Annotated in this window: 284 protein-coding genes and 1 pseudogene (1 of these 285 cut by a window edge); 178 read left to right on the top strand and 107 right to left on the bottom strand. The window is 70.2% G+C overall.

What is annotated here, in order from left to right:
- The 4 genes from FB561_RS30295 to FB561_RS30280 form a co-directional block, all read left to right on the top strand.
- A partial coding sequence (locus tag FB561_RS30295; protein ID WP_145812637.1) for a substrate-binding domain-containing protein occupies positions 1-434 on the top strand: 434 nt, incomplete at its 5' end.
- Positions 431-1,912, top strand: coding sequence for an arylsulfatase (locus FB561_RS30290; protein ID WP_145812635.1), 1,482 nt, complete (start codon positions 431-433; stop codon positions 1,910-1,912). The genes FB561_RS30295 and FB561_RS30290, both read left to right, overlap by 4 nt.
- A gap of 24 nt (positions 1,913-1,936) precedes the next feature.
- Complete coding sequence (locus FB561_RS30285) at positions 1,937-2,497, top strand: dihydrofolate reductase family protein (RefSeq protein ID WP_145812633.1); 561 nt, start codon at positions 1,937-1,939, stop codon at positions 2,495-2,497.
- A 124-nt stretch (positions 2,498-2,621) separates the two neighbouring features.
- Positions 2,622-4,082: a glycosyltransferase family 87 protein gene (locus tag FB561_RS30280; protein WP_145812631.1), complete on the top strand. Its 1,461-nt coding sequence runs from the start codon at positions 2,622-2,624 to the stop codon at positions 4,080-4,082.
- A 3-nt stretch (positions 4,083-4,085) separates the two neighbouring features.
- Here FB561_RS30280 and FB561_RS30275 read toward each other — a convergent pair whose 3' ends face one another.
- From FB561_RS30275 to FB561_RS30265, 3 genes are all read right to left on the bottom strand, one after another.
- Entirely contained in the window at positions 4,086-5,012 is a 927-nt protein-coding gene (locus FB561_RS30275; RefSeq protein WP_145812629.1) for a threonine ammonia-lyase, read from the bottom strand.
- 30 nt (positions 5,013-5,042) lie between these two features.
- Positions 5,043-5,303 carry a WhiB family transcriptional regulator gene (locus FB561_RS30270; RefSeq protein ID WP_145812627.1) on the bottom strand — a complete coding sequence of 87 codons (261 nt, stop codon included), beginning with the start codon at positions 5,301-5,303 and terminating at the stop codon, positions 5,043-5,045.
- Between the two features lie 75 nt (positions 5,304-5,378).
- Positions 5,379-6,236, bottom strand: coding sequence for an ATP-grasp domain-containing protein (locus FB561_RS30265; RefSeq protein WP_145812625.1), 858 nt, complete (start codon positions 6,234-6,236; stop codon positions 5,379-5,381).
- A 222-nt stretch (positions 6,237-6,458) separates the two neighbouring features.
- Between FB561_RS30265 and FB561_RS30260 the strand changes: the two genes are divergently transcribed.
- Together FB561_RS30260 and FB561_RS30255 are read left to right on the top strand one after the other, a co-directional pair.
- Positions 6,459-7,157: a response regulator transcription factor gene (locus tag FB561_RS30260; RefSeq protein ID WP_145812623.1), complete on the top strand. Its 699-nt coding sequence runs from the start codon at positions 6,459-6,461 to the stop codon at positions 7,155-7,157.
- On the top strand, positions 7,154-8,302 hold the full coding sequence (locus FB561_RS30255) for a sensor histidine kinase (protein ID WP_145812621.1): 1,149 nt from the start codon (positions 7,154-7,156) through the stop codon (positions 8,300-8,302). Before FB561_RS30260 ends, FB561_RS30255 begins: the two co-directional genes overlap by 4 nt.
- 84 nt (positions 8,303-8,386) lie before the next feature.
- On the opposite strand, the gene FB561_RS30250 is transcribed toward FB561_RS30255, so the two are convergent.
- The 3 genes from FB561_RS30250 to FB561_RS30240 form a co-directional block, all read right to left on the bottom strand.
- The gene (locus FB561_RS30250) at positions 8,387-8,836 is read right to left on the bottom strand and encodes a peptidase inhibitor family I36 protein (RefSeq protein ID WP_145812619.1); all 450 of its coding nucleotides are present in this window, start codon (positions 8,834-8,836) and stop codon (positions 8,387-8,389) included.
- 62 nt (positions 8,837-8,898) lie between these two features.
- Positions 8,899-9,822 (bottom strand): hypothetical protein, encoded by a 924-nt coding sequence (locus tag FB561_RS30245; protein ID WP_145812617.1) that lies wholly within the window; start codon positions 9,820-9,822, stop codon positions 8,899-8,901.
- A 68-nt stretch (positions 9,823-9,890) separates the two neighbouring features.
- Entirely contained in the window at positions 9,891-12,941 is a 3,051-nt protein-coding gene (locus tag FB561_RS30240; protein ID WP_170284812.1) for an AfsR/SARP family transcriptional regulator, read from the bottom strand.
- Positions 12,942-13,252: 311 nt separating this feature from the next.
- Here FB561_RS30240 and FB561_RS30235 point away from each other — a divergent pair, with 311 nt between their 5' ends.
- Both FB561_RS30235 and FB561_RS30230 read left to right on the top strand, forming a co-directional pair.
- The gene (locus FB561_RS30235; protein ID WP_238335132.1) at positions 13,253-13,738 is read left to right on the top strand and encodes a hypothetical protein; all 486 of its coding nucleotides are present in this window, start codon (positions 13,253-13,255) and stop codon (positions 13,736-13,738) included.
- Positions 13,735-14,709 (top strand): sigma-70 family RNA polymerase sigma factor, encoded by a 975-nt coding sequence (locus tag FB561_RS30230; RefSeq protein ID WP_238335131.1) that lies wholly within the window; start codon positions 13,735-13,737, stop codon positions 14,707-14,709. Before FB561_RS30235 ends, FB561_RS30230 begins: the two co-directional genes overlap by 4 nt.
- A 6-nt stretch (positions 14,710-14,715) precedes the next feature.
- Here the strand turns inward: FB561_RS30230 and FB561_RS30225 are convergent, their stop codons facing one another.
- Complete coding sequence (locus FB561_RS30225; RefSeq protein ID WP_145812613.1) at positions 14,716-16,371, bottom strand: bifunctional 3'-5' exonuclease/DNA polymerase; 1,656 nt, start codon at positions 16,369-16,371, stop codon at positions 14,716-14,718.
- A gap of 915 nt (positions 16,372-17,286) precedes the next feature.
- Between FB561_RS30225 and FB561_RS30220 the strand changes: the two genes are divergently transcribed.
- From FB561_RS30220 to FB561_RS30200, 5 genes are all read left to right on the top strand, one after another.
- Entirely contained in the window at positions 17,287-18,642 is a 1,356-nt protein-coding gene (locus FB561_RS30220) for an aminotransferase-like domain-containing protein (RefSeq protein ID WP_145812611.1), read from the top strand.
- A gap of 87 nt (positions 18,643-18,729) precedes the next feature.
- Positions 18,730-19,635, top strand: coding sequence for a pyridoxal 5'-phosphate synthase lyase subunit PdxS (pdxS, locus tag FB561_RS30215; protein ID WP_145812610.1), 906 nt, complete (start codon positions 18,730-18,732; stop codon positions 19,633-19,635).
- On the top strand, positions 19,632-20,192 hold the full coding sequence (locus FB561_RS30210; protein ID WP_145812608.1) for a DUF6891 domain-containing protein: 561 nt from the start codon (positions 19,632-19,634) through the stop codon (positions 20,190-20,192). Before pdxS ends, FB561_RS30210 begins: the two co-directional genes overlap by 4 nt.
- A gap of 22 nt (positions 20,193-20,214) precedes the next feature.
- On the top strand, positions 20,215-20,814 hold the full coding sequence (pdxT, locus tag FB561_RS30205) for a pyridoxal 5'-phosphate synthase glutaminase subunit PdxT (protein WP_145812607.1): 600 nt from the start codon (positions 20,215-20,217) through the stop codon (positions 20,812-20,814).
- Positions 20,815-20,848: 34 nt separating this feature from the next.
- Positions 20,849-21,610 carry a YebC/PmpR family DNA-binding transcriptional regulator gene (locus FB561_RS30200; protein WP_145812605.1) on the top strand — a complete coding sequence of 254 codons (762 nt, stop codon included), beginning with the start codon at positions 20,849-20,851 and terminating at the stop codon, positions 21,608-21,610.
- 66 nt (positions 21,611-21,676) lie between these two features.
- Here the strand turns inward: FB561_RS30200 and FB561_RS30195 are convergent, their stop codons facing one another.
- From FB561_RS30195 to FB561_RS30155, 9 genes are all read right to left on the bottom strand, one after another.
- Positions 21,677-22,711: a rhamnogalacturonan acetylesterase gene (locus FB561_RS30195; RefSeq protein ID WP_145812603.1), complete on the bottom strand. Its 1,035-nt coding sequence runs from the start codon at positions 22,709-22,711 to the stop codon at positions 21,677-21,679.
- Between the two features lie 13 nt (positions 22,712-22,724).
- The gene (locus tag FB561_RS30190) at positions 22,725-25,430 is read right to left on the bottom strand and encodes an exo-rhamnogalacturonan lyase family protein (protein WP_145812601.1); all 2,706 of its coding nucleotides are present in this window, start codon (positions 25,428-25,430) and stop codon (positions 22,725-22,727) included.
- Entirely contained in the window at positions 25,403-27,994 is a 2,592-nt protein-coding gene (locus tag FB561_RS30185) for an exo-rhamnogalacturonan lyase family protein (protein WP_145812599.1), read from the bottom strand. The genes FB561_RS30190 and FB561_RS30185 overlap by 28 nt, the downstream gene beginning before the upstream one ends.
- Positions 27,991-28,884 carry a carbohydrate ABC transporter permease gene (locus FB561_RS30180; protein ID WP_145812597.1) on the bottom strand — a complete coding sequence of 298 codons (894 nt, stop codon included), beginning with the start codon at positions 28,882-28,884 and terminating at the stop codon, positions 27,991-27,993. Before FB561_RS30180 ends, FB561_RS30185 begins: the two co-directional genes overlap by 4 nt.
- A 13-nt stretch (positions 28,885-28,897) precedes the next feature.
- Positions 28,898-29,896 carry an ABC transporter permease gene (locus FB561_RS30175; RefSeq protein ID WP_145812595.1) on the bottom strand — a complete coding sequence of 333 codons (999 nt, stop codon included), beginning with the start codon at positions 29,894-29,896 and terminating at the stop codon, positions 28,898-28,900.
- A gap of 3 nt (positions 29,897-29,899) precedes the next feature.
- Positions 29,900-31,441 carry an extracellular solute-binding protein gene (locus FB561_RS30170; protein ID WP_145812593.1) on the bottom strand — a complete coding sequence of 514 codons (1,542 nt, stop codon included), beginning with the start codon at positions 31,439-31,441 and terminating at the stop codon, positions 29,900-29,902.
- Entirely contained in the window at positions 31,438-32,061 is a 624-nt protein-coding gene (locus FB561_RS30165) for a YesL family protein (RefSeq protein ID WP_238335129.1), read from the bottom strand. The genes FB561_RS30170 and FB561_RS30165 overlap by 4 nt, the downstream gene beginning before the upstream one ends.
- Positions 32,062-32,292: 231 nt before the next feature.
- Positions 32,293-32,934, bottom strand: a complete 642-nt coding sequence (locus FB561_RS30160; protein ID WP_145812590.1) for a DUF1961 family protein — start codon at positions 32,932-32,934, stop codon at positions 32,293-32,295.
- 49 nt (positions 32,935-32,983) lie between these two features.
- Positions 32,984-33,994, bottom strand: coding sequence for a LacI family DNA-binding transcriptional regulator (locus tag FB561_RS30155; protein ID WP_145812588.1), 1,011 nt, complete (start codon positions 33,992-33,994; stop codon positions 32,984-32,986).
- A 125-nt stretch (positions 33,995-34,119) separates the two neighbouring features.
- Here FB561_RS30155 and FB561_RS30150 point away from each other — a divergent pair, with 125 nt between their 5' ends.
- From FB561_RS30150 to FB561_RS30105, 10 genes are all read left to right on the top strand, one after another.
- Positions 34,120-34,581 carry a hotdog fold domain-containing protein gene (locus FB561_RS30150; RefSeq protein WP_145812587.1) on the top strand — a complete coding sequence of 154 codons (462 nt, stop codon included), beginning with the start codon at positions 34,120-34,122 and terminating at the stop codon, positions 34,579-34,581.
- 55 nt (positions 34,582-34,636) lie between these two features.
- Entirely contained in the window at positions 34,637-35,806 is a 1,170-nt protein-coding gene (locus FB561_RS30145; protein WP_145812586.1) for a GNAT family N-acetyltransferase, read from the top strand.
- A gap of 246 nt (positions 35,807-36,052) precedes the next feature.
- Entirely contained in the window at positions 36,053-36,649 is a 597-nt protein-coding gene (ruvC, locus tag FB561_RS30140) for a crossover junction endodeoxyribonuclease RuvC (RefSeq protein WP_145812584.1), read from the top strand.
- Positions 36,650-36,851: 202 nt separating this feature from the next.
- Positions 36,852-37,451, top strand: a complete 600-nt coding sequence (gene ruvA / locus FB561_RS30135; protein WP_145812582.1) for a Holliday junction branch migration protein RuvA — start codon at positions 36,852-36,854, stop codon at positions 37,449-37,451.
- Between the two features lie 31 nt (positions 37,452-37,482).
- Positions 37,483-38,535: a Holliday junction branch migration DNA helicase RuvB gene (ruvB, locus tag FB561_RS30130; RefSeq protein ID WP_145812580.1), complete on the top strand. Its 1,053-nt coding sequence runs from the start codon at positions 37,483-37,485 to the stop codon at positions 38,533-38,535.
- A 164-nt stretch (positions 38,536-38,699) separates the two neighbouring features.
- Complete coding sequence (yajC, locus tag FB561_RS30125; RefSeq protein WP_145812578.1) at positions 38,700-39,188, top strand: preprotein translocase subunit YajC; 489 nt, start codon at positions 38,700-38,702, stop codon at positions 39,186-39,188.
- Between the two features lie 81 nt (positions 39,189-39,269).
- Positions 39,270-41,009 carry a protein translocase subunit SecD gene (gene secD, locus FB561_RS30120; protein ID WP_420371352.1) on the top strand — a complete coding sequence of 580 codons (1,740 nt, stop codon included), beginning with the start codon at positions 39,270-39,272 and terminating at the stop codon, positions 41,007-41,009.
- Positions 41,009-42,202, top strand: coding sequence for a protein translocase subunit SecF (gene secF / locus FB561_RS30115; RefSeq protein WP_145812577.1), 1,194 nt, complete (start codon positions 41,009-41,011; stop codon positions 42,200-42,202). The genes secD and secF overlap by 1 nt, the downstream gene beginning before the upstream one ends.
- Before the next feature lie 42 nt (positions 42,203-42,244).
- The gene (locus FB561_RS30110; protein ID WP_145812576.1) at positions 42,245-42,784 is read left to right on the top strand and encodes an adenine phosphoribosyltransferase; all 540 of its coding nucleotides are present in this window, start codon (positions 42,245-42,247) and stop codon (positions 42,782-42,784) included.
- A gap of 363 nt (positions 42,785-43,147) precedes the next feature.
- Positions 43,148-45,346 carry a RelA/SpoT family protein gene (locus FB561_RS30105; RefSeq protein WP_202880945.1) on the top strand — a complete coding sequence of 733 codons (2,199 nt, stop codon included), beginning with the start codon at positions 43,148-43,150 and terminating at the stop codon, positions 45,344-45,346.
- 16 nt (positions 45,347-45,362) lie between these two features.
- Here FB561_RS30105 and FB561_RS30100 read toward each other — a convergent pair whose 3' ends face one another.
- The 4 genes from FB561_RS30100 to FB561_RS30085 all read right to left on the bottom strand — a co-directional run bounded on the left by FB561_RS30100 (position 45,363) and on the right by FB561_RS30085 (position 48,786).
- A complete protein-coding gene (locus tag FB561_RS30100; protein WP_145812572.1) occupies positions 45,363-46,184 on the bottom strand; it encodes a VOC family protein in 822 nt (273 codons plus the stop codon).
- On the bottom strand, positions 46,181-46,516 hold the full coding sequence (locus FB561_RS30095; protein WP_145812570.1) for an ArsR/SmtB family transcription factor: 336 nt from the start codon (positions 46,514-46,516) through the stop codon (positions 46,181-46,183). Before FB561_RS30095 ends, FB561_RS30100 begins: the two co-directional genes overlap by 4 nt.
- A gap of 43 nt (positions 46,517-46,559) precedes the next feature.
- On the bottom strand, positions 46,560-47,486 hold the full coding sequence (locus FB561_RS30090) for a hypothetical protein (RefSeq protein WP_145812567.1): 927 nt from the start codon (positions 47,484-47,486) through the stop codon (positions 46,560-46,562).
- 73 nt (positions 47,487-47,559) lie between these two features.
- Positions 47,560-48,786: a DUF349 domain-containing protein gene (locus FB561_RS30085; protein WP_145812566.1), complete on the bottom strand. Its 1,227-nt coding sequence runs from the start codon at positions 48,784-48,786 to the stop codon at positions 47,560-47,562.
- A gap of 258 nt (positions 48,787-49,044) precedes the next feature.
- Here FB561_RS30085 and FB561_RS30080 point away from each other — a divergent pair, with 258 nt between their 5' ends.
- From FB561_RS30080 to FB561_RS30060, 5 genes are all read left to right on the top strand, one after another.
- On the top strand, positions 49,045-49,734 hold the full coding sequence (locus tag FB561_RS30080; RefSeq protein ID WP_145812564.1) for an MBL fold metallo-hydrolase: 690 nt from the start codon (positions 49,045-49,047) through the stop codon (positions 49,732-49,734).
- Positions 49,731-51,068 carry a histidine--tRNA ligase gene (gene hisS, locus FB561_RS30075; RefSeq protein ID WP_145812563.1) on the top strand — a complete coding sequence of 446 codons (1,338 nt, stop codon included), beginning with the start codon at positions 49,731-49,733 and terminating at the stop codon, positions 51,066-51,068. The genes FB561_RS30080 and hisS overlap by 4 nt, the downstream gene beginning before the upstream one ends.
- A complete protein-coding gene (gene aspS / locus FB561_RS30070) occupies positions 51,065-52,867 on the top strand; it encodes an aspartate--tRNA ligase (protein ID WP_145812561.1) in 1,803 nt (600 codons plus the stop codon). Before hisS ends, aspS begins: the two co-directional genes overlap by 4 nt.
- 123 nt (positions 52,868-52,990) lie before the next feature.
- Complete coding sequence (locus FB561_RS30065) at positions 52,991-53,941, top strand: glycoside hydrolase family 19 protein (RefSeq protein WP_145812560.1); 951 nt, start codon at positions 52,991-52,993, stop codon at positions 53,939-53,941.
- A 42-nt stretch (positions 53,942-53,983) separates the two neighbouring features.
- Entirely contained in the window at positions 53,984-56,446 is a 2,463-nt protein-coding gene (locus FB561_RS30060; RefSeq protein ID WP_145812559.1) for an ATP-binding protein, read from the top strand.
- On the opposite strand, the gene FB561_RS30055 is transcribed toward FB561_RS30060, so the two are convergent.
- Entirely contained in the window at positions 56,433-57,653 is a 1,221-nt protein-coding gene (locus FB561_RS30055) for a sialidase family protein (RefSeq protein ID WP_170284811.1), read from the bottom strand. The genes FB561_RS30060 and FB561_RS30055 overlap by 14 nt on opposite strands.
- Positions 57,654-58,044: 391 nt before the next feature.
- Between FB561_RS30055 and FB561_RS30050 the strand changes: the two genes are divergently transcribed.
- A complete protein-coding gene (locus tag FB561_RS30050; protein WP_145812556.1) occupies positions 58,045-59,004 on the top strand; it encodes a glycoside hydrolase family 19 protein in 960 nt (319 codons plus the stop codon).
- A 13-nt stretch (positions 59,005-59,017) separates the two neighbouring features.
- Here the strand turns inward: FB561_RS30050 and FB561_RS30045 are convergent, their stop codons facing one another.
- Positions 59,018-59,728, bottom strand: a complete 711-nt coding sequence (locus FB561_RS30045) for a class I SAM-dependent methyltransferase (protein WP_145812555.1) — start codon at positions 59,726-59,728, stop codon at positions 59,018-59,020.
- 104 nt (positions 59,729-59,832) lie between these two features.
- Between FB561_RS30045 and FB561_RS30040 the strand changes: the two genes are divergently transcribed.
- The 5 genes from FB561_RS30040 to FB561_RS30020 all read left to right on the top strand — a co-directional run bounded on the left by FB561_RS30040 (position 59,833) and on the right by FB561_RS30020 (position 63,950).
- Positions 59,833-60,504, top strand: coding sequence for a GntR family transcriptional regulator (locus FB561_RS30040; protein ID WP_170284810.1), 672 nt, complete (start codon positions 59,833-59,835; stop codon positions 60,502-60,504).
- The gene (locus tag FB561_RS30035; protein ID WP_145812552.1) at positions 60,501-60,944 is read left to right on the top strand and encodes a helix-turn-helix transcriptional regulator; all 444 of its coding nucleotides are present in this window, start codon (positions 60,501-60,503) and stop codon (positions 60,942-60,944) included. Before FB561_RS30040 ends, FB561_RS30035 begins: the two co-directional genes overlap by 4 nt.
- 29 nt (positions 60,945-60,973) lie before the next feature.
- Positions 60,974-61,402, top strand: coding sequence for a VOC family protein (locus FB561_RS30030; protein WP_145812551.1), 429 nt, complete (start codon positions 60,974-60,976; stop codon positions 61,400-61,402).
- 33 nt (positions 61,403-61,435) lie between these two features.
- The gene (locus tag FB561_RS30025; protein ID WP_145812549.1) at positions 61,436-61,789 is read left to right on the top strand and encodes a GntR family transcriptional regulator; all 354 of its coding nucleotides are present in this window, start codon (positions 61,436-61,438) and stop codon (positions 61,787-61,789) included.
- Between the two features lie 136 nt (positions 61,790-61,925).
- Positions 61,926-63,950: a GxGYxYP domain-containing protein gene (locus tag FB561_RS30020; RefSeq protein ID WP_145812548.1), complete on the top strand. Its 2,025-nt coding sequence runs from the start codon at positions 61,926-61,928 to the stop codon at positions 63,948-63,950.
- A 50-nt stretch (positions 63,951-64,000) separates the two neighbouring features.
- On the opposite strand, the gene FB561_RS30015 is transcribed toward FB561_RS30020, so the two are convergent.
- Positions 64,001-65,221, bottom strand: coding sequence for a vanadium-dependent haloperoxidase (locus FB561_RS30015; RefSeq protein ID WP_145812547.1), 1,221 nt, complete (start codon positions 65,219-65,221; stop codon positions 64,001-64,003).
- A 321-nt stretch (positions 65,222-65,542) separates the two neighbouring features.
- On the opposite strand from FB561_RS30015, the gene FB561_RS30010 reads away from it, so the two are divergent.
- Positions 65,543-66,340, top strand: a complete 798-nt coding sequence (locus tag FB561_RS30010; RefSeq protein ID WP_145812546.1) for a GNAT family N-acetyltransferase — start codon at positions 65,543-65,545, stop codon at positions 66,338-66,340.
- Here FB561_RS30010 and FB561_RS30005 read toward each other — a convergent pair.
- Both FB561_RS30005 and FB561_RS30000 read right to left on the bottom strand, forming a co-directional pair.
- Complete coding sequence (locus FB561_RS30005; protein WP_145812544.1) at positions 66,337-66,546, bottom strand: helix-turn-helix domain-containing protein; 210 nt, start codon at positions 66,544-66,546, stop codon at positions 66,337-66,339. The two genes, FB561_RS30010 and FB561_RS30005, sit on opposite strands and share 4 nt — an antisense overlap.
- Positions 66,546-67,004, bottom strand: a complete 459-nt coding sequence (locus FB561_RS30000) for a DUF2975 domain-containing protein (protein WP_238335128.1) — start codon at positions 67,002-67,004, stop codon at positions 66,546-66,548. The genes FB561_RS30005 and FB561_RS30000 overlap by 1 nt, the downstream gene beginning before the upstream one ends.
- Before the next feature lie 168 nt (positions 67,005-67,172).
- Here FB561_RS30000 and secA2 point away from each other — a divergent pair, with 168 nt between their 5' ends.
- On the top strand, positions 67,173-69,674 hold the full coding sequence (gene secA2, locus FB561_RS29995) for an accessory Sec system translocase SecA2 (RefSeq protein ID WP_145812542.1): 2,502 nt from the start codon (positions 67,173-67,175) through the stop codon (positions 69,672-69,674).
- 68 nt (positions 69,675-69,742) lie between these two features.
- On the opposite strand, the gene FB561_RS29990 is transcribed toward secA2, so the two are convergent.
- The gene (locus FB561_RS29990) at positions 69,743-71,413 is read right to left on the bottom strand and encodes a DUF222 domain-containing protein (protein WP_145812540.1); all 1,671 of its coding nucleotides are present in this window, start codon (positions 71,411-71,413) and stop codon (positions 69,743-69,745) included.
- 186 nt (positions 71,414-71,599) lie between these two features.
- Here FB561_RS29990 and FB561_RS29985 point away from each other — a divergent pair, with 186 nt between their 5' ends.
- The 12 genes from FB561_RS29985 (at position 71,600) to FB561_RS29935 (ending at position 84,720) form a co-directional block, all read left to right on the top strand.
- Positions 71,600-72,985 (top strand): replication-associated recombination protein A, encoded by a 1,386-nt coding sequence (locus FB561_RS29985; RefSeq protein ID WP_202880780.1) that lies wholly within the window; start codon positions 71,600-71,602, stop codon positions 72,983-72,985.
- 157 nt (positions 72,986-73,142) lie between these two features.
- The gene (locus FB561_RS29980) at positions 73,143-73,562 is read left to right on the top strand and encodes a DUF948 domain-containing protein (protein WP_145812536.1); all 420 of its coding nucleotides are present in this window, start codon (positions 73,143-73,145) and stop codon (positions 73,560-73,562) included.
- Complete coding sequence (locus FB561_RS29975) at positions 73,559-73,804, top strand: DUF6167 family protein (RefSeq protein ID WP_145812534.1); 246 nt, start codon at positions 73,559-73,561, stop codon at positions 73,802-73,804. Before FB561_RS29980 ends, FB561_RS29975 begins: the two co-directional genes overlap by 4 nt.
- A gap of 5 nt (positions 73,805-73,809) precedes the next feature.
- Positions 73,810-76,479, top strand: a complete 2,670-nt coding sequence (gene alaS, locus FB561_RS29970) for an alanine--tRNA ligase (protein WP_145812532.1) — start codon at positions 73,810-73,812, stop codon at positions 76,477-76,479.
- Positions 76,480-76,500: 21 nt separating this feature from the next.
- Positions 76,501-76,959: a Holliday junction resolvase RuvX gene (gene ruvX, locus FB561_RS29965; RefSeq protein WP_145812530.1), complete on the top strand. Its 459-nt coding sequence runs from the start codon at positions 76,501-76,503 to the stop codon at positions 76,957-76,959.
- Entirely contained in the window at positions 76,956-78,152 is a 1,197-nt protein-coding gene (gene mltG / locus FB561_RS29960; RefSeq protein WP_145812528.1) for an endolytic transglycosylase MltG, read from the top strand. Before ruvX ends, mltG begins: the two co-directional genes overlap by 4 nt.
- On the top strand, positions 78,122-78,976 hold the full coding sequence (locus FB561_RS29955; RefSeq protein ID WP_238335127.1) for a shikimate dehydrogenase: 855 nt from the start codon (positions 78,122-78,124) through the stop codon (positions 78,974-78,976). Before mltG ends, FB561_RS29955 begins: the two co-directional genes overlap by 31 nt.
- The gene (locus FB561_RS29950; RefSeq protein ID WP_145812526.1) at positions 78,963-80,435 is read left to right on the top strand and encodes an FAD-binding oxidoreductase; all 1,473 of its coding nucleotides are present in this window, start codon (positions 78,963-78,965) and stop codon (positions 80,433-80,435) included. The genes FB561_RS29955 and FB561_RS29950 overlap by 14 nt, the downstream gene beginning before the upstream one ends.
- A gap of 26 nt (positions 80,436-80,461) precedes the next feature.
- The gene (locus FB561_RS38050) at positions 80,462-81,238 is read left to right on the top strand and encodes a hypothetical protein (protein WP_170284809.1); all 777 of its coding nucleotides are present in this window, start codon (positions 80,462-80,464) and stop codon (positions 81,236-81,238) included.
- The gene (locus FB561_RS29945; protein ID WP_170284808.1) at positions 81,235-82,275 is read left to right on the top strand and encodes a DUF2330 domain-containing protein; all 1,041 of its coding nucleotides are present in this window, start codon (positions 81,235-81,237) and stop codon (positions 82,273-82,275) included. The genes FB561_RS38050 and FB561_RS29945 overlap by 4 nt, the downstream gene beginning before the upstream one ends.
- 54 nt (positions 82,276-82,329) lie before the next feature.
- On the top strand, positions 82,330-83,037 hold the full coding sequence (locus tag FB561_RS29940; protein WP_145812523.1) for a prepilin peptidase: 708 nt from the start codon (positions 82,330-82,332) through the stop codon (positions 83,035-83,037).
- Positions 83,038-83,124: 87 nt separating this feature from the next.
- Entirely contained in the window at positions 83,125-84,720 is a 1,596-nt protein-coding gene (locus FB561_RS29935; RefSeq protein WP_145812521.1) for an FAD-binding oxidoreductase, read from the top strand.
- Between the two features lie 80 nt (positions 84,721-84,800).
- Here the strand turns inward: FB561_RS29935 and FB561_RS29930 are convergent, their stop codons facing one another.
- Positions 84,801-85,922 (bottom strand): ADP-ribosylglycohydrolase family protein, encoded by a 1,122-nt coding sequence (locus tag FB561_RS29930; protein ID WP_145812520.1) that lies wholly within the window; start codon positions 85,920-85,922, stop codon positions 84,801-84,803.
- A gap of 126 nt (positions 85,923-86,048) precedes the next feature.
- On the opposite strand from FB561_RS29930, the gene aroC reads away from it, so the two are divergent.
- The 3 genes from aroC to aroB are packed head-to-tail and all read left to right on the top strand — an operon-like array spanning position 86,049 to position 88,854.
- On the top strand, positions 86,049-87,254 hold the full coding sequence (gene aroC / locus FB561_RS29925) for a chorismate synthase (RefSeq protein ID WP_145812518.1): 1,206 nt from the start codon (positions 86,049-86,051) through the stop codon (positions 87,252-87,254).
- Positions 87,251-87,751, top strand: coding sequence for a shikimate kinase (locus tag FB561_RS29920; RefSeq protein WP_145812517.1), 501 nt, complete (start codon positions 87,251-87,253; stop codon positions 87,749-87,751). Before aroC ends, FB561_RS29920 begins: the two co-directional genes overlap by 4 nt.
- Positions 87,748-88,854 carry a 3-dehydroquinate synthase gene (gene aroB / locus FB561_RS29915; protein ID WP_145812515.1) on the top strand — a complete coding sequence of 369 codons (1,107 nt, stop codon included), beginning with the start codon at positions 87,748-87,750 and terminating at the stop codon, positions 88,852-88,854. Before FB561_RS29920 ends, aroB begins: the two co-directional genes overlap by 4 nt.
- Here the strand turns inward: aroB and FB561_RS29910 are convergent.
- Together FB561_RS29910 and FB561_RS29905 are read right to left on the bottom strand one after the other, a co-directional pair.
- On the bottom strand, positions 88,841-89,713 hold the full coding sequence (locus FB561_RS29910) for a hypothetical protein (protein ID WP_145812514.1): 873 nt from the start codon (positions 89,711-89,713) through the stop codon (positions 88,841-88,843). The genes aroB and FB561_RS29910 overlap by 14 nt on opposite strands.
- Entirely contained in the window at positions 89,710-90,357 is a 648-nt protein-coding gene (locus FB561_RS29905) for an RNA polymerase sigma factor (RefSeq protein WP_145812512.1), read from the bottom strand. Before FB561_RS29905 ends, FB561_RS29910 begins: the two co-directional genes overlap by 4 nt.
- Before the next feature lie 123 nt (positions 90,358-90,480).
- Between FB561_RS29905 and aroQ the strand changes: the two genes are divergently transcribed.
- Complete coding sequence (gene aroQ, locus FB561_RS29900) at positions 90,481-90,933, top strand: type II 3-dehydroquinate dehydratase (protein WP_145812510.1); 453 nt, start codon at positions 90,481-90,483, stop codon at positions 90,931-90,933.
- Here aroQ and FB561_RS29895 read toward each other — a convergent pair.
- Positions 90,917-91,831, bottom strand: coding sequence for an EamA family transporter (locus tag FB561_RS29895; RefSeq protein ID WP_145812508.1), 915 nt, complete (start codon positions 91,829-91,831; stop codon positions 90,917-90,919). The genes aroQ and FB561_RS29895 overlap by 17 nt on opposite strands.
- 76 nt (positions 91,832-91,907) lie before the next feature.
- Between FB561_RS29895 and FB561_RS29890 the strand changes: the two genes are divergently transcribed.
- Together FB561_RS29890 and fxlM are read left to right on the top strand one after the other, a co-directional pair.
- The gene (locus FB561_RS29890) at positions 91,908-92,405 is read left to right on the top strand and encodes a MarR family winged helix-turn-helix transcriptional regulator (protein WP_145812506.1); all 498 of its coding nucleotides are present in this window, start codon (positions 91,908-91,910) and stop codon (positions 92,403-92,405) included.
- Positions 92,406-92,409: 4 nt separating this feature from the next.
- Positions 92,410-93,624 carry a methyltransferase, FxLD system gene (gene fxlM / locus FB561_RS29885; protein WP_238335126.1) on the top strand — a complete coding sequence of 405 codons (1,215 nt, stop codon included), beginning with the start codon at positions 92,410-92,412 and terminating at the stop codon, positions 93,622-93,624.
- A 4-nt stretch (positions 93,625-93,628) separates the two neighbouring features.
- Here the strand turns inward: fxlM and FB561_RS29880 are convergent, their stop codons facing one another.
- Positions 93,629-94,408: a hypothetical protein gene (locus tag FB561_RS29880; protein WP_145812504.1), complete on the bottom strand. Its 780-nt coding sequence runs from the start codon at positions 94,406-94,408 to the stop codon at positions 93,629-93,631.
- Between the two features lie 141 nt (positions 94,409-94,549).
- Between FB561_RS29880 and efp the strand changes: the two genes are divergently transcribed.
- On the top strand, positions 94,550-95,113 hold the full coding sequence (gene efp / locus FB561_RS29875; protein WP_145812502.1) for an elongation factor P: 564 nt from the start codon (positions 94,550-94,552) through the stop codon (positions 95,111-95,113).
- A gap of 21 nt (positions 95,114-95,134) precedes the next feature.
- Positions 95,135-95,545 (top strand): transcription antitermination factor NusB, encoded by a 411-nt coding sequence (nusB, locus tag FB561_RS29870; protein ID WP_145812500.1) that lies wholly within the window; start codon positions 95,135-95,137, stop codon positions 95,543-95,545.
- A gap of 350 nt (positions 95,546-95,895) precedes the next feature.
- Here nusB and bldD read toward each other — a convergent pair whose 3' ends face one another.
- On the bottom strand, positions 95,896-96,411 hold the full coding sequence (gene bldD / locus FB561_RS29865) for a transcriptional regulator BldD (protein ID WP_145812498.1): 516 nt from the start codon (positions 96,409-96,411) through the stop codon (positions 95,896-95,898).
- A 216-nt stretch (positions 96,412-96,627) separates the two neighbouring features.
- Here bldD and pyrR point away from each other — a divergent pair, with 216 nt between their 5' ends.
- From pyrR to FB561_RS29775, 18 genes are all read left to right on the top strand, one after another.
- Complete coding sequence (pyrR, locus tag FB561_RS29860; protein ID WP_145812496.1) at positions 96,628-97,224, top strand: bifunctional pyr operon transcriptional regulator/uracil phosphoribosyltransferase PyrR; 597 nt, start codon at positions 96,628-96,630, stop codon at positions 97,222-97,224.
- Entirely contained in the window at positions 97,224-98,168 is a 945-nt protein-coding gene (locus FB561_RS29855) for an aspartate carbamoyltransferase catalytic subunit (RefSeq protein ID WP_145813474.1), read from the top strand. Before pyrR ends, FB561_RS29855 begins: the two co-directional genes overlap by 1 nt.
- Positions 98,165-99,490 carry a dihydroorotase gene (locus FB561_RS29850; protein ID WP_145812494.1) on the top strand — a complete coding sequence of 442 codons (1,326 nt, stop codon included), beginning with the start codon at positions 98,165-98,167 and terminating at the stop codon, positions 99,488-99,490. The genes FB561_RS29855 and FB561_RS29850 overlap by 4 nt, the downstream gene beginning before the upstream one ends.
- Complete coding sequence (locus FB561_RS29845) at positions 99,487-99,978, top strand: PH-like domain-containing protein (RefSeq protein ID WP_145812492.1); 492 nt, start codon at positions 99,487-99,489, stop codon at positions 99,976-99,978. The genes FB561_RS29850 and FB561_RS29845 overlap by 4 nt, the downstream gene beginning before the upstream one ends.
- Complete coding sequence (gene carA, locus FB561_RS29840; protein WP_145812491.1) at positions 99,975-101,096, top strand: glutamine-hydrolyzing carbamoyl-phosphate synthase small subunit; 1,122 nt, start codon at positions 99,975-99,977, stop codon at positions 101,094-101,096. The genes FB561_RS29845 and carA overlap by 4 nt, the downstream gene beginning before the upstream one ends.
- Positions 101,096-104,425, top strand: a complete 3,330-nt coding sequence (carB, locus tag FB561_RS29835; protein ID WP_145812489.1) for a carbamoyl-phosphate synthase large subunit — start codon at positions 101,096-101,098, stop codon at positions 104,423-104,425. Before carA ends, carB begins: the two co-directional genes overlap by 1 nt.
- Positions 104,422-105,516 (top strand): quinone-dependent dihydroorotate dehydrogenase, encoded by a 1,095-nt coding sequence (locus FB561_RS29830; protein ID WP_202880779.1) that lies wholly within the window; start codon positions 104,422-104,424, stop codon positions 105,514-105,516. Before carB ends, FB561_RS29830 begins: the two co-directional genes overlap by 4 nt.
- Entirely contained in the window at positions 105,503-106,360 is an 858-nt protein-coding gene (pyrF, locus tag FB561_RS29825) for an orotidine-5'-phosphate decarboxylase (RefSeq protein WP_238335125.1), read from the top strand. The genes FB561_RS29830 and pyrF overlap by 14 nt, the downstream gene beginning before the upstream one ends.
- A complete protein-coding gene (locus tag FB561_RS29820; RefSeq protein ID WP_145812488.1) occupies positions 106,360-106,758 on the top strand; it encodes a hypothetical protein in 399 nt (132 codons plus the stop codon). The genes pyrF and FB561_RS29820 overlap by 1 nt, the downstream gene beginning before the upstream one ends.
- A 247-nt stretch (positions 106,759-107,005) precedes the next feature.
- Complete coding sequence (locus FB561_RS29815) at positions 107,006-107,377, top strand: hypothetical protein (protein WP_145812486.1); 372 nt, start codon at positions 107,006-107,008, stop codon at positions 107,375-107,377.
- Between the two features lie 204 nt (positions 107,378-107,581).
- A complete protein-coding gene (locus FB561_RS29810) occupies positions 107,582-107,953 on the top strand; it encodes a hypothetical protein (RefSeq protein ID WP_145812484.1) in 372 nt (123 codons plus the stop codon).
- A gap of 59 nt (positions 107,954-108,012) precedes the next feature.
- Entirely contained in the window at positions 108,013-108,327 is a 315-nt protein-coding gene (mihF, locus tag FB561_RS29805; protein WP_145812483.1) for an integration host factor, actinobacterial type, read from the top strand.
- A 44-nt stretch (positions 108,328-108,371) separates the two neighbouring features.
- Positions 108,372-109,007 carry a guanylate kinase gene (gene gmk, locus FB561_RS29800; RefSeq protein ID WP_420371351.1) on the top strand — a complete coding sequence of 212 codons (636 nt, stop codon included), beginning with the start codon at positions 108,372-108,374 and terminating at the stop codon, positions 109,005-109,007.
- A 2-nt stretch (positions 109,008-109,009) separates the two neighbouring features.
- Positions 109,010-109,324, top strand: coding sequence for a DNA-directed RNA polymerase subunit omega (gene rpoZ / locus FB561_RS29795; RefSeq protein ID WP_145812478.1), 315 nt, complete (start codon positions 109,010-109,012; stop codon positions 109,322-109,324).
- Between the two features lie 10 nt (positions 109,325-109,334).
- Positions 109,335-110,633 carry a bifunctional phosphopantothenoylcysteine decarboxylase/phosphopantothenate--cysteine ligase CoaBC gene (gene coaBC / locus FB561_RS29790; RefSeq protein WP_238335124.1) on the top strand — a complete coding sequence of 433 codons (1,299 nt, stop codon included), beginning with the start codon at positions 109,335-109,337 and terminating at the stop codon, positions 110,631-110,633.
- A gap of 88 nt (positions 110,634-110,721) precedes the next feature.
- Positions 110,722-111,186: a DUF4395 domain-containing protein gene (locus FB561_RS29785; protein WP_170284807.1), complete on the top strand. Its 465-nt coding sequence runs from the start codon at positions 110,722-110,724 to the stop codon at positions 111,184-111,186.
- Between the two features lie 176 nt (positions 111,187-111,362).
- Positions 111,363-111,881: a DUF4265 domain-containing protein gene (locus FB561_RS29780; protein ID WP_145812476.1), complete on the top strand. Its 519-nt coding sequence runs from the start codon at positions 111,363-111,365 to the stop codon at positions 111,879-111,881.
- A gap of 134 nt (positions 111,882-112,015) precedes the next feature.
- Positions 112,016-113,158 carry a winged helix DNA-binding domain-containing protein gene (locus FB561_RS29775; RefSeq protein WP_145812474.1) on the top strand — a complete coding sequence of 381 codons (1,143 nt, stop codon included), beginning with the start codon at positions 112,016-112,018 and terminating at the stop codon, positions 113,156-113,158.
- A 20-nt stretch (positions 113,159-113,178) separates the two neighbouring features.
- Here the strand turns inward: FB561_RS29775 and FB561_RS29770 are convergent, their stop codons facing one another.
- Entirely contained in the window at positions 113,179-113,820 is a 642-nt protein-coding gene (locus FB561_RS29770; protein ID WP_145812472.1) for a class I SAM-dependent methyltransferase, read from the bottom strand.
- Between the two features lie 235 nt (positions 113,821-114,055).
- Here FB561_RS29770 and metK point away from each other — a divergent pair, with 235 nt between their 5' ends.
- Together metK and FB561_RS29760 are read left to right on the top strand one after the other, a co-directional pair.
- On the top strand, positions 114,056-115,249 hold the full coding sequence (gene metK / locus FB561_RS29765) for a methionine adenosyltransferase (RefSeq protein WP_145812470.1): 1,194 nt from the start codon (positions 114,056-114,058) through the stop codon (positions 115,247-115,249).
- A 105-nt stretch (positions 115,250-115,354) separates the two neighbouring features.
- Positions 115,355-117,388, top strand: coding sequence for a primosomal protein N' (locus FB561_RS29760; RefSeq protein WP_145812469.1), 2,034 nt, complete (start codon positions 115,355-115,357; stop codon positions 117,386-117,388).
- A gap of 103 nt (positions 117,389-117,491) precedes the next feature.
- Here the strand turns inward: FB561_RS29760 and FB561_RS29755 are convergent, their stop codons facing one another.
- The gene (locus FB561_RS29755; RefSeq protein ID WP_145812467.1) at positions 117,492-118,490 is read right to left on the bottom strand and encodes an ArsR/SmtB family transcription factor; all 999 of its coding nucleotides are present in this window, start codon (positions 118,488-118,490) and stop codon (positions 117,492-117,494) included.
- Between the two features lie 94 nt (positions 118,491-118,584).
- On the opposite strand from FB561_RS29755, the gene FB561_RS29750 reads away from it, so the two are divergent.
- On the top strand, positions 118,585-119,805 hold the full coding sequence (locus FB561_RS29750) for an MDR family MFS transporter (RefSeq protein ID WP_145812465.1): 1,221 nt from the start codon (positions 118,585-118,587) through the stop codon (positions 119,803-119,805).
- Positions 119,806-119,814: 9 nt separating this feature from the next.
- Positions 119,815-120,438, top strand: a complete 624-nt coding sequence (locus FB561_RS29745) for an HAD family hydrolase (RefSeq protein ID WP_145812462.1) — start codon at positions 119,815-119,817, stop codon at positions 120,436-120,438.
- A gap of 10 nt (positions 120,439-120,448) precedes the next feature.
- Here FB561_RS29745 and FB561_RS29740 read toward each other — a convergent pair whose 3' ends face one another.
- Both FB561_RS29740 and FB561_RS29735 read right to left on the bottom strand, forming a co-directional pair.
- Positions 120,449-121,612 (bottom strand): hypothetical protein, encoded by a 1,164-nt coding sequence (locus tag FB561_RS29740; protein WP_238335123.1) that lies wholly within the window; start codon positions 121,610-121,612, stop codon positions 120,449-120,451.
- Between the two features lie 4 nt (positions 121,613-121,616).
- Positions 121,617-123,020: a C39 family peptidase gene (locus tag FB561_RS29735; RefSeq protein WP_238335122.1), complete on the bottom strand. Its 1,404-nt coding sequence runs from the start codon at positions 123,018-123,020 to the stop codon at positions 121,617-121,619.
- Positions 123,021-123,237: 217 nt separating this feature from the next.
- On the opposite strand from FB561_RS29735, the gene def reads away from it, so the two are divergent.
- Genes def through FB561_RS29715 form a run of 4 tightly spaced genes read left to right on the top strand, consistent with a single transcriptional unit; the run spans position 123,238 to position 127,169 of the window.
- Positions 123,238-123,786 carry a peptide deformylase gene (gene def / locus FB561_RS29730; RefSeq protein ID WP_145812459.1) on the top strand — a complete coding sequence of 183 codons (549 nt, stop codon included), beginning with the start codon at positions 123,238-123,240 and terminating at the stop codon, positions 123,784-123,786.
- Positions 123,783-124,736: a methionyl-tRNA formyltransferase gene (fmt, locus tag FB561_RS29725; RefSeq protein ID WP_145812456.1), complete on the top strand. Its 954-nt coding sequence runs from the start codon at positions 123,783-123,785 to the stop codon at positions 124,734-124,736. The genes def and fmt overlap by 4 nt, the downstream gene beginning before the upstream one ends.
- Positions 124,733-126,115 (top strand): RsmB/NOP family class I SAM-dependent RNA methyltransferase, encoded by a 1,383-nt coding sequence (locus FB561_RS29720; RefSeq protein ID WP_145812454.1) that lies wholly within the window; start codon positions 124,733-124,735, stop codon positions 126,113-126,115. Before fmt ends, FB561_RS29720 begins: the two co-directional genes overlap by 4 nt.
- A gap of 58 nt (positions 126,116-126,173) precedes the next feature.
- Complete coding sequence (locus tag FB561_RS29715; protein ID WP_145812452.1) at positions 126,174-127,169, top strand: DMT family transporter; 996 nt, start codon at positions 126,174-126,176, stop codon at positions 127,167-127,169.
- Positions 127,170-127,192: 23 nt separating this feature from the next.
- Here FB561_RS29715 and FB561_RS29710 read toward each other — a convergent pair whose 3' ends face one another.
- Together FB561_RS29710 and FB561_RS29705 are read right to left on the bottom strand one after the other, a co-directional pair.
- Positions 127,193-127,816 (bottom strand): hemerythrin domain-containing protein, encoded by a 624-nt coding sequence (locus FB561_RS29710; RefSeq protein ID WP_170284806.1) that lies wholly within the window; start codon positions 127,814-127,816, stop codon positions 127,193-127,195.
- Positions 127,817-127,952: 136 nt separating this feature from the next.
- Positions 127,953-128,933, bottom strand: a complete 981-nt coding sequence (locus tag FB561_RS29705) for a DMT family transporter (RefSeq protein WP_420371350.1) — start codon at positions 128,931-128,933, stop codon at positions 127,953-127,955.
- A 91-nt stretch (positions 128,934-129,024) separates the two neighbouring features.
- Between FB561_RS29705 and FB561_RS29700 the strand changes: the two genes are divergently transcribed.
- Entirely contained in the window at positions 129,025-130,215 is a 1,191-nt protein-coding gene (locus tag FB561_RS29700) for a cysteine desulfurase-like protein (RefSeq protein ID WP_145812447.1), read from the top strand.
- Here FB561_RS29700 and FB561_RS29695 read toward each other — a convergent pair.
- Positions 130,205-131,314 carry a Gfo/Idh/MocA family protein gene (locus FB561_RS29695; protein WP_145812445.1) on the bottom strand — a complete coding sequence of 370 codons (1,110 nt, stop codon included), beginning with the start codon at positions 131,312-131,314 and terminating at the stop codon, positions 130,205-130,207. The two genes, FB561_RS29700 and FB561_RS29695, sit on opposite strands and share 11 nt — an antisense overlap.
- A 203-nt stretch (positions 131,315-131,517) precedes the next feature.
- On the opposite strand from FB561_RS29695, the gene FB561_RS29690 reads away from it, so the two are divergent.
- Both FB561_RS29690 and FB561_RS29685 read left to right on the top strand, forming a co-directional pair.
- Positions 131,518-133,089, top strand: a complete 1,572-nt coding sequence (locus FB561_RS29690) for an alpha-amylase family protein (RefSeq protein ID WP_145812444.1) — start codon at positions 131,518-131,520, stop codon at positions 133,087-133,089.
- A pseudogene (locus FB561_RS29685) lies at positions 133,062-133,598 on the top strand (winged helix-turn-helix domain-containing protein); the annotation flags it as partial. The gene FB561_RS29690 and the pseudogene FB561_RS29685, both read left to right, overlap by 28 nt.
- On the opposite strand, the gene FB561_RS29680 reads toward FB561_RS29685, so the two are convergent.
- The 4 genes from FB561_RS29680 to FB561_RS29665 all read right to left on the bottom strand — a co-directional run bounded on the left by FB561_RS29680 (position 133,546) and on the right by FB561_RS29665 (position 137,019).
- A complete protein-coding gene (locus FB561_RS29680) occupies positions 133,546-134,388 on the bottom strand; it encodes an ABC transporter ATP-binding protein (protein WP_145812442.1) in 843 nt (280 codons plus the stop codon). The pseudogene FB561_RS29685 and the gene FB561_RS29680 sit on opposite strands and share 53 nt — an antisense overlap.
- A 92-nt stretch (positions 134,389-134,480) precedes the next feature.
- Positions 134,481-135,146: a response regulator gene (locus FB561_RS29675; protein WP_145812441.1), complete on the bottom strand. Its 666-nt coding sequence runs from the start codon at positions 135,144-135,146 to the stop codon at positions 134,481-134,483.
- 65 nt (positions 135,147-135,211) lie between these two features.
- Positions 135,212-135,871: a response regulator gene (locus FB561_RS29670; protein ID WP_145812439.1), complete on the bottom strand. Its 660-nt coding sequence runs from the start codon at positions 135,869-135,871 to the stop codon at positions 135,212-135,214.
- The gene (locus FB561_RS29665; protein WP_202880777.1) at positions 135,868-137,019 is read right to left on the bottom strand and encodes a sensor histidine kinase; all 1,152 of its coding nucleotides are present in this window, start codon (positions 137,017-137,019) and stop codon (positions 135,868-135,870) included. Before FB561_RS29665 ends, FB561_RS29670 begins: the two co-directional genes overlap by 4 nt.
- A gap of 187 nt (positions 137,020-137,206) precedes the next feature.
- Between FB561_RS29665 and FB561_RS29660 the strand changes: the two genes are divergently transcribed.
- Together FB561_RS29660 and FB561_RS29655 are read left to right on the top strand one after the other, a co-directional pair.
- Complete coding sequence (locus FB561_RS29660) at positions 137,207-137,644, top strand: DUF6069 family protein (RefSeq protein ID WP_145812438.1); 438 nt, start codon at positions 137,207-137,209, stop codon at positions 137,642-137,644.
- A 99-nt stretch (positions 137,645-137,743) separates the two neighbouring features.
- The gene (locus FB561_RS29655; protein WP_145812436.1) at positions 137,744-138,331 is read left to right on the top strand and encodes a class I SAM-dependent methyltransferase; all 588 of its coding nucleotides are present in this window, start codon (positions 137,744-137,746) and stop codon (positions 138,329-138,331) included.
- Between the two features lie 21 nt (positions 138,332-138,352).
- On the opposite strand, the gene FB561_RS29650 is transcribed toward FB561_RS29655, so the two are convergent.
- Entirely contained in the window at positions 138,353-139,069 is a 717-nt protein-coding gene (locus FB561_RS29650; protein ID WP_145812434.1) for a FadR/GntR family transcriptional regulator, read from the bottom strand.
- An 83-nt stretch (positions 139,070-139,152) separates the two neighbouring features.
- On the opposite strand from FB561_RS29650, the gene FB561_RS29645 reads away from it, so the two are divergent.
- On the top strand, positions 139,153-140,364 hold the full coding sequence (locus tag FB561_RS29645) for an alpha-hydroxy acid oxidase (protein WP_145812432.1): 1,212 nt from the start codon (positions 139,153-139,155) through the stop codon (positions 140,362-140,364).
- A gap of 3 nt (positions 140,365-140,367) precedes the next feature.
- Here the strand turns inward: FB561_RS29645 and FB561_RS29640 are convergent, their stop codons facing one another.
- The 3 genes from FB561_RS29640 to FB561_RS29630 form a co-directional block, all read right to left on the bottom strand.
- Positions 140,368-141,501, bottom strand: a complete 1,134-nt coding sequence (locus tag FB561_RS29640) for a sensor histidine kinase (protein WP_238335121.1) — start codon at positions 141,499-141,501, stop codon at positions 140,368-140,370.
- A gap of 99 nt (positions 141,502-141,600) precedes the next feature.
- The gene (locus FB561_RS29635) at positions 141,601-142,239 is read right to left on the bottom strand and encodes a pyridoxamine 5'-phosphate oxidase family protein (protein ID WP_145812431.1); all 639 of its coding nucleotides are present in this window, start codon (positions 142,237-142,239) and stop codon (positions 141,601-141,603) included.
- Complete coding sequence (locus tag FB561_RS29630; RefSeq protein ID WP_145812429.1) at positions 142,239-143,528, bottom strand: MFS transporter; 1,290 nt, start codon at positions 143,526-143,528, stop codon at positions 142,239-142,241. Before FB561_RS29630 ends, FB561_RS29635 begins: the two co-directional genes overlap by 1 nt.
- A gap of 119 nt (positions 143,529-143,647) precedes the next feature.
- Between FB561_RS29630 and FB561_RS29625 the strand changes: the two genes are divergently transcribed.
- Positions 143,648-144,094, top strand: coding sequence for a hypothetical protein (locus tag FB561_RS29625; RefSeq protein WP_145812427.1), 447 nt, complete (start codon positions 143,648-143,650; stop codon positions 144,092-144,094).
- An 8-nt stretch (positions 144,095-144,102) separates the two neighbouring features.
- Here FB561_RS29625 and FB561_RS29620 read toward each other — a convergent pair whose 3' ends face one another.
- The gene (locus FB561_RS29620) at positions 144,103-144,747 is read right to left on the bottom strand and encodes an alpha-ketoglutarate-dependent dioxygenase AlkB (RefSeq protein WP_145812425.1); all 645 of its coding nucleotides are present in this window, start codon (positions 144,745-144,747) and stop codon (positions 144,103-144,105) included.
- Between the two features lie 165 nt (positions 144,748-144,912).
- Here FB561_RS29620 and FB561_RS29615 point away from each other — a divergent pair, with 165 nt between their 5' ends.
- From FB561_RS29615 to FB561_RS29600, 4 genes are read left to right on the top strand one after another with little or no spacing between them, the layout of a single operon-like run.
- Positions 144,913-146,439 (top strand): amidohydrolase, encoded by a 1,527-nt coding sequence (locus FB561_RS29615; RefSeq protein ID WP_145812423.1) that lies wholly within the window; start codon positions 144,913-144,915, stop codon positions 146,437-146,439.
- 48 nt (positions 146,440-146,487) lie between these two features.
- Complete coding sequence (locus tag FB561_RS29610) at positions 146,488-147,276, top strand: ABC transporter ATP-binding protein (RefSeq protein WP_145812422.1); 789 nt, start codon at positions 146,488-146,490, stop codon at positions 147,274-147,276.
- Complete coding sequence (locus FB561_RS29605; RefSeq protein WP_145812421.1) at positions 147,273-148,034, top strand: ABC transporter permease; 762 nt, start codon at positions 147,273-147,275, stop codon at positions 148,032-148,034. Before FB561_RS29610 ends, FB561_RS29605 begins: the two co-directional genes overlap by 4 nt.
- Positions 148,035-148,049: 15 nt before the next feature.
- Complete coding sequence (locus FB561_RS29600) at positions 148,050-148,841, top strand: MerR family transcriptional regulator (RefSeq protein ID WP_145812419.1); 792 nt, start codon at positions 148,050-148,052, stop codon at positions 148,839-148,841.
- A gap of 8 nt (positions 148,842-148,849) precedes the next feature.
- Here the strand turns inward: FB561_RS29600 and FB561_RS29595 are convergent, their stop codons facing one another.
- The 4 genes from FB561_RS29595 to FB561_RS29580 form a co-directional block, all read right to left on the bottom strand.
- Positions 148,850-149,473: a histidine phosphatase family protein gene (locus tag FB561_RS29595; RefSeq protein WP_145812417.1), complete on the bottom strand. Its 624-nt coding sequence runs from the start codon at positions 149,471-149,473 to the stop codon at positions 148,850-148,852.
- A 115-nt stretch (positions 149,474-149,588) separates the two neighbouring features.
- Positions 149,589-150,164, bottom strand: coding sequence for a hypothetical protein (locus FB561_RS29590; RefSeq protein WP_145812416.1), 576 nt, complete (start codon positions 150,162-150,164; stop codon positions 149,589-149,591).
- A 24-nt stretch (positions 150,165-150,188) separates the two neighbouring features.
- A complete protein-coding gene (locus FB561_RS29585; protein ID WP_145812414.1) occupies positions 150,189-150,566 on the bottom strand; it encodes a hypothetical protein in 378 nt (125 codons plus the stop codon).
- Positions 150,567-150,836: 270 nt separating this feature from the next.
- Positions 150,837-153,617, bottom strand: coding sequence for a S8 family serine peptidase (locus FB561_RS29580; RefSeq protein ID WP_238335120.1), 2,781 nt, complete (start codon positions 153,615-153,617; stop codon positions 150,837-150,839).
- 956 nt (positions 153,618-154,573) lie between these two features.
- Here FB561_RS29580 and FB561_RS29575 point away from each other — a divergent pair.
- From FB561_RS29575 to FB561_RS29525, 10 genes are all read left to right on the top strand, one after another.
- Positions 154,574-155,665 carry a hypothetical protein gene (locus FB561_RS29575; protein WP_145812411.1) on the top strand — a complete coding sequence of 364 codons (1,092 nt, stop codon included), beginning with the start codon at positions 154,574-154,576 and terminating at the stop codon, positions 155,663-155,665.
- Between the two features lie 410 nt (positions 155,666-156,075).
- Positions 156,076-157,353, top strand: a complete 1,278-nt coding sequence (locus tag FB561_RS29565; protein ID WP_145813467.1) for an ROK family transcriptional regulator — start codon at positions 156,076-156,078, stop codon at positions 157,351-157,353.
- A 46-nt stretch (positions 157,354-157,399) separates the two neighbouring features.
- Entirely contained in the window at positions 157,400-158,908 is a 1,509-nt protein-coding gene (locus tag FB561_RS29560) for a sugar ABC transporter ATP-binding protein (protein WP_238335119.1), read from the top strand.
- On the top strand, positions 158,908-159,984 hold the full coding sequence (locus FB561_RS29555) for an ABC transporter permease (RefSeq protein ID WP_145812409.1): 1,077 nt from the start codon (positions 158,908-158,910) through the stop codon (positions 159,982-159,984). Before FB561_RS29560 ends, FB561_RS29555 begins: the two co-directional genes overlap by 1 nt.
- Positions 159,985-160,017: 33 nt before the next feature.
- Positions 160,018-161,073, top strand: a complete 1,056-nt coding sequence (locus tag FB561_RS29550) for a substrate-binding domain-containing protein (protein ID WP_145812408.1) — start codon at positions 160,018-160,020, stop codon at positions 161,071-161,073.
- A gap of 22 nt (positions 161,074-161,095) precedes the next feature.
- Entirely contained in the window at positions 161,096-162,259 is a 1,164-nt protein-coding gene (locus FB561_RS29545) for a Gfo/Idh/MocA family protein (protein ID WP_145812406.1), read from the top strand.
- Positions 162,256-163,416, top strand: coding sequence for a xylose isomerase (gene xylA / locus FB561_RS29540; RefSeq protein WP_145812405.1), 1,161 nt, complete (start codon positions 162,256-162,258; stop codon positions 163,414-163,416). Before FB561_RS29545 ends, xylA begins: the two co-directional genes overlap by 4 nt.
- Before the next feature lie 114 nt (positions 163,417-163,530).
- The gene (locus FB561_RS29535; RefSeq protein ID WP_145812403.1) at positions 163,531-164,532 is read left to right on the top strand and encodes a sugar phosphate isomerase/epimerase family protein; all 1,002 of its coding nucleotides are present in this window, start codon (positions 163,531-163,533) and stop codon (positions 164,530-164,532) included.
- 181 nt (positions 164,533-164,713) lie between these two features.
- On the top strand, positions 164,714-165,517 hold the full coding sequence (locus FB561_RS29530; RefSeq protein ID WP_238335118.1) for a GNAT family N-acetyltransferase: 804 nt from the start codon (positions 164,714-164,716) through the stop codon (positions 165,515-165,517).
- Between the two features lie 96 nt (positions 165,518-165,613).
- Complete coding sequence (locus tag FB561_RS29525; RefSeq protein ID WP_238335209.1) at positions 165,614-165,994, top strand: YciI family protein; 381 nt, start codon at positions 165,614-165,616, stop codon at positions 165,992-165,994.
- A 17-nt stretch (positions 165,995-166,011) separates the two neighbouring features.
- Here the strand turns inward: FB561_RS29525 and FB561_RS29520 are convergent, their stop codons facing one another.
- Positions 166,012-166,812, bottom strand: coding sequence for an SGNH/GDSL hydrolase family protein (locus FB561_RS29520; RefSeq protein WP_202880776.1), 801 nt, complete (start codon positions 166,810-166,812; stop codon positions 166,012-166,014).
- 30 nt (positions 166,813-166,842) lie between these two features.
- A complete protein-coding gene (locus FB561_RS29515; protein WP_145812400.1) occupies positions 166,843-167,439 on the bottom strand; it encodes a nitroreductase family protein in 597 nt (198 codons plus the stop codon).
- 103 nt (positions 167,440-167,542) lie between these two features.
- Here FB561_RS29515 and FB561_RS29510 point away from each other — a divergent pair, with 103 nt between their 5' ends.
- The 7 genes from FB561_RS29510 to FB561_RS29480 all read left to right on the top strand — a co-directional run bounded on the left by FB561_RS29510 (position 167,543) and on the right by FB561_RS29480 (position 177,497).
- The gene (locus FB561_RS29510) at positions 167,543-170,602 is read left to right on the top strand and encodes a sacsin N-terminal ATP-binding-like domain-containing protein (protein WP_145812398.1); all 3,060 of its coding nucleotides are present in this window, start codon (positions 167,543-167,545) and stop codon (positions 170,600-170,602) included.
- 515 nt (positions 170,603-171,117) lie between these two features.
- Entirely contained in the window at positions 171,118-172,959 is a 1,842-nt protein-coding gene (locus tag FB561_RS29505) for an ABC transporter substrate-binding protein (RefSeq protein ID WP_145812396.1), read from the top strand.
- On the top strand, positions 172,956-174,053 hold the full coding sequence (locus FB561_RS29500; protein WP_145812393.1) for an ABC transporter permease: 1,098 nt from the start codon (positions 172,956-172,958) through the stop codon (positions 174,051-174,053). The genes FB561_RS29505 and FB561_RS29500 overlap by 4 nt, the downstream gene beginning before the upstream one ends.
- Positions 174,054-174,058: 5 nt before the next feature.
- Complete coding sequence (locus tag FB561_RS29495; protein WP_145812392.1) at positions 174,059-174,934, top strand: ABC transporter permease; 876 nt, start codon at positions 174,059-174,061, stop codon at positions 174,932-174,934.
- Positions 174,927-175,751: an ABC transporter ATP-binding protein gene (locus FB561_RS29490; protein WP_145812390.1), complete on the top strand. Its 825-nt coding sequence runs from the start codon at positions 174,927-174,929 to the stop codon at positions 175,749-175,751. The genes FB561_RS29495 and FB561_RS29490 overlap by 8 nt, the downstream gene beginning before the upstream one ends.
- Entirely contained in the window at positions 175,748-176,635 is an 888-nt protein-coding gene (locus FB561_RS29485) for an ABC transporter ATP-binding protein (RefSeq protein ID WP_145812388.1), read from the top strand. Before FB561_RS29490 ends, FB561_RS29485 begins: the two co-directional genes overlap by 4 nt.
- A 241-nt stretch (positions 176,636-176,876) precedes the next feature.
- On the top strand, positions 176,877-177,497 hold the full coding sequence (locus tag FB561_RS29480; protein WP_145813463.1) for a LysE family translocator: 621 nt from the start codon (positions 176,877-176,879) through the stop codon (positions 177,495-177,497).
- Between the two features lie 18 nt (positions 177,498-177,515).
- Here the strand turns inward: FB561_RS29480 and FB561_RS29475 are convergent, their stop codons facing one another.
- Positions 177,516-179,564 (bottom strand): phosphocholine-specific phospholipase C, encoded by a 2,049-nt coding sequence (locus tag FB561_RS29475; RefSeq protein WP_145812386.1) that lies wholly within the window; start codon positions 179,562-179,564, stop codon positions 177,516-177,518.
- Positions 179,565-179,744: 180 nt separating this feature from the next.
- Here FB561_RS29475 and FB561_RS29470 point away from each other — a divergent pair, with 180 nt between their 5' ends.
- On the top strand, positions 179,745-180,707 hold the full coding sequence (locus FB561_RS29470) for a metallophosphoesterase family protein (RefSeq protein ID WP_145812385.1): 963 nt from the start codon (positions 179,745-179,747) through the stop codon (positions 180,705-180,707).
- Between the two features lie 278 nt (positions 180,708-180,985).
- The gene (locus FB561_RS38370) at positions 180,986-181,396 is read left to right on the top strand and encodes a hypothetical protein (protein ID WP_202880775.1); all 411 of its coding nucleotides are present in this window, start codon (positions 180,986-180,988) and stop codon (positions 181,394-181,396) included.
- Here FB561_RS38370 and FB561_RS29460 read toward each other — a convergent pair.
- Complete coding sequence (locus tag FB561_RS29460) at positions 181,386-182,339, bottom strand: NAD(P)-dependent alcohol dehydrogenase (protein ID WP_145812383.1); 954 nt, start codon at positions 182,337-182,339, stop codon at positions 181,386-181,388. The genes FB561_RS38370 and FB561_RS29460 overlap by 11 nt on opposite strands.
- Positions 182,340-182,434: 95 nt before the next feature.
- Complete coding sequence (locus FB561_RS29455; RefSeq protein ID WP_238335117.1) at positions 182,435-184,540, bottom strand: M6 family metalloprotease domain-containing protein; 2,106 nt, start codon at positions 184,538-184,540, stop codon at positions 182,435-182,437.
- A 263-nt stretch (positions 184,541-184,803) separates the two neighbouring features.
- On the opposite strand from FB561_RS29455, the gene FB561_RS29450 reads away from it, so the two are divergent.
- Complete coding sequence (locus FB561_RS29450) at positions 184,804-185,733, top strand: universal stress protein (RefSeq protein ID WP_170284805.1); 930 nt, start codon at positions 184,804-184,806, stop codon at positions 185,731-185,733.
- Here the strand turns inward: FB561_RS29450 and FB561_RS29445 are convergent, their stop codons facing one another.
- Positions 185,734-186,780, bottom strand: a complete 1,047-nt coding sequence (locus tag FB561_RS29445; RefSeq protein WP_170284804.1) for a beta family protein — start codon at positions 186,778-186,780, stop codon at positions 185,734-185,736.
- 174 nt (positions 186,781-186,954) lie between these two features.
- Here FB561_RS29445 and FB561_RS29440 point away from each other — a divergent pair, with 174 nt between their 5' ends.
- Positions 186,955-188,313, top strand: coding sequence for an NAD-dependent succinate-semialdehyde dehydrogenase (locus tag FB561_RS29440; RefSeq protein WP_145812375.1), 1,359 nt, complete (start codon positions 186,955-186,957; stop codon positions 188,311-188,313).
- Positions 188,314-188,634: 321 nt separating this feature from the next.
- Here the strand turns inward: FB561_RS29440 and FB561_RS29435 are convergent, their stop codons facing one another.
- Positions 188,635-188,856 (bottom strand): hypothetical protein, encoded by a 222-nt coding sequence (locus FB561_RS29435; RefSeq protein ID WP_145812373.1) that lies wholly within the window; start codon positions 188,854-188,856, stop codon positions 188,635-188,637.
- Between the two features lie 444 nt (positions 188,857-189,300).
- On the opposite strand from FB561_RS29435, the gene FB561_RS29430 reads away from it, so the two are divergent.
- Together FB561_RS29430 and FB561_RS29425 are read left to right on the top strand one after the other, a co-directional pair.
- Entirely contained in the window at positions 189,301-190,497 is a 1,197-nt protein-coding gene (locus tag FB561_RS29430; protein WP_145812371.1) for a helix-turn-helix domain-containing protein, read from the top strand.
- 229 nt (positions 190,498-190,726) lie between these two features.
- Complete coding sequence (locus FB561_RS29425; protein WP_145812368.1) at positions 190,727-191,518, top strand: maleylpyruvate isomerase family mycothiol-dependent enzyme; 792 nt, start codon at positions 190,727-190,729, stop codon at positions 191,516-191,518.
- 53 nt (positions 191,519-191,571) lie between these two features.
- Here the strand turns inward: FB561_RS29425 and FB561_RS29420 are convergent, their stop codons facing one another.
- Positions 191,572-192,759 carry an MFS transporter gene (locus FB561_RS29420; protein WP_145812364.1) on the bottom strand — a complete coding sequence of 396 codons (1,188 nt, stop codon included), beginning with the start codon at positions 192,757-192,759 and terminating at the stop codon, positions 191,572-191,574.
- A 214-nt stretch (positions 192,760-192,973) separates the two neighbouring features.
- Here FB561_RS29420 and FB561_RS29415 point away from each other — a divergent pair, with 214 nt between their 5' ends.
- Complete coding sequence (locus FB561_RS29415) at positions 192,974-193,327, top strand: UBP-type zinc finger domain-containing protein (protein ID WP_145812362.1); 354 nt, start codon at positions 192,974-192,976, stop codon at positions 193,325-193,327.
- 5 nt (positions 193,328-193,332) lie between these two features.
- Positions 193,333-195,375 (top strand): GMC oxidoreductase, encoded by a 2,043-nt coding sequence (locus tag FB561_RS29410; RefSeq protein ID WP_145812359.1) that lies wholly within the window; start codon positions 193,333-193,335, stop codon positions 195,373-195,375.
- A 10-nt stretch (positions 195,376-195,385) separates the two neighbouring features.
- On the opposite strand, the gene FB561_RS29405 is transcribed toward FB561_RS29410, so the two are convergent.
- Positions 195,386-196,099 carry a LysR substrate-binding domain-containing protein gene (locus tag FB561_RS29405; protein ID WP_145812357.1) on the bottom strand — a complete coding sequence of 238 codons (714 nt, stop codon included), beginning with the start codon at positions 196,097-196,099 and terminating at the stop codon, positions 195,386-195,388.
- A gap of 105 nt (positions 196,100-196,204) precedes the next feature.
- Between FB561_RS29405 and FB561_RS29400 the strand changes: the two genes are divergently transcribed.
- Positions 196,205-196,585, top strand: coding sequence for a DUF5997 family protein (locus tag FB561_RS29400; RefSeq protein ID WP_145812355.1), 381 nt, complete (start codon positions 196,205-196,207; stop codon positions 196,583-196,585).
- A gap of 68 nt (positions 196,586-196,653) precedes the next feature.
- Here the strand turns inward: FB561_RS29400 and FB561_RS29395 are convergent, their stop codons facing one another.
- Entirely contained in the window at positions 196,654-197,928 is a 1,275-nt protein-coding gene (locus tag FB561_RS29395; protein WP_145812353.1) for a hypothetical protein, read from the bottom strand.
- 13 nt (positions 197,929-197,941) lie between these two features.
- A complete protein-coding gene (locus tag FB561_RS29390) occupies positions 197,942-199,480 on the bottom strand; it encodes an alkaline phosphatase D family protein (protein ID WP_145812350.1) in 1,539 nt (512 codons plus the stop codon).
- Positions 199,481-199,673: 193 nt separating this feature from the next.
- Between FB561_RS29390 and FB561_RS29385 the strand changes: the two genes are divergently transcribed.
- The 3 genes from FB561_RS29385 to FB561_RS29375 all read left to right on the top strand — a co-directional run bounded on the left by FB561_RS29385 (position 199,674) and on the right by FB561_RS29375 (position 201,630).
- Positions 199,674-200,453, top strand: a complete 780-nt coding sequence (locus tag FB561_RS29385; protein ID WP_145812348.1) for an alanyl-tRNA editing protein — start codon at positions 199,674-199,676, stop codon at positions 200,451-200,453.
- Between the two features lie 129 nt (positions 200,454-200,582).
- The gene (locus FB561_RS29380; protein ID WP_145812345.1) at positions 200,583-200,960 is read left to right on the top strand and encodes a response regulator; all 378 of its coding nucleotides are present in this window, start codon (positions 200,583-200,585) and stop codon (positions 200,958-200,960) included.
- Positions 200,961-201,069: 109 nt separating this feature from the next.
- Entirely contained in the window at positions 201,070-201,630 is a 561-nt protein-coding gene (locus FB561_RS29375; protein WP_170284803.1) for a sigma-70 family RNA polymerase sigma factor, read from the top strand.
- Positions 201,631-201,637: 7 nt separating this feature from the next.
- On the opposite strand, the gene FB561_RS29370 is transcribed toward FB561_RS29375, so the two are convergent.
- On the bottom strand, positions 201,638-203,641 hold the full coding sequence (locus FB561_RS29370) for a GAF domain-containing protein (RefSeq protein WP_145812341.1): 2,004 nt from the start codon (positions 203,639-203,641) through the stop codon (positions 201,638-201,640).
- 163 nt (positions 203,642-203,804) lie between these two features.
- Here FB561_RS29370 and FB561_RS29365 point away from each other — a divergent pair, with 163 nt between their 5' ends.
- The 3 genes from FB561_RS29365 (at position 203,805) to FB561_RS38045 (ending at position 206,531) form a co-directional block, all read left to right on the top strand.
- Positions 203,805-204,506, top strand: coding sequence for a response regulator (locus FB561_RS29365; protein WP_145812339.1), 702 nt, complete (start codon positions 203,805-203,807; stop codon positions 204,504-204,506).
- Between the two features lie 160 nt (positions 204,507-204,666).
- Positions 204,667-206,376: a glycoside hydrolase family 13 protein gene (locus tag FB561_RS29360; protein ID WP_145812337.1), complete on the top strand. Its 1,710-nt coding sequence runs from the start codon at positions 204,667-204,669 to the stop codon at positions 206,374-206,376.
- 2 nt (positions 206,377-206,378) lie between these two features.
- Positions 206,379-206,531: a hypothetical protein gene (locus tag FB561_RS38045; RefSeq protein ID WP_170284802.1), complete on the top strand. Its 153-nt coding sequence runs from the start codon at positions 206,379-206,381 to the stop codon at positions 206,529-206,531.
- Here the strand turns inward: FB561_RS38045 and FB561_RS29355 are convergent, their stop codons facing one another.
- Complete coding sequence (locus FB561_RS29355) at positions 206,532-207,479, bottom strand: thioredoxin family protein (protein WP_145812336.1); 948 nt, start codon at positions 207,477-207,479, stop codon at positions 206,532-206,534. It lies immediately after the preceding gene.
- Between the two features lie 140 nt (positions 207,480-207,619).
- Here FB561_RS29355 and FB561_RS29350 point away from each other — a divergent pair, with 140 nt between their 5' ends.
- The 3 genes from FB561_RS29350 to FB561_RS29340 all read left to right on the top strand — a co-directional run bounded on the left by FB561_RS29350 (position 207,620) and on the right by FB561_RS29340 (position 211,155).
- Positions 207,620-208,147, top strand: coding sequence for a hypothetical protein (locus FB561_RS29350; RefSeq protein ID WP_145812334.1), 528 nt, complete (start codon positions 207,620-207,622; stop codon positions 208,145-208,147).
- A gap of 90 nt (positions 208,148-208,237) precedes the next feature.
- Positions 208,238-209,776, top strand: a complete 1,539-nt coding sequence (locus FB561_RS29345; protein WP_145812332.1) for an MFS transporter — start codon at positions 208,238-208,240, stop codon at positions 209,774-209,776.
- 95 nt (positions 209,777-209,871) lie between these two features.
- Positions 209,872-211,155: an alpha/beta fold hydrolase gene (locus FB561_RS29340; protein ID WP_145812330.1), complete on the top strand. Its 1,284-nt coding sequence runs from the start codon at positions 209,872-209,874 to the stop codon at positions 211,153-211,155.
- Positions 211,156-211,213: 58 nt separating this feature from the next.
- Here the strand turns inward: FB561_RS29340 and FB561_RS29335 are convergent, their stop codons facing one another.
- Positions 211,214-211,645, bottom strand: coding sequence for a VOC family protein (locus FB561_RS29335; protein ID WP_170284801.1), 432 nt, complete (start codon positions 211,643-211,645; stop codon positions 211,214-211,216).
- Positions 211,646-211,804: 159 nt separating this feature from the next.
- On the opposite strand from FB561_RS29335, the gene FB561_RS29330 reads away from it, so the two are divergent.
- The 3 genes from FB561_RS29330 (at position 211,805) to FB561_RS29320 (ending at position 217,591) form a co-directional block, all read left to right on the top strand.
- A complete protein-coding gene (locus tag FB561_RS29330) occupies positions 211,805-215,437 on the top strand; it encodes a GH116 family glycosyl hydrolase (protein ID WP_145812328.1) in 3,633 nt (1,210 codons plus the stop codon).
- A gap of 111 nt (positions 215,438-215,548) precedes the next feature.
- Entirely contained in the window at positions 215,549-216,556 is a 1,008-nt protein-coding gene (locus FB561_RS29325; RefSeq protein WP_145812326.1) for a Gfo/Idh/MocA family protein, read from the top strand.
- A 36-nt stretch (positions 216,557-216,592) separates the two neighbouring features.
- Entirely contained in the window at positions 216,593-217,591 is a 999-nt protein-coding gene (locus FB561_RS29320; protein WP_145812323.1) for a Gfo/Idh/MocA family protein, read from the top strand.
- Here the strand turns inward: FB561_RS29320 and FB561_RS29315 are convergent.
- Positions 217,588-218,211: a VOC family protein gene (locus FB561_RS29315; RefSeq protein ID WP_145812320.1), complete on the bottom strand. Its 624-nt coding sequence runs from the start codon at positions 218,209-218,211 to the stop codon at positions 217,588-217,590. The genes FB561_RS29320 and FB561_RS29315 overlap by 4 nt on opposite strands.
- A gap of 255 nt (positions 218,212-218,466) precedes the next feature.
- On the opposite strand from FB561_RS29315, the gene FB561_RS29310 reads away from it, so the two are divergent.
- From FB561_RS29310 to FB561_RS29295, 4 genes are all read left to right on the top strand, one after another.
- On the top strand, positions 218,467-219,207 hold the full coding sequence (locus FB561_RS29310; RefSeq protein WP_145812318.1) for an alpha/beta fold hydrolase: 741 nt from the start codon (positions 218,467-218,469) through the stop codon (positions 219,205-219,207).
- Positions 219,204-220,262 (top strand): ferritin-like domain-containing protein, encoded by a 1,059-nt coding sequence (locus FB561_RS29305; protein WP_145812316.1) that lies wholly within the window; start codon positions 219,204-219,206, stop codon positions 220,260-220,262. Before FB561_RS29310 ends, FB561_RS29305 begins: the two co-directional genes overlap by 4 nt.
- 94 nt (positions 220,263-220,356) lie before the next feature.
- Positions 220,357-221,712 (top strand): NAD(P)/FAD-dependent oxidoreductase, encoded by a 1,356-nt coding sequence (locus FB561_RS29300; protein WP_145812314.1) that lies wholly within the window; start codon positions 220,357-220,359, stop codon positions 221,710-221,712.
- 158 nt (positions 221,713-221,870) lie between these two features.
- Positions 221,871-222,362, top strand: a complete 492-nt coding sequence (locus FB561_RS29295; RefSeq protein WP_202880774.1) for a GNAT family N-acetyltransferase — start codon at positions 221,871-221,873, stop codon at positions 222,360-222,362.
- A gap of 149 nt (positions 222,363-222,511) precedes the next feature.
- Here the strand turns inward: FB561_RS29295 and FB561_RS29290 are convergent, their stop codons facing one another.
- Positions 222,512-223,948: an alkaline phosphatase PhoX gene (locus FB561_RS29290; protein ID WP_145812311.1), complete on the bottom strand. Its 1,437-nt coding sequence runs from the start codon at positions 223,946-223,948 to the stop codon at positions 222,512-222,514.
- A 353-nt stretch (positions 223,949-224,301) separates the two neighbouring features.
- Here FB561_RS29290 and FB561_RS29285 point away from each other — a divergent pair, with 353 nt between their 5' ends.
- The gene (locus FB561_RS29285) at positions 224,302-225,099 is read left to right on the top strand and encodes a hypothetical protein (RefSeq protein ID WP_145812308.1); all 798 of its coding nucleotides are present in this window, start codon (positions 224,302-224,304) and stop codon (positions 225,097-225,099) included.
- A gap of 42 nt (positions 225,100-225,141) precedes the next feature.
- Here the strand turns inward: FB561_RS29285 and FB561_RS29280 are convergent, their stop codons facing one another.
- On the bottom strand, positions 225,142-225,714 hold the full coding sequence (locus FB561_RS29280) for a TetR/AcrR family transcriptional regulator (RefSeq protein WP_238335116.1): 573 nt from the start codon (positions 225,712-225,714) through the stop codon (positions 225,142-225,144).
- A gap of 127 nt (positions 225,715-225,841) precedes the next feature.
- On the opposite strand from FB561_RS29280, the gene FB561_RS29275 reads away from it, so the two are divergent.
- A complete protein-coding gene (locus FB561_RS29275; protein WP_145812303.1) occupies positions 225,842-226,861 on the top strand; it encodes an aldo/keto reductase in 1,020 nt (339 codons plus the stop codon).
- A 136-nt stretch (positions 226,862-226,997) separates the two neighbouring features.
- Positions 226,998-228,068 (top strand): LacI family DNA-binding transcriptional regulator, encoded by a 1,071-nt coding sequence (locus FB561_RS29270; RefSeq protein ID WP_202880773.1) that lies wholly within the window; start codon positions 226,998-227,000, stop codon positions 228,066-228,068.
- Here FB561_RS29270 and FB561_RS29265 read toward each other — a convergent pair.
- On the bottom strand, positions 228,040-229,491 hold the full coding sequence (locus FB561_RS29265; RefSeq protein WP_145812298.1) for a Gfo/Idh/MocA family protein: 1,452 nt from the start codon (positions 229,489-229,491) through the stop codon (positions 228,040-228,042). The two genes, FB561_RS29270 and FB561_RS29265, sit on opposite strands and share 29 nt — an antisense overlap.
- A 253-nt stretch (positions 229,492-229,744) precedes the next feature.
- On the opposite strand from FB561_RS29265, the gene FB561_RS29260 reads away from it, so the two are divergent.
- Positions 229,745-231,757 carry a beta-galactosidase gene (locus tag FB561_RS29260; protein ID WP_145812297.1) on the top strand — a complete coding sequence of 671 codons (2,013 nt, stop codon included), beginning with the start codon at positions 229,745-229,747 and terminating at the stop codon, positions 231,755-231,757.
- 3 nt (positions 231,758-231,760) lie between these two features.
- Here FB561_RS29260 and FB561_RS29255 read toward each other — a convergent pair whose 3' ends face one another.
- A complete protein-coding gene (locus tag FB561_RS29255) occupies positions 231,761-233,635 on the bottom strand; it encodes a potassium transporter Kup (protein WP_238335115.1) in 1,875 nt (624 codons plus the stop codon).
- 127 nt (positions 233,636-233,762) lie between these two features.
- On the opposite strand from FB561_RS29255, the gene FB561_RS29250 reads away from it, so the two are divergent.
- The 6 genes from FB561_RS29250 to FB561_RS29225 all read left to right on the top strand — a co-directional run bounded on the left by FB561_RS29250 (position 233,763) and on the right by FB561_RS29225 (position 240,880).
- Positions 233,763-234,191, top strand: a complete 429-nt coding sequence (locus FB561_RS29250) for a hypothetical protein (protein ID WP_145812295.1) — start codon at positions 233,763-233,765, stop codon at positions 234,189-234,191.
- Between the two features lie 184 nt (positions 234,192-234,375).
- Positions 234,376-236,430, top strand: a complete 2,055-nt coding sequence (locus tag FB561_RS29245) for a HelD family protein (protein ID WP_145812292.1) — start codon at positions 234,376-234,378, stop codon at positions 236,428-236,430.
- Positions 236,431-236,523: 93 nt separating this feature from the next.
- Positions 236,524-237,162: a GntR family transcriptional regulator gene (locus FB561_RS29240; RefSeq protein WP_145812290.1), complete on the top strand. Its 639-nt coding sequence runs from the start codon at positions 236,524-236,526 to the stop codon at positions 237,160-237,162.
- 87 nt (positions 237,163-237,249) lie between these two features.
- Complete coding sequence (locus FB561_RS29235) at positions 237,250-238,437, top strand: amidohydrolase (protein ID WP_145812288.1); 1,188 nt, start codon at positions 237,250-237,252, stop codon at positions 238,435-238,437.
- Positions 238,438-239,718: an MFS transporter gene (locus FB561_RS29230; RefSeq protein WP_145812286.1), complete on the top strand. Its 1,281-nt coding sequence runs from the start codon at positions 238,438-238,440 to the stop codon at positions 239,716-239,718. It begins immediately after the preceding gene.
- Between the two features lie 28 nt (positions 239,719-239,746).
- Entirely contained in the window at positions 239,747-240,880 is a 1,134-nt protein-coding gene (locus FB561_RS29225) for an alpha/beta hydrolase-fold protein (RefSeq protein ID WP_145812283.1), read from the top strand.
- On the opposite strand, the gene FB561_RS29220 is transcribed toward FB561_RS29225, so the two are convergent.
- Both FB561_RS29220 and FB561_RS29215 read right to left on the bottom strand, forming a co-directional pair.
- On the bottom strand, positions 240,811-242,304 hold the full coding sequence (locus FB561_RS29220; protein ID WP_145812280.1) for a sulfatase family protein: 1,494 nt from the start codon (positions 242,302-242,304) through the stop codon (positions 240,811-240,813). The genes FB561_RS29225 and FB561_RS29220 overlap by 70 nt on opposite strands.
- Positions 242,297-243,307 (bottom strand): LacI family DNA-binding transcriptional regulator, encoded by a 1,011-nt coding sequence (locus FB561_RS29215; RefSeq protein WP_145812277.1) that lies wholly within the window; start codon positions 243,305-243,307, stop codon positions 242,297-242,299. The genes FB561_RS29220 and FB561_RS29215 overlap by 8 nt, the downstream gene beginning before the upstream one ends.
- A 181-nt stretch (positions 243,308-243,488) precedes the next feature.
- On the opposite strand from FB561_RS29215, the gene FB561_RS29210 reads away from it, so the two are divergent.
- From FB561_RS29210 to FB561_RS29185, 6 genes are read left to right on the top strand one after another with little or no spacing between them, the layout of a single operon-like run.
- Positions 243,489-244,949 carry an ABC transporter substrate-binding protein gene (locus tag FB561_RS29210; protein ID WP_145812275.1) on the top strand — a complete coding sequence of 487 codons (1,461 nt, stop codon included), beginning with the start codon at positions 243,489-243,491 and terminating at the stop codon, positions 244,947-244,949.
- A 14-nt stretch (positions 244,950-244,963) separates the two neighbouring features.
- Positions 244,964-245,935 (top strand): carbohydrate ABC transporter permease, encoded by a 972-nt coding sequence (locus FB561_RS29205; protein ID WP_145812271.1) that lies wholly within the window; start codon positions 244,964-244,966, stop codon positions 245,933-245,935.
- The gene (locus FB561_RS29200) at positions 245,932-246,846 is read left to right on the top strand and encodes a carbohydrate ABC transporter permease (RefSeq protein WP_145812266.1); all 915 of its coding nucleotides are present in this window, start codon (positions 245,932-245,934) and stop codon (positions 246,844-246,846) included. The genes FB561_RS29205 and FB561_RS29200 overlap by 4 nt, the downstream gene beginning before the upstream one ends.
- A complete protein-coding gene (locus FB561_RS29195; protein WP_145812263.1) occupies positions 246,843-248,309 on the top strand; it encodes a sulfatase family protein in 1,467 nt (488 codons plus the stop codon). The genes FB561_RS29200 and FB561_RS29195 overlap by 4 nt, the downstream gene beginning before the upstream one ends.
- Before the next feature lie 20 nt (positions 248,310-248,329).
- Positions 248,330-250,165, top strand: coding sequence for a glycoside hydrolase family 2 protein (locus FB561_RS29190; protein WP_145812262.1), 1,836 nt, complete (start codon positions 248,330-248,332; stop codon positions 250,163-250,165).
- Between the two features lie 34 nt (positions 250,166-250,199).
- A complete protein-coding gene (locus FB561_RS29185; RefSeq protein WP_145812260.1) occupies positions 250,200-251,273 on the top strand; it encodes a glycoside hydrolase family 43 protein in 1,074 nt (357 codons plus the stop codon).
- 3 nt (positions 251,274-251,276) lie between these two features.
- Here FB561_RS29185 and FB561_RS29180 read toward each other — a convergent pair whose 3' ends face one another.
- Positions 251,277-252,095, bottom strand: a complete 819-nt coding sequence (locus FB561_RS29180; RefSeq protein WP_145812257.1) for a hypothetical protein — start codon at positions 252,093-252,095, stop codon at positions 251,277-251,279.
- A gap of 98 nt (positions 252,096-252,193) precedes the next feature.
- On the bottom strand, positions 252,194-253,576 hold the full coding sequence (locus FB561_RS29175) for an MGH1-like glycoside hydrolase domain-containing protein (protein WP_145812254.1): 1,383 nt from the start codon (positions 253,574-253,576) through the stop codon (positions 252,194-252,196).
- Positions 253,577-253,730: 154 nt separating this feature from the next.
- Between FB561_RS29175 and FB561_RS29170 the strand changes: the two genes are divergently transcribed.
- A complete protein-coding gene (locus FB561_RS29170; RefSeq protein WP_145812252.1) occupies positions 253,731-256,190 on the top strand; it encodes a X2-like carbohydrate binding domain-containing protein in 2,460 nt (819 codons plus the stop codon).
- A 105-nt stretch (positions 256,191-256,295) separates the two neighbouring features.
- Here FB561_RS29170 and FB561_RS29165 read toward each other — a convergent pair whose 3' ends face one another.
- The 3 genes from FB561_RS29165 to FB561_RS29155 all read right to left on the bottom strand — a co-directional run bounded on the left by FB561_RS29165 (position 256,296) and on the right by FB561_RS29155 (position 260,494).
- Complete coding sequence (locus FB561_RS29165; RefSeq protein ID WP_145812249.1) at positions 256,296-257,684, bottom strand: sensor histidine kinase; 1,389 nt, start codon at positions 257,682-257,684, stop codon at positions 256,296-256,298.
- A complete protein-coding gene (locus FB561_RS29160) occupies positions 257,684-259,342 on the bottom strand; it encodes an FAD-dependent oxidoreductase (RefSeq protein ID WP_145812247.1) in 1,659 nt (552 codons plus the stop codon). Before FB561_RS29160 ends, FB561_RS29165 begins: the two co-directional genes overlap by 1 nt.
- A 111-nt stretch (positions 259,343-259,453) precedes the next feature.
- On the bottom strand, positions 259,454-260,494 hold the full coding sequence (locus FB561_RS29155; protein WP_238335114.1) for a ferredoxin reductase domain-containing protein: 1,041 nt from the start codon (positions 260,492-260,494) through the stop codon (positions 259,454-259,456).
- A gap of 520 nt (positions 260,495-261,014) precedes the next feature.
- On the opposite strand from FB561_RS29155, the gene FB561_RS29150 reads away from it, so the two are divergent.
- Entirely contained in the window at positions 261,015-261,440 is a 426-nt protein-coding gene (locus FB561_RS29150) for a YchJ family protein (RefSeq protein ID WP_145812245.1), read from the top strand.
- Complete coding sequence (locus tag FB561_RS29145; RefSeq protein ID WP_145812243.1) at positions 261,440-262,231, top strand: nucleotidyltransferase domain-containing protein; 792 nt, start codon at positions 261,440-261,442, stop codon at positions 262,229-262,231. The genes FB561_RS29150 and FB561_RS29145 overlap by 1 nt, the downstream gene beginning before the upstream one ends.
- Position 262,232: 1 nt before the next feature.
- Here FB561_RS29145 and FB561_RS29140 read toward each other — a convergent pair whose 3' ends face one another.
- Entirely contained in the window at positions 262,233-262,850 is a 618-nt protein-coding gene (locus FB561_RS29140; protein WP_145812241.1) for a dihydrofolate reductase family protein, read from the bottom strand.
- Between the two features lie 158 nt (positions 262,851-263,008).
- On the bottom strand, positions 263,009-265,720 hold the full coding sequence (locus FB561_RS29135) for an ATP-binding protein (RefSeq protein ID WP_145812240.1): 2,712 nt from the start codon (positions 265,718-265,720) through the stop codon (positions 263,009-263,011).
- Positions 265,721-265,999: 279 nt separating this feature from the next.
- Here FB561_RS29135 and FB561_RS29130 point away from each other — a divergent pair, with 279 nt between their 5' ends.
- The 4 genes from FB561_RS29130 (at position 266,000) to FB561_RS29115 (ending at position 269,241) form a co-directional block, all read left to right on the top strand.
- Positions 266,000-267,034, top strand: coding sequence for a TerC family protein (locus tag FB561_RS29130; protein ID WP_145812238.1), 1,035 nt, complete (start codon positions 266,000-266,002; stop codon positions 267,032-267,034).
- Positions 267,035-267,147: 113 nt separating this feature from the next.
- Positions 267,148-267,816 (top strand): TetR/AcrR family transcriptional regulator, encoded by a 669-nt coding sequence (locus tag FB561_RS29125; protein WP_145812236.1) that lies wholly within the window; start codon positions 267,148-267,150, stop codon positions 267,814-267,816.
- Complete coding sequence (locus FB561_RS29120; protein WP_145812235.1) at positions 267,813-269,021, top strand: cytochrome P450; 1,209 nt, start codon at positions 267,813-267,815, stop codon at positions 269,019-269,021. The genes FB561_RS29125 and FB561_RS29120 overlap by 4 nt, the downstream gene beginning before the upstream one ends.
- 25 nt (positions 269,022-269,046) lie before the next feature.
- Positions 269,047-269,241 carry a ferredoxin gene (locus FB561_RS29115; RefSeq protein ID WP_145812234.1) on the top strand — a complete coding sequence of 65 codons (195 nt, stop codon included), beginning with the start codon at positions 269,047-269,049 and terminating at the stop codon, positions 269,239-269,241.
- A gap of 104 nt (positions 269,242-269,345) precedes the next feature.
- Here FB561_RS29115 and FB561_RS29110 read toward each other — a convergent pair whose 3' ends face one another.
- Positions 269,346-270,743, bottom strand: coding sequence for a serine/threonine-protein kinase (locus tag FB561_RS29110; RefSeq protein ID WP_238335113.1), 1,398 nt, complete (start codon positions 270,741-270,743; stop codon positions 269,346-269,348).
- A 52-nt stretch (positions 270,744-270,795) separates the two neighbouring features.
- Positions 270,796-271,659: a LysR family transcriptional regulator gene (locus FB561_RS29105; RefSeq protein WP_145812233.1), complete on the bottom strand. Its 864-nt coding sequence runs from the start codon at positions 271,657-271,659 to the stop codon at positions 270,796-270,798.
- 108 nt (positions 271,660-271,767) lie between these two features.
- Here FB561_RS29105 and FB561_RS29100 point away from each other — a divergent pair, with 108 nt between their 5' ends.
- Together FB561_RS29100 and rarD are read left to right on the top strand one after the other, a co-directional pair.
- The gene (locus tag FB561_RS29100; RefSeq protein ID WP_145812232.1) at positions 271,768-272,409 is read left to right on the top strand and encodes a dihydrofolate reductase family protein; all 642 of its coding nucleotides are present in this window, start codon (positions 271,768-271,770) and stop codon (positions 272,407-272,409) included.
- Positions 272,406-273,344 (top strand): EamA family transporter RarD, encoded by a 939-nt coding sequence (gene rarD / locus FB561_RS29095; RefSeq protein WP_202880771.1) that lies wholly within the window; start codon positions 272,406-272,408, stop codon positions 273,342-273,344. Before FB561_RS29100 ends, rarD begins: the two co-directional genes overlap by 4 nt.
- Here the strand turns inward: rarD and FB561_RS29090 are convergent.
- Positions 273,336-274,253, bottom strand: a complete 918-nt coding sequence (locus FB561_RS29090) for a Gfo/Idh/MocA family oxidoreductase (RefSeq protein WP_145812230.1) — start codon at positions 274,251-274,253, stop codon at positions 273,336-273,338. The genes rarD and FB561_RS29090 overlap by 9 nt on opposite strands.
- A gap of 204 nt (positions 274,254-274,457) precedes the next feature.
- Between FB561_RS29090 and FB561_RS29085 the strand changes: the two genes are divergently transcribed.
- Genes FB561_RS29085 through FB561_RS29065 form a run of 5 tightly spaced genes read left to right on the top strand, consistent with a single transcriptional unit; the run spans position 274,458 to position 279,950 of the window.
- Entirely contained in the window at positions 274,458-276,251 is a 1,794-nt protein-coding gene (locus FB561_RS29085; protein ID WP_170284800.1) for a peptide ABC transporter substrate-binding protein, read from the top strand.
- Between the two features lie 2 nt (positions 276,252-276,253).
- Entirely contained in the window at positions 276,254-277,231 is a 978-nt protein-coding gene (locus tag FB561_RS29080; RefSeq protein WP_145812226.1) for an ABC transporter permease, read from the top strand.
- The gene (locus FB561_RS29075; RefSeq protein ID WP_238335112.1) at positions 277,209-278,165 is read left to right on the top strand and encodes an ABC transporter permease; all 957 of its coding nucleotides are present in this window, start codon (positions 277,209-277,211) and stop codon (positions 278,163-278,165) included. Before FB561_RS29080 ends, FB561_RS29075 begins: the two co-directional genes overlap by 23 nt.
- Positions 278,162-279,145, top strand: coding sequence for an ABC transporter ATP-binding protein (locus FB561_RS29070; protein WP_145812224.1), 984 nt, complete (start codon positions 278,162-278,164; stop codon positions 279,143-279,145). Before FB561_RS29075 ends, FB561_RS29070 begins: the two co-directional genes overlap by 4 nt.
- A complete protein-coding gene (locus FB561_RS29065) occupies positions 279,138-279,950 on the top strand; it encodes an ABC transporter ATP-binding protein (protein ID WP_145812222.1) in 813 nt (270 codons plus the stop codon). The genes FB561_RS29070 and FB561_RS29065 overlap by 8 nt, the downstream gene beginning before the upstream one ends.
- Positions 279,951-279,957: 7 nt before the next feature.
- Here FB561_RS29065 and FB561_RS29060 read toward each other — a convergent pair whose 3' ends face one another.
- Genes FB561_RS29060 through FB561_RS29050 form a run of 3 tightly spaced genes read right to left on the bottom strand, consistent with a single transcriptional unit; the run spans position 279,958 to position 283,214 of the window.
- Complete coding sequence (locus FB561_RS29060) at positions 279,958-280,950, bottom strand: Gfo/Idh/MocA family protein (RefSeq protein ID WP_145812220.1); 993 nt, start codon at positions 280,948-280,950, stop codon at positions 279,958-279,960.
- Positions 280,947-281,975 carry a Gfo/Idh/MocA family protein gene (locus tag FB561_RS29055; protein ID WP_145812219.1) on the bottom strand — a complete coding sequence of 343 codons (1,029 nt, stop codon included), beginning with the start codon at positions 281,973-281,975 and terminating at the stop codon, positions 280,947-280,949. The genes FB561_RS29060 and FB561_RS29055 overlap by 4 nt, the downstream gene beginning before the upstream one ends.
- Positions 281,976-283,214, bottom strand: a complete 1,239-nt coding sequence (locus FB561_RS29050; protein WP_145812216.1) for a DegT/DnrJ/EryC1/StrS family aminotransferase — start codon at positions 283,212-283,214, stop codon at positions 281,976-281,978. It lies immediately after the preceding gene.
- A gap of 121 nt (positions 283,215-283,335) precedes the next feature.
- Between FB561_RS29050 and FB561_RS29045 the strand changes: the two genes are divergently transcribed.
- Positions 283,336-284,589 (top strand): DegT/DnrJ/EryC1/StrS family aminotransferase, encoded by a 1,254-nt coding sequence (locus tag FB561_RS29045; RefSeq protein ID WP_145812214.1) that lies wholly within the window; start codon positions 283,336-283,338, stop codon positions 284,587-284,589.
- A gap of 1 nt (position 284,590) precedes the next feature.
- On the opposite strand, the gene FB561_RS29040 is transcribed toward FB561_RS29045, so the two are convergent.
- Both FB561_RS29040 and FB561_RS29035 read right to left on the bottom strand, forming a co-directional pair.
- The gene (locus FB561_RS29040) at positions 284,591-286,357 is read right to left on the bottom strand and encodes a hypothetical protein (protein WP_145812212.1); all 1,767 of its coding nucleotides are present in this window, start codon (positions 286,355-286,357) and stop codon (positions 284,591-284,593) included.
- Positions 286,358-286,454: 97 nt separating this feature from the next.
- Positions 286,455-287,774 (bottom strand): transcriptional regulator, encoded by a 1,320-nt coding sequence (locus FB561_RS29035; RefSeq protein WP_145812210.1) that lies wholly within the window; start codon positions 287,772-287,774, stop codon positions 286,455-286,457.
- 192 nt (positions 287,775-287,966) lie between these two features.
- Here FB561_RS29035 and FB561_RS29030 point away from each other — a divergent pair, with 192 nt between their 5' ends.
- Positions 287,967-289,016, top strand: coding sequence for a dihydrodipicolinate synthase family protein (locus FB561_RS29030; protein WP_145812208.1), 1,050 nt, complete (start codon positions 287,967-287,969; stop codon positions 289,014-289,016).
- Between the two features lie 23 nt (positions 289,017-289,039).
- Here FB561_RS29030 and FB561_RS29025 read toward each other — a convergent pair whose 3' ends face one another.
- From FB561_RS29025 to FB561_RS29015, 3 genes are all read right to left on the bottom strand, one after another.
- Positions 289,040-289,618 carry a dihydrofolate reductase family protein gene (locus FB561_RS29025; RefSeq protein WP_202880770.1) on the bottom strand — a complete coding sequence of 193 codons (579 nt, stop codon included), beginning with the start codon at positions 289,616-289,618 and terminating at the stop codon, positions 289,040-289,042.
- 88 nt (positions 289,619-289,706) lie between these two features.
- Complete coding sequence (locus FB561_RS29020; protein WP_202880769.1) at positions 289,707-292,106, bottom strand: glycoside hydrolase family 65 protein; 2,400 nt, start codon at positions 292,104-292,106, stop codon at positions 289,707-289,709.
- Complete coding sequence (locus FB561_RS29015; RefSeq protein WP_145812204.1) at positions 292,063-292,653, bottom strand: CBS domain-containing protein; 591 nt, start codon at positions 292,651-292,653, stop codon at positions 292,063-292,065. The genes FB561_RS29020 and FB561_RS29015 overlap by 44 nt, the downstream gene beginning before the upstream one ends.
- Before the next feature lie 225 nt (positions 292,654-292,878).
- Here FB561_RS29015 and FB561_RS29010 point away from each other — a divergent pair, with 225 nt between their 5' ends.
- Positions 292,879-293,439 (top strand): hypothetical protein, encoded by a 561-nt coding sequence (locus FB561_RS29010; protein ID WP_170284799.1) that lies wholly within the window; start codon positions 292,879-292,881, stop codon positions 293,437-293,439.
- Positions 293,440-293,443: 4 nt separating this feature from the next.
- Positions 293,444-294,343 carry a universal stress protein gene (locus FB561_RS29005; RefSeq protein ID WP_170284798.1) on the top strand — a complete coding sequence of 300 codons (900 nt, stop codon included), beginning with the start codon at positions 293,444-293,446 and terminating at the stop codon, positions 294,341-294,343.
- Positions 294,344-294,349: 6 nt separating this feature from the next.
- Here the strand turns inward: FB561_RS29005 and FB561_RS29000 are convergent, their stop codons facing one another.
- A complete protein-coding gene (locus FB561_RS29000; RefSeq protein WP_145812200.1) occupies positions 294,350-294,985 on the bottom strand; it encodes a helix-turn-helix domain-containing protein in 636 nt (211 codons plus the stop codon).
- A 252-nt stretch (positions 294,986-295,237) separates the two neighbouring features.
- On the opposite strand from FB561_RS29000, the gene FB561_RS28995 reads away from it, so the two are divergent.
- Positions 295,238-295,891 carry a response regulator gene (locus tag FB561_RS28995; RefSeq protein ID WP_145812199.1) on the top strand — a complete coding sequence of 218 codons (654 nt, stop codon included), beginning with the start codon at positions 295,238-295,240 and terminating at the stop codon, positions 295,889-295,891.
- 277 nt (positions 295,892-296,168) lie between these two features.
- On the opposite strand, the gene FB561_RS28990 is transcribed toward FB561_RS28995, so the two are convergent.
- Positions 296,169-296,636 (bottom strand): GyrI-like domain-containing protein, encoded by a 468-nt coding sequence (locus FB561_RS28990; RefSeq protein ID WP_145812197.1) that lies wholly within the window; start codon positions 296,634-296,636, stop codon positions 296,169-296,171.
- 301 nt (positions 296,637-296,937) lie between these two features.
- Here FB561_RS28990 and FB561_RS28985 point away from each other — a divergent pair, with 301 nt between their 5' ends.
- The 4 genes from FB561_RS28985 to FB561_RS28970 are packed head-to-tail and all read left to right on the top strand — an operon-like array spanning position 296,938 to position 299,445.
- Positions 296,938-297,177 carry an SHOCT domain-containing protein gene (locus FB561_RS28985; protein ID WP_145812194.1) on the top strand — a complete coding sequence of 80 codons (240 nt, stop codon included), beginning with the start codon at positions 296,938-296,940 and terminating at the stop codon, positions 297,175-297,177.
- 50 nt (positions 297,178-297,227) lie between these two features.
- The gene (locus tag FB561_RS28980) at positions 297,228-298,418 is read left to right on the top strand and encodes an FAD-dependent oxidoreductase (protein WP_145812192.1); all 1,191 of its coding nucleotides are present in this window, start codon (positions 297,228-297,230) and stop codon (positions 298,416-298,418) included.
- Positions 298,415-298,846 carry a MarR family winged helix-turn-helix transcriptional regulator gene (locus tag FB561_RS28975; RefSeq protein WP_170284797.1) on the top strand — a complete coding sequence of 144 codons (432 nt, stop codon included), beginning with the start codon at positions 298,415-298,417 and terminating at the stop codon, positions 298,844-298,846. The genes FB561_RS28980 and FB561_RS28975 overlap by 4 nt, the downstream gene beginning before the upstream one ends.
- Complete coding sequence (locus tag FB561_RS28970; RefSeq protein WP_145812188.1) at positions 298,843-299,445, top strand: VC0807 family protein; 603 nt, start codon at positions 298,843-298,845, stop codon at positions 299,443-299,445. The genes FB561_RS28975 and FB561_RS28970 overlap by 4 nt, the downstream gene beginning before the upstream one ends.
- Here the strand turns inward: FB561_RS28970 and FB561_RS28965 are convergent.
- On the bottom strand, positions 299,442-300,269 hold the full coding sequence (locus tag FB561_RS28965) for a phosphotransferase (RefSeq protein ID WP_145812186.1): 828 nt from the start codon (positions 300,267-300,269) through the stop codon (positions 299,442-299,444). The two genes, FB561_RS28970 and FB561_RS28965, sit on opposite strands and share 4 nt — an antisense overlap.
- A 76-nt stretch (positions 300,270-300,345) precedes the next feature.
- Complete coding sequence (locus FB561_RS38365; protein ID WP_202880768.1) at positions 300,346-300,639, bottom strand: Rho termination factor N-terminal domain-containing protein; 294 nt, start codon at positions 300,637-300,639, stop codon at positions 300,346-300,348.
- A gap of 264 nt (positions 300,640-300,903) precedes the next feature.
- Here FB561_RS38365 and FB561_RS28955 point away from each other — a divergent pair, with 264 nt between their 5' ends.
- Positions 300,904-302,415: a glycoside hydrolase family 140 protein gene (locus FB561_RS28955; RefSeq protein ID WP_145812183.1), complete on the top strand. Its 1,512-nt coding sequence runs from the start codon at positions 300,904-300,906 to the stop codon at positions 302,413-302,415.
- Here the strand turns inward: FB561_RS28955 and FB561_RS28950 are convergent.
- The 7 genes from FB561_RS28950 to FB561_RS28920 all read right to left on the bottom strand — a co-directional run bounded on the left by FB561_RS28950 (position 302,412) and on the right by FB561_RS28920 (position 308,700).
- Positions 302,412-302,642 carry a hypothetical protein gene (locus FB561_RS28950; RefSeq protein ID WP_145812181.1) on the bottom strand — a complete coding sequence of 77 codons (231 nt, stop codon included), beginning with the start codon at positions 302,640-302,642 and terminating at the stop codon, positions 302,412-302,414. The two genes, FB561_RS28955 and FB561_RS28950, sit on opposite strands and share 4 nt — an antisense overlap.
- A 20-nt stretch (positions 302,643-302,662) precedes the next feature.
- Positions 302,663-303,019, bottom strand: coding sequence for a VOC family protein (locus FB561_RS28945; protein WP_145812179.1), 357 nt, complete (start codon positions 303,017-303,019; stop codon positions 302,663-302,665).
- Between the two features lie 40 nt (positions 303,020-303,059).
- Positions 303,060-303,467, bottom strand: coding sequence for a DUF6463 family protein (locus tag FB561_RS28940; RefSeq protein ID WP_145812177.1), 408 nt, complete (start codon positions 303,465-303,467; stop codon positions 303,060-303,062).
- A gap of 113 nt (positions 303,468-303,580) precedes the next feature.
- Positions 303,581-305,578: an NAD-dependent DNA ligase LigA gene (gene ligA / locus FB561_RS28935; protein ID WP_145812175.1), complete on the bottom strand. Its 1,998-nt coding sequence runs from the start codon at positions 305,576-305,578 to the stop codon at positions 303,581-303,583.
- A gap of 39 nt (positions 305,579-305,617) precedes the next feature.
- Positions 305,618-306,331 (bottom strand): hypothetical protein, encoded by a 714-nt coding sequence (locus FB561_RS28930; protein WP_145812173.1) that lies wholly within the window; start codon positions 306,329-306,331, stop codon positions 305,618-305,620.
- 54 nt (positions 306,332-306,385) lie between these two features.
- On the bottom strand, positions 306,386-307,051 hold the full coding sequence (locus FB561_RS28925) for a response regulator (protein ID WP_145812171.1): 666 nt from the start codon (positions 307,049-307,051) through the stop codon (positions 306,386-306,388).
- Entirely contained in the window at positions 307,048-308,700 is a 1,653-nt protein-coding gene (locus FB561_RS28920) for a sensor histidine kinase (RefSeq protein ID WP_145812169.1), read from the bottom strand. Before FB561_RS28920 ends, FB561_RS28925 begins: the two co-directional genes overlap by 4 nt.
- A 160-nt stretch (positions 308,701-308,860) precedes the next feature.
- Here FB561_RS28920 and FB561_RS28915 point away from each other — a divergent pair, with 160 nt between their 5' ends.
- Genes FB561_RS28915 through FB561_RS28905 form a run of 3 tightly spaced genes read left to right on the top strand, consistent with a single transcriptional unit; the run spans position 308,861 to position 311,930 of the window.
- On the top strand, positions 308,861-309,868 hold the full coding sequence (locus FB561_RS28915) for a Bug family tripartite tricarboxylate transporter substrate binding protein (RefSeq protein ID WP_145812167.1): 1,008 nt from the start codon (positions 308,861-308,863) through the stop codon (positions 309,866-309,868).
- Positions 309,865-310,413: a tripartite tricarboxylate transporter TctB family protein gene (locus tag FB561_RS28910; RefSeq protein WP_238335111.1), complete on the top strand. Its 549-nt coding sequence runs from the start codon at positions 309,865-309,867 to the stop codon at positions 310,411-310,413. Before FB561_RS28915 ends, FB561_RS28910 begins: the two co-directional genes overlap by 4 nt.
- Complete coding sequence (locus tag FB561_RS28905) at positions 310,413-311,930, top strand: tripartite tricarboxylate transporter permease (RefSeq protein WP_145812163.1); 1,518 nt, start codon at positions 310,413-310,415, stop codon at positions 311,928-311,930. The genes FB561_RS28910 and FB561_RS28905 overlap by 1 nt, the downstream gene beginning before the upstream one ends.
- 89 nt (positions 311,931-312,019) lie before the next feature.
- Here FB561_RS28905 and FB561_RS28900 read toward each other — a convergent pair whose 3' ends face one another.
- The 5 genes from FB561_RS28900 to FB561_RS28880 form a co-directional block, all read right to left on the bottom strand.
- Positions 312,020-314,158, bottom strand: a complete 2,139-nt coding sequence (locus tag FB561_RS28900) for a sialate O-acetylesterase (RefSeq protein WP_145812161.1) — start codon at positions 314,156-314,158, stop codon at positions 312,020-312,022.
- Between the two features lie 81 nt (positions 314,159-314,239).
- Positions 314,240-316,276 carry a DUF6351 family protein gene (locus FB561_RS28895; RefSeq protein WP_202880767.1) on the bottom strand — a complete coding sequence of 679 codons (2,037 nt, stop codon included), beginning with the start codon at positions 316,274-316,276 and terminating at the stop codon, positions 314,240-314,242.
- A 143-nt stretch (positions 316,277-316,419) separates the two neighbouring features.
- On the bottom strand, positions 316,420-320,025 hold the full coding sequence (locus FB561_RS28890) for a glycosyl hydrolase (protein WP_145812157.1): 3,606 nt from the start codon (positions 320,023-320,025) through the stop codon (positions 316,420-316,422).
- A 125-nt stretch (positions 320,026-320,150) separates the two neighbouring features.
- Complete coding sequence (locus tag FB561_RS28885; RefSeq protein ID WP_145812155.1) at positions 320,151-322,217, bottom strand: sialidase family protein; 2,067 nt, start codon at positions 322,215-322,217, stop codon at positions 320,151-320,153.
- A 239-nt stretch (positions 322,218-322,456) separates the two neighbouring features.
- Positions 322,457-325,075, bottom strand: the 3' portion of a protein-coding gene (locus FB561_RS28880; RefSeq protein WP_145812153.1) for a family 78 glycoside hydrolase catalytic domain. Its footprint extends 477 nt past the window's final position; only the last 2,619 of its 3,096 coding nucleotides appear in the window; its start codon lies off the right edge, out of view — the gene reads right to left on this strand; its stop codon occupies positions 322,457-322,459.

The raw sequence follows: 325,075 nt of genomic DNA, 5'->3' as shown, positions 1-325,075 counted from the left end.
ACCACCGCGGTACCCGCTTCCCGGCGTACCTGCGGGCGCTGGCCGCGGCCGGGATCGAGGTCCGCGACGAGGACGTGGCCGTGTTCGAGCGGCATCCGGAGGGCGCGTACCGGGCGGCGATGTCGTTGCTCACCCGCGCCGACCGGCCGACGGCGTTGTACTGCACGACCGACTTCGCGGCGATCGCGGCCGTCCGCGCGGCGCATCGGCTGCGGCTGGACGTCCCGGGGGACGTCGCGGTGATCGGCGTCGGCAACACCCCGGACGGCGAGCACCTGGATCCGTCCCTGTCCACGGTCGGCCCGGTCGGGTTCAACGCGGCGCTGGCCGAGATCGTCGCCGGCCGGCTCACCGACCGGGAAGGGGCCGACGGCAAGGTTTTCGAGTTCCCCTGGCAACTGATCGTCCGCGAGTCGACCGGAGGACCCCGGTGACGCATCCGAACGTGATCCTGATCTGCGTGGACGAATGGCGCGGCGACGCGTTGTCCTGCGCGGGTCACCCGTACGTCGAGACCCCGCACCTGGACGAGCTGGCCCGAGGTGGCGTCCGCTTCGCCAACGGGTACTCGGCCACACCCAGCTGTGTGCCGGCGCGGGCCGCCTTGTTCACGGGCCAGTCGCAGGAGGCGCACGGCCGGGTCGGGTACGACGACGGGGTGCCGTTCGAGGTCGCGCACCCGGTGACGATGCAGGGCGAGTTCAAGCGAGCCGGGTACCACACCCAGGCGATCGGCAAGATGCACGTCTGGCCGGAGCGGGCGCGGCTCGGGTTCGACGACGTGATCCTGCACGACGGATACCTGCACCACGCGCGCCGGTCGTACCGGCAGCAGTTCGGGTTCTTCGACGACTACGTGCCCTGGTTGCGCCGGCAGCCCGGGGTGAGCCCGGACGCGGACTACTTCGACCACGGGGTGAACTGCAACTCCGTCGTCGCGCGGCCGTGGGACAAGGCCGAGGCGCTGCACCCGACCAGCTGGATCGGTACCCAGACGATCGAGTGGCTGTACCGCCGGGACCCGACGAAGCCGTTCTTCCTCTACCTGTCGTTCCACCGGCCGCACCCGCCGTACGACCCGCCGCGGTGGGCGTTCGACCAGTACGACGCGCTGCCGCCGTACGAGCGGGAGCTGGGGGACTGGGAGGACGACTGGGACGAGTTCCGGCGCGACGGCGACTACCAGGCCGCGATCGGCGATCTGCCGGACCGCGTCGTCCACCGGGCCCGGGCCGGGTACTACGGGCTGATGGCGCAGATCGACCTGCAGGTGAACCGGATCCGCGAGGCGCTGGCCGACTTCGGTGTCGCCGACGACACCGTGATCGCGTTCACCTCGGACCACGGCGAGATGCTGGGCGATCACCGGATGTTCCGGAAGGCGGTGCCGTACGAGGGATCCGCGAAGGTGCCGTTCATCGTGGCCGACCGGTCGACGAACGAGGCGGCCGCCCGTGGCGCGGTGGTGGACCACGTCGTCGAGCTGCGTGACGTGATGCCGACCCTGCTCGACCTGGCCGGGGTACCGATTCCCGACTCGGTGGACGGGTGCTCGCTCGCGGCTCACGTCCGCGGCGAGCCGGCCGAGCCGGTGCGCGAGTGGTTGCACGGCGAGCACGTGTACTGGGGTCAGTCACTGCACTGGGTCACCGACGGCCGGGTGAAGTACGTCTGGGGATCGGCCAAGGGCGTCGAGCAGCTCTTCGACCTGGAAGCGGATCCGGGCGAGCTGCGCAACCTCGCCGGCCTCCCGGAACACGCCGAACTACGCGACCATTGGCGCAGCCGGCTGGTCCAGGACCTGACCGGTCGCGAGGAGGGCTTCGTCGTCGACGGCGACCTGGTCACCGGCCGCCCGGTGACGACGATGCTCGCGCACACCCGCCGGCGCCTGGCGGCTGCGGCGCACTGACGACTTCTGCGGGAGGGACGGCGGATGGGCAAGCTGATCTACTCGATGATCACCTCACTCGACGGGTTCGTGAGCGACCGCGACGGGAACTTCGGCTGGGGTACGCCGGACGAGGAGCTGCACGCGTTCATCAACGAGCGGCAGCGCGCGATCGGGACGTACCTGTACGGCCGGCGGATGTACGAGACGATGGTGTTCTGGGAGACCGCGGACCAGCTCCCGGACGAGCCGGACGTCATTCGCGACTACGCCCAGGTCTGGCAGGCCGCGGAGAAGATCGTGTACTCCTCGACGCTCACCGAGGTCGCGAGCGAACGGACCCGGATCGAGCGGACGTTCGACCCCGAGGCGGTCCGGGTGTGGAAGTCCGGGTCCGAGCGGGATCTCGCCATCGCCGGTCCCGACCTGGCCGCGGCGGCGATCCGGGCCGGCCTGGTGGACGAGTACGAGCTCTTCGTCGGGCCGGTGATCGTCGGCGGCGGGCACCCGTTCTTCGCCGCCGACGCGCGGGCCGAGCTCGAACTCCTGGAGGAGCAGCGCTTCGCCAACGGCGTCCTCTTCGCCCGGTACGGCGTCACCGGCTGAGCATCCCGGTCGCCGGTCGACGCGTCGGCCGCCGCGGGGAGCCGGTGGGTTGCGCGCATGGGGGTGGGCTTCCTGGGTAACCTGGCGGGCGCCGCCTGCCAGGCGGAGGACCGAATAGGAGACGATGTCCACCGTGACCTCACGACACGCCCAGGACGCGCAGGACCGGCCGGCCCCCTCGCAGGTCGATCCGGCGGTGGCGGGGCTGACTGTCGGGCTCGGGGGTCCGGCCGGGCGGTTCGCGCGGCTCAGCTCCTCCTGGTGGACGCCGCTGCGGATCGCGCTGGCGGTCTGCACGATCACGTTCGCGCTCGGTGTGCTGCAGAAGGCGCCGTGCATGGAGGCGGGCTGGGACCGGCAGAGCTGGCGGCCGTTCAAGGCGCTGTGCTACTCCGACATCGGCTACCTGTACCAGGAGCGCGGCTTCGCCGAGGGCAACCGGCCGTTCCTCGACACCGGGAACTACCCCGTGCTCGAGTACCCGGTGCTCACCGGCGGTTTCATGGAGGTCGCGGCGCAGATCACCTGGGTGATCACCGGCGACCCGAAGCAGGACGTCACGGTCGAGCAGAAGCGCGACACCGCGGGCGTCTTCTTCGTGGTGAACCTGGTGCTGCTGTTCGTCTGCGCGCTCGTCCTGGTCGGCCTGACGATGGCGACGGCCCGTGGGGTCGCGTCCCGTCCGGGCGCGGCGCGGGGGCAGCCGCTGGACGCCCTGTACGTCGCGGCCGCGCCGGTGCTGGCGTTGACCTCGACGATCAACTGGGACCTGTTCGCGGTGGTGCTGACCGCGGGCGCGATGTTCGCCTGGTCGCGAGGCAAACCGATCTGGTTCGGCGTCCTGCTCGGTCTCGGCACGGCCGCGAAGTTCTACCCGTTCCTGCTGCTCGGCCCGTTGCTGATCGTCTGTCTGCGCGGCCGGAAGCTGTGGCCGTGGTTCCAGGCGACACTGGCGGCCGTGGTCGCCTGGGTCGTGGTGAACGCGCCGATCTACCTGCTGGCCAAGGACGAGTGGCTGTCGTTCTGGGTCTTCAACGACGAGCGGGAGAGTGACTACGGCTCGATCTGGTACGTGCTGAAGCTGGCCGGGAACGAGGTCGCGGACGTCAACCGGCTGAACATCGTGATCTTCGCCGGCCTGTGTCTGTCGATCGCGATCCTCGGGTTGATGGCGCCGAAGCCGCCGCGGTTCGCGCAGCTGGCCTTCCTGGTGGTGGCCGCGTTCCTGCTGGTGAACAAGGTGTACTCACCGCAGTACGTGCTCTGGCTGCTGCCGCTGGTCGCGCTGGCTCGGCCGAAGTTCCGGGACTGGCTGATCTGGCAGGCCTGCGAGTGCTTCTACTGGATGATGGTCTGGCTCCATCTGGCCCAGTTCCTCGCCCCTGCCGCCCCCGAGGCGCCGGACAAGATCTACTGGCTCTCGGTGATCCTGCGGATGGCGGGCACCCTGTACCTGATGGTGATGGTGGCCCGCGACATCCTGTTGCCGGAGCACGACCCGGTCCGCCACGGCGACCTCGTCGACGATCCCGGTGACGGCGTGCTGCCCGACGACTTCGCTCCGGCCCAACCGGTCCGCGCCTAGCGCCTAGAACAGCCGGGACACGTCCAGGTTGCCGCCGCTGATCACGAACGCGGTGGGGCCGGTGAGGTCCACCTTGCCTTCGAGCACGGCCGCGAACGGTGCGGCCGCGGCCGGTTCGAGGGCGAGCTTGGTCCGGGACATCACCAGCCGGGTCGCGGCCAGGATCGGGTCGTCGCCGACGCGAACCACCTCGTCGACGTACTCGCGGACGATCTCGTACGTTTGGGTCCCGCAGACCGGCGCGGCCAGCCCGTCGGCGATGCTCTTCGCGGTGGGCAGTCGCTGAGGTGATCCGGCCGCGAGGCTGCGGCTGACCGCGTCGGCGGTCTCCGGTTCGACGCCGACGACCCGGATCGACGGGTCGGTCAGCTTCACCGCGAGTGCGACCCCGGAGATCAGGCCGCCACCACCGACCGGTACCAGGACCGTGGTCACGTCCGGGCGGTCCGCGAGCAGTTCGAGGCCGAGACTGCCGTGACCGGTGATCACGTCCAGGTCGTCGAACGGGTGCACCGCGGTCAGCTTCCGCTCGTCCCGGATCGCCTCGTACGACGCCATCAGATCGCCGTCGACGAGCTCCACCTGCGCGCCGTACGCCCGGGCCGCCTCCACCTTCGCCGGGACCGCGGTCCTCGCCATCACCACGGTCGCCGGTACACCCGCGTCCCGTGCCGCCCAGGCGAGCGCACCGGCGGCGTTCCCGGCGGAGACCGTGATCACGCCCCGTTCCCGCTCCTCGGGCGTCAGCCGCAGGAGTTTGGTGAGGAGGCCGCGCACCTTGAAGCTGCCGGTCTTCTGGAACAGCTCGGCCTTCAGCGCCAGCGGCACACCGAACTGCTCGTCGAGCACCGTCGACGTGATCACGGGAGTCCGGTGGATCCGTCCCTCCAGCTGAGCGGCGGCCTGGCGAATGTCGTCGAGAGTCGGCATGCACCAGACCCTATGCGCCCGCCCGATGATTCAGCTCGCCGCCGATTCGGGATGGCCGCGGCGGCGGCCGTACAGGAGGCGTTCGCCGGCGGCGGTGCCGGTGTACTTCGTCCGGCGGGCCCACTCGCGGCAGTCGGCGATCACCGGGCACGCGGTCAGGCACAACTGCTGGGCTCGGCGCTGCTCCCACCGGGCCGCGTTCTCGTCGTACGCGGGCGCCTGCCCGATACAGGCCGCCCGCGCCATCCACCGGTCGGCGGGATCCACGATGACTGTCAGCGTCGGCCTCATGACGCCGACGGTAAGCCGGAGCGACCCGCCGCTCCGGCCCGTCTCGCTATATGGAAGTTTGTCGCCCTATTTACTTCACTTAAGTCGGCCCGCGACCAGCTGGGCCAACGCGTCCGTGGCGGCCGGGTGGCTGGGCAGGAACAGGTACGGCTCGATCAGCTCCAGCTCCATCAGCAGGAACCGCCCACCGGTGACGATGCCGTCGACCCGCGCGTACGCCGGCGCGGTCCGGCTGTCCGCGGCCTCGAGCGCGGCCGTCGCGGCGGCCAGGACCTCGGCCGGCGGCTCGACCAGCTCGGCCGTCCCGCCGAAGTCGTCCTGCACCCGGTAGTCACCAGCTGCCGGGCGCTTGATCACGGCGTGGGTGTACTCGCCGCCGACGAACATCAGCGACCACTCGCCCTCGGTCACGATCTCCGGCAGGAACGGCTGCACCAGGTACACCGCGTCCGGCAGGTCGTCGAGCGCGCGGCTCAGCTCCTCGGACCCGGCGACGCCGCGGACCGTGTTGTACGCGGTCGCGCTGATCGTCGGCTTGACCACGATCTCCTCGCCGGCCAGTCCGGCGACGACCTCGCGCAGGCACGCACCCGCGGCGACCTGGGACGGCACGATCGCGACGCCGCGCTCGCGCAGTTCGAGCAGGTACCGCTTGTCCGCGTTCCAGCGGACCAGGGCGCTGTCGTTGAGGACCGGGACGCCGGCCTTGTCCAGCTGGTCGAGCCACGCGGTGAACTCGAGGTACCGGGTGTGGTAGTCCCACACCGAGCGCAGCAGCACTGCGTCGAACGCGGACCAGTCGATCGACGGGTCGGTCCAGACCACGGCGACCGGGTCGGTCCCGGCGGCGCGCAGGGCCTCGGCGAGCGGGAGGTCGTGCTCGTGCAACTGCGGGTGGGCGGCGGACGTCGCGAGTGCGAGGCGAGAGGTCACGCTGAGGGGCCTTTCAGGGGAAGGGCGGGCCGCGCGGCTGCGCGGCCCGGTTCAGTGTCCGAGCGCCCGGCGGGATCGTCAAACCCCGAGCCGGTCGCCGAACCGCTCCGGGGACCGGTGGCGGTGATGAAGCCCACAGTGCGCGACTACGGCTCGCTTACGGCCGGTCCAAGGGGTGTCACGACGGCGGATCGCACCTGCGATACGACCTAGGCTCGTGGCGTGGCTACTCGTGTGCTCGTGGTGGATGACGACCCGACCGTGTCGAACGTGGTGTCGGCGTACCTGACCAAGGCCGGGTACGACGCCCGGATGGTCGCGGACGGGGGTGCGGCGGTCGAGGTGTGGCAGCAGTGGCGGCCGTCCGTCGTCGTCCTGGACGTGATGCTGCCCGGGGTGTCCGGCCTCGAGGTGCTACGCCGGATGCGATCGGCCGACGACGGCGCGGCAGTGATCATGCTGTCGGCCCGCGGCGAGGAGGAGGACCGGCTGGTCGGGCTGGAGTTCGGCGCCGACGACTACGTGGTGAAGCCGTTCAGCCCGCGCGAGTTGACCCTGCGGGTGCAGGCGATGGTGCGACGTGAGGAACGCCTGGCCGGGCTCGACCTGACCCCGACGAAGCTCACTGCCGGCCCCGTCGTCCTCGACACCGGTGCCCGGACCGCCTCCCTGGACGGCACCGAGCTGTCGCTGACGCATCGCGAGTTCGACCTGCTGGCGTTCCTGATCGCGCACCAGGGCAAGGCGTATACCAAGGCCGAGCTGCTCCGCCGGGTCTGGGGCTGGGACTTCGGCGACTCGTCCACGGTGACCGTGCACGTCCGGCGGCTGCGCGAGAAGCTCGAGGCCGATCCGTCCGATCCGAAGCTGGTCCTCACCATTCCGCGCACCGGCTACCTGTTCGCGGCGGAGGCTGAATGACCCGCGACACCGCGGCCATCCTCGGGATGACCGCGGTGTGGACCCTGGTCGTCGCGGCGGCCGGCGGCCTGGTGCTCTGGCGGTTCCGGCGCCGGTCGCTGCTGGTGTCGATGACCGTGGTCGCGCTGGCGCCGATGGTCGCCGCCCTCGCCGCGGTCGGGCAGAGCGCTCGGGCGATGTTCATCTCCGGACACGACTCGCTCGTCGTGCTCTGGACGCTGGCGTTCTCGGCGTTGCTCGGGCTGGCCATGTCGATCGTGCTCGCCCGCTGGATCAGTACCGGTTCCCGTGACGTCGGCCGCCGCCTGCGGCACCTGGGCACGTCGTACGAGCCGGCCGCCGCGGGCGGGAACGGGAACGTACCGGCCGAGCTGGCCGCGGTCGCCGACGAGCTGGAGACGACCCGGCAACGCCTGGCCGCCTCCCGGGAACGCGAGCACGCCCTCGAGAACAGCCGGCGTGAGCTGGTCGCGTTCATGTCCCACGATCTGCGCACCCCGCTGGCCGGGCTGCGCGCCGTGTCGGAAGGGCTCGAGGACGGCGTGATCGACGACGTTCCCGGGGCGCTGCGGCAAATGCGGACCACCGTCGATCGGATGACGGGCCTGGTGGACGACCTGTTCGAGCTGTCCCGGTTGTCCGCGGCGCCGTTGCCGCGGCGTCGCTCCGCGGTCAGTCTGCGCGAGCTCGCGGAGGACGTGGTCGGCGAGTCCAGCGAGCATGCCCGGGCCGAAGGTGTCACGTTGACCGTCTCGACGCCGGACGACGAGGACCGGCTGGCCGTCCAGGGCAACGCGGACGAGCTGACCCGCGCGGTCACGAACCTGGTCGGCAACGCGATCCGGCACACCGAGCGCGGCGGCACGGTCCAGCTCCGGGTCGATCGTTCGGCGGAGGGAGCGATCCGGCTGGCCGTGTCCGACGGCTGCGGCGGAATCCCCGCCGACGACCTCGACCGGGTCTTCGATATCGGCTGGCGCGGGGACCAGCAGCGGACGCCGGCCGGCGCGGGGAGTACGGAGAGCGCGGGCGGCGGGCTCGGCCTCGCCATCGCCCGGGGCGTCGTCGAATCCCACGACGGCCGGATCGGCGTCACCAACACCGAGGGCGGCTGCACCTTCCAGCTCGAGCTTCCGACCGGTTGAGCCCGGCCGTCGTCACCCGATCCGGCCGGGGGAGCTGGCATCCGGTGGATCCCCGGATCGGGAACCCACCGGACTCTCAGCCGGTCAGCAGGAGCTGACCCACCGGTGCGAGCTGCCCCAGTCGTTCAGGTCCGGACGGCCGGCGCCTTCCGGCGCAGCCTGCCGGATGTCGGACCACCAGCTGCCTCGGGTCAGGCAGAACGAACTGCCACCCCAGTCGCTGCCGGTCCCGTTGTAGACCCGCACGTCCCCGAAGGTGCCCGCGGTGCCGTTGTTCCAGAACGAGGTGGCCTTGTTGTTGATGTCGATCCCCCAGTTCGTGTCGCTGCCCTCCCAGCGGCCACGGCCGGCCTCGCCGCTGGTGGGCTTGTAGTCGGCGTCCTTCCAGGCACAGAAGTACCCGTCCCAGCACCACGCCTTGGCGCTGGACGTCGGCGGGCCGTCGGCCGCTGCCTGACCGGCGCTCAGCAGCATCGAGCCGGCCGCCAGACCGCTCACGGTCAGGCCGATGGCAACGCTTCGGAACTTGTTCATGAATAACTCCTCCTGTGGTTGCGGGGCGCGAACGCGTGCCCCTGGTCGGTGGGCGGTCGATCTCAGCGGGCGGCGATGATCGCCCGTGCCTTGGGCAGCGCCGCCGTCGCCAGCCGTCGGTACTGCTGGAGCGCGTCGCTGTTCTTCCTCCGGATCGGCGCGCCGAGCTCACGGTCCAGCCGCTCGGCGGTGGCGACGTACCCGCTGCGCACAGAGCACTCCGCCTCGGCCACCGCGACGGCCTGCTCGTCTCGCCGCAGCCGGTCGAGGTCGACCCGGCCGGCCAGCTCGCCGATCCGGTCGCGGGCGGCGAGCGGGTCCCGGTCCGCGAAACCCTTCGTCCGCAGGCAGTTCGACCAGCGTTCGAGGGCCGGCCGGAGACGGGGGCTGCGGACGACCTCCGGAACGATCACCGCACTGTCGAGGTTGACCGCGACGGTGCTGGCGCGGAACCAGCCGTCGTGATCTCCGAAGAGCGTGCGCCTGGCCTCCGCCGTACAGCCGTCGGCGTTGGTGCCGGCCGTTCCCCCGGAGGGTGCGCCGACCGTCACCGTCGTTCGGCCGCTGCCGTTGAGCGCCTCCAGGTACTGCTGCCGCTCGGCAGGCGTCATCGCGCGCAGCGCCACGAGGTTCGGATCGGGACGCCGGACGGCGCGCGCGGCGACGTCGTCGGCGATCCCGTACCCGTGGCTGCGCGCCCAGTCGACATCGTCGATCGCGTAGGGATACGACCGATCGTTCGGCCGGTCGATCGTGACCGCGCGAAAGGTGAAGCCGGCCCGGCTCATGCACTGGCTGAGCACGAGGTCCTCGGCCGCTTCCAGCACGCGCTGGTCGGCGGTAGACGGCCGCCAACGGTCGACGGTCGGCGTCGCGCTCGGCTCCGGAGCGCCGGCGGGCGGTGCCGGCGCGCAGGAGACCAGGACAGCGGACGCAGCCAGCAGGCAGGCTGCTTTCCGGATGATCGCCAGCGGGATCGTCGTCATGGATCGACGGTCCCAGTCGGCACTTCGATCGTGGTTAAACGTCGCTTAACGCCCTGATCCGGGACGGCTCAGGCGGTGCGAGACCGTCCGCACTCCGCGAGCCTGGCCGCGACGGCCTGAGCCGCTCGCCGGTCGCCCGCCGCCAGATAAGTACCCTCCAGGCACTCCAGCGAGCGCACCTGCCACAGCTGAGCCCCCAGGCTGCTCCAGATCTCGACCGCGCCGCGCAGACAGGCCGCCGCCTTGGGCAAGTTCTCGCGGGCGAGGTGAACCCTGCCGAGGTCGTGCAGCGCGCGAGCCTGACCGTGCCGGTCCCCGTGGGTCCGGAACGCGGCCAGGCTGCGGGCGACCAGCGTGTCGGCTTCGGCGGGCCGGCCCTGGTCCAGCCGGATCCGGCCCAGGTTGCCGTCCACGTACGCCTGGTTGTGCACGTCACCGAGCTCGTCGAAGATCTCGCCGGCCTCCTGGTGCAGGGCCAGCGCGGAGTCCAGGGAGTGCTCGCAGTGCTCGGCTGTGCCCAGCCAGCGCAGGGTCAGCGCCTCGTTCCGGCGATCACCGACCTGCCGGAACGCCGCCAGCGCGATGACCAGCGGGCGGCGCGCGGCCGCGCCGTCGTACGGGTCGAGATAGGTCGCGCCGAGTTCCTGCAGCGCCCGCGCCTCGCCGCCGGGGTCGCCGAGACGGCGGAACCGACTGACCGCGTCGGCCAGCACGCCTCGCGCGGCGAGCGGTTCGCCCAGCGACCGGTACGAGGCGCCCTCCATGTACCGCACGTGCGCGCGACCTCTCTCGTCGGCCGCGGCCGCGAAAGCACGATCGGCCCGGACCAGAAGGTCCGCGGCGGTGTCGTAGTGGTCGAGAATCTGCTCCAGCGACGCGAGCTTCGACAGCAGGACGCCTTGCGACCGGTGACAGCCCAGCCGGTGCGCGGCCTCCAGCGCTGTGTCGTGGGTATGCCGCCAGTCCCCGAAGTACGTGCGGATGTCGACGTACACGGTCAGCGCGTCGGCAAGCTCGCAGGCGATCGCCAGGTGGGCGGTTTCGGCCGCCTGGTCGACGGCGGCCACCAGACAGGGGTGTTCGGTGTCGAACCAGCCCAGTGGATCGGCAGGCCCGGCAAGAACCTGTGGACCGGGGTCGGCGAGGCGGAATGCGGCCGGGTCGATCGCTCGACTGGCACGCACCGCCCGGGCCGCCCATTCCCCGAGCGCGCGTCCGACACTCGCGCGCCGGGTGTCCTCTGACTCCGTGCGCTCCGCGACCTCCCGGGCGTACAGCCGGACCAGGTCGTGGAAGCGGTAGCGGTCCTCGCCCGGGCTCCCGAACGGTTCGACCAGCCGGGCCTCGACGAGCTCATCGACCAGGCGGTCGGCCGCCACCGCGCTCACGGCTGCGGCGCGGTCGGACTCTTCGTCGAACGCCGTGGCGGCTCGGTCCGCCTCGGTGTCGAGGAGCGTGGCGGCGACCCACGGGGCGAAATGCGGCACATCGAGCAGGCCGAGGCGCCGGAACGTGGTCTGCGCGGCAGGTCCCAGACCCTGGTAGCTGAGCTCCAGGCTCGCGCGCACGGCGAGATCGCCGGACCGGAGCTCGTCGAGGCGGTGCCGCTGGTCGGCCAGCCGCTCGGCCAGCCGGCTCAGCTCCCAGTCCGGCCGCCGGGCCAGCCGCGCGGCCGCGATCCGGACCGCCAGCGGCAACTGGTCGCACAGCCGGACGATCTCGGCGGCGGCCTCCGCAGCGGTGGCGACCCGGTCCGCACCGATCACCTTCCGGAGCAGGTCGAGCGCCTGCGCGGGGGTGAACAGGTCGAGGTTCACCAGCGACGCGCCCTCGAGCCCGGCCAGCGGTGCCCGGCTGGTGACCAGGACGCCGCATCCCGGACGCCCGGGCAACAGCGGCCGGACCTGCTGCTCACCGGCCGCGTTGTCCAGCAGGATCAGCGTCCTCGTCCCCGCCAGGCGACTCCGAAACAACGCCGACCGCTCGCCTCGGCTCTCCGGGATCGCGGCCCCGGCGACTCCCAGGGACCGCAGCAGCCGGCCGAGGGCCTCGGTCGGATCGAGCGGTCCGGCGTCCGCCCCGCGCAGATCGACGTACAGCTGGCCGTCCGGGTACTGGTCGATCAAGCGGTGCGCGGTCGCCACGGCGAGGGTCGTCTTCCCGACGCCGGCCGGTCCGGCGATCGCGGCGACAGCCGGGGCCGAGCGCGGACCACGAGACGACAACAGCTCGAGGAGTCGCCCGACCTGTTCGTCTCGGCCGGTGAAGTCCGGTACGGCCGGTGGCAGCTGCGACGGCGTCTCGCTGTGGGACTCCGGCTCCAGGGACGGATCCGCCGCGAGGATCGAACTCTGCAAGGCGATCAGTGCCGGTCCCGGCTCGACCCCGAGCTCCTCGACCAACTGCTCCCGGGTCCGCCGGAGCGCGGCCAGCGCCTCGGCCTGGCGACCGGCGCGGTAGAGGGCCAGAATCCGGAGTTCCTGCAGGCGCTCCCGCAGCGGGTGGTGGTCGGCGGTCCGGCACAGATCCGCGATCAGGGCGCTGTGCCGGCCACGGGCCAGCTCGGCGACGTACAACTGCTCCAGACCGGACAACCTGCGCTCCGCCAGCCGCTCCGCCTCCGGCCGGATCACCGGGTTGCCGGCCAATTCGCCGTACGGTTCGCCGCGCCACAGGTCCGGCGCCTGCCGGATCAGGCCGACGCACTGGTCCCAGTCGTTGCCTTCGGCAACCTGGTGAGCCTGGTCCAGCAGCGTGTCGAAGCGCTCGGCGTCCACCTCGCCGGGCCGGGTCCGGAGCAAGTAGCCGCCGTTGCGGTGCACGATCCGCTCCGGCCCGTCGAGCAGTTGCCGGAGCCGGTGCACGTGCACCTGGAGTTTCTGGCGTGGACTCCGGACCGCATGCCCGGACCAGAGCGCGTCGATCAGGGTGTCGACCGGTACTACCTCGTTCGTCCGGCTGAGCAAGGTCCCCAGCAGTTGGTGGAGGATCGGCGCCCGAAGTGGCAGACCGCGCGCGTGCGGCGGATCGACGGCCGGTGCGGCGACGGGCTCGGCGGCTGCCCGCACGGGCGGAGCGGCGAGGCCGACCTCGATCGGTCCCAACACGGCGAAGCGCACGCGACCACCCCCAGCGATCAACCGGCGTCCCGACCCCTGAGACGCTCGGCTCACATGCATCCTTCATCTTGCCGGTGTTCACTCTGCGTGGCAACCGAGCGTGCGCGGTCAGCCACCGAGGACATCGGCGATCCCGGTCCGGAGCGTAGGGGTGGCTTCCGGCCGAGGTCGTCACCGAGCCGCCGCCTGCAGGCCCTGATGTGGCGGACGTCGCCCAGGCGGTCGACGAGCTGGTCGGGGACCACGATCAGGCCCGGTCCGAGGTCCCGGCCGGGGCGTCGGCGCTCCAGGATCAGTGATCGAATGGGACCGTGGAGTTGTCCGGGATCCTGCTGGCGGTCGGGGTGGTGCTGTTGCTGCTGGCCGCGTACGCGACCTGGACCGCCGGGCGGCTCGACCGGTTGCACCACCGGGTCGCGACCGCTCGCGCACGCCTGGACGCCGAGCTGACCCGCCGTTCCGCGCTCGTCGCCGAGCTGGCGGGCAGCGGTGTGCTCGACCCGGCGTCCTCGTTGTTGCTGCTGGACGCCGCGCATCGGGCCCGGGCCGCGGACGACGACGACCGGGAGCAGTGCGAGTCCGTCCTGACCCGCGCGATCACGGCGACCTCGACCGAGGTGGAGCCGTGGTCGGGGGAGTTGTCGGCCGCTGTCCGGCGCGTCCAGCTCGCGCGGCGTTTCCACAACGACATCGTGGTGTCGACGCGGGAGTTGCGCAGACGCCGGCTGGTCACCTGGTTCCGGCTGGCCGGGCACGCCCCGATGCCGAGCACCATCGAGCTGGAGGACGGCAGTTGACCGACGAGGCGTTCGCGGAGCAGGCCGAGCGGTACCGGCACGAGTTGCGGGTGCACTGCTACCGGATGCTCGGGTCGTACGACGACGCCGAGGACCTGGTCCAGGAGACGTTCCTGCGGGCCTGGCGCAGCCGCGACTCGTTCGAGGGCCGGTCCAGCTTCCGGGCCTGGCTGTACCGGATCGCGACCAACGCGTGCATCGACGACGCCCGGCGGCCGCGGCGCGTCCTGCCGCACCAGCTCGAGCCGGCCTCGTTCCCGGCCGAGGCGCTGCCTGCCCGGGACGACCTGCCGTGGCTGCAGCCGATCCCCGATGTCCTGCTCGACCGGGCCGAGGAGCCCGACGCGCAGGCGATCCGGCGGGAGACGATCGAGCTCGCGTTCCTCACCGCGATCCAGCAGCTGCCCGCGCGGCAACGGGCGGTGCTGATCTTCCGCGACGTGCTCGGCTGGCCGGCTCGGGAGACCGCCGACGTGCTCGGCCTGACCGTTGCCTCGGTCAACAGTGCGCTGCAGCGGGCCCGGCCGGTCCTGCGGGACCACCTGCCGTCCCGGCGGACCGAGTGGGCGGCGGCCGGAGACCCCAGTACCGAGGAGCAGGCGTTGCTTGCGAAGTACGTGGCGGCGTTCGAACGGCAGGACGCGTCCGGGCTGGCCGCGTTGATGCACGAGGACGTCCGCATCATCATGCCGCCGTACCCGTTCTGGTTCGCGGGCCGGGAGATGGCGGAGAGGTCGTTCGCGGCGAACTTCGTCCCGGGTGGCCCGGACAATCGCGGGGACTGGCGGTTCCTGGTCACGGGGCTCAACCGGCAGCCCGCGCTCGCGGCGTACCTGCGGGAGCCCGGTGGTACGCGGTATCTGCCGTTCGGGTTCGACGTGTTCCGGATCGAGGGTGGGTTGATCGCGGAGCTGACCGCCTTCGAGGGCGTCGACTTCGCGGCTTGCGGGTTGCCCGATCAGCTGACCTGATCCGGGTCACTTGGCGTCGGAGTACGACTCGACGATCGCGGTGGAGAACGGGAACCGGGTCGGCGTCCTGCCGAAGGTGAGCTCGCCCGCGAGATCGCCGGCGGCCTGGATCGCGGTGGCGACCTGCTCCGCCTCGCCGGCCGGGCAGTGCACGATCACCTCGTCGTGCTGGAAGAACACCAGCTCCGCTTCGAGTCCCGCGATCGACTGCCGCAGCGCCGCCATCATCAGCAACGCCCAGTCGGCCGCGCTGCCCTGGACGACGAAGTTGCGGGTGAACCGGCCACGGGCCCGGGCCTGCCGCTCGTCGACCTGCGGCTCCTCGACGATCTGGTCCTCCACCATCTGCGCGTCCAACTGCGAGCCGGACGGCGGGCAGGTCCGGCCGAGCCACGTCCGCACCAGCCGCCCCTCCTCACCCGCGCGCGCCGCGTCGTCGACGTACTGCACCGCACGGGGGAACCGCTTCCGCAGGGCCGCCAGATTCTGCAGGCCGTCGCCGGAGGTCTGACCGTAGATGGCGCCGAGCACAGCCAGCTTGGCGGCCGCCCGGTCACCCGAGAACGCCGTGTCCGACACCGCCTTGTACAGATCGGCGGCGTCACCCGACACCGCCATCAGCCCGGGGTCCCGGGAGATCGCGGCCAGGACCCGCGGCTCCAGCTGGGACGCGTCCGCGACCACGAGCCGCCAGCCGGGATCCGCGACCACCGCCCGGCGAATCACCTTCGGGATCTGCAGACCGCCACCCCCGTTGGTCACCCAGCGCCCGGACACCGTGCCACCGGGGACGAACCCCGGCCGGAACCGCCCGTCGTGCACCCAGTCGTGCAACCAGGTCCACCCGTTCGCCGTGTAGATCCGGTAGAGCTTCTTGTACTCGATCAGGGGCGCGACCGCGGGATGGTCGATGGTCTCCAGCTCCCACCGACGGGTCGAGCGCAGCAGGTATCCGGCCTGCTTGAACGCCTTCAGCACGTCCGCCGGGAGATCCGGTCGCACCCGCCGACCGAACGCGGCGGACACCTGGTCGGCCAGCTCGGTCAACCGACGCGGCTCACCCGTCCCGCCGAAGCGCTCACCCAGCAACTCGGTCAGCAGGGCGCGGTGGACCTCGGCACTCCACGGCAACCCGGCCCGGTCCATCTCGGCCGCGATCAGCATGCCGGACGACTCGGACGCGGTGAGCAGGCGCAGGCGATCCGGGTACTGGCTTCTGGAATGCCGCGTGAGCTGGTCGGCGTACACCGCGAGCAGGGTCGGCAACGGCACCGGCTCGGCCTCGACCTCGAACAACGAGGACTGCTCGTTCGGATCGGCGGGCCGCAGCGGCGGATCGGGCGGCACCGGCGCACCGGTCAACCGGGCCCAGGCCGCGGCGACGGACCGCGGCTCGCCCAGGCGTCCCTCGTGCCCGAGCAGCAGGACCTCGGCGCACTCCATGTCGTAGCACCGCTCCACCCGGACCCCGGCCGCCAGCAACCGCGGGTACACCTCGGCCGTCGACCGCCAGATCCACCGACTCACCTCAGGCCGCGAAGCCACCGCGGCCACCAGGTCCCGCTCCCGCCGGATCTCCCCGGCCGCCGACCCGTCGGCCCGCACCGGAACAACCTCGGCCCCACCCCCCACCACCGGCGCCAAAGCCCACCTGAGATCCACCTCGACATCCTCACACCCCCCACCGACACCCGCCCCCGCCAACCACACTTTGCGCACGATCCGCCCATCCACGGCGGGCAGCTGTGGTTGGTTGGTGCCCAAGGTCGACGCGGGGTCGGCTGGCGCGTGCCCAAGCTCGCCCGCGGACGGCCACCGTCGCCGGGGTACGTGGTGGGTGCGCGATTGGTCTGCCCCGCGGCGCTCGGCTGGGCCGTGGCGGGCGACTTTGTGCGCGGGCTGGTCGTTGGTGGTGGGTGCGGGTGGTCGCTGGGTGCCCAAGGTCGGCGTGGATGGCCGGTGCGTGCTCAAGGTGGGCGTGGATGGCTGGTGCGTGCTCAAGGTGGGCGCGGATGGTCACCGTGGCCGGGGTACGCGGTGGGTGCGCGATTGGTCTGCCCTGCGGTGCTCGGCTGGGCCGTGGTGGGCGACTTTGTGCGCGGGCTGGTCGTTGGTGGTGGGTGCGGGTGGTCGGTGGGTGCCCAAGGTCGGCGTGGATGGCTGGTGCGTGCTCAAGGTGGGCGCGGATGGTCACCGTCGCCGGGGTACGAGGTGGGTGTGCCGTGGTACGCCGTGGTGGGCCGACTTTGTGCGCGGGTTGGTCGTTGGTGGTGGGTGCGGGTGGTCGGTGGGTGCCCAAGGTCGGCGTGGATGGCTGGTGCGTGCTCAAGGTGGGCGCGGATGGTCACCGTCGCCGGGGTACGAGGTGGGTGTGCCGTGGTACGCCGTGGTGGGCCGACTTTGTGCGCGGGCTGGTCGTTGGTGGTGGGTGCGGGTGGTCGGTGGGTGCCCAAGGTCGGCGTGGATGGCTGGTGCGTGCTCAAGGTGGGCGTGGACGGCCACCGTGGCCGGGGTACGCGGTGGGGGCGTGCGACGAGAGGGGGTGGGGGATGAGGCCAATGGTGGGAGACTGGACTCATGTGGCGGGGGAATGATCTGGATTCGGCGGACGGGACGAAGACCGAGCAGGTCGAGGCGCTGGTGCTTCGGCGGATCGAGCGGGGGGATCTTTCGATCGGTTCGCGGTTGCCTTCGGAGCGGGTACTGGCCGAGCGCCTCGGGGTGAGCCGGGTGACCGTCGTTCGAGCGCTCGACCAGCTGCGCGCGGACGGGGTACTGGAGACGCGTCGTGGTTCGGGGACGCATGTGCGGCCGCTTGATCGGTTGCTCGACCCGATCGCGCCGGTGTCGACCGTGACGGCGGGGGATCAGCCTGTCCTGGATCTGCGGTTCGCGACGACGGCTGCTCCGCATGACGTCGCCGAGGTGGCCGCGCAGATCGTGGCGGACGGGCTTCCGCAGGCGATGGGTGGTGACGGCCCGCCGCCCGGTGGGTCGCTCGAACTGCGGACCGCGCTCGCCGAGCGACTCACCAAAGAGGGCGTACCGACCGAGCCCGGCCAGCTGACTCTCACCGTGGGCGCGGCCGCCGGGTTGAACGCGGCGCTCGCCGGCCTCGACCTCGGACCGGGGATCGCGATCACCGAGACCCCGACGTACCCGGCGGCGTTCGACCTGTTGCGCAAACACCGGCTCGACGTGGTCGGCTGGCCGGCCGGGGTGTGGGACACGGACCAGCTCGCGCATCTCTGCCGGCGGCACAAGCCCAAGGTGATCTACCTGCAGGCCGACAACCACAACCCGACCGGCCTCAGCCTTCCCACGGACCGGCGTACCGCGGTGGTCGAGATCGCCCGACGGTACGGAGCGGCCCTGATCAGTGACGAGACGATGCGGCCGCTGTGGCTCGCGGGCGGAAAGCAGGCGGATCCGCTCAGCCGGTACCCGCGGACCGTCAGCGTGGGCTCGCTCAGCAAGACCGTATGGGGTGGTCTGCGGGTCGGCTGGGTCCGGACGGGCCGTCAGTTGCGCCGGCGGATCAACACCGCCGCGAAGCTCAGCGTGGTGTCGCCGAGTGCGCTGGACGACCTGCTCGCCCTCGCGATCGTGGACCGGCTCGACCGGGTGATCTCGCGCCGCAAGACCGGCCTCCGGGCGAACCTGGCCGCCCTCGAATCCGGTCTCAAGGCGCTGCCCGGGGTGGCGTGGTCGACCCCGACCGGCGGGATGACCTTGTGGCTGGAGCTGACCGAGGTCCGGGCCCGGCGCGTCCTCGAGGCGGCCCGCGAACAAGGGCTGCTGCTGGGCGCGGGCGACCTGTTCACCCCGGACGGTACGGACCGGCGGCATCTGCGGATCCCGTTCACCGCGCCGCCCGCGACACTGCGGCTCGTGGTGTCCCGGCTGGGCCTCGCGCTGGCTCAGTCCACTTGATCCGAGGTGGACTGAAACCTGCCGCAGATCTGGCCCTACGCTGGACGGCGTACAGAGGATGTGCGCGGCCCTGACCAGGAGGATGCAGTGACCGACAGCCAGAACACGACCCCGCAGACCGGCACCGCCAAGGTGAAGCGCGGGATGGCGGAGATGCTCAAGGGCGGCGTGATCATGGACGTCGTGACGGCCGAGCAGGCCAAGATCGCCGAGGACGCCGGCGCCGTGGCGGTGATGGCGCTCGAGCGGGTCCCGGCCGACATCCGCGCCCAGGGTGGCGTCTCCCGGATGAGCGACCCGGACATGATCGACAGCATCATCGGCGCCGTCTCGATCCCGGTGATGGCCAAGGCCCGGATCGGTCACTTCGTCGAGGCCCAGGTACTGCAGAGCCTCGGGGTGGACTACATCGACGAGTCCGAGGTGCTCACCCCGGCCGACTACGCGAACCACATCGACAAGTGGAACTTCACCGTTCCCTTCGTCTGCGGAGCGACCAACCTCGGCGAGGCGCTGCGCCGGATCACCGAGGGCGCGGCGATGATCCGCTCCAAGGGCGAGGCCGGGACCGGTGACGTGTCCAACGCGACCACCCACATGCGCCAGATCCGCCAGGAGCTCCGCAAGCTGCAGAACCTGCCCGAGGACGAGCTGTTCGTCGCGGCGAAGGAACTGCAGGCGCCGTACGAGCTGGTCAAGGAGGTCGCCCAGGCGGGCAAGCTGCCGGTCGTGCTGTTCACCGCCGGCGGGATCGCCACCCCCGCCGACGCCGCGATGATGATGCAGCTCGGCGCCGAGGGCGTGTTCGTCGGCTCCGGCATCTTCAAGTCCGGCAACCCGGCCCAGCGCGCCGAGGCGATCGTCAAGGCGACCACCTTCTACGACGACCCGGACGTGCTGGCCAAGGTCTCCCGTGGGCTCGGCGAGGCGATGGTCGGCATCAACGTCGACGAGATCCCGCAGCCGCACCGACTCGCCGAGCGGGGCTGGTGACCGAGCAGGCGCTCGGCGAGCGGACCGCGCGCGAGCTGCGCGGTCTGGCCCGAGTGCTCGTCCGGTCCGGGTACGCCGACCGCGCGGGCGTGACCGCCGCGTTGACGGAAGCCGTTCGTGAGGACGCGCCGTCGGCCGAGGTGGCCACGCTGGTGCCCGATCTGATCGACCAGGCGCTGGCCGACCTCGCCGAGGACGCTGCCACCTGGCCCGTCGTCACCGGGCCGGACCGGCTCGACTCGGTTCTCGCCGAGCTGGAGTCGCTCGGCCTCGTGGTGGTCCGCTACACGTCGGACCACCACGCCGCCCGGGCGGTCCTGGAGGCGGCCGCGGAGCCGAAGGGGCTGGTGTTCTTCACCGACACCGACGTCTGGCACGCCGTCGACTTCGGCATGCTCGAGCTGAAGGTGTGGCACCCGGACACCGCGAACGTGGCGCCGGGGGAGCCGTTGCTGGAGGACATCCTGACGCTGCTGCGGGAGCGGGACCTGCCGGCCGTGTTCGACGAGGGCCGGATCGAGGTCACCGTCGACTGGCAGCGCCGCGTGACGCTGTGAGACCCGCTGGAAGAGGAGCGAAGTGAGCAAGCCTGTCATCGGGGTGTTCGCGCTGCAGGGCAACGTGCGCGAGCACCTCGCCATGCTGGCCCAGGTCGGCGTCGAGGGCGTTCCGGTCCGCCGGCCGGCCGAGCTGGCCGCCGTGGACGCGCTGGTGCTGCCCGGCGGTGAGTCGACCACGATGGACAAGCTGGCCCGGTCGTTCGAGCTGTTCGAGCCGTTGCAGAAGCGGATCGCGGACGGCCTGCCGGTGTTCGGGACCTGTGCCGGGATGATCATGCTGGCCAACGAGATCACCGGCGGGATCGAGGGCCAGGAGACGCTCGGCGGCCTCGACGTCACGGTCCGCCGGAACGCGTTCGGGCGCCAGGTGGACTCGTTCGAGGCCGAGCTGGAGTTCGCCGCGTTCGACACGCCGTACCACGCCGTGTTCATCCGGGCACCGTGGGTCGAGCGGGTCGGCTTGGCGGTCGAGGTACTGTCGACGGTGAGCTCGGGCCCCGCCGCGGGTAGGATCGTCGCGGTTCGCCATGATCGGCTGCTGGCCACGTCGTTCCACCCGGAGATGACCGGGGACGCCAGGCTGCACGGGTACTTCGCCGACCTGGTGCGTGACCTCTGAGTTCGGCAACAGCGGTAGAAGGGTTGGGTTCGCGATGTCAGGCCATTCGAAATGGGCCACCACCAAGCACAAGAAAGCGGTCATCGACGCGAAGCGCGGCAAGCTCTTCGCCAAGCTGATCAAGAACATCGAGGTGGCCGCCCGGATGGGCGGGGGTGACCCGGCCGGCAACCCGACGCTCTACGACGCCATCCAGAAGGCGAAGAAGTCCTCGGTCCCGAACGACAACATCGACCGCGCGGTCAAGCGCGGCTCGGGCGCCGAGGCCGGTGGCGCGGAGTACCAGACGATCATGTACGAGGGCTACGGCCCGAACGGCGTGGCGATGCTGGTCGAGTGCCTGACCGACAACCGGAACCGGGCCGCCGCCGACGTGCGGACCGCGATGACCCGCAACGGCGGCTCGCTGGCGGATCCGAACTCGGTCGCCTACCTGTTCAACCGCAAGGGCGTGATCGTCGTCGCGAAGGAGCAGGACGGCAAGTCGCTGTCCGAGGACGACGTGATGGAGGCCGTCCTGGAGGCCGGTGCCGAGGAGGTGAACGACCTCGGCGAGTCCTGGGAGGTCGTCACCGAGGCGACCGACCTGGTCGGCGCCCGGACCGCGCTGCAGGACGCCGGGATCGACTACGACTCGGCCGACGCGTCGTTCGTCCCGTCGATGACGATCGAGCTGGACGCCGACGGCGCCGGCAAGATCTTCCGGCTGATCGAGGCCCTCGAGGACAGCGACGACGTGCAGAACGTCTTCGCCAACTTCGACGTCTCCGACGAGGTCATGGAATCCGTCGGCTGACGCCTTGAACACCCACCGGGGGCCTTGGACAGCTCTCAGACTGTCCGAGGCCCGCGGTACTTGTTCTCAGCGGTTCCAGTACCGGTCGGGGACCAGGCCGAGCTCGGTCAGCCCGGCCGCGACCAGGTCGGAGTAGACCGACGCGCCGTACTCCGAGGTGTGCGTGTCGTCCCGCTTCTCCCGGGTCAGGTAGAGCGCCTTCGCCGCCTCCGGACCGAGGTCCTCGACGACCGCCTGGGACCGCGCGGTGAGGTCGATCAAGCTGACGTCCTTGCTCGCCGCGACCGCGCGCATCTCCGCGGGCAGGTCGACCCCGAGTCCGTTCACGATCAACCCGGTCGCGTTCAGCCGGTCCCCGGTGAACCAGCGCCGCACGATCGGCGTCACCAGGACCGGCGTCGCCCCGGTCGCCCGGATGCCGTCGACGATCTCGGTCAGGTTGGCGCGGAACTGCTCGGCGGTCGTCTGCTTGTCGTTGTGGCCGAACTGCACGAGTGCCACGTCGCCCGGCCGCAACTGCGGCCGCATCGCCGCCCACATCGCGGGCTCGGCGAGGAACGACACCGTACTCTCGCCGGAGCCCGAGTGGTTCACCACCGACAGCCCGTGCCGGAACCAGCGCGGCAACCGCTGGCCCCAACCGGTGTACGGCGCGGTCTCCTGGTCCGTGACGGTCGAGTCCCCGGCCAGGAACAGCCGCGGGGTAGCCGCAGGAGCGAGGCCGATCCCACTGACCTTCGGAGCCGGCCCGGTAAAGGTCAGGGTGAGTCCCGGCGTCCCGGGTCCGGCGAAGCTGTTCTGCTGTCCCTCGGGGTCGCGTACGTTCACGGTGAACGTCCGCCGGACCAGCTCACCCGCGGCACTGTCCGTCGCCGGCACCATCAACCGGCGAGCCTCGGCCAGTACCTCGGTCCGCGCCGCCTCCTGACGGTTGCCCAGGGCAACGGTTACGTCGTAGTGCCCCGGCGGTACGTCGAAGGTGCAGGTGATCGGTGCCGTCCCCGTGCACTGCGCGAGCAGGCCGGGATCCGGGTGCGGAGCCGGTCCGAGCCCGCCACCCGCCATCACGAACGCGAGGCCGGTCGCGACGATACTTGCCATTCGCCGCCTCCCTTCACGGGTTGGTGATGTGGTCGCCGGCCAGCGCGAGGGTCTGGATCGCGGCCAGGCCGTAGAGAGCGGTCGTGTTGGTGGACACCCAGGTCGCCGCCTTGGTCGGGTTCAGCGTCGAGGTGACGTCCTGCGCGGTCCACGGCAGGGTCGGGGCGTACCCGTCACCGGTGTAGAACTCGCGCCACGCCCGCTGGGCCAGGTCGTCGCGGTCGAGCCGGGCCGCGGCGTACGCGGTGAGGCGGGCGTGGCCCTGCCGCAGGATCAGGTTGCCGAAGTGGGCCCCGCACTCGGCGGTCTGCTCGGCGCGGCTCGCGTTGTAGAGCCGGCAGTACTGCAGCCACGCCTGCTCGAACGCGGGTACGTCCACCAGGTCGATCAGCTCGGCGCAGATCTCCACCTGGCCGAACATCGCGCTGAGGTGGGACACGCTGACCGTCTTCTCCGTCACCGGGGCGAACCGGCCGGTGTCCAGGTCGTACAGCCCGCCGCCGGTGACGAACCCGTTCGGCATCGCACCGATCGTCTCCATCGTGCCGAGCAGCTTCGCCTTCGCGGTCGCCGCCTTCGGTCCCTGTCGCTCCCACTCGGTCAGCCAGGCCGCGGCCAGTCCGCTCCAGTCGGTCCCGAGCCCGATCGCGAGCGCGTGCGGATCCGGTTCGTACGGCTCGGTCCGGATCTTCCGCAACGGATCCAGCACCAGGAAGGTCCGGTCGGAGTCCACCAGTTCCGACAGCAGGTCGCCGGTCCGTTCGTCCGCGGTGAGGAAGTAGTAGAAGCGCCGGTAGATCGCCGTACTGATCCGCTGCTGCTTCGCGCTGTCGGCCCAGTGCTGGACGCCGTGCCGCGTCCCGAGCCCGGCCCATTGGCCGAGGTGGTACACGTCGACCTCACCGGTGTGCCGCGTCATCGCCTCCGCGAACCGGAAGATGTCCGCCCGCCCCGACCGCAGGAACGCGTACCAGAGCCATAGATCCGGTGACAGCTCCGAGTTGTCCCAGGCGTACCCGCCGACGTCGTACCGCCAGACCAGCCGGTCCTCGTCGAACGTGTGCATGATGTCGCCGTAGTCCCAGAACCCGTACCAGTGCCGCTGCTCGACCTGGCCGCGGTAGAAGTCGAACAGGAAGTCCAGGTGGTCCTCGATCGCCTGCTTCGCCGGATGCGACCGGTCGACCGGGCTGACCAGGCCGCCGAACACCCGGGTCCCGATCAGGTGGTCCACCGGATTCACCAGCTGCGGAGGTGTGCGGACCTGGTCGGCCATCGCGCCGAGCCGTTCGGCCGACGGCGTGGCCGGCAAGGCCCAGAAGGTGAGCTCGCTGGTCCGCGCGATCCCGTACGGCGTGCCGAAGCCCGGCTCGTAGTCCTCGTAGGTGATGTTGAGGCCCTCGAGCTGCTCCGGGAACGTATCCTGGCCCATCCCGTCGTGGTAGAACCGCAGGTCCATCGGCCCGGCCTCCGGGGACCACAGCCAGACGGTGACCTCGGCCTCCTCGGTGTGCGCGCCGCGGATGTCGAGCTGGGTCGGGTGCCGCTGCCAGAAGTCCCGCAACCCGAACGCGAGCCCGCCACCGACCCCGCCGACGTACCCGAGCCCGGCGGCCCGCTCGCCCTGGTCGACCGGGATCCAGCCGTACCCCTTCTTCGTCCGCTTCCGCACCTTGAACCCGTCCGCGGACAGCTGGCTGAGCGAGTAGTCGCCCCACTCGGGGATGTACTGCAGCCGCGTCGTGACCCGCTGGTCCCAGGTCGACGGATCCGGCAGCTTCGTCCCGGCCACCTGGGCAGCGCGAACCGCGGCACCAGGATCGCGGCGGAGTCCGGTGATCCCCTTCACCGCTTCGGCGAGCAGGCCGTGCCCTTCACCGACGAACCGGACGTGCCGGTCGTACGCCGCGTCGCGCAGCGGGACTCGGAAGCGCACCCCGAGGCCGGCCAGGAAGTCGTTCTGGCCGTCCTTGTCGTACACGAACGTGTGCACCATCCGGATGTTCTCAGCACCCGCGTAGAAGTAGAGCCGGACCGTGAACGGCAGCCAGGACTTGCCCTTCTTGTTCACGTGCCGACCGTCGATCCGGACCACCGCGCGCACCGGTCCGGACTGTTCGACGGTGACCTTCTCGATCGAGCTCTCGTACCGCTCGCGGGCGACTCCGGTCTCCTCGTCCTCGGCGATCCGGTCCTGCCGAAGGTTGACCAGGGTGCCCTTGCGCGCGATCTCGACGCCGCCGCGCCAGATCTGGCTGATCAGGTCGGTGCCGTCCTTGCGGATCCGGGTCCTGATCACGCCGGTGTCCACGTCGATGAACTGTTTCTCGTTCTTCACCGTGACGGGCGTACTCGGTGCGGCCGGCGTCCCGGCCTTGAGGGTGTACGTCTCGGCCGGCGTCGCCGCGGTGACCGCGTGCGCGCTCCACTTCAGCGAGCCGTCCGGCCAGTACGCCGTGGGCCAGCTCTGCAACGGGACCGCGGTACCGTCGGCCGCGGCGAGCTCGAACGTCTGGTCGGGGCGGACCGCGCCTTGCGGCCACGGGGTACCCCAGGTGGTGACGGCAGCGGTGCCCGGGCGGCCTTCCAGCCAGCTCAGGCCGACCGGGGGGACTTCGGCGGGGGCGGTCGGGACGGCAGCGGCCGTCCGCGGGTCCAGCAGCGAGGCCACGGGGACAGCGGCCAGACCGGCTAGGACGGTTCGTCGGGTGAGCTCCACGCGGTTCCACCTCCGAGGTGGGTTCGGTGTTCGGGGACGAGGGCAAGGTTCTGGATCGCGGCCAGGCCGTACTGCGCGGCGCCGTTGGTGCCGACGAAGGGGGCTTCGTCGATCGGCATCAGGACGCCGGGGCTGCGGACCGCGGTGAGGTGCCAGTGGGTTTCGCGTTGCAGGGCGTTGCGGTTGAGCTGGTCGCCCTCGTCGACGAAGAATTTGCGCCAGGCAACTTTCGCCAGCTCGGGATCGCCGGTCCGCGCGGCGGCGTACGCGGCGAGCCGGCTGTGCGCCTGGACCAGCGAGATCCCGGTCAGTGGCTGCCCGACCTCGGCGGCCTGCTGGTCCGGGGTGGCGAGGAACAACCGGCAGTACTGCAGCCACGCCTTCTCGAAGCCGGGCACGTCGAGGTCGAGGTCGATCAGTTCGGCGCAGATCTCGGGCAGGCCGAAGATCGCGGACAGGTGCGAGACCGAGATGGTCGCGCGGGTGGTGTCGAAGCGGCCGGTGCTCAGGTCGAAGAGGGCGTTGCCGGTGAGGAAGCCGTACGGGAGCGCGGCGATGTCGGTCATCGTGCCGACCAGCCGTTGCCGGGCCCGCTCGTCACCGTGCCGCTCCCAGCGAGTCAGCCAGGCGGCGGCCAGCGCACCCCAGTCGACCCCGAGCCCGACCGACAAGGCGTGCGAGTCGGGCGTGTAGACGTCGGTCCGCACCTTGCGCAGCGGATCGACGGCCAGGAAGGTCTCCTCGGCCTGGGCGAGCTCGTCCAGGAGATCGCCGGTCCGTTCGTCGGCGGTCAGGTAGTAGAAGAACCGGCGGTAGATCGCGCTGGAGATCCGCAACTGCTTGCAACTGCATCCCCAGTGCTGCACGTTGTGCCGCGACCCGAGTCCCTTCCACCGGCCGAGGTGGTGCACATCGACCTCGCCGGTGTGCCGCGTCATCGCCTCGGCGAACCGGAACACATCGGCCCGGCCGGTCCGCAGGAACTGGTACCAGAGCCACAGATCGGGGGAGAGCTCCGAGTTGTCCCAGGCGTACCCGCCGACGTCGTACCGCCAGGTGTGCCGGTCCCGGTCGTAGGTGTGCATCACGTCGCCGTAGTCCCAGAACCCGTACCACCGGCGTTGCTCGCGTTGCCGCACGTAGTAGTCGAAGAGGAAACCGAGCCTGTCCTCCAGGTCCTGGTGCTCCGGATCCGGCAGACCCCAGCTCCCGAACACGCCGGCTTCGTGCAGCCGTTGTGGCGAGGCCGCGAGCTGCGCGGGGAAGTTGAGCATCTCGGCGTGCTCGGCCAGCGCCTCGGCCGACGGCGTCGCCTCGTGGACCCGCAAGGTCAGCTCGTGCGTCCGGGCGATCCCGTGCGCGGTGCCGAACCCGGGCTCGTAGTCCTCGTAGGTGATCTCCAGGCCTTCGAGCTGTTCGGCGTAGGTGTCCTGGCCCATCCCGTCGTGCCAGTACCGCAGGTCCATCGCGGGCGCGCTCGGCGACCACATCCACACGGTCGCCGTGGCCAGATCGGTCGCGGCCCGCCGGATGTCCAACCGGGTCGGATGCACCTTCCAGAAGTCCCGCAGCCCGAATCCGAGCCCACCGCCGGCCCCTCCCACATAGCCGTACCCGGGTGCCCTGGTCCCGGCCGGGATCGTCACCCAGCCATGGCCGGGCGCGGTCCGCTTCCGCAGGGTGAACCCGTCTGCGCTGGACTGGTCGAGGGTGTAGTCGTTCCACCGCGGGATGAGGTGGAGCCGCTGCGAGACCTCGGGATTCGGGATCTCCCCGACGGACTCGCCCGCCACCTGCGCCCGGCGTACCTCCTCGCCCGGATCGCGCCGTAGACCGGTGAGTCCGCGGACCGCCTCGGTGAGGAACCCCTCGGGACCGGCGAGCCGGATGTGCCGGTTGTGCGGTTCGTCGGTCATCACCACGTCGGCGCTGAGACCGAGGCCGGCCAGGAAGTCCCGGTCGGGATCGCCGTCCCAGACGAACGTGTGCACGATCCGGACGTCGGTCGCGCCGGCGTAGAAGTACAGCCGCACGCTGAACGGCAGCCAGTCACCGTGCCGTCCCTCGACCCGAACCACGGCACGAACCGGTCCCCGTTGCTCGACGACGATCCGCTCGACCTCGGCGGTCGTCTCCCGTCTCGTCCGGTCGCCGTCCTCGTCGGGCCCGTCCTGCTTGAGGCTGACCAGCCGGACATCGCGGACGACCTCGCGTTCGCCGTACCGGATGGACTGGATGAGTCGTGGCTTGGTCAGGATCCAGGTAACGTCACCGGTACCGACCTGGACGCCATCGTCCTGCTCGCTCACCTTGATCGGCTGTCCCGGTGCGGTCGAGGTCTCACCTGGGACGAGCTCGTACTCGGCCTGTGGTGCACCTGGACCGATCGCGTGCGCCGACCATTTAACCGAGCCGTCCGGCCAGGTTGCCGTGGTCCAGCTCTGGACCGGGGTGCCGTCCTTGATGGCGAAGGGGGTGCCGGCCGGTACCGTGCCGCGTCGCCACGGGACGCCCCAGGTCACGCCCTGGTTCTTCGGCTTGTCGAGCCAGTGCAGTGTCGTCATTCCTTCACCGATCCGATCAGGACGCCCTTGGCGAAGTGCTTCTGCAGGAACGGGTAGAAGAGCAGGATCGGCAGCGTCGCCACGACCACCACCGCGAACTTCAGGCCCTGCTCGGGGAACGTCACGGTCTCGAGTTGCTGCAGGACGTTGGCGGAGTCGGCGTTCGCCGCGGTGAGCTGGCGGACGATCATTTGCAGGGTCCACTTCTTGCTGTCGTCGATGTAGAGCAAGGGCGACATGTAGTCGTTCCAGATCGCGACCGCGTAGAACAGCGAGAAGGTCGCGATGATCGGCTTCGACAACGGCAGCACGATCCGCAGGAACACGTTCAGCTCGTTGCAGCCGTCGATCCGGGCCGCTTCCTCGAGCGCCTCGGGCAACTCCTGGAAGAAGCTCTTCACCACGATCAGGTAGAACGGGTTGATCGCCAGCGGCAGGATCAGCGCCCAGTAGCTGTCCAGCAGGCCCAGGTCCCGCACCACCAGGTACGTCGGGATCATCCCGCCGCTGAAGACCAGGGTGAAGATCACCAGGTTGAGCACCAGGGTGCGGCCCGGCAGGTACCGCTTCGCCAGCGGGTACGCCATCGTCAGCGTCAGCAGCAGCTGGATCACGGTGCCGACCGCGGTCACGCAGATCGTGGTCAGCAGTGCCCGGACGAACGTGCCGGTGGAGAAGATGTAGGTGTAGGTGTCGGTAACGAACTTCTCCGGCCAGAGGAAGAACGGCCGGGAGCTGATCTCCGACTCGGTCGCGAACGACCCGGCCAGCACGTACAGCAGCGGCAGCACGGTGACCAGCGACAGCCCGATCAGCAGGACGGCGTTCAGGATGTCGAAGGCGCGGCTGCCTTTCGAGTCGTAGTACCGCACGGTCGGGGTTCTCGGCATGTGCTTGGTCCCTTCAGAACAGGCCGCGCTGGCCGAGGCGCTTGGCCAGCCAGTTCGAGCCGAAGATCAGCAGGACACCGACCAGACCCTTGAACAGGCCGACGGCGGTCGCGTAGCTGAACGCGCCCTGCGTGATGCCGATGTAGTAGACGAACGTGTCGAACACGTCCGCGACGTCCCGGTTCAGCGACGTGGTCATCAGCCAGATCTGCTCGAACCCCGAGTCCATCAGGTGCCCGGAGGTCAGGATCGCCATCACCACGATGGTCGGCCGGATCGCCGGCAAGGTGATGTGCCAGAACTGCCGCCACCGGCCCGCCCCGTCCACCCGGGCCGCCTCGTACAGCTGCGAGTCGACCCCGGCCAGCGCGGCCAGGTAGATGATCGTGCCCCAGCCGGTCTGCTTCCAGAGCAGCTGCAGCACGATCAACGGCCGGAACCAGTCCGCCTGCGCGACGTAGTCGACCTTCTGCCCGCCGACCAGGCCGTGGATCCAGTTCGCGATCACGCCGAAGTCGACCGAGAACAGCAGATAGGTGAGTGAGGCAACAATCGTCCAGGACAGGAAGTGCGGGATGTAGATCAGCGACTGCACCGACCGCTTCAGCACGTTCACCCGGAGCTCGTTCAGCAGCAGCGCGACCACGATCGGCGCCGGGAAGACGAACACGATCGTCAGCAACGCCAGCAGCAACGTGTTGAACATCAACCGGCCGAAGTCCGGCCCGGTGAACAACTCGCGGAAATGCTCCAGCCCGACCCACTGGCTGCCCGAGTAGCCGAGGAACGGCACGTAGTCCTTGAACGCGATGCTCAGCCCGTACATCGGCAGGTACTTGAAGACGACGAAGTACACCAGGCCGGGCAACAGCAACAGGTACAGCCAGCGGTAGCGGAACAGCTCCCGCCACAACGGGACCGGCCGGCGCGGCCGCTTGCGCTTCGGAGGGGACGCCTGCCGCGAGGACCCCGCGGCAGGCTGCACCACCTCCGGCACCAGATCGGTGGCCATCGATCAGCCGCCGGCCTTGGCGGCGAGGTCGTTGACCTCCTGCGCGATCTGGGTACCGCCGGCGTCATACCAGCGCTTGATCTGCGCCTTCAGCTGGTCCTCGGTGATGGTCCCGGACAGGTACTTGATCCGCGCGTCCGGGACGATGTTCTCCAGCGTCTGGCCCTTGCTGACCTGGGTCGGCGCGATCACCCCGAGGGCCGGGTTGAACACCGCGGTCTTCAGGTCCTCGGCCATCAGCACGTCGAACTTCTCCCGCATCGCCCGGCTGGCCGGGTCGGCCGGCCGCAGCTGGTACGCGCCGAGCCCGACGCTGGCCCGGGTACCGAGCTGGATGAAGGCCTTGTCCACGTCGTTCTGGATCGCCTTGACCTTCGGGTCGTCCTGGTTGACCGGCACCGCGAACTTGCCGTCGGCCTTGAAGTTGCGGCCCTCGATCCCGTTCGTGAGCAGGATCGAGCCCTCCTTGGACTCCAGCTTGTCCAGCGCCTGCAGGACCTGGTCGAGCTGGTCCTCACTGCGGATGTGCTGCTTGGAGACCGCGATCACGCTGGAGTACCCGGTGAACGGGTAGGAGAACTTCTGCCCGTCGGCGCGCTGCAGGTTGCCGACCAGGGTGACCTTGTCGAAGTCCTTCGGGTTCTTCTCCTTGAACAGGTCGAGCAACTGGGTGGCCCGGACGTTGACGTCGATGATCATCCCGCCCTTGCCCTGCACGAACGGGTCGTTCCAGTTGCCGCTGTCCAGGGTGGCGAAGTCCGGGTTCACCAGGCCCTGCTGGATCCACGTCTTCAGCCAGCGGTTCGCGGCCAGGAACTCCGGGGTGTCGAAGCCGGGAACCAGCTTGCCGTCCCGCTCACCCCACCCGTTCGGCGCGCCGAACCAGGTCTCGACCACGTCGTACGGGCTGGCGCTGCCGTACCCGCCGGGCCACTTCGGGATGATCAGGCCGTAAGTGTCCTTCTTGCCGTTGCCGTCCGGGTCCCGCTCGGTGAACGCCTTCGCGACGGTGTACAGGTCCTCGACCGTCCGCGGCTCCTGCAGGCCGAGCTTGGCCAGCCAGTCCTTGCGGATCACGATCCCGGACCGCAGCAACGGCCGGACCCGGTACACGCCGTACGTCTTGCCGTTGACCATCGAGTTCTTCGCGGTCTGCTCGTCGGCGGGCTTGAGGTTCGGGTACTTGTCCAGCTTGCCGGTCAGGTCCCAGAACGCGCCGGCCTCGGCGGCCTTGACGAACGCCGGGCTCTTCTCGTTCACCACCATCAGGTCGGGGATGCTGTCCGAGGCGAGCGTGACGTTGGTCTTGTCGCCGTACTCGGCGTTCGGGACCCAGGTGATCTTGAGCTTCGTGCCGACCTGCTTCTCGACGGCCTGTTGGAGCTCGCCGTTCGGATCCGGCGCGGTACCGAACAACGGCGCCATCACGGTCAGCTCGTCGGCCGACGCCTGTTCCTTGCCGTCGCCGCCCGAACAGGCGGAGACGAGCAGCGCCGTCGAGAGCGCCACGGCGACGGCGAGCCGCCGGCGGGAGAGGATTGTCATGAGTTCCCTTTCAGATGCAGGCGCGCCTCGTTCTCGGCGAAGAAGCGCTGACAGAGCCAGGAGTCGAGCTGGATCCAGCCGCCGACGGCGAGCAGCAACCCGAGGACGGGCACGGTGCCGGCCACGAAGCCGACGGCGACGAGGACGAAGAGCAGGACGACGGACGAGGCCGGCCGCGCCAGCGCGACCAGCGATGCCTTCGGCAACAGATCGCGCAGCCGCAGGTCGTAGTGCACGGCCATCGGCAGCAGCCACGCCGAGATCACGGCGAGGCCGAAGAACGCCACGAAACAGGCCAGCCGGGGGAGCGACGCGGAGCTCCCCAGCGCGGCGAAGTACAGGTAGTTGCCGATGAGAACGATCCCGGCCACCAGCAACGGCAGGACGACGACTGTGCCGCGCCGGAACTCGCGCCGGAACGCCGTCTGGAACGCGGGCAGGACATGAAACGATTCATGACTGACCCGCCGTCTGGCCAGGTCATAGGCGGCGAGCGTGGCCGGACCGATACCGAGCGCGACGCCGCCGAGCAGGGTGAACCCGATCCAGGCGGCGTTCAACTTGGCCGTCCAGATCAGCTCGTCCGCGACCTCGTACAACCGCAGAGACCAACCAGACATGCTCATCTGGGCCGAAACCGGCGCGGCCGGCACGACGAGAACGGACGAGAAATCATGGGCTTACCTGCCTTGCGACCAGGCGACACGGGCGAAAAGTGTTGTGAGCGTAGAGTTGAATCGTCTCAACCGTCAACGCCTGGGAAAGCGTTTGTCAGGGCCGTGACCGGAACCGGCCACGGCTGCTGTGAGCCTGGTGTGCGAGGTGGTGTCCGCTGCCTGGGGGCGCTGGTGTCAGGGCTGCGGTGTGGGGTGGCTGACGCGCAGGTTCGCGTACTCACCGATCATCGGCGCCATCTGCCGGAAGCCGAGCTTGCCGCCGGGCAAGGGGGAGGCGTCGGTCCAGGAGAACGCGACCAGATCGTCCACGGAGAAGGTGATCCGGCCGCCGGACGCGACCAGGCGCAGGGCGTACGGGCCCTCCGCGTCCTGGACCGCGGGCAGCGGATCCGGGCCTTGCGCGACGAGGTGGAAGCCGTAGCTCTTGCGCAGGTTGCAGGTGTGCAGCTTGCGTTCCTCGGGCCAGCGCCGCCGGAAGTACGACACGTGGTACGTGTCCAGGTCGCCGTGGTGGTACTGCTCGTACGGCCCGGTCCGCGGGGCCAGCTCGAACAGGTCCGTCCCGTGGTGGCCGGCGGCGTGGAAGAAGAGGATGCACAGCCCTGGTTCGCGGATCGGCCAGAAGTCCCACTCGATCACCACGTCGGCGGGGAAGTCCTCGGGGCACCAGAGCACCACGTTCGCCGCTTGCCCGTCGGCCGGCGGGCGGACGCTTTCCAGCCGGAGCCGGCCGAGCGGGAAGGACACGGCGCCGTCGCCTTCGAGCCGGAAGCCTTCGAGGTCGGCGGGGGAGGTCAGCGGGTTCTCGTAGAGCATGGGAATGCCCTTCTGCCGTGGGGTTCTCGGATCAGCGGGTTCGGTAGGTTCAGCGGGTGACGTCGCTCGACGCGCGGACGATCAGGTCAGGCTGGAAGATCACCTGGCGATGCCGATGCTGGTCGGCCGCGTCGACCTCCTCCTGCAGCAGCTCCATCGCGGTCCGGCCGAGCAGCTCGGCCGGTTGGTGGACCGACGACAACGGCACCGCGGCCGCGGCGGCGAAGTCGATGTCGTCGTACCCCACGATCGCCATCTCCTCCGGGACCCGCAGGCCGGCCACGGCCATCGCCTGCAGGAATCCCAGCGCCAGCAGGTCGTTCGCGCAGAACACCGCGGTCGGCCGGGACTTCTTGCCCAGCTTGGCGATCCGCTCACCGACGGCGCGGCCCTGCTTGACGCCCATCACGTCGACCTCCACGGTGCGCAGGGCGACGCCCTCGGCCTGCTCGACAGTGGCGGTGAACCCGGTCAGCCGATCGGCGACCTGTTGCATGGTGAGCGGCCCGCCGATGAAAGCGATGCGGCGATGCCCGGATCCGATCAGGTGCTCACCCGCCAGCCGACCGCCGAGCCGGTCGTCCACCGACACCGAGCAGTGCCCGCCGTCCGCGGCGCGATCGACCAGGACGACCGGCGTACCCTTCGCGGCCAGCTCGCTCAACCGCGGATCCGTACTGTCGCAGGGGGTGATGAGGACGCCGCGGACCCGCTGCTGCTCGAGCTGGTCGAGGTGGCGGCCCTCGCGCACCGGGTCCGTCTTGCTGTTGCAGAGCATCACCACGGTGTCGTGGTCCTGCGCGAGCGACTCGGCGCCCTCGGCGAGGTCGGTGAAGAACGGGTTCGCCACGTCGAGCACGACCAGGCCGACGGTCCGGCTGTGGCCGGCGCGCAGATGCCGGGCCGCCTCGTTGCGGACGAAGCCGAGCGCGCGAATGCTGTCCTGGACCCGCTGCCGGGTGGTGGGTGCCACGATCCAGGGCCGGTTGAGGACGTTGCTCACCGTGCCGACCGAGACGCCGGCGCGCTGGGCGACCTCTTTGATGCTGGGCGTGGCCATCGTCCCTCGTGAGCGGTCGCCGCGGACAGGATGGTCAGTTTATCGGGGCGGGTTGAATCGGGTTGAACCGATCCCTGCTCAACGCGTCCTCGACGAATAAGTGACTCGTGGGTAACATCATCGGCATGGCGAACCAGGTGCTGCCGATGTGGCAGCGGATGCGGTCCCTTCCCGGCGGCGACCGGCTGTTCTCGTACGCCTTCACCCGGAAGGCTCCGTACTTCCGTTCGGTCCGGCCGCGCTTCGTCCAGATCAGCCCGAACTACGCGGCGCTGGTGCTGCCGAAGCGCCGCGCCGTGCACAACCACATCGGTACCGTCCATGCGATTGCCGTCTGCAACGGTCTCGAAGCGGCGATGGGCGCTCTCGCGGAGGCGACGATCCCGGCCGGCAAGCGCTGGCTGCCGAAGGGGATGGAGGTCGCGTACCTGGCGAAGGCGACCAGCGACCTGACTTGCTCGGCCGAGACCGACCCGGACGCGTGGACCGCGGGCCCCGACGTCCCGGTGCGGGTCAAGGCGACCCGGTCCGACGGCACCGTGGTGGTCGAGGGCGCGATCAACCTCTGGGTCACCGACAAGAAGTAGGCGGATGCCTTTATTGCTGTCGCCGGGGCGTGGGCGGCGGGCGTAGGGTCGGCGCGTGACTGATGCGCTGCGACTCGTCGACATCACCGAGGACCACCTGGACGCGGTCGTACGGGTTCGCGCCCGCTCGTTCGGCCCGCTGGCTCCGGGTGATCACGAGCGGTGGACCAAGGACGCGGTGGAGTTCCTCCGCGACGGCCGGTACCTCGGCGTGGCCGACGGCGACGAGGTGGTCGCGGCGGCCCGGATCTGGGACTTCCAGCAGTGGTGGGGCGGCCGCCGGGTCCCGATGGCGGGAGTCGCCGGCGTGGTCGTCTCCCCGGAGTACCGGGGGCGTGGGGTCGGCAGCCTGCTGATGCGCGGTGTCCTGCAACGCTCGCTGGACAAGGGGTTCCCGCTCACCGCGCTGTACCCGGCGACCACGGTGATCTACCGGCATCTCGGGTACGAGTACGGCGGTGGGCGGTACCGCTTCGACTTCCAGGCGGCCGACCTGCGCAGCCTCGGCGGCAAGGAGGTCACCGTCCGCCGGGCCGGTCCCGCCGACGCGGCCCGCGTGCTCGAACTGGTGGCCGAGGCGCACCAGTCCGGGCACGCCAGCGGCCTGCTGGTCTGGCCCGAGTCGAAGGTCGCCGAATGGCTCGAGGACGAGTCCAACTTCGCCTACCTCGCCGACGACGGCTTCGTGGTCTACAACTGGGACCACCGCAACCTCAGCGTCGACGAACTCATCGCCCACTCCGAGGCGACCGCCCGCGCCCTCTGGTCGACCGTCGGCTCCGGCTCGTCCATCGCCAGCACGGTGCAGGCGTACGTCTCACCCCACGACCCCATCCACTACCTGGCCGAACACGAAGCCGACAAGCAGGCCCAGGTCCAACGCTGGATGCTCCGTCTCCTGGACGCCCCGGCCGCCATCGCCGCCCGCGGTTACGCCCCCGGCGTCGAGGTCGACGTGGACCTCGACCTCCAGGACCCCGAAGTCCCCGCCAACAACGGCCGCTGGCACCTGAGCATCAGCAACTCCCAAGGCACCCTCACCCCCACCGAGACCTCAGGCGAAGCAACCCGCCTCACCCCCCGGGCCCTGGCCGCCCTCTACGCCGGCACCCCCCTCAAAACCCTCCGAACAACAGGCCAGGCAACCGGCGGAAACCCAACCCAGGACAACCTCTTGCAGACAGCCTTCACGGGCCCCACGCCCTACATGCTCGACTACTTCTAAGAGCAAATCTCCGGACGCGCTTCCTACTGCAGCGACCCAGCTGCTTCCGGCAGGAAGCTACTTCGAGGGGCAGCCCGTCGGGCAACTGCGCCGGGCTCAGGCGGCGCATGCTCAGTACCCCCAGCCCGGACCCCACCTCAGCACCACCCGGCGGCAACCGCGTACTGCCTGTTTCGGCGCGTCGATTTCGTGGTGGGGAGAGGGGCTGTTTAGGGTTGTCGAACAAACGTTCGGAGGTGGTTGGGAGTGCGGGTGCTCGGCGTCGACCCCGGGTTGACCCGGTGCGGGCTCGGCATCGTCGAGGGTGCTCCCGGCCGGCCGCCGAAGCTGGTCGCCGTCGGGGTGATCCGGACGCCGACCGACCTGGACGTCGCCAAGCGCCTGGTCCGTATCGAGCAGGGCATCGACGAGTGGATCGCCGAACACCGCCCCGACTCGGTCGCCGTCGAGCGCGTCTTCGCGCAGAACAACGTCCGCACGGTGATGGGTACGGCGCAGGCCTCGGGTGTCGCGATGGTCGTCGCCGCTCGCCGTGGGTTGCCGGTCGCGCTGCATACGCCGAGTGAGGTGAAGGCGGCCGTCACCGGTTCGGGGCGGGCGGACAAGGAGCAGGTGACGACGATGGTCACCCGGATCCTCAGCCTGCCCGAGCGGCCGACGCCGGCGGACGCCGCGGACGCGTTGGCGCTCGCGATCTGTCAGGTCTGGCGGGGTGGGGTCGCCAACAAGCTCGCCGAGGCCGCCGCGACCCGTACCAACCTGGAAGCCGCGGCCCAAGCTCAGTCCCGTCTCCAGCTGGCGCGTCTTCGGGCTGCGGTGGCGGCGCAGGAGGGCCGGAAATGACGGTCGTGGGCGGCGTGCGTGAAGAGCTGATCGCTGTGAAGCACGCCGTACCTGCCCCCTGGACCCCGCGGCAACAGCAGGCGGCACTGCCCCTCGGGGTAGCTTCCTCGCGGAAGCAGCTGGACCAAGGCCGGGGGATTGGTGCGGGTCCGGCTGTTGGGCGGCTGGTTGGTTCGGGTTCTGGGGTGTCGGGAGGTTGGCGATGATTGCTTTTGTTCGGGGGCCGGTTGCTGCCATTGGGGTGGACAGTGCGGTCATCGAGGTCGGGGGAGTGGGGTTGCAGGTCTTCTGTCATCCCGGGACGCTCGCCGGGCTTCGGCCTGGGCAGGAGGCGCGGGTTTCGACCTCGATGGTGGTGCGGGAGGACTCGCTCACGCTGTACGGGTTCGCCGACGACGACGAGAAGAGCTTGTTCGAGCTGCTGCAGACCGCTTCGGGGGTCGGGCCCAAGCTCGCGCAGGCGGCGTTGGCCGTGCTGAGCCCGGAGCAGCTGCGGCAGGCTGTCGCGACCGAGGACCTGGCGATGCTGGTGAAGGTGCCGGGGATCGGGAAGAAGGGGGCCCAGCGCATCGTGCTGGAGCTGAAGGACAAGATCGGTGCGCCCGCCAAGACGGTCACGGGCCGTCCGCTCCAGGTCACCGAGGCGTGGAAGGAGCAGGTGCACGCGGGTCTCGTCGGGCTCGGCTGGTCGGCTCGCGATGCCGACGACGCCGTGGTCGCGGTGTCCCCGCTGGCCGCCGAGGGTGAGCCTTCGGTCCCGGACCTGCTGCGCGCCGCGCTCCGCGTGCTGTCCAAAGCCTGATCCGTACTTCCAGGAGGTGGAGACGTAACCGATGGACGAGAACGTCAGACCCCTGGTGTCCGGCGACGCCGTGGACCTGGAGGAGCGGAAGATCGAGTCCGCGCTCCGGCCGAGGACACTGGCCGAGTTCGGTGGGCAGCGCCGGGTGAGCGAGCAGCTCGAGCTCGTCCTGCACGCGGCCCGCGGCCGGAACCGCGCCCCCGACCACGTACTGCTGTCCGGTCCGCCCGGGCTCGGCAAGACCACGCTCGCGATGATCATCGCCAGCGAGATGTCGGCGCCGTTGCGGGTGACCAGTGGTCCCGCGATCCAGCACGCCGGTGACCTGGCCGCGATCCTGTCCGGGCTGAGCGAGGGCGAGGTGCTGTTCCTCGACGAGATCCACCGGATGTCGCGACCGGCCGAGGAACTGTTGTACATGGCGATGGAGGACTTCCGGGTCGACGTGATCGTCGGCAAGGGGCCCGGCGCGACCGCGATCCCGCTGGAGATCCCGCCGTTCACGCTGGTCGGCGCGACCACCCGGGCCGGGTTGCTGCCGGGGCCGCTGCGGGACCGGTTCGGGTTCACCGGGCACCTGGAGTTCTACGACGCCCCCGAGCTGGAGAAGATCGTCAACCGGTCGGCCGATCTGCTCGAGGTCGACATCACCCCGGAGGGCGCGGCCGAGATCGCCTCCCGGTCCCGCGGTACGCCCCGGATCGCGAACCGGCTGCTGCGCCGGGTCCGCGACTACGCCGAGGTCCGGGCCGACGGCATCATCACGCTCGCGCTGTCGAAGGCGGCCCTGGAGCTGTATGAGGTGGACCGGATGGGCCTGGACCGGCTGGACCGGTCCGTCCTGGACGCGCTCTGCCGCCGGTTCGGGGGCGGCCCGGTCGGTCTTTCCACACTCGCGGTTGCGGTGGGCGAAGAACGTGAGACCGTGGAGGAGGTGGCCGAACCGTTCCTGGTCCGGTCGGGCTACCTGGCCCGGACGCCGCGGGGGCGTGTCGCGACACCCGCGGCCTGGCGGCATCTCGGGCTGAACGTGCCGAAGGGGGCCGGCTTCGCGGACACCCTCTTCGACACCGACAACGAATAAAGGGAACGAGTAACGCAAACGTGACCCGGTGTCATGAGGCGCTTGTTGGGCCTCAGGGTTAGACTCCCCGGTGGCCTGACCTCAGGCCATCCCGTTGCGACCTGCGCGCTTGAGCAGAGCGTGCCGGGCGCCCGTACTTCTCGACCGAAGGATTTTGAATCCCGATGGAACTGATCGCCGTACCGATGGCCTCCTCCGGGGGTGGCTCGGGCATCACGCTCCTGCTCCCGCTGATCCTGATCGTCGGAATGATCTGGTTCATGAGCCGCACCCAGCGCAAGCAGCGCCAGCGGCAGGCCGACACGGTCGCCGCGCTGACGCCGGGCACCAAGGTGGTCACCACCAGCGGCATGGTCGGCATCGTGGAGGAGGTCGACGACGAGTACGTGACGCTCGAGGTCTCCGACGGCATGCTGGTGCAGTTCGTGAAGGCCGCGATCGGCCGGGTCATTCCGGAGGACGAGGCCGCCGCCGACGAGCCGGCCGAGGTGACCGACGAGCCGGCCGCGAAGCTGGACGAGGCCGACGACGCCGAGCCGAAGAGCACCGAGCCGAAGGTCGTGGACGAGCCGCGGGACACGGTCGACGTACCGGAGACGGGCGACGCCAAGGCGCAGGACAAGAAGCTGCCGCCGACGCACACCGAGAACTGACCCTTCTTCTGAATGGCGTACGGCTCCCGAGCGTCCTGACGACGGTCCGGCGCGCCCAGTAGCGCAAAGGTTGAAACAGACGTGGCAACAACGACGACTACCCGCCCTGGGCGGCTCCTGATCGTCTTGGCGGTCATCCTGGTCCTGCTGTTCGGGATCATGGGGCTGACCAAGTCCTGGGGGCCCAAGCTCGGGCTGGACCTGCGCGGTGGCACCACCATCACGCTCACCGCGAAGTCGCTCGCGGGTGGCGGTTCGGTGACGGCCGAGCAGCTGGCCGAGGCGAAGAACATCATCTCTCAGCGGGTGAACGGGGCGGGTGTCGGCGAGGCCGAGATCACCACGGCCGGCTCGAACCACATCAATGTGGCGGTGCCGGGAGCCAGCCAGGACAGCCTGATCAAGCAGGTCGGGCAGACGGCGTTGCTGTACTTCCGGGTCGTGTACGACGCCCAGGCCGGGACGCCGGTGCCCACCACGACGCCGTCGGCTCAGCCGACGACGACGCCGAAGCCGTCGGCCACGCCGAAACCGTCGACCACGATCAAGCCGTCGGCGACCCCGTCGGCGACGCCGAAGGGCCGGGCCTGGAGCAGCGCGCTGGGCAAGGACGCGACGCCGACGCCGACCCCGTCGGCCCAGCCGAGCACCCCGGCCGCGACCCCGTCGACGCCGGCCGCGAACAACGGCGACCCGCTCGCCTGGACGCCGGACGCGGCGAGCCAGGAGGCGTTCGCCAAGTACACCTGTGACCAGCCGGCGCCGGTGGACGACCCGGACAAGCCGCTGATCTCCTGCAGCCGGGACAAGGCCACCAAGTACCTGCTCGGCCCGGCGATCATCAAGGGCACCGACCTGTCCGGCGCCAGCGCGGGCATCCCGCAGGGCGGGTTCCAGTGGCAGGTCAACCTGAACTTCAACAACGAGGGCGGCGACAAGTTCCTCAAGGCGACGACCGCGATCGCGCAGCGCGGCGAGGGCCAGAACCTGTTCGCGATCGTGCTCGACGGCGAGACCATCTCGACGCCGAGCGTGAGCGGCCCGATCCCGGGCGGCCAGGCGCAGATCACCGGAACCTTCACCGAGGCCGACGCGCGCGACCTGGCGAACGTGCTGAAGTTCGGCGCGCTGCCGGTCTCGTTCGACATCTCCTCGGTCGAGACGATCTCGCCGCAGCTCGGCGGTGACCAGCTGTCGGCCGGCATCATGGCCGGTCTGATCGGGCTGGCGCTGGTGATCCTGTTCTCGTTCCTGTACTACCGCGGCCTCGGCATCGTGGTGGTCGCCTCGCTCGCGGTGGCGGCGCTGCTCACGTACGCGTCGGTGGTGCTGCTCGGCAAGGCGATCGGGTTCACCCTGACGCTGGCCGGGATCGCGGGTCTGATCGTGGCGATCGGTATCACCGCGGACTCGTTCGTCATCTACTTCGAGCGGCTCCGGGACGAGGTCCGGGAGGGCCGCAGCCTGCGCTCCTCGGTGGAGACCGGCTGGGCCCGCGCCAAGCACACGATCATCGCGGCGGACTCGATCTCGCTGCTCGCCGCGGTGGTGCTGTACATCCTCGCGGTCGGCGGTGTGAAGGGCTTCGCGTTCACCCTCGGCCTGACCACGCTGATCGACCTGCTGGTGGTGTTCATCTTCACCAAGCCGCTGGTCACCCTGCTGGCCCGGACCGACTTCTTCGGTCACGGCCACAAACTGTCCGGCCTCGATCCCGAGCATCTGGGTGTCGAACGGCTGCCCGGCCAGGCCGGTCCGGCCCGCCCGGCGACCAAGAAGTCCCGGCCGTCGACGCGCAAGCCCGTGGGAGGGGAGGTCTGATGTCGAAGCTCGGCAACATCGGTGCCCGGTTGCACCGCGGTGAGGTCTCCTACGACTTCATCGGTCACCGCAAGATCTGGTTCGGCGTCTCCCTCGCCCTCGTCGTCGTCTCTCTGGTCGGCCTGTTCGCCCGCGGCCTCGCGCTCGGGATCGAGTTCAAGGGCGGCGTCGAGTACCAGGCGAACGTGCGCGTCACCGACAACAGCGTCGCCGACTTCACCGACGCGGTGAAGGCGACCAACGCCCAGGACCTCGGCGACCCGGTGGTCACCACGATCGGTACCGACAAGGTGCGGATCCAGACCCGGCCGCTGGACCAGGACGACATCGCCAAGGTCCGGACCGCGATCGCCACCGAGGCCGGTGTCCAGCCCAACCAGGTGAGTACGTCGCAGATCGGCGCCTCCTGGGGTGACCAGATCGCGCACAAGGCGGTCCTGGCCCTGATCGTGTTCCTGGTGCTGGTCTTCCTGGTGATCTGGATCTACTTCCGGGAACCGAAGGCCTCGGCGGCGGCGATCATCGCGCTGGTGCACGACGTCCTGATCACGGTCGGCGTCTACGCGCTGATCGGGTTCGACGTCACGCCGGCGACCGTGATCGGCGTCCTCACCATCCTCGGGTACTCGCTGTACGACACCGTCGTGGTGTTCGACAAGGTGCGTGAGAACACCCGCGGGATCACCGGCTCGAACCGCTTCACCTACAGCGACGCGGCGAACCTGGCCGTCAACCAGACCGTGGTGCGGTCGATCAACACGACGGTGATCGCGCTGCTCCCGGTCGGCTCGATCCTGGTCGTCGGTACGGCGGTGCTCGGGACCGGTCCGCTGAAGGACCTGTCGCTGGCGCTGTTCATCGGTATCGCGGTCGGTGCGTACTCCTCGGTCTTCATCGCCCCGGCGCTGCTGGCCACCTTCAAGGAGCGCGAGCCGGGCATGCAGGCGCTGCGTCGCCGGGTGCTCGCCAAGCGCGGCGGGGCCGTCACCAACGCCTCCGGGATGCCGGTCCCGGCCGCCGCCGCGGCGGCCACGGCCGGCGGCGGTGGTACCGCGGTCGCCGAGCGACCGGACCGTCCGCAGGACCGCCCCCGCTCCGGTGGTACGCCGGTGGCGTCCAGCCGGCCGAAGTCCTCGGCCGCGGCGGGACGGCCGCAGCCGACCCGCAAACCGCGCTCGAAGCGCGGCAAGTGACAACACCGGTGACCAAGGCACGGATCGGGGCCGACTGCTGACATGCGTTCGCTGCAAGAGGTACTGACGGACGGCATCCGCGACATCCCGGACTACCCGCAGGCGGGCGTGGTGTTCAAGGACATCACCCCGCTGTTGGCCGACCACACCGGGTTCGGCCACGTCGTCGAGGCGCTGGCCGCGTTCGGCAAGGACGACGACGGCCGGCCGGTGGTGGACAAGGTGGTCGGGATCGAGGCCCGCGGCTTCATCCTGGCCGCCCCGGTCGCGCTCGCCCTCGGGGCCGGGTTCGTCCCGGTCCGGAAGAAGGGCAAGCTGCCGGCCGCGACGTACGAGGAGTCGTACGCGCTGGAGTACGGCGAGGCGACCATCGAGGTGCACCAGGACGCGTTCGTCCCCGGTGAGCGGGTGCTCGTCATCGACGACGTGCTCGCGACCGGCGGTACGGTCGAGGCCTGCCTGAAGCTGATCCGCCGGTGCGGCGCCGAGGTCGCCGGGACGACCGTGCTGATCGAGCTGTCGTTCCTCCCGGGCCGTAAGCGGCTCGAGGGGGAGCAGGTCAGCGCTCTGCTGACGGTCTGAGCTCCCGCTGACGCGCGGCGCCCGGTTGGGGGCCGTCGGCATCGATCGGTGAGGGATTCATCACTGTCCGTCGTCGATCACGTGGCGGTGCGGCGTGTTGTCCACAGGCCGGTCCACGGCGTTGGTGGCGACCCCCTAGACTGGTGGTCTGTCGGCGGAAGGGTTTTACACGTGGGCGAAGACCCGGCGATGACCTCGGCGGTACCGGACGTGGTACCGCAGCAGCCTCCGCGCGCGCCCGCACCGGTGCGCCCGGCGGCCGGCTCACCGCCGCCCGCGTCCCAACCGCCCCGGATCGCGCCCGCGCGGGTCCGGGCCCGGCTCGCCCGCCTCGGCGGCACCCGGCATCCGAACCGCGCGCCGATGCTCGAGCCGCTGTTCCGGGTCGTCCGGGCCACCCACCCGAAGGCCGACCTCGGCATGATCGAGCGCGCCTACCGGACCGCGGAGAAGTACCACACCGGCCAGCAGCGCAAGAGCGGCGACGCGTACATCACGCACCCGCTCGCCGTCGCCACCATCCTGGCCGAGCTCGGCATGACGGCCCCGACGCTGTGTGCGGCCCTGCTGCACGACACGGTCGAGGACACGCCGTACACGGTCGAGGAGCTGACCCGCGACTTCGGCGAAGAGATCGCCATGCTGGTCGACGGCGTCACCAAGCTGGACAAGGTCAAGTACGGCGAGTCCGCGCAGGCCGAGACGATCCGCAAGATGGTCGTCGCGATGGCCAAGGACATCCGGGTGCTGGTGATCAAGCTCGCCGACCGGCTGCACAACATGCGCACGCTGGGCTTCCTGCGGCAGGAGAAGCAGGAGCGGATCGCCCGCGAGACGCTGGAGATCTACGCCCCGCTGGCGCACCGGCTGGGTATGAACACGATCAAGTGGGAGCTCGAGGACCTGTCGTTCTCGACCCTGCACCCGAAGGTGTACGACGAGATCGTCCGGCTGGTCGCCGAGCGCGCCCCGTCCCGCGACGAGTACCTCGCCTCGGTGATCGACCAGGTGCACGAGGACCTGCGTGCCGCGAAGGTGAAGGCGACCGTCACCGGCCGGCCGAAGCACTACTACTCGATCTACCAGAAGATGATCGTCCGCGGCCGCGAGTTCGGCGACATCTACGACCTGGTCGGCATCCGCGTGCTGGTCGAGTCGGTCCGGGACTGCTATGCCGCGCTCGGTGTCCTGCACGCGCGGTGGAATCCGGTACCCGGCCGGTTCAAGGACTACATCGCGATGCCGAAGTTCAACATGTACCAGTCGCTGCACACCACCGTGATCGGCCCGCAGGGCAAGCCGGTGGAGCTGCAGATCCGCTCGTTCGCGATGCACCGCCGCGCCGAGTACGGCATCGCCGCGCACTGGAAGTACAAGGAAGACCCGAACGCGCCGGCCCCCGAGGTCGCGGGTCCGCCGAGCACCGAGATCGGCGCGCCGAACGACATGCCGTGGGTGCGGCAGCTGGTCGACTGGCAGCGGGAGACCTCGGACCCGTCGGAGTTCCTCGACTCCCTGCGGTTCGAGATCAACAACTCCGAGGTGTACGTCTTCACCCCGCGCGGTGACGTGATGTCGCTGCCGACCGGGTCGTCACCGGTCGACTTCGCCTACGCGATCCACACCGAGGTCGGGCACCGCTGTATCGGCGCCCGGGTCAACGGCCGGCTGGTGCCGCTGGAGAGCACGCTCGAGAACGGCGACGTCGTCGAGGTGTTCACCTCGAAGGCCCAGGGTGCCGGTCCGTCCCGCGACTGGCTCGGCTTCGTCAAGAGCCCCCGAGCGCGGAACAAGATCAAGCACTGGTTCTCCAAGGAGCGCCGCGACGAGGCGATCGAGCACGGCAAGGACGCGATCGCCAAGCAGCTCCGCAAGGAGGGCCTGCCGCTCCAGCGCCTGCTGTCCCACGAGACCCTGACCGCCGTCGCGAACTCGCTGCGCTACCCCGACGTCACCGGCCTGTACGCCGCGGTCGGTGAGAGCCACGTGAGCGCGCAGGCCGTCGTCCGCCGTCTGATCGAGACGTACGGCGGCGAGGAGGGCGCGGCCGAGGATCTCGCCGAGGGCCTGCGGCTGCCGCAGACCCGGGAGCGCCGCAAGCGGACCGCGCGCGGCGACGCCGGTGTCATCGTCAAGGGCGCCACCGACGTGCTGTCCAAGCTGGCCCGTTGCTGTACGCCGGTCCCCGGTGACGAGATCATCGGCTGGATCACCCGCGGCGCCGGCGTCTCGGTGCACCGCGCCGACTGTGCGAACGTGGCGAACCTGCAGACCCAGCCCGAGCGCATCGTCGAGGTCGAGTGGGCCCCGACGGCCCAGTCCGTCTTCCTGGTCGCGATCCAGGTCGAGGCGCTGGACCGGGCCCGGCTGTTGTCGGACATCACCCGCGTGCTCTCCGACTACCACGTGAACATCCTGTCCGCGGCGCTGACGACGACCCGCGACCGGATCGCCAAGTCCCGCTTCACCTTCGAGATGGGCGACCCGACCCACCTGGGCCACGTCCTCAAGGCGGTCCGCTCGGTCGAAGGCGTCTTCGACGTCTACCGCGTCACCCAGTAGCCGACCCGGGTGGGCGCTACTCCGTGGTGGGGGTGGCTTGGGCGAAGGTCCAGTGGTGGCCCTCGAGGTCGGTGGTCTGGTACGCCCGGTATCCGTGCTGCTGGATCGGCGTGGTGATCGTGGCGCCCTGGTCGGTGCTGTGAGCGAAGTGGGCGTCGAGGTCGTCGACGTAGACCCACACCTCATGGTCGTTGCGCGGGGCGTCGGTCGAGTCGGTCTGCGGGAAGAGCAGGATGGCCGAGGAGCCGATGCGGAACTCGATCCAGGACGGATGGCCGTCCTCGTCGGGGACTTCCAGGCTCGGCTCGAGTCCGTACACCTTCTGCAGCCACTCGGCCGCGGCGACCGGGTTCGCGTAGTACAGCGCGATGCTCAGCCGGCCGAGTTCGCCCGGCTTGGACATGCCTGAGCCGCGGCGCGCTGTCCAGGTGACGAGCCACGGGATCACGTTCGGCCAGAAGTAGAACGCCTTGTCGCCACCAGGTAGCAGCGTCTGCTCGACGCTCACCCGGGTGCCGGCTTCGCACGGTTCGAAGCGGATGTCGGTCTCGGTGTCGTCGACCGAGCTCCGGTACGCGAAGCGCGCGCCTGGTTCCCAGACGGTGATGCGGCCGAGTTCGAGGACGTCCTCGCCGGTGTCGCCGGCGGCGCGGCGGTACACCTCGAGGATGCGGCCGCCGACGCCCGGTTCGATCTGCATGCCGATCGCGCGGCCGGCGTCGAAGAAGTTGATCGGACCGCGGACCCACCACAGGTCGATCTCCGCGGTGAAGACGTGGAACGCGGTGCCCGGTTCGGCGGCGACCTCGACGGTCGCGGACGCGGACTGCTTGGTCACGATGACTCCCTCTGCTCGACGTGCTGCTTGAACGCTCCCAGTTGCTCCTGCCAGTGCGCCTGGACCTGATCGAGCCAGGCCTGCACGGCGACGACGGGCTCGGGCCGCAGCCGGAACACCCGGACGCGCGCGTCGTCAGGCACCCGCTCGTCGGCGATCACCTGTGCCGAGAGCAGGATCCGCAGATGCCGGCTCATGGCGGGTGGCGAGACCCCGGCGGCCGAGGCCAACTCCCCGGCTCGCCGCGGTCCCGCTCCCAACAGCTGAACCACCTGCCGTCGGGTCGGATCCGCCAGAACCTCGAAGACCCGATCGACCGATACGTCCACCATCACGCAATAGTTGCACGGATCGTTAACTATTGGAAGCGTCGATTCACCAGCGCCGGGGGAGACGGGGATGACGGCCGAGGAAGGAGCCGACGGCCAGTTCGAGAGCGGGGTAGCTGCCCCAGAGGTCGGGGCGGCGGACGGAGAGGAGGTGCCAGCCGAGCTCCTCCAGCTCCTGGCGGCGGAGGTCGTCGCGTTGCTGATCGCGATCGCGCGAGTGCCAGGCGTCGCTGTCGTACTCCAACCCGAGCTGCTGTCCGTCGTCGACCGGCTCGGGGTACGCGAGGTCGATCCGGTACTCCCGCCTGGCGCCGGCCACCCGGTACTGCGCCTCGGGCCGACCGAAGCCGGCGTCGATCAACCGGAGCCGGAGCCAGGACTCACCCGGCGAAGCAGCCCGCCGATCCGCGTACCGCAAGATCTCCCGGGCCTGCCGAATCCCCGGCTGCCCGTCGTACGCCGCGGAAGCCGCCCGAAGCGCCCACCGATCCACGGTCCCCGCCCGAAGCATCGCGTCCACCGCCGACAACGCAAACGGCCGAGGAAGCTGCATAGCAAGCTGCACCCCGGTAGCCACAGGACTGCTGACCCGCAAATCCCCAAGGTCCACAACGTCCGCGCCCTCCCGCACGAACTCAAGACGGACAGCATCGGCGTCGGCAGGCGGTTCACGACGAGGGCTGCGTCCAGCCGACGAGCGGCCGCGGGCGGATGAGGACCTGCCCAGCGCTGTGGTGTCGATGCCGTGCACCCAGGCAGCGAGTTCGCCGCAGGCGACAGCGCCGGCCGGGATCGCCTTCGCGGCGGCCGCGGCGCGGAGGGCTGGGGAGTCGGGGACGCGGGTGTCGACGTACACGTCGCCGACGACGCGGCGGATCTCGCCGGCGCCCAGCAACCACGGCAGCTTGCTGCCTATCTGGCGCTTGGTGAAGGGCAGCCCGGCGAAGTACAGCGGGAGGTCACAAGGAAACATCCCGGCATGATCGCCGAGAAGGCGCGATCACTGCTCGCCGTTGTCCACAGGCCACGGCGAGCAGTCAGCGATATCAGCTGAAGTCGGTGAGGGCGTTCTGGGCTTGGGTGAGCCATTCGCGGCGGGCGGCGATGGCTTCGCGGGCTTCGTTGGCCTTGCGGGTGTTGCCCTGGGACTCGGCCTTGGCGGCCTGCTTCTCCAGATCGGCGATCAGGGACTGGAGCTGCTTGACCGTGGCCTCGGCGCGGGCGCGGGCCTCGGGGTTGCTGCGGTTCCAGACCTCGTCCTCGGCGGTCTTGACGGCTTGTTCCACCGCGCGCAGCCGGGAGTCGATCGAGCGCATCGCGTCCCGCGGGACCTTGCCGATCTGGTCCCAGCGGTCGAGCAGGTCGCGGAGCTGCTCGCGGGCCGCCTTGGCGTCGTCGACCGGGAGGATCGCCTCGATCTCGACCAGCAGGGCTTCCTTCGCCTGCAGGTTGGCCTGCTGCTCGACGTTCTCTTCGGCCTGGACCGCGTCGCGGGCGCCGAAGAAGGTGTCCTGGGCGCTGCGGAACCGGGCCCACAGCTTGTCGTCGACCTCGCGCGGGGCCGGGCCGGCCGCCTTCCACTGCCGCATCAGGTCGCGGAACCGGCCGGACGTCGGGCCCCATTCGGTCGAGTCGGCGAGCGTCTCGGCCTCGGCGGCGAGCCGGTCCTTGATCTTGGCCGCCTCCTCGCGCTTGGACGACAGCTCGGAGAAGTGCTGCTTGCGGTGCCGGGTGTAGGTGGTGCGGGCGGAGGAGAACCGGTGCCACAGCTCGTCGTCGCTGGACTTGTCCAGCCGCGGCAGCGCCTTCCACTCCTCCAGCAGTTCGCGCAGCCGGGTGACGCCGTGCCGCCAGTCGGTGCCGGCGGCGATCGCCTCGGCCTCGGTGGCGATCTTGGTCTTCGCCTCGCGGGCCTCCTCGACCCGGGCGGCGCGTTCGGCCTTGCGCTTCTCCCGCTGCTGGGCGACCAGCGGGGTGAGCGCCTCGAGCCGGCTCCGCAGGCCGTCGAGGTCGCCGACCGCCTGGGCCTCCTCGATCGAGCTGGTCACCTTCTTCACCGCGGCGCGGGCGTCGTCGGGCGACACCGTGCCGGCCTGGACCCGCTTCTCCAGCAGCTCCACCTCGAACGCCAGCGCGTCGTACCGGCGGGTGTAGAAGGCGAGGGCCTCCTCCGGGTTCGCGTCCGGCCACTGGCCGACCGCCCGTTCGCCGTCCTTGGTCCGGACGAACACCGTTCCGTCTTCCGCTACCCGGCCCCAGCTCTCCTCGGCCACAACTCGCCCCTTCCGGCGGTATGTACTGCGCTCGTGCCCATTGTGGTAGGCCCCTGGTCCAACCTTCGGTACAGGGTCCGCCCGGGCGCGTCGGGACCTGTCCCGACGCTTATCCCTGAACAATCACAAACTCCCCGCCACTACGCAACGGGGTTCCATCACAATCAGGCTCAGATCCGCAAGCCCGAATCCGGTTCGTTCCCGCCCGGCGGCGACCGGTAGCCTTGGGTGGTCCCGATTCGTCCAGGAAGGTCTGTCGTGCTCATCGCCGGGTTCCCCGCGGGGTCGTGGGGTACGAACTGCTACGTCGTCGCCACCGGCCAGGGCGCGGAGTGCCTGGTGATCGATCCGGGCCAGGACGCGACCGCCGGCGTCGAGCAGGTGGTCCGGGAGAACAGGCTCAAGCCCGTCGCCGTCCTGCTCACGCACGGTCACATCGACCACATGTTCTCGGTTCTCCCGGTCTGCGGTACGTACGACAGCACCGCCTGGATCCACGCGGACGACCGGCACCTGCTGAGCGACCCGATGGCCGGGATCAGCCCCGAGTCCGCACGGATGCTGCTCGGCGGCGACCACAAGTTCGCCGAGCCCGACGACGTCGCGGAACTGACCGACGGGCAGAGCCTCGAGCTCGCCGGGCTGTCGTTCACCGTCGACCACACCCCGGGGCACACCCGTGGCTCGGTCACCTTCACCACGCCGTACGACGGGCCGGAGGACGTGCCCGCGCTGCTGTTCTCCGGTGACGTGTTGTTCGCCGGGTCGATCGGCCGGACGGATCTCCCCGGTGGGGACCATCCGGCGATGCTGCATACGTTGGCCACCAAGATCCTGCCGATGCGCGACGAGATCGTCGTGCTCCCGGGTCATGGTGGCCAGACCACGATCGGCCGGGAGAAGGCGACCAACCCCTACCTGCAGGACCTGGAGACATCGACATCGTGAGCAAGATCAACCCGATCAGCGGGTTCCCCGAGTTCCTCCCGTCGGACCGGATCGTCGAGCAGCACTTCCTCGACGTGATCCGGGAGACGTTCGAGCTGCACGGGTTCGCCTCGATCGAGACCCGCGCCGTGGAGCCGGTCGAGCGGCTGTCCAACCAGGGCGAGGACGCGGACAAGGAGATCTACGGGATCCGCCGGCTGGCCGCGACCGCCGACGACGACAGCGGCGCGAACCTCGGCCTGCACTTCGACCTGACCGTGCCGTTCGCGCGGTACGTGCTGGAGCACAGCGGCAAGCTGGCGTTCCCGTTCCGGCGCTACCAGATCCAGAAGGTGTGGCGCGGTGAACGCCCGCAGGAGGGCCGGTACCGCGAGTTCACCCAGGCCGACATCGACATCGTCGACAGCGGCGAGCTGCCGAACCACTACGAGGTCGAGCTGCCGCTGGTGATCGCGGACGCGCTGCGCAAGCTGCCGGTGCCGGAGTTCGTCATCAAGGTCAACAACCGCAAGATCCCCGAGGGGTTCTACCGGGGGCTCGGCCTGGACGACGTGACCACGGTGCTGCGGATCGTCGACAAGATCGACAAGATCGGCCCGGACAAGGTGGTCGAGCGGCTGGTCGAGGCCGGCGCCACCGACAAGCAGGCGAAGCTGGCCGTCCAGCTGGCCGACATCTCCAGCACGGACACGTCGTTCGTGGAGCAGGTCCGGGCGCTCGGGGTCGAGCACCCGACGCTGGACGAGGGCCTCGAGCAGCTCGGCGCCGTGATGGCCGCGGCCGCCGAGCACGCGCCCGGATTGCTGATGGCGGACCTGCGGATCGCGCGCGGCCTGGACTACTACACCGGCGCCGTGTACGAGATCTACCTGGTCGGCCAGGAGTCGTTCGGGTCCGTCGGCGGCGGTGGCCGGTACGACGCGCTGGCCAGCGATGGCAGGACGACGTACCCCGGGGTCGGGATCTCGATCGGCGTGTCCCGGTTGGTGCACCGGCTGATCAGCCTGGGCCTGCTCAAGGGCAGCCGCAGTACGCCGACCGCGGTGCTCATCGCGCTCACCGCCGAGGAGGACCGGGCCGAGGCGATGCGGACCGCGGCCGCGCTTCGGCAGCGGGGGATCCCGGTCGAGGTGGCCCCCGCCGCGGCGAAGTTCGGCAAGCAGATCAAGTTCGCGGACCGGCGCGGCATCCCGTTCGTGTGGTTCAGCACGGACAACGGTCCCGAGGTGAAGGACATCCGCAGCGGCGAGCAGGTTCCGGCCGACCCGGCCACCTGGACGCCGCCCGGCGAAGACGTACGACCCCAGATCGAAGCACTTGAGGAGAACTCGTGATCCGTACCCATCCCGCCGGCTCGCTGCGAGCCGAGCACACCGGGCAGACCGTCACGCTGGCGGGCTGGGTGGCGCGGCGGCGCGATCACGGCGGCGTGGCGTTCATCGACCTGCGGGACGCCAGCGGCACAGTCCAGGTCGTCATCCGGGACGAGGAGGTCGCGCACCCGCTGCGGGCCGAGTTCTGCCTGAAGATCGTCGGCGAGGTCGGCGCCCGCCCGGAGGGCAACGCGAACCCGAACCTGCCGACCGGCGAGATCGAGGTCACCGCGACCGAGGTCGAGGTACTGAACGAGGCCGCGCCGCTGCCGTTCCCGGTCGAGGAGCACCACGCGACGCCGGTGAACGAGGAGATCCGGCTCAAGTACCGGTACCTCGACCTGCGCCGGCAGGGCCCGGGCGCCGCGCTGCGGTTGCGCAGCGAGGTGAACAAGGCCGCCCGCGAGGTGCTCGGCCGGCACGACTTCGTCGAGATCGAGACGCCGACGCTGACCCGGTCCACGCCCGAGGGCGCCCGCGACTTCCTGGTCCCGGCCCGCCTGCAGCCCGGGTCCTGGTACGCCCTGCCGCAGTCGCCGCAGCTGTTCAAGCAGCTGCTGATGGTGGCCGGGATGGAGCGGTACTACCAGATCGCCCGCTGTTACCGGGACGAGGACTTCCGCGCCGACCGGCAGCCGGAGTTCACCCAGCTCGACATCGAGATGAGCTTCGTCGACCAGGACGACGTGATCGCGCTGGCCGAGGAGGTGCTGGCCGGGCTGTGGAAGCTGATCGGGTACGAGATCCAGACCCCGATCCCGCGGATGACCTACGCCGAGGCGATGGCCCGGTTCGGGACCGACAAGCCCGACCTGCGAATGGGCCTGGAACTGGTCGAGTGCACCGAGTACTTCAAGGACACCCCGTTCCGGGTCTTCCAGGCGCCGTACGTCGGTGCCGTGGTGATGCCGGGTGGGGCCGACCAGCCGCGCAAGCAGCTGGACGCGTGGCAGGACTGGGCCAAGCAGCGTGGCGCGAAGGGCCTGGCGTACGTGCTCGTCGGGCAGGACGGCGAGCTCGGTGGTCCGGTCGCGAAGAACCTGTCCGAACAAGAGCGCGCCGGGATCGCCGACCACGTCGGGGCGAAGCCGGGTGACTGCGTCTTCTTCGCGGCCGGTCCGGTCAAGTCGTCGCGGGCGTTGCTCGGGGCGGCCCGGCTGGAGATCGGCCGGCGCGCCGGTCTGATCGACGAGTCGGCCTGGTCGTTCCTGTGGGTCGTCGACGCGCCGCTGTTCGAGCCGGCCGACGACGCCACCGCGGCCGGTGACGTGGCCGTCGGGTCGGGTGCGTGGACCGCGGTGCACCACGCGTTCACCTCGCCGAAGCCGGAGTCGGTGGACACCTTCGACACCGATCCGGGCAACGCGCTGGCGTACGCGTACGACATCGTCTGCAACGGCAACGAGATCGGTGGCGGGTCGATCCGTATCCACCGCGAGGACGTGCAGAAGCGCGTGTTCAAGGTGATGGGCCTGACCGACGAGGAGGCGAGCGAGAAGTTCGGCTTCCTGCTCGAGGCGTTCAAGTTCGGCGCGCCGCCGCACGGCGGGATCGCGTTCGGCTGGGACCGGATCACCGCGCTGCTGTCCGGCAGCGAGTCGATCCGCGACGTGATCGCGTTCCCGAAGTCCGGCGGTGGGTTCGACCCGCTGACCGCGGCGCCGGCGGCGATCACCCCGGAGCAGCGCAAGGAGGCCGGCGTCGACGCGAAGCCGGAGCCGAAGGGCAAGCCGGACGCGAAGGCCGAAGCCCAGCAGTAGTTCGCGGGGCCCGTTGCGTACTTGAGCAACCGGGGCGAAGCAGTGCCACAGTGACGATGCCGTGACGATCTGGCGACAGATGGTCACGGCATCGCCCGTTCCTCCTCCGCCCCGGGAGACGACATGCTCCACCGCGTACTGCGCGCCGCCCTCGCGATCGCTCTGGCCGGGACCGCCGGCCTGATCGCCGCCACCCCGGCCCACGCCGCCACCTACCAGACCACCGCCAGCGCCCTCAACATCCGCTCCGACGCGTACCTGTCCGCGTCCGTCGTCAAGGTGTTGTCCGGTCCCACCCCGGTCGAGGTGGACTGCCAGAAGGCGGGCGACTCGGTCACCGTCGGCAGCCGGACCACGACCTGGTGGGCGCATCTGCCCGCCCACAACGGGTACGCGACCGTGGCGTACCTGAACACTCCCGAGACCAAGCTGCCCGGCGTCCCCGAGTGCACGGTGAACCCGGATCCGCCGATCGAGGACATCACGCTCGCCGACGTGCAGGCGATGTTCGGCAGCCGGATCGCGAACCCGTCCCTCGTCCAGACCGGGCTGCCGTCGCTGAACCAGGCGATGCGGGACGCCCAGATCAACACGCCACGACGGCAGGCCGCGTTCCTCGCGACGCTCGTGCACGAGTCGCGGCTGGAGTACAACATCCGCGAGATCGGCGACACCCGGAAGTACGGCGGTCGCGGGTACATCCAGCTCACCGGCGACTTCAACTACGGCCCGGCCGGCAAGTACTTCGGCATCGATCTGCTGAACAACCCGGACCTGGCAATGTCGTTGCAGTGGTCGGCGCCGATCGCGCGCTGGTACTGGACCGTTGCCCGCAACATCAATCCGTTCGCGGACCAGCTGAACATGGGCAAGGTGAACGCGGCGATCGGGTACCCGGCCGGCGCGGAGGACCAGCGGCGCTGTGATTCCTTCAAGAACGCGCTGCGCTACCTCACCGGCTCGGTCCCGTCCGGCATCGTCTGCACCCGGTCGAAGGCGTACTCCGGGGACACCAGCGAGCTCACCCGGGCCGAGTTCGACGCTCTTGGAAAGGCTCCCGGCACGGTCGGCTGACGCAGGTCGGGTGCGGGGACTCCGGCCGTTCTAGCCTAGGGCATGGCTGACCTCGCACCCGACGCCGGCGGCAGTCTGCGGTCACTGCGACTGCGGGCGATGCTGACGCAGGCGGAGCTCGCTTTCCAGGCAGGCGTCGGGATTCGCACGATCCGCGACATCGAGGCCGGAAGGGTGCGGCCGCAGCCGAGGACGTTACGCCTGCTCGTCGAGGCGTTGCGGCTTTCGGAGGCAGATCGGGCCCTGCTCACGGGGTCGTCGCGCCGGGACGCCGTGGTGCCTCGTGAGCTGCCGCGGGCGCTCGCCGGGTTCGCCGGCCGGGAACGGCATCTGGAGGAACTGCTCGCCGCGGTCGATGGCGGCGCCGCCGTCGTCGCGGTGCACGGCATGGCCGGAGTGGGGAAGACCTCGCTGGCGGTGTCGATCGGCCACGCCCTCGCTGCCAGGTATCCCGACGGCCAGCTGTTCTTGGATCTGCACGGATTCACCGCTTCCGTCGGACCCCGGGCGGGCCTTGATTCGCTGTTGACGCGGGCGTTGCGCAGTCTCGGTGTGGACGACCGGGACCTGCCGGTGGACGTGGACGAACTCGCGGTTCGCTACCGCAGCGTCCTCGCCGGGCGTCGGCTTCTTCTGGTGCTCGACGATGCGGAGAGCGCGGCGCAGGTGGAGGCGTTGTTGCCGGGGACATCGGACAGTCTGACGGTGGCGACGAGCCGGCACGACCTGTCGCCGCTCCCCGGGGCGTACTCGCTCCTGCTCGAACCACCGCCGCTGCGCGACGCCGTGGCGATGCTCACCGCCGCCGTCGACCGGATCACCGAGGAGGAGGCCGTCGCCGTCGCGGAGCGCTGCGGGCGACTTCCGCTGGCGATGGGCCTGGCCTCGGCCCGCTTGCGCAGCCGTCCACTCTGGCGGGTCGAGGATCTGCTGGCGCGACTCGACGACGAGGACTGGTTGCTGGACGAGCTCGACCTGGGTCACCGAGGCGTCTCAGCGGCGTTCCGTGCCTCGTACCTCGAACTCGACGGTTCGCACCGGCGCCTGCTGCGACGACTCGGCCTTGTTCCCGGTGACGACCTGGACGCCCGGACAGCGGCCGCCCTGTGCGAGGTGACCGAGGAGCGGGCCACGGCAATGATGGAATCCCTGGTGGACGTGCATCTCGCGGAGACCCGCTCGACGGGACGGTACCGGCTGCACGACCTGGTCCGCCTGTTCGCGACCAGGCTCGCGCGAGCCGAAGAGGCCGAAGCCGAAGTGGACAAGGTCTTTCGCCGCCTGCTCGGCGTCTTCCTGCACTACAGCTACAAGGCGGCAGTCCACGTGGCATCGCCGTCTCAGCGGCTGCTCACCGGGGAAGCGACCGCGCTCGACCTGGGGCTGCCCGGCTTCGCCGACCGGGAGAGCGCCGTTGCGTGGTTCCAGGCCGAACGCGACAACCTCGCGGCCACCGTCATCGCGGCGCACCAGGCCGGGCAGCTCGAATCAGCCTGGCTCCTGGCGACCGCTTTCAGCGCGTTCCGGATGCACGACCGCGACGGCGAGCAGCACCTCGTCATCAACCGAACGGCGCTGGACATCGCCCGCCGGCTCGGCGATGCGCGCAAGGAAGCCCACTCGCTGGCAGACCGGGGACGCCATCTCACCTTCGCGGGCCGGCGCGACGAGGCCATCGGATGCCTGAGCAGGGCCGCTACCCTCAAACAGCAGCTCGGCGACCTCGGTGGCGCGACGTTGGCGCTCAGGAACATCGGCATCCTGCACCGCCAGTCCGGACGATTCCAGGAAGCACTCGACGTCTATCGCACGGCGCTGGAGCTGGCCGAAGCCGCTTCCGACGGCACGGCCATCATGCACATCAGCGTGAACATGTTCGTCCCACTGCTCCGGCTCGGGCGCGCGGCGGACGCCGGACGATGCCTGGTGGAGGCCGAACGGCGACTGGATGCCGGCGACAGCTACACCATCAGCCGCATCGAGAACTTCCGAGGGACCTTTGCCCGTGAGCAGGGCGACCCGGTCACCGCCCTGTCGATCCACACCGCGTGCCTCGAGCGGTGCCGGCGCGAGGGGTTCCTGGGAGGGTTCACCCCGGTGCTCATCGAACTCGGCGAGGACCTCCTGCGCCTGGGGCGCGGCGCCGAGGCCGTCACCTACCTGAAGCAGGCCGTCGAGCACGCGGCGGAGCTGGCGTACGCCTCGCTCGAACGGTCGGCCAGGAACGACCTCGGTCGCGCGCTCACCGCCGCAGGCCGTGCTGAGGAGGCTGTTGGTCAGCACGAGCAGGCGGCGGCCTTCGCCCAGTCCCATCAGGACGCCTACGAACTCGCGCGGGCCCATCACGGTCTCGCCGACGCCTACGGCAGGCAGGGCGACGAAGCCGCCGAACGACGACACCTGCGCCACGCCGCCGAGGGGTACGCGGCCTGCGGCGTACCTCTCAGCGGCGTGATCACCGAGCGACTGGAGCGCGCCGCCGTGAGTCCGGTTAGGCGGGAATGATCCAGCTCGGGACGAACCGGCGGAGCACCACAGCACAGGGGGACTCGTAATTCAGCTCGTCCTGCGTCGGGTTGTCGGTCAGCACCCGGCGGGCCTCGACCAGGGCGAGGATGATGCCGCTACCGGTCGAGGTCAACGCCGAGTAGCCGCCTTCGCGGAGGTTTCCGGCCTGGTTTCCTTCGTGGGCCAGCGGGTCGACACTCAGCGGCTTCCGGTATGTCGCCCACGTTTCGCCGTTGTCGGCACTCGCGCGCAGCGTCATCGCATAGCGGTTGTCGAGCGTCTGGCTGGCGGAGTTGAGGTGGATCAGGAAGTGGGCGCCGTTGACCGTGTGCGAGATCTGCGCGCCGTGGCAGCCGGGGTCGATGATCTGCGCCCGCCAGTACTCCTCGCCGAACTGCTGCCAGTTGCCCGGATTTCCGATCGCGACGCGGCGGGTGTGGGGGTAGTCGCCTTCCTTGATCTCGTGGTTCAGGGCGCGGTAGTTCAGGATCAGCTGCCCGTCCGAGCGCTCCGCGACGGTGCCCTCGCCGTACGGCAGGTTGGCCAGTCCGTTGGGTAGGCGCTCACCGACCCAGTCGCCGCCCGGCTCCTTGATGATCAGGCGGCCGCGGGCCGGGATCACGAGGGTGCCGTCGGCGCGCTGGATCCCGTTGCCGGGTCCGATGAAGTCGTTGGTGGGGGTGCCGTCGTCGGATCGCCGGTTCAGGTCGTTGCGCACCACCGGGTCGGTCCAGGTGGCCCCGTTGTCGTCCGACGTCGCGATGTACACCTTGGGGTCCTTGTCGTGCAGTTCTCCGGGCTGCCGGCGCAGCATGAAGCAGTACAGCCGGCCCGTGGTCCGGTCGTGAACCAGGGTTTCGTTCCCCCAGCTGTAGAGGGTCGCTCCGGCAAGCCCGGTCGCGGTGCTCCAGGTCAGCCCGGAGTCGGTCGACCTGCGCATCAACAGGTTGAAGTTTCCGCTCGCGTCGGCGACGCCGTTCGGTCTGCCGCCCGCGACCGCCACGACGACGCTCGTCCCCGGGATCGCGAGGATCGCGCCCCCGCGGCAGGAGTGGTAGTTGCCGTTCCCGCTCGGCTTGGGAATGGCCGCGGCTCCCGCTCCGGCATCGCCGAAGAGCATCTTGCTCTCCATGCCGTCGGCATCGAGAGCGAACGCCCGCTGCGGGAACGCCACCCCCGAACCCGTGATCCCGACCGCAGCCACACCGGCTGCTCCACCCAAGAAAGTTCGACGCGACAGAGGCATGATCGATCCCTCACAGACCTCGTAGGAGATGCCGGACCGGAGCGATCCGGCAGGGTGGACGATGCCGTTCACGCGGCGCCGCCGAGATCAGTGTGGAGGCGGAAAGAGTGCGGTGCGAGGCGGGAGACCGGCGGAAGAGCGGCAGGAAATTCTGCCGCTCCACGGCCCGGAGTCCGGCGTCGTCCGTCCCCGGTCGAAGGGGTGGTCCGGGGACACCGGCGAGCTGACCCGGGCCGCATTCGACGCTCTTGGAAAGGCTCCCGGCACGGTCGGCTGACGCCTAGCGTGTGCCGGGGCAGGACGCCTCCTGCTCCGGCACCGCCCTCTCCACCCGCCCCCAGGAGATGCCATGCACCGACTTCGCCGTACCCTCACCGCCGTCCTGTCACTGGTCGGCCTCACCGCGGCCGGTCTGGTCGCCGCCGCACCCGCGCACGCCGCCGTGTTCCAGACCTACGGCACAGGCGTCAACGTCCGCGCCGACGCGTTCCTGTCCTCGGCCGTGGTGCGGACCCTGTCCGGCCCGACCTCGATCGACGTGGACTGCCAGAAGGAAGGCGACCTGGTCACCGTCTCCGGCGGATCCAGCCGCTGGTGGGCGCACGTCCCCGCGCTCGGCGGATACGTCACCGTCGCGTACGTCGCGATCCCGGAGGACAAGCTCCCCGGCGTCCCCGTCTGTGGCGGCGGCGATCCCGAACCGCCGACCGGCGACATCACCCTGGCCGACGTGCAGGCGATGTTCGGCAGCCGGATCGCGAACCCGGCATTGGTGGAGACCGGGTTGCCGTCGCTGAATCAGGCGATGCGCGATGCCCAGATCAACACCCCGTACCGGAAGGCCGCGTTCCTGGCCACGCTGGTTCACGAGTCGCGGCTGGAGTACAACATCCGCGAGATCGGCGACACCCGTCCGTACGGGGGTCGTGGGTATATCCAGCTGACCGGTGACTTCAACTACGGCCCGGCCGGGCAGTACTTCGGGATCGATCTGCTGGGGAACCCGGACCTGGCGATGTCGTTGCAGTGGTCGGCGCCGATCGCGCGGTGGTACTGGACCGTTGCCCGCAACATCAATCCGTTCGCGGACCAGCTGAACATGGGCAAGGTGAACGCGGCGATCGGGTACCCGGCCGGTGCCGAGGACCAGCGCCGGTGCGACTCGTTCGCGAACGCGATCCGGTACCTCACCGGCTCCGTCCCGGGCGGCATCGTCTGCACCCGGTCGAAGGCGTACGCCGGGGACACCTCGAAGCTGACCAGGGCACAGTTCGATGCCCTCGGCAAGGTCGGCGGCGGCCTCGGCTGACCGCTGGAGCTTCTTACCGAGGAGTCGCGCGGACCCAGGTCTTGTCGGGGCTGAGATGTTCGACGAAGCGGAGGCCGGCGGCTGCGAGATTGCCGGTCAGTTGTTGCTCGGTAAGGTTCTGGACGACGATGCGCTGGGACCAGGTCCGGTCGCCGAGGGTGTGGGTCATGGTCGCGGCGTCGCGGTCGCCGGAGAGGTGCTCGACCTCGTCGATGACCAGGCGGTGGTCGTCGCGTTCGAGGACACGGGGACGGGCGAACGACTCCCGGTCGTGCTGCTGGAGAATCACCGTGCCGCCCGGCCGGACGTGGTACGCGCAGGTCGTCAGCAAGGCATGCCGGGCTTCGTCGTCGGGGACGTTCACGAGGAACGACATCATCAGCACCACGTCGAACCGCCGGTCCAGCCGGAGCGCCTCGATCGTGGAGCAGACGGTCTCGGTCTCGGGGATCCGGGCGACCATGTCCGGGGACTCGTCGACGGCGACGATCCGGTGACCGAGGGCGAGCAGGGGACGGGTGATCCGGCCGGTGCCGCAGCCGAGTTCGAGGATGCTGCTGGCGGGTGGGATCGCGGCGTGGATCACCTGGTCCTCGCCGTGCGCGTCCGACTCGATGTAGAGCTCGACCGGGCTGCCGTCCGGGGTGATGGGGCCTGGACCGGTCCCGCTCTGGCCCGCGCTCTTGCGGATCGTGCCGGGTGCCGTCGGCTTGGATTCGACCATGCGGCCGAGCCTGGCCGACGCGGGCGGCAGCGTCCAGAGATTCGGGTGATTCCGAAACTTGCGTGCGCCTTGGCGGCAAGGTGTGCTCGTATACGATGTACGGGGTGACAGCGAATCACGTGCTGGTGGGGGACGGGCACCAGCCCTTGCGGGACGTGGTGGCCGCGGAACTGCGGCGGCTCATCCTCGACGGCACGCTGCGGCCGGGGGAGCGGCTGGTCGAGGACCGGCTCGCGCAACTCCTCGGCGTCTCCCGCAACCCGATCCGCGAGGCGATGCGGGTGCTCGAGGCGGAGGGATTCCTCGACGTCACGGCCCGGCGCGGTGCGTTCGTGGCGATTCTGTCGGCGCAACAGGCGGAGGACCTCTTCCACGTCCGGCTCGCGCTCGAACCACTCGGTGCCCGGCTGGCCGCGTCGGTCGAGGACCGCGACGAGACACTGGTCGCGCGGTGCTGGGCGATTCTCGAACTGGTGAAGGAGTCCGGACCCGAGCAGGACCTGGACACCTTGTCGAACCTGCACACCGAACTGCACTCGCTGATCTTCGAGATGACCAGGAACAGCTATCTCATCGCGATCGCGATCCCGATGGTCAAGCGCGGCCAATGGCTGTTGCGGCAGAGCGCGCCGTTGCAGAAGCCGGCCGCCTGGGCGCAACACGACGGCCTGATCACCGCCATCGAGGAAGGCGACGCCGACCTGGCCGAGGCGGCCGCGCGGCACCACGTACTCAGCGTGCGCCGCGGCCTGATGCCCCGGCTCCGCCCGGCATGAGCCGGAGCCCGGCCGACGTCCAGGTCCCGCTCGCCCTGCTGCCGCACCTGCGCCGCGCCCGAGACGTTGCCGACCGCAACTACGCGGAACCACTCGACCTGGCAGGGCTGGCGGAGGCGGCCGGAGTCTCGAAGTACCACTTCCTGCGGTGCTTCGCGGCGGCGTACGGCGAGACTCCGATGCAGTACGTCACTCGGCGCCGGATCGAGCGCGCGGCCGACCTGCTTCGTTCCACCAACCTGACCGTGACGGAGGTCTGCGCGATGGTCGGGTACGCGGGGCTCGGGACGTTCTCCCGGCGCTTCACCGAACTGGTCGGGGTCAGTCCCTCGGAGTACCAGCGGACCCAACTCGGGCCGCGGGTGCCGGGCTGCTTCCTGTTCATGCTCGGGCTGAACTCCGCAATTCCGGAGAAGCCGGCCGGGCCGCCGAGCCCGTAGCGTCTGGACCAAGCCACGAAGGAGGAACCGTGATCACCAACGTCAGCCTGGTCACCGTCTACGTGACGGACATCGACGCGTCGAAGGCCTTCTACACCGAGAAACTCGGGTTCAAGCTCGCGGAGGACATCACCGTCGGCCCGGACTTCCGCTGGTGCACGGTCTACCAGCCCGAGCACCCGGAGCTCCGGCTCGCGCTGATGCTGCCCGGGCCGCCGATGGACGAGGAGTCGGCCGGCGCGATCCGCCGGATCATGGCCAAGGGCACGATGCACGGAGTCGGCCTGGCCACCGACGACTGCCGCAAGACCTTCGACGAACTGGTCGCGAAGGGTGTCGAGTACATCCAGGAGCCGTCCGACCGCCCGTACGGCGTGGAGGCGGTACTGCGCGACAACGCCGGCAACTGGCTGGTCCTGGTCGAGCAGAAGCCGTATGCCGCGGAGGACTTCGCCTAGGCGGGTCCCGGGGGCGCCCTACAGTGTGGCGTGATGGACATCAACGTGGATCCGGCGGCCGCGCAGCCGCCGTACGAGCAGGTGGCGACGCAGATCGAGCAGCTGATCCGGAGTGGGGAGCTGGCCCGGGGGACGCGCTTGCCGACAGTGCGGCAACTGGCCGGTGAGCTCGGGCTCGCGGTCAACACGGTCGCTCGGACCTACAAGGAGCTCGAGGCCGAACGGCTGATCGAGACCCGCGGCCGGAACGGAACGTTCGTCCGCGCGGCCCGGAGCGAGACCGACGACGAGGCGACGCTGGCCGCCGCGGACGCCTTGGCCCGGGCGGCGCGGCGGGCGCACCTTTCGCTGGCCGAGGCGACCCGGATGTTGCACGACGCCTGGTGACCGGCCGGACCAGGCCGGACGGAAACGATTCCAGATTGCTCGCGGACAACGTTGTCTGAGCTATTTACACGGGGTGTGACCGGGATTAGCCTCACCGTCATTTGACAGCGATGTCAGCGACAGGGGAGTGGTCACGATGGTGTCGAGACGAACGTTCCTGGCGGGTTCCGGCGTGGTGGCGGCAGGTGGGATGGGCTGGTTCCAGACCACCGCGGCCGCTGCCTCCGGACAGGTGAGCAGTGCGGGCGCGGCCCCGGCCGGGCAGCGGTTGCTGCCGGCCTTCGAGCGGCCCCGGCGGTTGCACTACGGCGATGTGAGCAAGCTGAGCGGCGGCGACCAGACGCTGCTCACCACCCTGCAGGGTGTGGTGAACCGCACCCGGCCCGAGCTGTACTTCCTCTTCAACCCGGGCGGCCCGGACGGCCCCGACGCCCGGTGGCTGCGCAACACCGGCCTGCCGACGACCCGGTACGCCGATCCGCTCGAGCTGGTCGCGCGGTACAAGAGCCGGATCCGTGGGGCGATCGTCCACGACCCGGCGATCCCGGACTCGCTCAACGTCGCGACGACGCTGGCGGGCCTGGAGAACGCGGTGGTCGCGACCGCGGAGCAGGCGAGCGCGCACGGACTGCGGATCGTCAAGGACCTGCGTGGTGTCTTCGACGAGGACCGGGTCAAGACGTACCGCTGGCAGCTGGACAACCTGTTCCCGCGGTGTTCGCACAAGCTGCTGGCGGGTCTGCCGCCGACGATGGTGGTCCAGGCCGAGAACATCACCTGGACCGAGATCGCCCGCGAGACCCGGCAGATCCGGGACTCGTCGAACCGGGACACCTACACCCTCGACGTCTCGCCCGCGCTCGGTGCGGAGGACGTGTACGTCCGGTTCGCGGACTCGTTCCGCGACGACGGGTGGGGTGCGTCGGTCGCATCGGTCCTGGTGAAGGCGAACGGCGCCGAACTGGCGAACTTCAAGCCCGGGACGGCGGCCGAGGAGCCGTACCTGTTCGACGGGCTGAACTCGTCGATCGGCGGCGAGGGCAACCGGTTCAGCGATGGTGGCGGGTACTTCATCTACAAGTTCACGCCGCCGGCCGGGACCACCTCGCTGACCGTCACGGTGGAGATGTGGAACCAGTACGTGGTCAGCGTGACCGACACGGCCCCGACCCGGGTCGAGCCGTTCCCGTACTTCCGGGACTACGTGGTGGCGACCAAGTCCCTGGTCAGCTGGCTGCCGCCGAACGGGCCGACCGGCGAGCTTCTCACCGCCCACTTCGACGCGGTGCCCCCGACCACGCCGTACGCGGGCTGGTTCTCGAACGACGTCGCGGGTGAGTGGAGCGGGGTCGACCTGGCCGCGCAGGGCGGGTCCGAGGTGATCCCGGCCGACTTCTACATGAACGGCACGGTTCACTCCGGAGTGACGGCGCCGATCAGCGACAAGGTCCGCCGGTTCACGCCGGTGAAGCCGCAGAACAAGATCTACGTGACGCTGACTTTCGGCGAGGGCGACAACGTGCAGTACTGCCAGCGGCACATGCGGGACCTGTGGGACGACCCGCGCCGCGGTGAGGCGCCGGTGAACTGGACGGTGAGTCCGTTGCTCGCCGAGATCGGTCCGGGGATCCTCGGCCACTACCAGCGCACGGCGACGCCGAACGACCTGCTGATCTGCGGTCCGTCCGGTGCCGGGTACAGCTACCCGGGGGCGTGGCCGGCCGACCAGGTCGATCGGTACATGGAGTTGTCGGGCCGGTTCATGCGGCAGACCGGGATGGATCTGGTCTACGCGTACAACCACCGGGAGAACGACAAGTGGGTGCCGTTCTCGGAGGAGCTCGGCCGCTCGTACGCCGAGAACACCCCGTCGCGCGGCATCATCCAGTCCTGGGAAGGCGGGGACCTGCTGGTCCGCCGGGGCGGCCTGCCGATCATCGGCAACTTCTCCCCGCCCGGGAAGGCCGCCGAGTACAAGGCCGCGCTCGACGCCCACACGAAGGACTGGACGGGTGACGCGCCGGTCTTCATCGCCGGGGGAGTCAACGCCTGGTCGTGGACGCCGACCGACGTGGCCGAACTGGCGAAGCTGCTGACCGGGAACTACGTCCTGGTCCTCGGCAACGTCTTCTTCGACCTGCTCAACCGGACGCTGGACTGACCCCCGTGGTTCGGCGGGAGGTTTCCGCCTCCTCCCGCCGGACCAAGGGTTCATCGGAACAAGCGGTCCGCGTTCTGCAGTGCGTACGCAGCGACCTGCCGGCCGAGAGTGACCCCGGCGGTGTCGGCCGTTCGGGTGTGGATGCCGGACCAGACCCGGGCGTCGACGTTCTCCAGAGTCAGCTGGCGCCAGTTGCTGTAGGTGCGGGTCGCGCCGGGAGCCGACGGGCTGCCGATCGTGTACGGCTTGGCGGTGCGCGCGCCGACGAGTGTCGTCAGCACCTGCTCCGCCGCACCCGAGTAGGTGTTGTGGCCGCTCGGGTAATCCGGGTGCGCGGGCGTGTTGTGCAACGGCGACCAGTCGGCCGTACCGGCGGCCTGGATCGCGGTGACGGGGCGCCAGCGTAGGTACGCGTACTTCGTGTCCGACGTGGCGATCTGGGTGTCCACCGAAGCGACGTGGAACAACGCGACCAGCTTGGCCCGCTCGGACAACGGACGCCGGGCAGCCTCATCCACCGCCACCCGCAGCGGTGCGGTGTAGAGCACGTACGACGAACCGAGCCAGAAGGTGGCGGTGTCGGTCTGCGTCTGGGTCCGCGTCGTGCTGTTCGCGGCACCATCGGCCTTGACCTCGGCGAGGTCACGGTTGTACCGAGGCGAGCCGAGCTTCGGCGGCGGCGCGAGCCGGAACTGGTCCGGGCGCTGGAGGACGAACGGCTTTGCCAGCCGGTTCCCGTACTGCGTGGCCGGGCTGAAGGTTGGCGGGGTCGGACGCCAGATGCCCGGGTCGGCCGACGGCGGCGTGAAGGGCGCGTTCACCGAGGCGGGATCGAGGCCGTCGCCGGTCCGGGCCGCCAGCACCGTCCTCGCCTCGCGGCGACCTGCCGCGACTCCCGCAGTCTCGGCCGTACCGTCCGGGATCCGGGCCAGGGTCGCGGCGAGGGACTGGTCCAGCTCCGGCTTGCGCGCGGGGATCAGGGTGACGAGCGTTTCGTGGATCGCGCCGGACAACGCTGCGTCGCCGAACGCGGCGTCACTGTTCGGCGTACCGGTCAGGGCACGGGCGGCGGCCAGCCAGCCGATCGCCCAGGTGCGGTTGTTGGTGACCTGGGTCGGCGCACCGGCCGCGGTGATGGTGGCGGCGGTGACGTCGTACCACTCGAGGGCGACGTCGACCGGCGCCTGCTGGGTCTCCGCGACCGCGGGCGTACCGGCGACCGCGGAGACGATGAGGGCGGGTATGGCTGCCAGGGCAAGGGATTTGCGCATGACGAACTCCTGGGATGACAGGTGAGGGCAGCGCCGCACGCTCGGCGTACGGTGCTGTGAAAGGAAGGGAGTGAGGGGTGCGCGGGCTAACAGCCGGCGCTGCAGGTACGCATCAGGTCGACGTGGAGTCGACTCACCAACCGAACGGTCGCGTTCACTCCAGGATCATGGCACGTGACGAATGGCCGCGACCGCCTGTATTACTACCTGGACGGTAGACATTCAGCTGTTGTGCCCGGCGGGTAGGGCGACGGAGACGGTGAGCCGCATGCCATCTACCCCTCGAACGCTGTGAGCCGGTGGCCGGAGGACGATGTGGGGATGACGCCCGAGGAACTGCTCGACCTCTTCCATCGCCGGATCCGGCTGCCCGACGCGGACGCGATCCCGGGCTGGAAGCAGGAGCACGACGGTCCCGTCCACCGCTCGTACGCCGAGGGTCCCGGCGGGGGTGGGTTCGTCGAGGCGCCGCGCGGTCTTGGGACCGATCCGGATGCGGTGATCGCGTCGCAGATCGAGTTCTTTCGTCAACGGGGGCTGCCGTTCGAGTGGAAGACGTACGCGTACGACGAACCGGCGGACCTGGCCGATCGGCTGGTGCGGCACGGGTTCGTCGCGGGGGAGCCGGAGACGTTGATCCTCGGGGAGGTCGACGTGATCCTGCGCCGGCCGGTCGTGCTGCCGTCGAAGGTGGTGTTGCGCGACGTCTCGGAGGCGGGCGACTTTCATCGGATCGCGGTGCTGATGGACACCTTGTGGCACAACGGGCTGGAGCGGATCGAGGAGCAGCTGGCCGCCGAGGCGCGGATGTTCCCGGATCGGTTGATCGTGACGATGATCGAGGAGGCATTGAAGGGGCCCGACGGTCCCGCGTTGACGGCGGCCTGGATCCGGTTCCATCCGGGAACGGGGTTCGCCGGGTTGTGGGGCGGCGGGACGTTGCCGGAGTGGCGGCGGAAGGGGTTGTACTCCGCGATCCTGGTCCACCGCGCTCGGTTGGCGAAGGCGCGAGGGTACTCGTATCTGCGGGTGGACGCTTCCGAGGACTCGCGGCCGATCTTGGCGAAGCTGGGGCTGCATGCGGTGACGACGACTACGCCGTACACGCTGTTGGTCTAGCTGTCCTCGACCCATTCGAGGAGGTCGCCGGGTTGGCAGTCGAGGACGCGGCACATGGCTTCGAGGGTGCTGAAACGGACCGCCTTGGCCCGGCCGTTCTTCAGGACCGCGACGTTGGCCGGGGTCAGGCCGACCTTCTCGGCGAACTCGCCGACGCTCATCTTGCGTTTGGCGAGCTCGACGTCGATGCGTACGACGATCGGCATCAGATCACCGCTTGCATGTCGGTGTGCAGCGTCGTGGCCCGCCGCAGCAGTGCGCGCATCACGATCATCAGCAGCCCGAGGACGGTGACGCCGGTGAGGAGCAGGAAGAGCAGCAGTGGTCCGGCGGGATCCGATGCCTTGAACCCGACGAAGAGGAAGACACCGAGCAGGACCAGCCAGGCGGCCCCGATCGCCCAGACGATGCCGTTCACCCACTTCATCGCGGCGTCGGTGAAGATGCGGTCGTCCTTCACCAGGGTGAGCAGCTTCCAGGTGCAGACGATCACCACCTGGACGCACAGCACCCAGAACACCGTCACCGCGGTCGCCGGCCAGCGCAGGTACGCGTCCTCGGGCGACTCCTCGGCCAAGTGCGCGAACTGGCCCGGCAGCGACAGCGTCTGGAAGACGACGAGGACGCCGAACAGCACGACGAGGAAGACCCTGAGCGCGAACACGGCGCGATGTTCCGAAATCACCCATCGAGAATCGCTCGCAACCTATCGACTGTCAATCGACGCTCGGGGGTGTCGGCATCCTGGTTGGTCATCGGCCGTCCGATCACCGGCGGTAACCCGCGGGGCGGCGTACGGAACCGGGACGCGACGTTGTACGTTGCGGAGACCATGGGCCTGAAACTCACCTCACGCTTCCGCCGGCTGCTCCAACGACCCGGCTCGATCGACCTCGGACCGTACGAGAAGCTGACCACCGCGGTCGGCGAGGCGGAGGAGTCCGTCCAGTCGCTCAGCGACGAGGAGCTCACCGAGGTCGTCGCCGAGATGCGCACGACCGACGGGCTGGACGAGGACAACCTGATCGAGTTCCTCGCGCTCGCCCGGGAGGCCGGCCGGCGGGCCATCGACGAGCGGGCCTTCGACGGCCAGATCGTCGGCGCGCTGGCCCTGCTGCGCGGCCGGATCGTCGAGATGGCGACCGGTGAGGGCAAGACCCTGGCCGGGGCGTTCGCCGCCGCCGGGTACGCGATCGGCGGCCGCAAGGTGCACGTGCTCGCGGTGAACGACTACCTGGCCCAGCGCGACGCCGAGTGGATGGGCCCGATCTACGCCCTGCTCGGAGTCAGCGTCGCCCACGTCGGGCAGGCGTCCACGCCGGAGGAGCGGCGCGCGGCGTACCAGGCCGAGGTCTGCTACGCGCCGGTGAGCGAGGTCGGCTTCGACGTCCTGCGGGACCGGCTGGTCGGCGACGCCGCCGACCGCGTCTCCGCCGAGCCGGACGTGGCCCTGGTCGACGAGGCGGACTCGGTCCTGATCGACGAGGCACGGGTGCCGCTGGTCCTGGCCGGCGCGACCCGGTCGGAGGAGATCGACGACGACGTGGTCCAGCTGGTCCGCACCCTGCGCGCGGGCGTCGACTACGAGATCGACGGTGACGGCCGGACCGTCGCGCTGACCGACAAGGGCACCGACTTCGTCGAGGAGCACCTCGGCGGTATCGACCTGTACGCCGACGAGAACCTGGAGAAGATGACCCAGGTCAACGTCGCGCTGCACGCGGAGGTGCTGCTGCGCAAGGACGTCGACTACCTGGTCCGCGACGGCAAGGTCAGCCTGATCAACAACAACCGCGGCCGGATCGCGAAGCTGCAGCGCTGGCCCGACGGTCTGCAGGCCGCCGTCGAGGCGAAGGAGGCCGTGCCGGTCAGCGAGAGCGGCGAGGTGCTCGACTCGATCACGGTGCAGGCGCTGATCAAGCGGTACCCGAAGCTGTGCGGCATGACGGGTACGGCTGTTGTCGTCGGGGAGCAGCTGCAGGAGTTCTACGACGTCGAGGTGGCCGTGGTGCCGCCGAACAAGCCGAACATCCGGGTGGACGAGCCGGATCGGCTCTACCTGACTGTTGCGCAGAAGAACACCGCGTTGGTGGAGCACATCCAGGAGATCCACGAGACCGGGCGGCCGATCCTGATCGGGACGCAGAGCGTGGAGGAGTCCGAGCAGCTCAGCGATCTGCTCGAGGCGGCCGAGGTTCGGCATGTCGTTCTGAATGCGAAGAACGACGCCGAGGAAGCCGGGATTGTGGCCGAGGCTGGTGTGCCGGAGACGGTGACTGTCTCCACGCAGATGGCCGGCCGGGGTACGGACATCCGGCTGGGTGGGCGTGACGGCTCGAAGGGTAAGGACAAGGCGGCCGAGCTGGGTGGGCTGTACGTAGTCGGTACAGGGCTGCACGCGTCGCGGCGGTTGGACGACCAGCTTCGTGGTCGCGCGGGGCGTCAGGGTGACCCGGGTGGGTCGCTGTTCTTCGCGAGCTTGGGCGACGAGCTCGTGACGCGGTACTCGATCACTTCGGGGCTGCGGCCGTCGCCTGATGACAAGGGCCGGCTGACCGATCGCAAGGCGCTCGGGATGCTGGAACACGCTCAGCGCGTTGCCGATGGCGCGAACGCTGAGCTGCTGCGGACCACCTGGTCGTACAGCCGCCTGACCGAACAGCAGCGCGCGATCGTCCTGTCGACGCGGGAGAAGATCCTGGCCGAGGACGTTGCCGCGGAGAAGCTCGCGGAGACGGCCAAGGAGCGGTACGAGGAACTGGTCGACTCCGTTGGCGAGGACGTGGTGAAGGACGCGGCCCGGCGGATCGCGCTGCACCACCTCGACCGGCGCTGGACTGACCACCTGGCGTATCTCGCCGATCTGCGCGAGGGGATCCACCTGCGGTCGCTGGCCGGCGGCATCGTGCACCAGAAGCCGATCGACGAGTTCAACAAGGTCGCGATCGCCTCCTTCAACACGCTCATCGACGACGCCTGGAAGGACGCGAAGGAAACCTTCGACGAGGCGGAGATCGGTGCGGAGGGGCTGGACGAGGAGGCGTCCGGTGTACCGCGCCCGACGGCGACCTGGACCTACCTGGTCAACGACAACCCGTTCGGCACCGAGGCGGACCGGATCCTCGGCCGGCTGCGCAACGCGATCAAGGGCGAGGAACTCGTGACGGTCGAGGACGACGAGCCGGTCGAACTCGCCGAGGACGACATCCCCGAAGAACTCCGCGACCTCGACGACGACGAAGACCTGCCGGAAGAACTCCGCGGGGACGCCGACGACGACACGGATGCCGACGCGGACGACGACGCGGACAAGGACGAGCGAGGCAAGAAGTAAAGCCCCACCTGGCTGCCCTGCTGACCGGCGTCCCCGGTCAGCAGGAATGTCCGCCGCCTCGCCCGGTCTCAACCCGGGCGAGGATCGGTTCCGCTGGGCAAACCCGGACGGCGGTGCGTGCCGGTGTGATCGACCTGGAAGGTGAAGCCGTGAGGGCTCGTCCATTCCAAGGCACCATCGGTCGCGCGATCGACCGTCCACTGGCCGTGGGTTTTGACCCGATGGCTGAAGCGCCGTAGCGGGATGAGGCTGGTCGTGCTGGTCTGACCCGGTGGACCGTTTGGGTCGTACGGCTGAACGTGATCGAGATCGGTCGCCAGGGTTGTCTCCGCGGTCCCGTAAGGGAACTGCTCGACGGGGTGAATCAGCTTGAGCTGTTCCCGCAAGCGCCGGGGAATCTCATAGGAATCGACGCTGATCTTGTCGTTGAGGTCGATCACCGGCCGGACCGAGTAGGGGCGGTGGCCGATCAACTCGGTCAACTGCGCGGCGAGAAGCGGCCCGCAGCCTTCGACCCGAGCGACGCCGGAACCGGTCGCCAGGGTGTGGTCGGTGAGGTGCACGTAGACCATCGTGCGGCTGGTGCGCGAGCCGGCGACCCCGTCGAGCTGAGCCAGGTCACCGTTGACGAACTGGCGCGTGGGAGAGCCAGAGTCCACCGGCGTCTGCTCAGGATCGGCCGAGGTGTCCCACGGCTCCACCTCTGCCTCGCTCGCGGCCGATGCCCCAACGGCGGCGCCCGCTTCCACCGCGCCCGCTTCCACGGCGTCCGGCCCCACCGACGGCGGAGGCGCCAAGTCGGGCGGGACAAGCTCAAGCCGAGGACGATCAGCCCGCGCCGCATCCACTCCGCCCAGACCGGGCTCGCCAACGCCGCCCTGCGACCCGGTCGGATGCCCGGACGCAGCCCGACCAGAAGCAGGCACGGAAGCAGCGACAGTCGGATCAGCAGGCGCCGCCTGCCCCACGATCCCAGTGCGACCGGCGTTCAAGATGGCTTGGGCATGCGCAGGATCGGCGAGAATGCCCAACGCCCGCGCGCGTCGAAGCCGCAGCGGATCCGGATCCCCGAGGGTTTTCAAAGCTTCCGCGAGTGCGTCGATGGTCGCATCGAACCGCAGCACGTCACCGGTCGCGGCGAGAATCCAGACCGACTTGGTCCCGTGATCATCCACCCGCCCCACATACACACCCCGCTCACGAGCTTTCCGTTCCGCCGCGGACCGGGCCGCGTCCTGATCGGCCTGATACCGAGCGGCCGTGACGATCTTGCCCAGCCGGATCGGGGTGATGGTGTCGAGCAGCCCACATACATTCTCGTCGACGATCGCGGCGGCCTCCTCGGACAACTCCAGGCAAGCAGTCGCGACCTTGCAGGCCTTCCACGGTGTCGCCTCGCCGGCGAGCACAGTGGCCCAGATCCGCGGCAACCGATGCCGCAATGCCAAGGCCTGCCCGATGTACGCCGCCGCCGACCCCGCCGACGTCCCGAGCAGCGCACCGAACTCGGCAGGTGCGAACTCCGCGATCGCCGGACACCCTGCCCCGCCGTACACAACCCCTCGCTCTCGACCACCACGACCATCTCCACCAGGCAGACCGTCCACAGCGTGGAGATCGGCGAAGTGCTGAGCGTGCAGAAGGAGACGTGCCTCGATCCGATCCCGTTCGGCACGGTGCTCCGCGGCCGAGGCAAGCACCTCGGTCGCGTCGAGCTCGGCAACATCTCCATCGAACATGTGTTCGACTGTAGATCCAGAACCGAACCCCGGCAAATCCGCTATCCACAGGATCCCTTACCCACAAGGGCATCCCATTCCCAGGGCTCGACCAGGCCGCAGGTCGTTGCCTGTTGAGGCAGACGGCCACGAGGGCCCCTGCACCTCCGCAAAGGAGATGTCGGCGTTCGTAGGTAGGCTCTAGCTGTGACCGAAGGCTTGTTCGATCTTCCTGGGGCATCCGCTCCTGCTCGTGGGGGCGGGAGCTTGGCCGACATGGACCACACCGCCGCTCCGTTGGCGGTGCGGATGCGGCCCCGGAGCCTCGACGAGCTGGTCGGCCAGCAGCACCTGCTGGCTCCTGGATCTCCGTTGCGCCGGTTGGTAGAGGGTGATCAGCCGATGTCCCTGTTGCTCTGGGGGCCTCCCGGGACCGGCAAGACCACGATCGCGGCCGTCGTCTCGCATCAGACCAACCGCAAGTTCGTCGAGCTCTCCGCCGTCACCGCCGGCGTCAAGGACGTACGCCAGGTGATCGACGGGGCACGGCACGCGCTCAACCGGTCGGGCGGGACGAGCGAGACCGTGCTGTTCATCGACGAGGTGCACCGCTTCACCAAGGCGCAGCAGGACGCATTGCTCCCCGGGGTCGAGAATCGCTGGGTCACCCTCGTCGCCGCCACCACCGAGAATCCGTTCTTCTCGGTGATCTCCCCGTTGCTCTCGCGATCCCTCCTGCTGACGCTGGAGTCGCTCACCGACGACGACATCGCCGTACTGCTCGACCGCGCGCTCGCCGACGAACGCGGCCTCGCGGGGGAGTTCGCGCTCGCCCCGGACGCCAAGGATCACCTGCTCCGGATGGCCGGTGGGGACGCGCGCCGGGCGCTGACGTATCTCGAGGCCGCGGCCGGTGGTGCGAAGGCAAAGCTCACCGAGGACGGCGACGGCCCGGCCGAGATCGACCTGAAGACGCTAGAGACCGCGGTCGACCGAGCGGCCGTTCGGTACGACCGGGCCGGGGATCAGCACTACGACGTCGCATCCGCGTTGATCAAGTCGATCCGCGGTTCGGATGTCGACGCGGCGATGCACTACCTGGCAAGGATGATCGAGGCGGGGGAGGATCCGCGGTTCATCGCTCGCCGGCTCGTCATCTCGGCCAGCGAGGACATCGGGATGGGGGACCCGACCGCACTCGGGGTCGCGGTGGCCGCGGCCGAGGCGGTGCAGTTCATCGGGATGCCGGAGGCCCGGATCAACCTCGCGCAGGCCGTCGTCGCACTCGCCCTGGCGCCGAAGTCGAACGCCGTCATCACCGCGATCGACGCCGCCATCGCCGACGTGAAGGCGGGCAAGGTCGGCCCGGTTCCACCGCATCTGCGCGACGCCCACTACGCCGGCGCGAAGAAGATCGGCCACGGATCGACCTACCAGTACTCGCACAACGATCCGCGCGGCGTCGTCCCGCAGCAGTACGCGCCCGACGTCGTGGACCGGACCGACTACTACCGGCCGACCCGGCGCGGTGGCGAGGCGTCGTACGCCGATCGCGTGGACGCTCTCCGCAAGATCCTCCGCGACCGGGACTGAACCGGACCACGGATCACGAGTACTCAGGGTGAGGCCGGTGGTTCGACTTGGTGAGGGACTGTGATGTGGGGGATGGTGTCCTGAAGCTGGGCCTGGTAAGGGCGCGCGATAGGGTCGTGCGGTCCACGAGGTCGCAACGGGAAGGTGGATCGTTTCCATGAGCGTCGGTGAAGTCGCGGGGCTGATAGCGGCCTGCGCGCTGCTCATCCTGGTAGGCCTGCTGGCCTATCCGATCCTGAAGCTGGGCAAGGTGCTGGACGAGACCCGGATCATGGTCAAGGGCGTCTCCGACTCCAGTATCCCGCTGCTCGGCGAGGTGACCGAGACCGTGTCGACGACCAACGCGCAGTTGGCGAAGGTGGACACCATCACCGACAACGCGACCACCGTGACCACCAACGCGGCGGCGCTGGCGTCCTTGTTCGCGGCGACCGCGGGTGGTCCGCTGGTGAAGGCGGCCGCGTTCACGTACGGCGTGCGCCGGGCGCTCGGCGAGAGCCAGCGCCGGGACGTGTCCCGCCGGGTGAAGGACGAGATGAAGGCCGAGCGCAAGGCCCGCAAGCGGGGTGACCTGTGATCAGGCGGATCCTCTGGTTCGTCATCGGTACCGCGGTCGGCGTCTACGCCGTGACCCGGTTGAAGAAGCGGGCCCAGGTGCTCGCACCGGAGAGTGTGCAGGCCTCGGCGGAGAAGGTCGCCGCGGCGATCCGGCACTTCGGTGACGAGGTCCGGGCCGGCATGGCCGAGCGGGAGACGGAGCTCAGAACCGCGCTCGGCATCGACACAGAAGCAGCAAACGATCGTGAGGACGACCGGTAACACCCATGGAAACCAGTGAGATCAGGCGGCGGTTCCTGCAGTACTTCGAGGACCGCGGCCACACGGTGGTCCCAAGCGCGCCTCTGCCGTCGCCGGACCCGAACCTGCTCTTCAACGTGGCCGGGATGGCCCAGTTCGTGCCGTACTTCGTCGGCCAGCAGACCCCGCCGTACCCGCGGGCGACCAGCGTGCAGAAGTGTGTCCGCACCCTCGACATCGAAGAGGTCGGCAAGACCACCCGGCACGGCACGTTCTTCCAGATGAACGGCAACTTCTCGTTCGGCGACTACTTCAAGGACAAGGCGATCGAGTACGCCTGGGACCTGGTCACCAAGCCGCAGAGCGAGGGCGGGTACGGCTTCGACGAGTCGGTCCTGTACGCCTCGGTGTACTACGAGGACGACGAGGCGATCGAGCTGTGGAAGCGGATCGCCGGCCTGCCCGACGACCGGATCGTGCGGCTCGGGATGAAGGACAACTTCTGGTCGATGGGGATCCCCGGTCCGTGCGGACCGTGCTCGGAGATCCTGATCGACCGGGGCCCGGAGTTCGGCGCGGACCGGGACTGGGAGGCGGGCGACCGCTACCTGGAGTTCTGGAACCTGGTCTTCATGCAGAACATCCGCGGCGAGGGTGGCGGCAAGGAGGGCTACCCGATCCTCGGTGAGCTGCCGAAGAAGAACATCGACACCGGTCTCGGCCTCGAGCGCGTCGCGTTCCTGCTGCAGGGCGTCGACAACATGTACGAGATCGACGAGATCTACCCGGTGATCGAGAAGGCGTCGGAGCTGAGCGGCCGCAAGTACGGCAGCGACCAGACCGACGACGTCCGGTTCCGGGTCATCGCCGATCACGTCCGCAGCGCGCTGATGCTGATCGGCGACGGCGTCACCCCGGGCAACGAGCAGGGCGGGTACGTCCTGCGCCGGCTGCTCCGCCGGGCGATCCGCTCGATGCGCCTGCTCGGGTACGAGGACCCCGCGCTGGTCGAGCTGCTGCCGACCACGCTGGAGCAGATGAAGAAGTCGTACCCCGAGCTGGAGCAGGACTTCGGCCGGATCAGCCAGGTCGCGTACGCCGAGGAGGACGCGTTCCGGCGCACCCTGACGGCCGGCACCAGCATCTTCGACGTGGCGGTGCGGCAGACCAAGTCCGAGGGCGGCGCGCAGCTGGCCGGCGCGAAGGCGTTCCAGCTGCACGACACCTACGGCTTCCCGATCGACCTCACCGTCGAGATGGCGGCCGAGCAGGGGCTGCAGGTCGACACCGACGGCTTCCGCACCCTGATGACCGAGCAGCGCGAGCGGGCCAAGGCCGACGCGCGGGCCAAGAAGATGGGCCACGCGGACACGTCCGGCTACCGCGAGCTGCGGGAGAAGGGCAGCACCGAGTTCACCGGGTACTCCGAGCTCGCCACCGATTCGCAGGTCCGCGGTGTCTTGCGCGACGGCGCGGTCGCGGCGGCCGCCGAGCAGGGCGAGACCGTCGAGGTCGTGCTGGAGAAGACCCCGTTCTACGCCGAGTCCGGTGGCCAGATCGCGGACGAGGGCCTGATCGTCGCCGACGGCGCGAAGCTGCAGGTGCTGGACGTGCAGCGACCGGTCAAGGGCCTGATCGTGCACAAGGTCAAGGTGCTCGAGGGCACCGTCCGGCCGGGGCTCGACGTGCACGCGCAGGTCGACCACGAGTGGCGGGTCTCGGCCTGCCAGGCGCACTCCGGGACGCACGTCGTGCACGCGGCGCTACGCCAGGTGCTCGGCCCGAACGCCCTGCAGAGCGGTTCGTACAACAAGCCCGGCTACCTGCGGCTCGACTTCGCGTGGTCGTCCTCGCTGGACCAGGCCACCCGCAGCGAGATCGAAGAGGTCGCGAACCTCGCGGTGCGCCAGGACCTGCCGGTCTCCGCGCAGTACATGACGCTCCCGGAGGCCCGGGACTGGGGCGCGCTGGCGCTGTTCGGCGAGACGTACGACGAGACCGTGCGCGTCGTCGAGATCGGCGGCCCCTGGTCGCGTGAGCTCTGCGGTGGCACGCATGTGAAGCACTCGTCCCAGGTCGGCGCGCTGACCGTCACGAGTGAGTCGTCGGTCGGCGCCGGGGTGCGCCGGCTGGAGGCGTTCGTCGGGATGGACGCCCTGCGGTACCTGGGCAAGGAGCGCGCGCTGGTCCGGCTGCTCAGCGAGAACCTGAAGACCCGGCCGGAGGAGCTGCCCGCGAAGGTCGCCGACCTGTCCGAGCGGCTGCGGGCGGCCGAGAAGGAGCTGGAGAAGGTCCGGGCCGGTCAGGTCCTGGCCGCCGCGGCCCAGCTGGCGGCGGAGCCGAAGGACGTCTTCGGGGTCGCGTACGTCGGCCACCGCGCGCCCGACGGCGTGAACGGCGGCGACCTGCGCAAGCTGGCCCTCGACATCCGCGGCCGGATGGCGGCGGACAAGCCGGCCGTGGTCGCGGTCCTGAGCGTCAACGACGGCAAGCCCGGCGTCGTGGTCGCGCTGAACGACACGGCCCGGGAATGGCGGCTGAAGGCCGGCGACCTGGTCCGGATCGCGGCCGAGCAGCTCGGCGGCCGGGGCGGCGGCAAGGACGACGTCGCGCAGGGTGGCGGGACCGACGCGGCCGGTGCCGACGCCGCGCTGTCCGCGGTTGAACACCACGTCGGTCAGCTCGTCACCGGCTGACCGGGTGGAGATGGGGCGCTGATGCGGCGCGGAGTGCGGGTGGCTCTGGACATCGGCGATGCCCGGATCGGAGTCGCGAGCAGTGATCCGCACGGGATCCTCGCGACTCCGGTCGAAACGGTCCGGCGGGGTGCCGGGGACCTTGACCGAATCGTTACGCTCGTAGCCGATCTCGAAGCTTTCGAGATCGTCGTCGGGCTTCCTCGTTCGTTGAACGGAGGGGAGGGCCCGGCGGCGGCCCGGATCCGCCAGACGGCGGAGCTGGTCCAGGAGAAGGTCCGGGTGAACAGCCCGGACCTGGCGATCCGGCTGGTGGACGAACGGTTCACCACCGTGACCGCCGAACGGATGCTGCGGGAACGGGGAAAGAAGGGCTCCAAGCGACGGGCCGTGGTCGACCAGGCCGCGGCGGTCGTGATTCTGCAACACGCGCTGGACTTCGAGCGGGAGACCGGCAACCCACCCGGGAGGCCCCTGTGAACGGAACATCGGTGGACGACCAGATCGACGAGGGCGACGACCTCAATTCGCACCTCGGCCTGCGGCCGGCCAGCCGGACCGAACGGCGGGCGAACCGCCGGAAGGCGCGGGCGCGGCGCGGACTGGGATGTTTCGCCGGCCTGGTCTCGCTGCTCGTCGTCGGGGCGCTGGTGGCCGGCCTGGTGATCGGCTACGGCAAGGGCCGCGACTACCTGGAGCAGTTGTTCTCCGCGCCCGACTTCACCGGTGACGGCACCACCGCGGTCACGGTCGAGATCAGCAAGGGCCAGAGCTCGCAGTCGATCGCGGACACGCTGGAGAAGAAGGGCGTGGTGAAGTCCGCCAAGGCGTTCGAGCGGGCCGCCCGGGACGAGCCGAAGAGCCGCTCGATCCAGGCCGCGACGTACACCCTGCGCAAGGAGATGTCGGCGAAGGCGGCGCTGGCGCTGATGCTGGACCCGGCCAAGTCGGTGCTGGTGCAGCGGATCGGGTTCGTGTCCGGGTCGACGAAGGCCGACGTGGTCCGGCAGTTGCAGGCGTCCAAGGCGTTGAAGCTGCCGTCCGGCGCGGCCGAGGCGGCGCTGGCCAAGCCGTGGTCGCTCGGCCTGCCCTCGTACGCGAAGAACAACCCGGAGGGCTTCCTGTACCCGGGCACCTACGACGTGCCGAAGGGCGCCACCGCGTACACGATCCTCAAGCTGATGACCGGCCAGTTCGCCAGGACCCAGGCGGAGCTGAGGCTGCCGCAGGTCGCGCAGGGCAAGGGCCTGGATCCGTACCAGGCGGTGATCGTGGCCAGCATCATCTCGGCCGAGACGAACCGGGCCGAGGACTACCCGAAGGTCGCGCGGGTGATCTACAACCGGATGCAGCGCAAGATGCGGCTGCAGATGGACTCCACCGTGCACTACGTGGTCGGCAAGGACGGTGGCGTGTTCACCAGCGACGAGCAGCGCAACATCGACTCGCCGTACAACACGTACAAGTACCGCGGTCTGCCGCCGACGCCGATCAACTCGCCCGGCAAGGACACGCTGCGTGCCGCGCTGGCCCCGGCGCAGGGCAACTGGCTGTACTTCACCCTGGTGGACCTGGACACCGGCGAGACGGCGTTCGCGTCGACGGCCGACGAGCACCAGGCCAACGTCAGGAAGCTGCAGGCGTGGTGCGCCGCGCACCCGGGACGCTGCTGATGACCCGCTGCGCCGTGCTGGGCAGCCCGATCGCGCACTCGCTGTCCCCGGTGATGCACCGCGCCGCGTACGCCGAGCTCGGGCTGGACTGGCGGTACGACGCGTTCGAGGTGGCCGAGGACGAGTTGCGCGACTTCCTGGCCACACTCGGCGACGACGTCCGCGGATTGTCGTTGACGATGCCGTTGAAGCGGGTCGCGTTGGAGCTGGCCGACACCGTCGACCCGGTGGCCGAGCTGATCGGTGCGGCGAACACGATGCTGTTCGAGCCGGACGGCTCCCGATCGGTCCACAACACCGACGTACCGGGGCTGGTTGCCGCGTTCGCGGAGCGCGGGATCACGGCGGCGGAGAGCGCGGTCGTCCTCGGCGGCGGCGCGACGGCGGCGTCCACGTTGGCCGCGTTGCGCGGGATGCAGGTCAGCGAGGTCACGCTGGTGGTCCGGTCCGTCGCGAAGGCGGAGCGACTGCTCGATCTCGCGGCCGAGCTAGGCCTGAAGACGTCGGTGGCGGACTTCGGCCAGGTCGAGCAGATCGGCGGCTTCGACCTGTGCGTCTCCACGGTGCCGGGTGGTGCGGTCGATCCGTGGGCCGAGCACTTCGCCGCGGTCGCGCCGGTCGTGTTCGACGTGGCGTACCACCCGTGGCCGACGCAGCTCGCGATCGCGGCGCACCGGATCGGTACAGAGCTGTTGAACGGCCTTGATCTGCTTGTGCATCAGGCGACTCTCCAGGTGGAGATGATGACGGGTAGGTCGCCTGCTCCTCTGGCGGCCATGAGGTCCGCCGCGCGTGAGGAGCTCGTCGATCGTGAGCCGCATTGACCGCCGTTCCGTCCTGAAGGCCGGTGGCGCACTGGCCGCCACCGCGCTCACCGGCTGCTCCACCACCAACCCCGCGAGTACCAAGTCGTCGGCCGGCAGCTTGGCTGTGGCGGGTCCGGATTGGGCCGGGTTCTCCCGTGGTCTCGACGGCACGCTGTATCGCCCGGGCGACACCGGGTACGCCGCGTCGCACCAGCTCTTCAACCCGCGCTTCGACTCGGTGAACCCGGCCGGCGTGGTCCGGGCCGCCTCGGTGAACGACGTCCGTGAGGCCATCGTCTTCGCCCGGAACAACAAGCTGGTCTGCGTACCGAGAAGCGGCGGCCACTCGTACGTCGGCGCGTCCACGATCGCGAACGGCCTCGTCATCGACGTCACCGCGCTCCGCGGCATCACGTACGCGAACAACGCGGTCCAGATCGGCGCCGGCGCCAAGCTGTACGACGTCCACGTGGCGCTCGACCGGTACGGGCGCTCCCTGCCGACCGGGACGTGCCCGACCGTCGGCGTCGCGGGACTCGCGCTCGGTGGCGGGATGGGCATCCACACCCGGACGTACGGGCTGACCAGCGACCGCATCCTGTCGATGCAGGTGGTCACCGCCGACGGCGGGGTCCGTACCGCCGGCCCGACCCAGAACGCCGACCTGTACTGGGCGTTGCGCGGGGGAGGAGGCGGCAACCTCGGCATCGTCACGTCGTTCCGGCTGGCCACCATCGGCGCCGGCAAGCTCGGCTTCTTCCGATTGAGCTGGCCCGAGTCGAAGGCGGCCGCGGTCCTCCAAGGCTGGCAGCGGTTCGCCAAGGAAGCGCCGTACACCGCCTGGGCCAACCTGCACGTCACCGCGGAGAGCAACGGCACCCTGTCGATCCACGCGGTCGGCGTCTCCACCACCGGCTCGGCCGCGGCCGCCGCTGCCCAGCTGGAGTCGCTCGCGGGGACGAAGGCGACCGGACGAACGGTCACCGTGAAGACCCACATGGAGGCGGTGCGGTACCTCGGCGGCGGCTCGACGAGTCCGCGGACCGGATTCCTCGCCGGCTCCGACGTCCTGCGTGGCCCACTCGACGCGACGACCGGTACGGCGCTGATCGGTGTCGTGAAGGCGGCCGCCCGCGCGAAGGTCGCGGGCTCCGCGATCCTCGATCCGCTCGGGGGTCAGGCCGCGAAGGAACCGCCCGGCGGTTCGGCCTGGCCGTGGCGGTCCGCGCTCGGTGTCGTCCAGTGGTACGCGGGCCTGCCGACGCCCCCGTCGACCGCGGCGCTGCGGGCGGCCCAGAACTTCGTCAGCTCCGGCCACCGCGCGATCGCCAAGACCTCGGCCGGCGGGTACGTGAACTACGTTGAGGCGGGCCGTTCGGTGAACTCGTACTACGGCGCCAACCTCGGCAGGCTGCACGCGGTCAAGCAGAAGTACGACCCGGCGAACTTCTTCCACACCTCCTACACGCTGAACTGAACTGCCCGCCCCGTACGATCCGGCGCATGCCGAATCTCGTCGCGAGCGTGACCGTCGAGCCCGTCGATCACCGCGTCCTGGTCGCGACCGTGCCCGCCTTGTTGCGCCGGATCCGCGCCCTCAGCTTCGGCGCCGACCGGTTCCTGGAGTACGACGGGCGCCGGATCGAGGGACTGCGCAACGACGTCGGCGCGCACCCGCAGGTCGGGGCGCGGTACACGGTCGTGCTGAAGCCGACCGAGGACGAGCCGGACCCGAAGCCGCTCGGGCTGGATCTGCTGGCGGATGCCGGCGACCTGTTCTCGGTGCGGTTCCAGCAGGAGAGTGTCGGCGGCACGATCGCGGTCGACAGGCCCCGGGACCCGCTGTCCGCCTCGGTCGAGGTGGAGGCGAGCCTGCCCGCGGACGTGCCGTACTTCGCCGGGCCGATCACCGGATCCGGTCTGCTCCGGCTGGACGACGTCCCGCATCGGGGTGACGAGCCGCAGGTGGTCGCCTCGCTCGAGCACCGGCGGGCGCGAGGCGGGATCACCGTACGGATCACCGAGCAGAGCGATCGCACCTGGCTCGTCACGCTCACGCTGCGGGTCCAGGGTCGCGGGCTGCTGCGCCCGGTCGTGGCGATCGCGGCGCGGGTCTGGTTGCGCTCGCGCTGGCAGGAGTACGTGCGCAAGCTCCCGGACGAGTGGGCCACGATCCGGAAGGACTGGCCGACGGGCGACCCGGACGAGCTTGCCGCCAAGCTGGTTGCCGAGTGGGTCGACGACCTCGCTGTCGAGCTGCCGACGGGAGTCCGTCCGTGAAGTGGATCCGCGGAATCGTCGCGTTGCTGCTGATCGCACTGCTGCCCGCGGTGAGTCCCGCCTGGGCCTGCGCGTGCGGGGGCTACCTGCCCGACGCCGGATCGCGGGCCCGGGCGCAGGGCGAGAACGCGCTGGTCCGGTTCGACGGACGGACCGAGGAGATCGTGCTGTCGATGGCGATCCGGGGTTCGTCGAAGAAGGCGGCCTGGATCATGCCGGTCCCGGCGGCCTCCGAGGTGACGCTGGGCCAGGAGCGCACGTTCGACCGGCTGGTCTCGCTGACCCGGCCGAAGGTGGTCGAGCGCAAGACGTACTGGCCGTTCCGCGACCTCGGCATCCTGGGCAGCGGGGACGGGGCCGGCGCACCGCCCAAGGTGTACGCCGGGGTCGACGTACGCGGGCAGATGGTGCTCGGCCCGTTCGAGGTGGCCCGGCTCGGTGGGACCAGCGCGACGGCCGTGACCGACTGGCTGCGCACCAACGGGTACGTGGTCCCGGCCGGGCTCGCGGAGAACCTCACGCCGTACCTCTCCGAGAAGTGGGAGATCGTCGCGGTCAAGCTGGCGCCGAAGGAGGCGAGTGGCACGATGTCGGGCGCGACCCCGCCGCTGCGGTTGTCGTTCCCGTCCACGAAGATCGTGTACCCGATGCGGCTGAGCAAGGGCGCGTCCACGGCGCAGACGGTCACCGTGTACGTCGCTGCGCCGTACCGGGTGGACGCGAGTGAGCTCCCTGATCCCGCGGTCCAGCCCGAGCTGCTGTTCGCCGGCAAGGTCGGCAACTCGTCGCTCGCCGAGCTCGGCGGATCCACCTCGTTCCTTACCGCGTACTCGGTGAAGTACTCGGAACCGTCGCGGATCACGAACGACTTCCTCTTCGCCCAGGCACCGTCGAACGACGAGTACCAGCGGATCACCTACGTCACCCGCAACGACGGCCTCTGGAGCACGATCGGCGTCCTCGTCGGTGGGCTGCTGTTGCTCGGACTCGGCGCCGCCCTGATCGCCCGGGTCAAGCTGCGTCGTGCTCGTCGCTGAGGTTGTCCACAGGGGTCCGGTACCGGCCGCTCGAATCGTCTAGGCTGCGGGATCGTGTCGGGTGCGAGTGACGTGGTGGCCGGGGGCATCGGCCTGGTGCTCTGCGGGGCGGCGGCGTTCGTCCTCGCTCCGTGGGTGCTGCGCCGGATTCCCGAGCCCGTGCTCGAGGAGGGCCAGACCAAGACGCCGTACGCCGAGCTCGCGACTCGGCGAGCGGCGTGGTGGTGCACCGGGCTGGCCGCGATCGCGGGGGCGCTGATCGGCTGGCAATTGGGCTTCTCGCCGGGACTGGCGGCCTGGTGGCTGCTGACCGTCTCGGGCGCGATCCTCGGCTACATCGACGCCCGGACCAAGTACCTGCCGTCCGCCATCATCTGGCCGACGTACTTCGCTGTCGGTGCCGGATTGGTGGTCGGCGCGGCCGTCTCGGGGGAGTGGGGTTCACTCGGCCGGGCCGCGATCGCCGGAGCGGTCGGGTTCGGGGTGTTCTACCTGCTGTGGTTCGTGATTCCGCGGGGTGTCGGGTTCGGCGACGTCCGGTTGTCGGGGTTGCTCGGCCTCGCTCTCGGGTGGCTCGGCTGGGGTGAGCTGATCGCCGGTCTGTACGGCGGGTTCCTGCTCGGCGCGGTGCTCGGGATCGCGTTGACCGCGGCCAAGGTGTTCCGGCGCAAGGAGATGTTCCCGTTCGGTCCGTTCATGCTCGCCGGGGCCGTCGCGGGCGTACTGCTGGGCGAACCGCTGACCCGGTTGTACCTCGGTTGAGTGACACCGGGATTCACTCTGCAGGGTGACGCGGTGACCCCCGTCGGCTGACTAGCCTCAGGAACTCGACTTCGTGGGGAGATGCAGATGCCGATCGTCAGCCGCCGTGGCCTCCTGGCCGGGACCGCCGCCGCCGGAGCCCTGGCCGCCGCACCCGGGACCGCCCAGGCCGCGGCGACCACCGTTGCGTCAGGGAGCAAGGACCGGATCGGTCCCGGGGACGCGCGCTTCCAGGACCTCGTCCAGCGCGGGACCAACCGGCGCTTCGTCGCCAAGCCCGAGTACGCACGCGTGGTCCGTTCAGCCGAGGACGCGGTCGACGCGGTCCAGGAGGCCGTCCGGACCCGGAAGCGGATCGCGGTCCGTGGTGGCGGGCACTGCTTCGAGGACTTCGTGGACCACAGTGACGTCGAGGTCCTGATCGACCTGTCGCAGTACGACGAGGTGACCTTCGACGAGCGGCACAACGCGTTCTCGATCGGCGCCGGCGCGACCCTGGAGACCGTCTACAAGGCGCTCTTCTACGGCTGGGGCGTCACCGTCCCGGGTGGCGGCTGCCTCGGCGTCGGGGTCGGCGGCCACTTCAGCGGCGGTGGGTACGGTCCGCTCTCCCGCAAGTACGGCTCGGTCGTGGACCACCTGTACGGCGTGGAGGTGGTCGTCGTCGACGCCCGCGGCCGGGCCAGGTCGGTGGTGGCGACCCGCGACAACCGGTACAGCGATCTGTGGTGGGCGCACACCGGTGGAGGCGGCGGGAACTTCGGCGTCATCACCCGGTACCTGCTGCGCACGCCCGGGGTCCGCGGTTCGGACCCGGCCAAGTTGTTGCCCAAGGCACCTGCTCGGCTGCTGTCCAACGTGCTCGCCTACGACTGGAAGACGGTCACCAAGGCCGGCTTCACCCGGACCCTGCGGAACTTCTTCGACTTCTACGAGCAGCACAACGCCCCGGACTCGCCGTACGCGACGTTGTACAGCCCGCTGATCCTCACCCACGTGTCGGCGGGCGGCTTCCTGCTGTCGACCCAGCTGGACGCGGATGTGCCGGACGCGGACAAGCTGATGAAGGCGTTCCTCGCCGCGATGACCGAGGGCGTGGACCCGAAGCCGCAGCTGATCGATCAGGGCGTCGGGCCGTTCCTGCAGCGTACGATCCAGCGCTCGATCGCCGAGACCACCGACCCGAACCGGTCGAAGTACAAGGCCGGCTACCTGCGCAAGGGGTACACCGACGCCCAGCTGGACACGATCTACACCCACCTGTCCGACCCGTCCTACTCGGCGACCGAGGCCTCGGTGCTGCTGATCCCGTACGGCGGCAAGGTGAACACGGTGCCGCCGACGGCCACGGCGAACGTCCAGCGTGATGTGGTCGCCAAGATGGTGACCGCGGTCAGCTGGAACGATCCGGCCGAGGACGACAAGCACCTCACCTGGCTGCGGAAGCTGTACCAGGACCTCTACCGCGAGACCGGGGGCGTGCCGGTGCCGAACGAGATCAACGCCGGGTCGTACATCAACTACCCGGACGTGGACCTGGCCGATCCGAAGTACAACACCTCGGGGGTGCCGTGGCACGACCTGTACTACGGCGAGAACTACCCACGGCTGCGGCAGGTCAAGAAAGCCTGGGATCCCGGCAACATCTTCCGCCACCAGCTGTCCATCGAACCGGCGGAATGAGAGAGTGACCCAGCCGGGGCGCCGGGCCTGATCCTCGGGGGATGGGCCGGACGCCTCGGCACCCCGTGCGGTGAGCGCGATCAGCCGCCGGGGTAGCGGTGGTCCCACCCGGTGTGGGGACCGTAGTCGCCGTGGAGCTGGCGGTGGTGCAGGGTTTCGAGGACCAGGTCGTCGGCGAGCTGCAGGATCACCCCGCGTCCCTCGACACCGAACACGAGCGCGGGCGGCAGCGCCGTCTCGCCGTGCAACGCGCCGAGGATGTTCCCGCAGATCGACCCGGTGGAGTCACTGTCGCCCGAATGCGTCACCGCCAGCGCCAACGCGTCGAGGAAGCGCTCCGGCTCCGGGTAGGCGAGTGCGGCGTACACACCGATCGCCAGCGCCTCCTCCGCGATCCACCCGCCGCCCAGCCGCTCGACCGCCTCCACGCCCGGCTCGGCTCCCGAAGCGGCGAGCTCACGTGCGGCAGCCAAGGCGGTACTCGTCTCCTCGTGACCGTCGTGGGTCCGCAGCAGCGCGGCCGTCGCGTCGAGTGCGGCGTCCAGGTCGGCACCCTGGCAGATCGCGTGGACGACGGCCGCGAGCACGCCCGACGCCAGCTTCCCGGTCGGATGGCCGTGCGTGTACCCCGCGGACTCGGCGGCGGCATCGAACGCCCACGCGGCGTCCACCCACGTGGCCGGCAGCAGCCCGAACGGCGCGGCCCGCATCACGCCCCCGCACCCCTTCGAGTCGTTCGCCGCCTGCCCGCCGTACTGCGGGATCTGGTCGCCGCCCTTCCGCGCCTCGGTGAGCGCGGAGAGACAGGTGTTCCCGGGAGCGCGCCGGGCGTACAGCCACGGCTCGCCGGCCAGCCAGCCGTTCCGGTGGCCGCTCGGCCCGGGCAGTAGCTGGGTGTCGAGCCAGCGGTCGTACGCGCTGTGCGTCACCGCCACGGTCAGGCCGAGGCCGCGGTCGGTCCGGACGCCGGCCCGGATCAGTCCCTCGACCGTGAACAGCGTCATCTGGGTGTCGTCGGTCACCGTCCCCGGCGGCCAGTTGTTGCCACCGGCAACGTAGCTGCGGACGCCGTCCGGGTGCGCGGCGAGGATCGTCCGCGCGTCCTGGAACTCCACCGGCCCGCCGAGCGCGTCCCCGATCGCCCCACCGAGCAGACACCCCCGGACCCGGGCCCGGTACGCCTCTTCCTCCGCCCGTGTCATCCACCCTCCAGCCGTCGACCAGCAGTCGCCCGAACTGTAGCCGCCCGGTCGCCCACCGGGACCGATCCGGACGCCGAGATGAGACTGGCGGCCGGGCGCTGAGACGGTCGTGAAAGAATCGGGCTCATGCTGCGCTGGCTCACCGCCGGCGAGTCGCACGGACAAGCGCTCGTCGCCGTACTCGAAGGTCTTCCCGCAGGCGTCCAGGTCACCACGGATGACGTGGCCGACGCCCTCGCTCGTCGTCGGCTGGGCTACGGCCGCGGCGCGCGGATGAAGTTCGAGCGGGACGAGGTGACGTTCCTCGGCGGATTCCGGCACGGGCTGTCCCTCGGCAGCCCGGTCGCGATCCAGGTCGGCAACACCGAGTGGCCGAAGTGGGAGCAGGTGATGTCCGCCGACCCGGTCGACGCCGACGTGCTCGACGGCCTCGCCCGGAACGCCCCGCTGACCCGGCCGCGCCCCGGTCACGCCGACCTCGCGGGCATGCAGAAGTACGGCTTCGACGAGGCCCGCCCGGTGCTCGAGCGCGCCAGCGCCCGGGAGACCGCGGCCCGGGTCGCGCTCGGCGAGGTCGCGGCCCGGTTCCTGCGGCAGGCGTACGGCGTGACGATCGTCAGCCACGTCGTCGAGCTCGGCACCGTGAAGGCTCCGTACGGCGTGATCCCGTCGATCGAGGACGTCGCCAAGCTGGACGCCGACCCGGTCCGCTGCCTCGACGCGGACGCGAGCAAGGCGATGGTGGCCGAGATCGACACCGCGCAGAAGGCGGGCGACACCCTCGGCGGTGTGGTCGAGGTGGTCGTCGACGGTCTGCCGCCGGGCCTCGGCAGCTATGTGCACTGGGACCGCCGGCTGGACTCCAAGCTGGCCGGCGCCCTGATGGGGATCCAGGCGATCAAGGGTGTCGAGCTCGGTGACGGGTTCGAGCTGGCCCGGACGCCGGGGTCGAAGGCGCACGACGAGATCGTCGCCGAGGACGGCACGGTCCGCCGGACCAGCGGCCGCTCGGGTGGGACCGAGGGCGGCATGAGCACCGGCGAGACGCTCCGGGTGCGCGCCGCGATGAAGCCGATCGCGACCGTGCCGCGGGCGCTGCGCACGATCGACACGACCACCGGCGAGGCCGCCTCGGCGCACCACCAGCGCTCGGACGTCTGCGCGGTCCCGGCGGCCGGCATCGTCGCGGAGGCGATGGTCGCGCTGGTGCTCGCCGACGTGTCCGTGGAGAAGTTCGGCGGCGACTCGGTGACCGAGACGGCCCGCAACCACCGCGCGTACCTGGCGAACCTGCCGACCGCGATCACCCCGCGCGAGTGGGGCGACGCGTGAGCCCGGTCGTCGTCCTGGTCGGGCCGCCCGGTTCCGGCAAATCCACGATCGCCGCGTTGCTCGCGGACCGGCTCGGCAAGGTCCACCGTGACACCGACACCGACGTGGAGAGCACGGTCGGCAAGCCGATCTCCGACATCTTCGTGGACTCCGGTGAGCCCGCGTTCCGGGAGCTGGAGCGGGCCGCGATCGTGGCGGCGCTGACCGCGGACGACGTGGTGCTGTCGCTCGGCGGCGGCGCGATCCTGGACGCCGCGACCCGGACCGACCTGGCCGGTCACCCGGTCGTCTTCCTGGACGTGTCGCTCGGCGAGGCCGCCAAGCGGGTCGGCCTCGGCGTCGCCCGGCCACTGCTGCTCGGCAACGTGCGGACCCAGCTGAAGAACCTGATGGACGCCCGCCGCCCGTTGTACCTCGAGGTCGCCAAGCACACCGTGAGCACGGACCAGCGCAGCCCCGAGGAGATCGCCGACGACATCGTGGAGCTGCTCGGATGACGGACCAGGCACGCCGGATCGCGGTCAGCGCGGCCGCGCCGTACGAAGTTGTCATCGGCAACAATCTGCTCGGCGAGCTGCCGGGGTTGCTCGGCGACGGGGTGACCCGGGTCGCGGTGATCCACCCGCGCGCGCTGCGGGCCAGCGGGGACGCGATCCGCGACGACCTGACCGCCGGTGGGTACACGGCGCACGCGATCGAGGTCCCGGACGCCGAGGAAGCGAAGACCGCCGAGGTGCTCGCGTACTGCTGGTCGGTGCTCGGCCAGGCCGGGTTCACCCGGTCCGACGCGATCGTGTCGATCGGCGGGGGCACGACGACCGACCTGGCCGGCTTCGTCGCCGCGACCTGGCTGCGCGGCGTCAAGGTGGTGCACATCCCGACCACGTTGCTCGGCATGGTCGACGCGGCCGTCGGCGGCAAGACCGGGATCAACACGGCCGAGGGGAAGAACCTGGTCGGCGCGTTCTGGGAGCCGGCCGGCGTGCTGTGCGACCTGGCCGCGCTGGAGACGCTGCCCAAGAACGACTACGTCAGCGGCCTTGCCGAAGTGGTCAAGTGCGGCTTCATCGCCGACCCGGTGATCCTCGACCTGGTCGAGAAGGACCCGGCCGGCGCCACCTCCCCGCAGTACGAGCACACCGAGGAGTTGATCGCCCGAGCCATCCAGGTCAAGGCGGACACCGTCGGCGCCGACCTGCGCGAGCGGACCACCACGGCCGGCGGCGCGATCGGCCGCGAGGCACTGAACTACGGCCACACGCTCGGCCACGCGATCGAGCGCACCGAGCGGTACAAGTGGCGGCACGGGGCTGCGATCAGTATCGGCATGGTGTTCGTCGCCGAACTGGCCCGCGCGGCCGGCCGGCTCGACGACGCCACCACGGACCGGCACCGTGAGGTCCTGGAATCCCTCGGCCTGCCGGTCCGGTACCGCGCCGACGCGTGGCCGCACCTGCAGGACGCGATGAAGCTGGACAAGAAGACCCGGGCCGACCGGCTCCGCTTCGTGGTCCTCGACGGCCTCGCCAAACCGGCCGTCTTCGAAGCCCCCGACCCGAGCCTCCTCGTCGCGGCCTACGCCGAGGTCAGCGCGGACTGAGGAACGAGAGCAACGGGTAGGCCTGGCCCGGCGCCGGGTTCCTGGTCACCGTGGCGGACACGGCGTTCGGCTTGCCGACGATCTTGCCGGCCGCGTCGAGCTGCTGCGTCTCCACCGTGACCTTGTCCCCGATGTGGATCGGACCGTCGTTCTTCGCCTGAACCAGGGCCAGACCGTCGATCGGCTTGCTCACGTACCACGGCCCCGCCTGCCCGTTGACGAGGATCCGTCGGCGCACGCTCGCGGCTTCGTCGTCGACCGTGGTCCAGCTGCGCGGCAGGACGTGGTCGATCACGCTCTTCTTCGAGGAGACCGACGTGGTGCCCGGAGACAGCTGGAGGTCTGGCAGATTCTTGTGTGCCCGCGCGTCCCAGGTTGTTCCGGCACCGGAGGAACGACCGACACAGGTGATGGTGCGGGTGTCCGCACGGAGGACGAGGGCGGGCTCGGACCTTCCGGTAAAGACGTCGGCGATCTTGATCGGGTGCAGGACCTTGTTGGCCTTCTGGAGGGAGACCTTCTTCAGGCAGCCCTTCGTCGCCGCCGCGATCTCGGCCTGGTTCAGGCGGCCGCGGTAGAGCGGGACGTCGGGGCCCGCAGATGCCGACGGCGTACCGGCCGACGCGGTGGTCTGGAAGCCCGCTTGGCCGCTGTCGCCCGCCTGGCCGGCCGGATCGCTGTGGTTGCCGGTGAGGGAGCTGAGCCCGACCACTCCGCCGGCCAGGGCCGCGATCGACGCCGCGGCGGCGACCGGGACGAGCCAGCCCCGACGCTGGGCCGGCCGCTGCTCCTCGGCGAGTACCTGCCGCAGGATTTCTTCCTTGTGCGCGAGCGTGCGCTCCGCGGGAACGCGGGTCATCGCAGTTCCTCCTTCGTGCCGAGATCGATGAGGCCGGCGAGGCTGGTGCGTGCTCTCGCCAACCGGGACTTGACCGTGCCTTCGGGGACGCCGAGCGCCTTCGCGGCCTCGGCGACGGTGCAGCCCGACCAGACGACGAGCTCGATCGCTTCGCGCTGCCGGGCGGGGATGCGGCTGAGAATGCGGCGGATGTCGCTCATCGCGAGTTCGTCGTCGACCCGCGCGGCGGCGGCCGCCGAGTGATCGGGCTCGGTGCCGTGGTCGCCGACCAGTTCGAGCCGGTCGATCAGGGCGCTCTGCCGCTTCATCGTCCGCAACGCGGTCCCGCACTCGTAGCCCGCCATGACGAGGAGCAGGGGACGCGCTGACTCCAGGGTCAGGGTGTCCACCCGGCGTGCCTTCGCCCGCCGCCACAACGTGGTGAACGTCGCCTGCACGACCTCCTCGGCCGTCGCCCACGAGGAGGTGCGCCGGAACGCGAAGTTGTAGACCGCGTCGGCGTGCCGGTGGAACAACGCCGTCAGCGCCGCCTCGTCACCCGACTGCAGTTCCTCCCACAGGCTCCGATCGGTCTGGACCCCGGAACCGGTGGCGACGCCCGGACCCACGCCGGCCGCCCTCGGTCTTTCCGGATCTGGATCCATCCACCGCACCTCAAGTAGTGCCGCTCGTTCGCTCATACTTGGGAAGAGGCCGGCAGTGGTGTCCGCGGTTCGGTTTCGCCCGGCCCTTCTCCAGGATTCTGGCAGGGGCACTAGGGTTGGACCGTGACTGACGCGGCCGCCGCCGGGCGGAGAGTACTGGTGCTGAACGGTCCGAACCTGGGCCGGCTCGGATCGAGGGAGCCGGACGTGTACGGCGCGACGACGTTCGCCGACCTGGTCGCCGACTGCGAGAAGACCGGCGCCGACCTCGGCCTGGCGGTCGAGGTCCGGCAGACCGACGACGAGTCCGAGCTGGTCGGCTGGCTGCACGAGGCGGCCGACGCGAAGACCCCGGTGGTGCTCAACCCGGCGGCCTTCACCCACTACTCGTACGCCCTGCGCGACGCCTGCGCCCAGCGCACGGCCCCGCTGATCGAGATCCACATCAGCAACCCGGCGGCCCGCGAGGAGTTCCGGCACACCAGCGTCGTCGCGGGCGTGGCGACCGGCACCATCGCCGGCTTCGGCCTCGACTCCTACCGGCTGGCCCTCCGCGCCATCACGACGCTGCCCTGAAGACCACAGCCGGCCGCTCGGCCGGCACCAACGGCACCGGGCGTGGCTTCTTGCGGGTCTGTGCGGTGACGAGGGCGACGAGCACGATCAGGCCGCCGAGGATCTGGACCGCGGTGAGGCGCTGGTCGAGGGCGAGCCAGCCGAGTGCCGTGGCGACCACGGGGCTGAGCAGTCCGAGGAAGGTGACGTTCGTCGGCGGCAGGCTCCGCAGTCCGCGGAACCACAGCGCATACGCGAGCGCCGACCCGACCAGCGTGAGATACGCGTACCCCGCGACATTCCCAACGGTCAGCGAACTCGGCAGCCCGCCTTCGACGAGCAGCGCGACCGGTAGCAGGACGACACCGCCTGCTACGAGCTGCCAGCCCGTGGTCGCGAGCAGGGGAGCGGGCGACGTCCACCGCTTGCTCAGCACCACACCGGTCGCCATCACCACCGCACCACCGAGCGCGGCCGCGACGCCCCACGCATCCAGCCGCGCGTCGGCCCGAAGGACGAGCAGGCTCACCCCGAACACTCCGGCGACCGCGGCGAGCGTCGTCCGCAGCGTCATCCGCTGAGCGAGCAACCCGGCCGACAGCACCGCCACCAGCAGCGGCTGCACCGCGCCGACCGTCGCCGCGACCCCACCCGGCAGGCGGTACGCCGCGACGAACAGCAGCGCGAAGAAGGCGCCGATGTTGAGCGTGCCGAGGACGAACGCCCGCCACCACCAGTGGCCCTGGGGCAGTCGCCGGGTGAACGCGATCAGGAGGAGTCCGGCCGGCAGCGCCCGCAGGACGCCGGCGAGAAGGGGACGACCAGGCGGAAGCAGTTCCGTCGTGACGAGATACGTGGTTCCCCACAGCGCGGGAGCCAGCGCGGTGGTGAGGATCAGGCGGAGTCGATTGCTTAGCACTAAAACAAAGTACCTCAGCGCTAAGCAAAACGACAGAGGTTTAGCTCACTGCTAAGCGAGCCACTAGGCTGGGTGAATGGCAGATCACGTCGACCTGGTGCTCGCGCAGTGGAGCGAGCGGCGCCCCGACCTGGACGCCTCGCCGATGGCGGTGATGGGCCGGCTGAAGCGGCTCGCCCAGCTGGTCGACACCGAGTTGCGCCGCAACTTCGCCCGGTACGACCTGGACTCGCCGTCGTTCGACGTGCTCGCGACGCTGCGCCGGAGCAACGCCGAGCACAGCCTCACCCCGGCCGGCCTGATGCGCTCGTCGATGGTCACCTCCGGCGCGATCACCCAGCGGCTGGACCGGTTGGAGGCACGCGGCCTGGTGCGGCGGACGCCGAGCGAGACCGACGGCCGCGGCGTCCGGGTGACGCTGACCGAGGAGGGCCTGCAGGTGATCGACGCGGTCCTCCCGGCGCATGTGGAGACCGAGGATAAGCTGCTCCAGGCGCTGTCCGGACCGGAACGCGAAGCCCTGGCGAGTACGCTCAGGACCTTGCTCGAGTCTCTCGGCGACCGGACGGACTGACCTGATGAATGCCTTGGGCAACGATTCCCGGTACGCCGGATCGTTGCGCTCGGCCCTGGCCGCCAAGCTGGTCGACACCGGCGCGATCCGGAGCCGCCCGGTCGCGGCCGCGGTCCGGTCGGTCCCACGGCACCTCTTCGTCCCGAACGTGTCGCTGGAGATCGCGTACACCGACGACGTGGTGCTGATGAAGAGCGACGACGCCGGGACCGCGATCAGTACCGTGTCCCAGCCGACCGTGGTCGCGATGATGCTGGAGCAGGCCGGGATCGCGCCCGGCCATCGCATTCTGGAGATCGGCTCCGGCGGGTACAACGCCGCCCTGATGAGCGAGCTCGCCGGACCCGGCGGCGCGGTGACCTCGATCGACATCGACGCCGAGGTGACCTCGCGCGCTCGCCAGGCGCTGGCCGGCACCGGGTACCAGGGAGTGCGGGTGTTCCAGGCGGACGGGCAGTTCGGCTGGCCGGAGGGCGCACCGTACGACCTTGTCCTGCTCACCGTGACCGCCGAGGACATCGCGCCCGCCTGGCTGGACCAGCTCGCCGAGGGCGGCCGCCTCGTCGTCCCGCTGCGGCTGCGCGGGCAGACCAGGTCGATCGCGTTCGACAAGGTCCAGGGGGTGCTGCACGGCCGGTCGAGCGTGCTGTGCGGATTCGTCTCGATGCAGGGCGCCGGGACGACCGACGGGCAGGTCGTCCGGCTCGACGGCGACAAGATCGTGCTGACGTTCGACGAGGACCAGGTGATCGACGGGGGAGCGCTGCAGGGGATCCTGCGCCAGCCACCACGGCTGAGTTGGTGCGGCATCCTGATCGACCGCGAGGAGCCGTTCTCCAACCTGGACCTCTGGCTGGCCACCAGGTTCCCCGGGTACTGCGTGCTGTCCGCCCACCGCTCGTCGATCAAGAGCGGATTGGTCAGCCCAGTACTGCAGTGGGGTGGCGCCGCCGTCGTGGAAGGCGGCTCGCTCGCCTATCTGACCTCACGGCCGAGCCCGGCGCCGCACCTGATCGAGCTCGGCATCATCGCCCACGGCCCGACCGCGAAACGCCTGGCAGATCACCTGGCCGGCGAGATCACCGCCTGGGACCAGACCCACCGGCACGGCCCGGGCCCGCGGTTCACCGTCCATCCGAAGACGACGCCCGCGACCGATCCGCCGGGCCGTCCCGACGTGACCACCCGCCACACCCTCGTGACGGTCCACTGGCCCTGACGGATCAGGGTTTCTGCGGGCGGCCCTGGGTGCGGACGGTCTCCCAGAGTTCGTTGATGTCGCTGCGGTCGTCCTCGTCCTTCGGCTCGGTCCAGCCGCTGGCCCAGACGTTCTCCTCGGGATCGGTGTCGAAGATGGACTCCGAGAAGGCGGTCGAGCCGATGTAGCGGTTCTCGTCCTCGTCGCGAGGGTTCTCGCCTTGCTCGGCCCGGCGAGGCGTGGTGGGTTGCTGTTGTGGCGCGGCGGGGGTGACGAGATTGCGGGCGTACTCCTGCGCCTCGATGATGTCGAGATCGCGCTCGTCGCAGAGCAGCCGGACGGCGCCGACCTCGTTGCCGGCCGCCATCAGCTCGCGGACCTGGGCGTCGATGTCGTTGTTCGTCGCGGGGAGCCTGTGCTGCGGCGGGCGATGCGCCGGGACCGCCTGTGTGGGCGGCGGTCCGTACGAAGGCAGCCAGTTCGACCCCTGCTGACCCTGCCCGTTCGGCACCGGAGCCGGGTACTGCCCAGGCGCCGCGAACTGCCCTGGTGCCGGCTGCGGAACTCCGGTCGGTCCGGGCCCGTACTGTGCGACACCGGGCGCCGGACCCGTCGGCTGGGTGTACTGGCCCTGGAACTGGGTCGGCTGGTTGCCGCCTTGCTGGGCCTGGATGCGTTCGAGCATGCGCTGGACCCGAGGGCTCGGCGCGCCCGACGCGCCACTGGGGGAGCTCGTGCGTTCGTTGACCTTCTTCACCACGGCGCCGATGATCACGATCACCGCGAACAGGACGATCTCGAACATCTACCAGGCCTCCCGGCGCCGCTGTCGGAGCTGCTGCTCGGCCCAGCCTAGGGCCCGGTGGGTCCGTGCGAATCGTTCGTTCCGGCCGGTGACCGCTACAATCGCCTGACCGCTGATCTGATTCTCGAAGGGTACCCACGCGTGGCAACGACGAACGACCTCAAGAACGGCATGGTGCTCAACCTGGATGGGCAGCTGTGGTCCGTCGTGTGGTTCCAGCACCACAAGCCCGGTAAGGGCGGCGCCGTGGTCCGCACCAAGCTGAAGAACGTGCTGTCCGGCAAGGTGGTCGACAAGACCTTCAACGCCGACGTCAAGGTCGAGGTGGCCAACGTCGACAAGCGCGACATGACCTACCTGTACAACGACGGCACCGCGTACGTGTTCATGGACAAGAGCACCTACGACCAGCTGCAGATCGAGCCGGACACCGTCGGCGACGCCTCGCACTTCCTGCTGGAGAACCAGGATGCCATCGTCGCGGTGCACAACGACATCCCGCTGTACGTCGAGCTCCCGGCCTCGGTCGAGCTCGTGGTGGAGTACACCGAGCCGGGCCTGCAGGGTGACCGGTCCAGCGCCGGGACCAAGCCGGCCAAGCTGGAGACCGGGTACACGATCCAGGTCCCGCTGTTCCTGACCACCGGCGAGAAGGTCAAGGTCGACACCCGCTCCGGGGACTACCTCGGCCGCGTCAGCAGCTGACCGGAGAGCTGACAACCGAACATGTCTGCCCGTAGCAAGGCCCGCAAGCGCGCCCTCGACGTGCTGTACGAGTCCGAGGTCCGGGGGCTGCCGGTCGGCGGCACCCTGGCCGATCGGGTGGCCGACAACGACCCGCCGGTGAACGAGTTCACGGTGGCCCTGGTCGAGGGGGTCGCCGAGCACATCGAGTCGATCGACGAGTTGCTCGGTACCCACTCGGTCGGCTGGACGCTGGACCGGATGCCGGCCGTCGACCGCAACATCCTGCGGCTCGGTGCGTACGAGCTGCTGTTCGACGACGACGTACCGGACGTGGTGGCCGTCAGCGAGGCGGTCGCGCTCGCGCGGGATCTGTCCACCGACGAGTCGCCGGCGTTCGTCAACGGACTGCTGGCCCGGCTGCTGCAGCTCAAGCCCACCCTCGGCGTCTGACCGCCGGGGTTCGAAAGGTCCGGAAAAGACAACAGGCCCGGTACCGCCTCGGTGCGGTGCCGGGCCGACTCGACGTCCCCGTGTGCGGCGCGGGGGGAACGGCCCCGGCCTGATCGAGCGGTCCCTGTGCAGGGGCCGGCCCGTGCTGCTCGTGTGCAGCTCTTCAGAGCGGTAGTGCGAACTACCTCACTTCGGTCCGGTTGCGATCAGCTGGGCGTTCAACGGGTACGTCCAGCTGCCGGCAACAGGTCTGGCTGGTGGCCCGTCCCAGTGAAGTGGGGCGGGCAGGCGGCCGCGGGCAAGCTGCTACGAGCCCCGACCGTCTTGTCACGCCACGACGGCAGGCGCGGTCAGGCGCCGGCAGCCTCGGTCGGCTCCTCGACGTCGCCCTTCGCCTCCGGGTTCAGCACACCCCAGGAGATGAAGCGCTCGGTCAGGGTGGTCGGCGACTCGTCGTAGATCACGGCGAGGGTGCGCATGTCGTCCTGACGGATCGACAGCACCTTGCCGTTGTAGTCGCCACGCTGCGCCTGGATGGTCGCCGCGTACCGGGTCAGTGGCCCGGCCTCTCCGGCGTCCAGGTGCTGCAGGGCCTCCAGGTCGAGGATCAACCTGGGCGGTGCGGCAGCAGCCGCGGCCGCGCTGGCGGAACCGGGCAGGAGTTCACGGATCGGCACACCGTAGAAATCGGCGAGCTCCGCGAGCTTCTGGACGGTGACGGCCCGATCGCCACGCTCGTACGAGCCGACGACGACCGCCTTCCAGCGACCCTTGGACTTCTCTTCCACGCCGTGCAGCGAGAGGCCCTGCTGCTGGCGGATGGCGCGCAATTTGCCGCCCAGTGTCTTCGCGTATTCGCTAGGCACGCTGGTACTTCCCTCCGACTTTGATCGATACCTTGTGGCTCCGGTCAACGGTTTGACCGGGGCCGTTGGGTGAAACCCCCCACGGTTACACAGAGTAACAATATTCCGGAGCGGAGGCCAGCGTCAAGACGGCGTGTCACTTCCGATAGCATGTCAAGTAGTCCGAACGTCCTTTAAAGACCCGTCCCGTGAGGCGGGAAAGGAGGAACGGTTGCGATGAGCCCTGCCTCGATGCCGGAGTCGACCGACTCACACGCGGCACCGCGCACAGTGCTGGATGCATCCGACATTTCCCGGGCGCTGACCCGGATCGCGCACGAGATCCTCGAGCGCAACCGGGGCGCCGACCCCGTCGTACTCCTCGGCATTCCCACCCGCGGCGTCGGTCTCGCCGCCCGGATCTCGGAGCGGATCGCCGCGGTCGAGGGGCAGAGCGTACCGACAGGGTCACTCGACGTGACCATGTACCGCGACGACATCGGCCTCAAACCGGCCCGCGCCCTGGAGCACACCGCCATCCCGGCCGGCGGGATCGACGGCAAGGTCGTCGTCCTGGTCGACGACGTGCTGTTCTCCGGCCGGACCATCCGGGCCGCGCTGGACGCGATCGGCGACATCGGCCGGCCGAGGGCGGTCCAGCTCGCCGTCCTGGTCGACCGCGGCCACCGCGAACTGCCGATCCGCGCCGACTACGTCGGCAAGAACCTGCCCACCTCGCTGGTCGAGCGGGTCACCGTCCACCTGACCGAGTACGACGGGTCCGACGCCGTCGTGATCGCCGACAAGCCGGCCGCCAAGGGAGCCACCGCGTGATGCGCCACCTGTTGAGCGCGGGCGACCTGTCCCGCGACGACGCCCACCTGATCCTGGACACCGCCGAGGAGATGCGCTCGCTGGCGGACCGGCCGATCAAGAAGCTGCCCGCCCTGCGCGGCCGGACCGTGGTGAACCTGTTCTTCGAGGACTCCACCCGGACCCGGATCTCGTTCGAGGCGGCGGCCAAGCGGTTGTCGGCCGACGTGATCAACTTCTCCGCCAAGGGCTCCAGCGTGAGCAAGGGCGAGAGCCTGAAGGACACCGCGCTGACCCTGCAGGCGATGGGCGCCGACGGCGTCGTCTGCCGGCACGGCTCGTCCGGCGCCCCACACGTCCTGGCGAACTCGGGCTGGCTCCGCGGCTCGGTGGTGAACGCGGGCGACGGGACCCACGAGCACCCGACCCAGGCGCTGCTGGACGCCTTCACGATGCGCCGCCACCTCGGGTCGCTCGAGGGCCGCCGGATCACGATCGTCGGCGACGTCCTGCACAGCCGGGTGGCCCGGTCGAACGTGCTGCTGCTGTCCACGCTCGGCGCCGAGGTCACCGTGGTCGCCCCGCCGACGCTGCTGCCGGTCGACATGACCAACTGGCCGTGCGTCACGTCCTACGACCTGGACGCCGTGCTGCCGAAGAGCGACGCCGTGATGATGCTGCGGGTCCAGCGTGAGCGGATGAACGACGCGTACTTCCCGAGCGCCCGCGAGTACACCCGGCGGTACGGGCTGGACGTGCACCGGATGGCGCAGCTGCCCGACGAGGCGATCGTGCTGCACCCCGGCCCGATGAACCGCGGCGTCGAGATCAGCGCGCAGGTCGCCGACTCCACCCGCTCGGTCATCGTCGAGCAGGTCACCAACGGCGTCGCGATCCGGATGGCCGTCCTCTACCTGCTGTTGTCCGGAAGCAACGAGACCACTACCGAGGAGCAGACCGCATGACCGCGTACTTCATCACCGGCGCCGAGATCCTGGGCGGTGACGCGGCCGACCTGCTCGTCGACAACGGCGAGATCGTTGCCGTCGGCCCGAACCTGGCCAAGCCCGAGGGGGCCGAGACGGTCGACGCCCGCGGCCTGATCGCGTTGCCCGGCCTGGTCGACCTGCACACCCACCTGCGCGAGCCGGGCCGGGAGGACGCCGAGACGGTCCTCACCGGGACCCGCGCCGCCGCGATGGGCGGGTTCACCGCGGTGTACGCGATGGCCAACACCGACCCGGTCGCGGACACCGCCGGCGTGGTCGAGCAGGTCTGGCGGCTCGGGCGCGAGGCCGGGTACGCCGAGGTGTACCCGATCGGCGCGGTCACGGTCGGCCGGAAGGGGACCCAGCTGGCCGAGCTCGGCGCGATGGCGGACTCGGCGGCCCGGGTCCGGGTGTTCTCCGACGACGGCGACTGTGTCTGGGACGCGGCGCTGATGCGGCGCGCGCTCGAGTACGTGAAGGCGTTCGACGGCGTGATCGCCCAGCACGCCCAGGAGCCGCGACTGACCGAGGGCGCGCAGATGAACGAGGGCGCGCTGTCCGGGGTGCTCGGCCTGACCGGCTGGCCGAGTGTCGCCGAGGAGGCGATCATCGCCCGCGACATCCTGCTGAACGCGCACGTCGGGTCCAAGCTGCACATCTGCCACCTGTCCACCAAGGGCTCGGTGGAGATCGTCCGGGCGGCGAAGCGGCGCGGATTCGAGGTCACTGCCGAGGTCACCCCGCACCACCTGCTGCTGACCGAGGACCTGGCCACGTCGTACAACCCGGTCTACAAGGTGAACCCGCCGCTGCGGACCAAGGCCGACGTCGAGGCGGTCCGCGAGGGCCTGGCCGACGGCACCATCGACATCGTCGCCACCGACCACGCGCCGCACCCGGTCGAGGACAAGGACTGCGAGTGGAGCGCGGCCGCGTTCGGGATGACCGGCCTGGAGACCGCGCTCAGCGTCGTCCAGCACACGATGGTGGACACCAAGCTGCTGACCTGGGCCGACGTGGCCGACCGGATGAGCTACCGCCCGGCCGCGATCGGGCAGGCGAGCGAGCACGGCCGCCGGCTGGAGGCCGGCGCCCCCGCGAACCTGGTGCTCGTCGACCCGGCGGTCGAGCGGGTCGTGGTCCCGGACGAGTCGACCTCGCTCTCGCGGAACACGCCGTTCGAGGGCATGACACTGCCGGGCCGCGTGGTCGCCACCTTCCTGCACGGGACACCGACTGTCCTTGACGGGAAGCTCACGACCGGGGCGGCGGGGCGGGGAAGGAATCCAGGCGAGTGAGGACCTTCCTGGGGATCGCCGGGACGCTGTTGATCATCGCCGTCGCGTACTTCGGGATGTACCGCGGCTGGCGGAACCGGCAGCACCGTCAGTCCGGCCTGGCACCGCTGCCCGCGGTCCCGGCGACCGGCACCCTCCGCGGGATCGAGGGCGTGTACGTCGCGACCACGACCGCGGGCGACTGGATGGACCGGATCGCCGTGCACGAGCTCGGCGTCCGCAGCACCGCCGACCTGGCCGTCAGTGACGCCGGCCTGACCTTCCACCGCCAGGGCGCCGCGGACGTGTTCATCCCCGCGGACCACCTGACCGGCGTCCGGACCGACCGCGGTATCGCCGGCAAGGTGACCGCGGAGGCGTCCGGGCTGGTGGTGGTGAGCTGGCGGCACGACGGCCGCGAACTCGACACCGGGTTCCGCCCGCGCCGCAAGGCCGACACGGCCCCCTTGACCGAATCCATTGCCACCCTGATCGGAGCAGAGCGTTGAGTCAGCCTGCACTGCTGGTCCTCGAGGACGGCCGCGCGTTCGCCGGCACGTCCTACGGAGCGACCGGCGAGACCTTCGGCGAGGCCGTCTTCAGCACCGGGATGACCGGCTACCAGGAGACCCTGACCGACCCCTCGTACCACCGCCAGATCGTCACCCAGACCGCCCCGCACATCGGCAACACCGGGGTGAACGACGAGGACGACGAGTCGCAGAAGATCTGGGTCGCGGGGTACGTCGTCCGCGACCCCGCCCGGGTGCCGTCGAACTGGCGCGCCACCCGCTCCCTGGACGACCAGCTCCAGGCCCAGGGCATCGTCGGCATCGCCGGGATCGACACCCGCGCGCTGACCCGGCACCTGCGCGAGCGCGGCGCGATGCGGGCCGGCATCTCCACCGAGATCCTGGACCCGGCCGAGCTGCTGGCGAAGGTGCTCGAACAGCCGCCGATGACCGGCGCCGACCTGGCCACCGAGGTGACCACCTTCGAGCCGTACGTGGTGCCGGCCGAGGGGGCGAAGCGGTTCACCGTGGTCGCGCTCGACCTCGGCATCAAGACGATGACGCCGAAGCGGATGGCCGAGCGCGGCATCGAGGTGCATGTGCTGCCGGCCACCGCGACGCTGGAGGAGATCCTCGCGCGCGACCCGGACGGCATCTTCATGAGCAACGGCCCGGGCGACCCGGAGACCACCGAGCACCCGACCACGCTGCTGAAGGCGCTGCTGGAGCGGGACAAGCCGTACTTCGGCATCTGCTTCGGCAACCAGGTCTTCGGCCGCGCGCTCGGTCTGGGCACGTTCAAGCTGAAGTACGGCCACCGCGGCATCAACCAGCCGGTGCTCGACCGGGCCACCGGCAAGGTCGAGATCACCGCGCAGAACCACGGGTTCGCCGTGGACGCGCCGATCGAGGAGGCCGTCGAGACGCCGTACGGGACCGCCGAGGTCAGTCACGTCTCGCTCAACGACAACGTGGTCGAAGGGCTCCGGCTGACCGGGAAGGACGGCCGGGTGCTGGCCTTCTCGGTGCAGTACCACCCCGAGGCGGCGGCCGGTCCGCACGACTCGGCGTACCTGTTCGACCGGTTCGTAGAGCTCATGGAAGGTCGCCGCTGATGCCCCGCCGTACAGACATCGACTCGGTCCTGGTGATCGGCTCCGGCCCGATCGTGATCGGCCAGGCCTGCGAGTTCGACTACTCCGGGACCCAGGCCTGCCGGGTGCTCAAGGAGGAGGGGTTCAGGGTCATCCTGGTCAACTCCAACCCGGCCACGATCATGACCGACCCGGAGTTCGCCGACGCGACGTACGTCGAGCCGATCACGCCGGAGTTCGTCGAGAAGGTGATCGAGAAGGAGCGTCCGAACGTCCTGCTCGCCACCCTCGGCGGCCAGACCGCGCTGAACGCCGCCATCGCCCTGCACGACAACGGGGTGCTGGACAAGTACGGCGTCGAGCTGATCGGCGCCTCGGTGGACGCGATCCAGCGCGGCGAGAACCGGGAGTCCTTCAAGCAGATCGTCGAGAAGCTCGGCGCCTCGGTCGCCCGCTCGGTGATCTGCCACTCGCTCGACGACGTCCTCGGCGCCGCGGCCCAGCTCGGGTACCCGCTGGTCGTGCGGCCCTCGTTCACGATGGGCGGCGTCGGCTCCGGGATGGCCTACGACGAGGCCGACCTGCGCCGGATCGCCGGGGCGGGCCTGCACGCGAGCCCGACCACCGAGGTGCTGATCGAGGAGTCGATCGTCGGGTGGAAGGAGTACGAGCTGGAGGTGATGCGCGACAAGGCCGACAACGTCGTGATCATCTGCTCGATCGAGAACGTCGACCCGATGGGCGTGCACACCGGTGACTCGGTCACGGTGGCGCCGGCGATGACGCTGACCGACCGCGAGTACCAGGTGATGCGGGACCTCGCGATCGGCATCATCCGCGAGGTCGGGGTGGACACCGGTGGCTGCAACATCCAGTTCGCGGTGAACCCGGCGGACGGCCGGCTGATCGTGATCGAGATGAACCCGCGGGTGTCCCGCTCGTCCGCGCTGGCGTCGAAGGCGACCGGGTTCCCGATCGCCAAGATCGCCGCCAAGGTCGCGATCGGGTACACCCTGGACGAGATCCCCAACGACATCACCCAGCAGACCCCGGCCAGCTTCGAGCCGACGCTGGACTACGTGGTGGTGAAGGTGCCGCGGTTCGCGTTCGAGAAGTTCCCGGCCGCGGACGCCACCCTGACGACGCACATGAAGAGCGTCGGCGAGGCGATGGCGATCGGGCGCAACTACACCGAGGCGCTGCAGAAGGCGCTGCGCTCGCTGGAGAAGCCCGAGGCCCGGTTCTCCTGGGCGGGCTCGCCGGCGACCGAGCTGGAGCCGCTGCTGGAGGCGATCAGGACGCCGCACGACGGCCGGCTGCGGACCGTCATGGACGCGATCCGGGCCGGGGCGACGGCCGAGCAGATCTTCGCCGCGACCAAGATCGACCCGTGGTTCGTGGACCAGCTGTTCCTGATCCACGAGACCGCGCTCCAGGTCGCGGCCGCGCCCCGGCTGACCCCGGAGATCCTGCGGCTGGCGAAGCGGCACGGGTTCTCGGACCTGCAGCTGGCCGAGATCCGCCAGCTGACCGAGGACGTCGTCCGCGGGGTGCGGCAGGCGCTCGGGATCCGGCCGGTGTACAAGACCGTCGACACCTGCGCGGCCGAGTTCGCCGCGACCACGCCGTACCACTACTCCTCCTACGACGAGGAGACCGAGGTCGCACCGCGCGAGACCCCGGCCGTCCTGATCCTGGGCTCCGGCCCGAACCGGATCGGCCAGGGCATCGAGTTCGACTACTCCTGCGTGCACGCGTCGATGGCGCTGCGCGACGCGGGGTACTGCACCGTGATGGTGAACTGCAACCCGGAGACCGTCTCGACCGACTACGACACCTCCGACCGGCTCTACTTCGAGCCGCTCACCTGCGAGGACGTGCTCGAGATCGTGTACGCCGAGATGCAGGCGGGCCCGGTCGCCGGGGTCATCGTGCAACTCGGTGGGCAGACCCCGCTGGGGCTCGCGCAGCGCCTGGCCGACGCGGGCGTACCGATCGTCGGCACGTCGCCGGAGGCCATTCACCTGGCCGAGGAGCGGGGCGCGTTCGGCAAGGTGCTCGCGGACGCCTCGCTGCCGGCGCCGAAGCACGGCACCGCCATGTCCGCCGCCGAGGCGCACGCGGTCGCGGCCGAGATCGGGTTCCCGGTGCTCGTCCGGCCGTCGTACGTGCTCGGTGGCCGCGGGATGGAGATCGTGTACAGCGAGGCGGAGCTGACCGCCGCGCTCGGCCGGTTGAGCGGTGGCGCCGGTTCGTGGGAGCACCCGGTGCTGATCGACCGGTTCCTCGACGACGCGGTCGAGATCGACGTGGACGGGCTGTTCGACGGCGAGGAGCTGTTCCTCGGTGGCGTGATGGAGCACATCGAGGAGGCCGGGGTGCACTCCGGCGACTCGTCCTGCGCGCTGCCGCCGATCACCTTGGGCAACGCCGACATCGAGAAGATCCGGCAGTCGACCGAGGCGATCGCGCGGGGCGTCGGCGTCCGCGGGCTGCTGAACGTCCAGTACGCGCTGGCCGGCGACGTGCTGTACGTGCTGGAGGCCAACCCGCGGGCCTCGCGGACGGTGCCGTTCGTCTCCAAGGCGACGGCGACGCCGCTGGCGAAGGCGGCCGCCCGGGTGATGCTCGGGGCGTCGATCGCCTCGCTGCGGGCCGAGGGGATGCTGCCGGCGACCGGGGACGGCGGGACGTTGCCGCCCTCGACGCCGATCGCGGTCAAGGAGGCCGTGATGCCGTTCAACCGGTTCCGCACCCTGGACGGCTCGTCGGTCGACACCGTGCTCGGCCCGGAGATGAAGTCGACCGGTGAGGTGATGGGCATCGACGACACCTTCGGCACGGCGTTCGCCAAGTCGCAGGGTGGCGCGTCGCAGCCGTTGCCGGGGTCGGGCAAGGTCTTCGTCTCGGTCGCGAACCGGGACAAGCGGCACATGATCTTCCCGGTCAAGCGGCTGGCCGACCTCGGCTTCCAGATCTACGCGACCGAGGGCACCGCCGACGTCCTGCGGCGTAACGGGGTCGAGGCGGTCACGGTCCGCAAGAGCAGCCAGGGACCGGGCCCGAACGGGGAGCCGACGATCGTCCAGATGGTCCAGGACGGTGAGCTGAACCTGATCGTCAACACCCCGATCGGGATCACCCAGGGCGGGTCGCCGCGCATCGACGGGTACGAGATCCGCAGCGTGGCCGTGGCCCGGAACATCCCGTGCATCACCACGGTCCAGGGTCTGGCGGCCGCGGTCCAGGGGATCGAGGCGCAGCGGGCCGGCGACATCGGCGTCCGGTCCCTGCAGGACTGGGTCGGCCGGATCCGCGGGACCGAGACCGGCGCCGTGGTGGAGGGTTGAGCCAGGTGTACCGCCGGGTGGTCAGGCCGGTGCTGTACCGGCTGGGGCGCGGGGACGCCGAGGTCGCGCACGAGCAGACGTTGCACGGGTTGCGGCGGCTGAGCCGGGTCCCCGGCACGGTCGGCGCGCTCTCGCGGACGTACGGCGCCCTCCCGGCCGGGCTCGGGCGGACCGTCTTCGGCGTCCGCTTCCCGAGCCCGGTCGGGCTGGCCGCCGGGATGGACAAGAACGGTGTCGCCCTGCCGGCCTGGCGGGCCCTCGGCTTCGGCTTCGTCGAGGTCGGTACCGTCACGGCCCAGCCGCAGCCGGGGAACGAGAAGCCGCGGCTGTTCCGGTTGGTCGAGAGCGAGGCCGTGATCAACCGGATGGGCTTCAACAACCTCGGCTCGGCCGCGCTGGCCGAACGGCTGGCCGGCTACGGCGACCTCGGGTACCCGCTCGGCATCAGCATCGGAAAGTCCAAGGTGACGCCGCTGGCGGACGCCGTCGAGGACTACGTGACGTCGCTGCGCCGGCTCTACCGGTACGGCGACTACTTCGCGGTCAACGTGAGTTCGCCGAACACGCCGGGCCTGCGCAGCCTGCAGGACGCGGGCCACCTCCGCGAGCTGCTGGCCGCGTTGCACACCGAGGCCGCCGGGATGAGTTCTGGTGGCCGGGCCGGCAAGCCGATCCTGGTGAAGATCGCCCCCGACCTGACCGAGCAGGCGATCGACGAGTTGCTCGGCGTCTGCACCGAGGTCGGTGTCGCGGGCATCATCGCGACCAACACGACCATCGGCCGGTCGGGTCTGGCACCCGCCGACCAGGCCCTCGCGGCCGAGGCTGGTGGTTTGTCCGGCCGACCGCTGACCGAGACCTCCGCCAAGACGGTGGCCCACATCCATGGCGAGACCGGGGGAGCGCTGCCGATCATCGGTGTCGGCGGCGTCCTGGAGCCCTCGGACGCGGCCCGCCTGTTCGACGCGGGTGCGAGCCTCGTCCAGCTGTACACCGGCCTGATCTACCGCGGCCCGGGTCTGGTCCGCCGGACGAACCGGCTGCTCGCCGATCACTCCGACCCCACTGAGGACCTTGATGAGAGTGCGTGACGTCCCTATGAGCAACCAGCCCTTCGGAACCCGGCTCCGCGCCGTCATGGACCAGCGCGGCCCGCTCTGCGTCGGGATCGACCCGCACGCCCACCTCCTCGACGGGTGGGGCCTGCCCGACACCGCCGAGGGCCTGGCCACCTTCACGTACGGCGTGGTCGACGCGCTGGCCGACCGGGTCGCCGTGTTCAAGCCGCAGTCCGCGTTCTTCGAGCGGTTCGGCTCGGCCGGGATCGCGGTGCTCGAGCAGGCCACGATCCGGCTCCGCGAAGCGGGTGCGCTGGTCATCATCGACGCCAAGCGCGGCGACATCGGCTCCACCATGGCCGGGTACGCCGCGGCCTACCTGGCCGAGAAGGCGCCGCTCGCCTGCGACGCGCTCACGGTGAGCCCGTACCTCGGGTTCGGCTCCCTCCAGCCCACGATCGACGTGGCGCGGGAGTCGGGTGCCGGCTTGTTCGTCCTCGCCCTGACGTCGAACCCGGAGGGCCCGCAGTTCCAGTCCGCCCGGACTGCGGCAGGTCCGACGGTGGCGGGCGCGGTCCTCGACGGGTTGCGCGAGCTGAACGCCGACGCCGAAGACCTCGGCTCCTTCGGCGCGGTCGTCGGTGCCACCATCGCCAAGACCACCGAGAACCTCGACATCCACGGACCGTTGCTGGCGCCGGGCCTGGGTGCCCAGGGCGCGACCGCGGAGAGCCTGGTGGACGTCTTCGGTCCCGCCGTCCGCAACGTGGTCCCGTCGAGCTCCCGGGAGATCCTCGGCGCCGGCCCGGACGTGGTCGCTCTGCAGGACGCGGCGGCGCGGACGAACGACGCCTTCCGGACTGTGCTCGGTTACTGATGCGACGCCGGAGCACAATCGCCGCCGCGGTGCTGGTCCTCGCGGTGGCGCTCGGCCTGGTCGCGCTGTCGCTGCCGGCGCAGGACGGGCAGGACGAGGACTACTGCACCGGGCTGCAGAGCTACTACACCGCTCTCCAGAGCTTCGCGGGTCCCACGGACACGGCAGCGCTCGACCAGTTGGTCGATCAGGCCGACAACCTGTCCGAGTCGGCGCCGGAGGAATTGCGCGACGACTGGCGGGTCCTCGCGGACTATCTCGGCCTGCTGAGGTCGGCGGACGGCGATCCGCAGAAGCTCGCACAGCTCAGGCCGGCCGACCCGGAGGCCGTCACCGAGGCCGGACGGGCGATCGACGCGCACGGGCAACAGCAGTGCGGAGCGGGCGCCACGACCTGAGCCGCGCAGCGCTCGGTACTGCTTCGCCGCCGCGGTGTTGCTGTCGGCAACTGCCGCCGGCCGGGTACCTGACCGGTCAACTGCTTGCTGACGGCAACGCTGCCGACGCGCGACGTCACGGCGAGGTTCCACTTCCGGCCTGCGAGGTTCTTCACGGGCCGCTCGCGGGGGTCGGTGACCCTGTGATTCGGAAGAGTCGCGGAGGACGGGAAGCGAAAGACTCCCCGCGGCGACAGTTAGGACTGGAATGCGTAAGGTTGCGGCCCTCGCGGCGGTAGTGACAATCAGCGTCGGTGCTTTGACGGCGTGTTCGGGCGGCGACTACTGCGGCGACCTGAAGAGCTATGCCGAGGCGGCCAAGGGCCTCGACATCAAGGACAAGGACGCCGTCGACAAGATGCGCGGCGAGGCGGAGAAGCTGTCGAAGTCGGCTCCGGACGACCTGAAGGACGACTGGAAGGTCATTCTCGACTACACCGAGAAGGCCAAGGAAGCCGACGGCGACACCAACAAGCTGGCCGAGCTGGCCAAGGGTGACGGCGCCAAGGTCGGCCCGGCCTCCGAGGCGATCGCCAAGCACGCCAAGGACACCTGCAAGGTGGACCTCGAGAACTCCTGATCCAAGACGTCACAACGGCGGCACCCCACTGCGGGGCGCCGCCGTTGTCGTCGTTCCGTCGCTCTCGGCGACCACCGCGCTCCGGACCGGCGGGTCGGCAGGCGGCGAAAAGCGGGGTTTCCCGTTTCCTTGGTCACCCCCGGTAGCTTCGTCGCCAACACCCCCGAGGACCGACCCTCCCGACCCCCGAGGATGGACACCGCGATGCGTACCGCGCTGCTGACCGCGACCCTGATCGCCGGAGCCACCGCGCTCACCGCCTGCACCGAGGAGCAGGCGTACTGTGTCGACCTGGCCGGGTACGCCGCCTCCGCGGCCGACGTGGACCCGCAGAACCCGGCCGACTACACCAAGATCCTCGGCGACGCGAAGAAGCTGCAGGAGAGCGCGCCCGCCGAGGTGAAGGACGACTGGGGGACCGTGGTGTCGTTCGCGGAGCAGGCACAGAAGGCGGGTACGGACCGTGTCGAGCTGGCTCGGCTGAGCAAGCAGACCGGCGCCGTGACGTCGGCGTACAAGTCGATCGCGACACACGCGAAGGATTCCTGCAAGGTCGACGTCCCCGCGCTGACCTGAGCGCCGCCCGTCCCGTGTTAGGTTCAGCGGCGAAGCCACACAACGGGACAGGTGAAACGGTGCCACTTCCTACTTTGACCCCGGAGCAGCGGGCCGCTGCGCTGGACAAGGCCGCGGCCGCCCGCCGGGAGCGCGCTGAGATCAAGAACCGGATCCGGCACTCGGGGGCGTCTCCGACCGAGGTGCTCCACGAGGGACAGACGAACGACGTGATCGGCAAGATGCGGGTGAGCGCGCTGCTGCAGTGCATCCCCGGCGTCGGCAAGGTGCGCGCGCAGCAGATCATGCAGCGCGCCGGCATCTCCGAGACCCGGCGCGTCCGTGGGCTGGGTTCGAACCAGATCGCCGCGCTCGAGCGCGAATTCGCCGAGTGAGCCGGACCGAAGTCCTTTCCGGCTCGTTGGACACTGATGTGAAGATGACCATGGAGCGGACGGACGACGGGAAGACGGACGTGCGGGAGACAGCGGGGCTCGGGACCGGCGGCGCGAGGCTGACGGTGCTGGCCGGGCCGACCGCGGTGGGCAAGGGCACGGTCGCGGCCGACATCCGGGAGCGGTTCGAGGACGTCTGGATCTCGGTTTCCGCGACCACCCGCAAGGCGCGGCCGGGCGAGATCCACGGCGTGCACTACCTGTTCGTGTCGGACGAGGAGTTCGACCGGATGATCGCCGACGGCGAGCTGCTGGAGTGGGCGGTCGTGCACAAGGCGGCTCGCTACGGCACGCCGAAGCAGCCGGTGATCGACAAGCTGGCCGAGGGCCGGCCCGCGCTGCTGGAGATCGACCTGCAGGGTGCCCGCCAGGTCCGGGAGACGATGCCGGAGGCTCAGTTCGTCTTCCTCGCCCCGCCGAGCTGGGACGAACTGGTCCGCCGACTGGTCTTCCGGGGCACCGAAACGGCCGAGGAGCGGGAGCGCCGGCTGGAGACCGCGGTGCTCGAGCTGGCGGCCGAGAAGGAGTTCGACGTGACGATCGTGAACGCCTCGGTTCGGGAGGCGGCCGATCAGTTGGTAAAGTTGATCCGATCACCCCTTCCTTCTGGAAAGAGCTGAACTTGTCTGGCAACCAGCCTGTCGCCATCGGCATCACCTCTCCGCCGATCGACGACCTGCTCACCCGTACCGACTCCAAGTACAAGCTGGTCCTGTACTCGGCCAAGCGGGCGCGGCAGATCAACGCGTACTACTCCCAGCTCGGCGAGGGCCTGCTGGAGTACGTCGGCCCCCTGGTCGAGACCCACGTCCAGGAGAAGCCGCTCTCGATCGCGATGCGCGAGATCAACGAGGGCGTGCTGACCTGCACCGACATCGACCCCGAGGCCGAGGCGGAGGCCGCCGCGGCCGCTGCGGAGAAGTCCGCAGCGGAGTAACCACGCGTCGATGACCTCGACCGGGGACACCTCACCGGACCACGCCGCTTCCGGCGCCGCCGCTTCCGGCGAGCCGCCGAAGCGGCCGTCGGTCGTTCTGGGGGTCGGCGGTGGCATCGCGGCCTACAAGGTCTGCGACCTGCTCCGCCGGCTGACCGAGTCCGGGCACCGCGTCCGGGTGGTCCCGACCGCTGCCGCGCTGGAGTTCGTCGGCGCCGCCACCTGGGCGGCGCTGTCCGGCCAGCCGGTGACGCCGGACCCCTTCGACGCCGTCGAGGAGGTCCCGCACGTCCGGATCGGCAAGGGCGCGGACCTCGTCGTCGTCGCGCCCGCCACGGCGAACCTGATCGCCAAGGCGGCCCATGGCCTGGCCGACGACCTGCTCACCAACACGCTGCTCACCGCGCGCTGCCCGATCCTGTTCGCGGCCGCGATGCACACCGAGATGTGGGAGCACCCGGCCACCCAGGCGAACGTCGCCACTCTGCGGTCCCGTGGGATCACCGTGCTCGACCCCGCGGTCGGCCGGCTGACCGGTGCCGACACCGGCCGCGGCCGGCTGCCCGAGCCGTCCGAGATCTTCGCGATCAGCCAGCTGATGCTCGCCGACGAGGCGGCCCGCGCGGCCGGCGAGGCGGTGGCCGACCTGACCGGCAAGCACGTGCTGATCAGCGCCGGTGGGACCCGCGAGCACCTCGACCCGGTCCGGTACCTCGGCAACTCCTCGTCCGGCAAGCAGGGCTACGCGCTGGCCCGGATCGCGGCCGCCCGGGGTGCGAAGGTCACCCTGGTCGCGGCGAACTCCGAGCTGCCCGACCCGGCCGGCGTCCAGGTCGTCCCGGTCACCTCGACCCGTGACCTGTACGACGAGATCACCGGCCGGGCCGTGGACGCGGACGCGATCGTGATGGCGGCGGCCCCGGCCGACTTCCGCCCGGCCGACGTCGCCGAGCACAAGATCAAGAAGACCGCCGACGGGTCGGTCCCCGCGGTCAGCCTGGTGCAGAACCCGGACATCCTGGCGACGATCTCGCACGACCGGCAGCGCACCGACCAGGTCATCGTCGGGTTCGCGGCCGAGACCGGCGACGCGGAGCACAGCGTGCTCGAGCTCGGCCGGGCCAAGCTGGAGCGCAAGGGCTGCGACCTGCTGGTGGTGAACGACGTCTCCGGCGGCAAGGTCTTCGGCAGCGACCTGAACGAGGCGGTCATCCTGGACCGCGAAGGCACCGCCCTCCCGGTCCCGTCCGGCAGCAAGGACGCCCTGGCCGGCGTCATCTGGAACCTGGTCGCCACCCGCTGGTCCTGAGGCCAGGTTCGGTCCGAACAGCCGGAGGTGTCGGCCGGTTACCCTGATGGGGAGCGGCCGGTCGGCATCTCACTGTCTGGAGAAGCCTATGCGCAGCACCAGTGGTGGCGCGTGCCCGCTCCGCGCCCAGGTCGATCCGCGCCTCCTGCGCTTCAGCGCCGCGGCCACAGCCTGCGTGCTCGCCGTCGTGCTGCTCGTCGTCGGTGCTGCTCGACCGTTGGGTCTCGGCCTGCTCGCCTCCCAGGTCGCCGTGTTCGCGTTCACCGCCTTCGTGAGTTTTCAGTGGTCGGTGTGGGCGCAGCTCTTCGCCCGTTTCATCTGGCCGCGGATCGGAGCGCCGGCCGGGTTGGAGGATACCCGGCCGCCGAGATTCGCTCAGTTCGTGGGCTTCGCGTTCACAGCGGTGGCGCTGACCGCCTTTGTACTCGGCGCCGATGCGGCCGGCTACGGCCTGACCGCTCTCGCCTTCGCCGTGGCAGCCCTCAACGCATCCACCGGGCTGTGCTTGGGCTGCAAGGCCTACCAGCTGGTCAGCCGACGGAAGCCGGCCTGAGTTCCTGGTCGAAGGAGCACACGCATCGGGCGGCGGATGTCGTGTGCCACCTGATGTCTGACGTTTCCGTGCCAGCTGATGGTTGACACCCTGGTCTAGGAGACTGAGGGGACGACGCTCGTACGCTCAGCGGCCGGTGTACGGGTGTTCGGTCGGCCTACGAATAGGGTCACAGGGTGGATCACCAGTACAAGGAACACCCCACGGTGACGTGCTCGCTGATTGATGGGCAACTCGTCCCCGTGCCGGACTCGCTTGAGGCCGATGTCACGGTGTTGCTCGGGTTGCCCGAACATGGCGAAAGCGGCCAGACATGGGAGGTCTTGGTCGCCAAGCGACTGGCTAGCCAAGACAGGGTTGAGATTCGAGCCATCCCAATGTTCGCCTACGACCTGAACTACGGCGACGAGGTTGCAGTCCTGGCCTCTGCGGAGGGATCCCTGGTGGCGACGGGTATCTCGAAGGACAGCCGCAACTATACGTTCCGGATCTGGCTCGAGCATGGCGACTCGGATCAGATACGTCAGATCCTCACCGAGTTCGGTGGGATGGGATGCCTGGTCGAGGCGTACAGCGCCAAACTCATGGCGCTTTCATGCCCGGCAGATGCAGCCCAGGCCGTCGCAGACGCGCTTCAAAGCTGCGAACTTGAGGGGCGTTTCGTCTACGAGACCGGCCGCCAGAGGACACGCTGACATGCCGCGTTCCGCGCGGTCATGCCGGTGACAACCATCAGCTGGCACGCGACTGTCAAGCATCAGCCGTCACAGGACACATCGGGTGGCGAAGAGGTCAGGAGTTGTCCTCTTTGTCCCCTAGCGTTCTCGGTATGAGCGAACTCGAGTGGTCGTCCGTGGTGGCTCGGCGGATGGCTCGGCATCAGCTGCAGACTCCCGCCGCGAGTAGTCCGGCGGACGTTGTCCGGGCGATGTGCGGGGCGCATGCGCAGATCCTGTCCGCGGCTGAGGTGTCGGTCGCGCTGCGGATCGACGGTGCCACCCGGGCCGACGTGCAGACGGCGCTCTGGGTGGATCGGACGCTGGTGAAGACGTTCGGGCCGCGGGGGACCGTGCACCTCCTGCCGACCGAGGACCTGCCGCTGTGGACTGGTGCGTTGTCGGCGCTGCCGTGGTCCGGCGGTTCGCCCGTGCCCGAGGCGCGGATGACGGACGAGCAGACCGCGGCGGTGATCGCGGCGATCGGGGACGCCCTCGCCGCCGACGACCTCACCATCGACGAACTGACCGAGGAGGTGGTCGCGCGGGCCGGATCGTGGGCGGGGGACCTGGTGATGCCCGCGTTCCAGGTGATGTGGCCGCGCTGGCGCCAGGTGATCCCGGCCGCCGCGTGTGCGGGCGTGCTCTGTTACGGCCCGAACCGGGGCAGGCTGACGACGTACACGAACCCGCATCGCTTCGCGCCGCCGTTCGAGCCCGAGGACGGCGAGAAGGCGCTGACCGAGATCGTCCGGCGGTACCTCTACTCCTACGGACCGGCGACGCCGCAGCAGGTCGCGAAGTGGCTCAGTACGTCGCCCGCGTTCATGGCCCGCGTGTTCGAGCGCAGCGACCTGGCCGAGGTGGAGTTGAACGGCAACCAGGCCTGGCTCGTCCGTGGCGACACCGAGCTGCCGGACGCGTCCGCGAGCGGCGTCCGCCTGCTGCCGTACTTCGACGCGTACGCCGTCGGATCGCACCCGCGCGACCTGCTCTTCCCGGGCAAGGCGTGGACGCGCGCGTTGGCCGGGGGACAGGCGGGCAACTTCCCGGTCATGCTGATCGACGGCATCGTCGCCGGGGTCTGGCACCAACGCCGCTCCGGCCGGAAGCTCTCCGTGACCGTCGAACCACTCGGCCGCCTCACCGCCGCCCGTCGCCGAGCACTGGACGACGAGGTCACCCGCCTGGCCGAGATCCAGGACGCCAAGCCCGACCTGACCATCGGCGAGATCACCGTCGGGCCGCACGCCTGACTCGGCCCGCGGATTCTTGGTCAGCGCTCCAGTCCGACGACGGTCCAGGCCAGACCGCGATGCCGGTAGCTGACGGTCAGGCCCTGCGCCCTCAGTACCTCGATCATGGCGTCCGGTGGATGGGCGAAGGCCCGGAACGAGTTGCCGCGCAGGCGACGCAACAGGCTGTCGCACCAGAGGCCGCCGGTGATCAGGGGGTTGCGTGGCGGATGCGAGAACACCAGGAGTCGCCGCGCATGGCCACCGGCCGCCGTGAGCAGCTTCTGGTAGTCCGGATAGCAGCAGACGACTCGATGCAGCACCACGATGTCCGCCGGCTCGACCTCGTCCGGCACTGTCGCGATGTCCACGAACCGCCTGGCCACCCGCCCGGTCAGCCCGGACTGTTCGAGCAACTCGGCCGCTTCGTCCTCGTAACCGGTAGAGAGTTCCAGGTTCGTCGCCCGGTCGGCGCCCCGGCGGAGCAGCTCGACCTGGAGCTCGCCCACTCCGCCGCCGATCTCGAGCACCGTGGCGCCTCGTACCTCCCGCTGTTCCAAGAAGGACACCAGGCGCCGCTGGGTCCGGGTCAGGCCGCGCTTGCGGTACCGGCCGGCGACGCGCCGCGCGAACCCCGCGCCGAAGGTGGCGCGATAGCCGCGAGGATCACAGCAGTCGTCCATGAAGGCAGTATGCGTCGGGCGAGGAGGCTTGTCTGCGGCCCGTTAAAATCTACCATTTCAGTACAGATTGTCCGACATGTGAGCCGGTGATCCTGCGATGTGGACAGATCGGCCGTCTGGCGGTGGCGTTGGGCTGAACTGCTGGCATACTGCCGAGGTGCATCGCTGAAGCCGGTGCGACGGACGGGGTGTGAGCTCCGTCGTAGATGGCAGACCGAATACCTGAGGGAGAACCGTGGCACGGCGCCTTTTCACGTCCGAGTCGGTGACGGAAGGTCACCCGGACAAGATCGCTGACCAGATCAGCGACTCCATCCTCGACGCCCTTCTGGCCGAGGACCCGAAGAGCCGCGTCGCGGTGGAGACCCTGATCACGACCGGCCTGGTCGTCGTGGCCGGCGAGGTCACCACGACGGCGTACGTGGACATCCCCGGCATCGTCCGGAACCGGATCCTGGAGATCGGCTACGACTCGTCGCTGAAGGGCTTCGACGGCGCCTCCTGTGGTGTCCAGGTCGCGATCGGCAGCCAGTCGCCGGACATCGCGCAGGGCGTCAACACGGCGTACGAGAGCCGCGCCGACTCCTCCACCGACGCGCTCGACCTGCAGGGCGCGGGCGACCAGGGCCTGATGTTCGGCTACGCGTCGAACGAGACCCCGGAGCTGATGCCGCTGCCGATCACGATCGCGCACCGGCTGTCCGAGCGGCTGTCCGAGGTCCGCAAGGACGGCACGATGGCGTACCTGCGCCCGGACGGCAAAACCCAGGTCACGGTCGAGTACGACGGTGACCAGGCGGTCCGGATCGACACCGTCGTGGTGTCCAGCCAGCACGCCGCCGACATCAGCCTCGACTCGATGCTGACGCCGGACGTGAAGAAGCACGTCGTCGACCCGATCCTCGAGCAGTTCGAGATCGACTCCAGCGACTACAAGCTGCTGGTGAACCCGACCGGCCGCTTCGAGATCGGCGGCCCGATGGGCGACGCGGGTCTGACCGGCCGCAAGATCATCATCGACACCTACGGCGGCATGGCCCGGCACGGTGGCGGCGCCTTCTCGGGCAAGGACCCGTCGAAGGTGGACCGCTCGGCCGCGTACGCGATGCGCTGGGTCGCCAAGCACATCGTCGCCGCCGGCCTGGCCGCGCGCGCCGAGTGCCAGGTCGCGTACGCGATCGGCAAGGCCGCCCCGGTCGGTTTCTACGTCGACACGTTCGGCACCGAGACCGTGCCGGTCGACAAGATCACCGAGGCCGTGCTCGAGGTCTTCGACCTGCGTCCGGCCGCGATCATCCGCGACCTGGACCTGCTCCGGCCGATCTACACCCAGACCGCCGCGAACGGCCACTTCGGCCGCACCGGTGACGACTTCACCTGGGAGCGCCTGGACCGCGTCGACGCCCTCAAGGCCGCCGCGACCAAGTAACGACCGCAGTCTCCGGATGCCCGCCGCCCCTCGGGGTGGCGGGCTTCCGTGTGTCTGTCCACAGGCCTCCCGGTGGTTGTCGGGCGGGCGGACTAGAGTTCCCGAGTGGCATCGGACTCCCCAGAGCAGCTGACCCTGCTGCGCGACACCGTGCGCCGGTCGCGGACGAAGGAGCCGGCCGGGATCACCTCGTCGCTGCCGATCGCCCGGGTCGCGGTCGACGTCTCGCTGCCGCACCTCGACCGGCCGTTCGACTACCTGGTGCCCGACGACCTCGCCGAGGCGGCGCAGCCCGGGGTCCGGGTGAAGGTCCGGTTCGCCGGCAAGGACGTGGACGGGTTCGTCCTGGAGCGGTTGGAGGCGTCCGAGCACGACGGCAAGTTGGCCCGGATCCGCAAGGTCGTCTCCGCCGAGCAGGTGCTGACGCCCGAGGTGGCCGACCTGTGCCGCGCGGTCGCCGATCGGTACGCGGGGGTCTTCGCCGACGTCACGCGGCTCGCGGTCCCACCCCGGCACGCGAAGGTCGAGGGCGAGCCGCTCCGCTGCAACCAGCCGGGCCCGCCGGTCGTGTCCACCTCGCTGTCCGAGTGGTCGCCGTACCAGCACGCCAACGGCTTCCTCGACGCCGTCCGCCGAGGCGAGGCGCCCCGCGCGATCTGGACCGCCGTACCGGGTGCCGACTGGGCCGTCGCCTTCGCCCAGGCCGCCGCCGTCTGCGCATCGACCGGCCGCGGCGCGCTCCTGCTCGCACCCGATGCGCGCGACCTGGAGCGCTTGGCGGCCGCGTGTACCGCGGTGCTGGGCGAGCGTGGGTTCGTCACGCTCTCCGCCGACCTCGGCCCGACCGCCCGGTACCGCGCCTTCCTCTCCGCCCTTCGTGGCTGCACCCGCGTCGTCATCGGGACGCGGGCAGCCGCCTTCGCGCCGGTCGCCGATCTCGGGCTGGTCGCGTTGTGGGACGACGGCGACGACTCGTATGCCGAACCACGCGCGCCGTATCCGCATGCGCGAGAGGTGCTGCTCCTCCGGGCGTACCGGCAGCAGTGCGCGATGGTGGTCGGCGGGTTCGCACGGTCGGCGGAAACGGCGGCCCTGCTCGAATCCGGATGGGCGGCCGAGCTGATCGCGGATCGCACGGTGATCCGGGCCGCGGCACCGGCGGTCCACATCGCGGGGGAGTCGGACCGCGATCTCGCCCGCGACCCGGCGGCTCGGGCAGCCAGGTTGCCGCACCGCGCGTTCGAGGTCGCGCGCGAAGGGCTGAAGACCGGGCCGGTGCTGGTCCAGGTACCACGGGCGGGGTACTTGCCGAGCTTGGTCTGTCAGACATGCCGTACTCCGTCGCGGTGCACGGCATGTGGTGGTCCGCTGCGGCATACGGGTTCGACTGGTCCGGCGAGTTGCGCGGTCTGCGGTCGGCCGGCCGCGGATCACCGGTGCCCGGAGTGTGGGGATCCGCGGATGCGTGCTGCCGTGGTCGGTGCGCGTCGGACGGCGGAGGAGTTGGGGAGAGCGTTCGCGGGTGTGCTCGTGCGGACTTCGGGCGGGGACAAGATCCTGGACGCGGTGTCGTCGGAGCCCGCGTTGATCGTGAGCACTCCGGGCGCCGAGCCGGTTGCGGAAGGTGGGTACAGCGCTGCGTTGTTGCTGGACACGTGGTTGCTGCTGGCGCGGCCGGATCTGCGGGCGCCGGAGGAGGCGGTACGGCGCTGGTTCAACGCGGCGGCGCTGGTCCGGTCGGCGCGTGACGGTGGTGCGGTGATCATGATGGGCGAGCCGTCGGCAACTCCGTTGCAGGCGGTCGTGCGGTGGAGCCCGGAGGGGTACGCGACTCGCGAGCTCGAGGAACGTCGTGCGGCCCGGTTGGCTCCGGCAGCCAAACTCGCCGAAATCACCGGCTCGGCGGAAGCGGTCGCGGACCTGATCACCAGGATCCGCCAGCTGACCGATTCGTCGTCCGGGCTGGAGGTTCTTGGGCCGGTGCCTACCGACGACGAGACGGTCCGCGCGGTGGTGCGTACACCGCGGACGTACGGGTCGGCGCTGGCGCGGATCCTGAAGGAAGCCCAGTCGTCCCGCAGCACCAAGAAGGTCCCAGGCCCCCTCCGAGTCCAGGTCGACCCCGCGACGTTCGGTTAGCTTCGGTTCCTGCGTTGGGCTGATGCTGTTGGTTCAAGCTGAAGTCCGCTGCATCCCGCAGCCGCGTACTCACCTGCCGCACCCCGCGTCTATTGGGTGCGGTTCAGGCTGTGGTGGCTAGGGGGTTTACTCCGGCTGCTGTGAGGAGGTGGTTGCCGAGGGGCGTTCTGTAGTAGAGGACTGTTCTGCCGTCTCGGTGGGAGTCGACTACTCCTGCGTTGCGGAGGATTGCGAGGTGGACGCTCAGGGTTGGGGCCGAGAGGTCCAGTTGGTGCGCCAGGTGGGTCGTGGACATCGGGAGGTCTAGGTGGCTCACGATGGCGGCTCTTGTACGCCCCACCAGGTCGGCGAGCGCCGAGTCGTTGGTGTCTTGTTGGCTGACCCACAAACGCCCCAGGCCGCGTGGCGGATACGTGATCGTCGGGACGTGCGGGGCACCGGTTACGGGCAACGCCACAGGCCAGGTGAAGACGCAGGGGACGAGGAGGACTCCTTGGCCTGCTTGGGGTTCGCCGTCGGGGCAGACGAAGGGGCGGTCGATCTCGATGCGGTCGCCGGCGAAGCGGACCGACGGGTGGAGGTTGCGGAAGAGCCGGTCCAGGCCGCCGCTGGCCAATTCGTCCAGCCGGAACGCCAGGTCCTCCTGCAGCAGCGCACGCATTCGGCGCCAGTCCGGTTCGAGGGCGCGGTGCCAGTACGTGCGCAGGGCGTCGGTGATGCGGACCAGTGCGGCTTCGGGGTCGGCGATCAGTTCGGGGATCACCGGGTGCGGGTTCCCGCGGTTGAGCCGGCCCAGCTCGTCACGGACCAGGTCGAGTGGGGTCGCCTCGATCGCGGCCAGGCCGGATTCGAGGCTGGTCGAGCGGCGGGGTGGGGCCGGGGTGATGAAGTCGGGGATGTACCCGAACGACGGGATGAGGGCTTTGAGCAACTGCATGTCGTCGCCGGCCGTGAGCGGGGCGACCCGGCGCAACCACGGTCCGTGCACGCTGCCGAGCGAATTGTTGCTGAGCGCGCGGACACTGGTGACCGCTTCCCAGACCGGCGAGAACGCGAACCGGATCCGGCCCACGTCGTCCGGTTTGAGCCTGATCCTGATCACGTCCACACCTTAAGCGGACGACCACCGTACGAGCGAGGATTAGTCCTCTGCCTAATCTTCGACACGCCCGGGACACCGCCCGGATGCTGGTCGCATGACGGTCGTCACCCCTGTTCGCGAGAGCTCCTCGCGGCTTCCTCGCGCGTTCTGGGCGCTCTGGGTCTGCCAGTTGGTCAACCGGCTCGGCAGCTTTGTCCAGCCGTTCCTCGTCCTGTACCTCACCCAGGGCCGTGGCCTCTCCGCCGGGACCGCGGGTGCCGTCGCTGCCGCGGTCGGGGCCGGTTCGGTCGTGTCACAGCTGGTCGGCGGCTGGCTGTCGGACCGGGTCGGGCGGCGCCGGACGATGCTGGTCGGCTTCTTCGGGACCGCGGCCGCGCTGATCCTGCTCGGCTCGGCCCGGTCGATGGAGCTGATCTGGGTGGCCGCGTTCACCGTCGGGTTGATGGGCGACCTGTTCCGGCCCGCGGTCCAGGCGACGGTCGCCGATCTGCTCCAGCCGGGGGAGCGGGTCCGCGCGTACGGGCTGCTGTTCTGGGCGATCAACCTCGGCTTCTCGGTCTCGACCGTCAGCGCCGGCGTACTGGCGAACATCGGGTTCGGCCTGCTGTTCTGGATCAACGCCGGGACCTCGGTCGTGGCCGCGCTGGTGATCTGGTCGATGGTCCCGGAGACCCGCCCGGTGGTCGAGCAGGCGTCCCGGCGGCCGTTGCTGCCGGTGGCGTTGCGGGACACGACGTTCCTGCTGATGATCCTGCTCCAGATCGGCTACGCGACGATCTACTTCCAGGGCTACTCCACGCTGCCGCTGGCGATGTCCGGCGACGGGCTGCCGAACTCGACGTACGGCCTGGTGATCGCGTTGAACGGGCTCGTCATCGTCGTGGTCCAGCCGTTCGTCAGCCGGTACCTGACGAAGCTGGACCGGCCGAAGCTGCTCGCGACCTCGATGCTGATCGTCGGCCTGGGCTTCGGGGTCGGCGCGGTGGTCTCCACCTGGTGGGGGTATGCGCTGTCCGTCGTCGTCTGGACCGTCGGGGAGATCGGGTTCGCGGCCGTGATCGGCGCCGTGTTCGCGGATCTCGCGCCGGTCGATCTGCGCGGCGGGTACCTCGGGCTGGCCGGCAGCATGTCGTTCGGGCTCGGCTCGGTGATCGGCCCGATCGTCGGCACCAACTCGCTCGAACACCTGGGCGCGACCACCACCTGGCTTGCCTGCGGCGTCCTCGGCGTCGTCCTCTTCGCGGGCCAGCTCGCCCTCGCGCCCGCATTGCACGCTCGCGCCGCTGGTACCGCCTCCGCCGAGGCCGCCACGTAGGGTTGCGCCATGAGCGAGCGGACTGTCGACACTGTCGTCTTCGACATCGGGGGAGTACTGCTGGACTGGAACCCGGACTACCTCTACGCCGAGCTGATCCCGGACGAGGCGCAGAGGCGGCACTTCCTCACCACGGTCACCACGTCCGCCTGGAACCTCGAGCAGGACCGCGGCCGCCCGTGGTCCGAGGCGGTCGCCGAGCTGTCCGCGCTCCACCCCGAGCACGCCGAGTGGATCGAGGCGTACGACACGGGCTGGCTCAAGATGGTGCAGGGGTTGTTCGACGACACGGTCGCCGTGCTGACCGAGCTGCAGCAGGCCGGGATCCCGACGTACGCGCTGACCAACTTCTCCGACGAGAAGTGGGAGGTCGCCAAGGACGCGTTCCCGGTGCTGACGACGTTCGACGGTGAGGTGGTCTCCGGGCGTGAGCAGACCGTCAAGCCGGGCGAGAAGATCTACCGGATCCTGATCGAGCGCTTCGACCTCGACCCGGCCCGCACGTTCTACACCGACGACGTCCAGCACAACATCGACGGGGCCCGGACCGCCGGCCTCGACGCCGAGCTGTACACCTCGGCCCCCACCCTCCGCGCTCACCTGCACAAGCGCGGTCTCCCGATCAGCTCCTGACCCGGCGGCGTCAGGTGGCAGGCAGGGCGAGCGCTTCGGTGTACTTGGTGCCGGCGCCGAGGTGGGCGGCTTCGATGATGACCTGGTCGTCCTGGCAGGCCGGAGCCGTGATCGCGGTGTCCGGCGGGCCGGCGTAGACGATCTGGGGGCGCGGCTGCCCTGGTTGCCAGCGGTGCAGCTGGTACGTCTCGGCGCCGTTCTTGACGGCGCGGACCTCCCAGTGGATCCAGTTGCCGCACGCAATGATCGTGTCGGTGACGACGCGGCCGAGGGACCGGGCCGCGGCGTCCGGTGACTCGCGGAGGTAGGCGCTGCTCTGGTACTGGTCCGGGTCGGCGGCGCCCACCTCGGACCAGACCGTTGCCCCGCGCAACGAGGCGCCACTCCACTGCAGGCACTTGCGGCTCGCCGGGATCTCGCGGGCCGGTCCACCGGACAACGACGCGGTCAGCAGGCGCTTGCACCGTTGCGCGGTCTGCGGCGCCGTGATCTCGCTGAACGTGACCGAGTCGGCCGAGACCACCGGATCAGCGACGTACCCCGGGTCCGCGACGCAGCTGACCGTGCTCGCCTTGAGGGTGTCGAGCGCGGCGACGACGAGGCAGGACCGGCGCCTGCTGTCCGTACTGCTGTACGCGAACAGCCCGTTGTAGGCACCGATCTCCGGCTCGGAGATCCGGGGGAGTCCCTGCTGCGAGGCGAGGTCCGTCCTCCGGCCGGTCCCGAGGTCGTACCGGTACGCGCGGATCTCCGGATTCGGCCCGTCGGAGCGAATGTCCTCGACCAGGGCCCACCGGTCGTCGATCACCACCGGCGACTGAGCCACGAACCCGGCCGGCGGCAGGTGCCGGACCACGGTACGGCCGCCCGCGCGTTCGGTGATCGTGGTGGTCCCGGCCTCGTCGCTGGCGCGGGTGACGAGGTACTTGCGTTGCTGGGTGACCACGTGCTGACCGTCGACGGGTTGCCGCAGGATCCGCGACCACGTCGCCGGTTTCGCCGACGAACCGGGCGACGGGGTCGTCGGCGTACCTGAGCTTGTCGGGGAAGCAGGCGACGTCGGCGAGGTGGACGGACTTCTGGAGTCCGACCCCGAGCACGCGGTGGCGAGCAGGGTGACCGTGAGGGCGCCGGCGAGCAGTCCGGACGTCCTCGGAGCGGTGGTGGGACGCATCCGCCTACAGGCCGATGTTCTTGAACTGGTTCGCCAGGGTGGCGTTGAACAGCGCCGACGCGGGGATGTTCTTCGGGCCGTCGGTGACGTTGCCGCGGCTGTTGAAGCGGCGCTCGTTGAACACCTCGAAGATCCCGATCGTGCCCGCGTTCCGGTCGTACCCGCGGCCGACCTGGTAGTGCCCGCTGTGGTTGAACGCGAGGTACGGGAAGTACCGCTTGAGCAGCTGGACGTGCTCGATCACCGGGGCCGGGGCGCCGTCACCGAGGTGGTTCTGGTGCACCTGGAAGAACTTCTGGGTGGTCCAGTGGCCGACGTTCTGCACGATGTACGTGCCGGCCGCGATGTCCCAGTTCGTCTTCAGGTTGGTCTGTTTGACCATCGCGGAGATCGCGGTACCGGACGTGGTCGCACCGAGGTCCTTGGCCCAGGACGCCTGGGTGTCCTTCTGGTTGTCGTCGGCCCAGTCGATCGACTGGAACGTCGCCGGGCCACACCAGTACCCCTTTTCCTGCGAGGTCTGGAAGCCCTTCATGATGTATTTCGAGGCGGGCAGCGTCTTGACCGCGGCCGGCGGGTTCACCGGCGGCGGGGAAGGCTTGCCGGTCGGCGGGGTCGGCGGCGGGACCGTCCCGTCCGCCCGCGGCTCGGCCTCCCGCGACTGCGTCGACGGCGTGCCGGTCGAAGGCGTGCCAGTCGAAGGCGTGGCAGTCGGGGTCGAGGGCGTCGGGGTCGAGGGCGTCGGAGTCGGGGACGTCGGCTGGGCCGGTGGGGGATTGCCGTTGTCGTCGAGGAGGCGGAGGGCGCGGGCCTTGTCGCGGCCGTCCCAGGCGCTCTGCATCTCCTCGAGCTCCGCGTTGACGCGCGCGGTCTTCGGCATCGCCGCCCGCTCGCTCACGAACGCGGCCGGGCTCTGCGCCCCGGTCGCGATGTCCTGCTCGACCACCGAGCCGTCGGCGGCCCGGTCCTGCGCGGACACGGCCGGCGCGCTGACGGCCTCGCTCAGCTGAGCGCCACTCGGCACCTTGTCGACGAAGCCGAGTCCGAGGCAGTAGTTCTCGTCCTCCAGCTTGAAGCAGCGCATCACCTGCGTGGACTGCTGGGCGACGTCGGCCGACCGGAGCGAGATGTCGCCGGGCGAGGTCTCGGCGACCTGCTGGGCGACCTCGCTCCAGGACCGCGCGGCCGGCAGCGCAGCCGGATCCGGCTCAGGCGCGACGGTCGGCGTCGGGCCGGCGGTCGGATCCGTTTCGGGCCCGGCCTGGTCGTCCGGCGCGGTGCTGGGTGTGGTGGCCGGAACGACCGGTCCGCCGGGTGCGGCGGGCGGGACGTACGGGCCGGATGGTTCTCGCGGTTCATATGCGGCGGCCGACGGAGCCTGGGCGAGCAAGGCACCCAGGAGGATCACTGCGGCTGCCCCCCGTGTCGCTGTGGGCATGGTGGTCTCCCGTTGGGCGTGTGGCTGGTGTGACTGTAGGTACGCCTGAGACCACAGTACGTGCTCGCGGCAACAAACGGGAGGCCCGGGCCCGATCGATGGCCGGCGGTGAGGTCCCGGCCGTCGCGGCCTAGTGCGCCGCACTAGACTTGGCGGGTCCTGGTTCGCCTCGGTGTTCGGAGTCTGTGTGTCGGTCCAACCCATCCGCCTGTTCGGCGATCCCGTCCTCACCACCAGGGCCGAACCGGTCGTCGACTTCGACGCCGAGCTCCGGCGGCTGGTCGCGGATCTCACCGACACGATGCGGACGGCGCCGGGGATCGGCCTGGCCGCGCCGCAGATCGGCGTCGGGCTGCGGGTGTTCACGTACCACGTCGACGGCGAGTTCGGTCATCTGGTGAACCCGGAGCTGACGTTGTCGGCCGAGGACCAGTTCGGCCCCGAGGGCTGCCTGTCGATCCCCGGCCTGACCTTCGACTGCCGCCGCGCCGAGCAGGTCGTCGCCAGGGGCTTCGACATGTACGGCGAGCCGGTGGTGATCGAGGGCTCCGACCTGCTGGCCCGGTGCATCCAGCACGAGACCGACCACCTGGACGGGGTGCTGTTCGTCGACCGGCTGGACACCGACACCCGCAAGCTGGCGATGAAGGCGATCCGGGAGGCGGAGTGGTCCGGCCTGGCCGGTCCGCCGCGGATCAAGGTGTCGCCGCACCCGACGAACGGATTCGGACTGTGAGACTCGTCTTCGCCGGCACCCCCGAGGTCGCCGTCACCGCGCTCGCCGCGATCGTTGCCAGCGGCCACGAGCTGGTCGCCGTCGTGACCCGCCCGGACGCACCGGCCGGCCGTGGCCGCAAGCTGGTCGCGTCACCCGTCGCGGAGTACGCCGAGCAGCTGGGCGTGGAGGTGCTCAAGCCGGTCAAGCCCAGTGACCCCGAGTTCCTCGAGCGGCTCCGCGAGCTCGCGCCGGACGCCTGCCCCGTGGTCGCGTACGGTGGGCTCCTCCCGCAGGCCGCGCTCGACATCCCAGAGCACGGCTGGATCAACCTGCACTTCTCGGTCCTGCCGGCCTGGCGGGGTGCCGCGCCTGTGCAGCACGCGATCATCGCCGGGGACGACGTGACCGGGGCGAGCACCTTCCGCATCGTCAAGGCGCTCGACGCGGGGCCGGTGTTCGGGGTGCTGACCGAGCGGATCGGCCCGCACGACACCGCCGGCGTCCTGCTCACCCGGCTGGCCGAGTCGGGTGCGAAGCTCCTGGTCGACACCCTGGACGGTGTCGCGGCCGGAGTCCTCGAGGCCCGGGAGCAGCCGGCCGACGGGATCTCGATCGCGCCGAAGCTCAACGTCGAGGACGCCGAGCTCGATCTGCACGCCCCGGCGCACCGGGTTGACCGGCTCGTCCGCGGCTGCAACCCGGCACCTGGTGCGTGGACGACGTTCCGCGGTGAGCGGCTGAAGGTCCTGGAGACCGAGCTGACCGACGAGGAGCTGGCGCCGGGCGAGCTCCGGACCACCAAGTCCACCGTCACGGTCGGCACCGGCAGCAAGGCGGTCCGGTTGCTCACGGTCCAGCCGCAGGGCAAGAAGCCGATGCTCGCGGCCGACTGGGCCCGCGGTGTCCGGATCACCGACGAGGACCGGCTCGGTCCTGTCGCCGACGCGGGGGAGCAGTCCGGGTCGTGAGTGACCGCTCTCCACGCAACCGTGCCCCGCACCGCCGTCCCGACAAGGTCCGCCAGCTCGCGTACCGGGTGATCCGCCAGGTCAACGGCGACGACGGGTACGCGAACCTCGCCCTCAACAAGGCCCTGCGCGACCAGCGGCTCGGTGGCCGCGACGCCGCGTTCGCCACCGAGCTCGTCCACGGCACGCTCCGCTGGCAGGGCACGTACGACGCGTTCCTCGCGCGCAGCGTGTCCCGCCCGCTCGGCGAGCTGGATCCCGAGCTGCTCGACCTGCTCCGGCTCGGCACGCACCAGCTGCTCCGGATGCGCGTCGACTCGTACGCCGCGGTCAACGAGATGGTCACCCTGACCCGGTCCGAGGTCGGTCAGAAGCGCAGCGGCCTGGTCAACGCGGTGCTGCGCAAGATCAGCCAGCGCTCCTTCGACCACTGGATCGACGCGGTCGCCCCTTCTGAGGACGAGGACCGGCTCGGTCATCTCTCGATCGCGAAGGCGCACCCGCGCTGGGTGATCGACGCGTTCGCTGACGTGCTGGGCTCCGGTCAGGCCCTGGACGAGCTGCTCGACGCCGACAACGAACCACCACGCGTCACTCTGGTCGCGCGACCGGGCCTGGCCGACGTGGACGAGCTGATCGAGGCCGGAGCCACCCGCGCCCGCTGGTCGCCATACGGGGCGGTGCTGCAGGGCGGGGGAGACCCGGGGAGGATCAGTGCCGTTGCCACGGGTCGTGCGGGCGTCCAGGACGAGGGGTCGCAGCTGGTGGCGACTGCGCTCGCCACGGCGCCGTTGGAGGGCAGCGACACCAAGTGGCTCGACCTCTGTGCGGGACCAGGCGGTAAGTCGGCGTTGCTGGCTGCACTGGTGACCGAGCGCGAGGGGGAGCTCACCGCGGTCGAGCCGCTGAAGCACCGTGCCGAGCTGGTCCGCTCCAACCTCCGCGCCGTACCGGGTGACCATCGTGTGCTCGTGGGCGACGGAACGAAGCCGACGTGGCCCTCCGGGTGGTACGACCGGGTCCTCGCGGACGTGCCGTGTACCGGACTCGGTGCGCTGCGCCGTCGACCGGAGGCACGGTGGCGGCGTACTCCGGAGGACGTGACCGAGCTGCGTCCGCTCCAGGAGGCGCTGCTCGGATCCGCGATCACCTCCGTCCGGCCGGGCGGCCTGGTCGCGTACGTCACGTGCTCGCCGCATCCGCACGAGACGCGCGAGGTGGTCGACGCCGTCCTCGGCCGCCGGGGTGATGCCGTACTGGAGGACGCGCGGCCGTTGTTCCCCGGCGTACCGTCGCTGGGTGACGGGCCGGATGTGCAGCTGTGGCCGCACCTGCACGGCACGGACGCGATGTACCTGGCCCTGATCCGGCGGACGTGAGTGTTCGTACTGCGGACCTGATGTCAGGCGCAAGCCGTCCGACGGTCATGATGGAGGGGTGACCACGACCGCACCCCGCCCCGTCCGCAGCGCCCAGCACCATCAGCTCCTCGGGCTCTCGGCCGCTTTCGGGATCGGCGTCCTGGTCGCGATCCAGTCCCGCGTGAACGGCGATCTCGGCAACCGCCTCGGGGACGGCATCCCGGCCGCGCTGATCTCGTTCGGCTCCGGCCTGGTCCTGCTGCTGATCGCCTGCGCGGTCGTGCCGCGGATCCGGACGTCGCTCGGCCGGGTATGGAGCACGATCCGGACGCCGTCCGCGAAGGCCATCGGCGAGCTGCGCTGGTGGCAGTGCATCGGTGGGATCGCGGGCGCGTTCCTGGTCGCGACGCAGTCCATCACGGTCGCGGTGATCGGCGTGGCCGTGTTCACGGTCGCCGTGGTTGCGGGTCAGGCCGTCAGCAGCCTCGTGGTCGACCGGCTGGGCTTCGGCCCCGCGGGACCTCAGCCGTACACCCCGCTGCGCATCGTCGGTGCCGTCGTCGCCCTGGTCGCGGTGGTGCTCGCCGTGTCCGACCGGCTGAGCCACCCGTCGGGCCTGCTTCTCGCGGTACTGCCCGCCCTCGCCGGTATCGGCACCGCGGTCCAGCAGGCCATCAACGGACGGGTAGCCCGTACTGCGTCGCCTGACGCATACGGTGCGGTCGCTGCGGCCGTCATCAACTTCCTGGTCGGCACCACCGCGCTCGCGATCGTGTTCCTGATCGACCTCGGGTTCCGCGGCGCACCGCGACCGCTGCCCACCGAACCGTGGCTGTACGTCGGCGGCGCGTGCGGGGTCGCCTTCATCAGCCTGGCGGCCGCCGTGGTCCGGGTGGTGGGCGTGTTCGTCCTCGGCCTCGGCACGATCGCGGGCCAGCTGATCGCCAGCCTCTTCATCGACCTGTTCCTGCCTGCTGGGACCAACGAGGTCACGGCGGCCGTCGTCGCCGGCACCCTGCTGGCCCTGATCGCGGTGGTGGTCGCCGCCATCCCCAACCTCCGCCGCGGCTGACGACGGCGGAGGCGGGGAGTAGGTCAGGCGGTCCGCACGACACGGGCGTACGCGGCGTACTGCCGGCGCCCCGCGATCTTCCACAGCACCCGGACCGGAGTCGGCAGGTCAGCCAGGAAGACCCGCTCCTCCTCAGGCGTGGCCTCCTCCAGCAAGGCGCCGAGCAGGAGCAGCTGCTTACGCTTGTCCTTGAGCTGGGTCGCCGCCCGTTCTCCGATCGCCTCCCACTCGGCGACGGTGAGGTTCTCCCGCACGATCGGCAGGATCTCGGCCTCCTCCTCGGCCATGTGCTGGTCCAGCACCGCCGAGGCGTCCCGAAGCGCCGACGCGAGCCGCTCCCCGTCGTTCTTCCGCGCGGTCGCGGCCCAGATCGGCCCCAGCTTCTCGATCCGGCCGAGCGCGTCGGACAGCGCCGCGTGCTGCTTCTCCATCCGGTGCACCAGTTCCTGGTGCGGTTGCGCCCGCTCCAGCAACGGCGGCCAGAGCAGCTCGTCCTCGGCCTCGTGGTGGTGGTGCAACGCGGTGACGATGTCGGCGAGGTGCCCGGCGAGCAGCTTCGCCCGCTGTGTGTCCCCCTCCGGCACCTGCGTGATCAGGTCCGGCAGGATCCGGAACTCCCGCCGGAACACCCGATGCACTACGACCATCTTGTGCGTATCCGGTTGTGCGCTTGCGTTCATGCTTCCCCCTGATGCTGAGCGCTGGTGTGTTGTGCGCTGCTGACGAGCGCGGCACCGCGTCGTGGCCGGCCTTCTCCCCCCGGCTGCCACGGCGCCACTCAGCTCACGGTACCGGAGTGGCCTCGACCGGTAGCGGGGTTTTCGGCCGTCGCAGCCGGAACGAGCGCAGCACCCCCTGCGAGACCGCGACGCCGGTGAGCACGATCAACGCCCCGACCGGCTGGTACCAGGTGAGGTGCTCGTCCAGCACCGCGACGCCGACGGCGATCGCGAAGATCGGCATCAGGTAGGTGACCATCGAGGCCATGCTCGCGCCGATCAGCCGGATGTTGCGCAGGCTGAGCACGAAGGCGATCCCGCTGCCGAGCGCTCCCAGCGCGACCACGCTGCCGATCACCTCGGCGGACAACGACCACGGCGCCGGCGGGGCCGTCCCGGTCACGATCGGCGCGACCACGGCGAGCTGAACCGTCGCGCAGAGCAGCAGGCCCGCCGAGAGCGCGGTCCCGGAGAGCTGGCTGCCGGCGACGAACTTCTTCTGGTACGGGACCGCGATGCCGTAGAAGAAGGCGGCCGTCATGCACAGCAGCTGGCCGGTCAGGTCGGCGCCGCCCTCCAGGTTCCAGGCGCCGAGCACGACCATCATCCCGGCGAACCCGACCAGCAGACCGAGCACCCGCTGGACGGTGAACTTCTCGGTCCGGAACACCAGCACCGCCACCGGCAGCACGATCAACGGGGTGATCCCGTTCCAGATCCCGGCGAGCAACGACGGCACCCGCTGTTCGCCGTACCCGAACAGGGTCCACGGGATCGCCGAACCGATCGCGCCGAGCACGAACGTGTGCGCCCAGATCCGCGGCTCCCGGGGCAACGACTCCCGCTTGATCGCCAGGATCACCAGCAGCGCGAGCGACCCGCAGAGGACGCGGCCGAGGGCGAGGTACATCGGATGCAGTTCCCGCACCCCGACCGAGATGAACAGGAACGAGCAGCCCCAGATCGCGGCCAGGGTCAGCATGGTGGGAAGCCAGGCCCGGACCGGGGGCCTGTCAGGAGTCGTCAGTGTGCTCACTCCTGACATCCTGCACCACGATCCCGACATTTCGCGTCCCGATATCCGAATCCGGACCGGCCTCTGTCTGCTGTCGGACCGGTGGGAGAGGATGACCGGCATGGGTACATTCGAGGTCGAGGCCGTCCGGAAGCAGTTCCCGGGACTGGCGGAGGGTGCGGCGCATTTCGACGGGCCCGGTGGCTCGCAGACGCCGCAGGTGGTCGCCGACACGGTGGCCCGGACGATGGTGTCGGCGCTCGCGAACCGGGGCCGGCTCACCCCGGCCGAGCGCCTGGCGGACGAGATCGTGCTGACCGCCCGCCAGGCGATGGCGGACCTGCTCGGCGCGGATCCCCGCGGCATCGTCTTCGGCCGCAGCATGACCCAACTGACGTACGACTTCGCCCGCACCCTTGCCAAGACCTGGCGCCCGGGCGACGAGGTCGTCGTCACCCGGCTCGACCACGACGCGAACGTCCGCCCGTGGGTCCAGGCCGCCGAGGCCACCGGCGCGACGGTTCGCCGGCTCGGGTTCGACCCGGAGACCTCCGAGCTCGACGACCTGGCCCCGCTGCTGTCCGACCGGACGAGGCTCGTCGCCGTGACCGCCGCCTCCAACCTGCTCGGCACCCGGCCCGACCTGGAGAGTCTCGCCCCGCTCGTCCGCGATGCCGGCGCGCTCTTCTATGTCGACGGCGTCCACCTCACCGCCCACGCGCCGGTCGACGCCACGGTCGGCGACTTCTACCTCTGCTCGCCGTACAAGTTCTTCGGCCCGCACTGCGGCGTACTCGCTGCCGCGCCGGCGTTGCTGGAGACCCTTCGGCCGGACAAGCTCCTCCCGTCGACCGACGTCGTCCCGGAACGCTTCGAGCTCGGCACCCTCCCGTACGAACTCCTCGCCGGGACGACCGCGGCCGTCGAGTTCATCGCCGGACTCGGGGGCGACGGGGACACCACGAGAGCGCGGTTGCGGAGTTCGCTCGAGCTGCTGGAGGCGTACGAGGACGTGCTGCGCGCCGACCTCGAATCACGGCTCGCCGCGATCGACGCGGTCACCCTCTACGGCCACGCGCGGCACCGGACGCCGACCCTGTTGTTCTCCGTCGCCGGGTACGAGTCCGCCGAGGTCGCCGCGAAACTCGCCGAGCGTGGCATCAACGCACCGGCCGGCGCCTTCTACGCGATCGAGCCGTCACGGCACCTCGGTCTGGGCGACACCGGGGCCGTCCGCGCCGGGCTCGCCCCGTACACGAACCAGGCCGACGTGGACCGCCTGGTCGAGGCGGTCCAGGACCTCAGCTCCTGACCGCCCACGGCACCCCGGTGCCGTCCATCCGGGCCCAGAACGGGTCGTCGGCGGTGATCTCGCCCCGGCGGACCGGCCGAGCCGTGAACGCGGACTTGTAGATCGCGGCCACCAGCTCCAACGTCACCCGGGCCGCCGCCAGCGTCACCGGCGGCGCCTGGCCGGAGTCCAGCGCGTCCAGGGCGGCGCTCACCTGCGGACTGTGGCCACTCGGCTGACCGCTCGGTCCTTCGGCCCAGGTGGCCGCGACCTCGTCCTCGAACCCGGGCGCGGCCGTCACGGTGAAATCGTCGTCCGAGTACCCGTACAGGTGCTCGAGCTCGACGGTCGCGTGCTCGAAGTCGAACCGCAGCGTCGAGGTCTCGCGCGGGGAGACGACCGAGTTCACGACGCTCGCGAGCACCCCGGACCCGAAGCGGACCAGCGCCATCGACACGTCCTCGGTCCCGGTGTCGCGGGACGTCCGGGCCGCGATCGCGGTCACCTCGGACCACTCGCCGAGCGTCGCCAGCAGCAGGTCCATCTGGTGGATGCCGTGACCCATCGTCGGCCCGCCGCCCTCGATCTCGAACGACCCGCGCCACGGCACCGCGAAGTACGCCGCGTCCCGGTACCACTGGGTGTGGCAGGTCGCGATCAACGGCCGCCCGAACGCCTCCGACTCGACGATGCCGCGCAACCGGCGTGCGCCCGACCCGAATCGGTGCTGCGAGACCACCGCCACGAACCCGGGGGAGTCCGCTTCGGCCGCGAGCAACTCGTCCACCGCCGCGAGCGACACGGCCAGCGGCTTCTCCACCACCGCGGTCGCGCCGGCGGCCAGGGCTTCCTTCGCCAGGGCGACGTGGCTCCCGGGTGGCGTGCAGATGTGGACCAGGTCGATCCCCTCGCCGGCCGCGAGCGCCTCGGCCAGGCTCGTGGTGGCCAGCGGCATCGACCAGGTCTCGGCGAACTCCTTCGCCCGGGCCAGGTCCACGTCGACCGCGGCGACCAGCTCGGCCCGGGCGCCACCGGCGGAATCCCGGGCACCGGTCAGGGCGTTGGCGTGGGCCGAGGCGATGCCGCCGGCCCCGACGATCGCGACGCGGTACGGGGGCATGGGTCCTCCAGGCGGGGGAAGCGTTTACCATCAACGGTCGGACCTTTGTCTATCGCAGCGCGCGGCGGTCCGTCAAAGCATCTTGACCCTGCTTCGAAGCAATAACTAAAGTCTGTGGGGTAAATCGTCCTCGTCGCCCGAGCGCCGGTTCGTCCCGCCCTCGGTGCAGGCAGCGCAGGACGGCCAGGTGGAGGAGAGTCCGCGTGAGAGAGCCCAGCAAGGTCTTCGTCCAGGCCGGTCCCGCCGACCGCCTGGTCCCGGCCGTCCCCGCCGGTCACCGCTGGACCACGGCCGGCGTCGAGGTCACCTGGTCGGCCGATGGTGAGATCGGTGTCGGTGCGGCCGGCGACGTCTCCCGGGTCGCGGTGCGCTGGGACGAGCGGGTCTCCCCGGAGACCCTCGTCCTCGGCGACGCGTGGGAGCGGTCGTACGGCGATCTGCAGTGGCGTCACCTGCAACCCGATCGCTTCCTCCCGTGGTATTTCCTCGCCCACGACCGCGCGAGTGGGACCACGACCGGGATGGGCGTGGACGTCCAGCCGAGCGCGTTCTGCTCCTGGACCGTCGACCCCGACGGCATCACGCTCTGGCTCGACCTGCGCAACGGCGGCGGCCCGACCCGGTTGGGCGGGCGCACCCTGACCGCGGCCGTCGTCCGGCAGTTCGAGGACGCCGGGACGCCGTGGCTGACGCTGAACGCCGCCGTCGAGGCGATGAGCTCGCGCCTTTCGTCGCGTCCGGATCCGACTCCGGTGGTCGGCGCGAACAACTGGTACTACGCGTACGGCGAGAACTTCGACGAGAAGGCCGTCCTCCAGGACGCGGCCACGATCGTCGAGCTGGCCGACGGGCATCCGGTCAAGCCGTTCAGCGTCGTCGACGACGGCTGGAACCCGGGCGGCAACGGCTCCGGTGGCCCGTGGGACAGCGGCATCCCCGGACTCTTCGACGACCTGGCCGGGACCGCCGCCGCGATCAAGGAGCTCGGTGCCCGTCCTGGTCTGTGGTTCCGCCCGTTGCTGTCCCGCGAGAGTGGTCCGTGGGGCCGGGCCGGTCGTGCGGACGGACCCGGGCGTGCCCTCGACCCGACGTACCCCGAGGTGCTGGACCTGGTCCGGGCGGATCTGGCCCGGTTCCGCGACTGGGGGTTCGAACTGGTCAAGCATGACTTCAGCAGCTACGACCTGTTCGGCCGGTTCGGTCCGGCGATGGGGGCCCGGCTGACCGGTGGAGGCTGGCAGTTCCACGATCCGGCCCGGACGACGGCCGAGATCGTGCTCGACCTCTACCGGGAGATCCGGGCGGCGGGCGACGGCCTGGTCCTGATCGGGTGCAACACCGTCGGCCACCTCGCGGCCGGCCTGGTCGACGTGCAGCGGACCGGTGACGACACCTCCGGCCGGGACTGGGAGCGGACCCGGAAGATGGGCGTCAACTCGCTCGCGTTCCGGCTGCCGCAGCACCAGCGGTTCTTCACCCTGGACGCCGACTGCGTAGCCTGTACGCCGCAGACGCCGTGGGAGCTGAACCGCAAGTTCCTCGACCTGGTGGCCCGTTCAGGAAGCGCGCTCTTCGTGTCCGTGGACCCGGCCGCCCGGACCGAGCAGACCGATCAGGACCTCGGCGACGGGATACGGTTGGCACTCAGTGGGGGTGACACGATCGAGCCGCTCGACTGGCTGGTGAACACCACGCCGACCGACTGGCGGACCACGAGCGGCACCGTCCACTACGACTGGTCGCTGCCGTGGGGCGCGGATCCGGCCGCGGGCTGAGTGACCGTGAAGCCAGGACAGGGGGAGCGGTGAGCACGGAGCAGCGGCCTGCCGTCGTGCGCCGGGGGACCAACCTCGACCGCGTCGGCGGGTTCAACGACACCGTCGTACTGGACGCGATCCGGCGGGCCGACCAGCGGCTGAGCCGGGTCGAGCTGGCGGCCGCGACCGGCCTGTCCGGCCAGGCGATCTCCAACATCACCCGCCGCCTGCTCGACGCCGGCCTGGTCCGCGAGGCCGGCCGGCAGAAGGGCACCGGGATCGGCAAGCCGCGCACCCTGCTCGAGCTCGAACCCACCGGCCAGTACGCCGTGGGCGTGCACCTGGACCCCGCCGTCGTCACCGTGGTCGTGCTCGACCTGACCGGCGAGGTGGTCGCCCGGCGCAGCGGTGAGACGCCGGCCTCGGACGATCCCGACGAGCTGATCGCGGGGATCGCCGCGACGGTCGAAGAGGTCATCGAGGAGGCGGGCGCACCCCGGCAGCGCGTGGTCGGTGTGGGCATCGCGGCGCCCGGCCCGATCGACGTGGACCGCGGCGTCGTCGTCGACCCGCCGAACCTGACCGCCTGGCACCCCGGAGGACGGAATGCGCGCGGTCCAGGGGCCTGGCCTGGATCACCAGTTCGCGGTCGTTGCGGAGGTCGTCGACATCGTGCTCGGCGACCATCCGGCCGGCGCTGATGATGCCGACCCGGTCGCAGATCTGCTGGACCTCGCCGAGCAGGTGGCTCGACAGCACCACGGTCCGGCCTTCGGTGCCGAGCTCGCGGATCAGTTGCCGCATGTCGCGCATCCCGGCCGGGTCCAGCCCGTTCGTCGGCTCGTCGAGGATCACCAGCTCCGGATCCTTGAGCAACGCGGCCGCCACGCCGAGCCGCTGCTTCATCCCGAGGGAGTACGTCGAGAACCGGTCCTTGGCGCGGTCCGCGAGATCGACGAGGGTGAGCACCTCCTCGATCCGGCGCCGCGGCACCGCGGCGTACTCGGCGAGCAGCCGGAGGTTGTCGAGGCCGGACAGGTACGGGTAGAACGCGGGCGACTCGATCATCGACCCGGTCCGCGCGAGCACCTGGGCCTGTCCCGGCGCACCGCCGAGGACCCGGACGGTTCCGCTGGTCGGCGAGATCAGGCCGGTCAGGATCCGCAGGGTCGTGGTCTTCCCGGCGCCGTTCGGCCCGAGGAATCCGTACACCTCACCCGGTCGCACCGTCAGATCGACGCCGTCGACCGCGAGGGTGTCGCCGTATTGCTTGGTCAGCCCGGTGACCCGCACCAGAGGCTCCGCTGTCTTGGTCATACCCCGACAGTGCCGTCCGGGCACGCTCCGTCGCGTCGGCTCGGGGGAGTGACCTCAGCTACCGCCGGGGGAGTACGCCGGATGGCCCGAGGTCAGCCCAGCCAGCCCGGGCGGACGAGGCCGGTCTGGTACGCGACCACGACGAGCTGGGCGCGGTCGCGGACGCCGAGCTTCACCATCGCGCGGCTGACGTGCGTCTTCGCGGTCGCCGGGCTGAGCACCAGCCGCTCGGCGATCTCGTCGTTCGACAGGCCTTCGCCGACGAGCGCGACGATCTCCTTCTCCCGGTCCGTCAGCACGTCGAGCTCCTTGCTCGCATGCGGCTGCCGGCTCCGGGACGCGAACTCGGCCACCAGCCGCCGCGTCACCCCGGGCGACAACAGCGCGTCACCCCGGGCCACCACGCGGACGGCCTGCAGCAGTTCCACCGGCTCGGTGTCCTTGACCAGGAACCCGCTCGCCCCGACCCGCAACGCCTCGAACACGTACTCGTCCAGGTCGAACGTCGTCAGGATCACCACGTGCACGTCGCAGAGCGTCTCGTCGGCCCCGATCTGGCGGGTTGCCTCCAGCCCGTCGGTGCCGGGCATCCGGATGTCCATCAGCACGACGTCCGGTTTCTCCGCCCGCGCGACCTCGACCGCCTCGGCCCCGTCGGACACCTCGCCGATCACGGTGATGTCGTCCTCGGCGTTCAGCAGGGAACGGAAGCCCGCGCGTACCAGCGCCTGGTCGTCGGCCAGCAACACCCGAATCATGCGCCAACGCTAAGCCATGCCGCGGTCAATGGCGCCGTCATCGAACCTTGGCCATCGACCTGTGGTCAGGCCAGCCCGGCGTCGTGGGCGAGCAGCGCGATCTGGGTCCGGTTGCCGAGTTCGAGCTTGGTGAGGATGTGCGAGATGTGCGCCTTGACCGTGGCGACGCTCATGTACAGCTCGGTGGCGATGTCGGCGTTCGCCTTGCCCTGGGCGACGGCCAGCATCACGTCGTACTCCCGCGGGCTGAGCCGGGACAGCGCGTCCTGGGCCTTCGTGTGGGCGTCCGCCTGCGTGGCGGCCCGGTCCATCAGTCGCCGCGTGATCGCCGGCGACAGGATCGGATCACCGGACGCGACCCGCCGGACCGCCTCGACGATCTGCGCCGGCGGCGTGTCCTTCAGCAGGAACCCGCTGGCCCCGGCCCGCAACGCGTGCAGCACGTTCTCGTCGGTGTCGAACGTGGTGAGGACGACGATCTCGGGCGGGTTCTTCCGGGCTCGCAACCGCCGCGTCGCGGTGATCCCGTCGACGCGCGGCATCCGCAGATCCATCAGCACCAGGTCGGGGAAGTGCGCGTCCACCGCGGCCGGTACCTCGTCCCCGTCGGCGGCCTGGCCGACCACCGCGATCCCGTGCGCGCCGTCGAGCATCATCTCCAGGCTGGCCCGGACCAGTGCGTCGTCGTCGACCACGAGGACCCGGATGCTCTCGGTTTCGCTCATGCGGGCCACGGTAGCGAGGCCCGCAGCCGGAACTCGCCATCGCCTCCCTGTCCGTGGTCGAGCGTCCCACCGGCCAGCTGGACCCGCTCGGTCAGGCCGACGAGCCCGGTCCCGCTCCCGGGGGTCAGCGGGACCCCGTCCCCGCCGGGATTCGTGAGCACGATCTGCAGCCCGGTCCCGGGTTCGCCCTGCACCTTGAGGGTGACCGGTCGCCCGGCCGCGTGCTTGCGGGCGTTGGTGAGCCCTTCCTGCACCACCCGGTACGCCGTCCGCCCCGTTGCTGGTGGCAACGACTCTGCCGCGCTCACCACCTGGTCGTACCGGATCACCGTGCCGGCGTCGCGGGACTCGGTCACCAGCGAGGAGAGGTCCGCGAACGTCGGCTGCGGCCGGCCGCTCGGCAGCTCGTCGATCTCGCCGTCCCGGAGGACGCCGATCACCTCGCGCAGTTCGTCCAGGGCCTGGTGCACCCCGCCACGAATCACGCCCGCGGCCTTCGCGAGCTTCTCCGGCGACGAGTCCGGCCGGTACTCCAGCGCGCCCGCGTACGTGGCGAGCAGGGAGAGGCGGTGCGCCAGTACGTCGTGCATCTCGCGGGCCATCTTGGTCCGCTCCAACGCCCGCGCCTCGGCGACCCGGCGGCCTTGCTCGTTCTCGGCCCGGAGCGCACGCTCTCGGAGCGAATCGAGCAGCGCCTGCCTTGCCTGATTCCACTGGCCCCAGCCGAGCAGGGCAGCGTGGACCGCGACGTCGAGCACGACGAACCAGAGCAGGTCGAGCCCCTGGATCGGCCGCCAGAGGTTCTGGACGAAGTGGCCGAGGACGGCGGCCGACGTCCCGAACAGGGCGATCCGCAACGGCCGCCGGTGCGCGATGGTCAGGGTGCCGACGTTCGAGGGCGGGGTGGCGGCCGGGGAGAGCGCGGCGAGTACTCCCAGCGCGACGGCGCCGTGGACCGGGCGCGCGCCGAGAAACGGGATCAGGCCGACCGCGGCCAGCCCGACCGCGATGTCGAGGACGAGCAACCAGCTGCTCTCGCCGTTGACGTGCCGCCCGACGATCGTGGCCGCGGAGACGATGCCGATCGCGGTCATGGCCACGAGATCGGCCCGCCGGGAGCGGGCCCTCCGGGCGCAGAGGTCATCCATGCCACCGAGCCTAGAACCGGTCGGTGATCCGTCACCACCGACCAAAGTCGAGGGTCTGCCGACTTCGGGCGAGGGCGCTGCAGCCGCGCGGCCGATGCCCCGGACCGTGCCTGCTCGCGAAGCTTGGTCGCACCAAGCCACCGGATCTCGCACCGAGGATCCGAGCCCGCACCCGGAGGTAGATGCCGTGAGTACCGTCGAGCAGAACACTCGGACCAGCAACCCGCACCGCGTTCCCGGCCGAAGCCGGCTGGCCGTCGTCGGCGCGACCGCCGTGGCCGCCGAAGCGCTCTGGGTTGTGCTCACCCAGGTCGCTGGGATCGACCTGAAGGCGCAGCAGGGCGGCACGATCGAGGTCGGCGCCGTCTCGGTCGGGTTCGCCTCGCTGGCGATGGCCTTCCTGGGCTGGGGTCTCCTCGCCCTCCTCGAACGCCGCGGCAAGCGCAACCCTCGTGACACCTGGACGGTCGTCGCGGCGATCGTCTGCACCACGTCGCTCGGCAGCCCACTGAACAGCGGAATCGGCGCCGGCTCGAAGCTCGGCCTCGCCGCCCTGCACGTCATCGTGGGCGCGGTCGTCATCCTCGGCCTCCGGCGGACCTCGTCCCCGGTCCGCTGCGACTAGTGCCGCGCGGCACTAGGCTCGGAAACCGGTGATCTCGATGCCGCGTCCCAGGCGCGCCCGGTCCACCACCAGGTCGAGCCGGCGAGAGGGGGAGTGCTCATGGTCCAGGAGCCACGCCGCTTGACCAGCTGGGCGGACTACCTGGCCGTGAAGCGGAATCTGATCAGGGGTCTGAGCGGCACCGTGCTGGAGCTCGGCGCGGGCCGCGGCGCCAACTTCGGGTACCTCGCGCCGGACATCGACTGGATCGGCCTCGAACCGCACGACGCCAGCCGTCGCATCCTCGCCCGGACGGCGGCCGGCCAGGTCCGGACCCACCGTGTCCTCGACGCTCCGGCCGAACACATCCCGTTGCCCACAGCAAGCGTCGACGCGGTGCTGTGTACCGTCGTGCTCTGTTCGGTCACCGATCCGGAAGCCGTCCTCGCCGAGGTACGGCGGGTGCTCCGGCCGGGCGGCCGCTTCGTCTTCGTGGAACATATCGGCGCGCCGGAAGGGACGGGGTTGCGGCGGTTGCAACGGGTGCTCTCGCCGTTGACCCGGCGCTTCGACCGCGGCTGCAACCCGACCCGGGCAACCGATCGCACCATCGAGGAGGCCGGCTTCCGTACGGTCGAGCTGGAGCGGTTTCAGGGTCTTCGCCGGCAGCTCTCGTCACCCTTCATCGCGGGGACGGCCACCACCTGACCAGCTCGGTTCGGGGTCGGTTCAGCTCGGTGTGGAAAGGCGTGCGGCTCGGTAGAAGCCCTCGATGTGCTCAGTGATCAAGCGGGCGGCGTCATCGGCCGAGCCCGCGCGGATCGCGGCGAGAATGCCGCGGTGTTCCGTGCGCAGCCCCACCACGGTCGCGTCCCAGTCGGGCAGGTTCGGCACGGCGGCCAGGACGTACCCGTGGATGGCCGACCGCAACGACGACATCACCGCGGCGATCAGGACGTTCCCCGCCAGCCCTGACAACGCGACGTGGAACTCGGCGTCGAGGAGGTGGAAGTCCTCCGGCGACAATCCGGGATCGTCCATCCGATCCAGCAGGCCCTCGGCGGACGCGACCAGCTCCTTGAACTCGACGTCGTCGCTGAGGTACCGGGTCGCGGCCTGGTGGGCGGCCCAGGACTCCAGCAGGACACGGGTCTGGACGATGTCGCCCATCGGCAGGTGGTTCGTCGCCAGGTGCAGCCGCAGCAGGGCGGTCAGCGGGGACGCCGGTTCGGCGACGATGACCGCGCCCGCCTCCGGTCCCGAGCCGGTCGCGGTCCGCACCACGCCCATCGCCTCGAGCACCCGCACCGCCTCGCGGACCGACGGCCGGCTGATCGCGAGCTGTTCGGCCAGGGTGCGCTCGCCCGGCAGGCGCTCGCCCAACCGCAGCCGGCCCGCCGCGAGATCGGCCTCGACCCGGCGCAGGACCAGCTCGTAGTTCTTCACAGCGGTGAGTGTAGCTGTGTGGTCGGACCACAGGCTATGCTGTGGTCCGACCACACCGACGCCCCGTTCCGAGGATGCTTCCGATGACCGATCGCCAGATGCCGCGCTGGTCCGAGCTCAAGCCGCTGCTGCGACCGAAGCCGGTGACGCTGAACCCGACGGAGCGCCGGCTGGACAAGGCGCTCACCATCGCCGACCTGCGCGCGATCGCCCGGCGCCGGACACCGCGGTCGGTGTTCGACTACACCGACGGCGCGGCCGAGGCCGAGATCAGCCTGCGTCGCGCGCGCCGGTTGTTCGCCGAGATGGAGCTGCAGCCGTCGATCCTGCGGAACGTGTCCGAGCTCGACCTCGGCACCGACATCCTCGGCAAGCGCTCCGAGCTGCCGTTCGCGTTCGCGCCGACCGGCTTCACCCGGATGATGAACCACGAGGGCGAGAGCGCTGTCGTCCAGGTCGCCGAGCAGCTCGGCATCCCGTACGCGCTCTCCACCATGGGCACCACCTCGATCGAGGACGTCGCGCTCGCCGCCCCGGACGCGCGGAAGTGGTTCCAGCTGTACGTGTGGAAGGACCGCGACGCGGGGGAGGACCTGGTCAAGCGGTCCGCCGCTGCGGGGTACGAGGCGCTGATGCTGACCGTGGACGTCCCGGTCGCCGGCGCCCGCCTGCGGGACGTGCGGAACGGCTTCACGATCCCGCCGTCGCTCACTGCGAAGACGGTGCTGGACGCGTCGATGCACCCGGCCTGGTGGGCGAACCTGCTCACCACCCGACCGTTGACCTTTGCCTCGCTGTCGACCTGGGACGGCACCGTGGCCGAGCTGCTGGACAAGCTGTTCGACCCGACGATGACGATCGACGACCTGAACTGGCTGCGGTCGATCTGGGACGGCCCGTTGATCGTCAAGGGCATCCAGACCGTCGACGACGCCCGGCGCGTGGTCGATGCGGGTGCGGACGCGATCGTCCTGTCGAATCACGGTGGCCGTCAGCTCGACCGGGCGCCCACTCCGTTGCGGATCCTCCCGGACGTCCGCAAGGCGATCGGCACGGATGCGGAGATCTACCTCGACACGGGCATCATGAGCGGTGCCGACGTGGTCGCCTCCATCGCTCTCGGCGCTGATGCCTGCCTGGTCGGCCGGGCGTACCTGTACGGTCTGATGGCGGGTGGGCAGCGCGGTGTCGCGAAGGCGGCCGAGATCCTCACCAAGGAGGTCCGCCGGACGATGGCGCTGCTCGGTGTCTCCACGGTCGAGGAGCTCAACCCGTCCCACGTCCGCCTGCCCTGATCCTTACAGCGGTAGCTGGGCCACGATCCGCAGGCCTCCTGTCGGTGTCCGGTTCGCGGTGAGCGTGCCGCCGAGTGCGGTGGCACGCTCACGCATGCCGATGATGCCGTTGCCCTCGTCCGGTGGACCGGTGAGCGAGCTGCCGTCGTCGTCCACCTGCAGCACCAGCGTCTCCTCGCCGTACTGGATCCGCACGGTGGCCGCGGTCGCCTTCGCGTGCCGGACGATGTTGGTCAGTGACTCCTGGATGATCCGGAACGCGGCCCGGTCCAGCCCGGTCGGCAGCGGCCGCGGATCGCCGTGCACGATCGTGTGCACCTCCAACCCGGCGCGCGAGGTGCGGGTGACCAGATGCTCGAGCCGCTCCAGCCCGGCCACCGGCTGACGTGGCGCTGACTCGTCCGTCTGCCGCAGGATGCCCACGATCGACCGCAGCTCGACCAGCGCCTCCTTGCTCGCGTCCTTGATCGCGGACAGCGCCGGCCCGGCTTGCTCGGGCTGCCGATCTACGAGGTGCAGCGCGGTCGAGGCCTGCACGTTGATGAGCGAGATGTGGTGCGCGACCACGTCATGGAGCTCCTGCGCGATCCGTAGCCGCTCCTCACCGGCTCTGCGGAGCTCTTCCTCCCGCCGGGTCTGGTTGGCCGCGGCGACCCGATCACGGTGCCCGCGGAACAACTCGGCGAGGAAGCCGAGCACCACGAAACACGTGCCGAGCAGCAGCACCTGGTACACGCCCTGCTCGTTGATCCCCAGGATGAGCCGGCCGAGGACGTGCCCGAGGTACAGCGCGGCGATCGCGGCCCAGCCCGCCACCCGGTGCCCGGCCCGGATCGTGGAGAACACGGCGATCACGAAGGTGAAGATCACCGGGCCGTACGGGTACTGCATCAGCATGTAGGTGAGCGTCGACAAGGCTGTTGCCCACAGCACCGCGACCGGCCGGGTCCGCAGCCAGTACAGCGAGACCGAACCGATCAGCAGCAGCACCACCATGAACCAGTCGGCGGGGCGGCGGTCGTCCTGGTTCTGCGACGCGCCGATGGACCCGACCACGGAGACGATGGAGACCACCGTGGGCAGGGCGGCCCGCTGGAGGTGGGACCCGAGGGTCGGGGTCGGTTCGGTCGTGCTCACCCTAGGAACGGTAGAGGTCGAGGGGTTCCGGTGTCATCGACCGTACGGAGTACTTCGCGATGCTCCTTGCGAGGTACACCGCGGGCCTGACCCCGTACCTCAGTACTTGACGTTGTAGATCCCGGCCTCGTAGTTCGGGCCGTAGTACGTCTCCAGCTCGGCCAGGTCGTCGTTCGGCCGGTCCAGCGCCTTGGCGATCTTGGCCCGGCTCGGCACCGCGTCCAGCTCCCAGGTCTCCGGCTGCCACACCTTCGATCGCAGGAACGCCTTGGAGCAGTGGTGGAAGATCTCCTCGATCTCCACCAGCAGGGCGAGCTGCGGCCGGTTGCCCTTGACGATCATCTCGTCGAAGAACGGCGCGTCCTTGACGATCCGGGCCCGGCCGTTGATCCGCAAGGTGTCACCCCGGCCGGGGATCAGGTAGATCAGCCCGACGTGCGGATTGCTGACGATGTTGGTGAAGCCGTCGACCCGGCGGTTCCCGGCGCGTTCGGGGATCGCGATCGTGGAGTCGTCGAGCACCAGCGTGAAGCCGGCCGGGTCGCCCTTGGGAGAGACGTCGCAGGAACCGTCCGCGGCCGAGGTCGAGATCAGGCAGAAGGGGGAGGCGGCGAGCCACTGCTTGTCCAGCTCGTGCAGCTCCTTGCGGGTCTTGTCGGCCGCATGCGCGAGCGGCTCGGGGACGACCTCGCGCAACTCGTCGTAGGTGGTGATCTCGACCAGTCCGGAAATCTCCATCAGGCGGCGCACTCCTCTACCAGCGACGGCTGGACCACCTGGCCGGCGGACCTCGACCGCGCTGCCCATCGTACGGCGGGACCAGTCGCGCAACTGGTCCCCAGGAACACCGCACCGAGGACGATCCAGCCGATCGGGCCCCAGCCGAGGACCAGCGTCGTGAGCATCGCCGGACCCACCATCCGGGCGATCGCGGGACCGGTGCCGAAGAACCCCTGGTACTGGCCCTGCTGCTCGGCCGGCGCCAGACCGAAGCTGATCTCCCAGGCCCCGGACGCCAGCTTCATCTCGCCGAACGTGAGCAGCGCGGCGGCGCCGACCAGGACGACGGCGGCGACGATCGGGCTCGAATCCCTTGCGGACAAGGCGAAGACGGCGCACGCGGCGAGCATTGCGATCCCTGCGAACCGGACCGAGCGGGTCGCGGTCCGCAGGTTCGTGACGCTGCGCGCGATCCGGACCTGGAAGAGCGTGACGCCGAGCGTGTTCACGACCAGCAGCGACGCCACCACCCACTCGGGTGCGTTGGTGCGCTCCACGATCCACAGCGGCGCGACCAGGCTCAGCAGCGGCATGAAGAGCAGCATCACCGCGTTGAGTAGCGTGAGGACGGCGTACGGGCGGTCGCGGAGTACGGCCAATCGGGGCTGACCGGCGACGCGCAGAGTGACTCGGGCGACCGAGGGAACGCGGTGGATAAGCGCGGCCGCGACCAGGAAGCTTGCCGCGTCGATCGCGAACACGGTCAGGTACGCGGCGCTGGTGTCGACGCTCAGGGCCAGTCCGCCGAGGGTCGCACCTACGGCGAGACCGGCGTTCGCCGTGGCCTGGAGGAACGCGCGGATCCTGGTCCGTTCGGCCGGCTCGACCAGGCCGGCGAGCAGCGCCTGACGCGCGGCGGTGAGGCCGGTCTGGCTGCTGGCGTACGCGATCGCGGCGACGAGGAAGAGCGGGAAGCTGCGGATGAAGAGGAAGGACGCGACCGAGAACGCGGTCGACAATGCCAGCAGGATCGCGACGACCCGCGGGCCCTTCCGGTCAGCCAGGTGACCCAGTGGGACGCCGGTCAGGAAGCCGATCAGCCAGGCGATCGTCAGGCCGAGGCCGACCTGCGCTGTGGAGAGGCCGACGACGCGGGTGAAGAACAGCGCCGAGGTGACGATGAACGCTCCGTCGCCGACCGAGTTCGCGAGCTGGGCGAACGCGAGGTCGCGGGGTGCTCCGGGTGGCGGCAGGAGCTTGCCGGCGCGGTCCTTGGAGAGGCTGCGGTCGGTCGCTGTGCTGGTCATGGTTCCAAGCTAGGGCCGGTTCGGCCCATGGATGCGGTCCACTTTCGGTGCAGAAATTTGGGCCACTTCGGCCTGTGGACAGGGCCGATCGGGGTGGCTTTCGACGGCATGTTCTAGGCATGACCTTCACTCGACTCCCCAAGGACTGGCGCCGGCAGCCGCTGTCCGATCCCGTGCTCGCTGCCGATGTGATCGACCTGTACTGCACCGTCGGCGACCGCCGGCGCGGCAGCCTGATGGTGGTGATCTGTGACGAGGAGGAACGCTTCCGCGGCGCCATCGCCGTCGACCTGTCCGAGCTGTCCCCGGACCTCGACCCGCGCGGCATGACCGAGGCGCTGAAGCCGGTCGTGGACCCGCTGAGCGTCTACCCGGAAGGCGCCCTCATCCTGGCCCTGGCGCGGGTCGGCCCAATGGGGATCACCGCGTCCGACGCCGCGTGGCTCGAGGCCTCGGTGCAGGTCTGCCGGGTGCTGGGCATCCGCCTGCTCGGCTTCTACGTGGCTTCGCGGAGCACGGTCGAACGCGTCGACCTGCCCGCCGCGGAAGCGCCGGCGGCGGCCTGATGATCGTGTCAGCGCACCCCGCGAGGGCGGAACTGAATGCTGATCCGCGGCCCGATCCGCCCGGACGCCTTGGGAATCGCGTGCTCCCAGGTGCGCTGGCACGACCCGCCCATCACGATCAGGTCGCCGTGTCCGAGCGGGTGCCGGATCGTCGAGCTGACCGGCCCGGTCGCGCTGCCCGGCTTCGGCCGCAGCGCCAGGACTCGTGGCTCCCCGACGGAGAGGATGGCCACCATCGTGTCCTCATGGCCGCCGCGCCCGAGCTTGTCACCGTGCCACGCGACGCTGTCCCGCCCGTCGCGGTAGTAGCACAACCCGGCCGTCCGGAACGGCTCGCCCAACTCGTCGGCGTAGTGCTCGCTCAACAGGTCGCGGGCCTCGTCGAGGATCGGCAACGGCAGGTCGTCGCTCTCGCCGTAGAAGCAGAGCAGCCGCGGCACGTCGACCACCCGGTCGTACATCTGCCGTCGCTCCTCGCGCCACGGCACGTCGGCCGCGAGCCGCTCGAACACCTGGTCGGCACCCGCCAACCAGCCCGGCAACACGTCGATCCACGCACCCCGGCTCAGCTCGGTCCGCCGGATCCCGGCCAGCGAGCCGAGCTCCGGATCCGCGAACGCATCCAACAAGGACGCCTGGAGGTCAGCACCCATGCCGATCACTTTACCCGAGATTCGAACAAATGTTCCCCTCGATCCCGCAGGTCAGCGCCGCGCCGAAATGTTTGGTGCTGGTGTGACAGGAGTGCGGGGAGAGGCCCGGACGACCCGGCGATGGGACAGACTTCCGGGAGTCCGTCCGCAGGGGTTGGAGGCAGCATGGCGCGTTTGGTGATCAAGAACTGCTCGGTCCTGGTCGTCCCCGAGACCGGGGAGTGCCGCATCGACGAAGACCAGGACATCCACATCGCCGACGGCGCCATCACCGGCATCACTCCGACGGGCACCCCTCTGGAGGGCGAGCCGGACCAGGTGGGGGAGAGGGCCGAGGAGCTCGAGGCGTCCGGGCTGCTCGCCGTGCCGGGCCTGACGAACTCGCACACGCACAGCCCGATGGTGATGATGCGTGGCGCGGCCGAGGACGTGCCGATCGATGTCTGGTTCAACCAGAAGATCTGGCCGATGGAGATGAACCTGACGCCGGAGCGGGTCCGCATCGGTGCCCGCCTGGCTTGTGCCGAGATGTTGCTCGCCGGCGTCACCACGTTCGTCGACCACTACTTCCACGCCGACCAGATCGCTCTGGCCGCGGTGGAGCTCGGCATCCGCGCGGACCTGGCGCCGACCTTCTTCTCGTCCACCGGGCCCGAGGCCCGGGAAGCCGCCTTCGAAACCGCCCGCCGGATCCAGATGCTCGGCCACGAAGCCGCCTCCGGCCCGACCCACCCAGCCCCTTCCGCGCCCGGACCTTCCGCGCCCGGACCTTCCGCGCCCGGACCTTCCGCCACCGCGCATCCTGGCACCGCGCAACCTGGCACCGCGTCGGACCTGGCGCGGCCCGGTCTGGCGCGGCCCGGTCTGGCGCCGCCGCCCCGGATCACCGCGAGCCTCGGCCCGCACGCGCCGTACACCGTCACCGACGAAGACCTCGCCCGGACCGCCGAGGTCGCGAGGGAGGAGGGCTTCCGCGTCCACCTGCACGCCGCCGAAACCCTCGACCAGACGCACTCCTCGAAGGCCCGCCTCGGCGTCACCCCGATCCAGGTCCTCGAACGCACCGGCATCCTCGACGCCGGCGCCCTCATCGCCCACGGCTGCGGAATCCTCGACGAGGACCTCGCACTGCTCGAGGTCCACGCCCCGCGCACCACCCTCGCCACCTGCCCGAAGGTCTACCTGAAACTCGCGATGGGCACGACCACCCCGATCGCCGAACTCCGAGCCGCAGGCATCCGGATCGGCATCGGCACCGACGGCGCGGCGGTCCACAACACCCTCGACGTCTGGGAGTCCCTCCGCCTGGTGGCTCTCACCGAGAAACAGGCCCATCAGAACGCCGAACAGCTGCCCCTCTCCGAGGTCCTCCGGCTGGCCACCCGAGGAGGCGCCGCAGCCGCCAACCTCACCGACCGAACCGGAGCCCTGGAGCCAGGACGCCGCGCCGACCTGGCCCTCCTCGACCTCTCCCAACCCCACAACCAGCCCCTCCACAACCCCCTCGCGGCCCTCGTCTACTCGGTTCGTGCCTCCGACGTCACCCACGTGGTCGTCGACGGCGAGGTGGTGGTCCGCAATCGCCAACTCACCAAGGCGAATCTCGCCGAGATCCTGGCCGAAGCCCAAGCGGTGGCCCACACCCTCGTCGACCTCAGCAGAGAAGGGGCGGTCCAGCACTACAACCCGTGAAGCTGCTGTTTGACCTTGACGCTAGGTCAACCCTCCATCCTGATCGCCATGAGAGCAGAGACAGCCGCCCGCCCGGCGATCCGGGTGCGGGGCCTGGAGAAGGCGTACGGACAACAAGCGGTACTGCGCGGGGTCGACTTCGAGGTGGCGCGGGGCAGCATCTTCGCGCTACTCGGCTCCAACGGCGCCGGGAAGACCACCACCATCAAGATCCTCGCAACGCTGCTGCGGGCCGATGCGGGAACGGCCGAAGTCAACGGGTTCGACGTCACGACGCAGCCCGGCCAGGTGCGGGAATCCATCAGCCTGACCGGACAGTTCGCGGCCGTCGACGGCATTCTCAGCGGCCGGGAGAACCTCGTCCTCCTCGCCAAGCTGCGGCACCTCGACGATCCGGGTGGGACGGCGGACGACCTGCTGGCCCGGTTCTCGCTGACCGACGCGGCTACGCGCAGGGTCTCGACGTACTCGGGCGGCATGCGCCGGCGTCTCGACATCGCGATGAGCCTGATCGGGAACTCCGCGGTCGTCTTCCTCGACGAGCCGACCGCGGGGCTCGACCCCGAGGCACGCATCGAGGTCTGGCACCTGGTCAAGGAGCTCGCCGGTTCCGGGACGACGGTGCTGCTCACGACCCAGTACCTGGAAGAAGCCGAACAGCTGGCCGACCGGATCGCGATCCTGCATCAGGGCCGCATCATCGCGAACGGCACCCTCGCCGAGCTCAAGGAACTCCTTCCGCCCGCGCAGATCGAGTACGTCGAGAAGCAGCCGACCCTCGAGGAGATCTTCCTCGCGGTCATCGGCGACGAGACCCACGCCCAGGGGGCACGATGACCGCGAACTTCCTCGGTGACACCGGCGCGCTCACCGCACGGACCCTGCGCCACGTCACCCGCAGCCCGGACACCATCATCACGACCGTGCTCACACCGATCGCGATGATGCTGATGTTCGTCTACGTGTTCGGCGGCGCGATCGACACCGGGTCGACGGCCTACGTGAACTACATGCTGCCCGGCATCCTGCTCATCACGGTCGCGTCCGGCATCGCGTACACGGCGTTCCGGCTCTTCATGGACATGCAGAGCGGGATCTTCGAGCGGTTCCAGTCGATGCCGATCGCGCGGTCGGGCGTGCTGTGGGCCCACGTGATCACCTCGTTGGTCGCGAATCTGATCGCGCTGCTCGTCGTGGTCGGGGTCGCGCTGATCATGGGGTTCCGCTCGGGAGCGGGCCTGCTGAACTGGCTCGCGGTCGGCGGCATCCTGCTGCTGTTCACCTTGGCGCTGACCTGGCTCGCGGTGATTCCCGGACTCACCGCGTCGTCGGTCGAGGGTGCGGGCGCGTTCGGGTATCCGCTCCTCTTCCTGCCGTTCGTCAGCTCGGCGTTCGTTCCGACGCAGACGATGCCGGGTCCGGTGCGGTGGTTCGCCGAGAACCAGCCGGTGACGTCCATCGTCGACACGATCCGCAACCTGTTCGCGCAGGAACCGGTCGGCGCCGGGGTCTGGACCGCCCTCGCGTGGTGCGTCGGCCTGCTCGTCGTGGCCTACGGTGTGGCGATGCTGACCTATCGCCGCAAGATTGCCTGAAGCAAGCTAGGACCCATGCTCACCATCAGCCAGTTGGCGTCCTACGCCGGAGTGACGGTGCGAGCCGTGCGGCACTACCACAAGATCGGCCTGCTGCCCGAGCCCGACCGCGATCACTCCGGCTACCGGGTGTACAACGCCGCCGCCGTCGTCCGGCTGATCCGGATCCACACCCTGGCGGCGGCCGGCGTACCGCTGGCCCGCGTCCACGAGCTCCTCGACGCGACCCCCGAGGAGTTCGCGGACGGCGTCCAAGAGATCGACAAGGCACTTCGCGCCGAGGTCCGGCGGCTGCAGGACACCCGGCGACGACTCGCCCGACTCGTCGCCGGGGAGCAGCTCGCGCTGCCGCCGAGTGTCGTGGGTTATCTGGACCGGCTGCGCGACCTCGGCCTGCAGGAGCGCTACATCGAGATGGAGCGCGACGCCTGGATCATGGTCGCGGCCCAGGTCCCGCACCTCGTCGACGAGGTGATCGCGTTGAAGCACGAAGGCCTGCGGCATCCGGACATGGTGAAGCTCTACGGGCTCGTCAACGAAGCACTCGACGCACCTCCGGACGACCCAAGAATCGTCGAGGCCGCGGACATTGTCGAACGCCTGATGATCGCGGCCGTCGAAGCCGGCGCGACAGGTGCCAGCGACCTCGACGACAAGGTGGTCGCCCTCCTGGACGCCGCCATGCTCGAAGCCGCCCCCAACGCCAAGCGACTGCTCGACATCCTCGAACAACGGGGCTGGAAAGGCTGGACCCGCATCGAGAAGACCCCCATGGATCGCCTCCCTGACAGCGACAACAGGGCTTGACGAATTGGTCAGACCCGGAGCTCAGCTGGGAACCCCGTCCAACGCAGCTGCTCAGGCAAGTGAGTCATGTCGTTGTACACGAGCACACCGGCAGGTTGATCCGGCGGATAGCGGATCACGGTCAGGGCGGCATTGCAGTGGGCAAGACCCAGCCACCGCCACCTGGGACCGTCGAGCGCGGCGCGGACGAGCCACGCGATGAGGAAGTTGTGCGTGACGACGAGCTGATGGTCGGGTAGGTCGCCGGGTACAGGACCGGTGAACAGCTCCATGGCTTCGCGAGCCAGTCCAGCCCCGGATTCCAGCTCGTCCGGGGGGACGCGATCGAGCCACGCCAGCAGGTACTCAGCTGACTCGGGCGGAAGCTCGTGTTCCTGCGGCAGACAAGGAATGTAGTCGCCAGCAGCTTCCGCTGAGCGAACCGGAACGCCTTCGAGTCGGTCGGCAATCAGCTGCGCGGTCTGTGCTGCGCGTGGCAGCGGACCGTGAGAGATCGCCGACAACGGGACGTCGCGGAGTCGATCACCGAGGAAGCCGGCCTGCTGACGACCGTTCTCGGACAAGGCGCTCTCGTCCGGCGTCGCCTCGCCATGTCGAGCGAGATAGAGGTAGCGAGTTGCAGATCCCGGCATGGCAGCAGCCTAGAGGCGGAAAGCCTCACCACACTTGGCGAAACTCGCTGGAAAGGGGTGAGTCCCCGGCGTCAGGGCGGAGCGCCGGGGACTCAGAAGGTGGCCCTCGCCGACATCAGCACTTGGAGATCTTCAGCGGCTTGCTCTGGTAGTAGCTGTAGTCGTAGCGGCTGAGTGAGATCGTCAGCGCGCTGACGATCGAGCCCTTGGCGCAGCCCCGACTGAGGGTGTGCGCTTGATGGGTCGGTGCTTTCCTGGTGCCGTCCCACCGGGCCAGGTCGAGCCTGGTGCCGAACCTGACGTCACCGATGATGTGGGTCAGCGTCACCTTGTTGGCGCACCCTTTCACGTCCCACGTCACCACTGACTGCAGTCGGCGGCCACTGATGAGCGAGGGCTTGCTCGCCGTCCCCTTGATGTCGCAACTCGCGATCCTCCCCACCACTTCGACCGCGTTCTCGTACTCGGTGACTTCTAGGACGCCACCGGGTACCGGCTTCGACACGGTGCTCAGCACTGCGCCGCTCGGTGGCGATGTCCGCGGGGCGGCGGCAATCTCACTTGTGGTCGTCGGCGAGGATTCGCTCGCGCCGGCGGGAGGAGCTCCCAGGCCGACCGAGAGCAGCAGGGCTCCGGCGACGGCCAGTGTGTCTCGACGTACTCGGCGGCTGCGTGATTCTGCGTTGTGCATGTCAGCTCTCCTTCGGACGTCGGGTCAGCAGCTGATCTTGACCTTGTTGCTGTTGCGCCTGAGCTCCACCGCTGTCCCGTCCGCGGCCGAAAAGAGGACGGTGGCGTACGCCCGATACGTACCGGGGCGGCATCTCCCGACCTTGTAGTTCACGCCGTAGCCACCACCACCCGGCGGGAAGTTCCGGAACTCCTCCCAGGCGTTGGCGACAGGTCCCTCCACCCAGAATCCGATGGAGGCCTTGCCGCCGCAGTTGGACGTCAACCGGAAGCCGGCCCGGACCGTGTTGTTCGACGCGACCCGATAGGGGTCGGTGAACGTCAGTCCGGCCTTGCAGTCGGCCGGTCCAGCGATCTCTGCTGCCGGTTCCTCTGGAGCCGCTGTCGCGGCCGGCGAAGACACCGTCGCCCCCAGCGCGGCGACGGTGACAAGACTGCTTGTCAGGACAGCCAATCGTCGCTGTCGTGAGGATCTCAGCCATCTCGGTACCAGCACAGAACTCACCTCTCCTTGTCGAAGACCGGAACGAGCGAGTGACCTGCGGTCCTTTACCAGCGTCCTGACGGCTGCGTCGCGGCACTGCCCGTACCGGAGCCCGTACCGGCGCAGGGCATCAAAAAGAGGGGTCCCCGGCTCCTGAAGGAACCGGGGACCCCTGTGAAGGTTCGAGCGTCAGCTGACCGTGAAGGCCTTGGCGGGGCTGACGCCCGTGGCGTGGTCGCCGTCGTCCTGGAAGACCACCCGGTAGGTGTAGCTCGCGCGGGCCGTGGGCTTGATGGCGAAGCCGTAGTTGCCCGTCGAGTTCAGCTTGGTCGACGTGATCGTCGTCCAGGTCGAACCGGTCGACCGCTGCAGGTACACCGTGGAGCCGGCGTGCTGCGGGCGGACGTAGCCGTAGAAGGTGGTGGACTGGCCGAGCTTGATCGCGGTCGCGGTGAGGTTGGCCGTGAGCGTCGGGCGGACGTCCACCGTCCAGTTGCCGGTGCGCGAGCCCAGCAACTGCGGCGAACCGTTGTAGCCCCACGCGAACACCGTGGAGTACAGCGGCTGGTAGGTCACGCTGTAGGTGCCGCCGGCGGTCGTCGTGACGCGGGTGATCTCACGCCAGGTCGAGCTGTTCTTGTTGCGGCCGTACAGCGAGACCAGGACACCGCCGAGCGGTTCCTTGGTGTCCACGCGGACGACGCTGCCGGTGAGCGTGACCTTGCCGCCGTAGTTCAGCGCGGTCGCGTTGGCCGTCATCGTCGGGTACGTGCCGGTCAGCTGCGCCTGGACCGACGAGCTCCACTTGCCGCTGCGGTCCTTGACCCACGCGCGGACCGCGTAGCTCGTGGCGTTCGCGAGACCGGTCGCGGTCGCGCTCGACGCCGTGCCGCCGTACACCGAGGTGCCGGTGTTCGGCGCGGACGGCGGGGTGGTACCGGCGTTGCGGCGGACGACGACCTGGTCGAGATCGGTGATCCCCGGCAGTGTCCACTTCATCGTCGCGGTCCCGTACTGACCGGCGACGGTGAAGTTGGTGATCGGCGCCGGCGCGGCGTCGACGGTCCGGAAGAAGACGAGGTACGAGCCCGGCATGGTCGCGCCGGTCGTGTCCTTCACCGCACCGACGACCACGCGGTACGGCGTGTTGTCCTGCAGCGTCGCGGTCGGGTCGACGGTGAGCTTCTTCGTCGCGGCGTCATAGCTCGGCGCGCTCGGGACGACGGCGCCGGTCTTGCCGTGCAGCAGCCGGACCGTCGAGGTGGTCACGCTGGCCGGGTCGAGGTCCCGCTCGAACGTCACCGACGGCGACGCGGTCTGCGCCACTCCCGACGCGAGGTCGGCCGGAGCGGTGTCGCGGACCCAGTAGCGGTCACCGGACAGCGAACCACCGGCGCCGGTGTTGGCGACGGCCAGCGTGTACGGCCGGCTGTCGCGGGAGCCGTTGTAGTTGGTCACCTTGAAGTACGAGGTCCCGGCGGGCAGCGTGAGCTGGGCCCGCTCGGTACCGAAACCGTCGTCGGCGAACGCGATCAGCTTCAGCTGGCCGTCGTACACCCGGAGCACAGGGTCGACGTTCTGTGCCCTGTTCGCGTCGTCGTACGTGGGCGGCGTCAGCGTGATCACGACGTTGCGCGCGGCGGGGGAGTACGCGGAGTACCAGTCCTCCTCGCCCTCGGTGCCGATCGCGCCCGTGATCGACAGGCTCGCCATCGCGGTCGCGCGGGCGGGGACGTCGTTGCCGTCGGGCCCGGCCGCCCAGAACTCGGGCGCCCAGGTCGCGCCGAGTGCGTTCGCGGCGTCGAGGATGCCGGCGCCGTAGTACAGGTCGGCACCCCGCGGACCCGCGTCCCGGGCGGTCGCCTTGAGCTGCGCCTCGACCTGCGCGGGCGTCCAGCTCGGGTACTTGTTCCGCAGCATCGCGGCCACGCCGGCGACCATCGGCGCCGAGAACGAGGTGCCGCTGCCACCCCAGTACGGGAGGTAGTCGGGGTCGGTGAGCGCGCGCGGACCGGTGGAGAGGATGTTCCAGCCGGGCGCGGCGATGTCGACGGTGTCGCCCCACGAGCTGAACGTCGTCAGCGCGCCGTTGTTGTCGGTCGCGCCGACCGAGATCGTCTCCGGGAACGCCGCCGGGTAGTTCGGCGTGCTGTCGTAGTCGTTGCCGGAGGACGCGACCACGACGATGCCCTTGGCAACGGCCTTCTTCACCGCGTCGTGCATGACCGCGTTGTACGAGGCGCCGCCGAGCGACATGTTGATCACCCGGGCACCGTGCGACGCGGCCCAGTTGATCCCGGCGACGACGCTGGAGTCGCTGCCCCGGCCGTGGTCGTCGAGGACCTTGACCGGCAGGATCTTGGCGTTCCAGGCGACGCCGGCGATCCCGCGGGCGTTGTTGGTGTTCGCGGCGATGATACCGGCCACCATGGTGCCGTGACCGCGGTCGTCGTTCGCGTTGGTGGAGCCGTTGAACGCGTTGTACCCCGTGTAGACGCGACCGCTGAGCTCCGGGTGACCGCCGTCGACGCCGGTGTCGAGCACCGCGACCGTCTGCGCCCCGGCCGTCTTGGACAGGTCCCAGGCCTGCGGCATCCGGATCGTCGACAGGTACCCCTGGTCGACGCGGTAGTACTCGTCGTTCGGCGTCGCGGCCGCCTTGCGGACATAGTTGAGCGAGGCAAGCTCGACGCTCGGCTCGGCCCGCAACTTCTTCAGCAGGTCGGGCGCGTTGTCGTTGCTGCTCACGGTGACGTAGTCGCTGGTCGCGAGCGTCGCGGCCTGCCGGCTGTTGTGCTTCGCGAGCACGGTGCTCCGCGCGGCGGCAGAAGCCTTCGCGGAGAACTTCACCAGCACGGTGTGCGGATCGTAGGCGTCGGCAACCTTCGCGGCCGTCGGGCTCTTGCGAGCCTCGACCGGGAAAGCATTCCGGTACGGCCCGGGCTCAGCCGCCGAAACGGAAGAACCCACGACCGTCACCAAGCCGGCCGCGACCAACGCCGCGGGCAGGCCCAGCTTCAGTAGATAGGACGGGCGGACAGACAAAACGACCCCCCCAGGGTCTCAGAGTGACATGGTGTCGGCGGGAGTATGTCAGAACCGCCCGACAGAAAAAGCCCCGAACCGATGTCAATAGCTGCAACCTCCAGCACACCTTCCCCACCCAACCCCCAACCCGTGGTACCCGAACCCACCCAACCAGCAAGAAGCGCGGTACCGAAGGCACCTGGTCCGGGGCGCGGGGTTGGTTGGCGGGTATCCGGGATGCGTAGCGGGTAGCCGGTTTGCGTACTCTGCGTTACTTGTTCGATCTTCTCGGTTGCACCATCGGGGTGGTTGGGTGGGCCCGGGGGATTTGGGTTCCGCAGGTGTCATTCAAGCGTGTGAATTCTGCTGGTGTAGTTCCGGGTTTCGTGTTGAGGGGTTGAGGTTTGGGGCCCGGCCGTGGTTACTGACCGGTCGGTGTTTGCGGTGTGGAGTCGGGTGGGTGCTGTTGGTGGGTGAGTGTTAAGGGAGCGTTCGGAAATTCGCTGAGAGTGATCCGTGACCCGGGTCGTCAGGCACGCTAAGTGACGAAACGGAGAGAGGATGATTGCGCTGCGCGAAAATCGTGCGGCCCGGCGTGACCTGCGGAGGTTCACTCTGGTCGCACCCCCTGCGGGCATGGCACGATCGGCCACCGGGGAAACGTCATCAGGGGGCGACGAATGGCGAAAGCCAAACGGGCGAACCATCGCGACGGCACGGATGCGTCGCAGGTGCCGGTGAACGGGACGGTCGAAGGACCGGGACCGGATACCGCCGGCCGACGCGCCGACGTGCCACCCGACCATCACGCTACCGGCACGAACGGTCACTCCGGACCACACGGCCAGATCGGACCGAACGGCTTGCAAGCGCAGAACACCGATCCCCATCCCGAACCCGTGCCGCACGGTCTGCCTGGTGGACCGACCGGATGGCACGGCCAGAACGGGGTCCCGCAGATCCAGGGCACCGAACGCCGCCCGCTCAGCGAGGACGAGAGGTCCGGCGACACACAGCCGGCAACCGACGCCACGCAGAACGACGCGACCGACAACGGCGCCACGCAGAACGGCGTTACCGACGAGGCCGCGACGGATGCGGCAACCGACGCGGCGGAAGACAAGCGCGGTGCCGCAGCGGATGACCGGCAGGCGGACGACGCCGGCTGGCGCGACGGCGAACCGGTCGGCGAGATCCGCTGGCAACCAGCCCCCGCCGGCGGTCAACGCGGCACCGGTAGTCAACGCGGCGCCGGTACCCCGCGGGCTGGTGCGCTCGGCTCGAACGGACGCAAAGTTCCCGCTGGGCAGGGGCGCGCCGCAGTGGGCGGCGCAGCTGCTGGATCGGCGGCGGAGGCAAACGCCGGGAACCCGTCGCAGCAGCAGGGAGCGAAGGACGCCGACACGTCGGCGGAAGACGAGTCCGAGGCTGGGATCTGGGCTCGGGAGGCTGCCGCGCGGTTCGAGCAGTTCAGCGTCGGGCGGGCTCGGTCCAGTCAGCCTGTGCAGCCCGCTGGGTTCGGGATGCCGGTCAAGGTCGACGAGATCGCCGTCGCGGCTCGGGCGTTGTCCGACGACCTCGCCGCCACGACGAAGGAACTCTCGACCTCGGTGGAGTCGCAGCAGTTCCGGCGGGAGCTTGATGTTGCCGCGGAGACCATTCGTGCGTTGGCCGGTGAGCTCGAGTCGACGGCCGGGAACCTGATCCGGTTGGCGGCCGCGGAGGAGCAGAGGTGCTCGGTGGTCTGGGGGATCTGCCCCGAGCACGGTCTCACCCTGATGAACGCCGGTGAGACCGTGACCTGCCACGTGCTCGGGTGCTACCAGCAGTACGCCGGTCCGATCGAGCGGTGTACGCAACCCGTTGCCTACAAGGTGGTCGACGTCGCGGGACCGGCGTTGCTGACGTGTTCCGGGCACGCGATCGCTTGCCGGCTGCACCTGGACGGCGCCGTCATCACCCTGGCGTCCGACAGCCTCGAGGTGCTCTGACCCGAAGCTCGGCGCGGCGGGGCGGACGTCGGTGACCGGCGACAACATCCGGCCGCCGTCGCTCGTCACCCGAAGCAAGTATCCCGACGAGCACGCCGTGCCGTCCCCGTCGAGCGCGCGGATCTCAAACCCCTGCGGTGCACCAGCCCGCCACATCGGCTCACCGAGCCGTCGATGAGCGGACCCCAGATTCCCGCGATCACGCATGGCTGGTAGCCGATGCCGTGGCCGTCGCAATCGGCCTGGTCCTGCTGAAGAAACTTGGTCGCGACGTCTTGACGGCCGGTGGGGGCTTACTTAGTTTGTTGGCTCAACAGACGAAGTCTGTGACTGGCATCACATAGTGGTCCCTCTTTCACTTTCTGTGCGACGGGACCGTTCTCCGGGCGGGGGAGAAGGGGGTGGGCTGGATGCTGACCGAGGGCCGTCGGCCGGGCACCGGAACGGGTGCCGCCGACCACGTCTCGCTGCGGCGCAACAACCTCTCCGTCGTCCTTCGTCACGTCCGCGCCGCCGGCCCGAGATCGCGGGCCCGGATCGCCGCCGAGACCGGGCTCAACAAGGCCACCGTGTCCAGCCTGGTCGCCGAACTCGTCGAGCGCGGCCTGCTCCGCGAGGGCCAGGCCGAGTCCGAGCGCGGCACCCTCGGCCGGCCCGGTCAGCTCGTCGAGCTCGACGGCACCCGGGTCTGCGGAGTCGGCGCCGAGATCAACGTGGACTACCTGGCCGTGGCCGCCCTCGACCTGAGCGGCGACGTGGTCACCGAACGCCGGGTCCCGCTCGACGTGGCCCACCTCGACCCGGCCGTCACCCTCGACCAACTCGCCGAGCTGATCCGTGCGGCCGTCGCCGCCGTTGCCGAGCGCAACGGCCTGACCGCCGGGGTCACGCTCGCCGTCCCGGGCCTGGTGCAGAGTACGACGGGATCGTTGAAGCTGGCCCCGAACCTGGGCTGGTCCGAGGTCCCGGTGGTCGACGAGATGCGCGCCCGCCTCGGCGCCCCGGCGTACCCGGTCCGGGTGGACAACGAGGCGAACCTGGCCGCGCTCGCGGCGTACTCGGAACTGAAGAAGGACGCGGACACCAAGGCCGACGACATCATGTTGCTCACCGGGGCGATCGGCGTCGGCGGCGGGATGGTTGCCGGCGGCCACCTTCTGCGCGGTGGGCACGGGTTCAGCGGCGAGGTCGGGCACATGCCGGTCGCGCCGTCGGGCGGGATCTGCGGTTGCGGCCGGACCGGGTGCTGGGAGACCGTGGTCGGCCTGACCGCGTTGCTCAACAAGGCGACCGACCCGGACGACCCGGTCCGCGATCCGTCCCTCGACGTCGAGCAGCGGCTGGCCGAGATCACCCGGCGAGCCGAGGCCGGGGCGTCACGGACGTTGCGCGCGCTCGCCGACGTCGGGACCTGGCTCGGCATCGGCGGCGCGATCCTGGTGAACGTCCTCAACCCCGACGTGCTGGTTCTCGGCGGGTACTTCGCGGTGCTCGGGCCGTGGCTCAAGGAACCGCTGGAGAACGCGATCCGGGACCGCGTGATCGCGCCCGAGGGTGGCGGGTGCCGGGTGGTGCAGTCGACGCTCGGGTTCGCCGCGGCGGTCCGGGGCGGGGCGCAGATCTCGCTGGACCAGGTGTTCCACGACCCGACCTTGATCGGCCGGGACACGAGCGGAGTGGCGCAGTGACCGAAGGCAGGACGCGGTGAGCGAGCAACGCGGGAGGGGTGGCGGTGTGACGAACGACGAACTGCTGCGGATGAGCGGCATCGTCAAGGAGTTCCCGGGGGTCCGGGCGCTCGACGGGGTGGACCTGGACGTCCGCCGGGGCGAGGTGCACTGCCTGCTCGGCCAGAACGGGGCCGGCAAGTCCACGCTGATCCGGGTGCTCACCGGCGCCCATCAGCCGGACAGCGGCACGATCGTTGTGAATGGCCACGAGGTGCGCCTGGCCAGCCCGACCGCCGCGATCAATCTCGGCATCGCGGCGATCTACCAGGAACTCGACCTGGTCCCGGATCTCACCGTCGCCGAGAACGTGTTCCTCGGCCACGAGCCGGCCCGGTTCGGTTTCAGCCGGCGGCACGAGACGACCGCGAAGGCGCGGGCCCTGCTCACCGGTCTCGGGCACGGCGAGATCCCGGCCGGTCGTGCGGTCGGGCTGTTGCCGGCCGCGGGTCAGCAGGTCGTCAGCATGGCGCGGGCGTTGTCCCGCGACGCCCAGCTGATCGTGATGGACGAACCGTCGGCCGTGCTCGATCCCGAGGAGGTGGCGAACCTGTTCCGGGTGATCCGGGACCTCACCTCCCGTGGTGTCGCCGTCGTCTACATCTCGCACCGGCTGGAGGAGATCCGCGAGATCGGCGACCGGGTCACCGTGCTCAAGGACGGCGCCACCGTCGCGACCGGCCTGGACGCGCGGGAGACACCGACGGCCGAGCTGATCCGGTTGATGACCGGGCGCTCGATCGAGTACGTGTTCCCGCGCCGGGCCGAGATCCCGACCACGGCGCCGACCGTGCTCGACGTCCAGGACCTGACCCGGCCGGGCGAGTTCGCGGACATCTCGTTCGCGGTCCGCGCGGGCGAGATCGTCGGGCTCGCCGGGCTGGTCGGATCCGGCCGGTCGGAGATCCTCGAGACCGTGTACGGCGCACGCAAGGCGGCCACCGGATCGGTCACGGTCGACGGCGTACCGCTGAAGCCCGGTCGGGTCCAGGCGGCCGTTCGGGCCGGGGTCGGACTCGCGCCGGAGGAACGCAAGAGCCAGGCGTTGTTGCTCGACGAGGCCGTCTACAAGAACATCACCGTGTCCACGATGCAGCGGTTCGCGAGTGGTGGATTCCTTCGCGGCCGGGCCGAGAAGGACGCCGCCGAGGAACTCACCAAGGCCCTCGACGTCCGGCCGGCCGGTGTCGAGCACCCGGTCCGGAACCTGTCCGGCGGCAACCAGCAGAAGGTAGTCCTGGCGCGGTGGTTGTTGCGTGACTGCCGGGTCCTGCTGCTGGACGAGCCGACCCGTGGCGTCGATGTGGGCGCGCGGTCCGAGATCTACGCGCTGGTGCGCAAGCTGGCCGCGAACGGGGTCGCGATCGTCCTGGTGTCCAGCGAGGTCGAGGAGGTGCTCGGTCTGGCCGACCGGGTCGTGGTGATGCGGGAGGGGCGGGCCGTGCACACCGGTCCCGCGCAGGAGATCGACGAACACCGGGTCCTGGACCTGGTGATGGAAGGAAGTGCCGTGTGATGAGTGAGGATGTCGCACGATCCGAGCCCTCGGCGACGCCGGAGTCGGGCACCGCCTCGACCCAGGCGACCACCCGCCAACCGGGCGCGGCGCCCGGACGCGCGAGCGGCGTGGCCGGGCTGCTCCGCACCGGGATGGGCCGCAACCTCGGCCTGGTGGTCGCGTTGGTGCTGCTCTGCCTGGTCGGCGTGATCACGGCCGGGGACACGTTCGCGACCGGGGCCAACGTGCTGACGATCCTGCGGCTGGCCGCCGTCATCGGGGTGGTCAGCATCGGGATGACGTTCGTCATCACCGGCGGCGGGATCGACCTGTCGGTCGGCGCGATGGTCGCGCTGGCGAGCGTCTGGGCGACCACGCTGGCGACCCAGCAGATGGCGGCCGACTTCCACTGGATCCTGATGGTCAGTACGGCGCTGCTGGTGGGTGCCGCGTGTGGGCTGGTGAACGGCCTGCTGATTGCCTACGGCAAGGTCGTGCCGTTCATCGCCACCCTCGCGATGCTGGCCGCGGCCCGCGGTCTGGCCGAGATCATCTCCGACCGGAAGACCCAGATCATCACGGTCAACTCCTTCGGCGACTTCTTCGGCGGCTCGTTTCTAGGGGTCCCGGTGCTGGTGTGGATGTTCGTGATCGTGGCGGCGCTCGGCTGGGTGCTGCTCAACCGGACCACGTTCGGCCGCCGGACGTTCGCGGTCGGCGGCAACGCCGAGGCGGCGCGGCTGGCCGGGATCAAGGTCCAGCGGCACACCGTCGCGCTGTACGTCCTCGCCGGGCTGTGCTGCGGGATCGCGGCCGTCATGCTGATGGCCCGCACCACCACCGGTAGCTCGACCCACGGCCAGCTGTACGAGCTGGACGCGATCGCGGCCGTCGTGATCGGCGGCACGCTGCTGTCCGGCGGCCGCGGAACGATCGTCGGCACCGTCTTCGGCGTGCTGATCTTCACCACGCTGAACAACGTCTTCACCCTCAACAACCTGTCCATCTCCGCCCAGTCGGTGGCGAAGGGCCTGATCATCGTGATCGCGGTCCTCCTCCAGCAACGCCTGGCCGCCCGCGCCACCACTCCGTAGTTGTCGAACAGCGAAAGCACATTGGAGGACACCATGTCCGCACGTCCCGCCCGGTTCCTGAAAGCCGCCGGCCTGGTCGGCCTGACCTCGCTGGCCCTGATCGCCTGTACCAGCAACACCCCGGAGGCGGAGAAGTCCGAGCCGGCCACCTCGCAGGCCGCCGGAGGTGCCGGTGGCGGCAACGACGAACCCGGCCAGAAGGTCAAGATCGGGTTCTCCGCGCCGGCCGCCGACCACGGCTGGATGGGGGCCATCACCAAGGCCACCCAGGCCGAGGCGAAGAAGTACCCCGACGTCGAGCTGGTGGTGGCCGAGGGCACCAACGACGTGAACCTGCAGATCAGCCAGGTGGAGACCTTCATCAACCAGAAGGTCGACGCGATCGTGCTGCTGCCGTTCGACGGCGCGGCGCTCACCCCGGTCGCCACCAAGGCGATGGAGGCCGGCATCCCGGTGGTGAACGTCGACCGCGAGTTCGACAGCACGTTCGCCGCCCGGACCACGATCCTCGGTGACAACAAGGGCATGGGCATCTCGGCCGGCACCTATGTCTGCCAGGAGATGAAGGGCAAGAAGGACGCGGTGATCGCCGAGATCGCCGGGATCGACTCGCTGCCGCTGACCCAGGCCCGCAGCCAGGGCTTCAAGGAGGCGCTGGCCGACTGCGGCCTGAAGGTGAACAACCGCGTCGCCGCCGAGTTCACCGTCGAGTCCGGCGAGAAGGCCGCGGCCAACCTGTTGCAGGCGGCCCCTAAGATCGACGCGATCTGGAACCACGACGACGACCAGGGGGTCGGCGTGATGGCGGCGATCAAGAACTCGGGCCGCAAGGAGTTCTTCGTCGTCGGTGGGGCCGGCTCGGCGAACGTGATGCGTGACATCAAGGCCGGCAACACGCTGATGCGGGCGACCGTCATCTACCCGTCCACCCAGGGCGCGGACGGGGTCCGGCTGGCCCGGCTGCTGGTGCAGAAGAAGGCCCTCGGCGACCTGGTGGAGGTCGAGGTGCCGCGCACGGTCCAGCTGTACGCGCCGGTCGTCACCAAGGACAACGTCGACCAGTACCTGCCCACCGCCTTCGAGAGCTGACAAAGGAAAGGGAACACACCGGATGACGAATCTGGGCATCGGCCTGATCGGGTACGCCTTCATGGGCGCCGCCCACTCGCAAGCCTGGCGGAGCGCGCCGCGGTTCTTCGAGCTGCCGCTCCACCCGGACCTGAACGTGCTCTGCGGCCGCGACGCCGAGGCGGTGACCGCGGCCGCGGACCGGCTCGGCTGGAAGGAGACCGAGACGGACTGGCGCAAGCTGCTGCAGCGCGACGACGTGGATCTCGTCGACGTCTGTACGCCGGGTGACAGTCACGCCGAGATCGCGATCGCCGCGCTCGAGGCGGGCAAGCACGTGCTCTGCGAGAAGCCCTTGGCGAACACGGTCGCGGAGGCCGAGGCGATGACCGCGGCCGCCGACGCCGCGGCCGCCAAGGGGATCAGGTCGATGGTCGGGTTCACCTACCGCCGGGTGCCGGCGATCGGGCTGGCCCGCAAGCTGGTGGCCGACGGCAGGATCGGGACGATCCGGCACGTCCGCGCGCAGTACCTGCAGGACTGGATCGCCGATCCGGAGGCGCCGCTGTCGTGGCGGCTGGACAAGGAGAAGGCCGGCTCCGGCGCGCTCGGCGACATCGGCGCGCACATCGTCGACCTGACCCAGTTCATCACCGGTGAGCGGATCACCGAGGTCAGCGGGCAGCTGGAGACGTTCGTCAAGGAGCGGCCCAAGGCGGCGGCGCACAGCGGTCTGTCCGGGACCGCGAGCGCCGAACGCGGCCCCGTCACCGTCGACGACGCCGCGGTGTTCATCAGTAGGTTCAGCGGTGGCGCCGTCGGCGTCTTCGAGGCGACCCGGTTCGCGACCGGCCGGAAGAACGCGATCCGGATCGAGATCAACGGCAGCGCCAGCAGCCTGTCCTTCGACTTCGAGGACATGAACCTGCTGCACTACTACGACGCGAACGAGGACCCGGAGACGGCCGGCTTCCGGCGGATCCTGGCCACCGAGCCGGTGCACCCGTACGTCGGGGCCTGGTGGCCCCCGGGGCACCTGCTCGGCTACGAGCACGGTTTCACCCATCAAGTGGTCGACCTGATCGCGGCGATCGCCGAGGGCAAGGACCCGGCACCGTCGTTCGCGGACGGCCTGCAGGTCCAGCGTGTGCTGGCCGCCGTCGAGGACAGCTCGGCCACTCGTCAATGGCAGGAGATTCCCGGATGACCGCTCGCACCCCCAGCAAGGCGGACAAGTTCTCGTTCGGGCTGTGGACCGTTGGCTGGGAAGGTGTCGACGTGTTCGGTACCGCGGTCCGGCCGCCGCTCGACCCGGTGCTCGCGGTGGAGAAGCTGGCCGAGCTCGGTGCCGCGGCCGTGTCCTTCCACGACGACGACCTGGTCCCCGACGACAGCCGCCGGCAGCAGGTGCTGGAGCGGTTCGGCAAGGCGCTGGCCGAGACCGGGATGGTGGTCGAGATGGCCACCACGAACCTGTTCGCGCATCCCGTGTTCAAGGACGGCGGCCTGACAGCGAACGACCGGCAGGTCCGGCGGTACGCGCTGGCGAAGGTGTTGCGCAACGTCGACCTGGCCGCCGAGCTCGGGGCGAAGACGTACGTGCTCTGGGGTGGCCGGGAGGGGGCGGAGTCCGGTGGTTCGAAGGACGTGAACGCCGCCCTCGACCGGTACAAGGAGTCGATGGACCTGCTCACCACGTACGTCCGGGAGCAGGGGTACGACCTGCGGTTCGCGTTGGAGCCGAAGCCGAACGAGCCGCGTGGCGACATCCTGCTGCCGAGCATCGGGCACGCGATCGCGTTCATCAACGATCTGGAGCACCCGGAGCTGGTCGGGATCAACCCGGAGATCGGCCACGAGCAGATGGCCGGGCTGAACTACGCGCACGGGATCGCGCAGGCGCTGTGGCACGGCAAGCTGTTCCACATCGACCTGAACGGCCAGCACGGGCCGCGGTTCGACCAGGACCTGCGCTTCGGCGCCGGCAACCTGCGCGAAGCGTTCTGGACCGTGGACGTGCTGCTCGGCGGGACCGGCGGGCCGGCCTACGACGGGTACGTGCACTTCGACTACAAGCCGCCGCGGACCGAGGACCTCGACGGGGTCTGGGAGACCGCGCGGGGCTGTATGCGCAACTATCTGATCCTGCGTGAGAAGGCGCGGGCTTTCCGGGCCGACCCGGAGGTCGCCGAGGCGCTGGCCGCGGCGAAGGTCGGTGAGCTCGGCGAACCGACGCTGGCCGCGGGAGAGTCGCTCGACGACCTGCGCGCTGCGACGTACGACCCGGACGCGCTGGCCGCCCGGGGACTGGGGTTCGAACGCCTGGACCAGTTGGCGATGGAACACCTGCTGGGCGTTCGTTAGCACCACCTCCCGCGCAGGGCAGAGCACGGGAGCCGCAGTAGCTGAACAGCAGTACCAGGGCCGTGCCGCCCCAGCCGGCGACCGTGGTACCGATCGACGAAGGAGTGGACCGTCATGGCTCGACCGATCACCCTGTTCACCGGCCAGTGGGCCGACCTGCCGTTCGAGGAGGTGGCCCGGCTCGCGTCCGAGTGGGGGTACGACGGCCTGGAGATCGCCTGCTGGGGTGACCACCTGGACGTCCGCAGGGCCGCCGAGGACGACGCGTACGTCCGGAACCGGCAGGAGATCCTGGCGAAGTACAACCTGAAGGTCTGGACGATCTCGAACCACCTGCTCGGCCAGGCGGTCTGCGACGACCCGATCGACCAGCGGCACCAGGCGATCCTGCCCGCGCACATCTGGGCCGACGGCGATCCGGAGGGCGTCCGGCGGCGGGCGGCCGAGGAGATGGGTCTGACCGCCCGGGCCGCGCGCCGACTCGGCGTCGACGTGGTGGTCGGCTTCACCGGGTCGGCGATCTGGAAGACGGTGGCGATGTTCCCGCCGGTCCCGCCGGCGATGATCGACGCCGGGTACGCCGACTTCGCCGACCGGTGGAACCCGATCCTCGACGTGTTCGACGAGGTGGGGGTGAGGTTCGCGCACGAGGTGCACCCGTCGGAGATCGCCTACGACTACTGGTCGACCGCGCGGACGCTGGAGGCGATCGGGCATCGCGCGGCGTTCGGGCTGAACTGGGACCCGAGCCACTTCGTCTGGCAGGACCTCGACCCGGTCGGCTTCCTGTGGGACTTCAAGGAGCGGATCTACCACGTCGACTGCAAGGACGCGAAACGCCAGGTGGGCAACGGCCGGAACGGGCGGATGGGGTCGCACCTGGCCTGGGGCGACCCGCGCCGGGGCTGGGACTTCGTCTCGACCGGTCACGGTGACGTGCCGTGGGAGGCGTGTTTCCGGATGCTCAACACGATCGGTTACACCGGCCCGATCTCGGTCGAGTGGGAGGACGCCGGGATGGACCGGCTGGTGGGCGCGGCCGAGGCGGTCCAGTTCGTCCGCTCCCTCGCGTTCGACCCGCCGACGGCGTCCTTCGACGCGGCCTTCTCCTCCTGAGCTCTGCCCGCTCGGCTGGGACCCTGTGGTGCTGGGGCACTGTCCTGCTCCCAGCACCACAGGCGCTCCGTCGTGGCCGATGTCAAGATCCGTGACCTGGCTCCGACTTCCGTGGTGAAGACCAGGCGCGTTGGCTGGGAAATGTGATGCGTGGGATCTGGCCGCGTGTCAGAGTTCGGGCGTGACCGAGACTACGGGTTCTGGGCGGGCGGCCGAGTTGCTGGCGGCGTACGACGGGCAACTGCGAGGTGGGGCCGAGGCTTCCACCGTGCCTTCGAGTACGGATGGGCCGGTGATCCGGGTCGAGTACCCGCAGCGGGGGTTCGTCAGCTATCGCTCGCTCGACGGGGTCGAGGGCGACGAGCTGGACGCCCTGATCGCGCGGCAACGGGACTTCTTCGCCGAGCGCGGGATGTCGGTGGAGTGGAAGACGCGCGGGCACGACCTGCCGGCGGATCTGCCGGAGCGGTTGAGCGCGGCCGGGTTCGTCCCGGAGGACCGGGAGACCGTCCTGGTCGCCGAGAGCGCCGACATCGTGCAGCGGCTGCAGGGGCGGGAATCGGTCGAAGGGATCGCTCTCCGGCTCGTCACGGAGCGCGCCGACTTCGAGCGGATCGCGGCGATGGAGTCCGCGGTGTGGGGTGAGGACTGGTCCTGGCTCGCCGACGACCTGGTCCGGCGGCAGGAGACCGGGCTGACCGACGTCTATGTCGCGGAGGCCGACGGGCAGGTAGTTTCGGCCGCGTGGGCCGTCTACAAGAAGGACACCGAGTTCACCGGGCTCTGGGGTGGCTCCACGCTGGCCGAGTGGCGGGGCCGGGGGATCTACAAGGCGCTCGTCGCCGTCCGCGCCGCGCGCGCGGTCGAGCTGGGCTACCGGTACCTGCACGTCGACGCGTCGGACGACAGCTCGCCGATCCTGCAGCGGCTCGGGTTCCGCGCCGTCACCACGACCACGCCGTACGTGTTCACCCCCGCCTCCTGACCGGGACCGTGTCGAGAACGCGGGGACGGCTCCGACGTTGCCGATGAAACAGGCGCCGGGGTGGTGCCGGGATCAGAAGGAGCGGCCGTGAAGTACATGATCTTGATGCACGCGAACAAGTTGGCGTGGGACGCGATGCCCACCACCTGGTCGCAGGAGGACCTGAAGGTGATGGTCGAGTGCATGCACGAACTCAACCGGGAGCTGCAGGACTCGGGGGAGCTGGTGGAGGCCCGCGGACTGAGCGGGCCGGACCAGATGAAGACGGTGCAGGCACAGGAGGACGGCGAGCCGATCGTCACCGACGGCCCGTTCAGCGAGACCAAGGAGGTGCTCGCCGGGTACTGGGTGGTCGACGTCGCCGACGAGCAGCGGGCGCTGGACCTCGCGCTCCGGATCTCCAGGACGCCGGGCCCGGGTGGCCGGCCGGTGAACCAGGCGGTCGAGGTGCACCCCGAAGGCGTCGCGCCGGTCTGAGGAGCGGCCGGGCGCGGTCAGGGCAGGTCGCGGAGCCGGGCGACGACGAGCTCGGCGACCGCGGCCATGCCGGCCGCCGTCGGGTGGTAGGGGGCGCCGCCGCCGAGGAAGGACGGGCGGAGGCTGAAGCCCGTCGTCCACGGTTCGGCCGAACCGACGGCGTGGTCCTTGCTGATCGCCGACGCGGTGACCAGTTCGGCGCCCGTCTGGGCGGCCGCCTTCGCGAACGCGGCCGCCAGGCCCTCGGCCATCATGACGACGCTGGGCAGCTGCTCCTCGTTCAGCGGTACGTCGAGGCGCGGGCGGGTGGCCGGGCCGATGACGGTGAGGTAGTCGACCAGCAGGACCCGGCAGTGCGGGGCACGCTCGCGGGTCCGCTCGACGATCTCGGCCAGCCCGGCCGTCGCCGCGGCGTACGCGGACTCGTCCTTGAGGTAGCTGACCCGGGCCCGGATCCGGTTCGCGGCCCGGCGGCCGAACACGGTAGCCGGGAGCGCGAGTGTGTTCATCAGGCTGCCGCGGGTGAGCGAGCCGATGTACTCGAGGTCGTTGCCGCCGGCCGTGATCGTGACCAGCTCGGTCTCCGGGCCGACCGCCTCCAGTTGCGGCGGCGCCTCGTCCTGGCCGTCGCGGAGAATCGTGGCCGTCGTCGCCCCGGAATACGTGACGTCGACCAGGTCGAGCCCGAGCTCGGCGGCGACCAGGTGCGGGTAGTTGCGACCGGACCGGGCCGCGGGGCGATCGACGACGGGCTGGATTCCGGGTCCCGCGGCGAACGAGCTGCCGAGAGCGACATAGCGACTGCCAGGTGAGATCACAGGCTCAACCGTAGCGGCGTCACCCCGTGCTCAGGAGGACCAGCGGCCGCGGTGGACGAGCGAGGACGACGACTTGCGGCGCTTGGTGAGATCGCGGGGCGGTTCGTCCGAGTACCCGAGCGAGACGGCGCCGATCGGGTTGAAGTGGTCCGGCACCTCGAAGGCCTCGCGGTACGCCGGGATGCGGTCGACCGGGAGTCCGAAGAAGCAGGCGCCGAGCCCGGTGTCGACCGCGGTCTGCAGGATCAGCAGGGCCGACATCCCGGCGTCGATGTCCCAGTACGGCACCGGCCACCAGTCCTCGGACCGGTCGGTGAAGCCCTTGTCGGGCTCGGCGTACCGGTCGAGGTAGGCGTCCTTGTTCGAGTGCACCACGATCAGCAACGGCGCTTGGACGTTGGCGGCGAGCCAGTTCTCCGCGTCCTGCTCCGGTGTCGCCGCGGTCCGGAACCGCGCGATGTCGTCCTGGTTGTCGAGCACCAGGTACCCGAAACCCTGCGAGAACCCGGCCGACGGAGCGCGGACCGCGTTCGCCAGAATCCGCTCGACGATCTCCTCGGGCACCGGCCGCTCGACGTCGTACTTCCGCACCATCCGCCGCCGTCGCACCACATCCTGGAACTCCATCTCGTCAACCTAGTGCCCCGCCGTCGGCCGGCCCGGACTCGGCGTGTCGTCGCCGGAAGTCGCCGGGTGGGTGGCCAATGCGGGGACGGACTAGGCTCGGCGGGTGGATGACGTGTTCGGGACTGCGGTGGTCAGGGAGCGGGTTCTCGCCGGATGGGCGGCGGCCCCGGTGCGGTTCCGGGAGGACGCGAACGCCGAGGAGGATCTCGCCCTCGGTGGGTACCTCGACCGCGTCGTCGTCGAGCTGGCGCAGAACGCGGCCGACGCCGCGGTCCGGGAGGGCGTCCCCGGGCGGGTGCGGTTCTCGTACCGAAACGGGACGCTCGTGGTCGCGAACACCGGCACCCCGTTGTCGGCCGACGGCGTGGAGTCGCTGGCCACGTTGCGCGCCTCGGCGAAGCGGGACGAGGCGGAGAGCGCGGTCGGGCGGTTCGGGGTCGGGTTCTCGGCCGTTCTCGCGGTGACCGACGAGCCGGTGATCCTGTCGCGGACCGGTGGGGTCCGGTTCTCCCGGGCCGACACGGCGGCGACGATCGCGGAGCTTGGTTCGGCCGGGTTGGACACCGAGGTCCGGCGACGCGGTGGTCAGGTCCCGGTCCTGCGGCTGCCGTTCCCGGCGGAGGGGGAGCCGCCGGCGGGATTCGACACCGCGGTGATCCTGCCGCTGCGCGACGACGCCGCGGCCGAGCTGGTCCGGCGGTTGCTGGCCGAGGCGGACGATGCGCTGTTGCTCGCGTTGCCGGGACTGACGCGGATCGAGCTCGAGGTCGACGGGGAGGAGGTCCGGGTCCTCGAGGACGCGGAGTCGCGGTGGTTCGTGCACCGGGTCGGGGGAGCGTTCGACGAGGGGGAGCGGGAGCGGTTGCTCGCGGATCGTCCGGTGGAGGAACGGGCGCGGCCGTCCTGGTCGGTGCTCTGGGCCTTGCCGCGCGATCCGGGGACCGAGGTTCCGCGGACGGTGCACGCGCCGACGCCGACCGACGAGCCGTTGTCGCTCAATGCGTTGCTGTTGGCAACTTTTCCGCTGGACCCGGCCCGGCGGCATGTCGCCAAGGGGCCGCTGACCGATCGCCTGGTCCAGGAGGCCGCCCGCGCGTACGCGGAGCTGCTCCGCCTGCGAGCCGAGTCCGACGCAGCACCCCTGCAGGACGCGGCCGGCAATCCTCGGTCGGCCGATCTGCCGCCCATTGCCGCCGTCCGGTTCGACGTCTTGCCGTTGGTACCGACCGGGCTGGCGGCCGGCGCGCTGGACGGTGCGTTGCGGGACGCGATCCTCGGCGAGCTGCCGGGGACGCCGTTGCTGACCTCCGTTGAGGACGGGACCCTGCTGAGGCCCCGCGATGCCGTCGTCGTCGAAGGTGCCGACGAGGCCTTCACCGCCGTCCTCGCCCCCATCGTCGGCGGGTTGGTGCGGTCGCGCCGTCAGGACCGGGTGGCCCTGGACGCCTTGCGGGTCAGGCGGTTGGAGCTCGCCGAGCTGATCGATCAGCTCGGCGCGGTCGCGGAGCACCGGCCGCCTCAGTGGTGGCGGGAGACGTACGCCGCGCTGTCCGGGATGGTGACGGACCCGCTGATCCGCGAGTCGCTCGGCACGTTGCCGGTGCCGCTCGCCGACGGCCGGTTGGTACGCGGAGCCAGGGGAGTCCTGCTGCCCGGGCGCGAGCTGCCGAGCGACGTGCTGGCGACCTTCGGCGAGTACGGCGTGCGTGTGGTGCACCCCGACGCGGTCCACCCGTCGCTCGAACGCCTCGGCGCACTCGCCGCGACGCCGCGCACGCTGCTCGAGGACAGCGCGGTCCGGACCGCCGTCGAGCACTCCAACGACGCCGACGACCCGGACGTGATCGCCGAGGCGGTGCTGGGTGTGATCGCGGTCGACCCCTCCCAGGCCGACGGACTCTGGTGGCTCTCCGACCTCGTACTGCGCGACGCCGACGGCGACCTGGTGCCCGCGAACGCGCTCGTGATCCCCGGGTCTGCGGCCGAGGCGATCCTGGACCAGGACGAGGTGGCCCCGATCGAGCGCGCCCTCGTCGATCGGTACGGCGTGCAGGCGTTGACCGCGGTCGGCGTGCTCGACGAACTCGCCGTGGTGGCCGCGTCGGACGTGGCACTGGACGAACTCCCCGAGGCGCTCGCCGATCTGGACGGGATCGAGGACTGGGCGGACGACGTCGCGCCGGACGGATCCCGGTACGGCGCGACGATCGGCGAGCTGGCCGCGATCCGGGACCTGGACTGGATCCGCGAGGACGCCTGGCCGCGGGTCCTGGAGCTCTTCGGATCGTCGCCCGACGCACGTCGGGCCCTGGTCGGTCAGGTCCGTGTGGTCGGGCCGGACGACCGCGCGCTCGGCGTCCCGTCGTACGCGGCCTGGTGGATCCGCGATCGCGTGCTGCTCGACGACGGCGAGCCGCTGGCCGGGCGGGCGGACCCGGAGGTGGATCCGATCCTGGCCGCGTTCCTGGATCCGGCGCCGGAGTGGACCGCGCGGCTGGATCCCGAGGTCCGGACGGCGGTCGGCCTGGTCCGGACGGTCGCGGACCTGGACGTGGACGGCGTCGGGCACCTGCTGGACCGTCTCGCCGAGCCGGGCAGGGACGTCGAGGAGAGCGCAGTCCTGCGTCTGTGGGCGCAGCTCGGGACGCTCACCGTGTTCCCGGACAGCGCCCCGGAGTCGGTCCGGGTGCTCGGCGACGACGAACGCACCAGGGTCGTCGCGGCCGCCGACGCGGTCGTCGCGGATGCGCCGATGTGGTTGCAGCGTGAGGATCTCGGCGGCTTCGTCGTGGCGTCGGGCGCGGCCGCGGACGGGCTGAGCGACCTGTTCGAGGTACCGCTGGCCACCGAGGCGGCGGCGGGCAAGATCGAGACCGAGGGCACGCCGGCGGACGTCCCGGCGATCGTCCGCGAACTGGTCCCCGAGGTGCCTCGGACCTGGTGGGAACACGAGGAACTGCTGGTGGACGGCGTCGATGTGTCGTGGTGGGTCGACGAGAACGGAGAACCGCACGCGGCCACCTTCAACGGCCTCGCCAAGGCGCTCGCGTGGTCCGCGGGGCAGTGGTCCCAGCGGCACGTCATCCTCGCCGTCCTCAGCGACCCTTCCCGGGCCTCGGAGCTGCTGATCGACACCACCTTCGACACCCCGTCGGCGGGCTGAACCCAGTTCGTTGCGCAACGCAACCAAATAGCCGCAGCTGAGCGGTGCGGCCTGGCGTGTCCAGGTCCGCGCCTGCTACCACCGTGCCCGCTGTTGTCCGGCGCTGCCCGATCATGCCGGCAGTGCTCGGGACGAAGCCGAACGGCGTGACCGAAACCGGCCACGTGTGGCGTCACCCTCGGTGAGATCGACGCGCGGCCGTGGGGCCGGCGCGCGGTCGAGGGTGTGCGGGTCCCGTTGATTTCAACCGGAGTGGACCGCCGAGGACCGTTACTCGCTGAAGTCATCGTTGTCAGAGGTTGATATATCCGGTGAGCAGCGACTTTCGTAACGACCTGATCGTCAAGAGAGCAAGCTCTTGTCATCGTTGTCAACGCTACTTATAGTCCGAGGCACCTTCCGGGCAGTGATGCCGGCTGCCGGGCAAGTGAAACGGAGGTGCCTTTCGTCACACCGGCCGGGCGCCCTGACGCGCCGGACGCGGCCGCCCCGTTTACCACCGAAAGGGAATCACGATGAACGACGCCCCCCGCCCTCAGTACGAAGACGTTGCTGACGTCGTGCGGTACCAGCTCAGCCGCCGCAACCTGATGGGAGGAGGTGCCGCCGTCGGTCTGGCCGGTCTGCTCGCCGCCTGCTCGGGGAGCAGCGGCAGCTCGTACTCCGACAAACCCGCCGGCGACAAGCCGGCCGCCACGAAGTCGGTGCAGATCGGCAAGGCGAACATCCCGACACCGCGGGACCAGTCGGTCATCGTCGGCCAGGTCGAGTACACGGTCTTCGACAGCTTCAACGGAATGATCCCGAACGGCTCTCCGGGCGGTGCGGGCGTGGAGCTGGCCACCGAACCGTTGTTCTTCCTCAGCTTCGCCACCGGCAAGCTGACGCCATGGCTGGCGACGGAGTACAAGTACAACGACGACCACACCGAGCTGACCCTGAAATTCGACCCGAAGGCGCACTGGAACGACGGCAAGCCGTTGACCGCCAACGACTTCAAGTTCACCGTGATGCGGCTGAAGGACCGGCCGGACCTGTTCGGTGGCGGCGGTGAGCTGAAGGAGTTCGTCAAGGACGTCGAGGTTCCGGACCCGCAGACCGCGGTGGTCAAGCTGCTGAAGCCGACGCCGCGGCTGCACTACAACTTCATCGCCGCGATCTCCGGGGCGCCGATCAACATCCAGCCCGAGCACATCTGGAAGTCGCAGGACCCGACCAAGTACAAGGACAACCCGCCGGTCCGCAGCGGCCCGTACAAGCTGAAGCAGGCGATCCGGAACCAGAAGATGTTCGTCTGGGAGAAGGACCCGAACTACTGGAACAAGGACAAGCTCGACGTCCAGCCGCAGTACGTCGTCTTCCAGAGCACGTCGAAGCAGGCCGACCAGGCCGCGCTCGCGTTCGAGCGGGCCGAGTTCGACGTCGGCTCGATCGACGAGCAGCACGCCAAGCAGCTGCGCAACACCGGGTACTCGGCGCTGCAGACCACCCAGTTCCACGACCCGAACCCCCGGGTGATGTGGCTGAACTGCGACCCGGCCCGGGGCGTGATCTCCGAGCCGAAGATGCGGCAGGCGATCAACTACTGCCTCGACCGGGAGAAGATCGGCAAGTCGATCTGGCCGGTCGAGGTGCCGGCCGCGGTCTACCCGTGGGCCGACTACCCGACCAACGACAAGTGGAAGAACGACGAGCTGGCGGAGAAGTACAAGACCGAGTTCAGCCCGGACAAGGCGATCAAGCTGCTGGACGAGATCGCGCCGAAGAACGCGGCCGGCAAGCGGACGTACAAGGGCAAGGAGGTCAACCTCGAGATCATCACCGCCTCGCCGGTCGACGGCGGTGAGTACGCGATCGCGAACGTGCTGAAGACCGAGCTGGGCAAGGTCGGTGTCCCGGCCACCCTGCGCAGCCTCTCCGGCAGCGTGCACGACGAGAAGTTCCAGCGTGGCGAGTACGACATCGACGCCAACTGGGCCGGGTTCGCCATCGACCCCGCGCAGCTCTACACCGACTGGGAGAGCAGCAAGGCCCAGCCGATCGGCAAGAACGCGGCCAACAAGAACAAGATGCGGTTCCGGAACCCGAAGTTCGACCAGATCTCGCGGCAGCTGGCCGGGATGGACCCGACCAGCGAGGAGGCCAAGCCGCTGCTCGACCAGGCCCTGGAGATCTACTTCCAGGAGCTGCCGATGCTGTCGGTGATCCAGACCGGGTACCCGTCGTACTTCAACACCGCGTTCTGGACCGGCTGGCCGACCGACGACGACCTGTACGAGGTGCCGCTGAACTGGTGGCCGCACTTCATCTTCGTGCTCGGCAAGATCAAGGCGACCGGCCAGAAGGGACCGGCGTGACGGCAACGGCGCCGCCCGCGGAGAAGGCCGCCGAGCGAACGCAGGAGAGCGCCTCGCCGGGCGCTCTCCGCGCGTGGCTGGGCCGGCACCCGCTGGCGGCGTACGCGATCCGCCGGTTCGGGTTGTACCTGGTCGAGCTCTGGGGTGCGCTCACCATCGCGTTCTTCTTCTTCCGGCTGATGCCCGGTGACCCGATCCAGACGCTGATCCAGACCCTGCAGCAGAACTACATCTACAACCAGCAGGCCAGTACCGAACTGATCGCCCGGTACCGGGCCGAGTTCGGGCTCGACGGCAATCTGTTCGTCCAGTACCTCAAGTACATGGAGAAGCTGGTGCTGCACGGGGACATGGGCCCGTCGCTGATCAGCTACCCGACCCCGGCCCAGGACGTCATCCTCCGATCGTTGCCCTGGACGATCGGCCTGCTCGGCATCTCGGCCGTGCTGTCCTGGATCTTCGGCATCGTCATCGGCGCGATCGCGGGCTGGCGGCGGGAGAAGATCGGTGCGCGGATCGCGACCAACCTGTCGATCGCGCTGTCGCACGTGCCGTACTTCTTCGTCGCGCTGATCCTGGTCTACATCTTCGCGTACTCACTCGGGATGTTGCCGGCCCGTTCGGCGTACGACTCCAGCATCACGCCGGGGATCACGCCGGAGTTCATCGGCAGCGTGCTCAAGTACGGCCTGCTGCCCGGCTTGTCGATCGTGCTGATCGGGACGTTCAGCTGGATCCTGTCCACCCGGATGCTGATGATCCCGGTACTCGGCGAGGACTACCTGCTGTACGCCGAGGCGAAGGGCCTGAAGGGGTCCCGGATCCTGACCCGGTACGCGCTGCGGAACTGCTACCTGCCGCAGGTCACCGCGTTCGGGATCTCGCTCGGCTTCATCTTCAACGGCAACGTGCTGGTCGAGCAGCTCTTCAACTACCCGGGTCTCGGCACGACGCTGGTCACCGCGATCCAGCAGCTCGACTTCAACACGATCCTTGGGGTGACCAACATCGCGATCTTCTCGGTACTGACCGCTGTGCTGATCCTGGACCTCCTGCTGCCGTTGCTTGACCCGCGGGTCAAGTACTGGAAGTGATCGCGATGAGACTTCTGAGCGCGGTACTGCGGACGATCCGGAACAGCCGGCGGCTGGCGATCGGACTGGTGACGCTGGGGATGCTGGTGCTGCTCGCGGTGCTCAGCCCGCTGATCACGAAGCTGATCGGCGGCGGTATCGATCCGGTCGAGCTGGCGGCGTACGAGCGGTGGCTGGTGCCGTCGCCACAGCATCTGCTCGGCACCGACCAGTTCGGCCGGGACGTGTTCGCGATGGTGATCAAGGCGCTGGCGGTGTCCCTGCAGATCGGGGCGATCGCCGGTGTCATCTCCACCGTCGTCGGCGTGATCGTGGCGTTCGTCGCCGGGTACAAGGGCGGCTGGGTGGACGGGGTGCTGTCCACCTTCACCGGCGTCCTGCTGGTCATCCCGACGTTCCCGCTGCTGATCGCGTTGTCGGCGTACGCGAAGAACGTGAGCCTGTTCCAGGTCGGCGTGATGATCTCGATCTTCGCCTGGCCGTTCGCGGCCAAGACGATCCGTTCGCAGGTGCTGAGCCTGCGGACCCGGCCGTACGTCGACCTGGCCAGGGTGAGCAAGTCCCGGGACCTGGAGATCATCGTCACCGAGCTGCTGCCGAACCTGCTGCCGTTCATCGGCGTCGGGTTCGCGTCGTCGGCGCTCGGCGCGATCTTCGGACTGGTCGGGCTGGAGATCATCGGGCTCGGGCCCGGTGGGGTGATCGACCTCGGGCAGATCATCTTCAACGCGATCAACACCGGCGCGCTGACGCTCGGGGCCTGGCCGATGTTCGCCGTCCCGATCATCCTGCTGACCTTGCTGTTCGCGGCACTGAACATGATCAACATCGGCCTCGAAGAGGTCTACAACCCGCGCCTGAGGGGAGTGGCCGGTGAGTGACACCGTGAACGACACCGTGCTGGAGATCAAAGGTCTCCAGGTGAAGTACCTGACCACCCGCGGTGACGTCACCGCGGTCGACGGACTCGACCTCGAGGTCCGACGGGGCGAGATCCTCGGCATCGCGGGAGAGTCGGGCAGCGGCAAGAGCACACTCGCCGTCGCGTTGCTGCGGTTGCTGAAGCCGCCGGGCAAGGTGACCGCGGGGAGTGCGATGTTCCGCCCCGAGGGCCGGTCGCCGGTGGACCTGCTGAAGGTCGACGGCGAGGAACTGCGGGTGCTCCGCTGGAGCGCGTTGTCGTACCTCCCGCAGGGTTCGATGAGCTCGCTCAATCCGGTGATGCGGATCGAGGACCAGTTCCGGGACGTGATCCTGGAGCACGCCCCGGCCCGGAAGGCCGGGCTGTCCGAGCTGATCCAGCGGTTGCTCGCCCAGGTCGGGCTGGAACCGCGGGTGGCCCGGATGTACCCGCACGAGCTGTCCGGCGGGATGAAGCAGCGGGTGCTGATGGCGATCTGCGTCGCCCTCGAACCCGACCTGGTGATCGCCGACGAGCCGACCACCGCGCTGGACGTGACGATCCAGCGGGTCATCCTGCAGAGCCTGGCGGACCTGCGCCGCGACTTCGGCGTCACGCTCGTCGTCATCTCCCACGACATGGGGGTGCACGCACAGCTGGTGGACCGGGTGGCCGTCATGTACGAGGGCAAGCTGGTCGAGGTCGGCGACGTCCGGCAGGTGTTCAAGGACCCGCGGCACGAGTACACCCAGCAGCTGATCGAGTCCATCCCGCAGGTCGGACGGAGGGCGTCATGACCAAGACGATCGAACTCAAGGGCGTTCAGCAACGGTTCCACGCCCGCGGCACGGCCGGCGGGTACCTGACCGCGGTCGACGACGCCAGCTTCACGCTGTCGGCCGAGCCGGCCCAGGTGACCAGCCTGGTCGGCCAGAGCGGCAGCGGGAAGAGCACCATCGCCCGCAACGTGCTCGGCCTGCAGAAGCCGACCGCGGGCGACGTGCTCTACAACGGCAAGGACATCTTCCAGCTGAGCCGCGCGGAGTACGACGACTACCGCCGCAACGTGCAGCCGGTGTTCCAGGACCCGTACGCGATCTTCAACCCGTTCTACCGGGTGGACCGGGTGCTCTGGAAGGCGGTGAAGAAGTTCGGCCTCGCGTCCACCCGGGAGGCGGGGCTGGCACTGATCGAGGAGTCGCTGCGGGCGGTGAAGCTGGAGCCGGAGCGCGTCCTCGGCCGGTACCCGCACCAGCTGTCCGGGGGCCAGCGGCAACGGGTGATGCTGGCCCGCGTGCACATGTTGCGGCCGGCCTTCATCATCGCCGACGAGCCGGTGTCGATGCTGGACGCCCAGGTGCGCAAGCTGTTCCTGGACATCCTGCTCGACTTCCAGCGCGACCACGGGATGACGACCCTGTTCATCACCCACGACCTGTCCACCGTGTACTACCTCGGCGGCGACGTCATGGTCATCACCAAGGGCGTCATCGTCGAACGCGGTCCGGTCGACACCGTGATGCACGAGCCGTCGCACCCGTACACCAAGCTGCTGCTCGACTCGATCCCGCAGCCCGACCCGGACCAGCGCTGGACCGACCGGATCGAGGTGGACGAACTGGGCGAGGAGGAGAAGGCGGAGGCCAAGCTCGCGTCCACCCCGGAGACCCCGGTCATCTAGTGCCCCGCGGCAACCGGCGGCCCGCGGTGCACGCGTACTGGTAGGACCAGGCGCGGAACCGCGGGTCGCCCAGCAGGTCGTGGCACCGACCATCCGGCTGTCAGCGGGACCGGCGCATCGGTAGTCACCCGGATCCCGCCGACGATCCGCGGTCCCGATCCCCGTACTCGGCCGACAGCGTTCCGGCAGCGGCCGCTCCTACGGTTCCGGGTGGGGAATGACGGGTCGCGATCGGGGGATCATGCCGGAACCGAGTACTTTTCTGACCTTCTGCCTGGCCACAGTCGCGGTCCTGCTGATTCCGGGTCCCTCGGTCGCCTACGTCGTCTCGTGCAGTCTGGAGCACGGCCGGAAGGCGGGGCTGTGGTCGGTCCTTGGCCTGGAGACGGGGGCGTTGCTGCACGTCGTGGGTGCGGCGTTCGGGGTGGGGGCCGTGCTCGCGTCGTCGCCCGGGTTGTTCGGGTGCGTCAAGGCGGCGGGCGCGTGTTACCTGCTGGGGTTGGGGATCGCGCAGTTCCTTCGCCGGGACGTCACGCAGTCGCAGCCACGGCACCGGGCCGAGTCGAGTTCGTCCCTGCGGATCTTCCGCGACGGGGTCCTCGTCGACCTGCTCAATCCGAAGACGGTGCTGTTCTTCCTCGCGTTCCTGCCGCAGTTCGTCCAGCCGGGATCCGGGCCGCTGCAGATCCTCGTCCTCGGCGGCTACTTCGTGCTGCTCGCGGCCGCCTGCGACGCGGCGTACGCCGTCGCCGCGGGCGGCTTCGCGACCAGGGTCAGGCGGTCGGTCCGGACCCGCCGCTGGATCGCCAAGGTGACCGGCGGGGTGTACGTCGGCCTGGCGGGCGTGGCCGTCCTCGCCTGACCGCGCGGGCCGGAGCGGTCAGTCGGTGTGGATCGCCGGATCGGTGACGCCCGCGGCCCCGGTCTCCACGTGCCCGGCCAGCCGGCGCCGGAACGCGTCGTCGGACACCGAGACCACCTCGACGTCGTACCAGCGATGCGTCAGCTCGACCGAGTACTTCGCGGTCGTGCCGGCCCGGACGTTGAGCTGCTTCGGCCGGCCGCCGTACGCGTTGGTGATGGTCAGGTGGTGGTCCGTGCTGCCGTGGTTGGCGAGGGTCAGGTCCAGGTTGCCGGTCCGGGCGTTGTGCCGGGCCTTGACCTCGGGACCGGCGACCGGCTTGCCGCGGAACGACCGCAGGAACCCGTTCGGGCCGAACACGGTGAGGTCGTAACTGCCCTGCGAGTACGCCGAGTTCCAGCTGTCGCTGAGGGATTTGCCCGCCTCGGTCGTGTAGGTCCACGGCCCGTCGGTCCGGTTCGCCGCGATCACCTGGAACTGCGCGGCCGCGTCCGGTCCCGAGGCGAACGTCAGCTGGTACTTGCCCGTCGCCGGATCCGCCAGCCCGTCGACTGAAGGCGCGTACGGCAGCGGCCGGGTCCGGCGGGATCCTCGTTCCTGGCTCGGGAGCTCGCCGACGGCGGGCGGCGTCGGGACGTAGTCAGGGTGCCGCTTGTTGTCGGGCGGCCGGTACGCCGAGGTGTCGGGCAGCCGGGCCGGTTTGCTGTTCTCGGAGGAGAAGTCGAACGCCGAGGTGAGGTCGCCGCAGATCGCGCGGCGCCAGGGCGAGATGTTCGGCTCGTGCACCCCGAACCGCTTCTCCATGAACCGGATCACCGAGGTGTGGTCGAAGACCTGCGAGCAGACGTACCCACCGGTGCTCCAGGGCGAGACCACCAGCATCGGTACCCGCTGGCCAAGTCCGTACGACCCGGCCACGTACCTGCTGCTGCCCGGATACAGGTCGGGGCCGGCGTCGACGGTGGACAGTCCCTGAGCGGCCGACATCGGCGGGTACGGCGGGATCACGTGGTCGAAGAAGCCGTCGTTCTCGTCGTAGGTGATGAGGAACGCGGTCTTGCTCCACACGTCCGGGTCCGAGGTGAGCGCGTCGAGGACCTGGGAGATGTACCAGGCGCCGTAGTTGGCCGGCCAGTTCGGGTGCTCGGTGAACGCCTCGGGCGCCGCGATCCAGGAGATCTGCGGGAGCCGGCCGGCCCGGACGTCGGCTCGTAGCTGCCCGAAGAGGTTCTCGCCCGCCTTCGCGTTCGTCCCGGTCCGGGCCTTGTCGTACAGCGGGTCGCCGGGCGTGGCGTTGCGGTAGTTGTCGAAGTACAGCAGCGAGTTGTCGCCGTAGTTGCCGCGGTAGGCGTCGTCGATCCAGCCCCACCCACCGTCGGCGTCCAGGCCGTCGCCGACGTCCTGGTAGATCTTCCACGACACCCCGGCCGCCTCGAGCCGCTCGGGGTACGTGGTCCAGCCGTAGCCGAGTTCGTCGTTGCCGAGGACGGGGCCGCCGCCGGTGCCGTCGTTGCCGGTGTACCCGGACCACAGGTAGTACCGGTTCGGGTCGGTGGAGCCGACGAACGAGCAGTGGTACGCGTCGCACAAGGTGAACCTGTCGGCGAGCGCGTAGTGGAACGGGATGTCCTCGCGGGTCAGGTACGCCATCGTGGTGGCCGTCTTCGCCGGGATCCAGCCGTCGTACCGGCCGTCGGCGACCGCGGCGTGGCCGTCGTTCCAGCCGTGCGCGAGGTCCTGGATGAACTGCAGACCGAGGTTGTCCGCGGCCGGCCGGAACGGCAGTACCTCGCGGTCGCCGTCGGCCTGGTGCCAGACCGAGCGGCCGCTGGGCAGCGTGGCCGGCCGTGGATCGCCGAAGCCGCGGACGCCCTGCAGCGAGCCGAAGTAGTGGTCGAAGGATCGGTTCTCCTGCATCAGCACGACGATGTGTTCGACGTCGCGGAGGTCGCCGTAGCGGCGGTTCGGGGGGATCGCGGCGGCCTGGTCGATGCTGCTCGCCATCGCGGCGAAGGCGGCGCTGCCACCGGCGAGCTGGAGGAACCGGCGACGGTTGATCTCTGCCATGACTGATCTCCTCGAGGGGGCGGACGGAGGAAGTGTTCAGCAACTGGACTGCGGCGCGGGCACCCCGACGCGAACTCCGGACGTACGCGCCGTGAACGACCGCCGCCGGGGACGGTAGCGCGCGAAACTGACCGGAAACAAGACCCATGCGCAGGTTTCCGCAGGTCTATCGTGGACGGTATGGGGGAGTACCACCGCGCGACCCGGCCGGGCCAGTGGTCGCGATCCTGGGTCGCCGTGATCGCCTTGACGGTCGCCCTGGCCGGCGCCGGCTGTAATGATGACGCCATGCCCGCGCGGGCGGGTGCGCCGTCGGCCGGTAGCACCTCACCGACGACGGCCGCGAGCGGAGCGGTCCTGGTCGGGGCGGGTGACATCGGCCTGTGCGGCAAGGACGCGGACGAGGCGACGGCGGCACTGCTCGACCGGATCCCGGGGACGGTGTTCACCGCTGGGGACAACGCGTACGAGGACGGGTCGGCGAAGGACTTCAGCAGTTGCTACCAACCGTCCTGGGGCAAGCAACGTGATCGGACCAGGCCCGCGGCAGGCAATCACGAGTACCACACCCACGGCGCCGAGGCGTACTTCCAGTACTTCGGCAGCGCGGCCGGTGATCCGTCGAAGGGCTACTACTCGTACGACCTGGGCGGCTGGCACGTGGTCGTGCTGAACTCGAACTGCGACGACGTCGGCGGCTGCGCAGCCGACTCGGCCCAGGCTCGCTGGCTCCGCGAGGACCTGGCCGCGCACCCGGCGAAGTGCGCCCTCGCGTACTGGCACCACGCGTACTTCACCTCGGGCGATCACCACGAACCGGCCGAGTTCATGCGCCCGCTGGTCGACGAGTTGTCCGACGGTGGTGTCGACGTGGTGGTTGCCGCGCACAACCACAATTACGAGCGCTTCGCCCCGCAGACCCCGGACCGTGTCCCGGCCGAGAACGGGCTCCGCGCCTTCGTCGTCGGCACCGGCGGCGCGTCCCTCAACGGCTTCGGCAAACCCCAACCGAACAGCGAGGCCCGCGAGGCGAAGACGTACGGACTGCTCAAGCTCACCCTGGACCAGGGCACGTACACCTGGGAGTTCGTCCCGGTCCCGGACGAGAAGTTCACCGACGTCGGCAAGGGCACCTGCCACTGACGCCGGGATTGCCGGGCTGTTGTCGCGAACCGCTTGCTGGGAAGCTTATGCACTGTGCGCCATGTCTGGTACGTCGCCTATGGGTCCAATCTCGCGTTCGAGCGGTTCCGCTGCTACCTGGCCGGTGGGCGTCCGCCTGGTGGTGCGCGCGAGTACGACGGGTGTCGTGACGGCTCGGATCCGCTGGGGAGTGCTGCGAGGGTGGGCTGGTTTTCAGTGGGACCTCGCTGGTCTGGGGTGGTGGGTACGCCGGGCTCGATCGTGGCGTACCGCGGGAGGTGGCCGGGCGCTCGTATCTGCTGACGGTCGAGCAGTTCGCCGACGTCATCGCGCAGGAGACCCGCCGACCACCCGGTGGCGAGTTCGCGGATTCGATCGCGGCCGCGATCGACGAGCTGGCCGATCGGCAGGTGCTCGGTCCGGATCGGTACGAGACGCTCACCCTGCTGGGCGAACAGGACGGCGTTCCCCTGGTCACGGCGACGCATGCCGATCCGTCCAGCTTGCCGTCGGCCGTTCCCAGTGCGACCTACCTGTGGTGGATCGGCACCGGTCTTCGCGAGTCGCACGGCTGGTCGAGCGAGCAGATCGCCGCGTACCTCCTGACCGCGCCGGCCGTCCGCGCGGGGTGGACCGCGGACGAGCTGGTCACTCTCGCCGCCGGGGAACTACCGACCCTCAGACCGTGATCACGAGCTTGCCGCGGGCATGGGTTTCGGTGAGACGGCGGACGGCGTCGGGTGCCTCGGCCAGCGAGTAGCGGCGATCGATGACGGGCATGACCTGCCCCGCCTCGACCAGCTCGCGCAACGCGTCGTACACCTGGAAGTTCTCCGACGAGACCAGCACACTCAGCCGTTGACCGACGAACGGTGACAGCAGCATCGCCCGCAGCCCACGGTCGATTCCGCCGAACAGCTTGCCCTCGGTCTCGGCGCCGACGATCACTAGGGTTCCGCGTGGCGTGAGCGCTCGCCGGAGTTCCTTGAGCGAGCGGTTCCCGGCGGTGTCGAGGACGAACTCGTACGCCGCGGCCGGGATCTCCTCGCGGGTGTAGTCGATCACCTTGTCGGCCCCGAGTTCGCGCACCAGCTCGACCTTCGACGTACTGCAGACCCCGGTGACATGTGCACCCCGCGCCTTCGCGAGCTGCACCGCGAACGACCCGACGGCCCCGGCCGCCCCGATGATCAGCGCGCGTTCTCCGGAGTGGAGGGAGCGCAGCCCCTCGTACGCGGTGCCGGCCGAGATCGGGACCACGGCCGCCTCCTCGAAGCTGAGGTTCGCCGGTTTCCGGGTCAGCCGCTTCTCCGCCCCCACGGCGTACTCCGCGAACGACCCGTCACACGTCCCGTACACCTCGTCGCCCGGCCGCAACCGGGTGACCTCCGGACCGACAGCCTCCACCACCCCAGCCACGTCCCGGCCGCGGATCCGCTGCCGGGGACCCCGTAACCCGGTCGCCAACCGGACCATGTACGGCCGCCCGGCCATCAGGTGCCACGTCCCGATGTCCACCCCGGCGGCGCGGACCTGCACCAGCACCTGCTTGCCCTGAGCAACAGGCTTCGGCACGTCCGCGAGCCGCAACACGTCCGCCTCGCCGTACCGGTCATGCACGATCGCCTTCATCGTTCCCCCCTCTCCGACCTGCTGACACCAGGGTCACCACCAGACGGGGGAGTCGCAAGGGGGCGAAGGCCTCGGACCTTCGCCCCCCGCACGGTCTACCGCGCGACGGTGATGCAGGTGGCGGTGGACTTCTTGGTCGGGTCGCTCTCGGAGGTGGCGGTCAGGGTGACGCGGGCGATGGTCGCGCTCGCGGTCTCGTGCTTGGCCTGGACGGTGACCGGGACGCGGTCGCCGGCCTCGGCCGTGGTGAGGGCGTTCGGCAGGTTGACCGACCAGCCGCGGCCGTCGATCTTCGCGGTCAGGCGGTACACGTCACCCTTCAGGTACTTGCTCACGTCCTCCGGGTGCTGACCCTGCGCCGCGGCCGCCTTGCCGGTGTTGGTGAGCGGGAAGGTGCAGGTCGACGTGCCCGCCGGCCCGGGCTTGCCGGCCGTCGGGGTGACCCGGACACCACGCTTGGCCGGACCAGAGCCGTCCAGGGAGCGGACGGCCACCGTGTACGAGAGGATGCCCTTGCGATCACGCTGCACGTTGGTGATGTAGAAGTGCAGCCGGTTCGCCTGGTCGACGTACTCGTACTCGCTGCCCGAGTTCGTGCCGGCGTGGAAGAGCGCGTCCGACAGCTGCCGGTAGTCCCCGATCGTGATCGGTACCTTCGTCCCGTCGGGCAGCACGTAATCGGTCATGTTGATGTCCTGCGGGTTCGCGTCGATCACCCACTCGAACGGAGCCCGGTCCTCGTTCTTCGTCTTCGCGAGCAGGACGCCGGAGTCGGGCGTGAACGAGTCGGTGCCCATCCGGTCGACCACCTCGAGCGTGTAGTTCTGGTACCCGCGTCCGTCACACAGCGGATCGGTGGTCACGCTGCAAGGCGGTGCGAGATCGCCGGTGCCGCCGAGGGCGATGTTGATCCCGGACAATCCGGCCGGACCTGGTTGCGCCACGCGCGCGGTCACGTCCGCGACGACGACACCGGAGTCCGCGAGCGCTTCCCGGGACAGCCGGAGCACGTTCTGCTCGTCCACCATCTGCAGCTTGAGCTTGTTCCGCAGCATGTGTTGCGCGCCCATCGACGCACCGCCCGTGGCCGGGATCATCCACCGGCTGTGCGGTCCACCGGGTCCGTTGAAGCTGCCGCGGCTGAGCATCTCCCAGATCCCGGTGTACGCCCGGCGCGGTGGATCGCCGTACGGGTTGTTGTAGTTGTCGCCGATCCCGAGGATGTGGCTCAGTTCGTGCGCGAAGACGGCCATCCCGGAGCTCTCCGCCTGGGTGGACGAGCCGCCGCCTGCGTTCGGCCAGATCGACGCGCCGGCCGCCCACGAGGTCCAGTCGACGTACCGGGTGTTCGCCCAGTTCGGCAGCGCCGGGTCCGGTGGGCCGAATTCGTCGCTGACGTCCTGTTTGGTGGGGAACTTCATCATCCCGAACTCCTGCCAGGTGGACGACTCGTCCTGGCCGGCGCTGAGGTAGAAGACGAAGTCGAACCCGGCCGGGACCTGGTCACCCTGGTCCGCGACCCAGGCGGCGCGCGCGTCGGTCCGGATGTTGCGGTTGCAGTTGTCCCCGGCCGGGCAGGCGGTCCCGCCCTGGAACTCCATCGCGTACTCGTGCGACTTGCCGGTCAGCTGGTACGGACCGAACGCGGTGAGGTCCACGCCGTACCGGCCGCCCGAGTCCTCCATCCAGTACTCGTGGATGGTGTGACCGCGGTTCAGCGTGCCGGGCTTGTTCAGGAAGTCGCGGTAGAACGCGGCGAGCTGGTCCCGCGGCACGTTGTTCGCCTCGGCACTCGGGTTCCCGAACGGGGTGGAGTGCTTCGGCTGGGTCACCACGAACGGCTGGTTCGGGTAGTCGACCAGGACCAGGGCGCCCTTGAACGTCCGGGTCGAACCGGTCTTCGTCGGGTCCGCCCAGTTCGTCCCGGGCGGCTTGCGGTAGTCGGACCAGGTCATCTGGTCCGGGTTCTCCCAGTTCTGCGGATCGAGCGGAGCACCGAACCCGGGCTGGGCGGCAACCGTCCGCTGGGTACCGGCCTCGTCGCCCGACTGCTGCCAGGGCTGCTGTTGGGGCCAGTGGTCGTACTGCCAGGGGTTCGCGGGGTCGGGACGCGCGGCCGCGTCGGAGCTGGCCGGAGCGGGTGCGGCCAGCGCGACCCCGGCGACGGCCGCGGCGGCGAGGACGGCCAGCAGCCTGAGCACCGGCCGGGAACGAGGGTGGGTCGGCTGGACAGGGCGGGACTTCCGAAGGTCGGGCACGGGCGGCATCCGATCGACGAAGGGCGGACAAGCATTTCCTCGTTAGCATGCACAATTTCGCCCGCCGCCGACATGGATCGCCGCGACGGTTTTCCCCTGCGTTGTCCGTCGTTGTCGGAGCGCGGTCCGGCGGTGAGGGATGGGCGGCCGGGGCGCGGAGGAGCACAATCGGCACCAGGTTGACACCGGAGGGGGAGGAGGCCCGGATGTCCGACGACGTTCCCGCGCTGATCATCGTGGGGGTCGACGCGGCCTGGCGGCGCACTCACGCGCTGGACTGGGCGGTCGCCGAGGCGCTGGCCCGGCAACGGCCGTTGCGCGCGATCCACCTGGTCGACAAGGCGAAACACCACCATGACGCGTACGGCCCGGTGCAGTTCGACGGGGTCGCGGTCGTCCCGGTCAAGGTGGACGAGGCGGCCGGCAGACTGGTCGACCAGGTCCGCGCGTACCTGGCCGAGACGGCGACCGAGCTCGACCTGGACGTGGATCTGCGCGTCGGCGAACCGGCGGAGCGGCTGATCGACGAGAGCGGGTCCGCGCTGATGGTCGTCGTCGGCCGTCGCGGTCACGGCGTCTTCAAGGACCTGCTGATCGGCTCGACCTCGGACGCCGTCGCGAACCGCGGCCGCGGTCCGGTCGTCGTGGTCCCGAACGGCTGGGACCAGCAGGTGCACCGTGAGGGCCCGGTCCTGGTCGGCGTGGACTGGATCGAGGCCGGCCAGAGCGACGCCGCGATCGAGTTCGCCGCGGACCACGCCGCGGCCTACGGAGTACCCCTGATCCTCGTGCTGGCCTGGGATGTGCCCTGGGTGATCGACGCGGACAGCCCGGTCACTGCCGAGGACATCGACACCTGGCACGGTATGGCCGACGCCCGTGGCCGCGAGTTGGCCGACGAGTGGATGAAGAGGCGCCGCCCGGGTCGACGGCCCGGCCTCGTGGTTCGCCATCACCTGGTGCAGGGGCATCCGGTCGCCGGTCTCGTCGACACCAGCGAAGCCTTGGACGCCCAACTCCTCACCGTCGGCGGCCGGCTGCGTAGCCGTACCTCCCAGTTCCTGCTGGGCTCGACGGCTCGTGGGGTGCTCCATCACGCGGTACGCCCGGTCGCTGTCGTGCACGAACGCGAGTAGTCAGGCGGCCGTCGAGACGAGGTACGCCAGGTGGTGGGAGGTGGCGAAGGCGACCGGCTTGGTCGTCGAGCCGAGCCCGTCCAGGGTGCCGCCCGCCGCCGTCGCGAACTGCCGATCGCCCCAGGAGAACTGCGGTCCCGAGAAGCTGCCCGAGTCGACCAGGTGCCGGCACACGGCCTGAACGGTCCGGGCCCGGGCCTCGTCCGCGTCGGGGTCGGCGATCGGCTCCCGCACGTACAGCCAGTGGTCGGCGCACGAGTACTTCACGCTGATGTGCCTGCTGCGCCGGAAGCCCGGGGCCGCGATCGGATGCACGACGCCGTAGTCGCCGAACCGGAGCCGCGTCGCACCGGCCCGGACCACCTCGTGCCACAGGCGTTCCTCGAACCGTGGCTGCTCCCATTGGTCCACCCGGTCCAGCGACTTCGGGATCGACCCGGCCAGCAACGTGATCGAGCGGAAGTCCGCGCAGTCCTCGAGCAGGTCGACGAGCCGGGCGATCAGCTCGACCCGGCGGGCGTCGACGGTCCGGACGTAAGCCAGGTCGACGACGACGTCGAGGTTGCGCGGTGACGTGGCGAGGCGTTCGAGCAGGACGTCCATCTCCTGCGTGGTCACCGGGCCGTGCCGGATCCGCAGCGCGCACCCGACGCCCATTTCCTCAGCCAGGCGGCCGATTCGCAGCAGTTGGAGGTCATCGGCCGCGGTGTCGACCACGGGGATGAACGGCACCGGTCCGTCCATCAAGGTCGCCGGGAAGTGCAGCCGATCGGCGAGCTCCGCCAGCAACGCGGCCGGGCCACCCGCGAGACCAGGAGCCGCCGCCATACCGGTCGCGTCGAGCATCACCAGCCGGCCGCGGTCGTGCAACTTCCGGGTCGCCGTCACGACGCGCTCGAGCAGCCGCTCGGTGGACGCGCCCGTTTCGTGGTCGAGGCTGAGCAACGGCTGGACGAGGTCGGCGCGATCGAACTCCTGCAGGGCGGTGAGTTCGCCGAGCTTGGCCCGCAGCGCGACCAGGCTCCGGAAGACACCCGGTCGCGTCATCGCGCCTCCCATCACCCACCGTCACCTGTCTTCCACGGTAAGCGAGCATGCTTCACCTCGCAGGCGACACGGGAGCCCGAACCCCGGAGGATGAGATCAGTGTATACAGTATGTACTTCAGCGGTTAGCCTTTGCTCTTGCGCACTGTCGTAGAGAACGGAGGACTCGTCCGCCATGTACGCAGTCACAGACCCGGCGACGGGTGAACTGATCGAGCAGGTCGGCAACGCGACCGACGAGGAGGTGCGCGCCGCGATCACGCGGGCGCACCAGGGGTACGAGGCCTGGCGCCGGCGGCCGGTCGGGGAACGGGCCGCGATCGTGGCCCGGGCGGCGGAGTTGTTCGCCGAACGCACGGACGAGCTGGCCGCGATCATGACGCTGGAGATGGGCAAGCGGATCAACGAGGGCCGCGGCGAGATCGGGGTCGTGGTCGACATCTTCCGGTACTACGCGGAACAAGGACCCACCCTGCTGGCCGACGAACCGTTGGCGATCAAGGGCGGCGAGGCGCTGATCAGCAAGGAGCCGATCGGGGCGCTGCTCGGCGTGATGCCGTGGAACTTCCCCTGCTACCAGGTCGCCCGCTTCGTCGCGCCGAACCTGGTACTGGGCAACACGATCGTCCTCAAGCACGCGTCGATCTGCCCGCGCTCGGCGGCCGCGATCGAGGACGTCCTGCGCGCGGCCGGGGTCCCGGACGACGTGTACGTGAACGTGTTCGCGTCCAGCCGGCAGATCCCGTGGATGCTCGCCGATCCGCGGATCGCCGGGGTCTCGCTGACCGGTAGCGAGCAGGCCGGGATCTCGGTCGCCGCCGAGGCCGGCAAGAATCTGAAGCGCTCGGTGCTCGAACTCGGCGGCTCGGATCCGCTGATCGTGCTCGACACCGACGACATGGACGAGACCGTCAAGGCCACGGCGACCGCGCGGATGCGCAACTGCGGCCAGTCCTGCAACGCGCCGAAACGGATGATCGTGCTCGGCGAGATCTACGACGAGTTCGTCGACCGGCTGACCAAGCGCGTCGCGGAGTACTACGTGCCGGGCGACCCGGCGGATCCGCGGACCACGTTGCCGCCGCTCGCGTCGGTGGCGGCCGCCGACGAGGTCGCCGGTCAGATCGCGAAGGCGGTCGAGCAAGGCGCGACGCTCCGCGCCGGTGGACGGCGGGTCGGCCCCGGGGCGTACCTGGAGGCGACGGTGCTGACCGACGTGACGCCCGCGATGGACGCGTACACCGAGGAGATCTTCGGGCCGGTCGTCGTGGTGTTCCGGGCCGAGACCGAGCAGGACGCGATCCGGATCGCGAACGACTCGCCGTTCGGGCTGGGGGCGAGCGTGTTCGGGACCGACCCGCTTCGCAACCAGCGGGTGGCGCGGCAACTGGAGGCCGGGATGGTGTACCTGAACTCGGCGGGCGGATCCCAGGCCGATCTGCCGTTCGGCGGGATCAAGCGGTCCGGCCTCGGTCGCGAGCTCGGCCCGGCAGGGATCGAGGAGTTCATGAACAAGAAGTCGATCCGCCTGTAAGCGCGGCCCTGTTCCGTCCATGTTCTGTCAGGCAGCGGACTGCCAGATGCCAGGCGTGGATAGATGTGCCGGGGCGGACCTCGCCGCCCCGGCTCGTTCGGAACACGTGCCCGTCGCGTGGTGTCGGCTCATCTCGACGATCGATATCATCGTCGGGGCGGGTCTCGACGACCTGACCCGAGGCAAGCACCAGCGTTCGCCGCCGCACCTTCTCCGGCAGCTTGACTCCTCGTCCGCTGGCCTGTCGCCTGTGCCTCGATCGAGACACAGGTTGGTCGGCACCGGTCTGGGGTCGTCCTCTGTCATGACGAGCCGAACGCGTCAGAGACCGTTGTCCAACCAGCGCATGCCGGTGTCGTCGCGGTGGAAGCCCTGATGGTCACCGAGGACGCAAGCGTGCCGGTTGGCCGGATTCAGTACCCCGCACGCCGGGTGCAGGATCGGCCAGTCGCGGGCGTCCCGCTCCAGCTCCGGCGGATCCTCGGCCACCCGGCCGCTCCACTCGAACCCCATCCTGCTCTCGCTCCCCGTGGTCACGGCCATCGTTCGTTCTTTCTCGCGGTGAACAGCGGCGGCCCCGCCCGGTACGCGAGGGACCGCCTGCTTGGAACGGCCAGGGCAGCGGACAGGGGAGGCGCGCACCGTCCTGCGCGCTCGGGGTGTTAACCGCTGCCCTGGCCGGCTTAGGCGACCGCCGTGTCCGAAACCCACTACCGCTCGCCGGGCATCCGGCGCAGCTCGGGCGTCTCCCCGGAGACGGGATCGTTCGTGATACGCAAGCGCTGGGTAGCGCTGGTACATCGCAGCGGCGTACCCACGGGCCGCGGCCTCATCGGCCGGGGAACTGGTGAGCTCGTCTTCGTTCAGGGCCTCGGTGGCGGCCAGGATCGCGTTCCGTGACGGTCGGTATTCGTCCATGCTGGAAAGCTAGACCGGATCTCGGGCGCTAAGTTTCCTCCAAGGAAACCCGCCTGTACCGTCATCTGCATGGACAACGACTCTGACCGGATCGGTGCCGAGATCCGCCGCCTGCGCAAGTGGCGCGGCATGACCCTCGACGCCCTCGCCGGCCAGGCCGGGATGTCGAAGGGGTACCTGTCCAAGATCGAGAACGGCACGACCAACCTCGAACGACGAGCCACCATCAAGGCACTCGCCGACGCGCTCCGAGTCAGCGTCGTCGACCTCACCGGCGACCACTTCATCGCCGACCGCGCCAACAGCGACGCGCACGCCGCGATCCCCGACATCCGCATCGCCCTGATGGCCACCACCCTCGACCTGCCCCACGGCCAGTCCAAGCGCCCCGTCGAGGAACTCGCCCTCGAAACCCAGCGCCTGGCCGAAGCCAGGATCAACTGCCAAGACACTGTCGTCGGCCGCGGCCTACCGCCACTACTCACCGACCTGCATGCCACAGCAACAGCCGACACCAACGACCGGCGCCCCGCGCTGCAGTCGCTCGTCCAGGCGACCAACTCCACCGCGCACTTCCTGAAGAACCTCGGCGCCGTCGACCTCGCCTGGGTCGCCGCCGAGCGCGGCCACCAGGCCGCCCAGCTCCTCGAGGACCCGATCTACATCGCCGCGGCCGACTACGCCCGTGCGCAGGCCCTCGTCGGGCTCGGAGCGTACGAACGCGCCGACGCCATCGCCCGGAACGCCGCGTCCCTATTGACGCTCGACTCGGCACCCGCCATCGAGATCTACGCCCAGAACATCCTCACCGCCGCCTTCTGCTCATCGCTCGGCGGCGATGACCCAGCAGACGCGATCGAGGAGGCGCGCGAGCTGTCCGAGAAGATCGAGACGACCAACGCCTTCTGGCTGAATTTCTCCCGCTCCAACGTCAACCTCTGGCGGCTGTCCATGGCGCTCGAGGCCGGCGACCACGTAAAAGCCGCCGAGGTTGCCGCCCTCGTCGATCCGAAGGACATCCCCTCGAAGACGCGAAAGCTCCGCTTCTACATCGACAACGCGCGCGCCCTGCACGGGCTGCGCCGCAACGACGGCGACGTCGTCCAGCTCCTGCACAAGGCGGAGAAGCTCGGGGCGACCCGCGCCCGGCACAACGTCTGGGCTCGGGAGATCGTCACCGAGATGCTGCTCCGCGCACGTCGCGATGCCGGCGGCCGGGAACTGCGGAGCCTGGCCGACCGGATGGGCCTCCTGCACGCCACCTAGGACAGGTTGCCGTGAGGCAGATGGCCCCGGCCAGGTGCTCCTGGTCGGGACCCGATTCTGTTCCGTCCTGGTTCCGACCAATGCATGAACAAGAAGTCGATCCGGTTGTGAGGCGGCGGGCGGGGCCGGTGAGCGGCTCCGCCCGCTACTTTTGGCCGGCCGGGAAGGATTCGGGCCCGTCGGGTGCTGAGGTAGCTGAACGTTCATCCAGCTTCCCGGGAGACAGTTGATGACCACTCAGGCCGACCGCGCCATCGGCGCCCTTCGGACCGGCTACGACCAGCTCGCCACCCTCGTCGGCCGGCTCCGGCCGGACGACCTCGTCCGCCCGTCCGGTGCGGCCGAGTGGACCGTCGCGCAGGTGCTCAGCCACCTCGGCAGCGGCGCGGAGATCAACCTCGCCGTCGTCGAGGGCGCGATCGCCGGCACCGGGAATCCGGGCGCCGAGTTCAACCAGGCGACCTGGGCCCGCTGGGACGCGATGACCCCGGCCGACCAGGCGACCTCGTTCCTCGCCGCGAACGAGAAGCTGCTCCAGCTGTTCGAAGGCCTGGACGAGCAGCAGGTCGCCGACCTGCGGATCGACTTCGGCTTCTTCCCGCAGCCGCTGGACGTGGGCGCCGCGGCGGCGATGCGGCTGACCGAGTTCGCGCTGCACAGCTGGGATGTCCGGGTCGCGTTCGACGCCGATGCCACGGTCGCGCCGGAGGCGACCGAGCTCCTGGCCGACGCCGTCGGTAGCCTGCTCGGCTTCGCGGGAAAGGCCGACCAGCTCGACGGCGACGTCACGCTGGCGGTCGAGACCACCGAGCCGGCCCGTACCTTCGGCTTGGCCATCACGGACACGGTCGCGGTGACCGAGACCTCGGCGACGGCCGACGGCGTACTCGTGGTGCCGACCGAGTACTTCGTCCGCCTCGTCACCGGCCGCCATGGTGCGAAGTACACGCCGGCTTCGGTCGAACTCACGAGCGCGAAGGTCACGCTGGACGACCTGCGCCGCGTCTTCCCCGGGTACTGACGGACAACAGAGAGCCGCAGCATTCGACAGGATGCTGCGGCTCTCTCGTGGGATCAGTGGGTGGGCGTGAGCTCCAGCGACTGTGGCGTCGTGGGGGAGTGGCGGCGGTCGAGCGCGCCGGAAACGACGGCCAGGCTCAGCGCGAGGAAGGCCATCGCGGCGCCGACCCAGTTGGTGGCCGCGTACCCGTAGCCGGCCGAGATCACCACACCGCCGAGCCAGGCGGCCAGTGCGTTGCCCAGGTTGAACGCGCCGATGTTGACCGCGGACGCCACGGTCGGTGCCGCCGACGCGCTGGCCAGAGTCCGCATCTGCAGGGCCGGCGTGGTCGCGAAGCCGAAGCCGCCGAGGAAGAACAGCGTGACGATCGCCGGGACCGCGGCATGCGCGGTGAAACCGAAGGCGGTCAGGACCAGCCCGAGCGCTGCCAGTGCGCCGTACAGGGTGGGCATCAGGGCGCGATCGGCGAACCGGCCGCCGAGCAGGTTGCCGAACACCATGCCGAGACCGAACAGGACGAGCAGCCAGCTGATCGCGCCCTCGGGGAGTCCGGCGACCTCGGTCATCATCGGCGCGACGTACGTGAACGAGGCGAACACACCGCCGAAGCCGAGGACCGTCATCCCGACCGCGAGCCAGACCCGCACACTCCGGAACACCGCGAACTCCGCGGCCAGCCGGGCACCCGCGACCCGCGGCGCGTTCGGTACCAGGGTGGCGATCCCGACCAGGCCGATCACGCCGAGTCCGGCGACCACCCAGAAGGTCGCGCGCCAGCCGAAGCCCTGGCCGATGAACGTCCCCAGCGGGACGCCGAGCACGTTGGCGACGGTCAGCCCGGTGAACATCAGCGCGATCGCGCTCGCCTTCTTCTCCGGCTTCACCAGGTCGGACGCGACCACCGCGCCGACCCCGAAGAAGGCGCCGTGGCAGAGGGCGGCGACGATCCGGCCGAGCAGCATCACGCCGTACGCCGGGGCGAGGGCGGACAGCACGTTCCCGGCGATGAAGACGACCATCAGGACCATCAGCAGGTTTTTGCGCCGCATCCGGTTGCCAAGCGCCGTCATCGGCACCGCGCCGGCCGCGACGCCGAGGGCGTACCCGGTGATCAGCCAGCCGGCGGCCGGGATCGAGACCCCGAAGTCGGTGGCCACCTCGGGCAGCAGGCCCGCGATCACGAACTCGGTGGTGCCGATCCCGAACGCGCCGATGGCCAGCGCGAGCAGAGCGAGCGGCATGACAGTTTCCCTTCAGCTGGTGACGACAACTACCGGCTTGGACAATAGTTGCAGGCGCGGGCTAGTTGCAAGCGCCGACTACGTCCGAGCGCTGGTCGTCGGGCCGGCCGAGGGATGGATACCTGGTTGCCGCGGTCCGTGGGGGACCTGCCAGGATGAGCGCAATGACCGGCACGGGCGGCCGTGGGGCCGGCCCCAGTCGCGAGGGGTGACCATGACCACTGCGGGCATCGATCCGAACGTAGCGCCGAGCGGCAGCGGCTGCGCCGACTGCGACAGCGCCCAGCCGCCGGGCTGGTGGGTCCACCTCCGTCGCTGCGCTGAGTGCGGCCACATCGGGTGCTGCGACACCTCGCCGGCCCAGCACGCGACGGCGCACAACCGCGAGACCGGGCACCGCTATATCCAGAGCTTCGAGCCGGGCGAGGACTGGTTCTACGACTACGAGACCGGCGACGTCCTGGAAGGCCCGGCCCTGGCCCCACCCCAGGCCCACCCGGACGACCAGCCGACCCCCGGCCCCGACGGCAGGGTCCCCACCGACTGGACCCAACACATCAACCGCTGACCGGCATGCAGGATCAGCTCACCCGGCAGCAGCGCGACATTCTGACCCGGCTCGCCGATCTGGTGGTGCCGGCTGACGACTTTCCTTCTGCTGGTGAGGCGGGGGTGGTCGGGTTTGTCGAGCGGGTTGTCGGGGTGGATCGGCCGGACTGGTTGTCGCGGGTGGTGCGTGCGCTCGCGGTGGCCGGGGATGATCCGGTGCTCGACGATGTGCTGCCTGACCGGGATGGGGCTTGGCTGGTTCGCCTTGTGGCGCAGGGGTTCTATGCCGGGGACGGGTATGACGGGGAGCTGCCGCCTGCCTGGAAGATGGTGGGGTGGCAGCCTGACGTCGCGGGGACGTGGAATGAGGTCGAGACCGAGCTGACCACGACGCCGCGTGGTGCGTTGGCCGGGCGGTACGACTGTGTCGTGGTCGGGTCAGGTGCTGGTGGTGGAGCCGCGGCTCAGGTGCTGGCCGAGTCCGGGCGGTCGGTCCTGGTGGTGGAGACCGGGCGGTACCCGTCGACGGGTTCGCTGGCTCGGGATCACCTGCGCAATCCCCGGTCGGTGGCCGGGTTGCCCGCGCTCACCGATCCGGACCCGCACGGGCGGCCGCGGATCGCGGTGGCGGACGGGACGCCGTACCGGGTGTTGCCGCCGGACGACGGGTGGGGCAACAACGCCTTCACGGTCGGCGGCGGGACCAGGGTGTACGGCGCGCAGGCCTGGCGGTTCGTGCCGCGCGACTTCGCGATGGCGAGCACCTACGGCGTACCGGTGGGCAGCGCGCTCGCGGACTGGCCGATCAGCTATGCCGACCTGGAGCCGTACTACAGCCTGGCCGAGCAGCGGTTCGGGGTGAGCGGGGGCGGGGTGGATCCGTGGCACGGGCCGCGGTCGATTCCGTTGCCGATGGCCCCCATGCCGCGGACCGAGGCGGCCGGCCGGTTGGCCGACGCGGCGGACCGACTCGGCTGGGGGACGTTGGACCCGCCGCTGCTGATCAACTCGGTGGACTACCAAGGCCGCTCGGGCTGCGTGCGGTGCGGGCAGTGCGTCGGGTTCGCGTGCCCGGTCGAGGCCAAGTCGGGCACCCACAACACGGCCTTGCCGGCCGCGCTCGCGACGGGCCGGTGTTCGCTGGTCACCGAGACGACCGTCGAACGCCTGGTCACCGATGAACGCGGTCGCGTCGTCGGAGTAGCCCTGGTCGCGTTGCTGGACGACGGTCAGGTCTGGCGGGGGACCGTCGATTGCGGCGAAGTAGTGATCGCGGCCGGCGCGACCGAGACGCCACGACTTCTGCTGAACTCCGCGAACGAGCGCGAACCAGGGGGACTGGGCAACAATCAGGACCAGGTCGGCCGCTATCTGCAGGCGCACGTGTACGCGGGAGCTGTGGGGCTGTTCGACGACGAGGTGGCCGATCTGGTCGGGCCCGGGGTGTCGATCGCGACCTGCGACTTCCGGCACGGCAACGACGGGATCGTCGGCGGCGGGATGCTCGCGAACGAGTTCGTACCGACGCCGGCCGCGACGTACGACTACCTGACGTCGGCCGGGTTGATCCCCGTCGCGGGTGCGGCCGGGAAGCGAGCGATGCGGGAGTCGGCCCGGCGGATGCTGCGGGTGGTGGGGCCGATCCAGGAGGTCACGTCGGCGGAGTCGCGGGTCCGGGTGGATCCTGGGGTGCGAGACCGGTTCGGCAATCCGGTGGTGGTGCTGAGCGGATCGATTCATGCCGAGGACGTGCGCGCGCAGGAATACATGAGTGAGAAGGCGCGGCAGTGGCTGGAGGCGGCCGGCGCGGTGCGTACGGCGGTCTCTGGGGTGGGGTCGACGGGGCGTCCGAGTGTGGGGCAGCACCAGGCCGGGAGTTGCCGGATGGGGGACGATCCGGCGAGCTCGGTGACCGACCCGTTCGGGCGGGTGTGGGGACACGACAACGTACGGATCGCGGATGCGTCGGTGCACGTGACGAACGGCGGCGTGAACCCGGTCCTCACCGTCCTGGCCGGCGCGCTCCGGATCGCCGAACACCTCACCGGTGCCGCGAGTCGGTCCTAGGACCTCCTGGTCAGGAGCGGCGGCGGGGCTTGCCGCGTTTGGCGCCGCGGGGAGCTGACTGCTTCTTCGCGGCAGGTGCCTTTTTGCTGGCCTGCTTGGGTTTCGGCGGTGTCGCGCCGCGGGTGCTGTTCACGGTCCGGCCGCGGACGATGCCGATGAACTGCTCCATCAGCTCGCCGGTGTCGTCCTCCGGCCAGGACAGCGCGACACTCGACTGCGGCGCGTCGACGATCGGCCGGTAGGTGAGGTCCTTGCGGTGGTACAGCCTGGCGAGCGACTGCGGTACGACGAGCAGCCCGGTACCGGCCGCGGCGATCTCGATCGCGCTCGCCGTCGTCGCGGGGCGGTCGTCGATCACGCGTCCGGGTGGTCCGGCCCAGTCGAGGGTGTCGTCGAGCGGGTGCAGCATCAGCTCGTCGGCCAGGTCGTCGAGGCTCACCTCGTCCGCCGCCGTGACCAGATGGTCCTTCGGTACGACGACCACCGTGGTCTCGGTGTACAGCGGGATCGCGTGCAACCTGGTCCGGTCGATCGGCAAGCGCACCAGGACCGCGTCGGCGCCGTCACCGCGGACCAGGGCGACGGCCTCGGCGGAGGGGACCTGGACGAGCTCCAGCGGGGTCCGCGGCAGCCGGTCGGCCCAGATCCGCGCCCACTTCGCCGGCGTCACGCCCGGCACGTACCCGAGCCGGAACGACGGGGGCAGTACGTCCGAGCCGGTCACCGGGCCAGGCTACCCGCCGTGACCGGGCGCGGGGGCGCGGCGTGGCCCGCGACGGCGGTGACCGCTGTGGTCAGGGCGGGCGCGGGGAGTCGATACCCTGACGCCATGACGTCGCAGAAGAGCTCCCAGACGATGAAGCCCGCGACCGCGGCGAAGAAGCTGGGCGTGTACCTCGAGGCCACTCCCGCGCAGTTCCGGGAGGGCGTCGTCTCGCGGGACGAGCTGAATGCGCTGCAGGCCGATCCGCCGGAGTGGCTGAGCGAGCTGCGCCGGACCGGGCCGCACCCTCGTCAGGTCGTCGCGGCGAAGCTGGGCATCTCGATCAGCGGCCTGGCCCGTGGTGGGATCACCGAGGCGCTGACCACCGAGGAGATCGACGCGCTGAAGGCGGAGAACCCGGACTGGCTGGAGCACGAGCGGGAGACCCAGGCCGAGGTCCGCCGGGAGGCGGCCCGGATCAAGGAGCAGCAGCGCGAGCAGTCCTGACGCACCAGCCCCTGACTCGACGAGCGAGCCCAGCTCGACCGGATCCCGGCCGGGCTGGGCTCGACTGCTCACCAGCTGTTGTTGGCGAAGCCCGACCCGAGGATCACCTGGTCGAAGGTGTTCCCGTCGTTGTCGTCGGTGTACGCGACCGCCACCTCGGACCACGGCGAGACCGCGACGGCCAGTTCCTCCTGCCGCCCGGCCGTCGCCTGGCTCAGCTGTTGCGCCGACAACCGTCCCGCGTCCGTACCGTCGGGGCCGAAGCCGCGGACCCAGACGTCCAGGTCGGTCGCAGGGTCGGTCGCCTGCACGGTCCAGCCGACGACCGTGTTCGCCTGGTCGTCCAGGCCGACGCCGGGATTCTTGCCTCCAGCCCCTACTTCCACGTCGCCGAAGCGGGCGGCCCCGGCGGCGTCGAACGTCCTGGTCCAGGCGCCCGCCGTCCCGGTGTGGTCCGACTCCCACGCGACCGCGAAGTCGCCGGTGAAGTTGGCGGCCACCGTCGCGTGGGTCTGCTGGCCACCGCCGTTCTCGTTCGCGATCCGGCGGGACAGCGTCGCGGCGCCGTTCATCCGGCCGAGCCGGATCAGGCCGACGTTGTAGAAGGCGTTGGCGTCACCGTCCTCGTCCCAGACGACCACCGCGTCACCCGAAGCCGACACGGCCACGTCTGGATTGTGGTGCTGACCGGTCGCCTGCGACGCGGTGACCTGCCAGGCCCGGGTCGTCGGTCCGGTAAACCCGGCCGCCTTGATCACGGGCTGGGCGCCGGTCTGGATGTCCTCCCACACCACGGTGAAGGCGACCGCCCCACCCGCCGGTGCGCCGTCCGGGTCGACGGCGACGCGTGGGGTGATCTGCTGACCGGTCGAGCTGTTGTTGGCGTTGCCCGACGCGGTGACGGTGCCCGACGTGTTCACGACGCGGTACGGGACGTTGTAGTACCCGTTGCCGTCCGGGTCGTCGGCCCACACGACGACGGCGTTGCCCTTGTCGTCGAGTCCGACATCGGGGTGCAGGTGACGCCAGTTGGTCACCCCGGTACTGCCGCCGGCGGACAGCTTCTTCTCGTACACCGCGGTGCCGTTGCGGAACAGGCGGAGGTAGATCTCGCTGTGCGCGTTGTCGGCCGCGTTCGTGGTGTCGCGGTCGTCCTCCCACACCACAGCGACGTACCCGTTGCGGTTGGTGGCGACAGACGGCGCGTCCTGGTCCCCGGTGGCGACACTGTTCGCGGTCTGCCAGGTGGGTGTCACCGGTGCGGCGGACGCGGTACTGATCGTGGTGGCCGTGAAGACGAGCGACGACGCGACCGCCACGACGGCGGCGAACTGCTTCTTCATCTCGGGGTCCCCCTCAGACCGTCTGCAGGCCGGGCCGGCCCTCTTCGATGACGAACGACTTCACCGTGGACGCCGCGGCGCCGTGCTCCGACACCTTCGCGACCGCGCGGAAGTCGGCGCGCAGGGTGGCCGGGCTGATCGTGGTCCGAACGTAGCCGCGCCGGTTGTTGTAGAACTTCAGCCACGGGTTCGTCCCGACGTCCGGGATCGTGGTCGAGCCGTCGCCGTCACCGCTGGACGTGACCGAGCTGGTGACGAGTTCGCTGCCGATGACGGCCGAGTTCGGGTTGGCGTAGTCGGCCACCAGGTTGCTCGCCCACGCGCGGTGCACGTCACCGGTGAGGACGACGGGGTTGCGGACCCCGCGATCGACCCAGCCCTGCTGGATCCGGGCCCGGGACGCGCGGTACCCGTCCCAGGAGTCCATGCTCGCGCCGCTGGAGTTGAACCGGCGGGCGAAGAACACCTGCTGGCCGAGGATGTCCCAGGTACCGAGCCGCTGGCCGAGTCCGTCGAGGAGCCAGCTCTCCTGCGCGTTGCCGGGCAGGCTGCGCGACGCCAGGTCCGCGTCCGAGCAGATCTTCCAGCCGTCGCCGCAGGCCTGGTCGTTGCGGTACTGCCGGGTGTCGAGCATGTGGAAGGTGGCCAGGTTCCCCCAGCGCAACCGCCGGTACAGCGGGATCGCGTTGCCGTTGTTCGCCTGGGCCGGCCGCAGCGGCATGTTCTCGTAGTACGCCTGGTACGCCGCGGTCCGGCGGGCGGTCCACTGCGCGGTGGTGAGGGACGGCGTACTGTCCGCGCGGACCATGTTCGCGTAGTTGTTCTCCACCTCGTGGTCGTCCGGCACGACGATCCACGGGGCCGCCGCGTGCGCGGCCTGGAGATCCGGGTCCGACTTGTACTGCGCGTACCTGCGCCGGTAGTCCGCGAGCGACACGATCTCGGTCGCGCCCGCATGGGTCCGCGGGCGGCCCGTCGCCGCGCCGTACTCGTAGATGTAGTCGCCGAGGAACAGGATGAGGCCCGGGTTGTCCTCGGCCATCCGGCGGTAGACGGTGTAGTAGCCCTCCTCGTAGTGGGCGCACGAGGAGAACGCCATCACCAGGTCGCGGCCGTTGGTGCCGACAGCGGGAGCGGTCCGGGTCCGGCCGACCGGGGAGAGGTGGCCCTGGGCACGGAACCGGTAGAAGTAGTCCGAGTCCGGGGCGAGTCCACCGGCGATCACGTGGACGGAGTGGGCGGCGGCGTACGTCGCGGTGACGGAGCCGGAGGCAACCAACGTGGTGAACCGGTCGTCCTTCGACAGCTGCCAGTCGACGGTGACGTCGGCATTCGCCATCCCGCCTTGGCCGTCGGCGTTGAGGGGCGAAGGAGCGAGCCGCGTCCAGAGCACGACGCTGCTCGCGTCGGGTTCACCGGAGGCGACCCCGAGCTGGAACGGGTACGGCACCGCGGCGGTCGCGGCGATGACGGTGGAACGGACGGGCAGGGCGGCGGCACCGGCCGTGGCCAGTCCGCCGAGCACAAGGGTCCGGCGACTGATGGGATTCATGGGCCTCACCTTCGGAAACGCGCATGACGTCAGGTCACCCGGCGGAATGAAGCGGACGGAAACATCGGGGGACCTCGGGGCGGGGTACTTCGTACCCAATGGTGGCCGCAAGTCGGTAACTTTTCTACGGTTCGGCCTCGGTCGGCCGGACGCGGTTTGATGGGGTGGGAACCGACGCGAGAGGGATGTGAGCATGGCCGTTCCAGGGCGGAAGGTGCCGGCGAGTGCGCCGGCCGGGCTGGCCGACACCGAGCTGTTCGCGGTGGACGCCTATCGGCGGGACTTCGACTCGCCGGTGATCGCGGTGGATCCGGAGCAGGGCCGGGTCGCGTTGCGGCGAACGGCGTTCTATCCGGGCGGCGGCGGTCAGCCGCACGACACCGGGGTACTGCGCTGGGCTGACGGGTCCGCGTCGGTCAGCAAGGTGAAGCGGGAGGGGCCGTTGATCTGGCACTGGCTGGAGGGCGAGCACCTTCCGGACCAGGACGCCGAGGTGTACGGCGAGCTGGACTGGGAGCGGCGGCACCTGACGATGCGGACGCATACCGCGTTGCACATCCTCTGCGGGGTGATCTGGGCGGACCACGGCGTCGCCGTCACCGGCGGCAACATGGACCCGGGCAAGGGCCGGCTCGACTTCGCCTTCGATGCGATGTCGGCGGAGTTCGGCCGCCGGATCGAGACCCGGATCAACGCGGAGATCGCGGCCGCCCGGGAGGTCGTGGTGGACTTCGTCGGCCGCGAGGTCGCCGACGCCGACCCGGACCTGATCCGGGTGGCGGCGCACCTGATCCCGCGCGAGATCGACCCGCTCCGGGTGATCGACATCGTCGGCCTGGACAAGCAGGCCGACGGCGGGACCCATGTCCTCGGGACGGCCGAGGTCGGCGCGGTCGCGGTCACCGGGACCGAATCCCGCGGCAAGGCGAACAAGCGCATCCGCCTCGAGGTCCGCGACCCCGGCACCGCCTGACCGGCCGGAGGACCCTACCGACCGGCCGGTACGTCGCCATTCCGGCCGGTAGGACCGCCCGACCAGCCGGAAGGTAAGTGTCCCGGTAGCTGCAATGCGCGGCCCGCGACGGCGCGGCAGGCTGTCGGTATGGCGCTGCGTTGCTTCATCGTCGACGACAGCCCACGGTTCCTGTCCGCGGCTCGGAGTCTGCTCGAGCGGGACGGGTTCACGGTCGTGGGTGTCGCCTCGACGGCCGATGAGGCGGTGCGAGGCGTGGACCAGGAGCGGCCCGAGGTCGTGCTGGTCGACGTCGAGCTCGGCCGGGACAGTGGGTTCGACCTGGTCCGCCGGATCGCGCGGGAGACCGACCTCGATCCGGGCCGGGTCATCCTGATCTCCACCTATGCCGAGGACGATCTGCGGGACCTGGTCGCGGACGCGCCGGTGGCCGCGTTCCTGTCCAAGTCACGACTGTCCGGTCCGGCCATCCGCGACATCCTCGAGGACGGCGCCCGCCGCCCGTAGGCACCCGGGGAGTACCTGCCAGCGGGTATGCCGGGATCCCGGTCAGCAGGCCGCCGGGTTGGGCGCTCACCGGGAGGACAACGACGGCGCCGCCGGACATCCTCGAAGAGTGCGATCCCCCACCCCTCCCCGGGACCTCAGCGGCAGCTTCGAAGCCGAGGCGCTGCCGCTGAGGCCCCGCCTGTACCTCACGGCTCTGCGTCTGACCGGGAATCCGCACGACGCGGAGGACCTGCTGCAGGAGACGTATCTGCGGGCGTTCCGCGGGTACGCCGGGTTCCGGCCCGGGACGAACCTGATGGCCTGGCTGGCCCGGATCCTGCGCAACACGTTCGTCAACAGCTACCGCAAGCGGCAGCGTGAGCCGCGGACGGTGCCGGACGATCCGATCACGACCAGCAGGAGCGCCACGGCGGGTGTTGAGGTGTCCGCCGAGGCGACCGTGGTCGACGCGCTGCCGGATCCCCGGCTCCAGGAGGCGCTGTCCACCTTGCCCGACAAGTACCGCCGGGCGGTTCTGCTGTACGACGTCGACGGGTTCAGCTATCGCGAGATCGCGGCCCTGTTCGACGTGCCGGTCGGGACCGTGATGTCGCGGATCCACCGGGGCCGCCGAGCCCTGAAGGAACGGCTGGTCCCGCCGTCCGTCGTGCCAGGACTCGCGGCCTGACGAACGGTCACCCGATCCGTGGCCGGGGTGCGTCCCCCTCCGGATCGATCGGTAGCGATACCTCGATCACCGTGCCCCGGCCACTCGGACTGGTGACGTCGATCGACCCGCCGAGCGCCTCCACCCGGTCCCGCAACCCGACCAGCCCGGAGCCGTACCCGGGTTCGGCGCCGCCCGTCCCGTCGTCGCCGACCCGCAGACGCAAGGCGCCGTCCTCCTCCTCGATGACGACCTCGGCCTGGGCCGCGTCCGCGTGCTTGGCCGTGTTGGTGAGCGCTTCCGAGACGACGTAGTACGCCGCGACCTCGACCGACGACGGGTACCGGAAGGTGGTCCGGACCCGGAGGTCGACCGGGACGGCGGAGCGCCGGGCCAGGGTCCGCAGGGCGGGAGCCAGACCGCCTTCGGACAGGATCGACGGGTGGATGCCGCGGGAGATCTCGCGGAGTTCCTCGACCACGTCCGCGAGATCGGTGACGGCCTGGCCGATGTTGTCGCGCAGGACCGGCTGGTCGGTCGGTACCGAGTCCTGGGCGAGCCGCAGTTCCAGCGCCAGCGAGACGAGGCGTTGCTGGGCGCCGTCGTGGATGTCCCGCTCGATCCGCCGGCGCGTCTCGTCCGCGGTGGCGACGATCCGGGCACGGGACTGGGTGAGTTTGGTGTGCGCCTCGGCGTTGGAGATCGCGGTGGCGACCAGTTCGGTGAAGTCGTTGATCCGTTGCTCGGTGTCCTCGGGCAGCCGGACGCTCCGGGCCGCGATGTACACCGCGCCCCACAGCCGGCCCTCGACCACGACCGGGCAGTCGACGGCCGATCGCATCCCGGCCGGTGGCGGCCGGACCCTGTCGCCCGACGCCGAGGTGGTCGTCCCCACGTCGGCGCGACCGGATCGACCGGTGTCCCGCAGCGTCGCGAGGGCGAGGCCGTCCGGCGGGGTGAAGAGGAAGCCGGGCTGCTGTTCGGCGAGCCAGCCCTCGCCGCCCATGTAGGTCGCGCGGCCGTCCGGCTCGAACCGGACCAGCGCGGTCGCGTCCGCCTGGAAGAGCGCGCCGACCTCGTCGGCGACCGCGGCGAACACCAGCTCCGGCCGGACCCCGCGGGCGACCAGGGTCGCCACTCGCCGCAGGGCCGCCTGCTCGTCGGCGATCTGCCGGAGCTCGTCGCGGGACTGGGTGTTCTCGACAGCGGTGGCGACCAGCTCGGTGAAGCTGGCCAGCTGCGCCTCGGTGGCCGGCGCGAACGGGACCTCGCTCTTCGTCGAGACCACGATCACGCCCCACATCCGTCCGGCCACCGTGACCGGGCAGCCGATCGACGAGCGGATCCCGAGCGCGTGCGCCTCCTCGGCGATCGCGCCGGTGGCGTCGACGAAGCTGTCCAGCCGGACCGCGGCCCCGGTCTTCGCCACCTCGCGCGCGACGCTCAGCCCGTCCAGGTCGAACCGGGTCCCGACCGCCAGCCGGACCGGGACCCGGCTCCAGCCACCGACCCCGGTGACGGTGCCGTCGGGCTCGTACCGTTCCATCCGGGCGAGGTGGGCGCCGCAGAGCAGGCCGACCTCCCGGGCGACCGCCTCGAAGATGCTGGCGGGCGAGGCCGACTCGGCGACCAGGGTCGCCACCCGCCGCAGCGCGGACTGCTCGCGGCTCAGCTCCGACGACCTGATCGCCGCCCGGCGGGAGCGGGCCGCCAGCTCGGCCACGACGACAGCGGTCACCAGGAACACCCCGAGCGCCACGATATTGCGCCGCTCCGCGCCCCAGGTGGTGCGTTCGTGGGAGAGGAAGGCGATGGTGAACGTGCCGATGCCGACCATCGACGTCAGGGCCGCGGGCACGGCGCCCCAGATGACGGCGACCGGCAGGACCGCGAGCAGGTACAGCACCAGCAGGCCGAGCGCGGGGACGAAGTTGTCGAGCAGGGCGAGCACCCCGGTGACGACGGCCACGAGGACACTGCCGGCCAGCACTCCGCGCCACCAGCGGCCTACCGGGAGATCGACCCGAGCCATCGCATCATTCCTCTTCCGAGAACGCTAGTTGATCCGTTGATCGCTGACGACCTTCCGCACCGGACACCTTTGTCCGGTCGGTGCCGCGGTGGCCTGCCGTACCCGGCCGATCCCGGACGGCGAGCAAGCGACGAGCGGGGCGGTTCGCACCTAGGCTTTGGGTATGAGCACGAAGCCGGCCGGCCACCGGGCGGAGGTCGTGGACGGCGAGAAGGCGACGACCCGCGTCGTCCTGGCCGAGGACGACGTGCTGCTGCGGGCGGGACTCGCGAGCCTGCTCGAGCGCTCCGGGTTCGAGGTGGTCGGGCAGACCGGCGACAGCGTGTGGATCCTGCCGCTGGTCCGGGAGCTGACCCCCGACCTGGTGCTGCTGGACATCCGGATGCCGCCGACGAACACCACCGAGGGCCTGGACGCCGCTCTGGAGATCCGGAGTGAGTTCCCGGCGACCGGCATCCTTGTGCTGTCCGCGCACGCCGAGGTCGAGCACGCGATGGAGTTGCTCGCCACCGGCCAGCGGATCGGGTACCTGCTGAAGAGCCGGGTCACCGACGTGGACGAGTTCCTCGAGACGCTGGGCCGGATCGTCCGGGGCGGCTCGGTGATGGACCCCGCCCTGGTCCAGGAACTCGTCAGCGCCCGCCGGACCAACGACCCGCTCGCCGAACTCAGTCCGCGCGAACGCGAGGTACTGGCGCTGATGGCCGAGGGCCGGTCGAACGCGGGGATCGCGCGCCGGTTGTGGGTGACCGAGGGCACCGTGGAGAAGCACGTCCGGCACATCCTCACCAAGCTCAGCCTGCCCGAGACCGACGACGACCACCGCCGGGTGCTCGCGGTGGTGACGTTCCTCGAGTCGCGCTGACGCACCGTCGCCGGATCCGGACCGCCTGCCACCGGGCGGCGACGGTTCCGGCTAGCAGGTACTCGGGTTGGGCGCTGGCCGTGAAGACTCGGACACAACTGACCGGCGATGGTGGACGGCACCGGAACGGAAGGGGGTGTGCCGAGAGGAATGATGGTCGATGTCTCAGGACGCGAGCTGGTGGCGCGCCGCCGTCATCTATCAGGTCTACCTGCGCAGCTTCCAGGACTCCGACGGTGACGGCGTCGGCGACCTGGCCGGTGTCCGGGCGCGGCTGCCGTACCTGCGGTCCCTCGGCGTCGACGGCCTCTGGCTGAACCCGTTCTTCCCGTCGCCCCAGCACGACCACGGGTACGACGTCTCCGACTACCGCGCCGTCCATCCCGAGTACGGCACCCTGGAGTCCTTCGACGCTCTCGTCCACGAGGCGCACCAGCTCGACCTCCGGGTCCTCGTCGACCTGGTCCCGAACCACTGCTCGATCGAGCACCCCTGGTTCGCCGCGGCGCTGGCCGCCGGTCCGGGCAGCCCGGAACGCGAGCGGTTCCACTTCGCCGACGGCCGGGGCGAGGACGGCGCGTTACCGCCGAACAACTGGCGCTCGATCTTCGGCGGACCGGCCTGGCACCGGGTGACCGAGCCGGACGGATCGGCCGGCCAGTGGTACCTGCACAGCTTCGCGCCCGAGCAGGCCGACTTCAACTGGCGGCATCCCGAGGTGACGGCGTACTTCGACGAGGTGCTGCGGTTCTGGTTCGAGCGCGGCGTGGACGGGGTCCGGATCGACGTGGCCCACGGTCTGCACAAGTCCGACGGCCTGCCCGACCACGAGAACGCGCACGACGACGAGCTCACCGGCGACCCGCTGAACCCGCACGCGTGGAACCAGCCCGAGGTGCACGAGATCTGGCGCCGGTGGCGGACGATCGCCGACGGGTTCACCGCACGGACCGGCCGGGAGCGCGTCCTGGTCGGCGAGGTCGGGGTGCTCGACGCCGAACAGCTCGCGCTGTACCAGCGGCCCGACGAGCTGCACCAGACCTTCTACTTCGAGTTTCTCCGCGCGGACTGGGACGACCGGATCCTGGCCGACGTGGTGGATCGCGGCCTCGGCACGATCGCGGGCTCCGGCTCGTCGGTCGCGTGGGTGCTGAACAACCACGACATGCCCCGCTCGATCACCCGGTACGGCGGCGGCGCGGCCGGGAGCTCGGCCGGCGACATCGACCTCGGCACGATCCGCTCGCGCGCGGCCACGCTGTTGATGCTTGCGCTGCCCGGCGCCGCGTACGTGTACCAGGGCGAGGAACTCGGCCTGCCCGAGGTCACCGATCTCCCGGTCGAGGTGTTGACCGATCCGATGTACCACCGGTCCCACGGTGCGCGGCGCGGCCGGGACGGGTGCCGAGTGCCGTTGCCCTGGAACGCGGACGAGAGCAGCTTCGGCTTCTCCGCGGCCGAGCCCTGGCTGCCGCAGCCCGAGTGGTTCGCCGACCACGCGGTCGACCGGCAACTCGGTTCGTCCGAGTCGATGCTGCACCTGTACCGCGAGGCGCTCGCGCTGCGCCGGTGCGTGCCCGCGTTGACCTCGGCCGACTTCCGCTGGCTCCCGGCCGCGCCGGGCGTGCTGGCCTTCACCCGCGGCGACGGTTTCGCGTGTGTCGTGAACTGCTCGTCCCGCGTCGTCTCCGCCCCGGTCGACGGTGAGCTCCTGCTCGCCAGTCACCAGGAGGCCGGCGACAAGCTCCCGCCGAACAGCGCGGCCTGGTACCTGCTGACGGCCCAGCCCCCACAGACCGGCGGACCTGACGTCCTGAGCCCCTGCCTCGGCGTCAGGTCTGCCGCACCAGCCCAGGACCGACGGAGGTAGTCATGCGCCAGGTCCGTCTCCAGAAGCCCCGTACCCGGTCGTCGCAGGAACGCCGCGAGCTCCAGCGCGAGACGCAGTCCCTCGATCCGCGCGACCAGGACATCGTCCGGGCGAAACGCCTGCGCCGCATCGATCCGGGTCCGCAGCAGCGGTGATCACCCGAAGGTGAACACGTAGGCCCGGACGCCCGGTGCGTGGAAGGTGATCTCCAGCGTGCGATCGCGGACCATGCCCGGCTGGCGGATGAGCTGGTACAGCCGGCCGTCCCGCGCGACGCCGTGACCGTCCTCGTCGGTGTCCACTCCGTGCGCGTCGCCCGGCGGCTCGCCGTCCAGGAGTACGCGGAAGGGGATCGGCCCCTCCGTGCCGGGGGAGAGGACGAGGTGGGCGTCGCGGGCGTGGAACGAGTACGCGATCGTCCCGCCCGGTTCGGCGAGGTGGACGCTCTCCGGCCCGATCGTCCATTCGCCGGCCAGCGCCCAGTGGTTGACGGTCAGCCGCTCGGGGAGTTGGTAGCCCGCCCGCTCGTCCAGCTTCGCGCGGGCGGGTGACGCGAAGTACTGGCCGCGCGCGGAGCCGAGGTACGTCTCCGGGGTCCTGAGCTGCTTCCAGTCCGCCTCCGCCTCGATCCCGGTCGCCTCGACGGAGACCAGGTCGCGCCGGATCCCCAGCAACTCCTGGAGCTTCCGCTCCGACTGCTCGTACCGGCCCTCGCCGAAGTGGTGGTCACGGATCACGCCGGCGGTGTCGGCGTAGTACTGCGCCGGCCAGTAGTGGTTGTCGAACGCGCTCCACACCCCGAAGTCGTTGTCCACGGCAACTGGATGGCCGAGACCGCGCTCCCGGGTCGCGGCGCGGACCAGCTCCAGGTCGTGCTCGAAGGAGAACTCCGGGGTGTGGACGCCGACCACGATCAGCCCGTCGTCGGCGTACGCCCGCGACCAGGCCCGGATGTACGGCACCGTGCGTAGCCAGTTGATGCAGGTGAGCGTCCGGAAGTCGAAGAGGACGACGTGGCCGCGCAGATCGGCCGGGGTGAGCGGTGCGGAGTTGATCCAGCCGGTCGCCGCGTCGAGCGACGGCAGGTGCAGGCCCTCGGACATGTGCCCAGTGTGTCCACAGTTGATTGCCTGGTACAAGGAGGTTGCGGACAGGTCGCAGAATGGCCGCACCCTGGCCAGCGCCGGGCCGCGTCAGTACGCTGGCAGGTGATCTTCCCTCGTCCACGTCGGGAGGCTCCACCATGAACCAGCGGTTGCTGAACTCGCTGACCGAGGTCGAGCGCGGCCTGGTCGCCGAGACCGAGCGGGACGCGCTGAAGACCCTGGACGAGGACGAACTGCTCGAGCTGCACCAGCGGATCCGGCGCGCCCGCACCAAGTACGTGAAGAACTACCGCCGGGGCGCGAGCGGCAGTGTCGCCGAGCACGGCGGCCGCGGCCACGCGTACGCGAAGAACCAGCGCGACCGGGACAAGGCCGAGCTGTTCGAGACCTCGCTGGCCCGGGTCAGCCGGGAGGTCGCGGCGGCGGCGAACCGCGCCGCGAGCGAGCTACGGAGCGAGCGTCTCGCCGCGGCCCGGTCCGCGGCGTCCGGGGCGGTACCGGCGGCCGCGATGGCGACGGAGGCGGACGGCTCGGCGTCGAATCCGAGCACCCGGCGGAAGACCACGAAGACCACCGGTGGACTGAAGAAGGACGCGTCGACCCGCGCCACCGGTGCCCGCCGGCAGGCGAAGCGGGACGCCCGCCGGGAGGCCGCGACCTCGTAACCTGGCGTCCTTCGCAGTACGGTCGAGACGGAGGGGTGGGTGCTGCTGGGGGGCTCCCCGAGTAACCGAGCGCAGTGGTGCGGGGGCAGCATGACCGGGGGACGCACGCAGTCGAAGGGTCTCGTCCTGACCGCGATGATCTTCGCGGTGGCGATGACGTTCATCGATCAAACGATCGTGTCGATCGCGGTACCGGACATCCAGCGGGAGCTGTCGTTGTCCAGTACCGGCATTCAATGGGTGGTGAACGCGTACCTGCTCACGCTGGCGTCGTTCTTCGCCTTCGGCGGCCGGCTCGCGGACACCGCCGGCCACCGCAAGATGGTTGTGCTCGGTGTCGTCGTGTTCGCGGTCGCGTCGACGTTGTGCGGGCTCACGCCGACCAACAGCCTGGCCGAGGCGTGGATCATCACCTTCCGCGCCGTGCAGGGGATCGGTGGCGCGCTGATGTTCCCGGCCGCGCTGGCGATCGTCGTGCAGACCTTCCCGTTGAAAGAACGTGGCCGCGCGCTCGCCGCGTTCTTCGGCGCGGCCGGCGCGCTCACCGCGATCGGCCCGCTGCTCGGCGGCTACCTGACCGAGTGGACCTGGCGGGCCATCTTCTGGGTGAACATCCCGGTGGCGGTCGTCGCCCTGATCCTGATCTCGCTCGCCAAGCCCGCCACGGAGTACAAGGCGGCGCCGCTGGACCTGCGTGGCCTGGTGCTGATCGTGGGCGGTGTCGGGTTGAGCGTGTTCGGCTTCCAGCAGGCCGGCGCCTGGGGCTGGGGGAGTCCGGCCGTCTGGCTGTCGATCGCGGCCGGCATCGTGCTGCTCGTCGTCTTCGCTCTCGTCGAACTGCGGACCCCCGAGCCGTTGACCCAGGTGCGGATCTTCGCGGTCCGGCCGTTCCTGGTCGAGAACCTGGTGCTGGCGCTGTGCATGGTCGCGTTCATCCCGGTGTTCTTCTTCGCCAGCGAGTACGCCCAGGTCTCGCTGGGGAAGAGCTCGAGCGAGGCCGGCCTGCTGCTGCTGTACTACTTCGCCGGGTTCGTCGTCGCGGCCCAGATCGGCGGCCGGCTGCTGGACCAGGTCGGCGCCAAGCTCCCGGTGGTGCTCGGCTCCGTGGTCGCCGCCGCCGGGTACTTCCTCTGGGCGAACAAGGTCACCGACCTGAATCTCGGCGACCAGGTCTGGCAGATCGTCCTGACCGGGGCCGGGATGGGGATGATGCTCGGCCCGGCCAACACCGACGCGGTGAACCGTGCCTCCCGATTGTCGTACGGCGAGGCGACCGGGATCACCCAGACCGTCCGGAACTACGCCGCCAGCCTCGGTCTCGCCGTCCTCGGCACCACCCTGGTCAACTCGATGCGCGGCAACGTCACCGAGTCGCTCAAGGGTCAGGGGCTCCCGCCCAGCCAGGCGGACCAGGTCGCCGACGAGATCGCCCAGGGCCACGGCCAGGCACCGGCGAGCGGGATCCCGGGGTTCATCCGCAGCGACTTCGCGGAGTCGACCCGGACCGTGCTGATCATCATGGGCGCCGCGATGATCGCCGCCGCCCTGGTCGCCCTGGTCGGCCTGCGCCGTGGCGTCCAGACCGAGACCACGCCGAGTACGCCGAAGTCTGCCGCGGCCGAGTCGTGATCCGCTGACGTTTCCGCTCTCGGCCGCTCGTCCCATCACGTGTTGGTGGACAATCGGGCGGCGGGGCAACGGTGCCGACGAGGAGCGGAGCGGTCATGACCAGCTACACCATTCCGGGGATGCATGTCCGCGAGCACACGGTGGACGTGCCGCTGGACTGGTTCGACAGCGCGAACCCCGAGCGGATCAGCGTGTTCGCCCGCGAGCTGGTCGACCCGCTCCGCAAGGACGAGGACCTGCCGTGCCTCGTCTATCTGCAAGGCGGTCCAGGGGGCAAGGGCATCCGGCCGATCACCCCGACCGGCTGGATCGGCGAGGCGCTGCGGACGTACCGGGTGGTGCTGCTCGACCAACGCGGGACCGGCCGGAGTACGCCGGTGGACGGGCGGCGGATGAGCTCGTTCGCGAAGGCTGACGAGGCGGCGGCGTACCTGGCCTGCTTCCGGGCCGACTCGATCGTCAAGGACGCCGAGCACCTGCGGACCACGGTCTTCGGCGGGGCGAAGTGGTCCACGCTCGGGCAGAGCTACGGCGGCTTCCTCACCCTGACGTATCTGTCCCAGGCACCCGAGGGACTCACCGCCTGCTACGTGACCGGCGGGCTGGCCTCGGTCGAGCCCGACGCGGCCGAGGTCTACCGGCGGACGTACCCGCGGGTCGCCGCGAAGAACCGCGAGTACTACCGGCGGTACCCGCACGACGCCGCCTTGGTCGGGGCGATCGCGGACCGGCTGGCGGCCGGGGACGTCCGGTTGCCCGACGGGGACGTGCTGACGGTCCGCCGATTCCAGTCGCTCGGCATCGACTTCGGGATGAAGCCCGGGTACGAGCGGATGCACTGGCTGGTGGACGAGGCGTTCGCCGGCGACGAGTTGTCGGACACCTTCCTCGACCAGGTGCTGGCCCGGTCCTCGTACGCGGGCGGGCCGTTGTTCGCCGCGTTGCAGGAGAGCATCTACGGATCGGGCCCGGGCGCGACGAACTGGGCGGCCGAGAAGGAGCGGCAGCAACGGCCCGAGTTCGCCGAGGACGCCCGGCCGCTGCTGTTCACCGGCGAGATGATGTACCCCTGGATGTTCGACGAGATCCGGATCCTCCGCCCGTTCCGGGACGCGGTCGAGCTGCTCGCGGCGCGGCCCGAGTGGAGCCCGCTGTACGACCTCGACCGGCTCGCCGCCAACGAGGTACCGGTGGCGGCCGCGGTGTACTTCGACGACATGTACGTCGACTCCGGGCTCCAGCTCGACACCGCGGCCCGGGTCGGCAATCTGCAGGCCTGGGTGACGAACGAGTTCGAGCACGACGGCCTCGGCTCGGACCGGGTGTTCGCCCGGCTGAGCGAACTGGTCCGCGCGATCGGCGGTGGCGTCCGGACCTGAGAAGGCCCGGCCGAGCAGCGGACCGTCTCCCGGTCCGCTGCTCTGCCGGGTGTGGAGGTCAGACCGCGAAGACCTGGGAGTCGTCGGCGAAGGCCTTGAACTCCAGGGCGTTGCCGGCCGGGTCGAGCAGGAACATCGTCCACTGCTCGCCGGTCTGGCCCTGGAACCGGACGTACGGGTCGATGACGAACTCGGTGCCGGCCGCGCGCAGCCGGTCGGCGAGCTGCTGGAACGCGGGCACGCTGAGGATCAGTCCGAAGTGTGGGACCGGCACGTCGTGGCCGTCGACCGGGTTGTGGATCCGCTCCGCCTTGGCCGGGGCGAGGTGGGTGACGAACTGGTGGCCGTGCAGGTTCCAGTCCACCCAGGTGTCGGAGCTGCGGCCCTGTTCGAGGCCGAGCACCTCGCCGTAGAACTTCCGCGCGGCGGCGAGGTCGTCGACCGGCATGGCCAGGTGGAAGCGGGGGATCGGCGAATCGAGAACTGTCACGAGGCTGCCCTTCCTGGCGGCGGCCGCCGCCGGGTCTGAGTTCCGCTGTCCCTGGGACTCTAGCGAGACCCTTGACCAGCTCGCGGGCCGTGGTTAGCGTGTGAGAAATCGATTTCCCTGGTTCGGCCGCCCACGCCCTGCTGCGCAAGGAGTGAACCGATGGACTCGACCCAACCCCCGCCCGGGTGTGCGAACCGCACCTGCGCCGGCGACTGTCAGCGCGCTCACCTGAGCCGCCGTACCTTCCTCTCCCTCAGCGCCGCGAGCGTCGGCGCCCTCGCCGTCCCGAGTGCCGCACTGGCCGCCGTTCCCGTGAAGGAGGACACCGACCCGGCCGTCCTGTTCGGGCGCGGCCGGCCGACCGAGTACACCGGGACCGCCCTGCCGAAGATCGGGATGCCGGTCGGCGGTGGGACGACCGGGCAGGTCTACCTGGCCGGTGACGGCCGGCTCTGGGCCTGGGACATCTTCAACCCGTCGTCGTTCCCGCTGGGCGGCGCCGACTTCTCCGGCAGCAACTACGCGAAACCGTTGTCCGCGGACCAGCCTGGTGCTGACCGGTTCGGTCAGGGCTTCGCGTTGCGGACCACGGCCCGCGGCCGGACCACGACGCGGACGGTGGACGCGGCCGGCTTCGACGACGTGCGGTTCACCGGCCAGTACCCGGTCGGCCGGGTCACGTACGCCGACGTGGACAGCCCCGTCGAGGTGGAGCTCGAGGCGTTCTCGCCGTTCGTCCCCCTGGCCACGCTGGACTCCACGTTGCCGGCGACGATCCTCGCGTTCACGGTGCGGAACACGTCCGGGACCAAGGTGAAGGCGACCTTGCTCGGGTACGCCGAGAACCCGGTCTGCCTGGACAGCCGGCAACGCCAGCCCACCAAGCTGCGCGTCTCCGGATTCGGCCGCGGGGTCGAGTTCGGTGCCGTGGACGACCTGGACGCCGAGCGCGACGACATCGTGTTCGAGGACTGGGAGAAGGACACCTACGACGGCTGGACGGTGACCGGCGAGGCCTTCGGGGACGGCCCGGTGCGGCCGCTCTCGGTGCCCAACCTGCTCAAGCGGTTCGGCGATCTGAACGTCTCGGGCACCCGCTTCGTCACGTCGTACGCGTTCCGCTCGAACGGTCCCGGCGACGCGGCCACCGGGAAGCTGACGAGTCGCGAGTTCACCGTCCAACGCCGGTACGTCGCGGTCGGCGTGAGCGGCGGCAACCATCCCGGTGAGACATGTGTGAACGTCCTGGTCGACGGCCAGGTGGTGGCGAGCGCGACCGGTGCGGAGAGTGAACCGCTGGTCGGGCGGCTGCTCGACCTCGGCGAGTACCGCGGCCGGTCCGCGCGCATCGAGATCGTGGACGCGCACACCGGCGGTTGGGGGCACATCAGCTGCGACACGATCGTCTTCACCGACCGCGCCGACATCCTGTTCGAGAACTGGGACCGGGAGACCTACGAGGGCTGGACCGTCAGCGGTGACGCGTTCGGGCCTGGACCCGTCACGGCCGCCGAGACGCCGGAGGGGTTCCGCCGCCCGTTCGGCGTCCGGACCGAGCTGAACGTCACCGGCCGGTTCGCGACCTCGTACGCGTTCCGCAAGGCCGGTGACCCCGACGCGAGCACCGGCAAGCTCACCAGTCGCGAGTTCACCGTCGAACGCCGGTTCGTGACCGCGTGGATCGGCGGCGGCCACCATCAGGGCGAGACCTGTCTCAACGTGCTCGTCGACGGCGAGGTGGTGGCGACCGCGGCCGGGACCGACATCGAGCCGCTGACAGCGGTGTCGATGGACGTCGGCCAGTACGCCGGCCGGGCCGCGCGGATCGAGATCGTCGACGCGAGCACCGGCGGCTGGGGTCACGTGAACGTGGACCGGATCCTCTTCAGCGACCGGCCGATCCGGCGGCAACCGGTGGCGGAGCGGCCCGATGGCGGCACGTTCGCCCTGGCCGCGCTGAGCTCGTCGGCGGTCGTCCGGCCGTCGATCGCGGACTGGTCGACGACCGACGCGCTGTTCGACTCGGCCGAGGGACCGGTGGAGGTGGACGGCATCGGCTCCGGTCAGGCGGGCACGGTGGCGATCCCGGTGTCGCTGGCACCCGGGGAGTCGACGACGGTCCGCTTCATCTACGGCTGGTTCTTCCCGAACCCGGAACGCGAGGTCTTCGCCGAGCTCGTCGGCGCGGCCACCTTCAAACGGCACTACGCGACCCGGTTCGATTCCGCGCGTCAGGTGGTCGGGCACGTCGCCGCCGACGCGGACCGGCTGGAGCGGGAGACGCGGACCTGGGTGAAGACCTGGTACGCCGATTCGACGTTGCCGCACTGGTTCCTGGAGCGCACGCTCGCCACCGCGTCCACGATCGCCACGGGCACCTGTTATCGCTGGGACGACGGCCGGTTCTACGCGTGGGAGGGGACGTACTGCTGCGCCGGGACCTGCCAGCACGTCTGGAACTACGCGCAGGCGATCGGCCGGTTGTTCCCCGACCTGGAGCGCGACACCCGGGAGCGGGTCGACCTCGGGATCGCGTACCGGCCGAGCGGCGAGATCGGCAACCGGGGTGAGGCGGGCGACGCGTCCAGCTCCTTCGCCGACGGCCAGAGTGGGACCGTGCTGCGGTTCTACCGTGAGCACCAGATGAGCAAGGACGCCGAGTTCCTGCGCCGGAACTGGCCGAAGATCCGGACCGCCGTGGAGTTCCTGGTGACCAGCCGGGACGGGGCCGACGAGGACGGTGTACTCCGCGGCAGCCAGTGGAACACGCTCGACACCGAGTGGTACGGCGAGATCCCGTGGCTGAGCGGGCTCTACGTGGCCGCGCTCCGGGCCGCGGCCGCGATGGCGACCGAGGTCGGTGACCCCGCCTCGGCGACACGGTACTCGGCGATCGCGGAGCGTGGTTCGACGTACTTGGCGGAGCAGCTGTGGAACGAGGAATACGGGTACTACGTGCACCGGCTCGATCCGGCGCATCCGTCGGAGAACACCAACGACGGTTGTCATATCGACCAGCTGTACGGCCAGACGTACGCGGCCCAGCTCGGTCTGCCCCGGGTCTTCCCGGCCGGCCAGGCGAAGCGGGCACTGCGGAGCGTGTACGAGCACAACTTCCGGCCGGACCCGTTCTCGTACCGGCCGCCCGGGATCAACCCCGGCCGGATCTACGCGACCAGCGGGGAGGCCGGCACCGTCATGACCACCTGGCCGCACGGTGGCTCGACGCGGACGCAAGGACTGATGTACTTCAACGAGGTGTGGACCGGGCAGGAGTACCAGTTCGCCGCGCACCTGTTCGCCGAGGGGATGACCACCGAGGCGATGACCGTGACCCGGGCGCTCTACGACCGGTACTCGGGGGAGAAGCGGAACCCGTACAACGAGATCGAGGCCAGCGACCACTACGCCCGGGCGATGATGGGATTCGGTACCTACCTGGCCGCCTGCGGGTACGAGTACCACGGGCCGCGCGGGCATCTCGGGTTCGCGCCGCGGATCCGGCCGGAGGACTTCCGGTGCGCGTTCACGGCGGCGGAGGGCTGGGGGTCGTACGGTCAGCGGCGGACCCCGCACGGTCAGTCCGGGCGGGTCGAGGTCCGGTACGGCCGGGTCCGGCTGGTGACGCTGGCGTTCGAGACGGCGAAACCGGCCCGGCGGGTCGAGGTGCGGCTCGGTCCGGACCGGTTGCCCGCGCAGGTGGTTGCTACTGGCAACCGCGCGGTCGTGACCCTGGCTCGGCCGGCCGTGGTGACCACCGCGCATCCGCTGACGATCGAGCTGAGCTCCTGACCAGTTGTCCCACTCGGTGAACAAACCGCCGGGTTCGGGCGCGTCCGACGGCGAGGCATGGCAACGTATTCACACGCAGGCTGCCGATGACTTCACTGCGAGGAGGAGAAGGTGTCGAATCCGCTCAAGATCGCCGTTCTGGGTTTCTGGCATGTGCATGCCGGGGACTACGCGCGGCAGACCGAGCAGCACCCCGGGACGGACCTGGTGGCCGTCTGGGACGACGACCTGGAGCTGGGTCAGGCCGGCGCGGACCGGTTCGGGGTGCCGTTCACCGACGACCTCGACGCGCTGCTCGCGCGCGACGACCTGGACGGCGTGGTCGTCACCACGGCCACCAACGTGCACCGCGACATCATGGTGAAGGCCGCGGCCGCGGGCAAGCACATCTTCACCGAGAAGCTGCTCGCCCCGACGGTGGCCGAGGCCGAGGAGATCATCGCCGCGGCCGACGACCACGGGGTGAAGCTGATCGTCTCGCTGCCCCGGCTCTACCACGGCTACACCCAGGCGATCCGCGAGGTGATCGCCGGCGGTGAGCTCGGGCAGCTCACCTACGGCCGGGTCCGGCTGTCGCACGACGGCGCCGTACCGACCGACGAGGGAGAGGGCTGGCTGCCGCAGCGCTTCTTCGAGGCGAAGCCCGCGATCGGCGGGGCGCTGACCGACCTCGGCTGTCACCCGGTGTACCTGACCCAGCTGTTCCTCGGCGCCGATCCCGACCAGGTCGGCGCGATCTACCGGTCGGTGAACGGGCGCGGCCTGGAGGACAACGCGGTCGTCACGCTCGGGTACCCGGACCAGAAGGTCGGCGTGATCGAGGCCGGGTTCACCAGCCGGAACCCGTTCACGATCGAGCTGTTCGGTACCCAGGGCAGCCTGACGTACACCGAGGCAGGCAACGCGCTGCACGTGACGAGCTCGGCGTCCGGCGGGGAGCCTCGGCAGGTCCCGGTGCCCGAGCACGGGACGGACGCCTTCGCGCAATGGGTCGAGCACATCACCACCGGTACCCGCGCGGACGACAACCTGGCCCGGGCGGTCGAGCTGACCCGCCTGGTCGTGGCCGCCAACCAGGCCGCCGACGAGGGCCGGACGATCGCGTACCAGGCGCCCTGACGTGCCTGCCCCCACCAACCGAGGAGAAGACTGTTCATGGCAGTGATCAAGGTCGGGCTCATCGGCGGCGGCGGTATCGCGTCCGCCCACATCCGCGGCTACCAGCAGCACGCGGACCGGATCGGCATCACCGCGGTGGCCGACGCGGTCGAGGAGACTGCCGTTGCCCGCGGCACCGAGCTGGGCGCCAAGCCGTACACGGACTACCGGCAGATGCTCGCCGACGAGGACCTGGACGCCGTCGACATCTGTCTGCCGCACCACCTGCACCGGGACGCGATCGTCGCCGCGGCCGAGGCGGGCAAGCACATCCTCTGTGAGAAGCCGCTGTGTCTGTCCGCGGAGGAGGCCGCGGACGTCCGGGCCGCGGTGACCGCTGCCGGGGTGACGCTGATGTGCGCGCACAACCAGCTGTTCATGCCGGCTGTTGCGAAGGCGAAGGAGCTGCTGGCGGCGGGGACGATCGGCACCGTCTACGAGGTCCGGACCACCGACAGCTTCTACAACGACTTCGACCCGAGCTCGATGGGCTGGCGGGCGAGCAGCAAGACCAGTGGTGGTGGCGAGCTGATCGACACCGGGTACCACCCCACGTACCTGCTGCTGCACCTGGCCGGCGGGCTGCCGGTCGAGGCGACCGCGATGCTGTCCACCCACCGGCTGAAGTTCATGGAGGGCGAGGACTCGGCGCAGGTGCTGATCCGGTTCGACAACGACGTGGTCGGTCAGTTGGTGACCAGCTGGGCCTACCAGCCGGCCGAGTCCACCGAGCGCTTCTCCGCGGTCGGCGAGCTCGGGTCGCTGCACAGTGACGGGACGTCGCTGAGCTACCGGCTGCGGTCCGGTGAGACGAAGACGTTCGAGCTGGAGCCGGTGGACACCTTCGTCGCCGAGATCGGCCACTTCGCCGACTCGCTCCGGGACCGGACCCGGCCCCTGCACACCGAGGACGAGGGCATCGCGGTCCTCGGCATCCTGCTGGCTGCGTACGAGGGAGCGCGGACGAAGACGATCGCCCCGGTCCTCAAGGTCTAGGTCGGGAGCTCCGTGCCGGCGCGCTCGGCGGCCATGTACGCGGCGTACCAGGCGGGCCAGTTGGCGTCCGCCACCCCGGTGCGCTGCTCGTGCTCGCCGTGCGCGGCCTCGGCCCGGCGCAACGAGGACTCCAGATCGGTGACGGAGTCGTACGCCGTCGCGCCCGGGTCGACGCGGCCGGGGAGCCGGGTGGTGACCTCCTGCAGGATCCACGTGTTGCCGTCGGGGTCGGCCAGGACGGCGCGGGAGAAGTAGCTGCGCCGCTCCGGATCGGCCCCGGCGACCGGTCCGTCCGGACTCGGGTGGAAGATCTCGCCGACGTCGACACCGACGGCGACCAGCGCCTCCCGCGCCGTCACCACGTCCGGCACGACCAGGTACCCCTTCGCCGACCCTGGCGCGGCCTCGGTCAACCCCGGCCCGAAGTGCACCGAGCAGCCGGATCCAGGCGGCGTCAGCTGCACGACCCCCGGCGGAGTCACGTCGACCCGCCAACCGAGCCGCGCGTAGAACTCCTTCGCCCGCTCCACGTCGCTCACCGGGATGACGATCACCTCGACCGCCATGTCGAACGTCCCGATCCCCGTCCCTGCCGCTGTCCCCGCCGCTGTCGCCGCCATGCTGACCCCTCCTCGGCCGATGAGCTGTTCGCTCCCATGCTCGCCGCCGGCGGCCGGGATCACCAGGCCCGCCGGCGGATCCTCGACGATCCCCTACCAGTTGCCTGAAGCAACGTCTTCCGGTGGTGATCCGGGAGTGATCGCCCGGTCGCTCCGCGCGGACCCGTCACATCCGGGCCGGCTGTCCGGTCTTGCTCGGTAGTGACGGAGCCCCGCGCCTGGGTCGGGGCTCCCGGGAGGAAAGGAAGCACCACCATGAGTGAGCAGAGGCCGGCCGTCGTCCTCGTGCACGGCGCCTTCGCCGAGTCCGCGAGCTGGAACGGCGTCATCGAGCGGTTGCGGGCGGAGTCGCTGGACGCCGTCGCGGTCGCGAACCCGTTGCGCAGCCTGGCCGGGGACGCGGCGTACGTCCGGGACGTGATCACCGGGATCGGCAGGCCCGTCGTCCTGGTCGGGCACTCGTACGGCGGCATGGTGATCACCGAGGCCGCGGCGGGCAACGACCTGGTCGTGGCCCTGGTGTACGTCGACGCCTTCGCACCCGAGCACGGGGAGAGCGCGCTGGAGCTGTCGGGCAAGTTCCCCGGGAGCACCCTCGGCGCGGCGCTGGCCGCGTACCCGGTCGCCACCGGCGGGAACGAGTTCGTCATCCGCAAGGACGCGTTCCACCACCAGTTCGCCGCCGACGTCCCCGCGGACCAGGCGGCGCTGATGGCCGCGACCCAGCGCCCGGTCACCGAGGCCGCGCTGACCGACGGCCTGCCGACCACGACGCCGGCCTGGAAGACGATCCCGTCCTGGTTCGCGATCAGCGACGCGGACCTGAACATCCCGGTCGCCGCCCACCGGTACTTCGCCGAGCGCTCCGGCTCCCGGGGGACCCGGGAAGTCCCAGGCGCCTCCCACGCCCTGAGCGTCTCCCAGCCAGGCCCGGTCACTACCTCCATCCTCGAAGCCGTCGAGGCCGTCTCCCAGGAAGGTCCGAGCGCGCGATGAGTCAGCAGGAGGAGCTGGCGCCGTCGGCGGCACGGATCACCTGCCTCGACAGCTTGCGGGAGCACCTGCAGTGGGCGATCGAGTTGGAGCACGCCACTTTGCCGCCGTACCTGTGCGCGCTCTACTCGCTCGACCCGGCGCGGAACCCGGACGCCGTCCAGGTGGTCAGCAGCGTGTTCGTCGAGGAGATGATCCACCTCGCGCTGGCGGCGAACCTGCTGAACGCCGTCGGCGGTCACCCGGTCGTGGACACGCCGCGGATGCTGCCGAGGCATCCCCGGACCCTGCCGCACGGTGAGCGGTCCCTGGAGTTGTCGCTGGTGCCGTTCGGGCCGGAAGCGTTGGAGATGTTCCTCCGGCTCGAACAGCCCGCCCCGCCCGGCGCCCCGGCCGAGGACGACGGTTACGAGACGATCGGGCAGTTCTACGCCGCGATCGAGCAGGGATTGCGGCAGCTGTGCGCCGAACTGGGCGAGGACCAGGTCTTCACCGGCGACCCCACGCGCCAGGTCACCGCCGGTCCGTTCGCGCACACCACGGGTCAGCTGGCCGCGGTCACCGATCTCGCGTCGGCGCTCGCGGCCCTCGAAGAGATCGTGGAGCAGGGCGAGGGGACGTCCCGCGGCGAGGTCTGGGACGGCGACCAGGACATCTTCCACCCCGAGCGGGACGAGGTCGCGCACTATTTCCGGTTCCAGGAGCTCGCGCTCGGCCGGCGGTATCAGCGCGGTGACACGCCGCGATCCGGTCCGACCGGGGAGCCGGTCACCGTCGACCACGACGGCGTCCGGCCGATGCGGCCCAATCCACGCCTGGCCGATCACCCGCTGGGTCATCCGATCCGGACCGCGCAGGAGCAGTTCAACCTTGCGTACTGCGAGTTGCTGCGGCAGCTCGACCAGGCGTTCAACGGCAGCCCGCGAACGCTCGGCGCCGCCGTCGGCGCGATGTACGGGCTCAAGGCGCAGGCGATGACGCTGATGGCGCTGGACGACGGGGACGGCAGCACGGCCGGGCCGACCTTCGAGTACGTCGAGCCCGAGCTGCGCGGGTAGCCGAGGGGCCGGGCATCGGGGTCGCCGGCGGGAATGTCACAACGGGGCGTGCTGCTTTGTCTTAGCTGGTGAGACCTAGAGAAGAGAGGGCATCGTGCGGACGATCCTGGTGGTCGGCGGTGGCTACGCCGGCTTCTACACAGCGTGGAAACTGGAGAAGAAGCTCCGGCGTGGCGAGGCCCGGCTGGTCCTGGTCGACCCGCGCCCGTACATGACGTACCAGCCGTTCCTGCCCGAGGTGCTGGCCGGCTCGGTCGAGGCCCGGCACGCGGCCGTGTCGCTGCGCCGTCACCTGCGCCGGACGAAGATCGTCGCCGGTGCGGTCACCAGGATCGACCACGCGAACAGGTCGGTCACGGTCAGCCCGGCGCAGGGTCCCGAGCTCGAACTCGGCTACGACATCATCGTGGTCACCGCGGGCGCCGTGACGCGCCAACTGGCGGTACCGGGTGTCGCCGACCAGGCGATCGGGATGAAGCACGTCGAGGAGGCCGTGGCGATCCGCGACCGCCTGCTCACCGCGTTCGACCAGGCCTCGGCCCTGGAGCCCGGCCCGGAGCGGCAGCGCCTGCTCACGGTGACCTTCGTGGGCGGCGGCTTCTCCGGGGTCGAGGGATTCGGCGAATCGTTGTCGCTGGCAACATCCTTGCTGAGGTCCTACCCGGAGCTGGACGCGAGCGAGCTGCGCTTCCACCTGGTCGAGGCGCGGAACCGGATCCTGCCCGAGGTCACCGACAAACCCGGCGAATGGGTGGTCCGGAGCCTGGAGAAGCGCGGTGGCCGGGTGCACCTGAACAGCCAGGTCCTGTCCGCCCAGGACGGCCACGTGGTCCTGTCGACGGGTGCGGAGTTCGACTCGGAACTGATCGTCTGGACGGTCGGCAACGGCGCGAACCCGATGGTCCGCAACCACACCGACCTGCCGATCGACGAGCGCGGCCTGCTGACCGTCCGCGCGGACCTCCGGGTCGGGACCGAGGAGCACCCGGTCGAGGACGCCTGGGGCGCGGGCGACGACGCCGCGGTCCCGGATCTCGCCTCGCCTCACCCGGGCGCGGCGACGGTACCGAACGCGCAGCACGCCGTCCGGCAGGGGAAGCTGCTGGCGAAGAACATCATCGCCGTCCTGCGCGGTCGCGAGCCGAAGCCGTACGTCCACCACAGCCTCGGTACCGTGGCGACGCTGGGGCTCGGCCACGGCATCTTCCAGTACCACCGCATCGTCGTCAAGGGACTGCCGGCCTGGCTGATGCACCGCGGGTACCACGTGCTCGCCGTCCCCACCTGGGAACGGAAGATCCGCGTCCTCGCCGTCTGGCTGACCGCGGTCTTCTACGGCCGCGACATCGTCTCGCTCGCCTCGGTCCAGCATCCGCGGGACGCCTTCACCTCCGGCGGCGACGTGGCCCCGCGCCGGCTCGAGGAGGTGCCGAGCGAGCCAGCCGCCTGAGCAGCCGGGCGGAAATCCGGTTGTCCGGGCCGGGAGCGGCCGACTACGGTCGCCCCGGCGCGAACTGGTCGCGCGGGATCCGGGTGACGAGGGAGGTCGATGAATATGGCCGTCGGTGGCTGTGTTTCGCCTGCCCTTTTCGATCACCAGGAGTACGCGTGTCTGATTTCACCACCACCGAACTGACCACCGACCGTCTCTTGCTGCGGCCGTGGACCACCGACGAGGCCACCGGAGTGCTCACCGGGATCCGTCGTCCGCACTGGGCCGAGGACTTCCCGGCCGAAGGCGATCACGTCATCGCCGGGCTGTTCGCGGAGCACCCGGCCTGGCTCGGCGAGTACGGTCACCGGCAGCTCGTCGAGCGCGGGACCGGCTTGGTCGTCGGCTCGATCGGCCTGTTCTGGCCACCGTCCGACGGCCGGCTCGAACTCGGCTACGGCGTCGTCCCGTCCCGCCAGGGCCGGGGGTACGCGTCCGAGGCGGCCCGGGCGCTGACCGCCCACGCGCTCACGGCGCCAGAGGTCCACACGGTCCACGCCACCGTGGAACTGGCCAACCCGGCCTCGATCCGGGTTCTGGAGAAGGCCGGTTTCACCCGGGTCCACACCGACTCCGAACGGAACACGGCCGGCTACCGAACTCGATGACCGGCCGCTCGGCAAGGCCCGAACTTATGCAAAGTTTCTGAGGAGGCCGGCCCCGGCGTACCTTGGAAAACAGCCTCCCCCAGGCCACGAGAACCCCGCCGGCATCCCCTTGACCGACGGGGTTCTCGCTTGGTCGGACGGTGTCCGGATCAGCCGAGGTAGTCGCGCCACGGGCCGGTGATGGCCAGCGTGAGACCCGGGCTCTGGATGTTGACGAAGAGCACCTTGCCGTCGTCGGAGAACGCCGGGCCGGTGAACTCGGAGTCGTTCAGCATGTTCCGGGCGATCGCGTACGTCGGGCCGCCCGGGGTCGAGCTGAGTACGTGGCTGCTGGCGTTGCCGTCCTCGGCGAGGATCAACGAACCCCACGGCGTCACGGTGACGTTGTCCGGGCCGTCGAAGTTGTAGTCGTCGTACTTCGCCTCGGCGCCCTGGTCGGCGGCCGCGTTCTCCGGGAAGTACGTGACCAGCTGGATGGTGTCGGCGTCGTAGTTGTAGAACCACACCATGCCGTCGTGCGGGATCGCGTCGGCCGGCAGGTCCGAGGTGCCCGACTCGGCGTAGGAGTTGACCACGTACACGCCGTCGCGGGTGCCGAAGACGCCCTCGAACTTCTTGCCCCGGGTGACCCGACCGTCGGTGAACTGCTTGCGGCACGACACCGAGACCGCGTCCCGGTCCGGCACCGGCACCCACGCGACCCGGAACGGCCGGAGCAGCTGCGCGGACGTCAGGTACGCCACGTCCGGGATCGGCTTGCCGTCGTCACCGAGGATCGCCATCGCCTCGAGCGTGCCGAAGTCGGCCGCGGCCAGGTCCTGCCAGCTCTTCGGGCCGAGCTTGTATCCGCGCGGCGCGCTCCACCGGTAGAACAGCCCGTTCGGGCCGGACGCGTCCTCGGACAGGTAGATGTGGGTCCGGTCGCCGTCCACCGCGAGCGCCTCGTGCGCGTACCGGCCGAGCGCCTTGAGCGGGACCGGGTTCGCGGTCCTGCCGTCGGCCCAGACCTCGAAGACGTAGCCGTGGTCCTTCAGCCGGGTGGTGCCGTTGGCCTTGTTCTCGGTCTCCTCGCAGGTGAGCCAGGTACCCCAGGGGGTCGGGCCACCGGCGCAGTTGGTCAGCGTGCCGGAGATGCCGACCCACTCACCGAGGTTCCGGCCGTCGCGGTCGACCGAGATGACGGTGCAGCCGCCGGCAGCGCCGACGCCGGTGTCGTACACGGTGCCCGCGACCTGCGGGACGCCGAGCGCGTTGTTGCTGCCGATCTCGTGGTTCTGGATCAGCAGGTAGTTGCGGCCGGCGTCGAACACCGCCGTCCCGTCGTGCGCCCCGGGCGTCGGCTGGCCGGTCTTCAGCTTCGTCTCACCGGCCTTGGTGACCACCGTGTACTTGAACCCCGGCGGCAGCGCGAGCAACCCCTTGGGGTCGTCCATCAACGGCGGGAACGGCCGGTGCGTCGGCAGCGGGCCCTTGCCCGGACCGGGCGTCGCCGCGGCCAGCGACGGAACGGACCCAACAGTGGCGAAACCGACCCCGGCGGCCCCGGCGGCAGCACCGCGGAGGACGGAACGACGGGCGACAGACATGGCAAAGCTCCTTGAAACCTCGAAGGAAGCACCGGACGGACCACTTCGGGCCCGCGGCGCCGTCTCAGCAGCACACCCGATGGAGCCCCCACCCCACCGTCGCCGCGGCCCAGATCCTGCCCAACCCCAGCAGCCCCAAGGCAAACAAAACCTGAACAACAGAAGGGCGGCGTACTGCTCTGTGGACACGCTGAGATTCGGCGCACCATCACCGACCCACAACTACGATGAGTAGTCACTGATGCACGAGAAGCGTCGAACTCGACGTCCCAGGGGGTGGGGTCATGCGCAGTCACTATCCGGCCTGCGAAAGGGCCGAGAACAATCTCTGTCGATGTCAGCAGTGTGGCGGCATGATGCATCGCATCGAATGGGCGCTGATTGCGGCAGTTGAGGAATCGGGTGCCGAACGACGCAAGCGGCGGCGGTCCCTCGAAAGAGCATGGGACCGTCTTGCCGACGACCGGCGAGCGAAGCCGGCAACGGTTGCCCAGGTGGCGGTCAATTCAGGATTCGTCGATCTGGTCGATTGGCTCGCCGACGACTATCGGGCCGCAGTTGGTGCGGGAGAAGAAAGCAGAAGCACGGTCGCGCAACTCCGGGCTGGTCTGGTCGGAATGGTTTCCGATGCCGTCCGGGAAGAAGTGGACAAGATCGTCGGACCGCCCGGACCGAGTCGCGATGCCAATCCATTGCGCCTCGGCTTGGCAGATCACTTCTGGTGTGATCTCTTCGCGGCGATCGCGCAGGTCGCACAGCAGCTCCAGGGCGAGCTGGACGAGGTGCCCGATCACATCGCCGGCCTGATCGTCCGCTCCCGTCAGGCCGACAACAACCTCGTCCGACCGAAGCGTGGAACACCTAAGCCGGTCAAGCGGATCCCGCTGGAAGACCTGATGGTGGAGCGAGTGGTCTCGGCAGCGGTTCGCACTGCCTGGGCGCCTGTGCAAGCGATCTATCAGGCCAAGCTGCAGCTCCTGATCAGACACGCGCAGGTCCTCGCGATCCTGATCTGTCCTGCGCCCGAGCATCACCGCAGTGTGGTCGAGTACTGCATGCATCCACTCTTCGGCGAGGAGATCGCGGGACCCACCGTAGAGCGCATCAAGCGTGCGCTCTATGAAGATCTCTTCTCTCCGGGGCTCGAGTGAGGATCACGGAGCAGACGGGATCTGTCGAGCGGAGTCGCGCGGTTACCGCTCCAGGCGGAGGCCGGTGACCAGGAGGCCGGCCAGGCGGCGGGGGTCGTAGCGGGGGTCGGTGCCGGCGCCTATGCAGAGGTTGCCGACGCCGCGGAGGAGTGCGTACGCGTCGACGTCGGCGCGGATCTCGCCGGCGGCGACCGCGGCCTCCAGCAGGTCGGTGCAGACGGGGAGAAGGCGGTCGAGGAAGTACGTGTGCAGGGTGGCGAAGCCGGCGCTGTCGGACTGCAGGACGGCGGCCAGGCCGTGCTTGGTGACGAGGAAGTCGACGAAGAGGTCGATCCAGCGGCTGAGCGCGGCGTGCGGGGTCGGGCAGGAGGCGAGAAGGTCGGGGCCGGCCTCGGCGCAGGCGTCGACCTGGTGCCGGTACACCGCGACGATCAGGTCCGCCCGGGTCGGGAAGTGCCGGTAGATCGTGCCCGTTCCCACACCGGCTCGGGCCGCGATGTCGCGCACCGGCGCCTCGACACCCGCGTCGACGAAGGCGGCGGCGGCCGCGTCGAGCAGATTCTCCTTGTTCCGCCGGGCATCCGCGCGTTGTGGCCGCACGTCGCTGTCCTTCACCGGGTCATCCTCCCACGGCCTCCTTGTGAAACGGAACATCGTTCCGTATCGTTACCGGAACATGGTTCCGGTTGACTCGACGATACCGGGTCCCGGAACCGACGGACCAGTCTTCGGAGGCACACCCATGCAGTACCGCACGCTCGGCCGGACCGGCGTCCAGGTCAGCACGCTCGCCCTCGGCGCGATGAACTTCGGCGCGATCGGCCGGACCGGCCAGGAGGAGGCGACCGCGATCGTCGACGCCGCGCTCGAGGCCGGGATCAACGTGATCGACACCGCCGACATGTACGGCGCCGGCGAGTCGGAGCAGCTCGTCGGCAAGGCCATCGCCGGCCGCCGCGACGACCTGGTCCTGGCGACCAAGGCGACCATGCCGATGGGGGAGGAGCGCAACCATCGCGGCAGTTCCCGGCGCTGGCTGGTTACCGAGCTGGACAACAGCCTCGACCGGCTCGGCGTCGACCACGTCGACCTCTACCAGATCCACCGCTGGGACCCGGCCACCAGCGACGAGGAGACGTTGTCGGCGCTGACCGATCTGCAGCGCGCGGGCAAGATCCGGTACTTCGGCTCGTCGACCTTCCCGGCGTACCGGATCGTCCAGGCGCAGTGGGCCGCCCGCGAGCACCACCTGACCCGGTACGTCACCGAGCAGCCCAGCTACTCGATCCTGCAGCGCGGGATCGAGAGCCACGTGCTGCCGGTCACCGAGGAGTACGGGATGGGCGTGCTGGCGTGGAGCCCGTTGGCGTCGGGCTGGTTGTCGGGCGCGATCCGTGCGGGCCGGGAGATCTCGACCAGCCGCTCGGCGATCCTGCCCGAACGCTTCGACCTCGGCATCGGAGCGAACCAGGCGAGGATGGCCGCGGTGGAGCAGCTGGCCGAGGTCGCCGAGGAAGCCGGCCTGACCCTGATCCAGCTCGCGCTCGGCTTCGTCACCGCGCATCCCGGCGTCACCAGCGCGATCATCGGCCCGCGCACGCTGGACCACCTGCACTCCCAGGTGGCCGCCGCGGAGATCGTCCTGTCCGCCGACGTGCTCGACGCCATCGACGCGATCGTTGCCCCGGGCACCGACCTGGCACCGGGGGAGAAGTTCGACACGCCACCTGCCCTGCTCGACCCGGCCCTGCGACGCCGCTGAGCCGGCATCGAGCCGGAGTGGACGCTGCGCCGGCCGGTACCGTCGAGATCTCTGCGGTGGATCCCTTGACGCTGGGGTCGAGTGACCGTTCACTTGCTGTGTCAAGATGACGGTTCAGCGATCGAGGGAGACACAGGTGAGCGGCAGCGCGAACCCCCGCCGGCCGACCATCCGTGATGTCGCCCGGCTGGCCGGGGTGTCCCATCAGACCGTGTCGCGGTACCTGCGGCAGGACCTGACGATCAACGAGGCGATGCGGAACCGGATCGGCCAGGCGATCGCGCAGCTGGACTACCGGCCGAACCTCGTCGCCCGGGCGATGCGGGACCGCAAGACCGGCCGGCTCGCGCTGCTGCTGCCGCCGGGGACGACGGTCAGTTCGCTGAGCGTGCTGACCGGTGCTTCGTCCGCGGCGCAGACGGCCGGGTACGTCGTCGAGCTGGTCACCCTGGGCGGCTCGTCCGAGTCGTACACGGGTCGCGTGCTCGAGCTGGCGGACTCGGGGTTGTTCGAGGGCATCGTCTCGCTGATGGCACTACCGCAGGAGTTGCTGCGCCGGCGGAACGATCCCACCCCGATCGTCGTGATGCCGTTCTACGACGACCACATGCGCAGTATCGCCGAGCTGGCCGACGCGTCGATCTCGGCCGAGATCATCGCGTCGCTGGCGCGATTGGGGCATCGCCGATTCGTTCACCTGGCCGGCGATTACGCGCACACCTCGGCACGACGCCGGCGCGAGGTGTACCTGGAAACGATCGAGCGGCTCGGCCTCGAGTCCGCCGGGATCCTCGACTGCGGCTGGCGGGCCGAGCCGGCCCGGCAGGCCGTGCTGGACCTGCCGGCGGACAGCGGCGTGACCGCGATCATCGCGGCGAACGACGTCCTCGCGACCGGCGCGCTCAGTGGGGCGCTGGCCCGCGGCTGGCGGGTCCCGGAGGATCTCAGCGTGACCGGCTGGGACAACAACCCGGTGGCGGCCGCGATGACGCCGTCGATGACCACGGTTGACATCGACCACGAACGGCTCGGCCGGCGCGCGATGCAGCAACTGCTGGCGGCCCTCGGGCATCCGGAGCCGGCCGGTGACCAGGAGCCGATCGGCACGATCGTCTGGCGCGAGTCCACCGGCCCCGCCGCCACGCCTCGCGTGCCGGCCGGGACCGGCCACCAGGGACTCAGAAGCCGAGCGCCAGGTCCTCGATGACGATCGCGCGGCCGTCGGCGATGGACTCGTTGGCGGCGATGCCGACCGAGACCGCCTTCAGCCCGTCGAGGTAGTCGGCCGCCCGCCGCAGCGGGTCCTCGCCGACCCGCAGGTCCCGCCGGAACAGGTCCTTGAGCAGGATCGCGTCACCGCCGCCGTGGCCGCCGATACCGCTGGGGATCGCGACCTCCTCGGCCGGCTGCCAGTGCCGCTGGACGATCAGCCTGTCACCTTCCGGGCGCGTGGATCCGGTGCTGGCGCGCTCGGACCCGGCCGACGGGTCGAGCACCACGTTGCCGTCGGCATCGAGCTCGATGTGGCCGCGCTCGACCACGGTCAGCTCGGCCCGCCCGGCCGTGCCGTTGACCGACACCTTGTAGCCCTCCCACGGGCTGTGCGCGTTCAGCGAGTACGTCAGCGTCGCGCCGCCGCGGTAGTCGACGACGGCCGCCATGTTGTCCTCGATCGTGATGCCGGCCGCGAACGGGTCCAGATCGCGGCGGTACCCGTCGTGCTGCTCGGCCTGCAGGTACAGCGCGTTCAGCCGCGGATCGGCGGCGAGGTCGATCGAGAACGGGTCCGGGTTGCCGGTGCCGCGCTCGGGCCGGTCGGTCAGCCCGCGGTCGGCGGCGTTCTTGTCGCCGTAGAACCGCAGCGCGCCCGAGGCGTACACCTTGACCGGGGTGTCGTCGAGCCACCAGTTCACCAGGTCGAAGTGGTGGCTGGCCTTGTGCACCAGGAGGCCACCCGAGTTGGTCTTCTCGCGGTGCCAGCGGCGGAAGTAGTCGGCGCCGTGCACGGTGTCGAGCACCCACTCGAAGTGCACGCTGGTGACGTCGCCGATCGCGCCGGACGCGATCACCTCGCGCAGGCTGGAGTTGCGCGGGGCGTACCGGTAGTTGAAGGTGACGACCACGTCGCGGCCGGTCTCGGCGACCGCCTTGGTGATCCGCTGGCAGCCCTCGACGCTGGTGGTCAGCGGCTTCTCGACGATCACGTCGGCGCCGGCCCGCAACGCGCGGTCGACCAGCTCGGCGTGCGTCCGGTCGACGGTGGTGACGATGACGACGTCGACCCGCTGTTCGGCGATCAGCTGCTCGAGCTGGTCCGGGCCGTACTGCGGCAGCCCGGCGGGTCCGTCCAGGCCGAGGGCGCTGCCGGCCTGGCCGTCGTGGTAGGCGATCCGGGCCGGGTTCAGGTCGAGCCAGGCGACGAGCTCGCCGACGTCGGCGTGCTCACCGGTGAGGGCGCCGACGTACATGCCGGCCCGGTGACCGGTCCCGGCGATGGCGTACCGGCGGCGCGGCCGGTCGGCGGGCGGGTCGACGAACTGCGGTACCACCCCGGCGCCGGCCGCGCTGCTCGCGCTGGAGGCCGGGACGGGTGCCGTGGGGTTCTGGTCGAGGCGGCTCTGCTGGGTCACGGTTGTCCTTGGAGGGTTCGGCGGCGGCGGAGTCAAGCCGGATGAACGTTCACTGAAACGCTAGGTGAGGGGCCGGTGGGGGTCAACCGTCCGACCCTGGGATCGGACCGTCCCGGGCCCCTCCGCGCCGGATTCCGGCCGGGAATGACCGGATCCGGCCACGCGGCGGACACCGCGTTGACGGGCCTCGGCGGCGGAAACTACCGTATCGGTGACCGTTCACTCGACTGATCCAGCGATGGAGTACCGCGCGATGACCACGACGGGCCGGCCCTGGCCGCTCGAGCTGACCGGACTCGCCTACGGCGGCGACTACAACCCCGAGCAGTGGCCGCGGGAGGTGTGGCCGGAGGACGTCGAGCTGATGCGGCAGGCCGGGGTGAACCTGGTCAGCGTCGGCATCTTCTCCTGGGCCCAGCTGGAGCCGCGCGAGGGCGAGTACGACTTCGGCTGGCTGGACGACATCCTGGACCAGCTGCACGCCGGCGGGATCCGGGTCGCGCTGGCCACGGCGACCGCCTCACCGCCGCCCTGGCTGACCCGGCGGTACCCCGAGATCCTCCCGATGCTTGCCGACGGCACCGTTCTCGGCCAGGGCGGCCGGCAGGCGTACGCGACCTCGTCACCGTTGTTCCGCGAGTACGCGGTCCGGATGACCCGGATGATGGCCGAGCGGTACGGCGAGCACCCCGCGGTCGCGCTGTGGCACGTGGACAACGAGCTGGGCTGTCACGTCCCGCTGGACTACTCCGATTCGGCGGCGGCCGCGTTCCGGGGCTGGCTGGAGCGCCGGTACGGGACGATCGAGAAGCTCAACCGTGCCTGGGGGACCGCCTTCTGGTCGCAACGGTACGACGCCTTCGACGAGGTGCTGCCGCCACGGCAGGCGCCGACGTACGTGAACCCGACGCAGCAGCTCGACTTCGCGCGGTTCTCGTCCGACGAGCTGCTCCGGCACTACCGCGCGCTGCGGGACGTCCTGCGCGAATTGTGCCCGCGGATCCCGACGACGACGAACCTGATGATGAACAGCCGGACCAAGGCGATGGACTACTTCTCCTGGTCCGCCGATCTGGACGTGGTCGCGAACGACCACTACCTGATCGCCGCGGATCCGGAGGCGCAGATCGAGCTGGCGTTCAGCGCCGACCTCAGCCGCGGGGTGGCCGGTGGCGCGCCCTGGATGCTGATGGAGCACTCCACCTCCGCGGTCAACTGGCAGCCGCGGAACAGGGCGAAGGGACCGGGGGAGATGCTGCGCAACTCGCTCTCCCACGTCGGCCGGGGTGCGGACGCGGTGATGTTCTTCCAGTGGCGCCAGTCGCTCGCCGGTGCCGAGAAGTACCACTCGGGGATGCTCCCGCATGCCGGGACCGACACCGACGTCTGGCGGAACACGGTCGAGCTGGGCCGGGTCCTGCGCGAGCTCGCGCCGGTCCGTGGCAGCGTGGTCGAGTCGAAGGTCGCGCTGCTGTTCGACTACCAGGCCTGGTGGGGGATCGAGCTGGACTCGCACCCGACCGAGCTGGACTACACGGCCGAGGCGCTGCGCTGGTACCGGCCGTTCTGGCGCCGCAACGTCAGCGTCGATGTGGTTGCCCCAAGCACCGACCTCACGGGGTACGACGTGGTCGTGGTGCCCGCGCTCTACCTGGTGACCGACGAGGCCGCGGCCCGGATCACGGCGGCGGCGCAGGCCGGGGCGACGGTGCTGGTGAGCTACTTCAGCGGGATCGTGGACGAGCACGACCACGTCCGGCCGGGTGGGTACCCGGGTGCCTTCCGGGACCTGCTCGGGGTGACGACCGAGGAGTTCTGCCCGCTCGGCGAGGGCGAGGTGCAGTCCCTCGACGACGGCGGTGCCGGTGATCTGTGGAGCGAGAAGACCCACCTTCGCGGCGCGACCGCGGTCCGCACCTGGTCCTCGGGTCCGGTCGCGGGCGGGCCGGCCGTCACGCGCAACGTGACCGGTGACGGCGCCGCGTGGTACGTCGGGACCCGGCTCGACGAGGACGGGACGCAGCGCATCGTCGACGCCGTCCTGGCCGAGACGGACGTGGCGCCGGTGGTTCGCGATCTCCCGGCCGGGGTGGAGGCGCTGCGGCGGCAGGCCGAGGACGGTAGCTCGTTCCTCTTCCTGCTGAACCACGGCACCGAGGAGGTCAAGGTCGGGGCCACCGGCAAGGAGTTGCTCAGCGCAACGAACTGCGCCGGCCTGGTCAGCGTTCCCGCGCACGGCGTAGCGGTGGTCCACGAGGAGCAGTAGCCGTCAGACGTCGATGCGGGAGCCGACGATGACGACCCGGTCACGCGGCAGGCCGAAGTGGGTGGCCGCGTCGGCGCTCAGGTGCGAGGTGGCCACGAAGAGCCGCTTCCGCCAGCGGGGCATCCCCGGGTCGTCGCCGACGGTGAGCTCGATCGTGGACAGGAAGTACGAGGTGTTCTCGAGGTCGAGGTCGAGCGCCGACAACTCGGGGCTCTGCTCGGCCGCGAGACGCAGAACAGCGGGGACGTTGGTCCGCTGGGTGTAGCCGAACCGGGCGGTGACCATGACGATCCCGTCGTCGGCGTAGCCGAGCTCGTCGACCTCGACGCGCCGGCCTTCGGGGAGCCGCGGGACCGGCAGCGTCTCCAGGGTCAGGATCACCACCTTCTCGTGCAGGACGTGGTTGTGCTCGACGTTGGCCCGCAGCGCCAGCGGTACGGTCGACTTGCTCCGGTTGAGGAACACCGCCGTCCCCGGGACCCGCTGCAACCGGCGCTCGGGATCGTGGAGATGGTCGACGAAGACGCGCAGCGATCCCTCCTCGTTCTCACGGCGCTTGGTCACCAGTGCGCGGCCGCGTTGCCAGGTGGTGAGGACGGTGAACACGGTGATCCCGACGAGCAGCGGGAGCCAGCCGCCGTGGGCGAACTTGGTCAGGTTCGCGGCGAAGAAGAGCAGCTCGATGGTCAGGAAGACGGCGGCCCCTGGGATCACCACCCAGAGCGGCTTCCCCCAGTGGCGGCGGACGATGTAGAAGTACAGCAGCGTGGTGATGAGGATCGTGCCGGTGACCGCCATCCCGAAGGCGAACGCGAGCCGGGTACTGCTGCGGAACGCGAACACCAGCGTCAGGACCGAGACCATCAGCGCCCAGTTGACCCACGGGACGTAGATCTGGCCGACCCGCTCCCGGGACGTGTGCTGGACGCGCAACCGGGGCAGGTACCCGAGCTGGACGGCCTGGTGCGCGACCGAGAACGCCCCGGTGATGACGGCCTGGGACGCGATCACGGTCGCCGCGGTCGCGAGCAGCACCATCGGCAACCGCCCCCACGCCGGGACGAGCAGGAAGAACGGGCTGCTGACCGAACCCTGATCGCGCAGGACGAGCGCCCCCTGGCCGAGGTAGCTGAGGATGCAGGCCGGGAAGACGAGCAGCAGCCAGGCCCGGGTGATCGCCGGCCGGCCGAAGTGACCGAGGTCGGCGTAGAGGGCCTCGGCACCGGTGATCGCCAGCACGACGGCGGCCAGCGCGAAGAACGCGAGCCCGAAGTGGTCGGTCAGGAAGTCGAGGGCGTACGTGGGGGACAGAGCCCGGAGGATGCCGGGGTGGCGCGCGATCCCGGCCACGCCACACGTCGCGATCGCGAGGAACCACAGCACCATCACCGGGCCGAACGACCGGCCGATCCGCCCGGTGCCGAACCGCTGGACACCGAAGAGCACGATGATGATCGTCGCGGTGATCGGGACCACGTAGTCGGCGAGGTCGGGCTGGACCACCTTGAGCCCCTCGACCGCGGACAGGACCGAGATCGCCGGGGTGATCATGCTGTCGCCGAAGAACAACGAGGCGCCGAAGATCCCGAGCGCGGCCAGCACCGCCTTGGTCCGGCGGCCGCCCTGGACCGCCCGGCCGCGGATCAAGGTGATCAGCGCGAGGATGCCGCCCTCGCCGTGGTTGTCGGCCCGCAGGATCAGCAGCACGTACTTGATCGTGACGATCATCGTCACCGCCCAGAAGATCAGCGAGATGATCCCGTAGACACTGTCCGCCGAGACCGGCACCGGATGCGGGTCACCCGGATCGAACACGGTCTGCACGGTGTAGATCGGACTCGTCCCGATGTCACCGAAGACAACCCCGAGCGCCCCCACGATCAGAACCGTCCGGGCAGTACTACGGGGACCGGTGCGCTCGGGAGTCACCCCCCACGCCCCGCCCCGTCCGGACCCCGAACCGTGCCCACACCAGCATTGAAGCACGGGGCACTAGGCTGGCGGGGTGGACAGTCAGGCGAACTGGCGGGAGCAGCGGCGGGAGGCGGCGGCCGCGCAGGCCGAGGCGCTCGAACGCCGCCGGGCGTCCGAGACCGCGCGGGCACGGGCCCTGTTGACCGAGTTCGTCGCGCAGATGAAGGCGAAGGGATACGCCCCGGTGCCGCTGCGCGCGCACGTGGTCGGGTCCGGGACGAGCTACCGGACCGGCCTGACCGGGTGGTACCTGCGCCGGAACCGGTCCGTCGGTGTGGATGCCGAGGGCAACTTCTATGTGCTCGGCGTGCAGCCGAACCTGAAGGCCCGGCTGCTCGGGGTCCAGCCGCGGCCGTCCGACCCGCCGCTGGTGGTCGGCCAGGGTGCGCGCGACGGCGAGTCGATCCCGCTCCACCAGCTGCTCCGGCGTCGCCTGGAGGAGGGCGTCGACCCGGCCTAGTGCCGAGATTTAATCGGTGGCGGGGCCGCCGGACGGGCTGGTAGCGTCCTCGGTCTGTCTTTCGGGTGGCTTCCCTGCACTTGCGTGAAGGATCGAATCGAACCGGAGGAACTCTTCGGGGCGGGACCCTTGTCGGTCGCCGCCGTCCGTCGTTCCCCCCACCACCGAGTCGAGGCTCCTTCCGATGGTCGAAACCACACCTGCCCCTTCCCCCGAACTCCAGGCCGAACGCGGCTTTCTCACCGAAGCCCGGGCCGCGCTGGCCCGGATGTACCGCGACGTCGAGGGTCGCGAGATCCCGGTGATCGGCGGTGAGGACAACGACGAGCGCTTCACCAACGAGGCCAACGCCCGCGCGTACGAGCAGCGCACCCAGGCCCTGCTCGACCTGCCGGACGTGCCGTTGTTCTTCGGCCTGCTGGACTACGAGACCGGCACGATCGAGGACCTCGACCGGATCCACATCGGCCGCCGGCACGTGCACGACGGCAACGGCGTCCCGCTCGTCATCGACTGGCGGGCGCCCGTCTCGGTGCCGTTCTACCGGGCGACCCGTACCGACCGGCAGCGCGTCCTGCTCCGGCGGCGGTACGGCTTCTCGGACGCGGCCGAGCTGACCGGCTTCGAGGACGAGCCGCTGATCGGCGCCGGGTCCGAGGACCAGGCGGACGCGTTCCTGCGGGCCGAGATCGAGCGTCCCCGGACCGGGCCGATGCGCGACATCGTGGCCACCATCCAGCCGGAGCAGGACGACCTGGTCCGGGCGCCGCTGCACCCGACCGTCTGCGTGCAGGGCGCACCCGGTACCGGGAAGACCGCCGTCGGCCTGCACCGGGTCGCGTACCTGCTGTACACCGAGCGGGAGCGGCTGAGCCGGGGCGGCGTCGTGATCGTCGGGCCGAACCGCTCGTTCCTCTCCTACATCCGCAAGGTGCTGCCGGCGCTCGGCGAGGTCGACGTCCGCCAGATCACCATCGACGAGCTGATCCCACAACCGGCCGCGGCCGCGGACGACGCGGAGGCCGCCCGGGTCAAGGGCGACGCCCGGATGGAACGCGTCCTCCATCGCGCGCTCTGGTCCTTCGTCGGGCAGCCGACCGAGGGAATCCTTTACAGCAAGGGATCCCGGCGGTACCGCGTCCACGACGACGAGGTCCTGGACATCGTGACCGCGCTGCGGGAGTCGACCCGGTACGCCCCGGGCCGGAACGCGCTCGCGCAGCGGATCGCGCACGCCGTCCTGGTCCAGATGGAGCGGCGCGGCGAGTCACCGGACGACCGGGTCCAGAACGCCGTCGCCCGGTCGAAGCCGGTGAAGGCTCTCGTCGACGCGGTCTGGCCCCGGGTCGCGCCCGAGCAGATCCTGTACCGGTTGTTCTCCGACGCCGACTTCCTCGCGCAGTCGGCCGGCGACGACCTCACCGAGGACGAGCGGGCTGCCCTGCTCTGGCCGAAGGCGCCGCGCTCGTGGAAGTCGGCGCAGTGGTCGGACGCCGACACGGTGCTGCTCGACGAACTCGACGACCTGATCGAGCGCCAGAGCGGATCGCTCGGCCACCTGGTCCTGGACGAGGCGCAGGACCTGTCGGCGATGCAGCTGCGCGCTCTCGGCCGGCGCTGCCGGACCGGTTCGGCCACGGTTCTCGGCGACCTGGCCCAGGCCACCACGCCGTGGGCCGCCGGGTCGTGGGACCTGGTTCTCGGTCACCTCGCGAAGTCCGACGGCGTCGTGGCCGAGCTGGACCGGGGCTTCCGGGTGCCGGACCAGATCATCGAGTTCGCGGCGAAGCTGTTGCCGCAGATCGCGCCGACGCTGGGCGTACCGCGGGGAGTCCGGACGGTCGCCGACGCGCTGGCCGTGGTCCGGACCGACGAGCACTCGGTCCCGGCCGCGCTCGTCGATGCGTGCAAGGCCGCGCTGGCCGGTGAGGGGACGGTCGCGATGATCGCCGCCGACGACCAGGTCCCCGCGTTGCAGGAGGCGCTCGCGACAGCCGGCCTCGAGCCCGCGTTGCTCGGTGCGGCCGAGGACGCGATGGACACGGCCCGGCTGGTCTGCGTCCCGGCAAGCCTCGCGAAGGGGCTGGAGTTCGACGCGGTCGTGGTGGCCGAACCGGCGAACATCGTGGCCGCCGAACCCCGCGGCCTGCAACGGCTGTACGTCGTCCTCACCCGCGCGGTCAGCCACCTGCAGATCGTCCACGCGGCACCGCTGCCTGGTGCGTTGGGCCAGGGCTGACCAAACCCGAGTGCGGGGTCGCCGGTGCACGGGTTGATCCCGCGACCCAGTCGATCAAGGGAGACCCGGCGGCGCGTCTTGCATACTGGGGCGGTGAGTCAGGGCGAAGGCTTCGAGTCCGAGTCGGAGCGGGTGACGCGGCGGTTGCGCGACGACATCCTCGACGGAGTGCGGGCGCCGGGGGACCGCTTGGTGGAGCGGGACCTGGCCGAGGAGCTCGGGGTGAGCCGGGTGCCGGTCCGGGACGCATTGAAGGCGTTGGTCGCGGAGGGGCTGGTGACGCCGCGACCGCGGTCCTGGGCGGTGGTGCGGGAGTTCACCGATTCGGATGTGGCCGATCTCAACGAGGTGCGGGCGGCGTTCGAGCCGTTGACGTTCCGGCTCGCGGCCGAGCGGCGGACGCGCGAAGGACTGGAGCGACTGCGGGCCATGCTCGACGAGGAGTTCGCGGCGGCCCGGGCGAACGACGCGGTCCGGGCGCGGCGGGCGGGGGCCGATTTCCACGAGGTGGTCACCGAGTTGGCGTCGAACGAGTTGCTCACCGAGATCGAGCGGCCGGTGCGGAGCCGGCTGCGGTGGTTGATGGCGCAGCACGACGACCTGCTCGCGGTCGCGGAGCAGCACGAGGGCCTGTACACCGCGATTGCGAACCGGGACGTCACGGCGATCGACCGGCTGGTCGGCGAACACCTGAAGGCTTCCCAGCACCTGATGACTCGGGTGCGGCCGTAGCTCCGGTATACCGCGCAGATCTCCGCGGACGGACAGATCGAACGCCTTCTGCCGGCAGGCTGGTCAGTTTGGTATACCATTCTGGTCATGACTTCCTTGCTGCTTGCCAACGTGCGCCCGTGGGGCGGGCCGCCGGTCGACGTGGTGATCGCGGACGGCCGGATCGTGGACGTCGTACCGGCCGGGACCGCGACCACGACGGGGGAGCGGATCGACGGTCGCGGGCTGCTGGCGCTGCCCGGGTTCGTCAACGCGCACGCGCACGTGGACAAGAGCTGGTGGGGCCGGCCGTGGGTGCCGTACGGCGGTGAGGCGACGACGCAGGGCCGGATCGCGCACGAGCGCGCGGAGCGGGACAAGTACGGCATCCCCAGCGTGGACGGGGCGAAGGCGGTGCTGCGGGAGTTCCTCCGGCACGGCACCACGGCGACGCGGACCCACGTGGACGTGGACCTGGGGGTCGGGCTGCGCGGGATCGAGAACGTGCTCGCGGCCGCCGAGTCGCTCGGCAACGCGGTGGACGTGGAGATCGTCGCGTTCCCGCAGGACGGGGTGATGCGTCGGCCCGGCGTCCTGGATCTGCTGGACCGGGCAGCCGCGGAGGGCGCGACGAGTATCGGCGGACTCGACCCGGCATCGATCGACCGGGACCCGGTGGCCCAGCTCGACGCGCTCTTCGAGATCGCCGAGCGACGCGATGTGGGTCTCGACATCCACCTCCACGACGGCGGTGAGCTCGGCGCCTTCCAGTACGAGCTGATCATCGAGCGCACCCTCCGCGCGGGCCTCGCCGGCAAGGTCACGGTCTCGCACGGGTTCGCGCTCGGTGAGCTGTCCACCGATCGTCAGGCGCGGCTCGTGGACCAGCTCGGCGAGGCGGGGATCTCCTGGGCGACCGTCGCGCCGGTCCGGTCGGCGCCGTTGCCCTGGCGCGCCATGCGTGACCGAGGTGTCGCCATCGGGCTGGGCACCGACGGGATCCGCGATCTGTGGTCGCCGTACGGTGACGGCGATCTGCTCCGGGTCGCGCTCGGGTTCGCCCGGCTGCACGGGCTGCGGACCGACGACGAGCTGGCGTACGCGATCGAGCTGGCGACGACCGAGGGCGCGCGGTTCGTGCATCGGGAGCAGCACGGGGTGGCGCCCGGTTCGCGCGCCGATGTCGTCCTGCTCGACGCAGAGAACGTCCAGGACGCGCTGGTCCGGGCGCCGCGCCGTGAGCTGGTAGTTGCCGGCGGCAAGGTCGTGGTCCGCGACGGCGAGTTGCGCGTCTGAATGGCAGCAACCGTGATGGTGCGGCGTGCACTGGCCTCGCTGCACGGGAACCGGCCGTTTCGGCTGCTGTGGTTCTCCAACCTGTTTTTCTTCGGCGGTGTGTGGACGCAGACGCTGGTCCTTGGGTGGCTCGTGTACGAGACCACTCGATCGGAACTGCTCGTCGCCGTGTACACCGCGGCCCGGCTCGCGCCGATGCTGCTCGGGCCGTTCGCGGGGGCCTTCGCGGACCGGCACAACCGGGTCCGGCTGCTGACGATCGCGTGTGCTTGGGCACTGGTCGCGGTGAGCGCCGTCGCGGCGCTGACGTCACTGACCCGGCCGCCGTACTGGGCGCTGGTGGTCGGCGGCCTGGCGGTCGGCCTGGCGCAGTCGCCGTCCCAGCCCGCGCGCGCCTCGCTGGTCCTGGATCTGGTCGGGCGGCGGAACCTCAGCAACGCCAACGCGCTCAACTCGATGGCGATGAACATGACCCAGGTCGTCGGCCCGGCGGTCGGTGGCCTGATGATCAGCGGACTCGGTGCGCCGGCGGCGCTGTGGATCTCCACGGTCTGGTACGCGATCTCGCTGGTGCTGCTGTTGCCGTTGCGCGGTCTCGGTCAGGTGGCGCACGAACGCAGTGCGTCGGCCGTCCAATCGGTCGTATCGGGCCTGCGGGCGATCGTCCGGAACCGCCTCGCCACGGCGGTACTCCTGGTGACGCTGGCCGCGAACACGCTGCTGTGGCCGATCTACCAGTCCTTCATGCCCGTCTTCGCGCAGGAGTCGCTCGGCCTGGACGCCGCCGGGCTCGGTTGGCTCCTGACCTGTGGTGGCGTCGGCGGCCTGATCGGTTCGCTGGTGATCGCCGGAATGGGGGACTTCCGTCACAAGGGCGCGATGTTCGTCGTGGGGACCGCCGGCTGGGGGACGCTGTGGGCGCTGTTCGCGGTGTCCCGGAACCCGGTCGTCTCGTTCGTCCTGATGGGCGCGATCGGGCTGATGAGCGCGGCGTTCGGCGTCCTGCAGACCACGCTGCTGCTGATCACCACCGAACCCCACCTGCACGGCCGGGCCCTCGGCGTCCAGGAGCTTGCCATCGGCATCATGCCGGTCGCCGCCCTGGGCCTCGGCGCTCTCGCCGAGCACTTCGGCCTCGCCGCCACCACGTTCGTGGCAGCGGTGTTGCTGGTGGTCTGCCTGGTCGCACTGACCGTGTGGACCCCACAGCTGCTCAACGCGGAGCTCGGCTCCTCGGCCGATCGGCCCGCGGCGACACCGAGCGACGTGCTGTCTGGATGAGACCGCTTGTTTCGTGGTACGACGAGGCATGTCTGACTCGCTGGAAGCCACGGACCACGAGATCACGCTGCGCTGGGTGGAACCGGATCCGTCCCGACCCGCCCGCGACGTGCTCGTCCGGTTGATCGCGCTCACCGATGAAGCACGGGACAGCGGTGAGCTGGCCGAGTACCTGATGTCGGCCGGTGGGGACGGGACCTGGACGTGGACCGCGAAGCTGCCGGCCGATCTGCGGACGGCGTACCAGTTCTGCCCGCTCGAGGATCCGCTCGGCGCGGAGAAGCCGGACGAGGACCGCTGGCTGAGCATCCTGGCCGCGGGCGTCCCCGATCCGGACGCATCGGCGACGGTTCCACCGGGTCTGATCTGGGGCAATCCCGGAGCGGCGTCCGTCCTCGAACTGCCGGCCGCGCCACCCCAGCCCTGGGTGGCGAAGCGACCCGACGTCCGGCCGGGCACCCTGAGCCGCGTCGAACTCGGTGACTCGGCCGTCCACGTCTGGACCCCCGACACCGGCGACGGATCAGCCGATCTTCCGGTGGTGGTGTCGTACGACGGTGGGTCCTGGCTCCAGCTCGGTATCACGACCACGTTCGCCAATCTGGTGGCCGACAGGGTCGTACCGCCGTTCGTGGCGGTGCTGGTCGAGTCCATCCACGGGTCGGCGGATCGTGGTCCGACCCGGGTCCGCAGCCTGACTCGTCCCGACCAGTTCGCAGGTTTCGTCCTGGACGAGCTGCTGCCGTACCTGCGGTCGAACCGGGGCGTGACCGACGACCCGGAGCGAACAGTCCTGGCCGGGCAGAGTCTCGGCGGGCTCGCGGCAACGCACGTCGCGTCGATCGCGCCGGATCAGGTCGCCAAGGTGATCGGCCAGTCGGCGGCGCTGTGGTGGCCGGGTGACGATGCCGGTGGTGTGTCCGGCGCCGGCCTGATGGCGGCCTACGAGAACCCGGGTGTACCGCGGGTCGCGTTCTTCCTGGAAGCAGGCAGCGAAGAGGGCGAGCTGACCGCGGCGAATCGACGGTTCCGGGACGTTCTGACCGCTGCGGGCAACCAGGTCGCCTTCGAGGAGTACCGCGGTGGGCACGACTACGCCTGCTGGCAGGGCGGGCTCGCGGACGGCATCGTCGCGTCGTTGGGAGTACCGCGGCCGTCGTGAGCCGGATCGGCTCCGGTGTCCCAGCGCTCCAGCTTCGCGAGGAGGTCCCGCAAGATCTCGGCCACGTCCGGACGAGGTGTGAGGTTCGTGAGTTCCAGCGGATCTGCGGACAGGTCGAACAACTGCGGCGCACCGACCGGCCCGGCCAGAAGTTTCCACCGACCTGAGCGGACCATCCGCCGCTGACCGGCCTGGGTCACCTCGTTGACCGTGTCGATCACGAGTCGCCCGTCCGCGCTCCGCCGTACGCCGGGGGTCTGCTCACCGAGGTCGGTCTCCCGGTACGGCGGGCCCTCGCCCTGCTCGGCGTACACGCTCGCGTAGTCGGTCCCGTCGCTCGCCCCGGTGAGGACGGGGACGAGGCTCCGGCCCTGGACCCCGGTCGGTACCGGCTGACCGACGAGCTCGCAGATCGTCGGGAGCACGTCCGCGATCGACACGTGCGCCGGACTCGGCTCCCGGTCGGCCCGGACCCCGGCGCCGTGGAACACCATCGGGATGCGGGTCAGCACCTCGGGCAGCCCTGGGCCCTTGCGCATCAGCCCGTACTCGCCGGCGAAGTCGCCGTGATCGGCCAGGACGACGAGCAGGGTGTCCGCGAGCCGGCCGGATTCCTCGAGCCGGGTGACGAGCCGGGCGAGCTGGTCGTCGACCAGGCGCAGCATTCCGACGTAGTTGGCCCGAGCCCTGGCCAGGACGTCCGGCTCTGCCTCACCGCTGAGCTGCGCCAGCCGACCCGCGTACCGCCAGCTGAAGTCGCGCCGGTCCAGTTCGTCGAAGGTGGTCGCCGCCGAGGGCACGGTCTGCGGAGTGTACGTGGAGAAGTACGGTTCGGGGAGTTGGTACGGGACGTGCGGTTCGGGGATCGACAACCACAGGAACGACCGGTCGTCCGGTCCGGCCGAGTCCAGCCAGTCGATCGCCTCGTTCACCAAGCGCGCGGGAAGCTGCTGCTCGACCGGGAACGGCGTGGCCGTCGCGGTGGTCCCGGGATGATCGCGTAACCAGTTGTCGAACTCCGCGTCCTTGTCCGCCGACGCGCTCGGGGGGAGCCGGCCGTAGTGGCTGTACTCGACCCAGTGGTCCAGCCGGTCCGGGGTGAGGTGCGAGTGGTTCTTGCCCACCAACGCGGTCCGGAATCCGGCGGCGCCGAGGACGTCGATCAGGTCGTCGCCGCGGCTCGGATCGGAGTAGCCCGCGTTCCCGCGAACCCCGTGGCTGTTGGGGAAGCGGCCGGTCAGCAAGCTGATCCGCGCGGGCACGCACAACGGCGTGGTCGTGTACGCACGGTCGAACCAGCGGCCGTTGCGCGCGAGCCGATCGAGGGTCGGCGTGCAGTCGACCGCGAAGCCCTCGCGAGCGGTCAGGTCCGCGCGGTGCTGATCGGTCATGACGACGATGACGTTGCGCGGCCCGTCAGCCATGCTGACCCGCCGTACTCTCGCGTACCTCGAGGTGGAAGCCGGTGACGAACTCCCGTGGTCCCGGGGTGTCGTCGGCCTTCAGCCGGTCGGCGAGCAGCCGTACCGCGGTCTCGGCGATGTGCCGTTTGTCCGGTGCGATCGACGACAGGCTGGGCCGGCTGAACCTGCTCTCCGCGATGTCGTCGATCCCGACCACCGCGATCTCCGCCGGGACGTCGACCCCGTGGTCGTGGAACGCCCGCAGGGCTCCGTGCGCCAGCAGGTCGTTCGAGCAGAACACCGCGTCGGGCCGCTTGCTGAGCGACAACAGCCGGGTGGCCGCTTCGGCGCCGTCTTCGTGCCGCCAGCGTTTGCGCGGGATCACCAGTCGCGAGGACGGCCGCAACCCGGCCGCCAGCAGCGCGTCGCGGTACCCCTCGAAGCGGCCGCGGGTGACCGCGTCGGCGCTCTCGGCGGCACCGATCGAGGCGATCCTGGTCCGGCCGAGATCGATCAGGTGCTCGGTCGCCGCCCGGGCCGCCGCGTAGCTGTCGATCGCGACCCGGTCGGCGATCTTGGTCAGCCGCTCACCGAGCAGCACCATCGGCGTGGTGTCGGTCCGGGCGGCGAAGTCCTCGGCGGTGAGCCGGCGCGGGACGAACAGCAGCCCGTCGATCAGGTGCGACCGGATCCCTTGCAGGACGAGCCGTTCGCGGTCCGGGTCGGACTCGGTCTGGTCCACCAGCACGGTCCAGCCGTACGCCTCGGCCGCCTTCACCACCAGCTCGGCCAGCTCCGCGAAGTACGGGTTGCCGATCTCCGGCACGGCCAGCGCGATCACCCCGGACCGGCTGTGCCGCAGGCTGCGCGCGGACACGTTCGGCCGGTAGCCGAGCTCGACGATCACGTCCTCGACCCGGGCCCGGGTGTCGGCGCCGACCCGGCCGGTGCCGTTGACCACGTTCGACACGGTCTTGATCGAGACCCCGGCGCGCTCGGCGACGTCCTTCAGGCTGGCGGCCACCGGCGGCTCCTTTCGACGGTTCTCCGGGCCTGAACGATACAACGTGAGACCAGCTCGCGCCCGAATCCACCCCGGACATCCGCCCGATCAGCGCAATTCCCGGCCGAACCCTGTACAGCCGGGGCGGGTTCTTGGTACAACGCTGTACCAATCGCCACCCTGTCCATCGAGGAGGATCCACATGATCAGCAGGCGAGGTTTCCTGGGCGCATCGGCCGGTGCGGTGCTCGGCGCGCTCGCCACGAGTGCCTGCAGCACCGCTCCCGGTGGGGACGGCGGTGGCGGCCAGGCGGCCGGCGGCAAGGGGCTGCGCTGCTGGGACCACTTCCAGCCGCGGGCGGACCTGCACAAGAAGCTGTTCGCGGACTTCCAGAAGGCGCACGGGGTCGCGGTCGAGTACACCGTCTACAACCCGAACCAGCAAGGCCAGGCGCTGCAGCTCGCCTTCGGCAGCAAGCAGTTGCCGGACGTCTTCACCACGGCCGGTGTGCAGCTCCCGCAGGCACGGCTGCGCAAGGAGGGCTGGCTGGCCCCGATCGAGCTCGACAAGGAAGCCCTGTCGGCGATGCCGCAGGACGTCTTCCTGAACGGCTTCACCCACTTCGACGACAAGCTGTACTCGCTTCCGCTGGTCAGCTTCCGGCAGTACGCGACGCTGACTTGGTACAACGTGGAACTCGCCGAGAAGGCCGGCCTGGACCCGAAGCGCGACCTGGCCAGCTGGGACGGATTCCGCGCGTCCGCCCGCAAGATCGAGGCGGCCGGCGGCAAGGGGATCTCCGGCTGGGTCGCGCCGCTGCAGTTCGCCGAGCGGATGGGCGAGCACGTCACCGACCTGTCGATGGCGGCCGGCGGGGTCGGGTCGATGGACCCGAGGACCGGGGAGTACGCGCACGCCCGGGACGAGTACGTGAACGCGATCGAGTTCCTGGTCTCGCTGAAGAAGGACGACCTGCTCTTCCCGGCGTCCTCGTCGCTGGACGCGCGGACCGCCCGGGCCCGCTGGTCGACCGGCGTGGCGGGTCTGTTCTTCGACGGTCCGTGGAACGTCGGCGTGGTCAACGACCAGTTCAAGCCGTTCCTGGACAAGGTCGGCGTGGTCCCGATCCCGGTCGCCGAGGCCGGCCGGCCCGCGTACCTGTACTCCGCGCCCAAGGCCGGGGACTACTGCGTCGCGGCGACCTCGCAGCAACAGGACAAGGCGGCGGAACTGGTGAAGCTGTTCGCCTCCGAAGAGGTCATGAAGGCCGAGGCCGAGCAGATGGACGGGATGCCGGTGAACATCGACCTGGTCGACCAGGCGAACGTTCACCCCACCTACAAGGAGGCGGCCGCGATCTTCCGCAACCAGGTGCGGCTGCGGCCCGCCGCGGAGGTGCGGAACCCGGGCGTGAGCGAGGTGGTCGCGGAGATGAAGCAGATCCAGCCGCCGCTCGGCCAGATCGTCCAAGGCGCGTTGAGCGGCCAGGTGAAGGACGTCCGGAAGGCGCTCGCGGAGTACGACAGCAAGCTGACCGCCGAGCGGGACCGGGCGGTGAAGGCGGTCGCCGCGAAGGGCGGGAAGGTCGCCGTGTCCGACTGGGCCTTCGCGAACTGGACGCCGGGGCAGGACTACGACCGCGACAAGTACAAGTCTGCGTGAGGAGCAGGGAACCGGTGGCTGTCACAGTCGTCCCCGACGCGCCGCCCGAGCGCGGTACCCGTCGGTCCCCGAAGGCCGGCCGGGATCGCCGGCTCGGCCGCAACCAGCTGTGGGTGTGGTTGTTCCTCACCCCGACCGTGGTGCTGTACGGCGTCTACACGGTCTATCCGATCCTGGCCAGCTACTGGTACTCGTTCGTCGAGTGGAACGGCTTCGACGCGGACAAGACCTGGGTCGGGCTGGCGAACTACCGCGCGGTGCTGGCGGATCCGCTGTTCTGGAACTCGTTCAAGATCACCGTGCTGTTCATGGTCGCCGTGGTGCCGCTGAAGGTGCTGCTGACGTTGCTGCTGGCGCTGGTGCTGAACTCGCCGAAGCTGCCGATGCGGACGCTGTTCCGGACCGCGTTCTTCCTGCCGGTGGTGACCACGACCGCGATCGTCGGCGTGGTCATGCAGTTCGTCTTCGACCCGGCGTCCGGACCGGTGAACACACTGCTCCGCGAACTCGGTCTCGTGGCTGACGGCATCAACTTCCTCGGTGACCCGAAGACCGCGCTGTGGACGGTGGTCTCGGTGTACATCTGGAAGTGGTTCGGCGTCACGCTGATCTACTGGCTGGCCGCGTTGCAGACCGTGCCGGACGAGGTGTACGAGGCGGCCGCGATCGACGGGGCCGGACCGTGGAAGCTGCTGCGGCACGTGACGTTGCCGTTGCTGAAGCCGTTCGCGGTGATCATCACCCTGCTCACGCTGGAGAGCACGTTGAAGGTGTTCGACCTGATGCTGACGATGACCAACGGCGGGCCGTTCTACGCGACCGAGGTGGTCGAGATCTATATCTACCGGTGGGCCTTCGCGGCCAGCGTGCCGCAGCTCGGGTTCGCGTCCGCGGCCGCGGTGGTGTTCGGCCTGTTCGTCGGACTGGTCGGTCTGTTGCAGCTGGCCGGGATCCGAGCCGCCCGGAAGACGAGGAGTGCCCGATGAGTACCGCCGACGAGGTCCTGCCGGCGCGACGCCGGACCGGGAACAGACGCCGTCCCGGGAACAACAAGTGGAGCGGGGCGCGGTTGGTCCGCCGGTTGCCGTGGTGGTTCGCGGCCGCCGTGATCGCGATCGGTGGCCTGCTGTGGATCTACCCGTTCCTGTGGATGGTCGGCGCGTCGCTGAAGAATCCGCTCGAGGTCTTCACCGCCGGGCTGTCCCTGCTGCCGGAGAAGGCCGAGTGGGGCAACTACAGCCGGGCGTGGAGCGACGCAGGCTTCGGCAAGTACCTGATCAACACGGTGATCGTCACCGTGACGACCGTGGTCCTGGTCGTGCTGCGGTGCGCGATGGCGGGGTACGTGCTGGCCCGGCAGAGCTTCTTCGGCAAGAAGGTGGTGATGGTGATCCTGATCGCCACCTTGTTCGTGCCGACCGGGTACACGATCATCCCGGTGGTCGAGATCTCCCAGCAGCTCGGCCTGCTCAACTCACTCAGCGGGATGGTGCTCGCGCTGGCCGGTGGCGCGCACGTCGCGTCGATCCTGCTGTACCTGGGCTACTTCCGGCAGTTGCCGCGGGAGCTGGAGGAGTCGGCGGTGATCGACGGGGCGGGGTTCTTCAGCATCTTCGCCCGGATCATGCTGCCGCTGGCGAACCCGGTCACCGCGACGGTCACCCTGCTGACCTTCCTGGGCACCTGGAACGCGTTCTTCCTCCCGCTGGTGTTCAGCTTCTCCCGGCCGGACCTGCGCACGCTGAGCGTGGGCATGCTGGCCTTCGTGGGCGAGAACTCCACCGACTGGTCCGGGATGGCGGCGGCCGCCTCCATCTCGCTGCTGCCGGTGGTCGCCCTGTTCGTCCTACTCCAACGCTACTTCGTCGAAGGAATCGCAGGAGCCGTCAAGTCATGACCTCACCCGAGAACCAGCCCGGTCCCGCCGAACGGCCGAACGTCCTGCTGATCTGTACCGATCAGCAGCGGTTCGACACGATTCGTGCCTACGGCAACGACCAGGTGCTGACCCCGAACCTCGACCGGCTCGCCCGCGACGGCGTGCTGTTCGAGAACTGCTATGTCCAGAACCCGGTCTGCGCGCCGTCGCGGGCCACCCTGATGACGTCGCGCTACCCGCACGCGCACGGCCTGTGGGCGAACGGCGTCCACCTGCCCGACGACGAGCGGTTCTTCACCAAGGCGCTCGCCGATGCCGGGTACGACTGCGGCCTGGTCGGCAAACTGCACCTGTCCGCCTGCAAGGACGGCCGGCTGGAACCGCGGCACGACGACGGGTTCCGGGTCTTCCGCTGGGCCCACGACCCGTACCGGGGCTCGTCGGAGAACCAGTACCACCGCTGGCTCCAGGTCGCGCACCCGGATCTGTACGCCAAGGCGCTCGAGGAAGGCGGCGGCGGCTTCGACAACCTGCCGACCGAGGCGCACTACAGCCGGTGGATCGGCAACGAGACCATCGACTACCTGCGGTCGTCCCGGGACACGTCGAAGCCGTTCTGCTTCATCGCCAACTTCTTCGACCCGCACCACGGCTTCGGAGCGCCCAAGGAGTACCTCGACCGGTACGACCCCGACAAGCTGAGCCGGCCGGTCACCCGGGACGGCGAGCTGGACACCAAGCCGCCGATCCTGACCGAGGCGTCGAAGGAGTCGTACGGCGGTCACGCCCGCGGGTACACGACGTACAGCGAGGACGAGCTGCAGGAGACCAAGGCGGCGTACTACGCGATGGTCAGCCTGGTCGACGACGAGGTCGGGCGGATCCTGGACGCGCTGGAGGACGAAGGGCTGGCCGACAACACGATCGTGGTGTTCACCAGCGACCACGGCGAGATGCTCGGCGACCACCAGCTGATGCTGAAGGGCCCGATGATGTACGACTGCGCCGTCCGGGTGCCGTTGATCGTCCGCTGGCCCGGACAGCTCCCGGCCGGCGAGCGCAGGTCCGAGCTGGTGCAGTGGATCGACCTGGGCCCGACGTTGCTGGAGGCAACCGGCGAACTGCCGCTCCCGCGCGGGCAGGGGATGAGCATGCTCCCGTTGGCCCGCGGCGACGAGGACGCTCCGACCCGCGGCTGGGCGTTGTGCGAGTACCGCAACAGCGGGCATCCGTACGACCCGGCCGTGCACACCACGATGCTGCGGACCGGGCAGTGGAAGCTCATCGCGTATCACGGCGCGCCGGCGACCGATCGCGACCGCACCGGCGAGCTGTACGACCTGGAGTCGGACCCCGACGAGCTGACGAATCTGTGGGACCACCCGGACCATCTCGGTGACCGGCTCCGGTTGCAGGAGCACCTGCTCGACGTCCTCGTCGCCACCGAAGACCGCAGCCAGCCACGACTGGCCCACTACTGACGAAGGGCACGACTCCGACGATGGCGAATCCCGACCTGACCCATCCCCGGCCCCAGCTGGTCCGGGACGGCTGGACCGACCTGTGCGGCGAGTGGCGCTTCGCGTTCGACGACGACGACCGTGGACTCCGGGAGCGGTGGTGGACGTCGGCCGAGGCGTTCGACCGGGCGATCACGGTCCCGTATCCGCCCGAGTCGAAGGCGTCCGGCGTGCACGAGACCGGGTACCACCCGGTGCTCTGGTACCGGCGTACCTTCGAGGCCGCGGCGGTCGAAGGGCGGCGGACCCTGCTGCACTTCGGCGCGGTCGACTACCGCGCGAAGGTGTGGGTGAACGGCGTCCCGGTCGGCGACCACGAGGGCGGCCAGACCCCGTTCGCCCTGGACGTGACCGACGCGCTGGACCCGGCACAGCCCGAGCAGGTGCTCGTGGTCCGGGCCGAGGACCAGCCGCTGGACGTCAGCCAGCCCCGCGGCAAGCAGGACTGGCTGCCCGAGCCGCACGCGATCTGGTACCACCGCACCTCCGGGATCTGGCAGCCCGTGTGGACGGAAACGGTCGCCGAACTGCACGTGTCGGAGGTGCGGTGGACTCCGGAGATCGGCGACGCCCGAGTGCGGATGGCGCTGCAGCTCAGCGGAGTCCCGGCCGGTCCGGTGACTGTGCGGGTGGTGCTGCGCCTCGGTGAGGAGGTGCTGTCCCACCAGACCGTCCAGGTCCGCGACAATGCAAGCGAGCACGACATCGCGGTGCCCGCGTTGCGCAACGGCCAGTACCGACAGCGGTTGCTCTGGTCCCCGGAGTCGCCGACCCTGATCGACGCCGAGGTCACGCTGCTCGACGACGGCACCATGGTGGACGAGGTGAGCAGCTACCTCGGCCTGCGCAGCGCCGAAGTGGCCGACGGCCGGTTCCTGCTGAACGGCCGCCCGTACTTCCTCCGCCTCGTTCTCGGTCAGGGGTACTGGCCGCAGTCCCACCTGACCGCACCCGACGACGCCGCGTTGAAGCGGGAGGCCGAGCTGATCAAGGAGCTCGGGTTCAACGGCGTCCGGGTGCACCAGAAGGTCGAGGATCCGCGGTTCCTCTCCTGGTGCGACCGGCTCGGCGTACTGGTGTGGGGCGAGATGGCCAACGCGTACGAGTACTCCGTCCCGGCCGTGGAGCGGCTGACCCGCGAGTGGCTCGACGTGGTCCGTCGCGACGTGAGCCACCCTTGCGTCGTCACCTGGGTGCCGCTGAACGAGAGCTGGGGCGTCCCGGACATCGCGGAGCGCGCGGACCAGCAGCACTTCGCGACCGCGCTGTACCACCTCACCAAGGCGATCGACCCGTCCCGCCCGGTGATCTCGAACGACGGCTGGGAGCACACCGAGAGCGACATCTGGGGCGTTCACGACTACTCCCCGACAGAAGCCGGTCTGCGCGAGCGGTACGGCGATGCCGACGCGGTGCACCGCACTCTGCACGAGCGCTGGCCGGGTCGTCACCGGGTCCTGCTCGGTGATCCGGTGAACGCGGGACAGCCGGTGGTCCTGACAGAGTTCGGTGGGCTGAGCTACACGCCGTCCGCGGGGGAGAAGTGGTTCGGGTACGGCACGGTCGAGTCGGCCGACGAGCTCCGGGACCGACTCGGCGAGCTCATCGGCGCCTTGCTCGACAGCCCCGAGGTGGCCGGCTTCTGCTACACCCAGCTCACCGACACCGAGCAGGAGCGCAACGGCCTGCTCACCGAGAACCGCGAGCCCAAGCTCCCGCTCGACGTCGTCCACGAGATCCTCACCCGACCGGCCCGCGCCGTCCCGACCGAAATGGTCGACGCGCAACGCTCCCGCGCCAGGGCCCGCATCCGCTAGCACCGTCCAGAGTCCGCCCGTTTTGGAGGTTGTCGTGCCAGCTTCGTCGATCCGTCCCACCTCACGCCGTACCCGGCTCGGTGCTGTTCTGGCCGGCCTGCTCCTCGCGGTCAGTCTCGGCGCCGCGGTCCCGTCCCCGGTCGCCGCGAAACCAGCAGAACCTCAGCCCGTCCTCGATCCGGCGGCCGACCCCGGTCTACTGCACGCCGAGGGACGGTACTGGGCGTACATGACCGGTGGCCTGACCAAGGTCGCCTCGGCGCCCACACCGCAGGGACCGTGGACGACTGGTCCCGACGCACTGACCCGTTGGCCGGACTGGGCCTCCGGACAGGGAGCCGTGTGGGCGCCGGACGTCCTGCACACCGCAGACGGGTACGTGCTCTACTACGCCGCGATCGCCAAGGCCTTCGGCGGGCAGCGCTGCATCGGCACCGCGGTCTCCGACCAGCCGGGCGGTCCGTACGTACCGTCGGACCGCCCGCTGATCTGCCCGGTGCGCCAGGGGGAGGACCCGGTGGCGGACCGGCCGGACCAGACCTCCGGTGTGATCGACCCGTCCCCGTTCGTCGACAGCGACGGCCGGACCTACCTGCTGTACAAGACCCAGAAGACGCCGGGCACGTTGCGCATGGTCGAGGTCACCGCCGACGGCCTGCATGTCGCGCAGGGCGCGGTGAGCCGTGAGCTCTGGCGGCAGGCGGACAGCATCGAGAACCCGGTGATGGTCAAGCGCGGCGACTGGTACGTCCTGCTCGCCTCGGCCAACTGGTACGACCAGTGCCGCTACGCGACCGTCTGGCGGCGGTCCACCGACAAGTGGTCGTTCGCGGACAAGGCCGAGCACACCCTGCTGAACAAGGCGAACACGGGACTCTGCGGACCCGGCGGCGCGGACGTGGTGACCGGACCCGACGAGCCGAGCCGGATCTTCCTGCACGGCTGGGTCTGCCCGCCGGACGGCCGCCCGTGCCCGTACGACGGGCTCGTCACCGACCCGGCGAAGCGGCGCGTCATGTACACCGCGGTGCTGACCTGGGGCGACGACGGCGCGACCCCGTCGGTACCGGCCTTCCTCTCACCGCTGAAGCCGCCTACCGCGAGCTGAGGATCAGGCCAGCCGGATCCGGAAGATGGCGGCCCGGGCCTCGTGGCTGTCCACGCTCATCGGGGTCGTCCTGGTCCCGAGCAGGTCGAGCTGGACGGTCCCGTTCCCGGGCAGCCAGTTGATCCGGTCGATGCCGCGGGCGAACACCTTCCGCTCCGCGGCCTGGCCGGTCGCCTTGTCGTAGCCGGCCCGGTTGGTGTCGGCCGTCCAGATCACCAGGTGGCCGCGGTCGTGGTGGGCCATCACCCGCTCGCGGTGGGTCAACTTGTGCAGGTCCCACTCGTCGCGCAGGTTCGGGTTCTGCTCGCCGTTGTACGCGCCGGCCAGGTAGTGCGTGTTGATCAGCACGAACTTCAGCCCGGCGTGGGACCGGTGCTCGACGACCACCTCGTTGATCCAGCGCGGCGGGGTCACGCCACCGATCCCGCCGTGCACGAAGGTGGCCTTGGAGTTGACCACCTGCCACGGGCGCGGGACGGAGACGGGCACCCGGTACGAGGTGTCGTGATGCAGGAACGCGTTCTGGTAGGCGTCACCGAAGTGCCGCGAGATCATCGCCGGCTCGCCGGTGTCGCCCTCCCGGATCTCCTGCCAGCCGACCACCGGCCGGGTGCCCGGATCGCCGTTGCGAACGGCCCGGATCGCCGCCTCCCGGGCGCCCAGGTGCTTGCGGCCGATGTTCGCTGTGATGATCGGGAGCCGGATCCACCCGGTCGCCGCCGCGGCCGGCCCGGCTCCGGCCACCGTCCCGAGGGACGCGGCACCGGCGACCGCGCCGCCGCCGAGCAGGAGGGCCTGTCGTCTGCTGATCCTGTGAGTCATTGCCACCTCCGCAAGAGCCTGGCCACATGACCAGGGGGCGAATGTCTTGTCGGCCGGTTGAGACGGACGAGCCGCCGCTTCGGTTGCACGGGTATCGGTCAGCCGACCTGGATCTCGACGTGGTGCCGGCCGGTGAGCGTTGCCGGTACGGCGGTTTCGGTGGGGGAGACGTGGACGCCGTCGAGCTGGAGCGACACGATCTCGGTGCCCTCGCCCCGCAAGGTGAGGTCGAGGACGGCACCGCGGTACTTGAGTGAGCGCAGCGACCACTCACCCCGGTACCGTGGGGGCAGCGTCGGCTGGAAGGCGAGACCGGCCGGGGTGAAGCGGATGCCGAACAGGCCCTCGTGGACCAGCCGGAGCAGGGCCGTCGCGGACCAGGTCTGGTCGGGCAGCGACTCCCACTGGCGGCCGACCTGCCAGCCGCCGTCCACCGCACCGGTGGTCGCGTTGTAGAGCTCGAACAACTCGTCCCCACTCGACCGGAACAACCGGACCAGGTCGTCGAGGGTCCGGCCGAACTCGTCCGCCCGGCGCGCGGCGGCCGCGGCGTACCCCCACAGGCCCATCACCATCGGCCAGCAGATGGCGTTGTGCCGGCCCGGGTGCTCGGCGTCGAAGCGGTCGAAGTGCGGCCACACGTTCACCACGCCGAACGGCTCGTGCCGGATCCCGGCGATCAGCTCGGCGGTCCGTTCCGATCCGGCCAGGCCGAACTCGAGGACCAGGGCCAGTCCGGCCGTCTCCTGGTGCGGGTCGAGCCCGTCCGCGCCGAGGAAGTACCCGTACCGGCCGGCCTGCTCGGACCACAGGTTCCGCTCGATCGCGGCGACCAGCTCGACCCGCTGCTGGTGGTACGGCACCGGGTCCTCGCCGACCTCGGCCGCAAGTTGCCCGAGGCAACGGAGCGCCTCGGTGTAGATCGCGTTGGTGGACAGGCAGCGCAGGTCCGCGGCGCCGGGGTGGTCGAGCACGAACGACGAGGCGTTGCCCGGCTGGTACGGCGGCTCCGGCAGCCCGGCGATCCCGTCCTGCATCAGCGCCGGACCCCGGTACAGCCCGGTGCCCGCGTCGAAGCGGTCGCGCCGCAGGATCTCCAGCGAGGCCCGGCCGATCCGGTACGCCTCCGCGGCGAACGCGGCGTCCCCGGTGACCAGGTGGTGGTGCCGGGCGCCGATCACCCAGATGATCTGGTCCCACCACTGGTTGTCCTGTGCGACCACGTCGCCCTCACACACCTTCAGCAGGGTGTGCCGGGCGACGTCGGGCGCGAGCAGGCTGACCGCGTGCCACGAGTTGATCGCGGCATCCCGGGTCCAGGGGTCCGAGTACCCGCCGCCCGCGCGCACGTACGCCGTACCGGGCTCGGTGTCGGGGACCACGTTGACGTCGAGCAGGTTGTGCAGGGCCGCGGCGTAGACCGCCCGCAGGTCCTCGCCGCACGCGCCGGACGGGGGCATCAGCTCAGGGCGATCGCTCATCCCCTCACCCTCTCATCCGGATCGATCGGGCTCGAAATCTTGACGGGGTTAAGTAAATGTTCCAATATCCTATCGGATCCGAGTCCCGGAGCCGCGGCGCCGACCGTGACGTCCGGGGGCCTCGGTTGGCAGATCTTCAGAGAGGTCACCGCTCATGACCAGATCCGTTCGGACCCGGGCACTACGAGGAGCCCTGGTGGGCCTCGCAGTCGCCGGGCTCTTCGCGACCGGCCTGTCGGCCACGTCGTCCGCCGTCCCGGCGCCCCAGCTGGACGCCGCGCCGGCGAGCGCGACCGGCGGCCCGGCGGGGGAGAAGGCGCTGAAGCCCTACATGGGCTGGAGCAGCTACAGCATGCAGGTGTACAACACCGACGGGCAGAGCTGGATCACGGCGGCTCAGCTCAAGGCCCAGTCGGACGCCATGCACGAGAAGCTGCAGCCGTACGGCTACGAGTACCTCAACATCGACGCCGGCTGGAACGGCGGCATCGACGACTACGGCCGGCCGGTGCCCAGCAAGACCCTGTACCCCGAGGGCCTGCAGGCCGTGATCGACCACATCCACGGGAACGGCCAGAAGGTCGGGCTCTACGGCATCCCCGGCATCGGCAAGGAGCTGATCGACGCCAACCTGCCCGTGTACGGCGCCGAAGGTTGCCGGACCGGCGACCTCCCGGTCCTGCCGCTGCAGAAAGCGGACTACTGGGGCCTCGGCTACAAGGTCGACTTCTCCAAGCCGTGCGCGCAGAAGTACATCGACTCGATCGCGGACCTGTACGCCGAGTGGGGCGTCGACTTCCTGAAATTCGACAGCGTCACCCCGGGCTCGGGAATCAGCGACCTGTCGCTGGACTCCCGCGACGACGTGAAGGCGTGGTCGCAGGCGCTGAAGCGGCACGGCATCTGGCTCGAGCTGTCCTGGGCGCTCGACATCAACCACGCGGACTACTGGAAGCAGTACGCGAACGGCTGGCGGATCGACTGGGACGTGGAGTGCTACTGCCCGGGGCAGGCGCTGACGGCCTGGCCGAACATCTCCCGGCTGTTCCCGAAGCTGGCCGACTGGTGGCGGCACGCCGGTCCGGGCGGCTGGAACGACCTGGACTCGCTCAACGTCGGCAACGGCCAGATGGACGGGCTGACCAAGGACGAGCGCCGGACCGCGGCCACGTTGTGGGCGGTGTCGACGGCCCCGCTGTACATCGGCAACGACATGACCCGGCTCGACTCGTACGGCCTGGAGCGGCTGACCAACCGGGAGGTCATCGCCGTCAACCAGGCCGGGCGTCCCGCGCAGCCGGTGTCGACGAAGTCCAACCGGCAGGTCTGGTACTCGCTGAACCCGGACAACAGCTACACCGTCGCCCTCTTCAACCTGGGCCAGACCGACGCCGACATGACGGTGAACTGGGCCGACCTCGGTTTGGACGGCACCGCGAAGGTCCGCGACCTGTGGGCCCGCAAGGACCTCGGCCAGTTCGCGTCCGGATACGTCGCGCAGGACGTGCCGGTGCACGGCGCCCGGTTGTTCAAGGTGACTCCGCAGAAGAACTCGGCGATCACCGTCAACGACGACGACCTGCGCGTGGAGTACGACGGCACCTGGAAGCGCAACGGCAACTACGAGGTGCCCGCGGTCTCCGAGCCGCTGAGCATCGCGGTGACGGACTCGTCGGCCAAGGCCGGGGCGGCCGGCAAGGCGAGCGACCTCGCGGTCCGGACGGTCGAGGTGAACAACGACAACGCGCAGATCGTCTACACCGGATCGTGGAGCCGGAGTTCGGGCCGCGGGCTCGGTGACTACCAGGACGACGTGCAGTACACCGAGGCCAACGGCGACGCCTTCTCGTACAGCTTCGTCGGGACCGGGATCGACTACGTGACCGAGACCCACAACTCGCAGGGTGACGTGGACATCTACGTGGACGGTCAGTTCAAGAAGACGGTCAGCACGTACCAGGCGGAGGGCCGGGGTGCGCAGCAGGTCGTGTACAGCATCTCGGACCTGCCGAACGGGACCCACACGCTCCGCGCGGTGAAGAAGTCGGGCCAGTTCATGCTGCTGAACAAGCTGAACGTGCGCCAGGAGAGCCTGCTGAACCCGGACAAGGCGGCCTTCGACAAGAACCCGGCCGCGCAGGCCGACGTCAGCATCGAGATCGGCCGCGACTCGGGCGAGCTGGTCGCGGTGTCGAAGGGCGGCCAGGACCTGGTCAAGGGGACCGACTACACCGTCGACGGCCAGGTGGTGACGCTGAAGAAGGCGTACCTCGCGACCCAGCCGGTCGGGACCACGGCACTGGCGTTCGAGTTCCGCGGCGACCACCGCGACGACGTGCACTCCGCGACGGCGAACGGTGCCGCGATCGACTTCGCCTTCCAGGGCACCGGGGTGCAGTGGATCACCGCCCTCGGTCCCGACCAGGGTGAGGCCGACGTCTACGTCGACGGCAAGCTGGTCCGCCGGGTGAACCTGGCCAACGACGTCCGCGTCACCGGCCGGGAGGTGTTCAGCTCGACCGGCCTGAGGAACGGGCCGCACACGCTGCGCATCGTCAAGGTGTCGGGCGACGCGCTGCGCAACGACACGATCCGCTACACGATCGCCAAGTAGGCCGGCCACCGGCGCGAGGTCGTGATGACCTCGCGCCGGTTCGCTGGTTCTCGGTTACGCCGATTCCGCGGCGCAGGTGTCAACCTGGGCCGGCCGGTCGGCGGGTCAGCGGGAAGGGCGGAGCGGGAGGGCGACGCGGAAGACGGTGTCGCCCGGTCGTGAGTCGATCGTGATGCTGCCGCCGTGGTCCTGCTCGACGATGCGGCGGGCGATGTCGAGGCCGAGCCCGGTCCCCTTGCCGGCCTCCTTGGTGGTGTAGAACGCCTCGAACGCCCGCGCCGCCACCTCGGCCGGCATCCCCGGTCCGGTGTCCCCGATCTCGACGACGAGCTGCTCGCCCTCGGCCCGGGTACTGATCCGCAGGACGCCGGTCCCGTCCATCGCGTCGACGGCGTTGTCGATCAGGTTGGTCCAGACCTGGTTGAGCTCACCCGCGTACGCCTCGATCCTGGGCGCGTCGGTGGCGTACGACCGGATCACCTCGACGCCACCGCGGAGCTTGTGGCCGAGCATCACCAGGGTGCTCTCGATGCCGTCGGTCACGTCGACCTCCTGCAGGGAGCCACGGTCCATCTGCGAGTACGACCGGACGGCGGTGACCAGGTCGGAGATGCGCCGGGTCGCCTCCTTGACCTCGCCGAGCAGGGTCGCCGCCGAGAGGGTGCTCGCGACCCACTCGAGCCCGGGCTCCAGGGCCGCGTCGCCGAGCATGTCCGCGGCCCGCTCGCACCAGGCGACGTCGGCACCGGCCGCGGCCAGCGTGGGCGCGATCACCCAGTCGCGGTCGACGCCGTGCCGGGTCAGCCAGGACGAGATGTCGAGCTCGGTGTCCGCGGCCGTGAGCGGGTCCGCGAGTCCGGCGCCGGGCTCGAGCTCCAGGCGGAGCTTGTCGAGGGCGGTGAACTGCGCCGCGGTGATCTGGCCGTCCGCCAACTGGCCCAGGGCCGACAGCAACGTCGTACAGGCCTTGTCGAGGGCGCTGACCGACCTGGTCGCGGCGGCCGCCGGGTTGTTGATCTCGTGGGCCAGGCCCGCGGCCAGCTTGCCGAGGGTGACCAGCGATTCGCGCTGCCGGGCCATCGCCTCGATCGAGCGCGCGGTGCCGTACAGCCCCTTGACCAGGTGGCCGCCGAACGGGAACCACGCGTCCGTCCGCTCGCGCAGGGCTTCGGCCGGGACGCGGAGGATCCGGCCCTCGACCACGCCCTGCCCGGTCGCGAGGTACACACCGTGCTCGTCCCAGGCGCGGAACCCGCCCGCCCACCGGCCCGGCACGTCCATCCGCCCGACCACCACGTCCTCGCGGCCGATGTGGCGGCGCAGCGCGAGTGCTCCGTCGACGAGGACCCACCAGAAGTCGGCCGGATCGCCTTCGTGGAAGAGGTCGACGCCTGGTTCGACCCGGACCTCGGTACCGGCCGCCAGCAGCTCGGCCAGCTGGTCGTCGGTGAGCCCGTCGAAGAGGGCGAGCCCGCGCAGGTCGGCGACGTCCATCAGACCGTGGCCAGGTAGCGGTGGACCAGGTAGATCGCCATCGCGCCCTCACCGACGGCGGACGCGACCCGTTTCATCGAGTCGAGCCGGACGTCGCCGGCCGCGAAGACCCCCGGCGTACTCGTCTCCAGCGCGAAAGGTGGACGCGGCAAGGACCAGTGCCCGGTGTACTGCGCGCCGAGCAGGTCCTGGCCGGTGACCACGAAGCCGCGGTCGTCCCGGGCCACTGCGGTCCCCACCCAGTCGGTCCGCGGCGCCGCGCCGACGTACGCGAACAGCCAGCTGGTCTGGACGTCCTCGGTCGCGCCGGTGGTCCGGTCGGCCAGGGTGAGCGCCTCCAGGTGGCCGTTGCCCCGGCAGCCGATCACCTCGGTCCGGCAGCGCACCTCGATGTTCGGCGCGGCCGCGATCTTGTCGATCAGGTACTGCGACATCGAGGTGGTCAGGGTGGCGCCGCGGACGAGCATCACGACGCGCTTGGCGAACCGGGCCAGGTTGAGGACCGCCTGACCGGCCGAGTTCGCGGCACCCACCACGTACACGTCGTCGCCCTGGCACTGGCTCGCCTCGCTCGCGGTCGCGCCGTAGTACACGCCCCGGCCGGTGAGCTCGGCGAGGCCGGTCGCTTCGAGCCGGCGGTAGGAGACGCCGGTCGCGATGATGAGGGCGCGGGCCTCGATCTCACCCGAGCCCTCGAGCAGGACGGCGTGCACGGGTCCCCGGGTCTGCAGGCCGGTCACCGAGCGCGCGAGCACCATCTCCGCGCCGAACCGGGACGCCTGCGCGACAGCTCGGCGGGCGAGGTCGGACCCGGTCAGCCCCTTGGGGAAGCCGAGGTAGTTCTCGATCGCGGCACTCTGTCCGGCCTGACCACCGGGTGCCTCGCGCTCGACGATGACCGTGCTCAGTCCCTCGGAGGCCGCGTACACGCCCGCGGCCAGGCCGGCCGGTCCGCCGCCGACGATGCAGACGTCGTACAGCGGCTGCCGTGCGGTGGTCCGCAGACCGAGGGCGGAGGCGAGCTCGACGGGACTGGGGGAGCGCAGCGTCTCTCCGTCCGGAACCAGGACCAGCGGCAGCTCGGAATCCGCGGCGCCGGCCAGGTCGCGAAGGCGCTGGGCCTCGGTGTCGTGGTCGGTGTCGTACCAGCGGTACGGCACGTGGTTGCGGGCCAGGAAGGTCTTCACCTCATGGCTGCGATCGGACCACCGGTGCCCGACGACCCGGATGTCCGAGGTGTGTTCGGGGTGGGCGTCCCGCCAGTCGCCGAGCAGGTCGTCGACCACCGGGTACAGGTGCTCCTCGGGCGGATCCCACGGCTTGACCAGGTAGTAGTCGAGGCCGATGGCGTTGATCGCCTTGATCGCGACGTCGGTGTCGGCGTACGCGGTGAGCAGCAGGTACTTGGCGTCCGGCGCCTGCCGGCGGGCCGCGGCCAGCAGTTCGATCCCGGTCATCCCGGGCATCCGCTGGTCGGTCGCGATCAGCGCCACCGGTTGGTTACGCAACGCCAGCTTGGTGAGGACGTCGAGCGCCTGCGCACCCGAGGTGGCCCGGACGACCAGGTACTCCGTGCCGTACCGCTCGCGCAGATCACGCGAGATCGCGGCCGACACCTCGGGGTCGTCGTCGACGGTCAGAATGACGGGTTTGCTCATGCACGCGGCCTTCCGGCAGCCTCGTCGCCGCCCCCCATGGGCAAGACCGAGGACCAGTTCCGCCAGGATAACCACGATCACAGCCGTGGCAGCAGACCTCGGATCGATCGGCTAGGAGTCCCAGATCGGGCCGAGGGCGGGGATGCCGAGGCGCTCCAGGCCGTGGACCACGGTCCAGGTGACCCTCTTGTTCGAGACGCAGACGACCGCTTCGGCACCGGACGAGGAGTACGCCGAGTAGGCCAGCCTGACCATGTCGGGTTTGCCGTAGGCGTCGGTGTCCCAGATGAGAGTGTCCGGCTGGGCGGTGAGGATCTCGTCGACCAGGTCCTGGCCGTACGTCTTCACCGGATCGCGGGTCACCCAGACCAGCTTGTGCGGTACCCGGGCCGCGAGGACGTGGGCGAGGACGGGGCCGATCCCGCTGCCGGTCACCACGTACACGACTCGGTGGAAGACGGTGCCGTAGTTCGCCATGCCGGCGGTGGCGACGCCGCGGACCCAGAGGTGCGTGGGCGGGTTGTCGACGAAGTCCCCGGTCCAATCGCCGGCCCGGGAGACCGCCATCCGGAATCCGGGCGCGCCCGGCGTCGGGATCACGGCGAAGCTGTGCCACTGCTTCAGCGGGTGCCGTGCGACCGATCGGGTCGACCCCGCCATCGGGCGGCTCCGGGCGCTGCGGACCAGCGCGACGTGCGACGAGGGTCGCGTGACTTCGATCGGGATCCGGCGCAGCAACATCCACGGCACCAGCGAGCTGACCGTGGTGGTCAGGAGCACCCAGACCGTCGGCGTACCCGCCAGCGCGGTCAGGAGGGACGCGCCACCACGCCGCTCGTCCGCGAGCAGGACGGCGCCGGTCCAGAAGAGCACGGACAGGCCCCACCCGCCGAAGCGGTGCACCCGCTCGAACAGGTCGTGGTGCTTGGCCCGCATCTTTGGGCGAGCCGTCACCAAGATCCCGAGCAGCACGAGCGATTGGGCGCAGTACACGAGCAGCAGCGCCGGACCCACCTCGCCGATCGCGACGACGGTCAGGCCGAGGAACCAGAAGGTCCCGCAGACCGCGCCGCCGACGTGCAACCCACCCAGGTGGTACCCCTTCGCCAGGGTCCAGCGCAGCCGCAGCGGCCAGGTCCTCGGTGCCCTCATCACCAACCGGGAAAGGAAATTCACGAAGAGCTGCTGACGCACCAGAATTCCCAGCGCGAAATTGACCTGAGCCACCAGTGCGACAGTGCTGACTTCAGTCCATTGGTGATTCGCCAGACCGTCGACGAGGACCGCCAAGTTGACCACCAGGACGAGCAGCGCCAACCGATGGCTCTGCATGAGCCGTGGGTGCTTCAAAGCCCTTCTCCAGAACGGAAGTGCCCTCGGCAAGAGCACGTCCGGCAGGCCGGGATCCCGTGGTGGCGACAGCAGGACGGCAGTCATGACAATCCCCCAGAATTTTCAGCGGCGTGAAGACGTCGCGACCCACCGAATCCCCACCCGATGGTCACCGCGACGCCGAGCTCGAACGAACTCCTCGATCGCAGGCTGAGACGACCCGGATGCGGTTCCGGTTCGTCGCTGTACACCGATCGGGGCCCACTGCAACGAAACCTCAACAAACGCGGGGGACCGGACCACTGGTGGCAGCGCGAACGCTGTCGGCCACAATCGGGGGATGGCCAAACGTTCCGCTCGCCGGGTACCGCCGCTGTCCGCCACGTCTGCGTGTCCGTGCGGGCTGGGGGCCGCGTACGGCGACTGCTGTGGCGGGTTGCACCAAGGCCGGAAGGAGGCCGCGACAGCGGAGCAGTTGATGCGATCGCGGTACAGCGCGTTCGTCGTCCGCGACGAGGCCTACCTGCTGCGGTCGTGGTCAACGCCGAACCGGCCGCCGAGTTTGCGCTTCGACGACCGGATCGAGTGGACCGGGCTGGAGATCCTGGGCAGCACCGACGGCGGTCCGTTCCACACCGCGGGGACCGTGGAGTTCCGCGCCCACTTCACCGAGAACGGCCAGGCGGGCGACCAGTACGAGAACAGCCACTTCGTTCGCGAGGACGGACGCTGGGTGTACGACGCCGCTCTGAGCGAGGCAAGCTGATGCGGCATCACGAGGACACGCTCGCGGCGTTCGTCAGTACTGTCCGGCCCGAGTGGCTGGCCGTGGTGCTGGACGGGTCGGTGGCCCGAGGCACCGAGCGGCCGGACTCGGATGTCGACGTGACCGTGGTCGTGCCGGACGAGGTGTTCGCGCAGGCGCGCGCCGAGGACCGGGTGAGCTACGTCGAGCGCGAGGTCGCGACGTACGAAGGTGGCTACGTCGACGTCAAGGTCGTCACTCTGGCACTGCTGGCCGCCGGGACCGAACGCGGTGACGAGCCGATGCGGGCCGCGTTCACGAACGCCCGGATCGCCTGGACCCGCGACGACGTGATCCGCGCGGACCTCGAACCCTTGCTGAAGGCTGTCGTCGAACTCGGCGAGGAGGAGTGGGACCGGCGAATGGCCGCCGCCATCGCGGTGGTCCGGCTCCAGGCCGGTTACTTCGCCAAACAGGCCTTCGCCTCGGGAGAGGAGTACCTGCTTCGGCATGCTGTCCTGCACGCGGTGTCGGCCGCGGGACGTGCGCTGCTGGCCTACAACCGCGTGCTGTTCCAGGGTCACAAGTACCTGTTCCCGACGCTCGCCGGTCTCGACGAACTCCCCGACGGCTTCGTCGACCAGGCGCGGACCGTCCTGGCGGATCCCACGCCGGAGCGCCTCGAGGACCTGGTCCAGAGCGTCGAGGCCTTTCACGAGTGGCCGCTGACCCAGGAGGCGACGCTGTCCAGGTACGTCTCCGACAACGAGCTGGCCTGGCTCGACCGGACCCTCCCCACCGAGTACCGCTGACCTACCCGCCGAGCTTGGGCTGGTCGGTGAGGGCGGACACCTGGTACGTCAGGTGGGTCACGCCGTCACCCGCTACGACCTCGGGTCCGTCCAGCTTGACCGGGGTGTCCGTGAGCTTGTCCAGGTAGCGGATGCCCGCGCCGAGCAGGACCGACGCGACGTCGATGCTGAGCTCGTCGAGCAGACCAGCGTTCAGGCACTGCTGGGTGAGATCGGCGCCGCTGACCGCGATGACGCCGTCGCCGGCGAGGGCCTTCGCCCGGTCGATCGCGCTCTCGACGCCGTCGGTGACGAAGGTGAACGGCTTGCCGTCGTTCGCCCAGTCCTCGGGGACCTGGTGGGCGACGACGACGGTGGGCAGCCCGAGCGGCGGTTCGCCCTGCCACGCCTTGGACAGGTCGAAGGTCCGGCGGCCGACGACGAGGACCTTCACTTCCTCCCAGAGCTTGCCGATGTGCGCCGAGCTGGCGGCGGAGACCAGGCCCTGCTCGGTCCCGTCGGGCAGCCGGATCGGGACCGTCCCGGCCGCCTGCCAGGCGAAGACATGGCCCACCCCGTCGGAGGGGTCGGCGACGAATCCGTCCAGCGACATCGACATGTTCGCGACGACTCTCGGCATCGGTCAGCTCCTCGGCGTCTGCAACTGCCCGAGCCCTTCGGGCAGCCCCGCGGCATCAACAGCTCGAAGCTAGGGCGCGACCAGGGAGTGGCGCATCGGTCATTCTGCTGTACTTGTCCGCTGAGGTGCCGTGGCGCTGAGTAAGTCGCCCTGTGGCTTCAGAGGTCGAGCTGGGTGAGTTCGATCCGCTTGGAGATACCGATCTTCGGGAACGCGCGGTACAGGTGATGCCCGATCGTGCGTGGGCTGAGGAACAGCTGCGCGGCGATCTCCCGGTTGCTGTACCCGGCCGCGGCGAGCCGGACGACCTGCAACTCCTGCGGGGTGAGCCGGCTGCGCAGATCCGCGTCGTCCGCCGGGGCCGCGGCACCACCGAGGATGTCCAGCTCCGCCCGGGCCCTCGCCGCCCAGCCGGTTGCGCCCAGCCGCTCGAAGCCGTCGCGGGCGCGGATCAGTACGTCCTTCGCGTCTGCGCGCCGCCGACGTCGTCGCAGCCATTCCCCGTATGCCAGCTCGGTGCGCGCCTCGTCGTACCGGCGGGAGCCGTGCAGGTCGAGTGCGGCCGTGAAATGGTCCTCGGCTCGCGCGTCGGCATCGAGGAGCGCGTGGCATCGCCGGGACAGCGCGAGCAGGTGCGGCTGCCCCGATGCGCCGGCCCACAAGTCGAACCCGGCCAGGTACCGTCGCCCCGCCTCCGGCCGCCCGGACCGGACCGCGGCCTCGACGTGGTCCGGCACCGCACGGATCACGACGTCGTACCTGGCCGGTCCACCGCAGACCGTGTCGAGCCGGTCGAACGCGGCCGAGCTACGCCCCGCGGCCAGGTCGAGCATCGCGAGCCCCCACTCCGCCAACGCGGTGATCGCCGGATGCGCCTTGGCCGCGGGCGCCGTCGTACTCGCCAGCGCGTGGCACCGTTTCTCGTCGGCGAACAGCGCGGCCAGCCAGATCGCGATCGCGTCGAAGATCGCCGCCTGCATCGCCATCCCGAGCGCCGAAGCGAGCGCGGATCCTTCGGCCACACTCGCCTCGGCGCCGTGGAAGTCGCCCCGCAGCAACTGCTCGATCGCGAGCGGCTCCAGCGCGTACGTCAGCCAGGTCAGCGCCCCCTCCGCCCGGAAGGCCGCGGTCGCGGCTTCGAGCAGAGCGCGCGCACCCTGGTCCTGACCGGCGAGCAGACCGGTGAAGCCGGCGCCGAGGCCTTCGAGATGGCCGGACAGAGCGCCGGACTCGGCGGCCGAGACCAGCGACCTCATCAGCGGAATCGCCACCTGGGACTCACCGGCCAGCAGGTGATTCCAGCCGATCAGCCCGGCAGCGAGCAGGCGATGGCCGGAGTCCGCCGGGAGGTCGAGCTGTTCGAGCAGGCCGACGCCGCGGGCCAGCAAGTCGGGCGCTGCCGCGTCGCGCGCGGCGTACACCGCCTCGGTCAGCATCGAAGCAGCGAGCTCCGGGTCGGACCTGGCGACCAGCTCGGCGGCTTCCAGAGCGAGTCTCGCGTCGCCTTCGGGGGACATCGACTCGTACTCGACCTGGGCCCGCAAGAAGGTGGCCTCGGCAACCAACGCGGGCTCGTCCGTCCCGGCGGCGGCTTCCAGGGCGAGGTCGTTCGCCCACTGCGGCCTGCCCGCGTCGTACGCGGCCCGCGCGGCCTGGACGATCCGGCGAGCCCGGGCCCGGTCGTCGGTACTGAGCCGGGCTGCCCGCTCGGACGCCACGGCCACGGCCATCATGCCGCCGCGGTCCTGGGCCCGGCGGGCCGCCCGTTCCAGTTCCTCGGCGATCTCCTCGTCGGCCCCGGTGGCCGCCGCGGCCCGATGCCAGGCCCGCCGATCCGCGTCCCGCCGGTCCGTCAGGACCGCGGCGAGCGCGGCGTGGATCGTGATCCGCTGGTGATGCGGCGTGTCCTGGTACACGACCGACCGGACCAGCGGATGCCGGAAGTGCACCTCGTTCCCGGTGACCTGGACGAGTCGCGCCTGCTCGGCCGGCTCCAGATCGCCCACCGCCGTACCGAGCTCGGCCGCGGCGCGCAGGGTCGTGTCGAGGCCCACCGACTGGTCGGCCGCGGCAACGGCCATCACCAGCCGGGTGGCCGCCGGCAGTTGGCCGAGCTGAGCCCGGAAGACGCCCTGGACCCGGCCGGCCACGCGCAGGGGAGCGACCTGGTCATCGGCAGGCGGACGATCCTGGCCGGTCGCCGCACCGAGTTCGACGATGGCCAACGGATTCCCGGCGGCTTCGGCCAGGACGCGATTCCGGACCGGTACGGCGAGGTCCGGCGCCGTCTCGGTCAGCAGCTGCTCGGCCTCGGCCGGACTCAACGCGGGCAGCCGGACGGTCTCGATCCCGGCCGGAACCGGGTCACCCTCGTCGCGCACCGCGAACAGCATCGCGATCGGATCCGCACCGAGCCGGCGCGCGGCGAAGTACAGCGCGTCGGCCGAGGCCTGGTCGAGCCACTGCGCGTCGTCGATCACGCACACCAGCGGCTGCTCCCCGGCCAGCTCCGCCAGCAGGCTCAACGTCGCCGCGCCGACCAGGAACCGGTCGCCGGATCCGGCCCCAGGCTCGGCCAGCCCGAACGCCGCCCGCAACGCGGCCGCCTGCGGCCTGGGGACAGCGTCCAGCCGGTCCAGATACCGATGCAGCAGCAGATGCAACGCGCCGTACGGGATCTCCGCCTCGGACTCGGTCCCCGCGGCGGACAGCACCACCATCCCCTCCGCCGCCCCGACCGCGAATTCCAGCACCGTGGACTTCCCGGCCCCGACCTCACCCGAGACCACCAGCGCCCCGCTCCGCCCACCCCGCGCGGCACCCAGTACCGCGGCCACCCGCTCCCGCTCACTGTCCCGCCCCACCACCATGGCCAGAACCGTACCCCCGGGGTGGCCGCATCGGGGGTCCCTCGTCGCTCGCCCGGGCCGGTGCCGACCCGGCCGGCCGATCAGGTGCGTTGGGCAACGATTTGGCGTGTCGGGGCGGTATCCGCCACACTTGGGGCAGAAGGGGAGTATTCCTCTGCGGTGGCACCGTCAATACGGTTCAGGGCCCATGCCCTCCCGGTGCCGTCGGTCCGGAGTGAGCCTACGCCCGGGCGGAAGAGACCTTCGGAGTTGGATCACGTCTGCGCTCCGGAGGAAACTGTGCAGGTTCACGATTACGTCTGGTACATCACGGTCGGCGTGCTGCTGGCCATCCTGGCCTTCGACGTCTTCATCATCGGCCGTCGTCCGCACGAGCCGTCCACCAAGGAGTCCGCGACCGCGATCGCGTTCTACGTCGGGCTCGCGATCCTGTTCGGGCTCGGCGTCTGGATGTTCTCCGGCGGCCGGTACGCGGGTGAGTTCTTCGCCGGCTGGCTGACCGAGTACTCGCTCTCGGTCGACAACCTCTTCATCTTCCTGATCATCATGGCCAGGTTCCAGGTGCCGAGGAAGTACCAGCAGACGGCGCTGCTGATCGGCATCATCCTCGCGCTCGTCTTCCGCGGCATCTTCATCGCCGTCGGCGCCGCCGCGATCAACGAGTTCTCCTGGGTCTTCTACCTGTTCGGCGCGTTCCTGCTCTTCACCGCGTACCACCAGGCCAAGCAGGGCACGCACCAGGACGGCGAGGAGAAGGAGAACGCGGTCATCCGGTTCGCCCAGAAGCGGCTGAACGCGACCGACGAGTACAACGGCGTCAAGCTCACCGTGGTCAAGAACGGCAAGCGCCTGGTCACCCCGATGATGCTGGTGATCATCGCGCTCGGCACGACCGACCTGATGTTCGCGCTGGACTCGATCCCGGCGATCTACGGCCTGACCCAGGAGCCGTTCCTGGTGTTCACGGCGAACGTGTTCGCGTTGATGGGTCTGCGCCAGCTGTACTTCCTGCTGGGTGACCTGCTGAAGCGGCTGATCTACCTGTCCGTCGGGCTGTCGGTGGTGCTCGCGTTCATCGGCGTGAAGCTGGTGCTGCACGCGATGCACAAGAACGAGCTGCCCTTCATCAACGGTGGTGAGCACATCGAGTGGGCGCCGGAGATCCCGATCTGGCTGTCGCTCGGCTTCATCATCCTGACGCTCGGCATCACCACCGTCGCGAGCCTGTACAAGTCCCGCAACCTGGCGGCGGCGGCGGCCGACGACGAGGTCACCCCGGCGGACCAGCCGGACGGGAAGAGCGTCTCCCAGTAGCCGGCGCTCGCAGGGTCACTGTGGTTGGTTTTCGCAACTACTTTAAGTCAGGCACTTGATTTAACGCATCCGGGTCGGCAGGCTGGTCGCAGGCGACGCGGAGGTGATGTCTGGTGACCGATGGTGAGGACCGGCCCCGGCGGGTGCACGCGACCCGGGAACTGATCCTGGTCACGGCGGAACGCCTGTTCGCCGAGCACGGCGTGCACGAGGTGTCGAACCGGCAGATCAGCCAGGCCGCGGGCCAGGGCAACAACACGGCGGTCGGGTACCACTTCGGCACCAAGACCGACCTGGTCCGAGCGATCGCGCGCAAGCACTCCGAGCGGATCGAGCAACGCCGCTCGGAGCTGCTCGCGGCGGCCGAGGGCAGCACCGACGTCCGGGCCTGGGTCAGCTGCCTGGTCCGCCCGGCCACCGACCACTTCGCGACGCTCGGCGTGCCGAGCTGGCTGGCCCGGTTCAACGCCCAGCTGATGAACGACCCCTCGTTGCGCGAGGTGATGATCGAGGAGTCGCTGACCTCGCCGACGTTGCGCCGGATCCTCGACGGCCTGAACGCGTGCCTGGCCGGACTGCCGTTGCCGGTCCGGCTGGAACGCGGCGACATGGCCCGCCACCTGATCGTGCAGATGTGCGCGGAGTACGAACGCGCGCTGGCCGAGGGAACGCCGACGGCACGGGCCGGCTGGCCGGAGATGGCGACCGGACTGATCGACGGCATCGTCGGTCTGTGGACCGCGCCGGTGTCGGGAAACCTCACTGCGGAAGGACTCCGATGACGATCGACGAAGCCCCGGCGTACCCGATGGCCCGCGCGGCCGGCTGCCCGTTCGACCCGCCGCCGCGGCTGCGTGAGCTGCAGGCCGAGTCGCCGCTGGTCAAGGTGCGGGTCTTCGGCCGGCCCGCCTGGCTGGTCACCCGGTACGCCGACCAGCGCGCCCTGCTCGCCGACGCGCGGCTCAGCTCCGACGTCACCAGCCCGGGGTACCCGAGTCCGACCGGCGCGCCGCCGAAGTCGGACGGGGGCGTCGGGATCGGGTTCATCCTGATGGACGATCCCGAGCACGCCCGGTTGCGGCGGATGGTCACCGCGCCCTTCATGGTCAAGCGGGTGGAGGCGATGCGGCCCGCGGTCCAGCGGATCGTGGACGACCTGATCGACGACCTGCTGGCCGGGCCGAAACCGGTGGACCTGATGGAGGCGTTCGCGCTCCCGGTGCCGTCCCTGGTGATCTGCCGGCTGCTCGGCGTCCCGTACACGGACCACGACTTCTTCCAGCAGAACAGCAAACAGCTGATCCGGCTCGACGTGTCCCCGGAGCAACGGGCCACGGCGCACGGGAACTTGGCCGGCTACCTGGACAACCTCGTCGGCGCGAAGCTGGCGGATCCGGGCGACGACCTGCTGTCCGGTCTCACGGAGCGGATCAAGGCCGGTGAGCTGAGCCGCCAGGACGCGGCTGGGATGGGCGTTCTGCTGCTGCTCGCGGGGCACGAGACCACCGCCAACATGATTGCCCTCGGCACCCTCGCGTTGCTGGAACACCCGGAGCAGTTCGCCGTCCTCCGGGACACCACCGACCCGGCCGTGGTCAAGGGCGCGGTCGAGGAGTTGCTGCGGTACCTGAACATCACCCACAACGGCCGGCGCCGGGCGGTGCTGGCCGACATCGAGTTCGAGGGTCAGGTGCTCCGGGCCGGCGACGGGGTGATCTTTCCGAACGACATTGGCAACCGGGACCCGGCGGCGTTCCCGGACCCGGACCGGCTGGACCTGGGCCGCGACGCCCGGCGGCACGTGGCGTTCGGGTTCGGCGTGCACCAGTGCCTGGGGCAACCACTCGCGCGGATGGAACTGCAGGTCGTGTACGGCACCCTGTACCGCCGGATCCCCACGTTGCGCCGGGCCGCCGAGCTGGCCGAGATCCCGTTCAAACACGACGGTTCCGTGTACGGCGTCCATGCGTTGCCCGTCACCTGGTGACCGGCGAGGAAGCGAGGTTCGCGAGATGAAGGTCATCGTCGACCAGGACCGGTGCGTCGCCTCCGGTCAGTGCGTGCTGGCCGCCGCCGAGGTGTTCGACCAGCGGGACGAGGACGGTGTCGTCGTGCTGCTCGACGAGAACCCGCCCGCCGAGCTGGCGCGCGACCTCCACCACGCGGAGGCGGTCTGCCCGGCGTTGGCGATCGTCGTGGAGGACTGAGGCCGGCACAGCGGGCCGTGGCTGAAACTGTGCGATTCGGCCCGCGCGTGCTGCGTACTGCTCGGCTGGGTTCCGCTCTGCCGCACGGAGCGGCCCGTCGGATCTCAGCCTTCTGGGGCCTCTGACGCCATCTTCGGCGCGGGCTCGGTACTCGTCTGGTTCGGGGTGACGGGTGGGGTGCTCGGCACCTCGGACGACGTGGCCGACGGCGTCGTACTGGGGGCGACGGGCGAACTCGGTGGGGGAGTACGGGTCGAGCTGGGATCGGGAGCCGGAGTCGTCGGAGGCGTCGACGGCGGGGGCGTCGAGGTGCTGTCGGGCTGCTTCGACGGCGAGGTCGACGCCGGCGGAGTACTGGGCGTCGGCGTCGCGCTCTGGGACGGATCGCCTCCGCCCGGTGAGGTGACCGGGCTGGTGCGGTGATCGACGGCGATGTCGGGTGCCGTCGACGACGAATCGGCCGTGGCCTGGCTGGACGGGTCCGCCCGAGACGGCTCGGTGGTCCGGACCTGGCTCGGATTCGAGCCGGGTGGTACGAGGTCGGCGGTCGGCGGCCGGAGATCGCCGAGACCGAGCAGGACGCCGACGGTCGCCGAGACCGCCAGCGCGGCGATGGCACCGGCTCCGGCCAGGAACCTTCGCGAATGCTCGCGCCGTACGGCGGCGGCTTCCGGCCCGCCCGGCGCCGTGACGCCGGCGGCGACCTGGGCAGCGGTGGGCCGATCGGCGGGATCCTTGGCCAGCATCCAGAGCGCCAGGCTGTCGATCTCAGCGGTCAGCTCGCCGCGATGGTGGCTCGGCGCCGACGGCACTTCCTCGACGTGCTGGTAGAGGACCGCGGTGGGGCTCTCGCCCCGGAAGGGCGGTTGCCCGGTGACCATCTGGTAGAAGACGCACCCGAGCGAGTAGACGTCCGAGGCCGCGTAGGCCGGTCGTTGCAGGGCGCGCTCCGGGGCGAGGTAGTGCGTGGTGCCGACCAGCTGGCCGACGCCGGTCAGCGTCGAGGTCGCTTCGTCGAGGACCCGGGCGATCCCGAAGTCGGCGACCTTCACGGTGCCGTCGGCCGCGATCAGCAGGTTCGCGGGTTTGACGTCCCGGTGCACGATGTCCTGGGCGTGGGCGGCGGCCAGTCCCGCGGCCGCCTGCCGGACGATGTCGAGCGCGACAGCGGGTGCCAGGACGCCGGTCCGCTGCAGTTCCTCGGCGAGCGAGTGTCCCTCGACGAGCTCCATGGCCAGATAGGAAGCGCCGTCGTGGGAGCCGAAGTCGAAGGTCGCCACCACGTGCGGATCGACGATCCGCGCGGCGGCCCGGGCCTCCCGCAGGAATCGCTCGGCGGCGGTGGAGTCCTGGTGCGTCGGCAGGATCACCTTGATCGCCAGGTCCCGCTCGAGGATCTCGTCGGTCGCCCGGTAGACCTGACCCATGCCGCCACGGCCGATCGGGCCGCCGATCCGGTACCGGCCGGCGACGAGTCCACCGGACAGCTCTGATGCGCTCACTCAGACCTCGGTACCCGTCGGCATGCGATCGAAGCCGGCCGGGCGCTGTGATTCATCCGGCGGAGTCCTGGAGCGCCTGGATCAAGGCGACGGTGGCGGGCGGATCCGGTGGCTCTCCGTAGGTGGCCGCGTGGATCTGGCGGTGGTACCCGGAGATCCCGGTGGCGTGGATCTCCGGGTGGCGATGCGCCTCCAACGCCAGGCCGGGCAGCGTGGTGACGCCGACGCCGGCGGCGACGAGAGCCTGGACGACGACCATGTCATCGCTGAGCGAGGCGATCCGGGGGGTGAAACCGGCCTCGTCGCAGACGGTGAACAGCTCCTTCTGGCAGCGCTCGCACCCGCCGATCCAGGGCGAGTCGCGGTGGTTCACCAGCTTGTCGTCGGGGTCCTGGCTGATCAGGTAGATCGAGTCGTCGCCGACGTGGACGAGGCGGAAGCCCTCCTCCTCGGCCGGTGCGTCGGCGGCTCGGAAGACGAGGGCGACGTCGATCTCGCCGTGCCGCAGCATCTGCAACGCCTCGACCGGGTGCCGCTCGATCAGGATCAGCTCGAGCCCGGGGTACGACGCGGCCAGCCGGACGGCGGCGCGCGGCACGATCGTGCTGAGCACGGACGTGTTCGCGGCCAGCCGGACCTGCCCGGCCTGGAGTCCGACCTGGGCGGCCAGCTCGGTGGTCGCCGCCTCGATCCGGCCGATGATCTCGGCGGCCCGGTTCGCCAGCAGCCGTCCTTCCGGGGTCAGCCGGATGCCCCGGCCGACGCGCTGCACGAGCTTCACCCCGGTCGCGGCCTCCAACCGGGCCAGGTGGTGACTCACGGACGGCTGCGAGTAGTGCAGCTCCTTGGCCGCCTCGGTGACGGACCCGTGCCGCGCCACCGCGGCCAGCACCTGGAGATGGACCGGGTTGAGCATAGATCAACATTATCAATGAGTTGGTCGAGTATTTGGCATTAGACGTCATCTATTGCGGTCGGCCACGCTGGAACCACAGCGCAGTACTCCGCCGACCGAGGAGCAACGATGAGCAAGCTCAGGTGCCATATCTCGATCTCGCTGGACGGTTTCGTGGCCGGCCCGAACCAGAGCGTGGAGAGCCCGCTCGGCGAGGGCGGTGAGCGGCTGCACGACTGGGTGATCCCGCTGGCCGCCTGGCGCGAGGCCCACGGCGAGCAGGGTGGCGAGGAGAACGTCAGCGCCCAGATCGTCGAGGAGGTGCGGGAAAACATCGGCGCCGCCGTGATGGGCCGGAACATGTTCGGCCCGATCGGGGGTGGCGACTGGGGTGACGGAGAGTGGAAGGGCTGGTGGGGCGACAACCCGCCGTACCACTACCCGGTGTACGTCGTGACCCACCACCGCCGTGAGCCCGTGGAGATGGCGGGCGGGACGACGTTCCACTTCGTCACCGACGGTATCGAGTCCGCGCTCGACCAGGCGAAGAAAGCGGCCGGCGGCATGGACGTGATGCTGTGGGGTGGCGGCAGCATCGTCGAGCAGTACCTGGCCGCGGGCCTGCTGGACGAGCTGGAACTCCACGTCGTCCCATTGGTGCTGGGCGATGGTGCCCGCATCTTCTCCGCCGACACGAAGGTGCGGCTCGAACAGGTCCGGGCCGTCGAGGCGCCGGGCGTCACCCACCTCAAGTACCGCGTGCTGACATGACCGGGACGACCGACGCCGGCGTGAACCGAGGACTGCTCTTCGGTGCGGCGACCTATGGCATCTGGGGGCTGCTGCCGCTGTACTGGCGGCTGCTCGATCACGCCGGCGCGGTCGAGGTGCTCGCCCACCGGTTCGTCTGGACGCTCGGCTTCATCGCGTTGCTGCTCTGCGTCCGGCCGCGGGCCGGGTGGTGGCGCGAGCTGAAGAGGCGGCCCGCCGCGTTCCGGCTGCTCGGTGCGGCCGCGGCGGTGATCGCGTTCAACTGGTACCTCTACATCTGGGGCGTGAACCACGCGCGCGTGGTCGAGACGTCCCTCGGGTACTTCATCAGTCCGCTGATCACGGTCGTCATCGGCGTCGTGCTGTTCCAGGAGCGGCTCCGCCGGCCGCAATGGTTCGCGATCGGCCTGGCCGCGGTGGCGGTCGGCTGGCTGACGGTCGACTACGGCCGCGTGCCGTGGGTCGCCGTCGGGCTGGCGCTCAGCTTCGCCACCTACGGCCTGCTGAAGAAGAAGGCCGCGACTCCGGCGGTCGAGAGCCTCGCCGTCGAAGCCGCGATCATCCTCCCGTTCGTCCTCGGTTACCTGGTCTGGCTGGAGTTCGCCGGTCGCGCCGCCTTCGGCCACGACGGCTGGTCGACGTCACTCCTCCTCGTCGCGGCCGGCCCCGCCACGGCGATTCCCCTGCTGTTCTTCGCCGGAGCGATCGCCCGCATCCCGCTGACGTATCTCGGCCTGCTCCAGTACGTCACGCCGACCGTGCAGTTCGTCCTCGGCGTCTTCGTCTTCCGCGAGCCGATGCCGACCGCCCGGCTGGTCGGGTTCGTCCTGATCTGGACAGCCCTGGCTCTCTTCACCGCCGAGAACCTCCACCACCTCGCCAAGCTCCGCCGCCAGACACAAGGCCTGGCCGCGGTGCCCGTGACGTCACGCTAGGCCGAGGGCCTTGCGGCGATTGACGCGGTACCCGGCGGCGAAGGCTTGGCCGTCGAACGCGACCTCGTCGATGCGGGCGTCGTCGTGGAGCCCGATCCAATCGCCGCCGTGGCGAGCCGACGCGAGGCCGGCGATGACGGCCAGGTCGGGTTCGACGAGTTCGGCGAAGGTGACGGGCTGGTCGGAGTCCCCGGCCAGATGGCCGGCCGTCACTTCGATGAAGCGGTCGTAGAGGTCCTTGCCGCCGGCCTCGACCTGATGGACGCCGTCGGTGGAGACGAGGCTCGCGAAGAACCCGTACCCACCGGTGCCTGACGGCGCCACCGCGACCACGGCGGTACGGCCGTCGTGCCAGCGCAGCTCCACCCGCTGGCCCTCGGCATCGAGTGCGCGAGCAGCCTCCACGCCGGGTCCGAGCAGGCCGGACAGCAACGAGTAGGCGTGGATGCCGTAGTCGAGAGGATGGCCGTACGTCGCGGCGAACGCGGTCAGTACTTGTCGCCCGGAGGCTTGCCAGTCGGCGACGGCGGACGACCATCGCAACGCCGAGCCACCGGACAGGCGTACGCCCTGCTCGGACCAGCGGACCATTTCGCGGATTTCACTGGCGCGTCCGGCGAAGGGTTTGCAGAAGTGGATCGGGACTCCGGCCTCGGCGAACGGCCGGGCGCGGACCAGGTGGTGGTCCCAGTTCACGCTGTGGACGAAGACCGCGTCGACGGCGCCGAGCAGGTCGCCGGGATCCGGGACCACCGCCAGATCGTGCTTCTTCGCGTAGTCGCGGGTGTAGTCGTCGTCGACGACGGTCTGGCCGCCGTAGACCGCGACCACGTCGTGGCCGCGCTGCCGGAGCAACGGCAGGAACGCTTCCGGATGGGAGGTATCGAGGTCGATGACACCTATTCGCATGCCGTGCGACTGTATTACGGACAGGACCGATATCACAAGGGATCGGCCGTCATCGGCCACCTCGAGCTGCCCGGAACGCCGTCGGTGCGCAGCGATTCGGTGAAGTTGCGGCAGGGCGCCCGCAATCCGTTGACAGCACGCCTCCCGAGTCCTACGGTCACGGCCATAAGTCGAATTGAGGACGTCAGAAAGGCGGCACCGCGAATGACGAAGCGCGCGACCACGAAGCTGGTGCCACCGGTCGGCCGAACTCGGCGAGACTTCCTGCGGCTGTCCGGTCTCACCGCTGTGGCGCTCGGCGGCAGTTGGTCGCTGACCGGCTGCGGGTTGTTCGGCAGCGAGGAGGAGAAGGCGGCCGGCGGCCAGCAGCTGACGATCGACTTCGTGCCGGTCGAGGTGCTCGACCCACAGGTCATCACGAACGGTATGTGGATCCTGAGCCGGGGCATCTCGGAGGGTCTGGTCACCCAGAACGAGAAGGGCGACGACGTCGTCCCGGGCGTCGCCAAGGAATGGAAGCTCTCGGACGACCAGCTGACGTACACCTTCACCCTGCGGGACGACGCGCAGTGGTCGAACGGCGATCCGGTCGTCGCGGGGGATTTCGAGCGGACCTACAAGCGGCTCTTCACCCCGGCGTCGGGCTCGGCCGGCGGGACCACGCTCGGTGCCAACAGTTACCAGTCGTCGACCGCGATCAAGGGCGCCGAGGAGTTCCTGTCCGGCGTGCTGACGGACTGGTCCCAGGTCGGCGTCAAGGCCACCGGTGACCGGGAACTCGTCCTGACGCTGGCGAACCCGAATCCCGACTTCCTGCTCGCCCTGACCCATCCGGCGCTGCTGCCGTTGCCGATGAACCTGGTCGAGAGCAAGCCGAAGGACTGGCAGAACCCGCCGAACTTCGTCTCCAACGGCCCGTTCACGGTGACCGAGTGGGTGGCGAACTCGCGCCTGGTCCTGGTCCCGAACGAGAAGTACTGGGACCGCGACAAGGTCAAGCTCAGCCGGATCCAGGTGAACCTGGTCGAGCCGAGCGCGGCCGCGACGGGCACGGTGTCGTACGAGAACGGCGAGACCGACCTCACCCTGCTCACCGGCGCGGACGTGCTGCGGTTCCAGAAGGACGCGAAGCTGGCCGAGGAGCTCAAGCAGACCGAGAACTACAGCATCCTCTACCTCGCCAAGCTGCGCAGTGAACACAAGGCGCTCGAGGACGTCCGGGTCCGCAAGGCGCTCTCGCTGGCCCTCGGACGAGAGACGCTGGCCGGGATCCAGCCCGGCCAGCAACCAGGTGTCTCCCTCGTGACCGAGCGGACCGCGGGCTGGGACGACAGCATCGCCGTCAAGGAGAACGTGGCCGAGGCGAAGGCGCTGCTCGCGGCCGCCGGGTACCCGGGCGGGCAGGGGTTGCCGCCGGTGCGGATCCTGCTGGGGGTCACGGACACCACGCTCGCGGACGCGATCATCGACGTCTGGACCAAGCAGCTGGGGATCAAGGCGAGCCTCGACCACGTCGAGTCGGGGGTGTACGTCGAGCGCCGGTGGGCGGTCCAGAAGGGCAACTACATCGGGTACTACTACGGCACCTTCGCCGGGTTGCCGACCTGGGCGACGATGGTGGGCTCGCTCTGGTCGCCGAAGAACGTCCAGGAGCTGAGCCTGCCGAGCGACAAGTGGCAGCAGTACCAGGGCATCCAGGAGAACAAGGACCTCAAACCGGCGGAGAAGTCGGCCCAGCTCCAGGCGATCCTGGACACCTCCTCCTCGGATCCGGCGAAGGAGATGGCCGCGCTGGTGAAGAAGGCGGCCGCGGAACCGGACGACGACAAGCGGATCGACCTGTACAAGCAGGCCGCGAAGATCCGGGAGGAGCAGTACCTCTACGTCCCGGTGCTCTGGCAGAGCCTGTACCACGCGGTGAAGCCGTCGGTCGAAGGCCTGCAGCTGCGGGCGTACCCGGACTTCTTCTACTTCAAGCCGCTGGGCGTGAGGAGCTGAGCGTGGGTCTCACTGTGTACCTCGGCAAGCGGATCGTCCGGCTGATCCTGTCGATGCTCGCGGTCTCCGTGCTGACCTTCACCCTGCTCCAGCTGGCCCCGGGCAACTTCGCGGACCTGCAGCGGGTGAACAGCGGCGCCACCAACTTCGGCGGCGTCGGGACCGAGTCGATGGTGGGCGAGCTCGCGGACCGGTACGGCGAGGACGTGCCGGTCTGGAAGCAGTACTTCATCTTCATGAAGGGCGCGGTCGTCTGGGACTTCGGGCCGTCCTACAAGTACGCGAGCCGGGACGTCCAGGACATCATCGCCGAGGCGTTCCCGGTGTCGGCGACGCTCGCCCTGATCGCGGTGGTGCTGGCGTTGCTGATAGCGGTGCCGATCGGGGTGTTCACCGCGCTGCGGCACAACTCGAAGACGGACCACGGCACGATGTTCCTGGTCACGCTCGGGCACGCGTTGCCGAGCTATCTCACCGCGGCGTTCATGATCCTGTTGTTCTCCGCGTCACTGAAATGGCTCCCTTCGGGCGGCTGGGACGGACCGTCCAACCTCATCCTGCCGGTGCTCGCGTTGAGCCTCGGGCCGGCCGCGGTGCTGGCCCGGTACGTACGGTCCAGCATGCTCGAGACACTGCGCGAGGAGTACGTCACGGCGGCGCTGGCCAAGGGCGGTCCACCGCGGACCGTGATCGTGCGGCACGTGCTGCGCAACTCGCTGATCCCGTTGGTCACCGTCGTCGGTCCGTTGCTCGCGGCCCTGATGACCGGCACCGTCTTCGTCGAGGCGTTGCTGCGGATCCCCGGGCTCGGCCTGTACTTCGCGAACGCGGCCGCCAGCCGGGACATGCCGCTGCTGATGGGCACGGCGTTGTTCTTCGCGCTCATCCTGATGGTCACGAACCTGGTCGTGGACCTGATCTACACCGTCCTCGATCCCCGCATCCGAGCCGAAGGAGGTGGGTCTCATCACGGACATTGAGAACCGGGAGACCGTCGAGGTCGTGGCCGCCGGCCTCGAGAACGACCAGCCGATCGCGGCGCAGTCGGGCGCCGGGGCGGCTCGGGCCCGTGGACCGTGGGCCCGCGCGTGGTCCAGGTTCCGGCGGCACCGGCTCGCGTTCGGCAGCCTGATCTTCGCCGTCCTGCTGTGCGTCACGGCGATCGCGGCCCCGCTGATCGCGCCGTACGGGTACGGCGAGACCGATATCGCGAACAAGCTCGTCGGACCCGGAACCGGCGGGCATCTGCTCGGCACCGACCTGCTCGGCCGGGACATCTTCTCGCGGCTCGTCTACGGGCTGCGGACCGCCCTGACCGTTGCCTTCGGCGCCGAGTTGACCGCGCTCACGCTGGCGCTGGTGATCGGCCTCGCCGCCGGGTACCTCGGTGGGCGGGTCGAGACGACGCTGATGGCGGCCACCGACGTGATGTACGCCTTTCCCAGTTACCTGTTCGCCGTCGTGATGGTGACCGTCCTCGGCCGCAGCATCTTCGCGTTGGTGATCGCGATCGGGATCGCGTCCTGGGTCACCCAGGCCCGTCTGGTCCGCGCGCAGGTACTGGCGCTGAAGCAACGTGAGTACGTGGAAGCGGCGCGGTCGATGGGCGCGAAGGGACCGACGATCGCGGTGCGGTACATCCTGCCGAACGCGATCGGCCCGATCCTGGTCACCACCAGCTTCGCGATCCCGGCCGCGATCGCCGCGGAGGCCGGCCTGGCGCTCCTCGGACTCGGGGTGCAGCCGCCGACGCCGTCGTGGGGCGCGATGATCAGCGAAGGCAGCCGGTACCTGCTCGCGGCACCGCACATGCTGATCGCGCCCGCGGTCCTGTTCGCCCTGACCCTGCTCGCGTTCACCTGGATCGGCGACGGGGTGCGGGACGCGTTCGACTCCAGTGGGGAGCAGCGATGACCGACCAGGACGAGGTACTGCTCGGAGTACGGGATCTGCGCACGGAGTTCCGGCGCGACGACGGGGATGCCCTGGTCGCTGTCGACGGGGTGACGTTCGACGTCCGTCCCGGGCAGGCGCTGGCGATCGTGGGGGAGAGCGGCAGCGGGAAGAGCGTCACGGTCCGCAGTGTGCTGCGGGTGCTGCCGAAGACCGCGCGGGTGACGAGTGGTGAGGCGCGGTTCCGTGGCCGCGATCTGCTCGGGCTGAGCGAGAAGGAGATGCGCCGGCTCCGGGGTCGCGAGATCGGCATGGTGTTCCAGAGTGCGATGGATGCGATGAACCCGACCCTCACACTCGAACGCCAGCTCACCGAACACCTGCTCTGGCACGGCATCTGCACCAAGGCGGACGCGAAGAAGCGGGCCGTCCGAGCACTTGGCGACGTCGGCATTCCCGACCCGGAGAAGCGGATCCGGACGTACCCGTTCCAGCTGTCCGGCGGGATGCGGCAGCGGGCGATGATCGCGATGGCGATGGTGACCGAGCCGGCCCTGCTGATCGCCGACGAGCCCACGACGGCCGTCGACGTCACCGTGCAGCGGCAGATCCTCGACCTGCTGGCCGGGCTGAAGGACCAGGGCACCGGCATCATCATGATCACCCACGACCTCGGCGTCGCTCGCTACTTCTGCGACGACGCCGTGGTGATGTACGCCGGCCGGGTGGTCGAGCGGGCGCCGACCCGCGAGCTCCTGGACACGCCGAGCCACCCGTACACCGTCGGCCTGATCGGTTCGAGTGTCGAGGTCGGCGGACGAGGTCTGCCGCTCGCACCCGTGCCGGGCAGTCCGCCGGATCTCACCCAGCGACCGGAAGGGTGTTCGTTCCATCCGCGCTGCTCGCTGGCCGAGCGGCCGCGATGCCATACCGAGCAGGAGATCGTGACCATCGGCCCAGGTCGGCAGGCTGCGTGCTGGAAGGTGGCCGTCCATGCGTGAGCACAGTCCGGAATCCGCGGGCGACCCGGTCCTGGTCCGGGCCGAGTCCGTCACCAAGGTGTTCGACACCCGAGCGGGCGAGGTCCGTGCCGTCGACGACGTCTCGCTCGAACTCCGCCGCGGCGAGACGCTCGGCCTGGTCGGCGAGAGCGGCAGCGGCAAGTCGACGATGGCGCGGATCGTGATGGGCCTGCAGCCGTGTACGTCCGGCCGGGTGCTGTTCGACGGACGGGACCTGGCCACGATCCCGGCCAAGGAGCTGCGGTTGCTGCGGCCCCGGCTGCAGATGGTCTTCCAGAACCCGTACGGCTCGTTGCTCCCGCACTTCACCGCGATCGGCAACGTGATGGAGCCGCTACGGCTGCACGCGCGAGGTGAGCAGGCCGCGCGCCGGGCCAAGGCGCACGAGTTGCTCGAACTGGTCGGGATCAACCCGCGGCACGCGGAGCTGTACCCGCGGCAGTTCTCGGGCGGGCAGCAGCAGCGCATCGCGATCGCGCGGGCGCTGGCGCTCGAACCCGAGCTGCTGGTCTGCGACGAACCGACGTCCTCGCTCGACGTCTCGATCCAGGCGCAGATCCTGGAACTGTTCCTGGACCTGCGCGCGAAGCTCGGTCTCACCTGTCTGTTCATCTCGCACAACCTCGCGGTGGTCGAGCGGCTCGCCGATCGCGTCGTCGTGATGAACAAGGGCCGCGTCGTCGAGGAAGGCGCGACCGAGCAACTGTTCACCCGGCCGGAGCAGGATTACACCAAGCAGCTGCTGGGCGCGGTCCTGCCGGTCCGGAGGGACAGCGGCGCCTGAGGCCGTCCTACCGCGACCAGTTCTGGGGTACTCCGCCGGTGTCAGCGCTGAGCTGAGCGAGCAACGCGATGCGGGTCGCCACCAGGCTGTCCGCGGTACCGACCTCCGGGTGGCGGCCGGCCACGAGCGCAGTCAGGAAGTCCTCGGCCGGCCGCACCGGAGCGCCCAGCTCGGGATGATGGACGTCGCGATCGCGCGTCACCACGGCGAGCGTTCCCAGCGCCCAATCGAGCTCGGCCGTACCCGACGTCCCGGTCAGCCGCATCCGGTACTGGCCGTGGTACGCCGAGGCGGCCGGCCACATCCAGTGCGCCTCGATCGTCGCGGTGACCCCGTCGGCACCGAGCAGGACGGCACCGTTGTCGGAGAAGCCGGGGTACTCCGGGAGCGAGCGGTTCCCGACCCGCCCGGCAACGCTTCCGGCGCGTGCACCTGACAAGGCGAGGACGAGGTCGATGTCGTGGACAGGGAGGTCGCCCAGGATCCCGCCGTAGCGGGTCCGGTCGAAGAACCAGGCCGGCCGTGATTCCCGGTTCAGCTTGTGCGGCCCGGTCGACGCGACGAGCGCCAGGTCGCCGAGTACGCCGTCCTCGACCAGCTGCCGGGCCGCGATGGTGACAGGGTGACCGCGCTTCTCGAACATGATCGACACCAGCCGGTCGGCGGTCCGCGCGGCCTTGTCGATCCGGTCGAGGTCGTCGAGCGTCGTACACAACGGCTTGTCGGCGAGGACGTGCGCACCTCGTTGCAGCGCGGCCACAACCACGTCCGCCCGCGCACCGTACTCACCGCAGACGGCCACGGCATCGACGTCGTGGGTGTCGAGCAATTCCTCGTGCGAGGTGTACGTCGGAACGTCGAGGCCACCCGTGTACCGCTGGGCGGCGGCCGGATCCGGCTCGCTGATACCGACGAGCTGGACATTCGGCTGGTGGGCCAGCTCGGACAGGACGTACTCGACGTGGGGATGCGCTGTGCCCGCGACGGCCAGCCGGATCATGGGTGCTCCGTGAGGGTGACGGCGCGCCCGGTCCGGCACGCCTCGTAGATTCCGCACAACAGTTCCACGGTGCCGAGCCCGTCGCGTCCGCTGATCGCGGGATCGCGGCCGTCCCGGTACGCGGCCAGGATGTCGCGCCACTGGGCCAGGTGGCCGGCGTCGCCGATCGCGGCCGGATCGGACGACCCCGCGGCGGGCCCGTCGGCCGGCGCGGGCCGCGGTACGCCGTCGAACTCCCAGCGGCTGATCTCGGTGTGGGTGATCTCGAGGACCCCGGTACTGGTGAAGACGGTGAGCCGGGCCGGATCACCTGGCCGGGTGGCCGTGGTGGTTGCCGCGAGCCCCAATGCGCCGGACGCGAACCGCAGGGTGGCGACGGTGGTGTCCTCGGCGTCCATGGTGTGGCCGAGCGTCGCGTAGTGCCCGGTGACCGAGCTGACCGGGCCGAGGAACCAGTGCAGCAGATCTAGATTGTGCAGCCCCTGGTTCATCAGGGAGCCACCGCCGTCGGCCTGCGAGGTCCGCCAGTCCGCGTGCGCGTAGTAAGCGTCGTCGCGGTGCCAGTGCACGAAGGTCTCCCCGAGCAGCGGGCGGCCGAGTTCGCCGGCATCGAGCAGCCGTTTGACGGCGACGTTCTGCGGCTCCAGCCGGCGTTGGGCGACGACGGCGACCATCAGGCCGAGCTCCTCGCCCAGCCGGACGATCTCCGCCGCGGTCCCGGTGTCGACCGCGAGCGGCTTCTCGACCACGACCGCCTTCCCGCCCCGCAACGCGGCGAGCGCGAGTTCCCCGTGGACTCCACTGGGACCGGTGATCGCGACGAGGTCGATATCGGGGCGGGTCAGCAGTTCGTCGGGGGAGAGGTGCGCGGTGTCCGAAAGCCCGAGCTCAGCCAGTACTGCGGGACTGCCTCCGCTGGCTGCGACGACGACGGCCTGGTCGGACAGCTCGGCCAGCACCCGGGCGTGGGTACGGCCGATGCTGCCCAGACCGACGATGCCGACGCGGGCGCGTGAGGGGGTCACCTACTCGGTCCCGGCCAGGGTGTCCGCGGACCGCGCGACCTTGGTGATGGCGGCCGCGACACCACGGATCCACTGCTCACTGCCGAGCAAGGTTCGCTGGGTGAGCCAGATCGTGTCCTGCGAAACGATGTCGGCGTTGGGGCACTCGGCCTCCGGGTACGGCTGTCCGAGGCGGTCGGCGATGGCCTTGGACTCCGCGATGAGGGCGGCGTTCCGGTGCAGCGGAACGTAGCCGCTGGAGACCTCGGTCAGGCCCTCGGCCGCCAAGGCGCGGAGGGCGGCGTCACGGCGTCCGGGTGCGGCCAGGGCCGGGATACGGAGCAGGAACAGGTGCCGGCCATGCGCGGTGACGGCCGGATCGTCCGGAGCCGGCTGCACGCCCTCGACGTCTTCGAGCAACGACGTCAGCAGCGCCGCGTTGCGCTCCCGGATCTCCTGCAGTTGCGGATGCCGGGCGAGCTGGGCGCGGAGGACGGCGGCCTGGAACTCCGTGAGGCGCAGGTTGTACCCGACGGACTCGTGCTGGTACCAGCCGCCGCCGCGGACCCGGCCGACGTTGACCAGGGAGTACACCTTGGCGGCGAGCTCCTCGTCGTCGGTGAGCACGGCCCCGCCTTCGCCGGCGGTCATGTTCTTGCTGGTCTGGAAGCTGAACGTGCCCAGGTCCCCGAGCGCACCGACCGGACGGCCCTGGTACGCCGCGCCGGGCGCCTGGGCGGCGTCCTCGATGATGGTGAGGCCGTGCCGCCGACCGAGTTCGGCGAAGGCGTCCATCGCGGCCGGCCGACCGGCGAGGTGGACCGGGACGACCGCCTTCGTCCGCTCGGTGACGGCGGCCTCGGTGGCGTCCGGGTCGAGCAGGTGCGTCCCGGGATCGACGTCGGCGAAGACCGGCACCGCGCCCACGAACAACGCGGCGGCGGCGGTCGCGATGAACGTGTACGGCGGGACGATCACCTCGTCGCCGATCCCGACCCCGGCGGCCCGGAGGGCGACCGTGATGGCGAGCGTCCCGTTCGTCAGGCAGGTGCCGTGGGCGGCCTGCTGGTAGTCGGCGAACTCGCGCTCGAAGGTGGCGACGACGTCGCCGTGGGTGCTGCCCCACTTCCGTGAGGTGAGCACCTCGAGCAGCGCCTTCTCCTCGGTGCCGTCGTACACCGGCCACTCCGGGGGCGGGTCTCCGGCCGGCATGGCCGGGGTCCCACCGTCGATCGCGAGTGCTGCGGAATCCACGGTCATGTTCGGTACCTCGATCTATTTCGGTCGACCGGATTCCGGATTACGTTAGTCCACAAAACCGCGCCCGTCGACACCATCGCACCACCGGGCGAGGGTCGCCCACGGAGCTGGAGGTCCACTCATGCCGAAGTCGCCGTCGCCACTCGCCCTGACCGGTGGATCACCGGTCCGGACCCGTCCGTTCCCGACCGTCAACGGCCCGGCCGGGCGGACCCTCGGCGACGCGGAGGTGGAGGCGGTGACCCGGGTCGTCCGGAGTGGCCGGCTCAACAGCACCGTCGGAACCGAGACGGCCGAGTTCGAACGGGAGTTCGCGGACTACTACGACGTGCCGTACGCGGTGGCGTCGTCCTCGGGGACCTCGGCATTGCACCTGGCGGTCGCGGCCGTCGATCCCGACCCGGGCGACGAGATCATCACGACCTGCCTGTCCGACGCGGGCACCGTGCTGCCGATCCTCGCGCAGAACGCGGTCCCGGTCTTCGCCGACGTGGATCCGTCGACCGGCAACCTCGATCCCGCGGCGGTCCGGGCCCTGATCACCGAGCGGACCAAGGCGATCATCGTCGTGCACCTCTTCGGTATCCCGGCACCCGTGGCCGAACTCCGCGAACTCGCCGACGCCCACGGCCTCGTCCTGATCGAGGACTGCGCCCAGGCGTACCTGACCCGTTGTGCGCCCGACGGTGCGCTGGCTGGAACCGTCGGGCATCTGGGGTGCTTCAGCCTGCAGCAGTCCAAGCACATCACGGCCGGCGACGGCGGTCTCACGATCTCGTCCGATGCTGGGCTGGCCCGCCGAGCTCGGCTCTTCGCCGACAAGGCCTGGCCTCGTGACACCGACGAGCGCACCCATCTCTTCCTCGGCCTCAACTACCGGATGACCGAACTGCAGGCGGCCGTCGCGCGTGCCCAACTCGGCCGCCTCGCCGGGGTCGTGGAGGATCGCCGCAAGACCGCGGACAACCTGACCGCTGCCCTCGCGCCGTTGCCCGGGCTCACCGCGGCGCCGCCCGACGGTACGTCGTACTGGCAGTTCCCCGTGTTCGTCGACGCGGCGACGGCCGGCGCCGACGGACACGGGTACGCCGAAGCGCTGCGGGCGGAGGGGATCCCGGCCAACGGTGGGTACATCCAGCGGCCGCTGTACCTCACGCCGTTGTTCACCGAGCGGCGGACGTACGGCGCGTCCGGGTATCCGTTGACGACGGCAACGGCCCCGCGGTACGAGGAAGGCCTGTGCCCGAAGGCGGAGGAGCTGATCGTCGGAGGAGGACTGCTGGTGATCGCCTGGAACGAGCGCTACACCGCCGAGGACGTGGCCGACATCGCGGCGGCCCTGACGAAGGTGCACGCCGCGCTCGCCGGCCGGTGAGTCAGCGGGTCACCCGCCAGCTGTTGTCCCCGGCCACGAGGTCCACCGCGAGCTCGACGAACTGCCGGCCGTGTCTGGTGACAACCTGCCCGTCCACCTTCGAGTTGGCGGGCAGCAGGACCGATGCACCCGCGACGGGCTCGGTCGCGTGGGCGTGGATGGTCCAGCCGTCGTCGTGTTCCTCGACGGACAGCGTGACGCCCCGGCGGCTCCGCTCCCAGGTGTTGAGCTGGGCGCTGGTCCACCACGGCATACCGCGACGGCGAGCTTCGTTCGCCACCGCGACACAGGCCGCGCGAGTGGGCGGACGCAGGTGCAGGTGCGGCCCGTGGAAGAGGAAGTGGGCGACCCCGTGGACCGCCTCGGCGCCGTCGAGGATGACGTCGCGGATCGACTCGTGCCCGGCCCAGGCCAGGTCCTGGGTGTGCAGGGGGAGGTTGAGGACGTCGAGGAAGCGGTTGTCCTCGGACGCGTCGGCGATCGGGAACGACAGGTGCGCCGTGCCGAAGATGAAGCCGACGCTGCCTTGTTTGCTGGGGCCCCGGGACTCGTCGATCTCGATCCCGAGCCGCTCGCACCAGGTGTAGAACTCGGTCCAGTTCTCCCAGCGGGTGTAGTGGTTCTTGTTCGACACGATCCGCTCGGTACCGGTCACGGCCTGGGCCCAGGCGTACTGCGCGCGGATCTGCGGCCAGCCCCACTCGGCGAGATCGGCGTCGCCCATCGCGTTGTAGTGCAGGGCGTTCTCGTGCCCGGCCTCGGTGATGGCTGCGAGGACGGACGGCGAGTACCCGCCCGGGAACACGTGGCACCAGGTGACCTTGACGTTCGCCGCAGCGAACGAGTCGAGCGCCGCGCGGCCGTGGTCGTCGACGTTGCCGTCGGAGTCGTGGGACATGTGCGCGACGGCGGAGATCCCGGCCGGCCAGTACCCGAGCCAGGGTACGACCGCGTCGGTCTGCTCGGCGGCCCACCAGAGGCATTGCAGGAACGCCGACCGCCAGAGGTCGGCGTGCGGCTGGTCGAACATCGGCACCGCGGACGGCGGCGGGTACGAGTGGTCGAACGGCACGGCCAGTTCGGGTTCACCCGGCGGCATCGCCCGGTCCCGTTCGAAGCTGACCGCCATCCCGTCCTCGCACTTGAGGATGCCGTCGTCGATCGGCGCCGTACCGTCGGCCGCCGGCTTGCCGTCAGCCACGACCGGGTACCCCTGCTGGATCCGCACGATGCTCTGCCAGACGTCGACCCCGACGGTCAACGCGAGCCCTGTACCGAGCTGCCGGAGCGTCACGGCCGGGTGGGTGTCACCGCTCTCGGTCTGGTCCCACCGAGCGAGTACCTCGACGTCCTCGGTTGTTGCCAGGCGGACACCGCCGATGGCGTGCAGAGGAACCGTCGGACGCGAAGACCAGACCGGGCTCTCGTCGATGGTCACGTGCCCGTCGTCGACCGAGCCGGCCGCCGCGGCGCCCGCGACCGATGCGAGCGGACCGGGATCGCCCACGACGACGAGCGCACCGCCCGCCCGGACCCAGTCCTCGACCGCGTCGCTGTCCAGCTCGGACGAGGGAGTGGTCGCGTGGACGAGGACGGCCACGTCATCGGGCGGGGTGGCGGCCTCGCCGGGCGTCAGGGTCCGGAAGGGCAACCGGAGATGGCCGAGCACCTCGTCGAGGTAGCGCCACCAGGCGTCCGCACCGGCCCGCTGAGTACGCTCGATCGCGGCGTCGTCGACGACCACTGCTACGGCATGACGTGCTGACACGAGACCTCCTGCGGTGGATGGCGTGCAGCCACCCTGCCCCATCGGCCGGGATTATGGCAAGGACCGAATTCCGCGTACCGGGCGTCCGTAACCAGGGTCAGCGCGGCAGCTTCTCGACCAGCAGCTGGTACGGCCGCGGTGGTCGCCCGACCTTGCTCGAATGCGACGGCGGCATCGGCCAGGCGAGTCCCTCGTCGACCAAGGTGCGCAGGGACCGCCGGGCCGTCCGCAGCGTGACCTCGAGCAGCTCGGCGACCTTCTCGGCGTCGACCACGCGCTCGGTGTCGCCGGTCTCGTCGAGCCGCTCGGCCAGCAGCGCCAGGACCTGGGCGCCCTTCGACTCCGGTGTTGAGGCCGATCGCTCGGGCCGGTGGGAGCGGTCCGCGGGCAGCTGCAGCACGGTGTCGCGCGGCCCGATGATGAACGCCGTCCGGCCACCGTCCGCGGCCGCCTTGTCGACGGCCGACTGCGCGTTCACCTCAGCCTCGCGGGTCGAGCGGCCCAGCCCGATCCCGATCTCCAGCAGGATGCCGAGCTCCTTGTGGACCCGGCCGAGGAACGGCGCCATCGACAGGTTGTCCGTGGCCAGTCGCAACGAACCCATCGTGGTGACGACCAGGAAGCTGTGCTCGTCCCGCGGGATCACGGCCGCGTCCATCGGCCGGGCGTCCCGCAGCAGCTCGCGATGCAGCGACAGCTTCAGCTCCTGGTACCAGTAGTTGCTGGGGCTCGCGTGCGCCGGCAGGGCGGAGCCGGGAACACGCACGATCATCGTGACGATCCGCGACTCCTCGAGCTTGGCGCCGCTGCCCATCAGGATCGCGGTGGTCAAGGCGGTGCGGATCGTGGTCGCCGCCGGCGTCATCCGCAACGTGGGGATGCCCGCCTTGCGCAACGCGGCCTCGACACTGGGAACCGTGGTCACGGCACCCGTGGTCTTGCCCTGTTCGTAGAGCTTGCGGTGGAAGTCGAGGAACTTCTCGGCCGACTCGGGGCCGGCGTACTCCTGGACCCGGACCCCGGAGACCTTCAGGCCGATCTCCTCGTACGCGTGCTGCAGCTCGCGCCGCGAGATGGTGTCGACGCTGATCTTGCGCGGATCGAAGACGTCCTCGAGCACCCCGCGCAACAAGGTCGTCGGGAGGGCGGGACCACCGGCCGGTACGTAGGTCGCCGGGACCGGGATCCGGCCCGCGGCGACGGCGCGGTCGTAGGGGAGCGGACCGGCGAACAACATGACGTCGACGCGGGACATGATCCGGCTCGCCTGGGTGTGCGCGTCGTGCTCGTCGGCGTACACCGCGGCCACCAGCCGCAGCGAGGGGTTGTCGAGCTCGCGCGCCAGCGCCATCGTCCGGTGGACGATCTGCTCACCGCCGACGACGCCGACCGTGACCTCCTCGTGGGCGGAGGGCATGATCAGCGATTCCGGCGGACCGCTCGGGTGCCATTCACGTCCACATCGTAACGTCCGGAATCCCCGGATCGGCTGGACCTGTTGTGCAGCGCGGCGTGGAAGCCGTTCGGGCCGGAGCATTGACGGACACACATAATGGTCGTTACGGTCGCCCGTAATAAGCGGGCTCCGGCGGCGTGACGGCAGGTGCTGATGACGAATGGTGGGGCTCTGCAACGCTTCCGGAGCGGCTGTGTCATTCCGGCGCACCCGTTGGCCGTCGATGCCGATCGGCGTCTCGACGAACGACGGCAACGGGCGCTGAGCCGGTACTACCTGGAGGCCGGGGCCGGGGGACTGGCGGTCGCGGTCCACACCACCCAGTTCGCCTTGCACGAACCAGAGCGCGGCCTGCTGGCTCCGGTGCTGGGACTCGCGGCCGAGGTCGCGGGGGAGTACCCGGGCGAGGCGCCGATCCTGATCGCGGGTCTCACCGGGCCGACGGCGCAGGCGGTCGCCGAGGCCGAGCTGGCAGCGAGCCTGGGGTACGACCTCACGTTGCTGAGTCCGTACAACGTCGGCGACCAGAGCGAGGACGCCTTGCTGGAAAGGGCTCGCGCGGTCGGCGAGGTCCTGCCGGTGATCGGGTTCTACCTGCAACCGGCTGTCGGCGGACGCGTGCTGTCGCGGGACTTCTGGCGCCGGCTGGCCGCACTCGACTGCGTCGCCGGGATCAAGGTGGCGCCGTTCGACCGGTACGCCACGCTCGACGTGGTGCTGGGAGTACGGGAGTCCGGCCGGGCCGGCGAGCTCGCGCTGTACACCGGGAACGACGACCACATCGTGCTCGACCTGATCACCTCGTACCGCGCCCCGGGGACCACCAAGCCGGACCTCGCGTTCGTCGGTGGGCTGCTCGGTCAGTGGTCGGTCTGGGTCCGCGAGGCGGTCGAGATGCTGGGTGATGCGGAGCTGGCCCGGGGCGGTGACGACGACGCGCTGCGCCGGTTGCTGGCCGTCGAGCCGGAGCTCACCGACGCGAACGCCGCGGTGTTCGACGTGGCGAACGACTTCCGCGGCTGCATCCCTGGGATCCACGAGGTGCTGCGGCGGCAGGGTCTGCTCGAAGGTCGCTGGTGCCTCGATCCGGCCGAGGATCTGTCCGCGGGTCAGCTGACAGAGCTCGACCGGATCTGGGCGGCGTACCCCCACCTCCGCGACGACGAGTTCGTCGCCACCCATCTGGACCGCTGGCTCGCGTGACCCCGGCTGGGCACCTGCCTGGGTCAGCCGTGCAGGGTGGGGCGGTAGATGAGCTCCTGGATGGAGCCGTCGAAGGTGCGGCTCTGGAGGAGTTCGAGGTCGAAGTCGGCGGCGCGTTCGAAGATCCGGTCCTCGCCGGTCTTGGCGTTGATCACGGGGAAGAGGGTGACCTGGATGCGGTCGACCAGGCCGGCGGCGAGCAGGGCGGTGTTCAGGGCCAGGCTGCCGTGCGAGCGCAACGGCACGTCGGACTCCGCCTTGAGCCGGGCGACGACCTCGACCGCGTCGCCGCTCACCACGGTCGCGTCCGGCCAGTCGAGCGGTTCGCGCAGGGTGTTCGACACCACCGTGGCCGGGAGGTTCCGGAGCCGGGTGACCCAGGGGTCGAACTCCTCGGTCCCGTCGGCGCTCGGGGTGAGCATCTCCACGTTCGTCCGGAACGTGGTCGCCCCGAAGACCATGCGTTGCCCCTCGCTGTACTGGGCGAGCCGGTGGTCCAGGAACTCGGGACCCTGCTTGCCCCAGTAGCCGCCCCAGTCACCGTGGTGGGAGCCGAAGCCGTCGAGGGTGGAGAAGATGTCGAAGGTGTAGATCGCGGTCACGATGGTCTCCTCAAGGTGGTGGGCCGCCCTGGTGGGCGCCCGTTCATCCCTTCCACGAAGGCGACTCCTGCGATCCGACATGCGGTCTTCAAAAATTCCACGTGGCTGTCCCGCCCGGCTTCAGGACGTGGGTCTTGCCGTGGCAGCGGACCGGGACTTTCCGGTCCGCGTCGCTGTCGAGCGTGACGGTGAGGTGGTTGCTCGACACCTCGACGGTCAGGCGTCTGCCGCGGTACCAGAGCGGCATCCGCAAGGTCCCGAGGCGCTGTGGCCAGCGGGGCCGGAATCGCAGCGTGTCGCCGGCGACCGACAAGCCGGTGAAGCACCGTTGGATCAGGTCCACGCTGCCGGCCATCGCGGCGAGGTGGATGCCCTCCGCGGTCGTCCCGTCCGGGGCGAGATCGCTGTCGCTCGCCTGCTGGAGGAAGCCGAGCGCCTGGTCCGGTGCGATCGAGGCGAGCCCCCAAGCGTGCACGACCGCACTCAACGACGAGCCGTGACAGGTCCGCGCGAGGTAGTAGTCGACGGTACGCCTCAGCAGCCGGCCGTCCAGCTCGTATCCGAGGCGCCCCATCACCTCGCGCAGTTCCCGGCGCGTCAACACGTACAGGAGCATCAGCACATCGGCCTGCTTGGAGACCCGGTACGCCACGACATCGCGCCCTTCGGACTCGAGGATCCGGTCCAGCCGCCGGAGATCGCCGTACCGGGCGCGGTACGCGGGCCAGTCCAGCTCGGCCAGTTCGGCGTACCCCTCGAACTGGCTGATCACGCCGTCGTGGAAAGGCACGTAGATCCGCCGGGTGAGCTCGTCCCAGTGCGCCAGCTCGTCCGGGTGGAGGTCGAGCGATTCGGTCAGCTCGGCCCGTCGCCAGGTCGGGAGGGCGTCGAGCGCACGACGGGCGACACCGAGGATCCAGGCCGCCAGCACATTGGTGTACGCGCTGTTGTCGATCCCGTCGGCCGGCCGGTCCGGGTACCCGGTGTGGAACTCGTCCGGCCCGGCCACCCCACGCAGCACGAACCGCGCCCTCGCCTCGTCGTACGTCGCCAGGTCCGCGAAGAAGCGGGCCACCTCCACGATCACCTCGGCCGCCTGGTCGGACAGGAACTCGCGGTCCCCGGTCGTCTCGACGTACCGCCACATCGTCGCCGCGACAGCCAGGCCGACATGCCGTTGCCGGTACGTCGCGTCCACGGTCCAGCGGCCGGACAACGGATTGAGGTGGACGCGCTGACTCTCCTCGCGTCCGTCGCTGCCCGATTGCCACGGGTACATCGCGCCCCGGTACCCGGCCTCACGAGCCGCGCGCCGAGCGGCGGGCAGACGGCGGTACCGGTAACCCAACAGGGCGCGCGTCAACGCCGGACTGCGCCAGGTGAGGACGGGGAAGACGAACAGCTCGTCCCAGAAGACGTGTCCCCGGTACGCCTCACCGTGCAAGCCGCGAGCCGGTACCCCTGCGTCGACCGCGGCCGTGTGCGGCGAGACCGACTGGAGCAGGTGGAACAGGTCCAGGCGGACGGCGAACTGGAGAGCCGGTGCGGACAGGTCGAGCGCGAAACGTCCCCACAGCTGCGACCACGCCAGGACATGCGCGGCCAAGAGCTCGTCGAAGCCGGCTGCGTTGCCGATCGCGGTGAGGGCTGCCGTCACGGGTTCGGAGATGCCGTGGTCCCGGGAACTGTAGATCGCGACGACCTTCTCGGCGCTGACCACCTCGCCCGGGGTGACCTCGACGGCCAACTCGCGGCCGGCAGACGTGGTGTCGAGGTGGTCGCGCCACTGGCTGTTGCTTGAGGCAATCGTGCGGGTGGCGACGGCGGTCTGGGTGTGCGCCTGTCTGGTATTCGCCGACACGAGCACGGTGTCGCCGTGGATACTGGGCTCGAGGTCGGTCAGGTGGTCGCCGCGGAGCGCCGAGTACCGGGCGACACCGGTGTTCCCGACGTCCCCGTTCACGGTCGTGGCCAAGCGCAACGTTCCGGACCAGTTCTCCACCGACACGGTCAGGGCCTGCCCGGCCAAGTGCGGCTCGGCCATGCTGACGAAACGGCGTTCCTCCCCGGCGACGACCTGACCCGCTGGACTCCGGAGCCGGAACGAGCGCGTCAGGATCCCGCGACGGAGGTCGAGCTCGGTGGTGTGGTCGAGGACCTCGCACTCCTCGGGCGTCAACCACGGGCCGTCGTCGATCGCGAGGGTGAGCGGCAGCCAGTCCGGCAGATTGACCAGGCTCTCGGTCTCGATCGATCGCTCGCCGACCTGATCGGTGAGCCGGTTGTAACACCCCGCCAGGTACGTCCCCGGGTAGTGACGGTCGTCCGCACGGGAGCCGGCCCACGCGCCGCGGGTGGCGAAGTACCCGTTGCCGACGGTGCACAAGGTTTCGCGCCGGCGTTCGTCGAGCGGGTCGTAGCCGGTGAAGCGCAGGCACCAGCCGTCAACGGAGCCGGACGGCAAGGGTGCCTCGTACTGTTCCGGCAAGGACCGCCGCGATCCTCCGCTCGTGCTCGTCGGCCGGACCGGTGACCGTGACCACCCCGTCCTGGACGCTGACCTCCCAGTCGGCGCACTCCACCACCAGCAGCTCCCGGACCTCCGCCCGGATCCGGTCGTCCCGGGCCGCGAGCAGGTGGATGACGTCACTGCGGCTGATCACGCCGACAACCTCGCCGCGGTCCACGACCGGCAGGCTCTTCATCAGCGACGACCACATCAGCTCGACGGCCACCGTGAGTTCGTCGTTCGGGCGCACGGTCACGACCAGGTGTGTCATCACGTCCGTCACGCGGCGCGGCGGGGACTCGGTCGTCGTGCGGACGGCCGTCAGCGGGACCCGATCCTCCAGCAGGGCGGAATCCTGGACCAGGTCCGCCTCGCTGACGATGCCGACGATCGACCCGGCCCGGTCGAGGACGGGAAGGGCGGTGATCTTCGCTTCGTCCAGCAGCTTCAGCGCGCTGCTGATCGTGCCGTCAGCCTCGATCGTGATCGGCGGGGACGTCATCACCTCGCGCACCAACATCGTCATCACCTCGTCGGACCTTCGCTCGCACCCAGCATCGTTCGAGCTCACCCGCCCGAGCAGGGCGCAAGGTCCCTCACCGACCAGACAGAGGACCCCAGATCCCCGGGCGGCGGTGGTCCCGGTCCGGTGGGGTCGTTCGGCGGCGGGGATCGGTACCGAGTGACTCTGACCGTGGGGTTCCGGGGGCCCGACGATCAAGGTGCCGGATCTACCGGAAGGGGAGAGATCATGACCACCACACCGAACCGACACGATCTGTCGCGTGTCCCGACGGAGGCCGCCGTCGAGCGGCGCCCCGTCATCAGCATCATGGCCGGGCGGACGCTGGGTGTTTTGCGGATCGCCTTCGGTCTGACTTTCTTGTGGGCGTTCGTGGACAAGCTGTTCGGCTTCGGTTACGCGACTCCGTCGGGTAAGGGCTGGGTCGATGGTGGGGATCCGACCGCGGGGTTCCTCGGGAAGGGGACGAGTGGGTGGTTCGCGGATTTCTACCAGTCGCTGGTGGGTGACTGGTGGGTGAACCCGCTGTTCATGGTGGGTCTGGCCGGGATCGGTCTGGCTCTCACGCTGGGGATCGGGATGCGGATTGCCGCGGTGTCCGGGGCGTTGCTGTACCTGTTCATGTGGACGGCGAACTTCCCGCCGGAGAACAACCCGGTTCTGGACGAGCATGTTCTCGGTGCGATCAGCTTGGTGGCCTTGGGTCTGTTGGCTGCCGGCAACTTCTGGGGCTTCGGCCGGCAATGGGGCAGTCTCGACATCGTCAACCGGTACCCCTGGCTGCGGTGACCTCATGACCGTCGAACCGGTCATCCACGTGGGGATCGAAGGCTCCTGGCGCGAGACGGGTGCACTGGAATGGGCACTGCAGGAATCCCTCCTGCGCCGGGAGCCGCTACGAGCCGTGCACGTGATCGACCAACGGATCCGGCAGTCGCCGTCCTGGCAGCCGACCCAGGCCGAGGACGCGGCGATCGGCCTGGTGACCGCCGTCCAGCAGTACCTGGACGAGATCCCGGGTGAGTTCGACCTGGAGACGGATCTCGCGGTCGGGCCGCCCGCGGCCACCTTGAACGAACTCGCCGAGCACGCCCACATGCTGGTGGTCGGCCGGCGGGGGATGGGCCAGTTCAAGCGGCTGCTGATCGGCTCCACGTCGGAGGCCGCCGCGACCCGTGCGTCGGCTCCGGTGGTCGTCGTTCCGGACCACTGGCGTCCGGCCCAGCACGCCGGCCCGATCCTGGTCGCCGTGGCGGGGGACTTCGGCAAGGACCGCGCGGCGATCGACTTCGCGGTCGGCGCGGCCCTGGCGCACCACGTCGCGGTACGGATGATCCATGTCTGGGACCTGCCGGCGATCTACAGCTGGGACGCGATGACCGTCGCCGGCGTGGACGAGGAGTGGGCGCGATCGGCCCGCCGCCGGGCGTCCGCCTTCGTGGAGAAGTGGCAGGCCGAGAACCCTGCCGTCGTGCTGGAGACGGAAGTCCGCAGAGGGCATCCGGTGGACGGGATCATCACGGCCGCGAGCGACGTGGACGCGCAACTGCTCGTCGTCGGCGGGCGGCGCCACGCGCAGGTCACGACGGCGCTGCTGGGATCGGTTGCCCGCGGCGTCCTTCACCACGCGACCTGCCCGGTCGCGGTGGTCCACGCGCCGCCGGAGCCGGCCGAGCAACCGAGCGTCTGGTGACGACGCTCAGAAGGTGACGATGCGGCGGCCGGTGATCTGCTCCGGATCGATCACCACATGCACCGCACGGTCGCCGCCGGCCCAGGGCTCCACCAGACCGCGCGCGGCCAGCGACTCCTGCCCGGTGGCCGGGCGCACCATGCCAGTGACGAGGACGCTCCACCCGCCGCGCAGCGCGTCGTCGACGGCATCGATCTCGAACGCCACCGGCGCCAGATCGTACTGCGCGAGCGTGCTGTCCGCCGCCGTCCGGAAGATGATCTGGTCGCCGACGTAGCAGAAGTTCACCGGCACCATCACCAGGCCGTCGGCCGCGGTGAAGGCGATCCGGCCGATGCCACCCTTCTTGAGCAGGGCGACACACTCCTCCCGCCGCATCGGCTCCAGCGTCGCCCGGTCGGCGGCGGACCCGCTGCCGGGCGGGCGATCCGCCGGTCCACCGGTCAGGGCGGCGATCGTCGTGTCGAGCGCGGTCGCGACCCGCAGCAGTTCGCCACCGGTCAGCGCGACCGGTCTGCTCTCGAAGTCCTCGACCCGCTCCGGACTCAGCCCGGCCCGCGTGGCGACCTCGGCCCGGCTGAGCCCGAGCGCGGTACGCCGTCGCATCGCGCGCGCTCCGATGTCGGCGGAACGATGGTTCATGGCGCTGCCCTTCGACGGGTGCTCTCACTGTCAGCCAACCAGCGGGTGGACCGCCGGAGAAGTGGCCGCCGACCCGATCGGCCAGGACGGACGGCCTGGCTTCCGCGGCCGGGGACCGGAACCGATCGGGCCGGTGCCGTGGCCGAAGGTCCCGAGCCGCGGGGGCCGGATGGCTCTGGGGTGCCGCGGCCCGGACGGCGACGCTGGAGGCGGGCGGCCACCTGAGAACACCGCCCGGCCGAAGGAGGAGCGATGACGATCCGAGTCTTCCTGCTGGACGACCACGAGATGGTCCGGCTCGGCCTGCGCCAGCTGATCGAGAGCGAACCCGACCTCGAGGTCGTCGGCGACGGCGGTACCGCGGCCGAGGCCGTCGCGCGGATCCCCGCGACCCGGCCCGACGTGGCCCTGCTCGACGTCCGCCTGCCCGACGGCGACGGCATCACCGTGTGCCGCGAGATCCAGTCGGTGATGGACGACCCGCCCGCATGCCTGATGCTGACGTCCTACTCCGACGACGAGGCGCTGTTCAACGCGATCATGGCCGGCGCGTCGGGGTACCTGCTGAAACAGGTCACCGGGACCGACCTGGTCGGAGCGATCCGGCACCTGGCGGCCGGGGGATCGTTGCTGGATCCGGCGATGACGCTGACGGTGCTCGAACGCCTGCGGCATCCGGTGCTCGACGAGGATCCCCGGTACGCGTCGCTCACCGAGCAGGAACGCCGGATCCTGGCCGAGATCGCCGCCGGCAAGACGAACCGGCAGATCGCCCAATCGCTCTTCCTCGCCGAGAAGACCGTGAAGAACTACGTCTCCTCGATGCTGCACAAGCTCGACCTGGAACGCCGGACCGAGGCCGCCGTCTTCGCCGTCGAGCACGCCCGGGCGCATCCGGAGGCCTGACCTGGAGCAGGACCATTTCCGCGCAGCCCGGTCCGAAAGCCTCTGGCCCGCGACAGCCGTGCGCGGTGTGCTGAAGGTGAAGAAAGTGGTCAGCGAGCCGGCGAAGGCAGCTGAGCCGGCCAGTCGCCCGGACCGGACCTGCCGACACCCCCCGTCGGCCGGGTCCGCGGTCCCGCAAAGTCGGGACCAGCGTCCCACTCGGCTTCTATCCCCCCGCCGGGTGGGACGCCTTCGTGTACCCCCGGCCTGTACCTCGCCCTGTACCTCGCCCGGTACGTCACCGGGCGGCCGCGATCGGCTGGATCACCTCGGTCCGGGCGCGGCGCTGGTCGCCGATCGGGAGGTCGCGGTAGATCTCCCACGCCTCCTCGGCCCCGCGGACGCGCTCGTCCTGCAGCCACTCGCCGATCGCCTGGTACGCCTGCTCGACCTGGTCGGCGGGTCCGACGTACCGGATCCAGACCGCGGGCCCACCCGGCAGGACCGACGGCTCGATCCCGTCCTCGGCGCCGACGGCCGCCGTGGTCGGGATCCCTGCCTCGACCTCGACCCGGTGGCCGGGCCTGGGCCGCAACCGCGCGAACGGATAGCCGGCGGCAACGATCCCGCGGTGGTACAGGCTCGCCGCGACCTCGTCACAGGTCCGGCGGATCCACGCCCGCGCCTGGTTCGACGGCAGGGTCGCCCGCCGGACCGCGGTGTGTTGCCGCGCGGTCATCGTCGTCTCCGGTCCATGGGTGAGCATCGGTTCCTCCGGTCGAGCCGCTGGTCAGCTCTACTCGACCTCGCCGCGCGGTCCGGCGGGAGGGGCGAAGGTCCCCGATCGGTCAGGAACCTGCCCGCCGGTCCTCGCTCAGCCCAAGTCCGGGTGAGCCGGCACGAAGGGGCCGACGGTGGTCGAGGCGGGGACCTTCGGCTCTGACCTGCGCACCGGAAGACGGGACACGCTGGACGCGATGGGAGCGCCGGCGGCGCACCGTCGAGCCGAGCAGCCAGGAGGGGTGGCAGCTCCGCGGCGAATCCGCCGGTGGAAGGGAGTGGTCGGGATGATGCACGGTTCCGCGACGGATCCGGCCTGGATCTTCGTGATGGTGGCGCTGTGGGCAGTTGCCATCGGAACGGCCTTCTGGCTCGGAGCTCGTCTGCTGCAACGGCAGCACCGCCCGCCGCCGGCGTTCCCGTCCGCGCTCGACATCCTCGAGCGCCGCCTGGCCAGCGGGGACATCAGCTACGCGGAGTTCGACGAGGCCCGCGCCCGGTTGCGCGAACACGAACTGGATATCTGAGGCCGGCCGTTGCTCTTGCACAGTATCAGCATGCTGATACTGTGGCGGGCATGCGGATCGTGATCGCGGGGGCCGGAATCGGTGGGTTGGTGGTCGCCCAGGCGTTGGTACGGGCCGGGGACGACGTGGTCGTGGTCGAGCGAGATCCGGGCGTCGCGGCGACCGGGGGCTATCGGTTGCACCTCGACGCCGACGCCTGTGTGGTCCTGCGGGAGCACCTGCCGCCGACGGGGTGGGAGCGGTTGCTGGCGGGTTCGGCCCGGGCGGCGGCGGTCCCGCGGTTGATGGTGCGAGACCACCGGTTGCGGCTGCTCGCGACCGCTCGACCGGTACCGGACGAGGAGTGGCTGCTCGTCGATCGGCGGCTGCTGCGGCGAGTACTGGTTGACGGGGTCGAGGACCGGATCTGCTGGAGCCGTACCGTTGAAGGGTTCGGCGAGTCCGCGGCCGGGGTGGTCGCCCGGACGACCGGTGGTGACCTCGAAGCCGACGTGATGATCGGCGCGGACGGTGCGCGGTCGGTGGTGAGCGAGCAACTGCTCGGCCGTCCGGCGGCGCGCGATCTCGGGTACAGCGCGGTGGCCGGCCGGGTGCCGTTGGCGCTGGCCGACGGGCTGGCCGACCTGGTGACCGAGTCCGGGGTCCTGGCGTTCGGGGTGGACGGGACGGGGGTGTTCCTCAGTCGTTCGGTCCGGACCGAGACCGCGGCCGTGGCCGGGGGAGTGGCGACCGAGGACGCCGACCTGGTCTGGAGCGCGATCGCGGCGACCGGCCGGATCAGTACCGACCCGGAGCGGCTGACCGGATTGTTACGGCGCTGGGATCCCCGCGTCCGGCGGTTGCCAGGGTTGTCGGATCCGGCGACGATCGCGCGGTTTCCCTTCCTGGCGGCCGATCCCGGCCAGGAGCTGATGCCGTGGCCGGCGAACAGGGTGACCGCCCTCGGGGATGCCGTGCACGCGATGCCGCCGACCGGAGGACAGGGCGCGGCGACCGCCGTACGGGATGCGGGGCTGTTGGCGGGCGCGTTGGAATCAGTACGGCGTGGGCGGGTGACCGTGCCGGTGGCGCTGGCCGACTACCAACGAGCGATGACCGCGTACGCACCTGCGGCGGTGGCGGAGTCGCTGCAGCCGGTGCGATGGATGCGGATGCTGGAGCGACCGGCCGCGAGGGTGATCGGCCGGGTCGCGTTCCCGGTCGCGGCCGCTGTGCGGAGTGTGGGCGTGGTGGCGAGATGACGACCTCGCGCAGTGTGCTTTGGGATCTCCTGCGGACCGCTCATCTGGCCGAGCGCGAGCTGACCCGCGTGATCGAGGACGCCGGGCTGACCCCGGCCCAGTTCGGGGTGCTGTCCTGCCTGGCCGACGGGGACGACCTCAGTCAGGCCGAACTGGCGCGCCTCATCATGGTGCGGCCGCAGAGCATGGGACGGCTGATCCAGGACATGGTCTCGGCGGGACTCGTCGAACGCACCGGCCCGGGCGGTCGCGGCCGCCGTACCGGTCTGCGGATGACCGACGCCGGATCCGACGCGGTGACTCGGGCCCGGCCGGCCGTCGTACGAGCCAGCCGCCCGGAGGCGCTCGGCCTCAGCACGGAGGCGCACCGGCGACTGGGCGAGCTCCTGGCCGAGGTACGAACCCGGCTGAGCGAGGACGGTCGGTGAAAGGTGCGGCGCGGACGGTCCTGGCCGTCGGCGAGAACGTCGGCCTCCCGATCGCGACGTACGGTGCCCTGCGGCTCCTCGGTCTCGACGACATCTGGGCACTGACCGGTTCGGCGGCTGTGTCGGCCGCGGTCCTGCTGGTCCAGTGGATCCGTACCCGCGACGTGAGCGCGCTCGGAAGCCTTGTCCTGCTGCGTTTCGCCCTCTCGCTGGCGCTCGCGTTCGTCACCGACAACGCCCGCTGGCTGCTGGTGAAGGACTCCCTGATCACCGCGGTCATCGGCCTCGCTGCCCTGGCCAGCCTGCTCTTGCACCGATCCTTCATCGAGCGGGTCCGCCGAGATCTCTCCGGCGACCCGGAAGCGTTCGACCGCAGACTCACCGACGAGCCCTGGTTCCGGAGGCGGCACCGCATCCTCGGCGTGCTCTGGGGAGCCGCCCTCCTCGCGGAAGCCGCCCTCTCGACCACGGTCTCGCTGACCCTCCCGATCCCGCTGGCCGTCCTCATCACCAACCTGACCGGCCCAGCCGTCATCGTCGGCCTGATCGTTCTGACCGAGACCACCACCCGCCGACCGTTGCCGGTGGCAAGTGGTTAGCGGAGGCCGGCGCGGAGTTGGGTCATCCATTCCTGGCCGCGCTGGTAGCCGTTGGGCAGCTGGTCGGCCTTGTCCCAGCGCCAGGTGACGACCATCGCGAGGACCAGGAGGCGGCAGTCGCGGAGGAGGTCCTGGTCGATGCCGGGGTAGTGCTCGGCCACCTCGTCGGGGGCGTGGGCGAGATCGAACTCGACCGGTCCACGACAGCAGGTCTCGAAGTCGATGAACCTCGGGCCGTCCTTCGTGGCGAGCAGGTTGCCCGGATGTGGTTCGCCGTGCAGTAGTTGCTCGGCCGGACGGCGTTCCTCGATCTTGCGACGGAGGGTACTCAGCGTGGTGCTGAGCAGTTCGCGGTCCGCGTCGGGGAGCTCCGGGGTCTGGTCGCGGTCCGCCAGGAGTTGTTGGGCGCTCGCGACTCGATCGGTGAAGTGCGGCGCGGGGACGTCGATCTTCCTCAGGCCGGCGGTGAGCTGCTCAAGGGCTTTCGCGTACTCGGCCGGCGAGAGAGGTTGCGTTGTCGAGGTCTCGTAGTAGGTCCACAGCGTGACCACGAAGCCGTCGCTCTCGTACACGCGGGGCTCCACCCGCGGATCGAGGGCGGCCACCGGGCTGCCGAGTTCCGCGAGACGTTGCGCGATGTCGATCTCGAACTGCGCGCACTGCTCTCCGGCCGGAGCCACCCGGGCCAGCACGTCGGACGGAAGGATGCGCAGGGCAACCTTGTTCGAGTTGTTGAGCAGGATCCCGTCATCGGCCTGTAGTCCAAGGGACGAAGCGACGTCCAGGGCCGCGGCGAGCGCGCGACCGGCCTCAGGCTCGAGCATGGGTGCCGGGTCCTCCGGGAGTCGACGCGTCGCACCGAACGGCACAACCCCGGCACCGTACCAACCAACCGGCTGCTCAGCCTCTGGTTTTGTCGAGAGCCCGGATCAGCTCCGACTTGGTCATCTTCGACCGGCCCTTCACGCCCAGGCGCTGCGCCTCGGCGTACAGGTCTTGCTTGCTGCGCTCCTCGTCCTGCGGGTGCGTCCCGACGAGACGCTGGGCGGTGAGCGTCGGCCGCTGCGGTTGCGGGATCAGGCCGACGGCAGGGCTGTCGTCCTCCTCGGTCAGCCGGCGGCCCACGTCCTGCAGTCCGTCCTTGACCTTCTCGTACTGCTCCCCGACCTGGTCGCCCAACGACTTCTTCGGCATGATCCCTCCTTCGCAGGCGCCGGATCTTCTCGGCGCCGCTCCTGAAGTGCCCGGAAGATCCACGCCCGATGCGCTCCCCACCCGAACCGACCGGATAACGACCGCCCCGGAACCGTTGGATTCGAGCGCTTGTTTGGAGGCCGCGGACGCCAGGCGGCAGCTTTGGTTCGAGGTTGTCTCGGATCGTGACGACGGACCGTGCGGTGGTGGTGGGTTGTGACAGGGTTGTCCGACGCAACGACCCTTGGTGAAGGTGGGGACTCTGTGGCGGCGGTGTGGGCGGAGATCGAGCTCGAGCTGACCAGTTCGGTAGAGGTGGCGGATCCGTACACCGCGGTCGAGGTGTGGGCCGACTTCGCCGACGAGGCCGGGGGAGTGTTGCGGCGGCCGGCGTTCTGGGACGGCGGGCGTACCTGGCGCGTTCGCTTCGCGGCACCCACGGCCGGGCGTTGGACGTGGACGAGCACTTCGGAACCGGCGATCGACGGCCTGACCGACAACGGCGAGCTGGTCGTGGACGAAGCTGCCGACGGGGACCAGCGGCGCGGTTTGTGGAAGCTCGAACGCGGCGACCGGGTGATGCGGCACGCCGACGGTACGCCGGTGGTCCTGGTCGGGGACACCGCGTGGGCGTTGCCGTGGCGGGCCACGCCGGAGCAGGTCGCCGTGTACGCGGCCGACCGGCAGGCCAAGGGTTTCAACGCGGTCCTGCTGATGTCGGTCCAGCCCGACATGGGCGCCGTCGGACCCGAGGATCGGACCGCGGATCAAGGGTTCGCCGTCGGGTTCGCGGATCTCGCCGACGGCCATCTCAACCGGCTGAACCCGAAGTACTTCCAGGAACTGGACGAGCTGGCCGGCATCCTGGTCGAGCACGGTCTGACCCCGGTGTGGCAACCCGTGTTCCAGGGTTGGGGCTGGAAAGGCCTCGACGCCGCGGGGCCGGTGGTACCCGTCGACGAGTACGCGCGGTACTGCCGGTACCTGGTCGCCCGGTACGGCGCACGGCCCGCGATCTGGCTCGTCGGCGCGGACGGATCCGGCCGCGAACCTCAGGTGGCTGCCGGTGGTGCGGAGGTGCACGCCTGGGACTGCTACGCGCAGCCGACCGGGATCCATTACCGGCCGCACATCCGCGCCGAGGCCCACCAGGATGCCGAGTGGCTGGACTTCCAGTGGTGCCAGACTGGGCATGGCGGTGAGCACGTCGCGGAGCGGGTGGCCGATATGGCTCGTAACTCCCCGCACGTGGCGGTCGCGAACGGCGAGCCGACGTACGAACGGACCGGTGGTCCGGAGATCGCGGCCGGCTGGTGGCAGGGCCACGAAGCCTGGTCCAACCTCTGTGCCGGCGGCACCATGGGCGTCGTCTACGGTGCCGCGGGTCTCTGGCAATGGCGCCTGCACGCGGACGAACCAGGTCACCCGGATCGGTTCCTCGCTGACGGTGTCGGCTGGCGCGAGGCGCTCGACTTCGAAGGCAGCAAGTACGTGGGCCTGGCCGGCAAGATCCTCCGCGACCTTCCGCTCGCCGATCTCGAGCCTGACTGGACCAGCCTGATCACCCCGAGGGCCCTCCGCGCCGGCCGCCTGCGCATCGTCTACCAGGAATCCGCCCGCGGCATCCGCATCGCGGCGCCGGACGTCCCCCAGCACTACACGGTCGTCGACCCCAGAACCGGCGCGACCTCAACCTCCGTCGACCGCGAAGACGCCACCTACATCCTCGACAAAGCCGAAGGCCCCCGAGTCATCATCTTCCACGACAACCCCTAACCCCGACGACGGCTCAGCCCGGCCATGATCAACCCGACGGGACCCAGGACGAAGTACTGCGGGTGATAGATGCCCTTGGCACGGGCGAGCGACTCGGCGGCGTCGCCGCACCACTTGTAGAACAGGACGAGGCTTGCCAACCCCGCCACGCCCAGCGCGATCCCGGGGCCGCGGGGAACGTGCGGGACGCTGATGCCGACCGCCACCGCAACTGACAAGGCTGCCACGGCCTTAGCGATTGTTCGTCTCATTGGTAGTACTGGACGAGGCAGAACTCGTTGCCTTCGGGGTCTTGGGCGATGACGATGACGCCTGCTTCGTAGTCGTGGCGTTCGCCGGTGAAGCTGCCGCCGAGGGTGCGGATCTGGTCCATCCCGGCGTCGATGTCGTCGACCAGGATGTCCAGGTGGACGCGGTTCTTGAGCTGCTTGGTCTCGGGGACCGGTTGGAAGACGAGGCGGGGGAGGGTGTCGCCGCGTTCGCCGAGGTACACCCAGCCCGGGCGGCTCGGTCCGGGGTCGCGGTCCAGGAGCTTGCTCCAGAAGCCGGCGACCAGGTCGACGTCGTGACAGTCGACCGTCACCCCCACCCAGTGACCCTTCATGCTTCTCCCTCCAAGCCGATGACCGCACCCTAAGGTACGGTCAGGCCGGGGCCGGTTCGTCGGCGCGGCGCTGGGAGCGGGCGCGACGGATGCCGAGGGCAAGGAACAGGATCGCCAGCACCGGGATGATCGCGTTCCAGTACACCGACAGGATGTACGCGTCGAGCGCCCACCACGCACCCAGGCCCCACACCAGGAAGGTCGGCGGGACGATGCCGCGACGACCCATCCAGACCACCACCAGGCCGAGCAGCGCCAGCGGGATCCCGAAGCTGTCCACGCTGAACCAATAGGCGCTCATCGCCGGGCTCATGCTCTGGAAGCCCTCGTCCCAAAGACCTCTCGCGAACCAGACGTCGGCGTGGGTGGCCGCCTTCTCCACGGTCAGCGCGCCGAGCGTGTGCAGGGTCCCGAACGCTGTGATGAGCCAGCCGGCCCAAGTGATCATCAGTGCGCCTCCTCCGGATTCGTTGCCGTTGCCGGGAACATACCACAAGGTATGGTACGGGCGCCGCACGCCGAGAATTCGCCGACCGGACAGGTCGGCGGCGGCGCCGGTCCTCAGCGGGGCAGGAGGTCGGCGGCCTGGAGTTGCTGCCAGATCTCGGCCTGGTCGACCACCGTGACGCCGAGCTTCTCGGCCTTGGTGAGCTTGGCGGCCCCGACGTCGGCACCGGTGATGAGCAGGTCGGTACTGGCCGAGACCGACGAGGCGATGGTCGCGCCGGCCTTCTCGCACAGCCGCTGGAACGCCGGCCGGGCGACCTTCTCGCCCGAGCGGGGGTCGCTGATCGAACCGGTGACGACCACCGTCTTGCCGGCCAGCGGTGCGCCGGCCGCGACGACCGGTGGGAGGTCCTCCTCGCGGACGTCGAGCGAGACCCCGGCCGCGCGGAGCCGCTCCAGCTCGGGCCGGAGCCGGGTGAGGTGCTCGATCAGGGAGGCGGCCACCTTCGGCCCGATGTCGTCCACCGCGACGAGCCCGTCCACGCCCGCGTCGGCGACCTCTTCCAACGAGCCGAACCCGGCCCGGCAGACGCGAGCCGCGGTGCCTTCGGAGGCCATCGGGATCGCCAGTCCGATCATGGCGCGGCGCAGGCCGACCTGGCGGCTGGTGTCGATCGAGTCGATCATCCGGGCCGCGGAGATCTCGCCGATCCGGTCGAACTCCAGCAGGCGTTCCTTGGTCAGCTGGTAGAAGTCCGACGGGTGTTCGAGGATCCCGGCCTCGGCCAGGCGCTCGATCCAGACCCCGCCGATCGCGTCGATGTCGGCCGCGGCCCGGGACGCCCAGTGGATCAGCCGCCGGACGGTCTGCGCGGGGCAGGCCACGTTGGTACAGAACAGTTCGCGGCTGTTGCCCTGCTCGGTCAGCTCCTGCTCGCACGACGGACACGTGGTCGGCGGCACGATCTCCCGCTCCGACCCGGTGCGCTTGGACGCGTCCAGGACCCCGGCGACGAACGGGATCACGTCACCGGCGCGGCGGACCAGGACCGTGTCGCCGATCTTGATGCCGCGGGCCCGGATCACCTCCTGGTTCGCCAGTGTCGCGCGGGTGACCGTCGTCCCGCCGACGAAGACGGGCTCGAGCCACGCGACCGGAGCGATCTTGCCGGTCTTGCCGACGTCCCAGACCACGTCGGCCAGGATGGTGGTCTTCTCCTCGGCGGCGAACTTGTAGGCCAGGGCGCCGCGGGGCGAGCTGGACCGCGTACCGGCGGCGGCGAAGGCGTCGCGGTCCGCCAGCCGGAGGACGGCGCCGTCCAGGTCGTAGTCGAGGTCGTTGCGTTGCTGCTCGATCGTGCCGATCACCGTCTGGGCCGCGGCGGCGTCGTCGCAGTGCGTCATGTCGGCGACGGTGAAGCCCATCGTCCGCAGCGCGTGCTCCAGATCGGTGCCGGCGTCGTCGTCCTCGCTGAGCAGGTCGAAGGCGAGGAACTGCAGGCGTCGTTCGGCGACGGTGGCGGCGTCCTTGGCGCGCAGGGTGCCGGCGGCCGCGTTCCTCGGGTTGATCAGCGGCTTGTCGGCATGGGCGGCGTTGTACGCGGCGAAGGTGGATCGCAGCATGACCGCCTCACCGCGGACCTCGACGCGATCGGGTCCGTCGATCCGGGCCGGGACACCGTCGGCCAGCGCCCGGACGAGCGGGGTCACGTCGTCGCCGGTCGTCCCGTCGCCGCGGGTGATCGCGCGGGCGAGCTGGCCGTTCTCGTACACGAGGGCCAGCGACAGGCCGTCCAGCTTCGGCATGACGACGACCGGCTGACCGGGGAAGCGGCTGAAGAACGCCTCGACCTGCTCGGGCCGGGTCGCCTTCTCCAGCGACAGCATCGGCCGCGAGTGCCGGATCGGCGCGTGCAGGACCGTGGGTGCGCCGACCTGGTCCAGCGGATTCGGGTCGGGCGCGAGCTCCGGGTTCGCCTCGATCAGCGCCCGCAGCTCGTCCTCGATCGCGTCGTACTCCGCGTCGGCCACCTCGGGCGAACCCCGGTAGTACGCGTCCCGCAGGACCACGATCCGGTCGGCCAGTTCCTGAATGCGCTCCCCATCGTCCACGAGCCAGGACACTACCCGCGAACCCGGACAATTCGGCGCTCACCGAACAGGTGGCGCGACGGCGAAGTCCTTCAGTACGAACGGCGGGATCAGGTCGGCCACGCGGCTCAGCGCGGGAACGGTCGCCAAGGTCTGCGGCACGGTCCACGGCGTCGGGGCGTACGCGACGACCTGGTTGCCGATGATCCGGAAACTCAGCTCCGGATGCGCGAGCAGGCATTCCATCATCCGGGGGTGCAGGACGGCCGAGGTGTACCGGTGCGCCGGGCTGGCGACGTAGTACTGCCGGTTGAAGGCCTCGCTCTCCGCGTCGAAGCTGAGCAGCTCCGGTTCGAGCAGGGGTTGCCGGCTGACCACGAGTTCGGGCAGGTGGACGGGGAGTTCGATCGCGATCACGTGGCCGACGTTCTTGGTCGGGTAGTACCTGGACCGGACGAAGTAGACGTACTCGCCCATCCGGATCCGGCGGCCCTGGTACTCGCCGGTCAGCGGGCGGTACAGCTTGCCGTCGTGGCGGAAGCACCGCGAACCGGCCCACCGGAGCATCGCCGCGCCGGCGGGGTCCGGGAGCCAGCCGTACCGGTCCGCGCCGGCTTGATCGCGGGCCAGCATGGCGTTGGACCGGTCGAGCCAGGGACTGCCGATGCGGAGGATCAGCCAGCCGACGAACGCGGCGAACCCCAGGAAGAAGGCGACCCCGAAGAGGAGCTCGAGAACAGCTTCCAGCCAGCCGGGCAGCGCGAGACCGATCACGGGGTGCAACGTAGCCGACCACGCGGTCACTCGCGCGCCAGGTCGAAGCGACGACTACGAAAGCCAGTGGTACCGGCGTTCGGGGCGCCCGGTGGTGCCGTAGCGGAGTGCGACCTCGGCCTGGCCGCAGGAGCAGAAGTACTCCAGGTACCGGCGGGCGCTGACCCGGGAGATCCCGACCTGCTCGGCGCATCCGGCCGCGGAGAGGGTGTGCTCGGCGCCTCGGAGCGCGGTCGCGACCAGGTCCGCGGTCTCCGGACTCAGCCCTTTCGGCAGGTGGTTCGCCGTCTGCCGCGAAGGTGCCAGTACGCGGTCGACGTCGGCCTGGCTGGTTACCCGGTCGGGCACGCTCGACCGGCGGCGCGCGTACTCCCGCAAGCGCGATTGGAGATCCTCGAAGCCGAACGGTTTCAGCAGATAGTTGACGACACCTTGCCGGACGGCGCCGCGGACAGCATCGGCCTCACGGGCGGCCGTGATCACCAGGATGTCGCAGTCCGGCTGCTCCGCCCGCAGTTGGGCGATCAGGTCCAGCCCGAAGGTGTCCGGGAGGTACAGGTCGAGCAGGACAAGGTCGGGCCGCAGCTCACGCAACGCGGTGACGGCCTGTTCGCCGGAGTTCGCGGTGCCGACGACCTCGAAGCCGTCCACCCGCTCCACGAAGCCGCGGTGGATCCGGGCCACCATGAAGTCGTCGTCCACGATCAGGACCGTGATCATCGGGCTCCCTCCGGCAGCCGTTCGACCGACATCCGGGCGATGAACGCGGCGCCACCGGACTCGGCGTTGGTGACCGCGACCTCGCCCCCGCGCCGGCGGCAGATCAGCCGGGTCATCGCGAGCCCGATCCCGCGTTCGCCCTCGGCCGCCGCCTTGGTGGTGAAACCGTGCGCGAACACCTCCTGGGCGAGCTCGGGGGTGACGCCGGGCCCGGAGTCCCGGACGACGATCTCGAGACTGGTGGCGTCCTGGCGCAACTCGACCTCGATCCAGGCCGGCGACAGCGGGGTACCGGACTGGGCCGCGGCGTCGATCGCATTGTCGACGAGGTTGCCGACGACGGTCGCGACGTCGGCGGCCAGCTCGGGGTCGAGCCGGAGCAGGGTGGTGCGTTCGGAGACCCGGAGCTCGACCCGTCGCTCGGCCGCGACCGACGACTTCGCCATCACCAGGGCCGCGATCGTGGTGTCGTGTACCCGCCGGGTCACGGTCAGGTCGAGCGACTCGCGATAGCGGTTCAGCGCGCCGATGTAGGTGACGACCTCGTCGTACTCGCCGATCTGGATCAGTCCGGAGATGGTGTGCAGCTGGTTCGCGAACTCGTGGGTCTGGGCGCGCAGCAACTCGGCCGAGCTGCGGAACGACCCGAGCTCGCGTTCGAGCTGGGCCAGCTCGGTCCGGTCCCGCAACGTCGTCACCGAGCCGAGCGAGTGGCCGTCCTTGGTGACCTTCATCCGGTTCATCACCAGGACCCGGCCGCGGCGCAGGACGACGGCGTCCCGGGTGTCCTCCTCGCCGGCGAGTACCTCGCGGAGGCGGCCCTCGATGCCGAGTTCCTTCAAGCTTCGTCCGACGGCGTGCTCGGGGAGGTCGAGCAGGCGCCGGCCGACGTCGTTCACGAGGGTGACGCGCAGGTGCGGATCCAGGGCGACGACACCTTCGGCCAGTCCGTAGAGCATGGCCTCACGGTGTTCGGCGAGGCCGGCGATCTCGCGCGGTTCGAGGCCCAGGGTCTGCCGCTTGATCCGGCGCGCCAGCAGCCAGGAGCCGAGCAGCCCGAGGACGCAGGCGATCCCGAGGTAGATGGCCAGGTACGACGACGCGCCGCGGAGCCGCTGCCAGATGGACGGGGACAACTCGCCGACCATGACGGTGCCGATGTGATCACCGAGCGTGCCGTCCAGCCTGTTGTTCTCGTCCGTGCCCTGACTCAGGACCGGGACCTGGGCCACCAGTTCGTCCCGGGAGTCGACGGCCAGCTGGCCTGACCAGCCGCGACCGGTCGCTACTCGCCGATCACCCAAGGTCAGTTTCGTCCCGATCGCGGTGGGGCTGGTCGCCGCGATCACCCGGCCCCCGGCGTCCGCGACCGTGATCGACGTGACGCCGGACTGGGTCAACGTCGTCTGGAGCAGCGGCGCGAGGACCTCGGCCGGTGCGGGCCGCCGGATACCGAACCGCAGGGTCTGGTTGCCGGACAGCTGCTCGGCGAGCGCGGTCACCCGGCGTCCCTCGACCCGGTTGAAGGTGGCCGCGGACTGCGCGAGCGAGACCGCGGCGACGGCCACCAGCACCACCACCACGATGGCCAGCTGCAGGACCAGCAGCTGACCGGCCAGCGTCGGCCGCCGTCGGAATCTCAACGTCACTGCCGCATGATCACCGGTCCGGCGGCTCAGGGCCACCCTTCGGGCCGGATCGGGCTGTGACCACAATGAACTCAACCTCCGCTGCGGACACAACGACCACGGCGCGCCGGAACGGGGCCACGATCGTCGCGATCGGAACCCCTGCGAGAGGACACCGCTGATGAAGTCTCGGTCGCTACTGCTGGCCTCCACGGCCCTGGTCGCCGTACTCGGTCTGTCGGCGTGCGGCGCCACCGCCGAGAAGAACGGCGCCACCGACACCGGGAGTGACAAGCCGGCCACCGGTCTGCGGCTGATGGTGCCGAACACGGCCGGCGGAGGGTACGACACCACCGCGCGGGTGGCCGCGAAGGTGATGGACGACGCCAAGATCGCCAGCGGGGTCCAGGTCTTCAACCTGCCCGGCGCCGGCGGCACGGTCGGCCTGCAGCGGACCGTGAACGAGAAGGGCAACGGCAAGCTCGCGCTGCAGATGGGCCTCGGCGTGGTCGGCGCGACGTACACCTCGAAGTCCAAGGCGACCCTGACCCAGACCACGCCGCTGGCCAAGCTGATCGAGGAGGCCGGCGCGATCGTCGTGCCGAAGAACTCGCCGTACCAGTCGATCGGCGACCTGGTCGCGGCCTGGAAGGCGAACCCGAAGGGGCTCGCGGTCGGTGGCGGCTCGTCGCCGGGCGGTCCGGACCACCTGTTGCCGATGCAGCTGGCCCAGGCCGTCGGCATCGACCCGAAGCAGGTCAACTTCGTCTCCTACGACGGCGGGGGAGAGCTGCTGCCCGCGTTGCTCGGCAGCAAGATCGCGTTCGGGGCGAGCGGGTTCGGCGAGTTCCTGGACCAGGTGGAGAGCGGTCAGGTCCGCGTCCTCGCGGTGACGAGTGAGCAGCCGATCGAGGCGCTGAAGGACGTCCCGACGCTCAAGGGGTCCGGAATCGACCTGGTGTTCACCAACTGGCGCGGGATCGTCGCCCCGCCGGAGATCAGCGCGGAGGACAAGCAGGTCTGGATCGATGCGCTGACCAAGATGCACGAGTCCAAGGAGTGGAAGGCCGAGCTCGTCAAGCACGGCTGGACCGACGCGTTCGTCACCGGCGACGAGTTCGGTACCTTCCTCGCCGACCAGGACAAGCGGGTCGCGGAGATCTTGACCAAGTTGGGCCTGGCGGCATGATGACCGACCGGCTTCCCGAGACCGCGGCCGCCGGTGACCGGGCCGCGCCGGAGGCGGGGCGGACCACCGACCGGGCCCAGTACGGGCTGTGTGCGTTCCTGGCTGTCGTCGGCGTCCTGGTGGTCGTCGACGCCGCCCGGCTCCGGCACATTGCCAACAGCAACGACCCGATCGGTCCGAAGCCGATCCCGATCGTGCTCGGCGTGCTCCTGTTGCTGATCGCGGTCCTGTACGCGGTGGACGTCGCGCGGGGCGGCTCCGGCGAGGCGGAGGCGGGTGAGGACGTCGACATCACCTCGCCGGTGGACTGGCGGACCGTGCTGCTGCTGGTCGCCGCGTTCGTCCTGAACCTGGCCCTGATCGAGCCGCTCGGCTGGGTGATCAGCGGATCGGTGCTGTTCTGGGGCTGTGCGTTCGCGCTCGGCAGCAGGCACCACGTCCGGAACCTGGTGATCGCCGTGGCGCTGTCCTTGACGACGTTCTACGCGTTCGCCATCGGCCTCGGCGTGAACCTGCCGGCCGGCGTCCTGCAAGGGATCCTGTGATGGAGAATCTGCAGAACCTGCTGACCGGGTTCGGCGACGTCCTGACCCCGCTCAACCTGCTGCTGGCGCTGCTCGGCGTCACGGTCGGGACCGCGGTCGGAGTACTGCCCGGCATCGGTCCGGCGATGACCGTCGCGTTGCTGCTGCCGATCACGTACGGGCTCGAGCCGGTCCAGGCGTTCATCCTGTTCGCGGGCATCTTCTACGGCGGCATGTACGGCGGCTCGACCACCTCGATCCTGCTGAACACCCCGGGGGAGTCGTCCTCCGTCGTGACCGCGATCGAGGGCAACAAGATGGCCCGGGCGGGGCGGGCGGCGCAGGCCCTCGCGACGGCGGCGATCGGGTCGTTCGTCGCCGGCACGATCGGGACCGCGCTGCTGGTGCTGGTCGCTCCGCAGGTGGTCAAGTTCGCGATCAGCCTGGGCGCGCCCGACTACCTGGCGATCATGCTGCTCGCGTTCGCCGGTGCGACCACGGTGCTCGGTTCGTCCCGCCTGCGTGGTCTCGCCGCCCTGCTGCTCGGCCTGGTGATCGGGCTGATCGGCATCGACAAGGTGACCGGCCAGGAGCGGCTGACCTTCGGCGTCCCGCAGCTCGCCGACGGCATCGACGTCGTCGTGGTTGCCGTCGGCATCTTCGCGGTCGGCGAGGCGCTCTGGGTGGCCGCGCACCTGCGGCGCAACCCGGGCACGGTGATCCCGGTCGGCCGGCCCTGGATGGGCCGCTCCGACTGGCGGCGGTCCTGGAAGCCGTGGCTGCGCGGCACCGCGTTCGGGTTCCCGATCGGGGCGCTGCCGGCCGGCGGCGCCGAGATCCCGACCTTCCTCTCCTACGCAACCGAGAAGAAGCTCACCAAGCACCCGGAGGAGTTCGGCCGCGGCGCGATCGAGGGCGTCGCCGGACCCGAGGCCGCCAACAACGCGTCCGCGGCGGGGACCCTGGTACCGATGCTGGCGCTCGGCCTCCCGACGAACGCCACGGCGGCGGTGATGCTCGCGGCCTTCACCTCGTACGGGATCCAGCCCGGCCCGTTGTTGTTCGAGCGCGAGCCGAAACTGGTCTGGGCGCTGATCGCCAGCCTGTTCGTCGGGAACCTGATGCTCCTGTTGCTCAACCTGCCGCTCGCGCCCGCCTGGGCGAAGCTGCTGCAGATCCCCAGGCCGTACCTCTACGCCGGCATCATCTTCTTCGCCTCGATGGGCGCGTACGCCGTGAACGCGCAGCCGCTCGACCTGCTCCTGCTGCTGCTCCTGGGCGGACTCGGATTCGCGATGCGCAGGTTCGGCCTGCCGGTGCTGCCGCTGATCATCGGCGTCATCCTCGGCCCGATCGCCGAGCGGCAGGCCCGGATGTCGCTGCAACTGTCCAACGGCGACGCCGCCGGCCTGATCGGCGGACCGGTCGCCTACGTCATCTACGCCGTCATCCTGGTGATGATCGCGTGGCCGCTGGTCCGACGGCTGCTGCCGGTGACCAGGAGCGACGCCAAGAGTGACGCCAAGAGCAATGCCTAGGAGGAAGTCCTGGGACGTGGCCCGCCCTGACGGCCGTCGAGCTGAGGTTGCCCAGGGCAACCTCGGCTCGACGGCCGGCGGACCCAGTGCTAGCCGATCGGGATCCGGAAGGCCAGCAGGCCGATGCCGAGGGCGTTGACGACGCGGGGACCGGCGCCGTGGTGGGCGAGGTACGCCACCGTGGTGTCGGCGGGAACCGGCCGGTCGAGCGTCAGGACCAGACCACGGCCCCGCTGCCAGCGGACGGCCTCCACGACGGCGCCCGGTACCTGGAAGTCCGCGGCGGCGCCGTCCTCGACGGTGACCGGGTCGGCGGGCGTGCGGAGTTCCACCACCAGCTGGTTCGGGTTGTCGTCGATCCGGTGAGCCGTACCGGGGTTCGGTGCCGCCACCTTCGGAGCACCCGGGCGGTACAGGCCGTCGAGGAGCATCGCGGCGTTGTGTTCACCGAAGGTGCGGTAGCCGTCGATGTAGTCGTAGTGGCAACCGACATGGCCGTTGAGACCGGTCGTCGACAGCACCCGCAGGTTGGCGATGGTGTCCGGCAACCGCCGTTGCGCGTCCCGGAGCGCGACCGGTTCGGCCTGGTCGCAGGGGGAGCTCCGGACCTGGTGAACGTACACGGGCAGGTCGGCGCCGTAGTCCTTGCGCCAGTCCGCGACCAGCTTCGTGAATCCGGTGACGTGGGAGGCGGCGTTGTCGCGGTCGGCCTCGCCCTGGTGCCACAGCATGACGTCGATGGCGCCCGGTTCGGCCAGACCGGCCCGGGTGAGACGGTTCAGCAGCATCCCGTAGCTGGTCGTGCCGTCGGTGGGGTTGCTGTCGTTGCGGGCGAAGTAGCCGATTCCTCGGCCGCCCCGGGCGCCGTTGACGACGGCGATCGGGATCCTGAGCTCGGCCGACATCAGCTGGCCCATCCGGACCGCCCACTGGCCGATCGCCCCGACGCGCTGGATGTTGTCGCCCATCCCGTAGGTCCAGCCGCCGATGGCGCCGGCCAGCCGCGAGTTGTTGTTGTTGGACGTGCCGTAGGTCCGCACCCAGCGCGATCGGTCCGCGTCCGACGTGGTCGAGTTCACCTGCCGGCCGGCCTGCGCGTTCGACTGGCCCTGGATCACGATCACGTCACCGGCGACGACGTCGACCGCGCGGCCGATGCGATGGCTGCCCCCGTCGGCGGTCCGCGCGACCAGCTCGAAATCGGTCGAGGTCAGTGCCACCGGCAACGAGACGGAGAACGAGAACCGCGGTGCCGCCGAGGACACGGCGGCTCGTTGCGTCGTCTGCCGGCCGTTGCGGGTGGTCCGTAGCTCGACCGCGGTGACGTCCGGGTCGAGCGCCTCGCCGCTCACCGGGACGGACACACTGGTGGCCGTCCGGCCGGGGCGCGAGACCACCTGGCGCGAGCTGGGTGCGGTGTCCACCTTGACCAGCGAGGGCCGGGCGAAGAACGTGAGCTTCCGGGCGGTGTAGTCGGCGGCGTTCGCGGCGCCCGTCCAGTCCGGGTTCTCGCCCGTTCCCGTACCGATCCCGACGTCCATCGTCTGCGGGCCGTCGGAGGTGAAGGCGTTGACGGCCAGGACCGGGGTCGCGGTGGGGGCGTCCTTGATCGCGGGCCCACGGGCATCGCGGGCATCGGCGAACGCGTGCACCTGGAACGAGCCGTACCCGTTCGCCCAGAGGACATGGTCGTCGGCATCGCGGGCAGTCTCGGAGGCTCCAGGGACCTGTCCGGCCCGCGTCCCGTCGTACTGGTTGGGCCACATCTCGACCCAGCCGGAGCCGCCGTCGAGCTGCTGGACGCCGGGGACGTTGGAGGCCACCGTCAGGTCGTCGACGAACTGGTGCCGCGCCTGCTCCATCCGGGTCGGCAGGCCCACGTCACCGGGGTTCGCGCTGAGCGCCTCCATCGATGTCCACACCCAGCTCGTACCGGCTTCGGTGGTGAGCTCCAGGCAATAGCCGACCCGGTCGAAACCGCCGGCCACGTCCGCGGTCTCGTCGAACGTGTACGGCGGGGTGACCTCCCGCCAGTTCGCCGCGGTGGGCAGGTCGAGCCCCCGCACCGGCTGGTACCCGGCGGCCTCGGCATCGCAGGAGTTGGACGTGGCGTCGTTGTCGGTGGGTTCGGCGGCCGCGATGCCTGAGGCGGGGACGATGGCCGAAGCGAAGGCGAGCGCGGCGGATCCGATGACCAGCGAGCCGGTTCTGAGCCGGTGTCGCGACATGGGCACTCCTCAAGGGGGTTCGGTCCCGGCTGATACGAACAGCGGGGACGCCACCGTCCGGGATCGGTGGCGTCCCCGAGATCACTTGACCGCCGGCCAGGTGTCGCGCAACGGCTGCTGACCGACGCCCGGTTTGGTCCAGTCGCACACGCCCGACGGGAAGATCCTCGACATCCGCTCGCGCTCGGCCGGGCTGAAGCTGACCGAGTAGTCGCTCCAGGCAACGGCCTTGCGGTGGCAGGTCACCACGTCGTCGGGGAGCGGCGCGCCGGCCACCAGGCGTGGGGTGGAGTAGGCGGGGAAGAGCTGGCCGCATTCGCCCGCGTTGTCCGCCGTGAGCCGCTGGACGATCTTGCGCGGCGCCGCATCACGACTCCAGCAGGCGTCGGTGAGCTCCGCCGGCTTGGTCCGGACCACCTTCTGGTGGGCGGGCAGCGCCGAGTCGTCGCCGACGAGCGCGGTCAGCCATTCCTCCATGCTCGTCAGGGCGTAGCGCAAGGTCGGGCTGGTCAGGCTGAACCCGCCGTAGCGGCTGTCCTCGACCAGGAAGACCTGGTTGTCCGCGTCGCCGTTCGCCGCCTCCAGCCGGGCCCGGGTGGCGAAACCGTGCGTCATCATGTGGATGTCGCCGTTCGCGGCGTCCTCGGAGTACGACCGGTAGTCGATGATCGGCGTACCGGCCAGGCCCGCCCCGCCGAACAACACCCGGCCGGTCCGGTAGGCGGCGTTCCGGGCGATCGGATCGGCCGACGTGCGCGCGGTCGTCGGTACGGCATCGAGGTCCAGGCCGCCGATGCCTTCGTTGAGGTCGAGGAACTGCTGCGTGCTGATCGCGCCCGAGTTCAGCGCGGCCAGTCCGTACTGCACGCCCACGTTGTCCAGCGGTCGCCGGGCGAACCCGGTGGCCGGGTCCCGTCCGTAGACGTTGGCGGTGTGGTCGTAGACGTCCGCGCGCGCACCACCGGGATTGGTCTGCGGGTGGTAGCGCAGCTCCGCGGGCAACTCGTCGGGGAACTCGGCGACCGGGTCGAGCCGTTTCGCCCCGTCGCTGAGATTGCGGATGCTCTGCCAGCGCAGGAATCCGGCGACCTGGCGCTGCTCCTCCTGGCTGAACGCGCCCGGCGCGACCTCGGTGAAGTAGTGCTCGAGCAGCCGGGCGTCGAACAGCGTGATGTTGGTCGCCGACGCGACGTCGGGAAAGCTCCGGCCGACCACGATGCCGTCGAGCAGGCCCGGGTAGTTGTCCGCGATCTGATGGCTCTGGTACGACCCACCGGACGATCCCCAGCCGATGGTGAAGAGCGGATCGCCGTACCGCTCGACGAAGCGTTCCTTGACCATCATCATCGTCTCGGCCGCGAGCAGGTCGTTGCAGTTGTTGCCGAAGACGTTCAGCGACGCCGACGCGACCGCGTAGCCGCGCCCGAGCATCTGCGGGTCCAGGACGCCGCCGGTGTCCGTGCCCTGGGTGTACCAGCCGCGCCGGCAGCCCCCGCCGAAGGTGTAGATGAGCCGCTCGTTCCAGCCGGGGCTGCGCTGGGAGTACGTCGGGTCGTCCGTCGCCGGGTCGTGCAGCATGGCGATCTGGTAGATCGAGCGGTTCAGCGTGCCGGTCTCGATCCGGATCAGGAACGGGACCGTCTCGCCGGTGATGGTGGTCGTGGTGGCGAGATCGGCGGGTCTCGTCGCGGGATCCGGCAGCGGTTTCGTCCGGCCCGCCGTCGAGCGGTACGCGTAGTCGACCCGGGTGGCCACCGAGCAGTCCGGGTCGAGCGGTGCGCCGAGTGTGCTGCCGTCGACCAGCCGGAACTTGTCGGTGGTGCAGGCGTACGGCTGTTCGTGCGGACCGCTGATCACGGGACCGGTCGCCGGATGGTTCGTCAGGACGAGCTGGTCGCGGAGCGGCCCGGCGGTCGCGACCAGGTGATTGCGGCCAGGCCCCAGCCGATCAACCAGGCCGGTCAGGGTGTGTGTGCTCGCGTCGGCCCGGAAGGAACCGGTGACGTCGGCGCCGTTGAGCTTGAGCCGCACCCCGTCCAGCGGCTTGTCGCGCGGCACCTCCGCGGTGACGAGCACGTCGTTCGCCGTCACCAGTTCGGGCCGTGCGGACAACGCCACCAGGCGCAGCTCGTCGCCCGCCGCCGATGCCGGCGCTGGGTGGGGTGCGACCAAGGTGGACGCGATGAGAGCGGCCGAAACGACGGCGAGGATCGGGCGTCGCAGGCGGTACCTCGGGACTGGGCTCACGGCGGTCCTCGCTCTCAACGGGCGGTGGAGTAGACAGCGAACTGGGCCAACTGTGTGTTGTGACCGGGAGACGTCGGTGAGGACGTCTCGGTGATGCGGAGCCGTACGTACCGCGCCTCTGTCGGGACGACGGGCAAGGTGGTTGCCCGAGGACTCGCTTCGCCCTCGACCGACAGCACGGTCGTCCATTGCTTCCCGTCCAGGGAGGTCTGCACGTCGTACGCCCTCGGCGCCCAGTTCTCCCGGCCGCTCAACCCGACCGCACCCACCTGCGTGGCGAAGCCGAGGTCCACACCCAGGTACTCCGGCGACTCCGGGGTCGGTGCCTGACCGGGCGTCTGACCGGCGGACACCCAGTGCGTCGACGCGGATCCGTCGGTCAGCATCGACGGCGGATGCTGGTACTGGTAACTCGACGCCCAGACGCTCGGGTACTGGCTGCCGGTGGTGTTGACCGCCAGGTCGTCGGAGTGCCGGAGCGTCACGTGGTCCTGCCCCGCCGCCCCGTTGTCCGCCACCGCGTCTACGGCGAGGACGGACGAGCCCGACGCGCGCTCACCGTTCACGCGCACGAGCGCCGTCGCCGAAGACCGGCCCGGAATCTCCAGGGTCGGCCGGTCCGGCGTCGCCTCGACCCCGTCGCCGGTCGTCACATGGACCCCGACCGACACGGGTCTGGGGGAGTTGTTGGCGATCCGCACGCGGGCCCGGTTGGTGGCTCCGGCGGCCAGCGGCAGTTCCCGCTCGAGGGCCTCCACCACCAAGGTCGGCTCCTTGGCCTCCCGCGGGGTCAGGCGTACCGGCCCCAGTAGCCCATAGTCCATGCGTGGCCGGGCGGCTGCCCCGGTGCCGGGTGCGACCCGGACCGCGTTGAGGAGGGTCGACGCCACGCGAACCGTCAGGGTGTTCTCACCGACCCGCAGAAGGTGTCCGACCTCGAGGTGGCGGAGGTCCTGCGGGTTGCTCGCCGGAAGCTGGGTGCCGTTCAGGGTGACGGTGACGGTGTCGACGGCTTTGCCCAGATCCAGGTCGGCCGTGCGGACTCCGTCCCAGGAGTCGTCGAGGGTGAAGGTCGAGGTGTAAGTGCCGACCCCGGACACGTCGCCGAGGTCGGTGCCGTAGCCGTTCGCCGGTGTGATCGCCGACCACGGCGGCAGCGTTCCCCGGTCACCGGCGACAGGAGCGACGGCCGGAAGGGTCGTCTTGGCGGTGTCGCCGGGCCGGCCTGACGTGCCCCGGCTCCAGCTCTCCACCTGGAGGGTCCAGTCGTCGAGAACCTCGGTGCCCAGGCCGGTGTTCTTGGCCAGGGTCGGACCGTGATCAGCACGCGCGGACCATTTGAAGGTGTCGTCCTGCCGCGTCGACAGCGCGATGACCGCGGTGTCGGCCGCCGCCAGATCGACGTCGACGACGACGCCGTTCGGGGTCTTCCGGTAGTCGGTGAGCGGAGTGACCTCGCCGGTCCAGGTGTTCAGCTTGTACGGCCGTCCCTCGCCCGTGAGCGTCACCTGCTGCTCGGTCGCCCACGACCGCTGGTTGAACAGGTAGTAGTAGTTGGTGGTTGCGTCGGACCGACGGACGGACAGTACGTCGGCCGACGGCGTCGTGGGCGCGGCGGCCGGCGTGATCCCGAGCCGGGCGAGCAGGTCCGGTACGGCGGCGAGGTCGGCCACCCGGTGGACCCCGGGCTGCGCGGTCAGTTCCGCGATCATCCGCCGCAGCTCGGCATCCTGCTTGGCCGCGTCGTGGAAGCCCGGTGTTGCCGAGGGCACCTGACCGGCGAAGACGATGGGCAGCCCGTCCGCGGCCAGGTCGAGCAACCGGCGCGCGGTGTCGACCGTCATCGTCTGCTGATCCGCGAGCACGATCGCCTGGTGCTCACCGGCCGCCGGGAACAACCGCCCGTCCGTCACCTGGGCCGACGGCATCCGCAAGTGGGCCGGGCTGAGGTACTCGTACGTGTAACCACGTCGGGCCAAGGGCGAGTCGCTCTCCAGCAGAGACTTCGGCCCGGTGAGCGTGGTGGCCGGCGACCGCAGCCCGAAGTCCTGCAGGTAGACGGCGACGTCGAAGGTCGGTTTCCCTTGCCGGAGCACCAGTTGCAGCCGGGCGAGGTGGTCGTTGATCGCCTTGTAGTCCGGCCAGTTGGGCCCGCCCTTGGCTCCCCAGGCCTCGGAGAACGAGGTGTTGCCCCCGTACGACATGCCCGGCCAGATCGCCTGGTCGGCGGTCCCTTCACCCTTGCTCAGATACGGGTAGCCGTGCCAGATCACCTGGGTCACGCCGCCCGCGTAGCCGCGGTACACGGAGTCGAGGTTGGCCGAGTTCCGCCAGCCGCCGGCCGTCGTCGCCCAGACGCTCTCCCGGGCCGCGCAACACTCGCTCGACACCACCTGGGTACCGTTCAGGTGCGCGCCGACCGATACCAGCCGATAGGGCTCGATGTTGTCGTAGAACACCAGCGACTCGCCCTCGGGAACGTCGACGTGCGTGGCCGCTTCCGGGGTGTCCACGGGGCCGCCGTACGGCTGGGTCCGCAGCGCCATGCCTCGTTCGTTGGCCCACCGGCGGAGCGGTACGAGCCGGGAGTTGACGTAGAGGTCGTTCCAGGTCTGCCGGTAGTCGGTCCGGATGCGCGCGCCGCTGCCGTCGGTGAAGTCGAAGAACGGGGCCGCGGTGAGGCCCGAGGAGCCGGCGTCGGTGAGGGCCGGGAGGACCGGGATCGGCGAGTAGCCGCGCCGCTGCTCCCACTGGTCGGTGAAGTCCCACGTCCACTTCTGCGAGTCGCCGAGTTCGAGCGAGTCCTCGAAGAGGTCGACCCGGCCGACGGCGTCGAGCGCCTCCCGGACCGGTGGGGTGAGGATCGAGGTGTCGTAGAACTGCGTCGTGGCCCGGACACCCTGTTCGCTGAGGTGGTCGAGGACGTAGTTCGGCTTGGTCGTGGTGAAGTTGTTGCGTACCTGGCCGTCGCCGGTGTGGAAGAAGCCGATCAGGACGTAGGTGTCGGCGGCGTCGCCCGGTACCTCGACGGTCAGTGTGCCGTCGTCGCCGACGCTGCTGGTGAGGTCCTGCACGCTGTCGCGGTGGAGCATCCGTGGACCGCCGGCCTGACCGTCGCAGGCCGCGTCCGCGCACCGGGCCAGCAGGACCGCGACCGGGGTGGGCCGTGCCCCGGCCGGGGGTTTCGGCCGGAGGTTGGCCGGCAGGGGACCGCTGTACTTCGTGCCGCCCTTGACGAAGGCGTGCGAGAACACCACCTCCTGCGCGGCCCGCGGATCGTTGACGTCGGTCACCGTGGGGACGATCGCCGGCCAGCGTGGGCTGATCGTGAAGTCCAGGCCCAGGTCGAGCTCGTCCGCCGTCTCCAGCATCGTGCGGACCTTGCCGGCCCAGCGCGGCGAACCCCAGCCGTACTCCGCCAGGAAGTCGGGGTCCGCCGCCCGCGGCCCGATGGCGGGAGTCGTGGCGACCTCCGCCCCACCCGCGCCGACTGCCTTCATGTCGGCGAGCTCGGCGCGCAGCTGGTCGTCGTCGGTGAAGGCCATCGGCATCCACCAGCGGTACTTCGGACGCACCGTCGCGGGCGGATCGGCGAACGTCTCGGCGGTCAACCCTGGCACGGATTCCGTCCCTGCTGATCTGGCCGGCGCGGGCGACGCGGCAGTCGGTGCGATGGCGACGAGGAGGCCGGCGAGCGCCGTCGCGACGAGCCCGGCAGCGGCTACCCGGCGGCGCTCGCCGGACATCACCGGTCGCCGCTCTGCTCGCCGGCCGGCACGACGGCGTTCATCGGTAGATGGGCGGTGCGGCCGGGAATGGCGTTGGTGTTGCTGATCCGCAACCAGATCAGCTCAGCCGTACTCAGGGCGCGGTCGTAGATCCGGAACTCGTCCAGCGCGCCGTGGAACCGGTTCGCCCCGTCGAGGCGCTGTCCGAGGTAGATCGGTGTCGGGTCGTTGCCCTGGACAGCACCGGCGGCGCCCGTGGCCGAGCCGACCTGCCGGCCGTCGACGAACAGGGTCAGCGTGCCGCCCTGCCGGCGGAGCGCGACGTGGTGCCATGCGCCGTCGGCGTACGCGCGGGTGGACGTGACGCCCGCGGACCCGGCGGCGGAGGTCACCATGCCCCGAATCCGGTTACTGCCCGGCTCGGCTTGCAGCCATGCCTGCGGCTTACCGTCCTGGCCGTACGCCCAGAAGATGGCCTGGTCCCTGGAGTTGTCGTCGTACTTCATCCAGGTCGACACGGTGAAGTCGCCCGATCCCAGCACCGGCTTGGTCCGGTACGGGAGCTGGACCCGGCCCTGCTGCCCGTCGAACGCCAGCGCGCGGCCGTACACGCCTTGGGTGCTGGTGACGCCGTCGAACACCAGCGCCGACCGGCCCGCGACGTCCACGGTGGTGGACGGGGTGTGCAGATCGCGATCGTTGAGGACGACGAACGCGATCTCCGCGCGGTGATCGGTGGTGCCGGCGCAGGTCCGGACCGACCAGCAGCCGGATTTCGTTCGCTCGTAGAGCAGCCCCACGTCGCCGTTGGACAGTTCCACCATGTCGGAGTAGCCGCCGTAGCAGGCGCAGTCCTCCTTCGAGAGGGAGCGGTCGTTGTCGCCCCAGACCTGGACGCCTTCGTCGCTCGAGGTGGCGGGGGTGTCGACGGTCTGCCAGCTGAGGCCCTCGTCGAACGTCGAGCGGATCGTCATCCGGCTCCGCGGGTCCGTGTTCAGCGAGGCCGCCGACGACAGGATCCGGTTGTACCGATCGCCTTCGTCGGTGGCTCGCGTCCGCAGCACCGCCGACTGGACCGGCGGTGCCTCGAAGCCGCGGAGCAGCGTGAACCCGTTGACGTAGGTCTCGCCACCGTTCTTGCTGATGGCAACTGCTCGGTGCGGGCGGATGTTGGGATCGGCCTCTTCCTCGTCGGTGCCGCCGTTCCAGTTCTGCCGGGCCCAGACGTAGATGTCACCGTTCGCCTGTTCGACCAGGCTCATCTCCTGCGGGATCAGCTGCTGCCCGAGCGCGTAGTCGGCCCGGGCGCCGCGGTGCCAGGTCGTCCCGCCGTCGTCGCTGTAGACCAGCATCGCGCCGCGGACGCTTGTGGGGGCGTAGTTGACGCCAACGACCAGCCGACCGGCGTGCGCGCCGCGGGTGAGTTGGATGGCGTGCACCGGACCGGTCGCGTAATGACCCCAGGCCGGGTCGTCCAGCCCTTCCAGGAAGCGCGGCTGACTCCAGGTCGCGCCGTTGTCGTCGCTGTACAGCACGTACGGCGTCCGCGGCGCGCCGCCTTGGCTCTGGCCGGGATTGGCCGGGTCCACCGGGTTGTGCGTGCCCATCATCACGATCCGGCCGTCGGGGGCGCCGGTCCGCGGCGCGCCCGGCAGGTGCCGGTACACCACCGGAGCGGCATTGCCGCGGGTCGCCGGCGCCTGCGGATCGTCAGCCTCGCCGCGGACGACCGTCTGCTCCGGCAGCCACTGCGTGCTCCCGGCCGGCAGCCGCCGGACCACGGTCTCGATGTTGGACTTGTCCGCGCAGCTGTTGAGCCGCTTCTCCGCGAAGGCCAGCAACGACCCGTCCTTCGCCCGGACGATGGCGGGAATCCGGTGACAGCCGGACGGGACGTCCGGGTCGGAGAACACCACCGTCGTCTTCGCCTCGAACGGGTCGGCGGTCGTGGTGGTGGTCTCGGTCGTCGCGATGGTGTCCTGGGCGGTGGCCGGTGGTGCCGCCAGCGGCAGCAGTACCGCCGTCGCGCTGACCACGGCAGCGATCAGCGGTGCCCGGTGTCGCAATCTGCGATGAGTTGTCACGGTGGTCGTTCCTCTCCTGGGTGAGGATCACGAGGTCTGCCTCGGACCGCGGCATCCGGGCATCCACCGGCCGTCGACGACCTCTTCAGCACTGGCCGACGGCGGTGTTTCTGCCAGATGTCCTACAGGTTTCGTTACCGTAGGAGGCGCCGAAAGCCGTGTCAATGGGTTGGCCGGATATCCTACAAGTCGACGGCGCGCGGAGGCCCGAGCGACTGCCCACCGGAGGGACGCAGCGGCTACCAGGTACGCCGGGCGGTGCTGAGGCCGATGTCGGCGAGGTGGAAGCCGCGGGGACCCGCATCGGTCGAGGCCGGCATCACGCGGTCCTCGGTGTCGTGGGCGGGGAAGCGCAAGGAGACCTCGACGGCGACGACAGCGGCTCGGCCCGGCCAGTCGGTGAGGTCGACGGCGACCCGGTTCACGCCGGCCGGCCAGGTGGTGCCGACAGCGGTGCGCTCACTCGTGTCGGCTCCGATCAGCCGAAGCGTCGGGAAGGCGCCGTGCGCGGACTTCTCGTGACAAAGATCGACGAGTGCGTAGGCGAAGGTCACGTCCGACGCGTCGAGCGGTTCGGCGAACGTGATCCGCGCGACCGGTGCTTCGCCGTCGACGGGGAGCACCCGGGCGATCGGGCCGAGCGGCTGGGCGTGGGGAATGGGCATGCAGTTCAGCCGGTCGACGAGGTGGAGCTCGGAACCAGGCGTACTGAGGCGCCCGTCCGCGATCGCCGAGCGGAGCAGACCGTCGGGGCCGGTCACGTCGGCCGAACGCGGTGCGAGTGACGGGGCCGTCCAGGGCTTCTCGTCCGGCTCGGGTACCACTGCGGCGGCCCGGACGTACTCGATCGAGGCGGCGTGCTGACCCGCGGTGAGTTCGCGCGGCGGCTCCCCGGGGAGGACCAGGGTCGCCGTCGTCGCCGGTGGGATGTCCACGGTGATCGCGACGGTCGAGCCGGCGAACCGGTAGCTGACCCGCACCTCGCCGCGCGGGGTCCGGGTCCGCAGACCGAGGTCGTTGACGCCGGCCACGAATTGCGGCGCCACGACGAACGATCGGTACCCGGCGGAGGTCGGCCGCAGTCCGGCCAGGCCTTCCCACACCCAGCTCGCGAAGGGACCGCCGAGGCCGACGTGGTCGAGGGATCCGGTCCCGGTGTTGGCCGGGTCGATCCACCAGCACTCCCAGAAGGTCCCGGGGCCGGAGGAGAGCATCGCCCCGATACCGGGTGCCGCCGGCTGGGCGAGCAGCTCCGCGATGACGTTCGAGTGGCCGGTGGTGGTGAGGGCCCGGACGATGCTCCGGGTGGTCGCGAAGCCACCGGAGATCCGGTTGCCGCGAGCAAGTATGTCCTGGCTGATCCGCTGGGCGGCCTGCTCCGCGTCGCCGCCGGTGAGGATCCCGGCCTCGATCGCGACGGCGTACGCGCCCTGGGATCCGTTCGCGAACACGCCGCGCGCCGGATCGTGGAAGCGGGCGCGGGCCGCGGCACGGAGCTGGTCGGCCTGATCCCGCCGGGCCTGTGCGGCCGGGTCGTCCCCGAAGGCTGTCTCGAGCTGGGCCAGGGCGACCAGGCAGTCGATCGTCGCGCCGGTGTGGTGCACCGGCGGAGGTGTCTGCTCCAGAGCCAGCCAGTCGTGGCCGTAGCTGATGGGAGAGCGGCCGACGACCCCGTCCTCGTCGCGGCAACCGAGCTGGAAGTCGGCCCAGCGGCGGAGCGCCGGAAGCGCCTCGCGCACCAGGGCGTCGTCGCCGTAGTGCAGCCAGTGGCCGAGCAGGATGCGGTGGAACGCCGAGCCCCAGACAGGATCGGCCGGAAGCCGCTGCTCGCGGACGTCGGGCGCGACAGCCGGGATCGCTCCGTCCGGTTGCTGGCTGGTCATCAGGTCGCGCAGCCACTTGGCGAGGAAGTTCTCGGTGTCGAAGGCGGCGAGCTCGTACTCCGCGACCGAGGCGGTGTCGCCGGTCCACGCGGACTGCTCGCGGGTCGGACAGTCCTCCGGGACACCGTGCACGTTGTTGAGCATGGTCCGCTCGGCGCGTTCCAGCAGGCGTGTGACCAGGGGGTTGTCGGTGACTACCTGTGCCCTGGATTCGAGGGCGGTGTGCAGCGTCTCGGCCCGGACCTCCGCCCGCACGTCGTCGGGCAACCCGTGGACCTCGACGTACCGGAATCCGTGGTACGCGAACCAGGGCTCCACCACATCGCCCGGACTGCCGGTCGCGACCCACTCGACCACCTGGCGCACCCGCCCGTTGTCGTACGGCATGGTCAGGTTGGTGGTGTCGAGCCGACCGTCGGCGTCGACGTGCTCGCCGTGGACGACGCGGATGATCGTTCCGGTGGGGACCGCGTCGGTGAGTTCCACCCGACTTCGGCCGGCGATGTTCACGCCCAGGTCGTACAGGCGAACGCCGTCGTGGCGAGAGCGCTCGATGGGGACGATGGACGAGACCACGCGGGCCGGGGGAGTCGGGTCGATCTCGAGGGTGAGGGCCGTACTGACGAACGCGTCTTCGGTGATCGGGGTCCACGTGGCGCCGGCTTCGAGTCCGACGTCGTGTCGCTCCAGGTAGAGCGGGCTGTCGATCGCGATCCGGCTGGCCGAGAGCCGCGCGGATTCGTCGGGACAGACGATCTCGACCGAGCCGTCCCGGTACCGGATCACGAGTTCGGCGAGGACGCGGGGTTCGTGGCCGGTGTGCTGCCATTCGCCAAGGCCGAGTACCAGGTCCAGTGCGTGCTGGCCGGGCGTGACGAGGTCGGTGACGTCATAGCTGCGGACAAGGGCGCGGGTGACGTCGGTACGGGTCGCGTCGAGGCGGCCAGGGTTGATGGGTGCGCCGTCGATCTCCGC

The sequence above is a fragment of the Kribbella amoyensis genome, assembly GCF_007828865.1.
Classification (GTDB): domain Bacteria; phylum Actinomycetota; class Actinomycetes; order Propionibacteriales; family Kribbellaceae; genus Kribbella; species Kribbella amoyensis.
The sequence above is the reverse complement of the archived record's forward strand: the minus strand, read 5'-3'. Positions and strand labels throughout refer to the sequence as shown.

Bases quoted from the DNA above. Each gene is read 5' to 3' on its own strand.
- FB561_RS30285 (WP_145812633.1), top strand. From the start codon at position 1,937: ATGGGCAAGCTGATCTACTCGATGATCACCTCACTCGACGGGTTCGTG.
- FB561_RS30280 (WP_145812631.1), top strand. From the start codon at position 2,622: ATGTCCACCGTGACCTCACGACACGCCCAGGACGCGCAGGACCGGCCG.
- FB561_RS30275 (WP_145812629.1), bottom strand. From the start codon at position 5,012: ATGCCGACTCTCGACGACATTCGCCAGGCCGCCGCTCAGCTGGAGGGA.
- FB561_RS30270 (WP_145812627.1), bottom strand. From the start codon at position 5,303: ATGAGGCCGACGCTGACAGTCATCGTGGATCCCGCCGACCGGTGGATG.
- FB561_RS30255 (WP_145812621.1), top strand. From the start codon at position 7,154: ATGACCCGCGACACCGCGGCCATCCTCGGGATGACCGCGGTGTGGACC.
- FB561_RS30250 (WP_145812619.1), bottom strand. From the start codon at position 8,836: ATGAACAAGTTCCGAAGCGTTGCCATCGGCCTGACCGTGAGCGGTCTG.
- FB561_RS30245 (WP_145812617.1), bottom strand. From the start codon at position 9,822: ATGACGACGATCCCGCTGGCGATCATCCGGAAAGCAGCCTGCCTGCTG.
- FB561_RS30220 (WP_145812611.1), top strand. From the start codon at position 17,287: ATGTGGCGGGGGAATGATCTGGATTCGGCGGACGGGACGAAGACCGAG.
- FB561_RS30200 (WP_145812605.1), top strand. From the start codon at position 20,849: ATGTCAGGCCATTCGAAATGGGCCACCACCAAGCACAAGAAAGCGGTC.
- FB561_RS30195 (WP_145812603.1), bottom strand. From the start codon at position 22,711: ATGGCAAGTATCGTCGCGACCGGCCTCGCGTTCGTGATGGCGGGTGGC.
- FB561_RS30185 (WP_145812599.1), bottom strand. From the start codon at position 27,994: ATGACGACACTGCACTGGCTCGACAAGCCGAAGAACCAGGGCGTGACC.
- FB561_RS30180 (WP_145812597.1), bottom strand. From the start codon at position 28,884: ATGCCGAGAACCCCGACCGTGCGGTACTACGACTCGAAAGGCAGCCGC.
- FB561_RS30175 (WP_145812595.1), bottom strand. From the start codon at position 29,896: ATGGCCACCGATCTGGTGCCGGAGGTGGTGCAGCCTGCCGCGGGGTCC.
- FB561_RS30170 (WP_145812593.1), bottom strand. From the start codon at position 31,441: ATGACAATCCTCTCCCGCCGGCGGCTCGCCGTCGCCGTGGCGCTCTCG.
- FB561_RS30165 (WP_238335129.1), bottom strand. From the start codon at position 32,061: ATGTCTGGTTGGTCTCTGCGGTTGTACGAGGTCGCGGACGAGCTGATC.
- FB561_RS30160 (WP_145812590.1), bottom strand. From the start codon at position 32,934: ATGCTCTACGAGAACCCGCTGACCTCCCCCGCCGACCTCGAAGGCTTC.
- FB561_RS30155 (WP_145812588.1), bottom strand. From the start codon at position 33,994: ATGGCCACGCCCAGCATCAAAGAGGTCGCCCAGCGCGCCGGCGTCTCG.
- FB561_RS30150 (WP_145812587.1), top strand. From the start codon at position 34,120: ATGGCGAACCAGGTGCTGCCGATGTGGCAGCGGATGCGGTCCCTTCCC.
- ruvA (WP_145812582.1), top strand. From the start codon at position 36,852: ATGATTGCTTTTGTTCGGGGGCCGGTTGCTGCCATTGGGGTGGACAGT.
- ruvB (WP_145812580.1), top strand. From the start codon at position 37,483: ATGGACGAGAACGTCAGACCCCTGGTGTCCGGCGACGCCGTGGACCTG.
- yajC (WP_145812578.1), top strand. From the start codon at position 38,700: ATGGAACTGATCGCCGTACCGATGGCCTCCTCCGGGGGTGGCTCGGGC.
- secF (WP_145812577.1), top strand. From the start codon at position 41,009: ATGTCGAAGCTCGGCAACATCGGTGCCCGGTTGCACCGCGGTGAGGTC.
- FB561_RS30110 (WP_145812576.1), top strand. From the start codon at position 42,245: ATGCGTTCGCTGCAAGAGGTACTGACGGACGGCATCCGCGACATCCCG.
- FB561_RS30105 (WP_202880945.1), top strand. From the start codon at position 43,148: ATGCTCGAGCCGCTGTTCCGGGTCGTCCGGGCCACCCACCCGAAGGCC.
- FB561_RS30095 (WP_145812570.1), bottom strand. From the start codon at position 46,516: ATGGTGGACGTATCGGTCGATCGGGTCTTCGAGGTTCTGGCGGATCCG.
- FB561_RS30090 (WP_145812567.1), bottom strand. From the start codon at position 47,486: ATGTTTCCTTGTGACCTCCCGCTGTACTTCGCCGGGCTGCCCTTCACC.
- FB561_RS30065 (WP_145812560.1), top strand. From the start codon at position 52,991: ATGCTCCACCGCGTACTGCGCGCCGCCCTCGCGATCGCTCTGGCCGGG.
- FB561_RS30060 (WP_145812559.1), top strand. From the start codon at position 53,984: ATGGCTGACCTCGCACCCGACGCCGGCGGCAGTCTGCGGTCACTGCGA.
- FB561_RS30050 (WP_145812556.1), top strand. From the start codon at position 58,045: ATGCACCGACTTCGCCGTACCCTCACCGCCGTCCTGTCACTGGTCGGC.
- FB561_RS30045 (WP_145812555.1), bottom strand. From the start codon at position 59,728: ATGGTCGAATCCAAGCCGACGGCACCCGGCACGATCCGCAAGAGCGCG.
- FB561_RS30035 (WP_145812552.1), top strand. From the start codon at position 60,501: ATGAGCCGGAGCCCGGCCGACGTCCAGGTCCCGCTCGCCCTGCTGCCG.
- FB561_RS30025 (WP_145812549.1), top strand. From the start codon at position 61,436: ATGGACATCAACGTGGATCCGGCGGCCGCGCAGCCGCCGTACGAGCAG.
- FB561_RS30020 (WP_145812548.1), top strand. From the start codon at position 61,926: ATGGTGTCGAGACGAACGTTCCTGGCGGGTTCCGGCGTGGTGGCGGCA.
- FB561_RS30015 (WP_145812547.1), bottom strand. From the start codon at position 65,221: ATGCGCAAATCCCTTGCCCTGGCAGCCATACCCGCCCTCATCGTCTCC.
- FB561_RS30010 (WP_145812546.1), top strand. From the start codon at position 65,543: ATGACGCCCGAGGAACTGCTCGACCTCTTCCATCGCCGGATCCGGCTG.
- FB561_RS30005 (WP_145812544.1), bottom strand. From the start codon at position 66,546: ATGCCGATCGTCGTACGCATCGACGTCGAGCTCGCCAAACGCAAGATG.
- secA2 (WP_145812542.1), top strand. From the start codon at position 67,173: ATGGGCCTGAAACTCACCTCACGCTTCCGCCGGCTGCTCCAACGACCC.
- FB561_RS29990 (WP_145812540.1), bottom strand. From the start codon at position 71,413: ATGTTCGATGGAGATGTTGCCGAGCTCGACGCGACCGAGGTGCTTGCC.
- FB561_RS29980 (WP_145812536.1), top strand. From the start codon at position 73,143: ATGAGCGTCGGTGAAGTCGCGGGGCTGATAGCGGCCTGCGCGCTGCTC.
- alaS (WP_145812532.1), top strand. From the start codon at position 73,810: ATGGAAACCAGTGAGATCAGGCGGCGGTTCCTGCAGTACTTCGAGGAC.
- ruvX (WP_145812530.1), top strand. From the start codon at position 76,501: ATGCGGCGCGGAGTGCGGGTGGCTCTGGACATCGGCGATGCCCGGATC.
- FB561_RS38050 (WP_170284809.1), top strand. From the start codon at position 80,462: ATGCCGAATCTCGTCGCGAGCGTGACCGTCGAGCCCGTCGATCACCGC.
- FB561_RS29935 (WP_145812521.1), top strand. From the start codon at position 83,125: ATGCCGATCGTCAGCCGCCGTGGCCTCCTGGCCGGGACCGCCGCCGCC.
- FB561_RS29930 (WP_145812520.1), bottom strand. From the start codon at position 85,922: ATGACACGGGCGGAGGAAGAGGCGTACCGGGCCCGGGTCCGGGGGTGT.
- aroC (WP_145812518.1), top strand. From the start codon at position 86,049: ATGCTGCGCTGGCTCACCGCCGGCGAGTCGCACGGACAAGCGCTCGTC.
- aroB (WP_145812515.1), top strand. From the start codon at position 87,748: ATGACGGACCAGGCACGCCGGATCGCGGTCAGCGCGGCCGCGCCGTAC.
- FB561_RS29910 (WP_145812514.1), bottom strand. From the start codon at position 89,713: ATGACCCGCGTTCCCGCGGAGCGCACGCTCGCGCACAAGGAAGAAATC.
- FB561_RS29905 (WP_145812512.1), bottom strand. From the start codon at position 90,357: ATGGATCCAGATCCGGAAAGACCGAGGGCGGCCGGCGTGGGTCCGGGC.
- FB561_RS29890 (WP_145812506.1), top strand. From the start codon at position 91,908: ATGGCAGATCACGTCGACCTGGTGCTCGCGCAGTGGAGCGAGCGGCGC.
- fxlM (WP_238335126.1), top strand. From the start codon at position 92,410: ATGAATGCCTTGGGCAACGATTCCCGGTACGCCGGATCGTTGCGCTCG.
- FB561_RS29880 (WP_145812504.1), bottom strand. From the start codon at position 94,408: ATGTTCGAGATCGTCCTGTTCGCGGTGATCGTGATCATCGGCGCCGTG.
- nusB (WP_145812500.1), top strand. From the start codon at position 95,135: ATGTCTGCCCGTAGCAAGGCCCGCAAGCGCGCCCTCGACGTGCTGTAC.
- pyrR (WP_145812496.1), top strand. From the start codon at position 96,628: ATGAGCCCTGCCTCGATGCCGGAGTCGACCGACTCACACGCGGCACCG.
- FB561_RS29855 (WP_145813474.1), top strand. From the start codon at position 97,224: ATGCGCCACCTGTTGAGCGCGGGCGACCTGTCCCGCGACGACGCCCAC.
- FB561_RS29850 (WP_145812494.1), top strand. From the start codon at position 98,165: ATGACCGCGTACTTCATCACCGGCGCCGAGATCCTGGGCGGTGACGCG.
- carB (WP_145812489.1), top strand. From the start codon at position 101,096: ATGCCCCGCCGTACAGACATCGACTCGGTCCTGGTGATCGGCTCCGGC.
- pyrF (WP_238335125.1), top strand. From the start codon at position 105,503: ATGAGAGTGCGTGACGTCCCTATGAGCAACCAGCCCTTCGGAACCCGG.
- FB561_RS29820 (WP_145812488.1), top strand. From the start codon at position 106,360: ATGCGACGCCGGAGCACAATCGCCGCCGCGGTGCTGGTCCTCGCGGTG.
- FB561_RS29815 (WP_145812486.1), top strand. From the start codon at position 107,006: ATGCGTAAGGTTGCGGCCCTCGCGGCGGTAGTGACAATCAGCGTCGGT.
- FB561_RS29810 (WP_145812484.1), top strand. From the start codon at position 107,582: ATGCGTACCGCGCTGCTGACCGCGACCCTGATCGCCGGAGCCACCGCG.
- gmk (WP_420371351.1), top strand. From the start codon at position 108,372: ATGACCATGGAGCGGACGGACGACGGGAAGACGGACGTGCGGGAGACA.
- coaBC (WP_238335124.1), top strand. From the start codon at position 109,335: ATGACCTCGACCGGGGACACCTCACCGGACCACGCCGCTTCCGGCGCC.
- FB561_RS29785 (WP_170284807.1), top strand. From the start codon at position 110,722: ATGCGCAGCACCAGTGGTGGCGCGTGCCCGCTCCGCGCCCAGGTCGAT.
- FB561_RS29775 (WP_145812474.1), top strand. From the start codon at position 112,016: ATGAGCGAACTCGAGTGGTCGTCCGTGGTGGCTCGGCGGATGGCTCGG.
- FB561_RS29770 (WP_145812472.1), bottom strand. From the start codon at position 113,820: ATGGACGACTGCTGTGATCCTCGCGGCTATCGCGCCACCTTCGGCGCG.
- FB561_RS29750 (WP_145812465.1), top strand. From the start codon at position 118,585: ATGACGGTCGTCACCCCTGTTCGCGAGAGCTCCTCGCGGCTTCCTCGC.
- FB561_RS29745 (WP_145812462.1), top strand. From the start codon at position 119,815: ATGAGCGAGCGGACTGTCGACACTGTCGTCTTCGACATCGGGGGAGTA.
- FB561_RS29740 (WP_238335123.1), bottom strand. From the start codon at position 121,612: ATGCGTCCCACCACCGCTCCGAGGACGTCCGGACTGCTCGCCGGCGCC.
- FB561_RS29710 (WP_170284806.1), bottom strand. From the start codon at position 127,816: ATGGTCGTAGTGCATCGGGTGTTCCGGCGGGAGTTCCGGATCCTGCCG.
- FB561_RS29705 (WP_420371350.1), bottom strand. From the start codon at position 128,933: ATGTCAGGAGTGAGCACACTGACGACTCCTGACAGGCCCCCGGTCCGG.
- FB561_RS29700 (WP_145812447.1), top strand. From the start codon at position 129,025: ATGGGTACATTCGAGGTCGAGGCCGTCCGGAAGCAGTTCCCGGGACTG.
- FB561_RS29695 (WP_145812445.1), bottom strand. From the start codon at position 131,314: ATGCCCCCGTACCGCGTCGCGATCGTCGGGGCCGGCGGCATCGCCTCG.
- FB561_RS29680 (WP_145812442.1), bottom strand. From the start codon at position 134,388: ATGACCAAGACAGCGGAGCCTCTGGTGCGGGTCACCGGGCTGACCAAG.
- FB561_RS29675 (WP_145812441.1), bottom strand. From the start codon at position 135,146: ATGATTCGGGTGTTGCTGGCCGACGACCAGGCGCTGGTACGCGCGGGC.
- FB561_RS29670 (WP_145812439.1), bottom strand. From the start codon at position 135,871: ATGAGCGAAACCGAGAGCATCCGGGTCCTCGTGGTCGACGACGACGCA.
- FB561_RS29665 (WP_202880777.1), bottom strand. From the start codon at position 137,019: ATGGATGACCTCTGCGCCCGGAGGGCCCGCTCCCGGCGGGCCGATCTC.
- FB561_RS29655 (WP_145812436.1), top strand. From the start codon at position 137,744: ATGGTCCAGGAGCCACGCCGCTTGACCAGCTGGGCGGACTACCTGGCC.
- FB561_RS29645 (WP_145812432.1), top strand. From the start codon at position 139,153: ATGACCGATCGCCAGATGCCGCGCTGGTCCGAGCTCAAGCCGCTGCTG.
- FB561_RS29635 (WP_145812431.1), bottom strand. From the start codon at position 142,239: ATGGAGATTTCCGGACTGGTCGAGATCACCACCTACGACGAGTTGCGC.
- FB561_RS29630 (WP_145812429.1), bottom strand. From the start codon at position 143,528: ATGACCAGCACAGCGACCGACCGCAGCCTCTCCAAGGACCGCGCCGGC.
- FB561_RS29625 (WP_145812427.1), top strand. From the start codon at position 143,648: ATGACCTTCACTCGACTCCCCAAGGACTGGCGCCGGCAGCCGCTGTCC.
- FB561_RS29620 (WP_145812425.1), bottom strand. From the start codon at position 144,747: ATGGGTGCTGACCTCCAGGCGTCCTTGTTGGATGCGTTCGCGGATCCG.
- FB561_RS29615 (WP_145812423.1), top strand. From the start codon at position 144,913: ATGGCGCGTTTGGTGATCAAGAACTGCTCGGTCCTGGTCGTCCCCGAG.
- FB561_RS29610 (WP_145812422.1), top strand. From the start codon at position 146,488: ATGAGAGCAGAGACAGCCGCCCGCCCGGCGATCCGGGTGCGGGGCCTG.
- FB561_RS29605 (WP_145812421.1), top strand. From the start codon at position 147,273: ATGACCGCGAACTTCCTCGGTGACACCGGCGCGCTCACCGCACGGACC.
- FB561_RS29600 (WP_145812419.1), top strand. From the start codon at position 148,050: ATGCTCACCATCAGCCAGTTGGCGTCCTACGCCGGAGTGACGGTGCGA.
- FB561_RS29595 (WP_145812417.1), bottom strand. From the start codon at position 149,473: ATGCCGGGATCTGCAACTCGCTACCTCTATCTCGCTCGACATGGCGAG.
- FB561_RS29590 (WP_145812416.1), bottom strand. From the start codon at position 150,164: ATGCACAACGCAGAATCACGCAGCCGCCGAGTACGTCGAGACACACTG.
- FB561_RS29565 (WP_145813467.1), top strand. From the start codon at position 156,076: ATGCTGACCGAGGGCCGTCGGCCGGGCACCGGAACGGGTGCCGCCGAC.
- FB561_RS29555 (WP_145812409.1), top strand. From the start codon at position 158,908: ATGAGTGAGGATGTCGCACGATCCGAGCCCTCGGCGACGCCGGAGTCG.
- FB561_RS29550 (WP_145812408.1), top strand. From the start codon at position 160,018: ATGTCCGCACGTCCCGCCCGGTTCCTGAAAGCCGCCGGCCTGGTCGGC.
- FB561_RS29545 (WP_145812406.1), top strand. From the start codon at position 161,096: ATGACGAATCTGGGCATCGGCCTGATCGGGTACGCCTTCATGGGCGCC.
- xylA (WP_145812405.1), top strand. From the start codon at position 162,256: ATGACCGCTCGCACCCCCAGCAAGGCGGACAAGTTCTCGTTCGGGCTG.
- FB561_RS29535 (WP_145812403.1), top strand. From the start codon at position 163,531: ATGGCTCGACCGATCACCCTGTTCACCGGCCAGTGGGCCGACCTGCCG.
- FB561_RS29525 (WP_238335209.1), top strand. From the start codon at position 165,614: ATGATCTTGATGCACGCGAACAAGTTGGCGTGGGACGCGATGCCCACC.
- FB561_RS29515 (WP_145812400.1), bottom strand. From the start codon at position 167,439: ATGGAGTTCCAGGATGTGGTGCGACGGCGGCGGATGGTGCGGAAGTAC.
- FB561_RS29505 (WP_145812396.1), top strand. From the start codon at position 171,118: ATGAACGACGCCCCCCGCCCTCAGTACGAAGACGTTGCTGACGTCGTG.
- FB561_RS29495 (WP_145812392.1), top strand. From the start codon at position 174,059: ATGAGACTTCTGAGCGCGGTACTGCGGACGATCCGGAACAGCCGGCGG.
- FB561_RS29485 (WP_145812388.1), top strand. From the start codon at position 175,748: ATGACCAAGACGATCGAACTCAAGGGCGTTCAGCAACGGTTCCACGCC.
- FB561_RS29480 (WP_145813463.1), top strand. From the start codon at position 176,877: ATGCCGGAACCGAGTACTTTTCTGACCTTCTGCCTGGCCACAGTCGCG.
- FB561_RS29475 (WP_145812386.1), bottom strand. From the start codon at position 179,564: ATGGCAGAGATCAACCGTCGCCGGTTCCTCCAGCTCGCCGGTGGCAGC.
- FB561_RS29470 (WP_145812385.1), top strand. From the start codon at position 179,745: ATGGGGGAGTACCACCGCGCGACCCGGCCGGGCCAGTGGTCGCGATCC.
- FB561_RS29460 (WP_145812383.1), bottom strand. From the start codon at position 182,339: ATGAAGGCGATCGTGCATGACCGGTACGGCGAGGCGGACGTGTTGCGG.
- FB561_RS29450 (WP_170284805.1), top strand. From the start codon at position 184,804: ATGTCCGACGACGTTCCCGCGCTGATCATCGTGGGGGTCGACGCGGCC.
- FB561_RS29445 (WP_170284804.1), bottom strand. From the start codon at position 186,780: ATGACGCGACCGGGTGTCTTCCGGAGCCTGGTCGCGCTGCGGGCCAAG.
- FB561_RS29440 (WP_145812375.1), top strand. From the start codon at position 186,955: ATGTACGCAGTCACAGACCCGGCGACGGGTGAACTGATCGAGCAGGTC.
- FB561_RS29435 (WP_145812373.1), bottom strand. From the start codon at position 188,856: ATGGCCGTGACCACGGGGAGCGAGAGCAGGATGGGGTTCGAGTGGAGC.
- FB561_RS29430 (WP_145812371.1), top strand. From the start codon at position 189,301: ATGGACAACGACTCTGACCGGATCGGTGCCGAGATCCGCCGCCTGCGC.
- FB561_RS29425 (WP_145812368.1), top strand. From the start codon at position 190,727: ATGACCACTCAGGCCGACCGCGCCATCGGCGCCCTTCGGACCGGCTAC.
- FB561_RS29420 (WP_145812364.1), bottom strand. From the start codon at position 192,759: ATGCCGCTCGCTCTGCTCGCGCTGGCCATCGGCGCGTTCGGGATCGGC.
- FB561_RS29415 (WP_145812362.1), top strand. From the start codon at position 192,974: ATGACCACTGCGGGCATCGATCCGAACGTAGCGCCGAGCGGCAGCGGC.
- FB561_RS29410 (WP_145812359.1), top strand. From the start codon at position 193,333: ATGCAGGATCAGCTCACCCGGCAGCAGCGCGACATTCTGACCCGGCTC.
- FB561_RS29400 (WP_145812355.1), top strand. From the start codon at position 196,205: ATGACGTCGCAGAAGAGCTCCCAGACGATGAAGCCCGCGACCGCGGCG.
- FB561_RS29395 (WP_145812353.1), bottom strand. From the start codon at position 197,928: ATGAAGAAGCAGTTCGCCGCCGTCGTGGCGGTCGCGTCGTCGCTCGTC.
- FB561_RS29390 (WP_145812350.1), bottom strand. From the start codon at position 199,480: ATGAATCCCATCAGTCGCCGGACCCTTGTGCTCGGCGGACTGGCCACG.
- FB561_RS29385 (WP_145812348.1), top strand. From the start codon at position 199,674: ATGGCCGTTCCAGGGCGGAAGGTGCCGGCGAGTGCGCCGGCCGGGCTG.
- FB561_RS29380 (WP_145812345.1), top strand. From the start codon at position 200,583: ATGGCGCTGCGTTGCTTCATCGTCGACGACAGCCCACGGTTCCTGTCC.
- FB561_RS29370 (WP_145812341.1), bottom strand. From the start codon at position 203,641: ATGGCTCGGGTCGATCTCCCGGTAGGCCGCTGGTGGCGCGGAGTGCTG.
- FB561_RS29365 (WP_145812339.1), top strand. From the start codon at position 203,805: ATGAGCACGAAGCCGGCCGGCCACCGGGCGGAGGTCGTGGACGGCGAG.
- FB561_RS29360 (WP_145812337.1), top strand. From the start codon at position 204,667: ATGTCTCAGGACGCGAGCTGGTGGCGCGCCGCCGTCATCTATCAGGTC.
- FB561_RS38045 (WP_170284802.1), top strand. From the start codon at position 206,379: ATGCGCCAGGTCCGTCTCCAGAAGCCCCGTACCCGGTCGTCGCAGGAA.
- FB561_RS29355 (WP_145812336.1), bottom strand. From the start codon at position 207,479: ATGTCCGAGGGCCTGCACCTGCCGTCGCTCGACGCGGCGACCGGCTGG.
- FB561_RS29350 (WP_145812334.1), top strand. From the start codon at position 207,620: ATGAACCAGCGGTTGCTGAACTCGCTGACCGAGGTCGAGCGCGGCCTG.
- FB561_RS29345 (WP_145812332.1), top strand. From the start codon at position 208,238: ATGACCGGGGGACGCACGCAGTCGAAGGGTCTCGTCCTGACCGCGATG.
- FB561_RS29340 (WP_145812330.1), top strand. From the start codon at position 209,872: ATGACCAGCTACACCATTCCGGGGATGCATGTCCGCGAGCACACGGTG.
- FB561_RS29330 (WP_145812328.1), top strand. From the start codon at position 211,805: ATGGACTCGACCCAACCCCCGCCCGGGTGTGCGAACCGCACCTGCGCC.
- FB561_RS29320 (WP_145812323.1), top strand. From the start codon at position 216,593: ATGGCAGTGATCAAGGTCGGGCTCATCGGCGGCGGCGGTATCGCGTCC.
- FB561_RS29315 (WP_145812320.1), bottom strand. From the start codon at position 218,211: ATGGCGGCGACAGCGGCGGGGACAGCGGCAGGGACGGGGATCGGGACG.
- FB561_RS29310 (WP_145812318.1), top strand. From the start codon at position 218,467: ATGAGTGAGCAGAGGCCGGCCGTCGTCCTCGTGCACGGCGCCTTCGCC.
- FB561_RS29305 (WP_145812316.1), top strand. From the start codon at position 219,204: ATGAGTCAGCAGGAGGAGCTGGCGCCGTCGGCGGCACGGATCACCTGC.
- FB561_RS29290 (WP_145812311.1), bottom strand. From the start codon at position 223,948: ATGTCTGTCGCCCGTCGTTCCGTCCTCCGCGGTGCTGCCGCCGGGGCC.
- FB561_RS29285 (WP_145812308.1), top strand. From the start codon at position 224,302: ATGATGCATCGCATCGAATGGGCGCTGATTGCGGCAGTTGAGGAATCG.
- FB561_RS29275 (WP_145812303.1), top strand. From the start codon at position 225,842: ATGCAGTACCGCACGCTCGGCCGGACCGGCGTCCAGGTCAGCACGCTC.
- FB561_RS29260 (WP_145812297.1), top strand. From the start codon at position 229,745: ATGACCACGACGGGCCGGCCCTGGCCGCTCGAGCTGACCGGACTCGCC.
- FB561_RS29245 (WP_145812292.1), top strand. From the start codon at position 234,376: ATGGTCGAAACCACACCTGCCCCTTCCCCCGAACTCCAGGCCGAACGC.
- FB561_RS29235 (WP_145812288.1), top strand. From the start codon at position 237,250: ATGACTTCCTTGCTGCTTGCCAACGTGCGCCCGTGGGGCGGGCCGCCG.
- FB561_RS29230 (WP_145812286.1), top strand. From the start codon at position 238,438: ATGGCAGCAACCGTGATGGTGCGGCGTGCACTGGCCTCGCTGCACGGG.
- FB561_RS29225 (WP_145812283.1), top strand. From the start codon at position 239,747: ATGTCTGACTCGCTGGAAGCCACGGACCACGAGATCACGCTGCGCTGG.
- FB561_RS29220 (WP_145812280.1), bottom strand. From the start codon at position 242,304: ATGGCTGACGGGCCGCGCAACGTCATCGTCGTCATGACCGATCAGCAC.
- FB561_RS29210 (WP_145812275.1), top strand. From the start codon at position 243,489: ATGATCAGCAGGCGAGGTTTCCTGGGCGCATCGGCCGGTGCGGTGCTC.
- FB561_RS29200 (WP_145812266.1), top strand. From the start codon at position 245,932: ATGAGTACCGCCGACGAGGTCCTGCCGGCGCGACGCCGGACCGGGAAC.
- FB561_RS29195 (WP_145812263.1), top strand. From the start codon at position 246,843: ATGACCTCACCCGAGAACCAGCCCGGTCCCGCCGAACGGCCGAACGTC.
- FB561_RS29190 (WP_145812262.1), top strand. From the start codon at position 248,330: ATGGCGAATCCCGACCTGACCCATCCCCGGCCCCAGCTGGTCCGGGAC.
- FB561_RS29180 (WP_145812257.1), bottom strand. From the start codon at position 252,095: ATGACTCACAGGATCAGCAGACGACAGGCCCTCCTGCTCGGCGGCGGC.
- FB561_RS29175 (WP_145812254.1), bottom strand. From the start codon at position 253,576: ATGAGCGATCGCCCTGAGCTGATGCCCCCGTCCGGCGCGTGCGGCGAG.
- FB561_RS29170 (WP_145812252.1), top strand. From the start codon at position 253,731: ATGACCAGATCCGTTCGGACCCGGGCACTACGAGGAGCCCTGGTGGGC.
- FB561_RS29165 (WP_145812249.1), bottom strand. From the start codon at position 257,684: ATGGACGTCGCCGACCTGCGCGGGCTCGCCCTCTTCGACGGGCTCACC.
- FB561_RS29160 (WP_145812247.1), bottom strand. From the start codon at position 259,342: ATGAGCAAACCCGTCATTCTGACCGTCGACGACGACCCCGAGGTGTCG.
- FB561_RS29155 (WP_238335114.1), bottom strand. From the start codon at position 260,494: ATGAGGGCACCGAGGACCTGGCCGCTGCGGCTGCGCTGGACCCTGGCG.
- FB561_RS29150 (WP_145812245.1), top strand. From the start codon at position 261,015: ATGGCCAAACGTTCCGCTCGCCGGGTACCGCCGCTGTCCGCCACGTCT.
- FB561_RS29145 (WP_145812243.1), top strand. From the start codon at position 261,440: ATGCGGCATCACGAGGACACGCTCGCGGCGTTCGTCAGTACTGTCCGG.
- FB561_RS29140 (WP_145812241.1), bottom strand. From the start codon at position 262,850: ATGCCGAGAGTCGTCGCGAACATGTCGATGTCGCTGGACGGATTCGTC.
- FB561_RS29135 (WP_145812240.1), bottom strand. From the start codon at position 265,720: ATGGTGGTGGGGCGGGACAGTGAGCGGGAGCGGGTGGCCGCGGTACTG.
- FB561_RS29120 (WP_145812235.1), top strand. From the start codon at position 267,813: ATGACGATCGACGAAGCCCCGGCGTACCCGATGGCCCGCGCGGCCGGC.
- FB561_RS29115 (WP_145812234.1), top strand. From the start codon at position 269,047: ATGAAGGTCATCGTCGACCAGGACCGGTGCGTCGCCTCCGGTCAGTGC.
- FB561_RS29105 (WP_145812233.1), bottom strand. From the start codon at position 271,659: ATGCTCAACCCGGTCCATCTCCAGGTGCTGGCCGCGGTGGCGCGGCAC.
- FB561_RS29100 (WP_145812232.1), top strand. From the start codon at position 271,768: ATGAGCAAGCTCAGGTGCCATATCTCGATCTCGCTGGACGGTTTCGTG.
- rarD (WP_202880771.1), top strand. From the start codon at position 272,406: ATGACCGGGACGACCGACGCCGGCGTGAACCGAGGACTGCTCTTCGGT.
- FB561_RS29090 (WP_145812230.1), bottom strand. From the start codon at position 274,253: ATGCGAATAGGTGTCATCGACCTCGATACCTCCCATCCGGAAGCGTTC.
- FB561_RS29085 (WP_170284800.1), top strand. From the start codon at position 274,458: ATGACGAAGCGCGCGACCACGAAGCTGGTGCCACCGGTCGGCCGAACT.
- FB561_RS29070 (WP_145812224.1), top strand. From the start codon at position 278,162: ATGACCGACCAGGACGAGGTACTGCTCGGAGTACGGGATCTGCGCACG.
- FB561_RS29065 (WP_145812222.1), top strand. From the start codon at position 279,138: ATGCGTGAGCACAGTCCGGAATCCGCGGGCGACCCGGTCCTGGTCCGG.
- FB561_RS29060 (WP_145812220.1), bottom strand. From the start codon at position 280,950: ATGATCCGGCTGGCCGTCGCGGGCACAGCGCATCCCCACGTCGAGTAC.
- FB561_RS29050 (WP_145812216.1), bottom strand. From the start codon at position 283,214: ATGACCGTGGATTCCGCAGCACTCGCGATCGACGGTGGGACCCCGGCC.
- FB561_RS29045 (WP_145812214.1), top strand. From the start codon at position 283,336: ATGCCGAAGTCGCCGTCGCCACTCGCCCTGACCGGTGGATCACCGGTC.
- FB561_RS29035 (WP_145812210.1), bottom strand. From the start codon at position 287,774: ATGCCCTCCGCCCACGAGGAGGTCACGGTCGGCGTCGTCGGCGGTGAG.
- FB561_RS29030 (WP_145812208.1), top strand. From the start codon at position 287,967: ATGACGAATGGTGGGGCTCTGCAACGCTTCCGGAGCGGCTGTGTCATT.
- FB561_RS29015 (WP_145812204.1), bottom strand. From the start codon at position 292,653: ATGACGATGTTGGTGCGCGAGGTGATGACGTCCCCGCCGATCACGATC.
- FB561_RS29010 (WP_170284799.1), top strand. From the start codon at position 292,879: ATGACCACCACACCGAACCGACACGATCTGTCGCGTGTCCCGACGGAG.
- FB561_RS29005 (WP_170284798.1), top strand. From the start codon at position 293,444: ATGACCGTCGAACCGGTCATCCACGTGGGGATCGAAGGCTCCTGGCGC.
- FB561_RS29000 (WP_145812200.1), bottom strand. From the start codon at position 294,985: ATGAACCATCGTTCCGCCGACATCGGAGCGCGCGCGATGCGACGGCGT.
- FB561_RS28995 (WP_145812199.1), top strand. From the start codon at position 295,238: ATGACGATCCGAGTCTTCCTGCTGGACGACCACGAGATGGTCCGGCTC.
- FB561_RS28990 (WP_145812197.1), bottom strand. From the start codon at position 296,636: ATGCTCACCCATGGACCGGAGACGACGATGACCGCGCGGCAACACACC.
- FB561_RS28985 (WP_145812194.1), top strand. From the start codon at position 296,938: ATGATGCACGGTTCCGCGACGGATCCGGCCTGGATCTTCGTGATGGTG.
- FB561_RS28980 (WP_145812192.1), top strand. From the start codon at position 297,228: ATGCGGATCGTGATCGCGGGGGCCGGAATCGGTGGGTTGGTGGTCGCC.
- FB561_RS28975 (WP_170284797.1), top strand. From the start codon at position 298,415: ATGACGACCTCGCGCAGTGTGCTTTGGGATCTCCTGCGGACCGCTCAT.
- FB561_RS28965 (WP_145812186.1), bottom strand. From the start codon at position 300,269: ATGCTCGAGCCTGAGGCCGGTCGCGCGCTCGCCGCGGCCCTGGACGTC.
- FB561_RS38365 (WP_202880768.1), bottom strand. From the start codon at position 300,639: ATGCCGAAGAAGTCGTTGGGCGACCAGGTCGGGGAGCAGTACGAGAAG.
- FB561_RS28945 (WP_145812179.1), bottom strand. From the start codon at position 303,019: ATGAAGGGTCACTGGGTGGGGGTGACGGTCGACTGTCACGACGTCGAC.
- FB561_RS28940 (WP_145812177.1), bottom strand. From the start codon at position 303,467: ATGATCACTTGGGCCGGCTGGCTCATCACAGCGTTCGGGACCCTGCAC.
- FB561_RS28925 (WP_145812171.1), bottom strand. From the start codon at position 307,051: ATGATCACGGTCCTGATCGTGGACGACGACTTCATGGTGGCCCGGATC.
- FB561_RS28915 (WP_145812167.1), top strand. From the start codon at position 308,861: ATGAAGTCTCGGTCGCTACTGCTGGCCTCCACGGCCCTGGTCGCCGTA.
- FB561_RS28910 (WP_238335111.1), top strand. From the start codon at position 309,865: ATGATGACCGACCGGCTTCCCGAGACCGCGGCCGCCGGTGACCGGGCC.
- FB561_RS28905 (WP_145812163.1), top strand. From the start codon at position 310,413: ATGGAGAATCTGCAGAACCTGCTGACCGGGTTCGGCGACGTCCTGACC.
- FB561_RS28900 (WP_145812161.1), bottom strand. From the start codon at position 314,158: ATGTCGCGACACCGGCTCAGAACCGGCTCGCTGGTCATCGGATCCGCC.